Source organism: Amycolatopsis sp. NPDC088138 (assembly GCF_044741685.1).
Classification (GTDB): domain Bacteria; phylum Actinomycetota; class Actinomycetes; order Mycobacteriales; family Pseudonocardiaceae; genus Amycolatopsis.
In genome coordinates this window covers 449,142-896,641 of sequence record NZ_JBIUTB010000007.1, presented here as the reverse complement: position 1 = coordinate 896,641, position 447,500 = coordinate 449,142, and the positions used below count along the sequence as shown (strand labels likewise).

General features: G+C 70.6%; 438 protein-coding genes, 4 tRNA genes, 1 other RNA gene, 4 pseudogenes and 3 riboswitches (2 of these 450 cut by a window edge). Of the genes and pseudogenes, 189 read left to right on the top strand and 258 right to left on the bottom strand.

Annotation, left to right across the window (positions count from 1 at the left end):
* Positions 1 to 1,782: the 3' portion of a helicase-associated domain-containing protein gene (locus ACIOD2_RS40965; RefSeq protein WP_400550584.1), read on the top strand. It extends 456 nt beyond the left edge of the window; 1,782 of the gene's 2,238 nt are visible here — the last part of the coding sequence; its start codon lies off the left edge, out of view; the stop codon is at positions 1,780 to 1,782.
* Positions 1,783 to 2,071: 289 nt separating this feature from the next.
* Here the strand turns inward: ACIOD2_RS40965 and ACIOD2_RS40960 are convergent, their stop codons facing one another.
* From ACIOD2_RS40960 to ACIOD2_RS40935, 6 genes are all read right to left on the bottom strand, one after another.
* Entirely contained in the window at positions 2,072 to 3,010 is a 939-nt protein-coding gene (locus tag ACIOD2_RS40960) for a DUF742 domain-containing protein (RefSeq protein ID WP_400550582.1), read from the bottom strand.
* A 6-nt stretch (positions 3,011 to 3,016) separates the two neighbouring features.
* The gene (locus tag ACIOD2_RS40955; protein ID WP_323324241.1) at positions 3,017 to 3,433 is read right to left on the bottom strand and encodes a roadblock/LC7 domain-containing protein; all 417 of its coding nucleotides are present in this window, start codon (positions 3,431 to 3,433) and stop codon (positions 3,017 to 3,019) included.
* Positions 3,434 to 3,836: 403 nt separating this feature from the next.
* Positions 3,837 to 4,445, bottom strand: coding sequence for an ATP/GTP-binding protein (locus ACIOD2_RS40950; RefSeq protein WP_247017872.1), 609 nt, complete (start codon positions 4,443 to 4,445; stop codon positions 3,837 to 3,839).
* A complete protein-coding gene (locus tag ACIOD2_RS40945; protein ID WP_400550579.1) occupies positions 4,426 to 5,220 on the bottom strand; it encodes a DUF742 domain-containing protein in 795 nt (264 codons plus the stop codon). Before ACIOD2_RS40945 ends, ACIOD2_RS40950 begins: the two co-directional genes overlap by 20 nt.
* Positions 5,221 to 5,245: 25 nt before the next feature.
* Positions 5,246 to 5,707, bottom strand: a complete 462-nt coding sequence (locus tag ACIOD2_RS40940; protein ID WP_323325667.1) for a roadblock/LC7 domain-containing protein — start codon at positions 5,705 to 5,707, stop codon at positions 5,246 to 5,248.
* 20 nt (positions 5,708 to 5,727) lie between these two features.
* Positions 5,728 to 8,949, bottom strand: coding sequence for a nitrate- and nitrite sensing domain-containing protein (locus ACIOD2_RS40935; RefSeq protein ID WP_400550688.1), 3,222 nt, complete (start codon positions 8,947 to 8,949; stop codon positions 5,728 to 5,730).
* Positions 8,950 to 9,665: 716 nt separating this feature from the next.
* Here ACIOD2_RS40935 and ACIOD2_RS40930 point away from each other — a divergent pair.
* The 5 genes from ACIOD2_RS40930 to ACIOD2_RS40910 all read left to right on the top strand — a co-directional run bounded on the left by ACIOD2_RS40930 (position 9,666) and on the right by ACIOD2_RS40910 (position 13,725).
* Positions 9,666 to 10,679 (top strand): ABC transporter substrate-binding protein, encoded by a 1,014-nt coding sequence (locus ACIOD2_RS40930; RefSeq protein ID WP_400550686.1) that lies wholly within the window; start codon positions 9,666 to 9,668, stop codon positions 10,677 to 10,679.
* A 7-nt stretch (positions 10,680 to 10,686) separates the two neighbouring features.
* Complete coding sequence (locus ACIOD2_RS40925; RefSeq protein WP_400550577.1) at positions 10,687 to 11,457, top strand: ABC transporter permease; 771 nt, start codon at positions 10,687 to 10,689, stop codon at positions 11,455 to 11,457.
* Positions 11,454 to 12,287 (top strand): ABC transporter permease, encoded by an 834-nt coding sequence (locus ACIOD2_RS40920; RefSeq protein ID WP_400550575.1) that lies wholly within the window; start codon positions 11,454 to 11,456, stop codon positions 12,285 to 12,287. The genes ACIOD2_RS40925 and ACIOD2_RS40920 overlap by 4 nt, the downstream gene beginning before the upstream one ends.
* A 17-nt stretch (positions 12,288 to 12,304) precedes the next feature.
* Positions 12,305 to 13,168: an ABC transporter ATP-binding protein gene (locus tag ACIOD2_RS40915; RefSeq protein WP_400550573.1), complete on the top strand. Its 864-nt coding sequence runs from the start codon at positions 12,305 to 12,307 to the stop codon at positions 13,166 to 13,168.
* Positions 13,169 to 13,557: 389 nt separating this feature from the next.
* The gene (locus ACIOD2_RS40910) at positions 13,558 to 13,725 is read left to right on the top strand and encodes a hypothetical protein (RefSeq protein ID WP_400550571.1); all 168 of its coding nucleotides are present in this window, start codon (positions 13,558 to 13,560) and stop codon (positions 13,723 to 13,725) included.
* Here the strand turns inward: ACIOD2_RS40910 and mdlC are convergent.
* The 6 genes from mdlC to ACIOD2_RS40880 form a co-directional block, all read right to left on the bottom strand.
* Positions 13,719 to 15,305, bottom strand: a complete 1,587-nt coding sequence (gene mdlC / locus ACIOD2_RS40905; RefSeq protein ID WP_400550569.1) for a benzoylformate decarboxylase — start codon at positions 15,303 to 15,305, stop codon at positions 13,719 to 13,721. The two genes, ACIOD2_RS40910 and mdlC, sit on opposite strands and share 7 nt — an antisense overlap.
* 108 nt (positions 15,306 to 15,413) lie before the next feature.
* Entirely contained in the window at positions 15,414 to 17,060 is a 1,647-nt protein-coding gene (locus tag ACIOD2_RS40900; RefSeq protein WP_400550567.1) for a protease pro-enzyme activation domain-containing protein, read from the bottom strand.
* Between the two features lie 1,008 nt (positions 17,061 to 18,068).
* Positions 18,069 to 19,019 carry a hypothetical protein gene (locus ACIOD2_RS40895; protein WP_400550565.1) on the bottom strand — a complete coding sequence of 317 codons (951 nt, stop codon included), beginning with the start codon at positions 19,017 to 19,019 and terminating at the stop codon, positions 18,069 to 18,071.
* A 47-nt stretch (positions 19,020 to 19,066) separates the two neighbouring features.
* A complete protein-coding gene (locus tag ACIOD2_RS40890; RefSeq protein ID WP_400550563.1) occupies positions 19,067 to 19,279 on the bottom strand; it encodes a hypothetical protein in 213 nt (70 codons plus the stop codon).
* A gap of 421 nt (positions 19,280 to 19,700) precedes the next feature.
* Positions 19,701 to 20,378, bottom strand: a complete 678-nt coding sequence (locus ACIOD2_RS40885; protein WP_400550561.1) for a copper homeostasis protein CutC — start codon at positions 20,376 to 20,378, stop codon at positions 19,701 to 19,703.
* 12 nt (positions 20,379 to 20,390) lie between these two features.
* On the bottom strand, positions 20,391 to 23,144 hold the full coding sequence (locus ACIOD2_RS40880) for a nitrate- and nitrite sensing domain-containing protein (protein WP_400550559.1): 2,754 nt from the start codon (positions 23,142 to 23,144) through the stop codon (positions 20,391 to 20,393).
* Positions 23,145 to 23,330: 186 nt separating this feature from the next.
* Between ACIOD2_RS40880 and ACIOD2_RS40875 the strand changes: the two genes are divergently transcribed.
* Complete coding sequence (locus tag ACIOD2_RS40875; protein ID WP_400550557.1) at positions 23,331 to 24,296, top strand: ABC transporter substrate-binding protein; 966 nt, start codon at positions 23,331 to 23,333, stop codon at positions 24,294 to 24,296.
* A gap of 51 nt (positions 24,297 to 24,347) precedes the next feature.
* Positions 24,348 to 25,730 (top strand): FAD-dependent oxidoreductase, encoded by a 1,383-nt coding sequence (locus ACIOD2_RS40870; RefSeq protein ID WP_400550555.1) that lies wholly within the window; start codon positions 24,348 to 24,350, stop codon positions 25,728 to 25,730.
* On the opposite strand, the gene ACIOD2_RS40865 is transcribed toward ACIOD2_RS40870, so the two are convergent.
* The gene (locus tag ACIOD2_RS40865; protein WP_400550553.1) at positions 25,727 to 26,365 is read right to left on the bottom strand and encodes a hypothetical protein; all 639 of its coding nucleotides are present in this window, start codon (positions 26,363 to 26,365) and stop codon (positions 25,727 to 25,729) included. The genes ACIOD2_RS40870 and ACIOD2_RS40865 overlap by 4 nt on opposite strands.
* An 89-nt stretch (positions 26,366 to 26,454) precedes the next feature.
* Here ACIOD2_RS40865 and ACIOD2_RS40860 point away from each other — a divergent pair, with 89 nt between their 5' ends.
* On the top strand, positions 26,455 to 28,101 hold the full coding sequence (locus ACIOD2_RS40860; protein WP_400550551.1) for a DNA repair helicase XPB: 1,647 nt from the start codon (positions 26,455 to 26,457) through the stop codon (positions 28,099 to 28,101).
* A 3-nt stretch (positions 28,102 to 28,104) separates the two neighbouring features.
* Here the strand turns inward: ACIOD2_RS40860 and ACIOD2_RS40855 are convergent, their stop codons facing one another.
* On the bottom strand, positions 28,105 to 28,677 hold the full coding sequence (locus ACIOD2_RS40855; RefSeq protein ID WP_400550549.1) for a DinB family protein: 573 nt from the start codon (positions 28,675 to 28,677) through the stop codon (positions 28,105 to 28,107).
* A 234-nt stretch (positions 28,678 to 28,911) separates the two neighbouring features.
* On the opposite strand from ACIOD2_RS40855, the gene ACIOD2_RS40850 reads away from it, so the two are divergent.
* A complete protein-coding gene (locus tag ACIOD2_RS40850) occupies positions 28,912 to 29,673 on the top strand; it encodes a DUF4253 domain-containing protein (RefSeq protein WP_400550547.1) in 762 nt (253 codons plus the stop codon).
* A gap of 1,083 nt (positions 29,674 to 30,756) precedes the next feature.
* Positions 30,757 to 31,602, top strand: coding sequence for a DUF72 domain-containing protein (locus ACIOD2_RS40845; protein ID WP_400550545.1), 846 nt, complete (start codon positions 30,757 to 30,759; stop codon positions 31,600 to 31,602).
* A 251-nt stretch (positions 31,603 to 31,853) separates the two neighbouring features.
* Here ACIOD2_RS40845 and ACIOD2_RS40840 read toward each other — a convergent pair whose 3' ends face one another.
* A complete protein-coding gene (locus tag ACIOD2_RS40840) occupies positions 31,854 to 34,643 on the bottom strand; it encodes a BTAD domain-containing putative transcriptional regulator (protein ID WP_400550543.1) in 2,790 nt (929 codons plus the stop codon).
* Positions 34,644 to 34,717: 74 nt separating this feature from the next.
* On the opposite strand from ACIOD2_RS40840, the gene ACIOD2_RS40835 reads away from it, so the two are divergent.
* Positions 34,718 to 35,647: an o-succinylbenzoate synthase gene (locus tag ACIOD2_RS40835; RefSeq protein ID WP_400550541.1), complete on the top strand. Its 930-nt coding sequence runs from the start codon at positions 34,718 to 34,720 to the stop codon at positions 35,645 to 35,647.
* A gap of 40 nt (positions 35,648 to 35,687) precedes the next feature.
* Here the strand turns inward: ACIOD2_RS40835 and ACIOD2_RS40830 are convergent, their stop codons facing one another.
* Positions 35,688 to 36,464, bottom strand: a complete 777-nt coding sequence (locus ACIOD2_RS40830; protein ID WP_400550539.1) for a DNA polymerase beta superfamily protein — start codon at positions 36,462 to 36,464, stop codon at positions 35,688 to 35,690.
* A 123-nt stretch (positions 36,465 to 36,587) separates the two neighbouring features.
* Here ACIOD2_RS40830 and ACIOD2_RS40825 point away from each other — a divergent pair, with 123 nt between their 5' ends.
* A complete protein-coding gene (locus tag ACIOD2_RS40825) occupies positions 36,588 to 36,803 on the top strand; it encodes a PspC domain-containing protein (protein ID WP_247058574.1) in 216 nt (71 codons plus the stop codon).
* A 172-nt stretch (positions 36,804 to 36,975) separates the two neighbouring features.
* Positions 36,976 to 37,308: a hypothetical protein gene (locus tag ACIOD2_RS40820; RefSeq protein ID WP_400550536.1), complete on the top strand. Its 333-nt coding sequence runs from the start codon at positions 36,976 to 36,978 to the stop codon at positions 37,306 to 37,308.
* A gap of 62 nt (positions 37,309 to 37,370) precedes the next feature.
* Here the strand turns inward: ACIOD2_RS40820 and groL are convergent, their stop codons facing one another.
* The 5 genes from groL to ACIOD2_RS40795 form a co-directional block, all read right to left on the bottom strand.
* Positions 37,371 to 38,999 (bottom strand): chaperonin GroEL, encoded by a 1,629-nt coding sequence (gene groL / locus ACIOD2_RS40815; protein ID WP_247058577.1) that lies wholly within the window; start codon positions 38,997 to 38,999, stop codon positions 37,371 to 37,373.
* Positions 39,000 to 39,258: 259 nt separating this feature from the next.
* Entirely contained in the window at positions 39,259 to 40,743 is a 1,485-nt protein-coding gene (locus ACIOD2_RS40810; protein ID WP_400550534.1) for a serine/threonine-protein kinase, read from the bottom strand.
* 67 nt (positions 40,744 to 40,810) lie between these two features.
* Positions 40,811 to 41,017 (bottom strand): cold-shock protein, encoded by a 207-nt coding sequence (locus tag ACIOD2_RS40805; RefSeq protein ID WP_005164266.1) that lies wholly within the window; start codon positions 41,015 to 41,017, stop codon positions 40,811 to 40,813.
* A gap of 112 nt (positions 41,018 to 41,129) precedes the next feature.
* Positions 41,130 to 41,753 carry an AIM24 family protein gene (locus ACIOD2_RS40800; protein ID WP_400550531.1) on the bottom strand — a complete coding sequence of 208 codons (624 nt, stop codon included), beginning with the start codon at positions 41,751 to 41,753 and terminating at the stop codon, positions 41,130 to 41,132.
* Complete coding sequence (locus ACIOD2_RS40795) at positions 41,753 to 42,430, bottom strand: TIGR00266 family protein (RefSeq protein WP_392756945.1); 678 nt, start codon at positions 42,428 to 42,430, stop codon at positions 41,753 to 41,755. The genes ACIOD2_RS40800 and ACIOD2_RS40795 overlap by 1 nt, the downstream gene beginning before the upstream one ends.
* A 73-nt stretch (positions 42,431 to 42,503) precedes the next feature.
* Between ACIOD2_RS40795 and glp the strand changes: the two genes are divergently transcribed.
* Positions 42,504 to 43,697: a gephyrin-like molybdotransferase Glp gene (gene glp, locus ACIOD2_RS40790; protein WP_400550528.1), complete on the top strand. Its 1,194-nt coding sequence runs from the start codon at positions 42,504 to 42,506 to the stop codon at positions 43,695 to 43,697.
* Here glp and ACIOD2_RS40785 read toward each other — a convergent pair.
* Complete coding sequence (locus ACIOD2_RS40785) at positions 43,651 to 44,904, bottom strand: MFS transporter (protein ID WP_400550526.1); 1,254 nt, start codon at positions 44,902 to 44,904, stop codon at positions 43,651 to 43,653. The two genes, glp and ACIOD2_RS40785, sit on opposite strands and share 47 nt — an antisense overlap.
* Positions 44,901 to 45,461: an ArsR/SmtB family transcription factor gene (locus tag ACIOD2_RS40780; protein WP_400550524.1), complete on the bottom strand. Its 561-nt coding sequence runs from the start codon at positions 45,459 to 45,461 to the stop codon at positions 44,901 to 44,903. The genes ACIOD2_RS40785 and ACIOD2_RS40780 overlap by 4 nt, the downstream gene beginning before the upstream one ends.
* An 82-nt stretch (positions 45,462 to 45,543) precedes the next feature.
* Between ACIOD2_RS40780 and ACIOD2_RS40775 the strand changes: the two genes are divergently transcribed.
* Positions 45,544 to 45,828 (top strand): GlsB/YeaQ/YmgE family stress response membrane protein, encoded by a 285-nt coding sequence (locus ACIOD2_RS40775; protein ID WP_326944740.1) that lies wholly within the window; start codon positions 45,544 to 45,546, stop codon positions 45,826 to 45,828.
* 39 nt (positions 45,829 to 45,867) lie between these two features.
* Here the strand turns inward: ACIOD2_RS40775 and ACIOD2_RS40770 are convergent, their stop codons facing one another.
* The gene (locus tag ACIOD2_RS40770) at positions 45,868 to 46,104 is read right to left on the bottom strand and encodes a hypothetical protein (protein WP_400550522.1); all 237 of its coding nucleotides are present in this window, start codon (positions 46,102 to 46,104) and stop codon (positions 45,868 to 45,870) included.
* A 229-nt stretch (positions 46,105 to 46,333) separates the two neighbouring features.
* Between ACIOD2_RS40770 and ACIOD2_RS40765 the strand changes: the two genes are divergently transcribed.
* Both ACIOD2_RS40765 and pssA read left to right on the top strand, forming a co-directional pair.
* Positions 46,334 to 47,059 (top strand): phosphatidylserine decarboxylase, encoded by a 726-nt coding sequence (locus ACIOD2_RS40765; protein ID WP_400550520.1) that lies wholly within the window; start codon positions 46,334 to 46,336, stop codon positions 47,057 to 47,059.
* A 4-nt stretch (positions 47,060 to 47,063) separates the two neighbouring features.
* Positions 47,064 to 48,035, top strand: a complete 972-nt coding sequence (pssA, locus tag ACIOD2_RS40760) for a CDP-diacylglycerol--serine O-phosphatidyltransferase (protein WP_400550518.1) — start codon at positions 47,064 to 47,066, stop codon at positions 48,033 to 48,035.
* A gap of 183 nt (positions 48,036 to 48,218) precedes the next feature.
* Here pssA and ACIOD2_RS40755 read toward each other — a convergent pair whose 3' ends face one another.
* Positions 48,219 to 48,851, bottom strand: coding sequence for a TetR/AcrR family transcriptional regulator C-terminal domain-containing protein (locus ACIOD2_RS40755; protein ID WP_400550516.1), 633 nt, complete (start codon positions 48,849 to 48,851; stop codon positions 48,219 to 48,221).
* A 15-nt stretch (positions 48,852 to 48,866) separates the two neighbouring features.
* Between ACIOD2_RS40755 and ACIOD2_RS40750 the strand changes: the two genes are divergently transcribed.
* Positions 48,867 to 49,490 carry a nitroreductase family protein gene (locus ACIOD2_RS40750; RefSeq protein WP_400550514.1) on the top strand — a complete coding sequence of 208 codons (624 nt, stop codon included), beginning with the start codon at positions 48,867 to 48,869 and terminating at the stop codon, positions 49,488 to 49,490.
* Between the two features lie 5 nt (positions 49,491 to 49,495).
* Complete coding sequence (locus ACIOD2_RS40745; protein ID WP_400550512.1) at positions 49,496 to 51,763, top strand: AAA family ATPase; 2,268 nt, start codon at positions 49,496 to 49,498, stop codon at positions 51,761 to 51,763.
* Between the two features lie 51 nt (positions 51,764 to 51,814).
* On the opposite strand, the gene ACIOD2_RS40740 is transcribed toward ACIOD2_RS40745, so the two are convergent.
* Entirely contained in the window at positions 51,815 to 52,441 is a 627-nt protein-coding gene (locus ACIOD2_RS40740; RefSeq protein WP_400550510.1) for a LytR C-terminal domain-containing protein, read from the bottom strand.
* On the bottom strand, positions 52,438 to 52,746 hold the full coding sequence (locus tag ACIOD2_RS40735; RefSeq protein ID WP_323324274.1) for a DUF3263 domain-containing protein: 309 nt from the start codon (positions 52,744 to 52,746) through the stop codon (positions 52,438 to 52,440). The genes ACIOD2_RS40740 and ACIOD2_RS40735 overlap by 4 nt, the downstream gene beginning before the upstream one ends.
* Before the next feature lie 155 nt (positions 52,747 to 52,901).
* Between ACIOD2_RS40735 and ACIOD2_RS40730 the strand changes: the two genes are divergently transcribed.
* Entirely contained in the window at positions 52,902 to 53,480 is a 579-nt protein-coding gene (locus tag ACIOD2_RS40730) for a peptide deformylase (RefSeq protein ID WP_328448169.1), read from the top strand.
* Positions 53,481 to 53,545: 65 nt separating this feature from the next.
* On the opposite strand, the gene ACIOD2_RS40725 is transcribed toward ACIOD2_RS40730, so the two are convergent.
* Positions 53,546 to 55,711 carry a glycoside hydrolase family 15 protein gene (locus tag ACIOD2_RS40725; protein WP_400550507.1) on the bottom strand — a complete coding sequence of 722 codons (2,166 nt, stop codon included), beginning with the start codon at positions 55,709 to 55,711 and terminating at the stop codon, positions 53,546 to 53,548.
* A 206-nt stretch (positions 55,712 to 55,917) separates the two neighbouring features.
* Between ACIOD2_RS40725 and ACIOD2_RS40720 the strand changes: the two genes are divergently transcribed.
* The 4 genes from ACIOD2_RS40720 to ACIOD2_RS40705 all read left to right on the top strand — a co-directional run bounded on the left by ACIOD2_RS40720 (position 55,918) and on the right by ACIOD2_RS40705 (position 59,852).
* Positions 55,918 to 56,829: a S1C family serine protease gene (locus ACIOD2_RS40720; protein WP_400550505.1), complete on the top strand. Its 912-nt coding sequence runs from the start codon at positions 55,918 to 55,920 to the stop codon at positions 56,827 to 56,829.
* 50 nt (positions 56,830 to 56,879) lie between these two features.
* Positions 56,880 to 57,004, top strand: a riboswitch (TPP riboswitch).
* Positions 56,998 to 58,632 (top strand): phosphomethylpyrimidine synthase ThiC, encoded by a 1,635-nt coding sequence (gene thiC, locus ACIOD2_RS40715; protein ID WP_400550503.1) that lies wholly within the window; start codon positions 56,998 to 57,000, stop codon positions 58,630 to 58,632. Its footprint overlaps the riboswitch before it by 7 nt.
* Entirely contained in the window at positions 58,632 to 59,438 is an 807-nt protein-coding gene (thiD, locus tag ACIOD2_RS40710) for a bifunctional hydroxymethylpyrimidine kinase/phosphomethylpyrimidine kinase (RefSeq protein WP_400550684.1), read from the top strand. The genes thiC and thiD (ACIOD2_RS40710) overlap by 1 nt, the downstream gene beginning before the upstream one ends.
* Before the next feature lie 18 nt (positions 59,439 to 59,456).
* Positions 59,457 to 59,852, top strand: coding sequence for a hypothetical protein (locus tag ACIOD2_RS40705; RefSeq protein ID WP_400550501.1), 396 nt, complete (start codon positions 59,457 to 59,459; stop codon positions 59,850 to 59,852).
* A gap of 19 nt (positions 59,853 to 59,871) precedes the next feature.
* On the opposite strand, the gene ACIOD2_RS40700 is transcribed toward ACIOD2_RS40705, so the two are convergent.
* Positions 59,872 to 61,383 (bottom strand): alkaline phosphatase family protein, encoded by a 1,512-nt coding sequence (locus tag ACIOD2_RS40700; RefSeq protein ID WP_400550499.1) that lies wholly within the window; start codon positions 61,381 to 61,383, stop codon positions 59,872 to 59,874.
* Positions 61,384 to 61,543: 160 nt separating this feature from the next.
* Complete coding sequence (locus ACIOD2_RS40695) at positions 61,544 to 62,554, bottom strand: phosphatidylinositol-specific phospholipase C domain-containing protein (RefSeq protein WP_400550497.1); 1,011 nt, start codon at positions 62,552 to 62,554, stop codon at positions 61,544 to 61,546.
* A 110-nt stretch (positions 62,555 to 62,664) separates the two neighbouring features.
* Here ACIOD2_RS40695 and thiD (ACIOD2_RS40690) point away from each other — a divergent pair, with 110 nt between their 5' ends.
* Both thiD (ACIOD2_RS40690) and ACIOD2_RS40685 read left to right on the top strand, forming a co-directional pair.
* Positions 62,665 to 63,492, top strand: coding sequence for a bifunctional hydroxymethylpyrimidine kinase/phosphomethylpyrimidine kinase (gene thiD / locus ACIOD2_RS40690; protein ID WP_400550495.1), 828 nt, complete (start codon positions 62,665 to 62,667; stop codon positions 63,490 to 63,492).
* Between the two features lie 59 nt (positions 63,493 to 63,551).
* Positions 63,552 to 64,358, top strand: coding sequence for an ion transporter (locus ACIOD2_RS40685; RefSeq protein WP_400550493.1), 807 nt, complete (start codon positions 63,552 to 63,554; stop codon positions 64,356 to 64,358).
* On the opposite strand, the gene ACIOD2_RS40680 is transcribed toward ACIOD2_RS40685, so the two are convergent.
* Complete coding sequence (locus ACIOD2_RS40680) at positions 64,355 to 65,194, bottom strand: SDR family oxidoreductase (RefSeq protein ID WP_400550491.1); 840 nt, start codon at positions 65,192 to 65,194, stop codon at positions 64,355 to 64,357. The genes ACIOD2_RS40685 and ACIOD2_RS40680 overlap by 4 nt on opposite strands.
* Positions 65,195 to 65,286: 92 nt before the next feature.
* On the opposite strand from ACIOD2_RS40680, the gene ACIOD2_RS40675 reads away from it, so the two are divergent.
* Complete coding sequence (locus ACIOD2_RS40675; protein ID WP_400550489.1) at positions 65,287 to 65,652, top strand: winged helix-turn-helix transcriptional regulator; 366 nt, start codon at positions 65,287 to 65,289, stop codon at positions 65,650 to 65,652.
* Here the strand turns inward: ACIOD2_RS40675 and ACIOD2_RS40670 are convergent.
* From ACIOD2_RS40670 to thiO, 4 genes are all read right to left on the bottom strand, one after another.
* Entirely contained in the window at positions 65,649 to 66,080 is a 432-nt protein-coding gene (locus ACIOD2_RS40670; protein WP_400550487.1) for a MarR family winged helix-turn-helix transcriptional regulator, read from the bottom strand. The genes ACIOD2_RS40675 and ACIOD2_RS40670 overlap by 4 nt on opposite strands.
* 97 nt (positions 66,081 to 66,177) lie before the next feature.
* A complete protein-coding gene (locus ACIOD2_RS40665; protein ID WP_400550485.1) occupies positions 66,178 to 66,936 on the bottom strand; it encodes a thiazole synthase in 759 nt (252 codons plus the stop codon).
* A 1-nt stretch (position 66,937) separates the two neighbouring features.
* Positions 66,938 to 67,138, bottom strand: a complete 201-nt coding sequence (thiS, locus tag ACIOD2_RS40660) for a sulfur carrier protein ThiS (protein WP_400550483.1) — start codon at positions 67,136 to 67,138, stop codon at positions 66,938 to 66,940.
* Positions 67,138 to 68,214, bottom strand: coding sequence for a glycine oxidase ThiO (gene thiO, locus ACIOD2_RS40655; protein WP_400550481.1), 1,077 nt, complete (start codon positions 68,212 to 68,214; stop codon positions 67,138 to 67,140). Before thiO ends, thiS begins: the two co-directional genes overlap by 1 nt.
* A riboswitch (TPP riboswitch) is annotated at positions 68,208 to 68,314 on the bottom strand. Its footprint overlaps the gene before it by 7 nt.
* Before the next feature lie 133 nt (positions 68,315 to 68,447).
* Here thiO and thiE point away from each other — a divergent pair.
* The 3 genes from thiE to ACIOD2_RS40640 all read left to right on the top strand — a co-directional run bounded on the left by thiE (position 68,448) and on the right by ACIOD2_RS40640 (position 72,136).
* Positions 68,448 to 69,107 (top strand): thiamine phosphate synthase, encoded by a 660-nt coding sequence (gene thiE / locus ACIOD2_RS40650; RefSeq protein WP_400550479.1) that lies wholly within the window; start codon positions 68,448 to 68,450, stop codon positions 69,105 to 69,107.
* A 180-nt stretch (positions 69,108 to 69,287) separates the two neighbouring features.
* Entirely contained in the window at positions 69,288 to 70,484 is a 1,197-nt protein-coding gene (locus ACIOD2_RS40645; RefSeq protein WP_400550477.1) for an OmpA family protein, read from the top strand.
* Positions 70,485 to 70,498: 14 nt separating this feature from the next.
* Positions 70,499 to 72,136, top strand: coding sequence for a hypothetical protein (locus ACIOD2_RS40640; protein ID WP_400550475.1), 1,638 nt, complete (start codon positions 70,499 to 70,501; stop codon positions 72,134 to 72,136).
* Between the two features lie 63 nt (positions 72,137 to 72,199).
* Here the strand turns inward: ACIOD2_RS40640 and ACIOD2_RS40635 are convergent, their stop codons facing one another.
* Positions 72,200 to 72,931: a hypothetical protein gene (locus ACIOD2_RS40635; protein WP_400550473.1), complete on the bottom strand. Its 732-nt coding sequence runs from the start codon at positions 72,929 to 72,931 to the stop codon at positions 72,200 to 72,202.
* Positions 72,932 to 73,077: 146 nt separating this feature from the next.
* Between ACIOD2_RS40635 and ACIOD2_RS40630 the strand changes: the two genes are divergently transcribed.
* Positions 73,078 to 74,025 (top strand): threonine/serine dehydratase, encoded by a 948-nt coding sequence (locus tag ACIOD2_RS40630; protein WP_400550471.1) that lies wholly within the window; start codon positions 73,078 to 73,080, stop codon positions 74,023 to 74,025.
* A 12-nt stretch (positions 74,026 to 74,037) separates the two neighbouring features.
* On the opposite strand, the gene ACIOD2_RS40625 is transcribed toward ACIOD2_RS40630, so the two are convergent.
* Complete coding sequence (locus ACIOD2_RS40625) at positions 74,038 to 75,552, bottom strand: MFS transporter (protein ID WP_400550469.1); 1,515 nt, start codon at positions 75,550 to 75,552, stop codon at positions 74,038 to 74,040.
* Between the two features lie 43 nt (positions 75,553 to 75,595).
* Entirely contained in the window at positions 75,596 to 76,351 is a 756-nt protein-coding gene (locus ACIOD2_RS40620) for a GntR family transcriptional regulator (protein WP_323324296.1), read from the bottom strand.
* Between the two features lie 148 nt (positions 76,352 to 76,499).
* Between ACIOD2_RS40620 and ACIOD2_RS40615 the strand changes: the two genes are divergently transcribed.
* Positions 76,500 to 77,546, top strand: coding sequence for an SIS domain-containing protein (locus tag ACIOD2_RS40615; protein WP_392757057.1), 1,047 nt, complete (start codon positions 76,500 to 76,502; stop codon positions 77,544 to 77,546).
* A complete protein-coding gene (locus tag ACIOD2_RS40610) occupies positions 77,543 to 78,508 on the top strand; it encodes an N-acetylglucosamine kinase (protein WP_400550466.1) in 966 nt (321 codons plus the stop codon). The genes ACIOD2_RS40615 and ACIOD2_RS40610 overlap by 4 nt, the downstream gene beginning before the upstream one ends.
* A gap of 109 nt (positions 78,509 to 78,617) precedes the next feature.
* On the opposite strand, the gene ACIOD2_RS40605 is transcribed toward ACIOD2_RS40610, so the two are convergent.
* Positions 78,618 to 79,280: a DUF3159 domain-containing protein gene (locus ACIOD2_RS40605; RefSeq protein WP_400550464.1), complete on the bottom strand. Its 663-nt coding sequence runs from the start codon at positions 79,278 to 79,280 to the stop codon at positions 78,618 to 78,620.
* 279 nt (positions 79,281 to 79,559) lie between these two features.
* On the opposite strand from ACIOD2_RS40605, the gene ACIOD2_RS40600 reads away from it, so the two are divergent.
* The 6 genes from ACIOD2_RS40600 (at position 79,560) to ACIOD2_RS40575 (ending at position 84,736) form a co-directional block, all read left to right on the top strand.
* A complete protein-coding gene (locus ACIOD2_RS40600) occupies positions 79,560 to 80,384 on the top strand; it encodes an SGNH/GDSL hydrolase family protein (RefSeq protein ID WP_400550462.1) in 825 nt (274 codons plus the stop codon).
* An 820-nt stretch (positions 80,385 to 81,204) separates the two neighbouring features.
* On the top strand, positions 81,205 to 81,942 hold the full coding sequence (locus tag ACIOD2_RS40595) for an OmpA family protein (RefSeq protein WP_400550460.1): 738 nt from the start codon (positions 81,205 to 81,207) through the stop codon (positions 81,940 to 81,942).
* A gap of 13 nt (positions 81,943 to 81,955) precedes the next feature.
* Positions 81,956 to 82,348 carry a hypothetical protein gene (locus ACIOD2_RS40590; RefSeq protein WP_400550458.1) on the top strand — a complete coding sequence of 131 codons (393 nt, stop codon included), beginning with the start codon at positions 81,956 to 81,958 and terminating at the stop codon, positions 82,346 to 82,348.
* A gap of 55 nt (positions 82,349 to 82,403) precedes the next feature.
* On the top strand, positions 82,404 to 82,880 hold the full coding sequence (locus ACIOD2_RS40585) for a DUF6932 family protein (RefSeq protein WP_400550456.1): 477 nt from the start codon (positions 82,404 to 82,406) through the stop codon (positions 82,878 to 82,880).
* Positions 82,877 to 83,761, top strand: coding sequence for a hypothetical protein (locus tag ACIOD2_RS40580; protein ID WP_247058625.1), 885 nt, complete (start codon positions 82,877 to 82,879; stop codon positions 83,759 to 83,761). Before ACIOD2_RS40585 ends, ACIOD2_RS40580 begins: the two co-directional genes overlap by 4 nt.
* A gap of 306 nt (positions 83,762 to 84,067) precedes the next feature.
* Positions 84,068 to 84,736 carry a DUF4190 domain-containing protein gene (locus ACIOD2_RS40575; protein WP_400550454.1) on the top strand — a complete coding sequence of 223 codons (669 nt, stop codon included), beginning with the start codon at positions 84,068 to 84,070 and terminating at the stop codon, positions 84,734 to 84,736.
* A 303-nt stretch (positions 84,737 to 85,039) separates the two neighbouring features.
* Here ACIOD2_RS40575 and ACIOD2_RS40570 read toward each other — a convergent pair whose 3' ends face one another.
* The 7 genes from ACIOD2_RS40570 to ACIOD2_RS40540 all read right to left on the bottom strand — a co-directional run bounded on the left by ACIOD2_RS40570 (position 85,040) and on the right by ACIOD2_RS40540 (position 95,662).
* Entirely contained in the window at positions 85,040 to 87,766 is a 2,727-nt protein-coding gene (locus ACIOD2_RS40570; protein ID WP_400550452.1) for a BTAD domain-containing putative transcriptional regulator, read from the bottom strand.
* Between the two features lie 468 nt (positions 87,767 to 88,234).
* Positions 88,235 to 89,137, bottom strand: a complete 903-nt coding sequence (thpD, locus tag ACIOD2_RS40565; protein ID WP_400550450.1) for an ectoine hydroxylase — start codon at positions 89,135 to 89,137, stop codon at positions 88,235 to 88,237.
* A 33-nt stretch (positions 89,138 to 89,170) separates the two neighbouring features.
* Positions 89,171 to 89,563, bottom strand: coding sequence for an ectoine synthase (locus ACIOD2_RS40560; protein WP_400550448.1), 393 nt, complete (start codon positions 89,561 to 89,563; stop codon positions 89,171 to 89,173).
* 11 nt (positions 89,564 to 89,574) lie between these two features.
* Entirely contained in the window at positions 89,575 to 90,828 is a 1,254-nt protein-coding gene (ectB, locus tag ACIOD2_RS40555; protein WP_400550445.1) for a diaminobutyrate--2-oxoglutarate transaminase, read from the bottom strand.
* A gap of 15 nt (positions 90,829 to 90,843) precedes the next feature.
* The gene (gene ectA / locus ACIOD2_RS40550) at positions 90,844 to 91,398 is read right to left on the bottom strand and encodes a diaminobutyrate acetyltransferase (protein WP_400550682.1); all 555 of its coding nucleotides are present in this window, start codon (positions 91,396 to 91,398) and stop codon (positions 90,844 to 90,846) included.
* A gap of 219 nt (positions 91,399 to 91,617) precedes the next feature.
* Complete coding sequence (locus ACIOD2_RS40545) at positions 91,618 to 94,572, bottom strand: patatin-like protein (RefSeq protein ID WP_400550443.1); 2,955 nt, start codon at positions 94,570 to 94,572, stop codon at positions 91,618 to 91,620.
* 103 nt (positions 94,573 to 94,675) lie between these two features.
* On the bottom strand, positions 94,676 to 95,662 hold the full coding sequence (locus tag ACIOD2_RS40540; protein WP_400550441.1) for a zinc-dependent alcohol dehydrogenase family protein: 987 nt from the start codon (positions 95,660 to 95,662) through the stop codon (positions 94,676 to 94,678).
* A 114-nt stretch (positions 95,663 to 95,776) separates the two neighbouring features.
* Between ACIOD2_RS40540 and ACIOD2_RS40535 the strand changes: the two genes are divergently transcribed.
* Together ACIOD2_RS40535 and ACIOD2_RS40530 are read left to right on the top strand one after the other, a co-directional pair.
* A complete protein-coding gene (locus ACIOD2_RS40535; protein ID WP_400550439.1) occupies positions 95,777 to 96,133 on the top strand; it encodes a winged helix-turn-helix transcriptional regulator in 357 nt (118 codons plus the stop codon).
* 54 nt (positions 96,134 to 96,187) lie between these two features.
* The gene (locus tag ACIOD2_RS40530; protein WP_400550437.1) at positions 96,188 to 97,384 is read left to right on the top strand and encodes a hypothetical protein; all 1,197 of its coding nucleotides are present in this window, start codon (positions 96,188 to 96,190) and stop codon (positions 97,382 to 97,384) included.
* A 4-nt stretch (positions 97,385 to 97,388) separates the two neighbouring features.
* Here ACIOD2_RS40530 and ACIOD2_RS40525 read toward each other — a convergent pair whose 3' ends face one another.
* Positions 97,389 to 98,624, bottom strand: coding sequence for a DUF445 domain-containing protein (locus ACIOD2_RS40525; protein WP_400550435.1), 1,236 nt, complete (start codon positions 98,622 to 98,624; stop codon positions 97,389 to 97,391).
* Positions 98,625 to 98,628: 4 nt separating this feature from the next.
* Entirely contained in the window at positions 98,629 to 99,426 is a 798-nt protein-coding gene (locus ACIOD2_RS40520; protein WP_392757103.1) for an Abi-alpha family protein, read from the bottom strand.
* An 82-nt stretch (positions 99,427 to 99,508) separates the two neighbouring features.
* Here ACIOD2_RS40520 and ACIOD2_RS40515 point away from each other — a divergent pair, with 82 nt between their 5' ends.
* A complete protein-coding gene (locus tag ACIOD2_RS40515) occupies positions 99,509 to 100,330 on the top strand; it encodes a maleylpyruvate isomerase family mycothiol-dependent enzyme (RefSeq protein WP_400550433.1) in 822 nt (273 codons plus the stop codon).
* Between the two features lie 4 nt (positions 100,331 to 100,334).
* On the opposite strand, the gene ACIOD2_RS40510 is transcribed toward ACIOD2_RS40515, so the two are convergent.
* The 4 genes from ACIOD2_RS40510 to ACIOD2_RS40495 are packed head-to-tail and all read right to left on the bottom strand — an operon-like array spanning position 100,335 to position 103,577.
* Positions 100,335 to 100,784 carry a lipopolysaccharide assembly LapA domain-containing protein gene (locus ACIOD2_RS40510; RefSeq protein ID WP_400550431.1) on the bottom strand — a complete coding sequence of 150 codons (450 nt, stop codon included), beginning with the start codon at positions 100,782 to 100,784 and terminating at the stop codon, positions 100,335 to 100,337.
* A gap of 46 nt (positions 100,785 to 100,830) precedes the next feature.
* Positions 100,831 to 101,970: a dipeptidase gene (locus tag ACIOD2_RS40505; protein WP_400550429.1), complete on the bottom strand. Its 1,140-nt coding sequence runs from the start codon at positions 101,968 to 101,970 to the stop codon at positions 100,831 to 100,833.
* 42 nt (positions 101,971 to 102,012) lie between these two features.
* Complete coding sequence (locus ACIOD2_RS40500) at positions 102,013 to 102,615, bottom strand: alpha/beta hydrolase (protein WP_400550427.1); 603 nt, start codon at positions 102,613 to 102,615, stop codon at positions 102,013 to 102,015.
* Complete coding sequence (locus ACIOD2_RS40495) at positions 102,612 to 103,577, bottom strand: ring-cleaving dioxygenase (protein ID WP_400550425.1); 966 nt, start codon at positions 103,575 to 103,577, stop codon at positions 102,612 to 102,614. The genes ACIOD2_RS40500 and ACIOD2_RS40495 overlap by 4 nt, the downstream gene beginning before the upstream one ends.
* 83 nt (positions 103,578 to 103,660) lie before the next feature.
* Between ACIOD2_RS40495 and ACIOD2_RS40490 the strand changes: the two genes are divergently transcribed.
* On the top strand, positions 103,661 to 104,116 hold the full coding sequence (locus ACIOD2_RS40490; protein ID WP_400550423.1) for a MarR family winged helix-turn-helix transcriptional regulator: 456 nt from the start codon (positions 103,661 to 103,663) through the stop codon (positions 104,114 to 104,116).
* A gap of 6 nt (positions 104,117 to 104,122) precedes the next feature.
* Here the strand turns inward: ACIOD2_RS40490 and ACIOD2_RS40485 are convergent, their stop codons facing one another.
* Positions 104,123 to 104,944, bottom strand: a complete 822-nt coding sequence (locus ACIOD2_RS40485) for a helix-turn-helix transcriptional regulator (RefSeq protein ID WP_400550421.1) — start codon at positions 104,942 to 104,944, stop codon at positions 104,123 to 104,125.
* Positions 104,945 to 105,078: 134 nt separating this feature from the next.
* Here ACIOD2_RS40485 and ACIOD2_RS40480 point away from each other — a divergent pair, with 134 nt between their 5' ends.
* Together ACIOD2_RS40480 and ACIOD2_RS40475 are read left to right on the top strand one after the other, a co-directional pair.
* The gene (locus ACIOD2_RS40480; RefSeq protein WP_400550419.1) at positions 105,079 to 105,801 is read left to right on the top strand and encodes a dienelactone hydrolase family protein; all 723 of its coding nucleotides are present in this window, start codon (positions 105,079 to 105,081) and stop codon (positions 105,799 to 105,801) included.
* A 46-nt stretch (positions 105,802 to 105,847) separates the two neighbouring features.
* A complete protein-coding gene (locus ACIOD2_RS40475) occupies positions 105,848 to 106,228 on the top strand; it encodes a VOC family protein (protein ID WP_400550417.1) in 381 nt (126 codons plus the stop codon).
* A gap of 72 nt (positions 106,229 to 106,300) precedes the next feature.
* Here ACIOD2_RS40475 and ACIOD2_RS40470 read toward each other — a convergent pair whose 3' ends face one another.
* The 7 genes from ACIOD2_RS40470 to ACIOD2_RS40440 form a co-directional block, all read right to left on the bottom strand.
* Positions 106,301 to 107,155, bottom strand: a complete 855-nt coding sequence (locus ACIOD2_RS40470) for an amidohydrolase family protein (RefSeq protein WP_400550415.1) — start codon at positions 107,153 to 107,155, stop codon at positions 106,301 to 106,303.
* Positions 107,152 to 108,696: a benzoate-CoA ligase family protein gene (locus tag ACIOD2_RS40465; RefSeq protein ID WP_400550413.1), complete on the bottom strand. Its 1,545-nt coding sequence runs from the start codon at positions 108,694 to 108,696 to the stop codon at positions 107,152 to 107,154. Before ACIOD2_RS40465 ends, ACIOD2_RS40470 begins: the two co-directional genes overlap by 4 nt.
* 9 nt (positions 108,697 to 108,705) lie before the next feature.
* Positions 108,706 to 110,127, bottom strand: coding sequence for a benzoyl-CoA 2,3-epoxidase subunit BoxB (gene boxB, locus ACIOD2_RS40460; protein ID WP_400550411.1), 1,422 nt, complete (start codon positions 110,125 to 110,127; stop codon positions 108,706 to 108,708).
* Positions 110,128 to 110,132: 5 nt separating this feature from the next.
* Entirely contained in the window at positions 110,133 to 111,752 is a 1,620-nt protein-coding gene (gene boxC / locus ACIOD2_RS40455) for a 2,3-epoxybenzoyl-CoA dihydrolase (RefSeq protein WP_400550409.1), read from the bottom strand.
* 31 nt (positions 111,753 to 111,783) lie between these two features.
* Entirely contained in the window at positions 111,784 to 112,218 is a 435-nt protein-coding gene (locus tag ACIOD2_RS40450) for a hypothetical protein (protein WP_400550407.1), read from the bottom strand.
* 87 nt (positions 112,219 to 112,305) lie between these two features.
* Positions 112,306 to 113,196: a GNAT family N-acetyltransferase gene (locus ACIOD2_RS40445; protein ID WP_400550405.1), complete on the bottom strand. Its 891-nt coding sequence runs from the start codon at positions 113,194 to 113,196 to the stop codon at positions 112,306 to 112,308.
* 154 nt (positions 113,197 to 113,350) lie between these two features.
* Positions 113,351 to 115,777: a beta-glucosidase H gene (locus ACIOD2_RS40440; RefSeq protein ID WP_400550403.1), complete on the bottom strand. Its 2,427-nt coding sequence runs from the start codon at positions 115,775 to 115,777 to the stop codon at positions 113,351 to 113,353.
* Between the two features lie 93 nt (positions 115,778 to 115,870).
* Here ACIOD2_RS40440 and ACIOD2_RS40435 point away from each other — a divergent pair, with 93 nt between their 5' ends.
* Positions 115,871 to 116,440, top strand: coding sequence for a TetR/AcrR family transcriptional regulator (locus tag ACIOD2_RS40435; protein WP_400550401.1), 570 nt, complete (start codon positions 115,871 to 115,873; stop codon positions 116,438 to 116,440).
* A 396-nt stretch (positions 116,441 to 116,836) separates the two neighbouring features.
* Here the strand turns inward: ACIOD2_RS40435 and ACIOD2_RS40430 are convergent, their stop codons facing one another.
* Complete coding sequence (locus ACIOD2_RS40430; RefSeq protein WP_400550399.1) at positions 116,837 to 117,277, bottom strand: MarR family winged helix-turn-helix transcriptional regulator; 441 nt, start codon at positions 117,275 to 117,277, stop codon at positions 116,837 to 116,839.
* 49 nt (positions 117,278 to 117,326) lie between these two features.
* Between ACIOD2_RS40430 and ACIOD2_RS40425 the strand changes: the two genes are divergently transcribed.
* The 4 genes from ACIOD2_RS40425 (at position 117,327) to ACIOD2_RS40410 (ending at position 122,430) form a co-directional block, all read left to right on the top strand.
* Entirely contained in the window at positions 117,327 to 117,794 is a 468-nt protein-coding gene (locus tag ACIOD2_RS40425) for a DUF1579 family protein (protein ID WP_400550397.1), read from the top strand.
* Positions 117,795 to 118,123: 329 nt separating this feature from the next.
* The gene (locus ACIOD2_RS40420) at positions 118,124 to 120,019 is read left to right on the top strand and encodes an ABC transporter ATP-binding protein (RefSeq protein WP_400550680.1); all 1,896 of its coding nucleotides are present in this window, start codon (positions 118,124 to 118,126) and stop codon (positions 120,017 to 120,019) included.
* 60 nt (positions 120,020 to 120,079) lie between these two features.
* Entirely contained in the window at positions 120,080 to 121,555 is a 1,476-nt protein-coding gene (locus ACIOD2_RS40415; protein WP_400550395.1) for a wax ester/triacylglycerol synthase family O-acyltransferase, read from the top strand.
* On the top strand, positions 121,555 to 122,430 hold the full coding sequence (locus ACIOD2_RS40410; protein ID WP_400550393.1) for an alpha/beta fold hydrolase: 876 nt from the start codon (positions 121,555 to 121,557) through the stop codon (positions 122,428 to 122,430). Before ACIOD2_RS40415 ends, ACIOD2_RS40410 begins: the two co-directional genes overlap by 1 nt.
* A 140-nt stretch (positions 122,431 to 122,570) precedes the next feature.
* On the opposite strand, the gene ACIOD2_RS40405 is transcribed toward ACIOD2_RS40410, so the two are convergent.
* Entirely contained in the window at positions 122,571 to 123,326 is a 756-nt protein-coding gene (locus ACIOD2_RS40405) for a 2-keto-4-pentenoate hydratase (protein ID WP_400550391.1), read from the bottom strand.
* On the bottom strand, positions 123,323 to 124,120 hold the full coding sequence (locus tag ACIOD2_RS40400) for a 2-keto-4-pentenoate hydratase (RefSeq protein ID WP_400550389.1): 798 nt from the start codon (positions 124,118 to 124,120) through the stop codon (positions 123,323 to 123,325). Before ACIOD2_RS40400 ends, ACIOD2_RS40405 begins: the two co-directional genes overlap by 4 nt.
* A 139-nt stretch (positions 124,121 to 124,259) precedes the next feature.
* Here ACIOD2_RS40400 and ACIOD2_RS40395 point away from each other — a divergent pair, with 139 nt between their 5' ends.
* The 3 genes from ACIOD2_RS40395 to ACIOD2_RS40385 are packed head-to-tail and all read left to right on the top strand — an operon-like array spanning position 124,260 to position 125,814.
* A complete protein-coding gene (locus ACIOD2_RS40395) occupies positions 124,260 to 124,763 on the top strand; it encodes a VOC family protein (protein WP_400550387.1) in 504 nt (167 codons plus the stop codon).
* A gap of 56 nt (positions 124,764 to 124,819) precedes the next feature.
* Complete coding sequence (locus tag ACIOD2_RS40390; RefSeq protein ID WP_400550385.1) at positions 124,820 to 125,389, top strand: hypothetical protein; 570 nt, start codon at positions 124,820 to 124,822, stop codon at positions 125,387 to 125,389.
* 23 nt (positions 125,390 to 125,412) lie between these two features.
* Entirely contained in the window at positions 125,413 to 125,814 is a 402-nt protein-coding gene (locus ACIOD2_RS40385) for a CoA-binding protein (RefSeq protein ID WP_400550383.1), read from the top strand.
* On the opposite strand, the gene ACIOD2_RS40380 is transcribed toward ACIOD2_RS40385, so the two are convergent.
* The 12 genes from ACIOD2_RS40380 to ACIOD2_RS40325 all read right to left on the bottom strand — a co-directional run bounded on the left by ACIOD2_RS40380 (position 125,811) and on the right by ACIOD2_RS40325 (position 133,835).
* Positions 125,811 to 126,881, bottom strand: a complete 1,071-nt coding sequence (locus tag ACIOD2_RS40380; RefSeq protein ID WP_400550381.1) for an NHL repeat-containing protein — start codon at positions 126,879 to 126,881, stop codon at positions 125,811 to 125,813. The two genes, ACIOD2_RS40385 and ACIOD2_RS40380, sit on opposite strands and share 4 nt — an antisense overlap.
* 80 nt (positions 126,882 to 126,961) lie before the next feature.
* Positions 126,962 to 127,525, bottom strand: coding sequence for a GvpL/GvpF family gas vesicle protein (locus ACIOD2_RS40375; RefSeq protein WP_400550379.1), 564 nt, complete (start codon positions 127,523 to 127,525; stop codon positions 126,962 to 126,964).
* Positions 127,522 to 127,824: a gas vesicle protein GvpJ gene (gvpJ, locus tag ACIOD2_RS40370; RefSeq protein WP_400550377.1), complete on the bottom strand. Its 303-nt coding sequence runs from the start codon at positions 127,822 to 127,824 to the stop codon at positions 127,522 to 127,524. Before gvpJ (ACIOD2_RS40370) ends, ACIOD2_RS40375 begins: the two co-directional genes overlap by 4 nt.
* Entirely contained in the window at positions 127,821 to 128,063 is a 243-nt protein-coding gene (locus tag ACIOD2_RS40365) for a gas vesicle protein K (protein ID WP_400550375.1), read from the bottom strand. The genes gvpJ (ACIOD2_RS40370) and ACIOD2_RS40365 overlap by 4 nt, the downstream gene beginning before the upstream one ends.
* Positions 128,060 to 128,242 (bottom strand): gas vesicle protein GvpJ, encoded by a 183-nt coding sequence (gvpJ, locus tag ACIOD2_RS40360; RefSeq protein ID WP_400550373.1) that lies wholly within the window; start codon positions 128,240 to 128,242, stop codon positions 128,060 to 128,062. The genes ACIOD2_RS40365 and gvpJ (ACIOD2_RS40360) overlap by 4 nt, the downstream gene beginning before the upstream one ends.
* A complete protein-coding gene (locus ACIOD2_RS40355) occupies positions 128,235 to 128,966 on the bottom strand; it encodes a GvpL/GvpF family gas vesicle protein (protein ID WP_400550371.1) in 732 nt (243 codons plus the stop codon). Before ACIOD2_RS40355 ends, gvpJ (ACIOD2_RS40360) begins: the two co-directional genes overlap by 8 nt.
* Positions 128,963 to 129,256, bottom strand: coding sequence for a gas vesicle protein (locus ACIOD2_RS40350; RefSeq protein ID WP_400550369.1), 294 nt, complete (start codon positions 129,254 to 129,256; stop codon positions 128,963 to 128,965). The genes ACIOD2_RS40355 and ACIOD2_RS40350 overlap by 4 nt, the downstream gene beginning before the upstream one ends.
* A gap of 15 nt (positions 129,257 to 129,271) precedes the next feature.
* Positions 129,272 to 129,601, bottom strand: coding sequence for a gas vesicle protein GvpO (gene gvpO, locus ACIOD2_RS40345; RefSeq protein WP_400550367.1), 330 nt, complete (start codon positions 129,599 to 129,601; stop codon positions 129,272 to 129,274).
* A 183-nt stretch (positions 129,602 to 129,784) separates the two neighbouring features.
* The gene (locus ACIOD2_RS40340) at positions 129,785 to 130,465 is read right to left on the bottom strand and encodes a response regulator transcription factor (protein ID WP_400550365.1); all 681 of its coding nucleotides are present in this window, start codon (positions 130,463 to 130,465) and stop codon (positions 129,785 to 129,787) included.
* Position 130,466: 1 nt separating this feature from the next.
* Positions 130,467 to 131,861, bottom strand: a complete 1,395-nt coding sequence (locus ACIOD2_RS40335) for a sensor histidine kinase (protein WP_400550363.1) — start codon at positions 131,859 to 131,861, stop codon at positions 130,467 to 130,469.
* A gap of 29 nt (positions 131,862 to 131,890) precedes the next feature.
* Positions 131,891 to 132,613 carry a type 1 glutamine amidotransferase gene (locus tag ACIOD2_RS40330; RefSeq protein ID WP_400550361.1) on the bottom strand — a complete coding sequence of 241 codons (723 nt, stop codon included), beginning with the start codon at positions 132,611 to 132,613 and terminating at the stop codon, positions 131,891 to 131,893.
* Positions 132,606 to 133,835 (bottom strand): MurT ligase domain-containing protein, encoded by a 1,230-nt coding sequence (locus ACIOD2_RS40325; protein ID WP_400550359.1) that lies wholly within the window; start codon positions 133,833 to 133,835, stop codon positions 132,606 to 132,608. Before ACIOD2_RS40325 ends, ACIOD2_RS40330 begins: the two co-directional genes overlap by 8 nt.
* Positions 133,836 to 134,153: 318 nt before the next feature.
* Between ACIOD2_RS40325 and ACIOD2_RS40320 the strand changes: the two genes are divergently transcribed.
* Genes ACIOD2_RS40320 through ACIOD2_RS40310 form a run of 3 tightly spaced genes read left to right on the top strand, consistent with a single transcriptional unit; the run spans position 134,154 to position 137,193 of the window.
* Positions 134,154 to 134,936 (top strand): IclR family transcriptional regulator, encoded by a 783-nt coding sequence (locus tag ACIOD2_RS40320; RefSeq protein WP_400550357.1) that lies wholly within the window; start codon positions 134,154 to 134,156, stop codon positions 134,934 to 134,936.
* Between the two features lies 1 nt (position 134,937).
* Positions 134,938 to 136,629: an L-lactate permease gene (locus ACIOD2_RS40315; protein WP_400550355.1), complete on the top strand. Its 1,692-nt coding sequence runs from the start codon at positions 134,938 to 134,940 to the stop codon at positions 136,627 to 136,629.
* Between the two features lie 9 nt (positions 136,630 to 136,638).
* Positions 136,639 to 137,193 (top strand): HD family hydrolase, encoded by a 555-nt coding sequence (locus ACIOD2_RS40310; RefSeq protein WP_400550353.1) that lies wholly within the window; start codon positions 136,639 to 136,641, stop codon positions 137,191 to 137,193.
* 24 nt (positions 137,194 to 137,217) lie between these two features.
* On the opposite strand, the gene ACIOD2_RS40305 is transcribed toward ACIOD2_RS40310, so the two are convergent.
* Complete coding sequence (locus ACIOD2_RS40305; RefSeq protein WP_400550351.1) at positions 137,218 to 137,559, bottom strand: hypothetical protein; 342 nt, start codon at positions 137,557 to 137,559, stop codon at positions 137,218 to 137,220.
* Positions 137,560 to 137,634: 75 nt separating this feature from the next.
* On the opposite strand from ACIOD2_RS40305, the gene ACIOD2_RS40300 reads away from it, so the two are divergent.
* Positions 137,635 to 138,795: a Shedu immune nuclease family protein gene (locus ACIOD2_RS40300; RefSeq protein WP_400550349.1), complete on the top strand. Its 1,161-nt coding sequence runs from the start codon at positions 137,635 to 137,637 to the stop codon at positions 138,793 to 138,795.
* 17 nt (positions 138,796 to 138,812) lie between these two features.
* Here ACIOD2_RS40300 and ACIOD2_RS40295 read toward each other — a convergent pair whose 3' ends face one another.
* The 3 genes from ACIOD2_RS40295 to ACIOD2_RS40285 are packed head-to-tail and all read right to left on the bottom strand — an operon-like array spanning position 138,813 to position 140,888.
* Positions 138,813 to 140,078, bottom strand: a complete 1,266-nt coding sequence (locus ACIOD2_RS40295; protein ID WP_400550347.1) for an RNA polymerase sigma factor — start codon at positions 140,076 to 140,078, stop codon at positions 138,813 to 138,815.
* Between the two features lie 39 nt (positions 140,079 to 140,117).
* Positions 140,118 to 140,462 (bottom strand): YciI family protein, encoded by a 345-nt coding sequence (locus ACIOD2_RS40290; protein ID WP_400550345.1) that lies wholly within the window; start codon positions 140,460 to 140,462, stop codon positions 140,118 to 140,120.
* Between the two features lie 3 nt (positions 140,463 to 140,465).
* Positions 140,466 to 140,888, bottom strand: coding sequence for a YciI family protein (locus ACIOD2_RS40285; protein WP_400550343.1), 423 nt, complete (start codon positions 140,886 to 140,888; stop codon positions 140,466 to 140,468).
* Positions 140,889 to 141,034: 146 nt separating this feature from the next.
* On the opposite strand from ACIOD2_RS40285, the gene ACIOD2_RS40280 reads away from it, so the two are divergent.
* The 3 genes from ACIOD2_RS40280 (at position 141,035) to ACIOD2_RS40270 (ending at position 142,888) form a co-directional block, all read left to right on the top strand.
* Positions 141,035 to 142,018 carry a small ribosomal subunit Rsm22 family protein gene (locus tag ACIOD2_RS40280; RefSeq protein ID WP_400550341.1) on the top strand — a complete coding sequence of 328 codons (984 nt, stop codon included), beginning with the start codon at positions 141,035 to 141,037 and terminating at the stop codon, positions 142,016 to 142,018.
* Positions 141,991 to 142,224, top strand: a complete 234-nt coding sequence (locus ACIOD2_RS40275) for a hypothetical protein (RefSeq protein ID WP_400550339.1) — start codon at positions 141,991 to 141,993, stop codon at positions 142,222 to 142,224. The genes ACIOD2_RS40280 and ACIOD2_RS40275 overlap by 28 nt, the downstream gene beginning before the upstream one ends.
* A gap of 82 nt (positions 142,225 to 142,306) precedes the next feature.
* Entirely contained in the window at positions 142,307 to 142,888 is a 582-nt protein-coding gene (locus ACIOD2_RS40270; protein WP_400550337.1) for a dihydrofolate reductase family protein, read from the top strand.
* A 282-nt stretch (positions 142,889 to 143,170) separates the two neighbouring features.
* Here ACIOD2_RS40270 and ACIOD2_RS40265 read toward each other — a convergent pair whose 3' ends face one another.
* The 7 genes from ACIOD2_RS40265 to ACIOD2_RS40235 all read right to left on the bottom strand — a co-directional run bounded on the left by ACIOD2_RS40265 (position 143,171) and on the right by ACIOD2_RS40235 (position 150,448).
* Complete coding sequence (locus ACIOD2_RS40265; RefSeq protein ID WP_400550335.1) at positions 143,171 to 143,764, bottom strand: DUF4232 domain-containing protein; 594 nt, start codon at positions 143,762 to 143,764, stop codon at positions 143,171 to 143,173.
* A 29-nt stretch (positions 143,765 to 143,793) separates the two neighbouring features.
* Positions 143,794 to 144,288, bottom strand: a complete 495-nt coding sequence (locus ACIOD2_RS40260) for a DUF4232 domain-containing protein (RefSeq protein ID WP_400550333.1) — start codon at positions 144,286 to 144,288, stop codon at positions 143,794 to 143,796.
* Between the two features lie 137 nt (positions 144,289 to 144,425).
* Complete coding sequence (locus tag ACIOD2_RS40255) at positions 144,426 to 145,025, bottom strand: DUF4232 domain-containing protein (protein WP_400550331.1); 600 nt, start codon at positions 145,023 to 145,025, stop codon at positions 144,426 to 144,428.
* A gap of 129 nt (positions 145,026 to 145,154) precedes the next feature.
* Entirely contained in the window at positions 145,155 to 147,710 is a 2,556-nt protein-coding gene (locus ACIOD2_RS40250) for a CHAT domain-containing protein (RefSeq protein ID WP_400550329.1), read from the bottom strand.
* Between the two features lie 49 nt (positions 147,711 to 147,759).
* Positions 147,760 to 148,245 (bottom strand): hypothetical protein, encoded by a 486-nt coding sequence (locus ACIOD2_RS40245; RefSeq protein WP_400550327.1) that lies wholly within the window; start codon positions 148,243 to 148,245, stop codon positions 147,760 to 147,762.
* Positions 148,242 to 148,817 carry an RNA polymerase sigma factor gene (locus ACIOD2_RS40240; RefSeq protein ID WP_400550325.1) on the bottom strand — a complete coding sequence of 192 codons (576 nt, stop codon included), beginning with the start codon at positions 148,815 to 148,817 and terminating at the stop codon, positions 148,242 to 148,244. The genes ACIOD2_RS40245 and ACIOD2_RS40240 overlap by 4 nt, the downstream gene beginning before the upstream one ends.
* Positions 148,814 to 150,448 carry a S8 family peptidase gene (locus ACIOD2_RS40235; RefSeq protein WP_400550323.1) on the bottom strand — a complete coding sequence of 545 codons (1,635 nt, stop codon included), beginning with the start codon at positions 150,446 to 150,448 and terminating at the stop codon, positions 148,814 to 148,816. Before ACIOD2_RS40235 ends, ACIOD2_RS40240 begins: the two co-directional genes overlap by 4 nt.
* Positions 150,449 to 150,662: 214 nt before the next feature.
* Between ACIOD2_RS40235 and ACIOD2_RS40230 the strand changes: the two genes are divergently transcribed.
* Positions 150,663 to 153,845, top strand: a complete 3,183-nt coding sequence (locus tag ACIOD2_RS40230; protein WP_400550321.1) for a SpvB/TcaC N-terminal domain-containing protein — start codon at positions 150,663 to 150,665, stop codon at positions 153,843 to 153,845.
* A 168-nt stretch (positions 153,846 to 154,013) separates the two neighbouring features.
* Here ACIOD2_RS40230 and ACIOD2_RS40225 read toward each other — a convergent pair whose 3' ends face one another.
* From ACIOD2_RS40225 to ACIOD2_RS40215, 3 genes are all read right to left on the bottom strand, one after another.
* Entirely contained in the window at positions 154,014 to 154,886 is an 873-nt protein-coding gene (locus ACIOD2_RS40225; protein ID WP_400550319.1) for a sigma-70 family RNA polymerase sigma factor, read from the bottom strand.
* A gap of 64 nt (positions 154,887 to 154,950) precedes the next feature.
* The gene (locus ACIOD2_RS40220) at positions 154,951 to 155,589 is read right to left on the bottom strand and encodes a hypothetical protein (protein WP_400550317.1); all 639 of its coding nucleotides are present in this window, start codon (positions 155,587 to 155,589) and stop codon (positions 154,951 to 154,953) included.
* Positions 155,590 to 155,697: 108 nt separating this feature from the next.
* Positions 155,698 to 156,942 (bottom strand): peptidase S8, encoded by a 1,245-nt coding sequence (locus ACIOD2_RS40215; protein WP_400550315.1) that lies wholly within the window; start codon positions 156,940 to 156,942, stop codon positions 155,698 to 155,700.
* A gap of 268 nt (positions 156,943 to 157,210) precedes the next feature.
* On the opposite strand from ACIOD2_RS40215, the gene ACIOD2_RS40210 reads away from it, so the two are divergent.
* On the top strand, positions 157,211 to 159,541 hold the full coding sequence (locus tag ACIOD2_RS40210; RefSeq protein ID WP_400550313.1) for a chitobiase/beta-hexosaminidase C-terminal domain-containing protein: 2,331 nt from the start codon (positions 157,211 to 157,213) through the stop codon (positions 159,539 to 159,541).
* A 63-nt stretch (positions 159,542 to 159,604) separates the two neighbouring features.
* On the opposite strand, the gene ACIOD2_RS40205 is transcribed toward ACIOD2_RS40210, so the two are convergent.
* From ACIOD2_RS40205 to ACIOD2_RS40195, 3 genes are all read right to left on the bottom strand, one after another.
* Positions 159,605 to 160,453, bottom strand: coding sequence for an ion transporter (locus ACIOD2_RS40205; protein WP_400550311.1), 849 nt, complete (start codon positions 160,451 to 160,453; stop codon positions 159,605 to 159,607).
* Between the two features lie 36 nt (positions 160,454 to 160,489).
* Entirely contained in the window at positions 160,490 to 160,981 is a 492-nt protein-coding gene (locus ACIOD2_RS40200; protein ID WP_400550309.1) for a hypothetical protein, read from the bottom strand.
* A 74-nt stretch (positions 160,982 to 161,055) separates the two neighbouring features.
* Entirely contained in the window at positions 161,056 to 161,919 is an 864-nt protein-coding gene (locus tag ACIOD2_RS40195; protein WP_400550307.1) for an alpha/beta fold hydrolase, read from the bottom strand.
* Positions 161,920 to 161,996: 77 nt separating this feature from the next.
* Between ACIOD2_RS40195 and ACIOD2_RS40190 the strand changes: the two genes are divergently transcribed.
* Positions 161,997 to 162,479 (top strand): hypothetical protein, encoded by a 483-nt coding sequence (locus ACIOD2_RS40190; protein WP_400550305.1) that lies wholly within the window; start codon positions 161,997 to 161,999, stop codon positions 162,477 to 162,479.
* 42 nt (positions 162,480 to 162,521) lie between these two features.
* On the opposite strand, the gene ACIOD2_RS40185 is transcribed toward ACIOD2_RS40190, so the two are convergent.
* The 4 genes from ACIOD2_RS40185 to ACIOD2_RS40170 all read right to left on the bottom strand — a co-directional run bounded on the left by ACIOD2_RS40185 (position 162,522) and on the right by ACIOD2_RS40170 (position 165,056).
* Positions 162,522 to 163,916: a hypothetical protein gene (locus ACIOD2_RS40185; protein ID WP_400550303.1), complete on the bottom strand. Its 1,395-nt coding sequence runs from the start codon at positions 163,914 to 163,916 to the stop codon at positions 162,522 to 162,524.
* Positions 163,913 to 164,248, bottom strand: coding sequence for a hypothetical protein (locus tag ACIOD2_RS40180; RefSeq protein WP_400550301.1), 336 nt, complete (start codon positions 164,246 to 164,248; stop codon positions 163,913 to 163,915). The genes ACIOD2_RS40185 and ACIOD2_RS40180 overlap by 4 nt, the downstream gene beginning before the upstream one ends.
* Positions 164,249 to 164,263: 15 nt before the next feature.
* Complete coding sequence (locus ACIOD2_RS40175; RefSeq protein ID WP_400550299.1) at positions 164,264 to 164,818, bottom strand: YbaB/EbfC family nucleoid-associated protein; 555 nt, start codon at positions 164,816 to 164,818, stop codon at positions 164,264 to 164,266.
* A gap of 165 nt (positions 164,819 to 164,983) precedes the next feature.
* Positions 164,984 to 165,056, bottom strand: a tRNA-Thr gene (locus ACIOD2_RS40170).
* Positions 165,057 to 165,268: 212 nt separating this feature from the next.
* Here ACIOD2_RS40170 and ACIOD2_RS40165 point away from each other — a divergent pair.
* The 4 genes from ACIOD2_RS40165 to ACIOD2_RS40150 all read left to right on the top strand — a co-directional run bounded on the left by ACIOD2_RS40165 (position 165,269) and on the right by ACIOD2_RS40150 (position 171,480).
* The gene (locus ACIOD2_RS40165; RefSeq protein ID WP_400550297.1) at positions 165,269 to 166,768 is read left to right on the top strand and encodes a threonine/serine exporter ThrE family protein; all 1,500 of its coding nucleotides are present in this window, start codon (positions 165,269 to 165,271) and stop codon (positions 166,766 to 166,768) included.
* An 82-nt stretch (positions 166,769 to 166,850) separates the two neighbouring features.
* A complete protein-coding gene (locus ACIOD2_RS40160) occupies positions 166,851 to 168,299 on the top strand; it encodes a trehalose-6-phosphate synthase (protein WP_400550295.1) in 1,449 nt (482 codons plus the stop codon).
* A 32-nt stretch (positions 168,300 to 168,331) separates the two neighbouring features.
* Positions 168,332 to 170,866 carry a trehalose-phosphatase gene (gene otsB, locus ACIOD2_RS40155; protein ID WP_400550293.1) on the top strand — a complete coding sequence of 845 codons (2,535 nt, stop codon included), beginning with the start codon at positions 168,332 to 168,334 and terminating at the stop codon, positions 170,864 to 170,866.
* Between the two features lie 86 nt (positions 170,867 to 170,952).
* Positions 170,953 to 171,480: a hypothetical protein gene (locus ACIOD2_RS40150; protein ID WP_400550291.1), complete on the top strand. Its 528-nt coding sequence runs from the start codon at positions 170,953 to 170,955 to the stop codon at positions 171,478 to 171,480.
* A gap of 51 nt (positions 171,481 to 171,531) precedes the next feature.
* Here ACIOD2_RS40150 and ACIOD2_RS40145 read toward each other — a convergent pair whose 3' ends face one another.
* Positions 171,532 to 172,125, bottom strand: coding sequence for a C39 family peptidase (locus ACIOD2_RS40145; RefSeq protein ID WP_400550289.1), 594 nt, complete (start codon positions 172,123 to 172,125; stop codon positions 171,532 to 171,534).
* Between the two features lie 156 nt (positions 172,126 to 172,281).
* On the opposite strand from ACIOD2_RS40145, the gene ACIOD2_RS40140 reads away from it, so the two are divergent.
* Positions 172,282 to 172,875 carry an RNA polymerase sigma factor gene (locus ACIOD2_RS40140; protein WP_400550287.1) on the top strand — a complete coding sequence of 198 codons (594 nt, stop codon included), beginning with the start codon at positions 172,282 to 172,284 and terminating at the stop codon, positions 172,873 to 172,875.
* The gene (locus ACIOD2_RS40135; protein ID WP_400550285.1) at positions 172,868 to 173,980 is read left to right on the top strand and encodes a hypothetical protein; all 1,113 of its coding nucleotides are present in this window, start codon (positions 172,868 to 172,870) and stop codon (positions 173,978 to 173,980) included. Before ACIOD2_RS40140 ends, ACIOD2_RS40135 begins: the two co-directional genes overlap by 8 nt.
* 26 nt (positions 173,981 to 174,006) lie before the next feature.
* On the opposite strand, the gene radA is transcribed toward ACIOD2_RS40135, so the two are convergent.
* Both radA and ACIOD2_RS40125 read right to left on the bottom strand, forming a co-directional pair.
* Positions 174,007 to 175,362: a DNA repair protein RadA gene (radA, locus tag ACIOD2_RS40130; protein ID WP_392757327.1), complete on the bottom strand. Its 1,356-nt coding sequence runs from the start codon at positions 175,360 to 175,362 to the stop codon at positions 174,007 to 174,009.
* Between the two features lie 39 nt (positions 175,363 to 175,401).
* Positions 175,402 to 176,082, bottom strand: coding sequence for a hypothetical protein (locus ACIOD2_RS40125; RefSeq protein ID WP_400550283.1), 681 nt, complete (start codon positions 176,080 to 176,082; stop codon positions 175,402 to 175,404).
* A gap of 275 nt (positions 176,083 to 176,357) precedes the next feature.
* Here ACIOD2_RS40125 and ACIOD2_RS40120 point away from each other — a divergent pair, with 275 nt between their 5' ends.
* From ACIOD2_RS40120 to ACIOD2_RS40045, 16 genes are all read left to right on the top strand, one after another.
* The gene (locus ACIOD2_RS40120) at positions 176,358 to 176,849 is read left to right on the top strand and encodes a CarD family transcriptional regulator (RefSeq protein WP_004559016.1); all 492 of its coding nucleotides are present in this window, start codon (positions 176,358 to 176,360) and stop codon (positions 176,847 to 176,849) included.
* 53 nt (positions 176,850 to 176,902) lie between these two features.
* Positions 176,903 to 177,529, top strand: a complete 627-nt coding sequence (locus ACIOD2_RS40115) for a 2-C-methyl-D-erythritol 4-phosphate cytidylyltransferase (protein WP_400550280.1) — start codon at positions 176,903 to 176,905, stop codon at positions 177,527 to 177,529.
* The gene (ispF, locus tag ACIOD2_RS40110; protein WP_400550278.1) at positions 177,526 to 177,993 is read left to right on the top strand and encodes a 2-C-methyl-D-erythritol 2,4-cyclodiphosphate synthase; all 468 of its coding nucleotides are present in this window, start codon (positions 177,526 to 177,528) and stop codon (positions 177,991 to 177,993) included. Before ACIOD2_RS40115 ends, ispF begins: the two co-directional genes overlap by 4 nt.
* Before the next feature lie 29 nt (positions 177,994 to 178,022).
* Positions 178,023 to 178,418 carry a PPOX class F420-dependent oxidoreductase gene (locus ACIOD2_RS40105; RefSeq protein WP_400550276.1) on the top strand — a complete coding sequence of 132 codons (396 nt, stop codon included), beginning with the start codon at positions 178,023 to 178,025 and terminating at the stop codon, positions 178,416 to 178,418.
* Between the two features lie 11 nt (positions 178,419 to 178,429).
* On the top strand, positions 178,430 to 178,825 hold the full coding sequence (locus ACIOD2_RS40100) for a PPOX class F420-dependent oxidoreductase (RefSeq protein ID WP_400550274.1): 396 nt from the start codon (positions 178,430 to 178,432) through the stop codon (positions 178,823 to 178,825).
* A gap of 22 nt (positions 178,826 to 178,847) precedes the next feature.
* On the top strand, positions 178,848 to 179,534 hold the full coding sequence (locus ACIOD2_RS40095) for an HAD family hydrolase (RefSeq protein ID WP_400550272.1): 687 nt from the start codon (positions 178,848 to 178,850) through the stop codon (positions 179,532 to 179,534).
* 54 nt (positions 179,535 to 179,588) lie between these two features.
* Entirely contained in the window at positions 179,589 to 180,977 is a 1,389-nt protein-coding gene (gene cysS, locus ACIOD2_RS40090; protein WP_400550270.1) for a cysteine--tRNA ligase, read from the top strand.
* Positions 180,978 to 181,009: 32 nt separating this feature from the next.
* Entirely contained in the window at positions 181,010 to 181,966 is a 957-nt protein-coding gene (gene rlmB / locus ACIOD2_RS40085; protein ID WP_400550268.1) for a 23S rRNA (guanosine(2251)-2'-O)-methyltransferase RlmB, read from the top strand.
* Positions 181,967 to 182,042: 76 nt separating this feature from the next.
* On the top strand, positions 182,043 to 183,476 hold the full coding sequence (locus tag ACIOD2_RS40080) for an MBOAT family O-acyltransferase (protein ID WP_400550266.1): 1,434 nt from the start codon (positions 182,043 to 182,045) through the stop codon (positions 183,474 to 183,476).
* A gap of 206 nt (positions 183,477 to 183,682) precedes the next feature.
* The gene (locus ACIOD2_RS40075; protein WP_400550264.1) at positions 183,683 to 184,036 is read left to right on the top strand and encodes a hypothetical protein; all 354 of its coding nucleotides are present in this window, start codon (positions 183,683 to 183,685) and stop codon (positions 184,034 to 184,036) included.
* 3 nt (positions 184,037 to 184,039) lie between these two features.
* Positions 184,040 to 184,645 carry a histidine phosphatase family protein gene (locus ACIOD2_RS40070; protein ID WP_392760143.1) on the top strand — a complete coding sequence of 202 codons (606 nt, stop codon included), beginning with the start codon at positions 184,040 to 184,042 and terminating at the stop codon, positions 184,643 to 184,645.
* 73 nt (positions 184,646 to 184,718) lie between these two features.
* The gene (locus tag ACIOD2_RS40065) at positions 184,719 to 185,360 is read left to right on the top strand and encodes a transglutaminase domain-containing protein (protein WP_400550262.1); all 642 of its coding nucleotides are present in this window, start codon (positions 184,719 to 184,721) and stop codon (positions 185,358 to 185,360) included.
* Positions 185,361 to 185,483: 123 nt separating this feature from the next.
* The gene (locus ACIOD2_RS40060; RefSeq protein ID WP_400550260.1) at positions 185,484 to 186,497 is read left to right on the top strand and encodes a hypothetical protein; all 1,014 of its coding nucleotides are present in this window, start codon (positions 185,484 to 185,486) and stop codon (positions 186,495 to 186,497) included.
* A 2-nt stretch (positions 186,498 to 186,499) separates the two neighbouring features.
* Positions 186,500 to 187,138, top strand: a complete 639-nt coding sequence (locus ACIOD2_RS40055; RefSeq protein ID WP_400550258.1) for a hypothetical protein — start codon at positions 186,500 to 186,502, stop codon at positions 187,136 to 187,138.
* A 73-nt stretch (positions 187,139 to 187,211) separates the two neighbouring features.
* Complete coding sequence (locus tag ACIOD2_RS40050) at positions 187,212 to 187,874, top strand: HD family phosphohydrolase (RefSeq protein ID WP_323324409.1); 663 nt, start codon at positions 187,212 to 187,214, stop codon at positions 187,872 to 187,874.
* A gap of 34 nt (positions 187,875 to 187,908) precedes the next feature.
* Positions 187,909 to 188,058, top strand: a complete 150-nt coding sequence (locus tag ACIOD2_RS40045) for a hypothetical protein (protein WP_400550256.1) — start codon at positions 187,909 to 187,911, stop codon at positions 188,056 to 188,058.
* Positions 188,059 to 188,092: 34 nt separating this feature from the next.
* On the opposite strand, the gene ACIOD2_RS40040 is transcribed toward ACIOD2_RS40045, so the two are convergent.
* Positions 188,093 to 188,743: a class II aldolase/adducin family protein gene (locus ACIOD2_RS40040; protein WP_400550254.1), complete on the bottom strand. Its 651-nt coding sequence runs from the start codon at positions 188,741 to 188,743 to the stop codon at positions 188,093 to 188,095.
* Positions 188,744 to 189,021: 278 nt separating this feature from the next.
* Positions 189,022 to 189,975: a hypothetical protein gene (locus ACIOD2_RS40035; protein WP_400550252.1), complete on the bottom strand. Its 954-nt coding sequence runs from the start codon at positions 189,973 to 189,975 to the stop codon at positions 189,022 to 189,024.
* A 129-nt stretch (positions 189,976 to 190,104) separates the two neighbouring features.
* Between ACIOD2_RS40035 and ACIOD2_RS40030 the strand changes: the two genes are divergently transcribed.
* The 3 genes from ACIOD2_RS40030 to ACIOD2_RS40020 are packed head-to-tail and all read left to right on the top strand — an operon-like array spanning position 190,105 to position 193,827.
* Positions 190,105 to 191,334, top strand: coding sequence for a DUF445 family protein (locus ACIOD2_RS40030; protein ID WP_400550250.1), 1,230 nt, complete (start codon positions 190,105 to 190,107; stop codon positions 191,332 to 191,334).
* Positions 191,335 to 191,393: 59 nt separating this feature from the next.
* Positions 191,394 to 192,569, top strand: coding sequence for a DUF445 family protein (locus ACIOD2_RS40025; RefSeq protein ID WP_400550678.1), 1,176 nt, complete (start codon positions 191,394 to 191,396; stop codon positions 192,567 to 192,569).
* A 40-nt stretch (positions 192,570 to 192,609) separates the two neighbouring features.
* Positions 192,610 to 193,827, top strand: coding sequence for a DUF445 domain-containing protein (locus tag ACIOD2_RS40020; RefSeq protein WP_400550248.1), 1,218 nt, complete (start codon positions 192,610 to 192,612; stop codon positions 193,825 to 193,827).
* Positions 193,828 to 194,343: 516 nt separating this feature from the next.
* On the opposite strand, the gene ACIOD2_RS40015 is transcribed toward ACIOD2_RS40020, so the two are convergent.
* Genes ACIOD2_RS40015 through ACIOD2_RS40005 form a run of 3 tightly spaced genes read right to left on the bottom strand, consistent with a single transcriptional unit; the run spans position 194,344 to position 196,982 of the window.
* On the bottom strand, positions 194,344 to 195,225 hold the full coding sequence (locus ACIOD2_RS40015) for a metal ABC transporter permease (RefSeq protein WP_400550246.1): 882 nt from the start codon (positions 195,223 to 195,225) through the stop codon (positions 194,344 to 194,346).
* Between the two features lie 3 nt (positions 195,226 to 195,228).
* Positions 195,229 to 196,074 (bottom strand): metal ABC transporter ATP-binding protein, encoded by an 846-nt coding sequence (locus ACIOD2_RS40010; RefSeq protein WP_400550244.1) that lies wholly within the window; start codon positions 196,072 to 196,074, stop codon positions 195,229 to 195,231.
* 2 nt (positions 196,075 to 196,076) lie between these two features.
* Positions 196,077 to 196,982, bottom strand: a complete 906-nt coding sequence (locus tag ACIOD2_RS40005) for a metal ABC transporter solute-binding protein, Zn/Mn family (RefSeq protein WP_400550242.1) — start codon at positions 196,980 to 196,982, stop codon at positions 196,077 to 196,079.
* Between the two features lie 187 nt (positions 196,983 to 197,169).
* Between ACIOD2_RS40005 and ACIOD2_RS40000 the strand changes: the two genes are divergently transcribed.
* From ACIOD2_RS40000 to ACIOD2_RS39980, 5 genes are all read left to right on the top strand, one after another.
* Positions 197,170 to 198,270, top strand: a complete 1,101-nt coding sequence (locus ACIOD2_RS40000; protein ID WP_400550240.1) for a LacI family DNA-binding transcriptional regulator — start codon at positions 197,170 to 197,172, stop codon at positions 198,268 to 198,270.
* 169 nt (positions 198,271 to 198,439) lie between these two features.
* A complete protein-coding gene (locus tag ACIOD2_RS39995; protein WP_392760164.1) occupies positions 198,440 to 198,931 on the top strand; it encodes a beta-class carbonic anhydrase in 492 nt (163 codons plus the stop codon).
* Between the two features lie 42 nt (positions 198,932 to 198,973).
* On the top strand, positions 198,974 to 199,933 hold the full coding sequence (locus tag ACIOD2_RS39990; protein WP_400550238.1) for a glycosyltransferase: 960 nt from the start codon (positions 198,974 to 198,976) through the stop codon (positions 199,931 to 199,933).
* Positions 199,934 to 199,942: 9 nt separating this feature from the next.
* On the top strand, positions 199,943 to 200,818 hold the full coding sequence (locus ACIOD2_RS39985) for an A/G-specific adenine glycosylase (RefSeq protein WP_400550236.1): 876 nt from the start codon (positions 199,943 to 199,945) through the stop codon (positions 200,816 to 200,818).
* Positions 200,819 to 200,908: 90 nt separating this feature from the next.
* Complete coding sequence (locus ACIOD2_RS39980; protein WP_400550234.1) at positions 200,909 to 201,868, top strand: N-acetylmuramoyl-L-alanine amidase; 960 nt, start codon at positions 200,909 to 200,911, stop codon at positions 201,866 to 201,868.
* Here the strand turns inward: ACIOD2_RS39980 and ACIOD2_RS39975 are convergent.
* A complete protein-coding gene (locus tag ACIOD2_RS39975; RefSeq protein ID WP_400550232.1) occupies positions 201,865 to 202,611 on the bottom strand; it encodes an alpha/beta fold hydrolase in 747 nt (248 codons plus the stop codon). The two genes, ACIOD2_RS39980 and ACIOD2_RS39975, sit on opposite strands and share 4 nt — an antisense overlap.
* A gap of 75 nt (positions 202,612 to 202,686) precedes the next feature.
* On the opposite strand from ACIOD2_RS39975, the gene ACIOD2_RS39970 reads away from it, so the two are divergent.
* The 3 genes from ACIOD2_RS39970 (at position 202,687) to ACIOD2_RS39960 (ending at position 205,430) form a co-directional block, all read left to right on the top strand.
* Positions 202,687 to 204,117: a M1 family metallopeptidase gene (locus tag ACIOD2_RS39970; protein ID WP_400550231.1), complete on the top strand. Its 1,431-nt coding sequence runs from the start codon at positions 202,687 to 202,689 to the stop codon at positions 204,115 to 204,117.
* Between the two features lie 214 nt (positions 204,118 to 204,331).
* Positions 204,332 to 204,643: an antibiotic biosynthesis monooxygenase family protein gene (locus ACIOD2_RS39965; RefSeq protein WP_400550229.1), complete on the top strand. Its 312-nt coding sequence runs from the start codon at positions 204,332 to 204,334 to the stop codon at positions 204,641 to 204,643.
* Positions 204,636 to 205,430 (top strand): SIR2 family NAD-dependent protein deacylase, encoded by a 795-nt coding sequence (locus ACIOD2_RS39960; protein WP_400550227.1) that lies wholly within the window; start codon positions 204,636 to 204,638, stop codon positions 205,428 to 205,430. Before ACIOD2_RS39965 ends, ACIOD2_RS39960 begins: the two co-directional genes overlap by 8 nt.
* On the opposite strand, the gene ACIOD2_RS39955 is transcribed toward ACIOD2_RS39960, so the two are convergent.
* The gene (locus ACIOD2_RS39955) at positions 205,419 to 206,522 is read right to left on the bottom strand and encodes a hypothetical protein (protein WP_400550225.1); all 1,104 of its coding nucleotides are present in this window, start codon (positions 206,520 to 206,522) and stop codon (positions 205,419 to 205,421) included. The genes ACIOD2_RS39960 and ACIOD2_RS39955 overlap by 12 nt on opposite strands.
* A gap of 25 nt (positions 206,523 to 206,547) precedes the next feature.
* Positions 206,548 to 207,564, bottom strand: coding sequence for an endonuclease/exonuclease/phosphatase family protein (locus ACIOD2_RS39950; RefSeq protein ID WP_400550223.1), 1,017 nt, complete (start codon positions 207,562 to 207,564; stop codon positions 206,548 to 206,550).
* A 115-nt stretch (positions 207,565 to 207,679) separates the two neighbouring features.
* Between ACIOD2_RS39950 and ACIOD2_RS39945 the strand changes: the two genes are divergently transcribed.
* Positions 207,680 to 208,660 carry an ATP-binding cassette domain-containing protein gene (locus tag ACIOD2_RS39945; protein ID WP_400550221.1) on the top strand — a complete coding sequence of 327 codons (981 nt, stop codon included), beginning with the start codon at positions 207,680 to 207,682 and terminating at the stop codon, positions 208,658 to 208,660.
* On the top strand, positions 208,657 to 209,463 hold the full coding sequence (locus ACIOD2_RS39940; protein WP_400550219.1) for an ABC transporter permease: 807 nt from the start codon (positions 208,657 to 208,659) through the stop codon (positions 209,461 to 209,463). The genes ACIOD2_RS39945 and ACIOD2_RS39940 overlap by 4 nt, the downstream gene beginning before the upstream one ends.
* 71 nt (positions 209,464 to 209,534) lie before the next feature.
* On the opposite strand, the gene ACIOD2_RS39935 is transcribed toward ACIOD2_RS39940, so the two are convergent.
* Positions 209,535 to 212,711, bottom strand: coding sequence for a BTAD domain-containing putative transcriptional regulator (locus tag ACIOD2_RS39935; protein ID WP_400550217.1), 3,177 nt, complete (start codon positions 212,709 to 212,711; stop codon positions 209,535 to 209,537).
* A gap of 163 nt (positions 212,712 to 212,874) precedes the next feature.
* On the opposite strand from ACIOD2_RS39935, the gene ACIOD2_RS39930 reads away from it, so the two are divergent.
* The 3 genes from ACIOD2_RS39930 (at position 212,875) to ACIOD2_RS39920 (ending at position 215,450) form a co-directional block, all read left to right on the top strand.
* Positions 212,875 to 214,308 carry a M1 family metallopeptidase gene (locus tag ACIOD2_RS39930; protein WP_400550215.1) on the top strand — a complete coding sequence of 478 codons (1,434 nt, stop codon included), beginning with the start codon at positions 212,875 to 212,877 and terminating at the stop codon, positions 214,306 to 214,308.
* 78 nt (positions 214,309 to 214,386) lie between these two features.
* Positions 214,387 to 215,028, top strand: a complete 642-nt coding sequence (gene pcp, locus ACIOD2_RS39925; RefSeq protein WP_400550213.1) for a pyroglutamyl-peptidase I — start codon at positions 214,387 to 214,389, stop codon at positions 215,026 to 215,028.
* 32 nt (positions 215,029 to 215,060) lie between these two features.
* Positions 215,061 to 215,450 carry a hypothetical protein gene (locus ACIOD2_RS39920; RefSeq protein WP_400550211.1) on the top strand — a complete coding sequence of 130 codons (390 nt, stop codon included), beginning with the start codon at positions 215,061 to 215,063 and terminating at the stop codon, positions 215,448 to 215,450.
* Here ACIOD2_RS39920 and ACIOD2_RS39915 read toward each other — a convergent pair.
* Positions 215,431 to 216,087 (bottom strand): hypothetical protein, encoded by a 657-nt coding sequence (locus ACIOD2_RS39915; protein WP_400550209.1) that lies wholly within the window; start codon positions 216,085 to 216,087, stop codon positions 215,431 to 215,433. The genes ACIOD2_RS39920 and ACIOD2_RS39915 overlap by 20 nt on opposite strands.
* Positions 216,088 to 216,261: 174 nt before the next feature.
* Here ACIOD2_RS39915 and ACIOD2_RS39910 point away from each other — a divergent pair, with 174 nt between their 5' ends.
* Genes ACIOD2_RS39910 through ACIOD2_RS39900 form a run of 3 tightly spaced genes read left to right on the top strand, consistent with a single transcriptional unit; the run spans position 216,262 to position 218,162 of the window.
* Entirely contained in the window at positions 216,262 to 216,639 is a 378-nt protein-coding gene (locus ACIOD2_RS39910) for a hypothetical protein (RefSeq protein WP_400550207.1), read from the top strand.
* Positions 216,640 to 216,646: 7 nt separating this feature from the next.
* Positions 216,647 to 217,711 (top strand): hypothetical protein, encoded by a 1,065-nt coding sequence (locus tag ACIOD2_RS39905; protein ID WP_400550205.1) that lies wholly within the window; start codon positions 216,647 to 216,649, stop codon positions 217,709 to 217,711.
* Positions 217,704 to 218,162: a YbaB/EbfC family nucleoid-associated protein gene (locus ACIOD2_RS39900; RefSeq protein ID WP_400550203.1), complete on the top strand. Its 459-nt coding sequence runs from the start codon at positions 217,704 to 217,706 to the stop codon at positions 218,160 to 218,162. The genes ACIOD2_RS39905 and ACIOD2_RS39900 overlap by 8 nt, the downstream gene beginning before the upstream one ends.
* A 37-nt stretch (positions 218,163 to 218,199) precedes the next feature.
* Here ACIOD2_RS39900 and ACIOD2_RS39895 read toward each other — a convergent pair.
* From ACIOD2_RS39895 to ACIOD2_RS39885, 3 genes and pseudogenes are all read right to left on the bottom strand, one after another.
* A pseudogene (locus ACIOD2_RS39895) lies at positions 218,200 to 219,456 on the bottom strand (Hsp70 family protein); the annotation flags it as partial.
* 58 nt (positions 219,457 to 219,514) lie between these two features.
* A complete protein-coding gene (locus ACIOD2_RS39890) occupies positions 219,515 to 219,847 on the bottom strand; it encodes a helix-turn-helix domain-containing protein (RefSeq protein ID WP_400550676.1) in 333 nt (110 codons plus the stop codon).
* A 180-nt stretch (positions 219,848 to 220,027) separates the two neighbouring features.
* Positions 220,028 to 222,586, bottom strand: coding sequence for an ATP-dependent Clp protease ATP-binding subunit (locus tag ACIOD2_RS39885; RefSeq protein ID WP_400550201.1), 2,559 nt, complete (start codon positions 222,584 to 222,586; stop codon positions 220,028 to 220,030).
* A gap of 345 nt (positions 222,587 to 222,931) precedes the next feature.
* Between ACIOD2_RS39885 and ACIOD2_RS39880 the strand changes: the two genes are divergently transcribed.
* On the top strand, positions 222,932 to 223,735 hold the full coding sequence (locus tag ACIOD2_RS39880) for a (2Fe-2S)-binding protein (RefSeq protein ID WP_400550199.1): 804 nt from the start codon (positions 222,932 to 222,934) through the stop codon (positions 223,733 to 223,735).
* Positions 223,736 to 224,113: 378 nt separating this feature from the next.
* Here the strand turns inward: ACIOD2_RS39880 and ACIOD2_RS39875 are convergent, their stop codons facing one another.
* Positions 224,114 to 224,683, bottom strand: coding sequence for a TIGR03086 family metal-binding protein (locus ACIOD2_RS39875; protein ID WP_400550197.1), 570 nt, complete (start codon positions 224,681 to 224,683; stop codon positions 224,114 to 224,116).
* A 64-nt stretch (positions 224,684 to 224,747) separates the two neighbouring features.
* Between ACIOD2_RS39875 and ACIOD2_RS39870 the strand changes: the two genes are divergently transcribed.
* Positions 224,748 to 225,581, top strand: coding sequence for a DUF6597 domain-containing transcriptional factor (locus ACIOD2_RS39870; protein ID WP_400550195.1), 834 nt, complete (start codon positions 224,748 to 224,750; stop codon positions 225,579 to 225,581).
* Between the two features lie 51 nt (positions 225,582 to 225,632).
* On the opposite strand, the gene ACIOD2_RS39865 is transcribed toward ACIOD2_RS39870, so the two are convergent.
* Together ACIOD2_RS39865 and lysS are read right to left on the bottom strand one after the other, a co-directional pair.
* Positions 225,633 to 225,986, bottom strand: coding sequence for an Lsr2 family protein (locus ACIOD2_RS39865; protein ID WP_400550193.1), 354 nt, complete (start codon positions 225,984 to 225,986; stop codon positions 225,633 to 225,635).
* Positions 225,987 to 226,130: 144 nt separating this feature from the next.
* A complete protein-coding gene (gene lysS, locus ACIOD2_RS39860) occupies positions 226,131 to 227,642 on the bottom strand; it encodes a lysine--tRNA ligase (RefSeq protein WP_400550191.1) in 1,512 nt (503 codons plus the stop codon).
* A gap of 76 nt (positions 227,643 to 227,718) precedes the next feature.
* Here lysS and ACIOD2_RS39855 point away from each other — a divergent pair, with 76 nt between their 5' ends.
* The 3 genes from ACIOD2_RS39855 (at position 227,719) to ACIOD2_RS39845 (ending at position 229,363) form a co-directional block, all read left to right on the top strand.
* Positions 227,719 to 228,480: a class I SAM-dependent methyltransferase gene (locus tag ACIOD2_RS39855; protein ID WP_400550189.1), complete on the top strand. Its 762-nt coding sequence runs from the start codon at positions 227,719 to 227,721 to the stop codon at positions 228,478 to 228,480.
* Positions 228,481 to 228,517: 37 nt separating this feature from the next.
* Positions 228,518 to 228,577: riboswitch (guanidine-III (ykkC-III) riboswitch) on the top strand.
* A gap of 33 nt (positions 228,578 to 228,610) precedes the next feature.
* Positions 228,611 to 228,925, top strand: a complete 315-nt coding sequence (locus tag ACIOD2_RS39850; RefSeq protein WP_400550187.1) for a DMT family transporter — start codon at positions 228,611 to 228,613, stop codon at positions 228,923 to 228,925.
* 33 nt (positions 228,926 to 228,958) lie between these two features.
* Positions 228,959 to 229,363 carry a DUF6640 family protein gene (locus ACIOD2_RS39845; RefSeq protein WP_400550185.1) on the top strand — a complete coding sequence of 135 codons (405 nt, stop codon included), beginning with the start codon at positions 228,959 to 228,961 and terminating at the stop codon, positions 229,361 to 229,363.
* Here ACIOD2_RS39845 and ACIOD2_RS39840 read toward each other — a convergent pair.
* From ACIOD2_RS39840 to ACIOD2_RS39810, 7 genes are all read right to left on the bottom strand, one after another.
* Positions 229,360 to 230,139 carry a type III pantothenate kinase gene (locus ACIOD2_RS39840; protein WP_400550183.1) on the bottom strand — a complete coding sequence of 260 codons (780 nt, stop codon included), beginning with the start codon at positions 230,137 to 230,139 and terminating at the stop codon, positions 229,360 to 229,362. The genes ACIOD2_RS39845 and ACIOD2_RS39840 overlap by 4 nt on opposite strands.
* Positions 230,140 to 230,144: 5 nt before the next feature.
* Positions 230,145 to 230,639: an aspartate 1-decarboxylase gene (panD, locus tag ACIOD2_RS39835; protein WP_400550181.1), complete on the bottom strand. Its 495-nt coding sequence runs from the start codon at positions 230,637 to 230,639 to the stop codon at positions 230,145 to 230,147.
* A 9-nt stretch (positions 230,640 to 230,648) separates the two neighbouring features.
* Positions 230,649 to 231,560 carry a pantoate--beta-alanine ligase gene (gene panC, locus ACIOD2_RS39830; protein WP_400550179.1) on the bottom strand — a complete coding sequence of 304 codons (912 nt, stop codon included), beginning with the start codon at positions 231,558 to 231,560 and terminating at the stop codon, positions 230,649 to 230,651.
* The gene (locus ACIOD2_RS39825; protein ID WP_400550675.1) at positions 231,557 to 232,516 is read right to left on the bottom strand and encodes a Rossmann-like and DUF2520 domain-containing protein; all 960 of its coding nucleotides are present in this window, start codon (positions 232,514 to 232,516) and stop codon (positions 231,557 to 231,559) included. The genes panC and ACIOD2_RS39825 overlap by 4 nt, the downstream gene beginning before the upstream one ends.
* A gap of 88 nt (positions 232,517 to 232,604) precedes the next feature.
* On the bottom strand, positions 232,605 to 233,708 hold the full coding sequence (locus tag ACIOD2_RS39820; protein WP_400550673.1) for a PrsW family intramembrane metalloprotease: 1,104 nt from the start codon (positions 233,706 to 233,708) through the stop codon (positions 232,605 to 232,607).
* A 132-nt stretch (positions 233,709 to 233,840) separates the two neighbouring features.
* Positions 233,841 to 236,153: a DUF6779 domain-containing protein gene (locus ACIOD2_RS39815; RefSeq protein ID WP_400550177.1), complete on the bottom strand. Its 2,313-nt coding sequence runs from the start codon at positions 236,151 to 236,153 to the stop codon at positions 233,841 to 233,843.
* A 165-nt stretch (positions 236,154 to 236,318) separates the two neighbouring features.
* Entirely contained in the window at positions 236,319 to 236,780 is a 462-nt protein-coding gene (locus tag ACIOD2_RS39810) for a DUF3180 domain-containing protein (protein WP_400550175.1), read from the bottom strand.
* A 61-nt stretch (positions 236,781 to 236,841) separates the two neighbouring features.
* Between ACIOD2_RS39810 and ACIOD2_RS39805 the strand changes: the two genes are divergently transcribed.
* A complete protein-coding gene (locus ACIOD2_RS39805; protein WP_400550173.1) occupies positions 236,842 to 237,777 on the top strand; it encodes a MerR family transcriptional regulator in 936 nt (311 codons plus the stop codon).
* Positions 237,778 to 237,829: 52 nt separating this feature from the next.
* On the opposite strand, the gene folK is transcribed toward ACIOD2_RS39805, so the two are convergent.
* The 14 genes and pseudogenes from folK to dacB form a co-directional block, all read right to left on the bottom strand.
* Positions 237,830 to 238,321 carry a 2-amino-4-hydroxy-6-hydroxymethyldihydropteridine diphosphokinase gene (gene folK, locus ACIOD2_RS39800; RefSeq protein ID WP_400550171.1) on the bottom strand — a complete coding sequence of 164 codons (492 nt, stop codon included), beginning with the start codon at positions 238,319 to 238,321 and terminating at the stop codon, positions 237,830 to 237,832.
* Positions 238,318 to 238,677 carry a dihydroneopterin aldolase gene (folB, locus tag ACIOD2_RS39795; protein ID WP_400550169.1) on the bottom strand — a complete coding sequence of 120 codons (360 nt, stop codon included), beginning with the start codon at positions 238,675 to 238,677 and terminating at the stop codon, positions 238,318 to 238,320. Before folB ends, folK begins: the two co-directional genes overlap by 4 nt.
* On the bottom strand, positions 238,670 to 239,476 hold the full coding sequence (gene folP, locus ACIOD2_RS39790) for a dihydropteroate synthase (RefSeq protein WP_400550671.1): 807 nt from the start codon (positions 239,474 to 239,476) through the stop codon (positions 238,670 to 238,672). The genes folB and folP overlap by 8 nt, the downstream gene beginning before the upstream one ends.
* A gap of 35 nt (positions 239,477 to 239,511) precedes the next feature.
* Positions 239,512 to 239,856, bottom strand: a pseudogene (gene folE, locus ACIOD2_RS39785) (GTP cyclohydrolase I); the annotation flags it as partial.
* Positions 239,857 to 240,828: 972 nt separating this feature from the next.
* Positions 240,829 to 241,092, bottom strand: a pseudogene (locus ACIOD2_RS39780) (GTP cyclohydrolase I); the annotation flags it as partial.
* Entirely contained in the window at positions 241,070 to 243,484 is a 2,415-nt protein-coding gene (gene ftsH / locus ACIOD2_RS39775; protein ID WP_400550167.1) for an ATP-dependent zinc metalloprotease FtsH, read from the bottom strand. The gene ftsH and the pseudogene ACIOD2_RS39780, both read right to left, overlap by 23 nt.
* 202 nt (positions 243,485 to 243,686) lie before the next feature.
* Positions 243,687 to 244,505 (bottom strand): ESX secretion-associated protein EspG, encoded by an 819-nt coding sequence (locus ACIOD2_RS39770; protein WP_400550165.1) that lies wholly within the window; start codon positions 244,503 to 244,505, stop codon positions 243,687 to 243,689.
* A gap of 389 nt (positions 244,506 to 244,894) precedes the next feature.
* Positions 244,895 to 245,680 (bottom strand): ESX secretion-associated protein EspG, encoded by a 786-nt coding sequence (locus tag ACIOD2_RS39765; protein WP_400550163.1) that lies wholly within the window; start codon positions 245,678 to 245,680, stop codon positions 244,895 to 244,897.
* A 75-nt stretch (positions 245,681 to 245,755) separates the two neighbouring features.
* On the bottom strand, positions 245,756 to 247,186 hold the full coding sequence (locus ACIOD2_RS39760) for a hypothetical protein (RefSeq protein WP_400550161.1): 1,431 nt from the start codon (positions 247,184 to 247,186) through the stop codon (positions 245,756 to 245,758).
* A 22-nt stretch (positions 247,187 to 247,208) separates the two neighbouring features.
* Positions 247,209 to 247,574, bottom strand: a complete 366-nt coding sequence (locus ACIOD2_RS39755; RefSeq protein WP_392760229.1) for a hypothetical protein — start codon at positions 247,572 to 247,574, stop codon at positions 247,209 to 247,211.
* A gap of 146 nt (positions 247,575 to 247,720) precedes the next feature.
* Positions 247,721 to 248,272: a hypoxanthine phosphoribosyltransferase gene (gene hpt, locus ACIOD2_RS39750; RefSeq protein ID WP_323324456.1), complete on the bottom strand. Its 552-nt coding sequence runs from the start codon at positions 248,270 to 248,272 to the stop codon at positions 247,721 to 247,723.
* 3 nt (positions 248,273 to 248,275) lie between these two features.
* Positions 248,276 to 249,235 carry a tRNA lysidine(34) synthetase TilS gene (tilS, locus tag ACIOD2_RS39745; RefSeq protein ID WP_400550158.1) on the bottom strand — a complete coding sequence of 320 codons (960 nt, stop codon included), beginning with the start codon at positions 249,233 to 249,235 and terminating at the stop codon, positions 248,276 to 248,278.
* A complete protein-coding gene (locus ACIOD2_RS39740) occupies positions 249,232 to 250,242 on the bottom strand; it encodes a zinc-dependent metalloprotease (RefSeq protein ID WP_400550668.1) in 1,011 nt (336 codons plus the stop codon). Before ACIOD2_RS39740 ends, tilS begins: the two co-directional genes overlap by 4 nt.
* A gap of 199 nt (positions 250,243 to 250,441) precedes the next feature.
* A complete protein-coding gene (gene dacB / locus ACIOD2_RS39735; RefSeq protein WP_400550156.1) occupies positions 250,442 to 252,868 on the bottom strand; it encodes a D-alanyl-D-alanine carboxypeptidase/D-alanyl-D-alanine-endopeptidase in 2,427 nt (808 codons plus the stop codon).
* A 176-nt stretch (positions 252,869 to 253,044) separates the two neighbouring features.
* Here dacB and ACIOD2_RS39730 point away from each other — a divergent pair, with 176 nt between their 5' ends.
* On the top strand, positions 253,045 to 253,563 hold the full coding sequence (locus ACIOD2_RS39730) for an inorganic diphosphatase (protein ID WP_360666903.1): 519 nt from the start codon (positions 253,045 to 253,047) through the stop codon (positions 253,561 to 253,563).
* 69 nt (positions 253,564 to 253,632) lie between these two features.
* Here the strand turns inward: ACIOD2_RS39730 and ACIOD2_RS39725 are convergent, their stop codons facing one another.
* Both ACIOD2_RS39725 and ACIOD2_RS39720 read right to left on the bottom strand, forming a co-directional pair.
* A complete protein-coding gene (locus ACIOD2_RS39725) occupies positions 253,633 to 255,282 on the bottom strand; it encodes an MDR family MFS transporter (protein ID WP_400550154.1) in 1,650 nt (549 codons plus the stop codon).
* Positions 255,283 to 255,349: 67 nt separating this feature from the next.
* Positions 255,350 to 256,303: an Lrp/AsnC family transcriptional regulator gene (locus tag ACIOD2_RS39720; RefSeq protein ID WP_400550152.1), complete on the bottom strand. Its 954-nt coding sequence runs from the start codon at positions 256,301 to 256,303 to the stop codon at positions 255,350 to 255,352.
* 73 nt (positions 256,304 to 256,376) lie between these two features.
* Here ACIOD2_RS39720 and ACIOD2_RS39715 point away from each other — a divergent pair, with 73 nt between their 5' ends.
* Positions 256,377 to 257,138: an inositol monophosphatase family protein gene (locus ACIOD2_RS39715; protein ID WP_400550150.1), complete on the top strand. Its 762-nt coding sequence runs from the start codon at positions 256,377 to 256,379 to the stop codon at positions 257,136 to 257,138.
* Between the two features lie 54 nt (positions 257,139 to 257,192).
* Here the strand turns inward: ACIOD2_RS39715 and glyA are convergent, their stop codons facing one another.
* The 5 genes from glyA to ACIOD2_RS39690 form a co-directional block, all read right to left on the bottom strand.
* Positions 257,193 to 258,461, bottom strand: a complete 1,269-nt coding sequence (gene glyA / locus ACIOD2_RS39710) for a serine hydroxymethyltransferase (protein ID WP_400550148.1) — start codon at positions 258,459 to 258,461, stop codon at positions 257,193 to 257,195.
* A 113-nt stretch (positions 258,462 to 258,574) separates the two neighbouring features.
* Positions 258,575 to 258,979 (bottom strand): ABATE domain-containing protein, encoded by a 405-nt coding sequence (locus ACIOD2_RS39705; protein WP_400550146.1) that lies wholly within the window; start codon positions 258,977 to 258,979, stop codon positions 258,575 to 258,577.
* 1 nt (position 258,980) lies between these two features.
* Positions 258,981 to 259,403 (bottom strand): 50S ribosomal protein L11, encoded by a 423-nt coding sequence (rplK, locus tag ACIOD2_RS39700; RefSeq protein ID WP_400550144.1) that lies wholly within the window; start codon positions 259,401 to 259,403, stop codon positions 258,981 to 258,983.
* Between the two features lie 39 nt (positions 259,404 to 259,442).
* Positions 259,443 to 259,964: a gamma carbonic anhydrase family protein gene (locus ACIOD2_RS39695; protein ID WP_400550142.1), complete on the bottom strand. Its 522-nt coding sequence runs from the start codon at positions 259,962 to 259,964 to the stop codon at positions 259,443 to 259,445.
* Positions 259,965 to 259,988: 24 nt separating this feature from the next.
* A complete protein-coding gene (locus ACIOD2_RS39690; RefSeq protein WP_400550140.1) occupies positions 259,989 to 260,576 on the bottom strand; it encodes a TetR/AcrR family transcriptional regulator in 588 nt (195 codons plus the stop codon).
* 123 nt (positions 260,577 to 260,699) lie between these two features.
* Here ACIOD2_RS39690 and ACIOD2_RS39685 point away from each other — a divergent pair, with 123 nt between their 5' ends.
* The gene (locus ACIOD2_RS39685) at positions 260,700 to 261,155 is read left to right on the top strand and encodes a GreA/GreB family elongation factor (RefSeq protein WP_392760250.1); all 456 of its coding nucleotides are present in this window, start codon (positions 260,700 to 260,702) and stop codon (positions 261,153 to 261,155) included.
* A 110-nt stretch (positions 261,156 to 261,265) separates the two neighbouring features.
* Here ACIOD2_RS39685 and ACIOD2_RS39680 read toward each other — a convergent pair whose 3' ends face one another.
* Entirely contained in the window at positions 261,266 to 263,980 is a 2,715-nt protein-coding gene (locus tag ACIOD2_RS39680) for an NACHT domain-containing protein (RefSeq protein WP_400550137.1), read from the bottom strand.
* A gap of 610 nt (positions 263,981 to 264,590) precedes the next feature.
* On the opposite strand from ACIOD2_RS39680, the gene ACIOD2_RS39675 reads away from it, so the two are divergent.
* On the top strand, positions 264,591 to 265,424 hold the full coding sequence (locus ACIOD2_RS39675; protein ID WP_400550135.1) for a serine/threonine-protein kinase: 834 nt from the start codon (positions 264,591 to 264,593) through the stop codon (positions 265,422 to 265,424).
* A 48-nt stretch (positions 265,425 to 265,472) separates the two neighbouring features.
* Entirely contained in the window at positions 265,473 to 266,729 is a 1,257-nt protein-coding gene (locus ACIOD2_RS39670; RefSeq protein ID WP_400550133.1) for a hypothetical protein, read from the top strand.
* On the opposite strand, the gene ACIOD2_RS39665 is transcribed toward ACIOD2_RS39670, so the two are convergent.
* From ACIOD2_RS39665 to ACIOD2_RS39650, 4 genes are all read right to left on the bottom strand, one after another.
* The gene (locus ACIOD2_RS39665; RefSeq protein ID WP_400550131.1) at positions 266,703 to 267,635 is read right to left on the bottom strand and encodes a hypothetical protein; all 933 of its coding nucleotides are present in this window, start codon (positions 267,633 to 267,635) and stop codon (positions 266,703 to 266,705) included. The two genes, ACIOD2_RS39670 and ACIOD2_RS39665, sit on opposite strands and share 27 nt — an antisense overlap.
* A 77-nt stretch (positions 267,636 to 267,712) precedes the next feature.
* Positions 267,713 to 268,120 carry an NUDIX hydrolase gene (locus tag ACIOD2_RS39660; protein WP_400550129.1) on the bottom strand — a complete coding sequence of 136 codons (408 nt, stop codon included), beginning with the start codon at positions 268,118 to 268,120 and terminating at the stop codon, positions 267,713 to 267,715.
* On the bottom strand, positions 268,117 to 268,776 hold the full coding sequence (locus ACIOD2_RS39655; RefSeq protein ID WP_400550128.1) for an NUDIX hydrolase: 660 nt from the start codon (positions 268,774 to 268,776) through the stop codon (positions 268,117 to 268,119). Before ACIOD2_RS39655 ends, ACIOD2_RS39660 begins: the two co-directional genes overlap by 4 nt.
* Before the next feature lie 134 nt (positions 268,777 to 268,910).
* Entirely contained in the window at positions 268,911 to 269,339 is a 429-nt protein-coding gene (locus ACIOD2_RS39650) for a transcriptional regulator (RefSeq protein WP_400550126.1), read from the bottom strand.
* Between the two features lie 164 nt (positions 269,340 to 269,503).
* Here ACIOD2_RS39650 and ACIOD2_RS39645 point away from each other — a divergent pair, with 164 nt between their 5' ends.
* The 5 genes from ACIOD2_RS39645 to ACIOD2_RS39625 are packed head-to-tail and all read left to right on the top strand — an operon-like array spanning position 269,504 to position 273,440.
* Positions 269,504 to 269,779 (top strand): helix-turn-helix domain-containing protein, encoded by a 276-nt coding sequence (locus tag ACIOD2_RS39645; protein WP_400550124.1) that lies wholly within the window; start codon positions 269,504 to 269,506, stop codon positions 269,777 to 269,779.
* Positions 269,773 to 270,120: a WhiB family transcriptional regulator gene (locus ACIOD2_RS39640; protein ID WP_400550122.1), complete on the top strand. Its 348-nt coding sequence runs from the start codon at positions 269,773 to 269,775 to the stop codon at positions 270,118 to 270,120. The genes ACIOD2_RS39645 and ACIOD2_RS39640 overlap by 7 nt, the downstream gene beginning before the upstream one ends.
* A complete protein-coding gene (locus ACIOD2_RS39635) occupies positions 270,117 to 270,449 on the top strand; it encodes a hypothetical protein (protein ID WP_400550120.1) in 333 nt (110 codons plus the stop codon). Before ACIOD2_RS39640 ends, ACIOD2_RS39635 begins: the two co-directional genes overlap by 4 nt.
* Before the next feature lie 23 nt (positions 270,450 to 270,472).
* Complete coding sequence (locus tag ACIOD2_RS39630) at positions 270,473 to 271,258, top strand: hypothetical protein (RefSeq protein WP_400550666.1); 786 nt, start codon at positions 270,473 to 270,475, stop codon at positions 271,256 to 271,258.
* Positions 271,248 to 273,440, top strand: a complete 2,193-nt coding sequence (locus ACIOD2_RS39625; RefSeq protein WP_400550118.1) for a cell division protein FtsK — start codon at positions 271,248 to 271,250, stop codon at positions 273,438 to 273,440. Before ACIOD2_RS39630 ends, ACIOD2_RS39625 begins: the two co-directional genes overlap by 11 nt.
* Before the next feature lie 167 nt (positions 273,441 to 273,607).
* On the opposite strand, the gene ACIOD2_RS39620 is transcribed toward ACIOD2_RS39625, so the two are convergent.
* Positions 273,608 to 274,267: an ArsR/SmtB family transcription factor gene (locus ACIOD2_RS39620; protein WP_400550116.1), complete on the bottom strand. Its 660-nt coding sequence runs from the start codon at positions 274,265 to 274,267 to the stop codon at positions 273,608 to 273,610.
* A 220-nt stretch (positions 274,268 to 274,487) separates the two neighbouring features.
* Entirely contained in the window at positions 274,488 to 274,682 is a 195-nt protein-coding gene (locus ACIOD2_RS39615) for a hypothetical protein (protein ID WP_400550114.1), read from the bottom strand.
* A gap of 140 nt (positions 274,683 to 274,822) precedes the next feature.
* Between ACIOD2_RS39615 and ACIOD2_RS39610 the strand changes: the two genes are divergently transcribed.
* Positions 274,823 to 275,536 carry an NUDIX hydrolase gene (locus ACIOD2_RS39610; protein ID WP_400550112.1) on the top strand — a complete coding sequence of 238 codons (714 nt, stop codon included), beginning with the start codon at positions 274,823 to 274,825 and terminating at the stop codon, positions 275,534 to 275,536.
* A 472-nt stretch (positions 275,537 to 276,008) separates the two neighbouring features.
* Here ACIOD2_RS39610 and ACIOD2_RS39605 read toward each other — a convergent pair whose 3' ends face one another.
* Both ACIOD2_RS39605 and ACIOD2_RS39600 read right to left on the bottom strand, forming a co-directional pair.
* Entirely contained in the window at positions 276,009 to 277,580 is a 1,572-nt protein-coding gene (locus ACIOD2_RS39605; protein ID WP_400550110.1) for a tyrosine-type recombinase/integrase, read from the bottom strand.
* A gap of 91 nt (positions 277,581 to 277,671) precedes the next feature.
* A tRNA-Thr gene (locus ACIOD2_RS39600) sits at positions 277,672 to 277,748 on the bottom strand.
* Positions 277,749 to 277,881: 133 nt separating this feature from the next.
* On the opposite strand from ACIOD2_RS39600, the gene ACIOD2_RS39595 reads away from it, so the two are divergent.
* Positions 277,882 to 279,543 (top strand): hypothetical protein, encoded by a 1,662-nt coding sequence (locus tag ACIOD2_RS39595; RefSeq protein ID WP_400550108.1) that lies wholly within the window; start codon positions 277,882 to 277,884, stop codon positions 279,541 to 279,543.
* Between the two features lie 69 nt (positions 279,544 to 279,612).
* Here ACIOD2_RS39595 and ACIOD2_RS39590 read toward each other — a convergent pair whose 3' ends face one another.
* The 9 genes from ACIOD2_RS39590 to topA form a co-directional block, all read right to left on the bottom strand.
* On the bottom strand, positions 279,613 to 279,951 hold the full coding sequence (locus ACIOD2_RS39590; RefSeq protein ID WP_400550106.1) for a hypothetical protein: 339 nt from the start codon (positions 279,949 to 279,951) through the stop codon (positions 279,613 to 279,615).
* Positions 279,952 to 279,970: 19 nt separating this feature from the next.
* Complete coding sequence (locus ACIOD2_RS39585) at positions 279,971 to 280,510, bottom strand: DUF6232 family protein (RefSeq protein WP_400550104.1); 540 nt, start codon at positions 280,508 to 280,510, stop codon at positions 279,971 to 279,973.
* Between the two features lie 83 nt (positions 280,511 to 280,593).
* Positions 280,594 to 281,799 (bottom strand): DNA polymerase III subunit delta', encoded by a 1,206-nt coding sequence (locus tag ACIOD2_RS39580; RefSeq protein ID WP_400550102.1) that lies wholly within the window; start codon positions 281,797 to 281,799, stop codon positions 280,594 to 280,596.
* On the bottom strand, positions 281,796 to 283,928 hold the full coding sequence (locus ACIOD2_RS39575) for a bifunctional MFS transporter/dTMP kinase (protein WP_400550100.1): 2,133 nt from the start codon (positions 283,926 to 283,928) through the stop codon (positions 281,796 to 281,798). Before ACIOD2_RS39575 ends, ACIOD2_RS39580 begins: the two co-directional genes overlap by 4 nt.
* Positions 283,929 to 284,076: 148 nt before the next feature.
* Positions 284,077 to 284,709: a hypothetical protein gene (locus ACIOD2_RS39570; protein WP_400550098.1), complete on the bottom strand. Its 633-nt coding sequence runs from the start codon at positions 284,707 to 284,709 to the stop codon at positions 284,077 to 284,079.
* A gap of 307 nt (positions 284,710 to 285,016) precedes the next feature.
* Positions 285,017 to 285,808, bottom strand: coding sequence for a hypothetical protein (locus ACIOD2_RS39565; protein WP_400550096.1), 792 nt, complete (start codon positions 285,806 to 285,808; stop codon positions 285,017 to 285,019).
* Positions 285,801 to 285,974, bottom strand: a complete 174-nt coding sequence (locus tag ACIOD2_RS39560) for a hypothetical protein (protein ID WP_400550094.1) — start codon at positions 285,972 to 285,974, stop codon at positions 285,801 to 285,803. Before ACIOD2_RS39560 ends, ACIOD2_RS39565 begins: the two co-directional genes overlap by 8 nt.
* Positions 285,967 to 286,758, bottom strand: a complete 792-nt coding sequence (locus ACIOD2_RS39555) for an ESX secretion-associated protein EspG (RefSeq protein ID WP_400550092.1) — start codon at positions 286,756 to 286,758, stop codon at positions 285,967 to 285,969. The genes ACIOD2_RS39560 and ACIOD2_RS39555 overlap by 8 nt, the downstream gene beginning before the upstream one ends.
* Positions 286,759 to 286,907: 149 nt before the next feature.
* Complete coding sequence (gene topA, locus ACIOD2_RS39550) at positions 286,908 to 289,796, bottom strand: type I DNA topoisomerase (RefSeq protein ID WP_400550090.1); 2,889 nt, start codon at positions 289,794 to 289,796, stop codon at positions 286,908 to 286,910.
* 310 nt (positions 289,797 to 290,106) lie between these two features.
* Between topA and ACIOD2_RS39545 the strand changes: the two genes are divergently transcribed.
* A complete protein-coding gene (locus ACIOD2_RS39545; protein ID WP_400550088.1) occupies positions 290,107 to 290,913 on the top strand; it encodes a serine protease in 807 nt (268 codons plus the stop codon).
* Positions 290,914 to 290,931: 18 nt separating this feature from the next.
* On the opposite strand, the gene ACIOD2_RS39540 is transcribed toward ACIOD2_RS39545, so the two are convergent.
* The 3 genes from ACIOD2_RS39540 to ACIOD2_RS39530 all read right to left on the bottom strand — a co-directional run bounded on the left by ACIOD2_RS39540 (position 290,932) and on the right by ACIOD2_RS39530 (position 294,675).
* Complete coding sequence (locus tag ACIOD2_RS39540; protein WP_400550086.1) at positions 290,932 to 291,582, bottom strand: hypothetical protein; 651 nt, start codon at positions 291,580 to 291,582, stop codon at positions 290,932 to 290,934.
* A 51-nt stretch (positions 291,583 to 291,633) separates the two neighbouring features.
* Positions 291,634 to 292,224 carry a hypothetical protein gene (locus ACIOD2_RS39535; protein ID WP_400550084.1) on the bottom strand — a complete coding sequence of 197 codons (591 nt, stop codon included), beginning with the start codon at positions 292,222 to 292,224 and terminating at the stop codon, positions 291,634 to 291,636.
* A 153-nt stretch (positions 292,225 to 292,377) separates the two neighbouring features.
* Complete coding sequence (locus ACIOD2_RS39530) at positions 292,378 to 294,675, bottom strand: sodium-translocating pyrophosphatase (RefSeq protein ID WP_400550082.1); 2,298 nt, start codon at positions 294,673 to 294,675, stop codon at positions 292,378 to 292,380.
* A gap of 311 nt (positions 294,676 to 294,986) precedes the next feature.
* On the opposite strand from ACIOD2_RS39530, the gene ACIOD2_RS39525 reads away from it, so the two are divergent.
* Positions 294,987 to 298,127: a DEAD/DEAH box helicase gene (locus ACIOD2_RS39525; RefSeq protein ID WP_400550080.1), complete on the top strand. Its 3,141-nt coding sequence runs from the start codon at positions 294,987 to 294,989 to the stop codon at positions 298,125 to 298,127.
* A gap of 83 nt (positions 298,128 to 298,210) precedes the next feature.
* Here ACIOD2_RS39525 and ACIOD2_RS39520 read toward each other — a convergent pair whose 3' ends face one another.
* From ACIOD2_RS39520 to ssd, 9 genes are all read right to left on the bottom strand, one after another.
* A complete protein-coding gene (locus ACIOD2_RS39520; protein WP_400550078.1) occupies positions 298,211 to 298,828 on the bottom strand; it encodes a bifunctional DNA primase/polymerase in 618 nt (205 codons plus the stop codon).
* A 538-nt stretch (positions 298,829 to 299,366) separates the two neighbouring features.
* Positions 299,367 to 299,774 carry an Rv3654c family TadE-like protein gene (locus tag ACIOD2_RS39515; protein WP_400550076.1) on the bottom strand — a complete coding sequence of 136 codons (408 nt, stop codon included), beginning with the start codon at positions 299,772 to 299,774 and terminating at the stop codon, positions 299,367 to 299,369.
* A 253-nt stretch (positions 299,775 to 300,027) separates the two neighbouring features.
* Positions 300,028 to 300,387, bottom strand: coding sequence for a TadE family type IV pilus minor pilin (locus ACIOD2_RS39510; protein WP_400550074.1), 360 nt, complete (start codon positions 300,385 to 300,387; stop codon positions 300,028 to 300,030).
* Positions 300,384 to 300,551, bottom strand: a complete 168-nt coding sequence (locus ACIOD2_RS39505) for a DUF4244 domain-containing protein (RefSeq protein WP_400550072.1) — start codon at positions 300,549 to 300,551, stop codon at positions 300,384 to 300,386. The genes ACIOD2_RS39510 and ACIOD2_RS39505 overlap by 4 nt, the downstream gene beginning before the upstream one ends.
* 24 nt (positions 300,552 to 300,575) lie before the next feature.
* Positions 300,576 to 301,301: a type II secretion system F family protein gene (locus tag ACIOD2_RS39500; RefSeq protein ID WP_400550070.1), complete on the bottom strand. Its 726-nt coding sequence runs from the start codon at positions 301,299 to 301,301 to the stop codon at positions 300,576 to 300,578.
* Positions 301,298 to 302,065 (bottom strand): type II secretion system F family protein, encoded by a 768-nt coding sequence (locus ACIOD2_RS39495; RefSeq protein ID WP_400550068.1) that lies wholly within the window; start codon positions 302,063 to 302,065, stop codon positions 301,298 to 301,300. The genes ACIOD2_RS39500 and ACIOD2_RS39495 overlap by 4 nt, the downstream gene beginning before the upstream one ends.
* A 31-nt stretch (positions 302,066 to 302,096) precedes the next feature.
* Entirely contained in the window at positions 302,097 to 303,248 is a 1,152-nt protein-coding gene (locus ACIOD2_RS39490; RefSeq protein WP_400550066.1) for a TadA family conjugal transfer-associated ATPase, read from the bottom strand.
* Positions 303,245 to 303,406, bottom strand: a complete 162-nt coding sequence (locus ACIOD2_RS39485; protein ID WP_400550063.1) for a hypothetical protein — start codon at positions 303,404 to 303,406, stop codon at positions 303,245 to 303,247. The genes ACIOD2_RS39490 and ACIOD2_RS39485 overlap by 4 nt, the downstream gene beginning before the upstream one ends.
* Positions 303,403 to 304,476 carry a septum site-determining protein Ssd gene (gene ssd, locus ACIOD2_RS39480; RefSeq protein WP_400550061.1) on the bottom strand — a complete coding sequence of 358 codons (1,074 nt, stop codon included), beginning with the start codon at positions 304,474 to 304,476 and terminating at the stop codon, positions 303,403 to 303,405. Before ssd ends, ACIOD2_RS39485 begins: the two co-directional genes overlap by 4 nt.
* Positions 304,477 to 305,035: 559 nt before the next feature.
* On the opposite strand from ssd, the gene ACIOD2_RS39475 reads away from it, so the two are divergent.
* The 7 genes from ACIOD2_RS39475 to ACIOD2_RS39445 all read left to right on the top strand — a co-directional run bounded on the left by ACIOD2_RS39475 (position 305,036) and on the right by ACIOD2_RS39445 (position 314,700).
* Positions 305,036 to 305,866, top strand: coding sequence for an HAD family hydrolase (locus tag ACIOD2_RS39475; protein ID WP_400550059.1), 831 nt, complete (start codon positions 305,036 to 305,038; stop codon positions 305,864 to 305,866).
* A gap of 711 nt (positions 305,867 to 306,577) precedes the next feature.
* The gene (locus ACIOD2_RS39470) at positions 306,578 to 308,335 is read left to right on the top strand and encodes a glycoside hydrolase family 3 protein (RefSeq protein ID WP_400550664.1); all 1,758 of its coding nucleotides are present in this window, start codon (positions 306,578 to 306,580) and stop codon (positions 308,333 to 308,335) included.
* Positions 308,332 to 309,606 carry an exo-beta-N-acetylmuramidase NamZ domain-containing protein gene (locus tag ACIOD2_RS39465; protein WP_400550056.1) on the top strand — a complete coding sequence of 425 codons (1,275 nt, stop codon included), beginning with the start codon at positions 308,332 to 308,334 and terminating at the stop codon, positions 309,604 to 309,606. Before ACIOD2_RS39470 ends, ACIOD2_RS39465 begins: the two co-directional genes overlap by 4 nt.
* A 47-nt stretch (positions 309,607 to 309,653) precedes the next feature.
* Complete coding sequence (locus ACIOD2_RS39460) at positions 309,654 to 311,384, top strand: serine hydrolase (protein ID WP_400550662.1); 1,731 nt, start codon at positions 309,654 to 309,656, stop codon at positions 311,382 to 311,384.
* Positions 311,385 to 311,595: 211 nt separating this feature from the next.
* On the top strand, positions 311,596 to 312,597 hold the full coding sequence (locus tag ACIOD2_RS39455; RefSeq protein WP_392760294.1) for a MurR/RpiR family transcriptional regulator: 1,002 nt from the start codon (positions 311,596 to 311,598) through the stop codon (positions 312,595 to 312,597).
* Between the two features lie 23 nt (positions 312,598 to 312,620).
* The gene (locus ACIOD2_RS39450; protein WP_400550054.1) at positions 312,621 to 313,550 is read left to right on the top strand and encodes an N-acetylmuramic acid 6-phosphate etherase; all 930 of its coding nucleotides are present in this window, start codon (positions 312,621 to 312,623) and stop codon (positions 313,548 to 313,550) included.
* A gap of 61 nt (positions 313,551 to 313,611) precedes the next feature.
* A complete protein-coding gene (locus ACIOD2_RS39445) occupies positions 313,612 to 314,700 on the top strand; it encodes a HoxN/HupN/NixA family nickel/cobalt transporter (RefSeq protein ID WP_400550051.1) in 1,089 nt (362 codons plus the stop codon).
* Here ACIOD2_RS39445 and ACIOD2_RS39440 read toward each other — a convergent pair.
* Positions 314,627 to 315,829 (bottom strand): MFS transporter, encoded by a 1,203-nt coding sequence (locus tag ACIOD2_RS39440; RefSeq protein ID WP_400550049.1) that lies wholly within the window; start codon positions 315,827 to 315,829, stop codon positions 314,627 to 314,629. The genes ACIOD2_RS39445 and ACIOD2_RS39440 overlap by 74 nt on opposite strands.
* A gap of 61 nt (positions 315,830 to 315,890) precedes the next feature.
* Between ACIOD2_RS39440 and ACIOD2_RS39435 the strand changes: the two genes are divergently transcribed.
* Complete coding sequence (locus ACIOD2_RS39435; RefSeq protein WP_400550047.1) at positions 315,891 to 316,196, top strand: ArsR/SmtB family transcription factor; 306 nt, start codon at positions 315,891 to 315,893, stop codon at positions 316,194 to 316,196.
* Here the strand turns inward: ACIOD2_RS39435 and ACIOD2_RS39430 are convergent.
* Positions 316,193 to 316,915 carry an oxidoreductase gene (locus ACIOD2_RS39430; protein WP_400550045.1) on the bottom strand — a complete coding sequence of 241 codons (723 nt, stop codon included), beginning with the start codon at positions 316,913 to 316,915 and terminating at the stop codon, positions 316,193 to 316,195. The two genes, ACIOD2_RS39435 and ACIOD2_RS39430, sit on opposite strands and share 4 nt — an antisense overlap.
* A complete protein-coding gene (locus tag ACIOD2_RS39425) occupies positions 316,912 to 317,409 on the bottom strand; it encodes a phosphoribosyltransferase (RefSeq protein WP_400550043.1) in 498 nt (165 codons plus the stop codon). The genes ACIOD2_RS39430 and ACIOD2_RS39425 overlap by 4 nt, the downstream gene beginning before the upstream one ends.
* Before the next feature lie 113 nt (positions 317,410 to 317,522).
* Here ACIOD2_RS39425 and ACIOD2_RS39420 point away from each other — a divergent pair, with 113 nt between their 5' ends.
* The 3 genes from ACIOD2_RS39420 to ACIOD2_RS39410 all read left to right on the top strand — a co-directional run bounded on the left by ACIOD2_RS39420 (position 317,523) and on the right by ACIOD2_RS39410 (position 320,844).
* Positions 317,523 to 318,125 carry a GNAT family N-acetyltransferase gene (locus ACIOD2_RS39420; protein ID WP_400550041.1) on the top strand — a complete coding sequence of 201 codons (603 nt, stop codon included), beginning with the start codon at positions 317,523 to 317,525 and terminating at the stop codon, positions 318,123 to 318,125.
* A 99-nt stretch (positions 318,126 to 318,224) separates the two neighbouring features.
* Complete coding sequence (gene acs, locus ACIOD2_RS39415) at positions 318,225 to 320,207, top strand: acetate--CoA ligase (RefSeq protein WP_400550039.1); 1,983 nt, start codon at positions 318,225 to 318,227, stop codon at positions 320,205 to 320,207.
* Positions 320,208 to 320,349: 142 nt separating this feature from the next.
* A complete protein-coding gene (locus ACIOD2_RS39410; protein WP_400550037.1) occupies positions 320,350 to 320,844 on the top strand; it encodes a DUF6319 family protein in 495 nt (164 codons plus the stop codon).
* 485 nt (positions 320,845 to 321,329) lie between these two features.
* Here the strand turns inward: ACIOD2_RS39410 and ACIOD2_RS39405 are convergent, their stop codons facing one another.
* Both ACIOD2_RS39405 and ACIOD2_RS39400 read right to left on the bottom strand, forming a co-directional pair.
* Complete coding sequence (locus tag ACIOD2_RS39405) at positions 321,330 to 321,551, bottom strand: hypothetical protein (RefSeq protein WP_400550035.1); 222 nt, start codon at positions 321,549 to 321,551, stop codon at positions 321,330 to 321,332.
* A gap of 42 nt (positions 321,552 to 321,593) precedes the next feature.
* The gene (locus tag ACIOD2_RS39400) at positions 321,594 to 321,947 is read right to left on the bottom strand and encodes a cupin domain-containing protein (RefSeq protein ID WP_400550033.1); all 354 of its coding nucleotides are present in this window, start codon (positions 321,945 to 321,947) and stop codon (positions 321,594 to 321,596) included.
* 72 nt (positions 321,948 to 322,019) lie between these two features.
* On the opposite strand from ACIOD2_RS39400, the gene ACIOD2_RS39395 reads away from it, so the two are divergent.
* Positions 322,020 to 322,727 (top strand): VIT family protein, encoded by a 708-nt coding sequence (locus ACIOD2_RS39395; RefSeq protein ID WP_400550032.1) that lies wholly within the window; start codon positions 322,020 to 322,022, stop codon positions 322,725 to 322,727.
* On the opposite strand, the gene ACIOD2_RS39390 is transcribed toward ACIOD2_RS39395, so the two are convergent.
* Positions 322,724 to 324,190 (bottom strand): peptide MFS transporter, encoded by a 1,467-nt coding sequence (locus ACIOD2_RS39390; protein WP_400550030.1) that lies wholly within the window; start codon positions 324,188 to 324,190, stop codon positions 322,724 to 322,726. The two genes, ACIOD2_RS39395 and ACIOD2_RS39390, sit on opposite strands and share 4 nt — an antisense overlap.
* Positions 324,191 to 324,374: 184 nt before the next feature.
* Between ACIOD2_RS39390 and nhaA the strand changes: the two genes are divergently transcribed.
* From nhaA to ACIOD2_RS39375, 3 genes are read left to right on the top strand one after another with little or no spacing between them, the layout of a single operon-like run.
* Positions 324,375 to 325,553 (top strand): Na+/H+ antiporter NhaA, encoded by a 1,179-nt coding sequence (nhaA, locus tag ACIOD2_RS39385; RefSeq protein ID WP_400550028.1) that lies wholly within the window; start codon positions 324,375 to 324,377, stop codon positions 325,551 to 325,553.
* A 59-nt stretch (positions 325,554 to 325,612) separates the two neighbouring features.
* Complete coding sequence (locus ACIOD2_RS39380; protein WP_326944981.1) at positions 325,613 to 326,107, top strand: phage holin family protein; 495 nt, start codon at positions 325,613 to 325,615, stop codon at positions 326,105 to 326,107.
* Between the two features lie 5 nt (positions 326,108 to 326,112).
* A complete protein-coding gene (locus tag ACIOD2_RS39375; RefSeq protein WP_400550025.1) occupies positions 326,113 to 327,042 on the top strand; it encodes an alpha/beta fold hydrolase in 930 nt (309 codons plus the stop codon).
* On the opposite strand, the gene ACIOD2_RS39370 is transcribed toward ACIOD2_RS39375, so the two are convergent.
* A complete protein-coding gene (locus ACIOD2_RS39370) occupies positions 327,029 to 328,123 on the bottom strand; it encodes an FAD-dependent monooxygenase (RefSeq protein WP_400550023.1) in 1,095 nt (364 codons plus the stop codon). The two genes, ACIOD2_RS39375 and ACIOD2_RS39370, sit on opposite strands and share 14 nt — an antisense overlap.
* Before the next feature lie 109 nt (positions 328,124 to 328,232).
* Here ACIOD2_RS39370 and ACIOD2_RS39365 point away from each other — a divergent pair, with 109 nt between their 5' ends.
* Positions 328,233 to 329,114 (top strand): GntR family transcriptional regulator, encoded by an 882-nt coding sequence (locus tag ACIOD2_RS39365; protein WP_400550021.1) that lies wholly within the window; start codon positions 328,233 to 328,235, stop codon positions 329,112 to 329,114.
* Here ACIOD2_RS39365 and ACIOD2_RS39360 read toward each other — a convergent pair.
* The 4 genes from ACIOD2_RS39360 to nth are packed head-to-tail and all read right to left on the bottom strand — an operon-like array spanning position 329,111 to position 332,286.
* A complete protein-coding gene (locus ACIOD2_RS39360) occupies positions 329,111 to 330,295 on the bottom strand; it encodes a MarP family serine protease (protein WP_400550018.1) in 1,185 nt (394 codons plus the stop codon). The two genes, ACIOD2_RS39365 and ACIOD2_RS39360, sit on opposite strands and share 4 nt — an antisense overlap.
* A gap of 4 nt (positions 330,296 to 330,299) precedes the next feature.
* The gene (locus ACIOD2_RS39355; RefSeq protein ID WP_400550016.1) at positions 330,300 to 330,998 is read right to left on the bottom strand and encodes an NUDIX hydrolase; all 699 of its coding nucleotides are present in this window, start codon (positions 330,996 to 330,998) and stop codon (positions 330,300 to 330,302) included.
* A complete protein-coding gene (locus tag ACIOD2_RS39350) occupies positions 330,995 to 331,606 on the bottom strand; it encodes a TlpA family protein disulfide reductase (RefSeq protein WP_400550013.1) in 612 nt (203 codons plus the stop codon). The genes ACIOD2_RS39355 and ACIOD2_RS39350 overlap by 4 nt, the downstream gene beginning before the upstream one ends.
* On the bottom strand, positions 331,603 to 332,286 hold the full coding sequence (nth, locus tag ACIOD2_RS39345) for an endonuclease III (RefSeq protein ID WP_400550011.1): 684 nt from the start codon (positions 332,284 to 332,286) through the stop codon (positions 331,603 to 331,605). The genes ACIOD2_RS39350 and nth overlap by 4 nt, the downstream gene beginning before the upstream one ends.
* A 238-nt stretch (positions 332,287 to 332,524) precedes the next feature.
* Between nth and ACIOD2_RS39340 the strand changes: the two genes are divergently transcribed.
* The 4 genes from ACIOD2_RS39340 (at position 332,525) to ACIOD2_RS39325 (ending at position 336,295) form a co-directional block, all read left to right on the top strand.
* Positions 332,525 to 332,776, top strand: a complete 252-nt coding sequence (locus ACIOD2_RS39340; protein WP_013230551.1) for a hypothetical protein — start codon at positions 332,525 to 332,527, stop codon at positions 332,774 to 332,776.
* 147 nt (positions 332,777 to 332,923) lie between these two features.
* Complete coding sequence (locus ACIOD2_RS39335; RefSeq protein WP_003081747.1) at positions 332,924 to 333,598, top strand: Crp/Fnr family transcriptional regulator; 675 nt, start codon at positions 332,924 to 332,926, stop codon at positions 333,596 to 333,598.
* Between the two features lie 422 nt (positions 333,599 to 334,020).
* Complete coding sequence (locus ACIOD2_RS39330; protein ID WP_400550007.1) at positions 334,021 to 335,280, top strand: MFS transporter; 1,260 nt, start codon at positions 334,021 to 334,023, stop codon at positions 335,278 to 335,280.
* Positions 335,281 to 335,293: 13 nt separating this feature from the next.
* Positions 335,294 to 336,295, top strand: coding sequence for a DNA polymerase III subunit beta (locus ACIOD2_RS39325; RefSeq protein WP_400550005.1), 1,002 nt, complete (start codon positions 335,294 to 335,296; stop codon positions 336,293 to 336,295).
* Between the two features lies 1 nt (position 336,296).
* Here ACIOD2_RS39325 and ACIOD2_RS39320 read toward each other — a convergent pair whose 3' ends face one another.
* Positions 336,297 to 337,274: a hypothetical protein gene (locus ACIOD2_RS39320; RefSeq protein WP_400550002.1), complete on the bottom strand. Its 978-nt coding sequence runs from the start codon at positions 337,272 to 337,274 to the stop codon at positions 336,297 to 336,299.
* 40 nt (positions 337,275 to 337,314) lie between these two features.
* The gene (locus ACIOD2_RS39315) at positions 337,315 to 338,277 is read right to left on the bottom strand and encodes an Lrp/AsnC family transcriptional regulator (protein WP_400550000.1); all 963 of its coding nucleotides are present in this window, start codon (positions 338,275 to 338,277) and stop codon (positions 337,315 to 337,317) included.
* Between the two features lie 83 nt (positions 338,278 to 338,360).
* Between ACIOD2_RS39315 and ACIOD2_RS39310 the strand changes: the two genes are divergently transcribed.
* Complete coding sequence (locus ACIOD2_RS39310) at positions 338,361 to 339,185, top strand: VOC family protein (RefSeq protein WP_400549998.1); 825 nt, start codon at positions 338,361 to 338,363, stop codon at positions 339,183 to 339,185.
* Positions 339,182 to 340,369 carry a carboxylesterase family protein gene (locus tag ACIOD2_RS39305; protein WP_400549996.1) on the top strand — a complete coding sequence of 396 codons (1,188 nt, stop codon included), beginning with the start codon at positions 339,182 to 339,184 and terminating at the stop codon, positions 340,367 to 340,369. The genes ACIOD2_RS39310 and ACIOD2_RS39305 overlap by 4 nt, the downstream gene beginning before the upstream one ends.
* Here the strand turns inward: ACIOD2_RS39305 and ACIOD2_RS39300 are convergent.
* The 7 genes from ACIOD2_RS39300 to ACIOD2_RS39270 all read right to left on the bottom strand — a co-directional run bounded on the left by ACIOD2_RS39300 (position 340,347) and on the right by ACIOD2_RS39270 (position 344,724).
* Positions 340,347 to 340,601 (bottom strand): glutaredoxin domain-containing protein, encoded by a 255-nt coding sequence (locus ACIOD2_RS39300; RefSeq protein ID WP_323324518.1) that lies wholly within the window; start codon positions 340,599 to 340,601, stop codon positions 340,347 to 340,349. The two genes, ACIOD2_RS39305 and ACIOD2_RS39300, sit on opposite strands and share 23 nt — an antisense overlap.
* Positions 340,598 to 341,368 (bottom strand): MBL fold metallo-hydrolase, encoded by a 771-nt coding sequence (locus ACIOD2_RS39295; protein ID WP_400549993.1) that lies wholly within the window; start codon positions 341,366 to 341,368, stop codon positions 340,598 to 340,600. The genes ACIOD2_RS39300 and ACIOD2_RS39295 overlap by 4 nt, the downstream gene beginning before the upstream one ends.
* Positions 341,365 to 342,183 carry an NUDIX hydrolase gene (locus ACIOD2_RS39290; protein WP_400549991.1) on the bottom strand — a complete coding sequence of 273 codons (819 nt, stop codon included), beginning with the start codon at positions 342,181 to 342,183 and terminating at the stop codon, positions 341,365 to 341,367. Before ACIOD2_RS39290 ends, ACIOD2_RS39295 begins: the two co-directional genes overlap by 4 nt.
* Positions 342,184 to 342,293: 110 nt before the next feature.
* Positions 342,294 to 343,439: a hypothetical protein gene (locus ACIOD2_RS39285; protein ID WP_400549989.1), complete on the bottom strand. Its 1,146-nt coding sequence runs from the start codon at positions 343,437 to 343,439 to the stop codon at positions 342,294 to 342,296.
* 37 nt (positions 343,440 to 343,476) lie between these two features.
* Complete coding sequence (locus ACIOD2_RS39280) at positions 343,477 to 344,103, bottom strand: hypothetical protein (RefSeq protein WP_247058879.1); 627 nt, start codon at positions 344,101 to 344,103, stop codon at positions 343,477 to 343,479.
* The gene (locus ACIOD2_RS39275; protein WP_400549987.1) at positions 344,103 to 344,558 is read right to left on the bottom strand and encodes a RidA family protein; all 456 of its coding nucleotides are present in this window, start codon (positions 344,556 to 344,558) and stop codon (positions 344,103 to 344,105) included. The genes ACIOD2_RS39280 and ACIOD2_RS39275 overlap by 1 nt, the downstream gene beginning before the upstream one ends.
* 4 nt (positions 344,559 to 344,562) lie before the next feature.
* Positions 344,563 to 344,724, bottom strand: a complete 162-nt coding sequence (locus ACIOD2_RS39270; RefSeq protein WP_020642049.1) for a DUF4177 domain-containing protein — start codon at positions 344,722 to 344,724, stop codon at positions 344,563 to 344,565.
* A 153-nt stretch (positions 344,725 to 344,877) separates the two neighbouring features.
* Here ACIOD2_RS39270 and ACIOD2_RS39265 point away from each other — a divergent pair, with 153 nt between their 5' ends.
* The 3 genes from ACIOD2_RS39265 to ACIOD2_RS39255 are packed head-to-tail and all read left to right on the top strand — an operon-like array spanning position 344,878 to position 347,273.
* A complete protein-coding gene (locus tag ACIOD2_RS39265; protein ID WP_400549985.1) occupies positions 344,878 to 345,126 on the top strand; it encodes a hypothetical protein in 249 nt (82 codons plus the stop codon).
* 21 nt (positions 345,127 to 345,147) lie between these two features.
* Positions 345,148 to 346,155: an ArsA-related P-loop ATPase gene (locus ACIOD2_RS39260; RefSeq protein WP_247058882.1), complete on the top strand. Its 1,008-nt coding sequence runs from the start codon at positions 345,148 to 345,150 to the stop codon at positions 346,153 to 346,155.
* On the top strand, positions 346,152 to 347,273 hold the full coding sequence (locus ACIOD2_RS39255; RefSeq protein WP_400549983.1) for an ArsA family ATPase: 1,122 nt from the start codon (positions 346,152 to 346,154) through the stop codon (positions 347,271 to 347,273). The genes ACIOD2_RS39260 and ACIOD2_RS39255 overlap by 4 nt, the downstream gene beginning before the upstream one ends.
* 32 nt (positions 347,274 to 347,305) lie before the next feature.
* On the opposite strand, the gene ACIOD2_RS39250 is transcribed toward ACIOD2_RS39255, so the two are convergent.
* Complete coding sequence (locus ACIOD2_RS39250) at positions 347,306 to 347,602, bottom strand: WhiB family transcriptional regulator (RefSeq protein ID WP_400549980.1); 297 nt, start codon at positions 347,600 to 347,602, stop codon at positions 347,306 to 347,308.
* Positions 347,603 to 347,945: 343 nt separating this feature from the next.
* Between ACIOD2_RS39250 and ACIOD2_RS39245 the strand changes: the two genes are divergently transcribed.
* Positions 347,946 to 350,123, top strand: a complete 2,178-nt coding sequence (locus ACIOD2_RS39245) for a transglycosylase domain-containing protein (protein WP_400549978.1) — start codon at positions 347,946 to 347,948, stop codon at positions 350,121 to 350,123.
* A gap of 55 nt (positions 350,124 to 350,178) precedes the next feature.
* Here ACIOD2_RS39245 and ACIOD2_RS39240 read toward each other — a convergent pair whose 3' ends face one another.
* Positions 350,179 to 351,951 (bottom strand): protein kinase, encoded by a 1,773-nt coding sequence (locus ACIOD2_RS39240; RefSeq protein WP_400549976.1) that lies wholly within the window; start codon positions 351,949 to 351,951, stop codon positions 350,179 to 350,181.
* 118 nt (positions 351,952 to 352,069) lie between these two features.
* On the opposite strand from ACIOD2_RS39240, the gene ACIOD2_RS39235 reads away from it, so the two are divergent.
* Entirely contained in the window at positions 352,070 to 353,050 is a 981-nt protein-coding gene (locus tag ACIOD2_RS39235; RefSeq protein ID WP_400549974.1) for a metallophosphoesterase, read from the top strand.
* 29 nt (positions 353,051 to 353,079) lie between these two features.
* Positions 353,080 to 353,153 (top strand) — tRNA-Pro (locus ACIOD2_RS39230).
* 48 nt (positions 353,154 to 353,201) lie between these two features.
* Here ACIOD2_RS39230 and ACIOD2_RS39225 read toward each other — a convergent pair.
* Positions 353,202 to 353,972, bottom strand: coding sequence for a methyltransferase domain-containing protein (locus ACIOD2_RS39225; protein ID WP_323324529.1), 771 nt, complete (start codon positions 353,970 to 353,972; stop codon positions 353,202 to 353,204).
* Positions 353,973 to 354,011: 39 nt separating this feature from the next.
* Here ACIOD2_RS39225 and ACIOD2_RS39220 point away from each other — a divergent pair, with 39 nt between their 5' ends.
* Entirely contained in the window at positions 354,012 to 355,862 is a 1,851-nt protein-coding gene (locus ACIOD2_RS39220) for a prolyl oligopeptidase family serine peptidase (RefSeq protein WP_400549972.1), read from the top strand.
* Positions 355,863 to 355,922: 60 nt separating this feature from the next.
* On the opposite strand, the pseudogene ACIOD2_RS39215 reads toward ACIOD2_RS39220, so the two are convergent.
* The 5 genes and pseudogenes from ACIOD2_RS39215 to ACIOD2_RS39195 all read right to left on the bottom strand — a co-directional run.
* A pseudogene (locus tag ACIOD2_RS39215) lies at positions 355,923 to 356,114 on the bottom strand (4-oxalocrotonate tautomerase family protein); the annotation flags it as partial.
* Between the two features lie 34 nt (positions 356,115 to 356,148).
* Complete coding sequence (locus ACIOD2_RS39210) at positions 356,149 to 357,171, bottom strand: GNAT family N-acetyltransferase (protein ID WP_400550660.1); 1,023 nt, start codon at positions 357,169 to 357,171, stop codon at positions 356,149 to 356,151.
* A gap of 7 nt (positions 357,172 to 357,178) precedes the next feature.
* On the bottom strand, positions 357,179 to 358,246 hold the full coding sequence (locus ACIOD2_RS39205; RefSeq protein WP_400549970.1) for a hypothetical protein: 1,068 nt from the start codon (positions 358,244 to 358,246) through the stop codon (positions 357,179 to 357,181).
* On the bottom strand, positions 358,243 to 359,283 hold the full coding sequence (locus tag ACIOD2_RS39200; protein WP_400549968.1) for a GNAT family N-acetyltransferase: 1,041 nt from the start codon (positions 359,281 to 359,283) through the stop codon (positions 358,243 to 358,245). Before ACIOD2_RS39200 ends, ACIOD2_RS39205 begins: the two co-directional genes overlap by 4 nt.
* Entirely contained in the window at positions 359,280 to 360,005 is a 726-nt protein-coding gene (locus tag ACIOD2_RS39195; protein ID WP_400550658.1) for a hypothetical protein, read from the bottom strand. Before ACIOD2_RS39195 ends, ACIOD2_RS39200 begins: the two co-directional genes overlap by 4 nt.
* Before the next feature lie 323 nt (positions 360,006 to 360,328).
* On the opposite strand from ACIOD2_RS39195, the gene ACIOD2_RS39190 reads away from it, so the two are divergent.
* From ACIOD2_RS39190 to ACIOD2_RS39170, 5 genes are read left to right on the top strand one after another with little or no spacing between them, the layout of a single operon-like run.
* On the top strand, positions 360,329 to 361,339 hold the full coding sequence (locus tag ACIOD2_RS39190) for a glycosyltransferase family 2 protein (RefSeq protein ID WP_400549966.1): 1,011 nt from the start codon (positions 360,329 to 360,331) through the stop codon (positions 361,337 to 361,339).
* Positions 361,336 to 362,577 (top strand): ATP-grasp domain-containing protein, encoded by a 1,242-nt coding sequence (locus ACIOD2_RS39185; RefSeq protein ID WP_400549964.1) that lies wholly within the window; start codon positions 361,336 to 361,338, stop codon positions 362,575 to 362,577. The genes ACIOD2_RS39190 and ACIOD2_RS39185 overlap by 4 nt, the downstream gene beginning before the upstream one ends.
* On the top strand, positions 362,574 to 363,833 hold the full coding sequence (locus ACIOD2_RS39180; protein ID WP_400549962.1) for a hypothetical protein: 1,260 nt from the start codon (positions 362,574 to 362,576) through the stop codon (positions 363,831 to 363,833). Before ACIOD2_RS39185 ends, ACIOD2_RS39180 begins: the two co-directional genes overlap by 4 nt.
* Before the next feature lie 12 nt (positions 363,834 to 363,845).
* On the top strand, positions 363,846 to 365,645 hold the full coding sequence (locus ACIOD2_RS39175) for a carbamoyltransferase (protein WP_400549960.1): 1,800 nt from the start codon (positions 363,846 to 363,848) through the stop codon (positions 365,643 to 365,645).
* Complete coding sequence (locus tag ACIOD2_RS39170; protein WP_400549958.1) at positions 365,642 to 366,349, top strand: hypothetical protein; 708 nt, start codon at positions 365,642 to 365,644, stop codon at positions 366,347 to 366,349. The genes ACIOD2_RS39175 and ACIOD2_RS39170 overlap by 4 nt, the downstream gene beginning before the upstream one ends.
* On the opposite strand, the gene ACIOD2_RS39165 is transcribed toward ACIOD2_RS39170, so the two are convergent.
* Complete coding sequence (locus ACIOD2_RS39165; RefSeq protein WP_400549956.1) at positions 366,315 to 366,941, bottom strand: TIGR03085 family metal-binding protein; 627 nt, start codon at positions 366,939 to 366,941, stop codon at positions 366,315 to 366,317. The two genes, ACIOD2_RS39170 and ACIOD2_RS39165, sit on opposite strands and share 35 nt — an antisense overlap.
* A 73-nt stretch (positions 366,942 to 367,014) precedes the next feature.
* On the opposite strand from ACIOD2_RS39165, the gene ACIOD2_RS39160 reads away from it, so the two are divergent.
* Entirely contained in the window at positions 367,015 to 368,082 is a 1,068-nt protein-coding gene (locus ACIOD2_RS39160; RefSeq protein ID WP_400549954.1) for an NADH:flavin oxidoreductase/NADH oxidase, read from the top strand.
* A gap of 93 nt (positions 368,083 to 368,175) precedes the next feature.
* On the top strand, positions 368,176 to 369,564 hold the full coding sequence (locus ACIOD2_RS39155) for a glutamate decarboxylase (protein WP_400549952.1): 1,389 nt from the start codon (positions 368,176 to 368,178) through the stop codon (positions 369,562 to 369,564).
* A 48-nt stretch (positions 369,565 to 369,612) separates the two neighbouring features.
* On the opposite strand, the gene ACIOD2_RS39150 is transcribed toward ACIOD2_RS39155, so the two are convergent.
* From ACIOD2_RS39150 to ACIOD2_RS39140, 3 genes are all read right to left on the bottom strand, one after another.
* A complete protein-coding gene (locus tag ACIOD2_RS39150; protein ID WP_400549950.1) occupies positions 369,613 to 370,089 on the bottom strand; it encodes a Dps family protein in 477 nt (158 codons plus the stop codon).
* A 34-nt stretch (positions 370,090 to 370,123) separates the two neighbouring features.
* A complete protein-coding gene (locus ACIOD2_RS39145) occupies positions 370,124 to 370,546 on the bottom strand; it encodes an organic hydroperoxide resistance protein (RefSeq protein ID WP_326945018.1) in 423 nt (140 codons plus the stop codon).
* 135 nt (positions 370,547 to 370,681) lie between these two features.
* Positions 370,682 to 371,254: an NADPH-dependent FMN reductase gene (locus tag ACIOD2_RS39140; RefSeq protein ID WP_400549948.1), complete on the bottom strand. Its 573-nt coding sequence runs from the start codon at positions 371,252 to 371,254 to the stop codon at positions 370,682 to 370,684.
* Positions 371,255 to 371,391: 137 nt separating this feature from the next.
* Here ACIOD2_RS39140 and ACIOD2_RS39135 point away from each other — a divergent pair, with 137 nt between their 5' ends.
* Positions 371,392 to 372,444 carry an alpha/beta hydrolase gene (locus ACIOD2_RS39135; protein ID WP_400549946.1) on the top strand — a complete coding sequence of 351 codons (1,053 nt, stop codon included), beginning with the start codon at positions 371,392 to 371,394 and terminating at the stop codon, positions 372,442 to 372,444.
* Between the two features lie 584 nt (positions 372,445 to 373,028).
* Here the strand turns inward: ACIOD2_RS39135 and ACIOD2_RS39130 are convergent.
* The 3 genes from ACIOD2_RS39130 to ACIOD2_RS39120 form a co-directional block, all read right to left on the bottom strand.
* Complete coding sequence (locus ACIOD2_RS39130) at positions 373,029 to 373,559, bottom strand: hypothetical protein (protein WP_392760373.1); 531 nt, start codon at positions 373,557 to 373,559, stop codon at positions 373,029 to 373,031.
* Between the two features lie 410 nt (positions 373,560 to 373,969).
* Positions 373,970 to 374,566 carry a TetR family transcriptional regulator gene (locus ACIOD2_RS39125; protein ID WP_400549943.1) on the bottom strand — a complete coding sequence of 199 codons (597 nt, stop codon included), beginning with the start codon at positions 374,564 to 374,566 and terminating at the stop codon, positions 373,970 to 373,972.
* Positions 374,547 to 376,073 carry a DHA2 family efflux MFS transporter permease subunit gene (locus ACIOD2_RS39120; RefSeq protein ID WP_400549941.1) on the bottom strand — a complete coding sequence of 509 codons (1,527 nt, stop codon included), beginning with the start codon at positions 376,071 to 376,073 and terminating at the stop codon, positions 374,547 to 374,549. Before ACIOD2_RS39120 ends, ACIOD2_RS39125 begins: the two co-directional genes overlap by 20 nt.
* 184 nt (positions 376,074 to 376,257) lie before the next feature.
* Between ACIOD2_RS39120 and ACIOD2_RS39115 the strand changes: the two genes are divergently transcribed.
* On the top strand, positions 376,258 to 377,409 hold the full coding sequence (locus ACIOD2_RS39115) for an MFS transporter (RefSeq protein ID WP_400550656.1): 1,152 nt from the start codon (positions 376,258 to 376,260) through the stop codon (positions 377,407 to 377,409).
* Here ACIOD2_RS39115 and ACIOD2_RS39110 read toward each other — a convergent pair.
* Together ACIOD2_RS39110 and ACIOD2_RS39105 are read right to left on the bottom strand one after the other, a co-directional pair.
* Positions 377,406 to 377,786: a hypothetical protein gene (locus ACIOD2_RS39110; RefSeq protein ID WP_400549939.1), complete on the bottom strand. Its 381-nt coding sequence runs from the start codon at positions 377,784 to 377,786 to the stop codon at positions 377,406 to 377,408. The genes ACIOD2_RS39115 and ACIOD2_RS39110 overlap by 4 nt on opposite strands.
* Before the next feature lie 18 nt (positions 377,787 to 377,804).
* Positions 377,805 to 378,986, bottom strand: a complete 1,182-nt coding sequence (locus ACIOD2_RS39105) for an RtcB family protein (protein ID WP_400549937.1) — start codon at positions 378,984 to 378,986, stop codon at positions 377,805 to 377,807.
* Positions 378,987 to 379,931: 945 nt separating this feature from the next.
* Here ACIOD2_RS39105 and ACIOD2_RS39100 point away from each other — a divergent pair.
* Complete coding sequence (locus ACIOD2_RS39100) at positions 379,932 to 380,417, top strand: hypothetical protein (protein WP_400549935.1); 486 nt, start codon at positions 379,932 to 379,934, stop codon at positions 380,415 to 380,417.
* A 39-nt stretch (positions 380,418 to 380,456) separates the two neighbouring features.
* On the opposite strand, the gene ACIOD2_RS39095 is transcribed toward ACIOD2_RS39100, so the two are convergent.
* Positions 380,457 to 381,494 carry an aspartate-semialdehyde dehydrogenase gene (locus ACIOD2_RS39095; protein WP_400549933.1) on the bottom strand — a complete coding sequence of 346 codons (1,038 nt, stop codon included), beginning with the start codon at positions 381,492 to 381,494 and terminating at the stop codon, positions 380,457 to 380,459.
* Positions 381,494 to 382,759, bottom strand: a complete 1,266-nt coding sequence (locus ACIOD2_RS39090; RefSeq protein ID WP_392760384.1) for an aspartate kinase — start codon at positions 382,757 to 382,759, stop codon at positions 381,494 to 381,496. Before ACIOD2_RS39090 ends, ACIOD2_RS39095 begins: the two co-directional genes overlap by 1 nt.
* Positions 382,760 to 382,988: 229 nt before the next feature.
* On the opposite strand from ACIOD2_RS39090, the gene ACIOD2_RS39085 reads away from it, so the two are divergent.
* Complete coding sequence (locus tag ACIOD2_RS39085) at positions 382,989 to 383,579, top strand: nitroreductase family protein (protein WP_400549931.1); 591 nt, start codon at positions 382,989 to 382,991, stop codon at positions 383,577 to 383,579.
* Here ACIOD2_RS39085 and ACIOD2_RS39080 read toward each other — a convergent pair.
* Positions 383,576 to 384,280 carry a ComEA family DNA-binding protein gene (locus ACIOD2_RS39080; protein WP_400549929.1) on the bottom strand — a complete coding sequence of 235 codons (705 nt, stop codon included), beginning with the start codon at positions 384,278 to 384,280 and terminating at the stop codon, positions 383,576 to 383,578. The genes ACIOD2_RS39085 and ACIOD2_RS39080 overlap by 4 nt on opposite strands.
* A gap of 94 nt (positions 384,281 to 384,374) precedes the next feature.
* Positions 384,375 to 384,746 (bottom strand): hypothetical protein, encoded by a 372-nt coding sequence (locus tag ACIOD2_RS39075; protein ID WP_400549927.1) that lies wholly within the window; start codon positions 384,744 to 384,746, stop codon positions 384,375 to 384,377.
* Between the two features lie 236 nt (positions 384,747 to 384,982).
* Here ACIOD2_RS39075 and leuA point away from each other — a divergent pair, with 236 nt between their 5' ends.
* The 3 genes from leuA (at position 384,983) to ACIOD2_RS39060 (ending at position 388,583) form a co-directional block, all read left to right on the top strand.
* On the top strand, positions 384,983 to 386,746 hold the full coding sequence (gene leuA / locus ACIOD2_RS39070) for a 2-isopropylmalate synthase (RefSeq protein ID WP_400549925.1): 1,764 nt from the start codon (positions 384,983 to 384,985) through the stop codon (positions 386,744 to 386,746).
* Between the two features lie 354 nt (positions 386,747 to 387,100).
* The gene (locus ACIOD2_RS39065) at positions 387,101 to 387,670 is read left to right on the top strand and encodes a DedA family protein (protein ID WP_400549923.1); all 570 of its coding nucleotides are present in this window, start codon (positions 387,101 to 387,103) and stop codon (positions 387,668 to 387,670) included.
* 40 nt (positions 387,671 to 387,710) lie between these two features.
* Positions 387,711 to 388,583, top strand: a complete 873-nt coding sequence (locus ACIOD2_RS39060; protein ID WP_400549921.1) for an alpha/beta hydrolase — start codon at positions 387,711 to 387,713, stop codon at positions 388,581 to 388,583.
* Here ACIOD2_RS39060 and ACIOD2_RS39055 read toward each other — a convergent pair.
* Positions 388,573 to 389,478 carry a LysR family transcriptional regulator gene (locus tag ACIOD2_RS39055; RefSeq protein ID WP_400549919.1) on the bottom strand — a complete coding sequence of 302 codons (906 nt, stop codon included), beginning with the start codon at positions 389,476 to 389,478 and terminating at the stop codon, positions 388,573 to 388,575. The genes ACIOD2_RS39060 and ACIOD2_RS39055 overlap by 11 nt on opposite strands.
* A gap of 86 nt (positions 389,479 to 389,564) precedes the next feature.
* Between ACIOD2_RS39055 and ACIOD2_RS39050 the strand changes: the two genes are divergently transcribed.
* Complete coding sequence (locus ACIOD2_RS39050) at positions 389,565 to 390,473, top strand: EamA family transporter (protein ID WP_400549917.1); 909 nt, start codon at positions 389,565 to 389,567, stop codon at positions 390,471 to 390,473.
* On the opposite strand, the gene ACIOD2_RS39045 is transcribed toward ACIOD2_RS39050, so the two are convergent.
* From ACIOD2_RS39045 to ACIOD2_RS38975, 15 genes are all read right to left on the bottom strand, one after another.
* Positions 390,470 to 391,114 carry a DedA family protein gene (locus ACIOD2_RS39045; protein ID WP_400549915.1) on the bottom strand — a complete coding sequence of 215 codons (645 nt, stop codon included), beginning with the start codon at positions 391,112 to 391,114 and terminating at the stop codon, positions 390,470 to 390,472. The genes ACIOD2_RS39050 and ACIOD2_RS39045 overlap by 4 nt on opposite strands.
* 108 nt (positions 391,115 to 391,222) lie before the next feature.
* Entirely contained in the window at positions 391,223 to 391,864 is a 642-nt protein-coding gene (locus ACIOD2_RS39040) for an SDR family oxidoreductase (protein ID WP_400549914.1), read from the bottom strand.
* A gap of 303 nt (positions 391,865 to 392,167) precedes the next feature.
* Positions 392,168 to 393,331, bottom strand: a complete 1,164-nt coding sequence (locus ACIOD2_RS39035) for an RNA polymerase sigma factor (protein WP_400549913.1) — start codon at positions 393,329 to 393,331, stop codon at positions 392,168 to 392,170.
* Positions 393,328 to 393,687 carry a YciI family protein gene (locus tag ACIOD2_RS39030; RefSeq protein ID WP_400549912.1) on the bottom strand — a complete coding sequence of 120 codons (360 nt, stop codon included), beginning with the start codon at positions 393,685 to 393,687 and terminating at the stop codon, positions 393,328 to 393,330. Before ACIOD2_RS39030 ends, ACIOD2_RS39035 begins: the two co-directional genes overlap by 4 nt.
* A gap of 64 nt (positions 393,688 to 393,751) precedes the next feature.
* Positions 393,752 to 394,864: an ABC transporter ATP-binding protein gene (locus ACIOD2_RS39025; protein WP_400549911.1), complete on the bottom strand. Its 1,113-nt coding sequence runs from the start codon at positions 394,862 to 394,864 to the stop codon at positions 393,752 to 393,754.
* Positions 394,861 to 395,856 (bottom strand): ABC transporter ATP-binding protein, encoded by a 996-nt coding sequence (locus tag ACIOD2_RS39020; protein WP_400549910.1) that lies wholly within the window; start codon positions 395,854 to 395,856, stop codon positions 394,861 to 394,863. The genes ACIOD2_RS39025 and ACIOD2_RS39020 overlap by 4 nt, the downstream gene beginning before the upstream one ends.
* Positions 395,857 to 395,862: 6 nt before the next feature.
* Positions 395,863 to 396,792 (bottom strand): ABC transporter permease, encoded by a 930-nt coding sequence (locus tag ACIOD2_RS39015; RefSeq protein WP_323324564.1) that lies wholly within the window; start codon positions 396,790 to 396,792, stop codon positions 395,863 to 395,865.
* On the bottom strand, positions 396,789 to 397,790 hold the full coding sequence (locus tag ACIOD2_RS39010) for an ABC transporter permease (RefSeq protein WP_400549909.1): 1,002 nt from the start codon (positions 397,788 to 397,790) through the stop codon (positions 396,789 to 396,791). The genes ACIOD2_RS39015 and ACIOD2_RS39010 overlap by 4 nt, the downstream gene beginning before the upstream one ends.
* 82 nt (positions 397,791 to 397,872) lie before the next feature.
* A complete protein-coding gene (locus tag ACIOD2_RS39005; RefSeq protein WP_400549908.1) occupies positions 397,873 to 399,411 on the bottom strand; it encodes an ABC transporter substrate-binding protein in 1,539 nt (512 codons plus the stop codon).
* 460 nt (positions 399,412 to 399,871) lie between these two features.
* A complete protein-coding gene (locus ACIOD2_RS39000; protein WP_400549906.1) occupies positions 399,872 to 400,408 on the bottom strand; it encodes a uridine kinase in 537 nt (178 codons plus the stop codon).
* A 4-nt stretch (positions 400,409 to 400,412) separates the two neighbouring features.
* Positions 400,413 to 400,847, bottom strand: coding sequence for a DUF2304 domain-containing protein (locus tag ACIOD2_RS38995; RefSeq protein ID WP_400549904.1), 435 nt, complete (start codon positions 400,845 to 400,847; stop codon positions 400,413 to 400,415).
* A 13-nt stretch (positions 400,848 to 400,860) separates the two neighbouring features.
* A complete protein-coding gene (locus tag ACIOD2_RS38990; protein ID WP_400550654.1) occupies positions 400,861 to 401,562 on the bottom strand; it encodes a glycosyltransferase family 2 protein in 702 nt (233 codons plus the stop codon).
* Positions 401,563 to 401,621: 59 nt separating this feature from the next.
* Positions 401,622 to 403,601 (bottom strand): DUF6541 family protein, encoded by a 1,980-nt coding sequence (locus ACIOD2_RS38985; protein ID WP_400549902.1) that lies wholly within the window; start codon positions 403,599 to 403,601, stop codon positions 401,622 to 401,624.
* 64 nt (positions 403,602 to 403,665) lie between these two features.
* On the bottom strand, positions 403,666 to 404,952 hold the full coding sequence (locus tag ACIOD2_RS38980; RefSeq protein WP_400549900.1) for a hypothetical protein: 1,287 nt from the start codon (positions 404,950 to 404,952) through the stop codon (positions 403,666 to 403,668).
* A gap of 8 nt (positions 404,953 to 404,960) precedes the next feature.
* Positions 404,961 to 405,980, bottom strand: coding sequence for a glycosyltransferase family 2 protein (locus tag ACIOD2_RS38975; RefSeq protein ID WP_400549898.1), 1,020 nt, complete (start codon positions 405,978 to 405,980; stop codon positions 404,961 to 404,963).
* 84 nt (positions 405,981 to 406,064) lie between these two features.
* On the opposite strand from ACIOD2_RS38975, the gene ACIOD2_RS38970 reads away from it, so the two are divergent.
* Positions 406,065 to 407,162 carry a UDP-N-acetyl glucosamine 2-epimerase gene (locus ACIOD2_RS38970; protein ID WP_400549896.1) on the top strand — a complete coding sequence of 366 codons (1,098 nt, stop codon included), beginning with the start codon at positions 406,065 to 406,067 and terminating at the stop codon, positions 407,160 to 407,162.
* A gap of 59 nt (positions 407,163 to 407,221) precedes the next feature.
* Positions 407,222 to 407,776: a glucosaminidase domain-containing protein gene (locus ACIOD2_RS38965; protein ID WP_400549894.1), complete on the top strand. Its 555-nt coding sequence runs from the start codon at positions 407,222 to 407,224 to the stop codon at positions 407,774 to 407,776.
* Here the strand turns inward: ACIOD2_RS38965 and ACIOD2_RS38960 are convergent.
* From ACIOD2_RS38960 to ACIOD2_RS38950, 3 genes are all read right to left on the bottom strand, one after another.
* A complete protein-coding gene (locus ACIOD2_RS38960) occupies positions 407,733 to 408,158 on the bottom strand; it encodes a hypothetical protein (RefSeq protein WP_400549892.1) in 426 nt (141 codons plus the stop codon). The genes ACIOD2_RS38965 and ACIOD2_RS38960 overlap by 44 nt on opposite strands.
* 79 nt (positions 408,159 to 408,237) lie before the next feature.
* Positions 408,238 to 408,834, bottom strand: coding sequence for a recombination mediator RecR (recR, locus tag ACIOD2_RS38955; RefSeq protein WP_323324577.1), 597 nt, complete (start codon positions 408,832 to 408,834; stop codon positions 408,238 to 408,240).
* A 5-nt stretch (positions 408,835 to 408,839) separates the two neighbouring features.
* Positions 408,840 to 409,199: a YbaB/EbfC family nucleoid-associated protein gene (locus tag ACIOD2_RS38950; protein ID WP_392760440.1), complete on the bottom strand. Its 360-nt coding sequence runs from the start codon at positions 409,197 to 409,199 to the stop codon at positions 408,840 to 408,842.
* 78 nt (positions 409,200 to 409,277) lie between these two features.
* Here ACIOD2_RS38950 and ACIOD2_RS38945 point away from each other — a divergent pair, with 78 nt between their 5' ends.
* Positions 409,278 to 410,135: an N-acetylmuramoyl-L-alanine amidase gene (locus ACIOD2_RS38945; RefSeq protein WP_400549889.1), complete on the top strand. Its 858-nt coding sequence runs from the start codon at positions 409,278 to 409,280 to the stop codon at positions 410,133 to 410,135.
* Here the strand turns inward: ACIOD2_RS38945 and ACIOD2_RS38940 are convergent.
* A complete protein-coding gene (locus tag ACIOD2_RS38940; protein WP_400549887.1) occupies positions 410,120 to 410,473 on the bottom strand; it encodes a winged helix-turn-helix transcriptional regulator in 354 nt (117 codons plus the stop codon). The genes ACIOD2_RS38945 and ACIOD2_RS38940 overlap by 16 nt on opposite strands.
* A gap of 49 nt (positions 410,474 to 410,522) precedes the next feature.
* Here ACIOD2_RS38940 and ACIOD2_RS38935 point away from each other — a divergent pair, with 49 nt between their 5' ends.
* Positions 410,523 to 410,954, top strand: a complete 432-nt coding sequence (locus tag ACIOD2_RS38935) for a TIGR03618 family F420-dependent PPOX class oxidoreductase (RefSeq protein ID WP_400549885.1) — start codon at positions 410,523 to 410,525, stop codon at positions 410,952 to 410,954.
* Positions 410,955 to 411,029: 75 nt separating this feature from the next.
* Here the strand turns inward: ACIOD2_RS38935 and ACIOD2_RS38930 are convergent, their stop codons facing one another.
* On the bottom strand, positions 411,030 to 413,165 hold the full coding sequence (locus ACIOD2_RS38930; protein ID WP_400549883.1) for a DNA polymerase III subunit gamma and tau: 2,136 nt from the start codon (positions 413,163 to 413,165) through the stop codon (positions 411,030 to 411,032).
* Between the two features lie 44 nt (positions 413,166 to 413,209).
* Entirely contained in the window at positions 413,210 to 414,763 is a 1,554-nt protein-coding gene (locus ACIOD2_RS38925) for an ALF repeat-containing protein (protein ID WP_400549881.1), read from the bottom strand.
* Positions 414,764 to 414,856: 93 nt separating this feature from the next.
* Between ACIOD2_RS38925 and ACIOD2_RS38920 the strand changes: the two genes are divergently transcribed.
* Positions 414,857 to 415,708, top strand: a complete 852-nt coding sequence (locus ACIOD2_RS38920; RefSeq protein WP_400549879.1) for a spermidine synthase — start codon at positions 414,857 to 414,859, stop codon at positions 415,706 to 415,708.
* 8 nt (positions 415,709 to 415,716) lie between these two features.
* Here the strand turns inward: ACIOD2_RS38920 and ffs are convergent.
* The 9 genes from ffs to ACIOD2_RS38875 all read right to left on the bottom strand — a co-directional run bounded on the left by ffs (position 415,717) and on the right by ACIOD2_RS38875 (position 425,233).
* Positions 415,717 to 415,811: signal recognition particle sRNA small type (ffs, locus tag ACIOD2_RS38915), an RNA gene on the bottom strand.
* A 35-nt stretch (positions 415,812 to 415,846) separates the two neighbouring features.
* On the bottom strand, positions 415,847 to 416,446 hold the full coding sequence (locus tag ACIOD2_RS38910) for an ATP/GTP-binding protein (RefSeq protein ID WP_392760449.1): 600 nt from the start codon (positions 416,444 to 416,446) through the stop codon (positions 415,847 to 415,849).
* Positions 416,424 to 416,780: a DUF742 domain-containing protein gene (locus tag ACIOD2_RS38905; RefSeq protein ID WP_400550652.1), complete on the bottom strand. Its 357-nt coding sequence runs from the start codon at positions 416,778 to 416,780 to the stop codon at positions 416,424 to 416,426. The genes ACIOD2_RS38910 and ACIOD2_RS38905 overlap by 23 nt, the downstream gene beginning before the upstream one ends.
* Positions 416,780 to 417,214 (bottom strand): roadblock/LC7 domain-containing protein, encoded by a 435-nt coding sequence (locus tag ACIOD2_RS38900; protein WP_392760451.1) that lies wholly within the window; start codon positions 417,212 to 417,214, stop codon positions 416,780 to 416,782. Before ACIOD2_RS38900 ends, ACIOD2_RS38905 begins: the two co-directional genes overlap by 1 nt.
* Positions 417,211 to 419,952 carry a nitrate- and nitrite sensing domain-containing protein gene (locus ACIOD2_RS38895; protein ID WP_400549877.1) on the bottom strand — a complete coding sequence of 914 codons (2,742 nt, stop codon included), beginning with the start codon at positions 419,950 to 419,952 and terminating at the stop codon, positions 417,211 to 417,213. Before ACIOD2_RS38895 ends, ACIOD2_RS38900 begins: the two co-directional genes overlap by 4 nt.
* 25 nt (positions 419,953 to 419,977) lie before the next feature.
* Positions 419,978 to 420,766, bottom strand: coding sequence for an ABC transporter ATP-binding protein (locus ACIOD2_RS38890; RefSeq protein ID WP_400549875.1), 789 nt, complete (start codon positions 420,764 to 420,766; stop codon positions 419,978 to 419,980).
* Complete coding sequence (locus ACIOD2_RS38885) at positions 420,763 to 421,701, bottom strand: ABC transporter permease (protein WP_400549873.1); 939 nt, start codon at positions 421,699 to 421,701, stop codon at positions 420,763 to 420,765. Before ACIOD2_RS38885 ends, ACIOD2_RS38890 begins: the two co-directional genes overlap by 4 nt.
* Positions 421,698 to 422,708 (bottom strand): ABC transporter substrate-binding protein, encoded by a 1,011-nt coding sequence (locus tag ACIOD2_RS38880; protein ID WP_400549871.1) that lies wholly within the window; start codon positions 422,706 to 422,708, stop codon positions 421,698 to 421,700. Before ACIOD2_RS38880 ends, ACIOD2_RS38885 begins: the two co-directional genes overlap by 4 nt.
* 632 nt (positions 422,709 to 423,340) lie before the next feature.
* Complete coding sequence (locus ACIOD2_RS38875; RefSeq protein WP_400549869.1) at positions 423,341 to 425,233, bottom strand: glycosyltransferase family 39 protein; 1,893 nt, start codon at positions 425,231 to 425,233, stop codon at positions 423,341 to 423,343.
* Between the two features lie 89 nt (positions 425,234 to 425,322).
* Here ACIOD2_RS38875 and ACIOD2_RS38870 point away from each other — a divergent pair, with 89 nt between their 5' ends.
* Positions 425,323 to 425,925 carry an O-methyltransferase gene (locus ACIOD2_RS38870; protein ID WP_400549867.1) on the top strand — a complete coding sequence of 201 codons (603 nt, stop codon included), beginning with the start codon at positions 425,323 to 425,325 and terminating at the stop codon, positions 425,923 to 425,925.
* A 1-nt stretch (position 425,926) separates the two neighbouring features.
* Here ACIOD2_RS38870 and ACIOD2_RS38865 read toward each other — a convergent pair whose 3' ends face one another.
* Positions 425,927 to 427,435 carry a sensor histidine kinase gene (locus tag ACIOD2_RS38865; RefSeq protein ID WP_400549865.1) on the bottom strand — a complete coding sequence of 503 codons (1,509 nt, stop codon included), beginning with the start codon at positions 427,433 to 427,435 and terminating at the stop codon, positions 425,927 to 425,929.
* Complete coding sequence (locus tag ACIOD2_RS38860; protein WP_043776006.1) at positions 427,413 to 428,162, bottom strand: response regulator transcription factor; 750 nt, start codon at positions 428,160 to 428,162, stop codon at positions 427,413 to 427,415. Before ACIOD2_RS38860 ends, ACIOD2_RS38865 begins: the two co-directional genes overlap by 23 nt.
* Positions 428,163 to 428,336: 174 nt before the next feature.
* On the opposite strand from ACIOD2_RS38860, the gene ACIOD2_RS38855 reads away from it, so the two are divergent.
* From ACIOD2_RS38855 to ACIOD2_RS38840, 4 genes are all read left to right on the top strand, one after another.
* The gene (locus ACIOD2_RS38855) at positions 428,337 to 429,002 is read left to right on the top strand and encodes a hypothetical protein (protein ID WP_400549862.1); all 666 of its coding nucleotides are present in this window, start codon (positions 428,337 to 428,339) and stop codon (positions 429,000 to 429,002) included.
* 134 nt (positions 429,003 to 429,136) lie between these two features.
* Entirely contained in the window at positions 429,137 to 430,291 is a 1,155-nt protein-coding gene (locus ACIOD2_RS38850; RefSeq protein WP_400549860.1) for a sensor histidine kinase, read from the top strand.
* Complete coding sequence (locus tag ACIOD2_RS38845; RefSeq protein ID WP_400549858.1) at positions 430,288 to 430,953, top strand: response regulator; 666 nt, start codon at positions 430,288 to 430,290, stop codon at positions 430,951 to 430,953. The genes ACIOD2_RS38850 and ACIOD2_RS38845 overlap by 4 nt, the downstream gene beginning before the upstream one ends.
* Before the next feature lie 9 nt (positions 430,954 to 430,962).
* Entirely contained in the window at positions 430,963 to 431,163 is a 201-nt protein-coding gene (locus ACIOD2_RS38840; RefSeq protein WP_400549856.1) for a hypothetical protein, read from the top strand.
* Here the strand turns inward: ACIOD2_RS38840 and ACIOD2_RS38835 are convergent.
* The gene (locus tag ACIOD2_RS38835; protein ID WP_400549854.1) at positions 431,153 to 431,599 is read right to left on the bottom strand and encodes a nitroreductase family deazaflavin-dependent oxidoreductase; all 447 of its coding nucleotides are present in this window, start codon (positions 431,597 to 431,599) and stop codon (positions 431,153 to 431,155) included. The two genes, ACIOD2_RS38840 and ACIOD2_RS38835, sit on opposite strands and share 11 nt — an antisense overlap.
* A gap of 128 nt (positions 431,600 to 431,727) precedes the next feature.
* On the opposite strand from ACIOD2_RS38835, the gene ACIOD2_RS38830 reads away from it, so the two are divergent.
* A complete protein-coding gene (locus ACIOD2_RS38830; RefSeq protein WP_400549852.1) occupies positions 431,728 to 432,399 on the top strand; it encodes a TetR/AcrR family transcriptional regulator in 672 nt (223 codons plus the stop codon).
* Here the strand turns inward: ACIOD2_RS38830 and ACIOD2_RS38825 are convergent.
* Positions 432,356 to 432,742 carry a TetR/AcrR family transcriptional regulator gene (locus ACIOD2_RS38825; protein ID WP_400549850.1) on the bottom strand — a complete coding sequence of 129 codons (387 nt, stop codon included), beginning with the start codon at positions 432,740 to 432,742 and terminating at the stop codon, positions 432,356 to 432,358. The two genes, ACIOD2_RS38830 and ACIOD2_RS38825, sit on opposite strands and share 44 nt — an antisense overlap.
* Positions 432,743 to 432,793: 51 nt before the next feature.
* Between ACIOD2_RS38825 and ACIOD2_RS38820 the strand changes: the two genes are divergently transcribed.
* Complete coding sequence (locus ACIOD2_RS38820; RefSeq protein ID WP_400549848.1) at positions 432,794 to 434,314, top strand: 3-hydroxyacyl-CoA dehydrogenase; 1,521 nt, start codon at positions 432,794 to 432,796, stop codon at positions 434,312 to 434,314.
* On the opposite strand, the gene ACIOD2_RS38815 is transcribed toward ACIOD2_RS38820, so the two are convergent.
* Complete coding sequence (locus tag ACIOD2_RS38815) at positions 434,307 to 434,834, bottom strand: L,D-transpeptidase (RefSeq protein WP_400549846.1); 528 nt, start codon at positions 434,832 to 434,834, stop codon at positions 434,307 to 434,309. The two genes, ACIOD2_RS38820 and ACIOD2_RS38815, sit on opposite strands and share 8 nt — an antisense overlap.
* A 141-nt stretch (positions 434,835 to 434,975) precedes the next feature.
* The gene (locus ACIOD2_RS38810; RefSeq protein WP_400549844.1) at positions 434,976 to 435,629 is read right to left on the bottom strand and encodes a L,D-transpeptidase family protein; all 654 of its coding nucleotides are present in this window, start codon (positions 435,627 to 435,629) and stop codon (positions 434,976 to 434,978) included.
* 109 nt (positions 435,630 to 435,738) lie between these two features.
* On the opposite strand from ACIOD2_RS38810, the gene ACIOD2_RS38805 reads away from it, so the two are divergent.
* Both ACIOD2_RS38805 and ACIOD2_RS38800 read left to right on the top strand, forming a co-directional pair.
* The gene (locus tag ACIOD2_RS38805) at positions 435,739 to 436,260 is read left to right on the top strand and encodes a GrpB family protein (protein WP_400549842.1); all 522 of its coding nucleotides are present in this window, start codon (positions 435,739 to 435,741) and stop codon (positions 436,258 to 436,260) included.
* Positions 436,261 to 436,373: 113 nt separating this feature from the next.
* Positions 436,374 to 436,883, top strand: coding sequence for a hypothetical protein (locus ACIOD2_RS38800; RefSeq protein WP_400549840.1), 510 nt, complete (start codon positions 436,374 to 436,376; stop codon positions 436,881 to 436,883).
* On the opposite strand, the gene ACIOD2_RS38795 is transcribed toward ACIOD2_RS38800, so the two are convergent.
* The gene (locus ACIOD2_RS38795) at positions 436,873 to 437,763 is read right to left on the bottom strand and encodes a serine/threonine-protein kinase (RefSeq protein WP_400549838.1); all 891 of its coding nucleotides are present in this window, start codon (positions 437,761 to 437,763) and stop codon (positions 436,873 to 436,875) included. The two genes, ACIOD2_RS38800 and ACIOD2_RS38795, sit on opposite strands and share 11 nt — an antisense overlap.
* Positions 437,764 to 437,778: 15 nt before the next feature.
* A complete protein-coding gene (locus ACIOD2_RS38790; protein WP_400549836.1) occupies positions 437,779 to 439,473 on the bottom strand; it encodes an N-6 DNA methylase in 1,695 nt (564 codons plus the stop codon).
* A 77-nt stretch (positions 439,474 to 439,550) separates the two neighbouring features.
* Between ACIOD2_RS38790 and ACIOD2_RS38785 the strand changes: the two genes are divergently transcribed.
* The 6 genes from ACIOD2_RS38785 to ACIOD2_RS38760 all read left to right on the top strand — a co-directional run bounded on the left by ACIOD2_RS38785 (position 439,551) and on the right by ACIOD2_RS38760 (position 444,698).
* Positions 439,551 to 440,303: a PP2C family protein-serine/threonine phosphatase gene (locus tag ACIOD2_RS38785; protein ID WP_400549834.1), complete on the top strand. Its 753-nt coding sequence runs from the start codon at positions 439,551 to 439,553 to the stop codon at positions 440,301 to 440,303.
* Positions 440,304 to 440,347: 44 nt separating this feature from the next.
* Positions 440,348 to 440,432 (top strand) — tRNA-Ser (locus tag ACIOD2_RS38780).
* 588 nt (positions 440,433 to 441,020) lie between these two features.
* On the top strand, positions 441,021 to 441,281 hold the full coding sequence (locus ACIOD2_RS38775) for a hypothetical protein (RefSeq protein WP_285457569.1): 261 nt from the start codon (positions 441,021 to 441,023) through the stop codon (positions 441,279 to 441,281).
* A 4-nt stretch (positions 441,282 to 441,285) separates the two neighbouring features.
* Positions 441,286 to 441,531, top strand: a complete 246-nt coding sequence (locus ACIOD2_RS38770; RefSeq protein WP_400549832.1) for a hypothetical protein — start codon at positions 441,286 to 441,288, stop codon at positions 441,529 to 441,531.
* 33 nt (positions 441,532 to 441,564) lie between these two features.
* Positions 441,565 to 444,291 (top strand): FtsK/SpoIIIE domain-containing protein, encoded by a 2,727-nt coding sequence (locus ACIOD2_RS38765; protein ID WP_400549830.1) that lies wholly within the window; start codon positions 441,565 to 441,567, stop codon positions 444,289 to 444,291.
* Positions 444,291 to 444,698, top strand: coding sequence for a hypothetical protein (locus ACIOD2_RS38760; protein ID WP_400549828.1), 408 nt, complete (start codon positions 444,291 to 444,293; stop codon positions 444,696 to 444,698). Before ACIOD2_RS38765 ends, ACIOD2_RS38760 begins: the two co-directional genes overlap by 1 nt.
* A gap of 1 nt (position 444,699) precedes the next feature.
* Here ACIOD2_RS38760 and ACIOD2_RS38755 read toward each other — a convergent pair whose 3' ends face one another.
* The 5 genes in view from ACIOD2_RS38755 to ACIOD2_RS38735 are tightly spaced (each overlapping or abutting the next) and all read right to left on the bottom strand, a layout consistent with a single transcriptional unit that may run on beyond the window.
* Positions 444,700 to 445,077: a YbaB/EbfC family DNA-binding protein gene (locus ACIOD2_RS38755; RefSeq protein ID WP_400549826.1), complete on the bottom strand. Its 378-nt coding sequence runs from the start codon at positions 445,075 to 445,077 to the stop codon at positions 444,700 to 444,702.
* Positions 445,074 to 445,583 carry a hypothetical protein gene (locus ACIOD2_RS38750; protein ID WP_400549824.1) on the bottom strand — a complete coding sequence of 170 codons (510 nt, stop codon included), beginning with the start codon at positions 445,581 to 445,583 and terminating at the stop codon, positions 445,074 to 445,076. The genes ACIOD2_RS38755 and ACIOD2_RS38750 overlap by 4 nt, the downstream gene beginning before the upstream one ends.
* The gene (locus ACIOD2_RS38745; RefSeq protein WP_400549822.1) at positions 445,571 to 445,912 is read right to left on the bottom strand and encodes a hypothetical protein; all 342 of its coding nucleotides are present in this window, start codon (positions 445,910 to 445,912) and stop codon (positions 445,571 to 445,573) included. The genes ACIOD2_RS38750 and ACIOD2_RS38745 overlap by 13 nt, the downstream gene beginning before the upstream one ends.
* Positions 445,909 to 446,484: a hypothetical protein gene (locus ACIOD2_RS38740; protein ID WP_400549820.1), complete on the bottom strand. Its 576-nt coding sequence runs from the start codon at positions 446,482 to 446,484 to the stop codon at positions 445,909 to 445,911. Before ACIOD2_RS38740 ends, ACIOD2_RS38745 begins: the two co-directional genes overlap by 4 nt.
* On the bottom strand, positions 446,484 to 447,500 hold the 3' portion of the coding sequence (locus ACIOD2_RS38735) for a putative T7SS-secreted protein (protein ID WP_400549818.1). The gene runs 183 nt beyond the window's last position; 1,017 of the gene's 1,200 nt are visible here — the last part of the coding sequence; its start codon lies off the right edge, out of view — the gene reads right to left on this strand; its stop codon occupies positions 446,484 to 446,486. Before ACIOD2_RS38735 ends, ACIOD2_RS38740 begins: the two co-directional genes overlap by 1 nt.

Below are 447,500 nucleotides of genomic sequence, written 5' to 3'. Positions count from 1 at the left end.
GTGCTGAACGCGCTGGCCGCGGGCCCGCCGATCGGCCGCACCCGCGACGCCGGGATCGATCTCGCGCTGGAGAAGGCCGCGACGCCGGTGCAGAAGCTGCTCGCCCGCGGGCTGCTGCTGCGGCGCGACGACCAGACCGTCGAGCTGCCGCGCGAGCTCGGGATCGCCGTGCGCGGCGGGGTGTTCGCCCCCGGCACGCTCACCGAGCCCGAGCTGCCGGTGCACCCGCACCGGGCGTCCACTTTGGACGAAGCCGCGGCCGGTGAGGCGATGGAGTTCCTGCGCCACACCGAATCCCTGCTGCGCGCGTGGTCGGTGTCGCCGCCGCCGGTGCTCAAGTCGGGCGGCCTCGGCGTGCGCGAGCTGAAGAAGCTGGCCAAGGACCTCGAGATCGACGAGACGCAGGCGACGCTGCTGGCCGAGCTGGCCGTCGGGGCCGGGCTCGTCGCGGACAGCGAGACGACCGTGCCCGAGTGGGTGCCGACGACGCTGACCGACTCCTGGCTCGCGTCGCCGACCGCCCAGCGGTGGATGACGCTCGCGCAGGCGTGGCTGGAGCTGCCGCGGCTGCCCGGGCTCGCCGGCGGCCGCGACGCCAAGGACAAGCCGGTCGCGCCCCTTTCGGAGGAGCTGCGGCGGCCGCTGGCGCCGGTCGCGCGCCGCCGCGTGCTGGCCGCGCTGGCCGACCTGCCCGAGGGCGCCGGGGTGAAGAGCGCCGACGAGCTGGTCGCCGTGCTGGCCTGGCGCGCCCCGCGGCGCGGCGGGCGGCTGCGGGACGACACCGTGCGCTGGACCATGGCCGAGGCGAGCGCGCTCGGCCTGGTCGGGCTCGGCGGCGTCACCACGGCGACCCGGGCGCTGCTGGCCGACGACCGCCCGGCCGCCGTCGAAGCGATCCTGGACGCGCTGCCCGCGCCGGTGGACCGCGTGCTGCTGCAGGCCGACCTGACGGTGGTCGCGCCGGGTCCGCTGGAGCCTGAGCTGGCCACCGAGATGGACGCGGTCGCCGACATCGAGTCGGCCGGCCACGCGACGGTCTACCGGATCACCGAAGGCTCGGTGCGGCGCGCGCTCGACACCGGCCGGACGGCGGACGAGCTGCACGCGCTGTTCAAGGCCAAGTCGGCGACGCCGGTGCCGCAGGGGCTGAGCTACCTGATCGACGACGTCGCCCGGCGGCACGGCCGGCTGCGCGGCGGCGTCGCGGCGTCGTTCCTCCGGTGTGACGACGAGGCGCTGCTGGCCGAGGTGCTGGCCCACCCGATCGCGGCGGAGCACGACCTGCGGCTGATCGCGCCGACCGTCGTGATCAGCCCGGACCCGCTGCACGAGGTGCTGGCCGGACTCCGCGGGGCCGGGTTCGCCCCGGCCGCGGAGGGCCCGGACGGCCGCGTCGTCGACATCCGCCCGGGCGGCCGCCGGCTGCCGGCGAAGGCCCGCGCGGCCCGCCGCAACCCGGGTGAGCAGGCAGTGCTGACCGACGACCAGGCCGAGCGGATCGTCTCCAACCTGCGCGCGGGTGACGCGGCCACGGCCCGGCGACGCGGTTCGACGGTCCAGGCCCACCGCGGCGGCGGCGCGGACACGTCGGCGACGCTCGAGCTGCTGTCCCGGGCCACGCTGGAACGCCGCGAGGTCTGGATCGGCTTCGTCGACTCGCGCGGCACCGCCAGCCAGCGCGTGGTCCGCCCGATCCGCGTCGGCGGCGGGATTCTCGAGGGTGAGAACAACGAGCGCTACTCGTTGCACCGCATCACTTCGGCGGCGTTGGTAGAGGACTAGCGCCACCAACCGGCGGCGCGGCTTGCGGGAGTGCGCCGCGGGCCGGCTTCGTCGCGATGGCGCTATCGGACAACCGCCGGCCGCACCGGTCGAAACCGGCGCTCCTCGGCGGTATCAGCGGCCTCACATGCGCCCGGTCGCGCGGCAGACCCCAGCTCGGCGCCGAAATACGCGACCAGCCGGCCGCACTGGTCGAGGGCCAGCGGCCACCGACCGGGACGCATCTTTCCTGGCGAAAGCTCCGCTTCGACCCGCCCAGAGCCGAGCTTTCGCCGTGAAAGATGCGTTCTCAGAGGGCTCGCAGGCCGGCCAGGACGCGTTCCATGAAGTCGCGGGAGGAGCGGTCGCCCAGGATCAGCTCCGTGTGGTGGACCAGTACCAGTCCGATGTCGGCCATGTCGCCGACCAGCACCTTCACCACGCCCAGCGGCAGCCGCAGGTGCGCGGCGATCTCCGCGATCGACCGTGTGTCCAGGCAAAGGTCGCAGATCCGGCGGTGCTCGACCGACCGGACGCCGCGGTAGCGACGGCCGTCGTCGGACGTCGAGACCAGCGCCTCCAGCGCGAGGTTGTGGTCGGACCGGGTGCGGCCGCCCGTGCGGGTGTACGGGCGCACCCGCGAACCCGCCGAGCCCACCCGCACCGGGCTCGCCGCGCGCACGGCCGGCTCGTTCCAGGCCGGTTCTTCGTAGCCGTACGGCTCGGCCTGCGGGATCCAGCGGGTCTCCGGGTCCGGCGGTGGTGTCCAGCCCGTCCGCGGGTCGGCCGGCGGGGCCCACGCCGGCGGGGGCGCCTGGGCGCGGGGTGGCCTGGCGACGGGTGGACGCGGGGCCGGTGGCCGGGGCGCGGGCGGGCGCGGGGCCGGGGAACGGCCGGCGCCACGCGGCGGCGTCCAGGTCTCCACCGGCGGCGGCTCCGGCTCGTACGACTCCTCGTCCTGCCATTCCGGCTGGTCGGGGTCGTAGCCGTCGTCATAACCGTCGTCTTCGGCCGACGACGCGGAGGAACCCCACTCGCGGGTGTCCTCGTCGGTGTAGCCCTGCGGGTCCGGTTTCGGCTGCGCAGGTTGCGACGGCTGCGAGGTCTGGGCCGGACGGCGTCGCGGCATGATCGTCGACAACGTCGACATGTCGAACTTGCTCGGCGAGTCGAAACCCTCACGTTCGGTGCCGCGGTGCAGTGCGTCCCAGCCGGTGGAGTCCGGATCGTCGAATCCCGAAATCCTCATCGTGTCCTACCCACGCACGCCGCCCTGCAGCTGTGCGCGCAGCTCGGGGGTGATCTGCTGGCCGACCCGCTCGACGAGCAGGGTCATCTCGTAGGCGACCGTGCCGATGTCGCACGTCGGCGCGGCCAGGATCGCCAGCGACGACCCGTCCGAAACGGACATCAGGAACAAGTACCCGCGCTCCATCTCCACCACGGTCTGGTTGACCCCGCCCGCTTCGAAACAGCGTGCGGCTCCGTGCGTCAGGCTGATCAGTCCGGAGGCCACCGCGGACAGCTGCTCGGCGCGCTCCTGGGGAAGGCCTTCGGACGGCGCCAGCAGCAGACCGTCGGCCGACACCAGGACGCCGTGGGCAGCGCCGGGTACCCGGCGCACGAAGTCCGTGATGAGCCAGCCGAATGTGCCCTGGCCGGATGCCGTCACTACTGCCCCTCCTTGTTCGTGCGGCGCCGCGCGCCGCACCCCGGAGTGGCCGGCACGGCCGGTCGACGACGCCTCCGTAAAGCGTATTCGCACCGCCGGTGGTGTCGAGCCGACCACCGGATGACCGCTGCGCACCCTACGTGTGCGCATGGCTGCGCACCGCATCGACCCGGACGGGTCCACACGTTCGCAGGACGCTCCGCGACCGCGGGCACGCCCCGAGGTGACGGGACGTTCGCGCAGGTCAGCCGGGTTTCCAGTGGCCCGGCCGGGCGGCCCTGTCCTCGACGGTACCGAACCGGCGGCGCCCGGCACTGCTCCGGACGGCCGCCGCACTCCCCGAAGTGGGTGAAGCACGCGGAGTTCACTCCAACGGCCGCATCCGGTTCGGGGCGTCATCGGGCTATCCCGCGCGCAACGCCGAATCGTGCGCGATCGCGTGCTGGACGACCGAGATGAGCACCTGCTTGGCGGAGTCGCGCTCGCGCGCGTCACACGCCATGATCGGGACCGACGGCGCGATGGTCAGCGCGTGCCGGACGTCCTCGATCTGGTGGTGCAGCAGCCGGTCGAAGCAGTTGATCGCCACGACGTAGGGCAGCTTCCGGTTCTCGAAGAAGTCGATCGAGGGGAACGCGTCGGCGAGCCGCCGCGTGTCCACCAGCACGACCGCGCCGATGGCGCCGACCGCGAGGTCGTCCCACATGAACCAGAACCGGTGCTGACCCGGTGTGCCGAACACGTACAGCACCAGGTCCGAGTCCAGCGAGATACGCCCGAAGTCCATCGCCACGGTGGTGGTGGTCTTGTTCGGCGTGGCCGAGGTGTCGTCGTGTCCGACGCTGGCCTCGGTCATCATGGCCTCGGTGGTCAGCGGGTCGATCTCCGAGATCGCCCCGACCATCGTTGTCTTCCCCGAACCGAACCCGCCGGCGACCACGATCTTGGCCGACGAGGTCGGACCCGTCACCTGCGGCGCGTTCGCGTCGGAGTCAAATTCTCCGAAGCCCACTGAGCACCCTTTCCATGAACTCGATACTCGGCCGGTCGCCCACGTTCTGGTTGCTGGAGTGCACCAGCACCAGCCCGAGCCCCGCCACGTCACCAATCAACACCCGCACCACGCCGAGCGGCAGCCGCAGCAGCGCCGCCACCTCGGCCACCGACCGGGTGTCCAGGCACAGGTCGCAGATCGACCGGTGCTCGGGCACCCGGACCCGGTCGAGCATCCGGCCCTGTTCGCTGGTCGAGATCAGCGCCTCGATCGCGAGATCGAGGGTCGCCTTCGTCCGGCCTCTGGTCCGGAAGTAGGGCCGGACCAGGCCCGAGGTCTCCATCTCGGTCGCCGGCGGCTCGTCGACGTACTCCTGGTGGGCCTGGCGCGGCAACGCCGCGGCCAGCTCCCCGGAGTCCGGTCCCGACGAGTAGTCACGGTCGCGGCCGTTGCTGTACGCGGCGAAGTCCGCCGCGTCGTACAGCGGCCCGCTCGCGCCGCCGAACAGCTCCGCACCCGGCCCGCCGAGCAACCGGTCGCGGTACTCGTTGCTGCCGGGCTGGATGGGCCGGATCGGCTCCTGCCCCGCGTTGCTGTCGGTCAGCCAGTTCGGCGGCTCCCGGACGGGGTCGCTGTCGGAGGCCTGTACCCGGCGCGTCCGCCACTCGCGGTCGACTCGTTCCCGGAAGGACTGCCAGTCCTCCCGGCCGTCGTCCGGTCCCGGCTGCTCGGACCACCCGCCGGAGAAGTCGTCACCGAGCCGGCCATCGCCCCTCAAGCGCCCGTCATCCACGGCTCTCTCCTCGGTTCCCCGGTCCTCAGCGGCGGACCGCTGCGCCCTGCAGTTGCGCCCGCATTTCCGGAGTCAGCTGTTGGCCGACCCGCTCCACCAGCAGGGTCATCTCGTAGACGACCAGGCCGATGTCGCTCTCGGGCGACCCGAGGACCGCCAGACAGGAACCGTCGGAAACCGACATGAGGAAGAGGAAGCCGTTGGCCATCTCGACCACGGTCTGCGCGACCGTGCCGCCTTCGAACACCTTGGCCGCGCCCCGCGCGAGGCTGGTGAGCCCCGACGCGACGGCCGCCAGCTGGTCCGCCCGGTCCTTCGGGAGACCCCGAGAGGCCGCCAGCAGCAGACCGTCCGCCGACACCACGACCGCGTGGGCCGCGCCGGGCACCCGGTGCACGAAATCCGTGATCAGCCAAGCGAAGCTGCCGGAATTACCCGCCTTGGCCTGCGCGGAGCCACCCGGCTGCGCGGAGCCACCCGGCTGCATTGCACCCGCCCGTGTCACTTTCACTCCTCACTGCTGTCTGTGGTGTTGCCATTCATCGGAACGCCACCGTCTTCGTCCGTGCGTTCCTTCAACGCGTGCCGCCCGGACGTGTACCCACGCTGGAAGCTTGCCATCCGGCTCCGCGCCGTGGACGCCGAGCGGGTGATCACACCCGTTCCGGGCCTCCCACCGGTGTTGTCCGCGAAGTTGTTCTGTGCCGGCGCCCCGGACGAGGGACTGTTGATCGACCCGGGCACCAGGTAGGCGTTCGGGACGCGCTTGGGCAGCCCGGCCGGGGTGATCTCCTCGTCCTTGGCCTCGAGCAGCGACTGGGCCGCGTTCCAGCCTTCGTCGGAGGCGCTGTGCCAGCCGTCGTCGGGCGGGAGCAGCGGGTGCCGCGTCGCCGCGGTCGGCAGCAGCTCGTCCACCCGTTCGGGTTCCGGAACGGGCTCGGGCTCCCGTTCGCGAACGGGCTCCCGTTCACGGAGGGGTTCCCGCTGGCGGACGGGCTCGCGTTCGCGGACGTGCTCCCGCTGGGGCTGCTCGTGCCGCGGCTCGTCGACGGGGCTGGTGAGCGGCGGCAGCATCGGGTCGTCGCCGGCGTCGCCCTGCGGCGGCACCGGATCGGCCGCACCCGCTTCGTCGCCCTCACTGAACCAGCGTGACAGCACCGACTGGTAGATCGGCAGCCGCCGGGTGGGTACATCGTCCTCGAGCGCCGACGGGCCGACGTCTGGGACCGGGGGCGGCGCCTGGGGCGGGTCCTCCGGGGGCACGTACTTCGGCTCGCGCTTGGGCAGCACCAGCGGCTGGAACTGCGTGTCCGCGCTGTGGCTCGCCCCGTCGCCGTTCGCCGACGGCGTCAGCGGGGCCAGGTCCTCGGCGGTCGGCCAGGCGGGCGTCTCCGGCTTCGGGAGCTCCGGGGACAGGAACGGTCCGGCCGCACGGCCGCCGCTGACCAGGTCGTCCAGGCTGATCGGCTGGTCCAGCGGGACCAGGCCGCCCTGGCTCGGCACCGGGGGGTGCGACGGCGGGGCCGGCGGCGGAGGCGGTGGCGGCGGGGTCTTCGCGTAGCTCTGCGTCTGGTCGAAGTCGGGCATCGACGGGACCGGGATGCTCGGCAGCGACATCGACGTCTCGGACCGGTTCATCGGCGGCGGCGTCTGGGTCTGCTGCCGCTGGCCCGGGCGGAGGTGGGTGAGCAGCTCCGCCGGGACGACGACGCGGGCGATGACGCCACCCTCGATGTCCTCGTTCTCGCGCAGCCGGACCTCGATGCCGTGGCGCTTGGCCAGCCGCGAGACCACGTACAGACCCATTCGCCGGGTCACCGACACGTCCAGGTCCGGCGGCTCGGCGAGCCGCGAGTTGACCTCGGCCAGCCGCTCGTCGCTCATGCCGACACCGTGGTCGGTGACCTGGATGGCCAGCGCCTTCCGGCGGGTGACGACCGCCCGCACGATGACCTTCGTCTCCGGCTCGGAGAAGTAGGTCGCGTTGTCGAGCAGCTCGGCGAGGACGTGCACGAGGTCGTGGATCGCGAGGCCCTGGACCGCGACGTCGGGCACGATGCCGACCTCGATCCGGGCGTACTGCTCGATCTCGGACACCGCGGCGCCGATGACGTCGGCGGCCGGCACCGGCTTGGGCACGGACTTGGCCAGGCCGGCGCCGGAAAGCACCAGCAGGGACTCACCGTTGCGCCGCAGCCGGGTGGCCAGGTGGTCGAGCTCGAACAGGCTGGCCAAGTGGTCCGGGTCCTGCTCGTCGGCCTCGAGCCGGTCGATGACGCCGAGCTGGCGTTCCACCAGCCGCTGCGACCGGCGCGAGAGGTTCACGAAGATGCCGTTGACGTTCTCGCGCAGGAGGGCCTGCTCGGCGGCCATCTTGACGGCTTGCTCGTGGACGATGTCGAACGAGCGCGCCACCTCGCCGATCTCGTCGCGGGTGTTGACGGGGACCGGCTGGACGGCTCGCTTCGAGGCGCCGACCGGGTCCGGGTCGTCGAGGATCCCCTGCACGGTTTCGGGCAGCCGGGTGTACGCGATGTCCAGCGCGCTCTTCCGCAGCACCCGCAGCGGGCGCAGCATCAGGCGGGCGACGATGAGCATCAGCGCGATCGCGGCGGCCAGCGCGGCGAGCACGATGGCACCGCCGATCCAGGCGGAGTTGACGGCCTGGGTGGCCAGGTCGTCCGCGCGGGTCTTCAGCTGGGCCAGCAGGTTCGACTCGACGGCGTGCAGCTTGTCCGCCGAGACCGTGCTGTCCTTGCTGAGCACCGACGGGTCGATGCTCGGCGCGTCACCCTGCTGGGCGAAGGCGAAGGCGTTGGTCTGGATCCGCCGCCGGTCGTCGACCTCCGGGCCGGAGTAGGTGTCGTTGTAGAGCTGCCGCTGGTCGTCGTCGGCGTTCGCCAGGAACGAGATGACCGAGGCGTCCGCACTGGAGGCCGACGCACGCGTCTGGTCCAGGAGGTCACCGGGGAAGGTCGTGCGGTACGCCGCGATCTGCAGGTCCGCGTCCGAACGGACGGTGAACTCCTTGGCCTCGCTGATCGCCTGCGTGCTCGTGCCGAGGCGGAGCACGTCCCGGTCGGTGACCGCGGTCGTCACCTCGCGGCCGAGCTCGATCAGCGCGTCGATGATGCCGGAGTAGGCCGTCATGACGGTGATGTCCGGCAGGCCGTTCTGCGCGCCGTAGGCCGCGCGCAGCGGACGCAGCGCGTCGAGGCGCTGGATACCGCGGGCGTAGCGGTCGGTCGTCGCCTGGTCGTCGTTCTTGAGACCGGACGCGGAGCTCTTCAGATCGGCGACCTCGCGGTCGACCTTGGCGATCTCGGAGTCCAGGCCCGTCTGCAGCAACGAGTTGCCCGACGAGATCCGGGCCACGGCCAGCGCGCGCTCGTTCTGCAGCTCGTGCACCACCGTGGTGACCTTGACCGCGAACGCGACCTGGTCGGCCGTGCGCTGGAACTCCGCCGCCTGCTGGGCGTCGTCGACCACGCGCAGTGCCCCCAGCACCGACGCGGTCAGGGTCGGGATGATCAGGACCGCGGCCAGCTTGGACCGCAGCCGCCAGTCACGCATGCCGGAGAAAAATCCGGACTTCTTCCCCGGATCTCCTCCGGGCGACTGCGCAGGGGTCCCTCCCACCCCCGCGGCGTCTTCGTTCGGCACCGCCGCACCACCATCATCGTTTGTGCTCGTAAAGCCCTGATCGGTCCATCGCCCGCCAGGGCGCATCACGTTCTCTTCAGCCACTCGTACGCACGCTCCTGGCATACCGGCGCAACGGCCGGTCGGTCGGAGCCCAGCGCGAGACGGTACCCGTACGGGTGAAAAGATCGTCTTCGACGGGGGTGCCCGAACGCCGTCCTCCCGGACGGAATCGGTTCAGCTGGAGCATCACGGTCGGGTCCCTGCGCTGGTCTTGCATCGGTCTGGTCGGCCTTATCCCACCGGCGCGGCGGTAGTGCCCGGCCTGGCTGTGGTCTCTGCTGCGGGGGCGAATCTCTCAGGAAAAGCACAGCGTGTCCTGGTAGACCGAAGCGGGTCGTCTTGATCGGCCATCCAGGCACTCTCTCTCACTACATCGGAGGTTGATACCTCCCCGCAGGTGCAGAGGGTAGCGAACGGCAGGGGAAGATGTAACCCTCCCGACAACACGCGCAGGATGTTGCACAGCGTTCGCTCAGTAGACGTACAGCTGGTGATCTCTTTTTCCAGTTTCTGGCCCTACGCTGGGTATTCAGCTACGGCGAGTGGAGCAGTGGGTCTAGACCAGAATCCTAAAGAGTGACACGCACCACTCTCTCGGGTATTGCTTCTACCCGTTGTGAGCGGGCTGTCACGTTCTCTACAGTGGCCCGCGTGGCTCGGACAATGAGTCACGCACTTCCGCTGGATTCGGTACACCCACCGTCACCTTCGTCAAGGAGCAGGCCTTGCTTGGAATCGCCATGAGCAGCGGCCGGGTTCGTACTCGCCGCGCCGTGCTCGGGCTCGCCCTCACCGCCGCGGCCGCCACAGCCCTCACCGGCTGCAGTGCGCTCGGCTCGGACAGCTCGAACACCTCGTCGAGCGGGGGTGGCGGCCTGGAGAAGACGAACCTCACGGTGTCGATCCTGCCCACGACCGACCTCGGCCCGTTCTGGCTCGCCCAGGACGGCGGCTACTTCAAGGCCGAGGGGCTCGAGGTCAAGTCCGTCGTGGCGGCCAGCGGCCAGGCGTCGATGACCAAGTCGATCTCCGGCGAAGCCGACATCGCGCTCTCCACCTACACGCCGTTCTTCATCGCGAAGGCCACGGGCGCGGCCGACATGCAGCTCGTCGCCGACGGCTCCTCGGTGAACGCGAAGAGCAACGCCATCGTCACCGTGCCGAACTCCCCGGTGAAGACGGTCGGCGACCTCGCCGGCAGGCGGATCGCCATCACCGCCAAGAACACGGCCTCCGACCTGCTGACGAAGTCCGTGATGAAGGACCACGGCGTGCCGTCGGACAAGGTCGTCTGGGTCCCGCTGGCGCTGCCGAACATCGCCGCCGCGCTGGGGTCGGGCCAGGTCGACGCCGCCTACCTGCCGGAGCCGTTCATCACCCAGGCCGCCAAGAACGTCGGTGCCACCCCGGTGATCGACATCAACACCGGTGCCAGCCAGGGCTTCCCCCTGACCGGCTACGGCGCCACCAAGAAGTGGGTCCAGTCGAACCCGAAGACCCTCGCCGCCTTCCAGCGCGCGATGCAGAAGGCCACCCGCGACGCGATCGGCGACCGGTCGAAGGTCGAGCCGCTGCTCGTCAAGTACGCGAAGATCGACCAGGACACCGCGAAGCTGCTGACCATCCCCGGTTACGGCTCGGTCCTGGACGCCCGGCGCATGCAGCGCGTCCCCGACCTCCTGCTCCAGCTGGGTGCCATCACGACGGCCGTCGAGGCCGCACCGATGATCGCCCCGCAGGCGAGTGCCGGCTGACGACGTCGTGACCAAGCTGCTCCGCAACCTGGCCGGTCTGGTCGGCTTCCTCCTGCTCTGGGAGGTCGTCGTCCAGATCGGCCTGGTCAGCAAGACGTTCTTCCCGCCGCCCAGCGTCGTCCTCGTGACCGTCGGGCAACTGCTCGGTGACCCCTCCTTCGTCCGCGACGTCGTCGCGACGATGCTGGCCTGGTTCATCGCCATCCTGATCGCCGTGGTCGTCGGCGTGCCGGCCGGACTGCTGCTGGGCAGCATCCCGGTGCTGCGCAACGCCACCGCCGCGATCGTCGAGTTCCTCCGGCCGATCCCGGTCGCCGCGCTCATCCCGCTGGTGCTGCTGGTGATCGGCTCCGGCCCGGAAGCGAAGATCACCCTCGCGGTGTACGCCGCCCTGTGGCCGATCATGTTCAACACGGTCTACGGGATCAGCGAGATCGACCCGGTGCTGATGGAGACCGCGCGGGCGAGCGGGACCAGCCGGTTCCGGATCCTCACGTCGGTCGCGCTGCCGTTCACCGCGCCGTTCGTCTTCACCGGTGTCCGGCTGTCGGCGACCATCGCGCTGATCGCCGTCGTCAGCACCGAGTTCCTGGCCGGCTCCGAGGTCGGCCTCGGCAACTTCATCCTGGTCGCCAGCACCGGTTCGACCCGGTTCGACCTCGTGCTGGCCGGTACCGTCGTGGCGGGCGTGCTGGGTTACCTCATCAACGAAGGACTCGAGCAGGTGGGCAAGCGGATGTTCCGCTGGAGCACGGTGGACCGGGAGGCGATCGCGTGACCGCGGCGACTCTTTCCGGACGCGTCGGCAGGCGCGCCGTCCGCGGCGCGACCGCGGTCCTGCGCAACTGGCTGCTCTTCGCGATCCTCGTGGTGATCTGGGAGTTCGCCGCCCGCGCGGCCGGCAGCAAGTTCTTCCCGCCGCCGTCGGAGATCGCGGTCCGCGCGGTGAACCTGTGGTTCACCGGTCCCGCCGACCACCTCTTCCTCACCGACGCGGTGTTCGACAACGTGTTCCCCAGCCTGGCTCACATGCTCGGCGGCTGGGCACTGGCGTCCGTGGTCGGTATCGTCCTCGGGGTGCTGGTCGGCCGGTCTGCGAAGGCGATGGACTACCTCGGGCCGCTGTTCGCCTTCTTCCGCTCGATCCCGCCGCCCACGCTCATCCCGGTGTTCGTGGTGCTGTTCGGGCTGAGCTCGGGCATGCAGACCGGGTCGATCATCTTCGGCGCGATCTGGCCGGTGCTGCTCAACTCGGTCGACGGCGTCCGCTCGGTCGACCAGGTCAAGGTGGAGACGGCCCGGTCGTTCCGCACGCCCAAGGCGTACTGGATCACCATGGTCGTGCTCCCCGCGGCGGCGCCGAAGATCTTCGCCGGGCTGCGGGTGAGCCTGTCCATCGCGCTGCTCCTGATGGTGGTCTCCGAACTGGTCGGCTCCTCCTTCGGCATCGGGCGTTCACTGCTGAACGCCCAGCAGGACTTCGACTTCCCGACCATGTGGTCCTGGCTGGTGCTGCTCGGGATCCTCGGCTACGTCTTCAACACGATCTTCCTGGCCGCGGAACGACGGGTGCTGGCCTGGCAGCCGGCCCGCCTCGGCCGCGACTGACGGTGGAAAGGCCCTCAATGTCAACCATGCTCGAAGTGTCCGGCGTCAGTCACCGGTACGGCTCCGGCGCCAAGGCGCACACCGCCGTGAACAACCTCTCGTTCACCGTCGAGGCCGGGCAGCTGGCCAGCATCGTCGGCCCGTCCGGCTGCGGCAAGTCGACGCTGCTGCGCTGCGTCGCCGGGCTGACCCCGGCGACCGAGGGCACGGTCAGCCTGCACGGCGACCGCGTCGACGGCGTGCCGGACGACCTCGCCGTCGTCTTCCAGGACTACAGCCGGTCGCTGTTCCCGTGGCTCTCGGTGCAGAAGAACGTCGAGTTCCCGCTGCGGTGGCGCTCGATCTCGCGCGGCGAGCGGCGCAAGCGGGCCGCCGAGGCGCTGGAGCACGTCGGCCTCGCGGACGTCGGCGGGAAGTACCCGTGGCAGCTGTCCGGCGGCATGCAGCAGCGGGTGTCGATCGCCCGCGCGCTGGCCAGCCGGCCGTCGCTGCTGCTGATGGACGAGCCGTTCGCGTCGGTCGACGCGCAGACGCGGTTCGAGCTCGAGGACCTCACCCGGCGGGTGCAGCGCGAGCAGGGCACGACGATCCTCGTCGTCACGCACGACATCGACGAGAGCGTGTACCTGTCCGACCGGGTGCTGGTGCTGTCGAAGTCGCCGGCCTCGATCGTCGCGGACCTGCGGGTGGACCTGCCCGCCGACCGCGACCAGATCGCGACCCGCGAGTCGCTGGAGTTCGTGACGCTGCGCGGCGAAGTCGCGCGGCTGCTGCACGGCGGCACCCCGGACGAGGCCGCCAAGGCGGCGTCCGACGCGGCGGAGTGGGCGATGGCCGAGCAGGCCAAGGGGCAGCAGGCGAGGTCCAAGACCCGGCGCTGACGCATCCGGGGTTGACGGGGTGCAGCGCGCTGGGTGGCTCTTCTTCCAGCGCGCCGTCCTCGACGTCGAGACGACCGACGCGGCGACCGGGCAGGCGTCCCTGACGAAGCTGGTCAGCGGTGAAGTCGATGTCGCCTACTTCAGCTACACGCCGTTCTTCGTGGCGAAGAGCAAGGGCGCGGCGCACATCCACTCGGCGGCCGATCTCGCGCCGGGTTCCTCACCGAGCCGTTCATCACGCAGGCGCACCGTTCGGTGGGCGCGGACCCCACCGGCGGTTACGCGGCGCTCGGCGCACTCGCCTCGTCGGCACCCCGCACCCTGGCAGCGTTCCAGCGCGCGATGGCGGCCGCGACGCTTCGGCGGACCGCGAGAAGATCGAGCCGCTGATGGTGAAGTACGCGAAGGTCGATCCGAACACGGCCGCCGCCACCGTCCTGCTGACGCTGAAGTCCACTTTGGACGCTCGGCAGCTGCAGCGGGTGCCGCACCTGCTGCTGAAGACCGGGGTCATCACGACCCCGGTCGACGCCGCGGCGATGGTGGTGCGTCAGTAGATCGTCGTGTTCTCCGCGACGACCCGGACGTGGACCAGCGTCGGGCGCTTGTCGGCCAGCGCGGCCGTCAGGGCCGGGGCCAGCGAAGCCGGCTCGGTGATCGCGATGCCCTGGCAGCCCATGCTCGCGGCCAGGGCCGAGAAGTCGATCCCGCCCAGCTGGGTGCCCGGGAGCTTGGCGCCGCCGATCGCGTCGCCCAGGATGCGGACCGCCGCGTACTCGGTGTTGTCGAGGATCACGATCGTCACCGGCAGTTCCTGGCGCGCGGCCGTCCAGAGCGCCTGGATGCCGTACATGCTCGAACCGTCCCCGACGACGCCGACGACCGTGCGGTCCGGCCGGGCGAGCGCCGCGCCGACCGCGCCCGGGACGCCGTACCCGAGCGTGCCGCTGGCCATCGTGAGGAAGCCGGTGTCGGTCGAGGTGATCGGCAGGTGGTCGTGCAGGACACCGCGGTGGCTGGGCGTCTCCTCGACGACCAAGGCGTCTTCCGGCAGCAGTTCCGCGAGGGTCGCGTAGACGTACGCCCCGGTGAGCACGCTGCCGTCCGGCTTCGCGGGCCGCTGCCGCGGCGCGGGCGCGGGACGGCTCGTCTCGCCGACGGCGTCGGTCAGCGCCCGGATGCCGAGCTTCGGCGTGGTGCGGATGGCGGTGCCTTCGTAAGCGCGCGCCAGGATCTGCTCGTCGTCGCTGACGATGAGCAGCGGCGGCAGCGGAGCCTCACCGCGGCCGCGCTCGACGTGGTAGGTGAACGCGGGCGCGCCGAGCACGACGACGAGGTCGTGCGCGGCCAGCTTGTCCGAGATCGCGCCGCGCTCGGGGTCCAGGAACCCTTGGAACAGCGGGTGGTTCTCCGGGAACGAGCACCGGAACGACATCGGCGCGACCCAGACACCGGCGTTGAGCCGTTCGGCGAGCGCGACGGCCTCCTCGACCGCGCCGTCCTGGTCGACCGCCCCGCCGACGACGATGGCCGGCCGTTCGGCGGCGGCGAGCGCGGCGGCGGCCTCGGCGATCGACTCCGGATCCGGCGCGAAGCCGCGGATGCGCGGGCGGGAGATGATCGGGCGCTCGGTCGTGACGGCCCAGTCGTCGGCCGGAACGGACACGAAAACCGGACCGGACGGCGCCTGCGTCGCGACGTGGTAGGCCCGCGCGAGCGCGGCCGGGACGTCCTCGGCGGTGGCCGGCTCGATCGACCACTTCACGTACGGCTTGGGGAACTCCGCGGCGTCCATCGCGCCGAGGAACGGATCGTGCGGGAGCAGCGACCGCACCTGCTGCCCGGCGACGATGATCAGCGGCGTCCGGTTGCGGTAGGCGGTGAAGACGCTGCCGAGCGCGTGCCCGACGCCGCCCGCCGAGTGCAGGTTGACCAGCACGGCCTGGCGCGTGGCCTGGGAAAAGGCGTCGGCCATCGCCACGACGGCGGACTCCTGCAGCCCGAGGATGTAGTAGAAGTCGTCCGGCCAGTCGGTCAGGAAGGGCACCTCGGTGGTGCCGGGGTTGCCGAACACCGTGGTGAGGCCGAGCTCCCGGAGGAGCTCGCGGGAGGCGTCCAGCACCGTGCGCTTGAGCATGCCCCCAGGCTAACCGTTAGCGCTGCGAAAGAAACCACCGAAAGCCGTGAAGGCCACCTTGAGGGACTCTGAGTCCCTCAAGGTGGCCTTCACGGACCTACTTGGAAATCAGCCGATCAGGCCGGACAGGCCCGAGCCCTTGAAGGAGCCCCAGCCGGTCACCTGGTCGTAGCCCGTGCCGGCGGTGAAGCCGGTCGTGCCGTGCAGGGTGTTGTTGCCCGTCGTCACGTCGTGGAAGCCCGTGCCGTAGGAGGAACCGTTGCCGATCGAGTAGAACTTCGGGTTCAGGTTGCCGAGCCCGCCGCCGTGGACCTGGTTCTGCAGCGTGGCGAACGCCGCCCACAGCGGGGCCGCGCCCGACGTGCCCCAGACCGTCTCCCAGGCACCCGCCGTGTAGATGTAGTAACCCGAGCCGCTGGCCGCGTCCGCCGAGACGTCCGGGACCTTGCGGTTCGTGGTGCTCTGCGAGGACTGCCACGACGGCGCCGTGAAGACCGTCGAGATGCCGCCGCCCGTGGAGCCGTTGGACGCGCCGTCGTTCCACGCCTTCTCACTGCTGTAGGCGTTCGAGGACGTCACGGTCAGCTGCGTGCCGCCGACCCCCGTCACGTTCGGGCTGGACGCCGGGAAGTCCACGGCCTTCGCCGTCGAACCGGTCTGGCGGTAGCAGTCGGTCGTGCCGTCGTCGCCCGCCGCCGCGAAGTACGAGATGCCCTCCGCGGTGCCGGTCGCGATCGCATTGCTCACGCTCTTCGCGCCGCTCGAACCCTCGGCGGATTCGCAGGCGCCCCAAGAGATCGAGACGACGTTGACCGTGTGGTCCGACGCGATCTTCTGGTACATCGCCAGCTCGCCGGCGCTCGAGTTGGGCGCCTCGTAGACGTAGTCGTTGGCCGCCGCGGCCAGCGCGTGCACGACCTCGATGTCCAGCTCGACCTCGATCTGGCCGTCACCGGGTGCGGAGTCGTAGTTCGCGCCGCTGACCGGAACCGTGGTCACCGTGCCCGCCGAGAGGCCGTACTGGCTGTCGTACTTGGTGACGTCGGCCTTCTTGTAGCCGTCGAACTCGACGAAGCCGACCTTCACGCCGCTGCCGGTCGCCGAGAGACCGCTGGTGCCGTAGGCGGTCTTGAGGATCGGCGGGGTGACGGACTTGACGACGTTGGGCTGGGCGGCCTTGGCCGAGTGCGTCCGCACGGCGTGGTTGTCCAGGCCGACGACGTTCGCCACGACACCCGAGACGTCCGCGGACACGGTCGGCGCGGCGTCGTTGGCGAAGAAGTTCCGGCCGGACGACTTGTCGTGGTAGGTCCCGATCCCGGTGTGGAACGCCGCCTCGAGCTGCGCCGCCGAACCGCTGAACGTGATCGCCTGCCGGTTGCCGGAAACCTCGATCCCGGTGGCCCCCGCCTTCCCGAGGAATGAGACGGCCTTGTCGACGTCCGCCTGCGTCGGGCCGAACTCGGCATTGAACTGCGCGGGCGTGAGGAAGTGGTGGTATTGCGGCGAAGCCGGGTTCTGCACATCGGCGAGGAACTTTTCCAGCGCCTGCTGGTTGTGCAGTTTCAGCGAGAGCGCCGCGGTGATCTGCTGCGCGCCGGCGACCTCGCCGGTGCGGTCGCTGTTGACCAGTGGCGCGGCGGAGTCGGACAGCGTGACCAGGGGTTCCGACGCCGCGGCGGCCGGGACGGCCACGGCGAGGCCGAGCAACGCAGGCAGCGGCACAGCGGCCGCGACGAGCTTGCGCAAGCGCATGGGAGAATTCCTCTCGGCGGTGGGGACCGGGCCTGCGCGGAATGCTCGCCGCAGGTTGCCGAGAAGCATAAGAAACCGATCTCGCGGCAAGGAACCTACTTTTGTCTGCCGTTTCGCGGTTCCCATTTTCGTTTTCCGGCTTGTTTACCTTTTCATGGTAAAACGATTATTGTCCGAAGTGTCGGGATACTGGTGGGGAGTTCCGGGGATGCCGGTTTCGGCGTTCGCCAGCCGCGCCGAGCCCGGCCGGAACGGTCGACACACCGCCTGGAAGGGCCGACACAGCGACGGGAGTAGCCAACACGGGGCCCAGGACTTCGGCCGTCGGCGTGTTGACCGCTTCGGGCGGTGGGTTGGCCGCTCCGCGCACCGAGTCGGCGACCCCGGGCACCGGCGTTGGCGGCCCCGAGGCACCGCATTGGCCACTCCGGCATCGTGTTGACCGTCGCACCCGCCGCGTTGGCTACTCCGGCATCGTGTTGACCGCTCCGCGCACCGCGTTGGCACTCCGGCATCGTGCTGACCGTCGCAGGCGCCGTGTTGGCTGCTCCGGGCATCGTGCTGGCCACTCCGGGCGCTGTGTTGGCCGCTCCACACACCGAATCGGCGGCCCCGGGCACCGCATTGGCGGACTCAATCGCCGCGTTGGCTACTCCGGCATCGTGCTGGCCGCTCCGCGCAGCACGTTGGACACTCCGGCATCGTGTTGACCGTCGCAGGCGCCGCGTTGGCTGCTCCAGGCATCGTGTTGGCTGCTTCGGGCGCTGCTCCGCGCACCGAGTCGGCGACCCCGGGCACCGCGTTGGCGGCCTCAGCCGCCGCGTTGGCTACTCCGGCATCGTGCTGGCCGCTCCGCGCACCACGTTGTCCACTCCGGCATCGTGCTGACCGTCGTAGGCGCCGTGTTGACCACTCCGCGCACCGCATTGGCCACTCCGGCATCGTGTCGACCGCCGCAGGCGCCGCGTTGGCTACTCCGGGCACCGCGTTGGCCGCTCGAGCGGCCGATCAGTGCGGCAGCTCCTCGATGCGCTCCACGATCTCCCGGGCGTGCGCGTCGCCGGAAAACCGGCGGGCCGCGGCCGAGAGCGTGCGCAGCCGCTGCCGCGTCCTCGGCGACCGCAGCGCGCCGGCCAGCTCGATGGCTTCCTGCCCGGTGCGGGCGGCGACGTCGAGGTCGCCGTCCAGTGCGTGCACGGTGGCCAGCCAGATCACCGTCAGGCCCCGGCTGCGCGTCATGTCGGGGCCGTAGCCGGCGATCGCGTCGGTGAGGGCGCGGATGCCGTCGCGGCCGTGCCGCACGTCGACCACCTGGGCCAGCTCCCCGTGCACCGTGCCGGCCATCGCCGCCATGTCGTTGGCCCCGAAGAACGCGGCCCACGGCGACACCTCGGTCTCGTCGGCGGCCGCGAACTCGGTGCGGGCGCGGCGCAGGTACGTCAGCGCCGCGGCGACGTCGGCCTTCTTCGCGTACGCCCACGCCTGGTTGGCCGACAGGATCGCCTGCGCGCGCGGGGAACGCGCCCGCCGCGCCGCTTCCCGCCCCTGCGCGAACTCCGCCAGCGCCGCGTCGACCGCGCCGTAGTGCAGGTGCAGCCGGCCGGTGCGGTAGCGGATGTTGGCCTGGAGGTCGTGGTTCCCGGCTTCGACGGCCAGCTCCAGCGCCCGCGCGAACGCGCTCAGCGCGGCCGCGGGCCGGTCCTCGTCGAAGCTCGTCCAGCCGGCCAGGTTGTACAGGTCGGCGACGACGGTGCACAGCCGCACCAGGACCGCGTCCCGCATCGTGCCGTTCAGCAGCTCCGCCGCGGCCGGCAGGCGTGCCTCGATCGCCTCGGCGCAGGACCCGCCGCCGTAGCGGTAGTCCCGGGCCCGGAGTTCCGCGACGGCTTCCTCGAGCCGCCGCACGTCGGTGAGGCCCACGCGCAAGTCGCGCGGGTCCCGGCCGTCACTGCCGGTCATGGCAGCCCTCCGTCTCCTAGAGAGCCACCGCTACTGGCAGCTCCCGGTCATTGCCCTCCGGGCCAGGCCTCAGGCCGCTCCCTCGCGGGGTTGGCGCCGGGCAGCACCCCGGCGGCGGTGAGCACCACACCCGTGGCGGTTTCCGCGATCTTGACCGCGGCCAGGAGGCCGGTGAGGGCGAGCGAGCCGCCGAGACCCAGCCGGGCGTACTCGTCTTCGGGGGTTCCGGTTCCGCGCTGCCGCGGTATCGCACTGGTCACGATGCGACCTTCCGGCTCGTTCCGGGCGCGGCAGCCCGGTAATCGCGGGTATTCCGCCGCCCCCACGCGGCGGAGACCCATCGGACGGTCGTGTTCTTCGGTTCTTGCCGGTCTCGCGACGAGCTCGTCTTGAACTGAATACGCGCGCACACAGCGCCGCCTCCCGCACTTGCAGAACGATTCCTGAACATGGCCAGATCGCGAAATGCGGGACAACCGTAGCCACTGGCTCGGCCCCAAATCAGCCGCCAACCAGGTCATAACCCTGGGTTGCGCGTGCACCTGCACGCGCAACCCGCGCCTGGCTCCTGCACTTTCGAAATGCAATTTCATCGAGCGGGAATCGCTTACCGGAGTGCGCACTGCCATTCGACGGATCTCGTTATCGTCCTCCGATCCGCCGCAGAATTCCGCAGTTCGATCAGGACTTGACGAGTTCCACCCAGTTGCGAACCGATTCAGCGTCGACCGGCGACTGCCAGCCGCCGGGCCGCACGGCGCTGCCGACATGGAACCCGCGCACCCCGCCCGCGCGCAAGAGGTGCACCTGCTGGGCGCGCAGGCCGCCGCCGACGAGCAGCTCCGGCCCGGTCTCGCGCTGCGCGAGCCGCTGCAGCACCGACAGGCCGCTGCCGACGCCGTTCGGGTGGCCCGCGGCGAGCACCGTGTCACAGCCCAGCGAGGTGAGCTGGTCGTACGCGCGCAGCGGGTCGCGCGTACGGTCGATGGCACGGTGGAACGTCCAGGGCAGGCCGTCGATCTCCTTGATGAGTGCTTCGCACGCGTCGAGGTCGATTTCGCTGTCGAAGTTCAGGAAGCCGAAGACGAACTCGCGCGCGCCCGCGTCGATCAGCCGGGCCGTGTCGGCGCGCAGGCCCTCGATGTCGCCGGCGGCGAAGGAACCGTTGTCCCGCAGCATGACCCGGATCGGGAGATCGGTCGCCGACCGGACGTCACGCAGCGTCTCCAGCGAGGGCGTCAGGCCGTCCTGGGCCATGTCCGCGACCAGTTCGAGGCGGTCCGCCCCGCCCGCCTGCGCGCCTTCGGCGTCCGCCGCGTCCAGCGCGATCACTTCCAGCAGGGGCGTCTTCGAGCTCATGCCTCATCCGTTTCACTGGTTCCGGGTGTCTTCTCCCCTCGCGTGCCGCCCTCGCCGGAAGCCGCCCTGCAGGCTCGTCATCCGTTCGCGCACCGCTTCCGGGGAAAGAGAGAGTATCGGCCGCTGCTCCGGCACCGCTCCCGGGCTGGCGGCCGAATCCGCCGGCTGCAGGAACGGCCAGGTGTCCTCGGCGCCGTCCTCCTGCTCGAGCTCCGCGGGCGTCGGCCACTGGTACTCCGGCTCGATCGCGGCGGACGGCTGCGCGAGCACGGCGGGCGGGGCGACCGGCGGGAACTGCGGGTCGGTGTCCTCGTCGTCGGGGTTCGGCGCGGCGGCCACCGGCAGTGGCACGGGCGGCGGCGGTGGGGGTGGCGGGGGCACGGGCGCGGGTTCGCGGGCCGGCAGCCCGGCGGACAGCGCGTGCCGCGGCTCGGGTTCGACCGGCCGCGGTTCCTCGGCGACCGGACGGGGTTCCGCCGCCCGGCGCGGCTGCTCGGGCGGCGCGGAGGCGTCGAACCAGCGGGACAGGACGTCGCGGTAGGCGGGCATCCGCTCGGTCGGGGCGTCGAAGTCCAGGTGGATGTCGTCTTCGGCGGTGGGCCACTCCGGGGCGTGGTCGCGCGCCACCACCGGCGCGCGGCGCGGCGGGCCGGCCTCGATCGACGGCGGCGTCAGCTCTTCCGGCCCTTCGGGCTCCGGTTCCGGCTGCGTGAGTGGGGCCAGCGGCGCCAGCAGCTCGGGCTCCGGGGCGACCGGCGGCTCGGCGGGCAGCGGCGGCGCGGGCAGGGGTGGCAGTTCGACGATCAGCGCGGTGGGCACCAGCACCGTCGCGACCAGGCCGGTGCGGTCGGCGGCGCTCAGCCGGACGTCGATGCGGTGCCGCTTGGCGAGCGTCGCGACCACGTACAGGCCCATCCGGCGCGACACCTCGACGTCGACGTCCGGCGGGTTCGCCAGCCGCGCGTTGGTGCGGTCGATCTCGGCCTGCGGCATGCCGGCGCCGTGGTCGGTGATCTCGATCTGCCAGTCGCCGTCGTGGGTTTCGGCGCTGCCCACGGTGACCGTGCCGTCGCCGGAGTAGCGCGTCGCGTTCTCCAGCAGCTCCGAAACGACGTGCACGAGGTCGTTCACGGCCTCACCGCGGACCGCGACCTGCGGCGCCGGGCCGAGCTCGATGCGCTGGTAGTGCTCGACCTCCGAGAGCGCGGCGCCGACGATCTCGTCGGCCGCGACCGCGCCGTCGTCCCCGCGCACCGAGTCGTGCCCCGACAGCACCAGCAGGTTCTCGCTGTTGCGCCGCATCCGCGTCGCCAGGTGGTCGAGCTCGAACAGCCCGGCGAGGGTGTCCGGGTCCTGCTCGTCGGCCTCCATCCGGTCGAGCACCGAAAGCTGCCGTTCGACGAGGTCCTGGCTCCGCTGCGAGAGGTTGACGAACATCGCGTTGACGTTCTCGCGCAGCATCGCCTGTTCGCCCGCCAGCCGGACGGCCTCGCCGTGCACCGCGTCGAACGCGCGCGCCACCTGGCCGACCTCTTCGCGGGTGAACACCGGCACCGGCGCGACGGCGAGGCGCTTGCGGAGGTTCTCCGGCGCGGGCTCGGGGTCGGTGAGCAGGCCCTGCACCGCCGCCGGCAGCCGGTGCTCGGCCACCTCCAGCGCCGTGCGGCGCAGGATCCGCAAGGGGCGCAACAGGGAACGCGCGATGACGACCGAGAGCACCCCCGCGACGAGCAGCACGGCGAGCACGGCGCCGCCGTCCCAGAGCGCCGCGGTGCGCGCCTGCGACGCGAGGGTGTCGGTGCGTTCCTGCAACTGGACCAGCAGCGCCTGCTGCACCTGGTGGGCCAGGTTCACCGTGTGCGTCGCCGAGGTGTCCCACTGGTTCGGGTCGAGGCCGGAGAGGTTCTGGCCGTTTTCGGTGCGGGTGAGCGCGGATTCGACGATGTCGTTGCCGATGTCGACGACCAGGCCGATCACCGTGTCGTCGAACATCCGTTGCTGGTCAGGGGTCGCGAAGGTGCGGTAGTCGTTGTGCGCGGCGTCGAGCTCGGCCTCGGCGCCGAGCAGCGCGCGCGTGCGGTCGCGGCTCAGCGTGCCCTCGGCGAGCGCCTCCGCCATCACCGCGCGCTTGACCGACATCTGGTCCTTGATCCGGGCCAGTGCGTTGCCCGCCAAGCGCAACCGCGCGAGCTCGGGGTCCGAGACGTCGGCGGCGGCCGAGTCGCTGATGTCGAGCAGACCCGAGATCAGCTCGCTGTAGGAGCGCAGCACGGCGTCGGCCGGGAACGCGGAGTGCTCCGCGGAGAACCGGAGGCCGCCGAGCACGCGCAGCCGGTCGTCGGTCTGCTGCAGGCTGTCCGCGGCCTTCGCGTCGAGGCGGGGCTTGCTGTCGGCCAGCGTCCGCTCGAACGTCCCGATCGCCTGGTCGACGCGTTTGCGCTGGCCGGCGAGGTCCGCGGTGTCGCCCTGGCGGCTCTGCGCGACGAAGCGCACGGTGAGGTCGCGCTCGCGCTGGAGTTCGTGGATGGCTTCGGCGACGGTGCTGTCGACGCGGCCGCGGGTGGCGAACTCCGCGAGCTGCTGCGCGTCACGCAGGTCCGAGCTGATCCGGAGGCCGACGAGCGCGATCACCGCCAGCGCGGGAATGAGCAGGACGGCGAAGAGTTTCGTGCCGAGGCGCCAGTTCCGCAGTCTCCAGCGGCCACCGGCCGGACGCGGATCCGCCGCCTCGCCACCCTTGCGGGGACGCTTGTCGCGACGGGTCACCTGGTTTCCTTTTCCACCGCGGGAGGAACCCGCGGACCTACCGACACCTCGAACCTACTGAACGGTAGCCCGCTTCATGAAGATCCGAAAGCCGCGCTGGCGCGATACGGCCCTGCCCGCGATCGTATGGGGCGCGGACCATACGATCCAGCACGAGAATCAGATTCTCGCGGTAGGTGAAGGTTCATGATCAGACGCAGACTCACGATTCCGCTGGTAGCGGCGCTGCTGGCGACTTCGGGCTGCAGCCTGTTCAATTCCGGTTCGACGGCCGCGCCACCGCCATTGGAACGGACCACTCTGCGTGTCGGTGTGGGCAACGCCATCGACACGGCCCCGCTGCGCATCGCCGTCGGGGCCGGGAAGTTCGGCCCGGCGGGGCTGAAAGTGCAGCTCGTGGAGCTCGGCGCCGGTGACGGGCTGGCCAAGCTGGCCTCCGGCGACCTCGACGTCACCTTCGCCAGCGACATCGCGATGTTCCGCGCGGCGGCCGGCGGTCAGCCGCTGCAACTGCAGGGCGAGGCGTACACGTCCGGCCCGAACACCATGGCCTTGGTCACGTTGCCGGGTTCCGACTACACCGTGCCGACGGCCAAGAAGGCACCGGAGATCGCCGTCAACATGCTCGACGACATCGGCGCGCTCGCCGCGCGCTCGGTGCTGGGCACCGCGGGCGTCGACGTCGCGAAGATCAAGTTCAAGCAGGTGCCGTTCGACCAGATGCCGCAGTCGCTGCAGGCGGGCGACGCGGACGCGGCGCTGATGGCCGAGCCGTACATCACCCGCGCCGAGAAGGACCTGGGCGCGCACATCCTCGCCGACGGCGCCCGCGGCGCGACGCTCGACTTCCCGCTGTCCGGCTACGCGGCCGCGAAGCCGTTCGCGGAGGCCAACCCGCGCACGCTCGCCGCGTTCCGCACGGCGCTCGGCGCGGCCCAGCAGAGCGCGACCGACCCGGCCATCGTCCGCGACTCGCTCCCGAAGTTCTCCGACATCGACACGACGACGGCGGCGCTGATCTCCCTCGGCTCGTACCCGGCGTCGCTCAACGGCATCCGGCTGCAGCGCGTGGCGGACCTGATGCACAACTCGGGCCAGCTGACGAACCGCCTCGACGTCCAGTCGCTCCTGCCGGATCAAAACAGTTACTAACTTCGCTTCACCTGGTCTACTTTTGCACTCAGTCTACTTGAGGAGTGCACGATGGACGTCCTTGTCGCCGGCGCCGGACCGGCCGGCCTGACCACCGCGGCCGAACTCGCCCTCGCCGGGGTTTCCGTGACCGTCCTGGACCGCCGCGACGGGCCGATCCTGCCGCGGCCGGTCGGCCTGCAGCCCCGGACCGCCGAGCTGCTGGAGCTGCGTGGCATGGATCCCGCCGACCGGTCGCTCGACGGCCCGAGCGGCCACTTCGCCGGGTTGCCGGTCCCGCTGGACCACAGCGCCTGGCGCACCCGCCACCCGCGGGTGCGCAACCGGAGCCAGGACGACGTCGAGGCGATGCTGGCCGAGCACGCCGTCAAGCACGGCGCGGTCATCCGCCGCGGCCACGAGGTCCGCGTCGTCGAGGCCGGTGACGACGGTGTCACGGTCGACGGGCTCCGGGCCGGCTGGCTGGTGGCCTGCGACGGCGCGCACAGCACCGTCCGCAAGCTGCTCGGGCTGCCGTTCCCCGGCCGCACCGAGACCTACGTCGCCACGCTCGCGCACATCCGGCTCGCGTCGGCGTCCGAGCTCGTCCCGCCGCGGATGGCGCACTTCAGCCAGGTGACGCGCCAGGCGAACGGGTACTGGGCGATGCTCACCCCGCTCGGCGACGGCACCCACCGGTTCGTCTTCGGCGCCACGGCGGAGCAGCCCGGCTGGGAAGCACCGGTGACGGACGCCGAGGTCACCAAGGCCCTGACGGCCCTGTACGGCGTCGAGACGCGCCTGGGCGAGCTGTACGGCGCTTCGCGGTTCAACGACGCCACACGGCAGCTGGAGCGCTACCGGCACGGCCGTGTGCTCTTCGCGGGCGACGCCGCGCACATCCACCCGCCGCTCGGCGGCCAGGGGCTCAACCTCGGCGTCCAGGACGCGATGAACCTCGGCTGGAAGCTGGCCGCGACCGTCCGCGGCACGGCGCCGTCCGGGTTGCTCGACAGCTACCACGACGAACGCCACCCGGCGGCCGAGCGGGTGCTGCGGCACACGGCCGCGCAGCGCGTGTTCACGGCGCCGGACCGGAGCGAGAACGTCGAGGCGCTGCGCGAGATCGTCGTCGACCTGATGCGGACGCCGGACGGGAACCGCTACTTCAGCGGGCTCATGTCCGGGCTCGCCCAGAGCTACCCCGGCGCGCGGCGCGTCCCGGACCTCGACCTGACGACGGACGGCGGCCCGACGCGGCTGTCCGCGCTCCTGCACAGCGGCCGCGGCCTGCTCCTCGACCTCGGCGACCACGCGGAACCGGCCGGCTTCACCGGCCAGGTCGGCTTCGTGCGCGCGGCCACCGACGACGCCGAGTACCGCGGCCGGCTGCTGCTGGTCCGCCCCGACGGCTACGCCGCCGAGCCCGCCGAGCTGGGGCGGTGGTTCGGCTAGATGTTCTCCCCGGTCTGGATCAGGCACACCGTGCGGGACGGCGGGCCGACGTAGGACAGCACCTTGTCGGCCCCCTCGCACTTGTCGTCGCGCTGGTAGCCGGAGAGGACCTCGACGCGTTCCTGGGCCGTCGGGTCGGTGCAGCTCACCTTGCTGACCGTGGCCTCGTCGTCGACGTCGCGCAGGCAGTCACCTGGGTCGACGTTCAAGGCCAGGCAGAGCGTCCGCTCGGTGCTCGAGCCGGTGCCGGTGATCTGGAACCGCACGTAGTCGCCGCCACCGCAGCGGAAGGAGCCGCGGTAGCTGTCTTCGACCTTGAACGTGGCGCTGTTCTCACCGCAGCCGACGCGGTGGTAGGCGAGGTTGTCGCCGCTCTCCCGCGTCAGGTACAGGCAGTCGCCGTCCGACGGCGGCCCGGCCTGGTGGATCCACACGATGCTCAGCGCCCCCAGGGAGCCGGCCGCCAGCGCGAGGACGACGCACGCGATGAGCGTGATCCGCACCTTCACGCTGAACCAGTGCGGAATCCCCGGCCGCTGCGGTCCCCCCGGCATCGGCGCCACGGGCATCGGCGCGGACGGTGTCGCGTAGTCCGGCGTCCGGAACGGGTTGTCGTCGGACGGTGGTGTGGTCAACGTGCCCTCCAGTGATCCCCTCGGCATATCGTCCCACCGGCGGACCCGCGACAGGAGCGGGCCGGAGCGAGGCACGTATAACAGTAGTTGTGACTGATGGCCCGCTGATCGTCCAGTCCGACAAGACCGTGCTCCTGGAGGTCGACAACCCCCAGGCCGACGACGCGCGCGTCGCGATCGCGCCGTTCGCCGAGCTCGAACGCGCCCCGGAGCACGTCCACACCTACCGCATCACCCCACTGGCCTTGTGGAACGCGCGCGCCGCGGGACACGACGCCGAGCAGGTCGTCGACGCGCTGACGACGTACTCGCGCTTCCCGGTGCCGCAGCCGCTGCTGATCGACGTCGTCGACGTGATGGGCCGGTTCGGGCGGCTGCAGATCGCCAACCACCCGGCCCACGGCCTGGTGATGTCGACCACCGACCGCGCGGTCCTCACCGAGGTCTCGCGGAACAAGAAGATCAGCCCGATGCTGGGCGCGAAGATCGACGACGACACCGTGCTCGTCCACCCGTCCGAGCGCGGGCGGCTCAAGCAGGCGCTGCTGAAGGTCGGCTGGCCGGCCGAGGACCTCGCCGGGTACGTCGACGGCGAGGCGCACCCGATCGCGCTCGACGAGTCGGACTGGCAGCTGCGCGACTACCAGCGGATGGCCGCCGAGGCGTTCTGGGCGGGCGGCTCCGGCGTCGTCGTGCTCCCCTGCGGCGCGGGCAAGACGCTGGTCGGCGCGGCCGCCATGGCGAAGGCGCAGGCCACGACGCTGATCCTGGTGACGAACACGGTCGCCGGCCGGCAGTGGAAGCGCGAGCTCATCGCCCGGACGTCGCTGACCGAGGAGGAGATCGGCGAGTACTCCGGCGAGAAGAAGGAGGTCCGGCCGGTCACCATCGCGACGTACCAGGTGGTCACCCGCAAGACCAAGGGCGAGTACCGGCACCTGGAGCTGTTCGACTCGCGCGACTGGGGCCTGGTCGTCTACGACGAGGTCCACCTGCTGCCCGCGCCGGTGTTCCGGATGACCGCGGACCTGCAGTCCCGGCGGCGCCTCGGCCTGACGGCGACGCTGGTGCGCGAGGACGGCCGCGAGGGCGACGTCTTCTCGCTGATCGGGCCGAAGCGCTACGACGTGCCCTGGCGCGACATCGAGGCGCAGGGCTGGATCGCGCCGGCGGAGTGCACCGAGGTCCGCGTCACGCTGACCGACGCCGAGCGCCTCGGCTACGCGACGGCCGAGGCCGACGAGCGCTACAAGCTGGCGGCGACGGCGCAGACGAAGACGCCGGTGATCAAGTCGATCGTCGAGAAGCACGCGGGCGAGCCGACGCTCGTCATCGGCGCCTACCTCGACCAGCTGGAGATGCTCGGCGACGAGCTCGACGCCCCGGTGATCCAGGGCTCCACGCGGAACAAGGAGCGCGAGGAGCTGTTCGACAAGTTCCGCCGCGGCGAGATCCGCACGCTGGTCGTGTCGAAGGTCGCGAACTTCTCGATCGACCTGCCCGAGGCGTCGGTGGCGATCCAGGTCTCCGGCACGTTCGGCTCGCGGCAGGAGGAGGCCCAGCGCCTCGGCCGCCTCCTGCGCCCCAAGGGCGACGGCCGCCAGGCCCACTTCTACTCGATCGTCTCGAGGGACACGGTCGACACGGAGTACGCGGCGCACCGCCAGCGGTTCCTCGCGGAGCAGGGCTACGCCTACCACATCGTCGACGCGGACGACCTGCTCCGGCCGCTCTGACGCTCAGGGGCCGACCGGGCCGGCGGCCCTCGCCGCCCGGTCGACCTCCGCGCGCCTGGCCGCCCAGAACGCCTGGTCGCGCTGGGTGTCGGTCGCCAGCGTGCCGTCCAGCTGCTCACGCAGGACGTCGGCGTGCCCGGCGTGCCGGTTGGTCTCGGTGAGCACGTGGACCAGGACGTTGAAGAGCATCACGTCCGGGCGCGGCCACCAGGGCACGTGGCCGGGTGCGTCGACGGCCAGCGCGGCGATCGTCGCGTCGGAGTGCGCCCAGACGCGCTGGTAGCGGCCGGTGATGTCCTCACGCGTCTCGTGCTCGGCCGCCCACATGTCGGTGCCGCGCCGCTCGAGGTCGTCCCACCGCGGGACGGCGTCGGGAGACGGCCGGCCGAAGACCTCCCCGAAGTAGCGGGCCTCGCCCACCGCGAGGTGCTTGACCAGGCCGAGCAGGTTGGTCCCGGTCGCGGTCAGCGGACGCCGGATGTCGTACTCGGACAGCCCGTCGAGCTTCTGGAGCATCGCCTCCCGGATCTCTCGCAGGTCACTGTGCAGGTAGTCCTTCGCGAAGTCGTCGATCACGGTTCCCAGCTTGCACCAACGGGCGGACCGCTCGCGTTCGGCGGCCGCGGCGTCCCCGTTCGGCCCAGCGCATCGTCACAGGAACAACTTCCGCCACACACGTCTCGTGCAGCTTCCTGACCTGCGATTTTCCGGATTCACTCGAACGGATGAGCGGGCCGGACGCTGGAAATTGTCAGACCCTCGAACTACTGTTCGACATGCACCAGCCGAACACAAGTTCGAGGGGACGTCATGACGATCGCACCGCTCCGCCCCGGTACCCCCGCGCCGCCGGTCCAGACCCTGCCACCGGGGTCGTGGCACGGCAGGCTGTGGGTGTCCGACCTGCCCTTGACCCGGCCCGAGCGCTACCTGGGCTGCGTGGCCGAGTTCGAGCGGTCCGGGCTGTGGCCGGTGCTGATCCCGCACGACCAGCGCTTCGCGGCGAACGGCGAGGACTGGATCGACGACCGCGGCCGGCTCGCCCCGGCCGGCCACCGGGTCGCGTCGGCCGACCCGGCCATGGTCCTCGACCGCTGGTGGGACGGCTCCTGCTGCGACGGCGCCTGCCTGCGCCCCTTCACCGCGCGGTTCCCCGGGTTGGCCAAGCGCAGCCCGCGCCGCTCCGACCCGCTGGCCGAGGCGGGCAACACCGGCTCGATCCTGGCCAACCGCGCCCCGCACCGGCTCGGCCTGGTCCAGACCGAGCGGCCCGCGGACATCCCGGCCCTGCTGGGCTGGACGGGCATGATCAAGTGCACCGACCAGGTCGCCGAGCTGTCGGCGGTGCTGCGCAGCTGGGAGGACCGCTTCGGGGCGACGCTGGTGGTGCTGGGGTTCGACGCCATCGAGCTGTCGGTGTCGGCCCCACCCCGCAACCAGGCGAGGGCCCTGTCGGTGGCGGCGGAGCACCGGGCGTTCAGCCTGCCGACGTTCGCGGCCCAGCCGGGCAACCTGCGCGAGTACGCGTCGGACCTGGTGCAGTCGCGGCACTGGCGGTTCTCCTGGGCATGAGCACCCGACACCGGCGGCCACCCACCACCCGGCGCGGCGTGGGCGCCGGACCCAAGACGCCCGCCCGCGGCACAGCGGCTGCCCTCCCCGGCACGACAACGTACACAAGCATCCGACATCAGCGACCACTCACGACACCACCAACCCCGCGCGGTGCGGGCACCGGACTCAAGACGCCCGCCCGCACGACACCGGCGAGTGTCCTGGGCACGACAACCCACACAACCACCCGACACCAGCGACCACCCACCACACCACCAACCCCGCGCGGCGCGGGCACCAGGCCCAAGACGCCCGCCCGCACGACACCGGCGAGTGTCCTGGGCACGACAACCCACACAACCACCCGACACCAGCAACCCCCCACCACACCACCAACCCCGCGCGGCGCGGGCACCAGGCCCAAGACGCACGCCCGCACGACACCGGCGGTCCTCCCCTTCACCACACCCCACACAAACACCCGACACCGGCAACCACCCACCACACCACCGCAACCCACACCAACCACCCCGCGCGGCGCGGGCACCAGACTCAAGGCGCCCGCCCGCACGACACCGACAGCCCGCCTGGGCACGACAACCCGCACAAGCACCCGACACCAGCGACCACCCATCACATCGCCGCAACCCACACCCGGCCCGGCAACCGCCACCCCGCGCGCCGCGGACACCGGACTCAAGATGCCGGCCCGCGGCACACCGACAGCCCTCCCCAGCACAACCACCCGACACCGGCAACCACATCACAGCAACCCACACTGACCATCCCGCGCGGCGCGGGCACCGGACTCAAGACGCCCGCCCGCGCGACACCGACAGCCCTCCTGGGCATGAGAGCGCGCAAAGGAGTCCGGGCACCGGCGAGGCAGGGCCGCCCCGCCGGATTCGCGGCGCCGCAGCGGGGCGGCGCGGGACACCGCCGGCAGGCGGGGCGATGAGCAGACACGTCAAAGGGCCGGTGAGACGGCCGTCCGCCAAGTTGGGTCAGCTGTCCCGCCCGGCGGTCCGCTGGTCCGGACGGCGGCCGCGCGGGCGCGTTTGGGGGTGCCGGCGAGCGGGCATCACCCAGCGCGGGAAGGCGGTGAGAGCGATCGCCGAAATCCGGATCGGGACGTCGGGCTGGCGCTACCCGCCCTGGCGCGGGGATTTCTACCCGCCGGGGCTGGCGCAGCGGCGCGAGCTCGAATACCTTTCGCGGCGGCTGAGCGCGGTCGAGCTCAACGGCTCGTTCTACTCGTTGCAGCGCCCGGAGCGGTACCGCGCGTGGTTCGACGAGACCCCATCCGGCTTCCTCTTCGCGGTGAAGGGCGGCCGCTTCATCACGCACATGAAGCAGCTGCGCGACGTCGAGACGTCGCTGGCCAACTTCTACGCGTCCGGAGTGCTGGCACTCGGTGCGAAGCTGGGGCCGTTCCTCTGGCAGCTGCCACCCCGGCTCACGTTCGACCCCGACCGGCTCGTGAACTTCTTCGCCCTCCTGCCGCGCACCACCACGGAAGCGGCCGAACTGGCGAAGAACCACGACGACAAGCTGAAGGCGAAGCCGTACTTGGAGGCAGGAAAGCACCGGCCGCTGCGGCACGCGCTGGAGGTCCGGCACCCGAGTTTCACCGAGCCCGCGGCGACGGAACTGCTGCGGGAGCACGGGATCGCCCTGGTGGTCGCCGACACGGCGGGAAAGTGGCCGTTCCTCGAAGACCAGACCGCCGACTTCGCGTACGTCCGCCTGCACGGCGCCGAGGAGCTGTACGTCAGCGGCTACTCGGACCGCGCGCTGCGCGAGTGGGCGGAGAAGATCCGCACCTGGCACGACGACGGAAAGCGAGACGTCCACGTCTACTTCGACAACGACGTCAAGGTGGAAGCCCCACGCAACGCGGAGGCCCTGGCCGAGCTGCTGGGAGTGAGCCCGCCGACAGGACAGTGAGTGGACAGTGAGCGCACTCGGCTTGGGTTAAAGGGCGGGCCGGACCGGCTTGCGTGCTGTCGCTGGGGGTCGGCACGCGAGCGGTCCGCCGCACACAACCACGCGGCAGCGCCGAGCGGATGACACCGATCACTCCGCGCGCAGTCGGCTCGCGCACGGACACTGACCGCGAACCTCGCGAAAGGCCGCCGCGCCGCGGAACCTTGTCGAGGCGCGACAACCGCAGCACCCGCCAACAATCCCAAAGCGCCTCAGCCCGGCGCGCCCACCAAAGCCGCCAGCTTGGCTCGCACGTCGTCGGCATCCGGGTGGCCCAGCTCCGTCAGCAACCGCACCGAGCGCACCCAGCACTCCCGGGCCGGCGCCGCGTCCCCGTGGCGGAGGTGGATCGTGCCCAGCTGGGCCAGGACGTCCGCCGCCTCGTACTGCTCGCCCATGGCGAAGAACATCTCCACCGAGTCGCGGATGCACGCGATGCCCTCGTCGAGCCGGCCCAGGCCGATCAGCGCCAGGCCCCGGGTGTGCTGCGTGAACCTCGTGTCGACGGACTCGCCGTCCGGGCCCAGGATCGCCAACGCCGCGTCGGCCAGCTCCAGCGCCTGCTCGTGGTCGCCCATCGACGTGCAGATGTCGCCCAGCGCCCGCAGCACACTCGCCTCGAACGCGCCCATCCCCAGCTCACGCACGATCGCCAGCGCCTGCGTGCCGTGCTCGTACGCCCAGGCGTAGTCGTCCAGGTTGTGCGCCGCCAAGGCCAGGTTGTACTGCGCCCGCGCCTCGCCCTCCCGCGCGCCGAGGTCGCGCTGGATCGCCAGCACCTCCTCCAGGTAGCGCCGCGACTCCGCGTACTGCCGCAGCACGCCGTGGATGACGCCGAGTCCGCTGAGGATGCCCGCTTCGCCCGGCCGGTGGCCGCTGTCCCGCGCGGCTTCGAGCGCCACGCCGAACACCGAGCGCCAGTCGTCCAGCTGCGAGCGTGGCGCGAAATAACTCTGCATCAGCCAGGCGAGCTTCCAGCAGACGTCGTCCCGCCGTCGCCGCGCCAGGTGCACCGCGGCGATCAGGTTGCCCGCCTCTTCGTCGAACCAGTCCAGCGCGTCGTGGTACTCGGCGAACGTCAGCTCGCCCTCGACGTCGGCCGGCTCCAGCAGGCGGTAGTAGCGCTCGGGCCGCATCCGCCGTGACGCGTTGAGCGCCGACGCCAGGTACCAGCCGAGCAGCCGGTCGAGCGCGGCGTCACGCTCCTCCGCGCTGTCGACCTGCTCCGCGACTTCGCCGGCGTACGCGCGGATCAGGTCGTGGAACTGGTAGCGGCCCGGCCGCGGCTGGGCCAGCAGGTGCGCGGCCTCCAGGGTCGCGAGCAGCGGCCGGGTCCGCGTCAGGTCCAGGCCGGCGACGGCGGCCGCCGCGGGCGCGGTGAAGTCGACTCCGGTGGACAGCCCGAGCAGCCTCAGCAACCGCGCCGCCGCGGGCTCCAGTGCCTGGTAGGAGTACGAAAACACCGAACGGATGTTGGTGCCCTCGCCGTCGGCGAGGTCGAACGAGCCGAGCAGGTCGTGCTCGCTTTCGAGGGTGTCGACGAACTCGTCGAGCGGCAGCTCGGGGAACTGCGCCGCCCGCACCGCGAGGATCCGGATCGCCAGCGGCAGCCCGCCGCAGTACCGCACGAACCGCTGGGTCGCCGCCGGGTCGCGGGCGACCCGCTCGACGCCGATCGTGGACGCGAGCAGTTCGACGGCGTCCTCGTCGCCGAGCTCCTCCAGCGCGACGCGGCGGGCGCCGTGGGTCGCGACCAGCCCCCGCAGCTGCCAGCGGCTGGTGATCACGACCAGGTTGCCCGGCCCGGGCAGCAGCGGCCGCACCTGCTCGGTGCGGTTGGCGTTGTCGAGCACGACCAGCAGCCGCCGCCCCGCGGTGTGCGTCCGCCAGCTCGCCGCGCGGCCGTCGAGGTCGGCCGGGAGCTGCTCGCACGGGACGCCGAGCGCGGTCAGCACCGCTTCCAGCGCGGCCGCCGGCTCCACCGGCTCGCCGGGCCCGTAACCGCGCAGGTTGAGGTGGATCTGCCCGCCCGGGAACCGGTCGGCGATCTCGTGCGCGAAGCGCACCGCGAGGGTCGTCTTGCCGATGCCGCCCATGCCTTCGACGGACGCGATCGGCGTCGAGGCGTCGGCGTCGGACGCCTCGGGCAGCAGCGCGTGCAACGCCTTGAGGTCGTTCTCGCGCCCGGAAAAGGTCCGCAGGTCGGCGGGCAGCTGGTGCGGGACCTGCGGTTCGGCGCCGAGGCGGTAGCGCGCGGGTTCGCCGTCGTCGGCGCCGGTGAGGATCGCCTGCCGGGTGCGCTGCAGCGACGGACCGGGATCCAGCCCGAGCTCCTCGGCCAGCACCCCGCTGATCCGGCGGTACACCTCGAGCGCCTCGGCCTGGCGGCCCGACCGGTACAGCGCGACCATCAGCTGCTCGCACAGCCGCTCCCGCAGCGGGTTTTCCCTGGTCAGCCGGGTCAGTTCGGGCACGACGGTGCTGTACTCGCCGACCTCGAGCAGCGCGTCCGCCCACAGTTCGCGCACGCGCAGGCGTTCCTCGGCGAGCTGCCCGGCCTCGTCGCGGTGCAGCGCGTCGGATTCGACGTTCAGCAGCGCCGGTCCGCGCCACTGCGCGAGCGCGTCGGCGAAGGACGCCGCCGCCTGCCGGCTCTCGCCGCGGTCCAGCGCCGCCTGGCCGCGGGCGGCGTGCGCGCGGAAGCGGGAGAGGTCAAGCAAGTCGTCGGCGACCTCGATCCGGTAGCCGCCGCTCTCGGTGCGGATCGCGACCTGGTCGCCGAGGGCGCGGCGCAGGCGCAGCACGTACGTCTGGAGCGCGCCCTTGGAGCGCCGGCGGTCGTCGTTCCACAGCCAGCGGCCCAGCTCGTCGACCGGCACGACGCGGTTGGCGCGCAGCAGCAGCCCGGCCAGCACGATCAGCGGCCGGCTGCCCCCGAGCGGCACCGGGCGGCCGTCGGCCGTGACCTCGGCCGGCCCCAGCAGGCGGAAATCGAGGACCACCGGCTCATTCTGTCGGGAAACGCGCTGATCGGCACCCGATAACCCGAGGTGGGACGGTGGCATGATCGGCGGTGATGAAGGTCTACGCGATTCCCCTGCGCAACCGCTTCCGCGGCATCACGGTCCGTGAGGGCGTGCTGCTGCCCGGCCCGGCGGGCTGGGGTGAGTTCTGCCCGTTCGCCGACTACTCGGACGCCGAGAGCCTGCCGTGGCTGCACGCGGCCCTCGAAGCCAGTGAGCTCGGCTGGCCGGCGCCGGTCCGCGACCGCGTCGAGGTGAACACGACGGTACCGGTGGTCGGCGCGGAGAAGGCGTACGAGCTGGTCAAGGCGTCGGGCTGTCGCACGGCGAAGGTGAAGGTGGCGGACACCCGATTGTCCCTTTCGGACGACTGCGCCCGGGTCGAGGCGGTCCGCGACGCGCTCGGCCCGGCCGGCGCGATCCGCGTCGACGCCAACACGGCGTGGGACGTCGACACGGCGATCCGCGCGATCACCGACCTCGACAAGGCGGCGGGTGGCCTGGAGTACGCGGAACAGCCGTGCCCGACGATCGACGACCTCGCCGCGGTCCGCCGCCGCGTGTCGGTCCGCATCGCCGCCGACGAGTCGATCCGCCGCGCGGAGGACCCGCTGAAGGTCGCGGTCGCCGGAGCGGCGGACATCGCGGTGCTGAAGGTCTCCCCCCTCGGCGGCGTCCGCCGGGCGCTGGAGGTCGCCGAGGCGTGCGGCCTGCCGTGCGTGGTGTCGTCGGCGGTGGAGACGAGCGTCGGCCTGGCCGCCGGCCTCGCGCTGGCGGGCGCCCTCCCGGAGCTGGAGTTCGCGTGCGGCCTGGGCACGATCTCCTTGCTGGAAGGCGACGTCTGCGCGGACCCACTGTCCCCTGTGGACGGTTACCTCCCGGTGCTGCGCAAGCCCCCGGAGCCGACAGAGGCGTACGAGGCTTCGGCCGACGTCCGAGCCGCCTGGGAAGCCAGACTGGCGAGGGTCCGCGGCCTCTTGTGAGTGGGAAACAGTGTTCCAACACTGTTTCCCACTCACGACCTCAGGCCGCCGCGGCTTGCCAGGCGTGGTCGTACGCGTGCACCAGCCACCGGTCGGCCCACCCGTGGTCCGGCTGCTCCGGCAGCGGTGACCCGCCCCGGACCAGGCGGTCGAGCCGGTCTTCCAGCTCGGCCGCGGCGTCGACGGCTTCGGCCTGCGTGTGCCGGCCCTGCCGGAGGTCGCGCAGCCACGAGCCCCACGGCTCGGCGATCGGCAGCGTCATCCGGCCCGTCTCGAGCAGCTCGACACCCTGGACGCCCAGGCGAACCATGTGCATCGCGTACTTCGTGTCGAAGCCGTACTTCTCGACCAGCTCCGGCCGGTTGACCTTCAGCTCGCCTTCCAGCAGCCGCTTCCGCTGCGTCCGCAGGTAACCCGCGAACCGCAGGCCCGCCTGCCGGGACACGATCCGGTCCGCGTTCGCGCGCAGCTCGTGGCCGAGGTCGGTGATCCGGACGATCTCCGCGGCCGGCACGAACAGCGGCAGCAGGATCGTGGGATTCCCGCTCAACGCCAGCCGGACCCACTTGCGGAGCGAGTAGACGATGAGGTCGAGGTCGCCGGGCCCGGAGCGCACGCCTTCCGGCTGGGTGCGGAAGACGTACTGCTCGAACCGCCGCAACCCGGTGACGTATTCGGCCGGTTCCACGCACAGCCCCATTTCGTCGCGGTCGTCCTGACCGTCGACGGCGGTACCGTGCAGGCCGGAACCGACCTGGCAGCGCAGGATCGTGCCCTGCTCGGCGATCGCGGCGAACTCGGGGCTGTCGTGTTCCATGGTCCGAAGTTGTACCGGCCCCGGGTCCGGGTGGGCACCTGGTTTTCCCCGAGGCCGAGTTCAGGGTCCGGATCCGGGCCCTTCCCGATGTGGGCGGTGCCCCCGGCGGGCGAACATTGGTGCATGACGAACAGCGTGTACACCCCGGAAACCAAGAAGGTCCGCCGCAGCCGTACCGACAAGATGCTCACCGGCGTCTGCGGTGGCTGGTCCCAGTACCTCGGCATCGACGCGAACGTGCTGCGCATCGGGCTCGTCGCCGCCGTTTTCCTCTCCGTCGGCATCGCCATCCCGATCTACGTCGCGGCCGCGATCCTGACCCCCGAAGAAGACTCCTGACCGGGGCGGGCGCCGGTTCGCAGGGGGAACCGGTGCCCGCCGGAGGAACCAGGGGTGTGCGCAGCAGCGGCCCGGACGCCAGGGGACGTCCGGGCCGTTCGGCGTAGCGCCCTGGGCTGACCGGCCGAAATGCCCTCCGCGAACCCCGTTCGAGGGGTTAGGGTTCGCGCTCGTGGATCAAGGGAACACCGCCAGCCGGACGGCCGCGAGGGTCGTCGTGGGGGTCCTCGGCGGGCTCTACCTGCTCGCCGGACTGGGGCTGACCGCCTTCGCCGCCTTCTTCGCGCTCGCCTTCAACGACACCGGCAGCCCGAGCGTCACCCGGACCGTGCTCTTCACCGCCGCGGCGGCCGCGATCTGGATCCTGCTCACCGGGATCGGCGCGATCGTCGTCGCGCTGGAAGCGGAAGAGGCGAGCACCGCCTGGCTCGGGGGCCTCGGCGTGCTCGCGCTCGGCGTCGTCATCGCCGGTGCCTTCGCCATCTGGTTCTTCACCAAACCGTAGCGAGCAAGGAAAAAGCCCGGCCCGCCGAAGCGGACCGGGCTTTCCCGGTGAAGCGGCCGAACTCAGAAGTCCATGCCACCCATGCCACCGGACGGGTCGGCGGGAGCGGCCGAAGCCTTCTCCGGCTTGTCCGCCACGACGGCCTCGGTGGTCAGGAACAGCGCCGCGATGGAGGCGGCGTTCTGCAGCGCGGAGCGGGTGACCTTCGTCGGGTCCGGCACGCCGGCGGCGAGCAGGTCCTCGTAGACACCCGTGGCGGCGTTCAGGCCGTGACCCTGCGGCAGACCCTTGACCTTCTCCACGACGACGCCGCCTTCGAGGCCGGCGTTGATCGCGATCTGCTTGAGCGGGGCCTCGACGGCCACCTTGACGATGTTGGCACCAGTGGCCTCGTCGCCCTCGAGCTTCAGACCGGCGAAGGCCGCCTCGGCAGCCTGGATGAGAGCGACGCCACCACCGGCGACGATGCCCTCTTCGACGGCGGCCTTGGCGTTGCGCACGGCATCCTCGATGCGGTGCTTGCGCTCCTTCAGCTCGACCTCGGTGGCGGCACCGGCCTTGATGACGGCCACGCCGCCGGCCAGCTTCGCCAGACGCTCCTGGAGCTTCTCGCGGTCGTAGTCCGAGTCCGAGTTCTCGATCTCGGCGCGGATCTGGTTGACGCGACCCTGGATCTGGTCGGCGTCGCCCGCACCCTCGACGATGGTCGTCTCGTCCTTGGTGATGACGGCCTTGCGCGCCTTGCCCAGCAGCGACAGGTCGGCGTTCTCCAGCTTGAGGCCGACGTCCTCGCTGATGACCTGGCCACCGGTCAGGATCGCGATGTCCTGCAGGATCGCCTTGCGGCGGTCACCGAAGCCCGGGGCCTTGACGGCGACGGACTTGAAGGTGCCGCGCATCTTGTTGACGATGAGGGTGGCCAGGGCCTCGCCCTCGACGTCCTCGGCGATGATCAGCAGCGGCTTGCCGGACTGGATGACCTTCTCCAGCAGCGGCAGGACGTCCTTGACGGTGGAGATCTTGGAGCCGAAGAGGAGGATGTAGGGGTCCTCCAGCTCGGCTTCCTGACGCTCCGGGTCCGTCACGAAGTAGCCCGAGATGTAGCCCTTGTCGAAGCGCATGCCCTCGGTGAGCTCGAGCTCGAGACCGAAGGTGTTGCTCTCCTCGACGGTGACGACGCCTTCCTTGCCGACCTTGTCCAGCGCCTCGGCGATCAGCTCGCCGATGGTGCGGTCAGCGGCCGAGATCGAGGCGGTAGCAGCGATCTGCTCCTTGGTCTCGATCTGGACGGCGGCCTTGTGCAGCTGCTCGATGATGGCCTCGACGGCCGCCTCGATGCCACGCTTCAGGCTGATCGGGTCGGCTCCGGCCGCGACGTTGCGCAGGCCTTCCTTGACCAGGGCCTGGGCGAGCACGGTGGCGGTGGTGGTGCCGTCACCCGCGACGTCGTCGGTCTTCTTGGCAACTTCCTTGACGAGCTCGGCCCCGATCTTCTCCCACGGGTCCTCGAGCTCGATCTCCTTGGCGATGGAGACGCCGTCGTTGGTGATGGTCGGCGCGCCCCACTTCTTCTCGAGCACGACGTTCCGGCCCCGCGGGCCGAGGGTCACCTTGACGGCTTCGGCGAGGATGTTCAAGCCGCGCTCAAGACCGCGGCGGGCGTCCTCGTCGAACGCGATCAGTTTGGCCATTGCGGTGTGGTCCTCCGGTATTGGGCGCCACCGCCGCGCTGTAGTGCTTTGCAGCGGCGGCAGCAGGACTCTTTCCTCGGCCAGGCTCGGTGCCCGCGACGGACGACTGGACCCGGGTGGGGGTACAGCCTCACCGTCCCGACCTTCAAGCACGCGATCGGTGACCGCGCGCCTGGCACTCAACGGCGTCGAGTGCCAATGCCGTGTTTAGCACTCTCAGGGGGAGAGTGCAAGAAGACCTGCTCAGCGCCGCACGGATTCAGGAGCTCGGCTTGATGGAGATCGACGTCGGGGGCGCGTTGAGCGAGGACGTCGGGCTGCCCTGGGAGTCGCCGGGGCCGACCGGGATGTTCGGGGCCGTCGTCTGGCCGCCACCGCCGCTGTCGCCGCCGCTGAAGATGATGATCGCCGCCACGATCGCGCCGATCACCACGACCGCGCCGATCACGATGAAGACCCACTTGGCGCCGCCGCCGCTCTTCGTCTGGTCGAACGCGCCCGCGCCGCCCGCCGGCATCGGCGGGCGCAGGCGCATCGGGTCACCGGGCGGGCCGTAGCCGGGCGGCGGGCCCTGCTGCATGCCCTGCTGCTGGGGGTAGCCGTACCCCTGGGGCGGCATGCCCTGCGGGGGCATGCCCTGCGGCATCCCCTGCGGCGGGCCCTGCTGGGGGTAGCCGTAGCCGGGCGGCGGGCCCTGCGGCGGCGGGCCACCAGGGCCCTGCGGCCCCGGCTGCTGCCCGTAACCGGGCTGCTGCTGTCCTCCGTACGGGTGCACGGGGGCCCCCTCTCCCTGCGGTGCCGTGGTCTGGTGCGGTCCTTGTTGTACCTGACCATGGCGCTGCGGCGCGGGAACTCCACCCGAATTCGTCCCCGGGGGCCCGGGCGGGGTGTCCGACGTCGCCTGGGCGCCGAGCGCGCGGCGGGCGGCCGCGATCAGCTCGACGCAACTGGGGTAGCGGTCCGCCGGGTTCTTGGCCATGCCCTTGCGGATGACCTCGTCGATGGCCGGCGGCAGCGCGACGGCGCGGGAGATGGCGGGCGGCTCGCCGTTGAGGTGGCCCTTGATCACCGTCGGCACGTCACCCTTGAACGGCGGGCTGCCGGTGAGGCAGGCGTAGAGGACGCACGTCAGCGCGTACTGGTCGGTGCGCCCGTCCAGCGGCTCGCCGCGCAGGTGCTCGGGCGCCGCGTAGGTGGGCGAGCCGAGGAAGTCGCCGCCGCGGGTGCGGTGGCCGGTCGCGCCGCGGCGCGTCAGGCCGAAGTCGGCGACGTACACGTGCTCGCGCGAGGTCTCCTTCTTCGTCACGAGCACGTTGGCCGGCTTGACGTCCAGGTGGACCAGACCACGGTTGTGCAGGGTGTCGAGCGCGTCCGCGACCTGGTCGAGCATGGTCAGCGTGCGCGCGGGCGCGATCGGGCCGCCCGCGATCAGGCCGGCGAGGTCACCGCCGTCGACCATCCGCATGGCGATGTAGAGCATGCCGTCGAGCTCGCCGAAGTCGTACAGCGGCACGACATTGGCGTGGTCGATCGCGGACGTGTTGCGCGCCTCGTCGACGAACCGCTCGCGGAACTCGGCGTCGGTACCGAGGTGGTCGCCGATGACCTTCAGCGCCACCTTCCGGCCCAGGCGCACGTCCGTGGCCTTGTAGGTCACGCTCATGCCGCCCTTGCCGAGCACTCCGTCGATGCGGTAGTTGCCCAGCCGGCGACCGGTGAGGTCCCCCGACACATCGCCTGTCACGCCCGGCAGCCTAACGTCCCAGGTTCGGCGGCTGCCGGGGGTTCGCCCAACAGGTCAACTCGGTCGACTAGGACACCTTCCGCACGTCGGCAGCCTGGCTCCGGCCGTCCCTCCCGGACTGGACTTCGAACTCGACGCGATCGCCTTCGTCCAAAGTGCGGAATCCGTCAGCCTGAATGGCCGAATAGTGGACGAACACGTCCGGTCCTTCGGTGGATTCGATGAACCCGTAGCCCTTTTCCGAGTTGAACCATTTGACGGTGCCGACAGCCACGGCGCCCTCCCTCAGCACACAAGGATCCGCTGGCCCAGCTAGGGCCAGCGGCGCGAGTGACAATCACGCTACCGGAATTATTCCCCTCGGCAATGGGCAATTCGTCTGAAGATCACGTGCCCGAAAGGCGCCGGTTACGCGCATGCACGAGCACCGTCCCGGGACCGGCGAAGTCGACCGCCAATCCTTCTCCCGTGCGCACCGACTGCGGCCCGCCGGGATCGAGTGCGCGCAGCCGGCACTGGATCGTGTCCGGGTAGGCCAGCAGGTAGTCCGGCCGGACCGTGACCAGTTCGCCCTGGGCGAGCTCGAACGCGTCCACCGGGCCCGGCGCGGCCAGCACGAGCGCCCCGGTTCCGCTGTAGTGGTCGAGAAAACCCGCGTCGGCGCCGAAGAGCTGCTGCAGTGGCGCCCAGCCGGTGTCGTGCCGGACGGCCGAGGGCCGCACCAGGACGGCCTCGCGGTGCACCGACCAGCCCGTGCCGCCGCGCAGCTCCAGCGGGTAGACGTCGCCGGGTCGCAGCGGCGCGAAGTCGATCCAGCCGCCGTCGGACGGTGCCGTGTAGACGACCGCCGCCGTCTTGCCCGCGCGGGCGCCGCCGCGGCCCGCCGCCGTCTCGGTGACGCCGAACCGGCTCGCGAGCAGCGTCTCGGGCGCGGCGTGCACGGCCTCGCCCGGGTCGAGCAGGACGCGGGCGACACCGAATCCGGGCGTGTGCCGGGTCTGGACGCGCATCAGCGGGACGGGACGTGCGAGATGATCCAGCTGATCAGCGCCGACGGGTTGCGCGTCTGCGTCATGATCTGGCCGGGGCCGACGAAGTCGAAGACGAGGCCTTCACCGCTCTTCATGGACTGGATGATGCCCGTCGCCACCTTCCGGATCTGGTACTGCACGGTGTCGGCGTACGCGACGACGTGCCCGGTGTCGACGGTGACCATCTCGCCCGGCTGCAGCGTCATGGTCTCGACCGCGCCGTAACAGCTGACGAGCAGCTCGCCCTGGCCGGTGGCGTGGGTGAGGAAACCGCCCTCGCCGCCCATCAGGTTCTTCATGCCGCCCCACTTGGTCTCGGTCTGCACGCCGTGCGACGACGCGAGCCAGCAGCCGCGCGTGACGGCCCAGCCGGTGCGGCCGTCGAGCGGGATCACCTGGATGTCGCCGGGCAGGTTGGCCGCGACGTCGACCCAGCCGCCGTTCTGCGGCGCGGTGAAGGTGGAGATGAAGAAGGACTCGCCGGAGAGGAAGGCGCGGCCGAGGCCCTTCATGATGCCGCCCTGCGCCTGGGACTGGACCTGCACGCCGTAGCTCGTGGCCATCATCGCGCCGGACTCCACCTGGCACGGTTCCCCGGGCGCCAGCATCAGCCGGGCGACGGCGAACGAAGGCTGGTTGCGGACTCGGACCTGCATGCGTACTCCCCGTTGGCGTGCTCCAGACGACGCAGAGTCTTGCACGCCGTTCCGGAGGGGGGAGGATGGTCCGGTGATCTCCGTCGACGACTACCGGGAGCGGATCACCGCGCTCCTCGGCACCGCACCCGCCGCCTCCCTGCCGCTCGCCGCCGCGGCCGGCCTCGTCCTGGCCGAGGACGTGCTGGCGGGCGTGTCCCTGCCACCGTTCGACAACTCCGCGATGGACGGTTACGCGGTCCGCGCCGCCGACGTGACCGGCTCGCCGGTGACGCTGCCGGTGGCCGACGACATCCCGGCGGGCCGGGTCGACGTCGGGACGCTCGAACCCGGCACCGCGCACCGGATCATGACCGGCGCGCCGGTGCCGCCGGGCGCGGACGCCGTCGTGATGGTCGAGGACACCGACGGCGGCACCGAGACCGTGACGATCACCGCCGAAGCCCGCGAAGGCGCGCACATCCGGCGCACCGGCGAGGACGTCGTCGCCGGTGCCGTCGCGCTGCCGGCCGGAACCGTGCTGGGGCATTCGCACCTGGGCCTGGCCGCCGCGGTCGGGCTCGCCGAGGTGCGGGTGCACCGGCCGCTGCGGGTGCTCGTCGCCTCCACCGGCACCGAGCTGATCGACGCGCCGGCGCCGCTGCGCCACGGCCAGATCTACGAGTCCAACAGCGTGATGCTGGCCGCCGCGCTGCGCGAGCTCGGCTGCGAGGTCGAGGTCGTCCGCAGCGTGGTCGACGACGTCGAGGAGTTCCGCAAGGTCATCGAGCCGCGGCTGGTCGGCGCCGACCTGCTGGTCACCTCCGGCGGGGTCAGCGCGGGCGCGTACGAAGTCGTGAAGGACGCGCTCACCGGGCAGGGTGTCGAGTTCGCGAAGGTCGCGATGCAGCCGGGCGGGCCGCAGGGCTGCGGACGCTGGCAGGGCGTGCCGGTCGTGACGCTGCCCGGCAACCCGGTGAGCGTGCTCGTGTCGTTCGAGGCGTTCCTGCGCCCGGCGCTGCTGGCCGCGCTCGGCCACACCGACGTCTCCCGCCGCCGGGTGCGGGCCCAGCTGAGCGAGGAGATGAGCTCGCCCGCCGGACGCCGTCAGTACCGCCGCGGGGTGTTCACGCCGTCCGGGCGGGAGGTCACCGGGGTGGTCGGCCCGCGCGGCGGGCCGGGGTCGCACCTGCTGGCCGCGTTCACCCAGGCCAACTGCCTGATCGTGCTGCCGGAGGACGTCACGTCGGCAGCGGTTGGCGACGAGGTGGACGTCCTGCTGCTGTGACCGGGAAGTCGCGCAGCTTCGCCAGCGGCGCCAGCATCACGAGGGCGGCGATCAGCACCGCGGACATCACCCAGAGCGTCTCGCGGACGCCGATCGCCTCGCCCAGGACGCCGCCGAGGACGCCGGCCAGCGGGATCGTGCCGTAGTTGACGATCGACGTCGTCGAGGTGATCCGGCCGAACAGCGCCGGCGGGCAGTAGCGCTGCCGGAACGTCGTGGTCAGCACGTTCGACGCGACGACACCCGCGCAGACGCCGAACTCGGCGATGACGAACAGCGCGAGTCCCCAGCCGGGGCCGCTCAGCGGGCCGAGCAGCAGCATCGGCGCCGCGAACACCTCGCACAGCAGGAACGCGCGGGCGGTGCCGAAGCGGGCGCCGAGCCGCCCGGCCAGCGCGGCCCCGAAGACCCCGCCGGTCGCGGCCATCGCCAGCACCAGCCCGACCAGGCCGGGTGCGGCGCCGAGCGTGCGGGACAGGAACACGATCTGGATGGCCTGGTACCCGGTGAGCGCGAGGTTCGAGACGGCGCCGAACGTCATCAGCGTCCGCAGGTAGCGGTCGCCGAGGACGAACCGCAGGCCTTCGGCGATCTGGCTGCGCAACGGCGTCCGCTTCACCGGGACGACGGTTTCGCGCACCTTGATCGCCCGCACGCACAGCACGGAGACGCCGAAGCTGACCGCGTCCGCCAGGATCCCGCTGACCGGGCCGAACGCCTGCGCCAGCAACCCGGCCAGGCCGGGTCCGGCGACCTGCGTCGCGGACTCGCTGCCCTGCAGCTTCGCGTTCCCTTCGAGCAGGTCACCAGGACCGACGAGCGCCGGCAGGTAGGCCTTGTAGGCGAGGCTGAAGAACACCTTCGCGACTCCGCCGAGCAAGGCGGCGGCCAGCAGGTACGGCATGGTCAGCATGCCGAATACCGCGGCGAGCGGGACGCTGCCGAACACCGCCATCGACACCGTGTTGCAGGCCAGCATCACCGGGCGCTTCGGCAGCCGGTCGACCCAGGCGCCGGCGGGCAGGCCGATCACCAGCCACGGCAGCCAGGCCACCGCCGTCAGCAGCGCGACCTGGAACGTGCTCGACCCCAGCGTGACCACCGCGACCAGCGGCAACGCCGTGCTCGCGACCATGCTGCCGAGCATGCTGGTGGTCTCGCCGGTCCACAGCAGCCGGAAGTCGCGGCTCCCCCAGAGCCCCTTCACGGCTGACCCAGCGACGCCCGCGCGGCGAAGAAGACCGGGCGCCGTTCGACGCCGTCGCCGGGCTCGGTGCGGTTCTCGAACTCGCTGATCAGCAGGAAGATCCGCTCGTTCAGCTCGTCCATCTCCTCGCGCGACAGCCGCACCCACGTGTCGATGCTGAACGGGCCGCCCTGCCAGTCCTCGGGGTAGGTCTCACGCTGGGCGATCCAGTCGCGGGCGATCGCCACCTGGTGGTCGAGCACGAGCACCTCGGCGGCTTCGGCGATCGGGTCTCCGGGGAAGCTCGCGGCCGCCCACCGGAGGGTCTTGGCGCTGCGCCGCCACCAGCGTTCCCGCTGGTCACGGGCCAGTTCCGGGGCCACTTCGACCAGCTTCGCGGCGGCCAGGACCTTCATGTGGTGGCTGACGTTGCCCACCGCCTGGTCCGTCTTGGCCGCGAGCATCGACGCCGTCGCGGGGCCGTCGAGGTGCAGCAGTTCCAGGAGCCGTCGGCGCAACGGGTGCGACATGGCGGCCAGCACCTTGGAGTCCCGGATCTCCCGGACGTCATCGGTCATGACGCACAAGAGTAGTTGTACAACAGCTCTTGTGCAATACCTCTTGTGCGTTGGCGTGATCAGCCCGCGTAAGCTCTCCGCCATGGGTTTCGTCGCATGGGTCATCTTCGGCGCGCTCGTCGGCTGGGCCGCCAACCTCGTGGTCGGCGGGCGGGACCGGCGTCGGCAGGGTTGCCTGGTCAGCGTGCTCGTCGGTGTGGTCGGCGCGGCACTGGGCGGCTTGATCTACCGGCTCGCGACCGGCCAGGCGAAGTCGTTCGACTTCGACTTCCCCAGCTTCGGCGTGGCCATCCTGGGCGCCGTCGTGCTGCTGGCGATCCTGCGGCTCGTGAGCGGTATCGGCCGTCGTTCGGGTGACCGTTCGTAACGTTTGCCTGATGAACAGTGGTCAACACGGTTCCGGCGGCTAAAGTACGTCGTTCGGCGCTTCTCGCACGCCCTGGTTCCGGGGCCGGGTGCATGCGCCGTCGGGGGGTGCATGCACCCGGCTTCGTCTCAGCGCCTGCCTCTTGGCCTCGAGGACGACGTCCACCGCGTGGTCCGGATCGACGAGGGACGGCAACGGCCCCTCGGCGACGTCCCGGCGCCACGCACCGAGCAGCTCGGCGAGCCGGGCATCGGCGGGATCGCGGCGGTCGGTCATCGGTCCTCACAGGTCAGACGGCGTCAACTACCCAGAGTTATCGCAGACTTCGACCATCCGTTACCGGGATGTGGTCGCTCCCACCCGTCGCGGGGACACCCTCGCGGAGGACCCGGACGGACCCGACCAGACCCCCACCTGGGGCAGCGGTAGCGTGGTGGCGCCCGTACGCGGCCGCCGGAACCCCGGCGTCACCCGCCCTCACGACACGAAACCAGGGGACCCGACCATGAGCGGCACCCGGCCGGAATCCGCCGGCAATCCCGTCGCCCACGCCCTCCAGCTCGCCCGCGAGACGCTGCCGCCGATGCACCCGGCCGGTCGCCCGTTCGTGGCGGGTGGCGCGGTCGCGACGCTGGTCGCCCGCCGGTTCTCCAAGCGCCTCGGCGTCCTCGGCGCGCTCACGACCGTGGCGATGGCCGCGTTCTTCCGCGAGCCGAAGCGGGTCCCGCCGCCGCGTGACGGCGTCGCGCTGGCCTCGGCCGACGGTCTCGTCTCGCTGATCGAGGAAGCCGTCCCGCCCGCCGAGCTCGGCCTGCCCGCCGAGCCGCGGATGCGCGTGTCGGTGTTCCTCTCGGTGTTCGACGTGCACGTCCAGCGCGTGCCGGCGAACGGCGTGATCGAGCGCGTGGCCTACCGGCCGGGCAAGTTCCTCTCCGCGGACCTGGACAAGGCGAGCGAGGACAACGAACGCAACTCCGTGCTGATGCGCACCGAGGACGGCCACGAGCTCGTCGTCGTGCAGATCGCCGGGCTCGTCGCGCGCCGCATCCTGTGCGAGATCCACGAGGGCGACAAGGTCGGCGCCGCCGCGACGTACGGCATCATCCGCTTCGGCTCGCGGGTCGACCTCTACCTCCCGCCGGGCTCCCGGGTGCTGGTCGCGAAGGGCCAGCGGACGGTCGGCGGCGAGACGGTGATCGCCGAACTCCCCGCCTCGCGCTCGGAAGGCTGACCCCATGGTCCGCGTGACCACGACCACCCCCGGCGTCCGGCTGCTGCCGAACGCCATCACCGTGCTGGCGCTGTGCGCCGGGCTGTCGGCGGTGCAGTTCGCGCTGACGAAGAACTACTCGATGGCGATCGCCTCGATCGGCATCGCCGCGGTGCTCGACAGCCTGGACGGCCGGATCGCCCGCCTGCTCGACGCGACGTCGAAGATGGGCGCGGAGCTGGATTCGCTGTCCGACGGCATCTCGTTCGGCGTCGCGCCGGCGCTGGTCGTCTACGTGTGGCAGGCGGGCGCGGACCGGATCGGCTGGGTGGCGTCGCTGATCTTCGCCGTCTGCATGATCCTGCGGCTGGCCCGGTTCAACACGCTGCTGGACGACACCGAGCAGCCGCCGTACTCCAGCGAGTTCTTCGTCGGCGTCCCGGCGCCGGCGGGCGGCCTGCTCGCGATGCTGCCGCTGGTCGCCTGGCTGCAGTGGGGCGGCGGCTGGTGGTCGTCGCAGTGGGTCGTCTGGGCGTGGACGATCGCCATCGCGGCCCTGCTGATCAGCCGGATCCCGACGCTGTCGCTGAAGACGGTCAAGGCCCCGGCAAAGGCGATCGCGCCGCTGCTGATCGGCGTCGCCCTGCTGGCGGCGGCGATCATCCAGTTCCCGCTGGTCGCGCTGATCGTCGCGATGATCCTGTACCTGGCGCACATCCCGTACTCGGTCTACCGCAGCCGCTGGCTGGCCGCGCACCCCGAGGCCTGGACGGTCCCGCCGCGCGAGCGCCGCGCGATCCGCCGGGCCCGCTCCCAGCGCCGCCTCGGCCTGCGCCCGCCGCTGCGCCGCCGCGTCGCGGGCGCCGCGATGCGCGCGGTCCGCCTCCCCCGCAACGGCGAGTACGTCCGCACCCCCCGGGGCCCCCGCGAAAACGCTCAGAACGGCGACGGCCAGCGCCGCCGCTCCTGGCGCCAGATCGGCCTCCGCCGCAAGTAACCCGTGTCGTCCTCCCCATCCACGCGTGTCGACCCTCCAATCACGCGTGTCGACCCTCCAATCACGTGAGCCGACCCTGCAGGCACGCGAGCCGACCCTCCGGGCACGTGATCACGCGTGATTGAGCAGCCGACACGTGTGATCAGAGGGTCGACACGCGTGATTGAGGGGACGACACGCCGTCTAGCTCGCTGAGCCCAGGCCGGTGATCAGCAGGTTCAGCTGGTGCTCGAAGTCCTGGACGCAGTCGCCGGACTCCAGCGCGGGCAGCACCCGGTGCAGGCTCGGCAGCTCCTCCGGCGTCACCATCCGGCGGAAGTACGCGACCACCGGCTCCACCCGGGCAGCGGCCGCGGGAGTGCCGGTGCCCGCGGTGCCGGTGAGGACCGAGCCGAACAGCATGCCCAGCAGCGAGCGGTACGACCGGGCCGCGACTTCTTCGGAAAGGCCCGCGTCGAGCAGTGCGTGCAGCAACGCGTCGATGACGCGCAAAGCCCCGGCCGAACGCGGGTTCGCGTCCTGCGCCGCCAGCGCCCGGACGACGACGGGGTGCCGCGCGAAACTCGCGTACAGGCCCTCGGCCAGCGACCGCACCCGCGACTCCCACGGCAGCGAAGGGTCCGGCACCGTGACCTCTTCGAAGACCCGCGCCGTGAGCCCGTCGAGCAGGTCTCCCTTGTTCGCGACGTGGTTGTAGAGCGACATCGCCTCGACGCCCACCGCCGCCGCGACCTTGCGCATCGACAGCGCCGCCAGCCCCTGCTCGTCGGCCAGCCGCAGGGCCGCGTCAAGGACTTTCCCACGATTCAGACTCACGCTTACAGTGTAAGTATGGACGCCGAAACCGTGCTCACCACCACCCGATCCGTACGCCGCAAGCTGGACCTCGACAGTGACGTGCCCCAGGACGTCCTCGACCACTGCCTGGAGATCGCCCAGCAGGCCCCCGCCGCGGGCAGCATGGCCGCGCGGTTCCGCTGGCTGCTCGTGCGGGACGCGGGCACCAAGGCCAAGATCGCCGCGTACACCCGCGAAACCGCCGAGACGGCGTGGGCGAAGTACGGCCACCTCGTCGAGGAACGCGCCCTCACGTCGGCGCAGCACCTCGTCCGGAACCTCGAACGGGTGCCCGTGCTGGCGATCCCGTGCCTGATCGGCCGCCCGCCGGCCGACGCGTTCACCCAGTCCGCGTACTTCGGCTCGGCCTACCCGGCGATCTGGAGCTTCCAGCTGGCGCTTCGCGCGCGCGGTCTCGGCAGCTCGATCTGCGGCTACCACCTGCAGGACCACGAAGCCGACGTCGCCGCCCTGCTCGGCATCCCCGATGACGTCACGCAGATCAGCCTGCTGGCCGTCGCCCACACCACCCAGCGTGACTTCCGCCCCGCGGCGCGGCCGGCGGTCCGGGACATCACCTACTTCGACGCGTGGGAGCGCTCCGCATCGCTAGGGTGAACGGCGTGAGCCACCCCCAGATCACGCTGACCGTCCGGCACACGCCGTCCGCGCTGGACACCCGCCGCGGCGTCGTCCGGCTGCACCCCGAGGTCCTCGACGCGCTGGGCCTGCGGGCCTGGGACGCGGTGCACCTGACCGGCGCCCGCGTCAGCGCCGCGCTCGCGGCGCCCGCCGACGAGACCGGCGTGCCCGGGGTGCTGCTCACCGACGACGTCACGATGTCGAACCTCGGCGTCACCGAGGGCGCCGAGGTCGTCGTCGCCCCGGCCGAGGTGTCCGCGGCGCGGACGGTGACCGTCGCGGGGTCGCGGCTGGCCAGCACCTCGGTGAGCCCGCACATGCTGCGGCTCGCCCTGATCGGCAAGGTCCTGACCGTCGGGGACGCCGTTTCCCTGCTGCCGCAGGACCTCGCGCCGCAGCCGGGGTCCGACGCCGCCGGGCTGCGCGGCCAGCTGTCGCGGGCCATCGGCGCGACCTGGACCAACGAGCTGCTGACCGTCACCGCGACCGAGCCGGCCGGCACTGTCGCGGTTGGACCGTCCACAGTGGTCGTCTGGCGCGACGGCGCCCGGCCCGCCGCCGAGCCCGCCGCGCCGCGGACGGCGACCGCGCTCGTCCGCACCACCGCCGTCACCGCGGCCGAGGAGTGGATCGACGCCGAGATCGTCGAGGACGAGGTGGCGGTCGCGGAGGTCACCGAGCCGGCCGTGCCGGTGGCCGACCTGATCGGCGGCGAAGCGGCCGCCCGCAAGCTTTCCGAGTGGTTCGACCTGGCCTTCCACCGGCCGGAGCTGCTCGCGAAGCTGGGCGCACCCGCCCACCTCGGCGTACTGCTGTCCGGCCCGGAGGGTGTCGGCAAGGCGACGCTGGTGCGTTCGGTCGCGCAGGCCGAGGACGTCAAGGTCGTGCCGGTGGCCGCGCCCAACCTCGCCGTGCTGGACCCGAACGTCGCGGTGGCCCGCCTGCGCGAGGCGATCCGCGCCGCCACCGGCCCGGCCGTGCTGCTGCTCACCGACGTCGACGCGCTGCTGCCCGCGACCACACCGCCGCCGGTGGCGACGGTCGTGCTGGAGGAGCTGCGCGCGGCCCTGCGCCGCGACCGCCTCGCCGTGGTCGCGACGACGGCCCGCGCCGAGTCCGCCGACCCGCGGCTGCGGGCGGCGGACCTGCTGGACCGTGAGCTGGGCCTGGCCCTTCCGGACGCGAAAATCCGCCGTGAGCTGCTGAACGTCCTGCTGCGCGACGTCCCGCTCGAGCCGGGCATCGACTGCGGCGCGCTCGCCGAGCGGACGCCGGGGTTCGTCGCGGCGGACCTGATCGCGTTGCGGCGGGACGCGGCCCTGCGGGCGGCGCTGCGCCAGCGTGAAGAGGACGAGCCGCGCGTCTCGCAGCAGGACCTCGAGGCCGCGCTGACCACCGTCCGGCCGGTGTCGCTGTCCACTTCGGACAACCTGGCCACCGGCGGGCTGACGCTGGACGACGTCGGCAACATGGTCGACGTCAAGCAGTCGCTCACCGAGACGGTGCTGTGGCCGCTGCGGTACCCGGACTCGTTCGCCCGGCTCGGCGTCGCACCGCCGCGCGGGGTGCTGCTCTACGGGCCGCCCGGCGGCGGCAAGACGTTCCTGGTGCGGGCGCTGGCCGGCACCGGCGCGCTCAACGTGTTCGCGGTCAAGGGCGCCGAGCTGATGGACAAGTGGGTCGGCGAGTCGGAGCGCGCGGTGCGGGAGCTGTTCCGCCGCGCCGCCGAGGCCGCGCCGTCGCTGATCTTCCTCGACGAGATCGACGCGCTGGCCCCGCGCCGCGGCCAGTCGTCGGACTCCGGTGTCGCCGACCGCGTGGTCGCGGCGCTGCTGACCGAATTGGACGGTGTCGAGCCGATGCGCGAGGTCGTCGTGCTCGGCGCGACGAACCGGCCCGAGCTGGTCGACCCGGCGCTGCTGCGGCCCGGACGGCTGGAGCGCCGTGTCTACGTGCCGCCGCCGGACGCCGAGGCCCGCACCGCGATCCTGCTCGCGACCTCGAAGAACACCCCGCTGGCCTCCGATGTGGACCTGGCCGCCGTGGCGTCCACTCTGGACGGTTACTCGGCGGCCGACTGCGCGGCCCTCATCCGCGAGGCGGCGTTGACGGCGATGCGCGAGTCGCTGGAAGCCCACGAAGTCACGGCGGCCCACCTCGCGACGGCCCGCACGAAGGTCCGGCCGAGCCTGGACCCGGCCCAGCTCGCGGCCCTGGAGGCCTACGCCCACGTCCAGGCCGGGGACTGAAACACGCGAAGGGGCGCCACCCGCGGGTGGCGCCCCTTCGGCAACAGCTCGTCAGCTGCCCTTGTGACCGGACTCGTAGTTGTTCGTCACGATGACGATCACACCCGGGCTCGCATCCTGTATTCCCTGGAACCGGGGCTCGGCCTTGAAGTCGAACTCCTGCGCCAGCTGCTTGGCCGCGGCCTCCTCGTCGGTGCCCGGCCGGTAGTAGGCCGTGGTCGCCGGGATGACGCCCTGCGAGTAGTTGCTGACCTCGGTGACGTTCCAGCCCGAGCCGGCGAAGTCGTCCTTCGCGCGCGCGGCGAGGCCCTTGATCGTCGAGTTGTTGAACACCCGGACGGTGACCCACTTGTTGGACGTCTGCTGGTCGCCGGGCTGGCCCGGCTGCCCCGACGTCGGCTGGCCGGGTGTCGGCTGACCGGACGACGGCGGCGTGGGCGACGTCGGGCTGGCCGTGCTCGAAGGCGGCGGTGTCGAAGAGGTGGGCGACGTGGGCGACGACGGCCCGCCCGGCGGCGTGCCGGGCTGGGTGCTGGGCGTACCGCTCGGCCCGGCTTCGTTCGATCCGTCACCACTCAACGCGGAGATCCCGCCGATGACGGCGGCGACGATCGCGACGCCGATCAGCGCGACGCCCGCGGCCTTCATCGGCCGGGACATTCCCGAAAACACGCTCATTTCAGCTCGATCCCCAGTCGCCGTGCACCACGTTTGCGCTGCCGGGCGGCGCGCGTCTTGCGCAGCCGCTTCACCAGCATCGGGTCGGCTTCGATCGCCTCCGGCTTCTCCAGCAGCTTGTTCAGCAGCTGGTAGTAGCGCGTGGTGGAGACTTCGAAGCGCTCGCGGATGGCGTTCTCCTTCGCCCCGGCGTGTCGCCACCACTGACGCTCGAAGGCGAGGATCTCGACCTCGCGTTCGGTCAGGCCGGGCACGGGCTTCGGCGGCGACGGCTGCGGCTCAGCCATCGACTCCGCGGCGTCCATCCGAGTCCCTCTCAATCGGGCGACATGGCGATCATGACCTAGCTCTTCCGCGGGCGTCATTCAACCACGAATCAGCACGCCGACGTGGGCATCAACACCGGCGCGTCACGGTCTGATGCAGGTCTACCAGAAGGGTCCGACTAAACTGCCCGCTCGTGACCGTCCACGCCATCCGGATCGCCGGCGACCCCGTGCTGCACAACCCGACTCGGGAGATCACCGAGTTCGACGAGCAGCTGCGCATCCTCACCGACGACATGTTCGAGACGATGTACGCCGCCGAGGGTGTCGGCCTCGCCGCCAACCAGATCGGCCTCGACCTGCGGGTGTTCGTCTACGACTGCCCCGACGACGAGGGCGTGCGCCACAAGGGCGTCGTCGTCAACCCGAAGCTCGAGACGTCGGAGATCCCGGAGACCATGCCGGACCCGGACGACGACTGGGAGGGCTGCCTCTCGGCGCCCGGCGAGTCGTACCCGACGGGCCGCGCGTCGTGGGCGAAGGTGACCGGTTCCGACATCGAAGGCAACCCGATCGAGGTCGAGGGCACCGGCTACTTCGCGCGCTGCCTGCAGCACGAGACCGACCACCTCGACGGCTACATCTACCTCGACCGGCTCGTCGGGCGCCACGCCCGCGCCGCGAAGAAGATGTTGAAGTCCAACAAGTGGGGCGTCCCCGGCCTCTCGTGGCTGCCGCCGCGCACCCCCGAAGACGACGGCGCCGTCATCTGACCCTCCCAAGTCCGTGAAGGCCACCTTGAGGGACTCTATGTCCCTCAAGGTGGCTTTCACGGCTTTCAGCAACCCAGGAAGTGGCAGCGGACCACTCGGGGGGTTTCGAGCACAGAGCCCGCCTTGACGTCCCAGGCCAGGCGGACGTACTGCGCGTGCGTCCAGGCCAGCGGCGTCGCCGAGGTGTTCGGCGTGCCGGCCGGGAAACCGGTCTGGCCCGACGGCGGGTTCTCGTCCCACACCTGCTCCGGCATGGTCTCCGCCGAGCTGCTCACCCGGCCGAGGTCACGCAGCCGCCGCGCGGCCGAGCCGGGCTGGCCGAGCGTCAGTTCGTACTCGCCGCGCTCGCCGGCCAGCAGCGGCCACAGCCGGCCGAACGTCGTGCGGCTCTCGGCCGGGAACGTGTAGTCCCACGGCGAACCGTCGGCCTGCTCGCCGTAGCCGTCCTTCGTGTAGCGGTGCCAGAACTGGCCGGTCGGCGTGGTGAACGAGATCTCCTTGTCCGTGACGCGAACGCTGTTCACGATCACCGGGTCGTCGGCGCGGTAGACGCCGAGGCGCACCAGGTCGAGGAACCCGGCGTCGGTGACCGCGCGCTGGTCCATCGTCACGCTGGAGTTGCCGAGGTTGTACGTCGTCGGAGCGTTCGCGTTGCCGTCCTTGGTGAGCCGGACGAAGTACGGGTCCTTCGACAGCGGCCCGTTCGTGGTGATCGTCTGCTTGGGCAGGTCGGCCTTGAACTTGTCGGCCGCCGCGAGGTAGCGGGCGGCGTCCGCCGGCGCGCCGTTGTGCGAAGCGATGTCCGCGGCGCAGACGAGCCCGGCGATCACCGACGCGATCGTCGACGGGGACCAGCCGTCCTGTTCCTCCCAGCGCTCCTGCTGGGTCCACGGCGAGGCCTGGCCGTCAGGACCCTTGTAGGACAACAGGAAGTCGGCCGCCTTGCGCACGCCGGGCCAGACGTCGTTGCGCCCGAGCTGCTGGGCCAGCACGATCGGGAAAGCGGTTTCGTCGAGCTGGACGGACGTCCAGTACGGCACGCCGTCGACCCGGCTGTTCTGCGGCATGTGCCCGTCAGCCTGCTGCTGCGTGCCGAACATGTAGGTCACCGCGCGGCTCGCGGCGGCCGTGTCGCCGCCGGCGGCCAGGCCGGTCGCGATCTGGTAGAGGTCACGCGGCCAGACCAGGTGGTAGGTGCCGGACGGCGACCACTCCGGGTCGTTGTTCCCGAACCGCCACGGCATGCTCGGCGACGCGATGAACGCGCCCGGGTGGTGCTTGTCCTCACTCGCGGCCAGCGTCAGCATCGACGCCTTGTAGAGGTCGCGCTCGCTGTCGGTCTTCAGCGACGACGGCGGTTTGCTCACCCCGCGCAGGTACTGCTCCCAGCCGCGGTCGTACGAGCGGGTGATGTCCCCGAAGCCGCGCCGCTGCGACGCCTGCGCGTTGCCGAGCGCGTCGGCCGCCTTCGCGCCCATGCCCAGCGCGAGGGTGACGTGCCGGCTGCGCACGCCGTCGGCCGCGGTCTGCCCGGTGAGCAGGACGTTGCCCTTCGCGGCGGTGTCGTAGGTCGCGAGCTTGAACGTCTTCGTGAGCTGGGTGTTGCCGTCGGACGCCCCGGCGAAGCCGACGCTGGTTTTCGTGAAGCCGGGCTTCGCGGTCAGAGCGGCGGCGTTGGTGGCGTCCGACGCGGTGAGCGCGTCTCCCTTGCGGGCGGCCGAGTCGTCGGAGCCGTCGTTGGTCAGGTCCGGGTCGGCGACGGCGTAGAGCTGGTACGGCCGCCCGGTCAGCGACTGGAAGTCGACGTCCACCAGCACGGTCGTCGCGGCCGGGTCGGTGACGTAGGTCTTGCGCAGCCGCCAGCGGTGCTGGTCGTCGGTGACGGTCTGCTCGTAGGTCAAGCTGTCGTCGTCGGTGCGCCGGACCTGCTGGGACTTGGCGGTGTAATCGGCGACGGCGAAGCTGCGCCCGTCGGTGACGACGAAGTTCATCGAGCGGACGCTCGGCGTGGACAGGTCCGGGTAGTAGACCTCGGACAGCTGCCCACCCTGGAGCGTGAACCAGACGTTGCTCGACCGGTCGTGGGCCGTGCCGAAGCCGGTCTTGTTCGCGGGCAGCCAGCTGGGATGGGCGCCGGGGGCGCCGGGAGCCGTCCCCTGTGCCGCCGCGGTCGCGGGTATCAGCCCGGTGACCAGCAGCCCGGCGAGTGCCGAGACCATGAGTTTGCGCATATCAACCCCACAGTGATGTCGCTTCTGCACCGTTACAGAAGCGACAGGCAGTGTCTCGCCGATCCTTCACCGGCGCATGGTCCGAATCGGTGAACCACTGACCGTCACTGGTCCGGTCACGCCACCGGTTCTCTGCCGGCGAACGGACTTCCCGCGGTAACCGGCGCACACTTGAAGTACCTGCAACGGTGTAATCGAGGTACTTCATGGACGAGGCGATGGACGCCTACTCGCGCTCGGTCAGCACGGTCGCCAAGACCGTCACCCCGCACGTCGCCGGGGTTCAGCTCGGGCGCGGCAGCGGGTCCGCGGTCGTCTTCGCCGACGACGGTTACCTGCTGACCAACGCCCACGTCGTCGACGGTGAACGCCAGGGCGTCGCGACCTTCGCCGACGGCAGCGAAGCACGCTTCGACGTCGTCGGTGCCGATCCGCTCTCCGACCTCGCCGTGCTGCGGGCGCGTGACGAGACGCCGTCCGCCGCCGCGCTCGGGGACGCCGACAACCTGGTCGTCGGGCAGCTCGTCGTCGCGATCGGCAGCCCGCTCGGCTTCTCCGGCTCGGTCACCGCGGGGGTCGTCAGCGCGCTCGGGCGGGCGCTCCCGGTGCGCCACGGCCGCGCCGGCCGCGTGATCGAGGACGTCATCCAGACCGACGCCGCACTCAACCCGGGCAACTCCGGCGGCGCGCTCGCCGACTCGGCGAGCCGCGTCGTCGGGATCAACACCGCCGTCGCCGGGGTCGGGCTCGGGCTCGCCGTGCCGATCAACTCGACCACGCGCCGGATCATCAACACCCTCGTCGTCGAAGGCCGGGTGCGGCGCGCGTACCTCGGCGTGGTCGGCGTGCCCGCGCCCCTGCCCGACGACGTCGCCGAGCGGACCGGGCAGGAGGCCGGGCTGCGGGTGCGCGAAGTCGTTTCCGGCGGGCCCGCCGAGCGCGCCGGCCTGCGGGCGGGCGATCTCGTGCTGACCGTCGGCCGCACCCGCGTGTCGGACGCGCAGGGCATCCAGCGGCAGCTGTTCGCCGAAGTGATCGGCACCCCACTGCCGATCACCGTGCTGCGCAACGGAGCCATGGTCGACGTCTACGCCACACCGGCCGAACTGGTCGGGTGAGGTGAGCGGACTTGAGTCTGGCGCCCCGGCGTGGCATGGTCGGTGGCACAACACCACAACGCGGGAGCTCGCGCCATGGCGGGCTGAGAGGGTGACTGGGGATTTGTCCCGGGTGTCACCGACCGCATGAACCTGACCGGGTAATGCCGGCGTAGGGAGTGAAAGTCGTTGACCACCTTGGAAAACAAGGACGTCTCCGTCACGACCGGGCCCATCACGGGCTCACGCAAGGTGTACCACCAGACCGAATCCGGGCTCCGCGTTCCGGCGCGGCGGATCGAGCTGTCCAACGGGGAGAACTTCGACGTCTACGACACTTCCGGGCCGTACACCGACCCCGAAGCGAAGATCGACGTCCACAGTGGACTCCATCGGCTGCGCGCCGGCTGGGCCGACGGCCGCGAGCACAACACCCAGCTCGGGTGGGCCAAACAAGGCGTCGTCACCAGGGAGATGGAGTACATCGCCGCCCGCGAGCGCGTCGAACCGGAGTTCGTGCGCGCCGAGGTGGCGAGCGGGCGCGCGGTGATCCCGGTCAACCGGCGGCACCCCGAGTCCGAGCCGATGATCATCGGCAAGAACTTCCTGGTGAAGATCAACGCCAACATGGGCAACTCGGCCGTCTGGTCGTCGGTCGAGGAAGAGGTCGACAAGATGGTGTGGGCCACCCGCTGGGGTGCCGACACCATCATGGACCTCTCGACCGGCAAGCGGATCCACGAGACACGCGAGTGGATCATCCGCAACTCGCCGGTGCCGGTCGGCACCGTGCCGATCTACCAGGCACTCGAAAAGGTCAACGGGGAACCGGAAAAGCTGTCGTGGGAGGTCTACCGCGACACCATCGTCGAGCAGTGCGAGCAGGGTGTCGACTACGTCACCGTGCACGCCGGCGTGCTGCTGCGCTACATCCCGCTGACCGCGCGGCGCGTCACCGGCATCGTCAGCCGCGGCGGCTCGATCATGGCCGCGTGGTGCCTCGCGCACCACCAGGAGTCGTTCCTGTACACGCACTTCGAGGAGCTCTGCGAGCTGCTGCGCCAGTACGACGTCACGTTCTCCCTCGGCGACGGCCTGCGCCCGGGGTCCATCGCGGACGCCAACGACCGCGCGCAGTTCGCCGAACTGGAGACCCTGGGCGAGCTGACGCACCTCGCGCGTTCGCACGACGTCCAGGTGATGATCGAAGGCCCCGGCCACGTGCCGATGCACAAGATCAAGGAGAACGTCGAGCTGGAGGAACGGCTCTGCGGCGAGGCGCCGTTCTACACCCTCGGTCCACTCACGACGGACATCGCGCCGGCCTACGACCACATCACCTCGGCCATCGGCGCGGCGCAGATCGGCTGGTACGGCACGGCGATGCTGTGTTACGTCACGCCGAAGGAGCACCTCGGCCTGCCGAACCGCGACGACGTCAAGACCGGCGTGATCACGTACAAGATCGCCGCGCACGCCGCCGACCTGGCCAAGGGGCACCAGTACGCGCAGGAGTGGGACGACGAGCTGTCGAAGGCCCGCTTCGAGTTCCGCTGGAACGACCAGTTCAACCTGTCGCTCGACCCGGACACCGCGCGCGCGTTCCACGACGAGACACTGCCCGCCGAACCGGCCAAGACCGCGCACTTCTGCTCGATGTGCGGGCCGAAGTTCTGCTCGATGCGGATCACGCAGGACGTCCGCAAGTACGCCGAGGAACACGGTCTGTCCACTGTGGAGGCCATCGAGGCGGGCATGGCCTCGAAGTCGGCGGAGTTCAGCGAGTCCGGCGGCAAGGTGTACCTCCCCGTGGTCGGGCAATGATTCCGAAGACCCCGCCGACCGCCCTCACCATCGCCGGATCCGACTCCGGCGGTGGTGCGGGCATCCAGGCGGACCTGCGCACGTTCTTCGCCAACGGCGTGCACGGCCTGGTCGCGCTGACCGCCGTCACCGTGCAGAACTCCTTGGGCGTGCAGGGTTTCACCGAGATCCCGGCCGACGTCGTCGCCGCGCAGATCAAGGCGGTGGCGTCCGACATGGGCGTCAACGCGGCCAAGACGGGAATGCTGGCCACGGCGGAGATCATCCGCGCGGTGGCCAAGACCCTCGACGAGGTCGGCGGGGACATCCCGCTGGTGGTCGACCCGGTGGCGGCGTCGATGACGGGCCACGCGCTGCTGCGCGAGGACGCCCTGGAGGCGATCCGCACGGAGCTGTTCCCCCGCGCGACGCTGATCACGCCGAACCTGGACGAGGTCCGCCTGCTGACGGGCATCTCCGTGACGGACGAGGCTTCCCAGCGGGACGCGGCGGAAGCGTTGCTGGCCTTCGGATCCCGGTGGGTCCTGGTCAAGGGCGGTCACATGGAGGGCACACCGGACTGTGTGGACCTGCTGACGGACGGCGGCGCGGTCATCTCGCTCAGCGGCCCCCGCTACCAGACGGAGAACACCCACGGCGGCGGCGACACGATGGCCTCGGCGATCACGGCAGGGCTGGCCAAGGGCGCTTCGGTGCCGGACGCGGTGGCGGCGGGCAAGAAGTTCATCGAGCGCTGCGTGGCGGAGTCCTACCCGCTGGGCGCGGGAGTCGGCCCGGTGTCGCCGTTCTGGGTGCTGACAGACTGAGCGGGTGCGGGAAACCCGGTGCCCGGCATCAACGAAGGCAGTTGGCTCGTCAGCGACCGTTCGGATCACCTGCGCGAACGCGGTCTGCTGAATCCGCCGCCGGAGTGCACGGTGGCCGGGATGCTCACCGCCGTCGCCGAACAGAACTTGAGCCCGCTCGCGGTCGAGATCGTCTGGGACGGCGACTCGCGGGGCTGGATCCCCACGCTGTGCGTCGTCGTGGCGCGCCCGGAGTACGAACTGGTCACCCTGGGCTGGTTCGCGGGTCACCTCGGCCGCACGCAGCCGACCGGCAAAGAGGCGTCGGAGAAGGGCCGGGCCCTGGCGGAGGCGCTCGGCGTTCACTTCTACTTCCCGCTGCGCGACCGGCCCGGCATCGACCAGCCGCACTGGTGGGACCGACCCGGCGCGTGAGCCGGCCCCACCGGCGCACTCAACGGGCCGTCAGACGCGGTGCGTCGACCGCCCAGTACCAGTTGTTGCCCGCCGCGTAGAGGCGCCACGTGAAGCGGGCCGACCGAGCGCCCGCCGGGACCGCCACCGACGTCGTCGTCGGCTGGGACAGGACGTCGCCGCCTCGGTTCGCGGACGAGGATTCCGGGCCGTAGGCCAGGATCGGCTTCTCCGCGCCGCCGTCGAAGGAGACCGTCAGGGCGCCGCGCTGGGTGCCGTCCTGGCGGTAGTGCGAGACGAACCCGATGTCCACAGTGGACTTACCCGACACCGTGAGGGTGGGCGAAACCAGGGAAGAGTCGAAGGTACCCGAAGAGGACGGCGAACCCTTGTCGTCCCACTCGTCCGGGTCCGCCACCGCGAAGACGCCCCGGGACCGCACGTTCGCCTCCCGCTCCTGCCCCGGCGCGGTGCGCGTCCAGAAGTCGTCGTTCGTGAACGCCCAGCCCTGCCATTCCGTCACACCCGCGGGCATGGCCGAAGCGTTGCGGACCGTCCAGCCCGACGGCGCGTCGTGCGTCCAGCCCGGCACCGAAGCCGGGACGCCGGTTTCGTCCACACGCGACTTCAGGACCGCCGAGTCGAACGGGTCCACCGGCACCGCACCCAAGGCATAACCATCCAGGGAAAGCGGGATTCCCAGGTGCCGCAACGCCGTCGGCGCGATGTCGACGATCTTCGGGGCCACCGCGGGTGTTCCCGGCGGCACCGCGCCGCCGGCCGCGACCACGAACGTCATGCGCTCCTCGGGGCTGTCGCCGCCGTGGCCGCCCGGGCCGGTGTGGCCGTGGTCGGTCGTCAGCATGACCAGCCAGTCTTCCGACGCATACGACGGCCGTGCGCTGATGGCCGCGAGCAGCCGGCCGAGGTACGCGTCGTCCGAGCGCAGGGTCGCCGCGTACTCCGGCGAATCCGCGCCGTGGGCGTGGCCGGCCTCGTCCGTCTCTCCGAAGTAGACGAACGACGCGTCGGCCTTGTCCTGCTTCAGGTGCTTCTCGGCGTCCGCCGCGAGCTGCGGGTCGGTGTTCTCGTAACCGGCGGAGTCGCCGTCCAGGACGAACTTGCGGTCCTGGCCGGTCCGCAGGATCTTGTCCCCGATCGGCTTCCAGTCGACGGCGGCGTAGGTGTCGAGCGCCGGGTTCGCCGTCTCGGCCCGCGCGAGCCAGCTGGGGTAGGGGGCCAGGTTGTTGCCGGTGAACGCGTTGTCCTTGACCAGGTGCTTGTCGGGCCAGACGCCGGTGAGGATCGACGACCAGCCGGGGCCGCTGAGCGTCGGTGCCATCCCGCTGCCGTACAGCGAGCTGCGCGACGAATACCCGCGCTGGACGAGCGAGTGCACGTTCGGTGTGTCGGCGGCGAGGAGCTTGTCGAACCGCGTGCCGTCGAGCCCGATCACCAGCACCTTGGGCGTTTTGGCCGCCCCTTCGGCGACACCGGTCGTCAGCCCCGCTACCGCGACCAACGCTGTGACCAGGCAGAACAGTCTCCGCATGAACCCTCCAGGAAATTGGTTCGGATGAGTTACCCGGAGGTTAGGGAGCCACGGAGACGAAGAGGTGAACGCCCGGCGAAACCCGGTGAGCCATCAGCGGGCCGCGGCGGGCCGACCGGCCTCGAGCTGATCGAGGCCGGCCGGCCACAGGTCTGCGGGTCTAGCCCCGGGTGAGCACCTGGGGAAGCACCGTCGTGAGCCCGGTCCAGTCGGACGTGATCACCGACGCGTGCTGCTTCGCCAGGTCCGCGACGCGCTGGTTGGCCTGGTCGACCGTCGGGTTGTGGGCGTCGATGGCCGGCGCGACGTTCTGGCCGTCGGTCATCACGACGTAGTAGTGGTTGGCGTCGTACCACCACGGCCCGGTCTGGGTGACCCACGCGTTCGCGTCGCCGTCGAAGACCACGAACCACGGCTTGAGGTCGGCGGTGTACTTGTCCCGCGGGTCACCGCCGGCCGCGCCGTGCACGGTCGGGAAGATGTAGGCGTCGCCGACCCGGCCGGCGTTCTTGAGCCCGACCAGGTACCGCGCGTACTCGACGTCCGTGTGCAGCGTGTCGGTCGGGTTCCCCTCCTCGACGGTGCCCGGGATGATCTCGGTGATCACCCGGCCCCGCAGCGCGTCCACGGACGGCCAGTTGTCCGCCTTGGCCGCGTCGTCCAGGGTGCCGTAGCTGCCGAGCAGCTCACCCGGGCGGAAGGCGACGCTGCCCAGGTGCGAGCGGAACGTCGCGTCCAGCTCGTCCGGGCCCATGCCGGTGTTGTCCGAGAAGCCGGTCTTCATCTCCAGCTTGAGCGTGAGCGGCGTGTGGCCCGGGTGGGCGGCGAGCCAGATCCGGATGTCGTCGAGGCAGTACTCCAGGTTCTTGTTCTTCCCGCCGGTGTACAGCTGCGACGCCGAAGTCGCCGCGACGCAGTTGTTGCTGTTCCCCAACGGGTTCGAGTGGCTGACCTTCCACTCGTGGGTGATGAAGTCCGGCCAGACGTCGAGCTCGATGAGCGACGAGCCGGCGTCGAGCGCCCGGGCCAGGTAGTCGTAGGCCGCCGGGTCGTACGTGTTGTGCACGCCGACGGTCGTGACGTGGGAGAGCTTCGGCCCGTCCGCATGGGCGGCGGTCGCCCCGGAGAGTGCGAGAGCGGCCGTGAGGAGTACCACCGAGAAGAGCTTCATCCAGGCTCCTTCGCCCGTAACTGGTGAGTAGCTCACACAATGTGCCACCGTGGTTGACTGCTCATGAAGGAAAAGCGGCCGATTGGCCTAGACCAGAAGTCGGGAAGAGAATGACCACGAGCCCGCCCACCGCGTTGACCATCGCCGGATCGGACTCCGGCGGTGCCGCCGGTCTGCAGGCGGACCTGCGCACGTTCCTCACCTGCGGCGTCCACGGCCTGGTCGCCGTCACCGCCGTCACGGTGCAGAACACCCTGGGCGTGCACGACCGCGCGGACCTGCCGCCGCACATCGTGGCCGGGCAGATCGAGGCCGTCGCGGCGGACATGGGGGTCGGCGCGGCCAAGACGGGCATGCTGGCGTCCGCGGAGATCATCAACGCCGTCGCGGCGGCGTGCGACAAGGCGGAGATCGGCCGCAACGAGAAGATCCCGTTCGTCGTCGACCCGGTGGCGGCGTCGATGCACGGCCACCCGCTGTTCGACGACGCCGGCCTGCACGCCCTGCGCGACGAGCTCCTGCCGCGCGCGACCGTGCTCACGCCGAACCTCGACGAGGTCCGCCTGCTGACCGGGATGACGGTGAAGGACCGCGAAGGCATGCACACCGCCGCGGTGGTGCTGCACCGGATGGGCCCGAAGTACGTCCTGGTCAAGAGCGGTCACCTGCAGGCCGACCCCGAGTGCGTCGACCTGCTCTTCGACGGCTCGACGTTCGTGGAGCTGCCCGGTGAGCGGTACCCGACCCAGCACACGCACGGCGCCGGCGACACGATGGCGTCGGCGCTGACGGCGGGCCTGGCGAAGGGCATGTCGGTGGTCGAGGCGGCCCGCTACGGCAAGTGGTTCGTGTCCCACGCCGTCGAGCACGCCTACCCGATGGGCGCCAAGGTCGGCCCGGTCTCGGCCTTCTGGCGGCTGGCACCCGAAGAGCGCTGAGTACCCGTCCGGTTACCCTTTCCTCGTTTACTGATCCTTGACCACAACGGGGGACGGCCTTGACCGGGCGCGAGCGCGTGGCGAAGTTCCTCGAGGACCGCCGCTTCCAGAACTTCATCATCGCCGTGATCGTGTTCAACGCGACCACGCTCGGCATGGAGACGTCGACGTCCTTGATGGACGGGTTCGGCGGGCTCCTGCACACCCTCGACCACATCGCGCTCGGCATCTTCGTCGCCGAGCTGCTGGCGAAGTTCTACGCCTACCGCGGCGCGTTCTTCCGCGACAACTGGAACGTCTTCGACCTGCTGGTCGTCGGCATCGCGGTGATCCCGGCGACCGGGCCGTTCGCCGTGCTGCGGTCGCTGCGCGTGCTCCGGGTGCTGCGGCTGATCTCCGTCGTCCCGTCCATGCGGAAGGTCGTCTCCGGCCTGCTCGCGGCGATCCCCGGGATGGCGTCGATCGCCGCGCTGCTCGGGCTGATCATCTTCGTCGCGGGTGTGATGGCGACCAAGCTGTTCGGCGTCATCTCGCCCGAGAACTTCGGCGACCTCGGGACGTCGCTGTTCACGTTGTTCCAGGTGATGACCGGCGAGGCGTGGCCGGACATCGCGAAGGAGATCATGCTGCAGGCGCCGATGGCCTGGATCTTCTTCGTCGTCTACATCCTGGTGTCCAGCTTCGCGGTGCTGAACCTCTTCATCGCCGTCGTGGTCAGCGGCATGGAGGACGAGCTGCGGCAGGACATCCGCGAGGAAGAGGCCAAGCAGGCCGCGACCCAGGCCGAGGCCAACCGCGAGATCCTCGAAGAGCTCCGCGCCGTGCGCGCGGAGCTCGCCGAGCTACGGCGCGAGCAGGCGGCTTAACGGAACGCGGTGACGTTCCGGGCGGCCCAGTCGGTGAACGAACGCGGGGCCCGGCCGAGCACCCGCTCGACGTCCGGGCTGACCCGCAGCTCGGCCGGGCTCGGCGAGCCGAGGATGTCCAGGGTGTCGTCGGCGAGCTCGCCCGGCATGGTCCGGGTCATGCCGGCCTTGGCCTCGGCGCGGGTCAGCTCGTGGAACCGCACCGGCGAGCCCAGTGCGCCGGCGATGGCCGCCGCCTGCCCGCGCGGCGTGATCACCTCCGGCCCGGTCAGCTCGTAGACCTCGCCGGTGTGCCGGTCGTCCAGCAGGCAGGCCGCGGCGACCTCGGCGATGTCCACCGGATCGATGACGGGCACCCCGGTGTCGCCGAAGGGCGCGGCGACAACCCGCTGGGTGCGGACGGATTCGGCCCACCACAGGGCGTTGGAGGCGAACCCACCCGGCCGCAGGATGCTCCAGTCCGACCCGGACTCGCGCAGCACGTCCTCCAGGGCACGCATCGCGACCCGTGTCGTGCCGAACGGCCTGGTCGCCACGCCCAGCGTGGACAGCAGGACGACCTTGCGCACCCCACTGGCGATGGCCGTGCGGACGAGGTCCGCCGGGTCGGCACCGACGGCGTGCAGGTCGCCGGAGAGCAGCAGGAACAACGCCTTCGCCCCGGCCAGCACCGGCTCCAAGCCGGCGGGTTCGGCGAGGTCGGCCACCACGTGACGCACCCCGTCCGGGACCGCCGCGGCGTGCCGCGACACCGCCGTCACCTGCTGCCCCGCCTCGGCCAGCGCCCGTGTCAACGGCCGGCCGATGTTCCCGGTGGCCCCGGTCACCACGATCATGTTCTGCTCCTTCGTCCGATGTCTTCGCTGCTCGGGACGCTAGGAGCCAAGCTAACTTTTCGTAAGGACATACCTCCGGGTAAGCTCCCTACGTGACCGGAGGCGCGCAGATCACCCAGGGCGAGGCCAAACCGCGGTATGAGGTGTTTCACACCGCCTGCGCCGCGCGCGAGGTGGTCGACCACGTGACCAGCCGGTGGGGCATCTGGGTGCTGATCTCGTTGCAGAGCAACGACCTCAGGTTCTTCGAGCTGCGCGAGAGCATCGAAGGGATCAGCGAGAAGATGCTCGCCCAGTCCCTGCGGGCGCTGGTCGACGACGGCCTGATCTGGCGGCACGTCGAGCCGACGACACCGCCGCAGGTCACCTACGGGCTGACCGAGTTCGGCCGGGACGTCGGCGAGCCGCTGGGAGAGCTCTTCGACCGGATCACCCGGCGGCTGCCGCCCGCCGCTTAGCGGTCGTCGTCGGCGATCAGCGCTTCGAGCGCCGGGAGCGCCGCGGTCAACGCCTCGCGGTGCTCCGGCGACAGCTTGTCGAGCCGCCGGTTCAGCTCCTGCACCCGCGTCGACCGGACGCCGGAGACGAGCCGCTCGCCCTCTTCGGTGGCCTTCGCCAGCCACGCCCGCCGGTCGACCGGGTCGGACTCGCGGCTGACGTACCCGGCCTCGACCAGGGACGCGATGATCCGCGACATCGTCGCGGCGGCGACGCCCTCCTTCGCGGCGAGATCCCCGAGCCGGAGCTGACCGGCGTGCACCAGGGTCGCCAGCGCGGAGATCGCGCCGTGGCCGGGGCCCGGCACACCGGCCTGGCGCAGCGATCGCGACAGCCTGCCCACCGCGAGGTACAACCTGCCCGAGGTGTCCTGGACCGATGTGGTCACGGCTGGCTCCTTCTGCCTCACCCGTGCGCGGGTGCGCCGGAAAGTTCGGTCCACTTTACGGGTTCCCGGTGCGGGTTCGGTGTTAAGGCGCCGGCGGTCAGCGCGGCGGGCTCGACGCCTGGGCCCAGAAGCGCTGCGGCACCCGGCCGGCGCCGCGGGCCAGCCGCCCGGCCACGACGGCCGAGCGCATCGCCGCGGCCATCCGCTCGGGGTCACTGGCCCGGGTGACCGCGGTGGACAGCAGGACGGCGTCGCAGCCCAGCTCCATCGCCAGCGTGGCGTCCGACGCGGTGCCGATTCCGGCGTCGAGGATCACCGGCACACCCGCTCGCGAAACGATCAGCTCGATGTTGTGCGGATTCCGGATCCCGAGGCCGGTGCCGATCGGCGCGCCCAGCGGCATCACGGCGGCGCAGCCGGCCTCCTCCAGGCGCAGCGCGAGCACCGGGTCGTCGTTCGTGTAGACGAACACGGTGAAGCCGTCCGCGGCCAGCTGCTCGGCCGCGTCGAGGGTCTCGAGGGGGTCCGGGAGCAGCGTCCGGTCGTCCGCGTGCACCTCGAGCTTGATGAGATCGGTATCAAGCGCCTCGCGCGCCAAGCGCGCGGTGAGCACCGCTTCGGCGGCCGTGCGGCAGCCCGCGGTGTTCGGCAGCAGCTGGATCCCGAGCCTTTTCAGGAGTTCGAGCACGCCGGAGCCACCCTCGGCGTCGGCGCGTCGCATCGCGACGGTGGTCAGCTCGGTGCCGGACGCGACCAGCGCGCGTTCGAGCACGGCGAGGTTCGCCGCGCCGCCGGTGCCGATGATCAGCCGTGACGACAGCTTGTGCGTACCGATGACCAGCGGTTCTTCGTCCACTTCAGCCTCCTTGGACGGCGGTGAGCACGTCGAACGCCGCGCCCTTGGGCACGGCGGCGGTGGCCCAGTCGCCCCGGCGGACGACCACACCGTCGACCGCGACGGCGATCCCGGGCCGCTGCCCGCCGGCGGCGTCGAGGACGTCGGCGACGGTCGCGTCGTCCGGGAACTCCGTCCACCGGCCGTTGAGCTTGATCTCCATCACACGTGCTCCTTCTGGGACAGGCGGGCGGGCGAAGCCGCTTCGACGCCTTCGGGCGGCTTCTCCCCCTCGAGCCAGGCGACCACGGCGTCCGCGGTCACCGGGGCCAGCAACAGGCCGTTGCGGTGGTGCCCGGTCGCGGCGTAGACGCCGTCGTCCAGGACACCGAGGTACGGCAGCGCGTCGCGGCTGCCGGCCCGCAGGCCCGCGGCCGTCTCGGCCAGCTCGTACTCGGTGATCGCCGGGAAAACGCGCTCGGCGCCCTCGATCAGCTCACGGACGCCGCGCGCGGTGACGGCCCGGTCGAAGCCCGCTTCGTACTGCGTCGCGCCGAGGACGAGCTCCTGGTCGCCGCGCGGGACGAGGTAGATCGGCCGGCCTTCGACGACGGCGCGAACGGTGCGTGACGGCGGCGGCAGGCAGCCGCGGCGGGGTTTCAGCCGGAGGATCTCGCCCTTGAGCGGGCGGACGGCGTCGGCGAGCTGCGGGTGCAGCCGTCCGGTCCAGGCGCCGGCGGCGAGCACGACGGCGTCGGCGTCCGGGATCGTTGCGACGCGTTCGCGGACGAACCGGACCTGGTGGTTGACGCAGGCCGCGTACAGCGCGTTGAGCAGTTTCCGGTTGTCCACCGCCAGGTCGCCGGGCACGTGAAGTCCACTTCGGACGGATCCGACGCCGGGCTCGAGCCGCTTGGCCTCGCGTCCGGTCAGGCGTTCGGCCGCGCGGCCGAGGGAGTGCAGGTAGCCGGCGAGGATGTCGAGGTGGCCGGCGTCGGCGCTGTCGAAGGCGACGACCAGCGTGCCGTGCCCGGCCAGGCCGGGGTCGACGCCTTCCAGGGTGAGGTCACGTGCGAAGCCGGGCCAGCGGCGCAGGGACTCTTCGCCGAGGGCGAGGACGTCCTCCTCACCCGGCCAGGCCTCGGTGACCGGGGCGAGCATGCCGCCGGCCAGCCAGGACGCGCCGCCGCGCACGGGTTCGGGGTCGTAAACGGTGACCGCGTGGCCTTGCGCGGCCGCGCGCCACGCCGCGGACAGGCCGATCACGCCGGCGCCGACCACGGCCAAGGTGTTCGTCATGGGATCACGCTCCCTGCGCCGGCATGACCCGGATCAGGTTCCACGGTCGGAGCGGCAGCTCCCTCTCAGCCCGTTGCCCCGGGCTCCCGTGCGGACTCGTTCACCCTACTGTGCCGCTGGTTACCAGTCCAACCACAGTCACGGCCGATGGCTTTCGTGGCAACGACACGTGCCGCTCGAGGGCCGGCCTGCTTTTGGCCGGACTGGTAACGCGGCCAGGTACGGTCGCCGCTATGCCCGCCCTCTCCGGTGACAAGATCCGCGCCCGCCTCGACGCCGCGCGCCTGTACCTGTGCACGGACGCCCGAACGACCCGTGGCGACCTGGCATCGTTCGCCGACGCGGCCCTGTCCGGCGGCGTCGACATCATCCAGCTGCGCGACAAAACGGGCGCCCTGGAAGCCGCGGGCGAGATCGCGGCGCTGGAGGTGCTGGCGGAGGCGTGCGCCCGCCACGGAGCACTGCTCTCGGTGAACGACCGCGCGGACGTCGCCCTGGCCGTCGGCGCGGACATGCTGCACCTGGGCCAGGACGACATCCCGGTCCCGTTGGCCCGCCAAATCCTGGGCGACGAGGTGGTGATCGGCCGTTCGACACACTCGGTTCCGCAGGCTTCGGCCGCGGCTTCCGAGCCGGGAGTGGACTACTTCTGCACGGGCCCCTGCTGGCCGACGCCCACCAAGCCGGGGCGCTCGGCACCGGGGCTGGACCTGGTCCGTTCAGTTGCCGCCGACGCTCCTTCCCGGCCTTGGTTCGCGATCGGCGGCATCGACGTCCCACGGCTGCCGGAGGTGCTGGCGGCAGGGGCGTCGCGGATCGTGGTGGTCCGGGCGATCACCGAGGCCGAGGACCCGGCTGCCGCGGCCCGCGAACTGCGGTCCCATCTGGACTGAGGGAACTGGTTCGGTCGAACTCACGCATTTGTTACGGCCGAAATCAGATCTTCATCCCACCCGCGTCGGGTTTACCTGATCGGGCCATTTGCAGAAAGCACGGAGTAACGACGTTCGGTCGAACACCGACCTCCGTGCGGAACCCCGAAGCAACGGTAATAGGGGCCGCACGGAGGATTCGTGAAAACCTACGACGCCGAGATCAGCGCCTCGCCGAAGCGCTCCCTCTCCAAAGGCGCTCGCATCATGGCGATCTTCGCCTGTGCTGTGGTGCTTTTCGTCGCGATCTTGGTCGTGTTGCACAAGTCCGATGGCACCGATAGCACAAATCTGGTGTGGCTGGCGGAAAAGACCACTCATTCCCCCGGCACCTTGCCCCGTTCGTTGCGCGATCGCCTCCGGCAGGCCGGAAAGGAGGGCGGCGCCAAGTTCACCGCCTACGCCGTCGGCGAGCAGGCGGTGAACGTCGCGAACGACCTCGAGCTGGACCTCGACCGCGGGAACGGAAAGGTCGCCGACAACCGGCTGCAGGCGTCCAATGTCGACCGGATCCTCAAGGACGTCGCCAGTCGCATCGGAAGAACCACCGTCAGCCAGACGGGCTTTTCCCTGTACGCCGCGTTGCACACCGCCGCGGACGAGGCCGCGCGCACGGGCCAGGCGGAGGTCTGGCTGACGAGCACGGTACTGACCGGCTCCCTCGATCCGTTCACGATCTCGTCGCTGAGCGCCGGCGCGGATCCCGAACAGGCCGTCAACGAGGTGCTGAAGACCCCGCTGAAAGAGCTGGATCTGCAGGGCGTCGACCTGCACGTAGTCTTTTTGACCCCGGTGGGAACAGAACAGCGGCCACTCGACCCGAGATCCGAATCCTGGCGCGAAAAGTTCACCACGACGCTCGCCGATCGCCTCGGCGCGCAAATCGCCGACCCGATCCACGACAACGGAACGACCACCGCCTGGCCGAACGCCTCGGTGGTCCCACCGATCATTCCGTTCACGTCGCCACCGCCGCCGGCCAAAACGGAAGATCCACGAATCGACGAGGCGGCGTTCGCCCCGGACAGCGCGGAGCTGATCGACCGCCCGGCCGCGGCCGCTGTGGCCGCGCAAGCCGCCGGGCTGTACCGGAGCAAGAACGGGAAGTCCCAGATCAGCGTCACCGGCTATTGCGCCCGTTACGGCGACCCCACCGGCGCGCGCGACACCTCCGCGAAGCGCGCCGACGCCGTTGCGCAGCTGCTTCGCGATCAGGGAATCCCGGCCGGCGACATCTCGGCCTCCGGCGTGGGGTTCGACGAACTCGCCACCCCCGGCCAGGACGCCAGGTCACCCGCTCAGCGAGTGGTCGTCATAAAGCTCGTCGCCCGCTCTTGAGAAACGGAGAATTCGTGACCGACACGCCCGACGTGCCCCTGGCGGCCTACCCCGGCCTGCCGAAGGGCTCATTTCGCGTAACCGACCTGCCGAGGCCAGCCGCCATGGCCCTTGGCTCCACCGACGAGGGCGTCTGGACGGCGGCCGCCGCCACCTACCTCAGCGTGATCGACCCGGCGACCGGCAAGCCCGACCACGACCGTCCGCTGGCGGACACCGCGGCCGGCGCGGTCCAGAACGCCGCCGCGACCTGCCACGCGCAGGCGCTGGAGTACTCGGCCCCGACCGACGACCGCGCGGCCGAGCAGGATCTCGAGGCCACCAAGCACCTCGCCGAAGCCGTCGACACGATCGAACACGCCAGCGGGATCCTGAACGACCCCATCACCGGCCCGGACGGCGAGAAGATCGACGGACGGCGGATCCAGGTCATCCACCACCAGGACGAGCAGCTGGCCCGTCAGCGCAGTGCCGAAGGCGACTCGCGGCACACCCAGCGCAGCTGGGAGAAAGCGTGGCGGCTCCTCGCCTCGACCCTGCTGGGCGTGATGGACGCGATCCTCCTGTGGAAGCCGTTGCTGAACCTGTCGTTCACCAGCGGCTCGGACAACGCGCTCCGCTGGGCGATCGGGCTCGGCATGGTGAGCCTGCAGGTGCTGGCCATCGAGTGGGCGGCCCGCACGTTCGTCAACGCCGAACGGCTGAGCGTCGACCGCCGCGGTGCCGCGGCCGACTACAACCGCCCGTTCCGGCACGGCCGGTCGGGACCGGAACGCCCGGCGCCGACCACCGACGAGATCGCCGAAGCCGACCAGCAGTACTCGCACGCCTACTACGGGCTGGTCGGGGTGGCCGCGGCCGTCGCGATGATCGGGGGCGTCCGGGTCGCCTGGCTCGCCCGGCAGGCGGATCTGCCGGTCTACGAAGCCGTCCTGTTCGGCATCGTGATCGGCTTGATCCTCGGCTGCGTCGTGGTTCAGATGGCCCGTCTGTACTGCCGGGGGAACCTGCTGGGTGACCGGCTGGAGATCGAGCGGACGGTGATCGACGAGATCACCGGTCGTATCAAGCGGGCCCAGGGCCAGGTGGCCGGCGAGCGGGAGGCCGCGCACAACGCCCTCGTGGCCGCAGACAAGCTGACGAACCACGCCGAGACACTCCGTCAGCGCACCTTCGCCGACTCGCTACGGGCCGTCGAACTGGCCTGGACCTGGTTCGGCCTGCCCCCGGGCGATCTCGACCGCGAGGAGTTCAGGCGCCGGGCCATTCCCGAGGTCGAAGACACCGGGGCGCGGCGGGTCGACCTCCGCTCGCGGCTCGACCTCGTCAACACCTGGCTCGCGAACCGCGAGTCGATCTTCACGGCGCCTGCTTCGCCGGGCGAAGGTGCGGCGCTAGCCGAGCTGACCGCCGGCGAGGGTGGCCGCGGCACCGCCCTGCCGGTCCGCCAGAAGAAGGACAAGCTGATCATCGTGGGTCCCACACCGGTGGAGATCCCCGACCGGCCGAAGCCGCCACACCGGCTGATGCTGGTCGGCGCGGCCCTCACGGCGGTTGTGACCCTCGCCACGGCCTGGCTGGCTCCGGTCGACAACGGCCCGGTGGAGGACGCTGCTCAAAGCGTCGTCACACCATGGTCTTACCCGGCCTGACCCCGAAAGTCGTGAGGGGCACCTTCAGGGCTTATATGTCCCTGAAGGTGCCCCTCACGGCGTTTACGGCGTCGGAGTCGAAGCCGCGCCCTGGCTGGTCGGTGGGGCCGCCGAGGTCGACGGCTTCTGCGAAGTCGTGCTCGGCGTCGTCGGGGTTGTGGTCGGCGAGTCCGAGGACGTCGTCGGCGGGGTGTTCGACTCCGTCGTGGACGGGGTCGGTGTCGGCGAGTTCTGCGTGTCGTCCGTCGAGGTCGACGGGGTGGTCACCGGGGTCTTGTCCGTCTGACCCGAGCCGCTGCCGAAGATCTTGCCGATGCCCGCGCCCGTGCCACCCGCGACCTTGCCGCCGGTGGCCGCGTCCACGCTGACCATCGCCAGGATCGCCACCGCGAACGCCACCACGCTGGTGCCGATGATCAACGGCCAGCGCAGCTTGCGCAGGCGGCCCGGTTCGTCCGCCGGCGGGCCCTCCTCGCCGGGCTTCGGCAGCTGCACCGTCGGTTGTTCGGCCAAGGCCACCTCGGCACCGCCCCGGCGGCGGATCCCCGACGTCGCCAGCTGGCGCGCCTTCAGCGCGGCCGCGCGCGTGCGCTGCAGCGAACGCAGGTACACCTCGCCGCCGACCGTGGTGATCACGCTCGCCACGCCCGCGCCGACCACGGTGCCCGCCACGCCGAGGGTCGACCCCAGCAGCGCCGCCGTCACCGCCGCCAGCGCCGCGGCCATCACCTGCGCGATGCGCAGTCCTGACTTCGCTTCCTTCGTTTCGGAAGTCGCTGCGTTCTCCTTGCTCATGATCCCGATCCGGTAGTAAGTCTTCTCCCCTGTCCAACGTGTAAGGCGCGCGGGAAACTCCCCGCGTTGCCACGGCGTGAGGAGCGCCACGTTGACTGTCTATTATGGACAGTGTAAATCGAACGGTTTCTTGACATACTCGGCACATGGAACTGGTGACGATCTCTGACATCGAGGCCGCCGCGAAGCGCGTCGAAGGTGTCGCCGTGCGCACGCCGCTGCTGCTCCAAACGTGGGATCCCCGGAAGTCCTTGTGGCTCAAACCCGAAAGCCTGCAACCGATCGGCGCGTTCAAGGTGCGCGGCGCGTTCAACGCGATCGGCACTTTGGACGACGAGGCGCGCGCCCGCGGTGTCATCGCCTACTCGAGTGGCAACCACGCACAGGCCGTCGCGTACGCGGCGCAGCGGTTCGGCGTGCCCGCGGTGATCGTCGTGCCGGACATCGCGCCGCGGATCAAGGTCGAGGCCACCCGCTCCTACGGCGCCGAGGTGATCGAGGTGCCGATCGGCGAGCACGAGGCCAAAGCGCACGAACTGGCCGCCGAACGCGGGCTGACCCTCGTCCCGCCCTTCGACGACGCGGCGATCATCGCCGGGCAGGGCACCGCGGGCCTGGAGATCGCCGAAGACCTGCCGGACGTCGAGGTCGTGCTGGTGCCGGTCAGCGGCGGCGGGCTGGCCTCCGGCGTCGGCACCGCGATCAAGGCGCGCTGCCCTCGAGCGAAGGTCATCGGTGTCGAGCCCGCGCTGGCCGGCGACACGACCGAGGGGCTGCGCCTGGGCCGTCAGGTCGACTGGCCGATGGCCGACCGCGCCCGCACCATCGCCGACGGCCTGCGTGCGCAGCCGTCCGAACTGACCTTCGCGCACCTCACGAAGGTCGTCGACGCCATGGTCACGGTCACCGAAGACGAGATCCGCGACGCGGTCCGCACGCTGGCGCAGAAGGCCCGTCTGGTGGCCGAGCCCAGCGGCGCGGTGACGACGGCGGCCTACCTGCACCACGCCGGCGAGCTGCCCGCGGGACGCACGGTCGCGATCGTCTCCGGCGGCAACATCGATCCGGCCCTGTTCGCGGAAATCCTGGCCTGACCCGAGCGCCGGTCAGGTGGAGGCGCCGCCGCGGACGTGGGTCGGCGGGCCCTCGACGCCGCAGTGGAAGCACTCGCCCAGGTGGGGCGACTCGTCCGCCGCCGGCGGCGCGGGCGTCGGCGGCTCCAGCACACCGTTGTGGATGCCCAGCGCGATCAGCCCGCCCGCGACGGCCAGGACCGCGCAGATGACCAACGCCATCCGCCAGCCCGCCGTCAGCGCCACCGGGTCGGCGTACGCCTCGCCGGTCAGCCCGGCCGCGGCGGGCAGCACCGCCACCGCCAGGAGACCGCCGGAGCGGGCGATCGCGTTGTTGACGCCGGAGGCGACACCCGCGTAGCGGTCCGGGGCCGCGGCGAGCACCGTCGCGGTCACCGGGGCCACGACCGTCGCCAGGCCCAGCCCGAACACGACCACCGCGGGCAGCACGGCCCCGAGGTAGGACGCGCCGGGTGCGATGCGCAGCATCAGCAGCATCCCGATACCGACCACGATCGGGCCGACCACCAGCTGCGTCCGCGGGCCGATGCGCTGCGCGAGCGCGCCCGACCGGCCCGACAGCAGGAGCATGATCACCGTGAGCGGCAGCCCGGCCAGGCCGGCCGCGGTCGGCGAGTAGCCGAGCGACACCTGCAGCTGCATGACCAGCAGCATCATCACGCCGCCGAGCGCCGCGTACATGGCGAAGGTCAGCGCGTTGGACAGGGTGAACGTCCGGTCGCGGAACAGCGACGGCGGCACCAGCGGTTCCCGCGAGCGGTGCTGGACGAAGACGAACGCGGCGAGCCCGGCGATCCCCAGCACGCCCGCGACCAGCACGATCGGGTCGCCGATGCCGCGCCCGGGCGCTTCCACGAGTGCGCCGGTGATCCCGGCGAGGCCGATCGCGCCGAGCGCGGCGGCCCCGAAGTCCGGGTGCCCGGTCGCCTGCTCGTCACGTGATTCCGGGACGAACTTCCGGGCCATGAGGACGACGGCGACCGCGATCGGCACGTTGATGAGGAACGCCAGCCGCCACGACCACACCTGGACCAGGACGCCGCCGAGCAGCGGCCCGGCGGCGGCCGCGATGCCGCCGAGGCCGGACCAGGCGCCGATCGCGCGGGCGCGCGCGTCGTGCGCGAAGGAGGACTGGAGGATCGCCAGCGACCCGGGAGTCAGGAGCGCGCCGCCGACACCCTGCAGGATGCGCGTCGCGACGAGCATCTCCGTCGACGTCGCGGCGGCGCACAGGCCCGACGCGACGCCGAACCAGACGACGCCGATGAGGTACATGCGGCGCCGGCCGTACCGGTCGCCGAGCGAGCCGGCGACCAGGATCAGCGCGGCGAGCGCCAGCATGTAGCCGTCGAGGATCCACTGCAGCCCGGCGACGGACGCGCCCAGCTCGGTGCCGATGCGGGGCAGGGCGACGTTGACGATCGTGCCGTCGAGCATCGCCATGCCGGAGCCGAGGATGGTCGTCGCGAGCACACCGCGCGCGGCGTGCGTCCCCCACCGGATCCCGGTGTCTTCGGTGGCTGTCACCAGCACACTCCACCGCGCCCGGAGATCTCCGTCAACCGAGGGGCTACGGCATCAGCGTCGTGACGAACTTGTAGCGGTCCCCCCGGTAGATCGCGCGGGCGAACTCCACCGGCTTGCCGTCGGTGGCGAACGAGTGCCGCGTCAGCATCAGCACCGGCATGCCGACGTCCGCCCCGAGCATCTCCGCCTCCTGCGGCCCGGCGAGCGACGTCTCGATCGTCTCCTCCGCGCGTTCCAGTTCGACGCCGTAGTGCTCGCGCAGAACGGCGTACAACGATCCGCCCGCCGAGACGTGCTTGCGCAGCCCGCGGAAACGGCCGAGCGGCAGGTGCGTCGTCTCGAGCGCCATCGGCTGGGAATCCGCCAGTCGAAGCCGTCGAAGGCGAAGAATTTTCGCGCCCGTCCGGATTCCGAGCAGTTTCGCCAGATCGCCCTCGACCGGAAGCTCTTCGACTTCCAGGAGCTTGGACGACGGCTTCAGGCCCTGCTTGCGCATGTCCTCGGTGTAGGAGGACAGCTGCAGCCGCTGCGCGAGCTTCGGCTCGGCCGCGAAGGTGCCTTTTCCCTGCACACGGTGCAGACGGCCCTCGGCGGTCAGGTCGGCCAGCGCCTGGCGCACGGTGGTGCGGGAGACCGTGAACTCCCCGGCGAGCGCGCGTTCCGTCGGGATCGGCGATCCGGGCGGAAGCACGTCGAGCAGGTCGAGGAGGTGCTGTTTCAGTGCCCAGTACTTGGGCTCGCGCTGCCCGCGCATCCCGGCGACGGCGCCCGCCTCGCCCGTGGTGGTGGTCTCCAACATGCCCGACTCCCTATGTCTTCCCTCATAACACGCCACGTCCCCGTAAGAAACGTACCCTTTTCCCCAAACCCGCCGCCCCACTAACATTGGTCTAGACCTGACCGACGCCGCCTGAGTCCGGTACATAATGCCGGAGGTGGAGAGGAAAATGATGACCGAACAACGGCCCGGCGAGCACATGGCCGCGGAGATCGCCCAGCAGCCGGACGTCCTGGCGGGACTGGTCGAGCGTCAGGCGGAAATCGCCGGGGTGGCGGAAAAGATCTCACAACGCCCCCCGCGCTTCGCTTTGCTCGCCGCGCGTGGATCGAGTGACCACGCAGCGTTGTATGCGAAGTACCTGATCGAGGTACTGCTCGGCCTTCCGGCTGGTCTTGTCTCGCCGTCCACGGCGACCCTGTACGGCGCCCGGCCCGATCTGCGGGACGTGCTGTTCGTCACGGTCAGCCAGAGCGGTGGTTCCCCTGACCTGATCGAGGTGACCGAAACGGCCCGGCGCCAGGGCGCGCTGACGGTGTCCGTCACCAACACGCCCGACTCGCCGCTGCGCGCGGCGTCGGAGCTCGGTGTCGACATCGGCGCCGGTCTCGAGAAGGCCGTCGCCGCGACCAAGACGTACTCGGCCACGCTGATGGCGCTCTACCTGCTCATCGACGCGGTGCGCGGCGGCAAGGCGGCCGACGCCGAGAAGATCGGCGAGCTGGCGCAGCAGACCCTCGACGGCGCCGCCGAAGGTGTCCAGAGCGCGGTCGACCGGTACCGCTTCGTGGACCGCGTCCTCACGACGGGCCGCGGTTACTCGTACGCGTCCGCGCTCGAAGGCTCGCTCAAGCTCGCGGAGACCAGCTACCTGGCCGCCCGCGCGTACAGCGGCGCGGACCTGCTGCACGGCCCGGTCGCGGCGGTGGACGGCGAAACCGCCGTGCTCGCGGTGACCAGCAAGGGACACGGCGGCCAGGCGATGCACGAGGTCCTCGAGGCCGTCGGCAAGCGCGGCGCGGACGTCCTGGCCGTCGGCTCGGCCGCCTCGGAGGTGCCGGCGTCGCTGCGCATCGACGTCGCGCCGACGGTCGAGGAGCTGGCGCCGATCCTGGAGATCCTGCCGATCCAGCGGATCGCGCTCGGCCTGTCGCTCGCCCGCGGCGGCGACCCGGACAGCCCGCGCGGCCTGCTGAAGGTGACCAAGACCCGGTGAGTTTCGCCATCGGCGTCGACGCCGGCGGCACGTCGACCAGGGCCGCACTGGTCGACGCCGCCGGCGTCGTGCTCGGCACCGGGCGCGGCGACGGCGCCAACCCCAACGCCCACGCACCCGAGGTCGCCGCGGGCCGGATCGCCGCCACGATCACCGCGGCCCTCGGCGCGCACGACCCCGGCGCCGTGCGCGCGTGCGTCGTCGGCATGGCCGGGGTCAGCAAGCTGAGCGACCCGGCGGTGGCCGCGGTGTTCGAAAGCACGTGGGCGCGGCTCGGGCTCACCGCGGTCCGGGTCGTGGCGGACGCCGAAGTGGCGTACGCGTCGGCGACCTCGGCGCCGGACGGGACGGTGCTCGTCGCCGGCACCGGCTCGATCGCGGGCCGGATCCGGAAGCGGCGGCTCGCCGGCACCGCGGGCGGTTACGGCTGGCTGCTCGGTGACGAAGGGTCGGCGTTCTGGCTCGGCCGTGAAGCCGTTCGTTCCACTTTGGAGGCACTCGGGCGTGGCCTGTCACTCGACGGCCTCCCGGCCGCGGTGCTCACCGCCGCGCTCGGACCGTCCGGAGTGGACGTCCGGACCGACGCGGAGCGCCTCGCCGCGTCGCGGGCGCTCATCACGAACGCCAACGCCGAAGCGCCGGTGCGGCTGGCGCGGTTCGCCCCGTTGGTGAGCGCGGCGCACGACGCCGGCGAGCCCGCGGCGGCCGGGATCGTGGCCCGCGCGGCCGAACTCCTCGTCGCGAACGCCCTCGCCGCGCGCGAACCCGGCGAGTCGACCCCCGTCGTCCTCGTGGGCTCGGTTTTGACGGGCCCCAGCCCGGTCGGCGCGCTCGTGCGGCGCGGACTGGCCGGTCTCGAGGTGCTGACCAGCTCCGATGGCGTGCTCGGGGCCGCTTGGCTGGCCGCGGTGGACGCTTTCGGCGAAGGGGTGGTTAGACCAGTATTCCCGGGCATCCCCTGAGAAATTGAGCAAAACGCCGTGTGAAACCGCCAAAACGTCGACTGAACCCGGGTAGTCCGGGTAACGTGGGCACCGGCCCCCGGACCCTCCCCCCTCGCCGGGGGCCGCCTTATGTCCCGGGTACGTCGTCCGACCGGGTTTCGGGGGCCAAGCGCAGCCCGGGATGCTCCGGCGGCAACGCGCGGTAGAGCACCCAGCCACTGACCGCCACGGTCAGCGCGACGAGCGGCCACGACAGCACCGTGCGGGCCACGCCGAGCGCGATCACCTGGCCGGACCACCACAGCAGGCCGTAGACGACCACGCGCAGGACGTACTGGCCGAACACCCACACCCAGCTGGCCCTCGAGTACGCCTTGAGCAGCACCGGGTCGCGACGCCAGCGCGTCTTCTGGCCGAGCACCAGGCCGACCACGACACCGAGCAGCGGCCAGCGGATCACGATGCTGGCCGCCCAGAGCAGCGCGCTGGCCACATTGGACATCAACTGCAGCAGGAAGAAGTCCTGGGCGCGGCCGGTGTGCAGGGCGATCAGCGCGGCCGCGACGACGGCGGCGAGGCTGACCACCACCGCGCGGACCTTCCCGCCACGGGCGAACCGGAAGATCCCGAGCGCGACGGCGACCGCGATGGCGGCGCCGGCACCCCAGGCGATGGACTGACCGGCCGCGAGCCAGCCCACGACGAAGGCGACCGGCGGGATGCTGGCGTCGAGCGCGCCCCGGCGGCCGCCGAGGATCTGCGCGAGCGACTCACGGGGTTGTTCGGACACGTGTCCAGCCTGCCGGATCACGACCGCGACGCCCCGATGGGGGAGATCTTCGCCACATCGGGTGCCGGATTTACCTCCGAGTGTGCTGTTTCACGGCATACCGAAGGTGAAGACTGCGTAATACAGAAGCGCAGGAGGCCGACAAGATAAGACACTGTTACCGCTGGCTGAACCCACGGTGGCGGTGGGCGCATCGTGGGGGTGCACGTCGATTCGTTAGTTGTGGTGTACAACTATATGTCGGGGTGTGTCGGCCGCAGGACGGGAAGGGGACCCAACGTGTACGGATTCGACAGCTATGTGGCGATCGGTGACAGCTTCACCGAGGGGCTCAACGACGCGTTGCCGGACGGCTCGTTCCGGGGCTGGGCCGATCGGCTGGCGGAGATCCTGGCGGCCGGGCGTCCCAACTTCCGGTACGCGAACCTGTCCCTGCGGGGCAAGATGCTCGACGAGATCATGGACGAGCAGCTCCCGATCGCCCTGGAACTGAAGCCCGACCTGGTCACGCTCTGCGCCGGCGGCAACGACATCATCGTCCCGGGCGCTGACGTCGAGGCTGTCGTCGAACGGTTCGAAGAGGGTGTCGCGAAGCTGCGCGAGGCCGGGATCCCGGTGCTGATCTTCAACGGCCCCGACACCAAGGTGCTGTCCGTGATGTCGGTGCTGCGCGGCAAGGTGGCGATCTACAACACGCACCTGTGGGCGATCGCGGAGCGCTACGGAGCGCGCATGGTCGACCTCTGGACGATGGGCCCGCTGCACGACCGCCGAGCCTGGAGCGACGACCGCCTCCACTTCTCCCCGGAGGCCCACCGCCGCATCGCCATGAAGTCGGCGGAGGTCCTGGGCATCCCGGTGGAGGGCGACTGGCGCGAGCCGTGGCCGTCCGAGGACACGCCGAGCCGCTGGATCGACTCCCGCCGCTCGGACCTGGCCTGGACGAAGGTGCACCTGCTGCCGTGGATCCGCCGCCAGCTGCGTGGTGAGTCGATGGGCGACGGCTTGTCGCCGAAGCGGCCGCAGCTTTCGCCGCTGGTGCCGCTTGAGGTGCTCGAGGCCGCGGAGAAGGCGGCGCAGCAGCAGCAGCAGCAGGCCAGCTGAGGTTTCGTTGTTCGGCTGCGGGCTTCTCGGCTCGCGGCTTCTCGGCTGCGGGCTTCTTGACCGGTGGCTTCTCGGCTGCCGGCTTCTTGGCTCGCGGCTTCTCGGCTCGCGGCTACCCGGCTCGCGGCTACTCGGCTCGTGGCTACTCGGCTCGCGGCTTCTTGACCGGTGGCTTCTCGACTGCGGGCTTCTTGGCCCGCGGCTCCTTGACTCGCGCTCCTTGGCCTCACGACTTCTCGGCTCGCGGGCTCCTCGGCTTCTCGACTTCCTGGCTACGGGCTTCCTGGCTACGGGCTCGGCGCGGGGCCGCACGCCGCCCCGCGCAGGTCAAGCCCACTGAGCCGAAACGTCAAAGCCGCCGAGCAGAACTTCAAGGCCGCCGAGCCACCTGACCACCGACGGACCGCCCAGGAACCCGAACAGCCCGGGGCATCCCTGCCGAACACCCGATTCCGGCCTCAAGAGCCGCGATACCCACCCGAACCGCGAACACCCACCCGAAGCGCCCACCTTCGAACACCCACCCGAGGACTCACCGCCAGCCGCGAGCACCCGGGGCTCCGAGGACTCGCCTAGCCGCGAACACCCGGCACCGAAGACCAGCAGAACTGCGAACACCGGCCCCTGGTGACCCAACAGACATACCCCGCCACTCCCAAGGGGGGCCGCCCGTCTCCAGCGTAACGGGTGGATCCGACGGAAAGTGGTCAAGTGATCACCGCACCGCCAGTTGTCCACAAGTCGACTCGGGTGGGGACAACTTGTGGATGGCAGGGTCTCCCGGGTCGCCAACCAGCGTGACCCGGCTTACAGTCGCTTCATGTCCGGTGGGCGTGGCTGGATCCGGCTGATCCCGATCGCGGTGCTGGTCACGGCACTGCTGGCGGGGGTCGTGACCTGGGCGCAGTCCGGGAACATCCAGCGTGACCTCACCGCGGACGCCCAAGCCGCGCTCGTCGCCGCGGGGCTGCCAAAGGGCCAGGTCAGCTTCGACGGCCGGGATGCCACTCTCAGCGGCTTCCCTCCCGACAAAGCACTCAAAGCCCTCGAAGTGGTCCAGAACGTCGACGGCGTGCGCGCCGCGCAGATCTCCGGGGACGTCATCCCCGTCGCCCCCAGCCCCAGCCCGACAGCAACGCCGACCCCGAAGACCACCCCGAGCCCGCCGCCGCCGACCACCACCACGACCGCGCCGCCGCCCACCGACAAGGCCGGTGTGCAGGCCGAGATCGACCGGATGCTCGCCGAGGCGCCCATCGCCTTCGTGCCGAACACCGCGCGGCTCACCCCGGAAGGCGAGCAGGCCGCGCGGGACGTCGGGATCGCGCTCGCCAAGTCGCCGTCCGCCTTCCGGTACCGCGTCACCGGGCACGTCGCGCGTGGCCCCGGCGGCGAGAGCGCCGCTCTGAAACTCTCCCGGGACCGCGCCAAGGCCGTCGCGCGGATCCTCACGTCCAACGGGCTGACGGCCGGCCGCGTGACCTCGCGCGGGCTGGGTGACACCCGTCCCGCGACCGGCGGCGAAGAGGACCGGCGCGTCGAAATCACCGTCGTCTGAAGGGTGAGTGAGCATGGTGTGGCTGTTCGGGCAGATCTGGCTGTGGCTGATCGTCGCCTTCGCCCTCGGCGCGCTCTCCTCGTGGCTCGTCCTGCGGACGACGCGGACGACGCGGCCCACCCCGCAAGAGCAAGAACCCGAATACGAATACGAGCCCGAGCCCTACTCCGCGGCCGAACAGACCCAGTTCATCCCCGCCACGACCTTCCAGCCGACGGAGGAGTCCCGCTACGACGACGACACCCCCGAACCCGCCGGCCACCGCGAAGGGCACCTCCCGCTGCCGCCGCAGCGCGGGCCGCAAACCGAGGACTGGCCCGCCGAGGAGGAACCGGCCTGGCCCGAGGCGGACGACCTGCCCGACACGTGGCCGCAGGCCCCGCACCAGCCTGGGCGCGGTGGCTGACACCCATCCTGGTAAATTCGGCTACGCACTGTGAGCGAGGCTGAGGAGGGGTGGCGTGGCGCTCCCCCATTGGACGCCCCAGCAGGTTCTGCCGCCGGGCCGCCACGCCTGCGACCTCGCCGACGTCTACGAGCGCCTGGTCTTCGACGCCCCGCACCAGAACGACCGCGAGATCCTGTTCAGCGCGCTCAACAGCTACCTCGGCGTCGCCCGCCGGATCATGCCGTCCGGCCGCGCGTGGGTCGGCGGGGAGCTCGTCACCCGCACCGCGCACCCGCCGCGCGGCCTCGACGTCGTCCTCATCCCGGACGAGTGGGGCGCGCTGAAGCGGCTCGACGACGAGGGCCGCTCGGCGCTCTACGGCCTGCTCACCCTGCGCGGCGTGATCGTCGGGCAGCCGGCGATGTACCTCGACCAGGTGCAGCCGGTCGGCGGCATGCTGGACGGCTTCCTCTGCCGCCCCGGCGACGAGGACACCTGGGCCGAGGTCTGGGCCGCGGGTGGCAAGGGCTACCCGGAGATGATCTGGTGAGGAACGAGTTCCGGCGCATCGCCGACGAGATCCCCGGTGGCACCTGGCTGGACGACCTGGCGCGCGCGTCGGCGATGGCGGCGAACGCCAAGTTCGAACGGACGTCCCGCTCGCCGCTGCTGCACGTCTCGGTGATCGGCGAGCAGCACATCGACGCCTACACCTTCTCCGACATCAGCCGGGCCCTGCAGGACGCGACGGCGAAGATCGGGCACATCATCCGGAACCCGTCGGGCGAGGTCACCATCGTCCAGCAGGCCGACCGGGACAAGGCGCCGCTGATCCAGCGCGGCCAGGCGGGCAACGCGATCTTCTTCGGCTTCCCCGAGCTCGACGTCGCCGACGACGCGCTGATCGTGGACGGCATCGAAACGCTGTCCGAGCGGGCCGTGAAGGAGCTGTGCGACTTCCTGCCGGCCAACGGCTCGGACGACGGCGCGCTCGACGCCGTGCTGCTGCAGCGCGACACCGTCCGCAACGCCGTCAGCGACATCGTCAACGCCGTCGCGAAGAACGCCGGCATCGGGATGGCCCTGACGCCGACCGCGGGCGAGCAGGTCACCCGCAGCATGACCACCGAGCAGGCGCGGATCCTCCAGGGCAGCCTCCGGGAGTCGCGCGAGGCCGTCGGCTACGAAACGGTGCGCGGGCGGCTCGACGGCGTGCGCACCCGGCGCCGGATCTTCTACCTCGACCGCGAGTCGGGCGGGACCATCCAGGGCGCGGTGGCCGAGGACCTGCTGGACGAGATCAAGGAGAACCTCGACCACCCGGTGACCGCGCGGCTGCGGGTCGTGCGGACGACCACGATCGACGGCCGGCGCGGCCGTCCGGTGTTCGAGCTCCTCGAAATCACTCCCGAAGTGAGTCTTTTCGACTGAGAAGTCTGAAATAGGGCATTCGCTTTGCGCACACGACCCGACACTCGTCGTAGGCCTCACGGCGGTGTCGGGACGTCCGTACCATATTTACGATACCGGCCGTGAGGTCGCGATAGTCCGCGTTCAACAGTGGGAACTCCGATATTCTTCCCATTGATCACCGGGCCACACCCTGCGCGCGCGGTCAGGAAATACCGATACCTGGCGCGAAATGGTGGGACAATGACTTTTTCCAGAATGTAACAATTTCGTTCTGGCGCACACTTATGGGTTAACGTCGTCGCACTCGCACCCGAAGGGGCACGCATGATGACCGACCCGCAGTACCCGCCGACCACCGCGCGCCACGGCAGCAGGCCGGCGCCGCCGGTGACGGCCACGGAGCGTCGTCAGGCGAACGCGAAACCCGCACGGAACATCCTGGCGATCGTCGGCCTGCTGCTCGGGACAGCCGCCCTGATCATCGCTTTTGTCCCGGACATCGGGTTCGTCGCGTGGCCCCTGGGCGGGATCGGGCTGGTCCTGGGCGTCATCGGACTGGTCCAGGTCAAGAAGGGCACCGTGGGCGACCGCGGGCTGGCGATCACCGCCACCGCCGTCTCGGTCGTGGCGCTGCTCGCGACCGCCGGGATGCTGCTCTACTCGACGTTCCTGGGCGGCGGCGCCTCCGGCCTGCACATGCCCGCGGCGGGCGGCGACAAGCACACCGTGGTCTTCGAGGTGACCTCCGCCGGCGGCGCGACCGTGCGCTACGGCAGCCTCAGCGACCAGCGCACGGAAAACGCGCCCGCGAGCACCGACGCCTGGCACGGCCAGGCTTCCTACAACAATGGTTCCTATTTGCTGACGCTCACCGCGGACACGCGCAATTCGCAGACCTACAACGATATCGCGTGCTCCATTTCCGTCGACGGCAAGAAGGTCGCGGAGAACAGCGGGACGACGATCGCGCTCTGCACGGCGAACGTGAGCTGAGCCTGGCGACCGGCCGGCCTACCCCCATCTCGGCCGGCCGGCCCGCCACGAGCCGCTCCTGGCGGCTCCCGCCCCGGCCGGGGTTTCCCCCGCGGGGCCTGGCGCCGGCGTCACAGCCTGCCCCCTCCCCGAGGGCTACGCCGGCACCGCCGAACCTACGCGGACGGCGGAGGCGGGCACTAAGAATCCACTAAGGATTGTCCGGCTCGGCGCGGGCCGTGACCCATTCGCAACAACCGAACTTCCCCACAAATGTGGCTCACCGCCGCTGACCTGTCGAAACGCGGCGGACGCGGCTATTCATCACTGCAGTTCGGCGAGTTCGCCGCGCACTTCCCCGACGAGCTTCGGGTGCACCCGCTCGTAAATGCGAACGGACATCGCGAGCTGTTCCCGCGCGCCGTCCACGTCGCCTTTCGCCCGCAGAACGCGCCCGAGGGTCAGCCGCAACGCGCCTTCGCGCGCGACGCACTCGTGGCCGACGGCGAGGTCGATCGCCTCCCAGGCGTAGCGCTCGGCCGCGAGCTGGTCACCGGCCAGGAGGCTCAGCTCGGCCAGGGTGCCGAGCGAGCCGGCGACCCGGTCGCCGTCGCCCAGCTCGCGGTCGATCCGCAGCGCGGCGAGCTGGTGGCCGAGCGCGTCGGAGAACCGGCCCGCCCGCTTCTCCGCCTCCGCGCAGCTGCTGAGCGCCTGCCCGAGCAGCACGGTGTCGCCAGTGCTCTCCGCGACGGCCGCGCGCAGCCGCTCGACGGCCTGCCGGTGGTCGCCGAGCCGGCTCAGCGCGCGGCCGAGCTGCAGGTCGGCCGCCGTGACGAGCCGGTTGTCGTCGAGGCCGGCGGCCAGCTCTCGCGCCCGCTCGGCGTCGGCGAGACCGGCTCCCGGCAGCTCGAAGGTCAGCGCGATCTCGGTGCGCGTGAGCCGCAGCCAGCACTGCCCGGCGACGTCGCCCGCGGCCTCCGCGGCGGCGACGCCGAGGTCGGCCATCCGCGTCCACTCGTCGAGCAGCGGGCTCGCGACGCGATAGGTGTGCCCGAGCAGGGCCAGCTGCCAGACGTCCTCGTGGCGGCCCGCGGCGTACGCGGCGTCGAGCACCGCCAGCAGGTTCGGCCACTCGGCCGCGAACCACGCCTGCGCCTCGGCGAAGCCCGGCAGCGGCGGCAGCACGTCGTCGGTGAGCACACGGGAGAAGTCGAGCCGGTCGGCGACGCGGGCGAGCCGGCGACGCGCCCGGTCGGTCACCGCCTGGTAATAGCGGATCGTCCAGCCGAGCGTCGCTTCGCGTTCCTTCTCGTCGAGCCCCTGCTCGGCCAGTTCGCGCAGGTAGAGCCAGACGAGGTCGTGCGGGACGAAGGCGTCGCGGGCGGTCTCTTCGATGAGGTTGTGCGCGGCCAGCGCGCGCAGCCGGCGGCGGGCCTCGGCCACCGGGATCTGCGCGACGGCGGCCATCAGGTGCGGCCCGACCATCACCCCGGGCACCCCGCCCAGCTGCAGGAACGTCTCGGCGATCTCGTCCGGCAGGCCGCGGAAGGAGACGTCGAACGCCGCGCGCACGCCGTCGTCGGCGCCGTCGACCTGCAGCCCGGCCAGCCGCGTGCGCTCGTTGCCCAGCTCGTCGACGAGCTCCTCCGCGGTGCGCTGCGGGCTCGCCGACAACCGGGCTCCGGCGATCCGCAGCGCGAGCGGGAGGTAGCCGCACAGCCGCGCGAGCGTGTGGTTGTGGCCCGCCGGGCCGGCCAGCTCCTCGATCAGCCGCACGGCGTCGTCGGGGGCGAGCGTGCCGAGCACCCGCTGCTTGGCCACGTTCGACACCGCGAGCCCGTCGAGGCGCGAGCGGCTGGTCACCACCGTCATCGTGCGCGCGCTCGGCGGCAGCAGCGGGCGCACCTGCTCGGCGGTGCGGGCGTCGTCGAGCAGCACGAGCATCCGGCGCCCGGCGATCAGCGACCGGTACAGCGCGACGCGCTCGTGCAGCAGCTCCGGGATCTTCGCGGTTTCGACGCCCAGGCCCAGCAGGAACTGCGTGAGCAGCTCGGCCGGCTCCAGCGGCGGGTGGTGCGGGTCGAAGCCGCGCAGCGAGGCGAACAGGACGCCGTCCGGGAACCGGGACGCCACGCGGTGGGCCCACCAGACGACCAGCGTGCTCTTGCCGACGCCGGCGGTGCCGGTGACCACGGCGATCGTGGTCTCGCCCGCCTCGGCCCGGGTGACCAGCGCGTCGAGCCAGGCCAGCTCGTCGGTGCGCCCGGCGAGGCTCGGCACCGCGGCCGGCAGCTGCGAGATCGCCTTCGCGTGCTCTTCGACCGGCGCCGCGAGGTCGTCGTGGAGGATCCGCTCGTGGAGCCAGCGCAGCTCGGCGCCGGGTTCGACACCCAAGGTGGCGACGGTGGCGCGGGAGACGGTCCGGTACAGCTCGAGCGCGTCCCCGCGGCGCCCGGCGTGGTACAGCGCCCGCATGAGCTGACCCGCGGTGCGCTCCTCCAGGGGATCGGCGATCGGGCTGAGCTCGACGATCAGCTCGGCGTGCCGGCCGAGGTTCAGGTCCGCGTCGACGCGGGCACCGTGCACGGCCCGGCGCAGCTCCGCCAGCTCGGGCGCCCGGACGGACTCGGGCACCCCGCCCAGCACCGGCCCCTGCCACAGCGCGAGCGCCTCGGCCAGCAGCGCGGCCGCGGTTTCGGGACTGGCGACGGACGCGCGCTCCAGGAGGGCCCGCGCCCGGTGGACGTCGATCCGGCCGGGCTCGACCACCAGGCGGTAACCCGGTGGCGTGGTCAGGATGTTCGCGTCACCCCGGAGTTCACGCAGCACCCGGCGCAGGTGGGACACGTTGCCGTGGACGATGGTCCGGGCGGTCGCGGGCGGGTTGTGACCCCAGAGCGCGTCGATGATGTCGTCGAGCGCGACGACCTTGCCGGGCTGCAGGGCCAGGAGCGCGACCAGGCCGCGGACCCCGGGTCCGCCGATGGGGACGGGGACGTCGTCGGCGAAGAGCTGGACGGGCCCGAGCAGCTGGAAGCGGATTTCGGCCATGCTCGCGCCCACCTCCCCGGGGTTCACGGTGAACTTACCGTGATCGCCAGCTGACGAATACCACCCGGTCGTGAACGCCGCAGGCCTTTCACCAGGAAGTTCGTGGCTCTGCGGATTCCGCAGCGGGGGCGCGACACCCGTGCGACTTCCTCCGGACATGACACGACCCCGCACCATCGGTCCCGATCCGCTGGTGCGGGGTCGTGCTGTGCTGTCCCGGGGCTTCGCCCCGAGCCGGGGGCTCCGCCACCCGGAGCCCCCGAAAGCACTTTGAACTCCGGCCGGGCCGCCAGGGGGCGCGGTCCGCCCGCCGTCGCCGTGAGCGACCGGGCGGGGTGGGCTCACCCCGAGCGAAGCACCCGCCGGTCGTCCGCGAAGACGTCTCTCGCGTGGGCCACACGCCCGCGCGGTGGCGACACGGTAACAAAGCGCACCGGATCAGTCACCGGCGGGTTGCGGCCTCGCTGATCAGCGCGAGATGGGTGTCGTGTCGCGGCCCGCAATGAAGGACGGGCGCGGCACGCTCGCGGCGTACGGCTCGTCCAGGGCGTTCTCCACGCTGTTGAACACCAGGAAGATGTTCGAGCGCGGGTACGGGGTGATGTTGTTGCCCGAGCCGTGCATGATGTTCGAGTCGAACCACAGGGCCGACCCGGCCTGCCCGGTGAACTGGTCGATGCCGTGCTCGGCCGCCATCTTCGTGATGTCGTCCTCGTTCGGCACACCCACCCGCTGGTCCTTGAGGGAGCTCTTGTAGTTGCCCTCCGGCGTCTCGCCGGCGCACTGGACGAACGTCCGGTGCGAGCCCGGCATGATCATCAGGCCGCCGTTGAACGGGTAGTTGTCCGTCAGCGCGATGGAGCAGCTGACCGCGCGCGGGGACGGCATGCCGTCCTCCGCGTGCCAGGTTTCGAAGTCCGAGTGCCAGTAGAACCCGGTGCCCTTGAACCCGGGCATGTAGTTCACCCGGCTCTGGTGGACGTAGACGTCGGAGCCGAGCAGCTGACGCGCCCGGTCCAGCACGCGGGGATCGCGCACCAGCTCCGAAATCAGGTCCGAGATCACGTGGACGTCGAAGATCGACCGGACCTCGCCGGTCCGCGCTTCGCTGATCACGCGCTCGTCCCTGGCCAGCTCGCGGTCCGAGGACAGCCGCACCAGCTCCTGCCAGTACGCCTGGACCTCCCCGACCGACAGCAGGTCGTCGACCACGGTGTACCCGCGGGCCTCGTGGTTCGCCAGCGTTGCGGCGTCGATCGGACCGTCGGCCTCCGTACCCCACACGGTGGGGTGCACGCGCGGAAGGTGTTCCGGCGTTCCGGTGATCCGGGTCGGGTAACCGTCGTCGACCCGGGTGTCCGTCAGCGTCACGGGCTTCGCCTCCTGTGTCCTCTCCGGTTCTGCTTACGATTCCTCGGTGATCAGCGGGTAGACGCCGTTCTCGTCGTGCACCTCACGGCCGGTCACCGGGGGGTTGAACACGCACACGCACTTGATCTCGGTCCGCGGCCGGACCTGGTGCTTGTCGTGGTCGTTGAGCAGGTACAGCGTGCCGGGCTTGAGCTCGTGCACCTTGCCGGTGGCGAGGTCCTCGACCTCACCCTCGCCCGAGGTGATGAACACGGCCTCGATGTGGTTCGCGTACCAGAAGTCGTTGACGGTCCCGGCGTAGAGCGTGGTCTCGTGCACCGAGAAGCCGACGCCCTCCTTCGCCAGGATGATGCGCTTGCTGCGCCAGTTCTCGGTCTTGATGTCGGCGTCGGTGTCGGTCACCTCGTCGAGCGTGCGAACGAGCACGTCGTTCTCCTCTACTTGTTCAGGACGGCCTTGACGGACTCGTCGATGATGGACAGACCCTGCGTCAGCTCGTCGTCGGTCAGGGTCAGGGGCGGCAGCAGCTTCATGACCTCGCCGTCCGGACCGGACGTCTCCATGAGCAGGCCGCGGGCGAAGGCCTCGGCGCAGACGCGCCCGGCCAGGTCGCCGTTTTCGAACCCGAGGCCGCGAGCCAGGCCACGGCCCTTCGCGACCAGGTTCGCCTCGGGGTAGGCCTCGACCAGGCCGGAGAACGCGCTGGCGATGCGCTCACCCTTGGCCTTGGTCGACTTCTCGAGCTCGTCGTCGCTCCAGTAGACGTTGATCGCCTCGGTGGCGGTGACGAACGCCGGGCTGATGCCGCGGAAGGTGCCGTTGTGCTCACCCGGCTCCCAGACGTCGAGCTCCGGCTTGATCAGCGTCAGCGCCATCGGCAGGCCGTAGCCGCCGATCGACTTCGAGAGGCAGACGATGTCCGGCGAGATCCCGGCGTCCTCGAAGCTGAAGAACGGGCCGGTGCGGCCGCAGCCCATCTGGACGTCGTCGAGGATCAGCAGGATGTTGTGGCGCTTGCAGAGGTCGTCGAGACCCTTCAGCCACTCCAGGCGCGCGGCGTTGATGCCGCCCTCGCCCTGGACGCCTTCGACGATCACCGCGGCCGGCTCGTTGAGCCCGCTGCCGGAGTCCTCGAGGAGCTTCTCGAAGTAGAGGAAGTCCGGCATGGCGCCGTCGAAGTACGCGTCGTACGGCATCGGCGTGGCGTGCACCAGCGGGATGCCCGCGGCGCCGCGCTTCATCGAGTTGCCGGTGACCGACAGCGCGCCGAGCGTCATGCCGTGGAAGGCGTTGGTGAAGTTGATGACCGACTCCTTGCCGGTCACCTTCCGCGCGAGCTTCAGCGCGGCCTCGACGGCGTTCGCGCCACCCGGGCCCGGGAACACGACCTTGTAGTTCATGTTCCGCGGGTCGAGGATCTTGTCGCGGAAGGTCTGCAGGAAGTCGCGCTTGGCCACGGTGTACATGTCCAGCGCGTGGATGACGCCGTCACGCTGGATGTAGTCCACCAGGGCCTGCTTCAGCGCCGGGTTGTTGTGCCCGTAGTTGAGCGCCCCCGCGCCGGCGAAGAAGTCGAGGTAGGCCTTGCCGCTTTCGTCGTACAGCCAGCTGCCCTGCGCGCGGTCGAACACGACCGGCCAGCCGCGGCTGTAACTGCGTACTTCCGACTCGAGCTCTTCGAAGATGCTCATGACGTTTCTTTTCTCCTACTCGCCCGGATCTTTGCGTACCGATAGCGGACCGATGCGGTAAAGCTCTTCGGCCAGGTGCCCGGCTTCGGGGAATTCGTCCCCGCCGAACAGCACGCTGGTTTCCACCGTGGCGTTCCAGCGCTTCGCGAACGACGTGAACAGCCGGATGGACGCTTCGTTGTCCGGGGTGATGGTGGTCTCGAGGTAGCGCACCCCCTGCGCCGTGAGCCGCGTGTACAGCGCGTCGAGCAGGGCCCCGGCCAGGCCCTTTCCTCGTTGCGACGCGTCGACCGCGACCTGCCAGACGAGCGCGGCCTCGGGCTCGCCGGGACGGCGGTAGGCGATGACGAATCCGACCGCCCTGCCGTCCTCGCGCGCGACCACCGATGTCTCGGCGAAATCGCGGCACCACAGCATGTATGCGTACGGCGAGTTGAGATCGAGCTTGGCGGAATCACGCGCGATTCGCCACAGCTCCGCGCCGTCCGCCTTGGTCGGCGATTCGATCAAGTGCGTTACGGACATACTCAGGAAACGTAACAGAGAATTTTCCGGCCGCCAGCGACGCAGCTCACGACCCCCGCGATGACCTGGGGCGACGTGGAGTACCCGGTGAGGAGTCCCACAAACGTGTTTGACCGGAGAAGTTCTTGGGCACACGGGCGTCCTGGTCGCGCACCCGTGGCCGGCGACCTACCCGCACCATGAACCCCCGGCGCGAAGATCGCAAGGCGCCGGGCCGAATCCGGGTGGCCGACCTCACGTCACTTTCACGTGAAAGTGCCGGCCTCAGGACTGACGGCGGTGCCGGAGCCGCCGCCAGACGGCGTTCACCGGCATGACCACCGCCGGGAGGATCAGCAGCCCGGACACGACCAGCCACCACACCGCGCCGTCGCCGCGGCGCCAGCCGGCCACGACGTTGCCGAGCCAGCCGAAGAACGGCCGCGCGATCGGGGGCAGGAACGCCGCGAGCAGGAGCGCCACCACGGCCAGCGCCCCCAGCACCGTGAACACCCGGCGCGGGGCCCGGCCCATCGTGAGGACCGCCGTCGCCAGGTAGACGACCGCGCCGGCGAGCACGGGCAGGCCGATCCACGACAGCACCACACTGCCGTTGCCGCCGATCACCACCCCGGCCAGCAGGGTGAGCGCCGCGGCCACGATCGAGCCGGCCGCCCCCGCGCGCGACGCGTGCCCCGCGATCCTCGCCGCGACGCGGCTGACGGTCCGCAGGATGCGCGCGACCGTCTGCGGCCAGCCCGCGGGCAGCCGGAACGCGACGGTGCCGGCGTTCACCGCGGCGGCACCCAGCGCGACCACCGTCCGGGTCAGGCGCGCGGTGCCCTGCTCCCCGGCGAGCCGCTCGGCCGAGACCCGGCAGGCCTGGAACTCCCGCTGCGCGCCCGCGGCATCCGCGTCGACCTGGGTTTTGAGCTGGGCGAGCGCGGCACCGATACCGGCTTCGTCCTTGCGGTCGTAATCCGCCGCGAGGGAGACGACCGGCAGCTCCTCGGCGGCGATCTGCGCCTGCCGGGTCCGCGCCAGGACCATCGCCGTCACCGGCATGCTGATCGGGCGCTCGGTCCCGAACTCGGCCGGCTTCAGCGCGGAGTCCAGCCCGAGGAACGCCAGTTCGGCGCTCAACTGCTCCGTCAGCTGCTGGATCTCGGCCGCCTCGCCGTTGTCGGCGCGCTGCGGCTCGCGCCAGAAGGGCGTCAGCGCCGCCGTCAGTTCGTCGCGGAACGCCTCGGGCCCGATCAGGTCGCGCAGGGTCTCCAGCCGCGCCGGGTCGAGCAGGCACTGCACCAGCCAGCCCGCGCCGTCGACGCGGCCCCACATCCAGTCGCTGGCCCGCCACGGCGCCTTGTAGAACGCGCCGAAGTAGTCGGCCTGCATCCCGGTCAGCTTGTCCCCCGACCGGCGCCGCTTGAGGTCCAGCAGCGTCCGTGAATCGGCGCTGACCTGCACGAGCTCGACCCGCTGGTCGACCGACGGCGCCTGCGCGAGCAGCCCGCGCGTCGCGACGTGCAGGCCGAGCAGCCGCGCCTGGACGACGTCGTCGCCCCCGGTGCCGAGGTCCAGCCAGTCCAGCAGCGTGGTGACCGTGTCGTCGTCCGCCGGCTTCGCGGTGGCCAGCGCCCGCAACGTCGGCGCCGCGGACCGCAAGGCCGTGACGACCATCGGCCACGCCTGCGCGACCGCGTCCGAGCGGCCGAGCCCGGCCCATTCCCGCGCGAGCTCGCGGATCCACACCTCGAGGGTGCTGCTCGCGCCGGGCCCGGCGTGCGCGGCGATCCACTGCGCCAGCCGCACGCCCCGCGCCGACGTCCGCCGCGCCGCGTGCAGCCCGGCCCGCGCCGCGTTGAGCTCCTTGGCCTCCGCGGGTTCCGGGCCGAGCCGGAAGCCGGCGTTGATCAGCTGCAGCCCGGTCGCCACGGCGTCGTCGACCGCGCTGGTGCGGTAGGCGACCAGGTCAGGCACGCTCACCCCGGCCGACGGTGGTCCGGGCGGGATACCGGTCTTGAGGCCCTCGACGGCGACACTGCGCAGCTGCTGCGACATCCCGGACGCCCACTCGCGGTCCTCGGTGTCCACATCGGACAGTGCGTACCGGCGTGTCGCCACCTGGACCAGCTCGGCGGCGTCTTCGGCCGTCCGCCGGTCCAGGTACGCCGTCGCCAGCCGCTCGTCGACCAGCGCCGCCGGACCACCGCGCAGGCCGAGCGCGGCCAGCGAGAGGCGGGTGTCGCGGGTGCGGACGACGGCGTCGTTGTGCCGGGTCAGCTCCTCCAGCTCGGCGCTGATCGACTGGCTCATCACCGTCGAGACGACCCTGCTCATCGCGCTCGACAACAGCGGCGGGCTCGCCGGGTCGCAGTCGATCGCGACGGTGTCCCGTTCACCGGTCGGCACCACGTAGAGCAGCAGCCGCCGGACGTCCGAATGGGACGGGCGCTCGAAGATCTCCCGCAGCGCCGGCCGCAGCGGTTTGTTGAGCAGCACCCCGCCGTCGGTCAGCCAGTGCGACCGGGTCAGGTCGGTGTAGGCGGTCATGTCGGGGTGCAGCTCGTCGGCGACCTCGGTGCCGATCGGCATCCGGGACAGCTCGAACGCGCCGGGGAACGAGGCGGTGGAGCGCGCGGCGAGCGCCAGCGGCCCCTCCACCCCGTTCGTCCACAGTGGACCGTCGAAGCGGAAGAGCATCCGGTGTTCGGTGTCGCGCACCAGGTTCCCCAGCGCGTCGTCGAACCGGGTCGTCTCGCCGTCGACCATCGTGCCGGTGAGCAGCACCGTGACGTCCGGCGGTTCGGCGGGCGGGGTGCCGCACCCGGCGATCGTCCGCAGCGCCGACCTCACGTCACCGAGCAGGACGCGGTCGCCGTCCAGGATCGACCGCGGCTCCCGCTCCAGCGGGTCGCGGATCAGGTTCTCCAGGGACCCGGTCTCGATCCAGGTGTCGCGCAGCACCTGCGGTGTCGAGCCGAACGCCTCGGCCAGCCCGAGGCAGGCCGCGTTGATCCCGCCGGCGCTGGTGCCGGTCAGGACGTCGAGCGACACCTTGGCGCGCAACAGATCCAGCAGCCCGCGGTAAAGCCCCGCCTCGGCTTCGCCCCGGGACTCCCGCAGCAGCTGGGAGGTCTCGGTGGCGACGCCGCCCATCCAGATGGCGAGGCTGGAGCCGCCGACCATGGTCATGGCCAGGCGGATCTCCTGCTGCCACGGTTCCGCTGTCTCAGCCATGGGCTCCCCTGCCCGTCGTAGTCCCGACGCACATTAGAGGCGCGAGGTGAGCGCGGGGATACGTACAGGTGTACGGCCGTTCGGGTGGACCTCGATCGGCCTGTCAGCCGCCCACCGTGACCACCACCTTGCCGAACTGGCCGTTCGCCTCGAGGTACCGGTGCGACTCGGCGACGTCGGCCAGGTCGAACGTCCGGTCCACGCGGGGCCGGAAGGTGCCCGCGCGGACGCCGGCCCGGATGAAGTGGCCCGCCCGGTCGAGGCGTTCGGAGTTCATGGTCAGCTCGAACGCGTTGAACATCCGCATGGTCGGCGGGGTCCACAGCGGGAACGGTGTCTCGGGGACGTCGAGCGCGCCGTAGACGACCAGCGTGCCGCCCGCCGCCGTCGCGTCGGACAGCGCGCGCACGCCCGGGCCGGCGACCGCGTCGAAGACGAAGTCCGCGCCGTGGCCGCCGGTGACCTCGCGGGTGCGGGCCACGACGTCCTCGTCGTCGGTGACGATCACGTGCGCCGCGCCCGCGTCCAGCAGCCGCTGCTTCTTCGCCGCGGTGCGCGTCGCGGCGAGCGGGATCGCGCCGATGTGGTTGACGACGTCGATCGTCGCGAGGCCGACGCTGCTCGACGCCGCCGTGATCAGCACGAAGTCGCCGGGACGCACGTGTCCTTCGTCGACGATCGCGCCGTACGCGGTGAGGAACGGCCCCCACAGCGCGACGGTTTCGGTGGCGTCGAGCCCTTCCGGACGCCGGAGCACCGCCGACGCGGGCACGACCGCCGCCTCGCCGTAGACGCCGTAGTTCCGCATCGAGAAGCCCGCGACCGTGCTGACCGCGTCGCCGACGGCGAACTCCGTGACGCCCTCGCCGAGGGCCTCGACGATCCCAGACGCCGAGTAACCGAGCTTGGCCGGGAACTCGTCCGGGCGCTCGAAGTAGGTGCCGGAGCGGAACATCGCCTCGGCCCGGTTGAGCCCGATCGCCTCGACCCGCAGCCGCAGTTCGCCGGGACCCGGCGCGCCGAGGTCGACGTCCACGAGCTCCAGCACTTCCGGTCCGCCCTCGGCGGCGAACCGCACTGTCTTCGTCATTCTCCGATTCCTTTCGGTTGGCTCGGAATCGATCGTGGACCGGCGGCGTTTCCGCTGGAAGACGGCACTTTTCTGGTACGACGGCACACGACTGTTACGAACGAGGTCAGGGCGATGGACAACACCGAAACTCTTCCGGCCGACATGTGCTCCCTGCGCGAGGTGCTGGACCTGGTGGGCGACAAGTGGGCGATCCGGGTGCTCGTCCGGCTCGGCGACGGCCCCCGCCGGTTCAGCGAACTGGAGCGCGCCCTCGACGGCGTCTCCCGGCGAATGCTGTCCCTGACACTGCGCGGCTTGGAGCGCAACGGCTTGGTGACACGCAAGGTCTACCCGGAGGTCCCACCGCGGGTGGAGTACACGATGACGGCGCACGCGGCGGAACTGGACGAGCCGCTGCACGCTCTTTCGGCGTGGGCGGCGAAGCACCGGGAGAAGGTGGGCGCGGCGAGGCGCGCGTACGACGCCTGACAGGAGGAATCCGACCTCCCACGCCTGAGACCTCGGCTCGATTAGCATCCGGGAATGCCGACGGCAGATCTACGAGTTTTCAGCTGCACCAGTGGCTACAACGCGGCTGGCGAACACGTACTCGACAAAGCTGAAATCGTCGAGCGACGAGATATGCCGATCGAGGTTCCCCAGCTCCTGCAAGTCAATGCTTTGGCTGCACCACTTCGCCGTCGGCTGGCATACCGGGTCAAGCAGTACGAGCTGAACCTCGTGCTCAGCTTCCTGACCATTCCGCGGGCCGGCAGGGTCGCCGCTCGGACAACGGACCTGAGGGCGACTGCCCGACACATCAGCGCGTTTGTCACCGAGTCCGTCGGAATGGGCATGCTCACCGCGACCATGCGCGACTTCCACCATTGGAAGGGCGATCACGACCACCTCGAGCACTTCGACGCGTTACCCAGCGACATCGCCGGCGCCTACCGGCAGCAGCGTGGCGTTCGCCCGGACCTGCTCTTCCGGGACCCAGCGGCGCTGGACAGCGGAATGGCAGGCGAGGCACGCGGACGAACGACAAGGCCGCCGAAGTCCCCGCAACCACTGGTGGCGCAGCGGCGCCGGCTCGATGAGATCCTCGGCTGGTCCGCGCGCCAGGCCTACCACCCTGTGACGATGGCGTGGACCTGTCTCGGAGGGCCTGGTGTCGGCGTTGACCTGTTCGACATCACGTTCCCACCCCCATCACATCGACGACCCGCGCCACCGGACCCCAGCCCGCCCAAACGGCCGGTTCCAGAAGAGCAACCCGCTCGACCTGCACACCCGACCGACCGATCAGATACCACCGAGGCCGTCGAACGCGAACGACGTGAGTACCAAAGTCTGCCCCGAGACAGCGACTCCGATGGTCCGTACGTTTTCGAGGCTGAGCGGGCGTTGTCGGTGAACGCCTTCACCGCTATCGAGCACCTCTATCAAACCGCGCCACGAGGGGACGAGACGCAGATCTTCAACGACGAACCAGTGCGGGGTGACTGGGTTTCCGCGGATCTCATCGGACAGTCGAACATTCAACTCTTCCTCGGTGTCCTCGCCGACGAGCCGCCTCCGACACTTCAAAGCGCTCTTCGCGCGCGTCGCAGGAGGTTCGAGGCGGCCTACGACGAGATCCAGGTCGATGTGTTCGGACGCCTGATCGTCGCGGTGTCCTTGGACAGCCGGTTCGCACCGCCGTGGCGGGAAATCGCTACTCGTCTCGGCCAAGGATAAGCGCCTAAGCCGCCAGGTGCTCCAGCAGCAGGACCTGTGCCTCACCGACCGCGAAGCCCAGCACCGCGCCCGTCGCGATGAGGATCCATTCGTCCTGCTCGAAGGCCGGGCGTAGGAGGCGCTCGAACTCGTGCGGGGACAGCTCCTTCATCTTCGACACCAGGACGTTGCGGATGTCCATCGCGTCCGTCGCGTAGTCCTCGATGTAGCGCATGGTCTCCGGCAGGCGGTTCATGATCTGGGACGCGATCGAGAGCTTCATGTCCTGGTACCTGCGGCTGCCCACGGCGAACACCACCAGCGGCCGCGCGACGCTGCCGAGTTCCTCATCGAGCTGGCGCTGGATCAGCGCGAGGACGCGGTCGGACAGCGGGCCGTGCAGGATCGCCTCGATGACGTTGTGCGGCGTGATGATCTCCTTCGCGATCAGCTCGCCGTACGCCTCCGCGACCTCCTTGCGCCGCTTGAGGAACAGGCCCTGCCACTCGACGCCGAAGTACTTGCGCGGCTCGATCGGGTAGAAGATCATCCGCAGCGCGAGCCAGTCGGTGAACCAGCCCGTGAACAGGCCGAACACCGGCATGATCAGCGGGAACTTGAACAGGATCCAGGCGATCATCTGGATGACGCCGATCGCGCCGCCGAAGACCAGGCCCGACCGGGCGATGAACTTGAACTCCTGCGCGCCGGCCTCCTGGAAGATCCGGTTCAGCAGCCGCTTGTCCTTGACCAGGCTGGTGACCACCATGCCCTTGAGGTCGAACACACTGTCCACATCGGACTTGATCAGGTCGAGCACGGCGGCGACCATCCGCGGCGACTCGTGCTGGACGCGCTCGATCACCAGTCGCTGCACCCGCACCGGGAGCGACTCCCAGAGCCCCGGCTGGTAGTGCCCGGCGACCTCGCGCACGATGTCCTCGACGCCCGCCAGCAGCGGTTTCTCGATCTCCTTGGCGATACGGGAAGCGTCCAGCCGCGCGACGACCTCGGCCGGCTTGATCAGCTGCTCGGTCATCGTGTCGCAGGCGATGCTCGCCATCCGCGCGGCGCGCTTCGGCACGATGCCCTGCCACCCGAAGAACGGCTTGACGCCGATGAACTCCACCGGCTGGAACATCATCCGGATGGCGACGAGCTTGGTGCCGTAGCCGATCAGGGCCGCGACGATCGGGATCGAGACGTAGAGGGGCCAGTGCTGGGCGAAGTCGGCGACGATGCCGGCGAGGAACGACCCCATCCGCTCAACCCAAGCTCGGGTCGCAGGCCTGCCAGAACTCCGCGCCGAGGCGCGAGACGTGGATCGTGCGTTTGACGAACTTCGCCCGCTTGACGTGCTTCTCCGCGTCGCGCACGGTCTCGTCCGTCATCAGGATCTCGTACTGCGTCTCCAGCGCCGGGACCTCTTCGTCGAGGTCGACCAGGCCGAGCCCGATCAGCCGGGTGACGTAGCCGGGCACCTGGTCGGGCAGCGACACCCCGGCCGCCTTGCCGACGGTCGAGGCGTTGCGCAGCACGAGCCGTCCCGCGCCGCCGAGGCCGGTGCGCTCGGCGACGTCGATCGCCGGGAACGGCGAGCCGTCGGACAGCGCCGACAGGATGCGGGCCTCGTCCGGCGTCAGCTGGCGCAGGATGATCGCGTAGAAGTACTCGCGGGCGCGGTCGCGGCCGAAGCCGATGGAGTGGTTGAGCAGCTCGGCCATCGCGGCGCGCAGCGGCTCGACGTGGTTGTCGCGCGCGGGCACCAGGGTGACGGTGGCCTCGATCGGCCTGCTTCCCGTGACCTGCGGGCGGTTCATCGCGGACGCCGCGGTCAGCGCCGCGTGGTACGGGTCGTCCACCTCGTCGAGGCGCCGGCGCAGCTCGGACAGCAGCTGCCGCTCCACCTGCCGTACCCCGCGTTCGGCGGTCTCGACGCCGGGCAGCCGGCGCGTGAACGCGAACCCGGTGCGTGCGGCCCAGCCGGCCAGCTGGCCGGCGCGGCGGGCCAGGTCGGCCACCTCGTCGCCGGTGCCCCGGCCGTTCGGTCGCTCTGCGTTCACGGGCGGACTCCCCTCTGCTTACGCGGTGATGCTACCTGCGGGTAGGCCGAATGGTCGTGTGACGACCGGCATGATGTGCGACATGAATCCTTGGGGCCCGCCGATCGACGTCCTCCCGTATTTCTCGAAGGAGGAGCAGTCGCTGATGACGCTGCTCGGCGCACTGACCGAGGAGGACTGGACGCGGCCGACGATGTGCACCGGCTGGTCGGTCAAGGACATCGCGGCCCACCTGCTGGGAGACAAGGTCGGCCGGCTGTCCCGCGGCCGCGACGACCACGAGTCCGACGGCCCGCGCTCCGGCGAGGCGTTCCCGCGGTTCATCGACCGGATCAACGAGGAGTGGGTCGTCGCGTGCCGCCGCCTCTCGACGGACGTCCTGCTCACGATGATGTACGAGTTCATGGGCCAGACCACCGAGTACTGGGCGAAGCTCGACCTCGACGTCCTGGGCGAGCCGGTCAGCTGGGCGGGCGACGAGCCGGCGCCGCGCTGGCTGGACGCGGCCCGCGACTATTCGGAGTTCTGGGTCCACCACGTCCAGCTCCGCGAGGCCCTCGAGCACACGCCGCTGGAGGCCGAGTACGCCGAGCCGATCGCCGACACGTTCGTCCGCGCGCTGCCGCACACCCTGCGCGACGTCGACGCCCGCGTCGGCAAGCAGGTCGGCTACACGGTCACCGGCAAGGGCGGCGGCAAGTGGCACGCCCGCCGCGAGCGCGACGGCTGGGTCCTGGACAGCGGCGCACCGCCGTCCCGCACCCCGCTGGCCGCCGTGACGACGGACCTGGACACGTTCTGGCGGCTCTGCACCCGCAACAAAGCGGACCTCGGCCGCGTCAAGACTTCGGGGGACGAAAACGTTTGCGCGGTCGTCCTCGGCATGACGTCGATCATCGTCTGAGCCGTCAGCGGCGCGGGCGGCGAGCCTGCTTCCGCAGCTGCAGGATCCGGGCGCCGCCGATCAGCGCGACCAGTGCCGCGCCGCCCAACGCCGAGAACAGCATCGCGATGGCCAGCGGCAGGCTGCCTTCGGCGCCGAAGAAGTGGACCGTCGCCGGGTCGAGGTTCTGCAGGATGAAGACCAGCAGCACGGTCAGCACGAGCAGGCCGGCGATCACCGCGACCCAGGTGCCGCTGATCCGCGTCGGGCGGGCCTTGCCGCGGCCCGCAGAAGACCCTGCGGACGACCCCGTGCCGACGCGCGTGGGCGCCGGGCGCACCGGCGTCACCTCTTCCGGGCCTGGACGCACATCGCCCGCGCGCTGTTCGGCGGGCTCCAGCGCACCCTCCGGAACCTCGGTTCCGGGCAGATCCTGGCTGGTGGGGCCGGTGGCGTCCCCGCGCGCGTGCGTCATGTCCTCAGTGTCCGCCCAGCACGCGGGGAGCGCCGCGTCAAACCCCCTAACGGGCGAACGCGTCGACGTCCCGGAGCACGCGGAGCGTGTTCTTCCCGGCCAGTTTGGCGCAGTCCTCGTCACTCCACCCACGGTCGAGCAGCGCGGCGAACAACACCGGGTACTTGGACGTGTCCTCGAGCCCCTCCGGCAGCGTGCCGACGCCGTCGTAGTCGCCACCGAGGCCGATGTGGTCGATCCCGGCGACCTCGCGCGCGTGCTCGACGTGCGCGACGACGTCCTCGACCGTCGCCTTCGGCTTGACCGGTCCGTCCCAGCCCTCGGCGAACTTCCCGCGCTGACCGAGGTTCCGGAAGTCCTGGCCCGCCTCCGCCATGGCGGCCTTGAGCTGCTGGTCCCAGGCGGAGACCTTCGGCGAGATGAACGCAGGCACGAAGGTGATCATCGCGACGCCGCCGTTGCCGGGCAGCTGCGCGAGGACGTCGTCGGGGATGTTGCGGGGGTGGTCGTTGACCGCGATGCACGAGGAGTGGCTGAAGATCACCGGCGCCGAGCTGACCTCGAGCGCCGCGCGCATGGTCGACGGCGCGACGTGCGAGAGGTCGACCATCATGCCGATCTTGTTCATCTCGCGCACGACGTCGCGGCCGAACTCGGTGAGCCCGCCGTGGACCGGCTCGTCGGTGCCCGAGTCGGCCCAGGTGGTGTTGAAGTTGTGCGTCAGCGTCATGTACCGGACGCCGAGGCGGCGCAGGGCCCGCAGCACGCCGAGCGACCCGGCGATGCTGTGCCCGCCCTCGGCGCCGAGCAGCGACGCGATCCGGCCGTCGGCGAACGCGGCCTCGGCCTCGTCCGCCGTGTCCACCAGCCGGAGCCGGTCCGGGTAGCGCTCGGCCAGCTGGTGGACGATCTCGATCTGCTCCAGCACGGCGGTGACCGCGCTGTCGCCCTCGAACTGACACGGCACGTACACCGACCAGAACTGCATGCCGAGCTTGCCCTCGGCGAGCTTCGGGAAGTCGGTGTGCAGTTCGGGCTGCCGGACGGTCAGGTCGAGCGAGCCGACCGCGTCGACCGGGTTGGCGCCACCGTGCTGCCGCAGCTCCCACGGCAGGTCGTTGTGCCCGTCGGCGAGGATGACCCCGTCCAGCAGTGTGGTAGCACGCTGTAGTGCCTCGTTAGTCATCATTCGATCTTAGGGTGACGCCGTATACGCTCCGTACAATCGCTACACCGCAAGCCACTTCGCCGCCGCGTGGACACCGTCCACAGTGACCTGATGGCCGCCGGGGTGACGATCCGTGACGACGTCGGCACCCCGCTCGCGCAGCAGCCGGATCAGCTCCTCGGTGGACGCCAGCGGCGCCATCGGGTCGTGTTCGCCGTTGGCCAGGAAGATCCGCGACGCGCTCAGGTCGTGTGACGGCGGGTCCGGCACCGGCGACATCGCCGCGAACAGCGCGGCTTCGCGCACGACCTCGGGCCGCAGCAGCGCGACGGCGGCCGCGATGTTGGCGCCGTTCGAGAAGCCGACGGCGACCAGCCGGCGGTCGCCGAAGCCGTACTTCTCCCGCGCCTCGACGACGAAGTCCGCCAGCTCGTGCGCCCGCTCGACGACGTCCTCGTGGTCGAAGACGCCTTCCTCGAGCCGCCGGAACCAGCGTGCGGCGCCGTGCTCCGACACCGGCCCGGCCGGGGCCAGGGTCGCGGCGCCCGGGGCCAGCTCGCGCGCCAGGCCGAGCAGGTCGTCCGGGCCGCCGCCGGTGCCGTGCAGCAGGAGCAGCACCGGCGCGTCCGGCGCGCCTTCGACGTACTTGTGGACCAGTGTCATGACAGCTCCGGGTTGTTCTCGGTGGGGAGGTTCAGCTTCGGGAGCATGTGCTGGATCTCTTCGCGGCGCGGCTCCAGCCACGGCGGCAGCTTGAGCGCGCGGCCCAGCTCCAGCAGCGGCTCGTCGATGGCGAACCCCGGCTCGTCGGTCGCGACCTCCAGGAGCGTGCCGCCCGGCTCGCGGAAGTAGATCGAGCGGAAGTACTGACGGTCCAAAATGGACGTCACGTTGACGCCCTTGTCGACGAGCTCCGCGCGCCAGGTCTTCTGCGTCTGTTCGTCCGGCGCGCGCCAGGCCACGTGGTGCACGGTGCCGGCGGCGACCAGCCCGCGCGGCGCGTCCGGCGTCACGAGGACGTCGACCAGCGCGCCCGGCCCGCCGTCACCGGCGGCGAAACGCAGGCGGTTGCTCTCCTGGGTGGCGAAGCTGAGGCCGAGGCCGTCGGTCAGCATGCCCGCGGTGGCGTCCTCCTGGTTCACCGACAGCGTCACCGAGTGCAGGCCGCGGATCGCGTGCTCGGCGGGCACCAGCTCGGTGTCCCACGGGTCACGCGGATCGCCCTGCGGGTGCGCGACGAGCGCGAGCTGCAGGCCGTCCGGGTCGCGGAAGGTCAGCGTGTCCTCGTTGTCGGCGTTGCGGACCTGGCCGGTCTCGATCTTCTGAGCGTCCAGGTGCTGCTTCCACCAGCCGATGGACGACTCCGGCACGGAGAACGACGTGGTCGTCGCCTGGCCGGTGCCGTGCCGGCCGCTCGGCGCGTCGGGCCACGGGAAGAACGTCATCAGCGAGCCCGGCTTCCCGGAGCCGTCGCCGTAGTAGAGGTGGTAGGTGCCCGGATCGTCGAAGTTCACGGTGGTCTTCACCAGCCGCAGACCGAGGGTCCGGAGGTAGAAGTCGGCGTTGCGCTGCGGGTCGCCGCCGATGGCGGTGACGTGGTGCAGGCCGGACGTCTTGATCGACATGGGTGCCTCCTCAGGACAAGGTAACCCTAGAACCTCTCGCGCGCAAGATATATTCCGGGCAGACTCTCCGGTAGGCTGTGACCGTGACACCCGATCCGAACACGGACGACGACGAGATCGTCACCTGGTGGGGCCTGGTCATCGAGGGGTACCTGGCCACCCAGGACAAGCTGATGGGCGAGATCGCCGAGCGCTTCGGCCTCGCGCCCGCGTCGTTCGACATCCTGGTGCGGCTGGTCCGCTCGCCCGAGCACCGGATGCCGATGACCCGGCTGGCGACCGAGGCCGCGCTGTCCAGCGGCGGCTTCACGAAGGTCGCGGACCGGCTGGTGGCGGCCGACCTGATCTGCCGCGTCCCGAGCCCGGACGACCGCCGCGTGACCTTCGCGTCGCTGACCGACCACGGCCTGGAGGTGGCGAACAAGGCCCGCGCGGCCGCGGCGGACATCCTGCGCCGGATCGTCCTGTCCCCCCTCGGCGACGACGCGGCCGGGCTCGCCGAGGCGATGCGCACCCTGCGGGCGTTCAACGGCGAGTGAGCCGGTTCAGGAAGTGGCCGGTGCCGTCCACATCGCCAGCAGCTCCAGCGCCGACGCCGCCGGGCTCGCCGGCTCGGGACTGAACGCCACCAGCCGCTGCCCGGTCTCCCCGGGCAGGTCGAAGTGCTCGAACCGCAGGGTCAGCTCGCCGACGACGGGGTGCCGGAAGCGCTTGCTCCCGTGCGTGCGCTGCCGAACGTCCCGCCCGGCCCACCACGTCCGGAACGGCTCGCTCTTCATCATCAGCTCGCCGAGCAACGTCGCGAGCGCTTCGTCGTCGTAGTGCCGACTGGTCGCCAGGCGCAGCGCGCCGACGGTCGCCCGCGCGACCTCGGGCCAGTCAGCGAACCGCTCTTCGCTGGCCGCGTCGAGGAAAGCGAAGCGGGCGAGGTTGCGCTCGCGCGGCGTCACCGCGGCGAAGTCGAAGAACAGCTGGGCGGCCAGCGAGTTCCAGGCCAGGACGTCCATCCGGTGGTTGATGACCAGCGCCGGGATCCGGTCCATCATGGCGAGCAGCTGCGTCAGCTCGGGGCGGACGCGCTCGGGCCGCGGCCGCCCCGAAGGCCGCGGGCGGGCCAGGCCGTCGAGGTAACGGCGCTCGTCGACGTCGAGGCGCAGCGCGCGGCCGATCGCGCCGAGCACGGCTTCCGACGGCCGGGAAGCGCGCCCCTGCTCGAGCCGGACGTAGTACTCGACGCTGATCCCGGCGAGCGCGGCGACCTCCTCCCGCCGCAACCCGGCGACGCGACGGCGGGTGTCGGCCCGGCCGGGAGCGATCCGGGCCCGGCGCGACTTGAGGAACCGGCCCAGCTCGTTGTGCTCGCTCATCAGGCCAGTGTGCGACACCCGTGCGGTTCGAGCGTGGTCCTGCCAGTACCAGTAACGGCCGTCCGGGGGTCACGCCGGGAGCTGGCTGCCCGGGTGGCGCGCGCGGAAACTGGTGCTCGGCGAAAGGACGAAACATGTGTCACAGCAGGGAAAGCCGCCCGCCCGCGTTGGCGAACCCCGGCGAAGTCGCCCGGAGCGGCGCGCTCGAACTCACCTCCGCGGACGGCACGGTGTTCTCGGCACTGGAGGCGATCCCGGCCGCACCCAACGGCGTCCGGATCGTGCTCCTGCCGGACATCCGCGGCACGCACCCCTTCTACCAGGCGCTGGCGAACCGCTTCGCCCAGGCGGGTTTCCCGACGGCGGCTATCGACTACTACGGCCGCACCGCGGGTGCCGGAGTGCGCGACGACCACTTCGAGTGGAAGCAGTACCTGCCGTCGGTCCGGCCGGACGAGGTGGCGGCCGACGTCCGGGCGGCCGCGGCGCACCTGGGCTCGGGCCCGCTGTTCACGATCGGCTTCTGCTTCGGCGGCGGCCAGTCCTGGTGCCTGGCCGCGAGCGACCTCGGCGTCAACGGCGTGATCGGCTTCTACGGCCTGCCGCAACCGGCCACCGAAGTCGTCGAGGACATCGCGGCTCCGCTCCTGCTGCTGCTCGCGGGTGCCGACGTCGCGACGTCACCGGAGGAGTTCGACACGTTCACGGCCCGTCTCGACGAGGCGGGCAAGCCGTACGAGAAGCAGGTGTACGAGGGCGCCCCGCACTCGTTCTTCGACGCGGCGTACGCCGAGTGGCAGGACGCCTGCGACGACGCGTGGGAGCGGGTGCTCGCGTTTATCGCGAAGCACCGTTGAAAAAGACGTGCTGGTCAGCGCCCTCCGGCGGGCGCACGATGAGTCGATGCTGACCGATTCGACCATCACGACGATGCTCCCGGTGACCGACAGCGACCGCGCCGGCCACTTCTACGCCGACGCCCTCGGCCTGAAACCGACGGGCGCGAGCGAGGACGGCACCCGCTACTTCGCGGCGGGCGCGGGCGTGATCGGACTGCGGCCGGCACCGGACGGCGCGCGGAGCGAGAGCACGGCGCTGAGCTTCGAGGTCACCGACCTGCCCGCCGAGATCGCGGCCCTGGAGAGCCGCGGCGTCCGCTTCCAGGACTTCGACGTCGAAGGCCTGAAGACGGTCGATCACATCGCCGACCTGGGCGCCGAGCGGGCGGCGTGGTTCACCGACTCCGAAGGCAACGTGCTCTGCATGCACCAGGTACTGGGCTGACCTCTGGGGGCCACGGGGACGCCGGTGCGGCCCACGTCGGGGCCGACGTGGCCGCACCGGCACTCCCCGTGGTCAAGCGAGTGAGGGCATCAGCTTGATCGCGTTGCCCGACAGGACTCCCGTCAGCACCTCTTCCGGCCACCCCAGCCCGGCCAGCGACCGGACGTTCTTCGCCACCGACGGCACCCCCGGCCAGTCGGTGCCGAACACGAACTTCCCGGCCAGCCGGGCCAGGTCGAACCGCTGGTAGTACTCCGGCAGCTTCTTCGGCGGCAGGCCCGCCAGGTCGAGCCAGACGTTGTCGCGGGCCAGCGCGAGGAACGCGGCCACGTCGTACCACCAGCCGCGGCCGCCGTGGGCGAACACGAACTGCAGCGCCGGGAAGTCCTCGACGACGTCGGACAGCAGCTCGGGATTCCCGAAACTGGTGCGGGAACCGGGAAAGCTCGACGTTCCCGAGTGGAGGATCACCGGCACCCCGCGCTCGAGGCACAGCTGGTAGACCGGGTACAGCTCCTTGTCCGCCGGCGAGAACGCGCCGTGCACCGGGTGGATCTTCAACGCCACCGCGCCCAGATCCAACTGGCGTTCGACCTCGGCCGCGGCCGGGTGGTGCAGGTACGGGTTGACGTTGGCCACCAGCCGGAACCGCTCCGGGTTGTACTCGACGAGCGGCAGGTTGTCCTCGATGGACTGGATCCCGGTGGCCCGCGGGCTGTACTCGCAGAACAGCAGCACCCGGTCGACACCCTCTTGCGCCATCAGGTCGTCCATCGCCGACGGGATCACCGCCCCGTCGTCGGAGTACACCGAACGCCACGGGTACGTCCCGGCGAAGTCGTGCGCCCACTGCAGCCACGCGGGCTTGAGCGTCGGCAGGCGCGGGGTGTGCACGTGCGCGTCGACCACGAAGTGCCCGTCGATCACGGGCTCGGCACCACCCGGAGCACGTCGCGGACCTGCTCGCGGATCACGTTGCGGCGGATCTTCCCGGTCGCCGTCTTCGGCAGCTCGGCCAGCTCGACCACCCCTCGGGGACGCTTGAACGCCGCGAGCCCTTCGCGGCAGAACTCGATCAGCTCTTCCGCGTCCACCGTAACGCCGGGAGCGGCCACCACGCACGCCACGGGCTTGTCGAGGCCGTCGGCGTCCGGCGCGGCGACCACCGCGACCTCGGCCACCGCCGGGTGCATCCGCAGCCGTTCCTCCACTTCGGACGGTGACACCCAGATCCCGCCCGCCTTCAGCATGTCCCCGAAGCGGCCGAGGCAGCTGTAGGTGCCGTCCTCGTTGAGCACGTAACTGTCGCCGGTGCGCAGCCACTCACCCTGGAACACGAGCTTCGTCGCGTCGTAGCGGGCCCAGTAGCCGGTCGCCGTCGACGGCCCGGAAACGAACAGCTCACCGGGTTTGCCGACGGCGTCGATCACCGCGCCGGCCTCGTCGCGGATCTGCACGGCGTACCCCGGCACGGGGACGCCGGTGCTGCCGGGCCGCACCGCGCCGGGTTTGTTCGACAGGAAGATGTGCAACGCCTCGGTCGAGCCGATGCCGTCGAGGATCTCCAGGCCGAAGCGGGTGCGGAACCGCTCGAACAGGGACGCGGGCAGCGGCTCGCCCGCCGAAACGGCGTACCGGACCGAGGCGAACGAGTCGTCCGGGACGTCGCTGGCGAGCAGCGCCGCGTAGAACGTCGGCACGGCGAAGAACAACGTCGGTGCTTCTTCACGGGCCCGTCGGGCGAACAACGCCGGCGTCGGCCGGGACGGCTCCAGCAGCGTCGTCCCGCCCGCGGCGAGCGGGAAGAAGGCCGAGTTTCCCAGTCCGTAGGCGAAGAAGAGCTTCGGCACCGACAGGAACCGGTCGGTCGCGACGGTGCCCAGCACGTCGCGGCCGTAGGTCTCGCAGACCGCGCGGATGCTCGCGTGCCGGTGCATCGCGCCCTTCGGCTGGCCGGTCGTGCCCGAGGTGTACAGCCACAGCGCGGGCGAGTCCTCCCACGTCTGTCCACTTCGGAACGTCCCGCCCAGCTCGGACCACTTGTGCGTCCGGACGCCGAACCCGCTCGCCTCGGCGCGGTCGAGCAGGACGTCGGTGACCTCGGGAGCGAGGCTGACCGCGGTCACGGCCTGCTCGGCGAACTCACCCGAGACGCACAGCAGCCGCGCCCGCGAGTCGGCGAGCATCTTGCCCAGCTCCAAGCCGGTGACCATGGTCGAGACCGGCACCGCCACCGCGCCCGCGAGCATCGCGCCGAGGATGCCGGTGAGCAGCTCGACGTCGTCGACCATGCAGAACATGACCCGCTCTTCGGGACGCACCCCGAGCTCGGTGAGCCCGGCGGCGACCCGGCGGGACTCCGCCGCCAGCTCGGCGTAGGTGAGCGAACGCCGGGGCGACACGACCGCCGTCGTGTCCGGCTGCCCGGCCGAAAGCAGGTACTCGGCCGCGTTGAACCCTGTCGCCACCCAGGCCTCCTACGTGAGGTACACGTACTCGTAGTCGAAGGGCTTCCCGTTGATGCCCTGCCGCGGCGGCGCCACCCAGCTCGCGATCTTCCCCCGCTCGTACACCGGGTGCATGAGCGAGCGGACGAACGCGAGGTCCTCGGTCGTGGGCAGCCACTTGTTCTTGCCGGCCAGCCACGTCGCCTCGTCGACGATCGTCCCGTCGGGAGTGACGTGGTGGCCGGAGTTTATGCCCACTTCCCGGTTGAAACCAGGGTGCGGCAACCGGAACGTGAAGTCGATCCCGGCCTCGGTGAGGATCTTGTTCCAGCGCTTGACGCCGGTCTCGCAGTCGGCCGTGTACTCGCTGCGCAGGTCGAGGTTCAGCAGCAGGATCGCCTGCAGCTCCTCGGACGTCCAGGTGCCGTCGCCGGCCGGTTTGTCCAGCGTGCGGGCGTCCTCGGTGAGCTTGTGGTCGTCCTTGCGGCGGGTCTCCTGCCAGCGGCCCTTGAGCCCGGCGGTGTAGTAGTTCGCCGCGTTGGTCGACGTCTCGCTGCCGAACAGGTCGAGCGAAACGGTGTAGTGGAAGTTGATGTAGCGCTGGATCAGCTCCAGCGGGATGCCGCCGTGCGGCCCGATGTCACGCGTGTCGTGCTCGCGGATCAGCTCGGCGCTGCGCATGACCACGCGGTCGACCCCGGTGGTGCCGACGAACATGTGGTGCGCTTCCTCCTTCAGCATGAACTCGCAGGTGCGCGAGAGCGGGTCGAAGGAGCTCTCCTTGAGCGTGCCGAGCTGGTACTTCCCGTCGCGGTCGGTGAAGTAGGTGAACATGTAGAAGGCCAGCCAGTCGGCGGTTTCCTCGTTGAACGCGCCGAGGATGCGCGGCGCGTCCGGGCTGCCGGAGTTGCGCAGCAGCAGCCCTTCGGCCTCGTCCCGGCCTTCGCGGCCGAAGTAGGCGTGCAGCAGGTAAACCATCGCCCACAGGTGACGGCCCTCTTCGACGTTGACCTGGAACAGGTTCCGCAGGTCGTAGAGGCTCGGCGCGGTGAGCCCGAGGAGCTTCTGCTGCTCGACGGACGCCGGTTCGGTGTCCCCCTGGATGACGATCAGCCGCTGCAGGTCGGCGCGGTACTCGCCGGGCACCTGCTGCCACACGGGCTCGCCCTTGTGCTCGCCGAAGGAGATCCGCCGGTCGGGGTCGCGCTCGGCGAGGAAGATGCCCCAGCGGTAGTCCGGCACGTTCACGTGGTCGAAGTGCGCCCAGCCCTCGCGGCCCACGCTGATCGCGGTCCGCAGGTAGACGCCCTGGGTTTCGAGCGTCGGGCCCATCTCGCCCCACCAGTGCATGAACTTCGGCTGCCAGCCCTCCAGCGCGCGCTGCAGCCGGCGGTCGTCGGCGAGGCTGACGTTGTTGGGGATCTTGGCGTCGTAGTCGATTTTCTCGGGCATGAGCGCTAGACCCGCTTCCTGTCGAAGACGGCCTTCTGACCAGTACCGTATCGGCGCAGCGCGCCTTCCGGACCGGATGCGTTCGGCCGGGTGAAAATCCAGTTCTGCCAAGCCGCCAAGCGGCCGAAGATCTTGGTCTCGATGGTCTCCGGGCCGACGAACCGGTGGTTGGCCTCCATGCCGGTGAGCGCGTCCGGGCTGAGCGACGCGCGGCCTTCGAGCGCGATCCGGATCTCGTCCTCCCAGTCGAGGTCGTCCGGCGCGTCGGTGACCAGGCCGAGCTCGACGGCTTCCGCGGCGCTGAGCTCGTGGTTCTTTTCGCGCGCGAGCCAGGCGAGGTGGTCGTCGTCGCCGTAGAAGCGGGTCTGCAGGCGGGTCAGGCCGTTGCCCATCGGGAACGCGCCGAAGTTGGCTTCGGACAGCCGGATCGTCGCACGCTCGGCGGAGTCCTCGTCGTCGATCGGCGGCCCGTCGAGCAGGTACTGCCGGTCCGCGGCCAGCGCGATCTCCAGCAGCGCGCCGGCGAAGCAGCTGCCGGGCTCGATGAGCGCGATCAGGCTGCGGCTGGTGACGTCGAGGCGTTTGAGCGTGCGCTTGAAGTAGTGCGTGATCTCGTTGGCCAGCCAGTCCTTCCCGCCGAGGACGGCCTGCTCGTGCGCGAGCACCTTCTCCGGGTCACCCTGGGTCCGCAGGATCCAGGTGCCGGCTTCGACCTCGTTGGTGCGCAGCCGCAGGATGGCGTCGTCCAGCTCGCGGGTCATCGCGAGGAACCAGCCGCCCGCGCCCTCTTCGTGCAGGTCACCGGGGTCGTTCTCGGGCCCCTTGATGGTGATGGTGGCCTGGTCTTTTTCGACTGCGACGTCGACGTACCGGTGTTCGAGCGGGGTCAGCTCGATGCCGCCCTCGCCGGTCCGGCCGGATTCCTGCGCGATCTCCCGCGCCCGCTGCGCCACGGTCTCGCGGAACCCCTGGCGCGGCACCAGCTCGTCGACCAAGCGCCAGTCGACGGCCGTCTTGCCCTTCACGCCGTCCGAGCGCGTCGCGAAGACGTCCGCGAGGTCGCGCCGGACGCGGCGCTTGTCCACCACCCGGGTCAGGCCACCGGTGCCGGGCAGCACCCCCAGCAGCGGCACCTCCGGCAGCGCGACGGTCGACGAGTTGTCGTCGATCAGCAGGATCTTTTCGCAGGCCAGGGCGATCTCGTAACCACCTCCGGCGCAGGTGCCGTTGACCGCGGCGACGTAGGTCTGACCGGAGTGCTCGGTCGCGTCCTCCATGCCGTTGCGGGTCTCGTTGGTGAACTTGCAGAAGTTCACTTTCCAGTGGTGCTCGGACGCGGCCAGCATCCGGATGTTCGCGCCGGCGCAGAAAACCTTGTCCTTCGCGCTGGTCACGACGACCACGCGGACCTCGGGGTGTTCGAACCGCAGCCGCTGGGTGGCGTCGTACAGCTCGATGTCGACACCCAGGTCGTAGGAGTTGAGCTTGAGCTCGTAGCCCGGGACCAGCCCGCCCTGCTCGTCGACGTCCAGCTCGAGCCAGGCCACCTCCCCGTCGAAGCTGAGCCGCCAGTGGCGGTACTCGTCCGGACGGCGGTCGAAGGTCACCGGTGTGGTGGTGGTCACCGACCGATTGTCTACACGAAATCTGCGAACGTCAACGTTGTGTAGAAACTTGATCTCGCACAATCACCCGGTTGAGCGTGGCCCAGGCCCAGATGACGAACACCCACAGCGCGATCCCGGCCGCGGAGTCGGTGAAGATCGTCGTGAACCAGAACGCCGGGATCTGCGGCACGCCCGTCAGGAAGTGACCCAGAGTGACCATTCCGGCCAGCGAGTAGACCAACAGGAACGCCAGCGCCCGCGGATAGCGGCCCTGGGTGTACGCGCGGTAGCCGAAGAAGCCGAACGTCGTGAGGAGCACCCAGGCGAACGCGACGACCACCCCCGCCACCACCGCGGGGATACCGGGTAGTTGCGGGTAGTCCGCGACCCGGATCGTGTTGTGCGCGTAGTGCAGCGTCGTGCTGAGCAGCGAAAAGCCGAGGATCACGCGGAGCGGAGTCAGCCCCTTCTTCAGAACGTCCATCACAGGCCCCCAAGTCGACTAGATAGATCGCTCTAGCGACGGTACCGCGCGGCGGCCGTGCCGGGCAAGACACGGCCGCCGCGCCGCTCAGACCAGGTCGATCCGGTGCTGCGTCACCGGGTAACCCGCCTTCGCGAAGGCCTTCGCCATCGGCACGTTCGGGACGTCGGTGGCCGCGACGATCCGGTCGGCGCCGTACGCGACGAGGTCGTGCGTGGCCTCGACCAGCAGGTCGTACGCGTAACCGTGCCCCCGCTGCTCCGGCACCACGGCGATGTAGCCGACCACCGGGTCGTAGTAGTTGCGGCTCGGCAACGCGAAGCCGACCAAGTCGCCTTCGCGCGTGTACGCGAGCCGCCACCACTCACGCGGCGCGGGCATCCACCGCATGATGTCGAGGTCCTCCTGCGCGGCCGCCTCGACACCGTGCTCGGCCACCGTCCGGCGGACGTGCGCGTCGAGGCTGTCGGCGTTGACCTTGCGGAAGACGTCCAGGATGACGTCGTCGTCCGGCTCCGGCCGGAACTCGAGCCGTCCCGGCCGCTCCGGCAGGCCGTTCTCCGGCGTCCAGCTGTACCGGTAGCGCTCGACGAGCTTGCGGTAGCCCGCCTTTTCGGCCGCTTCGACGCGGACGTTCACCTCGTGCGCGACGTCCGGGTCGTCCTGCCACGCGGGTGGCGTGGTCAGGGAGTACTCCACCCGGAACGGCGCCGTCGTCAGCACCTGCACGGCGGCGTCGAAGTCGGTGAAGTCGAACCAGTCGAGCGCGATCGGCTCTTCGTCGTCCGGCCCCGACCACCAGGCGGCCCGCGCCACGACGACGTCGTCGCGCAGCGCGACCCACGTCCGGCCGGGCCGGTAGTCGGCTTCGCGGTAGCCCTTGCCGAGCAGCCCGCGGCCCACGAGACCGGGGTCTGACAGGGAGGTGAACAGTGATTCTTCGCCCGCTTCGAGCGGGCGCACGACCAGATCGGTCATGGAAGTCCTTCCGGGAATGCACACGCTCCCGGCTACGAAATGGGCACCCTCGAGGCGAGGTGGGAGCGCGTGATCGGTTGCGTGATCATCGGACCCACCTCCTTTCGCCGGTCAAGGGTGCGCGAGTGAAGCTACGGGCCGCCGGCTCGGGGCGTCAACGGATTTTCTGGAGCACGGTTCGCGTGCTCAGCCGCGGCTCGGCGTAGGAGTGCGAAGCCTCGAGGACGTACTCGCCGGCGATGTGCCGCCAGCCGTCGCGCCAGACCGAAACCGACCGCGGCGCGATGGTGATCTCGGCGTCCACGACCTCGCCCGGGCCGGCTTCGACGCTCGCGAACCCGGCCAGCCAGCGGTGCGGGCGATCGCCGCGTTCGGTCGGGACCAAGTAGAGCTGAACCACTTCGCGGCCCCTGCGCTTGCCGGTGTTGCGGACGCGGACTCGCACCTTCGCACCGCCTTCGTCGTCGGGGAAGACGTCGAGCTCGTCGTACACCCAGGTCGTGTAGCCGTGACCGTGGCCGAACCAGTAGGCGGGCTTCCGGTCGGTTCGGGCCCAGGCGCTGTATCCGATGTAGACGCCTTCGTCGTACGGCAGCACGCCTTCTTCGGGGGCCACGCGGGTGACGGGCGCGTCTTCGAGCTTCGCCGGCCAGGTCGTCGGGAGGCGGCCGCCCGGCTCCTCGTGTCCGAAGAGGACGTCCGCGAGCGCGTCGCCACCGGCCTGGCCGGGGAACCAGGTGAGCAGCACCGCGGCGACGTCGGCACGCCACGGCATCTCGACCGGCGAGCCGGCGTTGACCACGACCACGGTGTTCGGGTTGGCCTCCGCGACGCGCGCGACGAGTTCGTCCTGACGTCCGGGCAGCGCCAGGGAAGTCCGGTCGAAGCCCTCGCTCTCGACCTCGGCGGTGGTGCCGACCACGACAACGGCGACCTCGGATTTCCCGGCCAGCGCAACGGCTTCGTCGAGCGCGGCGTCCGGGTCGAGCACCGGGCCGCGGTGCCCGAGCGCGAAGATCACCCAGGCGAAGGTGCCGCGCGCGAACTCCGCCATCTCCGACGGGACCCAGTAGGTCAGGCTGACGTCGACCGGCTCGCCCGCGGTGAGCTCGACGTCCCGCCGCTGCTCGATGACCTGCATGATCGAGGTGAAGACGTCACCGCCTTCGGGCAGGTTGACGCCGTCGAAGAGGGTTTGCCCGCCGACGACGAGGCGGAGGTCGCCGGGGCCGGTGAGGCCGAAGGTGTGCGTGCCGGTGGTCTCCGGGAGGAAGGTGCCTTCGATCTCGACGCTCGCGAGCGTGGCCAGGTCGAGGCCGGCCGGGAGCTCGCCGATCCAGTCGATTCTCGCCTCTCGCAACGGAAATTCAGCCAATCGGGTGCCATCCGCGGCTTTCGCGAGGGCTCGGAGCCGGAAATTGTCGGTGGCCGGCGGTAGCGTCGTTCGCGGATCGGCACCGATGGCGTAAGTGAGTTCGGTGCCCGCGGGAAGGGCCTTGCGGAGGCCGTCGAGAGGGGAGACGACGTGGTCGGGAAACACGGTGGCGCTGCCGCCGCCGAGGATCTTGGGGTCGGCGGCGAGCGCGCCGATCAGGGCGATGCTGGGCGGCTGCTTGAGCGGGAGCAAGCCGATCTGGTTGCTGAGCAACACGAAAGACCGGTGCGCGACCTCGCGCGCGACCGCGTCACCGTCCACAGTGGATTGCCCGGGGAGTGTTCCGCCCTCGAGCGCGCCGGTCCGGTGGGCCAGGAGGAGCACCCGGCGGACCATGTCGTCGACGACGTCCGGGTCGACTTCGCCGCCGCGTACGGCTTCCGCGAGCTGGTCGCCGAACACCGTGCGCGGGCCGGGCATCGCGACGTCGAGCCCGCCGTTCGCCGAGGCGACGGTGTCGCGCGCGGCCAGCCAGTCGGAGACGACGAAGCCGTCGAAGCCCCATTCGTCGCGCAACACGCCGTTGAGGAGTTCCGCGTGCTGGGTCATCGTGGTGCCGTTGACGCTGTTGTAGGCGGCCATGATCCCCCACGGCTTCGCCCGCAGGACGATGAGTTCGAAGGGCGCGAGGTAGAGCTCGCGCAGCGCGCGTTCGCCGAGGTGGACGTCGGCGGTGAAGCGTTCGGTCTCGGAGTCGTTGGCGACGAAGTGCTTGACCGTCACACCGACTCCGCCGTCCTGCACGCCGGTGACGTAACCGGCGCCGACCATCCCGGTGAGGAGGGGATCTTCGGAGTAGCACTCGAAGTGCCGGCCACCCAGCGGTGAGCGCTGCAGGTTGACCGTGGGTGCAAGGAGCACGTGCACGCCCTTGCGGCGGGCTTCCTGCGCGAGCAGCCGCCCGGCCCGCACGGCCAGTCGCGGATCCCAGGCGGCGGCCAGCGCCGTCGGGCTGGGCAGCGTGACGGACGGGTCGTCCGGGCTCCACCGCACCCCGCGGACGCCGACCGGGCCGTCGGAGAGCACGAGGGAGGAGAGCCCGATCTCCGGCCGGGCGGGCAAGGTCCAGACGTCCTGGCCGGCGAGCAGGCGCACCTTGGCGTCCAGGTCGAGCTTGTCCAGCAGCGCGTCGACGTCGAAGCTCATGCTGCCCCTTCCGGAGGTCCTGTCGTCACCCTACCTGGCGCTAAGTAGTGAACGTTACGCTTCCGTGACGGGTTGTCCCGTAGGCTCGGGATCATGACCCGGGCCAGGGGCACCGACCGCCGCACGAGCATCGTCCGTGCCGCCTTCGACGTGATAGCCGAGCGCGGTTACCGGGGCACGTCCCTGGCCGCGGTGGCCGACCGGGTGGGCCTGACCCAGCAGGGCTTAATGCACTACTTCCCGACCAAGGAAGACCTGCTGACGGCAGTCCTGGAAACCCGCGACGAGTGGGACCTGCTGCACTTCGGCCGCGACTCCTCGGCGATGACGGTCAACCAGCTGGCCGACTTGGTCGACTACAACGCGACCCGCAAGGGCATAGTCCAGACGTACACGGTCCTGGCGGCCGACAGCGTCACGGACGACCACCCGGCAAGGTCCTACTTCCACGACCGCTACGCCCGAGTACGCGCGGGAATGACGGAGATGCTCGAGCGCCACCGCGACGAGCTACCGCCGGGCTCCACACCGGAACAACTGGCCCCCTTGGCCATCGCCGTCCTGGACGGTCTGCAACTGCAGTGGCTACTGGACCCGGAGCAAGTCGACATGTCAGCAGGCTTCCGCACGTTCCTGACCCTGCTGGGCATCAAACCGGACTGACCAGCACCGCCGGCCAACAGGGCCGGACCAAGACAGCGATAGCACAGCCTGCCTAGCCAGCGGACCGAGCCACATCGCCCAGCTCAGCCCACCTGACCCGAACTTTCACAACACCGCGGCTGCACCACCAACCGCCACCACACCTCAGTCGCAACTCGACCATCGCGCCGCAGCCCTGTTCCTGCCCGGCGAGCCACATCCCCGGCGCAGCCCGCTCAGCGCGAACAACCCGGCCGCACCACCGCTACCGCGGCAGCCAGCCCCGCACAACCGCAGCCGCGCACCACCAACCCGCGCCACCCCACCCCTACCGCAGCAGCCTCCCGCAATCACCGCGCCGAAGCCCTCCCACGCAACCCGACCGAGCCACACCCCCAGCGCGGCCCAACCAACCCCTCACAACCGCCGCACCGCCAACCCCCGCAGCCGCTGCAACGTCCGCAGCGTCACCTCCAACTCCCCCTCCGGCACCTCCGCAGCCAACTCCTCGGCCCACGCCACCTGCGCCGCCCCCAGCGCATCCATCGCCGACTCAGCCTTCGAGGTCAGAGACAACAACGGCGCCCGGGCGTCGGCCGGGTTCGGCAGCCGGTCCAGCATTCCGTTGCGCAGCAGGCGGTTCACCGTCTCCTGCACGCTCTGCCGGCGCAGCCCGCGGCGCCGCGCGACCTCCGCGGCCGTTGCGGCGCCGTCCTCCAAGAAGCCCAGCACCTGCCACTGCGCCGCCGTCAGGCCGACCGGTGCCGTCAGCGCGTCGCCCGCGGCGAGGAAGCCGCCGTTGCACGCGAAGACCGCGTCGATCACCCGGGTGAACGTCTCAGCTCTGGCGGACCGCATGCGTGCTAGCCTCGCATATCGACAGGCACCTGTCGAATTGGAGACGACCATGGACATGCCCACCCTCGGCCCCGCGCACGACGCCCTGAAGGCCTTCGTCGGCGACTGGGCCGGCACCGAAGAACTCGCCGCGTCCCCGTGGGCGCCGGCCTCGACCGCGCACGCCGACTGCGAATACCGCCTGGCGCTCAACGGTTTCGCGCTGATCCAGCACTACCGCCAGCGCCGCGAAGACGGCACGGAGTTCCTGGGGCACAACATCTTCACCGTCGACCCACAGACCGGCGAAACGCTCTGGTACGGCTTCGACAGCTACGGCTTCCCGCCCGAATCCCCCGCCCGCGGCGACTGGGACGGCGCGACGCTCGTCCTGGCCAAGAAGACCACCCGCGGGGTGGCCCGGCACCGGCTCACGCCGGACGGCGACACCCTGACTCACGAAATCGACGTGAAGATGGGCGATGACGACGAATTCAGCCCATTCCTGCGCGCCCGGTACCACCGAAAGAACGGGTAGTGGAAACAGGCGACGTCCCTCCCCCCTTGCACGAGGACGTCACCTGTTTCCGGTCTCTGCCACCACATCCGCAAGACCGCGGCTCAATTAAACAACAATTATTACTTATCCAGCCTTGCGCTTTCAGGTTATGCAGCGAGTGTGTCCGCGGAGCCGCCAGAGGCCCAGAGAAAACGATTACTTTCACCCGAACGGCCTAACGTCGACACCGTCTCGTGCCCCACCGGGCCACGAAAATTGTCGTACCCCCGGAGTACACCTGAACCGTGCGCAGATCCGCCGGAACCACCCAGGACACGGACTCGCCCCCGCTGATCGGGGTCGAGAACATGAAGATGCCCGAATGGGCGCGGGTCGACGAACGCGTGGTCGACGCCGGGTTCGGGCGGGCCGTGCGCGCGCTGCCCGCCGCGATCGCCGTCGTGCTGCGGCTGGCGTGGCGGACCTCGCCGCGGCTGACCCTGCTGGCCGGGCTGGTGCACGTCGTTTCCGGCTGTGTCACCGCGTTCGGGCTGCTCGCCACCGCGAACGTCTTCACCGCGCTGCTCGAACAGGGCCCGACCCCGGAGCGGGTCCTGCAGTCACTGCCCGCCATCGCCGTCGTCACCGGTTCGTACGCGGCGCGCGCGTTGCTCGACGCCGCCGTCGCGGCCGTCGAAGGCGCGCTGCGGCCCCGGGTCACCGCGGCGGCGGACGACGCGGTGACGGCGGCGGTCGTGCGCGTCGGGCTGATCGCGTTCGAGGACGCGGACTTCCGGGAGCTGGCCCGCCAGGGCGCGCGGTTCGGCGTCCGGGCCATCGAGACCAGCCTGCGCCGGGTGGCGGACCTGACGTCGTCGGCGATCTCGCTCGCGGCGGCGATGCTCACGGCCGGGCTGCTGAATCCGTGGCTGGCGCCGGTCCTGCTGCTCGCGGCGGCGGCCGACGGCTGGTCGGCGGCGCGCGTCGCCAAGCTGAACTACCGGCACTTCCTCGACACGGTCGGGCGCAACATCCGCAAGTCGATCGTGGAGGAGGTCGCCACCTGGCGGTCGATGGCCCTCGAACGCCACGCGCTCACGCTCCAGGAGCCGCTGCTCGGCGAGTACCGGCGCATCTCCCGCAGCCTGACGCGCGAGGAGGTCCGGCTCGCCCACCGCAGCAACCTGGTGCGGACCACCGGGCGCGCCGCGGCCGGTTTCGGCACCGCCGTCGCCTACCTGGTGCTCGGCTGGCTGCTCTACACCGGCGGGATGGAGCTGGCGCTGGCCGGCACCGCGGTGCTGGCGATGCGCACGGCGTCGGCGTCGCTGTCCAACACCATGCGCGCGGTCAACTCCCTGTACGAGGACTCGTTCTACATCGGGTTCTACAACCAGCTGCTGGTGGAGTCGGCGAGGCTCCGGCCGCCACCCACGGCGGTGACGGCCCCCGCCGACCCCGCCGAGATCCGGCTCGAGGGCGTCACGTTCACCTACCCGGGCCAGAAGAACCCGGCGCTGCGGGACATTTCCCTGACGATCCGGCGCGGCGAGGTGATCGCGCTCGTCGGCGAGAACGGCTCGGGCAAGACCACCCTCGGCAAGCTGCTGACCGGCCTCTACCCGCCGGACGAAGGCACGGTGCACTGGGACGACGTCGACCTCGCGCGGGCCGACCCGGAGTCGGTGCACACGAACATCGCGGTGATCGCGCAGGAACCGGCGGAGTGGCCGATGACGGCGGCGAACAACATCACCGTCGGCCGCCTCGGCCGGCCCGACCCGGAACGCCTGGCGTGGCGGGAAGCGGTGGGCTACTCGGGCGCCGACGAGGTGATCGAGTCGCTGCCCCGGCAGGAGAACACCGTGCTGTCGAAGAAGTTCGACGAGGGCCACGACCTGTCCGGCGGCCAGTGGCAGCGCATGGGCATCGCCCGCGGCATCTACCGCGACGCGTCGGTCCTGGTGGCCGACGAACCGACGGCGGCCCTCGACGCCCGGGCGGAGGCCAGGGTGTTCGCGGGCCTCCAGCACGCGAGCACGTCGAACCGCGGCCGGCGCACGACGATCCTGGTCACCCACCGGCTGGCCAACATCAAGTCCGCGGACCGCATCCTGGTCCTGGAGAAGGGCAGGCTCATCGAGGAGGGCACCCACGACCAGCTGATCCGCGCGGGCGGGGTCTACCACGAGCTGTACGAGATCCAGGCCCGCGCGTACCGCAACGGCTCAGGCGAGGAGCAGCGACAGCGCGCACCCTCCTAGCGGATTTACGCCCGCCACCCCGCCCGGCAGACTGGCCTGCCGAGTCCCCGAGGAGGCCCGATGCGCCAGCTCACCGCACTGGACGTGCAGTTCCTCAACGCCGAGTCGACCACGACCACCGGGCACGTCGGTGGCCTGTCGATCCTCGATCCGGCCACCGCGCCGAACGGGACCGTCACCGTCGACGACCTGCGGGAGCTCATCGGCTCGCGGCTGCACCTGGCCAAGCCGCTGCGGTGGCGGCTGCTGCAGGTACCGCTCGGGCTGGACCACCCGTACTGGATCGACGATCCCGAGTTCGACCTCGAGTACCACGTCCGCGAGATCGCGCTGCCCGCTCCGGGCGACGAGCGGCAGCTCGCCGAGCAGATCTCGCGGCTGACCGCGCGGCCGCTCGACCGGCGGCGGCCGCTGTGGGAGGCCTACCTGGTGCAGGGCCTGCGTGACGGCAACGTCGCGGTCTACACGAAGGTCCACCACAGCGCCATCGACGGCGTCTCCGGGGCGGAGCTGATCGGCGTGCTCATGGACGTCACCGCCGAGCCGCGCCCGGTGAAGCCGCCCGAGGAGCCGCAAAAAGACGAGATCCCGACGCCCGTCGAACTCGCGCTCAACGGCGTGAAACGGCTCGCGCTGCACCCGGTCAAGGCCGCGCTGCAGGTGCCGAAGCTGCTCCAGCACATCGACGAGGTGCCAGGGCTCGCCCGCTACCCCGGCGTCGGGCTGCTCGCGAAGGCCGGCAGCGTGCTCAACCGCGTCACCCGGCAGGGTTCCGGGCGCCACGAAGCCGACCGGCCGCGGCTGGTCGCGCCGGACACCCCGTTCAACGGGCCGATCAGCGCACACCGCCGGTTCGCCTACGGTTCGCTGCCGCTCGACGAGGTCAAGCGGGTCAAGAACACCTTCGGCGTCACGGTGAACGACGTCGTCATGGCGCTGTGCGCGACCGTCATGCGCCGGTGGCTGCTCGACCACGACGCGCTGCCCGACCAGCCGCTCGTGACGCTGGTCCCGCTGTCGGTGCGGACGCCCGAGCAGGCGAAGGACGCCGGGAACCAGGTGTCGGTCATGCTGGCGCCGCTGCCGACGCACCTCGCCGACCCCGGCGCGCGGCTGGCCGAGGTCACCAGCGCGATGGTCGCCGCGAAACAGCGTTACCAGCCGCTGCCGGCGTCGTGGCTCGTCGACTTCAGCGGCATGCTCCCGGCCGCGCTCGGCGGGCTCGCCGCCCGCGCCACCATGAAGTACCTCGGCGCCACCACGCCGGTCGTCAACCTCGTCGTGTCGAACGTCCCGGGCGCGCAGGTGCCGCTCTACCTGGCCGGCGCGCGGCTGCTCGCGAACTACCCGGTGTCCGCGATCACCGACGCGAGTGGCGGGCTGAACATCACCGTGATGTCCTACGACGGCAAGCTCGACTTCGGGCTCGTCGCCTGCCGCGAGCTGATCCCGGACGTCTGGGACCTGATCGACCACCTGCACGACGCGCTGGCCGAGCTCACCAAGCTCGCCGCCGAGCACACCCGGGAGGCCTGATGGCGGAGCACCTCACGGAGGTCAACGGCATCACGCTGTGCCACGAGACGTTCGGTGACGCCGGCGGGCGGCCGCTGCTGCTCGTGATGGGCCTGGGCGCGCCGATGATCTGGTGGGACGAGGAGTTCTGCGAATCCCTTGCCGCACAAGGGTTCCACGTGATCCGGTTCGACAACCGGGACGCCGGGCGGTCGAGCCGGATGCACGGCCAGGCCAACCTCGCGCAGGCGTACCTGCTGCGCAGCGCGCCGTACTCGCTGGCCGACATGGCCGCCGACGCCGCCGGGCTGCTGGACGCGCTGGGCATCCCAGCCGCGCACGTCGCCGGCGCGTCGATGGGCGGGATGATCGCGCAGACGCTGGCGATCCGGTACCCGTCGCGGGTGCTTTCGCTGACGTCGATCATGTCGACCACCGGCAGCAGGCTGGTCGGCCGCCCGAGCCCGAAGGCGATGTCGATGCTGCTCGCGGCCCGGCCGCGCGACCGCGCCGAGTACGTCGAGCTGGCGGTCCGGACGTTCCGGGTGATCGGGTCGCCGGGTTACCCGTTCGACGAGCCCCGGATGCGTGAGCGGGCCGAGCGGACGTTCGACCGCGGCGTCCACCCGGGCGGCACGGTCCGCCAGCTCGCGGCGATCATGGCCGACCGCGACCGCTCGCCGAGGCTGCGCAGGCTGCGGGTGCCGGCTCTGGTGGTGCACGGCGCGCAGGACCCGCTGGTCCACGTCTCCGGCGGCCGCGCGACGGCCCGCGCGATCCCGGGCGCGGACCTCGACGTCGTCCCCGGCATGGGCCACGACCTGCCCCGCGCGGTCTGGCCCCGGGTGGTCGCGGGCATCACCCGGGTCGCGGACCGAGCCAAAGTCACCACCTGACCCGTACCCCGAGGGTCGCCTCGCGTACCCAGGCAGTCGGATCACGTAAGTCGCGTGATTGGGTGCGTGTTTCGTGTGATTGGGGAGGCATCACGCGTGATTGGCGGGGCATCACGTGTGATTGGGGGGTCGACACGGCGTCAAGCGGAGAGGGTTACCGAGCCCAGGTGGGAGAAGTGGGCTGCTACTCGGGAGCCGGGGCGGAGCGGGACCGCGTCGGTCATGCCGCCCGTCAGGACCAGCCAGCCTGGCTCCAGGGCCAGGCCGCGGGTGGCCAGGGTGTTCGCCGCCAGGGCCAGGGCCTCTGCCGGGTGGCCTTGGACCGCGGCGCCCGTGGCTGTGTCGACGATCTGGCCGTCGACCTCCAGGAGGGCCGCTTCCAGGGAAAGATCCAGGGCAGCAGGTGAGAGGCCGACCGGGCCCAGGGTGAAGAGGGACGACGAGCCGTTGTCCGCCACCGCGTCCGGGAGGGTGAAGCGGTAGTCCGTGAAGCGGCTGTCGATGATCTCCATCCCGCCGTACACGCGGTCGACGGCGGCCAGGGCCGTGGCGGCGGTGACGCCGGGGCCGGAAAGGCGACGGCCCAGCACGAAGACCAGCTCCGGTTCCGCGCGCGGGTGGATCAAAGACGGGACTGGGACCCCGGCGGGCAGCACCATCGCGTCGGTCAGCCAGGCCAGCAGGGGCGAGTCGATGCCCATCCGCTGCTGCTTCGCGCGGGACGTCAGGCCCAGCTTCACGCCGATCAGCGTCTCGCCGCGGGCCCGGCGCTGGCGCAGGGCCTCGTCCTGGATCGCGTACGCCGTGTCGACGTCGAGGTCCGGCCAGTCCTCCGAGAGCGGCGCGCGCTCGGATTCCGTGGCCAGCAGGGATGCCGCCGCCTCGCGCACGTTCATGACCCCTCCGAAGGGGCGAACACCGCGGTGACGCTGCCGATGCCGGCGATGGTGGCGACGACCGTGTCCCCCGGCGACACCGGGATCGCGCGGGTCATCGAGCCCGGCAGCACGACGTGCCCGGGTTCCAGCGTGACCCCCAGCGGCCCCACCGTGTTCGCCAGCCACACCAGCGAGTTCAACGGCGACCCGAGCACCGCACCGCCCGCGCCGGTCGCCGCGACCGACCCGTTTTGGTACAGCACACAGCCGGCCAGCCGCAGGTCCACCGAACCCAGCGCCGTCGGGCTGCTGCCCAGCACCACCCCGCCCGACGACGCGTTGTCCGCGATCGTGTCGAACAGCGTGATCTTCCAGTCCTGGATCCGCGAATCGACGATTTCCAGCGACGGCAGCACGAAGTCCACCGCCCGCACCGCGTCCGCGACCGTGACGCCGGGGCCACGCAACGCCGACCCGAGCACGAACGCGATCTCCGGCTCGATCCGCGGCTGCAGGAACGCCGACGTCGGGATCGGCTGGTGCTCGAGGTGGAACATGCTGCCGGTCAGGTGGCCGTAGTCGGGCTGGTCGACGCCCATCTGCCGCTGCATCGCCGCCGACGCCAGGCCGACCTTGTGCCCGCGGACGGCGTCACCGGCGGCGGTCCAGTGCCGCACCTGCTCCTGCTGGATCCGGTAGGCGTCCTCGACGGTCGCCTCCGGGAAGGTCTTGATCAGCGGCTCGATCGGCTCGCGCGTCGAGTAGGCCCCGGCCAGAACGGCGGCGGCCTCCTGCACTCTGCTGGCGTCCACACCGGGGACTCTGCCCGCGCACCCCGGCGGGCACAAGCCCGTCTGTTCCACCCAGCGGAACTCTCGCCAGACAACCTCTTGCGCGCGAGATAAATCGAGCGTAGCGTCGCAGGCACCACCAGGAAGGGACGTGAGGGACATGGCACCGACCCAGGCCGAGGTCACCAAGCTCGCCGAGATCCGTGACGAGCTGCGCGAGCGCCACCTGCACCCGGCCTCCGAACGGCCCGAAACGAACGGCCGCGGCATCCACCACACCGCGCTGATCTCCAGCGACGTCGAGCGGACGATCGGCTTCTACCAGGACATCCTCGGCTTCCCGCTCACCGAGCTGATCGAGAACCGCGACTACCCCGGCTCCAGCCACTTCTTCTTCGACGTCGGCAACGGCAACGCCGTCGCGTTCTTCGACCTGCCCGGCCTGGACCTCGGCCCGTACGCGGAAGTCCTCGGTGGACTGCACCACCTGGCGCTGTCCGTGACGCCCGAACGGTGGAGCGTCATCAAGGACAAGCTCGACGAGGCCGGCGTGCAGTACCTGCTCGAGAGCAAGACGTCCATCTACCTGTCCGACCCGGACGGTGCCCGCGTCGAGCTGATCTCCGACCCGCTGGGCGAGATGTACGGCGAGAAGATCGGCTGAAAGCGTGGTCCGGACGTCGCGGGCGATCTAACCTGACCGCGACGTCTGGAGGTCCGATGGCCGATTGGTCGCTTTCCCGCGCGAAGGCCCGGCTCGATCGCCGTGAGCACCTCGACGAGCTCACCGCGCGCACCCGGTTCGAGGTGCGGCTGCACCTGAACGAGCCCGAGCCGAACGGCAGCTACGACGACCTCGCGAGCATCTTCACCATCGGGCACGAGGAGTGCGCCGCGCTGCTGGCGCACCGCCGGGTCCTGCCGCTGTGGGAACGGCTGCTGCTCGCCCGGTACGCACGGCGCCTGCACGGCAACGCGATCACGCGCAGTGTCGGCGCGGTGCCCGTCGAAGCGTCCGGGATCGCGCGCGCCTTCGGTGCCGAGATCCTCGAGCTGGCCCCGGACTCCGGTGACACCGGCGCCAAGTACGACCTCCAGGGCCGTGGCCTGCTCACGGTGTTCCGCATCGCCGTCGGCGCCAAGGGTGAGACCTGGCCGGACCGGCACGAGGTGTCGACGACGTCCGCCCGCAACATCCTGACCTGCGCCACGACGTTCGCCCACCGGAAGCCGTGGCACGTGCTCTGGCCCGTCTACCGCGTCCGCGGCCTGCGGCTTTGGAAGCTTTGACGCTGGTAGCGCGTTCAACCGGTATGAACGCTGAAGAGATCCTGGCGAACGCGAAGACGATCGCGGTCGTGGGCCTGAGCCGTGACCCGGCCAAGGCCGCGCACGGCGTCCCGGCGGTGCTGCAGGCGCACGGCTTCCGGATCATCCCGGTCCACCCGAGCGCCACCGAGCTGCTCGGCGAGAAGGTCTACCGGTCGCTCAAGGACATCCCGGAGCCGGTCGACGTGGTCGACGTCTTCCGCCCGTCGCCCGAGGCACCGGGCATCGCCCGCGAAGCCGTCGAGATCGGCGCCAAGGCGCTGTGGCTGCAGCAGGGCATCACGTCCGCCGAAGCACGCCGCATCGCCGAGGAAGGCGGGCTGGAGTTCGTCCAGAACCGCTGCACCGCGGTGGTCCGCGCGACGGCCGCGATCTCGAAGAACTAGGCAGCGGCGCCGAAACCGACCACCCGGTGGTGGCCGGCGTCCGCGATCCAGATCCCGCCGGCCGCGTCGACGGCCACCCCGAGCGGGGCGCCGAGCGCGTCCGAGCCGAACTCCACGCGGCACGAGCCGGTGGCGCCGAACCGCGTGACCCGGCCGTGGTCCGGCACGGTCACGTAGGCGTCGCCGGACGCGGTCACGGCGACGTCCGCCGGGCTGCTCGGCCCGAACCCGAGGGACCCGATGGCCTTGCCGTCGGCGTTGTACCGCACGACGGCGACATCGTGTCCGTTGTGGACGATCCACGCGCCGCCCGCGCCGTCACCGGTGATGCCCTGCGGCGAGCTGACCTTCTCGGTGATGTCGGTCAGCGCCGCGCCGGTGCGGGTGTCGAACCGGGCGACGCGCTGGTGCCCGGTGTCGGCGACGAGCAGGCGGCCGGCCGAGTCGAGGGCGATGCCGCGCGGGTTGTCGAGCTCGCCGGTACCGAACTCCCGGACGAACCCGCCCCACCACGAGTACTGCGCGACGCGGTGGTTGCCGGTGTCGGCGACGTAGACGTTGCCCGCCGCGTCGACCGCGACGGCCTCCGGGGCCTTCAGCCGCCCGGCCAGCACACGCACGAGCTTGCCGTCCCGGGTGAACGCCTGGACGCGGTCGTTGCCGGTGTCGGCCACCCACAGCTGCCCGCGCTGGTCGACGGTGATCCCGGCCGGGCCGGCGAACTGCCCCGGTCCGGAGCCTCCGCGCCCGAACGCGCTGCGGTACTCGGGCGGCGCGGTCCGCCGGACCGTGAACCGCACCGGCTCGGCGAGCCACGCGTGACCGTCGTCCGAGAGGAAGAACGCGACGAAGTTCCCGGCGCCGAGGCCACCGGTGTCGAAGACGGCCGTGCCGCTCGCCTCCGGCGTGTACGCCCAGAGCGCCGCCGGGCCGAGGTCGTTCCGGTCCACCGGATCCGGATAGAGACCGACCCGGTTCTTCGGGTTCGCCGAAGACGTCGAGTAGGTCAAGGTGATCTGCTCACCGGCCTCCACCGAGGAGGCGCTCGCGGTGAGGGTCCCGCTCATGGCCACCGCGTCAGGATCACCGACGAAGGGCCTTGGTGACCAGCGGCGAAAGGAGTGTTCAGCAGCTGTTCCGCCGTCGCTCACCAGCCCCATCGCGAACAGCGCCGATCCAGGAAGCTGTACGCGGGCAACGGTCCCACGCAGTCCGCTTGGACGCCCCCGCCGGGCCCGAGCCCGGCGACGGCGTCCCGGACGATCAGTAGGTCGCCCATCCCGACCAGGAACGCCCACCGCTCGTCGGCCCGCTCCCCGGCCGGTAGCCACACCGAGTCGCGGGCCCGCGCGGCGACCTCGGCCAGCAGGACGTCCGAGCGTGCCGCCCGCCAGGGTGAGCCGGGCTCGTCGAACCGCAGGCAGACGTGCACCTCGGCCAGTCCGTCGAGCCGCGTGAGGTCGGCGCGGAACTCGTCGGCGGACGGCGCGAGCACCTCCGCGCGGACGGCCTCCTCGTCGTCGGCCACCGTGCCGAACCGCACCGGCAGCACCGGCCCGCCCTCGACCAGCGAGGACACCACGGCCAGGTGCGCGGCCGGGTCCGGTTCGGCCGGCGCCTCGCCGACGACCATGGCCAGGTCCTCCCAGCACACCAGCCGCGGCGCCCTCGGGTGCCCGGCCCGCACGACGCCGTAGAGCTGCAGCGTCACGGCTGCTCGACCGGGACGACCTGCTCGACCGGCATCGCCACCGGCTGCGGTGGCGGGATCAGGCCCGTGGTGTGCGCCAGCCCCTGCGAGATGTGGCCGCCCGTCCCGTTCAGTCGTTGCATCGCCTCCAGGTAACGGATGTAGGTGTCGACGCTGGCGATCACGATCCGGGCCTCGATGGCGAGCAGCTCGATGCCGATCACCGACACCCGCACCGAGGCGTCGATGACGAGTCCCTTGTCCAGCAGGATGTTCAGCGTGTCGGCGAGGCCGCCGGTGGCGTGTCCCGGTGCGGTCACGTGGGTCCTTCCTTGGTCGGGGAGGGTTCGTCCAAAGCCGCGCGGATCTCGGCGAACCGCAGCTCCAGCGCGATCAGCGCCTGGCCGAGGTCCTCGACCTGAGCCGGGGTGAGGGTCCCGGCGTCGAGACGGCGCAACGCCTGGCGTTCCAGGACTTCCTTGAGGATGTCGAGCACGGTGATCACCAGGTGGCCGAGCCCGCGGCCCGCGTCGGCAGCGAACCGGACCGGCTCGGTCATCCGGGCGCCTCCCCGAACCCGACATCGAACCCGGATTCGAGCCCGAGCAGCAGCAACCGCAGGTCGAGCCGGACGAGGTCGATGCCGGCGAGCGAGATGACAACGTTGCCGTGCACCACGGCGCCGCGGTGCACCACCCGGTCGAGCAGGTCGACGACGGCTTCGGCGGCGTCAGCCATCGGCGCGCACCCCGAGTTCGACGTCGGTGAAGGAGTACGGCGGCCACGGCCCGGTCGTCTCGACCGCCGCCCCGGCCTCCCGCAGCTCGCGGGCGAACCACTCGAGCTCGGCGTGGAACGCCGCTTCCCGGCCCTTCGCGACGAGGTAGGCGGTGTTGACCAGCACGCCGTGCGCCCGCCCCCGCCCGAGGTGGTCGGCGGCGTGCCGGCGCAGTGCGTCTTCGAGCCGTGCGGCGACTTTGACGACGTCTTCGCGGGTCCGCTGGATCGCCTTCAGCCGTTCCCGGCGGCGGACGAGGTACTGCGTGCCGGACAGGCCGGCGGCGTCCGGGCGGGTGGACGCGGCGGGCTCGACGTGCCGCACGCGCACGCCCCACTCCCGGTGGCCCTCGACCTCGTCGAGGCAGTCGCGAGCCTGGTCGTAGCCGATTTCCAGCAGCCGCCGCGCGGCCGCCTCACCGTCGAGGACCGTGCCGAACCGCAGCGGCAGCACGGGTTCGTGGCGGAACACCGCGCGCACGACGGCGTCGTGTTCGCGGGCGAGGTCGGCGAGCGCGCCGTCCACCGGGTCGAGGGTGTCCAGCCGGTCGAAACGGGCCGGGGCCACGTCGGCGACGACCACGCCGAGGTCCCGGTAACCGACGAGCCGGGGTGCCTCGCCGAGGTCCAGGCCGTCGCGGTTCCGGGTGATCGCGTACGCGCAGAGCCAGGTGCGGGTGCTCACCGCAGGGCGTCCCTTCCGCCCGGCAGCCGGGCCTCCAATTCGGCGACGCGGGCCGCCAAGCCGGTTTCTTCCAGTTCGTTGCGCGCGGCTTTCGGCGCGAAGAACGGATCGTTCGTCCACCAGTCCATCCCCATTTCCCGTGCGGTCTGCGCGGAGGCGATGAACAGGCGGATCCGCAGGGTCAGCAATTCGACGTCGACGACGCTGACGCCGATGTCACCCGCGATCACCACACCCTTGTCGAGTACGCGTTCCAGGATGTCGGCCAGCGAATCGGTCGAAGCGGCCACTCTGTCACCTGTCCTTCAGGAATCGGTGGCGCCCCGGGTGAACCGTCGCAGCCGCTCGCACGCGCAGAGCTCGCCCGCCGCGTCGACGTCCACCCGGTAGGTGGCCATCACGCTGGTGGAGTCGGGGATCCGGGCGAGCTCGACGACGTCGACGAGCACGGACCAGCCGCCGTCGGGGCGGGGACGGACCCCGGTGACGGCGTACGGGACCAGCCCGGTCACCACCTCGAACAACGCCTTCGCTTCGCGAATGGCGTCGGCCGGGCGGAGCCGGGAAACGGATTTCTCGGGGCGTTCGGAGGAATTCTCGGGCGGAGCGTGAATCGGTTGTGGCGATTCGGTCATCGCTTTCCTCGTCGCGGGTGGATCATCACCGTAGCAACGGGCGCAACACCCGTTCGACCCGTTCGACGACCGTATTTTTCACCGGTTCGCCGGAACGGCTGGGCGATCTGCGTCGTTCCGCGACGTCGAATGGCGCAGCGGCGGACGACCAGCGGCACCAACGCGCCGAAATCCCCGTTCCGGTTACGATCGGGTAACGTCCACCAGCCGGTAGCCGACCCCACGGACCGTCTCGATGGTGTGGGTGCCGAACGGGACGTCGATCTTGCGGCGGAGGTAGCCGACGTAGACCTCCACGACGTTCTCGTCGCCGTCGTAGTGCGCGTCCCAGACGTGGCCGAGGATCTCGTTCTTCGTCAGCGCCGTGCCCACCCGGCGCAGCAGGAACTCCAGGAGCCCGAACTCGCGCGCGGTCAGCTCGATCCGCTGCTGTCCCCTGTGGACGGTCCGGGCCGACGGGTCCAGCCGCAGGTCGCCCGCCTCCAGCACGGCCGGGCGGGCCGGGGCGCCTCGCCGGAGCAGGGCACGCAGCCGGGCGATGAGCACGACGAACGAGAACGGCTTCGACAGGTAGTCGTCGGCGCCGAGGTCGAACGCGTCGGCCTCGTCGTACTCGCCGTCCTTCGCCGTCAGCATCAGCACCGGCGTCCAGTTCTCCGCCGCCCGCAGGCGTTTGAGGACCTCGTACCCGGACAGCTCGGGCAGCATGATGTCGAGCACGACGACGTCGTACTCGTGCTCGGTCGCCGACCACAGGCCGTCCCGGCCGGTGTGCGCGACGTCGACGGTGAAGCCCTCGGCCACCAGCCCGCGCCGGAGCGTCTCCGCGAACTCGCGCTCGTCCTCGACGATCAGCAGGCGCACGTCAGTCCTCCTCTTCCGCCGGGACGGCGATGACGGGCAGCTCGATGACGAACCGCGCACCCGGTTCCTCGGACGCGGCGTAGTGCGCCCGGCCGCCGTGGCGGGCCGCGATGCCCGCCACGATCGGCAGGCCCAGGCCGGTGCCGCCGTGCCCACGCTGACGGGACGCGTCCAGCCGGACGAACCGTTCGAAGATCCGGTCCCGGTCGGCCTCCTCGACCCCGGGCCCGTCGTCACTCACCTCGACGACCGCGAGGTCACCGTGCACCGAGCTGGCGACGCGGATCCGGTCCCGCGCGTGGCCGCGCGCGTTGTCGACGAGGTTGCGCACGGCGCGGCGCAGCTGGGCCTCGCTGCCGTAGACCTTCGCCGGCCCCGCCCGGACCTCGACCTCCAGCGCGCACTCGCCGCGCACGCGTTCGGCTTCCGCGCGGACGATGTCGTCCAGGTCGACCTCGGTGCGCGACGGCCGGTCGGTGGCGTCGTCGGTGCGGGCCAGCATGAGCAGGTCGTCGACCAGCTCCCGCAGCCGCGCGGTCTCGCGGGCGATCACCGGCACCAGCTCCTCGGTGCTCTCCGGGTGCCGCCCGGAGACGTCGAGCGCGGTGCTGATCGTCGAGAGCGGCGACCGCAGCTCGTGGCTGGCGTCCGCGACGAACCGGCGTTGCGCCGCCTGCGCGGACGCGAGCCTGCCGAGCATTTCGTTGAGCGTCACGGCCAGGCGGTGCACCTCGTCCCCGCCCGGCGGCAGCGGGACGCGGGCGGCGAGGTCGCGCGTCGAGATCTCGGCGACGGTCCGGCGCATCCGCTCGACCGGCCGCAGCGCGGAGCCGACCGCGCGGTAGACGGCGAGACCGGAGATGGCCAGCAGCGGCACGGCGATCAGCCCGAGCAGCAGCGTCAGCCGCGTCGACGCCTCGGTCACCGGCTCCAGCGAGCGCGCGGAGATCACCGTGTACGGCCCGCCCGGCCCGTTCACCTGCTGGGAGACGACGCGGTAGTCGTCACCGTCGCCGTTGAGGCCGAGCGGGAGGGTCTCGATGCTCTCGTGCCCGACGGACGGCCGCGCGGACGTCAGCGGCGGGTGCCCGACGATCGCCGGGTCGCTCGCGATCGGCCGGCCCTGGGCGTTGAGCACCTGCGTCACGGCTTCGGTGTCACCCGTGCTCGCGACGTCGCTCGCGCTCAGGTCCCGCGCGCCTTCGCGGACGAGCTGGATCGCGACCTGACGCCCGGTGCTGCGGGCACTCTCGGTGACGCTGCGGTCGAGCGACTCTTCGAGCAGCACGACGACGATGGCGAGCGCGGCCGCGATGGCCAGCGCGAGCGCGAACACCGCCACCGCGGTGGTGCGCATCCGGACCCCGGTCGCGGCGATCACCCTGCCCACTTTCACCAACGCAGCGTAACCACGACGCGACGCCGTCACGACGACCGGCGGCGGCGCGTGGCGGTGAGCCGCTCCACGCGCAGGCGGTCGACCTCGGGCACCGGCAACGCCGGTAGCGGGTGCCCGGCCGTCCAGGCCAGCAGCAGGTCCGCCAGCGCCGGGTTGCGGGCGAGCGCCGGGCCGTGCAGGTACGTGCCGATCACCCGGTCGGTCACCGCGCCCTCGGTGCCGTCGCCGTTGCCGGTGCCGCGCACGACCTGGCCGAGCGGCACGCTGTCGGCACCCAGCTTGCTGATGCCGAGGTGGTTCTCGAAGCCGGTCAGCGGGGTGTTCTCCAGCAGCGGTGACGACGTCGCGACCAGCTCGGCGACCGACCGCCGCTCGCCGGGTTCGGTGGTGATGTCGAGCAGGCCGAGGCCGTCGTGGTCGACGCCGTCGAGCCCGCGGAAGCGGGTACCGAGCACCTGCAGGCCGGCGCAGACGCCGAACACCACGGCGCCGCGCGCGACCGCGCCGCGCAGGCCGGGGTACTTCCGCAGGTGGGCGGCGGCCAGCACCTGCGCGCCGTCCTCACCGCCGCCCAGCAGGTACAGGTCCAAAGTGGACGGCACCGGCTCGCCGAGCCCGACCGGCACGACCTCGGCGTCGAACCCGCGCCACTGCAGCCGTTTGCACAGCACCTGCGCGTTGCCGGAATCGCCGTAGGTGCCTAGGACCTCGGGCAACAGAAGTCCGATGTGGACCGTCGAGTCAGCCACCGGGCAGCCTGCCGACCAGGTCGCGGAACGCGGTGTAGTTGGCGACCAGCTCGACGGCGCCGGGCGGCAGCGTGTCGATCGCGGCGACCGGGTCCGGCTCGGCCCAGTGCGCGACCTCGGCGTAACACAGCCGGACGGCGAGATCGGCACAGCGCTCGCCGGTGACGACGACCTGGCGGCCGCGCAGCCGTTCGAAGTGGACGTCCCAGAGCCAGGACAGGTCGCGGCCGTCGGCCTCCTGGGCGTTCACCGCGACGACCACCGGGGTGTCCTCGTCCAGCACCCGCAGCGTTTCCACCCAGCCGGCGGGGTTCTTCGCCAGCATCAGCCGCACGGAATGGCGCGACCGGCGGACGGTGCGGTAGCGGCCGCCGATGTCGGCGATCGTCCGCAGCCGGGCCGCGGCGGCGTGCGGCGGCACGCCGAGCCGGTGCGCCGCGGCCAGCGCGAGGGCGGCGTTCCCGCGGTTCGCGTCCCCGGGCAGCCGCAGGTCGAGATCGATCTGACGGCCACCGGGCGTGCGGACGAGGTCACCTTCGAGGATCCAGCTGGGCTCCGGCCGGGCCAGGCCGCAGGCGCAGCTCCAGTGCCGGTCCCGCTCGGTGATCAGGCCTTCGCAGCGCGGGCACGCCGTCGCGTCGCCGGTCCAGCGGCGGCCGGTGCTCACCCAGACCGGCTTCGCGGCGGCGCTCGCGGCCGACGTCACGAGGACGTCGTCGCAGTTGGCGACGACAAGCGTGCCCGGCAGCCCGGCGATCGCGGCGCGCAGGTCGCGCTCCATCGCGCGGACCTCGCCGACCCGGTCGAGCTGGTCGCGGCTGAGGTTGAGCAGCACCAGCACCGCGGGCCGGACCTGGTCCGCGACCTGGGGAACGTAGGTCTCGTCGACCTCGAGTACGGCGTACGGCGCGTCCGGGCGGGCGGTGAGCGCGGCGAGGACGCCGTCGGGCATGTTCGCGCCGTCGCTGTTGGAGGCGACTTCGGCCAGCGCTTCGAGCGCGCGGGTGAGCATGAGCGACGTCGTCGTCTTGCCGTTGGTGCCGGTGACGAGCACGACGGTGCGTTCGCGGCCGAGCTGCCGCAGGGCCCGCGGGTCGAGCGCCAGGGTGACGCGGCCGCCGATCATGCCGCCGCGGCCGAGCCCCGAGCTGCGGGACAGCCACGCGGTCAGCCGCCCGGCGGCCACGGACGCGCGGGTGCGCAACGGGCTTCGGACGCTCATGGGCCAGACGGTGCCCGGAAGGCGCTGTGAGTTTCCTGAGTGCGTGACCAATGGTCACTTCGAATTGTCCACTCGTTCGGCCGAATGTTCACGGATATGAATGCGAACCACTGCCTAGCGTGACGTGACCCCGACCACAACCGCCTGAGGTAGGAAACCTAACCATCGGAGGTTGTACCAATTAGCCGACCTAACAATCCGCTGTATTGCGAGTTATTCCAAGATCTTCCGTGCATACATCGGAGGTGTTACCGTCCAAACCCGCCCAGCGGAAATACGTGCCGCTGAGCGGGAACGGAACGTCCAACGGAGGACAACGTGGGACCGGAGCGCGGGCTGGAACAGAGCGGAACTCTCGAGCGCGGGCTCGCGGTGCTGGAGCACGTCGGGCGGCACCAGGAGATTTCCACCAACGCGATCGCACGGCAACTGGGGCTTTCCCGCAGTGCCGCCTACCGCATCGTCGGGACCCTGAAGAACCTCGAATACCTCGAAGCCGACCAGGTCACCGGCCGGGTCCGGCTCGGGACGCGGCTGGTCGAGCTCGGCGCCCGCGCGATGGCCGCCACCGACCTGCACCGGTGCGCGCCGCGGTACCTCGCGTCGCTCGCGGAACGCTCCGGCGAGACGACCTACCTCGCCGTGCCCGACAACGACACCATGGTCTACGTCGCCACCGAACGCAGCGCCAGCGCCGTCACCCTCGCCTGCCGCCTCGGCACGCGGCGCCCGCAGCACGCGACGTCGCTGGGCAAGGCCTGGCTCGCCGCGCTGCCGGAACCCGACCGCGCCGAGCGCGTCCGCCGGATGAAACTGGACTCCCTGACGCTCAAGACGATCATCGACCCGTACCGGCTGCTCGACGAGCTCGCGAAGACCAGCCGTCGCGGCTGGGCCGTCGACGAGGTCGAGAACGAGCCGGACGTCGGCTGTGTCGCCGCCGCCGTCCGCGACCACTCGGGACGGCCGATCGCCGCCATCAGCATCGCCGGGCCGGCACCGCGGGTGCTGCGCCGGCTCGACGAGCTGGGCGCCACCGTGGCCGGGACCGCCGCCGCCCTGTCACTGAGGCTCGGTTACGTGCGAGGGCAAAGGAGCTGACGTGACCTGGATCCAGGACTACCAGCCGGCGGGCGGGCTGTGGGTGTCCGCGCTGCTCGCGGCGCTCCCGATCATCGTGCTGCTGGTGGCGCTCGGGGTGATCCGCCTGTCGGCGCACCTCTCGGCGGCGCTCGCGCTGATCACCGCGCTGGGCGTCGCCCTGCTGCTGTACGGGATGCCGGCCGGGCTGGCGTTCGACTCGGCGGCGATGGGTGTGGTGTTCGGCGTCTGGTCGGTGGCCTGGATCGCGTTCCACGCGGTGTACTTCCACAACGTCACGGTCGCGACCGGCCGGTTCGACGCGATCAAGCGGGTGCTCGCCGGGTTCAGCGAGGACCGGCGGCTGCAGGCGCTGCTGATCGCGTTCGGCTTCGGCGCACTCCTGGAAGGCGTCGCGGGCGGCGGCTCGCCGATCGCGATCACCGCGGCGATGATGGCCGCACTCGGCTTCCCGCCGGTGAAGGCCGTCGTGCTGGCCCTGCTGGCGAACACCGCGCCGGTGGCGTTCGGCGGCCTCGGCAACCCGCTGATCGTGCTGGGCCGGCTGACCGCGCCGATCATGAATCTCAAGCCGGACCAGGCGACCGACCTGTTCTCGGCGATGGTCGGGCGCCAGGTTCCGGTGCTGGCGCTGATCATCCCGGCGTTCCTGGTCGTCGTGCTGGCCGGCTTCAGGCGCATGGTCGAGGTGTGGCCGGCGGTGCTGACCGCGGGGCTCGCGTTCGCGGCCATGCAGTTCGTGGCGTCGAACTACATCAGCGCCAGCCTGGTCGACGTCCTCGCCGCGCTGACCGCGATGGCCGCGCTGTGGATCCTGACCCGCTTCTGGCAGCCCGCTTCGGTGTGGCGCTTCGACGGCGAAGAGGCCGTGCGCGAGGGTGCGAACCTCGGCGCGGCCAAGGCTTCGCGGGGTGCGCTACACGCGTGGATGCCGTACATCATCCTGATCGCGGCGATCTTCCTGTCCCGGATCGGCACGATCTTCAAGAACCTGCCGGTGTGGCTGGACCTGACGAAGCTGCTGCACAAGGCCGACTGGATCTTCGCCTGGCCGGGGCTGCACAACCACGTGATCCAGCACCCGCCGATCACCGCGAAGAACGCGCCCTACGCGGCGACGTTCACCGTGGACTTCCTGTTCTCACCCGGCACGGTCGCGCTGGTCGCGGCGGTGATCGCCGGGTTCGCGATGGGCGGGCGGCCCGGACTGCTGCTGTCGACGTACCGGAAGACGCTGCACCAGATGCGCTGGGCGCTCGCGACGATCTTCATGATCCTGGCGATCGCGTTCGTCATGAACTACTCGGGCGCGACGCAGACCCTCGGCCTCGCCCTGGCCACGACCGGCGCGGTGTTCCCGCTGTTCTCGGCGTACATCGGCTGGCTGGGGGTGTTCCTGACCGGCTCGGACGCGTCGACGAACAGCCTGTTCGGCCCGATGCAGGTGATTTCGGCCCAGCAGCTGCACATCGACCCGATCCTGGCCGGCGCGACGAACACCTCCGGCGGCGTGATGGGCAAGATGATCTCCCCGCAGAACCTCTCGATCGGCGCGACGGCGATCGGGCAGACGGGCAAGGAAGGCTCCCTGCTGCGGCAGACGTTCCTGTGGTCGTTCGCGCTGACCGCGGTGGTGGGCGTGATATCCCTCTTGCAGGCGACGATCCTGACGGCGATGATCCCGTCGCCCTAGGCTGGGCGGATGAGTGCTGACGCCTTGGCCGCCTTCGGTTACGAACTCGGGGTGCTGAAACGCATCCGGCGGTCGGGGTGGTGGCAGGCGGGCGTCCGCGACCCGGAGTCGGTCGGCGAGCACAGCCTGCGGACGGCCCAGCTGGCCGCGTTGCTGGCGGCGGAGGAAGGAGCGTCCCCGGAGCGGGCGGCGTTCCTGGCGCTGTGGCACGACACGCAGGAGACCCGGACGGGCGACCTGCCGCACTCGGCTGCGCCGTACCTGCGGAAACCGGCACCGCGGGAGATCACCGCGGACCAGACGGCGGGGTTGCCGCCCGCGTCCCGCTCGCTGGTCCGCTCGGCGGTGGACGAGTACGAGACCCGTTCGTCGGCGGAAGCGTTGTGCGCCAAGGATGCGGACAAGCTGGAGATGCTGCTGCAGGCGCTGGAGTACCGGGATGTGGGGGTGCAGCGGGTCGACGAGTGGATCGAGTCGGCGCGGAAGGGGCTCACGACGGAGACGGCGCGGAAGGTCGCTGAGGCGGCTTTGACGTTGTCGCCGCTTTCGTGGCGGGGCCGCTAGGCCGGGGCGTTGTCGGATCTGAGATCACCATTGTTCACTCGCCATCAGGCACGCCTTGAGCCACAGCGCTTCAGCCGGCTCGAGGATGACGTCACCAACGGCCGGCACATCACCCAGGAACTGTCGCGCCCCGGGTGTGAGTTCCCGCCCGGCCGCCGCGCTGGTCGGTGGGCCATCCACTGGCTTCGGTTCCCAATCCAGATCAGCGTGCAAGAGAACCGCAGAGCCCTTTCCTCGCTCTCGCACGAAGATCATACGTTCCCCGTACAGGTTCACGAAGTACGCGGCGTAGTCGGAATCACCGATGTGATAGCCGCTTATCTCGGAAAGAAGGCCGCGAATATCGCTCCGTTCTGCTGCGCTCATGCCGGCCACGCTAGCGCACGGCGCGCGTGGCACACTTCCTTGGTGGGATATCGGTCAGGCTTCACCCTCGTTCGGTTGCTCGAAGAGACTCGCCAACTGACGACCTCGGCAGAGGTGCAACGGCACATCGATGCGGCCCTCGAGTTCACCAATTCCGGGCCGGACACCGGCGGCCATCGTTATCCGCGCGGAAAGCCGCTGGTCACTTACCTGCGAGACGCGGCCGAAGCTGCGGCGCACCTCGGCCAAACGACGCTCAATGAGCGACTCACCGACTTCGCCGAGTACGCCTCGGGCCATACCCCCTTGACGCTCCTGGAATCCAGGTACACCCCAGGGGCCAAGGCGGTCGACGACAGGTTCCTTCAGGCGATCTTGGGAGTCGGGTTTCGGCGCTGTGTGGAAGTGCTCGAAGAATTCGGCAAAGACCGTCCGACAGCAAGCGCTCGAGAAGTTACCGACTGGCTCCGGACGTTGGCCGAGACCATGGAGCGCTGGGAGGCCGGGGAAGAGCGGCTTGGCGGCGTCAAGCTGTCCTGGCAGAGGCTCGACCACCTCCGGGTTCTGGAGCGCGTCCAACTGGTCCTCAAAGATCCATCTTCGGGAACACTTCCGGTGCCTCCGGACATCGCACAGGATATCGCCGAAATGCCAGGCGTCGAACTGATCGCACAGGCCGTCCAATGGCAACGCAGGAAGCTCGGTCTGAAGCGCCTTCGCGAAGTGGTCGAAGATCCGCTCAGCACCGAACGGGATATCCACCAGGAGCTAAAGCGGCAGACTTGGATCTTCGGCGGGCGCTACGCGCAGGAGATCGCACGACGGCGTCTCACAACGGTCGATGAGCTCGACATACCCCTCCTCCGGGGCGACGGGGCATTGCACGTCGTGGAGCTCAAAAAGGCAGTCGTTCCCCATCTCGTCGAGTTGCCTCGTTCACACTGGACTGTGGGACCGGATGTCCACCGAGCGGTGACCCAGGCGGCCAACTATCTGCGGACGCTCGACGAGAACCGCGCGGGGATCCTCGCGGATCACGGAATCGAATGCCGCCGGGCTTCTGCGACCGTTCTCATCGGCCACCCGAAGTTCCTCGATCGGCCCTGCGCTCCGACCGACCTTTCGGCGGCACTCCGAACGTACAACGCCGCTCTTAGTCGTATCGAAGTGATTACCTATGAGGAGCTGATCGACTCCGCCGAACGCATGCTCAGCTGGGAAGACGACGAGCAGTAGCCCGCGACCAGGGCGGGCTAGCGGCCCACCGCCGTCGCGCGGTCCAACAGCAATGCGCGTTCCCGGGCGTTCTCCGTCATCTCCGCCGCCCGGCGGAACTCCTGCTCCGCCTCCTCCAGCCGGCCCAGCTTCTGCAGCAGGTCGCCTCGGACGCTCGGCAGCAGGTGGTAGTCCTTCAGCGCCGCCTCGTCGGCGACCGCGTCGACGATCGCCAAACCCGCCTCCGGGCCGTACGCCATGGCCACCGCGACCCCGCGGTTCAGCTCGATCACCGGGGACGGCTGCAGCTTGCCCAGTCCTTCGTAGAGCGCCGCGATCCTCGTCCAGTCCGTCTCGTCAGCCGTGCGGGCCCGGGCGTGGCAGGCCGCGATCGCCGCTTGGGCCGAGTACGGGCCGTACGCGCCCTCCGCGATCTGCTCGGACAGCGTCAGCGCCGCGAGACCGTGCTGGATCAGCAGCCGGTCCCAGCGGGCGCGGTCCTGGTCCAGCAGCAGCACCGGTTCGCCGTTCGGGCCGATGCGGGCCTTCGAGCGGGACGCCTGCAGCTCCATCAGCGCGACCAGGCCGTGGATCTCGGACTCGCCCGGCATCAGGCCGGCCAGCACGCGGCCGAGCCGCATCGCCTCTTCGCACAGGGCCGGGCGCATCCAGTCGTCGCCGCGGGTGGCCGAGTAGCCCTCGTTGAACGCGAGGTAGATGACCTCGAGCACGGACGACAGCCGGGCGATCCGCTCGTCGCCTTCCGGCACCTCGAACGGGACCTTCGCCGCCGCCAAGGCCTTCTTCGCCCGGACGATCCGCTGCGCGATCGTCGATTCGCGGACGAGGAAGGCGCGCGCGATCTCGTCGGTCGTCAGGCCGCCGAGCATCCGCAGCGTCAGCGCCACGCGCGCCTGGGTGTTCAGCACCGGGTGGCACGCGACGAACAGCAGCCGCAGCAGGTCGTCTTCGATGTGGTCGTCGAGGGCCGCGTCGAAGTCCGGCAGCACGCCCTCGCCGAGCTGCTGGTCGCGGCCGACCTCTTCGAGCTTCTCCGCGTACCGCTCGTTGCGGCGGAACTGGTCGACGGCCCGGCGCTTCGCGATGGTCATCAGCCACGCGCCGGGGTTGCGCGGCACCCCGGACTCCGGCCACTGCTCCAGAGCCGCGACGAGCGCGTCCTGCGCCAGCTCCTCCGCGAGCCCCACGTCGCCGCGGGCCATCCGGGCCAGGCCCGCGATGAGCCGCGGCGACTCGATCCGCCAAACCGCTTCTACCGTGCTCCGGGTGTCCGCTACCGTCACCCGGCCATCAGACAGGGTGTTCAGGCGCGGTGCAACCCACTACTCGGCGATCCGGCGGATCTCGAGCACGCCGCCCTGTTCCTCCGGGTTCGGTGCCTGCTTCATCAGCTCGACGACGTCCTCGAGCGATTCGCCGTTGAGCACCCAGAACCCGGCGACCAGCTCCTTCGACTCCGCGAAGGGCCCGTCGATGAGCTTCGGTTCCGCGTCACCGTCGAACACGACCCGCACGCCGTCGGCGCTGCTGGTGAGTCCCTCGACCAGCACGATCCGGTCCTCGGCCAGGAGCCGCTCGTTGAACTTCGCCATCTCCTCGAGGAGGACGGCGCTCGGCCCGGCGGCCGCCCCCGGGTCGTCACCCTTGACCATCACCAGGAACCGCACGGCTCACGCCTCCCCGCCGGTCTTCGCCCGCAGCTGCGCCTCGATCTCGGCGACCTCGGGGGTCATGTTCTCGAAGTCGGACGCCTCCGAGACGCGCCGGATCTCGACCTCGCCCTGCTCGCCGTGGGGGTTCGGCATCCGCTTGATCCACTCGATGACCTCGTCGCGGTCGCGGCACTGGAGGATCCAGAACCCGCCGACGAGCTCCTTCGACTCGGTGAACGGGCCGTCGACGACCTGCGGGGCCTCCTTGCCGTCGAAGACGACCCGGGCGCCCTGCGAGCTCGGTGTGAGGCCCTCGCCGGCCAGCAGGATGCCCGCCTTGACCATCTCCTCGTTGAACTGGGCCATCTCGGCCAGCAGCTCGGCGCTGGGCGCCTTGCCCTCGGTAGCGCCGGTCGTCTTGACGATCACCATGAACCGCATCGCGTACTCCCTCTGTTCGCTGTTGCCTGCGCGTCGAACGGCCCCGCCCCGGATCGACAGCATCCGCCAAAATACTTTCGCGCCGGAAAACTAGCAGCTCAGGGCGGCTCCGGGTCGGCAAACCGGACAGGGGAGAATCACCGGTCGTGGCGGTACTCCCCGACGACCTCTCCTCCGCGCTCGACGACGAGCTGGCCAGGCACCCCCTGCACCGGCTCACGCAGTCCGTCGACCGGCTCAGCACGCGTTACCGCCAGGGTGACTCGGCCGATTCGCCGATCCTCACCTCCGACGTCGACGTCGCGGCGTACGCGGGCTACCGCATGCCCGCGACCTACGCCGCCGTACACGCTGTGCTCGCCGAAGCCGCTTCGCGCGCTCCGGGCTTCGAGCCGCGTACGCAGGTCGACGTCGGCGGGGGCACCGGCGCCGCGGTCTGGGCCGCCGCCGACGTCTGGCCGTCGCTCACCCGGTGCACCGTCGTCGAGCAGGTCGCCGGGGCGATCGGGCTCGGGAAGCGGCTCGCGGCCGGTGCCCGGCGGCCCGTCGTCCGGGACGCCGAGTGGCGCCGCGGGCTCGTCGACCCGGCGGCTCCTGCGCCCGAAGCCGACCTGGTGACGCTGTCGTACGTGCTCGGTGAACTGCCCGTCGCGAGCCGCGAGGACGTCGTGCGGTGGCTCGCCGCGAAGGCCGGGGCCGTCGCGCTGATCGAGCCGGGCACCCCCGCCGGCTTCGAGCGGATCCGGGCCGCGCGCGCCCAGCTGGTCAACCTCGGCCTGCACGTCGTCGCACCCTGCCCGCACGACGGCGAGTGCCCGATCGTGGCCAGCGCGGACTGGTGCCACTTCGCCGCGCGGCTCCCGCGCTCGCCCCTGCACCGCCGGATGAAGGCGGCCACGCTCGGGTTCGAGGACGAGAAGTTCGCCTACGTCGTCGCCGGGCGGTTCCCGCCGCAGCGGCCGGACGCGCGGATCGTCCGGCACCCGAAGAAGCACAAGGGCTGGGTCGCGCTCGACCTCTGCACGGCCACCGACGGCCTGAAGGGCGGCGTCGCCGTCTCGAAGAAGCAGGGCCCGCGCTACCGCGCCGCCCGCGACGCCGAGTGGGGCGACGGCTGGTCGACGAACTGATCCCGCCGTGGCTGGTGCTCGCTGGCCTTGATCAGGAGCAACAGGCCCGCGACTCTCTCGCTGACATAGTCGACATGGCGCGCTGGCAGCACCAAGTGATTGAGGTGCACCGGTACAGCAAACCTGTCGCCTACCTGGTCGGCGCCGATTGGTTCAAGCGCGCCGAAGCCGCACTCGCAGCCCAGGCGGCCGATGAGCTGGCCTGACAGCGGAACGCATTCCCTTCCGCTGCCCGCGACGCCGAGTGGGGCGACGGCTGGTGATCCCGCCGTGGCATCGTGTCCGGCCATGGGACGGGTCATCGCGGAGATCAGCATGTCGGCGGACGGCGTCGTGGCCGGTCCGGACACCAGCACCGAGCACCGGCTCGGCAAGGACGGCGACCTGCTGCACGAGTGGCTGTTCGGCGGCACCGACCAAGACAGTGCCATCGGTGCGAAGCTGTTCGACGGCACCGGCGCGTTCGTGCTGGGCCGGTCGATGTTCGACGTCGGCGTCGACCCCTGGGGCGATGACGGCACCTTCAAGAAGCCGTGTTTCGTCGTCACGCACCGGCCGTCGGAACCGGTCGTGAAGGGCCCGACGACGTTCACGTTCGTCACCGACGGCCCGGAATCCGCCCTGCGGCAGGCGAAAGCCGCGGCGGGCGAGGAGAACGTGCTGGTCATGGGCGGCGGCACGACCATGCGGCAGTTCCTGGCGGCCGGGCTCGTCGACGAGCTGCGCCTGCACGTGGTCCCGCTGCTCTTCGGCGCCGGCGTGCGGCTGTTCGACGGCCCGGTCGGCGAGCACGTCCGGCTGGAGCGCACCGCGGTGACGCAGACGCCGAACGCGACCCACCTGACGTTCCGGGTGCTGAACCAGGGCTAGGGCATCCGGACGGTCCGCCGGAACGCCGGCAACAGCCGCGGCCGCGGTCACGCTCGGGGTGGAGCCCCAGCGCGACTGCGTTCATGCCCGGAATCGAGCCGCCGCGGGCCTGGCGAAGGTGCGGTCCACCGTGAGTAGGAAACACCGCAGCGGTAACCGGCCAGTCGGGGGGCGTGCCGGCCGGTTACCGCCGCGATCTAAGAGAGGGCACCTCGCGTCAGGAATGACGCGCGCTCCCGTGCATCACCCTATCGAGTGACGGATGGGCCGTACGGCCCAGCGTCAGGCCGGGTCGGCGAGGATGCCGTTCACGTAGGTGCCGGGGTGGGTCGCCGCGTCCTGGCGCAGGACCGGGAGGTCGGCCGGCCAGTCCGCCGTCAGCGCCTGGGTCTGGCCCGGCGGGATCGTCTTGAGCGACGTCGGCGTCCAGGACGCACCGCCTTCGGACGGCGTCAGGACCGTGATCGTCGCCGACGCCGTGGTGCCCGCCGGGACCTCGTTGTACTTCACGCCGTTGTTCTCGCGCGGCAGGTGGTACACCGGGCCGAACGTCGCGTCGTCCGGGCCGACCAGGTCGACGCCCGGGACGCCGTACAGGCCGCACGTGTGGTCCGAGGTGTTGCGGTAGGTCAGCGGCACGTCGAACTGGCCCGGCGCGCCGGTCTTCCCGGCGGGCTTGCCCAGCGAGACGGCCAGGTCCGCGGTGGTGCAGCGCGGCGTCGCGGTGGACGCGGCCGCCGCCGGTGCCGCGGCCCCGGCTCCCCCGGCCGTGCCCGCCGCCCCGGACGACGTCTGCGTCGCGGCCCCCGCCGCGCCACAAGCCGTCAACGCGGCCATCCCCGCCGCGGCCCCGATCCCCGTCAAGATGCGCTTCATGACATTCCTCCCTGTGCCGAAAGTCGGATTCAGCTGCTGACCGGCGTGACCTGCACGGAGGCACCCTTGACCGGCGCGCCGGCGGGCCAGTCGACGCTCACCGGCTGGCCGTACGGGCCGGTCGGCAGGTCGAACGTGACGGTCGTCGGCGTGACCGGCGACGGCGCCTCGGCCGAGCGCTGGACGATCCGGGACACGGCCGGGTGGCCGTCACGCAGGTTCACCGGAAGGGCCTCGGCCGCGTCGACGGTGGTGGCGATCGGCAGCCGCTGCCCGTCGGCGATGAAGGTCAGCGCCGTCGGCGCGCCCTGGAGCTTGCAGTTCGTGGTCGGCGAGGCCGCGGTGTAGGTGAGGACGTAGGCCTCGTGCCCGGCGGCGTTCGACGGGTCCGGCGCGACGGTCACGTGCACGTCGGACGCCCCGCACGGGGTGTCGCTGGGCATCGCGTTCGCGGCGCCGGCCGCCAGGAACAGGCCCCCGGCCACCAGGCCACCGACGGCGATCGCGGTAACAGTGCGCTTCATGGTGCTCTCCCTCGTTCCGTCAACAACTTTCGGACTCATGAGGAAGATGCCCAAGTGATCACCGAGGATGCGCCGCGATGGGGTCGATCACCCGAAAGCAACCCCGGACCGGGTGAGACGTCGAAAGAACAGAAGCGTCAACCGGCGAGGATTCCGTTGACGTAGCTGCCCGGGTGCGTCGCGGAGTCCTGGCGCAGCACCGGCAGGTCCGCCGGCCACCCGGCGGTCAGCGGCTGGGTCTGGCCCGGCGGGATGGTCACGAGCTTCCGCGGCGTCCAGGACGCCGACCCCTCCGACGGCGTCAGCACGGTGATCGTCGCGGTCGCCGCGGTGCCCGCGGGGACCTCGTTGTACTTGACGCCGTTGTCCTCACGCGGCAGGTGGTAGGCGGTGCCGTTCGGGTCGTCCGGGCCGATCAGGTCGACCCCGGGGACGCCGTAGAGGCCGCAGGTGCGGGCCGAAGTGTTCTTGAACGTCAGCGGCACGTCGAACTGGCCCTTCGCGTCTTGGCTCTCCTTCGGTGTGCCGAGCGAGAGCGACAGGTCGGCCGTGGTGCAGCGCGGTGTCGCGCCCGTGTCGGCCGCCTTCGCGGTGGTGGCCGAGCTCGGAACCGCGGGCGCCGGCGAAGACGAAGGCACCTGCGGTGCGACCGGCGCGGGCGCGGAACCGGCCGAACCGCACGCCGTCAGTGCGAGCATCCCCGCCGCGGCCCCGATTCCCAGCAAAACGCGCTTCATGACGGTTCCTCCTGTGTCGAAAGTGGACTCAGGCGGGAAAGATGCGCCCGTGATCTTCGGAGATACGTTCCGTGGGTTCGATCACCGGAAAGCAACCTCGACCAGGGTGAAACGTCTTCACAGCAAGCGTCAGCTGCGGCCGAAGCACACGAACGGCATCAGCGGTTCGGCCTGAGCAGCGTCCGCCAGCGCCCGGGCCGGAGGCGTCCCCGACGACAGGGCCCGGTGGTAGGCCAGCATCACGCCACCTGCCGTCCGGTCGTCGACGCGGGCCACGCTCGAGACCACCGTGCGGCTGCCGCCGTAGAGCAGCGCCGCGGTGAAGCCGAGGACCTCGTCGCCCGCGCGGACCACCGTCTGGCCGACGTCGCACGACGACAGCACCACCTGCTCCGGGGCCGTCGCCAGCTGCTGGACGTCGTAGGCCATCAGCGGCCCGTCGGCCAGGTTGAGCCGGGAGAACAGCACGTTCTCCTGCTCGTGGTGCCCGTGCGCGGCGAAGTGCGCCAGGCGGCAGCCGTCGAACGCCTTGAGGGTCGCCGCGACCGTCGCGTCCGGGCCGGTCAGCACCTCGGCCTCCGGGTAGAGCGACGCCAGCCGCGACACCTCGGCGTCGGCGTGGGTCAGGTCCGAGCCCGCGACCAGCAGCGGCGCCCCGCACGCGCGGCGCGGACGGCGTCCCGCGTCGAGCCAGGCCGAGGACGACGGCGTCACCGTCACCGGGCGGCCGCGCAACGTCGGCAGCAGGCCCCACGGGATCGCGGACAGCGCGCCGGTCGGCACCACGACGACGTCGAGGTCGCCCAGCCGCGCGGCCAGCGGCTTCAGGAGGATCGCGTCGAGCGCGGTGACCTGGGTGCGCACCGAGCGGCGGATGACCTGGTCCAGCTGCGGCGGCAACTGCCTGCCGCACAACGCGTCGAGGTCGCTGTGCAGCCGTGCGACCGGCTCCGCGACCGCCGACGCCGGGCCCAGCTCGATCAGCGCGACCCGGTGGTCCGCGATCACCTGCGCGCACAGGGAACCGTGGTCGGCGAGGAAGCACACCATCGCGCTGCCGGTCGCCGCGAGCTCGTCCCCGACTTCGCCGAGCTTCGCCTCCGGGTGGTCCTCGTCGGTGCCCTCGGCCTGCCAGCCCCGCGCGCGGATCTCGCGTTCCAGTGCGGCGCAGCGCTTCGCGGCCTGCGCGTCCGGCTTCCCGGACAGCTCGCCCGCGCGGATCTGCATCGAGAGGTACCGCAGCTCGGCGACGGCGTCGACGGTCTCCGGGTGCGCGGGCGGGCGCACCGGCCGGAACCGGAACGCCTGCGCTCGCGAGCGGTCGAGCCACCGGAACACCACCCCCGGCGAGCGCTGGGCGAGCGCGGCGGCGAGGCCCGCGTCCGCGAGTTCCTTGCCCAGCGACGTCGTCCCGGTCTTCAGGTCGACGCTGCCGAACCGGCTGCGGTGGCGCTGCAGCTGGGTCAGCCCGGCCCGCGCGTTCGCGAACGTCACGCGCCGGTGGCCGCTCGCGGCGCCCAGCTCGGCCAGCGCCAGCCGCCGGAAGAGGCGGTTCTCCAGCGGCGCGGTGCGCCGGTCGCGCGAGGCGATGCCGGCCCGGGCGCCGTCGAGATCGCCCAGCGCGATCCGGGCCCGGGCGCCCAGCAGCGCGGCGATCTCGGCGTCGTTGCGCAGTCCCAGCGCGGTCAGCCTGTCGGCCAATGACGTCGCGTCGGCGGCGACGCGGGCGATCCGACGGCCGGCCGCGAAATCCGCGCGCAGCACCGTCAGCTGCGCCACCGCGGCCCAGGTTTCGTTGCCCCTTCGACGAAATCGACGCTCCGCGCGCACCGCCCAGCCGCGCGCGGCCGCCGTCTCACCGCTCGCCAGCGCGGCCAGCGCACGGGTCAACTCGGCCTCGGCGTGCTCCTGGTTCATCCGCAGCCGCGGGAACAGCTCCAGCGCGGCGTCGAGCTCGGCCGCGGCTTCGTTGGGCAGCCCGGCGGCGAGCAGCGCCCGCGCCTTGTCGACGGCCAGCACCGGCAGCATCCCGACGCTCTGCTCGGCGTAGAACCCGCTCGCCGCGTCGAAGTCGCGCAGCGCGCCGGGGATGTCGCCGGTCAGCACGCGCGCCTGGCCGCGGCCGTGCGCCGCCTTCGCGAAGATCCGGGCCAGTCCCTCTTCCGACGCCTGCCCGGCGCCGATCTGCTCGCACTGGTCGAGGTCGGCGAGCGCGAGCCGGACGCGCCCCGCGTACTGGTGCAGCATCGCGCGGTTGAGCAGCGTCCGGGCGAGCACGACGAACTCGCCCGCCTGCCGCAGCTGCGGGATCGCCTCGTCGAAACAGTCGAGGGCCTCGTCCATCCGGCCGATCAGGATGAACACCAGACCCCGTTGCTGGCGCAGGATCCCGCGCCCGGCGTCCGAGACGAGGACGTCGGCTTCGTCGAGCAGGGCGAGCCCGCGCGTGCTGTTGCCCAGCGCGGTTTCCACGGCCGCGTACGTGCCGAGGACGCGCGTCGCGAGGTCCGTCCATCCTGGCCAGTGCGGCGGCGCCGCCTTCGCGGGCAGCCCGAGCAGCCGCGCGGCGGCGCGGATCAGGCGCCCGCCCACCACCGGCTGGCCGTCGTTGGTCGCCGCGACCGCACGCTTGTGCAGGTCGCGCACCCGGTCCTCGACCCTCGGCGAGGCGACCTCGGCGCGCACAGGCAGCCCTTTCGGCCGGGAACCGTTCCCCTCGGCCGAGAAGAGCGGGTCACAACTCGATGGCCGGCGTGCTCACCGTCCTCGAACGGCCGAGCGTGCGGACGAGGACCTGCACCATGCCGTGCGGCACGCCGCTGACCGCGAACCGGCCTTCGGCGTCGGAGGTCGTCGTCAGCGGTCCGTCGCAGGTGCGGACCTCGATCGGGTGCTCGGCCGGTGGGGTGAGCCAGCCGTCCAAGCGGATCGTACCCGCCCGTTCCGGACTCACATTCACCATGATGGTCAGGCTTTCGCTGTCGAAGGTGATGAGCCTTCCCTGCTCGGCCGCGCTGCGAGCGACGACGAGCCCCTCCTGTTCACGAATCCGCATCACTTCCAGGTCGACGTCCTCCAGCTGGATCGCGAACCGGATCTGGTCCACCAGCGTGGCGGGCATCGGGTCGGCGTCTTCCCACAGTTCGCGCACCCCGGCCAGCAGCCGGAGATCGAGCTCGTCCAAGGGCTCGTTGGCGCCTGCTGGTTCGACGGTGGTCACAGCCAATCTCCTTCGCCGTTGGCGAGTAATTGCTCGCGCAGGCGCGCGAGGCAACGTCCCCTGGTCGGGCCGATACTCCCCCTCGGCATTCCCAGCCGGGCGCCCACTTCGGCGTAGTCCGGCCGGTGCACGAACGCGACGATCCGCAGCAGGCTGCGGCAGCGTTCGGGCAGTTTGTCGACCGCGCGCCACAACCGCGCGCGCTGGTCGTCGCGCAGCACCCCCTCCTCGGGTGCCGGTGACGCTTCGGCGAGCCGCTCCGGAAGCTCCGCGAGCGGCCGTTCGATCTGGCGTTTTTCCCCAGTGCGCCAGGCTTCCCTCTTGGTGACGGTGATCAGCCAGCCGGTGAGCGCCACCGGCGAGCGGATCTCCGCGAACGAGCCGAGCAGCCGCAGCCACGCCGTCTGCACGACGTCCGACGCCTGGTCGACGTCCAGCCCCTGGTCCCGCGCCACCTGCCAGAGCAGCGGCGTGAGCAGGGCGACGAGTTCGTCCAGCGCCGCGCGGTCCCCGTCCCGCGCGGCGCCGAACAGGACGGCTACCCGTCCGTGGTCCGTCTTGGCCACGTTCACAGTGCGCCCAGCGCGGTCCAAGCCCGCTTGACGACGGTGTCGCGCTCGACGGTCGCCAGGTCGTCGGCGGCCGTCTTGAGCAGTGCGTTCCCGATCTCCGCGGCGGCGAGCGGCGCGGCGAACGACGTGCCGTCCCACACCGCGAAGCCGGCGCTGTAGTCGTCCGGGTCGAAGGAGTTCCGGCCCTGGTCGGGCACTTCGTGGTCGGCGGACGCGGTGCCCCGGACGTCGTCCGGGTAGGTGCTGACGACCCCCGCGCCGGTCGCCCAGCACCGGACCCACGGGCCCTCGTTGGAGAACAGCGCCTTGCTGGCGGTGCGGTCGGGGTTGAGCGCGCCCACGCTGATCACCTGCGGGCCGCACTGCGGGCCGAGCGGCTGGTCGGCGAAGGCCGCCGGGTAGAAGCGGCGGGTGGTGGCGTCGTTGCCCGCGGCCGCCACGACGAGCACGCCGAGGCCGATCAGGTCGGCGATGGCCGCGGCGAACTGGCCGGTGAAGGCGACGTCGACCGGGTTTTCCTCGTAGTAGCCCAGTGACAGCGAGACGATGTCGACCATGTCCTCGGGCCGGTTGTTCGCCTGCGCGTTGCGCACGCGGTCGGCCAGCAGGTGCAGCGCGAGCAGCACGTCACCTTCGTAGGCGACGCCGTCGCTGTGGACCACGCGGATCGCGAGCGTGTCGGCTTCGGGGCAGGCCTGCCGGATGATGCCGGCGATGAACAGGCCGTGCCCGGTGTCAGTGTCGACGTCCCCGATCAGCGGCTGGCCGGTGGTCGGCGCGTCCCAGTAGTCGGCGAGCAGCTGCGTCGGCACGGTCGTGCCCGAGTCGATCTCCGCCTGCAGGATCGCCGCCTGGATGTCCGGCGCGACGCGGAGCCCGGCGTCGGCGGGCGGCGGGCCGCTGCGGTCGGCCAGCCCGAACCACGGGTGCGGGCCGATGCCGGTGTCGAGCACCGCGATGACCGGACGCCGGTGCGCGGGCTTGGCGCTGCGGTACGGCGGGGCCGCCGAGAGCGTGACCGGGATCCGGTTGGCGCCGCGGGTGCGCCCGTACGAGCTGCCGGCGCCGAAACCGCTGGTCTCCCATGGCGTGCCGCCGATGCCGCTGGTCTCCCACGGCACCCCGCCGAACACCGGCGTGGTGAGCAGCAGGTGTTCCACGGAGATCTTGGCGACGACCTCGGGATCGATCTCCGGCTTCTCGCCTGACGACGCGCCACGCAGCAGCTGGACGGCCTTCCAGCAGTCGACGACCACCGGGTCGGAGTCCTCACGCACCTTCAGCAGCGCCCGCACGGGCAGGTCTTCGAGCTGCCGGGCGCGCGCCGTCTCCTTGGAGTCGCCGCGGTCGGCCGGCTCGGCGTAGATGCCGATGCGGCCGAGCACGCGGTTGATCGAGGCCAGCGTCTCCTGGTCGCGCAGGTACCGGTTCGGGAGGAGGAACACCCCGGGCCGGTACACGGTCGTGCGCGGGGCCGGCCGGCCCGGCACCGCGGTCGACGTCGCCGGGTCGAGCACCCGCGCGCCGTGCCGGTCGAGCAGCTGCCTCGGCGGGGCCGGGAGCTCGTTGAGCGTGCCGATGTCCTCCTTCGCCGCGCCGGAGCCCTCGTCCCTCACGAACCTGACCACCATCGGGTCCACCCTCTCGCTTGCCCCCGCCATTGATCACAACGTGGTTACTCGGGAAAGACCGGGCAGCCGCACCCGGGATACGGCACGGACATCACGAATGCATAACTCCGGCGGCAAACGGGTGAGGACGTATCTGGCGTCCGTCACTCACCCACTTGGACCCCAGAAGTAACCGGTGGCGCACCTGCGCCGCCAGGCATTCGGGGAGAACGCCATGACTCTGCTCCGGCCGAGCGTCCAGGAGGCGGCCCGGCCCGCGCGGATCCGCGGGCTGGGCGGGTCCTTCACGCCGGAACCCGCCACCGGCGGCGGGAGCTTCGCGGTTCCGCTCGACCTGCCGCCCGGTCCGGGCGGGATCGCGCCGTCGCTGGCCCTGCGCTACGTCACCGGCGCGCCGAACGGGCCGTTCGGCGCGGGGTTCGCGGTGCCACTGCCGAACGTCCGGCTGGACGACAGCGGGGCGCGAAGCCGGACCAGCGGCCGGCTGGCCCGCCGGGGCGAGGGTTTCGTGCTCACCGCGCGCTCGGGCACCCGGCACTTCCTCGGCACGTCCGACGGCGGCCGGTCCGGCAGCCACGCCTGGCACCTCGAACGGACCGAGGACGCCCTCGGCAACACCGCGGCGTTCGGCTGGGCGCACCACAGCGGGCAGGCCTACCTCGCGCGGATCTCCTACGGGCCCTACGAAGTGGACTTCGCCTACGAGCCGCGGCCCGACGTCCTGCACCTGGGGCGCGTGACGACGGCGCTGCGCTGCTCCCGGATCGAGCTGCGGGTGCCCTCCGCCGCGCGCCCGCTCGTCCGCCGCTGGACCCTCGGTTACGACGTCGACGACGGCGCGTCCGTGCTGACGTCGGTCGCGCTGACCGGGTACGACGCGCGCGGTGCCGAAGCGGCCGCGCCGGTGCTGCGTCTCGCCTACGCCCGTTCGGAAACGCCGGCCACGCCACGGGTCCAGCTCCCGGCGCGGGCCCGCACGAGCATCAACTCCGGCGTGCTGCTGCTCGACGCCGAGGACGAACCGGTGCCTTACTACTCCCTCGCGCCGGGCGCCGGGCGGCTGAGCGAGATCGACAACGGCATCGGCCTGCGCACCGCGATCGAATACACGACCGCCGACACGGTCCCGGTGGTCCGCCGGGTCATGCTCCGGGAATCGGCGACCGGGCACGCCGGCACGACCGAGTTCGAGTACCACGAGCGGCACGTCGGCGACGCCTTCACGGGGTTCGGCCGGGTCGTGCAGGACGAGCTCGGCGACGAGCACGCGCCCACCCTGCGGACCGTGCGCTGGTTCGGCGACGACGGCTTCCTGCGGCAGGAGGAGACCTTCGGCCTCGACGACTCGCCGGACGCCGTCCGCCCGTACCGCCGGGTCGAGCACGAGAAGCGTCCACAGTGGACCCGATCGGTGACGACGGTGTTCGAGCGGCAGGAGAAACCGGTCTCGGTCACCAGGACGGAGTCGGACCTGGACGCCGCCGGGAACCCGGTCCGGGTGGTGGAGACGACCGAACGGCCCGGCCACGAGACCTCGGTGCGCGAGACGCGCACGACGTACACGACCGATCCCGACCACCGGTTCGCCGCGCTGCCCGCACGGGTCCGCCAGCTGGACGGTGCCGGGAAGGTGTTGTCGGACAAGCTGTTCCGCTACGACGAGTGCCCGGACGGGAGCGCGGGCTCGCAGGGGCTGCTGACCGCGCGGGAGGAGCTGGTGCTCACCGACGCGCTCGTCGCCGACGTCTACGGCCCGGTCCCGCCGGACCTGGTCCGCCACGGCTACCACCGCCGCGACGGCGAGGCGGGCTGGTGGGTCACGACGTTCCACCGGCGGGCCGACAACGTCACCGGGCTGCGCACCACGACCACCGGCTCGCGCGGCGACACCCACGAGGTGCGCTACTCCGACGACCGCTGTTTCCCCGAGGTGGCCACCGATCCGGTCGGGAACGTCACCGCGACGCGGTACGACGTCCGGACGGCGCGGGTCTGCGAGGTGACCGACCCGGCGGGCGCGGTGACCACCGTGACCCACGATCCGCTGGGCCGCCCGGAAACCGTCGTGCGGCCGGGTGACACGGCGGACCTGCCGACGCTGCGCCACCGCTACGACCACCACGGGCCGGTGCGCGTCACCACCGAGCAGCGCGCGGTGTCCGGTGAGGCGGAGGTGCTCACGACGGTGGAGGTGCGCGACGGCGCCGGCCGGCTGCTGCAGCGGCGGCACACCGAGCTGCTCGGCGACGTCGTCGACGAGCACCACGAGTACTGCGCGCGGGGCCTGGTCTGCCGGACGTCGCGGGCGTTCCGGATCGGCGGCCGGCGCGCCCCGGCGGCCGAGTACCGGTACGACGCGCTGGGCCGCCCGCTGCGGGTGACCGCGCCGGACGGCTCGGTCCGGACGTTCGACGCCGGCGCCGCGGACACCGAAACCGGCGAGGTGACGTGCGACCTGCTCGGGCGCGTGCTGCGTGGCGCGGACGGCGTGGCGCACGTCCGGGACGCGGCCGGGAACGCGGTGGAGTCGCGCAGCGAGGGCGGCCGCGCCGTGTACCGCATCCACGACGTGGCCGGCCGGGTGGCCGCCGTGCTGGTGGACGACCCGGCGAGCGCGCCGGTCACCACGTTCACCTACCACGACGGCGGGCTCCCGGTGCCGCTCGAAGCGGGCCCGCACAGCTGCGGGCGGCTGGTGCGCGTCACCGACGAATCGGGCGTCACGCTGCTCGGGTACGACGCGCTGGGCCACCCGATCTCGAAGCGCTGGCGCCCCGCGCACGTGGCCGTCGAGTACCGGCTCGACATCGTCCGCCGCGCCGACGGGCGGCTCTCGGAGGTGACCTACCCCGACGCCGGGGACGGCCGGCTGACCGTGCGGTACCAGTACGACGAGGTGAGCCGGCTGGTGAGCGTGCCGGGCTTCGTCGACTCCGTGCAGTACGACGTGCGCGGCCGCCGCACCGCGGTGCACTACGCGAACGGCGTCACCGAGGCCTTCGCGCCGGGACGCCGGCACGTGGTCACCGGCCCCGGCGGCTGGCTGCGCGAGATCGAGCCGCCGCCGGTCGCCCAGCTCCCGAAACCGCTGCCGGGCATCGAGATCCGGGACGTGTTCGGCCGGCTGCGCGGCATCCACGGCGACGACGGCGTCAACGAGCTGTACGGCTACGACCACTCGGGACGCCGGGTCCGCACCCTGGTGAGCAGCGGCACCGGCGTCCACGAAGTGCTGTCACCGGACGACCTGTACTCGCTCGAGGACGGCGAGCGCGTGATCGTGGTTGCGGACGCGGTCCGGCAGTACGCGGACGGAACGCGGCGCTACCTGCACATCGACGCCCTCGACCGGATCGCCCTCGTCACCGACGAGCACGGCTCGATCGTCGAGCCGTGAGCCCTACTTCCGGTGCCGGCCGCCGTCGGAGCTCTCGGTGCCGCTCTGGACGTCCGAGTCCCCGCTGTCCTTCTTCTCGTGCTTCCCCATGTCGACTCCTCCCCTTGCGCCGATTCTAGCAACGGTGGCACTGAGTAGTAGTAAGTCAACTCCATGTGGTCGCGGACATCAATCCAGCACGGCCAGATCCAGCCGGTCGAGGCGGGCCGGGTCGGCCAGGATGTCGATCTCCACGATCCGGCCTCCCGACACCGTGAAGCCGAGCACCGAGAACGGGCGCCCGTCCCGGGTGGCGACCACGCCGGCCGCGCCGTTGACCAGGGCGCGCCGGACCGTGCCGCCGCCCGCACCGAGGCGGGAGAACGTCAGGGCCTGGTTGGCCACCGCCGCCGCGCCGGTGACCTCGATCGAGCCGCCCTGGGCCGCGCCGCGGTCCGCGCGCAGCACGACGTCCGGGTCGAGGACCGTGACCAGCGCCTCGAAGTCGCCGCCGCGCGCGGCGGCCAGGAACGCGTCGACGACTTCACGCTGCCGGGCGACGTCCGGATCGGGGGCGACCGGCGCGCCCTGCACCCGCCGTCGCGCCCGGCTCGCGAGCTGGCGGGTCGCGGCCTCGGACCGGCCGACGATCGGCGCGATCTCGTCGAACGGCATCGCGAACATGTCCCGCAGCACGAACGCCAGCCGCTCGCCCGGGGTGAGCGTGTCGAGCACGACCAGCAGCGCGAGGCCGACGGAATCGGCCAGCAACGCCGACTCCTCGGGGCTGTCGTCCTCCCGGCTGATGATCGGGTCCGGCACGAACTCCTCCCGCCGGGCCTTGCGCGAGCGCAGCATGTCGAGGCAGACGCGCCCGACGACCGTGGTGAGCCAGCCGGCCAGGTTCTCGACGTCGGAGGTGTCGCTCCGGCTGAGCCGCAGCCACGACTCCTGCACGGCGTCGTCGGCTTCGCTCAGCGAACCGAGCATCCGGTAGGCGACGGCCCGCAGGTGGTCGCGGTGCGTCTCGAAGCGGTGCGCCAGCCAGTCGGCGTCGGTCACGGTCTCATCCTTCGTCCAGGTGCTGTCCCCACCTTGACGGATCCCGCGAGCGAGATGTGACAGCTCAGTGCGTGAGCTCCCGCAGCACCCGCGCCGGGTCGACGTCGACGGCGCGCAGCGTGCCCGGGTGCTCGCTCGGCTCGCTCCACGCGGCCGAGATCCACAGGTCCGCGTAGTCACCCCGCTCGATCGCGGGCAGCTGCCAGGTGAGCCGCCCTTCGTCCAGGCCGACGGCGTCGTCCGCGATGGCGCCGGACCAGTACGGCGGCACGTGCTGCCCGGCCCGCGCGCACGCGCGCAGCGCCTCGGCGTCCGGGCCGCCGACGGTCACCACGGCGTCGGCGGTCTCGGCCGTGACGGTGGCACCGCTCGCGGTCACCTCGTCCGGCCCGCTCAGCTCGACCTGCACGACGAACTCGCTCAGCGGTTCCCGCGCCAGCACCCGGAAGACGGTGGCCTGCCGGGTGACCGCCGGATAGCCGTCGGGCAGCTGCGGCGCGCTCGGCCCGGACAGCACGTCGAGCCGCACGGACCGGTGCCGCCACCGGCACAGCCACGCCCCGGAGTCCAGGCCCCAGGTCAGCTCCGGCCGCGCCGGCACGTCCCACCCGCCGACGCGCACGGCGAACCGCACGGCGCCCAGCGGTGTGGTGATGCCGAGCGCCCGCGGCCGGGTCGTCGACAGCACGTCGGTGTCCAGCATGCAGTCATCCTTACCCCGGCCGGGGTAACGCGAAAATGCGCTGCGCGAACGTCACCCGTCCGTGGAGGTTTCGGGCTCGCCCGAGCTGGCGGCGTGGCGGAAGGTGAGTCAGAACCCGCCGGTGCCGTTCGGCGTGCCCAGCCCGGTCGGGCCGTCGTAGCCGGCGCCCGCCGTGCAGAGGTAGGTTCCGCCGCAGCTGCCGTTCGAACCGGACGTCACGTCGTTCAGGCTGCCGGTGTGGGCGTACGGGTACGACCCGGACGTCACCGAGTTGCCGGCCAGCGCGTACACGCTCGCGATCACCGGCGAAGACAGGCTCGTGCCGCCGACCTGGACCCAGCCGTCCGCGCCCTGAGCCAGGCCCAGCGACAGCAGCAGGTCGCAGAAAGCCGAGCTGCCGCAGCTGTTGTACGTGTCGTAGACGCCCAGCCCGGTGGCCGGGTCGGCGACCGCGGAGACGTCGGCGACGGTCCGCTTGGCACATCCCGTGTCGTGCTGCCACGACGGCTTGGCCTCCAGCGCCGAACACCCGCTGCCGCTGCCGTTCCACGTCGTTTCCGTCCAGCCGCGCGGGGTGCTGGTGGACTTCTTCAGCGTCGTGCCGCCGACCGCCGTGACGTACGGCGAGGACGCCGGCCAGCTCACGCCGTAGCCGGAGTCGCCCGACGACGCCGTCACCGCGATGCCCGGGTGGTTCAGGTGCGCGTCCGCGGCGAGGATCGTCGAGTCCTCGGTGCCGCCGTAGCTGTTGGAGATGGCCACCACGCCCGGTGTCGCCGCGGCCGTGTCGACCGCCGTCATCAGCGGGTCCGTGTCCGGGGAATTGGCTTCCACCAACAGGATGTGACAGTCGGGGCAGGTCGCGGACACCGCGTCGAGGTCGAGGCTGATCTCCTCGGCCCAGCCGTAGTCGCCCGCCGGCAACGGGCTCGCGGCGCCGTTCTGGTTCACCTTCTTGAAGCAGCCACTGGCCGTCGTGCACGGCGAAAGTCCGCGCGCGGCACGGAACTTCGCGAGATCGGCCTCCGCGGTCGGCGCGTCCATGGCGTCCACGATGGCGACGGTGCGGCCGCCGGAGTGCAGGCCGCCGAGGTTGTACGCGGCCTGGATCTCGGCCGGGCCGTAACCGACCGGAGTCGACGTCACCAGTGGGCCGGCGCCCTTCGGTGAGCGGATGGCCTTGCCGAGGCAGTGCATCTTCCCGGACGTGGCGCAGCCGAAGTTGATCACGCCGCCGCTCTGCAGCGGCGCGGCCTCCGCGGCGACCGCGGGGACGGCGGCGGCCACCGGAGCCGCGACGAGGGCGAAGGCCACAAGGGCCCGGACGAGGGTTCTGCCACGCGAAACAGTCATTCCTACTCCTCGGTAGGGGACCACGGTGTGGCACGAGATAGTCGCATGTCACACCGTCGGGGTCACCCGACCGAAGTGGGTTTCTCGGTTCAGTCATTCGCCCACCGCCGGGCAAATCGGGTCATCGATCACAGAACGCCTCACCCTCGCGGATGATTGGTCCAGACAACTGTTACCGATTCGTGACCATAGCCCCGCTGAGCGGGAGCTACTTTGTTGTGACTCGCAACAAATGCTCGTGGATCCCCAACGGCGGAGGTGTCACGGCGTGAACCGGACCTTTGAAAAGCTTCGACGACGCCGGCGCGGCGCCGTCGCCCTCACCGCGGCAGCCCTCTTGCTGGGCGCCGGACTCAACGCCCCGGCCGCGCTGGCCGCGGACGACTACACACAGAGCGTCACGCAGCTGAGCTCGACCCAGCTGCAGCTCAACTTCACCCCGGCCACCCCGGCCGTGTACGTGGACGTCCACTACACCGGCGTGCCGGGCGTCGGGCAGCAGAACGTCCGGATGACCAACGCCTCCGGCACGTGGCACTCCACCGTCAACGGCCTGAGCACCGGGAACACACTCGACTACTGGTTCACCTACGAGAAGAGCGGGCCGCAGTACGACACCCCGCACTTCACCTTCACCGTGGGTGGCGGCGGCACGACGACCGTCGCGGCACCGACGTTCAGCCCGCCCGGCGGGACGTACTCCAGCACGCAGACGGTGACGATCAGCAGCGCCACCTCGGGCGCGACCATCCGGTACACAGTGGACGGTTCGACGCCGACCGCGTCGTCGCCCCAGTACACCGCGCCGATCAGCGTCCCGGGCTCGCGGACGGTCAACGCGATCGCGCTGAAGTCCGGTTCGACGACGTCCGCGGTGTCGAGCGCGACCTACACGATCGGCACCCAGGCCGGCTGCCCGACGCAGTCCGACACCCCGAACTTCGGTTCCAACGTGCGGATCTTCGACCCGAGCATGTCCGCGGCGACGATCCAGGCGCAGCTGGACACGGACTTCAACAACCAGAAGGACACGCTCACCGCGCAGTTCGCGGACCGGCGCGTCGCCCACCTGTTCAAGCCGGGCACGTACAACAACGTGCACGACAACGTCGGCTTCTACACCTCGGTGGCCGGCCTCGGGCAGAACCCGGGCGACGTCCTGATCAACGGTGACGTCACCGTGGACGCGTTCAACGCCTCCGACAACGGCGTCGCGCTGCAGAACTTCTGGCGCTCGGCCGAGAACATGGCGGTCAACCCCTCCGGTGGCCAGGAGCGCTGGGCCGTCGCGCAGGCCGCGCCGTTCCGCCGGATGGACGTCCGCGGCGGACTGCAGCTGTACCCGGCGAGCTACGGCTACGCGAGCGGCGGCTACATCGCCGACACGAAGGTGGCCGGCCAGGCCGCGTCGATCTCGCAGCAGCAGTGGTACACCCGCGACTCGCAGCTCGGCAGCTGGAACGGCGGCGTCTGGAACATGGTCTTCTCCGGCACCAGCGGCGCGCCGGCGACCACGTTCCCGAACCCGCCGGAGACGACGCTGGCGACCACCCCGGTCTCCCGCGACGTGCCGTACCTGTACGTCGACGGCACCGGCAAGTACCGCGTGTTCCTGCCTTCGCTGCGCACCAACGCGTCCGGCCCGAGCTGGGCGAACGGCAGCACCCCGGGCACGTCGGCGCCGATGAGCCAGTTCTACGTCGTCAAGGCCGGTGACACGGCCTCGTCGATCAACAACGCGCTCGCCGCGGGCTGCAACCTGTTCTTCACCCCGGGCGTCTACCACCTCAACCAGACGCTCAACGTGACGAAGGCCGGCACGACGATCCTCGGCATCGGCTACCCGACGCTGGTGCCGGACAACGGCGTCAACGCGATGCAGGTGTCCGATGTGGACGGCGTGCGGCTCAAGGGCCTGCTGTTCGACGCCGGCACGACGAACTCGCAGGCACTGCTGACGGTCGGCCAGTCCGGCTCGACGGCGTCCCACGCGGCGAACCCGACAACGGTCCAGGACGTGTTCTTCCGGATCGGCGGCGCGATCGCCGGCAAGGCGACCAACAGCCTGATCGTCAACAGCGCCAACACGATCATCGACCACATCTGGGCGTGGCGCGCCGACCACGGCAACGCGAACACGGTCGGCTGGAACACGAACACGGCCGAGACGGGGTTGGTGGTGAACGGCGCGAACGTGCTGGCGACCGGCCTGTTCGTCGAGCACTACCAGAAGTACCAGGTGATCTGGAACGGCCAGGGCGGGAAGACGATCTTCTTCCAGAACGAGATGCCCTACGACGTGCCGAACCAGGCGTCGTGGAACGCGCCATCGGGGGTCGCGGGGTACGCGGCCTACAAGGTCGGGGCGAACGTGACGTCCCATGAGGCCTGGGGTCTCGGGAGCTACTGCTTCTTCGACACGAACCCGGCGGTGTCCAGTTACCACGCGTTCGAAGTGCCGAACAACAGCGGCGTGAAGTTCCACAGCCTGCTGACGGTGTCGCTCAACTACCGCGGCACGATCACCCACGTCATCAACGACACGGGCGGTGTCACGCCCACGGGCACCGTGCCGGTCAACGTGGTGAGCTACCCGTAAGCGGGTAACACAATGAAGGCCGCCTCCCCGGACCCGACCCCGGTGAGGCGGCCTTCGTCGTGTTCAGGACCTGCGGTGCAGCGTGTCGTATTCGTGGGCCGCTTCGCGCTGGGTCCGCGTGGGCAGCTCGTGCTGCTCGTCTTCGGCGTCGAGGTCGTTGAGTCCCAGTTGGACGGCTTGGCGGATCTGCTCGCGGTTGTCGCGCACGACGGTGGAGAAGAAGTCGTCGATCCGCGGGTCCAGCAGGACTTCGAGCAGGACGCGGAAGGACGTGTCGACGACCGTCCGCACGATCTCGTCGTGGAACGGCAGCCGCTTGAGCTTGCCGAGCTGCGGGTCGGCGGCGATCTTCTCGGCGATGATCGTGCGCAGCTCGTCCTTGTTGGCACCGAGCGACTTGGCGAGGTTCTCGGGGTAGTTGCCGGTCTCGAGCACCTTGACGACCTCGTCGAGCACGGCGATGGTCACCGGCTTCTTGATGGCCTTCACGATCGGCTCCGACAATTTGTCGACAAGCCGATAAGTGAACTGCTCCCCGACGGCCCGGTCCGCGGCCCGCCCGACCCGGATCAGCAGCAGCACCACGGCGACGAACTTGTGCCCGGCCGCGACCGGGTGCGCGAACGGGACCATGGCGAACAGCTCGTACCAGTTGCGCACGAGGAACTTCTTGGCCCACTTGCGTTTCCGCCACCGCCACAGGAACTCGCCGAGGAAGACCGCGCAGATCCCGCAGTCGACGTAGAAGATCACCAGCCCGGCGTCCCGCGCGGGCGGGCTCAGGATCATGAACCCCAGCAACCCGACCGAACCGGCGGCCAGCACGAGCATGACCCAGTCGTCGGTACGCACGTTCCCGGGCAGAATCCCGCTGTTGAGCTCCGGCTCGCGGGCTTCGCGAAGGGTGGCCATGCCCGAATGATGGCACGGCCGGCGCCCCGCAGCCGGTCAGCGGCACCGCCGTCGCCAATAGCTCCACGTGACCGCACCCAGCAGGGGCGCCCACAACAGGGCCGGCAGATAACAACCGACGAGCAGGACGTGCCCCGCCGGGTGCGAGAACGCCACCAGCCCGAAGTCCGGGAAGTCGCGGAACGCGTAACCCCAGATCACCGCCAGCGCGACAGCACCGAGCGACGCCGGCCCGATCGCCGCCCACGGTGGCACCCGGCGGCCGCCCAGCAGCGGAACCCACGACGGCACCCGCTCACCCCACGGCCGCACGAGCCCGAGCGTGAGCAGGGCCAGCGCCTCCGAAACCACGCTCAGCCCGACGATGTACCAGGCCTCACCGCCGACGTCGGCGTCCGCGACCCGCAGGCCGAGCGGGACCCCGGCGACCAGCGCGATCCGCCAGAGCCCGGACGGCAGCATCACGAGCGGCACCAGGTGCGCGGCGACCACGGCCCAGCGGGGCTGCGTCCGCATGGTGGTTGTCATGCGCCCGATCTTCGGCGCGCGCCCCGCGCCAGGCCTCCCTCTCGAGGCTGAGCGGGCCCCGCCACGCGAGGGAACTAGCCGAGCACCTCGTGCAGCCGCGCGGCGAAGGCTTCGGGCTTGCCCGCGTAGCCGAACTCGCCGCTCAGGAAGCCGCCGTGGTGGCTCGGGAACACGACGGCCTCCTGGCCGAGTACCTCGGCCGCCGCCAGTGTCGTGCGGCCCGTGAAGGTCTGGCCCGACTCCTCGGCGACCGCGATCACGACCCGCGTCGACGCCTTCTTCAGGGCTTCGACGTCGAGTTCGTAGCTGGAAACCGCCCACGAGCGGTCGGACAGCAGCGCGTCGTCGCGCTTGCCGTCGTCCTCGGCCGGCATGCCGAACCGGGCGGGGTCGGGCGCGGGCTGCGCGAAGTAGTCGTCGGTGTACTCGCCCGGCCACGACGACAGCAGCATGAACGCCGCCATCCCGGCACCGAAACCCTTGGCCTGGTAGGCCTCGGTCACGGCGTTGCGGGCCCGTTCGGCCGCCGCGGCGTCGGGCAGCACCGGGATCAGCGGCGGCTCGTGCGCGACGAGCGTGGTCACGTCCTCCGGGTACGCGGTGACGAACGCCAGCCCGGCGACGGCACCCCCGCTGCTCCCGAAGACGTCGACCGGCCCGGCGCCGAGTGCCTGGACGAGCGCGTGCAGATCCCGGGCCTGGACGGCGGGCACGTTGGTGACGCCGCCGTCCTTCCGGACGCTGCGCCCGAGCCCGCGCGGGTCGTAGGTGACGACGGTCCGCTCGGGGAAGTACGAGGCAAGGGTGGTGAAACCGACGGCTTCCATGGGCTGCCCGATCATGAACAGCGGCGCGCGGTCGCTGTCCGCGGGAGCGGGCCCGTGCACGTCGTAGGCGATGTCCGCCTCGGGCGTCTCGAGGATGTGTGTCGTGGCCATACGGAACCCTAAGCCACTAAACCGCTCACCGGAGGCAGGCGTTCTGACGACGACCGATCCGACGAGGGGAATCCGTGATGCTCAAGAAGGTCCTGGTCGCACTGGGTGGCGTGGTCATGGCGGCAGTGGGCTTGGCCCCGGCCGCGTCGGCCGAGGTCGAGGCGGCACCGAACTGCCAGTACGGCACCAGCTCGTACGGCACGTGGGTGACGTCCAAGGCGCTGACCGTGATCGGTGGGGGCTCCGCCTCCGTCGGCACGATCCAGCTCTGCCGTGACAGCAGCTACAACTACTTCGGATTCGTGATCTTCCCGGCCAAGCTGCCGGTCAACGAGTGGGGGCAGGCCTACGTCTACCGCTTCCGCGACGGCGTGCTGGACGCGACGCTCAGCTGCGACAGCTCGGGCGGCAACGGCAACGTCCGCCCGGCTCAGACCCGTTGCTGGACGGCGAGGTCCGCCGGCCTGAGCGGGCACTACACGTTCCAGGCCGAGGGCCAGCTGTGGAACAGCCACAGCGGCCAGATCGTCGCTTCGGGCACCACGGGCCGGACCCGCTGACCGGAAAGGCCGGGGTGCCGAACACCCCGGCCTTTCGCGGTTCTAGTGCTGTTGCTGCTCTTTCTTGTCTTCCTCGGCCCAGGCGGCCTCCGCCTGCATCTGGATGTCGGTGAGGCCGCGGTCGACCTGGACGATGTCCTTGCCCGCCCAGCCCACGAAGTTCTTCGAGCTCTTGGCGTCCGAGAGGGCCTTCATCATCGGGTAGTAGTCCGGTGCCTTGGCCTTCAGCCAGTCGTCGACGAACTTCATCTTCTTGTAGCTGTCGCCGAACTTGGTCTTCAGCCAGTCCTCGTGCTTCTTGATCGTCGAGACGTCCTGGTCGCTCAGCTTCGACTTCGGCGACGGCGGCTTGGGCGCGGGCGGCGGGTCCGCGGGCTTCGGCAGCGGGCGCGAGAAGTTCGGCGTGGTGCCGTCACCCGGGGGCCGGGTGGTGGGCGCGGCGCCGCCTCCGGGCGGGCCGTCGTGGCTGACGGCGGTGCCCGGCGGGGGCAGCGGCCGCGAGAAGTTGGGGGTCGTGCCGTCACCCGGGGGCCGGGTGCTGGGCGTCGCGCCGCCGGTGGTCGGCGGGCCGTCGTGGGTGACGGCCGAGCCCGGCGGCTTCGGCAGCGGCCGCGAGAAGTTCGGCACCCCGCCGCCGTTGGGCGGCAGGTTGCTCAGCTCGTGGCCCGCGTTCGAGGCGCCCGGCTTCCCCTTGACCAGCTTCGACAGCCCGGTGAGCCGGGCCAGCGTGCGCCCGGCGTACGCGACGACCTTGGCGAGCTTCGCCATCATCGCCGCGACCTGCACCGAGACGGTCGCGACGCACTTGGTCACCCCGACGGCGATCGACGCGCCGAAGGTGGGGATGGCGAGCGCCAGCGCGATCAGCATCGTGGAGATGATGTCGCCGAGGATCGTCGTGATGATGTCGCGCAGCAGCGAGCGGACCGCGCCGATCAGCGCTCCGGTGGTCTCGACCATGTAGCCCGCGACGTCGGACGCCTTGGCGTTGGCGTCGATCCAGCCCTTCCGGTCGTTGATCGACTTCAGGAAGCTGTCGTACCCCTTGCCCTCCCACTTCGTGATGGTGGCCTTGAGGGTGTCGTCCAGCTCGGTGCCGGTGTGGCGCAGCGACTCGCCGATCTTGTGCAGCTCGTTGGCGATCTTCGTGACCTCCGCGGGGTTGCCCGCGACCTGGTCCAGCGGCCACTTCAGGAACGAGACGTGCTCGATCAGCCAGCCCAGGCCCGCCGCGATCAGCTTCGCGAGCGGGTCCATGACGAACGCGACCGTGTCGAGCGCGGCGCTGATGACGTTGATGCCCAGCTCGACGCTGACGGCCGCGAGGTCGCCGCCGTGCTCGGTCTGGACCTTGCCGATCGAGTCGCCGACCTGCTTCCAGCTGTCGAAGACGCCGGCCCCGGTCGTGGAGTTCGACGCCGTGATGGGAACGGTCACTTGCCCAGCTCCGTTTCGAAGGTGCTCAGGCCCTGCGCCGTGTTCGCGTCGTGGGTCGAGTACACGTCGGCGGCCTTCTTCACGTCGTCGGCGGACTTGCCGATGTCACCGACGAGCTTGTTGATCTCCCCGGTGATCACGCCCATCGTGATCCGCGAGGGCACCGCGAGCACCTGCGCGAGCAGGATGCCGAACGCGGCGTTGTCGAACCCGTTGGCGGCCTGCATCCGGTTCGCGGCGTCCTGCACCGCGGGCTGCGTGGTGCCCGACAGGAACTGGCTGAACTTCTGCAGCTCGGCCGGGTCGACCGAGAAACCTGCTCCGGAAACCACTGGATCTCCTCCGTACTACCAGGGGTTGCTTTCGCCGTCGTCCTCTTCCGGCGCGGGCCGGGGACGTCGACGCGGCGGCGGACCTTGCTGCGGTGGCGGTAGCTGGTTCGGCGGCGGCGGCCGGTGCGGGGGCGGCGGCGGGAGGGGCGGCCGGTCGTCCGCCTCCGGCGCGAACTTGCCGCCGTTGCCCGGGGGCGTTCCCTCGTCCGGTTCGGGCGGCGCGGGCAGGAACTCGTCCAGCAGCTCGCGGGCGGCCGAGCTCTCGCCGACCATGCCGCTGAACGCGTCGGCGACCTCGGCCGAGACCTTCTGCTGCGCGCGGCCGATCAGCTGCATCACCGTGCCGGAAAGCGCTTGCGGGGGACGGTCGTACGCGCGGGGGCCGAACCGCAGTTCCTGCAGCACCCCGCTCGGGCCGACGGTCACCGAGACCGCCCCGTCCGGCGACTGCACGGTGGCGGTGGCGGCCCGGAGCCGTTCCTGGGCGGCCGCCGCCTGGGCCTGGATTCCTTCGAGCTCGGCGCTGAACGCGGCCAACGGATCGCCGTCGGGAGGCACTGACTGTGTCAATTTGTCCTCGTCGGGAGAAAGGTGGGGAGCCGTTGAAGTCAATCAGCGGTCTTCAAACGTCAGATGACGCGAACAGAGCCGACAGCTGAACGTGAGGCGGCGCACCCACACAACGAGACGCCCGGCGACCGGCGGCCGAACCGCAGGTCGAAGCAAACTTCGAGGAGCCGCCAAGGGGGCTCGAACCCCTGACCTTCTGTTTACAAGACAGATGCTCTACCAGCTGAGCTATAGCGGCCTGGCGCGCGAGCGCCGCTCACAGTGTATCGGCCCGCTCGACGGGCCACGGGCCCCTGGTGAAGGCACCCGTCCGAACACGCCGTATCCGGCGGAAACCCCCAGCTCAGGCCAAGATGATCGGAACGTGGTGGACGCCACTCCATGATCCGTGCAACGGTCGGGGCACGGGCGTCGATGGTCCTCGGGAACGAGCGAGGAGGTGGATGGATCATGAAGATCAACGAGCGCACCAACGGGGGCATGGCGACCAGATGGCCCCTGCTCGAACCTCCCGCGCAGCGGCCGCGCACGCACCGCCCGAACGTGCTGCGCCGCCGTCCGTGGCACGTGCTCGAGGCGCCCACCGGTGAGTTCCCGGCGGTCGACGCCGAGGAGGCGATGGGGCCGCAGCTGCCCGACGACGCCACCGTCAACTTCGTCCTCGACCTGAGCCTGCGCATCGGCGAGGTCCAGATGGCCAGCGGCGCCGGCGCCTCGGACGTCAGCGCGACGATCATCGCCATCACCGCCGCGCTCGGGCTGCCGCACTGCGAGGTCGACGTCATCTTCACGTCGATCACCGTGACCTGCCACCGCGGCACGGACCTCGCGCCAGTGACCGCACTGCGCGTCGTGCGCAGCCGCAGCCTCGACTACACCCGGCTGACCGAGACCGAAAAGCTGATCCGCCGGATCGTCCGCGGGCACCTCGGCGCCGAGCAGGCGCAGACGGAGCTGGAGCGGATCACGTCGGCGCCGCACCCGTACCCGCGCTGGGTCGCGACGCTCGCCTGGGGCGGGGTCGCCGCGTTCATCACCATCCTGCTCGGCGGCGGTCCCGACATCGCGGTCGTCGCGTTCGTCATCAGCGGCGTGATCGACCGGATCGGCCGGTTCGTCAACCGGTACTCCCTGCCGTTCTTCTTCCAGCAGGTGATCGGTGGCCTGGTCGCGACGCTCTCGGCGATGGCCATCGTGAGCAGCGGCCTGCTCACCACCGACCGGCCGACGCTCGTCGTCGCGGCCGCCGTCACGGTGCTGCTGTCCGGGCTGTCCACCGTCTCGGCGGTGCAGGACGCCATCACCGGCTACAACGTCACCGCGGCCGGCCGCACCATGGAGACGGTGCTGATGTCGGCCGGCCTGATCTCCGGGGTCGTGCTCGCCCTGCGGATCGCCGTGCTCATGAAACTGCCGCTCACCCCGCTGCCGGAGGTCAGCGGCTCGACGCCGCAGGACCTGCCCCTGGTCGTCATCGGCGGCGCGGGCGCCTCGGCCTGCTTCGCGCTCGCGTCCTACTCGAAGATGCGCGCCATGCTGGTCGCGATGGCCGCCGGCGCGATCGGCGCCCTCGTCTACGGCGGCCTGACGGTGGCCGAGCTCGACGGCGTCAGCTCGTCCGCGATCGCCGCGACGCTGGTCGGTTTCTGCGGCGGCGTGCTCGCGCGGCGACTGGGCGTTACTCCACTCGTCGTCGCAGTGTCCGGGATCACTCCCCTGCTCCCGGGCCTGTCCACCTATCGTGGTCTATACCAAATTGGGGTCGAGCCGAGCGGCAACATCTCGACGCTGATGACGGCCGTCGCGATCGGGCTTGCGCTGGCAGCGGGCGTGGTACTCGGTGAATGGCTCGCCCAGCCGGTCCGCACCGGCCTGGGCAGGCTCGAACGCCGGTTCGCCGGACCACGCATGGCCGGTCCGCTCGAACCGGCCGATCGGCGCTTGGAGTAACCCGACGGTCACCGGCTGTTCATCGCTCACGCGATAGGGTTTCACTCTGGGGCCGCGACCCGGGATTACGAGGAGCGAGCACGTGACTGAGACGCCGACGAAGGAGAACTCGAACCAGGCCGATTTCGTCGTGGTGGCGAACCGGCTACCGGTCGACCTCGAGCGCACGACCGACGGCCAGCGCCGCTGGACGGCCAGCCCGGGCGGGCTGGTGTCGGCGCTCGAGCCGTTCCTCCGGTCCCGGAAGGGCGCCTGGGTCGGCTGGCCGGGTGTGCCGGACGTCGACGTCGAGGAGTTCGACGACGACGGCCTCGTGCTGCACCCCGTCTCGCTCAGCGCCGACGAGGTCCGCGACTACTACGAGGGCTTCTCCAACGCGACGCTCTGGCCGCTCTACCACGACGTCGTCGAGCGCCCGGTGTTCGACCGGGCGTGGTGGAACAGCTACGTGAAGGTCAACCAGCGGTTCGCGCAGGCCAGCGCCGAGGTCGCCGCCCCAGGCGCGACCGTGTGGATCCAGGACTACCAGCTGCAGCTGGTGCCGGCGATGCTGCGCGAACTGAGACCGGACCTGCGCATCGGCTTCTTCCTCCACATCCCGTTCCCGCCGGTCGAGCTGTTCATGCAGATGCCGTGGCGCGCCGCGATCATCCGCGGCCTCACCGGCGCGGACCTCGTCGGCTTCCACCGCCCCGGCGGGGCGCAGAACTTCCTCTGGCTGTGCCGCCAGCTGATCGGCCTCGAGTCGACGCGCGGCGCGGTCGGCGTCCGGTCGCGGCCGGGCACCATGCAGGTCGGCGACCGGACCGTCCGGGTCGGCGCGTTCCCGATCTCCATCGACGCCGCCGGGCTCGACCAGCTGTCCCGAACGAAGGGCGTCCAGGAGCGGGCCGCGCAGCTGCGGCGCGACCTCGGCAATCCGAAGACCGTGCTGCTCGGCGTCGACCGGCTCGACTACACCAAGGGCATCGACCTGCGGCTGCAGGCGCTGCACGAGCTGCTGCACGAGGGACGGCTCCAGCCGGACGACGTCACGTTCGTGCAGCTGGCCACCCCGAGCCGCGAGCGCGTCGAGCACTACCAGCGGATGCGCGGCGAGATCGAGCAGATGGTCGGGCGGATCAACGGCGAGTTCTCCCGCGTCGGTCACCCGGTCGTGCACTACCTGCACCAATCGGTCGATCGCACCGAGCTGGCCGCCTTCTTCTCCGCCGCGGACGTCATGGTCGTGACGCCGCTGCGTGACGGGATGAACCTCGTCTGCAAGGAGTACGTCGCCACGAGGCACGACCTGGGCGGCGCGCTGGTGCTCAGCGAGTTCGCCGGCGCGGCTTCCGAACTCTCTAGCGCATTCCTCGTGAACCCCCACGACTTGGACGGGGTGAAGGACGCTCTGGTGGCTGCCATTACGCTCGACCCGGCTGAGGGCCGTCGCCGGATGCGCGCCATGCGTCGCCAGGTTCTCACTCACGATGTCGACCGTTGGGCGCGCTCGTTTCTCCAGGCGTTGGGTGCCGAAGCGGTCGAGTGACCACACGACCACGCACGAGCTCCTGAGGAGGAGTGTTGACTGCCGAGGCCCTGCCCGCCGAGCTACGGCGCGCGATCGTGCAGATCGCCCGTACTCCGCGACTGCTGGTCGCCTGCGACTACGACGGCACGCTGGCTCCCATCACCCTCAACCCCGACGAGGCCCGGCCGCTGCCGGAGTCCGTGGGCGCCCTCAGATCGCTCGCCGGTCTGCACGAGACGACCACCGCGGTCATCTCGGGCCGGGCCCTGCGCGACCTGGCCACGCTGTCGCGGCTGCCGTCCGAGGTGAACCTCGTCGGCAGCCACGGGTCGGAGTTCGACATCGGCTTCATCCACGCGCTGGACGAGAAGGCCCGTGAGCTGCACCGGCGGCTCGAGGCCGAGCTCGAACAGCTCGTGCTGGACGTCCCGGGTGTGTCGCTCGAGGTCAAGCCGGCCAGCATCGCGGTGCACGTGCGCCGCGCCGAGCACGAGGCCGGCCGCCGCGTGCTCTCGGCCGTCCACAACGGACCGTCTCATTGGGAGGGTGTGTCGACCACCGACGGCAAGGAGGTGGTGGAGCTCGCGGTCGTCCAGACGGACAAGGGCCGGGCGCTCGACATCCTCCGCCACCAGGTGGGCGCCACCGCGGCGATCTTCCTCGGCGACGACGTCACCGACGAGAAGGCCTTCGCCCGGCTCTCCGGTCCCGATCTGGGCATCAAGGTCGGCGACGGCGAAACCCTCGCCGGGTTCCGCGTGCCGGACACCGTGGACGTCGCGCTGGTGCTCGGCTTCCTGCTGGAAGAGCGGCGCAACTGGCTCTACGGCGAGTCCGCGCCCCCGATCGAGCGGCTGTCGATGCTGGCCAACGAGCGCTCGGTCGCGCTCCTCACGCCGGACGCGAAGCTGACCTGGCTGTGCCACCCGGGCCCGGACGCGCCCGCGGTGTTCGCCGACCTGCTCGGCGGCGAGGGTGCCGGTCACTTCTCCATCAAGCCGTACCGCAACGGCCTCCCGCTGGGCCAGCGCTACCTGCCGAACACGATGACGGTCGAGACGCGCTGGTCGCGCCTGCTCGTCACCGACTACCTCGAGCCGGAAAGCGCACCGCACCGGACGGACCTGGTCCGCGTCATCTCGGGCGAGGCGGCCGCGGCCGTCAAGTTCGCGCCGCGCCCCGAGTTCGGTGGTGTGCCGGTGAAGCTGGAGATCACCGAGGGCGGCCTGAAGGTGCTCGGCACGTCGGAGCCGTTCGTGCTCTACTCGCCGGGCGTCGAGTGGGACGTCACCTCGGACGGCCTGAACGACACGGCCACCGCGCTGGTGCAGCCGAAGCCCGACCAGCCGGTGGTGCTGGAGCTGCGCTGCGGCACCACGGACCTCGGCGCGCACGAACTGTCCGAAGTGGAACGACGCGACCGCGCGGGCCGCTACTGGAGCGAGTGGACGTCGAAGCTGCAGCTCCCGAAGGTGCAGACCGACCTGGTCCTGCGCTCGGCGCTGACGCTGCGCGGGCTGGTCAACACCGACACCGGCGGCGTCCTGGCCGCGGCGACGTCGTCGCTGCCGGAGGAGATCGGCGGCGTCCGCAACTGGGACTACCGCTACTGCTGGATCCGCGACGCCGCGATGACCGTGCGGGAGCTCGTGCACCTGGGCTCGATCGAGGAGGCCGAGGGCTACCTCAAGTGGCTCCACGGTGTGCTCGCGACGCTGGCCGGCCCGGAGCGGCTCCACCCGCTGTACACGCTTTCCGGCAGCGTCATCGGCGCCGAAGCCGTCATCGAGTCGCTGCCCGGGTACGCCGGTTCGCGGCCGGTGCGCGTCGGCAACCTGGCGAACCACCAGGTGCAGCTGGACGTCTTCGGCCCGGTCGTCGAGCTGGTCGGCACGCTCGCCGCGGCGCGCGGTGACTTGCGCGACGAGGACTGGCAGATGGTGCGCGCGATGGCGGAAGCCGTCACGCGGCGCTGGAACGAGCCGGACCACGGGATCTGGGAGGAGCGGCACGTGCCGCGCCACCGGGTCTACTCGCGGGTCATGTGCTGGGTGACGATCGACCGCGCGGTCAAGCTCGGCGCCCAGTACGGCCGTGACGTGCCGAGCCAGTGGCCGTCCCTGCGCGACGCGATCGCCGCGGACGTCCTGGAGCACGGCTGGAACGACGAGGTCCAGGCGTTCACCACGGCTTACGACGGTACGGACCTGGACGCGGCGTCACTCTTCGTCGGGCTCACCGGCCTGATCGACCCGGCCGACGAGCGCTTCCAGCAGACGGTGACCGCGATCGAGGCGGAGCTGCGCAGTGGGTCCACTGTGTACCGTTACCGCCGCGACGACGGGCTCCCCGGCGGCGAGGGCGGTTTCCACATCTGCGCGGCGTGGCTGATCGAGGCGTACCTGCTCACCGGGCGGCGTACCGAGGCGCAGGAGCTGTTCGACCAGATCGTCGCGGCGGCCGGCCCGACGGGCCTGCTGCCGGAGCAGTACGACCCGATCGCCGAGCGGTCCCTCGGTAATCATCCGCAGGCGTATTCGCACATCGGGCTCATCCGGTGCGCCAACTTGCTGGCGGCCAGTTAGCCCTTTCGGTCCGAACTGCCGTCGAGGCCACCTTACCGGCGCTTCACGCCCGTAAGGTGGCCTTGACGGCGTTCGGAGGTGAAGCGGTGCAGGGGACGTTCGGACAGGTCGAGTTCGTGCCGCTGCCACCCCGCTTCGCCGAGCGGGTGCGCTGGGGTTCGGTGGTCGTCGGCTGCTCGATGATCGCCGGCGTGGTCCTGCTGTTTGGGCTGACGACCTTCCTGCAGGGCATCGTCCACGGCCATGCCTTCCCGGACGCGCTGCTGGGCAAGGCCGCGACGGTGCTGCCCCCGCTGGCCGTGCTGGCGATGGCCGTCCTCGTGCTGACGTGCCGGCGGTGCCTGCGCGGCGACTACCTCGTGATCGCGAGTGCCCAGTCGGCGCGCAACGCGTTCGTCTTCACGTACGTGCTGACCCTGATCCTGATCGTCGGCGCGTGCGCGGTGCCGATCGTGTTCCGCGTGTGGCACGACGCCCCCGAGTCACGGGCCCCCGACCTGCTCACGACGATCGTGACACTCGCCTTCGCCACCACGGGTTTCCTGGCCGGGATGTTCTACGTGCGGCCGTCGATGCAGACGCTGCGGAGGTTCAGCGATCACCCGATCTGGTGAGCGACCGCTGTTCCGAAGCGGAAACCCTTGCGCGACAACGTATCCGCCCACCTAGGCGGAGTAACCCTTCGGCGGGATCAGGGTGGCGAGCTGGTCGAAGGTCAGCCAGTAGATCTGGTTCCCGCCGAAGCTCGCCGGGTCGGCGATCTTGACCGTCCGGTCCGAGCTGTCGTACCCGATCACGGTGAAGTAGTGGTAGATCGTGTAGTTCGGGTAGCCCGGCGGGTGGTTGTTCGCGGGGGCCACGATGTTCGCGACGATCGGGTAGCCGTTGTCGATGTCCAGCACGATGTCGCGCCACAGCAGGTCGCGCTGGGCCTGCGTCGGCGGGTCGTTCGGCATCTCCTTGGTCTCGTACCAGGAGGTGCCGAGGTCCTGGTTGAGGACGCCGGTGACCTGGCCGACCCAGTCGGTGCCGTTGGTGGTCGTGCCGAGCTGGGCCGCGAGCGTGCCCTGGCTCGGCACGTTCCCGGTGCGCGCGGAGAGGGCGATCCGGGTGGCCGCCGGGCCGCACCAGTACCCCGTCTCCTGCACCTGGTACTGGACGTTGAGTACGGTTTCGGCGGTGGCCGAAGCCACCGCCGGCAGCGTGACCAGGCCCATCGTGGCCGCGAGCGTGACAAATCCCAGGCGGAATCCGCGCATGACGATCCTTCCCCAGTTGTGACGCCGGTTGGCCAGCGCCGAACAAAAGGATGATCGCGACAGATGCCGCCGTTTGTCGCACGTGTCCCCGGACCGGATCACGACGAAGGTAGGTTCGCCCGTGAACGCCGGGCCCCGCTGCGGGCAACAGGGGGCATGCAGGTGATCCAAGAGGGGCCGGAGATCTGGGGGCACGACCGCCCCGACCTGGGCGGGCCCGAGCCCGGGCCGGCGTTCGGGCGGCTCTTCGACACCCACGCCGGGCAGCTGAGGCGCTACGTCGCCCGCCGCGTCGGCGCCGAAGCGGCCAACGACCTCGTCGCGGAGACGTTCCTGGTGGCGTTGCGCCGCCGCGAAAGCTACCGGCGGGAGCTGGGCACCGCCCGGTCCTGGCTCTACGGCATCGCGACGAACCTCCTGCGCCACCACGTGCGCTCCGAGCTGCGCGGGCTGCAGGCCACGGCGCGGCTCGCGCACACCGGCGAGCTCAGCTACGCGGGCCACGACGGCCGCGTCGCCGAGCAGGTCGACGCGCAGGTCCGCGCGGCGCAGCTGGCGGGGGCGCTGGCCCGGCTCAGCCCGGCCGACCGCGACACGTTGCTGCTGGTGTCGTGGGCCGGGCTCGAACCGGCCGAGGTCGCCGAGGCCCTCGGCATCCCACCGGGCACCGTCCGCTCACGGTTGCACCGGATCCGGCGTTCGCTGCGGACGAACGCACCAGCCCAAGAGGAGGCGAACGGCCTTGACTGAAGACAACGTCCGGAAGATCTGGTCCGACGCCGAGCTGGACGCCGCACTCACCGACCTGCACAGCGACGTCGGCGACGACGACGGCCTGGCGTTCGCCCGCGCCTCGCTGCTGGCGGCGGCCGGCGCCGAGCCCGAGGAAGCGCCGAAACCCCGGCGCTCCGGCTCGTGGCGGTGGATCGCCGTGGCCGCCGCGGTCGTCATCCTGGCCGGCGGGCTCGCGGTCACCGCGGAGCTGCTGAGCCCGGGCACCCCGGAACCCGTCCACCCCGCCGCGACACCCCCCGACCTCGACCGCCCGCTCGCGCCCGGCGAGTACCACTACTCGCGGCAGGAGTACTGGTACCCGGTCGGCAACTCGTCGCACGTCGCGTTCGTCCAGCAGAAGGTCGAGCTCTGGGTCCCGGCCGATCCCGCCGGGATGTGGCACCGGCGGAGGGGCTTGACGGGCCGGGTCGTCGGGCACCTCTCCGACGACGACCGCGCGAAGATCGTGCCGACGAGCGGGGCGGACATCGATGAGTACGGCCCCGGCGGGGTGTTCCCCAGCCCCGGCGGGGGCCCCTTCCTCTGGCAGACCCCGGATGCGCGGTTCCTGGAGTCGCTGACACCCGACGAAACCGCCCTGAGCGGCCACCTCGTCGGCACCTCGCCCTATCCCGGCGAGCAACTCCGGCAGGCGGCGAGCGCGCTGACCCCCGGCTTCCCCGCGAAGGACGTCCGGGCCGCTCTGTGCAAGGCGCTGGCGAGCCTCGGCGGCATCCAGGCGTATCCGGACCCGGTCCGGGCCCCGGACGGCCGGCAGTCGCTCGCGTTCCTGGCGCCCTCGACGCAGGACACGCTGTACGTCGACCCGACGACGTTCGTGGCCATCGCGATCACGCCGTACCCGCCGCCGATGCACCAGGTCCCGGTGGGTGGTCCCACGTCCACGATGGCCGGCGATCCGACCGAAACGATGAAGCCGCCCGCGCCCCTCTCGACGCCGGTCTCGATGACGACCCCGCAGTCGTTGCCGGTAACCACGACGCCGCAGAGCCCGCCGTCTTCGCCGGGTCAGCAGCCGCCGACGATGTTCTACTTCTCGATCACGCGCGGCTCGTCGTAGCCGAGGGGGCGGTCCCGGCCGTCCCCTCAGCGGGCGTGGCTGGCCGCGTTCAACGCGTCCGCGACGTTCGCCACCTCCAGCACCCGGATCCCCGCCGGCGGTTTGCCCGAGTCCGGCGGCACGAGCGCGTGCGTGAACCCCAGCCGGGCCGCCTCCGCGAGCCGGCGGCCGACACTCGGCACCCGGCGGATCTCGCCCGCCAGCCCGACCTCGCCCACCGACACCAGCCGGGGTGACAGCGCGACGTCACCGAACGACGACGTCAGCGCCAGCACCAGGGCCAGGTCGATGCCCGGTTCGGTGATCTTCATGCCGCCGACCGTGGCGACGTAGACGTCCTTGTCGCCGAGCTTCAGGCCGCCGCGCTTCTCCAGCACCGCCAGCACCATCGCCACCCGGGCCGAGTCGAGGCCGCTGACCGCGCGCCGCGGCTGGGGGGCCGACGTCGCCGACACCAGGGCCTGCACCTCGCCCAGCAGCGGCCTCTTGCCCTCCATCGCGACCGTGATCGCCGTGCCGGGGACCGGCTCCGCCGTCTGGCTGATGAACAGCCCCGACGGGTCGGGCACCCCGACGATGCCTTCTTCCACGAGCTCGAAGCAGCCGATCTCGTCGGCCGCGCCGAACCGGTTCTTGATGCCGCGGACCATGCGCAGCGTCGAGTGCTTGTCGCCCTCGAACTGCAGCACGACGTCCACCAGGTGCTCCAGCACACGCGGGCCGGCCACCGAGCCGTCCTTCGTCACGTGCCCCACGAGCACCACCGGCAGCCCGCGTTCCTTGGCCAGCGCGACGAGCCCGGACGTCACCGCGCGGACCTGCGTCACGCCGCCGGGTGAGCCCTCGACGTTCGGGGACGCCATGGTCTGGACCGAGTCGACGATCAGCACACCCGGCTTCACGTCGTCGACGTGCCCGAGGATGGCCGCGAGATCGCTTTCGGCGGCGAGGTACATCCGGTCGTGGATGTTCCCCGTTCGCTCCGCGCGCAACCGGACCTGGCCCGCGGACTCCTCGCCCGTGACGTACAGGGACCGGTCGACGGTCTTCGCCCACTGGTAGGCGACCTCGAGCAGCAGGGTCGACTTGCCGACGCCGGGCTCACCCGCGAGCAGGACCACCGCGCCCGGCACCAGGCCGCCGCCCAGCACGCGGTCCAGCTCCGAGACGCCGGTCTGGCGCGCGCGAGCCGCCTCGACGTCGACTTCGCCGATCGGACGGGCCGGCGCGCTCGGCGCGCCGGCCGCGACGCGCTGGATCGCCGGTTTGAGGGCTCCGCGCTCGGCGAAGGAGCCCCATTCCTGGCACTCCGGACACCGGCCGAGCCACTTGGCCGCTTCGTACCCGCAGCTCGCGCAGCGGTAGGTGACGCCTTTCTTCACCCCGCGAGGCTATCGGCGCCCACCGACAAAATCGGGGACCTACTCCTTGACGTGCGCCGGCGCCGCCACCGGCAGCTCGACGACGACCGGTCCGGCGTTCTTGAAGACGAACGTGACCTTCACGACCTGACCGGGCCAGAGGGGCTGCTTGAGCGCGGGGAGCGTCACCGTGCCCTTGCCGACGGTCGCGGGGGCCGCGGTCGGCGTCACGCTGGCCGACGGCGCCTCCGAAGAAGAGGAGGTCTCCGAGCTGGTCCCGGTGGCCGTGGTGCCCGTCGAGCTGGTGCCGGTCGCCGGTGCTTCCGAGGAGGAGGTCGGCGCGCCCGAAGACGTGGGCTGCGCCTCGTTGGTGGACTCGACCGCGTCGTCCGGGCCGATCACCAGGGAGTGCCCGGCGACGATGTCCTTGGAGCCGCCGACGGTCGCCGCGGTGCCGTCCTCGGTCGTCACGGAGACGAGCGTGTCGTCCTGCTGGCCCTGGTTGACGATCGTCAGGGTCAGCGCCGGGGTGGCACCGGACGCGTAGCCCGCGCCGGACGTCGGGTACTGCACCGCGACGTCGCGCAGGGCGATGGTCTTGACCTGGGCGTGCGTGCCGTTGACGGCGGGCTGCTGCGTGTCGGTCTGGGTGATCTGGCCTGCCCCGCACCCGGCGAGCGCGAGCGCGGCACCGAGCACCAGCACGCCCGCGCCGAGCACGCGACGATTCTGCAGCCTCACGTCGCAGTCCTTCCCTTTTCACGGCCTCGTCCCCGCGAAGACTAGCCGGGAGCGATCTCCCGCGCGGAACCGGTCCGCGTTGCGCTCAAGATCAACCGTCCACAAAGGAATTCGTTGTGCCCGTTGACACCCGTCCCGGCCACCTGCGTGAGCACGGGGGTCCGACGTTTGTCAACCCCCGCTCAGGCCGCTGACCTGCGAGGACGAGTCCGGCCCGCTAGGTGGGCAGTGGCGGCACGTGATAGGATGGGGTCAGCGAAAGGGGCAGAGGACACATGGTTTTCAAGGTCGGAGAGACCGTCGTCTACCCGCACCACGGTGCCGCACTCATCGAAGCCATCGAGACCCGCGTGATCAAGGGCGAGGAAAAGAAGTACCTCGTCCTCAAAGTCGCGCAAGGGGATCTCACGGTTCGCGTGCCCGCTGACAACGCCGAGATCGTAGGCGTGCGAGACGTCGTCGGGCAAGAAGGACTGGACAAGGTTTTCGACGTACTGCGTGCTCCGCACACCGAAGAGCCCACGAACTGGTCTCGTCGGTACAAGGCCAACCTCGAGAAGCTCGCCTCCGGCGATGTGAACAAGGTGGCCGAAGTGGTGCGCGACCTCTGGCGACGAGAGAAGGACCGAGGACTTTCAGCCGGCGAAAAGCGCATGCTGGCGAAGGCTCGGCAAATTCTGGTCAGCGAGCTCGCGCTCGCGGAGGGCACCGACGAGGACAAGGCTGAAGTCCTCCTCGACGAAGTTCTGGAAACCGCGACGGTCTGACCCCAGGCCTTCCTGCTCGACGGGCGAGCAGGTGCCTCTACGATCGCGAACCGATGAACGTCGTCGTGATCGTGACCGTCGCACACCATGCCTCCGACGGAGAGCTCGCTCTCACGCCGGTCCGTGGTGAACCGCTACTCACGCACACCGTGCGGGGGCTGCTCGCAGTACCGGAGATCGATCTGGTTCTCGTGGCGGCCCCCCAGCGGTGTGCGCAAGCGTATTCGCAAGTCCTCGAGGATCTCTCGTGCCGGGTCGTGCCCGGCTCGCTCCGGCAGGCCTTCGCCGCCGTCGAGCCCGAACTTCCCCGTGGTTCCGTTCTACTCCTCCACGACGCGTTGCGTGCCTTCATTCCTGCGCAAACGGTGCGTGACGTGATCAACGCGGTCGGTGACACTAACCCGATCGTCGTCCCGGTGCTCCCGATGGCCGACACGGTGAAGGTGACCGATGCGGCCGAGCTGATCGTCGGCACGGAGGACCGCACCCGGCTGCGCACCGCCCAGACCCCGATCGGTTTCACGCTCGAGGCGTTCCGCGCGGCGGACCTCTCGGCGCCGGTCCACGCGGGCGCGGCGACCGTGCCGGGGCACCCGGACGCGATGCGCGTCACGACCGGCTTCGAACTTTCCCTCGCCGAGGCGATCGCGGCGGCACCAAGCACGGAGGAGACGCTGTGAGGATCGGCAACGGGGTGGACGTCCACCCGATCGAGGCGGGCCGCGAGTGCTGGATCGCCGGGCTGAGCTGGCCGGGCGTCGACGGCTGCGCCGGCCACTCGGACGGTGACGTCGCCGCGCACGCCCTCTGCGACGCGCTGCTGTCCGCGGCCGGCCTGGGTGACCTCGGCGCGGTGTTCGGCACCGGCGACCCCCGGATGGACGGCGCGCACGGCGCCGACATGCTCGCGGAGGTCCGCGGCCTGGTCGAAGCCGAGGGCTGGCGGGTCGCGAACGCGACGGTCCAGATCGTCGGCAACGCGCCCCGCGTGGGGAAGCGGCGCGAGGAGGCGCAGAAGGTGCTGTCGGAGGCCGTCGGCGGCCCGGTGAGCGTCTCGGGCACGACGTCCGACGGCTTGGGCCTCACCGGCCGCGGCGAGGGCATCGCGGCTTTCGCCACCGCCCTGCTGCTGGCGGCGGAATAGCTGCGACGCCGGCCCGCGTTCGGCGTGACATGGCCCTCACTCTCCCGGACGCGGTCCGCGCTCTCGTCGAAGGCAAGAACTTCGCCACCGTCGCCACGCTCGAGCCCGACGGCAGCCCGCAGACGTCCGTCATCTGGATCGGCCTCGACGACGGTGACCTCGTGTTCAGCGCGACCGAAGACCGCCGGAAGGTCCGCAACCTGCGGCGCGACCCCCGGATCAGCGTGTCGATCACCGACGCGGAGAACCCGTACCGGCACACGCAGCTGCGCGGCACGGTGACGCTCACCCCCGACCCCGGCAAAACCCTCCCGAAGACGCTGAGCCACAAGTACCTCGGCGAGGACCCGCCCGCGGAGGGCGGCGACGTCGAACGGGTGATCGTCCGGCTGCACGTCGCGAAGATCGCGGGCAACGTCAAATAGGGTCACCGACCATGGGTGTGACATTCAACGACGCGACCAAGGCGCTCCTCGACGGGAAGAACTACCCCGTCGTCGCCACCACCAACGCCGACGGCTCGCCGCAGAGCTCGGTCGTCTGGGCGCGCCGCGACGGCGACACCGTGGTCTTCGTGACCGTCCAGGGCCGTCGCAAGGAGCGCAACATCCGCCGCGACCCCCGGGTCTCGCTCTCCGTCTTCGACCTGGCCGATCCGGAGAACTACGTCGAAATCCGCGGGCGGGCCGAAGTCACCGTCGAGGGCGGTCCCGAGCTGAACGACGAGCTGGCCCGCAAGTACACAGGCGGGGACTTCCCGGCCGAGCCGCCGGAGGTCGTGCGCGTGCTCGTGCGCGTTGTTCCCGAACACATCACAGGGCATTCGGCCTGAAGCTCCCGTTAGGCTGAACGACATGACGATCAGGGCGGTGTTGTTCGACTACTCCGGCACGCTCTTCCGGCTCGAGCAGGACGAGTCCTGGCTCACCGAACTGACCGACCACGACGGCACGCCGCTCGACATCGAGGCGCAGGCCGAGCTGATGCGCCGGATGACGGCGCCGGTCGGCCAGGTCGTCGAGCTGGACGACGAGCACGTGCACGCCTGGAACCACCGGGACCGCGACCCGCAGCTGCACCGGAAGGTGTACCTGGAGGTCCTCAAGAAGTCCGGCGTCCCGCTGCCCGAGCAGGCCGTCGCGCTCTACGACCGGCTCATCGATCCCAGCCAGTGGACGCCCTACCCCGACACCGAGGCCGCCCTGAAGGCCGCCTCCGAGCGGGGGCTCAAGGTCGGCGTCCTCAGCAACATCGCCTTCGACATCCGGCCCGCCTTCACCGCGCGCGGCTGGGACGCCTACGTCGACGAGTTCGTCCTGTCCTTCGAGGTCGGGGCGATCAAACCGGAGCTGGAGATCTTCCGCCGGGCCGTGCAGGCCCTCGGCGTCCCGGCCACCGAGACGCTGATGGTCGGCGACAGCGAAGAGGCCGACGGCGGGGCCCGCGCGCTCGGCTGCGAGTTCGCGCTGGTCGACCCGCTGCCCACGGCGGAGCGGCCGGACGCCCTGCTCACGGCGTTGCGCTCGTTCGGCGTCGGCTGAGACGGCAGCCAGGCGCCTGCGACCTCGCTCACGCCCACCCCGTACCCTTTCAGGGTGGCCCTACACCTTTTCGACACAGCGACCCGGAGCGTGCGGGAGTTCCACCCCGTCCGTAGCGGAACGGCGTCGATCTACGTGTGTGGTGCCACCGTGCAGGGCGTGCCGCACATCGGGCACGTCCGCGGCGTCCTGAACTACGACGTCCTGCGCCGCTGGCTCGTCCACAGTGGACTGGACGTGCTGCTGGTCCGCAACGTCACCGACATCGACGACAAGATCCTCACCAAGGCCGCCGAAGCCGGCCGGCCCTGGTGGGAGTGGGGCGCGACGCACGAGCGCGCCTTCGAGACCGCGTACGAGCAGCTGGGCTGCCTCGCGCCGTCGGTCAACCCGCGCGCGACCGGGCACGTCACCCAGATGGTCGAGCTGATGGAGCGCCTCATCGAGAGCGGCCACGGCTACGTCGCGGACGGCGACGTCTACTTCTCGGTCAAGTCGTTCGACGACTACGGCAAGCTGTCGGGCCAGGTCCTCGACGACGTCCAGCAGGGCGAGACGCCGACCCGCGGCAAGCGCGACCCGCGCGACTTCACGATGTGGAAGAGCGCGAAGCCGGGTGAGCCGTCGTGGCCGACACCGTGGGGCGACGGCCGGCCGGGCTGGCACCTGGAGTGCTCGGCGATGGCCACGGCCTACCTCGGCGCGGAGTTCGACATCCACGGCGGCGGCATCGACCTGGTCTTCCCGCACCACGAGAACGAGCGCGCCCAGTCGAACGCGGCCGGTGACGCCTTCGCGCGGTTCTGGCTGCACAACGCCTGGGTGACCATGTCCGGCGAGAAGATGTCGAAGTCGCTGGGCAACACCGTGTCGATCCCGTCGATGCTGGAGCGCTACCGGGCCCCCGAGCTGCGGTACTACCTGGTCCAGCCGCACTACCGCTCGACCATCGAGTACTCCGACGGCGCGCTTTCGGAAGCCGCCCAGGGCTACCGGCGGATCGAGACGTTCCTGCGCCGCGCCGCGCAGTCGGGCGAGGTGGCGCTGGGCACGGTCCCGGCGGAGTTCGCCGCCGCGCTCGACGACGACCTGGCCACCCCGCAGGCGTTCGCCGTGGTCCACACCACGGTGCGGGACGGTAACGCCGCCCTCGACGCGGGCGACACCTCCAAGGCACTCGAATTCGCCGCGGCCGTCCGCGCGATGACCGACGTGCTCGGCCTCGACCCGCTGTCCGCGCGCTGGTCCGAGGCGGGCGGTTCCGAAACGCCCACCAAACAGGCGCTGGCCGAGCTCGTCGAAGGGCTGCTGGCCGAGCGCCAGCAGGCCCGGGCCGAGAAGGACTTCGCCCGCGCGGACGCCGCCCGTGACCGCCTCCAGCAGGCCGGGATCGTGGTGGAGGACACCCCTAACGGTCCACAGTGGACAGTCAAGTCCGACTGAGCCGTTCTCCATAACCGCAAGGACTTTTCAGCATGGCAGGCAACTCCCGGCGTCAAGGCGCCATCCGCAAGACGGGCACCAAGAAGGGTGCCGTCGTCGGCTCGGGCGGTCAGCGCCGCAAGGCCCTCGAAGGCAAGGGCCCGACCCCGAAGGCGGAGGACCGTCCCGGGCACAAGGCGTACCGGCAGAACAACGCCCAGACCAAGCGCGACCAGGCGCGGCAGAAGAAGGCCGACAAGCCGGAGCTGATCGCCGGGCGCAACCCGGTGGTCGAGGCGCTGCGCGCCGGCGTCCCGGCGACCGCGCTGTACGTCGCGCTGAACATCGAGATCGACGACCGCGTGAACGACGCCGTCCGGCTGGCCGGCGACAAGGGCATCTCGATCCTGGAGATCCCGCGCGAGGAGCTGGACCGCAAGACGAACCGGGCCGTGCACCAGGGCATCGGCCTGCAGGTCCCGCCGTTCGAGTACGCCCACCCGGACGACCTGATGGCGGCGGCGCGCAACTCGGGCGAGGTGCCGCTGTTCGTCGCGCTCGACGGCGTCACCGACCCGCGCAACCTCGGCGCGGTGATCCGCTCGGCGGCCGCGTTCGGCGCGCACGGCGTGCTGCTGCCGGAGCGGCGCAGCGCGGGCATGACGGCGGTGGCGTGGCGCACGAGCGCGGGCACGGCGGCGAAGCTGCCGATCGCGGTCGCGACCAACCTGACCCGCCAGCTGAAGTCGTGGGCCAACGACGGTTTGATGCTGGTCGGCCTGGACGCGGACGGCTCCGTGGACATCGACGAGCTGGCACTGGCGGCCGACCCGCTGGTCATCGTCCTGGGCTCGGAGGGCCGCGGCCTGTCCCGTCTCGTCCGCGAGACGTGCGACGCGACGGTGTCGATCCCGATGGCGGCGGGTGTGGAGTCGTTGAACGCTTCGGTGGCGGCCGGTGTGCTGCTGGCCGAGGTGGCGCGGCGCCGTCGTCTCGCCGGGCGGGTCTGAGCCCCACCTTCACGACAACGAACCACCCACTCGGGTTAAGGTCACCATCGGATAAACCGAGGGGACCTGACCACCGATGTCATTCGTTTCGCCACTGTTCCTGTGGTATTTCATGCCGGCGGTGCTCATCGCCGTGCTGGTGTGCCCGCGGACCTGGCGAAACGGCATCATCGCCGTCGGCAGCCTGCTGTTCTACACGATCGGCGCCGGTCCGTTCGTGTTCCTGCTGCTCGGCTGCATGGTGGTCAACTTCTTCGCGGGCCCGCTGCTGGAGCCGAGCCCGTGGGACGTCCAGGGCGTCCGGCGGCGCCGGATCCTCATCGGCGTCGTCGCGCTGGACGTCACCGTCCTGGTGATCTGGAAGTACGCCGGGTTCGCGACGCAGCAGATCGCCGCCGTCGCGCACTGGTTCGGCGGGAGCGTGCCCGTCGCGAGCCTGGTCGTGCCGATCGGCATCTCGTTCTACACGTTCCACCACATTTCGTACGTGGTCGACATCTACCGCGGCGAACGGAAAGCGCTGCGGAACCCGGTGTCGTTCGCCGCGTACATCGCGATGTTCCCGCAGCTGGTGGCCGGCCCGATCGTGCGCTACCGCGAGATCGCCGACCAGCTGCCGCAGCTGCGTTCGCACCGGCTCGACGACCTCGCGGCCGGCTTCCCGCGGTTCGCGCTCGGGCTGTGCAAGAAGACGATCATCGCGGACTCGCTGAGCCCCCTCGTCGACGCCTGTTTCAAGGTGCCGCCGGACCAGATGACGTTCTCGACGGCGTGGCTCGGCGCGGTCGGCTACACACTCCAGCTGTTCTTCGACTTCTCGGGTTATTCGGACATGGCGATCGGCCTGGGCCGCATGCTGGGCTTCCGGCTGCCGGAGAACTTCGCCCGGCCGTACTCGTCGGTGACGATCACGGAGTTCTGGCGCCGCTGGCACATGAGCCTGTCCCGCTGGTTCCGCGACTACGTCTACATCCCCATGGGCGGCAACCGCAGCGGCGCGGGCAAGACGTACCGCAACCTGTGCATCGTGTTCGTCCTGACGGGCTTCTGGCACGGCGCGCAGTGGACGTTCCTGGTGTGGGGCTGCTACCACGGAGCCCTCCTGGTGATCGAACGCCGCTTCGCCTTGGACCTGGACCCCGCCGACCCCCGCCGCCGGCTCGCGAGGCGCGCCCTGACGATGCTGCTGGTGGTGTTCGGCTGGGTGTTCTTCCGCTCGGCGGACATCCCCCACGCGCTCTCGATGATCGGCCACATGCTCATCCCGGACTTCGACGGCCTGGGCGCCGGCGTCAAGGAGGCGTTCACCAACCAGCGCCTGGTCATCCTGCTGGCCGGACTGGCGGTGTTCCTCCTGCCGGCCCACCCGGTGACGGGCCCCCTGCTGGAGTCCTCCCGAAGCCGCCCGGCAACGGCCCTGCGCATCGGAGTGATGACGGTAGGCCTGATCTACGCGGCGATCCTGATCGCAACAGGAACATTCAGCCCGTTCTTGTATTACCAGTTCTGACCGCACAAAAGCCCCACCAACCAGACCTCCCCCACCGAACCGATACGCAGCCTCAACAGCGGCCGCCACGCCGGGTCAAGGCACGCTTTCCCGCCTTGACGCGGTGTGGCGGCCGCTGCACGATCCGGCGTTCGGGTCGGTGGGGCAGCGGTAGACCACTCAACTGTCATGGCAGCATGATCGGAGGAACAGCAGGAGAGGAAGCGATGACCGAGCTGGCCAAGGTGCCCAACGTGATCCCCTACGTGGACCACCACACCGGCCCGCGCCGCCTGCTCACCCTCGAAATCCCCCACCTCGGCCACACCGTCCGCGACTACGCCCCGATAGCGAGCATCGACGGCCGCCAGTACGTCGTCTCCTGGGGCTCGATGAGCTTCGAGATCCCCGCGGACCGGAACGTGCACGTCAGCGTGCACCTGCACACCAACAGCGGGCGCGACTACACGATCACGCCGTTCGCCTCGACCGTCCTGTCCCCCCACCCCGCGCCGCTGCGGCTGCTCGCCCAGTTCGTGCCGAGCCAGGGCCCGCAGGGCGCGCTCGTACCCGTCGGCTGACCCGTGCTCGCGGCGCGCTACCTCCTCCTCACCCGCCACGGCGAGGCGGCCGCCAACGGCGCTCTCACCGAAGCCGGGGAGCGCCAAGCCGTTCTGCTCGGGCGGCGGATCCGCGAGCTCCCCATCGCCGTGGTGCACCACGGGCCGCTCCCGCGGGCCGCGCGGACCGCCGCGCTCATCGGGGAGCAGCTGCCCGGGGTTCCGCTCCACGTCGACGAGGCCGCCGGGGACTTCGTGCCCTACCTCCCGCAGCGCGAGGAGCTTCCCGAGACGTCCGGCGATCTGCTGCTCGCCTTCGCGCGGCAGTTGCCTCCCGCCGACGAGGAGCTCGCCGCCGACGCCGAACGGCGGTTCACCGGGCCGGTTCCGGGCACCGAGGCGCGGTTCGAGGTCGTCGTCACGCACAACTTCCTCGCCGGCTGGCTCGTCCGCGCCTCGCAGGACGCGCCGCCCTGGCGGTGGCTCGTGCTCAACCACGCCAACGCCGCCCTCACCGTCATCTACTACGCACCCGGGCGGCCCGCGGCGCTCCTGACCTACAACGACCAAGGTCATCTACCGGCCGAGCTGCGTTCGACGGGCTTCCCGGCCGAGTTTTACCTTCCGTGACCGGGGAACGCGGAGCGTGTCCGCCACCGAAAACGGGTCTCGCCCGAATGGCCGTACCTGCCAGGATGGCCGGATGAGCCCCGTGCTGTCGCCCACGTCCGTTCGGTGGAGCGACTACCTCGCCGCCGACGCCGTTGTCGATCACGAACACCCGTCGATCCGCGAACGAGCCGAAGCCCTCGGAACCCTGACGGACGAACCCGCCGAGTACGCCGAAGCCGCGTTCCTGTTCGTCCGGGACGAAGTCGAACACGTCATCGACGCCGCCGATCCGCGAGTCACCTGGCGGGCGTCGGACGTGCTGCGCGAGCGGGTCGGCATCTGCCACGCCAAGGCGCACCTGCTGGCCGCTTTGCTTCGGGCGCAAGGGATCCCGGCCGGGTTCTGCTACCAGGAGCTCTCCGCGCTGCACGGCCTGAATGCCGTGTACCTGCACGGCAGGTGGTCGCGCCTCGACGCCCGCGGGAACCGCACGGGTGCGCACGGGGAGTTTTCGCTCGACGAAGAAAAACTCGCCTGGCCGGTGGACCATGCGAGTGGTGAACGCGATCTTCCGGAGATCCACCCGGCGCCCGCGCCGGTGGTCCTGGATTTCCTGATGACCGCCGAACCGGGCCCGGGCTGGTACGAAAACGGGCTCCCGGCGACGATTCGACCCGGGTTTTCCCCTATTTTCGTAAAACCTGGCAATCCGGTGAATTATTGCCGAGAGTGACGTCCGAGCCCCCTGCTTGTCCCCCGAACTTCTTATTTCGCGGTCCCCGCGAGGCGCGTAAAGTGACTCCCCGCACTCGAACCGACACTTTACGCATTCGTCTGTTCGGGTGATTCGAGGGAGGTGAAGCACGTGGCCGCGGATGGCGGACACCTCCGCCGTACCCCACTGCAGGAGATCTTCTGGACCAGGACGAGCCTGCTGCTCACGGTACTCGTCGTGGTCGCCGGCCTCAGCCTGTGGCTGGCCGGCTTGATGGAACCCGGCACCGGGAAGAACCTGGTGACGTCGCTGGGCACCGGCACCCTGATCTCCGCGATCGTCGGGTTCGGCACCAGCCTGATCACCGCCAGCGCCTCGCAGCGGGCGCTGGTGACCCCCGTGATCGAAGAAAGCAGGCGCGCGCTGGAGGACCTCAGCGCCGAATACCGCGCGCTGAACAAGGAGTTCTTCCCCACCGACGTGTTCGAGGCGACGACCGATCCCGACCCAGCGTTCAACCGCGCGCTGATGGCCGACCTCGACGCGACCCGGCAGTACTTCTTCCGCGGCTTCTCCGGGCGGCACGCCGCCGCCCGCCTGTTGCTTTCCCGCACGGAACGCGAACTGCGTGCCGTGATCGCCGATCCGCGTGACGCGAGCTCGATCAGCGGGCGGGCCCGCTACCTGCTCCGCCGCGAGGCGGGCGACGTCGACTACGAACAGATCCAGACCCGGCTCGACGAAGAGATCCGGATCGGGCTGGTCGGCCTCTTCCTGGCGCGCAGTCGCTGCGCGCAGGTCGACATCACCGTGGTCGCCGACCCGCCGCTGGACCGGCTCGAAATGTTCGACGACAGCGTGTGGATGTCGCTCTACAGCGACGTTCGCGGCGCCACGAAGCTGTACCCGCGGTCCCTGCGGTTCACCGAGGGTTCCTTCCTCTACAACATGGAGCGCGCCGAATTCGTGCGCGTCTCGCAGTCCCGGACCGGCCGCCACTTCCGCATCACGTCCGCGACGACGCGGACGGATTTCCTGGCGCTGTTCGAAAAGATCACCGGATCCCCGCTGTCCGAGGAGCAGTTCCGTGAGCTGGAAGGCAAGTTCCACGCCTTCCGCACGGAGTTCTCCGAAGTCGCCGAGCTAGGGAGCTGACCTTGCTCACCCGCCTGTCCCCGCTCACCGAACTGGCCACGCGCCTGCGCACGGCCGGATTCCCGCTCGCCGCCGACTGGCGAGTGGTCGACACCTGGTTCCGGTCGTGGGCCGACCACCCGGACCTGCGCGAGGAGCTGCGCACGCAGCTGCGCTCGCTGTCCGCCGCGCAGGCCGCGAAACTGCTGCGCTCGTCCCGGGAAACCACGACCCATTTCGCCTGGTGCCTGCTCGATTCGCCGACCGACCCGTTTTCCTTCTGGCTGCACGAATACAAGGCGCAGCGAGACTGGCGGGAGGGGTACGCGGATTCCGTGCACAACCACAGGTATCACTTCTGCACCACCATTCTCCGTGGCAACTACCTCCACGAAAGGTACGAGACGACCCACGATCCCCGTACCGGCCTGATTTCTTCCGCACAACTGCGCCGCCGGACGTTGTGCCAGGCCGGGGCGTGCGCCGCCATGCTGGCCGACGAATACCACCGGATCCCCGAAGCGGCCTCCGGCACGATGACGTTCCTGGTGAAATCACGGCCGGTGAGCACGTTCAGCCTTTCCTACGATCCGACCAGTGGAATCGGCCATCGTCACGTTCCGGTCGAGGTCCGATTGGGGGAATTGGCCGACCGAATCTAGCTACACACCGGCGTCAACGGCGCTTACCATTACTCCACCCGTCTGAATACCACGGCCGGGATCGGAGAGGTGTATGCGCACGCAGGAAAGCACGATCGACCACGTGACCCTCGACGCCGTCGAAAACCGGGTGCACCGGCTTTGCCGGGAGTACGCCGAGCGGCTGCAGTTCCACGGCTGGCACCACGTCAGCTTCGTCCGCGCGAAGGCGGCCGGCTTCGCCCAGCACAACGGAGCCGACCGCGGCGTGGTCGAAGTGGCCGCGCTGGTGCACGACGTCAACTACCTGGTGCTCCGCAATTCGCCGGCCGCGGCCGGCAGCGGCCTCCGCGGGGAGATCCTCGCGGAGTGCGGCGTCGCCGACGGTGTGGCGCGCTGGATCGACGAGATCGTCGACGAAGCCGAGATGGCCACCCGCGGCCGCGACATTTCGCTGGAGGCGCAGGCCTTGAGCGACGCGGACACGCTGTTCAAGGCGCTGCCGGTGACGCCGGTGGTGCTCGCGCACCGCTACCTGCGCGAGAACGGCCTGAGCCTGCGGGAGCTGGCGGACAAGATCGTCGGCGAGCAGTGCGACGTCCACGACGAGGGGTACTACTTCTACAACCCCGAGGCCGCGGCGACGTACTCGCGCTGGGCGATGGCGAACCTGCAGCTGTGGCAGTGCATCCAGGAGGCGGTCGACGACCCGACGGTGGTGGAGCTGCTGGACGCGGTCGACGCGGTGGCGTCCTGACGCGGCGAACCGGTCTCATCGCCGAGGAGTTCGCATGACCTGCAGCCCGCCGCCGTCGTCCGGTCACCCGCAGCCCTGGGTCGAGGGGATCGCGGTGGCCGCACTGGCCCTCGGGGTGTTCGGCTGCGTCGCCGCGGCAAGCCGGTGGCGGCGATCGGCGTGGCGTTCTCCGTGCTCGGGATGATCATGGTCGCCGTCCCGCACTGAGCGCCCGCCGGTCAGCCCTGTCCGTAGCCCCGCAGGCGGTCGACGACGTTGGCGACCTCGGCCGGCGGCAGCAGGCTCGGCCGGCCGGCGCCCTGCGCGAGCAGCCACACCCGGCAGGCCCACTCGAGCTGCTGGGCGCGGTGGTAGGCGGCTTCGAGGCCGTCGCCGTAGGTGAGGGTGCCGTGGTTGGCCATCAGGCAGCCACGGCGCCCGTCGAGTGCTTCCAGAACGGCGGATGCGAGCTCGGGCGTGCCGTAGGTGGCGTAGCGCGCAACACGCACGGAGGGTCCGATGGTGGCGATGATGTAGTGGATCGGCGGCAGCTCGCGCACGAGCGTCGACACGGCGGTGGCGTGCGGCGCGTGCGTGTGCACGACGGCGGTGACAGGCTCCTGGTCCGGGTCGCGGACGTCCCAGTAGACCGACAGGTGCATCGGCAGCTCGCTGGTCGGCCGGAGCTCGCCGTCGATGACCTCCCCGCCCAGGTCGACGACGGGGATGTCGGCCGGGGTCATCGCGGAGTAGGCCACCCCGGTGGGCGTGACGGCCACGAGGTTCCCGGCGCGCACGGAGACGTTCCCGGAGGTCCCGACGACCAGGCCGTCACCGACCATCCGCCGCGCGTAGGCGCAGACGGCGGCCCGCTCGGTCTCGAGGATCATGCGCAGGTCCCGTCTCGTGAGTGATCAGCAGCCGTTGTGCACACTGCCAGCCACCCACGAGGATCGGCCACCTACCCGTCCGGGGGATATCCGGCCTGGTCACGTCCGGATTCGAGCACCCGAGGGCGCGCCTGTGCCCGATGGCGCCTTCCGGGCCATCCGGCCCACGCGCAGCCCCCGCCACTCCCTGGGGGGCGTCCCCTGTCCAGTCTATCGGTCCTGACCTGCAAAAACGGGCACTCCGGAAATCTGTGGACAACCGGAGCCGTTGTGGATAACTACGCCTTGGCGGGCTGCGCGGGAGCCGGAGCCTTGGCCGCGGGTGCCGGAGCCGGCTTGCGGTCCCCGTTCGCCGGAGCCTGACCCGAAGCCGAAGCCTGACCCGGAGAAGCGGGAGCCGCAGCTTTCGCCGGAGCCGGAGTCTCCTCCGCGGGAGCCAGCAGCTTCATCGCTTCCTTGACCGCCACATCCGTCGCCGCAATGCGCTCGGCGACCTTCGTCCGCAGGTCCAGCGCCAGCTTGCGGTTCTGGTCCGCCTCCGCCTGGCGGGCGCGCGCCTCGGCCAGTGCCGCTTCCGTCTCCTGCTTCTTGCGCGCGACCTCCTGCTCGAAGGTCTGCTTCTTCTTCGCCAGCTCCTCCGACGCCACCCGGTCCGCGTCGGCGCGCTTCTCGGCCGCCGCGGCCTCCGCCTTCGCGTCCGCCTCCTTGCGGGTCCGCTCGGCCGCCGCCGCCAGCTCGACCCGCTTGGCGCCCGCCGCGGCCGTCAGCTTCTCGATCTCGCCCTTCGCGTCCTTCAGCAGGCGCGCGCGCTCCTCTTCCGCGTCCTTCGCCAGCTTGTCGGCCGTGCGGCGGGACTCGTGCGCGTACTTGTCCGCCTGGTCGCGCGTCGAAGCCGCGTCGGCTTCCGCGGCGGCGCGCAGGTCGGCGATCTCTTCTTCGGCGAGCTGCATCATCGTGCGGACGCGCTCGGCCATCGCACCGGCGCCGGACGGGCTCGAGCTCATCCGCGCGAGGGCGGCCTTCGTTTCGGCCAGCTCCTTCTGCGCGTATGCGAGGGCCTTCGTCAGATCCGACGACGTCGCGACGGCGTCGTCGCGGTTGCGGGCGGTCTCGCGGAACTCCTTGGTCAGCTCGGCGATGCGTTCGTCGACCTGACGCTGGTTGTAGCCGCGGAGACCCACGGCGAACTGGGCGGTCTTCGGGGAGGGTTGGGGCTTATCGGGCGCGACCATCGGGCCACCTTAATGATCCGGGGACCGTTCGTCTGTACCGCCAAACGGATGCATCACGAATTTGGGAACCCCCGGTCACCCATGGCATTCTGAGCTTGTTGACCAGCCGTTAACGGCGAGGAGGCCACTGTGGACATTCCGGCCGTCCTCGCCGACATCGGTGCGCATTGGCACGTGTACCTGACCATGCCGTTCATCGCCGCGTTGATCGGGTACGTCACCAAGCGCGTGGCCATCGAAATGATGTTCCGGCCCCTGGAGTTCACCGGGATCAGGCCGTTCCTCGGCTGGCAGGGTGTCATCCCGGCGAACTCGCGGCGGATGGCCACCACCGCCGTCGACCTGCTGACCCGCAACCTCGTCGACCCGCAGGAGATCTTCGCCCGGCTCGATCCGGAGGAAATGGTCAAAGAGCTCGAAACCCCGCTGCTCAAGGCCGTCGAAGACGTCACACGTGAAGTCATGGAGACCTACCAGCCGCGGCTGTGGGAGATGCTGCCGTCGCGGGCACAGCGGCTGCTCCTCGACCAGGTCCGCGCGCAGGCGCCCGACGTCGTCAAGCGGCTGCTGCGCGAGGTCTCGACCAACATCGACGACGTCCTCGACGTCAACGACATGCTGATCAACGCCATGGTCCGCGACAAGTCGCTGACCTGCCGGCTGATCCGCGAGGTCGCCACGCCCGAGTTCAAGTTCATCGCGCGGTCGGGGATCTACTTCGGGTTCGTGATCGGACTCGTCCAGTTCGTCGCCTGGGCGCTGACGAAGGAACCGCTGATCATGCCGATCTTCGGTTTCGTCACGGGCTTCGTCACGGACTGGCTGGCCCTCAAGATGATCTTCTACCCGCGCGAGCCGCGCGGCTTCGGTTTCTTCCGCTGGCAGGGCATGTTCCAGAAACGACGTCAGGAGGTCGCCGCCGACTACGGCGCGCTGATCGCCGACGAGGTCCTGACCGTGCGGAACGTGATGGAGGCCGTGCTCACCGGCCCGCGCGCCGACCGGCTGTTCGCGCTGATCACCCGCGAGGTGCAGCGCACGATCGACGCGCAGACCAGCATCGCCAAGCCGCTGGTGGCGCTGACCATGGGCGGCCGGCAGTACCAGGAGATGAAGCGCGCGGCCGCCGAGAAGGCCATCGCCTACCTCCCCGAAACGGTGAAACACGTCGAGAGCTACGCCACCGGCGCCCTCGACGTCCGCAACACGATCGTCGAGAAGATGCAGCAGCTGACGCCGATCGAGTTCGAAGGCATCCTGCGGCCGGCCTTCAAGCAGGACGAATGGAAGCTCATCGCGGTCGGCGCGGTGATCGGTGGCCTGGTGGGTGAACTCCAGGTGCTGCTCCTGCTGCACTGATCAAGGGCCGATAGCGTGCGGTCGTGGATTTCAGCACGCACTGGCAGGTGTACGTCACCATGCCGTTCATCGCGGCGCTGATCGGGTACGTCACCAAGCGCGTGGCCATCGAAATGATGTTCCGGCCCGTGGAGTTCGTCGGCGTCAAGCCGTTCCTCGGCTGGCAGGGCGTGCTGCCGGCGAACGCCGAGCGCATGGCGGCGACGGCCACCGAGATGCTGACGACGAACCTCGTCGACCCGAAGGAGATCTTCGCCCGGCTCGACCCGGCGCAGGTGGCGAAGGAGATCGAGCAGCCGCTGCTGCGGGTCGTCGAGGACGTCACCCGCGAGGTGATGGAGACCTACCAGCCGCGGCTGTGGGAGGTGCTGCCGAACGGCGCGCAGCAGCTGCTGCTCAAGCGCGTGCAGGCCGAAGCGCCGAGGGCGATCACCAAGATCATGCGGGAGATCGCCGACAACATCGAGGACGTCCTCGACCTCAAGCACATGGTCGTGACGAACCTGGTGCGCGACAAGGCGTTGCTGAACCGGCTGATCCGCGACATCTCCCGGCCCGAGATGCGGTTCATCGCGCGCTCCGGCATCTGGTTCGGGTTCACCCTCGGCTGCGTGCAGCTCGTCGTCTGGGCGCTGACGAGGTCGCCGATCGTGCTGCCGCTGTTCGGCCTCGGCATCGGCTGGCTCACCGACTGGCTGGCCCTCAAGATGATCTTCCTGCCGCGCGAGCCGCGCCGGTTCTTCGGCTTCTACACCTGGCAGGGCGTGTTCCAGAAGCGCCGCGACGTCGTCGCCGCCGACTACGGCGACATGATCGCGCGCGAGATCATCACCATCCCGAACCTGCTCGAAGCGGTGCTGAGCGGGCCGAAGTCCGACCGGCTGTTCACGATGATCACGCGTGAGGTGCAGAAGACGATCGACGCGCAGGCGAGCGTCGTCAAGCCGTTCGTGGCCATCGCCGTCGGCACCCGGCGGTTCCAGGAGCTGAAGCAGACGGCGGCGGCGAAGGCCGCGGAGCGCGTCCCGGAGACGATCCGGTACGCCGAGAACTACGCGGTCAACGCGCTCGACGTGCGCAACACGATCGTCGACCGGATGCGGAAGCTGAGCGCACTCGAGTTCGAGCAGCTGCTGCGGCCGGCCTTCCGGCAGGACGAGTGGAAGCTGATCGCGGTGGGCGCGGTGATCGGCGGGCTCGTCGGCGAGTTGCAGGTGCTCGCGCTGCTCGGTTAGCCGGTACGGTTTCGCTTTCGGGTGTGCGAGGGAGGTCGGGATGGACGCTGTCCTGAACGACCTCGCGCTGCACTGGCCGCTGTACGCGGCGATGCCGTTCATCGCGGCGCTGATCGGGTACGTCACCAAGCGCGTCGCGATCGAGATGATGTTCCGGCCGCTCGACTTCGTCGGGATCAAGCCGGTCTTCGGCTGGCAGGGTGTCGTCCCGAAGCACGGCGGCCGGATGGCGGCGGTCGCCACCGAGCTGCTGACGGCCAACCTGCTCGACCTGAAAGAGGTCTTCGGCCGGATCGACCCGGTGATCATCACGAGCGAGCTGGAGCAGCCGCTGCTGCGCGCGGTCGACCACATCGCGCGCGAGGTGCTGGCCGAGCACCACCCGCGGCTGTGGGAGGTCATGCCGACGCTGGCGCAGGAGATGCTGATCAAGCAGGTCCAGGCCTCGGCGCCGCGGCTGGTGCGGGAGTTCCTCGACGACGTCCGCGAGAACCTCGACGAGGTGCTCGACGTCCAGCACATGACGGTCCAGCGGCTGACCCGCGACCGCGCGCTGCTGGTGCGGCTGATCCGCGAGACGTCCCGGCCGGAGATGGCGTTCATCGCCCGGATGGGCATCTACTTCGGCTTCGGGCTGGGTCTGGTGCAGACGATCGTCTGGGCATTCACGCGCGAGCCGTGGGTGCTGCCGGTCTTCGGCGGCGTGATCGGGCTGTGCACGGACTGGCTGGCGATCAAGCTGATCTTCGTCCCCCGCGAGCCGGTCCGCGTCGGCCGCGTGATCTTCCAGGGCAAGTTCCAACGGCGGCGCGCGGAGGTCGCGAGGCAGTACGGCGAGCTGATCGCGACCGAGGTCCTGACGGTCCAGAACCTGCTGGACGCGGTGCTCCGCGGCCCGCGAGCCGATCGCTTGGCGGCGCTGGTCGAGCAGATGGTGTCTTCCGCGGTCGACACACAGATGTCGGCCTCGGTGCTGACGCTGACGGTGGGTGGCCCCCGGCTGCGCGAGATGAAGCACGCGGCCGCGACGAAGGCGTTGGAGCAGCTGCCGGACACCGCGCGCTACGCCGAGGGCTACCTGACCGAGGCGATGGACGTCGCGAAGATGATCGAGCAGCGGATGCTCGCGCTGACGCCGCTGGAATTCGAGGGGCTGCTGCGACCGGCGTTCCGCCAGGACGAGTGGAAGCTCATCGCGGTGGGCGGGGTGATCGGCTTCCTGGTCGGGGAGCTGCAGGTCCTGCTGATGCTGGGTTAGGCCACGGCGGGCGGGTGAGCGACGGGTTCCGAACCCGCCACCTCGCCGAGCGCCCAAGCCCGCTGCGCCCGTCGCCCTCACGGCCGCGAAGCTCCCCCCGCCCTTCCCTTGGGGGGCGTCCCCTTGTCCAGTCTATCGGCGGGGTGCGACAAAGCCCCCGAATCGGCGCGGGAAGGGCCGAGTTGTCCACAACCACGCGACCCTGTGGACAGCCCAGGTCAGGTCGTTGCGCGCGGCCAGGTCGGCGGGCGCGGCCAGGTCGGCGGGCGCGGCCAAGTCAGCAGCAGCGGCCAGGCGGGTGGGCGGGCGCGGCCAAGTCGGCAGCAGCGGCCAGGTCGGTGCACGCGGCCAAGCCGGCGGGCGCGGCCAAGTCGACAGGCGCGGCCAGGCCAGTGAACGCGATCAGCTCAGCGGGCGCGGCTCCTCGGCCGAGCCCCCACCTCGGGTCGATGGAGGATTTGGGACGTTGAACGTCCAGAAAACGCCATCGTCAGCGACGGCAGCCAAGCCAGCTGATCAAGCCACCGAGGCCAGCTCAGCCGCCGAGGCCACCGCACGCACCCGCGTCCGCCGGTCCCGCTGCCAGGCGATCACCCGGCACACCACGTAGATCAAGAACGAAATCGCCGTGACGAACGCGCTCACCGGCAGTCCCGGCGCCAGTGACAGCACGATCCCGCCGATCGCCGACACCTCCGCGAAGACGATCGACAGCACCGTCGCCTTCCAGGGGGACGCCGTCACGCGGGCCGCCGCCGCGGCCGGGGTCACCATCAGGGCCACCACCAGCAGCGAGCCGACCACCTTGACGCTCAGCGCCGTCGAAATGCCCACCAGCAGCGCGAACACCACCGTCAGGGTCTTGACCGGGACGCCGCGGGCCACCGCCACATTGCGGTCGACCGAAGCGAACAGCAGCGGCCGGTAGACCAGCGCCAGCACCGCCAGCACCACCACCGACGACACCACGAACAACGTCAGGTTCGTCGAATCGATGGTGATGATCTGGCCCGTGAGAATGCCGAACTTGTTGCCGGACCGTCCTTTGTAGAAGGACAGGAACAGCACGCCCATGCCGAGGCCGAACGACAGGATCACGCCGATCACGGAGTCGCGGTCGGCGTCGCGGGCGCCGAGGATGCCCAGCAGCAGCGCCGCCACCACCGCGCCGATCAGCGCGCCGTACTCGACGCCGATCCCGAGCAACAACGCCGCCGCGCCGCCGGTGAAGGCCAGCTCCGATGTGCCGTGCACGGCGAACGACATGCGGCGCATCACGATCAGCGGGCCCAGCACGCCGGCCACCAGGCCGAGGATCGCAGCCGCCAGCAACGCCGTCTGGACGCCGTCGAGCTCGGTGATCAGCTCCCAGGTCTTGCCGAAGTCGAACAGATCCAAGACTCAGCCCACTTGTTCTTCGACGTCGTGTTCGTGGTGGTGCGGCTCCTCCTCGCACAGCGAGCTCTGCGCGCCCGCGATGTGGATCTGCCCGCCGACCTTGAGCACCTCGACCCGCGTGCCGTACAGCTGCGACAGCGTCTCGGTGTTCATCACCTCGTCCGGCTTGCCGATCCGGAAGGAGCCGTTGACCAGGTACAACACCCGGTCGACGAACGGCAGCACCGGGTTGATCTCGTGCGTCACGAACAGCACCGCGGTACCCGCCGTGCTCCGCCGCTCGTCGATCAGCTCGCTGATCGCGCGCTGGTGCGCCAGGTCCAGGGACAGCAGCGGCTCGTCACACAGCAGCACTTCGGGGTCGCCGACGAGGGCCTGCGCCACCCGCAGCCGCTGCTGCTCGCCGCCGGACAGCCGGCCGACGGGCTGCTTCGCGTACCGCGTCGCGCCCACCTCGGAAATGGCCGAAGCGACTCGGCGACGGCGCGCGGCCATGCCGAACAGGCCCGTGCCCCAGCGGTGGCCGTCGAGCCCCAGCCCGACCAGGTCGACACCGCGCAGCGTCAGCGACTCGTCGATCGCGCGCTGCTGCGGGATGTACCCGACCTTGCGGTTCGCGCCGCCCGGACGTCCGCCGGCGATCTCGACCGTGCCCGTGGACAGGCCCTGCATGCCGAGCATCGCCTTGAGCAGGCTGCTCTTGCCGGAGCCGTTCGGACCGAGCACGGCGAGGAACTCAGCCGGCTCGACGACGAGGTCGAGGCCCGACCAGAGGGTCCGGGGACCGAACGCGAGACCCGCACCGCGGACCCGGACCGCGGGACGTACGTCGTCAGAAACGGGAGCCATGCTCAGCTCAACGCTTTCGCCAGCGCATCGACTTCCCCGGTCATCCAGCCAATGTAGTCCGTCACGCCCTGGGGCAGCGTTTCGGTCACGTCCACGACACCGATTCCGGCGGCCTTCGCCTGGCCGACGACGTCCTGGGTCAGGGGGGTCACCGTCTGCGCGTTGTTGATCAGCGCCTTGACCTGCTCGGTGGCGATGAGCTGCTTGTACTCGTTCACCGCGCCCGCCGGGACGTCGGTGTCGTTCTCCACCGCGTCCGAGAACGCCTTGGGGGTCGCGTCCGTCAGCTTCGCGCTCTGGAGCAGGTAGTGCGCGACCGGCTCGGTGACGACGACCTTCGCGCCCGGGTGCGACGCGCCCAGCTCGCCGAGGCGCTTCTCCAGCGCGCCGACCTTCGCCTTGAACGCGGTCGCGTTGTCGGTGAAGGCCTGCTTCGACGCCGGCTGCAGCTCGCCGAGCTGCGCGGCGACCTGGTCGGCCACCTTGTCGACACCCGGCAGGTCGTACCAGACGTGCTCGTTCTCGTCGCCGGTCGCGGCGACGTCGTAGGCGACGATCTTCTTCGCGTCGCCCGCCTGGTCGGTGAGCTTGCCGAAGAACTCGTCGTAACCGCCGCCGTTGGACAGCAGGAGCTGCGCGTCCTTCGCCGCGAGGGCGTCGTCGGCCGTCGTCTCGTAGGAGTGCGGGTCGGCCGACGGGTCGTGGATGACCGACTTGACCTGCACCTTGTCCCCGCCGACAGCACTGGCCACGCTGCCCCAGACGTCCGTCGAGGCGACGACCTTGATCTTGCCGTCGCCGCCGGACTGCCCACCGCCGTCGGCGCCGGACGACCCGCCACCGGAGCACGCGGCCAGCGTGAGGAGGGACAGGGCCGAAGCGGCGGCGAGCACGCGGCGGGAACTCATCGGTGGACTCTCCTGAAGACACTCAGACGCTAATGGAAACCGTTGTCAGATTCACCTTACCCCATCCGGATGACTTCCTGGCCATCCGATCCAGGTTTGGTGTATGCGAGTTCACGCATGCGGATCGAGACATCGACCACGCGGGGTGTCTCTTCAGGAAAACGATCTGAACCGTTACGGTTTGCTGATGGGACGTCCTATTCGCACCCGGAGGCAGGCGACACTGGCGTCGCTCGCGGCGGAGCTCGGTGTGTCCAGGACCACGGTGTCCAACGCCTACAACCGGCCGGACCAGCTGTCCCCGGAACTGCGCCGCCGGGTCCTCGAGACCGCGCGGCGCCTCGGCTACCCCGGACCCGACCCCGTCGCCCGCTCGCTGCGCACCCGCAAGGCCGGCGCCGTCGGGCTCCTGCTCACCGAGAACCTCTCCTACGCCTTCCGCGACCCCGCGGCCGTCGGTGTCCTCGAAGGACTGGCCCTGGCCTGCGAAGACGCCAGTGTCGGCCTCCACCTGGTGCCGGCCAGCCCGGGCCGGGAGGACGTCGCCGCGGTGCACCGCGCGGGCGTCGACGGCTTCGTCGTCTACTCCGTGCCGGACGACGACCCGCACCTGGCCGCCGTGCTGGAGCGGCCGGTGCCGACGGTGATCATCGACCAGCCGAGCATCGAGGGCATCGACCGGGTCGGCCCGGACGACGCGGCCGCCGTCGGCAAGATCGCCGAGCACCTGGTCGGCCTCGGCCACCGGCAGGTCGGCGTCATCTGCATGCGGCTGGCCCGCGAGCGCAACGACGACTTCGTCTCCCCGGTGCGCCAGAGCGGCGCGCACTTCCACGTCCAGCGCACCCGGCTCGAAGCGCTCGCCGTGGCGTTCTCCGCGGCCGGCGTCGACTGGGCCGGCGTCCCGGTGATCGAGCGCTTCGACCACACGGTGGACGACGGCGCGTCCGCCGCCCGGCAGCTGCTCGACGCGTATCCGCAGATCACGGCCGTGATCTGCACCTCGGACATCCTCGCCCTCGGCGCCATGGCGGAGGCCGAACGGCGCGGGCTGCGCGTGCCGCAGGACCTCACCGTCACCGGCTTCGACGGCATCGCCGAAGCCGAGCGGATCGGCCTCACGACCGTCCACCAGCCGGTGCTCGAGAAGGGCAAGATGGCCGGGCGGCTGCTGCTCAGCTCGGGCGAGCGAAGCGCGCCGAAGGTGATCACGCTGCCGACCGAGCTGCGCATCGGCCGGACGTCGGCACCCCCGCGCACGGTCGAGGAACCCTGGTTCGGCGGCTGACACTGTGCCATCCGGGGCTTCGCCCCGGCCGGGGGCTCCGCCACCCGGACCCCCTAAAACTGGGTTACCTGCGGTGATCTAGCTCTTTTTGCATTGCCTGATCGCATCCGGCCCAGGTCCAATGGACGAGTATGCCCGCGCCGCGGGGCCACTGGCCGGAAGGTGACCGATGACCTCGATCGACGTTCTGCTCAAGCGCAACCAGGAACTCGGCGAAATCACGCCCGGCGACCGGTCGACCCCGAAGCCGTCACTCCAGGTGGCCATCCTGACCTGCATGGACGCCCGCATCCGGGTGTTCGAGCTGTTCGGCCTGCTCCAGGGCGAGTCGCACGTGCTGCGCAACGCCGGCGGCGTGGTCACCGACGACATGATCCGCTCGCTGGCCCTGTCGCAGCGCAAGCTCGGCACCCGCGAGGTCCTGATCGTCCAGCACACCGAGTGCGGCCTCTCGATGGTCACCGAGGACGACTTCAAGGACGAGCTCGAGAGCGACACCGGACTGCGCCCGACCTGGGCGGTCGAGGCGTTCCGCAACGTCGAGAACAGCGTCCGGACGTCGGTGGAGCGCGTGCGCCGGAGCGACTTCCTGCCGCACACCGACAACGTGCGTGGCTTCGTCTACGACGTCAAGACCGGGAAGCTCACCGAGGTCGAGTAGCCTTCGCGTTCAGATGCCGTCACCATCTGAACGGGGTACAGCGTGCGCGTCCTCTTCACCGGCCTCGCGTCACCCGGTCACACCTACCCGCTGATCCCGCTCGCGATCGCGGCGCGGGAGGCCGGGCACGAGGTGCACTTCGCGGCCGGTGAGCACGTCCACGCGGCCCTGCTCCGGAACGGGCTCCGGCCGTTCCGGCCCGCCGACTCGTTCTACGAGATCTACGCCGAAGACCTGGAACCGGAGCTGGCGCGGTTGCGGCCGGACCTGGTCGTGCACGGCTGGGGTGTGCCGGAGGCGGCCGTCGCTGCGCGGCGGGCCGGGATCCCCGCGCTCTGGCACGGGTTCGGCCGGCTGCTCCCCGACGGGATCGGGTTCGACCGGCCCAGCGGCGGGACGCACCTGGACATCTGCCCGGCATCGTTGCAGGACAAGGACTTCCTTGCGACGGCCGAGCGGATCGCCCTGCGTCCGGTGCCGTACGCCGAACCCGGCCCCTTCGAGCGGCCGTCGCGACCGCTGGTCTACCTGACGCTCGGCACCGCGTTCGGCACCGCCGAGGTGCTCACGACGACGATCCGCGGCTTGGCGGCCCTCGACGCGCACGTGGTCGTCGCCTCCGGCCGGGTGCGCCCGGAGGAACTCGGCGCGGTGCCGCGCAACGTCACCGTCCAGTCCTGGGTGCCACAGGCCACCGTGGTGGCGCACGCCGACGCGGTCGTCCACCACGGCGGCAGCGGCACCACGCTCGGCGCGCTCGCCGAGGGCGTCCCGCAGCTGGTCCTGCCCCAGGGTGCCGACCAGTTCGCGAACGCCGACGCGCTGGTCGCCGCCGGTGCCGCGTTGCAGCTCCGGCCCGGTGAGCTGAGCGCGGACGCCGTCACCGAACAGGCGCGGAAGCTGCCGTCCTGCCGTGACGCGGCCCGCGCGCTCGCCGCGGAGATCGCCGCGATGCCGTCGCCGGGCGAGGTCGCTCGCGAGCTGCCGAAGTACGCGAAGTAGCCTCCCGGCGTGGCTGTGGACGCTGACGTACTGCTCGACTGGTTCTCCGCGCACGGCCGGGACCTGCCCTGGCGCGAGCCCGGGTGCTCGGCCTGGGGTGTGCTGGTCAGCGAAATCATGCTGCAGCAGACGCCGGTCGCCCGCGTCGAGCCGATCTGGCACGAGTGGATGGCGCGCTGGCCGGTGCCCTCGGCGCTGGCCGCGTCGTCGCAGGGCGAGGTCGTGCGGGCCTGGGGCAAGCTCGGCTACCCGCGCCGCGCGCTGCGGCTGCACCAGGCGGCGGGCGTGATCGCGGCCGAGCACGGTGACGTCGTCCCGTCCGATGTGGACACCCTGCTCGCGCTGCCGGGGATCGGCGCCTACACCGCGCGGGCCGTCGCCGCGTTCGCCTACGGGCAGCGCGCGCCGGTCGTCGACACGAACGTGCGGCGCGTCGTCGCGCGGGCGGTGCACGGCGCGGGCGACGCCGGGCCCGCGTCGAACACCCGCGACATGGCCGACGTCGAGGCGCTGCTGCCGGCCGACGAGGCGCCGGCCGCGCGCTTTTCCGCCGCGATCATGGAGCTCGGCGCGCTGATCTGCACCGCGCGCGCCCCGCGCTGCGCGGACTGCCCGGTGTACGACGAGTGCGCGTGGCAGCACGCCGGACGTCCGGAGTACGCCGGCCCGGCCAAGCCGGTGCAGAAGTTCGCGGGCACCGACCGGCAGGTGCGCGGGCTGCTGCTCGACGTCCTGCGCGGCACCGAGGGGCCGGTCGAAAAGGCGAAACTGGACCTCGTCTGGCACGACGGCGGCCAGCGTGATCGGTGCCTGGACTCGCTGCTCGTCGACGGCCTGCTGGAGCAGACCCGCGACGGCCTCTTCGCACTTCCGGGCGAACACTAACGCGCTACTGCAAAAGTTGGTCAATAGTTGTCTTAGGCGCGATGCGGGGTTACCTTCGCCTGGTTGCATTCCGGCGGAAGGTGTCACGCAATGGCGGACTTTGACCGCCGTGCCCTGCTCAAGGCGGGATTCACGGCGACCGCGGTCGGAACACTGGGGCTGACGGGGATCAGAACGGCGGCAGCGGCGGCCGTACCCACGCCGACCATCCACGGCACGGCCGAGTGGGGTGCCCGGGCCGCCACCGGCCCGATCGTGGTGGAGAACCACAAACCGACCTACATCGTCGTGCACCACGCGGTCGACCCGCCGATGAACAACGACTTCTCCCTGGCTCGCGCGTTCTACGTCGCGAAGTTCATCCAGGACCTGCACATGGACAAGAACGGCTGGATCGACAGCGGCCAGCAGTTCACGAACAGCCGCGGCGGGTTCGTCACCGAAGGCCGGCACCGCAGCCTGGAGATCCTGCGCGGCGGCACCCAGCACGTGCAGGGCGCCAACGTCGGCAACCACAACAGCGAGGTCATCGGCATCGAGAACGAGGGCCTGTACAGCACGGTCGACGTGCCTCAGGCCCTGTGGGACTCGCTGGTGAACCTGGTCGCCTACATCGCGCACCAGTACGGCATCGCGCCGGAGTTCATCAAGGGCCACCGCGACTTCAACACGACCGAATGCCCCGGCCAGGTGCTCTACAACCGGCTGCCGGAGCTGCGCACCGCCGTCGGGCGGGTCCTCGGCGTACCGGTGGCACGGGCCGAGGCCGGGTGGCCGCTGCTCAAGCCGGGTGACACGGGCAAGCAGGTGCGGCTGGCGCAGCAGTTCCTGCGCTCGGCCGGGTTCGGCGTGCCCGCCGACGGTGTCTTCGGGAAGTCCACAAAGGACGCCGTGACCGCTTTGACGGCGCAGGCCGGCCTGCCGCGCGACACGTGCACCGCGTCGAAGGCGGCCGACGAGACGGGCTTCCTCGGCTCGGACGTCTGGCCCCTGATCGTCCCGGCCGACCGCTCGACGGCGGCCTGGCGAGCGGACCTCTCCCGGGCCTAGCGGTTCAGGACCTGGGACAGGAAGGCCTCGACGGCGCCCCGGTAGGTCTCCGGGGCCTCGTCGTGGGGCAGGTGGGCCGAACCGGGGACGACCAGGTGCTTCGCGCCCGGCACCCTGGCCGCGACCGCCGCCTGCTGGCCGGGCGGCATGGCCGTGTGCTCACCCTCGACCAGCAGCAGCGGGCAGCGGATCGCGTCCACAGTGGACCAGTAGTCCCGGCGGCCCCACTCGGCGGCGATGACGTACAGGTCCTCCAGGTCGGCGACCAGGTGGAACCCGTCGGAACGCTCCTCGACGCAGTCGGTGAAGTACTCGCCCGCGTCGCCGAAGAACTCGCGGACGTGGTCGAGGGACTTGAACGGCACCGGCCAGCTCTCGAAGTACCCGCGCCACGTCTCCACGGTCCGGCCGCGCTGGTCCGGCGCGAAGTCCTCGGACACCACCGCGCGCACCAGCTCCGGGTACCGCGCGGCCGTCGCCCACGCGTGCAGGCCGCCCATCGAATGGCCGATGAGCACCGCCGGGCCGGCGTCGAGGGTGCGCAGCGTGTCGGCGACGTCTTCGGCGAACCGCTCGGTCGTCCAGGGGCCGACGCGTGGCGCGCTGCCGTGGCCGCGCGCGTCGAGGCCGTACACCGCGCCGTAGGGCCGGAGCCACTCCGCGACGCGCCGCCACGTCCGCGCGCGGCCCATCAGGCCGTGGAGCAGGACGATCGGCACGCCGCTGCCGCCGAAACAGAGCACGCGGTCACCTAACCACAGATCCGCAGGTACGGAACGTGACCGAGCGGTCGCGCACGATGACCTAGGCTGGGCTGCATGCGCCGCCGACTCACCGCCCTCGCCCTCTGCAGTGTGGTGATCTCCGCCGCGGCCTGCAGCGGTGACGCCGTCCCGGCGCCGCCCCCACCACCCCCGATGCACCCGGTCCCCGGGGCGCCGGGCGCCGGTGATCCGTATTACCCGGAGGACGGCAACGGCGGTTACGACGCCCTCGACTACCACGTCGACGCGAGCTACGACCCGGCGAGCGGCCACCTCGACGGCGACACGACGGTCACCGCGAAGGCCACCCAGGACCTCAGCCGGTTCGACCTCGACCTGCGCGGACTCGACGTCAGCAGTGTCGAAATCGACGGCCGGCCGGTGAGGTTCAGCCGGGAGAAGGCGTTCGAACTGGTCGTGACGCCGTCGGCGCCGATCCGCGGCGGGACGACGTTCCACACGCGCGTCCGCTACGGCGGCGACCCCGCGAAGACCCCGCACAACGGCGGCAGCGAGAACGGCTGGCAGCACTCCGCCGACGGCGGCGCCTACATGGTCGGCGAGCCGCACTCGGCCGCGTACTGGTACCCGGTGAACGAGACCCCGCGCGACAAGGCCACGTTCACGCTCACCACGCACGTCCCGGACGGCTGGACGGTGATCTCGAACGGCCGTGAGCTGCCGCCGGTGCACGCCGGCGGCAAGACCACGACGACGTGGACCGAGACGAACCCGGTGGCGAGCTACCTGACGACCGTCGCGATCGACAAGTTCAGCGTCGACCGCTCGACCCTGCCGGACGGCACCCCGGTCGTCTCCGCGTACGCCCCCGGCGCCGAGGACCACCGCGCGACCGGCGACCGGCTGCCCGAGGTCCTCACCTTCCTGAGCAGCAAGTTCGGGCCGTACCCGCAGTCGGCGGCCGGCGGGATCTACCTGAACGAGGACATCCACTTCTCACTGGAGACGCAGACCCGGCCGACGTACGCGAAGTGGGCCGAGCTGCTGACCTTGGTGCACGAGAACGCCCACCAGTGGTTCGGCGACTCGGTCTCGGTCGCCGACTGGTCGGACACCTGCCTGAACGAGTGCTTCGCGTCGTACGCGCAGTGGCTGTGGGGCGAGCGCGAGGGGCAGAACCTCGACGACCGCTACCGCGCGGCGATCGAGCTGACCCGCGGCAGCACCGACTTCTGGAGCCGCAAGCTGGTCGGCATGGGCGCCGGGCACGAGTTCGAAGGCGTCTACGACAAGGGCATCCTCGCGCTGCACGCCCTGCGCCGGAAGATCGGCGACCCGGCGTTCGACCGCCTCCTGCACGAGTGGCCGGCGAAGTACCGGCACGCGAACGCGACGTGGACGTCCTTCGAGAACCTGGCCCGCAGCATCTCCGGCCAGGACCTGAAGCCCTTCTTCACCGACTGGTTCCACGGCACAGCGTTACCGGCGGACGCCGACCTCTACCCCGGCACCCTGCGCAGCTGACCACGGCCCGCGTGTCGACCCCCCAATCACGTGTGATGCCCCTCCAATCACGTGCGATGCCTCTCTGATCACGCGAGATGCCCGCCGGGTCACGCAAGGTGCCCCGGAGCCCGTGCTCGGACGGGTCACACCCGTGATCGGAGAGGCATCACGTGTGATTGAAGGGGCATCACACGTGATTGGAGGGTCGACACGGCGTCAGTAGGGTGGAGCCATGAGTGTTGTGAAGATCAACGCGATCGAGGTTCCCGAAGGTGCCGGCCCCGAGCTGGAGAAGCGGTTCGGCGCGCGGCTGCACGCCGTCGACCAGCAGCCCGGCTTCCTCGGCTTCGAGCTGCTGCGGCCGGTTTCCGGCGAGACCCGCTACTTCGTCTACACGAAGTGGGAGACCGAGGAGGCCTACCAGGCCTGGGCGACCGGTGGCGCCGCCGCGGCCGCGCACTCCGGCGAGCGCGCCAAGCCGGTGTCGAGCGGGGCCAGCCTGCTGGAGTTCGAGGTCGTCCTCGGCTCGCAGCCGGGTGAGTGACCTCGCCCGCGCCGCGGAACTGCTGGACGGCGCCGGTGCGCTGCTGATCTGCGCCGGCGCCGGGATGGGCGTCGACTCCGGCCTGCCGGACTTCCGGGGCGGCGAGGGGTTCTGGCGCGCGTACCCGCCGTACGCCCGGCTCGGCCTGCGGTTCGAGGAGATCGCCGACCCGCGTCACTTCGCCGAAGATCCCGAGCTGGCCTGGGGTTTCTACGGCCACCGCCTGGACCTGTACCGGAAGACGGTGCCCCACCGCGGGTTCGCCCTGCTGCGCGAGATCCGGCCGCCCGGCGGCGTGCGCGTCTTCACGTCCAATGTGGACGGACAGTTCCAGAAGGCGGGCTTCGAGCACGTCGCCGAAGCACACGGGTCGATCCACCACCTGCAGTGCCTGTCCGGCTGCACCACCGAGATCTGGCCCGCCGACGTTTCCGTGGCCGTCGACACCGAGACGATGCGCGCGGTGCCGCCGCTGCCGTCGTGCCCGCGCTGCGGCGGCCTGGCGCGCCCCAACATCCTGATGTTCGGCGACTACGAGTGGGTCCCGGACCGCAGCCAGGAGCAGCTGGACGAGCTGACCGCCTGGCGCCGCACGGTGCGCGACCTCGTGGTGGTGGAACTGGGCGCGGGCCAGGCGGTCCCGACGGTCCGCCGCTACAGCGAACTCGCCAGCGCCGCGACCGGCGCGTTGATCCGCATCAACCCGCGAGAGCCCCGGATCCGCCACGGCCGCGGGGTGTCGATCGCGGCCGGCGCGCTGGAGACGCTCGAACAGCTACGGGCGTAACCAGAGGTCGCGGTTGCCGGCGAGCAGCACGCGGCCGTCGGCCAGTGTCGCCGCCGCCGTCACCGGTGAGCCGGAACAGCCCAGGTCACCGCGCTGCCAGGCCGAACCCTCGGGGACCAGGACCGACGAGCAGAACCGGTCGTGCGGCTCCATGGTCCGCGCGGCCAGCACCGGCACCCCGTGCGCGTCCAGCGTTCCCGCCACGACCCCGCCGGGTCCCGGTACGTCCACTGTGGACCACGCGCCGGGCTTTCCGATGACCACGAACGGCGTCTGCAGGGAACCGTCGTTCGTTTCGCCGTAGAGCAGCCACTGGCCCGACACCGGCAGGATCCCGTACACGAGCTTCTTGTCCGACGAGGTCGGCAGCTCGGACACCGTCCAGCTGCCGCCACCGTCGTGCGACGCCCAGATCTGCAGGTGCGGGTTCGAATAGCCGACCGCGAGCAGCTCCGGACCGGCGGCCGCCACCGACCACGGGCCGCTCGCGACGTTCGCACCCCCGGCGACCGGCATGACGACCGTGCGCTGGGACTTGCCTTCGTCGGCCGACACCCAGGCCACCGGACTGGTCGAACTCCCGAGGGACGCCGTGCCGACGGCCACGAGGTTCGTCCCGGAGCGGGCGAGCGCGGTCGGCCTCAGCTGCCCGTCCAGGCCGGCCAGCCGGACGAGCGTGCCGTCGGCCTCGCGGCGGCCGAACTCCGTGCCGACGCCGACCACCGAGCCGTTCGGGCCGGGCACCGCGGCCACGGCGTCCAGCCCGCCGCCGCGCCAGCCGTTGCCCCCGGTGTTCCGCCCGAACGAGTCACTGCCCGGCGCCGGATCGATCTTCAGCGACGTGCACCCCGCGTCACCGGTCCAGTTGGCCGTGACCTCGCGGTAGCCGTTGGCGTAGTTGCCGATCCCGAGCACGCAGCCACCCACCGGGACCAGCGCCTTCAGGCCGACGTTGGACGCCACCCAGTCACCGTCGGCGGGAAACTGCACCGCCCCGGCGTGCATGGTGAAGCCCAGCGCTGACGACGCGCCGCCCGCCTGTCCGCAACCGGCGACCAGTGCGATCAGGAGCAACGGCAGGAGTCTTCGCATACCGGTCAGCCTGCCAGCGGCCCGCTCACGGCAGTTGCACTTCGGCGAAAACCGCGTGGTGGTCGCTGCCCTGGACGTCGAACACCCGGTAGTCCCGCACCGCGGCGCGGTTGTCGACGACGACGTGGTCGATCGTCACCAGCGGCATCGACGACGGCCACGTCGGGGACAGTCCCGAGCCGTGCTGCTCAGCCGCGTCGTTGTAACCGCGGGACAGCACCGTGCGGAAGGCCGCGTGGTCCAGGGTCGCGTTGAAGTCGCCCGCGAGGATCCGCAGGCCGTGCTCGCCCGCCGCGCGCGACAGGTCCTTGATCTCGCGCTCCCACTGCGGGGTGTCGACGTCCGGGGAGATCGGGTGGACGGCGACGACCTCCGCCACCACGCCGTCGCCGAGGTCGACCTGGGCGCCCGGCTGCTTGGCCGCGGAATCACCCGTCAGGTTGACCTCCGTCAGGGGGAAGCGCGACACGATCCCCGAGCCGAACGCGCCGGGCGCCGCGTGCAGCACGCGGTAGGGAAGCGTCTGGAACAGCCCGGCCGCCGTCAGGCCGTCGACCGCGCGCGGGGTCAGCTCGACCAGGTTCAGGACGTCGATCCGCTGCGTGCGCACCAGGTCGACGACGGCTTTCGGGTCGGCTTGGCCGTAGAGCAGGTTCGACGCGAGCACCCGCAGCGTCTTGCCGTGCACGTCGCGTTGCTCGCTCGCCGAAACCCGCGGCACGACCAGCACGGCCAGCGCGACCGCCAGCACCAGCGCGACCCCGCCGGCCCACCAGCGCCGGAACGCCAGCGCGAGCCCGCCGAACACGGCGCCGTACCCGACCGCGTACGGCGTCAGTGACAGCACGACGAGGGTGTACCAGTCCCCGTCGAAACCGATCAGGCGCAGCGCGGCCAGGACCGCCAACGGCACCACTGGCACCACCAGCAGGGCCGTGACCAGCGGGTTCTTCCGCCGCACCCGCGTCTCTTCCGTTGTCACCATGGTGCCGAGTATGCCGAGGCGGCGGCCGGACGGCCCGGGCGGCGACAACTCCTCCACAAGATCTCCACCAGCGCCTGCCAGTGCCGGACAGCCGCTGCCAGCGCGCTGTGCGCGGCCTGCCAGCCCGCGGGTCCACTGTGGCTCCCGTAAGCGACTGCGAAGGAGGAACGCCATGTCGCACGCGATCCAGGCTGAAGGCCTGGTCAAGCACTTCGGGGAGACCAAGGCGCTGGACGGGGTGGACCTCGAGGTCCCTTACGGCCAGGTGGTGGGGGTGCTCGGGCCGAACGGCGCGGGCAAGACGACCGCGATCCGCATTCTGGCGACGTTGATGAAACCGGATTCCGGCAGAGCCACGGTCGGGGGGTACGACGTGGTCGCCGACCCGGTCCGGGTCCGCAGCCTGATCGGGCTGACCGGGCAGTACGCGTCGGTCGACGAGGACCTCAACGGCATCGAGAACCTGATGCTCATCGGCCGGCTCTACGGCCTGTCCCGGTCCCAGGCCAGGGCACGGGCCACCGAGCTGATCGAGCGGTTCGAGCTGACCGGCGCGGCCAAGCGCGCGATCCGGACGTTCTCGGGCGGTATGCGGCGGCGGATCGACCTGGCCGCCAGCCTCGTCGGCCGGCCCGAGGTGCTCTACCTCGACGAACCGACCACCGGGCTCGACCCGCACGCCCGCAACGAGGTCTGGGACGTCGTCCGCAACCTCGTCGCCGACGGCGCGACGGTGCTGCTGACCACGCAGTACCTCGAAGAGGCCGACCAGCTGGCCGACAAGATCACCGTGTTCGACCACGGCCGTGTCGTCGCCGACGGCCGGGCCGACGAGCTCAAGCGCCGGGTCGGCGGCCAGACGCTGCAGGTGCGCCCGACCCAGCTGTCCGACATGGACGCCGTCAACCGGATCCTCGGCGACCTCTCCGGCGTCCGGCCGACCCGTGACGACGCCTCCGGGCTGCTCACCGCGCCGGTCAGCGACCCGGTGCTGCTGTCCACATTGGTCCGCAAGCTCGACGAAGCCGGGATCACCGCGGACGAGCTGGCGCTGCGGCTGCCCAGCCTCGACGAGGTGTTCCTCGCGCTGACCGGGCACGCCGCCGAAGAGTCCACTGACGACACCCGCGATCTCGAAGGGAGCCTGGCATGACGACCCTGGCACTCGACCGCCCGGCCCCGCCGCGGCACATCAGCCCCGCCAAGGGCTTCCAGCACGCGCTTTCGCTGGCCTGGCGCGGCGTCCTGAAGATCCGCAAGAACCCGGAGCAGCTGGCCGACGTCACGCTGATGCCGATCATCTTCCTGGTCATGTTCGTCTACCTGTTCGGTGGCGCGCTGTCCGGCTCGACCGACGCGTACCTGCAGATGGTCGTCCCGGGGATCATGGTGATGAACATCCTGCAGGCGTGCCTCACGGTCGGCACGAACCTCAACACCGACATCACCAAGGGTGTCTTCGACCGGTTCCGCAGCATGCCGATCGCCCGGTCGGCACCGCTGATCGGCGCGGTGCTGGCCGACATCGTGCGGTACGTGGTCTGCCTGACCGTGCTGATGGTCGTCGCGACGATCATGGGCTACCGGATCGCGACCAGCCCCGGCGAGTTCGTCGTGGCCATCCTGCTGGCGCTGGCGTTCGGGCTCTGCTTCTGCTGGGGCTCGGTGTTCGTCGGCATGATCATGAAGTCGCCGGGCGCGGCGACGGCCCTGATGTTCGTCTTCATCATGCCGCTGACGTTCGGCAGCAACGTGTTCGTCAGCACGAGCACCATGCCGGGCTGGCTGAAGGCGTGGGCCGACATCAGCCCGGTGAGCCTGATGGCCAACGCGCTGCGCGGCCTGATGAACGGCGGCGCCGTCGCCGGCCCGCTGGCCGGCGCCCTGGCCTGGATGGCAGGCGCGGTCATCGTGTTCTTCCCGCTGGCCACCTGGGCCTACCGCCGGCGGGTCTGAGGGCGCGGGTGCACGGGGGTGACCCACGCCAGTAGCTGAAGGGGACGTTCGCCGGGGGGCGGGCGTCCCCTTCAGCTTTTGACCGCGTCCAGCTCCGCCAGGAGCCAGGTGATCGTGTCCTCTTTGGACACCTTCCTGGCCTGCTCGTACCGCTCTTCGTATTCCGGCAACGCTGCATTCAGCGAAGCGCGCAGCTCCCGCAGCTCGGGGCTGCCGAGGTCGAGCCGGCCGCGGATGACCGCGGACGCGGCGAGGGCCCGGACCGCCACCTCGAACCGCCCCTGCCCCGCCCGGATCAGGGCCAGCAGCTCCACGGCGCCGGCCAGGTCCGGCATGTCGCCCCGCAGGTACGTGGACCGGATCGTCGCGACGGCGAAGGGTTCCGCTTCGCCGGGACGGCCGGTGGCCAGGCTCAGGCGTGCCTCGGCCGCGTTGACCCACTCCTCACCCATCCCACCGGGGAACTCCGCGTCCCGCGCCAGCTCCCCGACCCGATCGAGCTGCACCCGGGCCTCGGCCAGCCGTCCCGTGCGCACCAGCAGCTCCAGCCGGCCGAACAGCAGGACGATCTTCTGCTGCGGGTTCGTGATGGCCGCGCCGTACCGCTCGGCGGCCTCCTGGTCGCGCCAGGCCCCTTCGAAGTCGCCGGCGCGGGCCCGTTCCACGGCCAGCCGCCACCAGTGCTGGACGGCGTCCTCGTGCGAACGCAGCTCCATCGACATCGCCAGACCCTGCTGGTAAGTCTCGATGGCCTTCGCGCTCTCACCCGCCTGGGAAAGCGCGTACGCCTTGAAGCTCAGCGTCATCGCGATGCCCCAGCGGTCACCGACCTCGACGAAGCCGGCGTAGGCCAGGTCGCGCGCCCGGTCCGCGCCCTCGACGTCCCCCTCGTCGTCGAGCACGAAGCTCTCCACCCAGTGCCCGCCGGCGCGGGTCCACGCGTCCGCGCTCCCGGCCGACCGGCGCACCTCGCGGAGCGCGACATCGCGGTCGCCGCCCAGGAAGGCCAGCATCGGCAGCGCCACCGAGAGCCCGGCGTAACGGTCCATCGCGCCGGTGCGGACGCATTCGTCGACCACCGGCAGGGTGTCCGAGTCGTCGGTGCGCATCGGAACCATGTCCATCAGGTACAGGATCGCCTTGTAGGCCGCGGCGACGACAGGGGGCAGCCGGTCGCCGAAGGCGAGCGTCTCGCGGACCAGCCCGCCGAACCGGCCGCTCTGGCCGAGAATGGTGAGGTACCAGAACATCCCGTCCAGCAGCCCGATCGCGTTGTCCACATCGGACATTTCGATCGCGCCGCGCAGCGCCGTGATCATGTTGGCGCTCTCGGCCTCGTACCGGTCGATCGCCGGCAGCTGCTCACGGGTGCGCAGCACCGGCTCCAGCCGGGCCGCCAGTTCGGTGTAGTACGTCGCCATCGCGCGCCGGGTCGCGTCCAGCTCGCCCGACTCCACCAGTCGCTCGGTCGCGTAGGCCCGCAGCGTCTCCAGCATCCGGTACCGCGGCTCGCCGGGACCTCCGTCCACCGTGTCCACAATGGACTTCTCGACCAGGCTGCCGAGCACGTACGGGACGTCGGCCGCGGGCAGCGACCCGTCCGCGCAGACGGCCTCGACCGTCTCCAGCTCGGCGCCGCCGGTGAACACCGAGAGCCGCCGGGCCAGCACCCGCTCGGCGTCGGTCAGCAGGTCCCAGCTCCACTCGACGACCGCGCGCAGCGTCCGCTGCCGCGGCAACGCCGTGCGGCTGCCCGAGGTGAGCAGCCGGAACCGGTCGCCGAGCCGGCCGGCGATCTGGGCCACGGTCATCGACCGCAGCCGCGCCGCGGCCAGCTCCAGGGCCAGCGGCATGCCGTCGAGCCGTCGGCAGATCTCGCCGACGTGGTCCACGGTGGACCGGTCGAGGACGAAGTCGGGGCGGACCGCGGCCGCCCGGTCGAGGAACAGCCGGGTCGAGTCCAGCTCGGCGGCTTCGGCGGGCGCGGCGGACTCCGCGGGCACCGGCAGCGGCCCCAGCGGGCAGAGCGCCTCGCCGGTGATCGCCAGCGGCTCCCGGCTGGTGGCCAGGATCCGCAGCCGCGGCACCCGGTGCAGCAGCTCGTCCGCCAGCCGCGCGGCGGCGTCGACGACGTGCTCGCAGTTGTCCAGCACCAGCAGCGCGTCCGCACCCCCGAGCACCTCGACGGCCTGCTCGAGCGGGTCCGCCGGGCGACGGCGGACCTCGGTCTCGGTGCTGCGGATGTCGCGGACCTCCAGCGCGCTCAGCAGCGCGCCCTCGACGTCGTCGGGGCTGCGGACACCGGCCAGCGCGGCGAACCAGACGCGGCCCTGGTGGTGCACCGGGTGCCGGGACGCCGCCTCGGTGGCCAGCCGGGTCTTGCCCGCGCCGCCCGGTCCGGTCAGGGTGACCAGCCGGGCCCCGCCGAGCAGCTCGGCCAGCAGCTTGAGCTCGTCGCCCCGGCCGACGAACGTCGTCAGCCGCGTCGGCAGCCGGTCGGCCACCGGGGACGGCGGCGCGAACTCGCCCCGCAACGCGGCCAGCTGGATCTCCTGCAGCTCGGCCGACGGGTCGACGCCGAGCTGGTCGGCCAGCGTCCGGCGCAGGCCGGAGTAGACGGTGAGCGCCTCGGACTGGCGCCCGGCGGCGCAGAGCGCGCGGATCCGCAGCCCGGCCAGCCGCTCCCGCAGCGGGTCGGCGTCGGCCGCGGCGGCCAGGTCGGGCAGGACGGCGGCGTGCTCGCCCAGCCGGATCAGCGCTTCGAACCGGTCCTCGGCCGCCTCCGCGCGCAGGTCGGTGAGTCGCCGGGCGGGTGCCTGCGCGAACGGCGCGTCGAGGACGTCGGCGAGCGCGGCGCCCTGCCACAGCGCGAGGGCCTCGGCGAGCAGTTCGGCGGCGAAGGCGTCACGGCCGGCGGCGAGCTCGCGGCGGCCTTCGGCGGCGAGCCGTTCGAACCGCTCGGCGTCGACGTCCTCCCGGGCCACCGCGAGGCGGTAGCCGCCGGGGCCGGACTCGATCGTCACGGGCAGGGCCTTCCGCAGCCGCGAGACCAGCGACTGGAGGGCGTTCGGCGCGTCGGCGGGCGGCACAGCGCCCCAGAGCCCGTCGATCAGCGCGTCGGCCGGAACGGCACGGCCGGCGTCCAGCGCCAGCCTGGCCAAGAGCATGCGGAGGCGGGCTCCGCCGATGTCGATCGGCGTGCCGTCGTCTTCCGCCGCGCGCAGCGGGCCGAGCAGCGCAACGCGCATGTACCCAGCTTTCCAGACCTTCGCTGAGGGCCGGGGCGGACGTCCGGAGCGACACCGACGGAAGTGCTGATTTTCCGGACAAATACGACTTCGGCCCCGCCTGGTACGTAGCCGGGGCGCTACGTTGCGGGTTCAGGTCCACCCCAGACGGACAGGAGCGTTCATGAGGGGCAAGAAACCGGTCGTGCTCGCGGCCGCTCTGCTCACCGGCATCTGCCTGAGCTCGGGAGTCGCCGCCGCCGGGAACGACTGGGGCGGCGCGAAGCCGGGCAGCGACGGCGCCGGTGACAGCTACTACCCCCAGGACGGCAACGGCGGCTACGACGTCGCCGACTACAACCTCAAGGTCACCTACGACACGACGTCCCACCAGCTCATCGGGCTGCAGGACATCACCGCGCGGGCGACGCAGGCGCTCAGCTCGTTCAACCTCGACCTGCGCGGCCTGACCGTCGACAACGTCCGGATCGACGGGCGGGACGCGAAGTTCGGCCGCAGTGGCGACCACGAGCTGACGATCACGCCGGCCCGGCCCCTGCGGCGCGGCCAGAACTTCGAGGTCAAGATCGGCTACCACGGCGTGCCCGCGCCGATCAGCGACCCGTCGCTGGGCAACAACGGCTGGCAGTACGCCCAGGCGGGCGGCGCGTTCGTCGCCGGCGAGCCGAAGTCGGCGACCACCTGGTACCCGGTCAACGACACCCCGCTCGACAAGGCCACGTTCCACCTCGCGATCACCGTGCCCGACGAGTGGGGCGTGATCGCCAACGGCCGCGAGCGCGGCACCTTCCCGGCCCCCGGCGGCACCACGCACGTCTGGGCCGAAGAGACGCCGATCGTGCCGTACATGACGACGGTCGCGATCGACAAGTGGACCTTCGACAAGCAGAAGCGCAAGGACGGGACGCCGATCGTCAGCGCGTTCGCCCCCGGCGTGCCCGACTCGACGAAGCAGGCCGAGGCGAAGCTGCCGGAGATCCTCGACTTCCTCGAGTCGAAGTTCGGCAAGTACCCGATCGACGCCGCGGGCGGCATCTTCCTCAACGAGCAGATCGGCTTCTCGCTCGAGACGATGAGCCGGCCGATCTACTCCGCGGGCTGGGCCGGCACGGTCCCGACGATCGTCCACGAGAACGCCCACCAGTGGTACGGCGACTCGGTGGCCGTCGACCACTGGCGCGACGTCTGCATGAACGAGTGCTTCGCCTCCTACGCCACGTGGCTCTGGGACGAGGCCAAGGAAGGCGTCGACCTGAACAAGCAGTACGCGGACGACGTCAAGACGGCGTCGGCCGGGTTCTGGAACGGCAAGCTGTACGACATGGGGCCCGGCAACGAGTTCACGTACGTGTACTCGAAGGGCCCGGTCATGCTGCACGCGCTGCGCAACTACATCGGGCAGAGCGCGTTCGACCGGGTGCTGAAGACCTGGCCGTCGCTGCACCGGGGCGGCAACGCGAGCATGCAGGACTTCCAGCGGTACACCGAAAGCGTCGCGCACAAGAACCTCAAGGGCTTCTTCGACGCGTGGGTGTACGGCTCCGGCAAGCCCGCCGACCAGTACCTCTACCCGGGCGACCTCAAGCCCGCCGCCTGAGCCAAAGGTCCGTGAAGGCCACCTTGAGGGAACTAGAGTCCCTCAAGGTGGCCTTCACGGCGTTGGGGAGGGGTTGGCATGGCCAGGGTGCTGATGACGGGGTTCGCGCCGTTCGGGGGCGAGACGGTCAATCCGTCGTGGCAGGCGGTGCAGGTGCTGAGGGGACGCAGGGACGACGTCGCCGCGGTCGAGCTGCCGTGCGAGTTCGCGGCGTCGCTGCCCGCGCTGCGCCGGGCGATCGCCGAGCATCGGCCATCGCTGGTGGTGTGCGTCGGCCAGGCGGGCGGGCGCGCCGAGGTGACGCCGGAGCGCGTCGCGATCAACCTGGTCGACGCCCGCATCCCGGACAACGCCGGCGCCCGTCCGGTCGACGTCCCGGTCGTCGAAGACGGCCCGGCGGCGTACTTCACCACGCTCCCGGTGAAGGCGTGCGTCGAGGCGATCCGCGCGGCGGGCGTCCCGGCGTCGGTGTCCCACACGGCCGGGACGTACGTGTGCAACCAGGTCTTCTACGGCTTGATGCACCTGCTGGCCACGGATTTCCCCGAGGTGCGCGGCGGTTTCGTGCACGTGCCGTTCAGCCCCGAGCAGGTCGCGGCGTCGGGCAAGGCCGCACCCTCGCTGGGTGTCGACCGCATCGCCGACGCGCTGGAAGCGTTGGCGGACACGGCGTCGAAGGTCACCGAGGACATCGTCGTCAGTGCGGGCGTGGAGCACTGAGACCCCGGGCGGACCCGCGGGCGCTGCTCGCGGTGGTCCTCGCGGCGCTGGCCGGTGGCGCGGGCACGGGCGCGCTCTGGGTGTGGGCCGGCCACCGTTACGACACCATGTGCGCCGACGCCGTCGAAGGCATGTGCGGCACGTTCAACGACGCCGGGCTCGGCCTGCTCGTCGGCTGGGCGGCCCTCGGCGGCTCGGCGCTGCTCACCCTGTTCACGCTGATGGCGGCGCGGATCTGGCCGCAACGGCAGGCCGTCCTGTCCGCGTTCATCGCCCTGGTGCCGCTGCTGGTCGTCTACAACGTGACCGATGTGCTCGGCGACCACCGGATCCTGTTGCTGGCGGTGGTTTCCGCGCTGGTGCAGACGCCGTGGCCGTGGCTGGCCGGGATCGGGTTCCTCCCTAGTCGCCGCGTCCGGTGAGCTCCACGAACGCCGACGGGCCCGGGACGTTGTGGCGGACCGTCAGATCCGCCACCCGGTCGCCGCTCCAGGACGGCGTGAAGCTCACGACCAGCGTGCACCGCTTGCCCGGCACCACTTCCTGACCCACACAGCCGCTCGCGTCGACCACGAAGTCCGCGCCGTCGACCTCGACACCGGTGACCCGCACCGGGCTCGCGCCGACGCTGCGGACCGCCACCGCGCAGCTCGCCGTCGTGTGCACGGGTGCCGTGCCGCACGCGACCGACTCCGGGACGAGCACCCGCGGCTGCGCTTCCGGCACCACGGGGAACGTCGCGGGCTTGCCGCGGGCGAGGTCGAACACCGTCACCCCGGTCACCGTCAGGACGAGCGCGCCCGCCGCCAGCAGCACGATCGCGATCGCCTTGATGCCGCGGGCCGCGCCGTCCCTGGCGGTGAACCCGCCCGCGGCCAGGACCGTCACGACCAGCGTCGAAACCAGCGTCGCTCCCGGACCCGCGCCGATGGCGGCCGGGACGAGCGTGCCGAGCAGGGACGCGGCGACCGTGACGCCGAATCCGGTCCAGGAAAAGCGTTTCGCCTCGCGCAACTGCCTGCGCACACTCGGCGCCCGGGGCTTTGTCGTCGTACTCATGCAGGTAGGAGCGCCGGACCACGAGCGCACGTACGACATTCCCCCGTTCGGCGGCGCGGCAGGCGTCCCGTGACGTGGGGCACACCCGGGCGGGGGATGTGAAGAAATCTCACTATCGGTCGGCCGAACGGTGCTTTCATGGCCGGAACGCCCAGCCCGACGAAGAGGTGAGTGATGATCGGATTCGAGACCGACCTGCAGGACCTGCGGGACTCGGCCGGTGCCCTGCAGCAGGCCGCCGACGCCGCGGAAACCGCGTCCTCCGGCCTGCGCGGCACCGACGTCCCGGTCTCGTCCGGCGGTGGCGGCCTCCTCGACATCGCCGGGATGTTCCCCACGCAGAACGCTTTCGGCCGCACGCTGGGCATGCCGGCCGTCGCGAAGGCCTACAACGACCACCTGGCGAAGATCCAGGACCTGGTCGCGCGGCTCCACGAGACGACGTCGGACACCAGCCACGCGCTGATGCGCGTCGCGGAGCTGTACGAGAAGGCCGACGAGGACTCGAAGCAGCACGTCAACCGCGCGGCCGCGGGACTGGAAGCGAACTGAGGCAACCGTGGACGGCTACTTCGACACCGGCCTCGACGCCGAGCCCAAGTCCAGCGGCGACGACCGCCGCGCGGAGCTCATGGAGGGCATCTCCGCGGACCTGACCGACGGTGCCACCGACGCGCTGGACGCCCTCGACGTCCTGCGCACGACCGCACTCTGGATGTTCGGCTTCGACGACTCCAGCGAGCAGTTCCGGAAGATGCAGGACGAGACGGCCGGCATCTACCGCGAGTTCTCCGACGCCGACATCGACCACGAGTCACCCGACGGCCTGCAGAGCCTGATCATGAAGCACGACGCCGTCTGGAAGCAGCTGCAGCGCGACTCGGGACCGAAGCTGGACGACACCCGGCAGTTCCTCGGCGAGTGGCGCGGCTCCGCGGCGAACGCCGTCAAGGCGTACCTGAACGAGCTGGCCGACGCCTTCACCGAGGTGGCGACCAAGATCACCGTGCTGGAGAGCGACGTCGTCGCCGCGCGGGAGGCGATCGCGTCGGCCCGCCAGGACCTGGACAACCTCGGCAGCACGTTCCTGGAGACAGCGAAGAAGTACCAGGACGACCAGTCCCGCAAGCACGAAGCCGCCCTGTCGAAGGTGCTGGCCGCGACGTTCGCCGGTGCGGTGGCCGGGATGCTGACCGTCGCCAGCGCCGGGGTGGCCGCCCCGGCCGGCGCCGCGATCTTCACCGCGGCCAACGGCGCCCTCGTCGCCGGGAACGCCGCGGGCGGCGCGATCAGCGCGGTGGTGGCGAACCAGGCGGAGATCACCGGCGACAACGTGTTCGACCTGTACCAGAGCTTCCTCGACAGCGCGGGCAAGATCCGCGACGGCATGGGCGACACGGCGACCACGCTCGCCGGCCGCATCCACGACGAGGCCGTCGACCTGCCGACGATCCCGGACTCGCCCGACGTCAGCCCGGGATCCAGCTTCGACCCGGGCAACTTCGAGACCGCCCACACCTCACGTCAGACGGAGAAGAACGTCCGCGACGCGAACGTCGACATCCGCCCCGACGGCGAGGTGGCCGGCGACGGTGGCGGCAGCGTGGGGTCGCTGAATGGCTGACCAGGCCCCGAAACCCGACCGCGACACCCTGCTGAGCGAGTTGTCCGCACTGACGGCGACGGCGACGTCCGCCGACGGCGCGGTCTCGCTGTCGGTCAACACCGACGGTGTCATGACCGGGCTGCGGCTCACCGACGCCGTCTCGCGGATGTCGCCGGCCGAGATCGCGGACGCCGTGCTGCGAACCTACGTCGAAGCCCAGCGCGACTCGGCGAAGCGGACCGGGCAGCTGCTGGCGCCGCTGGGCAGCGGCGGTTACCTGATGGACCGGCTGCGCTGGCGGGTGCAGTACGAACCGGCGCCGCCCGTGGTGGCTCCGGCTCGGGTCGAACCGGACGGCGCCGTGCTCAAGGACCGCTCCGAGGAGACGCCCGCCGACGCACCACCGTCCGGCCCCTCGACGGACGACGACTGGTACGGCAAGGGCATGCGGTTCGAGCCGACCTGGTGAAGTCCACTGTGGACTCGGCGGCGCCGGTTCAGGTCGCCAGCAGGACGACGAGCACCACGATCGCGATGACGACGAGCACCGCGGCCGCGATGAGCAGCGGATTCTTCTTGGTCGGCGGGGGTTCCGGGGGCCGGTTCTGCGGCGGGCGGAAGGCCTGCTGCTGCCAGGGTTGCGGCCGCGGCGGTGTCGCGGGTGGACGGACCGGCGCGAACGCGGGCACGGTCAGGTTCGGGTCGGTGGTACCGAGCGGAACGTGGTGCAGCCCGAACGCGACGGCCGTCTCGGGCTGGTCCTGCGTGGTCGGGACGATGCCGAGCTGGCGGGCGAGGAGCGCGGCCAGCAACGGCATCCGGCTGGGCCCGCCGACGAGGTAGACGCCGGCGAGCTGCGCGGGGTTCAGCCCGGCGCGGTGGATGGTCGCGGCGAGGAGTTCGGCGCTGCGCAGCAGGCTCGGCCGCACGAGCGCCTCGAGCTCGTCGCGGCTGACGAGGACGTCCCCGAACGGCTCGGGCATCGGCACGTCGGTCTGCGGGTGCCGGGAGAGGCTTTCCTTGGCGTCACGGACGTCCTGGAGCAGCGCCCGGCGCAGGCGGCGGTCGGCGGTCGTCTGCGGGCGCAGGAGGCGTTGCCACTGCGCGGGATCGGCGTGCGAGACCGAACGGCCGATGTGCACGAGCAGCGCCTGGTCGATGTCGAGGCTGCCGAGGTCGGGCAGGCCGTCCTCGGCGAGCACCGCGAAGCCCTGCGCGTTCATGCCGACGACGGCGCAGTCGAAGGTGCCGGCCCCGAGGTCGTAGACCCCGATCGGCCCGGAGTTGCGGTTGCCGAGGCTCCCGTAGTGCGCGGCGGCGGCCACCGGTTCGGGGATCAGCCGGACGTCGGCGAGCCGGGCGGCCGCGGCGGCGGCCCGCAGGGTTTCCTGCCGCGCGGCGCCCCAGCCGGCGGGGTGCGCGATCCGCGTCTGCCCGGGCGGCCGTCCCAGCTGACGCTCGGCTTCCTCACCCATCCGCCGCAGGACGGCGGCGAAGGCATCGGTGATCGGCACAGTGGTGGTGCCGAGCTGCAGGGTGCCCTCGTCGATCCGCCGCTTGGGACTCGCCTCGAACCGGCCGGGATCGAGCCGCGCTCCACGTTCGGCGTCCCGCCCGACGATGAGCAGGCCGTCATCGTTGAGGTAGACGGCGGAGGACATGGTCACGGACCCGTCGACCTCGATGGCCCGCGGCCCCCGCCCGGACGCCGAGAGCACCCCGACCGTGCTGGAAGTCCCGAAGTCGATCGACAGCACGTCCACGCGGATTCCCCTCCCAAGGCCCCCGGGCATCGTCTCATGCGCCCGGAGGGTGCCTTGATCAGGCGCAGGCGTCGGTGTGGTCCCGCCGGCTCGCGGAAACGGTGACGTCGTGATCGTCGAAGTCGGCAACCACCCGCATCCGGCCCCCCAGAGCGGCGATGTACCGCCGAAGCGTGTCGAGCGCCATCTGGCCGGGATCACCCTGCTCCAGCTGGCTGATCCGCGGCTGACTCACGCCCATCCGCCGAGCGAGCTCGGTCTGGCTGACTCCGGCGTCTTCGCGAAGCTGCACCAGCCGAAACCCGAGCACGTACGCTTGCGTGGCTTCACGCGCCGCGGTGCGGGCGGCATCGACCGCGCTCCTGCCGATGCCCAGTCGCAGCTCTTTCAAGTGGTGCAGATCCGAGCCCTTGATCCGGTCGACCAACGGCCGCCCCAGGCGGGCCCTCACGAGCGAGAACACAGCGCCGCCAGCGATCAACCTCGTCGTGGGGCACCGCACATGCGAGAAGGGCGGCTCCCCTCTCGGGAAACCGCCCTTCCGACGTACTACCGGACCATCAGATCCAGGTCACTCGCCTTCGGCTTCGCCGCCGTTTTCCTCGTGACCGGCGCCGATGCTGACCGGCGGGGCGTCCGGGATCGAGGACGGCCGGCGCTCACCGCGGAAGGTGAAGCGCGCCTGGTCGTCCTTGTCCTCCGGGTTGCCGCTCCAGCCTTCGACGTCGACCAGGATGATCTGGCCGGCCTCGACCTCGCCGAAGAGGATCTTCTCCGACAGCTGGTCCTCGATCTCGCGCTGGATGGTGCGGCGCAGCGGCCGGGCACCGAGCACGGGGTCGAAGCCACGCTTCGCGAGGAGGGCCTTGGCCTTCTCGGTCAGCTCCAGCTCCATGTCCTTGGCCTTGAGCTGCTTCTCCACGCGGCCGATCATCAGATCGACCATCATGATGATCTGTTCCTTGGTCAGCTGGTGGAACACGATGATGTCATCGATCCGGTTCAGGAACTCCGGGCGGAAATGCTTCTTCATTTCCTCGTTGACCTTCTGCTTCATCTTCTCGTACTTCGTGCCGGAGTCGTTGCCACCGGAGAAGCCGAGCGAGACGGACTTCGAGATGTCCGACGTGCCCAGGTTGGACGTGAAGATGAGCACCGTGTTCTTGAAGTCGACCGTGCGGCCCTGACCGTCGGTCAGGCGGCCGTCTTCCAGCACCTGCAGGAGCGTGTTGTAGATCTCCTGGTGCGCCTTCTCGATCTCGTCGAAGAGGACCACCGAGAACGGCTTGCGCCGCACCTTCTCGGTCAGCTGGCCACCCTCTTCGTAGCCGACGTAGCCCGGAGGGGCACCGAAGAGCCGCGAAGCGGTGTAGCGGTCGTGGAACTCACCCATGTCGATCTGGATGAGCGCGTCGTCCTCGCCGAACAGGAAGGACGCCAGCGCCTTGGACAGCTCGGTCTTACCGACACCGGACGGGCCGGCGAAGATGAACGAGCCCGACGGGCGCTTCGGGTCCTTCAGACCCGCACGCGTACGGCGGATCGCCTGGGAGACGGCCTTGACCGCGTCCTCCTGGCCGATGATGCGCTTGTGGAGTTCCTCCTCCATGCGCAGCAGCCGGGTGGTCTCCTCCTCGGTCAGCTTGAACACCGGGATGCCGGTCCAGTTGGCCAGCACCTCCGCGATCTGCTCGTCGTCGACCTCGGCGACGACGTCGAGGTCGCCGTCCTTCCACTGCTTCTCCCGCTCACCCTTCTGGCCGAGGAGGGTCTTCTCCTCGTCACGCAGGCGGGCGGCCCGCTCGAAGTCCTGCGCGTCGATCGCGGACTCCTTGTCGCGACGGACGTTCGCGATCTTCTCGTCGAACTCGCGCAGGTCCGGCGGCGCGGTCATCCGGCGGATGCGCATCCGGGCGCCGGCCTCGTCGATCAGGTCGATCGCCTTGTCCGGGAGGAACCGGTCGTTGATGTACCGGTCCGCCAGGGTCGCGGCGGCGACCAGCGCCGAGTCGGTGATCGAGACGCGGTGGTGCGCCTCGTACCGGTCACGCAGGCCCTTGAGGATCTCGATGGTGTGCTCCAGCGACGGCTCGCCGACCTGGATCGGCTGGAACCGGCGCTCGAGGGCGGCGTCCTTCTCGATGTACTTGCGGTACTCCTCGAGGGTGGTCGCGCCGATCGTCTGCAGCTCACCACGGGCGAGCATCGGCTTCAGGATCGAAGCCGCGTCGATCGCGCCCTCGGCGGCACCCGCCCCGACCAGCGTGTGCAGCTCGTCGATGAACAGGATGATGTCGCCGCGGGTCTTGATCTCCTTGAGCACCTTCTTCAGGCGCTCTTCGAAGTCACCGCGGTAGCGGGAGCCGGCGACCAGGGAGCCCAGGTCCAGCGTGTAGAGCTGCTTGTCCTTGAGCGTCTCGGGCACCTCGCCCTTGACGATGCTCTGGGCCAGGCCCTCGACGACGGCGGTCTTGCCGACGCCGGGCTCGCCGATGAGCACCGGGTTGTTCTTGGTCCGGCGGGACAGGACCTGCATGACCCGCTCGATCTCCTTGCCGCGCCCGATGACCGGGTCGAGCTTGCCCTCGCGGGCGAGCACGGTCATGTTGCGGCCGAACTGGTCCAGCACCAGCGACGACGACGGGGTGCCTTCACCACGGCCGCCGGAACCGGTTTCGGTGGACTCCTTGCCCTGGTAGCCCGAGAGCAGCTGCAGCACCTGCTGGCGGACCCGGTTGAGGTCCGCTCCCAGCTTGACCAGGACCTGCGCGGCGACGCCTTCGCCCTCGCGGATCAGGCCGAGCAGGATGTGCTCGGTGCCGATGTAGTTGTGGCCGAGCTGCAGCGCTTCGCGCAGCGACAGCTCCAGCACCTTCTTCGCCCGCGGCGTGAACGGGATGTGCCCGCTCGGCGCCTGCTGGCCCTGGCCGATGATCTCTTCGACCTGCTGGCGCACGCCCTCCAGGGCGATGCCCAGCGACTCCAGCGCCTTGGCGGCGACACCCTCACCCTCGTGGATCAGACCCAGGAGGATGTGCTCGGTGCCGATGTAGTTGTGGTTGAGCATCCTGGCTTCTTCTTGAGCCAGAACGACCACCCGCCTCGCGCGGTCGGTGAACCTCTCAAACATGTGCACTCCCTCGACTGCTGCGCCGGCGGCCCGTTATCCATCGTGCTTTCACCCCGATGGATTCAGCACCGTGAGACCACTCTAGTAGCCAACTGGTCGCGCTGGCGTACCACTACGGCTGTTCGCGGTCTTTTTCGCACCCGGACGTGGCTCGCTCCGGATGCTTCCCATCATCGGGTTGCCCTGCACCTTTACGTCAACCCCAACGTGCGAGCGACCGCGCGGATTCCGCACACCGCGCGGTGTCCGCTCACCGCGAACAGGTCCGCAACCTGGGAGTGACCGGGGCGACAGCCACCCGATCGGCGGATCCCTGTTAGGTTAGGCAGACCTAAGGGAGGGCCGTTGACGCACCCCAGCACCCGCGAGACAGCGGACGGTCTCGCGCCGTCGTTGCGGCGGCTCGACCTGCGGCGGGACGTCCCGGCGGACTGGATCCGCTGTTCGACGGCGCTGGCCGGCCCGGCCTTCTTCGACGACTGGCGCACACGCCTGACCGGGTGGTTGCGGCGCGAGTACGGCGAGGCGCCGCCCCGGACCGCCGACGCGTACCTGACCGCGTGGTACCTGCACGTCCCGGCCCAGGTCGGCGCGCTGCTGCTGCACCACGAACGGCGGGTGCCGACGCTCCGGCCCGCGGACCTGGCGTTCCGCATCGGCGCCGGCCAGCCGTACCCGGACGCGCTGGCCGTGCTCGGCGACGACTTCCACTGCCTCCCGACCGACCCCGGCTCGGCCCGCCCGGAGGCGACGGTCGTGCGTGACGAGCGCGCCCTCGCCGCGGTGCTGCGGGCCCGCTACCTGGCCCACGCCGCCCGGTTCGTCCAGGCGTACGCGCCGGCCACCAGGCTCGGCCGCCGCACGCTCTGGGCCGCGGCGACCGACGCGCTGGAGAACTCGCTCTGGTGGGCGGGCCGCCAGGGCGGCACCCCGGAGGCCGAAGGCGCGGGCGTCGCCGACGCGGCCCTGGTCCTCGACGCCGTCTACCCGCCGTTGACGTCGGCGTCGACGCTGCGCCTGGCGGAGGCGGCCGACGGAACCCGCGAGTGGACCCGCCGCCGCGAGAGCTGCTGCTTCTCGTACCTGCTGCCGGCCGAGCCCGAGTGCGACGGCTGCCCGCGCACCTGCGCCCGGCGGCCCAGCTCCTGACAGCGGCCCTCAAGGCTTCCGGCCGGCAGGGTCCGGTTCACGCGTTCGCGATCGGCGGTCGTGCAACACCCGAGTGATCAGAAATTGCCCATGCCCAGACGAAACCGGCACCGTCTGTCGATTCACACCGCCGAGCAGCTGAACGCGGTCGAGCTCAACAGCCAGCTCGTCACATGAGCTGCCACCAAGGCACGCGGTATCAACTGCCGCCCTCGACGTGACGCCGCTTTCACCAGTCCGCCCAGGACCCCGGCGGCGGCCCCCACCCGTCCCCGGGGGCGTCCCCGAAGCCAGTCTATCGGCGAGGTGGGACAAAAACCCCGAATCGCCGCCCGGGCGCCGGACCTGTCCACATCCGGGCCGGGCTGTGGACAACCCTCAGCGCCGCCAGGACGGGTCGCGACCCGTCGCCCCCAGCGCGCGGTCCAGCGGTGCCGCGTCGGCCGGAACCGGTACCTCGGGGCCGTAGACGCCCATCGCGCGCGCCTGCTCGCCCATCGCCACCGCCGAGTCCAGGACCGCCGTGGCCGCGGCAGGTGCGCAGCGAAGCGACTGGCCGCTTGCCCGGGCCAGGTCCCAGCCGTGCAGGACGAACTCGCCCAGGACCATTCCGCCCACCACGGCGGACGGCAGCTCGGCCGTGCCCAGCTTCGTCAGGCCCGTCCACGCCGACGGCGTCGCGAACACCTCCACCAGCGTCTCCGCCTGCTTCTCCAGCGCCGCCGTCCAGTCGGCCGTCACCAGCGTCGCGTCGGTCTCGGCGACGCCCGGTGCCGGCGCCTCCTCGCGCCGTCCCGCGGCGATCAGCCACGGGCCCCAGTACAGAAGGTGGTTCAGCAACCCGCGGACGTCGTAGCCGTCACACGGCGTGGGAGCGCTCAGGTCGCCCACGGCGTGCGCGACGCGCAGGAACTCGGCCGCGGCGGGGCGCATCAACTCGGCAGTCATGTCCGAGATCAAAACGACCGGCCACGTCGCCGTCTTGAAAGAACGCGACAGTTACCGTTGAGCCGTGGCTGAACACCGGATCCCGCAGGGCATCGTGGCCGAGGCGGCCGCCCGCGCGATGTTCACCCTCACCCGGCACCCGCCGGCGCCCGAACTCGCCGCATTCGTCGACTACCACTGGGTGCTGCACTGGGACCGGCGCGGCAAACCGCCCTACGAGCAGCGTGTACTGCCGAACCTCGCGGTGCACGCGACGTTCTTCCCGACGGCTTCCGGCGTCTACGGACCGGCACGTGAAGTGTTTTCCCACGTCTTGGAGGGGCGGGTGCAGGGCCTCGGCGTGCGATTCCGGCCCGGGTCCTTCCGCGCGTTCCTCGACGGCCCGGTGAGTGACATCGCCGACCGCGCTGTCCCGCTCGCCGATGTTTTCGGCGCAAAGGCCCGCGAAGCTGCGGAATCGGTGCGGACCGCGGCCGGCGACGCGCAAATGGTCGGTGCGATCGACAACTTGCTGATGGCAAATGCGGTGGTACTCCGACCGGCCGCACGAGAGGCCGTCGCGGCGGTCGAATCAATCGCGCGTGATCCCGGAATTACCCGGGTGGCGCAGCTGTGCGCGGATACTGGACTAACCGCGCGCTCGGTGCAGCGGCTGTTCGCCGAACACGTCGGCTGCCCGCCCAAGTGGGCGATCCGGATATACCGCCTCAACGACGCGGCGTACCGGATCGCCACCGAAGGACCGGTGGATTACGCCGGACTGGCGGTTCGGCTGGGCTATAGCGACCAGTCGCACTTCATCCGCGATTTCCGGATCGTGACCGGCCAGTCGCCCGGCGAGTACGCCCGAACGGCCCGCACCGACCCCGGTCCGGTACCCGACAGCCACCGGACATGAAGAAAGCCGCCGGGCGAATTCGCCCGGCGGCCTCAGTCCGCAAACCCCGCGTCAGTTCTTCTTGTGGTAGGCCTCGACGACCTCGGACGGGATCCGGCCCCGGTCCGAAACGGCGTACCCGTTCTTGCGCGCCCAGGCGCGAATGGCCTGGTTCTGCTCACGGTCGACGGCGGCCGGGCGAGCGGAGCCCTTGCCGCCCGCGACCGGACGCACGGAAGCGCGCTTGCGACCACCGGCACGACGGGCGTGCTCGACATACTGGGCGAGCGCGTCCCGAAGCTCTTCGGCGTTATCCGAGGAGAGGTCGATCTGGTAGCTGATGCCGTCCAAACCGAACTCGACGGTCTCTTCCGCCTCACTGCCGTCGAGGTCGTCGACCAGCGAGACGAGCACCTTCTGTGCCATCTGTTTCCTCCTGCGGGGGCTTACTCAATGATCTGGTTACGGGGCGGGCCCCGCACAGAAGACTTTGTCTGTACATTAGTACCCGCTTCCGGGTGACAGCGCAAATCTCATTGAGATAACCAGTAGACAACTCACACGGCCGGGTTATTCGGGTCGCGTGAGCGGGAAGAGGATCGTCTCCCGGATACCGAGACCGGTCAAGGCCATCAGCAGCCGGTCGATCCCCATTCCGACCCCGCCGCTCGGCGGCATTCCGTACTCAAGTGCCCGGAGGAAATCCTCATCCAGCCGCATGGCTTCGCTATCGCCCTGCGCGGCCAGCAAGGACTGTTCGGTGAGCCGTTCCCGTTCGACGACGGGATCGACCAGCTCGGAGTATCCGGTGGCGAGTTCGAAACCGCGCACGTAGAGGTCCCACTTCTCGGCCACGCCGGGCCGCGAGCGGTGCTGCCTCGTCAATGGCGAGGTCTCCAGCGGAAAATCACGCACAAACGTCGGGGCGTGCAGCTGATCTCCGACGAGATGCTCCCACAGTTCCTCGACGAGCTTGCCGTGCCCGAGCTTCGGATCCACTTCCAGGCCCCTGGCCTGCGCAAATCCGTGCAGTTTGGCGGCCGGTGTCTCCGGCGTCACCTCTTCGCCGAGGGAATCGGACAACGACTCGTACATTCCGAGTGTGGTCCATTCGCCGGAGAGGTCGTACTCCGAACCGTCGGGCAGCGTGACGACTTCGGTGTCCAGGACGTCGCGCGCGGCCGACTGGATCAGCTCCCGGGTCATCACCGCATTGGTGTCGTACGTGGCGTACGCCTCGTAGTACTCGAGCATCGCGAACTCCGGCGAGTGCGACGAGTCGCTGCCCTCGTTCCGGAAGTTGCGGTTGATCTCGAAAACCTTCTCGATCCCGCCGACGACGCAGCGCTTGAGGTAGAGCTCCGGCGCGATCCGCAGGAAGAGCTCCAGGTCGAACGCATTCGAATGCGTCACGAACGGGCGCGCCGCGGCGCCGCCGTGCAGCGTCTGCAGCATCGGCGTCTCGACCTCGGTGAACCCGCGCTGGTGGAACGACTCCCGCAGCGACCGGACGACGCCGGCGCGCGTGCGCACGACGTCCCGCGCGCGCGGGCGCAGGATGAGGTCGACGTAACGCTGCCGGATCCGCGTCTCCTCGGCGAGCTCCTTGTGCGCCACCGGGAGCGGGCGCAGCGACTTCGACGTGATGCGCCAGCTGTCGGCCATCACGGACAGCTCGCCGCGCTTGGAGGTGATGACCTCACCGTGCACGAAGACGTGGTCACCCAGGTCGACGTCGGACTTCCACGCCGCCAGCGCGTCTTCGCCGACCTTCGCCAGGCTGATCATCGCCTGCAGTTCCGTGCCGTCACCCTCGCGCAGGCTGGCAAAGCACAGTTTGCCCGTATTGCGCAGGAACATCACCCGGCCGGTGACGCCGACCAGATCGCCGGTCGCGGTGTCGGCGGGCAAGCCGGAATGCGACGCGCGGACCTCGGCGAGTGAGTGCGTCCGAGGGACCTCGACCGGATAGGGATCGATGCCTTCGGCGATGATCCGGTCGCGCTTCTCCCGGCGCACCCGCATCTGCTCGGGCAGTTCGTCTTCGGCGGGGTCGCTGGTGGAAGCGGGGTTTTCGGTCATGGCCCATAGGGTACGAACCTCGCGCGACGCTACGCCAACCGGATTACCTTTCTTTTCCGTCCATTAGCCTGGGCCGGTGAGTGATCCCACACCCGGCATCCGCGCCCGCCAAGCCGCCTCCTTCGGCTCGCGTGCCGGCGCGTACGCCGAGCACCGGCCCGACTACGCGCGGGAGGCGATCGAGTGGGGGCTCGCCGGCGCGGACGGCACGCCCCGTCGCGTGCTCGATCTCGCCGCGGGAACCGGCAAGGTCACCGTGACCCTGGCCGAACTCGGCCTCGACGTCACCGCGGTCGAACCCGACCCGGAAATGCTGGCGGAACTGTCCCGGCTGCTGCCGTCCGTGACCGCGCTGGCGGGCCGCGCGGAACAGATCCCGCTGCCCGACGCGAGCGTCGACGCGGTTTTCGCCGGCCAGGCGTTCCACTGGTTCGACGCCGACCTCGCGATGACCGAAATGGCCCGGGTGCTGCGCCCGGGAGGCGTGTTCGTGCCGATGTGGAACTACGAGGACGAATCGGTGCCGTGGGTGGCGGAGTTCACCGAAATCGCCCGCATGGGCGGGCGCCGCCCGGACACCGACGGCGACCGGCAGCCGGCCACCCACCCGGCGTTCACGCCGTTCGAAAGCGGCCGCTTCCGCCACGCACACCGGCGGACCGCGGACAGCCTGGCCGAAACGCTGCAGACCTATTCACGCGTGATCGTGTCGGATCCGGCGGAGACCGCACCACTGGTCGCGCAGGTCCGCCACTTCCTGGAGACGAACCCGGCGACGGCGTCCGGCGAGTTCGACCTGCCGCTGATCACCTGGACGTTCCGCAGCCGCCGGCGCTGAAGCGGACATTTCCTGTCATGGCCGCGTGCTAACGTCGGAATCGGCGAGCACGCCCCGGACGAACGCGTCGTACCCGGTCAGGACAAGACGGCGCAGTGATGAGCACCTCAACACTGCGAAAGGCCCGACCATGTCCTGGCTCGTCCTGATCCTGTCCGGAGTCCTCGAAACCGTCTGGGCCGCCGCGCTCGGCGCGTCCAAGGGATTCTCCCGCGTCATTCCCGCGGTGGTGTTCCTGATCGCCCTCCTGCTGAGCATGAGCGGGCTGGCCTACGCCCTGCGGGAGATCCCGCTCGGCACCGGTTACGCGATCTGGGTCGCCATCGGCACCATCGGCACCGCGGTCTACGGCGTCGTCGTGCTCGGCGATCCGGCGTCGGCCACCCGGATCGCCTGCCTGGGGCTGATCGTCGCGGGGGTCGTCGGGCTGAAACTGCTTGCTTGACCTCCAGCAAAGTGGAGGTTCAAGACTGTAACCATGGCTACCAAATCCTGGGGACGCGCACTCATCTCACTGACGTCCCTGCTGACCGCGGCCGGCCCCTACAAGGCCGACTGGAACGAGACCCACGTCAAGAACCCCGCCTGGCCTCCGCACGCGAAGTTCCACAACGGCCAGACGATGAGCCTGGGGCTCGCGCTCGGCGTCACGAGCCTGTGGCAGCTCTGGCGGGCCCCCTCGTCCCGGGAGGGGCTCGACGCGGGCGCGACGCTGGCCTCGCTCTACTGGCTGACGCAGATCTCGGCGCTGGCCTACCCCGGCTCGAAGGCCGTCGACCCGCCGGGGACGGCGAAGTTCCCGCAGGCGGTGGTGGCGTTCCCGGCGCTGGCCGTGACGGCGCTCGGGTACGTCCTGGAACGACGGCGGCTGGCGCGCGGCTAAGGCCGGATGTTGCGCTCGTAGACCAAGCGCAGGCCGAGCAGGGTCAGGTCCGGGACGTGCTCGGTGATCGTCTCCGACTCCCTGATCACCAGGGGCGCGAGGCCACCGGTGGCGAGCACCGCCACCGGTTCCCGGCCGCCCGGGGACAGCTCGCGGGCGATGCGGCGGACGAGCCCGTCGACCTGGCCCGCGAAGCCGTAGAGAATGCCCGACTGCAGGCACTCCACCGTGTTCTTGCCGATCACCGAGCGCGGCGGCACCAGCTCGACCTTGCGCAACGCCGCCGCGCGCGCGGCCAGCGCGTCCACCGAGATCTCGATGCCCGGGGCGAAGGCTCCGCCCAGGAACTCGCCCCGGGCCGAGATCGCGTCGACGTTCGTGGACGTGCCGAAGTCGACCACGACGCACGCCGTGCCGCTGTGCAGGTGGTGCGCGGCCAGCGTGTTCGCCAGCCGGTCCGCGCCCACCTCCTTCGGGTTGTCCACGAGCAGGGGCACGCCCGTGCGCACCCCCGGCTCGACGACGATCTTCGGCACCTTCGCGTAGTAGCGCGAAAGCATCACCCGCAGCTCGCGCAGCACCGCCGGCACCGTCGACAGCGCGCTGATCCCCGTGACGTCGTCCGCGTGCGGGCCGAGGAGCCCGCGGACGGTCAGCGCGAGCTCGTCGGCGGTGATCCGCGCGTCCGTGCGCATGCGCCAGTCGCCCGCGAGCTCGGTGCCGGAATACAGGCCCAGCACGATGTTCGTGTTGCCGACGTCGACGGTGAGCAGCAAGCGGGTCAGCTTTCCGCGTGCAGCAGCGCGTCGAGCCGGCGCGCGTCCGCCGTCTCGGCCACCGGGAAGATCGCCGTCTCCTCCTCCGGCAGGGTCACCGTGCCGCTGAGCAGCCCGGAGCCCTCCGGCGCCTGGCCGGGATCGGTGTGCCGGTGGACGATCCGGTTGTCCGCGTCGACGAACACCACGCGTGGTTCGTACGTCGCGGCTTCGGCGGTTTCCATCTGACCGTAGGAGATCAGGATGACCAGGTCACCCGGGTGCACCAGGTGCGCCGCGGCGCCGTTGATGCCGAGCACGCCGCTGCCGCGTTCCCCCTTGATGACGTAGGTCTCCAGCCGCGACCCGTTGGTGACGTCCACAATGGACACCTGCTCCCCCGGCAGCAGGTCCGCGGCTTCCATCAGGTCCTCGTCGACGGTTACCGAGCCGACGTAGTGCAGGTCGGCCTGGGTGACGGTGACCCGGTGGATCTTCGACTTGAGCATGGTGCGGTACATAGTGGACTCCTATTCCCCTGCGTCCCGCTCCGGATGCGCCGGGTGATCTACCGAAGCACCGAGCAACACCGGAACGTTGTCGATCAGCCGGGTACTCCCCACCCGGGCCGCGATCAACAGTCGTGCCTCACCATCGACGGGCGCGGGCCCGAGGTCGGTTCCCCTCAACTCCAGGTAATCCACCTCGACCGCGGGCCGCGCGGCGAGGGTCTTCCACGCGGTCTCGAGGACCGCGTCCGCCCCGTCCCGGCCGACGAACGCCCCCGCGGTGAGGGCGGCCGACAGGACGATGGCGTCTTCACGCTGCTCAGGCGTGAGGTAGACGTTGCGCGACGACAGGGCCAGCCCGTCACGCTCGCGCACGGTCGGCACGCCGATCACGTGCGTGTCGATGTTCAGGTCGCGCACCATCCGCTTGATCAGGACCAGTTGCTGGTAGTCCTTTTCGCCGAAGAGCGCGTAGTCCGGACGGAGCAGGTTGAACAGCTTCGCCACGACGGTCAGCACCCCGGCGAAGTGCCCGGGGCGGACGGCGCCCTCGAGCTCGTCGCCGAGCGGGCCGGGGTGCACGGTGACGACGGCGCCCTCGGCGTAGAGGGCGTCGGCGGCCGGGGTGAAGGCGATTTCGACGCCGTCCTCACCCAGCACGGCGAGGTCGGCCTCCAGCGGACGCGGGTAGGCCTCGAAGTCCTCGCCTTCGCCGAACTGCAGCGGGTTGACGAAGATCGAGGTGGCCACGACGTTGTTCGGCAGCCGCTTCGCGCGGCGGATCAGCTCGCGGTGCCCGGCGTGCAGCGCGCCCATGGTCGGCACGAGCGCCAGCTTGCGGCCGACGCCGTGCAGGGCCCGGCTGACCTGGCTCATCTGCTCGGGCGAGGCGAACTGGTTCAGGGTGCCGCGACTGAATTTCGGTGTGGTCACTGGTCTGGGTGCCCTTCGGCGGGATCGTCGAGGAGGTCGGTGAGTTCTTTGGCGCCCGCGGTGTCCAGCAGCCCGGCGGCCCTGGAACGCTCCGCCGTGCGCTTGGCCAGCGCCCGGTAGGCCGGCGCGACGTCCGGCGCGCGGTCCGCCAGCACCTCGAGGTGCTTGCGGACGGTGCCGACGTCGCCACGCGCGACCGGGCCCGTGAGCGCGCGGTCGCCGTGTCGGAGCACATTATCCAACGCGGCCGAAAGCAGTGGCGCGACCAGCCGTTCGGGTTGCCCGATTCCGGCTTCACGCAAGACTTCCGCGCAGTCGGCGACCAGCGTCATCAGGTGGTTCGCGCCGTGGGTCAACGCAGCGTGGTAGAGCGCTCGCGCGGAGTCGGGGATGCGCACCGGCTCGGCGCCCATCTCGACGGCCAGCGCTTCGCCGACGTTCCAGGCCGCCTCGTCGTCCTCCATCGCCGTGACGCCGATGCTGCACGTCGCCAGCCGTTCGAGGTCCTCCTCGCGGCCGGTGAACGTCATCACCGGGTGCAGCGCCAGCGGGAGCGCCCCGGCCTCGGCCGCGGGCGCCAGGACGTCGATGCCCTGCGCGCCGGAGGTGTGCACGACGATCTGGCCCGGCCGCAGCGACTCCGTGGCGACGAGCCCGCGGACCATGCCGGCCAGCGCGTCGTCGGGGATGGCGAGCAGCACCAGGTCCGCCCGGCGCACGGTTTCGTCGGGCGGCAGGAGGGGCACGTCGGGGAGGAGGCGTTCGGCACGGGACAGCGACGCGGCGGACAGCCCGGACGCGGCGACCACGGTGTGTCCCGCCCGGGCCAGTGCGGCCCCGAGCACGCTGCCCACCCGGCCGGCGGAAACGACACCGACCGCGAGGCGGGCGGGCCTCATCATGGCGTGCGCCTGTGGACGCTCATGGTTCGCAGACTCCCTCTGCTCTCGTTCCAGTCCCGCTCCGGGTACCGGACGACGGCGCGAGACTAACTCGGCTGAGCGCGCGCCGTTGAACCCGGGTGACCAGCTTCACCCGGACCGGTCACGCGCGAGTGGCCTCGTCGGCCAGGCGCGTGGCTTCCGCCCTGGCGGCCTTCAGCGTGCGCAGCAACTCCTGCTGGCGCCGCTCGTCGGCGTCGGTGCGGATCTCCTGCCGGTCCAGGAACGCCAGCTCCGTGACGCTCGCCTGGTACACGGCCACGGCCTTCGCGGCCTGCTTGCCGGACTGCCGTTTCGCCTGGCGACGCCACGCGCGACGGCCGGGCAGGCTCGCCAGCAGCTCGACCTCCGACGGCGCGATCCAGCGCGCCGAGGCCATGTGCGGCAGGGCGGCTTCGATGATCCGCTGCTCCCGGCGTCGCTGCAGGACCACCAGGTAGACCACGCCGAGGAACAGCGGCAGCATGATCAGGAAGTACACGGTCAGGAACTTCGACCCGCCGAGCAGCGCGGCGCTGTTCCACAGCGCGTGCAGGCAGACCGCGGCCAGGTAGCCGGCGATCGGCGCGATGATCTTCAACGCCTTGGTCGTCGTCCGGGCGGCGATGCCGATCCCGATGCCGGTGAGCACCGCGAACAGCGGGTGCGTGAACGGCGCGAGCACACCCCGCAGGAAGAACGCCGTGATGACACCCTGGCTGTGGCCGTCACCGAAGCCGTAGTCGTTGAAAGCACGACCGAAGTAGTAGATGTTCTCGGTGAACGCGAACCCGGCCGCGCTGAACCCGGCGTAGACGACGCCGTCCACGACGCCGTCGAACTCGCTGCGGCGGCGCCACAGGATGAGGACGACGAAGAGCGCCTTCGCGGCCTCCTCGACGACCGGCGCGGAAATCAGCGCCGCGACGGTGTTGCCGCTGCCCTTGCCGAGCAGCTCGTCACCGACCGCCTCGGCTGTGGTGTTGATGAGCAGCGCGGTGATCGTCGCGATGCAGGCACCCCAGGCGAACGCCAGCAGCAGGAACTTCGCCGGCTCGGGCTCCCAGCGATCGACCCACAGGAAGCCGGCCACCACCCCGGCGACCGGCACCAGGGCCGCCAGCACGCCGATGGTGACGGCGAGCGGGCCGACCCGCGCCGTCGCCAAGCCGAACAGGAACAGGCCGCACAGGGCGACCACGATCAGCCCGAGCACCGGCAGCAGCACGGTGATCCGGCGAGGCCGCCGTCCGCGATCGAGTCCCGTCGCGGGCGAGAGGGTTCCGCTCACAGCGGGTCACCCTACGCAGACCGGACACGGACCGGAATGCGAACCCCGGGTGAGAGTCGCGGCCAAGCCTCAGTCCTCGGCGCGCCGCCTGCGGCGCGGGGTCGAACCGGTTCCGCCGTTCGCCGCCAGCAGCTCGCTGACCGAGCGGCCGGTGTTGTGCGACCCGCTGCCCGGCGTCTCGCCGCGGCGGCCGTTGCGCGGGGCCGGGCCGTTCCCGTTGCCGTTCTGCCCGTTCGCGCCGTGACCGTTCTGCCCGTTCGCACTGTGCCCGTTGTGGCCGTTGCCGTTGTGCTCGACGTCGGCCGGGTCGACCGGCGTCATGTTGCGCCGCGACATGGACGCCCGCTCGGCGACCATGCCTTCCCAGGCCGGCGGCTCGCCGTCCGGACGGCGACGGCGGCCACCCGAAGGCTCGGGCGGCGGCGGGGGCACGGCGGGCATCACCTGCGAGTCGTCCGGCTTCCGGCGACGACCGCCGGCCGGGCGGCCCTGGAAGTTGCGCACCGACTCCGGCAGCGTCGGGTTGACCGGCTGCGCCTCGGCCTGGGCCGCCTCCGCGGGAGCGCGGTGCGAACCGTGCCGGGACGCCGGCTCGTCGAGGATCGGCGACATGTCGGCCCGCGAGAACTGCTCCAGCCGCGACGGACGACGGCCGTCGGCGGCCGGGACCGGTGTGGTCGGCGGGACGACGGGCGGCAGGTTCGTCCGCGAGGGCGGGCCGGCGTTCGGCACCGGCGCCGTCGCCGGGACGACCGGGAGGTTGGTGCGCGACCCCGTGACGTCTCGCGGCATCGGCGGCTTCCGGTCGGCGGGCTTCGGCTCCGGCGGCTTCGGCCGGTTGGGGCGCTGCCGCTCGGCGAAGTCGTCACGGTTCTGGAACGCCGCACTCAGGTCGGCCACCGGACGCTCGACCGGCCGGATGTCCGAACGCGACATCTCGGACGGCTTCGGCGGCGGCACGCTGGCCGCCGGACGGCCCTGGGGCGGACGTGCGGGCGGCTCGGGAGCCTTCCGCTGGGCGTTCGGGTTGGGCACGCGCGGCAGGTCCGAACGGGACATCTCGACCCGCGGGATGTCGGGGCGCGACATCTCGACGCGGGGAATGTCCGGACGCGACATCTCGACGCGCGGGATGTCCGAACGGGACATCTCCCCGGGCCTCGGCCGCTCGACGCGGGGCAAGTCGGAGCGCGACATCTCGGCGGGACGCTGCCGTTCGACACGCGGCAGGTCCGAACGCGACATCTCGGCCGGGCGCTGACGCTCCACACGCGGCAAGTCGGAACGCGACATCTCGGCCGGGCGCTGACGCTCCACACGCGGCAAGTCCGGACGGGACATCTCGACGCGGGGAATGTCCGGGCGCGACATCTCCACCCGCGGGATGTCGGGGCGCGACATCTCGGCGGGGCGCATCTCCCCGCGCGACATCTCCGCGCGGCGCGCGGGCGGCGGCTCGGGACGGCGGATCTCCGTCTTCGGCTCCGGACGGCGGATCTCGGTCTTGGGGTCGGCGGCCCGCGGCACGTCACGGCGTGTGGGCTCGGCGGGGACTTCGGGACGGCGCTCGGGCTGCTTCGCGACCTCGGCCGGGTTGGGCAGCCGCATCGGCTGCGACTCGGCCTGGCGGCGGGCCGCCTCGGCACGCAGCTCGGCGGCCTTCAGCTCACGCTGCGCGGCGTTCAGCGCCGGGTCGACCTCGGGCACGGGCGGACGGCGGTCGCTCAGCGGCTTCGGCCGGGCGATCTGCTGGGTGCTCTGCACGTTGACGTTGGCGGGCGCCTTGGGTCCGTTGGCGCCGTTGGCCGGCTTGCCGCCGAACCCCTTGCCCTTGCCACCACCGAAGCCCTTGCCGTTCGCGGGCTTGCCGTTGGACGCCTTGCGGCGGCGCTCGTCGAGCACCCGGTCGATCAGCTCGGTCGGCCGTTCGCCGCCCTCGCTCACCGGCTGCTTCGCGGCCATCAGCTGAGCCGGCTTCTTCTTCGGCGCGCCGTCGGGGATCATCCGGTTGTCGTCGGAGAGCTTGCGCATGCGGGTCGCCTGCGCGGTCAGCGCGACGCGTTCGAGCAGCACCTCACCGCCGAACAGCGACTGGAGGCTGTCGCGCAGCGCGGAGACTTCGGCGCGCAGCGCCTCCAGCTCCTCGCGGCCACGGGAGTCGGCCGCCGTGCGGTTTTCCGCCTCCACCTCCAGTTCGTACTCGCGCCGGGCCGCGATCTCGCGCTCCAGCTCCAACTCGTACACAGCCTGCGCCTCGGAGACCGCATCCTCGCTCTGTGCCGCGTGCTTGCGGTACTTCACGGCGAGGAACGCGCCGATCAGGGCAGCCCAGAGGGCCGCAACGATCCCGAGTCTGAGGTACTTGAGATCGTTGCTGAGCACCAGTGCGAGGGTGGCTCCGATGGCGAGGACGAATCCGACAACAAGCCACGGCCTACCCAGAAGGCGGCCGCGCGAGTCGTCACCCACGCCGGTCATGACTGACACCGTACCTGCTCGTAATCCGAACGAGACCTACTCGGTCCAGCGAGCGGTGGGATTCCAGCGCTAACCGGTCGCCCCGCGAGTCCGTTCCCGCTCTTGGTCGCGCGGGGTCCGGCAGCAGTGTTCGAGCCACAAACCCCCTGCTACCAGCAGCGCAGCGGAAACCACGCCGACCACCGCGGACCGGGTGTCGAGCACCGCGGCGACGAGTTCGTCACGTCGGGGAAAAAGATAGACGAGCGCCGCCAGCCAAGCACCGGTCATGAATGCGCCAGCGAGTGACGAAGCCTTCGCCAAGGCCACCGATCGGGCGATCCCGATAGCGGCAACGACCCGGCCGCCCTTGATCCGAGAGCGAATGACGAACGCGAGCACGACCTCGATCACGGCCAGCACCGCGAACGTGACGCCGGCGAGCAGCGGCAGCTGGGGCAGCGAGCCGTAGGCCACCTGGAAGAGGAGGTAGCCGAGGACCAGGCCGAGTACCCCGGCCACCACCAGGTCGCGAGGCCGGGTGAAGTGCATGTCTCAACCGTACCGTGCGACGCTTGACTCTCCAGCGACTGGAGACTTCATCATGCGTCTTGTGGGTACCACCGCGATCTTCACCATCGGCGAGCTGGCCAGGCGCACGGGCCTGCCGGTCAAGACCATCCGGTTCTACTCGGACGAGGGCCTGCTGCCCCCGACCGACCGGACGGACGCCGGCTACCGGCTCTACGACGCCACGGCCATGGCCCGGCTCGAGCTGGTCCGCACCCTGCGCGAGCTCGGCCTCGGCCTCGCCGACGTCTCCGCCGCCCTGACCCGGTCCTCGACCGTGGGCGAGCTGGCGACCCGGCACGTCGAGGCGCTCGACGAGCAGATCCGGCGGCTCCGGCTGCGCCGGGCGGTGCTGCGCGCGGTGGCCAAACGTGATTCCGAGCTGGAGGAAGTGAAACTGATGAACCGTCTCGCGTCGATGTCCGACGAGGAGCGCAAGCGGCTGGTCGACGAGTTCTGGGACGAGATGGTCGCCGGCCTCGAGATCGATCCGCAGTTCTACGAGCGGATGCGCGCCGGGAAGCCCGAGCTGCCGGACGACCCGTCGCCGGAGCAGCTGGAAGCCTGGATCGAGTTCGCCGAGCTCGTGCAGGACCCGTCGTTCCGGACCCTGATCCGCACGATGAGCGAAACCCAGGCCCAGCAGATCGCCGACGGCGAGTTCCACCCGCCCGCCGACGCCTGGCAGCAGAACTGGCCGGGCTGGGTCTCCCGCGCCGAAGCGGCGCTGGCGGCGGGCGATTCGCCCACGTCGGAGGTGGGGCAAACGCTTGCGGCGGAGATCGCGGCGGCCACCGCCCGCCCCGACCAGGACCCGGCCTCGGCCGGGTTCCGCACCGAGATGGCCGACCGCTTCGCCACGAGCGGCGACCCGCGGGCCGAGCGCTACTGGCAGTTGCTCGCGACCATCAACGGCTGGCCGCCGGTCCCGACGGCCCAGCCCGCGGTGCAGTTCATGATCGCGGCCCTGCGCGGCTGACCGACCCTGGGCGGCAACTCGGCGACGAGCTGCCGCCCGGGGCTTGACTTGCTCAGCTCAGCGTGAGGTCGGTACGCCGGACCGTGTCGACGTCGGACGCCGGGCGCGCGGCCAGCAGCGCGGCGACCGGGCCGTGACCGGGCAGGACCGCGCCGGGCTCGATCTCCAGCCACGGGACCAGCACGCTCGCGCGGTCCGGCGTGCCCGGGTGCGGCAGCAGCAGCTCCGGGTCGGCGGAGGTGACGCCCTCGACCGTGACGACGTCGACGTCCAGCGTCCGCGGCCCCCAGCGCAGCTCCCGCACCCGCCCGGCCGCCTGCTCGGCGGCCTGGCCGGTGCGCAGCCACGCCCAGTGGTCGCGGTCCGGGTCGTCGACGACGCAGACGGCGTTGAGGAAGTCCGGCTGGTCCTCGACGCCCCACGCCTGGGTTTCGTACACGCTCGACACCGCGACCAGCGCGGGCCGGACGGCGTCCAGCGCGAGCTTCAGGAAGCCGAGCCGGTCGCCGAGGTTGGACCCGAGGGAAAGGACGGCGCGGCTCATCGCTCGCGCCGGACCGTGACGGCCACGTCGTCGAAGGTCAGCGGGATCGGCGCCGACGGCTTGTGCACGGTCACCTCGACCGCGGCCAGGCGTTCGTCCCGGATGACGGCGTCGGCGATCGTGCCGGCGACCTTCTCGATCAGGTCGTACGGCTCGCCCGCGACGATCCCGGCGGCCAGCTCGGCCAGCTCGCCGTAGTGCAGCGTTTTGGTCAGGTCGTCCGACGCGGCAGCGGGCCCGAGGTCGAGCCACACCGTGATGTCGACGACGAACTCCTGGCCGTCCCGCTTCTCGTGCTCGAACACCCCGTGGTGCCCGAACACCCGCAGGCCGGTCAACGTGATCCGGTCAGGCATCCGGCGAACCCTTCCACCACGCCGCGGCCACGGTGACCGCGTCCAGCGACGCCCCGACCTCGTGCACCCGCACGCCCCACGCCCCGGCGGCCGCGGCGAGCGCCGAGATGGCCGCGGTCGCGTCCTCCCGGCCGTCCGGCGGCCGCGGCGTACCGTCCTTTTCGGACAGCAGCCGGCCGAGGAACCGCTTGCGGGAAGCGCCGACGAGCACCGGGAAACCCAGGGAGAGCAACGAGTCCAGCCCGCGCAGCAACGCCCAGTCGTGCTCGGCGTTCTTCGCGAACCCGAGCCCGGGATCCAGCACGATCGCGCTCTCGGCCACCCCCGCCGCGAGGGCGTCGTCCACCCGCGCCAGCAGCTCGGACCGGACGTCGGCCACGACGTCGTCATATTTCGCGAGGGCCTGCATGTCCTCGCTGTGCCCACGCCAGTGCATCAGCACCCACGGCGCGCCGGACTCGGCCACGACCCGCGCCATGTCCGGATCGGCCAGCCCACCCGAGACGTCGTTGACCACGTGCGCCCCGGCCTCGAGCGCCGCGGCGGCCACCGCCGCGCGCGTGGTGTCGACGGACAAGGCCACACCCTCACCGGCGAGCGTCCGGATCACGGGGAGAACCCGAGCCAGCTCGGTCTCGGCGTCCACCCGCAGCGCCCCGGGCCGCGTCGACTCCCCGCCGACGTCGATCAGGTCCGCGCCCCGCGCCCACATCGCCCGCGCGTGCTCCAGCGCCTGGTCGACGTCGAGGTAGCGGCCACCGTCCGAAAAGGAATCCGGCGTCACGTTCAGCACGCCCATCACGACGCACCGCCCGGGCGCGGGCAGGATCGTGCTCACCGACGCGCCTTGATGAGGTCGAGCGCCTCCGCCCGTGACGAGGCCGAGGTCTTGAGCAACCCCCGCACGGCCGAGGTGGTCGTGCGGGCGCCAGGCTTCCGAATGCCCCGCATGGCCATGCAGAGGTGCTCGGCCTCGATGACGACGATGACACCGCGCGGCTCGAGCTTGCGAACGAGCGCATCGGCGACCTGCGAGGTCAGCCGTTCCTGAACCTGGGGGCGCTTGGCGTAGAGGTCGACCAGGCGGGCGAGTTTCGAGAGGCCGGTGACCTTGCCGCCCGCGTTCGGGATGTAGCCGACGTGCGCGACCCCGTGGAATGGCACGAGGTGGTGTTCACAGTTATGAGTTAAATGTCCCGCGATCAAAAACGTCGGATGCGGATCGCATTTGAAACTGTAAACAGTGTAAGGCTTGGCGCCGTTCGCGGTCACGGGGGTGACCGACTCGACCTGCACGTACTCCGACTCGATCAGGTCGGTCGCGTAGTCGTCCTGCGGGAAACCGTGCTTCCGGAACCAGCTGTCGGCGACGTACAACCGCGACGCGGTTCCGCCGGTGTTCGCGGTGAACCGGGCACCGATCACGGTGGCCAAGTCCTCCAGGAACGGCGTGTTCGCGCTCGCGATGATCCGCCCCGCCGAATGCTTGCTCCGGTGCCCGTCTCCGTCGACGTAACCGTCGAGGAAGCCGTTGAAGGTCGACAAGTCGTTGAGCACCACCATCGGGAACCGCTGCCGCTGGTGGTGGGCGTCGCCACCCACGTACTGCCGCATCAGGTCCGCGAGGAACGAGGACACGACTCGCACCCGGAAGCCGGGGAGATCTCGCCCCAGGTAGCCCGAAGGCCGGGAGGTCGGTTCGACCTTGGCGTCGATCCCGAAGGCGCGGTGCAGGGACTCGGCGAACTTCTTCGCGTAGTCCCGGTCGTTCACCACGAGCGAGACGTACCGGTCGGCGACCGTCCCGTCGGCGCAGACGGTCCCGACGACGTAGCCGAAGTCGTACCCGAGGCTTGGGCGCCACCGGTCCCGGCAGAGCTTCTTCGCGTGGGTCCACTCGATGAAAGAGCCCTCGACGTCCTTCGCTTCCTTCCAGCCCTCGGGCGTCGCCAGAGGGTGGTCGGGCGTGACGAGGAACTTGCCGGCCGACGTCTTCACCTCGACCAGCTCACGCGTCTGGTGCGAGCTGATCTCGGTGACCTCGGTCTCCTCGACGTTGCCGCCGACGAGCGTCCACAGTTTGTCGCCCACCCGCACGTCGGCGGCCTGCTTGCGGCCGCCGACGGCGTTCACGGTCTGCTTGCTGGGCACACATTGGCTGTACATCGGGATGTCCGTGACCAGGACCAGCTCTTCGTGCGACTCGTCGAAGGTCTTGTCCAGTACCGAATCCGGCTCGATGTAGAGGCCGGCGAACATCTCCTTGTACGCGCGGGCGACCCGGGCCGGGGTGTCCTTCAGGCCGTCCCGGTCCGGGTTTTCGCCGCAGGCCAGCAAAAGCTCGTGGATCGCCTTCTCCGCCCGGTCTTGGTCGAAGACCGGGCGGCCGGCGTCACTGGGGCTTTTCTGGTCCATCCACGTCACGACGCTCTCCCTCGCTCTGCTGGTTGCCCGCTTGATCGGCGAACCAGCCGTGCTCGCGAGTGCGTTCTTCGCCACCGGGGCGCCACGACTGACCCGGCTGGCCGCCGGGAGAGGTCGCGGGGGTCCAGCCCGGAGGGGCCCCGTAGTTCGGCGGGCCGCTCTGGCCTGCCGGGCCACCCTGGTAACCGCCGCCGGGCTGGGCGCCGTAGCTCTGCGGCCAGTGCGACGTGCCGTTCGGGCCACCGTTCGACCCGCCGTAGGGGCGGCCGCCGTTCGGGTAGGCGCCCGGAGGCGGCGGAGCGTACGGGTTGGCGTTGGGATCCGGCGCCGAGCTCGGGTACGGCGGGCCGCCGGGCAGGTCGCCGCCGCCTTGCGCGGTGCCGACCGGGGTCGGCTCCGGCTTGAGGACCGGCTTCTCCTTCTCCGGCGGGGGCCACGGCTCGCCGCGCTCGATCGCCAGCTCGCCCGGGGTCTTGATGGGCGGCTTGTCGGACGGCGTCCGCTCACCGAACTCGTTGAACACGGTGATGTGCGGGCGCTTCTCGACCGTCGCGAAGATCCGCTCGAGGTCCTTGCGGGTCAGCGTCTCCTTCTCGAGGAGTTCGATGACCAGCTCGTCGAGCACGTCGCGGTAGGTGTTGAGCACGTGCCACGCCTCGGTGTGCGCGGTCTCGATGAGCTTGCGCACCTCCTCGTCGATCTCGTGCGCCACCTCGAGCGAGTAGTCCGCCTGACGGCCGGCCGAGCGCCCCAGGAACGGGTCGCCCTGCTCCTGGCCGTACTTGACCGCGCCCAGGCGGGCGCTCATGCCGTACTCGGTGACCATCGCGCGGGCGATCTTCGTCGCCTGCTCGATGTCCGAGGACGCGCCGGTGGTGGGCTCGTGGAAGACGAGCTCCTCCGCCGTGCGGCCACCCATCGCGAAGACCAGCCGCCCGATCATCTCGGAGCGGGTCATCAGGTCCTTGTCGTCCTCCGGGACGAGCAGCGCGTGCCCGCCCGTGCGGCCGCGAGGCAGGATGGTCAGCTTGTAGACCGGTTCGATGTCCGGCATCGCCCACGCGGCGAGCGCGTGCCCGCCCTCGTGGTAGGCCGTGATCTTCTTCTCCTTCTCGGAGATGATCCGGCTCTTGCGGGCGGGGCCGCCGACGACGCGGTCGACGGACTCCTCCAGCTCGACCTCGCTGATCACGTGCCCGTTCTTGCGGGCGGTGAGCAGCGCTGCCTCGTTCAGCACGTTCGCCAGGTCGGCGCCGGACATGCCGACGGTCCGCTTGGCCAGGCTGGTGAGGTCGGTGCCCTGGGCGATCGGCTTGCCCTTGGAGTGCACCTCGAGGATCGCCTTGCGGCCGCGCAGGTCGGGCGCCGAGACCGGGATCTGCCGGTCGAAGCGGCCCGGGCGCAGCAGCGCGGGGTCGAGGATGTCGGGCCGGTTGGTGGCCGCGATCAGGATGATGCCGCCGCGGGCGTCGAAGCCGTCCATCTCGACGAGCAGCTGGTTCAGCGTCTGCTCGCGCTCGTCGTGGCCGCCGCCGAGGCCGGCGCCGCGCTGGCGGCCGACCGCGTCGATCTCGTCCACGAAGATGATGCACGGCGCGTTCTGCTTGGCCTGTTCGAACAGGTCACGGACACGCGAGGCACCGACACCGACGAACATCTCGACGAAGTCCGAGCCGGAGATCGTGTAGAACGGCACACCCGCTTCACCCGCGACAGCTCGCGCGAGCAGCGTCTTGCCGGTACCGGGCGGCCCGTAGAGCAGGACGCCCTTCGGGATCTTCGCGCCGAGCGCTTGATATCGCGCTGGGTTCTGCAGGAAGTCCTTGATCTCGTAGAGCTCTTCGACGGCCTCGTCGGCACCCGCGACGTCCCCGAAGGTCGTCTTGGGCATGTCCTTGTTCAGCTGCTTGGCCTTGGACTTGCCGAAGTTGAGGACGCGGTTGCCGCCGCCCTGCGCGTTGTTCATCATCCACATCAGCAGGCCCAGCACGAGGGCCAGCGGGATGGCGAAGATGAGGATCTGGGTCAGCACGCCCTGCTGCGTGACCTTGGTGGTGAACTTGACCCCGCCATCGCCGTTCTTCGCGGCCAGCAGCTTGTCGTAGATCTCAAGCGACGCGTTGGCCGGGTACTGGGCGATGATCTGGGTGGTTTGCTGCCCGTCGACGTCGATGGACTTGTTGAGCAGCAGTTTGACCTGCTGCTCCTTGTCCTCGAGGCTGGCTTCCTTGACGTTGTTCGTGGTGATCTGGGAGTTCGCCACCGAGATGGGTGCCTGGGTGTACCCACGATCACTGTCGAAGATCGTGTTGTACGCGAACAACGCCAGCAACCCCGCGACGATCCACAGCAGTGGGTTCCTGAGCACGCTCTTCCGGTTCATACGACTCGGCCCTGGTGGCCTCGACCCTCCCTGGTTGGGCGGCTCCTGTGATACCCGCCATCACGATCTTGACAACCCGTGGTGCCTGGACACCCGTCCCAACAGGGTACCGTCCGCTGCCGCGTTCATCCCCTGTGAGCCTCTCGCAGGTCAACGGGCGATACCGCGTCCTGGTTCCCGTTCGGCCTACACCCTTGTCACGCTATCGCGTGCCGTCCGACACACTGCTCACCATCTCGCCCAGCCGGGTCCGCAAAGTCGCCGGGTCCGCGGGGGCCACGGTGACCCACTCCCGACCGTCCGTACCTGCGCGGGAGAGGCTCAGGTACCGCCCGGTGGCGGTGTCGAACCAGGCCAGCACGCGGGACCGTTGCTTGGCCCCGACGTGGGACCGGCTGTTCGCTGCCAGCTGACCGCCGCGCATCCGGGGCTGCCCCGAGAGCCGGGCGTAACCCTCGCGCGGGTCGGCCGTGGTGCGCTCGCTGAGCGGCGTCCGGCGTTTGCCCTTGGTCTCCTGCACGCTGGGCGCCGACGGCAGCGACACCGGCACCCGGATCGGGGCGGTGTGCAGGGCTTCGTCCAGCGGCAGCGTGACCGAGGCCTCGGTGCCGCGGGGCCCGCCGGGCAGCACGCCGACGACGGCCGAGACCAGCCCGTCCTTCGGGATGTCCCGCAGCCAGATGCCGTCGGCGTCCTGGACCGCGAGCACGCCCTTGGTGTCGTCGGCCGCGGCCAGCACGCCGACGGTCGGCGCCTCGAACTGCGGGATGTGCAGCGCGTCGATGGTCAGGGGCGCGAAGGCCAGCAGCTCCAGCGCATCCTCGATCGGCGGCGCCGGCCTGCCCTGCGGCTCGCGGATGCCGCGCGCCTTCAGCTCGACGTCGGTGCGGTGGCGCAGCGAGACCCGCTCGTCTTCGGTCGCGCCGTGCGACCGGATCCGCAGCGGGTACGGCAGCTCGCCGAGCCGCGCCGACTCCCACAGGAAGTCGAACGCCAGCGGCGAGAAGAACTCTTGCATCACTACTCTCCCGGATCGGACTCTTGCTCAGCGTAGCCCGCACCACCGACAAAACGGGATCGTCCCGTCCGCCGGCTGGGCACGCTCGGAGAACCCGGGGCCGATCTTGGCAGAGGAGGTGTGGGGCCGGTGTTCGCGGTGTCCGAAGCAGCCACTCGCGGGGCGGGTGCGGGGGCCTTGGAGCGGAGCCGGTGAAGGCATCGCGGTGCGGCCGGGGCCGCGCGTGGTCGCGATCCGCGCGAGGCGGGCCCACGAAAGCGTCGCGTGGCGAATCAAGCCACTGAGGTCGGCCGGGTGTCAGACCGTGCTGGTCGCCGGCACGAGCGTGATCCAGTCACGGCCGGACGTCACCTGGGTCTGCCGGTGGTGGCGGCCGAGTGGCCGCCGCAGCCTCAAACCGTGCTGGTCGCCGACGCTCCCGCGAGCATCTCGCCGAGACGGTGGCGCAACGTCGCCGCGTCCGCGGGCGCGATCGTGATCCAGTCACGGCCGTCGCGGCCCTGGCTCGCCTGGGTGAAGTAGCGGCCCGATTCCGTGTCGAACCAGCTCAGCACCGGCGTGCGGGTGCGGGCGCCCATGCGGGTGCGGGCGTTCGCGGCGATCTGGCCGCCGCGCAGGCGCGGCTGGGCGTGCAGCCGGGCGAGGGCCTTGCGGTCGTCGTCGGCGCTGGTGCGGTCGTCGCCGGGGCCGCGGCGCTGCAGGAAGTCGACGCCGTGGGCGCCGACCAGCTGGTCCAGCGGCACCGTGATCGACTTCTCGCTGCCACGCGGGGCGCCGGGCAGCAGCGAGACGATCGCGCTGGCCAGGCCGTCCACCGGGCACGGCTGCAGGTGCAGGCCGCGGGTGTCCTGGACGGCCAGCAGGCCCTGGCCGCCCAGCACGCCGGCGATCGCGAGCAGCGGCTCGGCGTCCGGGGCGATCAACTGGACGGCGTCCAGGCTCAGTTCCGGCGTCGCCAGCAGCCCGAAGTAATCCTCGACGTGCGGTTCGGGACGGCCACGGCCGTCCGCGAGCCCCCGCGCCGCCAGGCCCTCCAGCGTCCGCCGGCGCAGCAGGGACCGCTCGTCTTCGGTTTCGCCGTGCGACCGGGCGCGCAGCGGGTACGGCAGCTCACCCAGCCCGGCGGACTCCCACAGGAAGTCCACCTCGACCGGGGTCAGCAGCTCAGCGTTCGGCATCGAGCCACCCCCCAGAAAACAGACTCAAGACAAGAAAGCGGGCCGGGCGCGCTGGGCGCGCCCGGCCCGTGACGATCAGCGGTTTTCGTCGTCCTCGGACCACGCGCCGATGACCGGCGGCGGGGTCGCCTCGTTGGCACCGAAGGCGGCGTCCGGGTCGGCTTCGATGAGGAACGACGCGTGCGTGTGCTCCTCGTCCTGCTCGCCCTGGGCACCGTGCGGAGCCATCCCGCCGCCCATGCCACCCATGCCGGGCGGCGGCGGGGTCTGGCCGCCGATGGTGCCCGCGGACGACACGAGACCCTGCTGCGGGGCCTGGGCCGAAGCGGCGCTCTGCGCCTGGCCGTCCGCCGACGCGAGGCTGGTCTCGTTCTGCGACTTGGCGCCGGACCGGTTGCCCTTGCCCAGCGCGCGGGACGCCAGGGCGCCGAGACCGCCGGCGGCGCCGCCGATGCCGAGGCCCATGCCGATCTTGCTGAGCGGGTTGCTGCTGCCGCCGCCGGTCTGGCCGCCGCCGGGCACGTTGCCCGCACCCGTCGCGGTGCCGCCCGGGGTGGTGCCCGCCGCGCCGCCGGGGCCGCCCGGGCCGTCGGCGCCGAGCGCGGCCGCCGCTTCGTGACCGCCGAAGCCCGCCGCGGCGCCGTGGCCCGAGTTCGGGCCGAACGCCGCGTGCTGCGCGTCGAACGCGCCGCCGTTGCCGCCGAAGCCCGCGCCGCTCGAGGCGAAGACCGCGTTGCCCGCGCCGCTCAGGCCCTGGACCGGGCCGGTGTTGCCGACGCTGCTGATGCCGTTGAACGAGATCGAGTTGTGCGACCCCGTCGGCTTCATGCCGAGCGATTCCGGGCCGAAGCTCGGGGTCGAGCTGTCGACCTCGCTCATCGACTTGGTGTAGGCGTTGAAGAACGCGACCTGCTGCGTCTTGACGTCGTTGGCCGCGTCGGACTGCGCCTTCTGGTCGGCGATCAGGGCCGCCGGGCCGCCGGCCAGCGCCGCCGCCATGGCCTGCTTCGGGTCGAAGTCCTTCGGGGCCGGCATCTTCTTGACCTCGGCGGCCGCGGCGGCCTGCCGGGCGAGCCGGTCCGACATCGTGTTCGCGGCCTCGGAGGCCTGCGAACCGGAGTTGGCGATGGCCACCAGCGCGCCCTGGGCACCCGCGGCACCCCGGCCGACCCAGGCGTTGCCCAGCTCGGAGATCGCGTTGTACAGGTGGTCGGAGGCCGCCTTCAGCTCGCTGCCGTGGTGCGACCAGGCGTGCCCGGTCGCCTCGGCGGTGCCGGGGTCGTTGTTGTTGGTCGCGCCGTTGTAGAGCTCCTGGCTGGCCTGGGCGTTCCAGTTCGGCGGGTTCGCGATCGCGCGGTCGCTGCCCATGTCGAAGCCGCCGGCGCTGCCGCGGGCGTTGTCGACGATGTTCTGCGACGACGAGTTGTCGCCGAGCGGGACGAGCGAGCCCGGGTCAGCGGAGCCCGGAGTGGTGGTCGACGGCTGGTCGCTGTGGTTCGGAGCCATGATTTCGAGTCCCCCTCTGGGCTCAGGCGTTGCGGAACGGGTCGGCCGCGGCCTGGTCGATCTCGTGGTACCGGGACATCGCCGTGACGATGCCCTCCTCGGCGGCGGAGTACTGGTCGAGCAGGTTCTGCAGGGCCGCGGAGTACGAGTCGCCGCCGCCGTCCGCGCGCTGGACGAACTTCGCCGCCATCGCGTTGCCGACCGGGTTGTCCCCGAGCTTCGGCGGCTGGGCGAGTGTCCCCGCGCCGCTGAGCAGGGCCTCGACGGCGTCCTTGCCGGTGCGGATCTTGTTCAGCACGGTCTGGGCGGCGTCGGGGTCGATGCCGACCTGACCCGCCGCGGCCGCGGCCTTGAAGGCGTTCGCGTCGGCAGTGCTGCTGTTGCCCATCTGCACTCTCTCCCGTTCCCCCGACCCGGATCACCGCGGGCACGAATAGGTCTTCGCATAGGTTAACGCACGTGATCAGAGCCTATGACGCAATCCACGAAGCCGGGGTTCCGCAAAACCGGTCCTTGCGGTGAACGGTCGGTGAACTAGGACGTGTAGACCTTCGGGTCCAGCGTCCCGATGTAGGGCAGGTCCCGGTAGCGCTCGGCGTAGTCCAGGCCGTAGCCGACGACGAACTCGTTCGGGATGTCGAAGCCGATGTACTTCACCGGGACGTCGACCTTGACCGCGTCGGGCTTGCGCAGCAGCGAAACCACTTCGAGCGACGCGGGATTGCGGCTGGCCAGGTTCTTCAGCAGCCACGACAGGGTCAGGCCGGAGTCGACGATGTCCTCGACGATCAGCACGTCCCGGCCCGCGATGTCGCGGTCGAGGTCCTTGAGGATCCGCACGACGCCGGACGACGACGTCGACGAGCCGTAGGAGGAGACGGCCATGAATTCCAGCTGCGTCGGCAGCGGCAGCGCGCGGGCGAAGTCGGTCATGAACATGACCGCGCCCTTCAGGACACCCACCAGCAGGAGTTCACCCTGCCCGTTGGCCGGATAGTCGGCGGCGATCTGCGCCGACAGCTCCGTGATCTTGTCCTGGATCTGCTGCTCGGTGACGAGCACGGAGGCGATTTCGCCCTCGTACACGGGTCAGTCCCCTCGGGTGGTGGGTTGGGAGATGACGCAGAGCCTGCCACGGCGCCGCCGGGCTTCCAAGTTGCCCGGCAACCAGACACCGCCCTGACCACGCCACCGGGCGACGAGCGCGTCGACCGCCCGGAGGTGCGCGTCGGTGAGCTCGCGCACCCCCGACTCCAGCAGCCACCTGCGGAGAACCCGCCGCCGCAGTGCCGCGGGCTCGCTCTCGAGGACTGCGACATCCAGACCTTCGACGCCGCCCGCACGGGTGAAGATCCTGTCCACCGATGTGTCCAACGCCTCGCTGTCCTCACGCAGCTGCGCGGCCGTGCGGGCGAGTGCGGCCGCGACCCCGCCGTTGAGAACGTCCTCCAGCAGCGGCAGGACCTCGGTGCGCAGCCGGACCCTGGTGAAGCGGGCTTCGGCGTTGTGCGGGTCCTCCCAGGGCTCGACGCCGAGCTCCGCGCAGGCCGCCCGGGTCGTCGCGCGGGGCACCGCCAGCAGCGGACGGCCCCACGGCGGGTCGTGCGGGCGCATCCCGGCGAGGCTGCGCGGGCCGGACCCGCGGCCCAGCCCGAGCAGGACGGTCTCGGCCTGGTCGTCGAGGGTGTGGCCGAGCAGCACGAGCTCGTGCCCGGCGAGGGCGCCGTAGCGGGCCTTGCGCGCGGCCGCTTCCGGGCCGCCGGGACCGGTGACGTCGACCCGGCGCACCTCGGCTTCGTCGGCGCCCAGTGCCTTCGCCGCGGCCGCCGCGTCGGCGGCGATCTTCGCCGAGCCGTCCTGCAGCCCGTGGTCGACGACCAGGGCGCGGACGCGGTGGCCGCGATGGTGCCCGACGTGCGCCGTGGCCTCGGCCAGCGCGAGGGAGTCGGCGCCGCCGGAGACGGCGACGCACAGTTCGGCGGGCGCCTCGATCGTCGCCAGGAACTCGCGGACGGCGCGCCGGACGGCCGCGACCGCCGGCCCGCTCACCCGTGCAGGCGCCGGACCCACGCGGCCGGATCGGCGATCTCGGCGCGCGACGGCAGGGTGTTCGGCGAGCGCCAGACGGCGTTGAAACCCTCCATGCCGACGGCGTCCACGACGTGCTTCGTGAACTTCGCGCCTTCTTCGTACTGACGGATCTTCGCGTCGACGCCGAGCAGCGCCCGCAGCACGCGGTCGAAGACACCGCCGCCCTTGCGCCGGGCGGTGAACCGCGCGCGGATGGTGTCGACACTCGGCACGACCCGCGGGCCGACGGCGTCCATCACGTAGTCGGCGTGGCCCTCCAGCAGCGTCGAGAGGGCGAGCAGCCGGTCGAAGACCGCGCGTTCCTTCGGCGACTGCAGCAGCTCGGCGAGGTTCAGCTTCGGGCCCTGCTTGATCGCCTCGGGCAGCCGTCCGACGAGGTCCGCGAGGCTGTCGGAGCTGCCGCCGGCCAGGCCGGAGACGAGCCGCTCGACCTCGTCGGCGAAGTAGTCGCGCAGCCAGGTGACCGCGGTGAACTGGAGCCGGTGGGTGCACTCGTGCAGGCAGACCCAGAGCCGGAAGTCGTGCCCGGGCACCTTCATCGCGCGTTCCGCGGCGACGACGTTCGGCGCGACCAGCAGCAGCTGGCCGGCTCGCTCCGGACCGCCGAACGGGTCGTACTGGCCCAGCACGCGGCTGGCGAGGAACGCGAGCACCAGGCCCGTCTGGACGCCGGCGCCGCCGGCCAGTATCGGCCCGAACGGGCCGCCCTGCTGCGGCAGCGCGCGCCCGGTGAGCGCGTCCAGGCCGGCGGCGGCGGACCGCACCCAGCCCGGCCGGTCGACGACCTCGCCGGGCAGCAGCGGCAGGTCGAGCCCGAGGCCCGTCAGCTCCCGGACGTGCCCCTCGGCTTCCATGGTCAGCTCGCGCAGGTCGGTGACGGCCGCCTCGGCCTCGTCGCGCGGCACCTGCGGGCCGCCGCGCACGAGCAGCGCCCCGGTCTGCGCGGCGAGCGACCAGTCGACCATGGGCCGGGTCTCGGTTTCCTGACTCACCCTTTCGACGCTACCTGCCCCGAGCGGGTTTCCGGCCACGACTTCCGCACGCTTCGCACACGGAGAGGTACTGATCCGGCCCAAAGTAGGCCGACCCCGCGCAAGTAACCGTTGATACCAAGCCATTCGGCCGTGACTGTGGTCGGATCGGTACCCATCGGCGCAGTACTGATCAGCCGCAGCCGCACTTGCGCAGGCCCGTCGCGAGGACGTCGAGGGCGTCCCGGCCGGCGTCGGTGTCCGAGCCGTTGGACATGAACGCGAACACCAGCACCCGGCCGTCCTGGTCGAGGACCACGCCGGCGAGGGTGTTGACGCCGGTGAGCGTGCCGGTCTTGGCCCGCACCCAGCCGCGGCCGGCCTGCGAGCCGGGGGTGTCGAACCGCTTGTCGGCGAGCGTGCCGGAGCCACCGGCCACCGGCAGCCCGGCCAGCATCGCGCGCAGCTTGGCGGTGTTCGGGTTCTTGCCCTCGGGCGCCGCCGCGGCCGCCATCAGCTGGGTCAGCAGCTTCGCCGGGATCCGGTTCAGCGTGGTGATGCCGCTGCCGTCGGTCAGCTCGACGCCCGAGACGTCGAAGCCGTGGTCCTTCAGCACCTTGATGGTCGCGGCCGCGCCGCCGGCGAAGCTCGCTTCCTGCCCGTTGGCCAGGGCCACCTGCCGGGCGAGGGCCTCGGCGAGGACGTCGTCCGACAGCTCCATGGTGTCGGAGACCAGCTCGGTCAGCGGCGCGGACTTGACCTCGGCGAGCACCTTCGCGCCCTTGGGCGCGGTCGCCTGGCCGCCGGCCGAGGCGCTGAGCTTCGAGGCGATCGTCCCGGCGAGCGCGCTGCCCGCGTTGGCGATGCGCTGGGAGTTGTTGTTCTTGGGGTCCATCCGGCCGGAGTCCGCCATCACCGACGAGATCTGGGTGGCGAACGTCGACGGCGCGTCGCCCGCGGCCCAGCCCGGCGCGGTCGTCGCGCCCTTGAACAGGCTCAGGTCGACCTGCACCTTCTTGACGCCCGGGTGGGCCTTCTTCACCTGCGCGACGAGGTCGTCGACGTGCGCGGCGCCCGGGTACAGCGGCGACTCGGTGCCCAGCGGCAGCGCGGTGAGGGTGGGGTCACCGCCGCCGACCAGGATCACGGTGCTCGGATCGGCACCCTGGACGATCTTCGTCGACAGCCGGGTGTTCGGGTCCAGCGACAGCAGCGCGGCGGCGGAGGTGAGCACCTTCGTCGTCGACGCCGGTGTCACCGGCGACGTCGCGTTGTGGTTCCACAGCTCGGTGCCGCTGACCGGGTCGACGACGCTGCCGGTGAGCTGGCCGAGCGCGCTGTTGCCGGCCGCACTGGCCAGCGCGGACTTGACGCCGTTCGCGGTCGGCACCGTCCCGGACGTGTTCGGCCCCTGCAGCGCGCGGGTGGCCGCCGCAGGGTCGGGGCTGTCGCCCTTCGGGGCGTTCGGCGCCCAGGGCAGGGCCAGCCGGTTGGACACCTTCGGCAGCGACGCGGCGACGCCGAGCCCGGCGAGCACCACCAGCACGAGCGCGCCGATCAGGATCAGCTTGCGCTTGCTCTTCTTCTTCGGCGGCTCCGCGGCGGTGGCCGGTTCGGCCGCGGGCGGCTCGGGAACCGGGGGCTCGGCCTGCGGTTCGTTCCGGGGCTGCGGCTGCTGTTGGAAGGCGGCGGGGAACTGGGTGGGCCGTTCGATCCCGACGGTCGCCTCGGCGTCGAACTGCCGCCCGTCCGGCTCGATCCGCATCGGCCGCGCGAGCGACCCCGCGGACGCCGATGGGACGATGCCGCGCGGCGGCTCCGGCGGCAGGCCGGGGCGGCGCTCACCGGGCTCGGCGGGCCGGTCGCCGCGGTGTTCCCGCAGGTCGATGCGCTGCGCCCAGGGCGCGTCCGGCTGGGGGCGTTGCTGCTGCTGCGCGTCGGCGCGCTGCTGGTCCTCGCGGCGCTGCTGCTCGTCGCGCCAGTGCTGCAGCTCCTCGCGCCACGGCTGCTGCGACTCCTCCGGCCCCTTCGCCTCACCCGGCTCCGCCTCCGGCGACCCGCCGGGCCAGACGTTGCGCTCGACCGGCACCACCGGCGTCGGCTCCGGCTTCTTGAGGTCGAGCTGCTTGACGTCGATCTGCCGGGTGCTCTCGGGGTCCCACTTCGGCTCGGCGGGTTCGGCCGGCTTCGCCTGCTCCTGCTTCTCGAGCTGCTTGACGTCGATCTGGCGGGTGCTCTCCGGGTCCGCCTTCAGGTCGTCAGCCGCGGGCTCGGCGGCCTTCGGCTCAGCAGGCTCAGCGGGCTTCGGCGCCTGCTTCGGCAGCTTCGGCTTCGGCGTCCCGCCGAGGCGGTCGGCGAGGTCCTGCTTGACCGCGGGCGGCGACGGCGGCTCGACAGGCTCGGCGGCGGGCGCGTTCAACCCGGGCACCGGCTCGGGCGCCACGTTCGGCGCGAACCACGAGCCCTTCGGCGCCTCACTGCCTGTGACCTTCGGCACGCTCACCCGTTCGGCGGACTCCGGCGGGCTGTCGGGCAGCGACATCGGAGTGGTCTTGCCCGCGCCCGACGACGAGCGGTCTTCGTCCGACGAAGGCCACATCGGCTGGTCGTTTTCCGGCACCCACCACTCCTTCTCACCTGCCCCGGAAGGGGCCAAGCTCACATGCCGAGCAGCCGACATCGATGCGACCGCGAGGCAGGGCGTAGTCCACACTAGGAGACGTCAAGACAGCCCTTGAGGTTGCCGCCTGCGTCGCGCGGGCATGCCGTATCTACAAAGAAGCAGTGAGGGACGCCGTGGAGTTCGACGTCACGATCGAAATCCCCAAAGGGGAGCGCAACAAGTACGAGGTCGACCACAAGACCGGCCGCATCAAGCTGGACCGGACCCTGTTCACGGCCACGCAGTACCCGGCCGACTACGGCTTCATCGACGACACCCTCGGCCAGGACGGCGACCCCCTGGACGTGATGGTGCTCGTGCAGGAGCCCACGTTCCCGGGTTGCCTGATCCGCTGCCGCGCGATCGGCATGTTCCGGATGACCGACGAGAAGGGCCCGGACGACAAGGTCATCGCCGTTCCGTCGAACGACCCGCGCCTGGAGCACCTGCGCGACATCCACCACATGAACGAGTTCCACCGCCTCGAGATCCAGCACTTCTTCGAGGTGTACAAGGACCTCGAGCCCGGCAAGAGCGTCGAAGGCTCGTCCTGGGTCGGCCGCACCGAGGCCGAGGCCGAGATCGGCCGCTCGTACGAGCGGGAGACCGACCGCCTGGCCAAGGAGAAGGCCGACGGCGGCGCCGCCCACTGACGGCACGCACGGAAGAGGCCCCTCGGATCCCGAGGGGCCTCTTCGCATTTCAGCAGTCGTTTCAGCTGGTCAGTGCGCCAGGGCGAGGGCGGGAGCGTCCTCGGCCTCCGCGCGCTGCTCCATCGCGGACTTGTCCGACAGCGGCTTCTCCTTGAGGAACCACACCAGGGCGAACCCGACGGTCAGCACGATCCCGCCGACCAGGAACACCGTGCTCATCGACTCGGCGAAGCCCTGCAGGATCGGGCGGGCCAGCACCGGGTCGAGCGAGGACAGGAACGACGTGTCGTTGACGTCCAGGCCGCTCTTCAGCTGCTGCGCGAACTCCGGGTGCTGGGCCAGCGCCGCCGTGTAGGCCGGGGTGGCGATCGCCGAGCGGACGGCGTTCGCGATCTTGTCGCCGACCGTGCCGAACAGGATCGACAGGAACACCGCGGTGCCCGCCGTGCCACCGATCTGCCGGAAGAACGTCGCCGCCGAGGTGGCGACGCCGATGTCCTGCGGGCGGACGTCGTTGGTCGCGGCCAGCACCAGCGTCTGCATCGAGGCGCCGAGGCCGAGGCCGATCACGAAGGCGATCACCATGACGAAGGACAGCGAGGTGTCGGCGGAGATCGTCGACAGCGCGAACAGCGCCGCCGCCATCAGGCCGATGCCGGCCACCGCGAACATCTTGTAGCGCCCGGTCTTGGAGATCAGGCGGCCGCTGGTCAGGCTGGCGATCATGATGCCGAGCGTCAGCGGGAGCATCTGCAGGCCGGCCTGGGTCGGCGTCGCGCCCTTGACGATCTGCAGGTACAGCGGCAGCGACATCATCGCGCCGAACATCCCGGCGCCCTGCACGACGGTGACCAGCGTGGCCATCCGGAACACCGGGCGCTTGAACAGCCGCAGCGGCAGCAGCGCGGCGTCACCCATGCGGCGTTCCTGCCAGACGAAGGCGGCGACACCCAGCGCGCCGACCGCGTACATCGCGATCGAAGCGGCCGAACCCCAGCCCCACTCGCGGCCCTGCTCGGCGACGATCAGCAGCGGCACCAGCCCGACGGCCAGCGTCACGGCGCCCCAGTAGTCGACCTTCTGCTCGACGCGGGTGTGCGGGAGGTTGAGGACCTTGCTGACGACGACCAGCGCGGCGAGCGCGATCGGGACGTTGACCAGGAACACCCAGCGCCAGCCGGTGATGCCGGCGAAGGAGTCGATACCGGCGAAGAAACCGCCGACGACCGGGCCCGCGACGCTCGAGATGCCGAACACCGCCATGAAGTAGCCCTGGTACTTGCTGCGCTCACGCGGCGCGGTGATGTCGGTGATGATCGCCAGCGCCAGCGACATCAGGCCACCGGCACCGAGACCCTGGAACGCGCGGAACGCGGCCAGCTCGTACATCGACGTCGCCATGCCACTGGCCAGCGAGCCGATCAGGAACAGCGAGATCGCCGTCAGGTACATGGGCTTGCGGCCGTAGAGGTCGGACAGCTTGCCGTAGAGCGGCGTCGAAAGCGTCGCGGTGATGAGGTACGCCGTGGTGGCCCAGGCCTGCAGCGACAGGCCGTGGAGCTCGTCGGCGATGGTGCGCATCGACGACGAAACGATCGTCTGGTCGAGTGCGGCGAGGAACATCCCGAGCATCAGCCCGGACAGGATGGTCAGGATCTGACGGTGCGATAGCCGGCCTTTCGTAGCGGCTGCTCCTTCCGCCGTGGTGGTGTCGCTCATGGTGGTCTCCCTCGGACTGAGCCTTCGTCGTAGTTGCTTGTAGCTGTCAACTACTTGCCTTGGCCAACTATTCCGCGGAAGCTTGTATCGTGCAATCAAATATCCTGTGACCCTGGTCTCCCACCCGCTTGACGGCCCTCGCGACCACCGTGACCTCGGCGGACGGCACGTCGAGGCCGGTGACGAACGTGTAGAGGTCAGCCAGATCACGGCACCAGACGGCGGCCATCAGGTTGGTCACGCCGGTCGTGGCGAGGGTGCCGTGGACCATCGGGTGCCGCGCCAGCACGCGCCCGACGTCGTCGAGCCGCCCGGGCGGGACGGTCATCCAGACGTTGGCGTCGACCGTCAGGCCGAGGGCTGTGACGTCGATGTTCGCGTAGGTGCGGATGCGTCCGGACGCGGTCAGCCGGTCGAGCCTCCTTCGCACGGTGGATTCCGGCGCTTCGGCGGCCAGCTCGCCGGGGCCGAGGCGGGCGTCGATCGCGAGCCGTTCGAGAAGCCGCCGGTCGAGTTCGTCGAGGGTGACGTCGTCACCGGGCGGCGGCGGGGTCAGGGCGGCGACCTCGACGCCGGTGAGCAGGCCGGTACGCCACCAGGTCGCGTCGGAGAAGACGTGGAGGATCGAGTGCGCGCGCAGCTCGGTGACCGCGGAGGTGGACGGCAGCGCGTCGTGCACCAGCCGGCCGTCGAGCCCGCCGAACGCGACGGCGCTGATCTCCTCGCCGCCGGCCAGGATGTCGACGAACAGGACGTCGTCGCGCTTGGCGAGGGCGTCGGCGATCACCGGCGTCCGGCCGCGGAGGACCTTGACCCGCAGAAGCAGCGCGCCGCGCAGTCCGTGCGCGGGGTTCGGCACGCAGACGACCTTGAGCCGGCCGTCGGCGGCGAGCCGGGCGATGACGCGGGTGACGGTGCGCGGCGAGAGGTCGAGGACCTCGGCGATCCGGCCGGGTCCGGCCCGGCCGTCGACCTGCAGAGCGGAGACGACACGCTGTTCGATTTCGGTCAGCAGCTGCATCAGCGAGTCCGTTTCCGCTCGATTCCTGGCGTTGGAGTACCTACTAGCGCCGACCGAGCGTAACCCTGAGCGCATGCTGAAATCAGTGATCGACATCGTGGAAACCCTGGCCACCGGCATCCGTGCCCCGGAACAGCCGCCCACTTCGCTCGGCGACCTCGCCACGACGTTCTCGGCGATCGACGACCCGCTGGCCGCGAGCCTGCGCGCGGCGCTCGCCGAAATCCGGCCGGACGCGGGCTGGGTGGACGAGTTCGAAGACGTCCCCGGCGGCGAGGTCTGGGTGGTCGACGCGCTCGACGGCGCCGTCCAGCTGGTCCAGGGCCTGCCGCAGTACTGCGTCACCGTGACGCTGCTGCGCGACGGCGAAGCGGAGCTGGCGGTGCTGCACTCGCCGTGGCTCGGCGAGACCTACTCGGCTTCGCGCGGCGCGGGCGCGTGGCGGAACGGGACGCCGATTTCGCCGTCCCGCAAGACTTCCCTGGACGCGGCGGTCGCGGCGACCAGCCAGCCGCCGTTCGTCACCAAGCAGCCCGGCGTCTCGGCGGCCGCGGGCCGGTCGCTCACCGACGTCCTCGACGAAGTCGCCGCGGTCCGGAACCTCGGCCCGACGTCGTGGCAGGTCGCCGACGTCGCGGCCGGCCGGCTCGACTTCTTCTGGCAGTACGGCCGCGACGCGACGAACCTCGTCGGCGCGGCCCTGATCGCCCGCGAGGCCGGTGCGGTGGTCACCACCGCCGACGGCACCCCCTGGACCCCCACCGCCCCCAGCTTCCTCGCCGCCGCCCCGGCCCTGCACCCCCAGGCGCTCGCCGCCCTCGCCGGAAAGCCGTGAATGGCCCATTGAGGGACTTGGAGTCCCTCAATGGGCCATTCACGGACTTGAGCGTCAGGCGGAGTAACCCGGGATCGGGAACGGCGCCAGGAACTCGCGGATCTCCGCGGCGATCGTGTCCAGGGAGGACTCGTTCTCCGCGGCGGCCGCGGTCACCGTGCGGTCGATCCAGTCCGCCACCTGCACCTGGTGCTCCGGCAGGAGCCCGCGGGTGGTGATCGCGGACGTGCCGAGCCGGATGCCCGACGGGTCGAACGGCTTGCGCGGGTCGAACGGCACCGTGTTGTAGTTCAGCTCGATGCCCGCGCGGTCCAGCGCCTGCGCGGCCGGCTTGCCCGCGACGGCCTTGTTCGTCAGGTCGATCAGCAGCAGGTGGTTGTCCGTGCCGCCGGACACGAGGTCGTACCCCTTGGCCAGCAACGCATCCGCCAAAGCTCGAGCGTTGGCGACGATGGTGTGCGCGTAGTCGCTGAACGACGGCTGCTGCGCCTCGCCGAGGGCGACCGCGATGGCCGCCGTCGTGTGGTTGTGCGGACCGCCCTGCAGGCCGGGGAACACGGCCTTGTCGACGGCCTTCGCGTGTTCGGCGTCGGAAAGGATCATCGCGCCGCGCGGGCCGCGCAGCGTCTTGTGCGTGGTCGTGGTGATGACCTGCGCGTGCCCGACCGGCGACGGGTGCGCACCACCGGCGATGAGCCCGGCGATGTGCGCGATGTCGGCGACGAGCACCGCGTCCACCTCGGCGGCGATCTCGGCGAACGCCGGGAAGTCGATGGTGCGCGGGATCGCCGTGCCCCCGGCGAAGATCAGCTTCGGCCGGTGCTCGCGGGCCAGGTCACGGACCTGGTCGAGGTCGACGCGGCCGGTCTCCTTGCGCACGCCGTAGCGCACCGGCGTGAACCACTTGCCCGTCGCGGAGACGCTCCAGCCGTGCGTCAGGTGGCCGCCGTCCGGCAGCGCCATGCCGAGCACGGTGTCGCCGGGCTTCGCGAAAGCGAGGTACACGGCCAGGTTCGCCGGGGACCCGGAGTACGGCTGGACGTTCGCGTGGTCCGCGCCGAAGACGGCCTTCGCGCGCTCGATGGCGAGCTGCTCGACCTGGTCGATGAACTGCTGGCCCTCGTAGTACCGCTTGCCCGCGTACCCCTCGGAGTACTTGTTGGTGAGCACGGTCCCGGTGGCTTCGAGCACGGCCTGCGAGACGTAGTTCTCCGACGCGATCAAGCGGATCTTGTCGTGCTGGCGCTTCGCTTCGTCCTCGATGAGCCCGGCGATCGCGGGATCGGCGGTGGCGAGCGCGTTCAGTTCCGGCTGGTGGGTCATGGGCGTACTCCGGCTCTGGAGTGGCCTTCACCCAGGCGCGCGGTGCCGGCCTCGTCGTCGCTTCCCGGTGGTGCTCCACCTCGATGGCGCCAGTCGCTGCTGCGCGGACCAGACTAGTGCACCCCGCTCGAGGCCCGGCGGTGTTCGGCGCACCACCTGCGGGTGCAGCCGGAGGTGCGGTCGCAGAACGGCCGGGCGCAGGTCGCGCACCGCTTGACCCGGCGCCAGCCGCCGACGGTGACCAGCTCGGCCAGGCCCGCCGCGGCCGTCGCCAGCTCGCCCGTTTCCGCACTGGACGTCACGTACACGATGCGCCACGCCGAGCCGGCGCCGACGAGCCGCGGCCGCGCACCCGCCCCGGCCAGCACGGCGTTGAGGCGGCACGCGGCCGCAGGCTCGTCCGGGAGCTGCGCGACGATGCCGCCCAGCTCGGGATTTCCCTGGCGCAGCAACCGTTCCGCCACCCCGAGCTCGGGGTCCAGCGCCCGGAACGGCGGCACGATCGTGTGCTTGCGCATGTCAGTCGACGACCACGACACCCATCGACCGGGCGGTACCCGCGATCGTGCGCATCGCCATCTCGACGTCGGAGGTGTTCAGGTCCGGCAGCTTGCGCTCGGCGATCTCCCGCAGCTGCTGCGTCGTGATCTTGCCGGCGACCTCGTGCCCCGGCCGCGAAGATCCCTTGTCCCCCAGTGCCTTCTTGATCAGGAAGGCCGTCGGCGGGGTCTTGAGCCGGAGCGCGAAGGAGCGGTCCTCGAACACCGAGACCACGACCGGCACGATGTCGCCGCGCTGGTTCGCGGTCGCCGCGTCGTAGGCCTTCTTGATCTCGACGAGGTTGACCCCGGTCTGCCCCAGCATCTTGCCGAGGTCGACGACCGGGGCGTTGCCCGCGGCGAGTTCGAGGGTGGCCTGGTGAGTGAGTTTCTTCGGAGCCATGGCCCGAAGCTAGAGTCTCCAGTTACTGGAGAGTCAACCTCAATCGACCGGCTTGGTCCCGGCGCGGTGCCGACGGGCGAGCTCCTGGTAGATCGCGGCGTTGTGCTCGACCCACATCCGCGCCGAGTCGGTCAGCGGCACGAACTTCTTCGCCGGACTGCCCATCGCGATGACCTCCTCGGGTACCTCGGTGGCGGGCGTGACCGTCGCGCCGGCCGCGACCAGCGCCCGCGCGCCGATCTTCGCCTTGTCGAGCACGGTCGAGCCGTTGCCGATCAGCGCCTGCTCCCCGATGGTGCAGTCGTGCACCAGGCACTGGTGGCCCACGGTGACGTTCTTGCCGACTTCGCAGACGCCGTCGTTGACGTGGATCACCGAGTTGTCCTGGATGTTGGCGCCCTCCCGGATGATGATCCGGCCGAAGTCGGCCCGGATCACCGCGCCGAACCAGACCGAGGCGTCCTTCTCGACGACGACGTCGCCGATGAGCGTGGCGGTGGGCGCGATCCAGGCGTCCGGGTGGACCTGCGGGCTGAGCCCTTCGAACGAGAACAGAGGCATGTCCGCACCCTAGACGAGCAGTTGCTAGCCGTAGTTGGCGAAGCAGAGCGCCTCGATGTCGCCGCGCAGGGTGGCGAACGGGCGCGGCCGCACCCGCTGCTGGACGACCGTGCCGAGCAGGTACGACAGCAGCGCCCGGGCGCGCGCCCGCGGGTCGTCGACGTCGAGCGGCACCAGCAGTTCGGCCAGCAGCTCGGTGAGCGACGTGAGCATCACGTCGATGGCCTGCGGGTGCTGCGCCCGGCCGGCGGCGATCCAGTACTCGAACCACAGGAACGCGGCGTTCGGGTTCGCGGCGAACACGCTCAGGTACTCCTCGACGACGGCGAACAGCCGCACGCGGGGGTCGTCGCAGGCCGCGGCGACGTCGCGCAGGCCGGAGGCGAACGCGGTGATGTGCGCGGCCATCGCGCGGTCGATGAGGACGTCGATGTCGGCGAAGTAGTAGTGGATCGCGCTCTTGGTGAGCGGCCCGGCGTCGGCGATGGCCCGGACGGTGCACCCCGCGAGCCCGTCGCGCGCCAGTACGACGCGGGCGGCCTCGACGATCTGCTCCTGCTTGGCCAGCTGGTTGGGAGAGAGCCGGTCACTGCGACCGGGGACTGCGCTCACGGTGATTCTCGTTACCTTCTTTCCGGACGTCAGCCCCGAATCCTAGGGCAGACGTCCTGTGAGGGGCCTTCGGGTGAAAAACCGGATTGGCCACCCCGGTCCGCGCAGCGGACAATGCGCGGCATGGTGATCTCAGGGGACAAGGGGCTCAGCCCGGCTGCGCGCAGCCAGCTGGAGAAGGAAATCGCGAACTTGCGCGCTCAACGGGAAGCTCTCGCGCCGCAACCCGGCGAGCAGGAGCGCACGGGCGACGCGGCGGACCAGGCGGACGTGATCGACCGTGCGGAGGCTGCGGCGCGGCTCGACCGCCAGATCGCCGACCTGGCCGCGAAGATGGAACACGGCGGCTACGGCAACGCCCAGCTCCCGGACGGCACAACGGTCACCCTCCGCTTCTCGGACGGCGACGAAGAGACGTTCCAGGTGGTGACGGTCCCGGGCGAAGACTCGGACGCAATCACGTCGGACAGCCCCCTGGGCCTGGCGCTAGTAGGCGCCAAAGCGGGCGACGCGATCACCTACCGCACCCCCCGAGGCGAAGCCAAGGCCACCGTCGTCAAGGTCTCCCCGCCGAAGTAACCCCCCTGCTCACCCGAAGGCCCCCGCCCACAAAGCGGGGGCCTTCGCTCGTCTTCAGAGTGACCCGCGCGGGTGATTCTATGGCAACTGCGACGGTCAGCGATCGCCGCTCACACGCTGTCATCCGCAACCAGAGCGCGCAACGCGTTGCGCCGCTCGTCTTCAGCGACCATCCAGACCTCTGTGGGCACGAAGGTAACGCGCCGCAATTCGACTCCCACCGCCTTCACCTTCCGCAGCAGCAACCGAGGCAGACTTACCAGGGGTAATCGGCGATAAACTCGACCGTAGCGCCCGCCCCACGGCGGATTCACATTTGCAAGGGTTGCATAGGCGACCCTTCGCTCATTCGGGTATACGGCAGCCGTGAACGCGGTACCGAAAAATATGAACGTATATCCAATGACACTCAAAAGCGAAATCGAAAATGAGATCAAGCTACCCTTGGAATCATTGAAGATCGGCGCAAACATAAACCCAACAAACAGGACAACTATGAACGCGAACGACGTGATTGCCAGCCATTTTGACCACAACCGACCAGGCGGAGTCACCGTTCCCAATAGGCTTATTCCATTAACATCGAAGATCGAAGATCTCGACAGTTCCAGCTGCCGAACAATGACCAGTGTCAACGCATAGCTATACATCGACGGCCCCAGAACTCTTTTCGAGTGCCACAAAGAACGACTTTCAGTCGACGGCAGTCGACCCGTGAAGTACCACCGACTCGCCGGATCCAATGAGTCGTTGACCCTTGACTGGAGTGATGTGGGGTCCCGATCGGCGAGTTCACAAGCAACCAGCGCACTGTTCATACCCGCATGGGCGAGTACAACGCTCCACTGCTCCAGCTTTTCTTCACTTCCCGGTACCAACCGGAGCTCTTCGAACTTTTGCAACGCCAATGACCGGAACGCCGGATCGTCGAAGCTCGAAATCACCAGTCCCGGCCGTTCTGCCACCAAATCCATGCCGACCGCTTCAGCGAGCCGGAACGCGACCGGGGCGTCCGTCCTGGCGAAGGTCACGAAGACCCGGTTCAACCTGTTCTTGTCGGACTGGATGAGCGTCGCGAAGAACTCTTCCTTGTGACCGTCGTCCGGGCGTCCGAACAACGAGCGCCACTCCGCTTCGTCCGACAGGACGACGCTGAACAGGTGCAGGCGCCGGAGCCAGTCCGCGTCCCACTGGTCCGACGGGGTCGAAGCCAGCGCCATTTCCTCGTTCCTGCGGTAGTCCAGCCAGAGATCGAGGTCGTACGACTGCGTTTCCAGAAAACAGCGTCCCAGCGTCTCGCTGTCCACGAAGGGAGCCAACCCGACGAGGGCTTCAGTCCTTTCGGACCGGTGAGTGGAAGCCACACAAAACGGAATGACCTCCACCAGGCGGCTCCGCAGCTGCACCTGGGCCGATTTGGCGAAGGTGCTCTGCAGGTCCCTCAGCGCCTTCCACCCGCCGGCGATCCCCTGCGCGAACTCTCGCGCGGCAAGGAACTCGCAAAACGTCAGGTGGATAAACCTGAACGACTCTCTCGAGCGCTCCTCCGAGATGATCCCGGTCTCGTTCAGAATCCTCAGAAACTCGACCTCGGCGACCTCCGCAGACGACTGGAGGACGTCCTGCATCACCTCGATTGCCTTCGACCACCGCAGCGAATTGGTCGGCTGCGCCGGATCGGCGATGTTGTCGCGCGCCAGTCGCCCGAGGATCGTCTCGCGTTGCTCTCGCAGCATCGACCGCGCCTGGAGGCCGAGTTGCCGGCTGCGCCGCCGGACCAGCAACTCCTCCACAACATTCGAATAGAACGCCGTGCGCGTGTCCGGAGCGCCGCCGTCGTGCCGCCCCTCGACGTCACTCGCGACATACATGGCGAGCACGAGCGGGTTCGAGCACATCTCCCGGAGCGTCGGCCGATCGGCCAGTTCACTGTAGATCCGAGTCACGTTGGCTTCGTGACGATCATCGAACGGCCAGCGACTGAGAACCCGGTAGATGCCACTCGGCGTGAACGGTTGGATGGCGGCCACCATGGGGAAGCTGTCGTCGAAGTCCTCGCCGATTTGCTGGTGGAATTGGCTGCGCATGGTCAGGACGATCGAGTTGCCGTCGCTCTTGTTCTCGAGCAGTTTGCTCAGCTCTAGGATCGCCGTGGCGACTTGGGGGTAGGAGTCGCCTGCCACCTCGTCGAGACCGTCTAGGAGGACAACGAGGCCGCGGCCGAGCGCGTAGACGTCGAAGAGCTTCTCCATTTCGAAGCCCTCGACGGTGGCGACAGCACGGCGCAACTCCCCGTAAGCCCACTCGCCGAGGGCCTGTTCATCGTCGGCCGTGACCGGCGGCGAGAAGTTCTTCAACTCGATCATGATCGGCAGCTTGTGCCGGTGGACGCCGTGCAGCCCCTGGTTCAGCATCTGTCGGAACATCTTCTTGATCAACGAGCTTTTCCCGGAGCCAGGGTCGCCGATGATCCGCACTCGCAGCCCGTTGTCAAGCACCTCTTCCAGGAGGTCCTGCGATCCCATCTTCTTGCTGAACCTGAGCGGGACGAAGACCGAATCCGTCTCCAGGAAGATGGAGGTGCGGCCTGGAACCGTGAGGTACCTGTTGCCGGACTTACCCAGCAGGGTGCGGCAGTACCGCCGAAGACTGACGCGGCGCATCAACGCAGTATGGAAAACCCGGCTGAGCGCGAAGAAGACCGCGTCGAGGACCGCGGACGCGTGCTCCTTGAGGAACTTGACCAGCCGACGAGCGAGAAAGAGGGCGATCGGCGTCGCGATGACGGAGATGATCGCCGTCACGGGATCGAACCAGTTGAGCACGCCAACCACTCCTCGCAATCTTACCTGCCGACCCACGCGCACCTTGGTCGCTGCCGGCTGCTCGCTTGTTACCGAAAACGGGACAAACCACCGCGGGTGCGGCGCAGTCCACGCGGCACTCTGCCCTCATCGGGTGATCTTCAGGAACTTTCTGCGTCCGAGACCAGGCGTCTTAGTCACCCACTTAGTCACCCACCAGACGAGTCAGGCCCCATCCGAAGTGCTTCGGATGGGGCCTGACCTGCGGAGCCGCCTAGGGGAATCGAACCCCTGACCTATTCATTACGAGTGTCTGTGATGTTGGTCACTACGCTCGCTACCAGGAACTCTGCCGTCAGCTGTCCAGCTTGGTCGGCCTCCATCGACCCTGATCAGCTGCAGTTCGCAACACGCGTAGCTACACGTGATCTACGAGCACCCAGGCCTTCCCCGTGCGCCTTCCTGCATGCGGACAACTACCTAGAGTAGTCAACTCGACCCCGCTGCGAGCCCCTCGACCATGAATTACAGTTCTCTACGCTTCTACAGCTACGCGCACGATGTCGACAGGTAGCAACACGTTTCGATCACCTTGCGTAACAGGGGTCCGAACGCGAGCGACCCTTCGGACATGTCTGAGGCGCCGCAGTACACACCGAGCCAGGTAGCGTCTGCCCTCAAGGTTGAGGTAGATCAGGTCTTCTGGCTTGGCACAGGATCGTTTGGGGAGACCTGGCGCGTCTCTGACGCTGGGCAAGACACTGCTTACAAGATCTTCTACCGTGACGGCTATCAGCCAGAGCGCCTCGAACGTGAGATCAGCGGCCTCCAGCGAGTAGACCACCGAGGCGTCGTCCGGATCATCAGCCATGGCGATCTGGTCATTAAAGATCGCTCTCGGCCATACATCGAATTCGAGTACATCCCAGGCGGGGATATTGAACACTGGCTCAACAAGCAGTCGCCAGCGAGCAATGAGAACTTGCACCTACTGCTATGGAATCTGCTTGAAGCTGTCGAATCTATGCACGAGGCACAGGTGGTCCATCGAGACATAAAACCGGCGAACATAGCACTACGCGATGGGAATATCGAAAATCCGGTCATTCTGGATCTCGGCTTAGCAAAACCGCTCGACGCTGGATCAATTACTATTTATCCTGGCCACATTGGCACACCGAAGTACATGGCACCGGAACAAATTCGAGCCGAACGTGCACAAATGTTTGCAGATTTATGGGCAGTCGGAGTGGTTGTCGCCGAAGTTGCAATGAGTCGACATCCGTTCTTTGACTTCCAAAACGCAACTATAACTATCGACCAAGCCCTGGCATTGCAAAAATCCACAATTCAACTGCCCGGCGAACTACCCGAAACCCTCGTCAAAACAATTCTTAAGCTGCTGTCATACAAGCCTTACAAGCGCGGTACGGCAACGTCAGCCCTGCGGCTACTAAACGGCTAACCTCACGCCCGACTGCCAGGAATCAATCGGAAATCAAGGGAGCGTGCTATGACATCCAGTGAAGATGACGAGACGTACTGGAGCACTACCGCAGACGAAGAAACTACAGGTATCGCCAAGAGCGGATCACGCCCCGAAGTCGACGGCGCGACAATGCTGGCCACGCTGCACTCGGGAATCCCCGTAATTTTAGCCATGCGTCCCTACCAGAACGCAGCTGCCATACCTGCCTTGATACGTCAGCTTGCTGCTCACAACAAAGGAAAAGTTACACTAGGGGCAATCGCCCCCCTTAACCACATAAAGCCAGACGACCCAACCGAATTTCTGCCAGGTTGCACAGGCGCGACTCTCAAAATCGCAGATCCGGTGACATATCTTTTCCATGGCGACAACTCTACCAAGAAGAAGCCGACCAAGGTTCGCTGGCCATATCAAACGTCTTCGACCGACGAGATTAAAACGGATTCTTGGGCAGAATCCGTGGGGCAGGCCCAACGAGACGTTGGCGCGAACCTGATCCTATCTCCCGGAAACTGGAAACCCGCCGAGGAAGCCGAAGTTGAGATCAACCTTGAAGTGGAGCAATTCGAAGCAATCTCGAAGCAATCAAACGATAAAGAGACATGTGCGCTAAACCTGACACTTGGCTCTACGTGGCTGACTCAAGAACGCACCAGAGATACTTTGCTTGAGTCAATCGTCGCCACCCAGCCGGCGGCCGTCTACATGCGCGTTCTGTGGCCGAAGCTGGCCCATAACTATGCATCGTTGTCAGATGTCAGTATTCTCAAAGGGTATAAGGAGATCTGCGAAACGCTGTCCCAGGAAGACATTCCGCTACTGCTGCCCGACACTGACCTCACAGGTTGGTATCTGCTCGCATTCGGCGCCACGGGTTTCGGAACCGGAGTAACCTCTGGCGCCAGAGCGTTCAAACCTGACCAGGCTGGCGGTGCCGGCGCACCCCGGAAGCCCCGCTATTTTCAACCAGGGATGTTGCACACAGTTCTCAAAACAGAGCAGACGCTGATCGAATCGACCATATCTGGGACCGTATGCAGTTGCCCCTACTGCGCCTTTTCTCGAAGCACAAACATATGGACTCCGGCAGCCGAAGGCGGCCATCATCTCAACAGGATTTCAGACCTGACCTCTGATATCAGTAACCGAAAAACAAGGCGAGCATCCGCCAAGTCGACGATCATAAAAGCGGCGGAGTTTACAGCTAACGTGATGAGACAAATTCCACTAGAGTCGAATTCTCAGCCTAGCCACTTATCCCAATGGGAGCAACTCTTCTAGAAGAAGATTGGCTCCATTCTGCCGCCTTGGGTCGACGCCAGCACTAACGCTCAAATTGCTGCCAAATACATGTGAAATAGGCCCTGATGTAGCATCACTTGAAATTAGATTCAAGATGTACTCGGCAGCAAGATACCTATGCACACGGCTGGCGCCAACCGAAGGGCGATCCCCTCGCCTTAATACACTGACTTGACGAGTAGTAGCATCAACCGAGGCTACTCCGATGCCTAGATTGTCGACCCAAGTCGACTGATTGACCGCATGCATCGCGGCAGATGGCTCCATTGCAATATAGGATCTATCCGCAAACGAGAGGTAGTTCTTTGCTTGCGCCATAGCGCCGCGCCAATCAGTCCGCTTGACTTCCACGGCGATAATCTTGCGAACCGGGTTGACATATCGCCAAGCCGGCGTAAATCTCCCGACCTTGTCCGTCGCAACATGGCCCCGGGAAAGTAATCGCTTCAATGGTCCTCGTCGCAGACCGACAGCCGACAATCCAACCCGTTGCGCAATCTCTTCTGCGGTAAATCCAATCCTTACTCTTTGCAAAATAATAAAGCATCGTAGCTCATTGAGATCCAGGATTGGAGAACGGCCTCCTGCTAACCGCTTCTCGGCAACCCCAGGAGATACTTCGACGAAAAGAATATCGGCAATTCCACATGTTGATACGGGCACTTCAAAATAAGTGCTCCACTGCGCCACTCGTGACAACGTTGATGTCAACTTATTCGAATGCTTGGCCAGAGGCTGCAACATGTCAGCCTCGTAGCGAAACTTCGAAGCAGTTGCCACCTCAGGCGACACGCCATCTATTCTGGTAAAAGTTTTTGCCGAGCCGGCGAGACGCATCGTCAACTCCCGATTTCGATCAATACCTTCACTGGAGGGCGCGGTCATCAGGTTAGTACATGGTTGCCACGCTTGCTTCCACAAGAGATGACAACCACATCACGCTACCTAGCGTGTTACCCACCTTAGAAAGCCAGAGATGCGTCAAGGTGCTCTTGGACAGGACCGTAAAATGGATACGGCACGTACTCGATTAGTTCCTTGCTGTTCGACCAGGCGACCTCGACTAGTTCCTCATCATCGACCACGCTCGCCGTGCCTTCAACGACGTCGCACGCGATGTAGATCATCGTCCGCCCTGTGTTCGGGTGCACGCGCTCGCCGAGCACCTTGACATCGGTCACCGTCAGCCCGGTCTCTTCCTGCGTCTCGCGGACCGCCGCCTGGCTACCTGTCTCGCCAGGCTCTACCTCGCCAGCCGGGAACTGCCATGACAAGCTGCCTTCCTTGACGCGGCGCTTGACCAGCAGAACCTTGCCGTCCTGCACGATGACGGCGGCCGCGATCGGGGGCCGCACCTCGTCCGAACTCACTCCGGGACCTCCAAGGCTTCCAGTATCGGCGGAAAAATCTGCTGGGCCGGGATGAATCGCGTCAATTTCGACTTGTCGATCCAGACGACGCTGACATTCTCGACCACATCCATGTTCTGCGCATCCCCTGTCAGGTACTCACAAAGAACGTACTCGCAGAAAACGTGAGTGACCGGATGCAGGCGGCTGCCGAGCTTGCGCAGGACAGCACAGTGGACGCCCGTCTCACCGAGCGTCTCCCGCACGGCAACCGTCTCGGGTGATGCCCCGGGCTTGACCATGCCGGCCGGGAACTGCCACGAGATCCCTGCCCCGTCTTCTCCGCGTCGGCAGACGACCAGGACGTCGGCGTCATTCACGACCACAGCCACCGCGACGCGGAGAGCCTGCGCGCTCTCCGCGTCCGCGTCGGTCGGGCTGTTCGCCGCCTCGAAGTACTGCGCGAAGCGCGCCTTGACCAGGCCAGGTGCCCGGCTCAACGCCGTGTCGAGTGCATCCTGTATCTCCGCGCGGGGCGTGACGCCAGGCTTCGCATGCCAAGACGCGACCGTGCGGACGGCTACGCCGAGGTGTTCGGCGAACGCCTCATTGCTCATGCGGAATGCGGCTTGGAGCGCGCACGCGGTTTGACCGGCCCACGTGTTCACGAACTCCATGGGCAGCACCTCCGGAACTCGCAAAGTGCACCGTTGATGCACTGCTTGTGCAGTGGACCTGCAGTGATTGTGCATCGTTTGAGACGAGTGTTCGGCGTTGACTGAGAGGCATGGAAACCAGTCATCCGAACTCCTCAGCGGCGGCGCATTTCACGGTCGTTGGAAACGTGCTTGAGCATCGTTTCGACGTTAGCGTTTATCTCGTCGAGCCGCTCGTTCATGTCGCTCATTTGGTTGAGCCGGTCGGTGATCTCGCGCAGCTGGTGTTCGATCACGGCCAGACGGCCCGGGATGTCATCGTCACCTCTGAGCACCGGCTCGCCCAGCTCAGGCGGCCGCCGGCCGGCCAAGACCGCGGCCAGGTGCCCGGCGTGCAGGTCAAGCGCGAGGGACAGCGCTTCAAGCGTGCGATCGCTCCGGCGTCGCTGAGCCGTGTTGTGCTGGATTTCGCGAACTGTCGCCTTGGAGACCTGCGAGCGCGCAATGAGTTCGCGCTGGCTGAGATCAAGCTCGGCCAAGCGCTGATTGATTGCTCTTGCGACTGCCGCCCAGTCTTCCGACACGTATCCCTCCGCGCTCCGCCTCGAAGGCGAGACTAGCGCGACGCGCGATTCCGCAGCCCACTCTCCGCTCTCATGCGGACGCATTCGGGCCCCTCTATGTCCTCGCGGGATTAAATCATCCCCAATTCGAGCACTAAATAGCACTTCGATCAAAGGGTTCTCTCATGGATACCAATCCGAACGTCGGACCGACGTTCTACACAGTCGGGGAAGTTGCGCGCATCCTGCGCGTCAACCCGGTGACGCTGTACCGCGCCATCCGGGACGACGCCTTCCCCGCAGTCCGCATCCGCACTCGCTACGTCGTGCCCGCTGCCGCCCTCAACGAACTGATTGCCGAGGTCACGGCGTCGGGCGGCTGCGTCGACCTTGCCGACCTGATCACCAAACGCCGGATGGAGCGCGAAGCCCATCAGGCGACGGGAGGTGCGTCGTGGTGAGCCGAGACAACTTCAAGGAGATCGCTGCCCACCTCGATCGGTACGCCGTCGTGCCGGAAGGCGTGCTCGCCGAGGTGGTGACCCGGGACGGCCTGTGCTTCTGGGCGTTCGACCGCTCGGAGATGCCCGAGCTGACGGGCGAAGACAACCCCGACCGCGAGCTGGCTGCTCGGTTGTGTGCCGGGTGCCCGGTCATGAGCGAGTGCCTCGAACTCGAACTGCGATCCGCCGGCGCCGGCACCGTCGGAGTCTGGGGCGCGCTGCCCGAGTCCGACCGGCGAGCCGTCTACCAGGCCTGGCGCGAACGCCGGGCCGGTCGTGGGCGGGGTGAGCAGCGATGACGATCAACCTGACTCCGGCTCAGATCCTCGCCGGGATCGGTGTCCTGCTCGTCTTGTTCGCGGTCTCGCGATTCGGTGCACGCAAGGCGCGCCGTGCCGCCGACGCGGCCCGCGCGTCCGCACGGGTCGTCTCGCTGGCCGGACGTGTCCTGTTCACGGGTGCCGCGTTCACGGGGATTCAGTGGCTGGTGATCACGCATCCTGGCAATCCGACGCTGCTGCTTGTGGTGCTCGGCGTGCCGGACCTGATCGCCGCTCACGTACTCACCCGGGCTCTGACAGTCACGTCGATGGACACCACCAGGCGTCACGGCGGTGGTCGGCGATGACGAAACTCCGAGGGTTGGAAGGGATGGCCGCCGCTGGGCGGCCACCCGCCCCGACCAGGGCGCAGCGGCTAGCTAATGACGCAGCCGACGCGGCGGCCGTGCGTCGCTGGAAGGACCATCCCGACGTGATCGCCCTGCGGGTCGAGCACGTCAGGTCTCAGGTGGACAGGCTCTGCTGGTCCGGGATCGTGCTCGGCCTGGCGTTCACCATGGCCAACGTGCAGTGGTTCGCCGCTGCCGGCTCGGACCCGTGGTCGCTGCCGTGGCTGGCTGCTTGGCTGCTCGATCCCACGGTGTCGCTGGTTCTGCTGGCGATCCTGCGGGCGGAGCAGGTGACCGCGCGGTACCAGGTCCACACAGGCCGGTGGGTTCGCGTGGCGAAGTGGCTGGCGCTGGGCGCCACATACGTCATGAACACCTGGGCGTCGTTCGCGGCCGGTTCGCTAGCCGGGGTCGTGCTGCACTCGGTGCCGCCCCTGATCGTGTTCGCCGCAGCGGAGGCGATCACGGATCTGCGCGACAAGCTCACCGAAGCCGTGAACGTGGCGTTCACGGTGGCCGTCGACCACGCCGAACCGGAGGTTCATCAGTCGACGCCCGTCAGCCGGCAGAGGACTCGCCAGATGACAGGTCGGCGCAAGTTGTTCGCTGACTATCTCGCCGACGCCCGGGCTGCCTGGTCGGCTGGAACGGCCGTCACTCCGGCGTGGGTTCGCCAGGTGACGGGCTGCTCGCGTGGGCTGTCACCTCGGCTCGCCGCCGCCCTTGCGGCGGAACTCGACACCGGGGAAGCCAGTCATGAACGCTGACAACGGCGTCTCCGTGAACGGTGCAACGGTCTCCTCTCGGAGCGGGCCCCGCGAGGTCGAGCACGTGGGACCGGTGCTGGACGGCGAACTGATCGATGACACGTTGCCGCAGCCGCGTCGCCGGACAGCGCGCCACCGGTTCCGGCGATGGTGGCTGCACTCGCCAAGGGTGCCGCTATGGCTCAAGAACAGGCCGCAGGCAGCGCAGGCAGCCAAGGACGCGGCCGTGGCGGTGCTGCGGTCGCCGTGGCGCTACCTCGGTGCGGTAGTGCGCGGTGCAGTAGTCGGCGTGCGGTGGTGGCGACGTTGGGTTCGCGTGGCTGACTACCGGACGGCGGCGGAGGAGTCCGAGAAGCTGGCCGACAAGTTCACGGAGATCCGGGAACTGACGCTGTTCCGCTGGAAGGTCACCGGCGCTGTGCTCGCCGCTGCAGCGCTGGTAGTCGCGGTGGTCGATCTCGTTTACGGGGCCGATCCTCTGTGGATCGCCGGGGCCGCCGTGTCGGTGGCGCTGGCGGTTCTCGGGCGGCGGAAAGATGGCAGTCCGGGCCGCAAGCCCGCGTTGGCGGGCCCGCGGACGCTGACGTGGACGATGGACCCGCAGGTCTTGGTGGACGCCTTCCGGGACGCGAAGCTGATCGGCAAGGACGAGTCATTGCGGCTGGTCGAGCGGGCCACGCGGATCGGCGACGGTTGGGCGATCACGGTCGACTTGCCCGCGACCCGTAAGGCTGCCGACGTCGTCAAGAACCGGGACGCGTTGGCGTCAGCTCTCGCGGTCGATGAAGTGCAACTCATCGTCGAGCGGGTTCGGGGCAACGGCGGGCATGCAGGACGAGTGGCGATGTGGGTCGCGGACGAGGACCCCTACTCGTCACCGCCCCTGCGGACGCCGCTGCTCGGGGTCTCTCGGTGGGATGCGTGGCGGCCAGTGCCGTTCGGTCGCGACGCACGGGACCGGCGGATCGACCTGCCGTTGGTGTGGACCTCGCTGCTGGTCGGGGCTATCCCCCGCCAGGGGAAGACCTTCGCCGCGAGGCTCGCGGCGGCCGGCCTGATCCTGGACGCCTGGGTCCGGCTGTACGTGGCGGACTTCAAGGCTGGGAAGGACTGGGACGCCGCAGGCCAGGTCGCGCACCGGTTCATGTCCGGCGACGAAACCGAACACGTCCTGGCCCTGGTCGATTGGCTCGTGGAGTTGGTCGGCGAGGTCCAGGGCCGGTTCCGCCGCATGCGAGATCTGGACGACCTGACGTGTCCCGAATCCAAGGTGACCCCGGACATGTCCCGGGACGGAACCCTGAACATGCCGATCACGGCCGTGTTCATCGACGAAGTACAGGTGCCGCTGGAAGACCGAACACCAGTGACGGTGCAGGGGAAGAAGCTCACGGCGGGCGAGTACGTCGGCGAGTTGCTGACGTGGCTGGCCAAGAAAGGACCGGCGGCCGGCATCGTGCTCGTCGTCGCGACGCAGCGGCCAGACTCGAAGACCATCCCGTCCGGACTGCGGGCTGTGCTCGGCTCCCGGTTCGCGCTGCGGGTGATGGACTGGCGCGACTCCAACATCGTGCTCGGCGAGCAGATGAACACTCGCGGCTTCGACTCGTCCCGACTGCTGCCGTCCCACAAGGGTGTCGGCATCCTCCGCCCGGACGGCGACACCGCCGCCGGGGCTGACGTCCTCGCGATGACCGTCCGGACCTACTACATGCCGAACGAAGATTGGCAGACCATCTGCCAGCAGGGCCGAGCGCTACGGGAGGCGGCGGGGACGCTGTCCGGACACGCCGCCGGGAAGGACACCCGTCCCACGCTCGACCACGCGGCCGTGGCACGCGCCATCGGGTCGAGCCACAGGGAAGCGGCGACGGTGGCGGCTGAACGAGTCGAGCTGCCCGAACCGCTCGCGGCAGTCGTCGAGTATCTCGGCGACGACCTCCAAGAGGGCGGCCGCGACTTCGTGCCGACCGCCGAACTGGTCGAGTCGCTCGACGTCGAGCCGACGGCGTTCGGGAGGCAGATGGGCGACTACGGATGCCGTCCTGAGCGGTTCCGGGTGCCTGGTGAGGACGGCCGGACGAAGCAAGTACGCGGCTACGCGACGGCCGACATTCGGGCTGCTGTCGACGCCGTGGCTGCGGGCAAGCTAGATCCCGGGAGTGGGAAGGACGACCCGTAACCCGTCTCGGTACCCGTCACGCCGTCTTAAGCGGCGTGACGGGTACTAGTCGTTGTTGACCTGCGGAAACCCGGCTGGTGACGGGTGAGACGGGCGCGGCCAGACCCGTCTCGTTTCGTCCTGCCAGGGTGGTGGTGGGCCGTTTCCGAGACGTCTCCGGCCCGGCGTCACACATCGTCGCGCTGGGCAGCTCCCATCACGGCCAGCCTGCCCGCGCGGGACACCACGGCTTGCAACGCCTCCAGATGGTTGACGAGCCGCCTGCTGCCTTCGCGCGTCAGGCACGCCTGAAGTTCTCGTCCGCGCGTCCGTGTCTGCACGATCCCTGCTTTGCGCAGCTTGGCCAGCTGCCTTGAAAGATTCGGCGAAGCGATGTCCAGGGCGGTGATGATGAAGCCGCATGTGCACCACTGCCGCTCGGACAGCAACGTCACGATGTACAGACGAGTCGGTGCGAGCAACAGCGGGTCAAGATTCATGCTGAAGTTGGCGATCGGTATCGGCCGGCCCCGCTCCATCACCACGGAGGTCGGTTCCTGACCGGGCGCGCGACGTAGGCATGGCTCACAGGGCATCCCCTGTGGACGGTCGAGCCGCTCAAGCTCTCCACGACCGAAAGAAGAGCCGCAGAGCGCGGTCAACTGCTCCGGTACGACGCCATCGGGCGGCACCTCGAACAGGTGCACCACCCGGCGGGATTCGCCGACTGTGCCCGGCAAAGGACGACCAAGGAACAGACGCGAGTTCATCGGCCATCCGCCGCTCGCCGAGCCTCCATGTTGGCCGATCGCTGCCGATGACCGCACTTTCGGCACGCGGCTGCCCATGCCGGTGACGGGACCCGTCCGCGACCAACGCTGTCCCTGTCATGCCGCAGCGGGAACCGCTGCCCTTCCTCACACCACGGCGTGAGCAGGTAGACGTCATAGTCGGCGAGCTGGTCCAGCCGGTAGCAGTGGAGCCCATCGACGAACCAGCGCCATTCGTACGCCTCGGCCCGCGAGACGACGCGCCCGAGCCGCCGGACCGGACGGTCGGCGACCACGGTCACCGGCTGGGCCTGTGCTCAGCGTCGAAGGCACTCAAGGCTGCTTCGGCTTCGGTCCAGTCCTGCTCGGTCATGTCCGCCATCGACCTCGGCGACGGCGCGTCCAGATCTATCTCGTTCAGCCGGTTCCCACTCGTGTCGAACTGCGATCCGCCGCACCAGTACGTCAGGCGTTTCTCGTCGTCGTGCCCCATCGCTCCCCGAGCCCTTCACCTTCACGTAGGGTCAATATTGACCTTCATGTAAGAATGAAATGAGTCTCTGTTTGGGCTGGTCAGCAGGCCAGGACAGGGACACGACTTGCGGAAGCCACGAGGACGACCCGGGAGCGAAGATGCGGGACTTGGACGGGGAACAGCCGGCATCCCGGACGCTGCTCGAACAGCTGATCCGGGAACGGCGCCAGACCTTCGAGGAGTTCGCCGAGTTCGCGGAGAAGTTCGCGCGCGAGCACGACGAGCCAGGCACGCTCAGCGTTCGACACCTCAGCCGTCTCGTCGCCGGCGCTCACCCGGACGGTCGGCCGCTGGGCGCCGTCCGCCCCGCCACGGCTCGCCTCTTGGAACACATCTTCGAGCTGAGCATCGATGAACTGCTCGCACAACAGGATCAGCCGGCTGTGACCGCGTTTCAGCCGCTACGCGTCGCAGTCGCCATAGTTGTCCGAGGCTCCGAGGTGCTCATCGTCTGCCGACGGATCGACGATGCGAACGACATCTCCTGGCAGTTTCCCGCCGGAGTTGTTAAGCCGGGAGGAAGTCCCACAGTTGTCGCAGTCCGCGAGACCTTCACCGAAACAGATGTCCACTGCGTTGTGCGACATAAACTCGGCACGCGCCTGCACCCGACTACCGGCGTGATCTGCGAATACTTTATATGCGACCACGTGGCGGGTGAGGCGCGAAATGCCGATGTCGTAGAGAACGTAGCTGCAATCTGGGTTGACCGTGCCGACCTCACCCGATTCATGCCTGCGGCACAGATCTACGGGCCCATAGTGAGGGCCTTGCGGACAGAGCCTGAAGGGCTGGCCGGTGGTGAGCAATGACGACTCTGGGACCACAGGCCAGCCCACTCGCGCTACCGCAATGCCGTACGCGAACCCACGTCAGAAGTTACGCGCCGAACTGCAACTGACGCCGTTCCAATGATGGTCGCTACGCCAGCAACGGGCATACCCAGCAACGCCAGTAAGCCTGCCAGGACGATGACGACCATAAAGATCACTGGTCGCTGCCAAGCATTCGGGCGCGCAAGGACGCCGCAACACGTGGTCAATCTGATCTCCTCAGTTTGCTTACGACGGATATTTGAGCCGGGATGCAGCCCAGCAAGAAGCAATGATGCCCCATGACGAGATCCGACTGCGGGAACGACACGCCGCAGAATTCGAAATACTAAGTTGGCAACTCAGTTGCCACTAAACTTGTCACGTCCCCGAGCTGAGCTGCGGTTTTGCTTACGACGGATGTCGCCAGTGGGGTCTACAGCCCCTCTCGCATGCAGGCGAGGGGGGCGCCTTACTTCCTTCGAGTTGCGTGGAGACCCACGACCTTCGCCGGTCCCGCATCGGTAGCGGCGGCCGGGTCGACGACCACGGCGCGCTTGCCCCGGCTCACGCTCACCAGCCCGGCGGCCCTGAGTTGCGCTATGGCGCGCTGAGCCGTCCCGAACGACACCTCGTACCGCTTCGCCAGGTCGACGACCGTAGGGAGCTGGTGGCCGGGCGCGAGCACACCAGCCACAATCGCTCCCTGGAGATCCTGCGCGATGCGCTTGTACGGACTCTCGTCCTCGGGCGTGACAACCGGCGTCACCGGCGAAAACTTGCCTTTCGCGCTGAGCGCAGCAGGCAGATCAGGCAGTCGCGTTGCGAGGGTGCCGGATGCGCGATCGTCGGCCTCTGCGACCCACGCGCTGTAGACCTTCAACGTCGTCGAGCCGCCGCCACCATGGCCGAGCCGTCCGGCGACCGTTCGGATGTCCGTGCCGGCCGCGATCAGCTCGGTTGCCGAGTAGTGCCTGAGCTGGTGGATGTTCATGTCCCAGCCGAGGCGGGCGCACATCCGGGCGTAGCGCTGGCTCACCGAGTCGGGCTTGAGCCACGTACTGCCGTCCGGTGCGAGCGAGAAGATCCGGGCCTCGGGCTTCAGCGTCTTCAGGCCGGCGCGCTCCGCGCAGTGTTCGCGGTACGAGCGCAGCAGGGCCACGGTGCGCTCGTCGAGCGAGATGCGGCGTTGCTGGTGCGTCTTCGTAGCCTTCTCCCACGTCTTGCCGCCTGACTGGGCGATGCTGCTCCGGATCGTCAGGACGCGGGTCGAGAAGTCGAGCCGATCCCACGCGAGCGCGCACAGCTCGCCCCGCCGCGCGCCCGTGATGAAAGCGAGCCAGACGAGCATTCCCCAGTCGAGTTCTCGCCATGCCTCCGTCGCAATCCGGGCAGCCTGCTCCACGGTGGGCGGCTTCGGTTCCGGACGGGGCACCGGAAGCGGCTCGGCGAGGTCGAACGGGTTGACGCCGATCCAGCCCCAGCGGACCGCGCGCTTACCAGCACCGGTCAGGATCGCCTGGATCTTGCGGATCGAGCTGTCTGCCAGCGGCTTGCACTTGTGCGGCCCGCACCGGTTGTCGCACTCGTGCGGGTGGTCCGTACGGTGCTCGACGAAGCTGCGGCCTCGGCAATGAGCACGGCACGTCCCGAGCTGCTTGTAGAACGAATCCAGGATCTCGCCGTCCAGCTTGCCGAGTGCAGAGTCCCCGAGCAGGGGCTGGATGTGGTTCCGGACCAGAGATTCGTAACCCGTGCGGGTGGTTTCTTCGATCTTCACCAGCTCGAAGTACCGGTCAAGCAACTGGGTGACGGTCGCGCGGGTCCGTGAGCTGCGCTTTTCGTCTACCTGGTTGAGGAACTTCGTACGAAGCTTCTCCGCCTCAGCTGCGGCTTTGGGACCAGCGGGCACCACCTCGTCCAGGTAGTACCGCTTCTTGGTCACGGGGTCGATGCCCGCGTAGACCTTCACTCTAAGTGACCCGCTGGGGAGCTTCACGATCTCGCCGCGAGCGCGCTTCCGAGAGCTGTTTGCGCTGGTCATAGAGCCAGCTTACGACCGACCGGCTACACGGATGGCTACACAGAAAGCAACCAGGGACCCTCCGGAGTCCGGAAAGTCCCTGGTCAAGCAGTGGAGCCGCCTAGGGGAATCGAACCCCTGACCTATTCATTACGAGTGAATCGCTCTGGCCGACTGAGCTAAGGCGGCATGTCTCCGGCTCGCGCTGGCGACGGGGACCAGTGTAGCGGAGGCTGTGGGCGTTACTTTCCCGGGGCACCGTCGTTAGGGCCCTATGACGTCGATCTCACACCACGGTCGACCTACCTGGAGGCACTGGCACATGCGGCGAAGACTGCCCCGTTCGGCGGCCCTGCCGGCGGCCGCGGCGTTGCTCCTGCTCAGCGCGGCGCCGGCGATGGCCGACCCGACCTATCCGACGACGCCGATTCCGCAGCCGGCCAGTTCCGGGCAGGCGCCGATCTCGGCGCCGATCGGGCCGCAGCCGCTGGGGCAGGCCGTCGGCGATGCGGGGACCGCGCTCGGGATCGTGCGCCTGCTGCCCAACTCCGTGCCGACGAGCACGATTCTGCCCGGCTTCGGGGACACCCTGCCGAAGCAGTCGGCGCTCGAGGCCGGGATGGGCCTGTCCAGCGCGTCCGCGAACTCCGACGCCTACCTCAGCTACGAGAAGGCGGTCGCGCAGGCGTCGCCGCTCGGGTTGTCGGTCGGCGGGAACGCGCCGCAGACGCCCGGCAGCGTCGTGCAGACCGCGCTGCCGGACAACCCGCAGCCGATCAGCGGTGGCCTGAACGCGCCGTCCAACCCGCTGCTGAACGTCGGGCTGCTGAACGGGACCGCGCACGCGCGCTGGAGCCCGACGCTCGGCCCGTGTGTCGACACCATCGCCGACGCCAGCACGTCGGTCGCGAGCCTGTCGCTGCTGAACGTCGTGCCGTCGCTGCCGAACCTCGGCCTCGACAAGCTGGCGCTCGATCCGTCGACGCTGGCGAAGGGCTTCGACCTGACCAAGGGCCTGCAGAGCCTCGGCGGCCTGCTGCAGGGCGGTGGCCAGACCGCGGCCAACGGCACCGGTTCGCTGCTGAGCCTGCCGAACACGCTGTCGTCGCGGTCGCAGGTGAAGCTCGTCGACATCCCCGGCTCGAAGAACAAGGCCGTGCAGTCGACGTCGACGGTGCAGGGCGCGGACATCGAGATCCTCAAGGGCACCCCGCTGGCGCTGAGCATCAAGGTGGCCAGCCAGCCGACGCTGAAGGTGACCTCCACCGGCGACGCGAAGACGTCCAAAGTGGAGTACACCGCGCCGGTGCTGACCATCGAGGCCGGCGGCAAGGTGCTGTACACGCTCGACGCCGCGCACCCGACCAAGGACATCCCGATCGGGCTGCCGCTGGCCGGGCTGAGCGACCAGTTCGGGCAGCTCAACGACATCCCGGTGGTCGGCGGCCTGGTTTCGACGCTCACCAAGGGGGTCCAGCAGGTCGGCAACACCGCGGGCACCGTGCTCGACCTGGGCGTGCTGCGGCTGAGCATCGCCGGGCTCGACCAGAAGAGCGCCGCGATGACCACGCCGTTCAAGGGCTTCCAGCTCGGCGCGTCGGCGCGGATGTTCGACCTGCAGCTGCTGCCGACGACGAAGCTGAAGAGCCTGCTTCCGGCCGACCAGCAGAAGAACCTGCCGTCCTCGCTGGCCCAGCTTTCGCTCGGCGAGCAGATCGCGCGGGCCTACGCGCCGACCGACGGCGTCGTGTGCGGAACGACGACGCCGCCGCCTCCCGCGGGTGGCGAAGCGCCCAAGGGTCCGGTGAAGAACCTGGCCTACACCGGCGGCGCGTACGACACGGTGCCGCTGTTCTGGTCGGGCACCGCGATGTTGCTGCTGGGCGTGGTCATGGTGGCCGCGATGCCGGGCACCCGCCGTCGCCCGCTGGCCGTGGCGGTCGAGCAGAAGCCGTTCAAGCCGTCACCTCGCCCGCGCGAGTGACCTGAAGCCAGCCCCGGGGACAGTGGAGAAGCCCGTCAGGAGTCCGCTCCTGACGGGCTTCTTCGTGCGTCAGCTGCCGAGAGCGGCCATGACCTTGCGAACCGCTTCGACGACCGGCGCCCCGACCTGGCCGACCATCATGGCGACACCCGAGACGGCGCCGAGCGCGCGACGCAGCCTGGCCGGCTCCGGCGGCTGGGGCGCCTGCAGCGTGGCCAGCGACTCGTCGACGACCTGGCGGTCGGTGCCCGACACCCGGGGGCGCAGCGCCTGGACGGCGTCGAGCAGCTCCCGGAACGCGGCCTGCTGATCCGGCGGCCCCTGGTGGACGATCTTGCCGATGCCGTGGTCGTGCACCTCGAACTTGTCGCCCACGAACTGGTCGCCGTAGTGGTGGTTGTCGCTCATCGGTCGCTCCTCTCCCCCTTCAGTGCACGATCTTGCCGGTGCCGGACCCGCTGACCGAGAACTTGTCGCCCACGAACTTGTCGCCGTTGTGGACGTTGTTGACGGTGTACTTGAAACGCGCGGCCGGATTGTTGATCGCCGCCATGATTTCCCGGACGATCCGGTCGACGATGGCTTCGTCGGTGGTCGTCAACGCGGTGTGCGGACTACCCGCCGTTTCGATCACCAACGCGAAGAGCGCCGGGCGCAGCAGGAGGTAAAGCAGCCGAAGAGCGCTGATCGCGATCAGCACCGCCATCACGACAAGCACGACGTCGCCCAGGCTCTTGTCCAGGTGCACTCCCTGGCTCCGCGCGGCACGCAATGCGACGGTGGCACCCAACCCGAGGACCAGCCACAGCAGTGCGAAGCCCACGAACCGGCCGGCCGCGGCCGCACGCCGGACCGTCAGCCGCACCACCCGCGCTCGCGCGATGTTGCGCAGCGGGTACGCCTCGCTGCCCACCCAGAGGATCTGCTGGCTGACTCCGACCTCGATATCACCATTCCGGTGAGGCATTTTCCGGTCCTTCCGCGCGGAAACCGCAACGGATCCAGAGTCACCGGATCGTCTGCCCGGAACAATGTCCTTTCGGGCGGACCTCAGCCCTGGCGCAGGGTCGTGACCATCGCTTCGACGGCGATGCGCGGCTTCACGTTCAGGTCGATCGCCTCGCGGCATTCGAGCACCGCTTCGAGGCGGCGCAACGTCGACTCCGGCGTCCACGACGAGGCCGCCTCGGCGATCTGGTCGGCCTGGTCGGGGTGGTTGAGCGTCGCGCCGGAGCGGGTGGTCGTCACCAGGACGTCGCGGTAGAAGCCCAGGAGGTCGATCAGCGCGAGGTCGAGCGTGTCGCGCTGGGTGCGGGTGGCGCGGGACTTCTGCTTCTTCTCCAGCTGCTTCACGGCGGCTTCGGCGGCACGCTTGGCGCCGGCGACACCCTTGCCGATGCCGTCGCCGCCCATCGCGGTGCGCAGCTCGTTGCGCTCGTCCTCGTCGCGCCCCTTGCTCGCCTCACCCGCGTCGGCCTCGGCCGCGCTGATCAGCTGGTCGGCGCACGTGAAGACGTCGCTGGGACGGCGCAGGCCGAGGGGGATCCGCAAGACGGTGGCCCGCCGCTGGCGCGCAGCCTCGTCGGTGGCGAGCCGGCGCGCGCGGCCGACGTGACCGCCGCACACCGACGCGGCCCACAGCGCCCGCTCCGGGTCGACGTGGTCACGGCGCACGAGCACGTCGGCGATCGCCGACGCCGGCGGCGTCCGCAGCGTCACCAGGCGGCAGCGCGAGCGGATCGTCACGGAGACGTCGTCGGGGTGGTCCGAAGGCGCGCACAGCAGGAACACCGTGCGGTCCGGCGGTTCCTCGACGGCCTTCAGCAGGGCGTTCGACGCGCCCTCGGTGAGCCTGTCCGCGTCCTCGATGATCACGACCTGCCAGCTGCCGGTGGTCGGGCGGCGCGCCGCGGCCTGGACCAGCGCGCGCATCTCGGCGACCGAGATCGACAGGCCTTCCGGCACCACGAGCCGGACGTCGGCGTGGGTGCCCGCCATCGTCGTGTGGCAGCCGGCGCAGGCGTCACAACCGGTGCCGGTGCTGCACTGCAGGCCCGCGGCGAACGTCCGCGCGGCCACCGAGCGGCCGGACCCGGCCGGGCCGGTGATCAGCCAGGCGTGGGTCATCGCGCCGGGCGGCGCCGGTTCCCCGGCGACGATCTTCGCCGCGGCGGACGCGGCCGCCGTCAGGGTTTCGACCGCGGCCTCCTGGCCGACCACGTGGTTCCAGACGCCGATGCGTTCGGTCGTCGTCACTTCGCCTCCACGCGAGACTCTTCCGACGTCTCGATGGTTTCGACGGTCAGGGGGTCGTCGACGTCGAGCGGCAGCGTCACCGGCTTCTCGGTCGTCGGGGCCAGCGCGGACAGGCGGCCGACGAACACGGCGCGCAGCGCGGTGCGGATCCGCTCGGCGACCTCGGTGTCGGTGCCGTCGGCGTCGATCACGACGTACCGCTCGGGATCCGCCGCGGCCATTTCGATGAGCAGGTGCTGCACCCGCCACTGGTCGTTCATCGTGGCGGCCTTGTCGCGCGGCGCCCCGGGCGGAGCGGCGTCGAGCAGGACGGTCAGGTCCGGGCGCAGCCGCCCGGTCGCCCAGTCGGCAAGACCTTCGAGCTCGTCGCTGTCGAGGCCCGCGACGGCGGACAGGTGCGCCAGCGGCGAGTCGACAAAACGCTCCATCACGACGACCGAACCGGCGTCGAGCGCCGGCTGGACGTGCCGCTCGACGATGTCGGCCCGCACCGCGGCGGCGGCCAGCGCCTGGGCACGCGCGCCGGTCAGCGACGCGCCGGAAACCAGGGCCGTCAGCCGTTTGTCGTCGAGCGCCGGGTCGGCCGCGACGACGACCGGCCGGGTCCCGCCGCGCATCCAGTCGGCCAGGTTGACGGCCTGGATCGCGGTGTTGATCGCGGTGGTGCCCTCGACGGCGATGAGGAAACCGTTGACCCGCCGCGGCGTGAGGCGCAGCGCGTTGCGCAGGTCGGAGAGGATCGGCTCGGTGCGCTTGTCGTCCATCTGCCGGTAGGCGAAGAGCCCGGCGACCAGCGCGATCACGGCGCCGGCGAACATGATCGGCCGCGTGCCGTCGACCGAGACCCGGCCACCCCAGACGTCGAAGGTGCGCGTCCCCACGACACCGACCAGCAACGGGACGGTGACCGTGGTGCCGAACAGCACCAGCTTCATCATCAGCTGGTAGATCGCGTTGATCCGGCCGCGGATGGCGTCCTCGACGCGGGAGCCGATGATCGTGACACCGGTGAGGAACGCCGTCCCGGCCCAGAACCCGACCAGCACCACGGTGATCAGCGAGACCGACAGGTGTGGCGACAACGCGACCAGCGCGAGCGAGAGCCCGGCCGCGATGATGGAGACGCCGAACAGCCGGTCGTGCGGGAGCCGCCGGGACAGCTTCGGCGCGAAGGCCATGCCGGAGGCGAGGCCGACGAACACCGCCAGGACGAGCAGGCTGAACGCCGAGTCACCGGCCAGCAGGCTCGAGGAGTACGGCTTGGCCGAGCCGATCACGGCGCCACCGGCGGCGAACGCGCCGAACGCGCCGACCAGCAGCCCGCGCACGAGCGGCGTGCTGCGGATGAAGCGGAAGCCGTCGGCGATCATCGCGCCGATGCCGAGCTTCTCCTCGTCGGCCGCCTTGACCTTCTGCTCCGGCAGCGCGTGGACGTTGCGCAGCGACAGTTCGGGGATGCGGGTGGCGATGAGGATCGCGCTGGCCAGGTAGAGCAGGCCGGTGATGACGACGACGAGCTTCGCGATGCTGAGGCTGGTGTCTTCGCCGGGAACGTGGAGGAAGTTCGTGTTGATGCCGGTGAGGATCGCGTTCGCACCGGCCGCGGTGACGACGGCCAGGCCGTAGGTCATCACCATGCCGAGCTGGTTGGCCGTCTCGACCTGGTCCGGCCGGCGGAGCAGGTTCGGGACCGCGGCCTCTTTCGAGGGGATCCACATGCTCGCCGCGCTGCCGACCAGGAAGTTGCCGGCCAGCAGCCACCACGGCGCGCTGACGAAGGCGATGGACAGCAGGAAGCCGCACCGGAGCAGGTCCGCCACGATCATGACCTTGCGGCGGTCGAACCGGTCCGCGAGCAGGCCGCCGACCGGGGCGAACAACAGCCCCGGTGCCAGTCCGGTCAGCACGACGCCGACGAAGGCGAAGTTCTGCGCGAAGTAGTTGTTCGTCAGCTTCGTGGCCAGGCCGGTGAGGGCCAGGATGTTCAGCCAGTCGGCCACGCTGCACAGGTACGTGACGCCCCAGAGGCGCCGGAACGGTTTGATCGCCAGTACCCGCCGGACCCGGCTGATCGTGGACGCCTCGGCGCCCGACGATCCGCCCGGGCCGGACCCGGGTACCGATCGCACGCCCTCGCTGATACGCCCACCCCACTAGTCACCGCGGTGCCGGGCACCCTCGTGAGTTAGCCCGACCGTGTAGCCAGGGTAGCCCGATCGGCCTCTGGCACGCGGACGACCCCGAGGTCCCAGTGGGGTGGGGAACAGCAGGGGAACGTCAGTCGAACAACCCCGTCACGCTGCTGACCAGGCTCGACACCATCTCGATGGCGACGAACCCGAACACGATCAGCAGCACCACCGCGAGTATCACGCCCGACGCGCTCGACGACGGCCGGCCGATCGCCGGCATCGACATCGCCGGCATCTTCGGCAGCTTTCGCCGCTTGACGGGCACGACCTCGAGGTCTTCGTCGAAGTCGTCCTCCGCCGGCGGCGCCTGCTGCTGCCGGACGGGCCGGAGCATCTGCGGTGCCCGCTTCGGCCAGGTCCGTTGCCGGTTGCGTTGCCGTGGCAGCACCCCGAGCGGCGGAGCCACGTTCTCGCCGAGCGTGCCCGTGGTGCCGGCGGGTGGGATCGCACCCGGAGCATGAGCCCCGGTCACGCCGTCTTCGCGGAGGGTTTCCTCCACCATCCGGCGTACGACCTCCTCGTCGTGCTGCACGGGCCCGGCGACCGAGATGGCGTCGGGCTCGTGGCCGTCCGGCATCGCGGTGCGGGGCTCGGGGTCCGTGGTGACCAGTCCGGAGACCGGGTCCGCGAACATCTCGCCTGGTGCTTCGGACAGTGTGCCGTCGCGCTGAGTGAGCTCGGGGGCACTGAAGAAGGGAGCCTCACCGTTCGCGCTCATGGTGACCACCTCACTACTGAATGTCCTCGCCTTTCCAGGGTAGCGACCAAGGCGGATAACGCATCCGCCCAATGGCTCTGTCTCCAAAGGAGGGTTCGTCACGCAGCGCAAGCCCACGCCCGAACCCCCAGCAGTGTCCAGTCCGCCGAGGCTTCGGTCGACCGCCAATGGTGACAGATCGTAGTGAAGCCCATCACAGTCACGGTCGGCGACCAGCGCGGGAGCGGTCACACCCAGGGTGTCAAGATGGCCAGTTTCGCGCGTGGCGATCGAGCCCGGATGGAGCAATCGCCCCTCGGTCATCGGGTCAGGAAATCTCCTCCTGCCCCAGATCGATCATCTTCCGGCACCAGTCGCGGAGCATCTCGCGGCTGAACGGGCTCAGCACCAGCTGGCGCCGGCCGTCACCACGGTCCAGCGCCGCCAGCGCGAAGCGCCCCAGGTCGGTGTCGACCAGGACGAACCCGTGGTCGGGGAACTCGGCGCACAGCCCGCCGAACGCGAGCATGTCCAGGACCGCCGTGCCCGAGCGCGGGCGGGCCAGCACCTCGCGCATCGCGCCGACGTCGTCGTCCTGGCCGTCGTGGACCAGGCCGTCGGCGTCCACCGTGACCCAGATCGCGCGGCGCGGGCTGCCGAACGGCACGTCCGGCAGCTCCGCCACCAGCATCTCCGGCAGCTCGTCGAAGTCGGCGAGGTGGATCGCGGTGCGGCCGGGCAGCGAGCCCATCATGAACGCGCGCTCGCCGTCGGCGTAGCACCGGATGTCCGCGGTCTCCGGCCCTTCGTCGAACACGCCGCACAGCGCCGCGCGCACCGAGCCGCGCAGCATCAGCGACACCACCTCGAAGCCGAGCTCGTTGAGCTCGCCGTCTTCGCCGAACGGCGTGCCGTCGATCCAGGCGGCCCACGCGACGTGCCGCTCGACCTCCTCGGCCAGGTCCGCCGGGTCGTCGGAGACCGGGCCGTGCACGAGGATGTCGTGGTCGCTGACGTCCGGGTTGTACAGCCGGTCGACCGGTTCGCGATCCGGCATCGCCGCCAGCACCGGCCAGGCCGCCAGCTCCAGCAGCTCACGCGCCGCGGTGCGCTCAGCCATGGCGCCGCACCTCGCTCCGCCCGCGCCGGTCCGCCGCTCCCGCGTCGCGCGGCTCGACCGGCGCCGCGGCCGCGCCCCGCCACACCGGCACGCCGCTGTTCTCCTCGACCGCGGCGAGGATCGCGTCGCGCACCGTCAGATCTCTCCGCGCCACAGGCTCAGGCATGGCTCTGCACCGCCTCGACGATCCACTGCTCGGCGGTGCTCCGCGACGCCGGTCCCCACGTGACGGTCCAGCGCCCGCTCCGCCCCACGGCCGCGCTGAACTGGTAACGCCCGAGGTCGTTGTCCACCAGGCCGAACGCGCCGTGCGGGTACTCGGCCAGTATCGAGTTCCGCACCGCGAGGTCGACCAGCACGGTGCCCAGCCGCGGCCGCGCCGCGCACTCGCGGATCAGCTCGACGGCTTCTTCGCACCGGCGCGGGATCAGGCCGCCCTCGTCGGTCTCGATGCGCACCTGCCGGCCCGGACCGGGTGGCCGGTCGGGCAGCCCGTCGAACACCCAGCCGGGCAGCTCGCTGAGGAACCCCGACCGCAGCCGCGCGCGGTTGCCCAGCTTCTGCAGCACCGTGGTGTAGTCCTCGTCGCCGAAGAACCGGACCTCCCACGGCTCGCGCCGGGCCGGGAAGACGCCGGTGACGACACCGCGGATGAAGCCGCCCCGCAGCGCCCGGTACAGCCCGACGGCCTCCGCCGTGACTTCGCCGCCCGGCGCCAGGCCGATCGCGGCCATCCCGGCGACGAACCGGGTGTACTGCTCGACCTCGTCGGCCAGGCTCCGCGGCCGCTCGTCCGGACGCGAGAAGCGGGGTTCGGTGTCCGCCAGCACCGGCGGGATCTCGAACTCGGGGTCGTAGAACTCCATCACGGAGGGCCGCTCCGGGACCTCGGCCGAGAGCGGGGCGATGACCTCGTCGATGACGTCGAAGACGGCGACTGAGTTGTTCACCCCTCGATTGAACACCCTGGCACCGACAATTTCTCGCACATATGTTCGACTCCACGAGACGAGTCGCCGAACGGTCGGCAGGCGGCCCGAAACGCCGTGAAGGCCCCCTACCGGACATAAGCGCCGGTGAGGGGGCCTTCAGGAGAGCGCTACTTGGCCTTCGTGGCCGTGGTGCGCTTGGGAGCCGTCTTCGTGGCCGTCTTCGTGGCCGCGGCCTTGGCGGTCTTGCTCGTCCCCGCCTTGACCGTCTTCGCCGTCGTCGACGCCGGCTTGCGCGCCGGCGCCTTCCGCTTCGGCGCCGGACCCTTCGCCCGCTTCTCCGCCAGCAGCTCGGACGCCCGTTCGGCGGTGAGCTCGTCGATGTCGTCACCCTTGCGCAGCGTCGCGTTGTACTCGCCGTCGGTGACGTACGGGCCGAACCGGCCGTCCTTGACGACCATCGGCTTCTTCGACACCGGGTCCTCGCCGAGCTCCTTGAGCGGCGGCTTCGCGGTGGCGGAGCGGCCGCGCTGCTTCGGCTCGGCGTAGATCTTCAGCGCCTCTTCGACGGTGATCGAGAACAGCTGGTCCTCGGTCGTGAGCGACCGCGAGTCCGTGCCCTTCTTCAGGTACGGCCCGTAGCGCCCGTTCTGCGCCGTGATCTCGTCGCCGGACTCCGGGTCCTTGCCGACCACGCGCGGCAGCGAAAGCAGCTTCAGCGCGTCTTCGAGGTTCACCGTCTCGATGTCCATCGACTTGAACAGCGAGCCCGTGCGCGGCTTCGGCTGCTTCGCCTTCGCGGCCTTCTTCTGCGCGGCCGTCGCGGTCTCGGGCAGCGGCTCGGGCTCCGGCAGGACCTCGGTGACGTACGGCCCGAAGCGGCCTTCCTTCGCGACGATCTCGTGCCCGCTCACCGGGTCGGTGCCCAGCGTGCGGCCCTCCTGCGGGGTCGCGAACAGCTTCTCCGCGATCTCCAGCGAGAGCTCGTCCGGCGGCAGGTCCTCGGGCAGGTTCGCGCGCTGCGAGTTCCCGTCGACCTCACGCTCGAGGTACGGCCCGTAGCGGCCGACCCGGACGACGACCTTGTGCCCTTCGGAATCGCTGAACAGCGGGATCGAGTTGATCTCACGCGCGTCGATGTCCTCGACACTGCCCTCGACCAGCTTCTTCAGCCCGCCCAGGCGGCCGATCGAGCCGTCGACGCCCATGTCGCCGCCGAAGTAGAACTTCGACAGCCACGAGCCGCGCTGCTCGTCGCCGTTGGCGATGCGGTCGAGCTCGTCCTCCATGCCGGCGGTGAAGTCGTAGTCGACCAGCCGCTCGAAGTGCCGTTCCATCAGGCCGATCACGGCGAACGCGACCCACGACGGAACGAGCGCGGAGCCCTTCTTCCAGACGTAGCCGCGGTCCTGGATGGTCTTGATGATCGACGCGTACGTCGACGGGCGGCCGATGCCCAGCTCTTCCAGCTTGCTGACCAGGCTCGGCTCCGAGTAGCGCGCCGGCGGCGACGTCGTGTGCCCGTCCGGGGACAGCTCGGTCGCGGTGAGGTCCTGGTCCTTCTCGAGCACCGGCAGGCGGCTCTGCTTGTCGTCGGCTTCGCCACCGGTCTCGGTGTCGACCGCCTCGACGTACGCCTTCAGGAAGCCCGCGAAGGTGATCGTGCGGCCCGAAGCGGCGAAGGTGCACTCCTCGCCCGAAGTCGCGTTGCCGACGATGCGCACCGACATCGTGGTGCCCTTGGCGTCCGCCATCTGCGAAGCGATCGTGCGCTGCCAGATCATCTCGTAGAGGCGGTACTCGTCGGTGTCCAGCTCGCTCGCGACCTGGCCCGGCGTGCGGAAGACCTCGCCCGATGGACGGATCGCCTCGTGCGCCTCCTGCGCGTTCTTGACCTTGCGGGTGTACTGGCGCGGCGACGGCGAGACGTACTCCTTGCCGTACAGCTGCGTGGCCTGGCTGCGCGCCGCCGAGATCGCCGACTCCGAGAGGGTCGTCGAGTCGGTACGCATATAAGTGATGTAACCGTTCTCGTACAGCTTCTGCGCGATCCGCATGGTGCGCTCCGAGGTGAACCGCATCTTGCGGCCCGCCTCCTGCTGCAGCGTCGAGGTCATGAACGGCGCGTACGGCTTCCGCGTGTACGGCTTCTCCTCGACGCTCGAGACCTTGAAGTCACGCTGCTTCAGCGCGTCGGCCAGGCGTCGCGCGTCGGCCTCGGCCAGCACGCGGATCTCGTTGTTCGACGCCTTGAGCTGCCCGTCCGAGCCGAAGTCGCGGCCGGTGGCCAGGCGGGCGCCGTCCACGGCGACCAGGCGAGCCGGGAAGTTCCGCGGCGAGGCCTCTTCGCCGGCGTCCATCGTCGCCGAGATGTCCCAGTACGACGCCGAGGTGAAGCGCATCCGCTCGCGCTCCCGCTCGACCACGATCCGGGTCGCCACCGACTGCACACGGCCCGCCGAAAGCTTCGGCATGACCTTCTTCCACAGCACCGGCGAGACCTCGTAGCCGTAGAGACGGTCGAGGATGCGGCGGGTCTCCTGGGCGTCGACGAGGTCGGCGTCCAGCTCACGGGTCGAGTCGGCGGCCGCGAGGATCGCCTGCTCGGTGACCTCGTGGAAGACCATCCGGCGGACCGGGACCTTCGGCTTCAGCGTCTCGAGCAGGTGCCACGCGATGGCTTCGCCCTCGCGGTCGGGGTCCGTCGCGAGGTAGAGCTCGTCGACGTCCTTCAGCAGCCCCTTGAGCTCGGTGACCTTGGACTTCTTGTCCGGGGTGACCACGTAGAGCGCCTTGAAGTCGTTGTCGACGTCGACACCGAGCCGGGCCCACGACTCGCCCTTGTACTGGGCGGGGACGTCAGCGGCTCCACGCGGCAGGTCGCGGATGTGCCCGACGGAGGACTCGACGACGTAACCGCCGCCGAGGTAGGGGGCGATCTTGCGGGCCTTGGTCGGCGACTCGACGATAACGAGCCGCCGGTGCCCGGCGCCGTTGTCCGCCCCGGCTCCGTTCTTCTTGGTCCGTGCTCCTGCCACGCTGTCCTGCTCTCCGCTCATCTCGTCCCGCCGCCGCGGGACTGCACCACGTCCGAACCCCTGACGGGGGGTCCAAGCCCGCGTCTCGACCTGTCAGTGTGCACGCTCTCCCAGCCCGGACGGCGTGGAGGTGGCCCAACACGCCGCTGAGCCTGTGTCCACCGCATCGCCGCTGACCTCGGCGATGTTTCCTCTCTACACCGGGCACGTGATTTCGGCCACGTGCCGCGCAGCCTAGCGCGTGACCGGCTGGATACCCTCCGTTCGACGGTGGTGGGCGCGGGGACGTGACCGCTTCACTGGATTCCCCGTCCAGCCGAAAGGATCCGCCATGACCCGACGCCTGCTCGGCGCCCTGTTCACCGCCGTGACCGCCACCGTATTACTGGGAGTCACTCCGGCGAACGCCGCCGCGGCGAACTTCGCCGGCACCGTGGCGCTGTCCAACTGCTCGGGCTCGGTGGTCAAGCCGGCCGCGACGCCCGACACCGCGCCCGCGCTCGTCATGTCCAACGGCCACTGCCTCGAAAGCGGCTTCCCCGGCCCCGGCCAGGTGATCACCAACCAGGCGTCGAGCCGGACGTTCACGCTGCTCACCGCCAGCGGGAGCAACAAGGCCACCCTGCGGGCGAAGAAGATCATCTACGGCACGATGACCGACACCGACGTGTCGCTCTACCAGCTCACCACCACCTACGCGCAGATCAAGTCGAGCTACGGGATCTCGCCGCTGGAGCTGTCGAACGCGCACCCGGTCGCGGGCTCCGCGATCGACGTCGTCTCCGGCTACTGGAAGCGCGTCTACTCCTGCAACGTCGACGGGTTCGTCTACCGGCTGAAGGAGGGCAGCTGGACCTGGAAGGACTCGATCCGCTACACCTCCGCCTGCCAGACCATCGGCGGCACCTCGGGCTCGCCGATCATCTCCGGCGGCAAGGTCGTCGGCGTCAACAACACCGGCAACGAGGACGGCCAGCGCTGCACGGAGAACAACCCGTGCGAGGTCGACCAGGCCGGCAACGTGACGGTGCACCACCTGACCAACTACGGCCAGGAGACCTACGGCATCCCGGCCTGCCTCACCGCGGCCAGCGAAATCGCGCTCACCCAGGCCGGCTGCACCCTGCCCCGGCCCTGACGCGGCAGCCGCACCCGGTCAGGCCGTGCTCGTCACGGCCTCCGGGTGCGGAGCCGCCTCCGGCGCCGCACCGGGCCACGCCGCTTCGGCACCTCGCGGCGGCTCCCCGATCAGTTCCAGCAACGCCTCCAACCTGCGTTTCCCGGTGACCTTCACCGCCGGGACCTCGGCCTTCGGGCCGGTCAGCTTCGCCATGACGCCCAGCGGCGTCAGCGCCTCGACCAGCCGTTCGTGCATGCCGGGCGCCAGCGGGTCGACGCCGAGGAGGTACCCCTGCGTCCCGGGCCGGCCGCCGGCCAGCGCCCACATCCGCAGCACGGCGCCGCTGAGCCGAAAACCGTCCGGCACCGCCTTGCCCGAGTCGTCCTCCACCGGGCCGGCGCAGCCCTCACGCAGCCATCTCAGCGCCAGCGGCAGCAGGTCCACCCGGAACGACGTCCGCACCTGCGGGTTGCCGCAGTCGGCCCTGGAGACCTGGGCGTCCGCGCCGCGATGACGCAGCTCACGCGCCAGGACGTGGGCCCGCCACGGCTCCTCGACGACCACCGAAAGCCGCGCGGCGGTGCGCCCGAAACCGGTGATCTGGCCGTGGCAGCACAACAACCCGGCCAGGTCACCCAGGCCGGGCCCGCTGGCCTCCGCGGAGAAGAGCGAGATCGTCCGATCCACCGCGCCATACTAGAACACAAGTTCGATTCGTGGCGAGTGTCACCGGATCTTTCAGCGTGGCGGCTCGTCGAGCTGGCCGCAGCTGGGCGCCCGCTGCTGGGCCGCCTCCAGCGCGGGCACGTTCTTGAGGCCCCTGAGGTAGTCCAGGGCGTCGAGGCGGTCCAGTGTGGCCCCGGCCTCGCCGAGGGCCGCCTTGATCGCCTCCGCGTCACCCTGGACGGCAGCGATGCGCTGACGTGCGTTCTCGGCCTGCGTGCGGATCTCGGTGAACTGCCCGATGACGTCCTCACGGCCGGCGTCCGCGGCGGGCACCGGCGGCGCGCCGAGCGCGTTCAGGCCGGCGAGGCTCCGGTCGAGCCCGCCCACCACCGAAGAAAGGAGATCGCCTGCGGTCCGGGACGCCTGCTGCGGCGTGCTCGGATCGACGGTCGGGAGCGAGGCCAGCGCGCGGACCAGGTCACCCACCGCGCCGCAGTAGCCGTCCGCCCATCTCGCCACCGGATCGGCCTGCGGCACCACGGTCGTCACCGACAGACCCTGGTCCCGCGCCGGCGACTGCGTGGCGGCTTGCTGCCCGCAGCCGGCGAGGCCGATGGTGATCGTCGTGGTCAGAGCGGCTAAGACGGTTGACCGCGGCCGCACCTGCACACCTCCTGCTCGACGACGTCCCCCGAGAGCCCGACGGTACCGACTCGGTGCCGCTTCGCAAGTCGCCAGGCCTGTGTGGGAAGTGCCGACACGCCCCGGGCCCGGCACGCGACGCTGCGTGCCGGGCCCGGGAACGGGTACTGCGAGTCAGGCCTTGATCTCCGTCGGGGTGTCCGTGAGGACCGTCCCACGACGCTTCGAGACCACGATCGCCGCGACGATCACGGCGACCGCCACCAGCGAGATGATGATGCGCACGGCGGTGTTCTGGTCCGGGCCGATCGAGAACTGCACGATGGCGGGCGCGATCAGCACGGAGACCAGGTTCATCACCTTGATCAGCGGGTTGATCGCCGGGCCGGCGGTGTCCTTGAACGGGTCACCCACGGTGTCACCGATGATGGTGGCCTCGTGCGCGGACGAACCCTTGCCGCCGTGGTTGCCGTCTTCGACCAGCTTCTTCGCGTTGTCCCACGCGCCACCGGAGTTGGCGAGGAAGATCGCCATCAGGGTGCCGCAGGCGATCGCGCCGGCCAGGTAGCCGGCGAGCGCGCCGGTGCCCAGGCCGAAACCGACCGCGATCGGGGCGAAGACCGCCAGCAGACCCGGCGTCGTCAGCTCACGCAGCGAGTCGCGCGTGACGATGTCGACGACCTTGCCGTACTCGGGACGGGTGGTGCCCTCCATGATCCCGGGGATGTCGCGGAACTGGCGACGGACCTCGTAGACCACCGCGCCGGCGGCGCGGGAGACCGCGTTGACGGCGAGACCGGAGAACATGAACACCACGGCCGCGCCGACGATGACGCCGACGAGGGTGTTCGGGCTGACGATCGTGTTGACGAACGCGTTCGCACCCGAGATACCGTCGGCGATCCCGGATCCCATGCCCGTCAGCGTCTTCTCGATCGCGTCGGAGTAGGAGCCGAACAGCGCCGTCGCCGCGAGCACCGCCGTGGCGATCGCGATGCCCTTGGTGATGGCCTTGGTGGTGTTGCCGACCGCGTCCAGCTCGGTGAGGATCTGCGCGGCCTTCTCGTCGACGTCGCCCGACATCTCGGCGATGCCCTGCGCGTTGTCCGAAACCGGGCCGAAGGTGTCCATCGCGACGATGACGCCGACGGTGGTCAGCAGGCCGGTACCGGCGAGCGCCACGGCGAACAGCGCGACGCCGCCGCCCAGCAGGTACGCGCCGAACACGGCCGCGCCGATCACCAGCGCGGTGTACACAGCGGACTCGAAGCCGACCGAGATACCGGAGAGGATGACGGTCGCGCCGCCGGTCTCCGACGTCTGCGCGACGTCCTTGACCGGCTTGTACTCGGTGCCGGTGTAGTAACCGGTCAACTTCAGGATGATCGCGGCCAGCACGATGCCGATGATCACCGCGACGGTCGCGATGACCGCCGGGTTGCCCGAGGTGGCACCGAATTCCGCACCGAAGTCGGAGAAGCTGCTCGGCAGGTACACGAACGCCGCGATCGCCGACAGCACCGCGGAAATGACCGCGGAGATGTAGAAGGAGCGGTTGATCGTGACGAGGCCGGGCTCGCCGACGCGCGCCTTCGTGATGTAGACACCGATCACCGCGGTGATCACGCCGATGGCCGGCACGATCAGCGGGAAGATCAGGCCGTGCACGCCGAAGGCGGTGCTGCCCAGGATCAGGGCGGCGACGAGCATGACGGCGTAGGACTCGAAGAGGTCCGCGGCCATGCCGGCGCAGTCACCCACGTTGTCACCGACGTTGTCCGCGATGGTCGCGGCGTTGCGCGGGTCGTCCTCCGGGATGCCCTGCTCGACCTTGCCGACGAGGTCGGCGCCGACGTCGGCGGCCTTGGTGAAGATACCGCCGCCGACACGCATGAACATGGCGATCAGCGCGGCGCCGAAACCGAAGCCTTCGAGCACCTTCGGGGCCTGGCCGGTGTACACCAGCACGACGACCGCGGCACCGAAGAGGCCGAGGCCGACGGTGATCATGCCGACCACACCACCGGTGCGGAAGGCCACGCGCATGGCGGTCTCGCGACCGCCTTCCTCACGCGACGCGGCGGCCACGCGCAGGTTCGCCTGCGTCGCCAGCCACATGCCGAGGTAACCGATCGCGAACGAGAAAGCCGCGCCGACCAGGAAGAAGATCGAGCGGCCGATCTTCTCGTTCCAGTCGTCGGCGGGAAGTGCGAAAAGCAGGAGGAACACGATCGCGCCGAAAATGGCGAGAGTGTTCCGCTGCCGCTTGAGGTAAGCGGCCGCGCCTTCCTGCACCGCCTTGGCGATGTCCTGCATCTTGGCGGTGCCCTGGCCCGCGGCCAGCACCTCCTTGAGCAAGACGTAGCCGATGACGAGTGCGGCAAGCGCGACCACGGCGACTACACCGACAATCGTGTAGCCACCTCCGGAGAGCGTGATGTTGCCGCCCTCCGCGAGGAACTGCCGTGCCATTCGTCCTCCAGGAGACGTCGACATGCGCCAGCGTCGACGAGCCGAGGGTTCGACACGGCCGACGCTGGCATGGACCCTGTACCGAGCGACACGCTAGCCGGGCAGCAACGCACGTCTCACATGACGCTCACCACAGAGGGTGTGGATTGCGGGAGTGTATTGGTACTGCAACCAGGCCCGACAAGCCGTCCCGGGGACGGTACAATCCGTTACCTTGTGAGCCTCCTCACTTGATCGATCACTCTGCTGCCGATCCGTTGGCCCCCTTGGGATGCGCCGGAACTGTCGGACCCCTGTGCCAAGCTCGGCGGGTGGACGAATCACGTGGGCGGCGGCTGCTGGGGCGGGTGACCGCGGGCATCCCGGCGCGCGAAGACCCGATCACGCACGTCGCGGACCTGCCGGGCCGGGCGGCGCGGTGCGTGCCGTGGCCGTCGTGGGCCGATCCGGCGGTCGTGAGTGCGCTGAGTGACTGCGGCGTGGCGGCGCCGTGGGCGCACCAGGCGGAGGCGGCCGCGCACGCGTACGAGGGCCGGCACGTCGTGGTTTCGACCGGCACGGCCTCCGGTAAGTCGCTGGCTTACCAGCTGCCGGTGCTGTCGCGGCTCGCCGCGGGCGAGAAGACGACGGCGCTGTACCTCTCGCCGACCAAGGCACTGGGCGCGGACCAGCTGCGGTCGGTGTCCTCTTTGGACGTGCCGGGCGTCCGGGCGGCGTCGTTCGACGGGGACACCCCGATGGTCGAGCGCGACTGGGTGCGCGCGCACGCGAACTGGGTCTTCACCAACCCGGACATGCTGCACCGCGGGATCCTCTCGGCGCACGGTCGGTGGGCGCCGTTCTTCCGGCGGCTCGGCTGCGTGGTCGTCGACGAGTGCCACAGCTATCGCGGGGTCTTCGGGTCGCACGTGGCCCTGCTGCTGCGCCGGCTCCGGCGGGTGGCCGAGCACTACGGCGCTTCGCCGGTGTTCGTGCTCGCGTCGGCGACCACGGCTTCGCCGGCTTCGTTCGCTTCGCGACTCACTGGAGTTCCGTGTGTCGCCGTCACGGATGACGCGTCACCGCGCGGCGCCCGCACGGTCGCGTTGTGGGAGCCGCCGCTGCTCGAAGAGCTGACCGGCGAAAACGGCGCGCCGGTCCGGCGGTCGGCCGGCGCGGAGGCGTCGCGGATCCTCGCCGACCTGGTCGTCGAGGGCGCGCGATCGCTGGCCTTCATCCGCTCGCGCCGGGGCGCGGAGCTGGCCGCGCTGGGTGCGCGTCGCATACTGTCCGAAGTGGACCCCAGGTTGTCGGTAGCCGTTGCGGCGTATAGGTCTGGTTATCTTCCGGAGGAGCGTCGAGCGCTCGAGGCGGCGCTGCTGTCGGGGCGGCTGCTGGGCGTCGCGACGACCAACGCGCTCGAGCTGGGCGTCGACATCGCGGGCCTGGACGCGGTGGTGCTGGCCGGCTACCCGGGCACCCTCGCGTCGTTCTGGCAGCAGGCCGGGCGCGCGGGCCGTTCGGGCGACTCGGCGCTGGTGGTTTTCGTGGCGCGGGACGACCCGCTGGACACGTACCTGGTGCACCACCCGGCGGCGCTGCTCGACCGGCCGGTGGAGACGGCGGTCCTCGACCCGGCGAACCCGTACGTGCTGGCGCCGCAGCTCGCGTGCGCCGTCGCCGAGCTTCCGCTGACGGTCCCCGAGCTGGAGATGTTCGGCGGCGATGCGGCGCTGGGCGTGCTCGCCGAACTGGCGGACCAGAAGCTGCTGCGGCGCCGCTCGAGCGGCTGGTACTGGACGTCCCGCGACCGCCCGCACGCCGACGTCGGCATCCGCGGCACCGGCGGCGACCAGATCGCGGTGGTGGAGTCGGACTCCGGCCGGATGCTGGGAACGGTCGACCCGGGCTCGGCGTGCTTCGCCGTGCACCCGGGCGCGGTGTACCTGCACCAGGGGTCGTCGTACGTCGTCGACGAGCTGGACCTGGAGACCGGGCTGGCGATGGTCCACGCGGAGAACCCGGACTGGACGACAACACCGCGCGAGATCGTCGACATCTCGGTGCTGAGCACGTTGGAGAAGCAGGACTTCGGCGGAGTGACCGTCTGCCTCGGCGAGGTGGCGGTGACCTCCCAGGTAGTCGGCTACCTGCGACGACGCCCGTCGGGCGAGGTGCTGGACTCCACGCCGCTCGACCTGCCGGAGCAGAGCCTGCACACGAGGGCGGTCTGGTACACGATCTCGTCAGAGCTGCTGGGAACCGACGCGGTGCGCACGGGCTCGAGCGCTCTTGCGCGCTCGGCTGGGGTGAGGGTTTTGTCGAGTTCCGCGGTCTCGGGGCCGGCTGGGCCGAGCGGCTCCGCCGGGCCGGCTGGTTCGAGCCGTTCTGCAAGTGCCGCAGATCCGGCTGGGCCGAGCGGTTCCACGAGTGCCGCGGATCCGCAAGATTCGAGCCGCTCAGCGAGTGCCGCGGGCCTGACTGGGCCAAGCGGCTCCGCGGATCCGGCTGGTTCGAGCCCCTCCGCAGGTGCTGCAGATTTGGCTGGGCCGAGCGATTCCACGAATTCCACTGACCCGGAGGCGACTGGTCTTGCGGCTCCGGATCCGTCTGCTCCGAGGGGTGCCGCTTCGGCTGGGCCGACCGATTCCACGGATTCGGGGCCGGCAGGTTTGGACCGTTCCGAGAGTCTCGCGGACTCGGCTGTTCCGAGCGGTTCTGCAGAACCGGCTGGTTCAAGCGGTTCCGCGGTTCCGGCAAGTTCGAGCCGTTCCGCGGGTGCCGCGGACCAGACTCGGCCGAGCGGTTCCGCGGGTCCGGCTGACTCGAGCCGTTCCGTGGGTACCGCGGAGCTGACTGGGCCGAGCGGTTCCGCCGGGCCGGCGGGTTCGAGCCGTTCCGCGAGTGCTGCGGATCCGGCTGGGCCGGGCGATTCCGCGAGTTCCGTGGATTCGGGTTCGGCCGATGGCGAGGCGGGGACCGGGGGCCATCGGGTGGGGACCGAATCTGCGGGGCCGGTGGGGACCGGGGAGGAAACCCTGGCGAACGGTCGGGGGCCCGTTCACGAGGGTGGCAGGACACCGGGGGGTGCCGGACTGATTCCGGCACGGGTCCCCGGTGCCCTGCATGCCGCCGAGCACGCGGCGATCGGCCTGCTACCGCTGTTTGCTACGTGCGACCGATGGGACATCGGCGGGGTGAGTACCGCGTGGCACGAAGACACCGGGGAGGCAACGGTGTTCGTGCACGACGGCCATCCCGGGGGTGCGGGATTTGCCGAGCGCGGTTATGCCGCGATTGTCCCGTGGCTGGTCGCAACGCGGGAGGCGATCGTCTCCTGCGAGTGCCCGACGGGATGCCCGTCCTGCGTTCAGTCGCCGAAGTGCGGGAACGGCAACGAACCGCTGGACAAGGCGGGGGCGGTGGCAGTTCTGGGAACCGTGCTCGGGGCGTTGCGTCAACACGGCAACTAGAACGGCCACACAATGGTCCATGGAGTTGTGTCCTGCTCCACCTCGGCCGGGCTGGGACCGGCCGGGGGCGGTGGTTCTGTGGGTCAGGCCGCGGTGGTCTGAACCAGCTGCGCCGCGTCGGCGCCGGCCAGGGCACGGACCAGCACGTCCTGCACCTCGGCGGCGTCCGGCAGGTGCCAGCCGCAGACCTCGGGCTTGACGCGCCAGTGCACAACACCGTGCTGGAACGGCGAAGGCGGCAGCGGGATCCAGCTGTCCTTGCCGTGCCACTGGATCGTGGCGCGGGAGGCGAGCTCGGCCGGCACGTGGTCGGCGACGGTGGTGAGGAAGAGCCAGCGGCCGTTCGGCAGCGCGATGATGGGGGCGGGGTGGCCCAGGGCGCGGAGCAGACGGCAGGCGCGCTTGCCGAGTTCGTCGTCGACCTCGATGGCGTCGAGCACGGTGCCGGTGGCGACGAGCAGGCTGTGCGTGCGGTCGGAGAACCAGGTGGCGACCTCGTGGGCGTGGGTGCCGATCTGCTCGCGCCAGTTGTCACTGGCCGGGACGGGACGGCGCCAGGTGAGGTCGTCGCCGTCCGTGAGCGGCGCGGGGTTGACGCCCGGCAGCACCGGCCAGCCACGCCAGGCGAGACCGATCGCCTCCGCCCGCAGTTCGATGCGGAAGGCGCCGCGCCAGCTGTCCGGCCAATTCGCGTCCAACATGTCTTTCCTGCCTGTGAGGTCTGGTTCGTCGCGACCCCCCGAGACCCTGCCGTGGTGTCGCACGTCTCACTTAACGGCAAGTTGCACATTGCCCGGAACCCCCACGCGACAACCGGTGGTTACTGGGCGATGAACGCCTCGTAGTCCCTACCGCCGGACCGAACCCAGCGGTACGCCAGGGACGGTGAACGGCAGGCGAACAAGGACCGTTCGTCGTGCGAAACCCGGTCTCACCAGCCCGCCGACGGCCCGCGAGGCCGCCCGGACGGCGTTCATCAGCCCAGGTGGGACGCGGTTTTGACCGCTCACCGTGCACTGGTGACCGCTGCGCGTGACCAACAGCCGCTCATCGCGCAGCCGCCGGGAGCAGCCGGTCACCCCCGCATACCGACCGGTCGGCGTCCGCCGGTCGACCGCACCGGCAGATCAGCCCGTCCGGCGGCGAGCGGCAGTTCAGGGTGGCGAGTTGTTGATGTACCCCGCGGCCGAGTTGGTGAACCGTCGTTCGCTGAGAACGGGTCGCCTGGCTTCGCTGGTGTCACGGTTGACCGGCCGGACCAGCCCGGGCGTGGGCGGACGGACCGGGCAGCCCGGCGAACCCCGGACTCGGCGCCTCCACCTCGACCAGGGCATCCAGCCGCTGCCATCGGCAGGTCAGGAGCGTGACGCCCATCCGCTCGGCCACCCACCGAGCGCGGTCACAGGCCCGGTCCGGCCCGTCAGAGGCGTGCGACGCCGCGGCGAGCGCGCCCAGATCGGCAGCCGATTCGACGTGATGCCGGGCGACGACCAGCGCCCCGAGCCAGAACCCGAGCACAGCGACGCCGGTCACCGCCGCGACAGCCATGGCGGTCCAGATGGTCGCCGCACCGCTGTCCGCCGGCCGCTCTCCGCCTTGTATCCGGGCGGTCGCGCCTGCGCAGATAGTCGCCGCTCTGCTGCTCATCCCGAGCCGATGCCCGCCTCGTGCCCAGGCGGTCGACGTTGTCCACGTGGTCGCCGCACCGCTGTCCGCCGCCAGCCGCGCACCCCCTTGTGGCTGGGCGGTCGGCGCTGTCCTGGCGGTCGCGTACCTGCCTGCCGCCGGCTGCTGCTCGCCTTGTGCCGCGGCAGTCGCCGCTTTGGTGTTCGCCGTCGGCTGCCCTATGTCTTGTGGCTGGGTGGTTGGTGCACCTGCTCGGCGTCGGGACTCTTGCGTGTCAACCTGGGGCATCTGCTGCCTCGGTGCCTGGCTCTGCCATTGCGTAGGCCGTCGCCCTTAAGTTGATTGCCGGGAGGAGGCCGCCTGCTGGGGTGGCTGCCACGCTTGCCGTGATTTGGTCGCCCGCGTGCTGGACCTCCAGCGTTGCGCCCCTTGGGGCGATCTGGTGGACCGCCGCCTCGGCCTCCTGTGGCTGGCCCCTGGCCACCAGGCGCGCCGCCTCGTGGGCTGCGTCTGTGCAGCTCAGCTGGGCCATCAAGACCGTCAGGGCGGCCACCAGCAACACCGTCACCACCGTGAGCCCGGCCAGGCCCAGTGCCGCCTCGACCGTGACCGAGCCGTTGTCGCGGCTTCTCATGAGGGGACCGACAGGGCTTTCATGACCAGGCTCGTCAGCCATGAGACGACCGAGTCGCCGGTGAGCAGCGTGTAGAGGACGGCCGCGAAGGCCGCTACCGCGACCGTGACGATGGCGTATTCGACCGTCGTGGAGCCGTCGTCGCCGGTGGTGGGCGTGCGCATGGGAAGTCCTTTCGGTGGGTGTGGTCAGAAGAGCGGGCCGAGGCGCCCGGCCAGGCCGAGGACGACCGGCAGTACGCCGAGGCAGAAGAAGGCGGGCAGGAAACACAGGCCGACCGGCAGGGCGAGCGCCACCCCGGCCCGTTCGGCGCGTTCCTCGGCCTCGGTGGACAGTTCCTCCCGGAGCCGTTCGGCGAGGTCGCCGGCGGCCATGGCGAACGCGGCGCCCGAACGGGACGTCCGGATCGCGGCGATCGCCAGTTCGCCGAGGCCGGGAAGCTCCTGCACCGGTGCCCAGGCTTCGCCGGGTTCCGAACCGAGGGCCAGCAGCGCCGCGGCCGAGCGCAACGCCGTTGCCACCTCGGCGGGCGCGGCGCCGGACACGGCGTCGAGCGCTGTCGGTACCGGGAGCCCCGCTCGCAGGCAGGCGGCCAAGAGGTCGAGCGTCCCCGCCAGCCGGAGCCTGCTGGTGATGTCGGACGCGGGTGCTCGTGGCCGACGGGAACGGCGGATCACCCACCACCCGGCAGCTGTCACGATCGCGCCCACGACGATCCCGGCCAGGCCGCCGACCAGCACGGCCAGGGAGACGCCGCCCAGTGTCGCCGCGAGGTGCGGCACCGCGCTCGGCCAGGTGCGCGCCGGCGGAGGTGGCCGGCTCGCCGTCAGCCAGGCGAACCGCCGTGCCACGGTGGCGTCGCCCGGCCAGACGAGTACTGCGCCGGCGAACAGCAGCAGCGCGGCCGCGGTCATCGGAGCCGCACCCGGCCGGTCAGGGCGCGGCACCAGGCCGTTCCCGCCCAGAGCAGGACGCTGCCGAAGACCAGCAGGAGCTGCCCTGGCGTGCTTTCGATCAGCACGGACAGCGGCGCCGCGCCCATCGCCTGCCCGAGGAGCACGCACAGCACCGGAAGCCCGGTGAGCACCGCGGCGCTCGATCGCGGGCCGGCCAGTTTGGCGCGCATCCGGCGGGCGTACGCCAGGGCGGCTTCGGCGTCACGGCGGGCGGCGTCCAGGACGTCGGCCATCGGCAGGCCGTATCGCCGGCCCAACGTCCACGCGGCGGCCAGTTCCGGGATGGCCGGTGCGCGCAGCTCCCCGTCGAGCCGGGCCGCTGCCGCCAGAGCTCGCAGATCCGCCGAGACGGCGGGGACGACCTCGGCGGCGGCCTCCGCCGCCGTCACCGGGTGGGCTCCGGCGCGCAGCTCGGCGACCATCGTCCGCAACGCGATCGCTGTTTGCGAGGCCATCGCCAGGTCCCGGTTCGCGCGGCGGTGGGCTTGCCATTCCTGGCGCCACGCCAGCGTCAGCACGCCGACGGCGACGGCGCCGCCGACTCCGGCGAACACGCCCGCCAGCGCACCAGGGAGCAGCCAGCGGACGACCGGCCACAGCTCCGGCAGCCGGACGCGGGATTTCGCAGCCGGGTGTTCGACCGCGGACTGCAGCCGATCAGGCGGCGCAGGCCAGCACGCCAAGGCCGCGCCGAGGCACAGCGGGAGCCAAGCGGTGATCATCGTGATCTCCCTCGGCGGAACGGGAAGGAGGTCAGCACGCGAGCGCTCCTGTCGTCACGAAGAGGTGGCGGTCGACCGTCCAGCGACCCGCGCGCCACACCGGCACCACGCGGGCCCGGCCGCGTTCGCTGCGGAGCACGCCGACCTCGGCGAGACGTCGTCGGCCGCCCGGTTCGCGTCGCATGTGGAGCACGACGCGGATCGCCGCGACCAGCTGGCTGTGGACGGCGTCGCGGCCCAAGCCGCCGAGTGCGGCCAGTGCCTCGATACGCGCGGGCACTTCGGCCGGGGAGTTGGCGTGGAGCGTGCAGGCGCCGCCGTCGTGACCGGTGTTCAGGGCGGTGAGCAGCGCGCCGACCTCGGCGCCGCGGACCTCGCCGACCACCAGCCGGTCGGGACGCATCCGCAGCGCCTGGCGCACCAGCTCGGGCAGGCCGACCGCGCCCGCACCCTCCACATTGGCCGGTCGGGAGACCAGGCCGACGAACTGCGGGTGCGACGGTTGCAGCTCGCCCGCGTCCTCGACGCAGACGATCCGCTCGCCCGGATCGACCGCGCCGAGCAACGCCGCCAGCAGTGTGGTCTTGCCCGCGCCCGTGCCGCCGGTGACGAGGAATGCCATGCGCCGCGACACGACGTTCTCCAGCAGCTTCGCACCGCTCGCATCGAAGGCACCCAGCTCGCGCAACGCCGCGAGGTCGTGTGTCGCCGGGCGGAGGACCCGCAGCGACAGGCAGGTGCCGTTGGCCGCGACCGGCGGGAGGACGGCGTGCACGCGGATACGTCCGTGTGGGCCGGATCCAGGCAGCCAGCCGTCCACAAAGGGCTGTGCGTCGTCGAGACGACGTCCCGCCGCCAGCGCGAGGCGCTGGGCCAGGCGGCGGACGGATTCCTCGTCGTTGAAGCGGATTTCGGTGCGGGTGAGGCCGTGCGGACCGTCCGTCCAGACCTCGCCGGGGCCGGTGACGAGGACGTCGGTGGTGGCCGGGTCGTCGAGGAGCGGGGCCAGCGGGCCGGCGCCGACGAACTCGTCGCGGGCCTGGCGGGCGGCGTCCAGCACCGCGTCGTGGCCGAGAGCGCCGCCCGCCTCGGCCCGCACGGCGGTCGCGACGGCGACCGGGTCGGCCTGGCGGCGGTCGCCGGCCAGGCGGTTGCGGACGCGGTCCACGAAGTCGGTCGTCACGGGTTCACCACCGGGGTCGGGGACGGGGTGCGGAGCCGGGTCAGGAACCGCTGGGCGCCGGCCCGGTCCCGGCCCGCCAGGGTGAGGAGCGTGGGGAGCAGGAGGTCGCCCACCCGGGTCGGGGTGACCGCTCGGCGGAGGACGTCGGGGCGCGTCATCGGCTTGCCGCCCGGGCTTCGCGGCGGGCCACCGCCAGGACGTTCGCCGCTGCCGCGGACAGAGGACCTGCCGGTTTGGCCGGGAATTCGCCGCGTTCCACCGCGCCCGGCAGACCTCGCTCCGGCGGCATCGCCGCCAGCAGCGGCGGGCCGAGAAGACCCGCTGTCCGGGCCGCCGAGACACCGGACCTGGACCGTCCACACGCGACCACACCCAGCCGGGCGGTCAGCGCCGACAGACTCCGCAGCACCTGCTTCGCCGCCATGCACGCACGGAACTCCACCGGCACCACGAGCACCACCAGGTCGGCCACCGTGACCGCTTCCGCCGCCGCGTCGCCGAGGGTGCGTGGCAGGTCGCAGACCACCGTGCGCCCCGCTCGGCGGCCGGCGGAGAGGACCGCCGACAGCGATTCCGCCGACGGACCCTCCCCTTCGCGGCCGCACGCCAGCACCGGCAAGCTGCCACCCCGGTGCCGGCGCTGGGGCAACGCCGCGGCCAGCGCCGGTACCGACACCCGGCCGCTCAGCCGGACTTCGGACCAGCGTGGTCCGGGTGTCTTTTCCAAGCCGAGCAACAGGTCCAGGCCACCGCCGAGCGGATCGCAGTCGACGAGCAGGGCACCGCCGGGATCGCGGTCGGCGGCCAGGGCGAGGGTCGCGGCGAAGACCGACGCACCCGCGCCGCCGCGGCCGCCGACCACCCCGAGCACCAGGCCGGCCTCTTCGGCCGGCGTCTCGACGACGTCCGCGAACGCCCCCGCGAGCTCGGTCTCCTCCTCCGGCAACGAGATCACGCGCTCGACGCCGACGCGGAACGCGTGCTCCCACGTCCTCGGCGCCGGAGCGCCCTTGCAGACCAGGAGGATCCCGCCACGCCGGGGCAACCGGGGTGGCCGCAGCGCGGTTTCCTCGTCGAGGACCACCAGCGGCGCACGGGCCCATTGCCCGCCCGCCGCGGTCAGGTCCGGGGCGCGGTCGAGCTCGCAGCCCGCGACCGCGGCCACACGCAGTATCTCGTCGAGCACGGTTTCGTCCGTGGCGACCACGAGCGGTCGTTCCCCCGCCATGTGTTCCTCCCCCGTCGTCGGTGCGGGCCTCGGATGGCCCTGGTTCCACCGTCGCGCCGGGTGGCACGGGGGCACAACGGGCCGGGGGCCGGGCTGTGGACAACCGGGGTGTTGTGGACAACTGCCACCACGGAACGGCTCGTGCGCCGGTTCTGTCGGTGGGGTGTGGCAAAATCGCGCGGCACCCGCGGCGGCAATGGGCACGCCGAACCGCGTTCAAGAATTCGGCAAGGGCGAAGAGCGCGACAGAACTGTCCGGCGATTCGGAACCCGGCTCGCGAAAGGCAAGCGGAAGGTTAAGAGGCGGCCCCCGCCAGGGGGGAGGGACGGGGGCCGCCAAGGGTTCAGCCCCGGGGGGTCGGACTGAACCGGCCCGGTTGGACACCGGACTCCCTCACTGTAACTCCGCCGGACGCCGGTTTGCGCAACGGGCGAGGCACACAGTTCGGTAACGGCATCGCGCGCCGGAAGTCCCTTCCTGTCATGGATTTTCCGGCGACACGACGCGCTCGTGGTGGATCAACGGGACGCGTCGCGATCAAGCTCTTATCCTGGAGCCGTGGCCGAACCGATCAGCGCGCCGTCGCGCATCCGGAACCCGGGCCCGGAGCACGCGGTGGCCGCGTTCTTCGACCTGGACAAGACGATCATCGCTTCGTCGAGCGCACTGGCGTTCAGCAAACCATTGCTGAAGGAGGGATTGATCAACCGTCGCGCCGCGTTGCGCAGCGCCTACGCGCAGCTGGTGTTCTCCCTCGCCGGCGCCGACGAGAACAAGACCGAGCGGATGCGCGCCGAGGTTTCCGCGTTGTGCACCGGCTGGGACGTCGCCCAGGTTTCGGCGATCGTGCGCGAAACCCTGCACGACGTCGTCGATCCGCTCGTGTACGCGGAGGCGACCGAGCTGATCGCGCAGCACCGTGAAGACGGCCACGACGTCATCGTGCTCTCGGCGACCGGCGAAGAGGTCGTCGCGCCGGTCGCGGAAATGCTCGGCGCGACCCGGAGCGTGGCGACCCGGATGCAGATCGTCGACGGCCGCTATTCCGGCGAAGTCGATTTCTATTGCTACGGCGCCAACAAAGCCGTCGCGGCCAAGCAGCTCGCCGCGACCCACGGTTACGACCTCGCCGAGTGTTTCGCCTACACCGACTCGAGCACCGACATCCCGCTGCTCGAGGTCGTCGGGCACCCGCACGCGGTCAACCCGGACAAGCTGCTGCGGAAGGAAGCGCTCGAACGCGGCTGGCCGATCCTCGCGTTCGACCGGCCCATGTCACTGCGCAGCCGGATCCCGACCCGGTCCGCCGGGATGGTGGCCCTCGGTGTCGGCGCGGTGGCGGCCGGGGCGACCTGGTACGGCCTCAACCGTCGCCGTCGGTCCCGCTAGCGGCAACCGGACCACCCAGACGGCCGAACGGCCTCCACTTTGCTTGGCCCAGCCTCGAATTGTCCGTCGCGCAGGGTGCCCGTGTCACCCGATCCAGCCTCTGTACCGGTGCACCCATCCGCGCACTTGAAGTGACCGGGCTCACGGCGTAGAAAGAAGGTGCGGACGTTCGGTCGGCCAGGGAACAGGTAGAAGAGAAGCCTGTTCCACCCCGGCAAACCTCCGTGCGCGGACTCCGGGTACCCACGCGCAGCGCGCCGCGGGAGGCTCGTCGTCTAGGGACTGCGTAGTGGGACGCCACACGCCGAGTCCATGTAGGTACGACCAGAGTTGCACGCTTGGTCGCCCGAGATGTTCGCGCTTTGCAGGCGGCGCCCGTTGGCCTTTGGCCACGGGCGCCGCCTCGTCATGTGGGTAGGGCGGTCACCGCCCAGAGCCTCCAGCGCACGCTGCGCCGTTCGAGTTGCCTCCCCACCAGTCCGTTCGGGTGAGCCGCATCTTGCGAACGGCGAATTTCCTACCGATCCGGGTACTAACCCGACCGTTGCTGCGGTCGGTCGATGGACATCGATGTATTCGGTGAGTAGCTTCCCGATATTGGCGCCTCCGAGTGGACTTCTCACGTCCACCGGGCGCCCGCAACTTTCTGGGAGGCTGGTCGTGACGACCCGAAATCGGAGGTTCCATGCGCTCGCGCTGCCCGTCGCGGGGCTGCTCGCCCTCACCGGTGTGGGTGTCGCGACCGCGGCGAGCGCACCGGCGGTGAGCGCGGACGCGCAGGCGGACGCCGCGGCGACGCAGGCGCTGCGCGGCCTGTCGCTCGAGCAGAAGGTCGGGCAGCTGTTCGTCACCTGGGTGAACGGCAAGTCCGCGGACGAGGTCAACCCGAAGAACCAGACCGACTTCGGCGTCGACACCCCGGCGCAGGTGATCCAGAAGTACCACCTGGGCGGCGTCATCTACTTCAACAACGATTCTCGCGACAACTTCGACGACCCGGTCCAGGTCGCGAAGCTGTCCAACGGCCTCCAGAAGGCCGCCGTCGCGAGTGGGGCGCACATCCCGCTGCAGATCGGCGCCGACCAGGAGGGTGGCACGGTCACCCGGATGGGCGCACCCGCCACGGAGTTCCCGAACTCGATGGCCGTCTCGGCCGGTCATGACACGAGCCGGGCGACGAAGGCCGCGACCATCCTCGGGCACGAGCTGCGCGCGGTCGGCATCAACCAGGACTTCGCGCCCGATTCGGACGTCAACTCGAACCCGGCGAACCCGGTCATCGGCGTCCGCTCCTTCGCCGGACAGCCGGGGCTGGCCAGCCAGTTCGTCACGGCCGAGGTGAAGGGTTACCAGAACTCGGACTTCCCGACGAAGACCGTCGCGGCGACCGCCAAGCACTTCCCCGGTCACGGTGACGCGGCCACCGACAGCCACACCGGCCTGCCCCGGATCGACCGGACCGAGCAGCAGTGGCGCGACATCGACGTGCCGCCGTTCAAGGCCGCGATCGCCGCGGGCATCGACTCGATCATGAGCGCGCACATCCAGTTCCCGAGCCTCGACCCGTCGCTCGAGCCGGCGACGCTGTCGCAGCCGATCATCACCGGCAAGCTGCGCAACGAACTCGGTTACAACGGCGTGGTCATCACCGACTCACTGGAAATGCAGGGTGTGCGGGAAATGCACAGCGACGCCGAGATCCCGGTGCTCGCGCTCAAGGCGGGCATCGACCAGCTGCTCATGCCCGTGCACCTGGACGTCGCGATCAACGCGGTGATCAACGCCGTGAAGACGGGCGAGCTGTCGATGCAGCGGATCGACCAGAGCGTGCTGCGCGTGCTGAAGCTGAAGTTCAAGCGCGGCATCCTGTTCTCGCCGTTCGTCGACGCGAACCGGGTGATGAAGACCGTCGGCACGCCGGCCAACCTCAAGACCGCGCAGGACATCGCCGACCGCGGCATCACGGCCATCGCGAACGACGCCGGTGTGCTGCCGCTCAAGCAGAAGCCGGCGACGGCGCTCGTGACCGGCTGGGGCGTCTCGACCACGACGACGCTCGCGCAGAAACTCACCGCGCACGGCACGACGGCGACCGCCTACCAGACCGGGCAGGCTCCGACGGATGCCCAGATCGCGCAGGCCGCCGCGAGCGCCAAGAACGTCGACCTCGTGGTCGTGCTGACCAACAACATCGGCGGTTTCCCCCTGCAGACCAAGCTCCTCCAGGCGCTGCAGGACACGGGCAAACCGGTCGTCGCGGTCGCCGCGCAGATCCCGTACGACGCGGGTTACGCGAACGCCGTGCCGACCTGGCTGGCGACCTACGGCTACATCAACCCGACGCTGGAGGCGCTGACCAAGGTCATCCTCGGTGAGACGAAGCCGGTCGGGAAGCTGCCGGTCGACATCCCGGCGGGCGCCGACCTGCAGACCGTGAAGTACCCGTTCGGCCACGGGCTCACCTGGTGAACCTGAACCGGCGCCGCTTCCTCGGCGCGAGCGCGGGCGCCCTCGCGGTCCCGGTCCTGGCCGGCGGTTCGGCCAGGGCACAGACGGAACAACCCGAGCAGGCGCAGGCCCACGGAAGGGTGCTGACCGGCGCGGAGCAACTGGCCGCCCAGGGCTGGCAGGCCTTCAAGGGCCGCAAGCTCGGCGTGCTGTCGAACCCGACCGGCGTGCTGCTGAACGGGGACCACATCGTCGACTCGATGGTCGCGGCCGGCGTCAAGCCGGCCGCGGCCTTCGGGCCCGAACACGGCTTCCGCGGCAGCGCGCAGGCCGGCGGCTCGGAAGGCGACTACACGGACCCGCGCACCGGCGTGCCGGTTTATGACGCGTACGGCGCCGACGCGACGAAGCTCGCTTCGCTGTTCACCAAGGCGGGCATCGACACCCTCGTGTTCGACATCGCGGACGTCGGCGCGCGTTTCTACACCTACATCTGGTCGCTCTACACGGCGATGGTGGCCGCGGCCAAGACCGGCGTCGCCGTCGTCGTCCTGGACCGCCCGAACCCGGTCGGCGGCCGCCTGGCCGGGCCGGTGCTCGACCCGAAGTTCGCCTCCGGGATCGGGAAGAAGCCGATCGCCCAGCAGCACGGCATGACCGTCGGCGAGCTCGCGCACTACTTCGCCGAGGAGTTCCTGCCGGGCGAAGGCGTGAAGCTCGCCAAGCTCGAGGTCGTCCAGGTCCGCGGCTGGCAGCGTGACGTCCAGTTCGCGCAGACCGGGCTGAACTGGGTGCTGCCGAGCCCGAACATGCCGACGCCGGACACCGCGCTGGTCTACCCCGGCACCGGCATGTTCGAAGGCACCGTGTTCTCCGAGGGCCGCGGGACGACGCGGCCGTTCGAGATCATCGGCGCGCCGGGGCTCGACTGGCGCTGGCGCGAGAAGCTCGAGGAACTCCGCCTGCCCGGCGCGAAGTTCCGGGAGATCTACTTCGTGCCGACGTTCAGCAAGTTCGTCAACGAGACCTGCGGCGGCGTCCAGGTGAGCGTCGCCGACCCGCGGGCCTTCGACGCGATCCGGACGGCGGTCGCCATGCTCGTCACGGCCAAGGCGCTGCACCCGGACAAGTTCGCCTGGCGTCCCGACAACTACATCGACAAGCTCTCCGGGTCCGACCGGCTCCGGACCATGGTCGACGCCGGTGCCAGCGTCGACGAGGTCACCGGCGCCTGGCGGGCCGAGCTGGCCGAGTTCGACCGCAGACGTCGCCGTCACCTGCTCTACCGCTGAGAGGAAGAGTCGTGCGTGCTAGGAAGGTCATCGCCGCGGCCACCGGAGTGCTGGTCGCGCTGACCACGTTGACCTCGGGAGCCAGTGCCATCACCACCCCCGCCGGACGCCACGATGACGCCGGCCGGTTCGACCGGCCGCAGCAGGGGTTCGCCCCGTCGTGGACGACCCTGCGCGACGGGCCGCCGAAGGACGTCGACCTCGACCCGGCGCCGATCAAGTCGGCCGAGGACTTCCTGGCGAGCTGGACGAAACCGGACGCCACCGGGCACCCGCACTTCTCCGGCGCGGTCGGGCTGCTCGCGCACGACGGCGTGGTCGTCGACCGGTACGCGGTCGGCGGCGCCGTGCGGTACGCCGACGCCGCGGGCACCGAACTGCCCGCCGACCAGCAGGTCCCGATGCGCAACGACACCATCTTCGACATGGCGTCGATCTCGAAGCTGTTCACGTCGATCGCCGTGCTACAGCTCATCGAGCGCGGGCAGCTGACCGTCGACACCCCGGTGAGCCGCTTCTTCCCGGAGTTCGCGACCGGCGACAAGGCCGCCATCACGATCAAGATGCTGCTCACGCACGTCTCCGGCTTCGACGCCGACCCGATCCCCTCGCTGTGGGCCGGCTACCCGGACATCCCGTCGCGGCGGCAGGCCGTGCTCGACAGCCCGCTGAAGAACAAGCCGGGCACCACGTACCTCTACTCCGACATCAACCTGCTCACCCTCGGCTTCATCGTCGAGAAGCTGACCGGGACGACGCTGGACAAGGTGGTGCACGACCGGATCACCGCGCCGCTGGGCATGACCGACACCGGCTACAACCCGCCCGCGTCGAAGCTGAACCGGATCGCCGCGACGGAGTTCGAGGCGAACCCGCCCCGCGGGATGGTGCGCGGCAGCGTGCACGACGAGAACGCGTGGTCACTCGGCGGCGTCGCCGGGCACGCCGGGGTGTTCAGCACCGCGAGCGACATGGCCACGCTGGCCCAGACGATCCTCAACGGCGGCACCTACCGCGGTCACCGGATCCTGAGTGCGGACACCGTGCGTCTGATGCTCACGAACTACAACCAGCAGTTCCCGGACGACTCGCACGGCCTCGGCTTCGAGCTCGACCAGCCCTGGTACATGGGCGCGCTGGCCTCGCCGGTCACCGCCGGGCACACCGGTTTCACCGGAACGACGCTGGTCATCGACCCGGAGTCGCGCTCGGTCGCGATCCTGCTGACGAACCGGGTGCACCCGAGCCGCAACTGGGGCTCGATCAACACCGCCCGCCAGGTGTGGGCGACGTCGCTGGCGCGGGCGATGGCCGTGAAGCCGGCAGCCGGGAAGGACGCCTGGACGAGCACGCTGGGTAACGCCAGCGTCGCCACGCTGAGTACTCGCCCCATTACCACGCAAAGTGATCAAGCGCGCGTGTCCTTCTACGCCTTCGTGGACACCGAGGGAAGCACCGATCCACTACAGCTGCAGACCAGCACCGACGGGGTGAACTGGCAACCGATCGCGCTATCGGTATCCGGGCCGGGAGCACCGTCCGGAGATGTGACGTCGCTCTCCGGACACGGGCACCGTGCCTGGTGGAAGGTGACGGCCGCCCTGCCCCAGGGGGCCGCGGTCAGCCTCAGGTGGCGTTACAGCACCGATCCGAACTACACGGGCCGCGGAGTTTCGGTCGACGGTGTGAAAGTCACCGAACGCGGCCGACCACTACTCGACGGTGAGCGAGAACCGTCTGCTTTCACCGCTGAAGGTTTCCAGTTGAGCGCACGGTGACCAATCGGTCGCCGAACGCCGACAACCGTGTACCGCTGAGCGGTACCAAGCCGTTTGCGTCGCGACACTAAGTTGCCAAGTCGTTAGCTTGACCTCGTTAACAAGGTCGACCCTGTTGGCGACTTTCTGGTCAACGATTAATCGCAAATCGAGATCCGCAGACACGGACGGGTTGCGATCGTACCGAAGGGTGTGGGTAGCCTTGTCGCAAATGCCAACGGTTAGTAACTTTCCGACGGTGACTGATACCGAATCCGTAGTCGGAGCGGCACCGTCCGAACCTGTACCGGTCCAGGCGGCCGTGCGGGAAGCCGACGCCAGTCCGCTCGTCCGGATCCGGTCTCTGCTCCCCGGACTGGCCCGCGCCGAGCAGCGCGTGGCCAAGGTGGTGCTGGAGGATCCCGCGCAGGTCGCGAGACGCAGCATCACCGAGGTGGCCCTGGCCGCCAACACGAGCGAGACGACGGTGACGCGGTTCTGCAAGGCCGTCGGCGTCGGGGGGTACCCGCAGCTGCGCATCGCGCTGGCCGCGGACACCGCCCGCACCGAGGCGCGCAGCTCGCGCAACCTCGGCGGCGAGATCGGCCCGGAGGACGACCTGGCCGCGGTGATCAGCAAGGTCAGCTTCGCCGACGCGCGCGCCGTGGAAGAGACGGCCGAACAGCTCGACGTCGCGACGCTGCAGCGCGTCATCGAGGTCCTCGCCGGCGCCGGCCGCGCGGACGTCTACGGCGTGGGCGCCAGCGCGTTCGTCGCCGCGGACCTGCAGCAGAAGCTGCACCGCATCGGCCGCGTGTGCTTCTCGTGGTCGGACACGCACATCATGCTCACCTCGGCCGCGGTGCTGAGCCCCGGTGACGTCGCGATCGGCGTCTCGCACACCGGCGCGACCACCGACACCGTCGAGGCGCTGCGGGTGGCCCGGGAGCACGGCGCGATCACCGTCGCCGTGACGAACTTCCCGCGCTCCCCGATCACCGAGGTCGCCGACTACGTTTTGACCACGGCCGCCCGGGAAACCACCTTCCGTTCGGGGGCCACGGCGAGCCGCATCGCCCAGCTCACCGTCATCGACTGCCTGTTCATCGGCGTCGCGCAGCGGCACATGGACGCGTCGGTCAACGCCCTGGACGCCACCAGGGACGCGGTCGGCTCGCACCGCCTGGGAGTGAGGCCGGACGGTCGTCGCCGTCCGCGGGAAACCGGCAAGTAATGACCGGAGAAAATGTGAGGCGCATGATGACCGTCCCCATGCAGGCGGTGCACGTCGATTCGCCGACCGAGACCCGCAATCCCCGCACCACGGACATCGACCTGATGTCCACCGCGGGGATCCTGGGCGCGATCAACGCCGAGGACCGCACGGTCGCCGGCGCGGTCGCCGCCGTGCTGCCGGAGGTGGCACAGGCGGTGGACTACGCGGTGGACGCTCTCCGGGCCGGTGGCCGGGTGCACTACGTCGGTGCGGGGACGTCGGGCCGTCTCGCCACGCTGGACGCGGCCGAGCTGGTGCCGACGTTCAACGTGCCGGGTGACTGGTTCATCGCGCACCACGCCGGCGGCGAGCGCGCCCTGCGCCAGGCCGTCGAAAACGCGGAGGACGACGACGGGGCCGGCGCGGCCGAGATGGCCGCCATGGTTCAGCCGGGTGACTTCGTACTGGGGCTGACGGCGTCGGGCAGGACGCCGTACGTCTTGGGCGCGCTGCTCGCCGCACAGCGCCAGGGCGCCCACACCGGCCTCGTGTCGGGTAACGCGAAGGCGGCCAAGCCCGCCGGGGTCGACGTGCTCATCGCCGTCGACACCGGGCCGGAGGCGATCGCCGGCTCGACCCGGATGAAGGCGGGCACGGCGCAGAAGATGATCCTCACGTCGTTCTCGACGGCGACGATGATCAAGCTCGGCCGGACCTACTCCAACCTGATGGTCAGCATGCGGGCCACCAACGCGAAGCTGCGCGGCCGGACCATCCGCATCCTGCAGGAAGCCACCGGCATGACGATGGCGGACTGCTCCGACGCGCTCACCGAGGCCGGGGGCGACCTCAAGGTGGCGCTGGTGCACCTGCTGTCCGGCGCGGACGTCACGAGCGCGGCGAAGGCGCTCCACACGTCCGGCGGGCACGTTCGCAAGGCGCTCGACTTGGTGCGTGCGCGCGCGAGCTGAGATTCATTGCCGTTCATCTGTTCACCTGTCTAACCTCTCAGATGAGGGGAGGCGGGTGACGATGACGAGCACGATCGAAACGACCGGTTCACGGCTTTCACGCCGTGAATGGGTGTCCGTGGGCGGGATGGCCGGTTTCATCCTGCTGCTGAACGTCGTGGGCTGGGTGGTGCTGGCGGCTTTCGTCGCACCCCAGCACTACGCGTTGGGGACGTCCGGTGTGTTCGGCATCGGGCTGGGCGTCACCGCGTTCACGCTCGGCATGCGGCACGCCTTCGATGCCGACCACATCGCCGCGATCGACAACACGACCCGCAAGCTGATGGCCGAGGGCCAGCGGCCGCTGTCGGTCGGCTTCTGGTTCTCCCTCGGGCACTCGACGATCGTCTTCGTGCTGTGCCTGCTGCTCTCCCTCGGCGTCCGGGCGCTGGCCGGGCAGGTCGAGGACGACGGCTCGGCGCTGCACAAGACCACCGGCCTGATCGGGACGTCGGTGTCCGGGGTGTTCCTGTACGTGATCGCGATCCTGAACCTCGTGGTGCTCGTCGGCATCCTGCGGGTCTTCAAGAGGATGCGCCGCGGCGAGTTCGACGAGGCCGCGCTGGAGCACCAGCTGGACAACCGGGGCGTGATGAACCGGCTGCTGCGCGGCGCGACCAAGGCCGTGCGCAAGCCGTGGCACATCTACCCGGTCGGCCTGCTGTTCGGCCTGGGCTTCGACACCGCGACGGAGATCGGGCTACTGGTGCTGGCCGCGGGCGCCGCGACGTTCGCCCTGCCCTGGTACGCGATCCTCGTGCTGCCGATCCTGTTCGCCGCCGGGATGAGCCTGTTCGACACCGTGGACGGCTGTTTCATGAACTTCGCCTACGGCTGGGCGTTCGCGAAGCCGGTCCGCAAGATCTTCTACAACCTCACGGTGACGGCGCTGTCGGTCGCCGTCGCGCTGCTGATCGGCACGATCGAGCTGGTGTCGATCCTCGCCGAGAAGCTGGACATCACGTCCGGGCCGCTGGCCGCGATCGCGTCGGTCGACCTGGACTACGTCGGGTTCGGGATCGTCGGGTTGTTCGTGCTCACCTGGGTGATCGCACTGGCGGTGTGGCGGTTCGGGCGGATCGAGGAGAAGTGGTCCGCGAAGCTGGGTTGACGCACAGCGCGAGCGCGGCCAGTGCGGCGAGCGCGCCGGCCGGGCCGACCCACGGCGGGCCCGCTTCGGCGAGGACGACGCCGCCGAGCACCGAGCCGAGCGCGCCGCCGACGTAGATCGCCGAGCCGTTCACGCCCAGCGCGACGGTCGGGACGTCCGGCGCGATCGTGAACAGCCGGTGCTGCTGCGGCACCATCAGCAGCCCGCCGAACGCCCCGGCGAGCACCGCGAACAGCAGCGCCCCCGGCAGGGACAGCACGGCGACGTCGACGACCGCGAGCACGACCGCGGTGCCCGTCAGCGAGAACGCGAGGACCCGCGCCGGGCCGAGACGGTCGGTGGCGCGGCCGGTGAGCGTCGTCCCGGCGAGCTGGCCGAGGCCGAACCCGACGAGCACCCACGACAGCACGGCGCCGCTCGCGACCGGCGCGACCAGCACCGGCAGGTAGACGAACACGGTGAACGCGGCGAGCGTGCCGAAGACCGTCACCACCAGGACGCGGGCGACCGTCGGCCGCACGATGACGGCCAGGCGTTCGCGCAGCCCGGCCGCGGGCACGCGGACCTCGGGGATGAGCGGTATCAGCGCCGCGACGACCACCGCGACCACGCCGATCCCCCACATCACCGCGCGCCAGCCGAACCAGTTCCCGGCGAGCACGCCGATCGGGACGCCGAGCACCATCGACACGCTCATCCCGGCGGCGACCGTGGACAGCGCCCGCCCTCGCCGTTCTTCGGACGAGAGCGCGCCGGCGAGGACGTAGGCGTTGGACTGGAACGCGGCCGCGCCGACGGCGGCGAGCAGCCGGGCCGCGGCGACCACCGCGAACGACGTCCCGAGCGCCTGCCCGGCCATGCCCACGGTGAACAGGGCCATGCCGCCGGCCAGCACCCACCGGCGGTCCCAGGTGCCGGTGAACGCGGCGATGAGCGGCGACGCGACCGCGTACGTCAGCGCGAAGACGGTGGTGAGCTGACCTGCGACGGACTCGGTCACGTGCAGGTCGGTGGCGATGATGGGCAGCAGGCCGTTGAGCACGAACCCGTCGGTGCCGACGGTGAACGTGCCCACCGCGAGGACGAGCAGGATCCCCAGCCGATCATTAGATGATCGTCGAATCGTCATACGGTCATGATGGAGCTATACTTTGATCGTTGTCAAACGATCCAACTGTTGGGAGGCCACGGTGGCCCGGACGCTGCCTCAGCCGGCGCGCGAAGCGATCGAGATCGTGACGGTGCTGCAGGCGCTCGCCGATCCCGTGCGCCTGGAGGTCATCCGTGAACTGTCGACGGTGACAGAGCCGCGAAGCTGCTCGCTCGAGGCGTACGACGTCGACATCACGGCGGCGACGCTGTCGCACCACTGGCGCGTGCTGCGCGAAGCCGGGTTGACGACGACGTTCGTCGACGGACGCCGGCGCTGGGTCGAACTACGGCGTGACGATCTGCAGGCGCGGTTCCCCGGCCTGCTGGACGCCGTACTCGTCTAGGAGGCCGCGTCCGAGATGCTCTTCGCTTCGCGCGCACCGGCTTCGAACGCTTCGCAGTTGAAGAGCAGCCACTCGCGTACGCCCTCCGGCGTCCCGCTCGCGAATCCTTGTGCCGCTTCGAGATAACGCGGCACACGGCGGAAGAACGCGACCTCGGGAATGCTCAACGCCTTCGGGTCGAGGCCCGTCGCGACCATCGTCAGCCGGGCCGCGGCCCGCGCGACGACGCCGTCCGCGCTGCCGAAAGGCTTGAGCGCCAGCAGTTCCCCGTGCACGACGGCCGTCAGGACCGGGCCCGGCACCGACGTCGCGCCGGTCACCAGCTGCGCCAGCATCTCCAGCCGGCCACCGCCGGAATGCGGGCGTCCCAACGCATCCGGGTCGGTGACGAGGTCCGCCGCGGCCAGAACGTGCATGCGTGCCAAGGCTTGCATGGGCGCGCGGCGCCATGTCGGCAGCAGCGTCTCCAACGTCTCCGCGACGCGCAACGCCCCCGCCAGCACCGGGTCCGTGACCCCGCCGTCGGCCGGCAGTTCCGGATTCGCGCCTTCGATTCCCGCCGACGCGCGCGCCGCCCGGACCGACGCTTCGGCCGCGGTCGCCGCGCCCCCGCGCAGGTTCGCCGGGAGGCGGTGCACCGCGAACACGGCGTCCTGCGCGGACTTCGCCGCCGCCGCCACGCCTTCGAGGTCGAGCAGGGGCTTCAGGGGATCGCTCATGCGTCCAGAACCTGTCCTTCGTGCTTGACCACGGGCGGCAGCACCGACCACGGGAAGTTGATCCACTTGTCGGTGCGGCGCCAGGCGTACTCGCACTTGACCGTCGAATGCGGCTTCTCGTAGACGACGGCCGAGCGCACCTCGGCGACGTGGTCGAGGCAGTAGTCGCGGACGAGCTTGAGGGTGGCGCCGGTGTCGGCGACGTCGTCGGCGATCAGCACCTTCTTGCTGGTGAGGTCGACGGCGTTCGGCACCGGCGGCAGCATCACCGGCAGGTCGAGGCGCTGGTCGACGCCGGTGTAGAACTCGACGTTCATCACGTGCAGGTTCTTCACGTCGAGCGCGTACCCGAGCGCGCCGGCGACGAACAGGCCGCCGCGGGCGATGGAGAGGATGAGGTCGGGCGCGAAGCCGTCATCGGCGATGGTGTGAGCCAGTTCACGGCTCGCCGTGCCGAACAGCTCCCAGCTCAGCTCTTCCCGCTCTTCGGCCATCGATCTCGCCCTTCCGTCGTGGTCGGTCGAGCATAGGCAACGCCGAAGTGGCCTGCGGAAATGCTCGAATATTGGCTATCTGGAACGGCCAATGCCGAGCTTAAGGTGATCACGTGAGCGACTGGAGCACGCGTCCGACCCTGTCCGGCGAGCACGTCCGCCTGGAGCCGTTGACGCTCGACCACGCCAAGGGCCTGTTCGAGGCCGGCGCCGACCCGGGCATCTGGGCGTGGCTCAGCGTCCGGCAGCCCGCGGACGTCCCGGCCGCCGAACGGATGATCTCGGACGCGCTGGCCGACCCCGCCCGGCGGGCCTTCGCGCAGATCGACGTCACCTCCGGCCGGGTCGCCGGGACGACGTCCTACTACCAGGTCGTCGAGCCGCACCGGATCCTCTCGATCGGGCACACCTGGATCGGCGCGGACTGGCAGCGCACCGGGCTGAACACGGAGTCGAAACTGCTGCTGCTCACGCACGCGTTCGAAACCCTTGGCGCACAACGGGTCGCGTGGGAGACCGACATCCGCAACCTGCGGTCACAACGCGCCATCGAACGACTTGGCGCGCTTCGCGAAGGTGTGCTGCGCGCGCACCGGATCCGGCCGGACGGGTCCTCGCGCGACACCGTCACCTACTCGATGCTCGCGCCGGAGTGGCCGGCCGCGAAGGCCCGGCTGAACGAACGCTTAGTCACCGCGGCTCGCCTGCCTCGGTGAAACCCCGGGGCAACGTGGGTGCAACCTTTTACAAGGCGGACTAACGTCGCTAGCGTGCCGCTAGCCGGTGATCGGCGCACTACAGGAGGCCTTGCAACCATGACCGAGCAGTCCCCAGCCCTGGACAACCTGCTCACCGAGAGCCGTACTTTCCCGCCCACTGACGATTTCGCTGCTCAGGCCAACGCGCAGGCCGATCTCTACAGCGAGGCGGACGCCGATCGCGAGGCCTTCTGGGCGAAGCAGGCGGAGCGGCTGACGTGGGACACGAAGTGGACCACGGTACTGGACTGGACCAATGCGCCGTTCGCGAAGTGGTTCGTCGGCGGCAAGCTGAACGTCGCGTACAACTGCGTCGACCGGCACGTCGAGTCCGGCCACGGCGAGCAGGTCGCGATCCACTGGGTCGGCGAGCCGGGTGACACCCGGGACATCACCTACGCCGAGCTGAAGACCGAGGTCTCCCGGGCCGCCAACGCCCTCCTGTCCCTCGGCGTCACCGCCGGCGACGTCGTGGCGATCCAGCTGCAGATGGTCCCCGAGGCCATCTTCGCGATGCTCGCGTGCGCCCGGATCGGCGCGCTGCACAGTGTCGTCTTCGGCGGCTTCTCCCCGACCGCGCTGCGCGCCCGCGTCGACGACGCCGCCGCGAAGATCGTGATCACCTCCGACGGCCAGTTCCGCCGCGGCAAGGCCGCGCCGATGAAGGCCAACGTCGACGAAGCGCTCGAAGGCGCCGAAACCGTCGAGAAGGTCATCGTCGTGCAGCGCACCGGCGACCAGCTCGAGGGCGACGTCCCGTGGACCGACGGCCGCGACCTCTGGTGGCACGAGCTCGTCGGCGATCAGTCCGAAGAGCACACTCCCGAGGCGTTCGACAGCGAGCACCCGCTGTTCATCCTCTACACCTCCGGCACCACCGGGAAGCCGAAGGGCATCCTGCACACCTCCGGCGGCTACCTGACGCAGACGGCGTACACGCACCACAACGTCTTCGACCACAAGGCCGGCGAGGACGTCTACTGGTGCACCGCGGACATCGGCTGGATCACCGGCCACAGCTACATCGTCTACGGCCCGCTCGCGAACCGCGTCACGCAGGTCGTCTACGAAGGCACGCCGAACACCCCGCACGAGGGCCGGCACTGGGAGATCATCCAGAAGTACAAGGTCTCCATCTACTACACGGCGCCGACGCTGATCCGCACGTTCATGAAGTGGGGCGCGGAAATCCCGGAGAAGTACGACCTTTCGTCGCTGCGGGTGCTGGGCTCGGTCGGCGAGCCGATCAACCCCGAGGCGTGGATCTGGTACCGCGAGAACATCGGCGCGGGCAAGGCGCCGATCGTCGACACGTGGTGGCAGACCGAAACCGGCGCGATCATGATTTCGCCGCTGCCGGGCGTCACGTCCACCAAGCCGGGTTCGGCACAGAAGGCGCTGCCGGGCATCTCGGCGAAGGTCGTCGACGACCAGGCGTCCGAGGTTCCCCACGGCGGCGGTGGCTACCTGGTGCTGGACGAGCCGTGGCCGTCGATGCTGCGCGGCATCTGGGGCGACGAAGAGCGCTACAAGGAGACGTACTGGTCGCGCTTCAAGGACCAGGGCTTCTACTTCGCCGGCGACGGCGCGAAGTACGACAACGACGGCGACATCTGGCTGCTGGGCCGTGTCGACGACGTGATGAACGTGTCCGGCCACCGCATCTCGACGACCGAGGTCGAGTCGGCGCTCGTCTCGCACCCGACGGTCGCCGAGGCGGCGGTCGTCGGCGCGTCCGACCCGACGACCGGGCAGGGCATCGTCGCGTTCGTCATCCTGCGCGGCAACGCCGTCGACGGTGGTGAAGAGGCCATCCAGGCGCTGCGCAACCACGTCGCGAAAGAGATCGGCCCGATCGCGAAGCCGCGGCAGATCATGGTCGTGCCGGAGCTGCCGAAGACGCGCTCGGGCAAGATCATGCGCCGGCTGCTGCGTGACGTCGCGGAGAACCGGCAGGTCGGCGACGTCACCACGCTGGCCGACTCGACGGTGATGGACCTGATCTCGTCGGGCCTGAAGACGGGCAAGTCCGAGGAGTGAGCTAGCGTTCTCGTCGTCAGAGCCCTTCCGGCTTCGCGCCGGGAGGGCTCTGTCATGACACCCCGCGCGGCGCGCGTCGAACGCATGTTCTACACTGTGCCGCGAACCACACCCCCTTCCCGGGCAAGGAGACGACACGACGATGACCGTGGATGTCCTGACGCACGACGAGGAAACGGCTTCGGCGACCCCTGAGGCGCCCGCCGTTGCCACTGACGAGGCGACGACCGTCACCGAGTCCGCGTCCACCTCTTCGGAGGACGCTTCTTCGGACGACTCGGCTTCCGCCGAGCCCGCCGCCGAAGAGGCACCCAAGCCCAAGCGCGGCCGCCCGAAGGGTGCGGCGACCGCGTCGACGGCGAAGAAGACCCGCACGGTCGAGCTGATCCTGACCGTCACCGGCACCGCCGATGGCGAATGGCAGGCCGAGCTGAAGAACGGCTCCAAGTGGGTCGCGAAGGGCCTGGAGATCCCCGCCGCCGCGGTGTCGCGCGCGGCGAAGGAGCTGCACTCCGACCTGTCCGGCCCGATCGACGAGGTGATCAACCAGGCCCGCGAGGCGCAGGCCGCGAAGGTCGCCGCGCTGGAAGCCGAGCTCGAGAAGGCCAAGCAGGCCCTCGCCGAGCTGGACGCCTGAGTCTCAGCTTTCTCTCCAGGAAGCGCCCGGTTCCGCATTGGCGGGGCCGGGCGTTTCCGCTTTGTGCACCCCGCGGCCTCGGCCCCCGAAAAGCAGCCCCCACCCTTCCCGGGGGGCGTCCCCTGTCCAGTCTACTGGCCCCCACCTGCGGAAACGGGCCGCTCGGCGATCTGTGGACAACTCGCGTGACTGTGGATGGACGTTTGCGCGGCGACCCGGATTCCGCTAGCGGCCGGCGTTCGGCACAGCTGGATATCCAGGCGTGTACCTGGACGATCGGAAGACGCCCCCAGCGGGTCGGCCTCGCGTATCCGAAGGGTCGGCTCACGTGATCGAACGGTTAGCTCACGTGATTGAACGGCCGACACGCGTGATTAAGGAGTCGACACGCGTGTCTAGAGAGTCGACACGCGTGTCTAGAGAGTCGACACGCGGTATGCAGAGCGGCGTGGTTCCTGTGCCGCGTTCGGGTTGGCGACCGTTAATCAGGCCCGGCCTGCGTCGAAGTCGTCCAGCCAGGCTTGGAAATCCAGTGGGCCGTAGAGGAACGTGCTCGGAGCGACCAGCATGTCGGCTCCGGCCAGTGCCCCGATCGCGTCCCATACCAGGTCGTCGTGGACCTCTCCGGCCTCCTCGGTGAGCCATGGGGTCGCCCAGTCGGACGCCTGCTCCGGCGTGAGCCTTCCCTCGGTGAGATCGAGGAGCACTCGGCGCGTCTGATCGCGGGTGGGTTCCGGCTGCGACACGTGTCAGGCGATCGGGGGCTGAGCGGGCAGTGGTGACTTGAACTCGACCCACATCGAGTCCATCAGGGCCTCCACGTGGTGGGGCACCCCGCGCGGGTGCACCGCCGAGTCGCCTGGTTCCAGCGCTGACTCAACCCCGTCGACAGAGCCGCGCAGGCGACCGGACAGGACGTACACGATCGAGTCGTGGTCGTGCGTGTGGAGGGGCGAGGAAACCCCGGCCGGGTAGTGGATCAGGTAGGCCAGGCCCGAGTCCGCGGTCTCCAGCAGCCGGAACCGGCCCTCGCCGCCCTGGAGCGGGAGGCCCTCCACCGTGACCAGCGGCTGCCACACTTGCTCGTCCATGCCGCCCATCATGACCGAATGTCCCGCTGAGCGAGAAGTCCACTGAGGACTCTCTCAGGAACCCGGTTGTGTTTCACTTGGCGGGTGATCGGAACGCACCCCCATGAGCCGCACGAAGGTGTGGGCGGGAAGCTCAACTGGCTGCGCGCCGGGGTTCTCGGGGCGAACGACGGGATCGTGTCGGTCGCGGGCATCGTCGTCGGGGTCGCCGGGGCGACCACCGAACGCACCACGATCCTCACCGCCGGCATCGCCGGGCTCGTCGCCGGGGCCTTTTCCATGGCCGGCGGGGAGTACGTCTCGGTCAGCACCCAGCGCGACACCGAGCAGGCGCTGATCCGGCTGGAGAAGCAGGAACTGAAGACCATGCCGGAGGCCGAGGAGCACGAGCTCGCCGACATCTACCGGCAGAAGGGCCTCTCACCCGAGCTGGCCCGGCAGGTCGCCCGCGAACTGACCGAAAAGGACGCGCTGCAGGCGCACGCCGAGGCCGAGCTCGGCATCGATCCGGGCAACCTGACCAGCCCGTGGCAGGCGGCGTGGGCGTCGCTGGCCGCGTTCTCCGTCGGCGCGCTGCTGCCGCTCCTGGCCATCGCCTGGACCGGCGTCTCACTGCGGGTCTGGGCGTGCGCGGCCGCGGTCGTCGTCGGCCTCACGCTGACCGGGCTGGTCAGCGCGAGGCTCGGCGACGCGAACGTGGGACGCGCGATCCTGCGGAACGTCGGCGTCGGTGCCCTCACGATGGTGGTGACGTACTTCGTCGGTGTGCTCTTCGGCGTCACCGTCGGTTAGTGCACGCCCTTCATCATCCGGCGGATGAACGGCGACGCGACGAACAGCAGGATGCCGATGACGATGGCGACACCGCCGACGATGCCGAAGTACGCGCCCTCGTGGTCGGGCGAGTAGTACTGGGCGAGCTTGCCGGACATGGCCGTGCCGAACGAGATCGACAGGAAGTTCAGCGCGACCATCTGGGTGCGGAACGCCTCCGGCGCCAGCTTCGTGGCCAGCGACAGCCCGACCGGCGACAGCCCCAGCTCGCCCAGGGTGAACACGGCCAGGATGAGCACCATCGCGATCAGCGGCGTGCCGTTCGTGCCCGTGCCGGTGAACGGCAGGAACAGCAGGAACGCGACGCCCATGACGATCGTGCTGCCCACGAACTTCAGCGGTGACGACGGCTGCCGCGAACCCAGCTTCGTCCACAGCAGCGCGAACAGCGGGGAGAACAGGATGACCCAGACCGGGCCGACCGAGCCGACCCACGGGATCGGCATCTCCCAGCCGAAGATCCGGCGGTTCAGCCGGGTGTCGGCGTAGGTCGCGAGCACCGTGAAGATCTGCTGGTAGAGCGAGAAGAACGCGGCGCTGGCGATGAACATCGGGATGAACGAGTAGACCCGGCTGCGCTCGTCGCCGCTGAGCTTGCGGCTCGACAGGATCACCGCGAAGTAGATGACCGAGATGATCCCGACCGTCCAGATCACGACGTCGGCCAGGTTCTCGGCCGTGACGACCCCGCTGAGCAGCAGCACGACGATCAGGGCGAGGACGACGACCACGCCGCCGACGACCAGCCGCCGGTTCGACGCCGGCAGCGGGTTCGGCACCTCGCCGGCCTTGTCCGGCAGGTTCTTCCGGCCCAGCGAGTACTGGACCAGGCCGAACGCCATGCCCACCGCGGCGAGGCCGAAGGCGAGGTGGAACCGGTGGTCGTTCTCGTTGCCCCAGACGAGGCCGGTGAGGATCTGGCCGACGAACGCGCCGACGTTGATGCCCATGTAGAAGATCGTGAAGCCGCCGTCGCGGCGTTCGTCGTCGGGCGCGTAGAGCGTGCCGACGATGCCGGTGGCGTTCGCCTTCAGCCCGCCGCTGCCGATCGCGACGCAGGCGAGACCGACGCCGAGGCCGGCGAGGCCTGGGAGCAGGGCCAGGCTGATGTGCCCGAGCATGATGAGCGCGGCGCTGTAGAACAGCGTCCGTTCGGAGCCGAGGAGCCGGTCCGCGACCCACGACCCGACCACGGTCGCGAGGTAGACCAGGCCGCCGTACGCGCCGACGATGCCGAGCGCCGGAGCCTTCGGCAGGGCGAGCCCGCCGCGGTCGATCTCGTAGTACAGGTAGAACGGCAGGATGCTGAGCATCCCGTAGTAGGAGAACCGCTCCCACATCTCGACGCCGAAGAGGTTCGCCAGCCCTCGTGGGTGCCCGAAGAACCTCGTGTCCCGCTGGACCTCGGTGGAGGTGCTCACAACTGAGTCTTCCTTTGCCTGGACTTCGTTGTCGGTTCGCATGTTATGAGCACAACGTGTGACCCACCACCGGCACCAGGTGTGGTCCCCGCCATAACGGTCGGTGACGAAAGGTATTAAAATACCGTCAAGGTGCGCCGGGAAGTCTGGTCGGCAACAGTGATCAGCGACCCCAGGAGCCGCCGTGTCCCGTCCTTTGAGCGAGTTCGCTCGCTACCTGCGCACCGAGACCACCGGCGGGCTGATCCTGCTGGGTGCGACCGCGGTCGCACTGCTCTGGGCCAACTCCCCGCTGCGCGAGAGCTACGACGCGCTGCGCGACTTCCGGCTCGGCCCGGAGCTCCTCCACCTGAACCTCAGCATCGGCGACTGGGCCAAGGACGGCCTGCTCGCGCTGTTCTTCTTCGTCGCCGGGCTGGAGCTCAAGCGCGAGCTCGTCATCGGCGAGCTGTCGCGGTTCCGGCAGGCCGTGCTGCCGGTCGTCGCCGCGGTCGGCGGCATGATCGTGCCCGCGCTGGTCGCGCTGGGCGTCGGCTGGGGGACGCCGGGGATCGACCGGGCCTGGGCCATCCCGGTCGCGACGGACATCGCGTTCGCGCTGGGCGTGCTCGCATTGACGGCGTCCAACCTGCCTTCGAGCGCGCGGGTGTTCCTGCTGTCACTGGCCGTCGTCGACGACCTCGGCGCGATCGTCGTCATCGCCGTCGTCTTCACGACCGGCTTCGACCTCGTGGCGGTGGCCGTCGCCGTCGTGGCGCTCGCGCTGTACGCCTACCTGCAGCACCGGCGGGTCCGGACGCCGTGGATCTACGTGCCGCTCGCGCTGGTCACCTGGGTGGCGGTGCACTCGGCGGGCATCCACGCGACGATCGCCGGCGTCGCGCTGGGCCTGCTCACCCGCGTCCGGGCCGACGAAGGTGAGGCCGAGGCGCCGGCGCTGCGGCTCGAGCACCGGCTGCAGCCGTGGTCGGCGGCCGTGGCCGTGCCGGTCTTCGCGCTGTTCGCGGCCGGGATCTCGGTCGGCGGCGACTCGCTCGGCAAGGTGTTCACGACGGCGTTGCCGCTCGCTGTGCTCGCCGGGCTGCTCGTCGGCAAGGTCGTCGGGATCTTCGGCGCGAGCTGGCTGGCCGTGAAGCTCAAGGTCGCCGAGAAGCCCCGGGACGTGGGCTGGCGTGACATCGGCGCGTTGTCGGTGCTCGGCGGGGTCGGGTTCACGGTCAGCCTGCTGATCGCGGAGCTGGCGCTGCCCGGCGAGGCGAGCGAACTGGCCAAGGCGGCCGTGCTGATCGCGTCCGGAATCGCGTCCCTGCTGGCCGCGGTGATGCTTCTCCGGCGAAGCAAGGTTCACGCCGAAGCGGATTGATCGCCGACACTCGGACACGCCGCCGCGCCCGCTCCAGGCCGTCATGGCACGATGACCCGGTGAGCAGCCCCAAACACGAACGCACCGGCCCCGACGGCGTGGGGGCCGTGCCTTACCTCCCGCTGTCTTCCGACACAGACGTCCCCGGCGACCAGTCCCTCGGCCGCCTGGTCGGCGACGCGACCCAGCACATCTCCACCCTGGTCAGGGCCGAGATGGAGCTGGCGAAGTCCGAGCTGGTCGGCGAGGTGAAGAAGGGCCTCAAGGGCGCCGTCTACTTCCTGATCGCGCTGACGGTCTTCCTGTACAGCACGTTCTTCCTGTTCTTCTTCGCGGCCGAAGGCCTGGCGGAGTGGGTGCGCTACCGCTGGATCGCGTTCGGCATCGTGTTCTTCCTGATGCTGCTGGTCGCGGGCGTGGCCGGGTTCCTCGGCTACCGCAAGGTGAAGAAGTTCAAGGCACCCGAGCGGACGATCGCCAGCGTCAAGGAGACCGCCGCCGCGCTGAAGCCGCAGAAGGCGCCCGAAGCCGACTTGACCACCACGCGCGACTGAATTCGTTGCACGCGTCCCCCGACCCGTCGATCGTCCGGATCGACGGACCGTGGGCGCACCGCGACGTCTCCGCGAACGGCATCCGGCTGCACGTCGCCGAGCTCGGCGAGGGACCCGTCGTGGTGCTGCTGCACGGGTTCGCCGAGTTCTGGTGGACCTGGCACCACCAGCTGAAGGCGCTGGCCGACGCCGGGTTCCGCGCGGTCGCCGTCGACCTGCGCGGTTACGGCGACTCCGACAAACCACCGCGGGGCTACGACGCCTGGACGCTCGCCGGGGACATCGGCGGGCTCGTGAAGTCCCTCGGCGCGCGGCGCGCGCACCTGGTCGGGCACGCGTGGGGCGGCATGCTCGCCTGGACGGTCGCCGCGCTGCACCCCCGGCTCGTGTCGTCGGTGACGGCGATCGGCGGCGCCCACCCGCTCGCGCTGCGGTCGTCGATCGCCCGCACGCTCTGGCGTGGGCAGGGCCGCGCGGCCGGGCACCTCTTCCGCTTCCAGATGCCGGTGGCGCCGGAGAAGTGGCTGGTCCGTGAAGACGCCCAGGCCGTCGAGGACCTGTTCACCGCGTGGGCCGGCGAGACCTGGCGGTCCACTTCGGACTTCTCCGAAAGCACGGCGTCGTTCCGGCAGGCGATGCTCGTGCCGGGGGTCGCGCACAGCGCGCTGGAGTACTACCGCTGGGCGTTCCGCGCCCAGTTCCGCGGCGAGGGCCGCCGGTTCACCGAGGCCGTCGGCCGCCGGATCGCGGCGCCGACGCTGCAGCTGCACGGCGCCGACGACACCTGCATCCTCCCCGAGACGGCGACGTCGTCCGTGCGCTGGGCGGGCCCGCACGCCGAGCCGGAGTTCTGGCCGGGCGTCGGGCACTTCCCCCACCTCGAGGTGCCGGACCGCACGTCGGCGGCCCTCGCGGACTTCCTCAGCCGAGCGTGATGGCGTCCTTCGCCCGCGCCAGCGACTCCTCCGAAGGTCCGCCGGTCGGGTTCTCCGTGGCCAGCGCCTGGTTGAGCGCGACGAACGGCCGCATCCGGCGTTCGTAGGCCGCGAACGCCTCCTCGTGCCCGCCGCGGCCGAGCTCCTGCGCCAGGACGTACGCGCCGACGAGCGCCACGCTGGTGCCCTGGCCGGACAGCGCCGACGCGCAGTACCCGGCGTCCCCCAGCAGCCCGATCCGGCCCGCCGACCAGCGGTCCAGGTGGATCTGCGCCATCGCGTCGAAGTAGAACACCTCGGCTTCGTCCATCGCGGCCAGCAGCTTCGGGACCTCCCAGCCGAGGCCGGCCAGCTGCTCGGCGATCAGCTGCTTCTGCTCCGGGACGGTCAGCGGAGGCAGCGGCTCCGAGCCGAAGCCGAGCGTCACGCGCAGCTCGGTGTTGTCCCGCACCGGGTAGATCGCGCCGCCGGTCTCCTCGTGCCGGAACCACATCTGCCAGTCCTCGAGGCCGAGGAAGTTCGCCGTCGGGAAGATGGCCAGGTACTGGCCGAGGTGCGTGCTGAACCGCTCCTCCGGGCCGAAGGCCAGCCGCCGCACCGCCGAGTGCAGGCCGTCCGCGCCGACGACGAGGTCGAACGTCCGGAAGCCGCCGTGCTCGAACTCGACGCGCACGCCGTGCACCTGTTCGGTCAACGCCGTGATCGAGTCGCCGAAGACGTACTCGACGCGGTCCGCGGTCGCCTCGTGCAGGATCGCGACGGCGTCGTCACGCAGCAGCTCGTAGTCGTCGCTGTCGAGCCGTCCGCTGCTGTAGGTGAACTCCTCCGACCGGAACAGCTCCTGCCCGGCCCCGTCCACCACGGACATCCCGCGCATCCGCGTCCGCTTCGCCCGCATCCGCTCGCCCAGGCCCATCCGGTCGACGACGTCGAGGGCGACCCCGCGCACGTCGATCGCCTGGCCGCCGGTGCGCGGGCCGGGCGCGCGCTCCACCACGGTCACCGTCCAGCCGTCGCGCGCCAGGAACCAGGCCAGGGCGCCGCCGGCGACGCCCGCGCCGGAGATCAGTACGTTCCGCATGCTTCCTCCAGAGTTGTACGCTTGCCCGAACCACACTGGAGTTCTCCCAGTTCGAAGACCAATTCTGTACTAGTACAGATGGCCATCTGTGCTAGGTCAGGAGGCAGCCGTGAAGTACGTCGTCATCGCCGAGGAGCTGCGCGGCCGGATCGCGCGCGGTGAGCTCCCGCCGGGCGCGCGGGTGCCCTCGACCCGGCGGCTCGCGGCCGACCACGGCGTCGCGATGGCGACCGCGGCGAAGGCGCTCGCCCTGCTCAACCAGGAAGGGCTGGTGCGCGCGGAGCCGCGGTCCGGCACGGTCGTCGCCGGCCGGGACCACCGCGGCGGGCACCGGGGGCTGACGCGGGACCGGATCGTGCGCACGGCGATCGACATCGCCGACGTCGAAGGGCTCGCCGCGCTGTCCATGCGCGGGGTGGCGGCCCGGCTCGGCGTCGCGGCCATGGCGCCCTACCGGTACGTGCGCGGCAAGGACGAGCTCGTCCTGCTCATGGCCGACACCGCGTACGGCGAGCGCGGTTATCCGGAAACCACCCAGGACGGCTGGCGTGAGCGGCTGACCCTGGCCGGCCGGACGCTCTGGTCGCTGCACCGGCGGCACCCGTGGCTGGCCCAGCTCACGCCGATCACCCGCCCGCTGCCGTTGCGCAACCTCGCGACGCACGCGGAGTGGGCGTTATCGGCGCTTGCCGAGCTGGACGACGACGCGGCCACCCTGTGCGACCTGCACGTGCTGTTCTTCAGCTACGTCCAAGGCGTCGCGATCCACCTCGAACGCGAGCAGCACGCGCTCGCCGCGTCCGGGCTGTCCGAAGAACAGTGGATCGACCGCCAGGCGCCCGCGATGGCGGCGATGGTCAGCGGCCACCCGACCTTCGCCCGGATGATGACCGAGCTGAGCACGAACGGCTACGACCTCGTCCTGGACGACCTCTTCGAGTCGGGCCTGCGCGCCCTGCTGGACGGCCTCGCGCTGCGGTACGGGCGTTAGGCGGCGCAGGAGCCGGTCGACACGTTCGTCGCCTGCGACGGCGCCGCGTCCACCTCCGAGCGGACCTGCTCGGCCGTCAGCGTGAAGCCGGTCTCCGGGTCCTCCACCGCCGCGCCGAACACGACGCCGATGACCCGGCCGTCCGGGGTCACCATCGGGCCGCCGGAGTTGCCGCTGCGGATCTCCGCGCGGACGGTGAAGACGTCCCGCTGCACGGTGTTGGCCTCGTAGATGTCCGGCCCGCGCAGGTTGATCCGGCCGCGCACGCGGGCCGGGGTCGCGCGGTACGGGCCGTCGAGCGGGTAGCCGAGCACGATCGCGCTGTCACCCGCGCGGGCGGTTTCCGGCGCGAACTGCAGCGCCGGGGCCTGCAGCCGCGGCACGGCCAGCACGGCGATGTCGACCTCGGGGTCGAAGTAGACGACCCGGGCCGGGTAGTCGCCCTGCGTGGTCTCGATGCCGACGGTGTCGGTGCCGGCCACGACGTGCGCGTTCGTCATCACCCGCTGCGGCGAGATCACGAACCCACTGCCCTCCAGCGACCGCGAGCAGGAGCTGGCGGTGCCGCGGATCTTGACGACGCTGCCGTGCAGCTGCTGGACGGTCGCGCTGCCCTGCAGCGCCGGGTCCGGCGGCGAGGTGTCCGCCGTCGGGGCCTTCTCGAACGGGTCGGTGATCGACGGGAAGCCGGACGCGTCGAGCAGCTTGCGCAGCTGGCTCGGGAGGTCCTGCGCGGCCGCCGGCATGGCGTCGTTGACCTTGCCGAGCACCACCGAGTTGTTGATCGCCCTGGGCAGCCACGGGATGGCCGACACGGTGGTCAGCGAGGTCGCGAGCAGCCACGCGACCACGAACACGACCGCGGCCTGCACGATCGCGCCGAGCGTCTTGTCGATGCCGGAGAGCTTGTCCGGGTTGATCTTCTGCCGCAGCCGCCGGCCGACGTAGACGCCGATCGCCTCGCCGAAGGCGACCAGGAACACCACGGTCGCGACGGCGAAGGCGACCTTCCACACCGGGTCGTCGAAGAACGAGACCACCACCGGCGCGAGCTTGATGCCCGCGATCGCGCCGAGCACCACGCCGACCAGCGACGGCAGCGCGATGATCACGCCCTGGTATGCGCCGGACACCGCCGCCAGCACGGCGAGCAGCAACACCAGCACATCGACCCAGTTCACGGTTTCACTCCTCGCCCGCTACTCGCGCCTGGTACGCGGCCAGCGCCTCGTCGAGGTCCCGGACGTCGTCCGAGTCCCATGCGCGCTCCCAGCCTCCCAGGCCGAGCAGCACGGACAGCAACCCGGCGGTGAAGCCCCACACGAACAGGCCCGAGACCTCGAAGGCCGGGCCCTTCCAGGGCGCGCCGGCCTTCTTGACCGTGAAGCGGTTGGCCGGGTCGACGAGGTCGGCCACCGGGACGCGGGCCACGGACGCCGTCTCCCCGGGATCGACCGCGTGCACCGGCGACGGCTCGGCCCAGTACGCCAGCACTGGCGTCACGGCGAACGCGGACACCGGGACGAACAGCTCCGGCAGCACCGCGACCGGCTGGATACCGGACGGGACGACGCCGGTCTCCTCCTCGGCCTCACGCAGCGCCGTGCCGACCGGGCCGCCGTCGCCGTCCTCGGCGCCGCCGCCCGGGAAGGCGACCTGGCCGGCGTGCGAACCCAGCGTGTCGGCGCGCCGTTGCAGGAGGACGTCCGGTTCGCCGGTGGCGTCGTTCTCGCCGAAGAGGATGAGCACCGCGGCCGAGCGGGTGTAGGCGCCGTCGGGCGGGCTGAACCGGGTGAACGTCTTCGAGTCGACCTCGCCGCTGACCTTGACCAGCGGCCGGAGCCATTCCGGGACCGACTCCGGCTCGACCAGTGGTCCGATCACGGTGTTCCCTCCCCTGTCCCCGCCACTGCCGCGCGCACCTGGTCAGTGTTCCCGAAGACGCGCGGGTTCGCGATGAACCGCACCTCGCCCGCGGCGGTGACCAGGTAGGACGCCGGCAGCGACGAGGGCACCTTCAAGGCCGTCCGGACCGGGCCGGCCTGGCCGCCACCGTCGAACACCGACGGTAGGTGCACGCCCAGCTTCGCCAGCAGGTTCAAGCCGTCCTCCGCCGGGCTCTGCACCTGGACGCCGAGGACCCGCACGGCGCCCGGCTGCTTCGTGTACTCCTGCAGCACGGGCAGCTCGGTCTTGCACGGCTCGCACCACGACGCCCAGACGTTGACCAGCACCGGAGCACCGGCCAGGGCCTTGCCGACGTCGACGCTCCCGCCGTCACCGAGGCAGTCCGCGCGGACGCCGTCGAGCTGCTTCACGGGCGCCGCCGGGCTCGACGGCGGACACGGCTGCAGCGCCGCCGCGGACCGCGCGGGCGCGAGGTCCTCCGGCGGCGTCGCCGCGGAGTCCGAGCCCCCGCGCGGCAGCAGCGCGACGATCAGCGCCACCACCAGCACCGCGGCGGCCAGCGCCCACTTGGTGACGGTTGTCACCGGGGCGCCGCCAGCGCCAGGATGTGGTCCTTTTCGACGCCTTTGACCAGCTTCGCGGCTTCCTCGAACCCGGTCGGGCCGGTGCCGTAGGACGGGCAGTCCTTGGCCAGCGGGCAGGCACCGCAGGCGGGCTTCTTGGCGTGGCAGACACGACGGCCGTGGAAGATCACCCGGTGCGAGAGCATCGTCCACTCCTTGCGGGGGATCAGCTCGCCGACCGCGTGCTCGACCTTGACCGGGTCCTCCTCCGCCGTCCAGCCCCAGCGCCGGACCAGCCGTCCGAAGTGGGTGTCGACGGTGATCCCCGGCACGTCGAAGGCGTTCCCGAGCACGACGTTGGCCGTCTTGCGGCCCACTCCGGGCAGCGTGACGAGGTCGTCGAGCTTGCCGGGCACCTCGCCGTCGAAGCGCTCGACCAAGGCCGCGCCGAGCCCCATGACGGAGTTCGCCTTGGCCCGGTAGAAGCCCGTCGAACGGAGGTATTCCTCCAGCTCAGGGCGGTCGGCACCGGCGTAGTCGGCGGCGGTCCGGTAGCGCTTGAACAGCGCGGGCGTGACGAGGTTCACCCGGACGTCGGTGGTCTGCGCGGACAGGACGACCGCGACGAGCAGTTCCAGTGGTGTGGTGAAGTCGAGCTCGCAGTGGGCGTCCGGATACACGTCGTCGAGGCAACGCTTCATCCGCCTGGCGCGTCTCACCAGAGCTAACCGGCTTTCACCAGCGCCCTCACGGGGGGCGTTCGTGGTGGCAGGTGGCACCCCGATAGCCTACGGGCGCCGTCGGACGAGCCGGGCACAGCACCGGTGGACGACCGACACGCCAGAGCACCACCTCGGCGCAGTTTCCGGCCGCCATGAGCGAGGATCTGGAGTAGATGCTTTTCACTGAGTGTTTCGGGCTGCGTATGGGGGGCCGATCATGACCGTCTGGTTCGTCATCCTGGTCCCCCTGGTGATCATGTTCTTCGCCCTGTTCATGGAGCGGGTGGAGAGCCGGTTGAAGCACGTCGCGGTGCAGGAGAACGAGGTCGAGGAGTTCCTCGAGCAGGCGCAGCCCAACGAGGTGCGGGCGCTCTACGGGCACGGCATCGGCCGTGCGCTGGAGCTGTTCCGGCTGCGTAGGCTGGGCGGACGGGCAGCCAGGCTACGCGCGCGTCGCGTGCGGAGTTAGGCTCCACGTTCGGACGAGATCGTTTGGCGGGCCGCGCGCCCGGCGAGCGATCTCGGCTGTACGCCCTAGACTGACGCGCAAGTGACTGGCGTCACGCTCTGCGACCGACGCCGAGCGTGATCGTTTCTCGACGAGGAGGCACCCGAGGTGGACGAAACCCTGGCCCGTGCGGGCATTTTCCAGGGTGTGGAGCCGGCAGCGGCGGAGGCGCTGGCCCAGACCTTGGAATCCGTGGAGTTCCCCCGCGGCCATGTCATCTTCAACGAGGGTGAACCCGGCGACAAGCTCTACATCATCCAGTCCGGCAAGGTGAAGATCGGCCGCAAGTCCCCGGACGGCCGCGAGAACCTCCTGGGCATCTTCGGCCCGTCCGACATGTTCGGCGAGCTGTCGATCTTCGACCCCGGCCCCCGGACGTCGAGCGCGACCACGGTCACCGAGGTCCGCGCCGTCACCATGGACCGCCCGGCCCTGCGGCAGTGGATCTCGACCCGGCCGGAGATCGCCGAGCAGCTGCTGCGCGTGGTCGCGCGCCGCCTGCGCCGGACGAACAACATGGTCGCCGAGCTGATCTTCACCGACGTCCCGGGCCGCGTGGCGCGGGCGCTGCTGCAGCTCGCGCAGCGGTTCGGCAGCCAGGAGGCGGGCCTGCTGCGGGTCACGCACGACCTGACGCAGGAAGAGATCGCCCAGTACGTCGGCGCCTCCCGCGAGACCGTGAACAAGGCGCTGGCCGACTTCGCGCACCGCGGCTGGCTGCGGCTGGAAGGCAAGAGCGTCCTGATCCTGGACCCGGAGCGCCTGGCGCGCCGCGCCCGCTGATCTCCCCTTTTCTACGAGAAAGGCCTCCTGACCTGCGGGTCAGGAGGCCTTTCTCGTAGAAAAACAAAGAGCCGGGCGCCACCCCCGACGTGGCGCACCGGCTCTTCGTTCGTCGCGCGGACCATCCCCCGACGATCCGCGCTCCCCACCCTCCGAACCAGGCCCCGACCCGTATGCCGGAGGGAGTTGGGTTTCTGTGCTGTTGTTCAACCATCACGGCCCATACCCACGAATTCAAGGCCATTCACTCTCAAGGACGCCGCCTGCGCCGTTTCGTTGCAGGAGTCCACGGAGAATGTCGTGAGTGTTACCTGATCGAGACCGTCCCGCTTCAGCGGCAAGATCCATTCCAGTTTGCCGGTGATGCACCTGACCGTCAAATAACTGGTACTGACGTACCACTCTGCGGCATACTGGCACGCGTGTCCCAGTCTGCCTCGAACCACGAAAGCCGCACGTCCCTCGCCGACTACCGCACCGCGCTGACGACCCGCGCGGCCCGGCGGCCCGCCGTCGCGTCCGTGCTCGCCCGCCTGCCGATCGCCATGATCGGCATCTCGGCCCTGCTCTTCGTCCAGCGTGAGACCGGTTCCTTCGCCGCCGCCGGGCTCGTCTCGGCCGGTTCACTCGCCGGTGTCTCGGTGGGCGCGGTGATCCAGGGCAGGCTGATCGACCGGTTCGGGCCGACGCGACCGCTGCTCGTCGTCGCCGTCCTGCTGGCGCTGCTGATGACCGCGCTCGTCACCGCGATCGAGTCGCACGCGCCGACCGCCGTACTGGTCATGCTGGGTGCGGCCACCGGGCTCTCGGAGCCGATGGTCGGGTCGGCGTCGCGGGCGCTGTGGACCCGCCTGCTGCCGCCGGGCGGCGCGCGCAACGCGGCGCTCTCGTACGAGGCGATCAGCATGGAGGTCTTCTTCATCCTCGGCCCCGGTGTGGCCGGGATCCTGGTCCTGGCTCCGTGGGCGGGAACCGGCCTGGTGCTGGGGGTGGCCCTGCAGTTCACCGGCGCGGTGCTGTTCGCGCTCAGCCCGGCCGTGCGGGCCTGGGGCCCGGCCGTCAGCTCGCGTGGTTCGCTGCTGGGCGCGCTGTCGAGCCCCGGCATGCGGACGCTCGCCGTGGCCGCGCTCGGCTTCGGCATCGTGATCGGGTTCGTCGAGGTCGCCGTGCCGGCGTCGGCCACCGAAGCCGGGCACGCCTCGGTGGGTGGCCTGCTGCTGTCGGCGTGGTCGCTGAGCTCGGTCGCGTTCGGCGTCCTGTACAGCCTGTCACCGTGGCCGCGCCGGCTCGGCCTGCGGCTGCCGGTGCTGCTGGGCGGGTTCGGCGCGCTGGTGGCGCTGCTCGCGTGGCCGTCCTCGTTGTGGGGCCTGGGGCTGGCGATGCTGGTCGCGGGCGCGCTGATCACCCCGCAGTCCACGGCCCACTCGGCGGCGATCGAGGTGGTCGCGCCCGAGGGCACGGCCGCGGAGGCGTTCGGCTGGGTACTGACGGCCGTGACGCTGGGACTGGCGATGGGCCAGTCGGTCAGCGGGTACGTCGTCGAGCACGCGGGCCCGAGCACGGCGTTCCTGGTGGCGAGTGTCGCCGGGGTGGTGGTCGCCGGCGTCGTCTGGCTGCTGCGCGGCACGATGCGGCCGGTCACCAGGCCCGCTGCCACCAAAGTGGCGCTGACCAGCGCCTGAGCCGTTTTTGTCGGTGGTCGGCGCTAGCTTTCCGGCATGGACGTCACCGCGCCTGCCCACCGCCGGCAGCGACCCGGATCTCACGGTCCGGTTCGACTGCCCGGCGACCACCCACACCGACGGCGAGGTGGCCGTGCCGGCGGCCCCGCTCGCCGAGACGCTGAAGATGCTGGGCGCGGAGTCGGTGCGCGTGGTCGTCGAGGGCAGCAGGCTGGCGTTGCGCCTCGACCAGGCCAGGTTCGCGCTGCCGCTGCTCTCTGTTGTTGAATCGCCCGCTTCGGAGCCACCCCGGGTGTCCGAAGTGGACGGTCCAGCGTTCGCCTCGGCGTTGCGGATCGTCGCCGGAACGGCGGCGAAGGACGACCCGCTGCCACTGTTCACCGGCGTCCGCGTCCAGGCGGTTGAAGGTGAGCTGACCCTGACGGCGTCGGACCGCTACCGAATGGCGGTCGCCCGGTTGCCCCTGCGGTCACCGGGTGCGCTGGACGTCCTGGTGCCCGCGGCCCTGCTGACCGAGGCGGCGCGGCAGGCTCGCGGCGTCGTCGGGCTCCACTCCGGTCCGGGCCGGTTCGGCCTGAGCTGGGCGGGCGGCCTGGTCGGCACCGCCGTCCTGGACGCAGGCTTCCTGTCGGAGGAAGCGATCCCGTCGGGAGCGGTCGACACCACCGTCACGCTGGACGCGGACGCCCTCGCGGCCGCGGTCCGCCGCGTCGGCGTGTACGCGGAGGACCGCCGGGTACTGACCCTGGAGGTCGGCGACACCCAGGTCCGCCTGGCAAGCGCCCGCCAGGACACGGGCGAAGCCGAGGAAACCCTGAAGGCGAACGTCAGCGGCGGCCGGACGTCCCCGTCCTTCCAGGCGAGGTACCTGCTGGACGCATTGGGCGCGTTCGCCGGGGAGCGAGTGGTGCTGTCCATCCAGCCGGGGATGCGCGCATGCGTCCTGCGGGCGGCCGATCTCTCGGTCGGGGAGGTGGCGCTGACGTACTACCTGATGCCGATGCTGACCCGCTGAGTCACGGGATCCGGAGCACCTCGGCCAAGTCCTTCAAGGCCACGTCGGCGGCCGGCCCCTCGGTGAACTGGCGCACGGTGTACGACGCGCTCTCGAACCGGTCGTCGTAGGCCCGCCGAAGGTGGGGCGAGGAGCGGCCGAGTGCCCACTCCATGGTCGAGTTGCTGTTGCGCAGGAACTCGATGGGCAGGTGGCCGAGCACGTAAAGCTCCGCGCGACGATCACCACGGCCGAGGACCAGTCCGACCAGGTCGGCCACGAGCCCGCGTTTGCGCATCGCGTCGCGGCCCTTCCACTGGCCCGCCTTGAACTCCGCCACCCGAAGGTTCGTCTCGAGGTCGAACTTCCGGCTCGGATCGTTCCCGGCGGCCAGCGACGGCCGCACGGCGATGCGCTCGCCCGGCTCGAGGACCTTCGGCAGGGCCCGGACGATCATCGCCGCGTGGATGAGGTCGTTGATCCGGCCTGCGTGCTGTCGCACCAGCAGCGCGGCCTTCAGCAGGCCGTCGGTCAGCCCCTCGTCCGCCAGCCGGTCGTCGACGGTCTCGCGGTCGGCACCCTCCAGCCGGTCCTCCAACCGCAGCACCCGGCTGGACAGGTCTTCGTCGCCGAAGAACCGGAGCAGTTCGATGAAGGACGTGACCGCCGACCCGACATCGATCGCCGGTGGCGTCAGGGCGGGCTCCGGCTCGGGCGGTCCGGGTTTTGGTGGTGCCTCGGACTCCTGCGGCAGCGGGCTGGTCGAGAAGCCGAGCCGGCGGAGGTACCGGATCGCGGCGTGCGAGATGAACTCGGACCGGGCCACCCCGGCCGCGCGCTCGAACAGCTGCCGCGGCGGCCACAGCTGGTCGTCGACGGAGACCCAGTGCTTGTAGATCGGCTCCGGGCCGCCGCGCGCCGCCGCGGCCAGCACCTGCGTGCGGCTGAGGTGGTGCTGCTGCCCGTTCAGGACAAAGTCGATCGCGCGCTCGTCGTCCATGGCCACTGAGTCGCCGACCAGGCGGCCGCTGCTACACGGATCACGGATCCACGGTGCCGAAGCGCTTCAACGTCCGGATCATCGGCGCCGTCTCCACCTGACGGACACCCTTCAGCCCGCCCAGGTCATCAGCCAGGTACGCGTACAGGGCCGCGTCGTCGCGGCAGCCGACGTTGGCCACCAGGTTCGCCGGGCCCGTGGTCGCCGCCGCGAAGGCTACCTGGGGGTGTGTTGCCAACGCCCGGCCTGCCGACGACAGGGCAGAGGGGGCGACCGTCAGCCAGAGTGTTGCCGTCAGGGGGTAGCCCAGCAGGGCCGCGTCTATCTCGACGTCGAAGTACAGGGCTCCCGAGTCGCGCAGGTGCTCCAGGCGCCGTCGGGTCGTCGACTCCGAGCGGCCTGCGGCCGCCGCCAGTGTCGACATGTCGGTACGGCCGTCGTGGGCCAACGCCGTCAGCAAGGCCGGGTCCTCCGGTTCCGGCCGGTAGACGGACTCAGCGGGGACACGGCGAAGGACCGCGGCCTGTGGTTCCGGTAGTGCGCTCGAGCGGCCTGGCCAGCCCGCCGGGCCGCCCGCGAAGCGGTGCAGGATCCGGTACGCCGTCATCGACACCACCCGCGGCGTCCGCGGCAGCTGGCCCAGGAGCAGGCCGCCCGCGTCCTCGCGCTGGGGTGCGCGGACGAAGCACGCGATCTCCGTGCCGCCGGACATCAGGCTCACCCACTGGGTGTCGGCCCGCCAGGCCAGCGCCGTCGCGATCGTGGCCGCCGCGTCCGGGACGCACCGCAGCCGCACCAGCCAGTGGACCTGGCCCAGCGGCGCCGCCTCCGGGACGCCGACCACGCGCAGCATCCCGGACGAGCGCAGCTTGCGGTAGCGGCGCGCGATCGTCTGGTCCGAGACGCCGAGGACCCCGGCGATCGTGCTGAACGAGGCCCGGCCGTCGAGCTGGAGGGCGTGCGCGAGCCGGCGATCGAGGTCGTCGAGCAGGCCGGAATCCATCAAATAAGCCTAGAGAACGTCGGATTTCGCGCACAATCCCGCCATGGATGGAAGAGCCACCCACGAGAACCCACGCTGGGACCATGAACATCGACCACACGGTCTTCGTGACCCGGAACCACGAAAAGACCTGGCAGCGCTACGAAGAACTCGGCTTCACGCTCAGCCCGCCGTCGCGGCACTTCGCGTCGCGCAGCGAAGGGGGTGAGCTGCTGCCGAGCTGCACGGCGAACCGCTGCGCCTACTTCGGCGAGTCGTTCCTCGAACTGATCGGCATCGTCGACGAGGCCGCCGACGACCCGTGGCGGGTGCTGCCCATCCTGGACGCCCGCGGCGACGGCCTCCACGGTGTCTCCTTCGGGTGTGACGACTCCGAAGCAGCCGAACGCCGGCTGCGCGAAGCCGGGCTCTCGACGTCCGGGGTGCTCTCGCTGCAGCGTGACGTCGACCTGCCGGAAGGCACCCGCACCGCGCGGTTCCGCAGCGTCCACATCAGCCGCGACAAGACGCCCGAAGGCATCCTGCACACCGCCGAGCACCTCACCCCGGAGTACGTCCACCAGCCGCGCTACCTCGGCCACCCGAACGGCGCCCGCCGCGTCGCCGGGATCCTGCTGGTCGTGGCCGACGACGACGTCGAGCGCTACCGCCGCCGCTACGACGTGATCACCGGCGGCGAGCAGCTGGTCGACGTCGTCGGCGCGAGCGACCTCGACACCGTGCTGCCCGGCGAGACCGCGCCTCGGCTGCCTTACTTTGCGGCGCACGGCGTCGCGGTGGACGATCTGAAAAGGGCACGGAACCTGGTCGAGCAGCACGTCCCGACCACCACCGGGGACCGCGGGTTCTTCGTCCGCGCCGAGGACGCGTACGGGGCCGCCGTTTTCTTCGAAGAGGAGGCACGATGATCGTCGAAACGACCAGTGGTCAGGTCCGCGGGACGGATGGCGCGTTCCGGGGAATCCCTTACGCGGAAGCAAAACGCTTCGAGCGGCCGGCCCCGCCGACGCCGTGGACCGGCGTCCGCGACGCCCTCGAACCCGGGCCCGCGGCGCCGCAACCGCCGTCCCGGCTCGAACACGCCCTCGGGCCGATGCCGCTGCCGCAGAGCGAGGACTGCCTGTCGCTCAACGTCTTCACGCCGTCGGCCACCGGCCGCCGCCCGGTGCTCGTGTGGATCCACGGCGGCGGGTTCTCCAGCGGCTCGGGCGGCCAGGTCTGGTACACCGGCACGCGCCTGGCCCGCGAGGCGGACGCCGTCGTCGTGACGCTCAACTACCGGCTCGGCGCCCTCGGTTTCCTGGCTACCGAAGGAGTTCCGCCCAACCTCGGCCTCGCCGACCAGCTCGCGGCCCTCGAATGGGTCCGCGACAACATCGCCGCGTTCGGCGGGGATCCCGCCGAGGTCACCCTGGGCGGGCAGTCGGCGGGCGCCCAGTCGACGCTCGCGCTGTGGTCGTCACCGCGGACGGAAAACCTGATCAAGCGGATCGCCCTGCAAAGCGCGCCCCTCGGGATGCGACCGTCCACTTGGGACGACGCGAACCAGAACGCCTTGCTGCTGCAACAAGAAGTGGACATCCACACGGCCTCGCTGGAAAGCCTGCTCGAAGCTCAGCTCAAGGTCGCCGCGCAGACCACGAAGCCCGGCTCGCTCGAACCGCCGTTCCAGCTCGTCGCCGACGGCGATCTTGTCGCGGACGACCTCATCGAAGTGGCACCGCGCGGCGAAGCGCTCATCAGCTGGACGCGGGACGAGCTGCGCGCGTTCGTCCCCGATGCACCTCAGGACGTCGTCGACAAAGCGACCAGCTCGTTCTTCGCCGCCGACATCCCGCGGCTGGCCGGGAAGCTCGACGCGGTCACCTTCCGCTTCGACTGGCAGGCACCCGGCAACCGGTTCGGCGCGTGCCACTGCGCCGACATCCCGTTCCTGTTCGGCACCCACGACGTCTGGGACGCGCCGATGCTCGAAGGCGCCCCGAAGGGCCTCGAAGAGGAAGCGGGGCTGCGCAAGGTCTGGGCCGCCTTCCTGCACGGAAAGCGGCCCAGCCTGGAGTGGGACGTGCTCAGGCCGCCTGAGCGGCCTTGACCGCGGCCTCGACCTCGGCGAACGACGGGTTGACCATCGCCACCGAGCCGACGATCACCGTCGGGACGGTCTCGTTCCCGTTCGCGACCTCGCGCACGCGCGCGGCCGCGGACGGGTCCTCCCAGATGTTGATCTTCCGGACGTTGAAGCCGCTCTTCGACATCGGCCGGTCGAGTGCCGCGCAGAACCCGCACCCGGGCCGCCAGTAGAACTCCACCTCGACGTTGCTCATCCCTGTCCTTCCGACCGCAAGTAGTCCAGCTGCGCCTGCACGCTCCATTCGGCGGGCGCCCACAGCGCCTGGTCGACGTCGGCGTAGACGACCTCGACCACCTGGCGCGGTGTGGCGTCCGCCCCGAGCACCTTCAAGGCCGAACGCACCTGGTCGAGCCGCTGTTCCCGATGAGCAAGGTACTCGCGCGCGGTCGCGGGCAGATCGGGCAGCTCCGGACCGTGGCCCGGCAGCCCGAGCGTGCCCGCCGGCAGCTCGATCAGCTTGCGCAGGGACCGCAGGTAGTCACCGAGGTCGTGCAGCACGGTGGTGCCGCGGCCGAGCACGGTGTCACCGGTCAGCACCTGGCCGTCGAGCACCAGCGACACCGAGTCGCCGGTGTGCCCCGGCGTGTGCAGCACCCGGATCTCCAAGCCAGCGGCGGAAATCAGCTCACCGTCCTCAATGGACGTCGCGTTGAGACAGAGCGAAGGGTCGAACGCGCGCACCGGCGCACCGGTGCGTTCGGCGAACCACGGCGCGCCCTCGGCGTGGTCGGGGTGGAAGTGCGTCAGCAGGATCAGCTCGACCTCGCCGACGCCGGCCAGCAGCTCGAGGTGCTCCAGATCGCGGTAGCCGGGGTCGACGACGACCGCCGACCGCTCCGGCGCCGCCCGCAGCACCCAGCTGTTCGTGCCCTCGAGCGTCATCGACGACGGGTTGTTCTCCAGCAGCACCGACGCCGTCTCCGACACCGGCCGCAGGACGCCGTAGGCCGGGGCGCTCATCGGCGCTCCAGCACGACGCGGACCTGGTCGTTCTCGCGGATCAGCGTCGGCGCGATGCGGACGATCTCGCGCTGCGCGTTCAGCACGTCGTCGGCCGTCGCGAACTCGGCCAGCTCGCTGAGCGTCAGCCAGGTCGGCGGCATCAGCATCCGGCGGCCTTCACGGGCGTCGGCGATCGCGTCCTCCGGGCGCTGCCAGCCGGAGCTCGACGCCTCCGACGTCGCACCGTCGGCCTGCTGGCCGTCCGGCAGCTTCGCGACGTAGAACCGGGTGTCGTACCGGCGCGGCTCCTGCTCGGGCGTGATCCAGTGCGCCCACGGGCGCAGCAGGTCCGCGCGCAGCGTGAGCCCGGCGTCGGCGAGGAACCCGGCCAGCGACACCTCGCGGGTCTCCAGCGCCTGCCTCGCCGTCGCGTACGGCGTGACGTCGGTGAGCACCGCCTCGGCGCTGCCCGCGAGCAGCACGCCGGACTCCTCGAAGGTCTCGCGCACCGCCGCGCAGGTCAGCGCCCGCGCGAGCGCGTCGTCGCAGCCGAAGCGGGAGGCCCACCACGACGGCCCCGGGCCGGCCCACGCCACGGACGCGTCGGCGTCGCGCTTGTCGACCCCGCCGCCGGGGAAGACCGTCATGCCACCGGCGAAGGGCATGCCCTTGACCCGGTGCTGCAGGAAGATCTCGACGCCCTCGGCACCGTCACGGACGAGGATCACCGTGGCCGCGTCCTTGGGGACGGCGGGCGGCCCGTCGGTGTTGGCGCGGGTGGCTACCCCGGCGCCGACGGGGATGTCGAAGACAAACTCCTTTGGCTGCTCCACCCGGGAAACATACCTCCGCCATCCGACGTCCCGTCGCGCAGTTGTGGCATCCCAGACAGTGAAAAGGCGGCACTTTCACGTGAAAGTGCCGCCTCTTCGCGATGGAGAACTTAAGGGGCGGTCCAGCCGCGCTGGTCACCGCCGGAACGGGACGCGCCGTTGAGCCGCATCTTCGCCGCTTCGGCCCGCTCGCGCTCGGCCAGCTCGGCGTGCAGCTCACGCAGCAGCGCCCGATCGCGCTCGCTCAGGCTCGGGTCGTCCAGGTCCAAAGCCGGCAGTTCGACGACCTCGTGCATGGACGGCTTGCCCGCGGCGATCTCGCGGCCCTTCTCCGGGTCCTCGGCCAGCGCCTGCCGCAGCTGCGCGACCTCGGCCGGGGTCAGGTCGGCCGTGCGCTCCGCGCGCGTCTCGGCCCGTTCCGTCGACCGCGCCTTGCGGGGCGGCTCGGGAGCCGGTGGCGGCGGCGAAACGATCGGCACCACCGGGGCGACCGGCTCCGGTGCCGTGGTCGTCGTCGCGCTCGAGCGCATGCTGTGCCTGCTGCCCGACTCCGCGACCGGTTCCGGCGACGCGGCGGCCGCCGGCTTCGCGGCCGGCTCGGACCGGTAGGACGATGTGCTCGACGTCGCACTCCCGGTCACCCAGGCCGGCGACGCGGCCGCCGAAGCCGCCTGGTGGTACTCGGAGTGCGCGACGCCCGGACCGCTGACCTCGACGACCGAGTGGATGCCGGCCCGGCGCAGCGCCGTGTCGACGCGGAAGGCGACGGCGGGCGGGTTGCCCTCCGGGCCCAGCTCGACGAGCACCACGCGCTGCGGCAGCGCGCCCGGCACGCTCCCGGCCGGGGTGTTGCGCCACACCGCGTGCACCGACCGGACGTCCGGCAGGACCTGCAGCGTCCGGTCGAGGGCCTCGGCGATGCCGAACTCCGGGGAGTTCTCGCCGCTGAACCGGTGCGTGCTGACCGGGTCGGCCTCGTCGACCAGCAGGTCGTTCGCCAGCGTCGCGTCCGACCGGCTCATCTCCAGCACCAGCGCGAGCTCGCGCTGCTCGATGGAGCTGACCGGGATCCGGCCCGCGATGAGCGTGCCGGTCGTCAGCTCGACCGCCTCGTCGATGTGCGCGCGAGCGATCAGCTCGCGTGCTTCGGTGAGCGCGCTGTCGTCGATCCGGCCCGCCAAGGCCAGCAACAGGTTGTGCAGGCGCAGGGGCACCGAGAACCCGTCCATGGGCGGGCCGTCGTGGACCTCCACCATTGCCTTGCTCCCTCCCGGCTCGCTGGCGGAGCGAGCGTTAAGCGGCTACGAGCCGGTTGCCCGCCACCGCGCCCACGCAGACCAGCTCTGAATCGGCCAGCGCGGCCCGGTGGTAGCCCGGCAGGTCGAATCGCGGCGGGATGACCTCGACGCTGGGCTCTTCGTCGCCCAGTACCCGCAGCACCCGCTGCAGTTCGCCGGTCAACCTCGGCAGCCCCGACAGCGCGGTGATCAGCAGGACACGCTTGGCCGTCCCTTGACCGACGACACCGACGTGTCGCCAGCTCTGCCGCACTTCCCCCACGTCCGGGCGTCCCCGCAACGTTGCGTGGATCAGAACGGACACGGAGTCGACCGAGTTAACCCATTCGGGCGCACTCGACGTGAATGTGTACCTGTTCTCGGTGACGTCGTCTACCCCCAGGGTCGAACTCACCTGGTGCCAGTCGGCGCCGTGCGGGATCAGCCCGGCCACGAGCAGCCGGTACTCGGTCTGGTCGAGGTCAATCCTGTGCTTAAGCAAAGACCTCGGCAGCGTCCGGGCGAGGGTGCCCATCGCGCCCTCGCCGAGCCAGTCCCGGAAGCGCCACAGCAGCTGGTCGGGCAGCCGCCCGGCCAGCCGGAGCAGCAGCTCGTGGGTGGACTGCTCGATGTCCGGATCCATCACTGCACCTCCACGATCAGTTCGACCTCCACCGGCGACCCGATCGGCAGCTCCGCGACGCCGACGGCCGAGCGGGCGTGGACACCCGCGTCGCCGAAGACCTCCCCGAGCAGTTCGGACGCGCCGTTGACGACCGCGGGCTGGCCGGTGAAGCCCTCCGCGGAAGCCACGAAGCCGACAACCTTGACGATCCGAGCGACGTTGTCAATGCCGACCAGTGCGTGCACGGCCGCGAGCGCGTTGAGCGCCGAGGTGCGCGCGTGCCCCTTCGCTTCCTCGGGGCTGATCTCCGCGCCGACTTTGCCGGTCGCGGCGAGCACACCGTCGACGAAGGGCAGCTGACCCGAGGTGTAGACGTGCCGGCCGCTCTGCACGGCGGGCACGTAGGCGGCCAGCGGAGCGGCCACGCCGGGCAGCTCGATGCCGAGTTCCTTCAGCCGTTCGCTCCAGCTCACGCGATCAGCCCTTCGGACGCTTGAGGTACGCGACGTGCTGCTCGCCCGTCGGGTTCGGCAGGACGGTGACCAGCTCCCAGCCGTCCTCGCCCCACTGGTCGAGGATCTGCTTCGTGGCGTGGATCAGCAGAGGGACCGTCGAGTACTCCCACTTGGTGGCGCTCATAGCCCGGGAGCGTAGCCAAGCGGGCAAGGGCGCCGGGGGCCGCCGCCGGAAAAGTGCCCCGGAAAGGGCCGACGTCCGGGTGACCCCGGCAGAGTGAACGATCCCTCGTTGTGGGCCACCTCACATCGGGCTGCGGACCGCTAGCGTGGGCACGTGGAAACGTGGCGGGTGATCGCGACGGCCCTGCTGGCCGCGGCCGGACTGCCGCTGGTGCTGGTCGTGATGGCGAAGGTGCGTGATCGGACGCAGAGTTCGGGGCAGGTCGCGCTCGGCGGCGTGATCACGTTCACCCTTCTGGTCGTCGTCGGTGTGCTGATGCTCACGGTGCTGCCGGGCCTGGCCACCTGGCTGCTGGTGGCCGCCGTCGCGGCTGCGGTCAGCGTCATGCTGCTGGCCAGCTGAGCACTGATTTAGGGTGAAGAAGTGACCACTTCCCATGCCGGCTGGACCGACGAGCTTGCCCGCGCCCGGCTGCACTTCGTCACCGGCAAGGGCGGGACCGGCAAGACGACACTGGCGGCCGCGCTCGGCCTCGCGCTCGCCCGCGAGGGGCGCCGGGTGCTGCTGATCGAGGTCGAGGGCCGTCAGGGCATCGCCCAGCTCTTCGACACCGAGCCACTGCCCTACGCCGAGCAGCGGATCGCGTCCGTTCCCGGTGGTGGTGAGCTGCGCGCGCTGCACATCGACGTCGAGGCCGCGCTGCTCGAGTACTTCGAGATGTTCTACAACCTGGGCTTCGCCGGCCGGACGCTGCGGCGGATGGGCGCGATCGAGTTCGCGACCACCCTCGCGCCGGGCCTGCGGGACGTCCTGCTCACCGGGAAGGTCAAGGAGTGCGTCGGGCGCACCGAATCCGACGGGCGGCACACCTACGACGCCGTGGTCGTCGACTCGCCGCCGACCGGCCGGGTCGTCAAGTTCCTCGACGTCACCAAGGCACTGACCGACCTCGCGAAGACCGGCCCGATCCGCGGCCAGGCCGACGGCGTCGTCCGGCTGCTGCACTCCGGCGAGACCGTGATCCACATCGCCACGCTGCTGGAGGAGATGCCGGTCCGCGAGACGGTGGAGGCCGTCGCCGAGCTGGACGGCGCCGACCTGCGCCCCGGCGCGGTGCTGGTCAACCGGGTCCGCCCGCCGCGGCTGCCGGCCCGGTCGGTGCTGGCCGCGGCCGACGGGCGCGTCGACGCCTCCCGCGTCCGCACCGGGCTCGCGTCGGCCGGGCTGAAGCTGCCCGACACGACGCTGGACGCGCTGGTCGAGGAGACCGTCGAGCACGCCGTGCGGGTCGCCGCCGAACAGCGGGCGCGCGAGCAGCTCGCCGAAGCCGACCTGCCGACGCTCGAGCTGCCGGACCTCACCGGCGGCGTCGACGTCGGGGCGCTCTACGAGCTGGCCGAGGCACTGACCGACCAGGGGGTGCGGCTGTGACCGACATCGACATCGACGCACTGATCGACGCGCCGGAGAGCCGCGTGATCGTCTGCTGCGGTTCCGGCGGCGTCGGCAAGACCACCACCGCCGCGGCCTTGGCGCTGCGCGCGGCCGAGCGCGGCCGTCAGACCGTCGTGCTCACCATCGACCCCGCGCGGCGCCTGGCGCAGGCGCTCGGCCTGCGCGAGCTGGGCAACCACCCCCGGCAGGTGCAGGTCGACGGGTTCGAGCCCAAGGGCGAGCTGTGGGCGATGATGCTCGACATGCGCCGCACGTTCGACGACATGGTGCGCGTGCACGCCGGCCCGGAACGCGCCGAGCAGCTGCTGCAGAACCCCTTCTACCAGACCATTTCCACGTCGTTCTCCGGCACGCAGGAGTACATGGCGATGGAGAAGCTGGGGCAGCTCGCGGCCACCGGCGAGTGGGACCTGATCATCGTCGACACCCCGCCGAGCCGCTCCGCGCTGGACTTCCTCGACGCGCCGACGCGGCTGTCGTCCGCGCTGGACGGCCGGATGATCCGGCTGCTCACCGGCCCGGCGAAGGCCGGCGGCTGGGGCCTGCGCAAGGTCGTCAACGCCGGGTTCTCGATGTTCGCCAAGGCCGTGTCGACGATCATCGGCGGCCAGCTGCTGACCGACGCGTCGGCGTTCATGCAGGCCTTCGACAGCATGTTCGGCGGCTTCCGCGAGCGCGCCCGCAAGACCGCCGAGCTGCTGCGCTCGTCGGGGACGTCGTTCCTGGTCGTGGCCGCGCCGGAGCCGGACGCGCTGCGTGAGGCGTCCTACTTCGTCGAACGGCTCTCGGCCGAGTCGATGCCGCTGGCCGGGCTGATCGCGAACCGGACACACCCGGTGCTCGCGAAGCTGTCCGGCAGCGAGGCGCTCGCCGCGGCCGAGTCCCTGCAGGAGGGCGACGTGAACGCGCCGCTGGCCGAAGCCGTGCTGCGGCTGCACGCAGACCGCGTCGAGCTCGCCGGCCGTGAGGAACGGCTGCTCGCGCGGTTCACCCGGGCCCACCCCGAGGTGGCGCTGGCCCGGGTGCCCGCGCTGGCCGGTGACGTGCACGACCTCGAAGGCCTGCGCGACATCGGCACCAAGCTCGCGTCGTGAGTGGTCAGCCGGGTCGGAGCCCGGCTGACCACTCAGCCGACTTCGACCCGTTCCAGGGCGTCCCTCTTGGCCGCCTCGAGCAGGTCTGCCCAGCTCACCACGTCGGGACGGCGGCGTAGCAGAGCCCGCCGTTCCCGTTCGGTCATACCGCCCCAGACACCGAAGTTGATCCGGCCGTCGAGTGCTTCGGCGAGGCATTCCGTGCGGACCGGGCAGCCCATGCAAACGGCTTTCGCCCGGTTCTGCTCCGCACCCCGGACGAACAGGCCGTCCGGATCGGCGTCCCGGCAGGACGCGTTGATTCGCCAGCTCGACTGGTTGGTTTCCATACCCCCAGCTCCCTACCTGGTGTTCGACGCACCAGCGGGGAAAGGCACTGCGCTCCTTGCCCCCGCGAGCGTGTCTCCCTCTGCTCACGTCGGTTGACCGGGCACCTCCCCGGTGCCGGTGCCGCCGTTCGGACCAAGCGAGCTCCCACTCGCGTTGATCCGTCTGACGGCTTTTCTTCGTGAGACGTTGACGGACTGTAGGGGCCCTCGGTTCCCCCCGCCAAGACCTAGAATGCCTTCTGTTACCAGATGTCACCGAAGGGGGTCGCTTTTGTCACTGAATTCACACCTGTGGGGACACGGCGTCACCGGCGCCTGACTCACTCCGGGTAGCCTGGCCCTCGTGCGAAAAGCGGATGGTTTGTTCAAGCTCATCGGCCTCTGCCTGCTCGCGGGGGTGCTCGTCGCCGGCATGCTCTTCCCGGTCGTGGGGGCGGCCGGTGTGATGTCGAACCAGGCCAGTGAGACCGTCGAGAAGACGTCGTCCGACCTCGCGGACATCCCGCCGCCACTGGTCACGACCGTCACCGACAGCGCCGGCACCCCGATCGCGACGTTGTACGACCAGTACCGGCTGCCGATCAACGAGAACCAGATCAACGAGGCCATGAAGTGGGCCCTGGTCTCGGTCGAGGACAAGCGGTTCTACGACCACCACGGCGTCGACTGGCAGGGCACGCTGCGCGCGGCCGTCAGCAACAGCACCGGCGCGGACACGCAGGGTGCGTCGACGATCACGCAGCAGTACATCAAGAACTACCTGATCAACGTCGTCTACCGCGGTGACACGGTCGGGCAGAAGAAGGCCCAGGAGCAGTCGGTCGCCCGCAAGCTGAAGGAAGCGCGGATCGCGATCCAGCTCGAGACGAAGCTGACCAAGCAGCAGATCCTGGCCGGCTACCTGAACATCGTCGAGTTCTCCCGGCAGATCTACGGGATCGGCGCCGCCGCGCACGCGTACTTCAACACCACGCCGGAGAAGCTGACCGTGCCGCAGGCCGCGCTGCTGGCCGGCCTGGTGAACAACCCGATCAACAACGACCCGTGGAAGCACGCGGACAAGGCGACCGCGCGCCGCAACCTGGTCCTGGACCGGATGGTCGAGAACAAGAAGCTGGCCAAGGCCGACGCCGACCGCTTCAAGGGCGAGCCGCTGGGTGTCGTGCCGGACTTCCCGGCGAAGCCGCCGGCCAACTGCATCGGCGCGGGCGCGGAGGCCGGGTTCTTCTGCCAGTACGTCGAGGACTACCTGATCAAGTCGGGGATGAGCAAGGACCAGCTCTACACCGGCGGCTACACGATCAAGACGACGCTGGACCAGCGCGCCAACCACGAGGCGAAGGTCTCGGCGGAGGCGCAGGTCAAGAAGACCCAGCCGTACGTCGCGAACACGTTGTCGCTGATCAAGCCGGGCAAGAACCGGCACGAGGTGGTCGCGCTGGCGGCCAACCGCGACTACGGCCAGGACCAGGACCAGGGCCAGACGACGTACGCGCTGCCCACCGGCGTCTACAACACCGGCGGCGCCGGGTCGACGTACAAGATCTTCACCACGGCCGCGGCGATGGAGAAGGGGGTCGCGGGGATCTTCTCCCCGATCGAGATCCCGGACTCCTACACCTCGCGCGTGTTCACCGGTGGCGCGAAGACCTGCCCGCCGACCGGGCCGCCGCTGCGCTCGAACTGGTACTGCGTGGGCAACGCCGGTGACTACAGCCGGCTCGCCCAGGGCGCGACCGTCCAAACGGCACTCGCGACGTCACCGAACACCGCGTTCGTGGAGCTGGAAGATCGGCTCGGCAGCACCGCTCCGGGCATCGACATGGCCAAGCGGCTCGGCATGCGCGACACCATGGCGAGCAACATCGGGGGCGGCACGGTCGACCCGAAGTCCGATGACCACAACAAGAACGAAAGCCAGGCTTCCGCCTACGGCCCCAAGGACGGCCGTCCGGGCCTCGGCGCGTTCACCCTGGGCTTCAGTCCGATGAGCGGCCTGGAGCTGGGCAACGTCGCGGCGACGATCCTCTCCGGCGGCGTCTGGTGCCCGCCGACGCCGATCGCCGGCGTGACCGACCGCAACGGCCAGCCGGTACCGGTGAAGGAAGCCGGCTGCGAGCAGGCGGTGCCCGAAGCCCTGGCGAACACCCTCGCCGTCGGCATGAGCAAGGACGACCAGCCCGGTGGCGGCACCTCGTTCCAGGCGGCGAGCGGCGTCGGCTGGAACCGGCCGATCATCGGCAAGACGGGCACCACGCAGGGCAACGTCTCGGCGACCTTCGTCGGCGGCACACCCCAGCTGGCGGGCGCGGCGATGACGTTCAAGTTCGGCGGCGGCCAGGGCGGCATCTGCGACGCGGGCCCGGGCAACGTCCGGGTGTGCGGCAGCGGAAACATCTTCGGCGGCAAGGCCCCGGCGCGGACGTGGTTCGGCGCGATGAAGAACATCATGGACGCCAGCCAGCCGATCGTCGACCTGCCTCAGCCCGACCCGCAGTACATGGGCGGCCCGGGCCGCTAGCCCTTAGTCCACGAAGGCCCCTTCACCGCTCCGGCGCTGAAGGGGCCTTCGTCGTTCAGTTGCCGCCGGGCATGTCCACCAGGATCTCTTCGTTCCACCAGTAGTAGAGCTGGTCCAGCTGGTCGGTGTTCGTGACCTTCGTGGACAGCAGGATGCCTGCGGTGAGGGTCTTCGCGTCCGTCCACACCAGCTGGGCCGGCTCACCGAGGAAGCACGTCAGGTAGTCGCCGGGGACCGGGCTGCGGGTCTCGGCGCGGTAGTACGTGCCCCAGATCTTCGGGTACTTCAGCGGGCGGCACGCACCCTGCGCGTCGTTGCGGGTGAGGCCCTGGGTCTTGACGATGTTCTGGAAGTACGCGTCCATCGCGGCCGCGTCGGCGAAACGCAGGAACTTCGCGCCCGTCGGCTGGGGGAACACCACGTTGCCCGACTTGACGTCACCGATGTTCGAATCACCGCACTCGACCGCGGCGGCCGCACCGGCCGGGGTCGCCGCGTCCTCGCACGTGTCCTGTTTGTAGACCGCTGGAAGCGCCGCATACAGCTTCTCGTCGTGTTGTGGCGCGGGTTTCGATTCCGAAGTGGACGGTGGTGGCGTCGAGGACGACGACGTGGCGGGTGGCGCCGACGTGTCGTCCGGGGTGACGGTCACCGGCGGGGTCGGCGACGGGCTGCCCGTCTGCGTCGTCTTGTCCTTGCTCACGAAGTACGTGACCAGCAACGCCACCACGACGATCCCGGCGAGTGCGCTGCACAACGCGATCCACCGGCCCCGCTGGGACTTCGGCGGCGGCGAAGGCACGGCGAGCGGCGCCGGCCCGGTCATCGGCCGCGGGCCGGTCGACGGCGCCGTCGGCGGCCCCGGGTACGGGCCGGTCGGCGGGCCGGCGTACGTCGGGCGCGGCGGGGTCATCGGCGCGGACACGGCGTGCTGCGCCGCCGGCGTCGGCATCGGACGCGGTGGGGTCACCGGTCCGGGCAGGGTTTTCTGCCAGGTCGGGATCGGCGCGGACGACGGCGTCGCCAGCGCGTTCCGGACGGCTTCGGCGAACGCGGCCGCCGTCGGGTAGCGGTCGGCCGGGTTCTTCGCCATCCCGCGCGCCACCACGGCGTCCAGCGCGGCCGGCACACCCGGCCGCGCCTGCGAAAGCACGGGCGGCGGCGCGGTCAGGTGCGCGCCCATCTGCGCGGCCGCGCCTTCCGCCTGGAACGGACGGTGCCCGGTGAGGCATTCGAAGAACACGCACGCGAGCGCGTAGACGTCGACGAGCCCGGTGATCGGGGCGTCGCCGAAGCGTTCCGGCGCCATGTAGTCGAGCGTGCCGATCACGTTGCCGGTGCCGGTGAGCGACGTCGCCTCGCCGCTCATCGAGCGCGCGATGCCGAAGTCCACGAGGTACACGAAGTCGCCGGTCGTGACGAGCACGTTCGACGGCTTGACGTCGCGGTGCACCAGGCCGTCCTCGTGCGCGGCGTCCAGGGCGCCCGCCACCTGCTCGACGATCCCCGCCGCGCGCTCGGGCGTCAGCGGCCCGTCTTCGAGCAGCTCCTTCAGGTCCTTGCCCTCGACCAGCCGCATGTCGAGGTACAGCTGCCCGTCGATCTCCCCGTACGCGTGGATCGGGATCACGTGCGGCTCCCGCAGCCGCGCCACGATCTGCGACTCCCGGCGGAACCGCGCGCGGAACGCCTCGTCCGCCGCGTTCGGCCCGGACAGCAGCTTCAGCGCGACGACGCGGTCGTGCGCCGTGTCGTAGGCGCGGTGGACCTCGCCCATGCCACCGCGGCCGAGCAGGCCCTCGATCCGGTACGGCCCGAACAGCTCCATCGCTCTCCCCAACCCCCCGGCTGGAAACCCGTCTATCGGGCCGACGCAAATGCTAAGCGCGAGGTTCCCCGTAACGGCGGCGAAGTCATCCAACTGTTGAGCACGTATCCTGGACCCCGTGAGCACGCTCAGTAACAAAACCACGTCGGGGGCGAAGGCGGCCCGCCTCGCCGCGGGGACGCTGGCGCTCGGCGCCGCAACCCTCGGTTACGCCGTCGGCATCGAACGGCGCCACTGGACCCTGCGCACCGCCGAGCTCCCGGTGCTGGCGCCCGGGTCGCGGCCGTTCACCATCCTGCACGTTTCGGACCTGCACATGCTGCCGAGCCACGTCAGCAAGCAGCGCTGGGTCGCCGCCCTGAACGAGCTCGAGCCGGACCTCGTCGTCAACACCGGGGACAACCTGTCGCACCACCAGGCCGTCCCGTCGGTGCTGCGCGCGCTCGGCCCGCTGCTCGACCGGCCCGGTGTGTTCGTCTTCGGCAGCAACGACTACTACGCGCCGAAACCCAAGAACCCGGCCCGCTACCTGATGCCGAAGGGCAAGAAGAAGCGCATCCACGGCGTCCAGCTGCCGTGGCGCGACCTGCGCGCGGCGTTCGTCGAGCACGGCTGGACCGACCTGACGCACGTGCGCCGCACGATCGACGTCGGCGGGCAGCGGGTGTTCGCCGCCGGCGTCGACGACCCGCACCTGCGCCGCGACCGCTACGCCGACATCTCCGGCCCGGCCGACAGCGGCGCGGCCGTCCGCCTCGGTGTCACGCACTCGCCGGAGCCGCGAGTCCTCGACACGTTCGCCACGGACGGTTACGACCTCGTGCTCGCCGGCCACACCCACGGCGGCCAGCTGCGTCTCCCGGGTTACGGCGCACTCGTCACCAACTGTGACCTGGATCGCAGTCGTGCTCGCGGCGCCTCCCGCTGGGGCGCGCACATGTGGCTGCACGTTTCGGCCGGCCTCGGCACGTCGCCGTGGGCCCCGGCCCGGTTCGCGTGCCCGCCGGAGGCGAGCCTGTTGACGCTGGTCCCGCGCGGATCGGGCGCCGACGAACCCCGTAAGACGGCCCGCCGTAAAGCCCGCGACAACGTCCGCTAGACTTCTCCACGACCCGTTAAGCAGTACCTCGGGGTGTGGCGCAGCTTGGTAGCGTGCCTCGTTCGGGTCGAGGAGGTCGTGGGTTCGAATCCCGCCACCCCGACGAGTAAGAGCCGGTGTCTTCGGACACCGGCTCTTCTGGTTTCCGGGGTCAGCGCGTCGCGGTCAGTTCCACCCAGCACTGGCTGAAATCGCCGTCACCACTTCTGACCCACGTCCAAGCAGACCTGGCCGCGCTCGCCAGCTGGTCCCGGTCGCGGCCGTAGTCCGGGTCCGCGATCGCGGCGTCCAACCGGGACTCGACGTACTTCGCCAGGTCCCGGTACGTCATGTCCTCGCGGTAGCGAGCGCGCGAGACGATCTCCGTGAACCCCGCCGCCGCGCAGTGGTCGGCGATCCGGCGGCCCGCGAACGGGTCACCACCCGCGCGGCGGCGCAGCAGGTAGTGCCCACGCAGGGCCGCGTCGACGTTCGCCGTCTTCGGGCGCAGCCGCGCCTTGCTCCAGTCCGAAGTGGACAACGCGAGCCTGCCGCCCGGCTTCAGGACGCGGCGCAGCTCCGCCAGCGCGTCCAGTGGTGCGGCGAGGTGCTCGAACAGCGCGTGCGAGAACGCGACGTCGAAACTGCCGTCGGCGAACGGCAGCCGGTAGGCCGACGCCGCCAGGAAGTCCACTGTGGACCGACCGGCGCGGCGCGCGACGTCGCGGGCCATCGCGATCTGGCCGGCGTCGACGTCGACCCCGGTGACGCGCGACTCGGCGCCCAGCCCCAACGTGATCGAACCCGGGCCGCAGCCGAGGTCGACCACCCACATCCCCGGCCCGAACAGCGGCTGGGCGAACGTCGCGCGCTCGGCAGCCGTGCGCGCGGACATCATCGAAACCGCGTCTCGCCCGTAGCCCGGCGCGTAACCCTCCAGCACCCCGCACACAGTACGGCCAGAAGGTGGCAGGATCGAGGGGTGAGCACGCAGTCAGCCAACCAATATCCGCCCGCGGTGGTCCCGGACCGGCTGTTCGACGAGGCCGAGACCGAAGCCCGCTGGCGCGCCCGCTTCCACGCGCCGCGCATTTCCGTGCCCGACTGGGCCCGCGACGCCCCCGATTCGAACCTCTACGTCTCCAACTCCAGCGGTGTCTGGGAGGTCTACGCCTGGAACCGGGCGACCGGCGAGCACCGCCGCGTCACCGACCGGCCCAACGGCACCATGCACGCCACACCGTCCCCGGACGGCGCGTGGATCTGGTGGTTCGACGACACCGACGGCGACGAGTTCGGCTCGTGGGTGCGCGAGCCGTTCGCCGCGACCGAGGGCAGCAAGCCCGAGAAGGCGGTGCCGGACGTCCACGACGGCTACCCGGCCGGCCTCGAGATCGGCACGAAGCTCGTCGCGGTCGGCGTCTCGACCGACGACGGCAGCGAGCTGTTCGCCCGGATCGACGGCGAGACCCACCGCTTCTACAGCCACGCGGACGACGCCGGCATCACGTCGCTCTCCCGCGACGAGAGCCTGATCGCCATCTCCCACTCCGAGCACGGCGACTCGCGCCACCCGGCGCTGCGGGTGCTCGCGACCGACGGTTTCGCCGCGGTCGCCGAGAAGTGGGACGGCGAGGGCAAGGGCCTGTCCGCCCTGGAGTTCTCGCCGCTGCCCGGCGACCAGCGGCTGCTGGTCCTGCACGAACGGCGGGGCCGCGAGGAGCTGCTGGTCTGGGACGTCCGGGAGGACACCGAGACGGAGATCGAGCTGGACCTGCCCGGCGAGGTCGTCGCCGGCTGGTACCCGGACGCGCGCGCCCTGCTCGTCGTCCACTTCCACGAGGGCCGCAGCTCGTTGTACCGCTACGACCTCGACTCGGCCGAGCTGTCCTCAGTGGACACTCCGGCGGGCCGGATCGGCGGCGCCGGCGTGCGTCCCGACGGGACCGTCGAGTACTCCTGGTCGAGCGCGGCCGAGCCGGCCGCCGTCCGGGCGCGCACGGCCGACGGCGCCGACGCGGTGCTGCTCGAGCCGCCGGGTGACCGGGCGCCGGGGTCCGAGCCGGTGACCGACGCGTTCGTCGAAGGGGTCGGCGGGCGGATCCACGCGCTGGTCTCGCGGCCGTCCGGGGCGCCCGACGGTCCACTGCCGACGGTGTTCTCCCTGCACGGCGGCCCGCACGCGGCCGACGAGGACCGCTTCTCGGCGTACCGCGCGACCTGGCTCGACGCCGGGTTCGCCGTGGTCGAGGTCAACTACCGCGGCTCGACCGGCTACGGCTCGGCCTGGCGCGACGCCATCGAAGGCCGGCCGGGGCTCACCGAGCTGGAGGACGTCGCCTCGGTGCACGACTGGGCCGTCCAAAGTGGACTCAGCGACCCGAAGAAGTGCGTCGTCAACGGTGCTTCGTGGGGTGGTTACCTGTCCCTGCTGGCGATCGGCACCCAGCCGACCCGGTGGGCGGCGGCCGTCGCCGGGGTGCCGGTGGCCGACTACGTCGCCGCGTACGAGGACGAGATGGAGCAGCTGCGCTCGTTCGACCGCGCGCTCTTCGGCGGTTCGCCCGACGACGTGCCCGCGGTGTACCGGGAGTGCTCACCGATCACGTACGTCGACGCCGTCACGGCGCCGGTGCTCGTGCTCGCCGGTGACAACGACCCGCGCTGCCCGATCCGGCAGATCGAGAACTACCTCGACCGGCTGGGCGGGCGCGAGCTGCACCACGAGTTCTACCGCTACGACGCCGGCCACGGCTCGCTGGTGATCGCCGAGACGATCAAGCAGACCTCCATCGAGGTCAACTTCGCGCAGCGGGCCCTCGGCCTGCGCTGACCCAGTGCCGTGAGGGGCACCTTCAGGGACATATAAGCCCTGAAGGTGCCCCTCACGGCTTCAGCGCTCGGAGTGCAGGACCCCGCCGGTGGCCCAGTGGTCCGCGCCCACCTCGATCAGCGTCACCTGGACGCCCTCCGGCTTGCCGCCGCAGGTGCGGATGAAGGCGTCGGTCAGCTCGCGCACCAGGGCGCTCTTCTGCGCGGGCGTGCGGCCGGGGAACATCGAAACACTGATCATCGGCATGGCGGCTCTCCTGGACGCGGCGGGGTGAGACGCGGCGAAGCTAGCAAATCGGGACGGCCGCCGCGTACTGCGGGACGAGCCGCGCCCCGAGCGACACCTTCATCGCGGGCATCTTCTTGCCGAACAGCACCGACGGCCGCCCGTTCGCGATCGCCCAGCGCACCGCCTCGCCGTAGAAGTGGAAGTAGAGGTCGGGCCGCCCGCCGTGCTCCGGCGCGAGCGCGCCCCAGTGCCGGGCGACCGGGAGCTCCGGGTGGTCGAGCACGGAGGCGACGGCGAGCAGCCGGCCGGTGCCGGGGTCGCGGTACTCGGCCACCGCGACGTCCGGTTGACGCAGCAGCGCGGTCAGGTAGCCGGTGAAGAGCGGCAGCGGCACGATCGGCACGTCGCGGTGCTTGTGTTCGTTGAGCCGCAGCATGTCCGCGATGGCGACCGGGTCCGCCTCCTTGCCGGGCAGCCACCGCACCTCGACCGCCGGGTCGGCGTCGAAGACCCGGAAGATCTTGCGCAGGTTCTGCTTGCGCTTGCGGGCCAGCGAATGCATCCAGTCGTCGCGGGAGCCGAAGGCGGTGACGTCGAGCACGGCGACGTCCTCGGTCCGCCGCACCAGCCGGAACCGGCCGCCGACCGCGTCCAGCCCGGCCTCGCCGACCTGCCGGACCAGCATCCCGCGGCACCCGGGACCGAGCTCGGCGCGGATCGCCGGGACGTACGACTCGAGCAGCCGCGTGACACCGCCGTCGCCGCCGGAGTCCGCGAACCACCAGCCGGGCTGCGAGCTCACGCCGGGCGAGCGGACGTCGAGACCACCGAGACCACCGGCCAGGCCGCTCGCGCGGGCGAACCGGTGACGGCGGGTCCGCCCGGTGACCCACGCGGCGGAGACGACGCCGCGGGGGTCGCCACCCTCGCGGAGCACGGTGACCGGCTGCGGGGTCCGCGCGGCCCACGCCTGGGTCCGGAGCACCTCCCAGCTCCAGTCGGCCCGGAGCCCGGCGCGCTCGCGCAGGACCGTCCAGTACCCGGGTTCCGCGTCGTGACGGGGGTCGAGCACGTCGATCACCACCGCGTCACCGGCCCAGCACCGGCCGGGGTACGGCCACGGAGAACAGCGAGCGCGTGCCGAACCCGAGCGCGGCCTTTTCGGCGAGCATCGCCCGGCCCGCGGTCAGTTCCGGTCGCCGCTGCGTAATCATGTGGGCCACGCAGCGGGCGTAGCAGTCGACGTAGAGACCTTCACGGCCGCCGGCCGCGCTCGGCAGCGCGGCCCAGTGGTGCACCGCGCAGCCCGCCGGGTGGTCGATCATCGTGTTGAAGCCGAGCAAGCGGCCGGCGTCGTCGCGGTAAGTCCGGGTGCGGACGTCCGGCCGCCGGACCAGCGCGTCCAGGTAGCTCGGCGCGATCGGACTGCGGGTGTCCATGTGCAACCCGCCGATCCGGGACCGCTGGCCGCCCGTCCACGCACGCTCGTCCTGCCGGGCGCGGTGGGCGTTGAGCAGCGCGGCGAGCGCACCGGCGTCCAGGTCGGTGCGCCCGGACGCCACCTCGGTGACGACGTCCTGGCGGAGGAACCGCCGCAGCCCCGGCTCCAGGCCGGCCTCCCATTCGTCCACCGTGGAATAGGCGTTGCGCAGCACGGCCGCCGGGTCGATCTCGCGACTGATCCGGCCGCGGCCGTCCAGCGCGGGCACCAGCTCGGGGTTCATCGCCCGGTAGACCACCCCGAGCAGCCCGGGACCGAGGTGCTCCCGCAGCGCGCGTTCGAACCGCCGGATCGCCCTCCGCCGCTCAGGCTCGCCGACGTCGTCGTCGAACACGCACGCCGGGTAGCCGCTCAGCAGCGGGAGGTAGACCTCGGCCCAGCGCGGCCGGAAGCGCCCGCCGGAAAGCGGCCCGAAATCGGTGGCCCGCCAGCTCCGGCACACCATCACCGACAGCGCGCCGACGACCCGGTCACCCTCGCGGACGACGGCGAGCACCGGCGGGTTCTTCGCCAGCCACGCCTCGCGGCGCAGCAGCTCGTAGTCCCACACCGGTGGCAGGCACTTGACGCGGAACGCCGTCCAGCCCGCGGGTGGCGCGTCGACCCGCGGGTCGACGATGTCCACTTGCGACACCGCGGCCAGTGCCGCGGTCATCGGCCCAGCACCGGTCTCGGCGCCGCGGCCGCGAACAGCGCGCGCGGCTGGAACCCCAGCTCCTGCTTCAGTTCGCTCATGCCCCGGCCCGCCGACAGCTCCTTCGCCCCGCGCTGCGCCATGAACCGCACCGCGCGGACGTAGGAGTCGAAGTACAGGCCCGCACCCCGGCCGCGCTCGTCGAGCGGCAACGCCGCCCAGTGCTGCAGGCTGGGGCTGTCCGGGTGATCGAGCATGGTGTTCACCGCGAGCAGCCGGCCGTTGTCGTCGCGGTAGGTGAGCGTGTGGATGTCCGGCCGCCGGACGTAGGTGTGCAGGAAGCCGGCGGAGGGGAACGTGCGGGTGTCCAGCACGAGCTTCCCGTACCGCTCGCGGTGCGCCTTGATCAGCCCGGCGACCTCGGCGCCGCCGACGTCGTCGCGGCCGGGACCGCCGCGCACCACCAGAGTCGGGTCTTCGGCGATCCGGCGACGCCGGCGTCGCAGGCCGGACCGTCGCCGGCCGGGCAGCGTGGCGATCCAGTCTTCTTCGGTCGTGAAGCGGTTTTCCAGCACGGCCGTCGGTTCCGCCCGCCGGACCAGCCGGCCGAGACCGTCGACGACGGTGGCGAGCTCCTCGTCGATCGCCCGGTAGAGCACCCCCATCAGGCCGGGACCGAGGTGCCGCCGCAGGGCCCGCTCGAAGTCCCGCACCAGCGCCCGCCGGTCGGCGGCCGGGAAGCCCGGCGTGAACTCGATCCCGGGGTAACCGCTCAGCCACGGCTGGTAGACCTCGGCCCAGAACGGCCGGAGCAGCCACCGGCCGGGGGCGGGCGCGAACCGCGGGGACAGCCGCGGCCGGCAGACCAGAACCGACATCCCGGCGACGATTTCGTCCCCTTCGACGGCGACGACCACCAGCTGCGGGTTGCGCGCGCCCCAGGCTTCGAGGCCCATCAGCTGGTAGTCCCACACCGGGTGCAGCCGCGCGGTCCGGGTGAACTCCGCCCAGCCCGCGGGCGCCGGATCGGCCCGGGGGTCGTGGAAGGCGAACCTCATGCGACGACGACCGGCGTGCCGTGGCGCGGGCAGCGCTCGATCGCGCCGGGCACCCCGCCGGCCGGGACGACGTCCACGAACCGCGGGGAATCCTGGCGCAGCAAGGTGAAGGCGAGCCCGGCGGCGGTGGGCCGCGCGTAGACGTGCGGCCAGTCGAGGTGCCACCGCCCGCACCCGCCCAGCGCGCCGAGGTAGCCGAGCACCGGGTCGTGCAGCACGCCGTACGGGCCGGCGTCGAGCGAGTCGAGCTCGCGCTGCGGTACGGCTTCGACGCGGCTCGCGCCGGTGCCGGGCAGCCCGGCCGTGAACGTGCTGACCGCCTTGTCGTCGCCGACCACCAGGACCCGGTGACCGCGGTGCAGGACCGCCGTCAGCTCGCGAAGCACGGACTCGCTCGGCGCGTCGGGATCGGCGACGCATCCACGGACGTCCTTCGGCAGGTCGGACGGCGGGCGGAGATCGTCCGGTCCCAACAGGACGATCATGCTGCCGCGCCCGGGCGGGCGAGCCGTCCGCAGCACCCGGCCGAGACCGCGGGCCGGGTCGGGCCGCTGCGCGCCCCCGGCCAGCGGGACCAGGTCGACGAGCTTGTGCAGGGCCTCGGCGAGCGGCGCCGCACCGCCGTTCGTCCCGGTGCGGCCGGGCACCAGCACCGGATCTTCCCGGCCGTCGAGCGCCCAGCGCTCGCGGTAGAACGGCACCGTGGCGAACGCCGAGCGCACCGCACGCACGTAGGCGGCACGCCACGCGACACCTACCCCCAGATTCCACATGGCCGGGGAGTCTGCGCCATCAACGCCCGTAGCGGAAGGACTTCGTCCGCAGGACACCCCGAATGACGGATGGGTTAATACTTTGGTCTGGGTCTGAACGGAGGAATTCGTAGTGAAGGCATCCCGGAACAACGATGCTTCTGCTTATAACTCCGCAACACCGCGCATCGGCTTGCGGCCTTACCGGATCCAACTGGGGTATTCATGAACACCATTCGCACTGTCGGTGACCGTACGGACACGAATCCGGTACGGCACCCCGAGCGCCGCAGATGACCAGCACTTTCCCCGGCCCGGCCGAAAGTGGACTCACGGTAGTCATTCCGTGCTTCAACGAAGTCGACAACGTCGAACCGTCTTATCGGGAAATAACCAACGAACTGGGCCACCATTCACTGGAACTGTTGTACGTCGATGACGGCAGCAGTGACGGGACGCTTGACGTAATTCATACCCTCGCGGCCGCGGACCCCCGTGTGCGGTACCTGTCGTTCAGTCGCAATTTCGGCTTCGAGGCCGCCTTCTCGGCCGGCTACCGGTACGCGTCACAGCCGTGGGTCCTGCACATCGACGCCGACCAGCAGTTCCCCGCCGCCGAGTCGCGCAAGCTCGTCGCGGCGGCCGAACAGGGCTACGACGCGGTGTTCGGCGTCCGCACGAACCGCCAGGACCCGCTGCTGCGGCGCTGGGGCACCGCCGCGTTCCACTTCATCGGCCGCCGCCTGCTGCGCATCGAGATCCCGCCGGGCGCCACGGCGTTCCGCCTGGTCCGGGCCGAGCTGGCCCGGAAGATCGTGGACCTGCGGCTCGGCACGCCGTACTTCCTCGCCACGGTGCCGCGGCTGACCAGCCGGTACACGACCGTCCCGGTGGCACACCGGGCCCGTGAGCGCGGCGAGTCCAAAGTGGGCATGGGCTTCCTGTCGTCGCACGCCATCGAACTGTTCGTCGGGTTCACCCGCAGGCTGACCACCGCGGCTTCCGCGACGGCGCTGCTCGCCGCCGGGATCGGGGTACTGGCCGCCGGTGCCGCGGCGTTCGGCCTGCTCGGCGCGAACGCCACCGCCGTGACGCTGTTCGCGCTGCTCACCGTGCTGCTGCTGGTGTCGTCGCTGACCGTGCGCTACCTCGTCGTGGTCGGCGCGGGCCAGCCGCGGCCGCGGCAGTACTACGTCCGGGAGTCGAACGTCGCGATCGACGTCGAGGACCGGCTCTTCACGTCCGAGGACCCCGGGGGGCCTCGGCGGATCGATGTGCAACTGGGGAAAGGCATTTCAGCGTGACTGGTTACGAGAGAGACTCCGCGAGAACCCTGGTGGTACTGGGTGGCGCGGACGGTTCGGTCAGCACCTACGAGCGGGCCCACGAGCTGGGCTTCCGCACGATCTGCGTCGACGTCCGCCCCGGCGCACCGGCGGTGGTGTACGCGGACGAGTTCCTGCAGGTCAGCGTGCGGGCGCCGGAGCAGATCGCGGCGGCGCTCGACGGCCGCCGGGACATCGCCGGGGTGCTCTGCCCGGCGAGCGACGTCGGCCTGCCGACGCTGGCGTGGCTCACCCGGCACTGGGACCTGCCGGCTCCCCTGCCGGAGTACGCGGTCAGGGCGTCAACGGACAAGTCCGTCTTCCGCGCCCTGTGCGACCGGCTGGGACTGCCGGGCTACCGCAGTGTCGCCGGCCGCCCGGGCCCCGAGCTGGTCAGCGACGCCCAGCAGCTGCGGTTCCCCACGCTGGTCAAGCCGGTCGACTCGTCGGGCAGCCGCGGGGTCGTCTCCTGCTCCGGCCCCGGCCGGCTGACCAAGGCGTTCAGCGAGTCGCTCGCCTTCTCGCCCTCGGGCCGGCTGGTCGTGGAGGAGCACCTCGACGGGACGCACTTCACGATCGAGGCGCTGGTCGTCGACGGCCGGACCGTCTTCCACGCCGTCACCGAGCGCACCCTCACCCCGCCGCCGTTCTTCGTGACGTCGTCGCACCTGCTGCCCGGCGAGCTGTCGGCGGACGTCGAACTGCGGCTGATCGAGGCGCTCGACCTGATCTGCACCGAGCTCGGCTACCGCACCGGACCGCTCACGCTGGACGCGGTCCTGGGCCGGGACGGGCAGCTCTACCTCATCGAGATGGGCGCGCGGATGGGCGGCAACGGCCTCGCCGAGGCGATCCAGCACTGTTACGGCGCCGACCTGATCGCCGCCGGGATCGCGGCCGCCACCGGCGGTGAAGTACACCTCGACCTCCACCAGTCGAAGCCGACGCTGGTGCACATCCTCGCGTCCGACCGCGGTGGTCACCTGTCCCGGGTGGACGGTGTGGAGGAGGTGCGCACCATGCCCGGTGTCGTCGGGCTGCACCTGTTCGCCGAGGAGGGGTCCTACGTCAAGCCGTACGAGCAGGCGGGGTACAAGCTGGGTTACGTCGTGCTCACCGCCGCGACCGTGCCCGAGCTGCTCGCCGCGGAGAACGACGTGCGCGGCACGCTGAAGTTCCTGCTCCGTGAGCAGGACATGGCGGTACCGCTGCCGTGACCGGCTTGTCCCCCGCCGCCCCGCCGGTCGTGGCCCCGCCGCGGCCGGCGGCGGTACTGCGGCTGCTCGCCGGCCGCGGGGTGTTCCGGGTGTCGGTCCAGCTGATGGGGCTGGTCCTGATCACGGCGTGGGGCGCGCACGACTACGGCCGGTTCGCCACGGCGCTCGGCCTGATGACCTGGTTGAACTTCGTGCCGGGCGCGGCGGAGAAGTCCGCGCTCAAGGCGGTGCCGCGGCTGCGGCTGACCCGGGACGCGGTCGCCGCGCTCACGGTCCGGCTGGCCGCGGCGCCGGTACTGGTGGTGCTGGCCGCCATGGTCGTGGCGCTTGCCGTCGCCCCCGAGTCGGACGCCGCGCTGTACCTGACGGCGGCGGCCTGGTCGATCTCCGGCGGGTTGCTGATGACCGTGTCCGGGCTGCACCGGCTGCGGGGAAAGTCCATTTTGGACGCCTTGGCGTTCACCGCCGGTTCGGTCGTCGTCGGGCTCGTGACGTGCCTGACCTGGCTGGTGCGCTGGCCCCCGGAAACGCACCTGGTGCTGCTGCTCGCCGGGCTCGTCGTGATCCTCGGCGCTTCGGCGGCCCTGCTGCCGGGGCCGTGGCTGCGCGGCGCCGGTGTCCCCGGGCACCGGCTCCTGCCGGCGTACGGGCGCAGCACGGTGCTGCTCGGCCTCACCGAGGTGCTCGACGTGCTCTCGACGTCGGCGGTGTTCGCCGTGCTGGCGCTGTCCGGCCGGACGACCGACAGCGGCCCGTTCTACCTGGCGGCACTGGTGTCGAGCGCGTTCTGCTCGCTGCTGTTCTACCAGCTGAAGCTGCACCAGCCGGCGGTGTCGCGGCGCATGCGCGGCACCGGCGCGGCGGGCGGCCGGGCCCGCGCGGCCGAGCTGTTGAAGCTGGTCGAACGGGCCGGGATCGGGTTCGCCGTCGTGCTGGGCGCCGGCCTTGCGGTGCCGTCGACGCGCGCGCTGCTCGCGGCCGAAGACGGCTACGTCGTCCTCGGTGTGTTCGTGCTCTTCGAGACGGTGCTGTACGCGACCGGGCTCTACGCGAGCTTCCTCGTCGAAAACACCAACAGCAAGGTGCTGACGCTGACGTCCGGCACCGCCGTCGTGGCCCTCGTCGCCACGGGTTTGAGTGCGGCCCTGCTCGTTCCTCCGCTCGGGCCGGTCGGCGGGTTCGCCGCGCTCGTGCTCGGGCTCGCCGTCAAGGCGGTCGTCCTGCGGCGCCTGCTCCGCCGCCGTCATTCGTTCTGAACCGGGAGAATCATGTACGTACTGGGCATCAGCAGGGTCCACGACTCGGCGGCGGCACTCGTGCGCGACGGCGAGATCGTCGCCTTCGCCGAGGAGGAACGCTTCACGCGCGTGAAGCACGACGGCGGCTTCCCCGCCGAGGCGATCAAGTTCTGCCTCGAGCGCGGCGGGATCACGCTGGCCGACGTCGACCACGTCGCCTACTACTGGCAGCGCTGGAAGGAAGGGATCCACGCGGCCAAGGTGTTCGCGCGGTACTTCCCGGGCACGCTGGACGTCTTCCGCAACGCCAACGGCGACGAAGGCGGCCGCTCGTCGGGCATGGTCGACACCTTCAAGACCGGCGGCGGCTCGGGCCACGACGACTACCACGTCGGCGGCGCGGTCCTGGCCCACGTCAAGCGGTCCTACACGCTGGCGCAGGACGTCAAGGACGCCGTCGCGTGGACCGGCCCGACGAAGTTCAAGACCCACCTCGTCGACCACCACCGCGCGCACGCGGCCAGCGGCTACTTCATCTCACCGTGGGACGAGTCGGCCGTGCTCACCTTCGACGGCATCGGCAGCGACGGCACGGCCACCTACCTCGCGCACGGCCGCGGCAACAGGATCGTCGACCTGCGGCGCATCAAGTTCCCGCACTCGCTCGGCGCGATGTACGCGGGCGTCACCGGTTACCTCGGCTTCTACCCGACCCGCGACGAGGGCAAGATCATGGGCCTCGCGCCGCTGGGCGAGGACACCTACGTCGACGCGTTCAAGCAGCTCGTCCACCTCGACGACGACGGCGGCTTCGAGCTCGACCTGAGCTGGTTCGCCCACCACCGCACCGGCAAGCACGTGATGGCGAAGAAGTTCAGCGACACCTTCGGCCCGGCGCGGCCGAAAACCCGGGTCACGGCGGCGAATCCCGTTCCCCAGCACTACTGCGACATCGCGTACGCGCTGCAGGTGACGCTCGAAGAAGCGGGCCTGCACCTGGCGCGGTGGCTCCAGCGCGAGACCGGTTCGAAGCGGCTGTGCGTCGCCGGCGGCGTCGCGCTCAACAGCGTGATGAACGGCCGGATCCTGCTGGAGACGCCGTTCGAAGACTTCTTCGCCCAGCCCGCGGCCGCCGACGACGGCTGCGCGCTCGGCGCGGCGCTGGAGGTGTCGGTCGGCCGGTACGGCAAGCCGCGCCCGCGTGACGGTTACACCTACACCGGCCCCGACTACACCGAGGCCGAGATGGAGGTGGCACTGCAGGACGCCGGCGTCGAGTACACCCGCGTCGGCGACATCGCCGCGCACACCGCCGCCAAGATCGCCGACGGCAAGATCGTCGGCTGGGTGCAGGGCCGGATGGAGTGCGGGCCACGGGCGCTCGGCAACCGCTCGCTCGTCGCCGACCCGCGCGACCCGGAGTCGAAGACCCGGATGAACGAGAAGGTCAAGCACCGCGAGGCGTTCCGGCCGTTCGCGCCGTCGTGCCTGGCCGAGCGCGCGGGCGAGTACTTCGTCAGCGACTACCCGTCACCGGTGATGCTGCTGGTGTTCGACGTCCTGCCGGACAAGCGGGACGAAGTGCCCGCCATCACGCACGTGGACGGGACCGCGCGCGTGCAGACGGTGAGCGTGACGGACAATCCGCTGTACTACCGGATGATCAGCGAGTTCGAGAAGCTGACCGGGGTGCCGATGGTCGTCAACACCTCGTTTAACGACAACAACGAGCCGATCGTGGCGAGCCCGGCCGACGCCATCGCCTGCTACCTGAAGACCGACGTCGACGCGCTGGCCCTCGGGCCGTTCTGGGTGGAGAAGGAACTATGACCGCAACGGTGACGGAGTCGCCGAGCTGGATCGGCGCGCTCTACCGGCGGCGCCGGTGGCTGTGGCTGGTGGCCGCCGTCCCGGCCGTGGTGACCACGCTGCTGATCATGGTGGTGCTGCCGCCGGACCAGACGCTGGACAACATCGGCGACTGGGCGTTCAAGCTGTGCCCGTTCCTGTTCGCGGTGCTGACGGTTTCGCTGTTCCCGCGGGTGAAGTACGGGCCGGCGCTGATCGTGTTCGCCGTTTTCGTCTACATGTCCTATTTGGACACCGAGCTGGTGATGCGGGTCCAGGCGTTCGCGCGTTCCACCGCTGATGACGCCTTTCAGCCGGTGTACCAGTTCGAGCTGTTCGTGACGACGTTCATCGTGCTGTTCGCGCTGCTGGCCTACCGCCTCGGCGGCGGCCGGACGGTGAACGTGCTCAAGGCCGGCGTCGCGTCGATCCTGGTGGTCGTCTCGGGTGTCAACGACCTGACGTTCTGGGCGCTCAACGACGTCTGGGCCGCGGGGACGAAGCCGGTCGAGCTGAAGTGGGCGTCCCACATGATCGTGTTCCTCGGCGGCCCGCCGAGCGTGCCCGCCGCGGTGGCGTTCATGGTGGTCCACCTGGTGCTGGCCGCGATCGTCGTCGCGCTGCCGGTGGGACGGTGGGTGAACCGGGCGCTCAGAGTCCCCGCTTCGTCGCCTGAAGCTTCGTGACGGCGGCCGGGTCACCCTGGAAGTCCAGGTTCACGGCGTCGCGGCCGAACACGAACAGCAGCAGGTCGACCGGGTCCCCGACGACCGTCACCGGGTCGGGCCCGGTCTTGACCGTGGCCTCGCGGCCGTCGGTGGTCCGGAGGGTGACGCCGACCGGCGACTTGCGGAGGTTGAGCTTCGCGGCGCCCTTCGCCGAGCGCCACGCGGTGGCGTCCCGGGTCGGGTCGGCCGGGCGCGGCTTCCAGTCCGGCTGCGCGCGGCGGACGTCCTCGTGGTGGACGAGGAACTCCGCGCCGTTCGTCAGCTCGTCGAGCGGGCCGATCGAGGTGGGCCAGAACTTCGACGGCCCCTGGCGCACCTGGTCGACCAGGTTCGGCCACGGCTTCGCGGCGTAGCGGTCCTGGACCTTCTTCGTGTACCCCGCGAGCGCGGGCACCGCGATGCCCGGCGCGGCGTCGATCCGGTGCTCACGCACGACGAGGTGCGCGGCGAGATCCCGCGTCGTCCAGCCTTCGCACAACGTCGGCGCGTCGGGCCCGAGGTCTTCGAAGAGCGAGCTCAACGCCTGACGTTCGTCTGCAGCGACACCCATGGGTGTGACGCTACTCGCCGGTACCCGCGCTGGCGACGGGAAGAGACCGCGGGCACGTGTCGTTGACCGGGTTGTGAGCCGACTCTTCAGCCCGATCACCGTCCGCGGCCTGACGCTGCCGAACCGCGCGTGGGTGTCCCCGATGTGCCAGTACTCCGCGACCGACGGCCTGCCAGGCGACTGGCACCTCGTCCACCTGGGCCAGTTCGCCACCGGCGGCGCCGGCCTGGTCCTGACCGAGGCGACCGCCGTCACACCGGAAGGCCGGATCAGCCCGCAGGACACCGGCATCTGGAGCGAGGAGCACGCTGACGCGTGGCGCCGGATCGTGGACTTCGTGCACGCCCAGGGCACGTCGATCGGCATGCAGCTGGCCCACGCGGGCCGCAAGGGTTCGACGAAGCGCCCGTGGGAGGGCTCGGGCAGCGTCCCGGTCGACGAGGGCGGCTGGCAGAGCGTCGGCGCGGACCGGCAGGCGTTCGGCCCGTACGCCCCGGCGCGTCCGCTTTCGACGGACGAGGTGAGCGCGCTCCCGGCGGCGTTCGCGGCTGGCGCGCGCCGAGCCCTGGACGCGGGGTTCGACCTGGTCGAGCTGCACTTCGCGCACGGGTACCTGGTGCACCAGTTCCTGTCGCCGCTGTCGAACTCCCGCACGGACCACTACGGCGGCGACTTCGAGGGCCGCACCCGGCTGGCGCTGGAGATCACCGACGCGGTGCGCACCGAGGTGGGGCCGTCGGTGCCGTTGTTCGCCCGGCTGTCGTCGTCCGACTGGACGGAAGGCGGCTGGACGATCGAGGACTCGGTGCGTCTCACGAAGCTGCTGGCGGAGCGGGGCGTCGACCTGATCGACGCGTCCTCGGGCGGAAACACCCCGAACCCGGACATCCCGGTCGGGCCGGGCTACCAGGTCCCGTTCGCCGCCCGGATCCGCTCCGAGACGGGCGTGCCGACCGGCTCGGTGGGCATGATCACGGACCCGGAGCAGGCGGAGGAGATCGTGGCCTCGGGTTCGGCGGACGCGGTCTTCCTGGCCAGGGCCCTCCTGCGCGACCCGCACTGGCCCCTGCGCGCGGCGAACGTCCTCGACGGTGAGGTCCGCTGGCCGGACCAGTACGCCCGCGCCAAGTCCTGGCACTGATCTTCGCCGCGAAAGGTCGGTTCCGGTCCGATTCGGACCGGGACCGACCTTTCGCGCGCGCCGCTGTCGGCGGATGGCGCTACCGTCGCTTTCATGGTGTTGCATCAGGGGAAAACCGACAGCCCGAGCCGCGTCGGCGGCACGAATCCGATGTACGCCGGGGCGAACCCGGCGCTCGCGTCGGGCTTCGTCATGCCGCACGACAAGCTGCTCGACACACCACTGCCACCGGACACGGCGCTGCAGCTGGTGCGTGACGAGCTGATGCTCGACGGCAACGCGCGGCTGAACCTCGCCACGTTCGTCACGACGTGGATGGAGCCGCAGGCGCGTGAGCTGATGGCCGAGTGCGTCGACAAGAACATGATCGACAAGGACGAGTACCCGCAGACCGCCGAGCTGGAGCGGCGCTGCGTGAACATCCTCGCCGACCTGTGGCACGCGCCCGACCCGGCCGGCGTCATGGGCTGCTCGACCACCGGGTCGTCCGAGGCCTGCATGCTCGCCGGGATGGCGCTGAAGCGGCGCTGGTCGAAGCTGGGCCGCACCGGGAAGCCGAACCTGGTGATGGGCGTGAACGTCCAGGTGTGCTGGGAAAAGTTCTGCGAGTACTGGGAGGTCGAGCCGCGGCTGGTGCCGATGGAGGGCGACCGGTACCACCTCTCCGCCGAGGAGGCGGTCGCGCGCTGCGACGAGAACACGATCGGCGTGGTGGCGATCCTCGGGTCGACGTTCGACGGCAGCTACGAGCCGGTCGCGGAGATCGCGGCGGCGCTCGACGCACTGCAGGAGCGCACCGGCTGGGACATCCCGGTGCACGTCGACGGCGCGTCCGGCGCGATGATCGCGCCGTTCCTCGACCCGGACCTGGAGTGGGACTTCCGGCTGCCGCGGGTCGCGTCGATCAACACCTCCGGGCACAAGTACGGGCTGGTGTACCCGGGTGTCGGCTGGGTGATCTGGCGGAACAAGGAGGCACTGCCGTCGGAGCTGGTGTTCAACGTCAACTACCTGGGCGGCGACATGCCGACGTTCGCGCTCAACTTCTCCCGCCCGGGCGCCGAAGTGGCGGCGCAGTACTACACGTTCGTGCGGCTCGGGCGCGAAGGATTCCGCGCGGTGCAACAGGCGTCGCGTGACGTGGCGATGCACCTGTCGGCCGGGATCGCCGGCCTGGGCCCGTTCGAGCTGCTGACCCACGGCGACCAGCTGCCGGTGTTCGCCGTGACCACCCGCGCGGACGCGGGCTTCGACGTGTTCGACGTCTCCCGCAGGCTGCGCGAGCGCGGCTGGCTGGTGCCGGCGTACACGTTCCCGGACAACCGCACGGACCTGGCGGTGCTGCGGATCGTGGTCCGCAACGGCTTCACGCACGACCTGGCGGACCTGCTCCTGGCCGACCTGGCGCGGATCCTCCCGGAGCTGCAGGAGGAAGGAGGCCGCCCGAAGGACCCAGCCAAGGCGACGGCGTTCCACCACTGAACGCGCGAAAGGCCGGCTCCGTGCGGAACCGGCCCTTCGCGGACGGGGTCAGGCCTGCTGGGCCTGCCACATCCAGTGCGCCTCTTCGAGGGCACGGGTGATCTCGATCAGCAGGTCCTGCGTCACGAGGTCGCTCTTGTCGGTCTCGTCGATGCGCTTGCGCAGCCGCCCGATGAGAGCCGAGAGGATGTCGACGATCGCGGCGACCGTCGACTCGACCGACTGCCAGTTGTCCGGGTAGTCGGGCAGCCCGGAGCTCTCGACGACGGTCTTCGCCTTGCCGTTCGGCGAGACGCCGATGGCGTTCGCCCGCTCGGCGACCTGGTCGACGTACTCGCGCGCGGTGGTCACGAGCTCGTCGAGCTGGAGGTGCGCGCTGCGGAAGTTCGCGCCGACGACGTTCCAGTGCGCCTGCTTGGCGATCAGGGAGAGATCAACGAGGTCGACCAGCGTCGCCTGGAGGGCGTTGCCGGTGATCTCCTTGTCGGCCTCGGCCAGCGGGCTCTTGATCGGAGACTTGGACATGTGCGGTGATCCTTTCCTCGAACTGAGGCGGGGATCAGACGGTCGCGGAGAGCGCGACCTCGATGTTCCCGCGAGTGGCGTTGGAGTAGGGGCAGACCTGGTGGGCCTGCTCGACCAGCTGGTCGGCCTGGGCCTGCTCGACACCCGGCAGCGAGACCTTCAGCGCGACGCCGAGCCCGAACCCGGCGTCCTGCTTGAGGACGCTGACCTCGGCCGTGACGGTCGTGTCGTGCAGCGGCACCTTGGCCTGACGCGCGACCAGCTGCAGCGCGCTGTGGAAGCACGCCGAGTAGCCGGCGGCGAAGAGCTGTTCGGGGTTCGTCTTGTCCCCGCCGGGGCCACCCATCTCCTTCGGGATGGCCAACGACTCGTCGATGACACCGTCGGACGAGGTGACCTCGCCGTTGCGGCCGTCTCCGCGTGCCGTCGCCACCGCGGTGTAGATCGCCTGACCCATTCTTCGCCTGCCTTCTGTCCGGGAACGCTCAGCGTCGAGCGTCTCATCGGGTACAACATCCCGCACCCGCGGAACAGTGCCCCTACATGGCAGGCATCACGTGCTTCGGTTACCCGGCAACGGCCGGGCGAAACGCTAGGAGTGGCGCGACACCGCGAACTCGGCGACCTGGCGGCCGATCAGGCGAAGCGTGCGGATGCTCTTCTCGTCGGACGCGCCGCCGCCGTCGTCGAACTTGGTCTCGGCGGAGTTGATCGAACCACCCAGCGGGGTGGCCCAGCCGCGCAGTGCGTGCGTGATCGTGCGCAGCTGCTCGAGCGTCGTCACCGCGGCTTGCCAGCCGTAGGCGACGGCGGCCAGGCCGACAGCGCGGCCGTCGAGGTAGGGGCGGGCGTCGTCGCGGAGGTCCTCGACGTAGTCCAGGGCGTTCTTGACCAGCCCGGACAGCGCACCGTGGTAGCCGGGCGAGACTACGATGAGGCCGTCGGCGTGGCGGACGGCGTCGACGAGTTGCCTCGCGCGTTCGTCACGCTCCAGCTCACCCGCGTCGTAGAAGGGCAGCACCAGGTCCGGCCCCGACAGCAGCCGGGTCCGGACGCCGGTCTCCGCCGCCGCGGCGAGCGCGATCTGCAACGCGCGTTCGGACTGCGAGCCCTCCCGCAGAGAGCCGCCGATCCCGAGCACATTGACCGTCCTGGCTGAAGTCACGCTTTCCAGGCTAACCCCTCCACTTAACTGGAGGACCAGACTTTGGGACGGAGGCCCCGGTCACACCCGGCGCCGCACTGGACCTGCTACCTACTGACAAGTAACATCTGCGCCGCACCGATGCACAGGAGGCAACGATGGCGATCCCGCTCCCGGTCCGCGTCCAGGCCGCCGCGTCCCAGCTCGCGTTCTGGCTGCCCGGGCCGGTGCGGCGAGCCGTGGCGGGCCGACCGGTGCACCTCGACGGGCAGGACCTGGCGCTCGACGCCCAGCTGCTGCTGCGGCTGCAGAAGGTCGCCCGCGCAGAGCTGGTCCGCGGCTCGGTCGAGAGCTCCCGCGCGCTGCTCGACGTCGGGCGGCACCTGGTGAGCGGCAAGCCGATCGAGCCGGTCTCGGTGCGCGAGATCGCCGTGCCGACGCCGGACGGCGACTTGCCGGCGACGCTCTACACGCCGGTCGGGCTGCCGGAGAAGTCGCCGCTGCTGGTGTTCTTCCACGGCGGCGGCTGGGTGATCGGCACCCGCGCGAGCCACGACAACGCCGTCCGCTTCCTGGCCAAGCACGCCGGGGTCCGGGTGCTGTCGATCGAGTACCGGCTGGCCCCGGAGTTCCCGTTCCCGGCGGCCGCGGACGATGCCCTGGCGGCGTTCGACTTCGCGTACGCCAAGGCGAGCGACCTCGGCGCCGACCCGTCCCGCATCGCGGTCGGCGGCGACAGCGCGGGCGGCAACCTCGCCGCGGTGACGGCCCAGCAGGCGGTGCGCCGCGGCGGCCCGGCACCGGCGTTCCAGCTGCTGATCTACCCGGCGACGGACTTCGCGCAGCGCTACCGCTCGCAGGACCTGTTCGCCGAAAACCTGTTCCTCACGGACGTGCACATGAAGTGGTTCGAGGGCCACTACGTGCCGAAGGGCAGCGACCTGACCGACCCGCGCCTGTCCCCACTGCGCGCGGAAGACCTGAGCGGCCTCCCCCCGGCCCTGGTCGTGACGGCGGGCTTCGACCCACTGCGCGACGAAGGAGAGGCGTACGCGAAGAAGCTCGCCGACGCCGGAGTCGAGGTGGCGCTGCGCCGCCACGAGGACCTGATCCACGGTTTCATCAACTTCACGGGCGTCGGAACCCGCTTCCGCGAAGCCCTCGCCGAGACGGCAGGCGCCCTGAGGCAGGGTCTGTCCATTCGCGACTGACGCAGGAGACGCCAGGCTCGAACCGCGGGAATGGGGTCGCACTGATAAGTCTTGTTGCGGCCATGTCTGTCCACATGGGACCGGCCACACCTGAGCGACCGGCACGAGCCACGCGGCCGAGCCAGCCGCGGGCGACCGAACGCACCCCAAGCGCGGACACCTGCCCAGCCGACCTCCACGACCAGGCTCACCACGAACACGAGCCGCCACCCGCGACCAAGCCCGCCACCCGCGACCGAACGCACCCCAAGCGCGGACACCTGCCCAACCGGCCTCCACGACCAGACTCACCACGAACACAAGCCGCCACCGCGACTAAGCGCCACCCGCGACCGAACGCACCCCAAGCGCGGACACCTGCCCAGCCAACCTCCACGACCAGACTCACCACGAACGCAAGCTGCCGCCCGCGAGCACGCCCGAAGGCCCCGATGCCCGGCAGATCGGCCTCGACGAGCGAGCGGGCGGGTCGGCAAAAATGCGAGCCACCGCCGGTCACACCGCCCCGGGAAACGACCCGGAGCCCGGCGCGGAGGAATGTCCGCGGCCGGGCTCCGGGCCCCCCTGTTTCTCCGATAGCCGTACTAGCCCGCCGGTGCGGGCAAAGGCGGGACCGGCAGCGGCGGCACTGGGAGGCCGCCGAGCAGGCCACCCAAGATGCCCGTTACCGCGCCCAGCAGGGCCTTCACCAGGTCGCTGACGATCTTCAGCGGGCCCGGCAGGTCCGGCAGCGAAGGGATCGGCAGCGGCAACGGCGGCAGCTGGCGCGCCTTGGCCGTCGGGTCGGTCAGCAGCCGGGCGGATTCGTCCGCGCGACCCTTGGCCAGCCCGGCGAGCTGCTGGGTGTCGGTCTGGATCGTGTAGCGCTTTCCGGCGGCGATGTCCGACAGCACCGGGCTCATCTGGCCCAGGTCGGACCGCGTGGCGCCGACGTTGCCCGCGTAGGCCACCTTGGTCAGGTCGTCACGCATTTGCAGAACCTGCGCGGCGAGGGCCTGGGTGCTGGAGGAACCCTTGCCCCCGTCCGGGCTCGCCGAAGCGATCCCCGCCGTCGCGACTGCCAGCAGACTGCCGGCGGCTACCAGGGCGATGGACCGCCCGAACTTGCCTTTCATACCCTTTACCTCCTGGCCTCGGGAGACCTGACGGGTTAAAGCGATACTCGCCGTATCGGAGATAAGCCACCCGATCACCGGATAGGGAAGTTTTCTAACCCTTACGTGCCGGATGCAGAAGAGGCGAACTAGACCGCAATTGATTAACGGCGAAACCTTGCGTCTCCCCCTGAAGATCATCCTGACCAACCCGAGGCGTCACTGCTGGTCACCGCCGTCCACTATGGAACAGTTCGGTCACCCACACAGGCGTAAACGGTGATCTTTTCGCTTCATCACTCCGCTGGACCGCGTGTCGCAACTGCTCCAGAAGGGCGTCCCCCACGCTCGCACCGCCACCCACACGGTTCCCCGGAAACCGTTTCCCCGAGGTGGGAGCACGAACCGGAAAATGGTTCGGGAAAACGCCCTCAAAGTGGAAGGCCCGCCTCCAAATGGGCGAAGGCGTCGTCGAGGGAGTGCAGGAGACGGTCCGGGTCGCCGCCCGCGGTGTAGAACGCCGCGAGCACGACGCCGACGACCGCGCCCGCCCAGTTGCGGACCTCGAAGTCCGTCGCGGAACGGCCGACGCGCCGGGCGGCGAGGTCGGCGAGCAGGTCGATGCCGTCGCCGTACTGCTCCAGCATCGGGGCGCGCAGCTCGGGCTCGTTGAACACCAGCAGCTGCCGGTCGCGCTCGTCCTGCCAGTCCTCCTCCGGCATCCGCTCGTAGACCTCGCGCAGCGTCGCCCGGAGCGCGCCCATCAGGCTCAGCTCGGGCGGCTGGGCCAGCGCGGCCTCGACCATCAGCGGGTCGAGGGCGTCGTAGAGAACCGTCGCCTCCTTCGTCGGGAAGTACCGGAAGAAGGTGCTCGGCGAGATCTCCGCGGCGGCCGCGATCTGGTCCACCGTCGTGGCCGCGTAACCCCGCTCGCGGAACAGCCGCAACGCGTGCCGCTGGATCGCGGCCCGCGTCCTGGCCTTCTTCCGTTCCCGCAACCCCTGGGGCTCAGCCGGCGACGACGTCATGCTCCGATTCTCGCGGCTCGGTCCCCGCGACCGCGCGCCCGGGCAGGAACAGCACCGCCAGGACGGCGCCGGCGACGCCGAGCCCGGCGCAGACCCACAGCGTCGCCGCCATGCCGTCGGCGAACGCGGCCCGCGCGGAGTCGGCGAGTGCGGGCAGGTGGAGCTTCCCGGCGACGGCGACCGCGCCGGACGCGCTGCCCCGCGCCGCGTCGGCCACCGGCCCCGGCAGGCCCTCGACGGCGACACCGGCGCGGTAGACGCCGTTGAGGACCGTGCCCAGCACCGCGACGCCGATGGTGCCGCCGACCTGGCGCAGCACCTGGATGAGCGCCGAGCCGGCACCCGATCGGCCTTCGGTGAGCGCGCCCATCGCCATCGACATCAGCGGCGGCAACGTGCACCCGGTGCCGAGGCCGATGACGATCTCCCAGCCGAGGGTCAGGCCGTACCCGGACGCGGCCGGCGTCGTCGAACCCCAGCCCAGACCGGCCGCGAGCAGCAGGAACCCGGCCGTGACGACGACGCGGACGCTGAACACGGCGACCAGCCGTTCGGCGATCTTCGCCGAGACCAGCATCCCGCCGATCAGCGGCAGCAGCCGCACCCCGGTCTGCAGCGCGTCGGCGCCCTGCACCGCCTGGAACAGCTGCGGCAGCACGAACAGCAGGCCCATCAGCGCGAACGACGCGACGGTCGCGAGCACCGCACCCCAGACGAACCGCGGCTCCCGGAACAGCGCGAGGTCGGCGAGCGGCGCCGCCACCCGGGTCTGCTCCCACCAGAACACCGCGAGCAGCGCGGCGCCGAGCGCGACCAGCCCGTACGTCATCGGGTCGGCCCAGCCGTGCTCACCCGCGTAGACGAAACCGTAGGTGAGCGCGACGAGCCCGGCCGCCGACAGCGCGATGCCGGCGTAGTCGATCGCGCCCGCGCCGGAGCCGCGGGTCAGCGGCACCAGGAACAGCACCGCGACCAGGCCGACGGCGGTCAGCGGGACGTTGATCAGGAACACCGAACCCCAGGCGAAGTGGTCGAGCAGCCAGCCGCCGAGCAGCGGGCCGAGCGGGATGCCGACGAACGTCGCCAGCACCCAGGTCGTCAGCGCCTTCGCCCGCTCCTCAGGCGGGAACAGGACGTTCAGCAGCGAGAGCGACAGCGGGATCAGGAACGCGGCGCCGACACCGAGCACGACCCGGGCGGCGATCAGTTCGCCGGGCGAGGTCGCGTAGGCGCACCACAGCGACGCCAGCCCGAACAGCGCGAGCGCGCCGAGCAGCAGCTTCTTCGGGCCGAACCGGTCGCCGAGCAGGCCGGCGGGCAGCAGCAGCGCGGCCAGCGCCAGCGTGTAGGCGTTGCCGAACCACTGCAGCTGCGTGGTCGTGGCGCCGAGGTCGACGGCGAGTGTCGGCACGGCCACGTTCAGCACGGTCAGGTCCAGGCCGACGGTCAGCAGGCTCACCGCGAGCGCTCCGAGCGCCCACCACCTGCGCGGATACAGCTGATTCATAGTGACCCCCACTTGATAGTGACTACCAAATGAAAGTAGCTCTCAAAATATTCGACCGCCAGGGCTACCCGCCGCGAGAAACAAGTTGCACGCGCGTACCACCTTGGGTTCTCATCGGGGTGTGCCTCTGCAGCCCTACCGCCGGGTGCTCTCCGTCCCCCGCGTCCCCTCGACGATGGCCCTGATGCTCCTGGCCCGGCTGCCGATGACCATGAACGGCGTCCTGATGACGCTGTACGTCGTCACCGGGCTCGGCCGCGGTTACGGCGCCGCCGGGCTGGTCGGCGCCGGCGTCACCCTCGGGATGGCCATCGGCGCGCCCACGGTGGGCCGCGCCTTCGACAAGTACGGGCTGCGCCCGGTCGTCGCCGTCTGCGGCATCGGCACCACGGCGTTCTGGATCGCCGCGCCGCACCTGCCGTTCGAAGCGCTCGCCGCGGTCGCCGTCCCGGCCGGGATGCTCTCGGTGCCCGCGGGCTCGCTGGCCCGGCAGGTCCTGGCCACGCTCGTGCCGGACGAGGAGCGCCGCGCGGCGTACTCACTCGACTCCATCTCCATCGAAGTGACGTTCATGGTCGGCCCCGCGGCCGGGATCGCGGCGATCACCACGTTCTCGCCGACGTGGACGCTCAGCGCGCTGGGCGTGCTGTTCGGCGGCACGGCGTTCCTGATCTGGCTGGTGAACCCGCCGATCCGCGACGCCGTCGAGCCGGGGGTGCCGGCCGAGGCCCGGCCGCCGCTGCGCAGCTGGCTGACCGGGCGGCTGCTGGGCACGCTGCTGGTCGGCTCGGGCACGTTGTTCGTGCTCGTCGGCACCGAACTGTCGACGCTGGCGACCCTGCGCGAGCACGGCGACATCGGCGTGACCGGGCTGGTCATCGCGGTGATGTGCGCCGCGTCGATCCTCGGCGGCATCGTGCACGGCACGGTGAAGCGCTCGCTGCCGCAGGGGGTGCTGATGCTGCTGCTCGCGCTGCTGGTGGTGCCGGTCGGGCTGGCCCCGCAGCCGTGGTGGCTGCTGATGCTCGTGCTGATCCCGACGAACCTGCTCTGCGCGCCGACCCTGGCCGCGACGACCGAGACGGTCAGCCGGCTCGCGCCGGCGCGGGTGCGCGGCGAGGTGATGGGGCTGATGGACTCGTTCACCCGCATGGGCCTCGCGGTGGGCAGCCCGGTGGTCGGTTTCGCGATCGACCACTCGAGCCCGGCCTGGGGGTTCGCGGCGTCGGGCCTCGGCGGCCTGGTGATCGCGTCGGCCGGCCTGATCCGGTGGCGACGTCGGCGGACGCCCGAACCGGCACCGGTGCCGGCGCTGGCCGAAGCCCCGGCCAGCTAGCCGCAGGCGGTGCGCAGCGCGTCGAGCTTGGCGACGTTGCGCTTCGCCCACCTGGCCACGACACCGGCGTCCTCGATGCGTTCCTTCTGCACCTCGACGTAGGAGTCGGCCATGCCGAGGAGCGCGTTCTTGACGTCCTGGTCGGAGACGTTCCCGGCCAGCTCGCGCAGCCGCCGCTCCTTGTCCTCGGCCCGCTCCTTGAGCTTCTGCGGGTCGACGAGCGGGTTCAGGTCCGCGAGCCCGAGCGCCTCGGCGCACGCGCCGACCTTGTCCGCGGTCTTGCTCCCCTGGTCGACCGCGCTGCTCACCTGGTCGCACCCGCTCAGCAGCAGTGCGATCCCGGCCAGCAGCGCGGCCGTCGTCCCCCGACTCGTCATGTCACCCAAGGTACCGCGTCAGCCCTTGACGCAGACCACCTGCTTGAGGTGGGCGACGACCTCGACCAGGTCCGTCTGGGCCTTGATGACCGCGTCGATGTCCTTGTACGCCGCCGGGATCTCGTCGACGACGCCGGTGTCCTTGCGGCATTCGACGCCCGCCGTCTGCGCCGCGAGGTCGTCCGCGGTGTACAGCTTCTTCGCCTTGGTCCGCGACATCCGGCGGCCGGCGCCGTGCGACGCCGACCGGAACGACGACTCGTTGCCGAGCCCCCGCACGATGTACGAACCGGTCCCCATGCTGCCCGGGATGATCCCCAGGTCACCCGAGCCGGCGCGGATCGCGCCCTTGCGGGTGACGAGCAGCTCGACGCCGTCGTAGGTCTCTTCGGCGACGTAGTTGTGGTGGCACGAGATCGCGTCGTCGAAGGTCGTGCCCGGCACGACGTCCGCCAGCGCCAGCTTCACGAGCGCGACCATCGTGGCGCGGTTGCGCGCCGCGTAGTCCTGCGCCCAGAACAGGTCGCGCCGGTAGGCCTGCATCTCCGGCGTCCCCGCGACGAACACCGCGAGGTCCCGGTCGGGCAGGTCGGCGTTGTGCGGCAGCTTGCGCGCCACGGCCATGTGCCGCTCCGCGAGCTCCTTGCCGATGTTGCGCGAACCCGAGTGCAGCATCAGCCACACGCGGCCTGCGCCTTCTTCGATGCAGACCTCGATGAAGTGGTTGCCGCCGCCGAGGCTCCCGATCTGCCGCGCGGCCCGGTCGTGCAGCTCCTGGACGCCGGTGTGCAGCTCGCCGAAGCCCTTCCAGAACTCGTCCCAGCCGCCGACACCGTGCACCTTCGCCGGGTTCACGGGCGTCTTGTGCAGCCCGAACCCGACCGGCACGGCGTTTTCGATGCGCCGGCGCAGCTTGCCCAGGTCGTCGGGCAGGTCGGCCGCGGTCAGCGACGTCCGGACGGCGCTCATCCCGCAGCCGATGTCGACGCCGACCGCGGCGGGCGAAACGGCGTCGCGCATCGCGATGACGCTGCCGACGGTCGCACCTTTGCCGTAGTGCACGTCGGGCATCACGGCGACCCCGTGGACCCACGGCAGGTTGGCGACGTTGTGCAGCTGCCGCATCGCCTGGTCTTCGACGGACGCGGGGTCCGCCCACATCCGGATCGGGACGCGCGCGCCGTCGACAGCGGTGTACATGATTTCCTCCCCTGGAACTGATTGCGAGGCTCAGGATCCCTCTTGGCCGGGAATCGGACAAGGCGATTTCCGGCAGTCCACTGTGGAGGAACGGGCGAGGGCGGCCCCCCACCCTCCCTGGGGGGCGTGCCCTTGTCCAGTCTATCGGGGGCCGCCGACGAAAACCGCCGTTCGGGCGTCTGGCGCTGGGTTGTCCACAGCGGCCTCCGATTGTGGACAACCTGGCGGTGCGCTGGTCGCGCTCGGGAACCACCGCAGGTCTCGTCGCCCGCACGGCTCGGGACCCTGCCGGAATCCACCGCTCGCGGCCTCGCCGAACGCCAGTGGTTGCGCGACTGGCTTGCCGAGCGGGAAGACGATCCCGACGCCGCCGTCGTGCAGGTGGAGACCTTTCGTCGCCCTGGCTTGGCAGCGCCGGGGCGACGCGCGCAGCCGGCAGCAGTTCGGGCCCTTCCACCAGCTGCTGGAATACGCCCGCGACACCGCCTGGAAGGCGGCCGAACTCGCCGGCGCGGATCCGACACCCTGGGCGACCCTCGTCACCGTCTGCAAGGGGCTCGAAGTCCGCTACCAGCCTTCGACGGCATCTGGTCCGGCCTCCTCGTCCGCGCGCCTGCTCGACTTCGCCGCCGGAGTCGCGGCTATCGCCGTCGCTGACGCCACTACCGCTGTACGCGGCCTTCGAGATGGCCATGGAGGGCAACCCGATCTGGCGCAGCCGGTACGTCCGGGAGGCCCTCGAAACGGCCCTGCCCTGGTTGGACAGCGCCGAGCTACCCGGGAAGACCGCGGCTACGCGATCTACGCGCTGCACACAACGGCCGTCACGACGAGGCCCAGTTGTGCCGGAAAGCCGCCCGGGACGCCTGAGGGGGACCGGTCCCGCGGCACCCGTGGTCTCCTCGACCGGTCGTTGCCGTGGTTCCCGAGAGAGGCGTGCCCGCCATGACCGAGCCGGCCCCTTATCAGCCGCTACCCACTTCCGGTGCGAACGCGGAACAGGAGGTGCGCCGCGGGATCAGGACGATGCGCGTGGCGATCGCCGCCCAGGCCGTGCTCTACCTGGCGCTCGCCGGCTTCCTCTGGTTCCTCGCCTCAGGTGTGGACGATGCCCGCGACGTCGTCCTGCCGCTGCTGCTCGTGACGGTGAACGTGCTTCTGCTGATCGCGTTGGTGGTGTGCAGCGTGCTGCTGAGCACGCGCGAGCGCAAGATCGCCTTCGCGATCATGCTGCTGGAAAGCGCGTTCATGGTGGTGCTGCTCATCGGGTTGGTCGTGAGCCTCGCCACGAGCTCGGGATCCACCGGCAGCCCGGTCGGGCTGATCCTGTGGGGCGCGCTGATGATGGCAGTCCTGAAGCCCATGCAGAAGCCGGAGCTGCGGGTGGCGTTCGGCCTGCCGCCGATGCAGCCCCGGCAGAAGAAGAAGTGAGCCTGCCCGGCCCCGCACCGCGGGGCCGGGCCGGCTCGGTCACTGCTGCGCGATCAGCTCCGCGATCTGCACGGCGTTGAGCGCGGCGCCCTTGCGCAGGTTGTCGTTCGCGATGAACAGCGCGAGGCCGCGGCCACCATCGACACCCTGGTCGACGCGGATGCGGCCGACGTAGCTCGGGTCGTTGCCCGCCGCCTGCAGCGGCGTCGGGACGTCGGACAGCTCGACGCCGGGGGCGTGCGACAGCAGCTGCGTCGCCCGCTCGACGGTGAGCGGCTGTGCGAACTCCGCGTTGACCGAGATCGAGTGCCCCGAGAACACCGGGACCCGCACGCAGGTGCAGGACACGCCCAGCCCCGGGATGCTCAGGATCTTGCGGCTCTCGTTGCGGAACTTCTTCTCTTCGTCCGTTTCGAACTCACCATCATCCACAATGGACCCGGCCATCGGAAGGACGTTGAACGCGATCGGGCGGACGTACTTGTTCGGCGCGGGGAACTCGATCGCCGCACCGTCGTGGGTGAGCAGCGACGCGTGCTCGACGCCGGCCTTCACCTGGCCGGCCAGCTCGTCCACGCCGGCCAGCCCGCTGCCGGACACCGCCTGGTAGGTCGACGCGACCAGCCGGACCAGCCCGGCCTCGTCGTGCAGCGGCTTGAGCACCGGCATCGCGGCCATGGTGGTGCAGTTGGGGTTCGCGATGATCCCCTTGCGCGCCTCCTTGATGGCTTCCGGGTTGACCTCGCTGACGACCAGCGGCACGTCCGGGTCCATCCGGAACGCCGAGGAGTTGTCGATCACCGTGACCCCGGCGTCGGCGAACCGCGGCGCCTGTGCCTTGGACGTCGACCCGCCCGCGGAGAACAGCGCGATGTCCAAACCGGACGGATCCGCCGTGGACGCGTCTTCGATCGTGATTTCGCTGTCACGCCAAGGAAGTTTCGACCCCGCCGAGCGCGCCGAGGCGAAGTACCGGAGCTCGGCGATCGGGAACTCCCGCTCCGCCAGCAGCTTGCGCATCACCGCGCCGACCTGGCCGGTCGCGCCGACCACCCCGACCCGCAGTCCCTCCGCCATCAGCGACCACTCCCCGCGTAGACCACAGCTTCCTCGTCGCCGCCGAGCTCGAACGCGGCGTGGATGGCACGCACGGCTTCGTCGAGCTGCGCGTCCCGGATGAGCACCGAGATGCGGATCTCCGAGGTGTTGATGATTTCGATGTTGACGCCCGCCTGGGCCAGCGCCTCGCAGAAGGTGGCCGTGACACCCGGGTGCGACCGCATCCCGGCGCCGACCAGCGAGACCTTGCCGACGTGGTCGTCGTAGAGGACCGACTCGAAGCCGATCTCGGCCTTGACCTTCTCCAGCTCCTTGACGGCCTTGGCGCCGTTGGCCTTCGACAGCGTGAACGTGATGTCCGTGCGACCGGAGACGGTGCTGGACACGTTCTGCAGCACCATGTCGATGTCGATCTCGGCGTCGGCGATCACGCGGAAGATCCGGGCCGCCGCACCGGCGGTGTCCGGCACCCCGGTGACCGTGATCTTGGCCTCGGAACGGTCGTGTGCCACACCGGTGATCAGCGCTTGTTCCACGGGGATCTCCTCGATTGAACCGGCCACGGTGGTGCCCGGCTTGTCACTGTAGGAAGAACGGACACGGATCGGGACGCCGTAGCGGCGCGCGTACTCGACCGACCGCAGGTGCAGGATCTTCGACCCGCTGGCGGCCAGCTCCAGCATCTCCTCGTAGGGGATGGTGTCGAGCTTGCGCGCGTCCGGCACGATCCGCGGGTCGGCGGAGTACACACCGTCCACATCGGAGTAGATCTCGCAGACGTCGGCGTTCAGCGCGGCGGCCAGCGCGACGGCGGTGGTGTCCGACCCGCCGCGGCCCAGCGTGGTGATGTCCTTGGTGTCCTGCGCGACGCCCTGGAAGCCCGCCACCAGCGCGACGTAACCCTGCTCGAGGGCCTCCGTGACACGGCTCGGCGTGACGTCGATGATGCGCGCGTTCCCGTGCACGGACGTCGTGACGACGCCGGCCTGCGAACCGGTGAACGACCACGCCTCGGCACCCTGGGCCGCGATGGCCATGGCGACCAGCGAGTTCGAGATGCGCTCACCCGCGGTGAGCAGCATGTCCATCTCCCGCTCCGGCGGCGCCGGGTTGACCTGCTGCGCCAGGTCGAGCAGCTCGTCGGTGGTGTCACCCATCGCCGAGCAGACCACGACGACGTCGTTGCCCGCCTTCTTCGTGGCGACGATCCGTTCCGCGACGCGCTTGATCCGGTCGGCACTTTCCAGCGACGATCCGCCGTACTTCTGGACCACGAGGGCCACGCCCGAACCTCCTCGACGGGCCGGGTCTGCTCCCTGGTGGGCACCGAGGAGCCCCCGCGTCCCATGTTTGACCAGGAGCCTACCGGGGGTTCAGCGCCCCGCCACCCTCTCGACGTGGGGCAGGGCGCGAATACGGGCGGCACGGAAGTAAATCTTCCGTAACACCAACGAAATGCGCGGAGCCCTTCCTTTCGAGTGATGCAGCGCACGCTTGATTAAGGTGTTGATCGTGCGCAAACCAGCTGTGACGAGCATCCCGATCGCAACCCTGATGGCGGAGCGCTGGAGTCCCCGCGCTTACGACGAGTCGGCGACGGTGTCCCCCGACCAGGTCCGATCCCTGCTGGAGGCGGCCCGCTGGGCGCCGTCGTTCGGCAACACCCAGCCCGCCCGCTACCTGGTGGGCGTCCGCGGCACGCCGGCGTTCGACGCGATCCTGGCGACGCTCAACTCGGGCAACCAGGCGTGGGCCGGGCGGGCGAGCCTCCTGCTGATCGGCGTGATGGTGACGACGAACGAGAAGGGCTCGGTGCCCTACGCCGAGTACGGCCTGGGGCTGGCTTCGGAGAACCTGGTGCTGCAGGCGGTGGAGCTGGGGCTGATCGCCCACCAGATGGCGGGCTTCTCGGCTCCCGACGTCAGCGCGTCGTTCTCACTGCCCGCGGACGCGGTCCCGAAGGTGGCGATCGCGGTCGGGTCGCCGGCCCACCCGGACGTGCTGGAGGAGGACTGGCGGATCGAGCGCGAGAAGGCGGACCGGGTCCGGATCCCGCTGGAGGAGTTCGCGTTCACCGGAAAGTGGGGCTCCCCGGCGCTTTAGGCGGGCAGGACCACGGCCCGGTCGCGGATGCGGTCCAGCGCCCCGAAGGGCACCACGGCGCCGACGTCGTCGACCGCGGCGAACCCGCCGACGGTCGTCCTGATGTCGACGATGGCCGCGGCGGTGTCGGCGTCCAGCCCGCAAACCGACGCAATCACGTTCGCTGGCGCGTTGTTGAGGTCGACAAGTCCACCGTCGTCGTAGTTCCGCGGGAGATCGGGACGGCCGATCCGGAGGTCGCGCGCGATGAGCGGGTCCTCGGTGGCGAGCTTCCGCGCTTCGGCGCGGCGATCCCGCGCGGCGAGCGCGGCGGCGAGGGCCGGGTCGGGGCCGTCGAGACGCTCACCGGGGACGTGGCGCAGGATTTCGCGGCGCAGCTTGGCCTGCTGCACGCAGCCGACGGCGACCAGGACGAGTCCGAGAACCACGGCGATCGAGGTGAGCAGGTTCCCGGTCGTCCCGACGACCTTGCCCGCGGCGTCCTTCGGGGAAAGGGACATCAGCACGCCCATGAGCGCGGCGGCCGCCCCGAAAACCGCGGCTCGGACGTAGAGGGACTTCCGGCCCAGCCGCACGGCGGCGTGCACGAACGGAACCCACGCGAAGAACCCGATCGTGGCGATCGTGACGACGAAGTACCAACGACTCACGAGGCGGGCGACCGCACTCGGCGAAATCGCGACAGGCTGTGAAACGGACATGATCAGCACCCCTTCCGGCGTGCTGATGTCGCCCGGCGGCGACACTGCGTTACGGGTCCGAGCCTGGGGTCAACCGATCGTGATCACCACGAAATCAGGAACCGCCGCCGACGCGGCGGATCACCTTGGCCAGGATTCCCGAGACCACGAGCCAGAAGATGGCCGCGATGCCGTAGTTCACCAGCACCCGCAGCTTGGCGTCGCTCGGGGTGAACAGGTCGCTGAAGCCCAACGCGAGGCCGTCCGCCCAGGAGTGGACGAACGAGACGATGCCGTTGTCCGGGTTGGCCGAGCCGACCGTGAAGATCACGTGGATCACCAGGATCGCGGCGAAGATCAAGCCCACCCAGCGGACGATCGACGCCACCGCGCCGGCCACCTTGCCCCCGGCGCGGCGCCAGTCGACGGGAGCCCGGCTGGAGACCTTCGTCTCCGTCTCCTCCGACGACTCTGCGTGTTCAGCCATGCCCGCAGTTTCGCACGGGGCTGGGCCGATTGCTACCCGCTGGTAACTCAGATGGTCGAACGGACGTAACAGTTGGATCGCGACCTCACTTCCCTCCGGCCGCGCTCGATGGTTATGGTGTGGTCGTGGCGCGTGCTCTCCTGCTTCGCTGCCGCGACGGGGCCTGACCGGACCGGCTCCCCGTCGCGGGGCTTCGTGGTGCCGGTCGCACCCGTCGAGCTGGAGACACCCCTTTCATGAGTTCGCGCATTCGCAAACCCTCTCGTCCCGCGCCCGCTGACCAGCCCGTTTGGAACACCCAGCGCGGCACGTCCATGCCGGTGCACCGCTACCGCCCCTGGTACGACGTCGTCGAGAACATCGACCTGCCCGACCGCACCTGGCCCACCAAGCGGATCGACCGCGCGCCGCTGTGGTGCGCCGTCGACCTGCGGGACGGCAACCAGGCCCTGATCGACCCGATGTCGCCCGCGCGCAAGCGCAAGTTCTTCGACCTGCTGGTACGCATGGGTTACAAGGAGATCGAGGTCGGTTTCCCGGCGGCCTCGCAGACCGACTTCGACTTCGTCCGCGAGATCATCGAAGAGGGCGCCATCCCGGACGACGTCAGCATCCAGGTGCTGACCCAGTGCCGCCACGAGCTGATCGAGCGGACCTTCAAGTCCCTCGAAGGCGCGCCGCGCGCGATCGTCCACATCTACAACTCGACGTCGATCCTGCAGCGCCGCGTGGTCTTCCGCGAGGAGCGCGAGGGCATCAAGAAGATCGCGACGCAGGCCGCGGAACTGGTCGTCGAGCTGGCCGCGAAGCAGCCCGACACCGACTTCCGGTTCCAGTACTCGCCGGAGTCCTACACCGGCACCGAGCTGTCGTACGCGCTTGAGGTCTGCAACGCCGTCACCGAGATCTGGCAGCCGACGCCCGAGAAGCCGGTGATCCTGAACCTGCCGGCGACCGTCGAGATGGCCACGCCGAACGTCTACGCCGACTCGATCGAGTGGATGAGCCGCAACCTGGCCCGTCGTGACTCGGTGATCCTGTCGCTGCACCCGCACAACGACCGCGGCACCGGCATCGCCGCCGCCGAGCTGGGTTACCAGGCCGGCGCGGACCGGATCGAGGGCTGCCTGTTCGGCAACGGCGAGCGCACCGGCAACGTCGACCTGGTCGCGCTGGGCATGAACCTCTACAGCCAGGGCATCGACCCGCAGATCGACTTCTCGGACATGGACGAGATCAAGCGGACGGTCGAGTACTGCAACCAACTGCCGGTGCCCGAGCGCTCGCCGTGGGGTGGCGACCTGGTGTTCACGGCGTTCTCGGGCTCGCACCAGGACGCGATCAACAAGGGCCTGGACGCGCTGAAGGACGCCGCCGACAAGCAGGGCGTGCCGCTCGACGAGTACCCGTGGGAGGTCCCGTACCTGCCGATCGACCCGAAGGACGTCGGCCGCACGTACGAGGCCGTGATCCGGGTGAACTCGCAGTCCGGCAAGGGCGGCGTCGCCTACATCATGAAGGCCGAGCACCAGCTCGACCTGCCGCGGCGCCTGCAGATCGAGTTCTCGAAGGTCATCCAGCGCTACACCGACACCGAGGGCGGCGAGGTCGACCCGACAACGATGTGGAACGCCTTCGCGGCCGAGTACCTGGAGCTGAAGACGCCGCTGGAGCTGGTCCGCCAGCACGTCCGCGACAACGGCGACGGTGAGTACGACATCACCGCGACCGTCCGCGTCGAAGGTGACGAGCACGAGGTGACCGGCCGCGGCAACGGCCCGATCGCGGCGTTCTTCGACGCGCTGTCGACGGTGGGCTTCGACCTGCGCCTGCTGGACTACTCCGAGCACACCCTCTCGCCAGGTGACGACGCGCGCGCCGCGTCGTACATCGAGTGCGCGATCTCGGACCGCGTGTTCTGGGGCATCGGCATGGACCCGTCGATCGTCACGGCGTCGCTGCGCGCCGTCGTCTCGGCGGTCAACCGCGCCAACCGGTAGCTGAAAGCCGTGAAGGCCACCTTGAGGGACTCTATGTCCCTCAAGGTGGCCTTCACGGCTTTTCGGGGTCAGCGGTAGCCGGTGGTATCCGCCGGTTTGCCGGCGTCGAGGTCGTGCTCCCAGACCGGCTTGCCCCAGCTCAGGTGCTGGTCGCCGCTCGACCGCGATCGCCCGGCTCGCCCCGCGGGTCCCGCCCGCGACCAGGGCGACCTTTTCCCGGCAAAGGGTCCATGCCCGCACGGTTACCCCGTATCCCGGCCGCGGCCGTCACCCAATCTGTGGAAGAGCTGTCGGCTTCCTGTGAGTCCCCCTTGATCGGGATTCATCCGGGGTGGGCGGGCGGTTAATGGAGGTGTGGACGCGACTACGGCCGGACTGCTGGTGCTGTTCGTCGTCTCGCTGGTGCCCCTGCTGCCCACCGAGGTGACGCTCCTCGCGATGGGCGTCGCGGCGGCGCAGGGCGGGACGTCGCTGGCGCTGGTGATCGCCGTGGCCACGGCCGGGTGCCTCGTCTCCGACCAGGCGCTCTACGCCCTCGGCCGGTTCGGCGGCCGGGCGGTGCTGGACCGGCTGAGCCGGCGCAAGAAGATCGCCGCCGGCATCGGCTGGCTGGACGGGCGGCTGCAGCGCCACCCGCGCCCGGTGCTGGTGGTCGCACGCTGGCTGCCCTCGGGCGGCACGGTCGGCGCCCTGCTCGCCGGCTCTCTCCGGTGGCCGATGGCGGAGTTCTTCACCGCGTCGGCCGTCGGCGTCACGCTCTGGACGTCCTACGTGGCCTTCCTCGGCTACGCGGGCGGCCAGATCATCACCGAACCCGGGATCAGCATGCTGCTCTCCCTCGGCGTCGCCCTGGTCCTGGGCTCGGTGATCACCTACAGCGTCAAACGCGGCGCGCGGGACGCCTATCACCAGCCGATGACCTGATCCTCACGGCTTCCTCACAGTGGTCCGACACTGTCGGCCCGTGCACCGACTTCTGCTCGCCCTCCTGTGCGCGCTCGTCGTGAGCGGCTGCTCGGCGGCGACACCTCCTCCTGCGCCTTCGAGCACGCCACCGGCGCCGACGACGCTCACCAGCACCACGGCGTCGCCGCCGCCCGCCACCCCGCCCCCGGACTACGACCACGCCGTGCCGGAGCGCACGCGCAAGACCGCGCAGGGCTTCCCGGTCAACACGTGTGTCCCCGAGAAGTACGACTCCCGGGTGCTCAGCCTCACCACGTCGGACGGCCTCCACCTGCCGGCGATCGACCTGGGTTCCGGCGACCGCGGCATCCTGCTCGACCACGAGTCCGGCTACTACATCTGCTCCTGGCTCGACACGGCCGAGAAGCTCGCAGCCAAGGGCTACCACGTCCTGGTCTTCGAATACCGCGGGCACGGCGCCGCGCCGAAGACGGCGTCCCCGGACCTGGACGACTTCGACAAGGACACCGGTGCCGCCCTCACCGAGCTGCACCGGCGGGGCGCGAAGTCCGTGCTGCTCGGCGGCGCCTCCTGCGGCGGCAGCTCGGCGGCCCGGCTCGCGGCCCAGGAGCCGCACCTGGTGGGCCTGCTGATCCTGTCTTCCCCCAGCACCTGCGGGGGTGACTCGGTCGCGGCCATCCGCACCGTCACGAAGCCCGCGTTCTTCGCCGTCGAGCCGGACGACTACAGCGGCAACATGATCGGCGAGGTGCGCAAGCTCTACGAGGCGTCCGGGGCGCCGGCGGACCGCAAGCACCTGGAAATCCTGCCCGGCGGCACCCACGGCACGGACATGCTGCGCGACCCGGCGACGAAGGACCGTCTCGAAAAGCTGATCTTCGACTTCGTCGACGCGTGCTTCACGCCGTGAGCTGAGCGACCTCCGCGCGCAGCTCCTCGATCACCTGGGCCACGGCCGGGCGCTGCAGCGCGCCCGTGCGGCAGACCGCCTCCACCAGCCGGGCCGCGCGGATCCCGGCCAGCGGCCGGCCGACCAGGCCGCTGCCGTGGCGGGTGTCCATCGTGTACCGCGGCAGCAGCGCGATGCCGTGCCCGGCCGCGACCAGCCGTTCGGTGATCCGGAAGTCGTTGATCCGCTGCACCACCACCGGCCGGACGCCGGTGCGAACGGTCAGCGAGCGCAGCACGTCGTCCACCGGGAAGCCGAAGTCGACGCTGATCCAGCGTTCGTCCGCCAGTTCCGGCAGCTCGACGCGGCGCCGGTTCGCCAGGCGGTGTCCGGCGGGGAGCGCGACGTCGAGGGGTTCGCGCAGCAGCGGGACGACGTCCAGGCGGTCCTGGTCGAACTCCGGCGCGTGCTCGTCGCGGTGGGCCACGACGACGTCGTAGTCCGCGACCAGGCCCGGCACCTCGGGTGGGGTCATGTCGACGTCCCGGACGTCGATCTCCAGGCCGTCGTGACCTGAGACGCGGGTCAGCAGCCCCGGCAGCAGCATCAGCCCGGCCGACTGGAAGATCGCGATCCGCACGCGCCCGCGCGGCGCGCTGCGGTAGGTGTCCAGTTCGGACTCGGCGCGTTCCAGCGCGGCCAGCACCTCGTCGGCCCGGGCGACCAGCGCGCGGCCCGCGTCGGTCAGCCGCAGGCCGCGGCCCGCCGGTTCGGTGAGCGGCAGGCCGACCTCACCCTGCAGGGCGCGCAACTGCTGCGACACCGCCGACGGCGTGCAGTGCAGCGCCCGCGCGGCGGCCGTCACGCTCCCGCGGTCGGCGAACTCCCGCAGCGTGCGCAGGCGACCCAGATCCACGACGTGAGAGTACTTGAAGCGCGGCTACAAGATTCCTGCAGATATTCTCGCTGGTCCTTCACGGTTGCACTTGTCAGAGTGGAGGCATGTCCTCCCGCGATCGCCTGCTGGCCGTGTTCGTCGCCGTCCTGTGGGGGCTCAACTTCCTGGCCATCCACGCGACGCTCGGGCAGTTCCCGCCGGTGTTCGCGGGGGCGCTGCGGTTCGCCGTGATCGCCGTCCCGACGATCCTGTTCGTGCCGTGGCCGAAGGTGAAGGTGCGGTACCTGCTCGGCTACGGGCTCGGGTTCGGCACCGGGCAGTTCGCATTCCTGTTCATCGCGATGAACACCGGGATGCCGACCGGGCTCGCCTCACTGGTGCTGCAGGCATCGGCGCCGTTCACGGTGCTGCTCGGCGCCGTCTTCCTGCGGGAGCGCGTCACACCGCGGCAGCTGGCCGGGATCCTGCTGGCCGTCGCCGGGATGACGGCGATCGCGTGGCAGCAGGCCGGCAACGCCGCGCTGCTGCCGATGGTGCTCACCGTGCTGGCCGCGCTGAGCTGGGCGTTCGGCAACCTGAGCACCCGCCGGGCGGAGCCGGACAACCCGCTGCACTTCACGCTGTGGATGTCGGTGGTGCCGCCGCTGCCGATGTTCGCGCTGTCGCTGGTCATGGAGGGCCCGGCCGCGCAGTGGCACTCGCTGACGACGCTGGGCACGCCGACCGGCCTGACCGCGCTCGGCGGGCTGGCCTACGTCGTGCTGTTCGGCACGATCGTCGGGTCCGGCATCTGGACGACCCTGATGCGCCGCAACCCGGCGGGTGTCGTCTCGCCGTTCTCCCTGCTGGTGCCGGTGGTCGGGCTGACGGCGTCGTTCCTGATCCTGGGCGAGCGGCCGACCGGCCTGGAGGTCGCCGCCGCGGTGGTCGTGATCGGCGGCGTTCTCCTCGGCTCGCTCCGGTCGGCGCGCAGGCCCGACCCGGAGCTGCTGCCGGAGGAAGTGCCGGCCTAAGCGGCCGGTTCTTCCTGCTTGGGCGTCTCTTCGTCTTCGTGGTTCTTGCCGAGGCGCTTCTTCATGACGAAGAAGACGACGACGCCGATGACGATCGCGGCGATCAGGCCGTACTTGGAGAAGTTGCCGAGCCACTTTTCCGCGACGACGCCGAGGTAGTAGACGAGCGCGGTGGTGCCGCCGGCCCAGACGATGCCGCCGAGCGCGTTGGCGATCAGGAACTTCGGGTAGTGCATCCTCAGCGACCCGGCGAGCGGGCCGGCGAGGATCCGCAGGAACGCGATGAAGCGGCCGAGGAACACGGCCCACATCCCGCGTTTGTTGAAGATGCGTTCCGCGTTGGCGATGTGCGTCGGGCCGAAATGCTTCGGGAATTTCCGGCCCGCCCAGGCAAACAGCCGTTGACCGCCGGTTTTCCCGATCAGATAACCGATGCTGTCGCCGACGATCGCGCCGGCGCTGGCCAGGACGCCGATCCACAGCGGGTTGAGGTTGCTGTGCTGCGACGCCAGCAACGCGGCGCTGACCAGCACGATTTCACCCGGCAGTGGGATTCCGAGGCTCTCGATCATGATCACCGCGCCGACGATCAGGTACACCGAGAGCGGCGGGATCGCCTCCAGCCATTGGTCGACGTGCACTGCTCGTACCCCCTGGTACTCGGTCGTCTGTCACCGAAGAGTACCGGTGGCGGTCCGCACGGCGAGCCCAACTCAGGTATCCCCCCGGGTACGACTTAAGTAGCGTTTTCAGCCGAGGGCGGCGAGTGCCGACGCCACCGGGAATTCCCCGGAAACGACGTCGAACCCCTGGTTTTCGGTGTGCGGCTCCTGAAGCACCGCGACCAGCACGGCGGCGACGTCCTGCCGGGTGATCCGCCCGGGCTCGAGGTGCCCGGCGACCTTGACCCGCCCGGTGGCGGGCCCGTCGGTGAGCGTGCCGGGCCGGACGATGGTCCAGGTCAGCGCGGATTTCTGCAGCGTGATGTCGGAGATCTGCTTGGCGAGCAGGATCGAGCGCACGAGCCGATCGCCCTGGTCGGGGCTGTCGGCGAACTGCGCGGAGAGCTGGACGTACCGGGCGACCCCGGCCTTCTCGGCGGCCCGGATGGCGGTGGCGGACCCGTCCCGGTCCACGAGGTTCACCGACGCGGGCTCCGGATCCGGCGCCCCGATGGCGCTGATGACGACCTGGGAGCCGCGGAAGGCCTCGACGAGATCCTCCGGATCGGCGGTCACGTCGGCCACCACCGGCTGAACGTCGAGGTCCTGCAGGACTTCGGCCCGACGGCGGCTGCGGAGCCCGCCCCGGACCGTGTGGCCTTTGGCGGCCAGCAGCCGCGCAACGTGAAACCCGGTCCGCCCCGACGCGCCCAGCACGGTGACCTGCATGGCTTCGATCCTCCCGCAGGCCGGACGGATCCGCTGCTTCGTTGCCGGTTTCGGCTGCCTTTGGCCGCCTTTGGCTCGTAAGCCGTGAATGGCCCATTGAGGGACTCTGAGTCCCTCAATGGGCCATTCACGGCTTCCCCAGGGTTGTCCACAGGAGTGGTCCCCATGTGGACAACCTGGGGACAACGGCGCTGATCAGGCAATTCTGTCGGGGGTAGCCGATAGACTGGACGTGGGACGCCCCCCAGGGAGGGCGGGGGCTGGTCTGCGCCGGGTGTGCACGGTCCGGGGAGGGGACAGCGGTCAGGGGAGGCTCAGCCTGGCTGCCCGGGACCGCAGGTAGGCCTGCTCCGGCAGGCTCAACGTCCCCAGAGCCGCCGCCAGGTACGCCTCTCGCGCCCCGGAGAGATCCCCTGCGAGCTCCAGCAAGTGAGCCCGCACTGCCTCCACCCGGTGGTGGGGCTCCAACCCAGCCTCAGCCAGCTCCGCCAGGCCCGGCTGAGGGCCGTGGACCTGCGCAAACGCCACCACCCGGTTCAGCGTCACCATCGGGCCCGGCGCCACCACCCTCAGCAGGTCGTACAGCGTAAGAATCTCCGACCAGTCCGTCTCCTCCGCGGAAACGGCCTCGTCGTGGACCGCCGCGATCGCCGCCTGCAGCTGGTACGGGCCGATCGGGGACGTCGACAGCGCGGTCGTGATCAGGGAGACGCCCTCCTCGATCAACCCGGCGTTCCAGCGGGAACGGTCCTGCGCGGCCAGCGGGACCAGCGCCCCGGAGTCGTCGACGCGGGCCGGGCGGCGGGCCTCCGTCAGGAGCATCAGCGCCAGCAGGCCCGTCACCTCACCTCCCGGTGGCAGCTGGCGGACCAGGCGGATCGCTTCCGTCGTCAGCTCGACGCGGTTCAGCTCGTCGCCCGAACTCGCCGTGTGGCCTTCGGTGAAGATCAGGTACAGCACCTGCAGCACCGCGGCCAGGCGGTCGGGATCCTCGGACGGCGTGAACCGCTCGCCGCGCAATTTCATCTTCGCGCGGCTGATGCGCTGGCCGATCGTCGCTTCCGGGACCAGGAACGCGCGGGCGATCTCCGCCGTCGTCAGGCCGCCGACCGCGCGCAGCGTCAGCGCCACCTGGGACGGCCTGGTCAGCGACGGGTGGCAGCAGAGCAGCAGCAACGTCAGCGTGTCGTCGACGCCCGAGGCCGGCTCCGGTGGCGGGGCCGACGCCACCGCCTCTTCACGTCGTTGGCGGGCCGTCTCGCTGCGCCACTGCTCGATCCGGCGCCGGGACGCCGTCGTGATCAGCCAGCCCTTCGGGTGCTCGGGCACGCCTTCGACGGGCCACTGCTGCGAAGCCGCCAGCAGCGCCTCCTGGACGGCGTCCTCGCAGGCGTCGAAGTCGCCGTAGCGCCGGAACAGTGCGGTGAGGACCTGCGGTGCCAGCTCGCGGAGGAGGTCGCCGGTCACGACAGGCCCATCACCGGCCGCACCTCCACCACCCCGAACGACGCCTCCGGGATCCGCCCGGCGATCTCGACCGCGCGCTCGAAGCTCGCGCAGTCGAGCAGGTAGAAGCCGGCGAGGAACTCCTTCGCCTCGGCGAAGGGCCCGTCGGTCGTCATCGGGCCGGTGTCGCCGACGCTGACCTGCTTCGTGGACTCCGGGAAGGCGAGGCGCTCGGACACGATCCGCTCGCCGGACGCGTCGAGGTCGTCGTTCAGCTGCCGGTAGTAGGCGAGCCCGGCGGCCCGCTGCTCGTCGCTCATCCCCTCCCACGCCGCGCGCGACGAGGGGTTGCCGTAGATCAGGACCACGTATTTCACCAGCGAAGGATGACACGCGAAAGGCCCCTCCGGGACGAACCCGAAGGGGCCTTTCAACCGAGCCTCAGAGGATCTCGGCGGAGGTGCCGACGTCCGGCGGGCCCAGGTCGGGGTTGAGCGCCCCGCTCAGTTCCACCAGTTCCGCCTTCACCTCGTGCGGCTGGATGCGCCCGTCGCGGATGTCCTCCGCGTAGTGGCACGCCACCCGGTGACCGGCGCCGATTTCGCGCAGCTGCGGGCGGTCCGTGTCGCACAGGCTCGCCTGCTTCCACGGGCAGCGCGTGTGGAAGCGGCAGCCCGACGGCGGGTTCGCCGGTGACGGGAGGTCGCCCGCGAGCAGGATCTGCTCACGCGTGTCCTCCACCTGCGGGTCCGGGACCGGGATCGCCGAGAGCAGCGCCCGCGTGTACGGGTGCAGCGGGTCGCGGTAGAGCGAGTCCGCGTCCGTCTCTTCGACCAGCGCGCCGAGGTACATCACGCCGATGCGGTCGGAGATGTGGCGCACCACCGCGAGGTCGTGCGCGATCACCACGTACGTCAGGCCGAGCTGGTCCTGCAGGTCCTCCAGCAGGTTGACCACCTGGGCCTGCACCGACACGTCGAGCGCCGACACCGGCTCGTCCGCGACGATCAGGTCCGGCTCCACCGCCAGCGCCCGCGCGATCCCGATGCGCTGGCGCTGCCCGCCCGAGAACTCGTGCGGGTACTTCCGCAGCGACGTCTCCGGCAGGCCGACGGCGGACAGCAGCTGACGCAGCCGCCGTTGAGTGGCTTCCTTGTCCTTGTCGAGGCCGTGCGCGTGCATCCCCTCGACGAGGATCGACTCGACCGACTGCCGCGGGTCCAAACTGGACATCGGGTCCTGGAAGATCATCTGCATCCGGCGCCGGGCCGTCCGCAGTTCCTCTCCCTTGAGGCGGGCGACGTCGGTGCCGTCGAACTTCACCGAACCCGACGTCGGCTCGTTGAGCCGCAGGATCGCCCGGCCGAGCGTGGACTTGCCGCAGCCGGACTCGCCCACCAGGCCGTAGGTCTCCCCGCGGCGGATGGCCAGGTCGACGCCGTCGACCGCGAACACGTGCCCGACCGTCCGGTCGAACACGACGCCGCTCTTGATCGGGAAGTGCACCTTGAGGTCGGTGACCTCGAGCAGCACGTCACCAGCAGGCTGGTTCATCGGGCCCCTCCTCCCGCCGCGACCGCCGGCCGCACGGGGTTGTGACAGCGCAGCAGCCCGCCGTGGTCGGGCACCAGCTGCGGCGAGACCTCGCGGCAGACCGGCAGCGCGTTGGGGCAGCGGGGCGCGAACGCGCAGCCGCCGTCCCACGGGATGTTGTCGGCCACCGAGCCCCGGATGGGGATCAGCTTCTCGCCACGGCCCGCGTCGAGGCGCGGGATCGAGGCCAGCAGGCCGTGCGTGTACGGGTGCCTCGGCTCGCCGAAGAGCTGGTGCCGCTCCGCCCGCTCGACGATCTTGCCGCCGTAGAGCACGTTGACCTCGTCGCAGAGGCCGGCGACGACGCCGAGGTCGTGCGTGATCATGATCAGCGCGGTTCCGGTGTCCTGCACCAGTTCCCGCAGCAGCGCCAGGATCTGCGCCTGGATGGTGACGTCCAGCGCGGTGGTCGGCTCGTCGGCGATGAGCAGCCGCGGCCGGCACGCCAGCGCGATCGCGATCAGCGCGCGCTGCCGCATCCCGCCGGAAAGCTGGTGCGGGTACTCGGAAAGCCGCCGGGACGGGTCCGGGATGCCGACCTTGTCCAGCAGGTCCGTCGCTTCGACGGTCGCCGCCTTGCGGGACATCCCGCGGTGGCGCTCCAGCACCTCGGTGATCTGCAGCCCGATCGGGATGACCGGGTTCAGCGAGGACAGCGGGTCCTGGAACACCATGCCGAGGTCGCGGCCACGACGGTCGCGCATCTCGCGGTCCGACAGCTTCAGCAGGTCGGTGCCTTCGAAGCGCACCGAACCGCTGACCTTGTTGCCGCGCCGGGCCAGCAGCCGCATGATCGCCAGCGACGTCACGGACTTGCCGCAGCCGGACTCGCCGACCAGGCCGACGGTCTGGCCGGGTTCGACGTCGAAACTGACCCCGTCCACCGCGGTGAACGAGCGCTCGCCACGGCGGACGAAGTCGACCGTCAGGTCACGGACTTCAAGGAGTGCCATGGGTTCTCACCGCCTGTTCTTCGGGTCGAGGGCTTCACGGAGGGACTCGCCGAGCAGCGTGAACCCGAGCGCCACGATGATGATCGCGATCGCCGGGTAGTACGCGAGCTCTGGGCGGATGTCGAGGAACTGGCGCGAGGCCTTGCCCAGCATCAGCCCCCACTCCGCGCGAGACGGGTCCGGGTCGCCCAGACCGAGGAACGACAGCGCCGCGGCCTCCAGGATGGACGTCGCCAGGGTCAGCGTCGCCTGCACGATGACCGGGCCGAGCGAGTTCGGCAGCATGTGCCGGAACACGATCGCCCCGCGTTTCACGCCCAGCGACGTCGCCGCCAGCACGTGGTCGGCGTCGCGCTGCACCAGCATCGAGCCGCGCAGGAGCCGGGCGAAGATCGGCACGCCGACCATCGACACGGCCAGGATGACCGTCCACTGGCTCGGCTTCGCGAACAGCGCCGCGATCGAGATGGCCAGCAGCAGCGAGGGGAACGACAGCATGACGTCGACGAGTCGCATGAGGACGGTGTCGACCCAGCCGCCGAACGCGCCCGCGATCCCGCCGATGATCACGCCGATGAGGACACCGATCACCGTGGCCAGCACGCCGACGAGCAGCGTCTGCTGCGCGCCGACGATGAGCCGGGACAGGAAGTCGCGGCCGAAGTCGTCCACGCCGAGCGGGTACCCCGGCATCGAACCGGGGATGATGCCCCGGCCCAGCTCGACCTTGTCCTGCAACGCGCGGTCGAGCGGGTCCTTGGGGGCCAGCAGCGGCGCGAAAATCGCCAAGAGCAGGAACAGGCCGGTGATGGCGCCGCCGGTGATCGCGACCGGGCTGCGCAGCATCCGGCGGAGGGCTTCCCCGCCGAGGCTGCGCCCGCTCGCCGCGGCGAGCTTGTCGATCGGTTCCTTCTTCTTGTTCAGCAAAGTGTTCATCGCACACGCACCCTCGGGTCGATGATCCCGTACGAGACGTCGACCAGCATGTTCACCAGCACGTACACCACCGCGCCGAACAGCAGGAGTGCCTGCAGCCGGGGGTAGTCACGCCGTTCGATCCCCTCGGCCAGCAGGAAACCCAGGCCGCGGAAGTTGAACACCCGCTCGGTCAGCACCGCGCCGCCGAGCAGGGCACCGGTCTGCAGGCCGATGGTGGTGACCACCGGCAGCAGGCCGTTGCGCAGGACGTGCCGGCGGCGCACCACCGACTGGGTCAGGCCCTTGGAGTTGGCCGTGCGGATGAAGTCCTCGTTCAGGACGTCCAGCACCGAGGCGCGGGTGATCCGGGTGATCACCGCGAGCGGGATGGTGGCGAGCGCGAACGCGGGCAGGATCAGGTGCTTGATCGCGTCCCAGACGGCGTCCCACTCGCCCGTCATGATGCCGTCGAGGATGGCGAAGTTCGTGATCGCGGTGGCGTCGAGACCCGCGGCCTGGCGGCCCTGGGACGGCAGGCCCAGCGGCGAGGCGAGCAGGTCCTGCATCATGTAGCCGAGGAAGAAGACCGGCACCGCGACGCCGATCAGGCTGAGCACGATGATCAGGTTGTCGACCGGCCCGCCGCGGAACCGCGCGGACAGGTAACCGGCCGGGATGCCGACGACGATCGCGATGATCATCGCGGAGAGACCGAGCTCGATGGTCGCCGGCAGGAAGGTGATGATCTCGCCCATGACGGGCTGGGTCGACACCAGGGAGTTGCCGAAGTCGCCGGTGAACGCCCGGCCGAGGAACCCGAAGTACTGCACGATGATCGGCTGGTCGAGCCCGAGCACGTGGTTGAGGTTGGCGATCTTCTCCGGCGTCGCCTTGTCACCCAGCAGCGCTGCGGCGGGACCGCCGGGCAGGGACCGGAGCCAGGCGAAGATCAGGATGGACAGGATGAAGAGCGTCGGTATCGCTTGTAGCAACCGACGCACGAGGAAACGGAACACTTGCAGTCCTTCGTAGCCAGCCCGGGATTAGGCGCAAGGGGTGGGCGCGGTAGCGCCCACCCCTTGCCTGGCCGAAATCAGATCAGCTGACGGTGACGGTGTTGAAACGCTCGTCGGTGAGCGGGCTCGCCACCAGACCCTTGACCTTCGGGCCGACCACGATGGCCGGGGTCGGGTACGCGATCGGGATCGCGGGCAGGAAGTCCATGATCTGCTTGTTGACTTCCTGGTACGCCTTGGCGTGGGCGTCACCGGCGGGCGAAGCGTCCGCCGCGCTCAGGGCCGAGAACAGCTGCGCGTTGTCGAAGCCGAACTCCTTCTTCGCGCGGCCGAAGAACGTGCCCACGAAGTTGCCGGCGTCGTTGTAGTCACCGGTCCAGCCGAGCAGGTGGAGGTCCTGCTTGCCGGCCTTCTGGACGTCGTCCTTGTAACCACCGTTCCACGGCTCGGCGTGGGTCTCGATCTTGATGCCGATGTTCTTCAGGTCCTCGGAGATCGCCGTGAACGTGTCCGCCGGGTTCGGCATGTACGGCCGGGTGACCTCGGTCGGGTAGTAGAACTTCAGCGTCAGGTCCGTCGCCCCGGCCGCCTGCAGCAGCTGCTTGGCCTTCTCCGGGTCGTACGGGTACTTGGTGACGTCGTCGGTGTAACCCGAGATGACCTTCGGGACGAACTCGGTCGCGACCTCGGAACCCTCGGCCAGCTTCGACTTCACGAACTGCTCGCGGTTGACGCCGTAGGCCAGCGCCTGCCGGACGCGCACGTCCTTGAGCTTCGGGTTGTTGGCCTGGTTGATGCCCAGGTACAGCACGTTGAACGACGGGCGGATGAGGACCTGCTCACCGTCGTTGCGCAGCAGGCCGTAGTCGGCCGGGTTCGGGTAGTCGTAGCCGTTGATGTCGCCGGCCTTGAGCGCCTGCTTGCGGGCGTTCTCGTCCGGGATCACCTTGAAGATCAGCTTGTCGAGCTTCGGCGGCGTGGGGCTGCTGTCGTTCTTGACCAGCGTGATCTCACCCTTGGCCTGGTCCCAGCTCTCGAACTTGAACGGGCCGGTGCCGACCGGGAACTTGTTCGCGTATTCGCTGTAGGTGAACGAGTCGCCGCTCTGGGTGACCGTGTCGGCGTTGTGCGCCTTGAGCGCGGTCGGGCTCTGGATGGCGAACGACGGCAGCGTGAACGCCGACGGGAACGCGCCCTTGGCCTTGTTCAGGTTCAGGACCGCGGTCGCCGGGTCCTTGGCCTCGCAGCTCTTGTAGACCGGCTCGCCGGTCGCGTCGCCCTCGTTCTTGGCGAAGCCCTCGAAGACGTCGCCGTAGTAGATCATCTGGCTCTGGGCGGCGGCGCCCTTCATGTTGTACCAGCGGTCGAAGTTCGCGCAGACCGCCGTGGCGTCCATCGGGGTGCCGTCGGAGAACTTGACGCCCGACTTCAGGCTGAACGTCCAGGTCTTGCCCTCGTTGCTCGACTCCCACTTCTCGGCGAGAGACGGTTCGAGGTCGGCCGTGCCCGGCTTGTTCTGGATCAGCGTGTCGTAGATCTGACGCGTGATCCGGAAGGTCTCGCCTTCGTCGTTGAACGCCGGGTCGAACATCTTCGGGTTTCCGGCGGCACCGAAGATCATGGTGCCTCCGGTCCCACCTCCAGCGCCCTCGTCACGCTTCGAATCCGCACAAGCGGACAGCGAAACCGCGAGCGCGCCGGCGAGCCCGATCAGGGCCACGCGGCGTGTTCGGGTCAGCCGCAATTGCTGCATCTGGCACCCCTTGGGAGATGTTCGGGTTTTAAGTCACCGTCCGGTCGGTCAGGAACACGCCGGACGATCGGTGTGCTCGCCGACACTAGCGGGAACTCGGCTCGCACTTAAGCACGTGAGGTTACGATCGCGCTACGTGGGCGACGATTTGACCGCAATGTGTCCGTAAATCACGACAGAATGTGACCATTTGTGGCCTCTGGATGCGCCGGGTGCCGGATCCATGACTCAGATGGCGGTACCGCCGTTAGACCACCCGTGGTGACTGGTTCGGGCTCACTAGATCGATCCGGACCCCCTCGGCCACGCTGAGTGACCGATCCGTTCCCTACGAAAGTCGGGTCCCGGCGGCCTCGGGGGTGCCGTCGACGGCGAACCAGCCGCGCTCGAACCGTTGCCAGCGGCCCAGTTCCGCCCTCGAGGCCTCACCGTCACGGGACACGGACCGGGCCAGCCGCTCGGCCTCCGTACCGCCGGAGATCCAGCACAGGCGGGAAAGCAGGGGCCGGACCGAAGCCCGGCCGCTCGAAACACCCTCCAACACCAGGACGTCCGGCTTTGTCACTCGGACGAGTTCCCCCGGCTGCGGGACCCCGGTGGACCAGTCCATCCGCCGGTACGCGCCGTCGACGCCGTCCGCGAGGGGCTTCAGGACGCCTTCGACGAGCCGCGGCCACCACCCGACGGGGTCGTCCCACGTCGCGAAGGCGTCGGTGCTCACGAGGGCCGTGCGACAGCCGCGGGACCGCAGTCCGGCGACCACTTCCGAGGCCAGGGTGGACTTCCCGGCCCCCGACGGGCCGTCGACGGCCAAGAGCCGGACCCCGCCGAGCCGCGCGGGCGCGGCGAGCAGCGCTTCGATCAAGCCGTCACTTGCTGACGCGCTCGACCTCGGGCAGTCCTTTGACGTCGTCCGGGGCCGCCGTCTTCGCTTCCAGGTCGGCGATGCGGCGCGCCAGCTCGCGCTTGGCGTCTTCCAGTTCGCAGCGCAGCAACGCGGTCTCCTCGACCGAGGTGCGCACTTCTTCCTCGAGGTGACCGACCTCGGTGGACAGGTGCAGCGACACCAGTGCCAGCACGACGCCGGCGAGGAGGAAGACGAAGTTCGACGGCGTCTGGACGCCGGTGTGCTTGGCGAGGAACTCGGCCGCCTGCGGCAGCACCGCGAGGACGACGACGCCGACGGCGACGACCAGCCACACGCCCGCGTACTTCTCCCGCAGCTTGCGCCGCCGCATCATCTCGATGACCACGAACAGCACGACGCAGGCGACGACGATGCTGAGGATGCGCCAACCGGCCATTTCCAGTTCCCCTTTACGCCGAATCCGAGGAGTCCACCGCGGGACGGCGGCGTACCAGGGCCAGCAGCAGCGCGAGACCGGCCCGGCCCAGGTAGATGGCCGACTTGACGGGCGAGTGGCTGGGCGTGCCACCCGCGCGCTCGCGCATGACGACCGGGATCTCCTTGATCGTCATCTTGGCCCGGATGGCCATGACCAGGGACTCCACCGTGTCGCCGAGGTACTCGGCCGGGTAGTAGCCGGCGAACAGCCGGATCGCGCGCGGCCCCATCGCCTTGAACCCCGACGTGACGTCGGTGAGCTTGGTCTTCGCGAGCCGCGAGAACACGAGCGAAAGGGCGACCATCGCGTACTTGCGCGGCCCGCTGGCCTTGTAGGCGCCCTTGCCGGCGAACCGGGAGCCGATCACGATGTCGGCGTCGTCCAGGCCGCGCAGCAGCGCGTCGAGCTCGTCCGGGTCGTGCTGACCGTCCGCGTCCACCTGCACGACGACGTCGTACCCGCGGGCGGCGGCGTAGCGGAAGCCGGTGCGCATGGCGCCGCCGACCCCCAGGTTCACCGCGAGGCGGGCGACCTCGGCCCCGGCCGCACGGGCCAGGCGGGCGGTGTCGTCGACCGAGCCGTCGTCGACGACCAGCAGGTCACCGTCCGGCAGAGCGCGTTTCACCTGCTCGATGACGGACGCGACACTCGCCTGCTCGTTCAGCGCGGGCATCACGATCAGCACCCGGCGGCTGGTCACGGAGGTCACAGACACGCGATCACTTTAGCCTTTCACCCACCGTTGACGGCCGTGGACCCGGTCGAGGCACCGGCGGAGAGGACACCCTGCTGTCCCTCGATCTCGTACACCTGGGCTCCCGGATTGTTGAAGACCAGCTTGAAACCGGTACCGGCGTCCAGGTGGTCGAGGCCGACGCCGCGGTCCGTCGTCGTGGTGACCTTGCCCTTGCCGAGGAAGACGTACCGGACCTTGAGGTCGGTGAGCATCTTGCGCACGGCCGGGTACTTGTCGATGTCGTTGAGGTACACGCTGAGGTACCCGGCCGGGGTGTCGTAGTCGGCGCCGTAGAAGGTCCACTCGACCGGCTGGATGCCGTTGAGCGCGTACATCCACACCGAGCCGTCGGACTTGTCGTTCATCACGTGCTCGCCCGGTGCCACGCGCGCCGCGAGCCACGTGAAGGCCTCGCGCTCGTCGTTGCTCACGGTCGGGCCGCCGCTGTAGTTGAGCTGGAGCCGGGCGGCGTTGCGGCCGATGTACCCGCCGCGGCTGAGGCCGCCGACCACCAGGGCCAGCAGCACCACGCCCACGGTGGTGAGCGCGACCGGGCTGAGCTTCGGCGCCCGGCCCGCGAACTTGCGCGCGAACCAGCGGGCCGCGGTGTCGGCGAACTCGCCGAAGGCGACCGCGCCGGCCAGCGGGACCAGCGCGCCGATCCGCCAGTGGTCGTTGTAGAAGATGCCGGTGAGGGTGTGGATGAGCGGCGACTCCATCGACACCGTGGCCGCGAAGAGCCCGCCGAGCACGACGTAGGCCGCGACCATCCACAGCATCCGGCGGTGCTTGACCAGCAGGCAGATCCCGACGAACGCGGGCACGCCGATCCACCACTGCGGGAACGGGGCCATCGGCGAGAACGTGATGGTCTCGCCCAGCCCGCCGCTGACGGTCGCGTCCGAGGCCCAGAACGCGCTCGTCACACCACCCGCGTTGTACAGCGAAGGCAGCGCCAGCGGCAGGCCGCAGACGACGGCCAGCCCGATCGAGGCCACCAGCGAGGGCGCCGACCGGCGCCAGTCGATCCGCTCGAACCGGAACAGCACGGCGAGCAGGATCAGCAGGAAGTAGACGACGACCACGAACGCGACGCTGGTGTGCAGCCCGATCAGCCCGGCGACGCCGATGCCGATCGCGACGGGCCCGGCGATCCCCCGCGGCTCCAGCAGCAGGCGGGCCAGCGCGAGCGCGGCCGGGATCATGGCCACGCCGGCCACGTAGGGCCAGAGCGGGCCGCGCCACAGCGAGTCGTACGGGAAGTTCGTGAACGACACCGAGACGGCGGCGGCCGCGGCCACGGCCAGCGGCGGCATCCGCCACACGTGGCACATCGCCGCGACGCCGATCGGGACGCACAGGATCACCGTGAGCGCCGCCATGTTGAGCGTCGGCATCATCGCCAGCCCGGCCTTGTCGAAGACCAGCGCGAGCAGGGCGTGGTAGGTGTCCGGGTAGAAGTAGTCGGTCTGGTTCGGCAGGTTCGCGATGGTGCCGACGGTCGAGGGCCGGGCGTCGCCGTGCTCGGCGATCCAGCGCACCAGGTTGGCGTGGAACGGCGCGTCCCAGCCCTGCTGGACCTGGTTGAGGCCGCGGGCGCCGCGCAGGAACGTCACGATGCCGATCACGGAGCCGACGAAGACGCCGGCGCCCATCAGCAGGTGTTCCCGGGTCGTCCGGCGGGGGCGCGCGACGTCGGCGTCCCGCTCGGCCCAGTCCGGGTGCCGGCGCGCGGTGAAGCGCCGCACGGCGAAGGCCAGGCCGAAGCCGGCCGCGGACAGCACCAGCGTCCACAGCGCGACGTCGAGGATGTTCCAGCGAATCCCCAGGCCACCGAGAACCGGTACGCCCAGGCTGACGACGCCGAAGGTCAGCAGCGGCGCGGCGGCGGCCAGCAGCCACCCGCGCAGCCGGATCGCCGTACCCAGGACAAGACCCGGTAGCCAGAAGGCGAGCACGACCAGTAATACGTTCATGGTTTTACGCTGTCCAACCTCACCGGCGCTTCACGCCGATCCGTCCCGGTGGTCCGACCCCGGGTCACCCTACTGGGACGTCCGAAGCGGCTTGCAAGTTGCCCGGGCGCCGCAACACGAACACCAATACGACGGCCAGCCCCAGCGTGGGACCGGCGGCCAGGCCGGAGACGGCCCGGAGGATCGGGTCACCCGGCACCACCAGCAGCGTCACCGCCGTCGCGACCGCGACCACGGCCCAGGTGACCAGCACCTTGTTCGCCTGCTTGCGGGCCACGAGCACCGCCGTCATCAGCTGCAGCGCCGTGAGCACCACCGCGCCCCAGACCATCCAGGCGACCCACCAGCCCTGTGCGACGAACTTGGCGCCGTAGAGCAGCTGGACCAGCCACGGCCCGATGAGCAGGCCCACCACGGCGCCGACGACGCCGAGAACGACAGTGCCGACCGCGCCCAGCGCCAGCAGGCGGCGGAGGCGGTGCATGCCCTCGGCCGTGCCGGACAGCCGGACGACCGTCGGGACGGCGAGCGCCTGCAGCGGCGAAAGCAGCAGCAGCGGCACCCGGGACACCGTGAGCGTCGCGAAGAGCACGCCGACGTCGGCGTCGGACCCGCCCGGCGCGAGCAGGCTCACCATCGCCGGGTAGCCGGTGATGACGCTGGCGGTCAGGCCCGCGCCGGCCATCAGGACCAGGATCCGGGCGGTGACCGGCCGCCAGCCCTCGCCCTCCTGGCCCGGGTCGACGAGCCCGGAGACCGGCCGGACGAACAGCAGCCAGGCGAACGAGCCGGCCGCCGCCGCGATCGCGAACGACGTCAGGCCGGTGAGCCCGGCGGCGACGATCCCGAACAGCACCAGCACGCGCACGGCCGCCTCGGCGACGACCAGCCAGGAGTACGGGCGGATCCGCTGCTGCCCGACGAGCAGGCCGCGGGCGGCGAACTGGCAGGCGAACGAGACCGCGCCGCACAGCACGATCACGCCGAGCGCGGTGTTGCCGGCGTAAAGGCGGTCCGAAAGCACGGGCACGGTGAGCGTGACGACGGCGACGACGGCCACCGTCACCGCGCCGACGGTCAGCGCCCGCAGCGCCGGACGGCCGGCGCGCTCACCCTCGAGCGCGGCCACGGCGGACTGGCGGGACAGCTCCTGCTCCAGCGGCGAAAGCGCGCTGCCGAGGCCCATCAGGATGCCCCAGAACGAGAGGAAGACCTTGCTGTTCTCCGGCCCGAGCCAGCGGGTCGCGAGCAGCGTCAGTACGTACCCGAGCCCGATCGCGACGAGCAGCGAGATGCCGATCTTCCCGGCCGAGCGGCCGGTCTCCTTGGCGAGCTCGCGATCGCCGGTCACCGGGCTGCTCATCGCCGGTTGCGGCGGGCGCGCAGGGCCATCACGAGACCGCGGACGGCGCCCGCGCCGAACCCGGCGCCGAACACCGGCGCGAGCTTGGCCACGGCCTTGGCTTCGGCGTTCGTGGCCCCGAACCGGGTCACGGCGACCCCGGCCGCGGCCGACCCGGCGGCGGCGAGCGCCACCGCCGTCTTCGGGCGCCGCAGCGCCACGCCGAGGCCGAGCAGGCCGACGCCGAACGCGGCGAACAGGCCGTTGCGCGCGGGGCCGGGTGAGCCGAGGTAGGAGTCCACGAAGGTCGTCCCGCGGAAGTACGACTGGGCGAAGAACTTCTTGAAGCTGTCGCGCCCGTGGTAGGTCGCGGAGAACTCCGGGGCGAGGAAGATGCGGTGGCGCTCGGCGATCCAGCGCAGCACGCCGGTGTCGTCACTGGCGAAGCGGACGTCGTCGAAGAGCGAGACGAACGCGTCCGAGGCCGCTTCGAGAACCCCGCGCGGTGCGGAAAAGAAGCCGGTGCCCTTCGGGAACAGGTCGAACTGGTCGATGCCGAAGGACATCAGGCGCGGATCCGCGCAGTAGCGGCGCCAGGGGATCTTGACCAGCCCGGCCATGAACCCGGCGTACGGGTTGTTTTCCGAGGCGACGTTGACGTGGCCGTTCCAGACCGTGCGCTCCGGGTGGTCGACCAGCTGGTCGCGCAGGAACGTCAGGGAACCGGTGTCGACGACCACGCGGCTGTCGAGGAGCAGGATCTGCTCTCCCGAAGCCTTGGCGATGCCCGCCCGCCGGGCCTCGAACCGGCCGCTGTTGGCCTGGCTGAGCACGGTGACGCCCCGGCGTTCGCGCAGCTCGTCGAGCCGCGACGGCGTGGCGTCCGTGCTGCCGTCGTCGACGACGACGACCTCGATCGGCCAGTTCGCCTCTTCGGCCGAGGCGAGCAGCGCGCCGACACTGCGTTCGATCCAGTCCTGCTCGTTGTAGACCGGGATCACGACGCTGAGCGAGGGGAGGAGCGGGTTCGCACTCACCGGGCCGAGGCTACCCGGCGGTCCCGGCGGCGGGTCGGCCAGTATCCTTGCGCAACCGCACCCGACCAGAAATGGGCCTTCACGGTGATTTCCTTCATTCTCGGCACCACCGCGGAACTGATCAAGATCGCGCCCGTCTACCACGGGATCCGCGAGCGCGGGATGCGGCCGAAGATCTGGTTCACCGCGCAGCACGTCGACGAGGTGGCCGACGTACTGGCCGACCTGGACATGCCGGCGCCCGACGTCTGGCTGGTGCCGGAGGAGAAGGCGCACAACCTCGAGTCGCCGTCGCAGGTGCCGGGCTGGGCCGCGCAGGTCATGCGCACCGCCTGGAGCCGCCGTCACGAGCTGCGCGCCGCCCTCACCGAGGACGGCCGGCCGCCGCTGGTGCTGGTGCACGGCGACACGTTCACCACGCCGTACGGCGCGCTGATCGGGAAGCGGATCCTGAAGTCGCGGGTGGGCCACGTCGAGGCGGGCGCGCGGTCGGGCAGCATCCTGTCGCCGCTGCCCGAGGAGCTGAACCGCAAGATCGCGGCGAAGATCGTCGACATGCACTTCGCGCCGAGCATCCGCGAGGTGAACAACCTGCGCAACGCCCGCGGCGTCGTCGTCGACACCGAGGCGAACACCGCGATCGACGCGATGCGCCTGGCCATCAACCAGCCGCTGGACGTGCCGAACCTGCCGGAGAAGTTCGGCCTGGCCACGCTGCACCGCTTCGAGCTGGTCTCGCGCGCGGACAAGTACCGCGAGGTGCTGGAGATCCTGCGCGAGCAGAGCCGCAAGATGCCGATCCTCTACATGGCCGGCGCGCCCGAGCGCGAGAAGATCCGCTCGCTGGGCCTGGACAACCTGTTCGACGACAAGTTCATCGCGCAGCCGAAGATGCGGTACCTGAAGTTCCTGCCGCTGGTCGCGCGCGCCGAGTACGTCGTCACCGACTCGGGTGGTCTCTCGGCGGAGTGCTACTACCTCGGCCTGCCGTGCGCGGTGCACCGCGAGCGCACCGAGACGCCGCAGCACCTCGGCGAGACCGTCGTGCTCACCGAAATGCGCGGCGACAAGCTGCAGAACTTCCTCGACACGTACCAGAACCGCCGCGGTGAGTCCTGGATGGACAAGTACCACCCGTCCGAGATCATCGTGGACTCCCTGGCGCAGCTCGGCTACTGCTGACACGCTCGATGGAGTGACGCGGGTCGCCGCGGCCGCGGGGATCGGGCAGCTTTGCCGCCATGATCCACTTCGGACTCGCGGCGGCCCTGCTGCTCGTCCCGCCGATCGACCAGCCCTCGGTCCGCGCGGACGCGCTCAGCGCGGGCTACCAGCAGGCGTACGTCGACGCGGCGGGCCCGATCGCCCTGCGGATCCGCGCCGCGTACGAAATCCCGGCGTCGGTCACGGTGGCGCAGTCGATCCTGGAGTCGAACTGGGGCCGCAGCAGGCTGTCGACGGCCGAGCTGAACTACTTCGGCTTCAAGTGCGTCCGGCCGACGAGCCCGGGCCCCATCGCTCTGCGGTGCGCGCGCTACCAGACCTCGGAATGCGTTCCGTCGCCGTGCCACCCGGTGGATGCGTTTTTCCGCTCGTACGCCTCGGTTGACGACTCGTTCCGTGATTACGGCCGCCTGCTGACGACGTCGCCGAACTACGCGGCGGCGCTGCCGGTGCGCACCGACCCCGACGCGTTCATCCGGGCGGTGGCGCGGAAGTACGCCACCGACCCGGAGTACGCGAACAAGGTGATCAGGCTGATGGACCTGTACGACCTGCGCCGCTTCGACCGGTGAGCTTCCCGATGGCCGGGTCGAAGTTCCGGCCGGTCAGGTCGGCGAACTTCTCGAAGAATCCGAGTCCGCCGGCCGCGAGCGCGGAAAGCAGTCTTTCCTCACCGGTGACGGCGGTCTCGCGGTACGCCCCGCCGGCCACGGTGACCCGGATGAGCCCCGGCGGCACCGGCTCGAGCGTGATGGTCGCCGGCTGATCGGGGAACCTCACCTCGGCGCGCCCTTCGCCGCGGTACCCGGCCACGAGATCGGCCACGGAGAGCCACAGCAGCTCGATGTCCGACTCCCAGTTCCGGCCCAGGAGGGCGACCTGGCCGACGGTCAGCTCGATCGCGCCGGTCAGGTCGTCGGCGTAGCGCACCTTGGGCAGCTCGGTGCAATCCACGACATCGACGAACTCCTGCCCTTTCCGCCGATCGAAATCGACGGAAAGGAGCGTCCGGACCGGTTCGACCGGCAGGCCGTCAAAGGACACGGCGGCCCGAGAGCGCGCGGCCCAGGGTCAGCTCGTCCGCGAACTCCAGGTCACCGCCCATCGGGAGACCCGACGCCAGCCTCGTCACGCTCAAGCCCGGGAAGTCGCGCAGCATCCGCACGAGGTACGTCGCCGTCGCTTCGCCCTCGGTGTTGGGGTCCGTCGCGATGATGATCTCGCTGATGTCCGCCTCGCCGATGCGCTTGAGCAGCTCGCGCATCCGCAGCTGCTCCGGCCCGATCCCGGACAACGGGTCGAGCGCGCCGCCCAGCACGTGGTAGCGGCCCTTGAACTCACGCGTGCGCTCGACCGCCAGGACGTCCTTCGGCTCCTCGACGACGCAGATGACCGTGAGGTCGCGGCGCTCGTCGCGGCAGATGCGGCACTTCTGCTGCTCGGAGACGTTGCCGCAGACCTCGCAGAACTGCACGCCCTCCTTGACCTTGCCGAGCACGTCCTGCAGCCGCCCGATGTCGGCCGGGTCGGTGGCCAGCAGGTGGAACGCGATCCGCTGGGCGCTCTTCGGCCCGACCCCGGGCAGCCGCCCGAGCTCGTCGATCAGGTCCTGGACGACACCTTCGTACAAGTTCGTCAGCCGCCGAAGCCGAGGGCGCCGAGGTCCGGCATGCCGCCACCGCCGCCGAGGCCGCTGGCCAGCGGGCCGAGCTTCTGCTCGGTGAGCTTCTGGGCGTTCGCCGACGCGTCGCGCACCGCGGCGACGACCAGGTCGGACAGCGTCTCGACGTCGTCCGGGTCGACGACCTTCGGGTCGATCTGGAGGCTCTTCAGCTGGCTGTCGCCGGACACGGTCGCGGTGACCAGCCCGCCGCCGGCACTGCCGCTGACCTCGGTGTTGGCGAGCTCCTCCTGGGCCTCGACGAGCTTCTGCTGCATCTGCTGGGCCTGCTGCATCAGCTGGGAGATGTCGAAACCGCCGCCGGGTTGCACCATGATCGCACTCGGTCCTCTCTGCACGCCTGTGTCACCACCAGGGTAGTCGCGCCACGGGCGGGCCCGGGGTGTGGCACCGTGGTCGCCGTGCGACGCGCGACTGCTCCCCTCCTGCTGGCCGGTGCCCTGCTGCTCACCGGCTGCGAAGAAGACGCCCCGGCAGCTCCCGCGCCCGCACCCGTCGTGACCCGGACGGTCACGCCGACCCCGGCGACCGTCACGCCTCCGGCGTCGTCGATCGCGCCTCCCGCACCGCCGTCTACGGCAGCCGCTCCGCCGGTCGCGGCCGGGAAGGTCGTCGTGCTGGACCCGGGGCACAACGGCGGCAACGGCTCGCACGCCGCGGAGATCAACCGGCTCGTGCCCGCGGGGCGCGGGCAGACCAAGCCGTGCAACACCACCGGGACGTCGACGAACGCCGGTTACCCCGAGCACGCGTTCACCTGGGACGTCGCCCAGCGGGTCGGGAACGCGCTGGCGGCCAAGGGGATCCGCGTCGTCTACACGCGACAGAACGACACCGGCGTCGGCCCGTGCGTCGACAAGCGGGCCTCGATCGGCAACGACGCGAACGCCGACGCCGTCGTCTCGATCCACGCCGACGGCTCGAACTCGCCCGGTGCGACCGGCTTCCACGTCGCCTACTCGGCCCCGCCGCTGAACGCGGCGCAGGGCGCGCCGTCGACGCGGCTGGCGCAAACGCTGCGCGACACCCTGCGCACGAGCGGCTTCAGCACGTCGAACTACATCGGCGGCAACGGCCTTTCGGCGCGCGCGGACCTCGGCGGCCTGAACCTCTCGACGCGGCCGATCGCGTTGGTCGAGTGCGGGAACATGCGCGACGCGGCCGAAGCGGCCCGGATGAGCAGCGCGGAAGGGCGCCTGCAGTTCGCGTCGTCGATCGCCGCGGCGATCGAGGCCTACCTGGCTTCCTGAGCCTCCACGACGGCTTCGCCGTGCAGCGTCGCCCATTTGGTGAGGACGCTGATCGGCTCGACGAGCGTCTGCCCGAGGTCCGTCAGCCGGTATTCGACGCGTGGTGGCGCTTCGGCGTAAACGCGGCGGTCGACCAGGCCGAAACCCTGGAGCTTCCGCAGCGTCTGGGTCAGCATCTTGCGGGAGATGCCACCGATGAGGTCGACGAGCTCACCGTGCCGCCGCGGGCCGCGGCTGAGCGCGAACACCACCACGACGGCCCACTTGTCGGCGATGATCTCGATCGCCAGCCGGGCCGGGCAGTCGGCCAGGAAGACGTCGCCGGAGAAGTCACCCATGGGAACCAAGGTACCCAGCGGTACCCGTCGGATTCCTAACCTCGAGGTCATGGAACTTCCCGAAAGCGCGCACCGGCTCTTCGAGCGGCCCTTCAACGCCGTGCTGACCACGATCAACCCGGACGGCTCGCCCCAGACGTCGATGGTCTGGGCCAGCCGCGAGGGCGACGAGATCGTGATGGGCATGGAAGGCCGCCGTCCCAAGGTGCGCAACATCCGCAACGACCCGCGCGTGACGGTCCTGATCGAGGACCACGACGGCCACGATGCTCGCGGGCTGCCGCAGTACCTGCTGGTCCGCGGCACGGCGTCGATCGTCGGCCCGGACATCGCCGACGAGTTCACGGCCCTGATGGACCGCCAGGCCCAGCGCTACCTGGGCGTGCCGAAGTACCTGCTGGGCAACCAGAACTCGCCGACCGCGGTGATCGTCCGCGTCAAGGCGGACCGCGTCACCGGCATCGGCCCCTGGGCCTCCTGACCGCCGCCGTCCGAAAGCCGTGAATGGCCCATTGAGGGACTTGAAGTCCCTCAATGGGCCATTCACGGACTTGGGTCAGTCCAGGGGGCGGGCGCCGAGGTGGTCCGAGATCAGCCTGCGGGCCAGCTCGTCCGGGTCCTGGTCCGGCGGCGGCGGGGGTGGTGGCGGGGCCGGGCTGGCGTCCTCGTTGTAGAGGTCCTCGTCGTCCTCGCCGGAGGGTTCCGGGGGCAGCGGGATGTCCGGCTCGGTCGTCGTGACCTTCGGGCGCGCCGGCTGGGCCAGTGCCGCGGGGGCGGGCCGGGTGGGAGCTGCCGGCGCCGCGGGCGCCGCGGGGGTGGCCGCCGACTGGCGGGTGAACGACTGCTTCGGCGCGGGTGCCGCCTGCTGCGCGCGGGCCGCGGGGGCCGACGCCGGGGCGTTGCCGTGGACGCAGCGGACCTGCCACTCACCACCGAGGACGTCGGTCAGGGCGCCGGCGATCTTGCGGGCGTTGTCCTGGTCGGACAGCCGGCGGGCCAGCGGCTCGGACTTGTGGGTCAGCGTCAGCGAGTTGCCCTCGACGGTCGCCACCGTCGCCTGCGTGAGCATCGCCTCGAGGCTGCGGCCGCCGGTGAACTTGCGCAACGACGTCATCAGCTGCGGCCAGATGTTCCGGATCCCGGCGGCGTCCAGCGCACCGGACGGCTCGGGCGCGGCCGCGGCGGCCGCCGGCTCGGGCTCGGCGACCGGGGCGGGTGGGTTCCCGCCCGGGGCCCGCGTGGCACCCCAGCCGCTGTTGTCGGTCGCGGCGGCGGGCGCCTGTGCGGGTGGCTCACCGCCCGGCGTGCGAGGGGTGCTCCAGCCGCCGTCCGCGGGCGCGGGCGCCGGTTCGGCGGCCGGCGCGGGAGCGGGACGAGCCGGCGGGGCCGGTTCGGCCGCGGGCGGCTCCGGCACCGCCACGGGCGCCGGTCCCGCCGACGCCGGACGCTGCGAAGGCCGCGAGAACTCCTTCTCCGGCGCCGCGCGCACCGGCGGCTCGACGCCGCCTTCGGCGGGCGCGCCGCCGCCACCGGCGACCGTCGCGCGGCGTTCCAGCCGCTCGATCCGGGCCAGCAGCGCCTTTTCCGCCTCGGTGACCGACGGCAGCAGCATCCGCGCGCACAGCAGCTCGAGCACGAGCCGGGGCGACGTCGCGCCGCGCATCTCCAGAAGTCCATTGTGGACGATGTCGGCGTAGCGCGAGAGCGTGCCGAGGCCGAGGCGTTCGGCCTGGCCGACCATCCGCGACAGTTCCTCTTCGGGCGCGGAAACGAGCCCGCCGGCGGACTCCGGCACCGCACGCAGCAGCACCAGGTCGCGCAGCCGGTCGAGCAGGTCGGTCGCGAACCGGCGCGGGTCGTGCCCGGCCTCCGTGACCTTCTCGACCGTGCCGAACACCGTGCCGGCGTCGTCGGTCGAGAGCGCGTCGACCATGTCGTCGATCAGCGCGACGTCGGTGACGCCCAGCAGCGCCACCGCGCGGCTGTAGCTGACGCCGTCGGGCCCGGCGCCGGCGAGCAGCTGGTCGAGCACGGACTGCGTGTCACGTGCCGAACCGCCGCCGGCCCGGATGACCAGCGGGTACACCGCCGGCTCGACCTCGACGCCCTCGGAGGCGACGTTGCTTTCCAGCAGCGTGCGCATCGCGCCCGGCGGGATCAGCCGGAAGGGGTAGTGGTGCGTCCGCGAGCGGATGGTGGTGAGCACCTTGTCCGGCTCGGTGGTCGCGAAGATGAAGATGACGTGCTCGGGCGGCTCTTCAACGATCTTCAGCAGGGCGTTGAAGCCCTGCGTGGTGACCATGTGCGCCTCGTCGATGATGAACACGCGGTAGCGCGACTCCGCGGGCGCGTAGAACGCCTTGTCACGCAGCTCACGGGCGTCGTCGACACCACCGTGGCTGGCCGCGTCGAGCTCCGTGACGTCGACGCTGCCCGAGCCCTCCGGCGCGAGCGCCTTGCACGAGTTGCATTCGCCGCACGGGTCCGGTGTCGGCCCCTTCACGCAGTTCAGCGAGCGCGCCATGATGCGGGCGCTCGACGTCTTCCCGCAGCCGCGCGGGCCGGAGAAGAGGTAGGCGTGGTTGATCCGCCCGGCGGCCAACGCCGTGCGGAGGGGTTCGGTCACATGCTCCTGCCCGACGACCTCGGCGAAGGTTGCCGGACGGTACTTGCGGTACAGCGCGAGAGCCACCTCGCGAGGGTACCGGGCACGTCCGACAACCTTCGCCGTGCGGGTCAGCGCAGGGCGTCCGCCTCGGCGACCAGGGCGTTCACCTTGGCGACGTGCTGGGCGGTGAAGGCGTCACGCGCCCGCGCCTTGCCCAGCTCGCCGTCGAGGTAGGCCTGCAGGCCCGAGTCCGGGCCGTCGAGCACACCCTGCGCGACGGCGTTGACCTCGGGACCGTTCGACAGCGTCTGGGCCACCTTCACCCGCACGTCGATCAGGCGCGCGGAGTACTGACCGTGCGCCAGGAACTCGCGGACGCCGGCGACGCCGCCGTCGAGCGCCCGCTGGGCCGCCGCCTGCACCGACGGGCCGCCTGCCGCCAGGATCTGGTTGACCTCGACGCGGTCGTCGGTGTCGCGGCCCGGGTAGTCCCCGGTGCGCAGCAGCGCGGCGACCCCGGCGTACGGGCCCGCGAGCGCGTCGCGGGCGGCCTGCCGCAGGCCCGGGCGGGCCTTCGGGTCGGCGGCGATCGCCGCGACGGCGGCGCGGTCGTCGGTCTCCTGCGCGGCGGCGAGCCCGCTGTGCACGAAGGTGACGACGTCGTCGTCCGAACCGCCGAGCGCGGCGCGAGCGGCGGCCTTGACCGCGGCACCTCCGTTGCGCAGCAGGTAGACCGACGCGCGACGGCCGTTGGGCACCGTCAGCGCCGGGTCGGCCGCGTCGGCCAGCAGCTTGTCGTTGCCGGTCTTGGCCTGCGCGGCCCGGGCCGCGGCTTCCTCGGCCTGCCGCCGCGCGGTCGCGTCGGCGTCGGCCGCGGCCTGCCCGTCCTGCTGGTTCTTGACCTGCTGGGCGGCGAGCCGGTCGGTGTTCGCTTTCCTAGCGTCCGACGCGAGCTTCGCGGCCTGGTCCGCCGCGACTCCGACGCCGGTGGCGTCGTGCCGGGCCGCGGCCGCCTTCGCGGCGTCGACCTGGGCCTGGATCGCGGTGACCTCGGTGTCGCCGGCCGCGGCGACCTGCTTCCAGACGGCCAGGAAGTACCGGACGTCGGCCGGGTCGCCGTCGAGGGCCGTCTGCGCGGCGGCCTGCACCCCCGGGCCGCCGGCCGCCATGGCCTGGTTGACCGCGATCCGGTCGTCGATGTCCTTCGCCTGCTGCAGGCCGTGGTCCAGGAAGGCGCGGACGTCGGCGGGCGTGCCGTCGAGCGCCCGCTGGGCGCGGGCGTTCACGGTCGGGCCGCCGGTGGTCATGGCCTGGCCGACGGCGATCCGGTCGTCGGCTTCCCGGGCCCGGGGCAGGCCGGTGGCGAGGAACTCGCGGACGTCGGCGATGGTGCCGTTGAGCGCCTGCTGGGCGGCGCGCTTGGTGGCGGGGCCGCCGGTCGACAGGGCCTGGGCGACCAGGACCCGGTCGTCGTCGTCCTTGGCCCGGTACTGGCCGGTGGTCAGGAAGGCGGTCAGGTCGGCGGGTGAGCCGAGCAACGCCGTTTCGGCGGCCTCCGCGACGCCGGGGCCGCCGGTCTCCAGCAGCGAGACGGCCTGGGCCCGGTCGGGCAGGACGTCCGCCGAAGCAGGCGTCGCGAGTACGCCGACGGCCAAGGCCGCGGCAACGAGAACTGCGTTCACACGCAAGGTGATCCCCCTCGGATCGGTGTTCGTTCCGCTCCCTTATCGCCGCCCCGGCAAGAATGTTTCCGACCGCCGCTAAGGTCGGGTTCCGTGAGCCGAACGCGCAAGCCCGCCCCGGTCCCGGGCCGTTACCCGGTGCGTTTCGGGACGGCGGAGCTGCACCGCGACCCCGACCGCGCCGACGCGTGGCTGGTGTCGGTTGGCGGGGTCGCGCAGTCGTACGTCGACCTCGACGACCCGGCCCACCTGGAGTTCGACTACGTCCGCCGCTTCGGCGACGTGGTGGACCTGCTGTACCCGGGCCCGCTGGACGCCCTCCACATCGGCGGCGCGGCGTGCACCCTGCCGCGCTACGTCGCGGCCAGGCGGCCGGGGTCCCGCCAACTGGTGTTCGACGCGGACGGTGAGCTGGTCGAGCTGGTCCGCACCCAGCTGGGCCTGCGCGTCCCGGGTTTGCGGGTGCGCGTGACGGACGGCCGCGAGGGCCTGGCGACCCGCCACGAGGACTCGGCGGACCTGGTGGTGGTGGACGCGTTCGAGCAGGCGGCGCTGGCGGGCGGCCTGGCCACGCTGGAGAGCCTGCGCACGATCGCGGCCGTCCTCCGCCCGAGTGGCACGTACCTGGCCAACATCACGGACGGCGCCGGACTCCCCTTCGCCCGCCGCTTCCTCGCCACCCTGCGCGAGGTGTTCCCGCAGGTGGTGCTGCTGGCCGACCCCGGCGTACTGCGCGGCAGGCGCTTCGGAAACCTGGTGTTCGCAGCCTCGGCAACGGCCCTGCCAACGGCGGACCTGGCGTCCCGAACGGCGTCGGCGGCCTTCCCGGCAAGGTGCGTGGCGGGCGCGGAGCTGGCGAAGCTGGCGGGAAAGGCCAAGCCGATCACGGACGAGGACGCACCCCCGGCCCCGAAACCCCCGGAAGACATCCTGGGCGTGTTCTAGGGGCCAAAAAAAGGGGACCCCGCGCACCCGTCAGAGCCTGCTTATCCTTGCTGCCTTCCGGCCCTGGGGAGGTTCACAGGGTGGACGCCGCGCGGGGTCCGTGGATCAGTGTAGCGGGAACCTTCGAAAGGGCCGTCGTCAGGCCCCGGCACCTGCCTGGGCCCGTGCCCGCTTGAACGTGTTGTGCAGGACCGCCAGCAGCGCGTCCCGCACCGAGAGCTTCTGCCGGGCGTCGAACGTGATCAGCGGGACGTCCTCGCTCACCGCCAGAGCCCAGCGGATGTCGTCCAGGTTGTGGCCGAGCGCGCCGTCGAACATGTTGACCGCGACCACGAACGGGAGTCCCGCGTTCTCGAAGTAGTCGACCGCCGGGTAGCAGTCGTCCATGCGGCGGGTGTCCACGATGACCAGTGCCCCCAGGGCGCCCTGGACCAGGTCCTGCCACATGAAGCCGAAGCGGTCCTGGCCGGGCGTACCGAACAGGTACAGCTTCACCTCGTCGTCGATCGTGATGCAGCCGAAGTCCAGGGCCACCGTCGTCGTGGTCTTCGACGGGACGTGGCCCGTGCGGTCGACGTTCGCGGCGACCGACGTGATCGCGGCCTCCGTCGTCAGCGGCTTGATCTCGGAGATCGACGACACCGCCGTGGTCTTGCCGACGCCGAAACCGCCCGCGATGACGATCTTGACCGGGGCCGGCGGGCGGGCCGCCGGTTCAGTGAATGGCTTCGAGTCCACGAATGACCCTTTCGATCATGCCGAGGTCGTGCGAGTTGTGGCTCCCCGGCCGGCGGACGACGACGTAGCCCAGCTCGGCGAGGTCGGCCACGAGCACGCGCGCGACACCGATGTGCAGGCCGAGCATGGCGGCCACTTCGGCGACCGACATCGTGCTGCGGCAGAGGGAAACGATTTCCTGGCGTTCGAAGGTCAGCTTCGGGTGCGACGCCGCGCCGAGGCGTGACGTCATCACCTGCGCCTCGATCTCGAGGCTCTGGTCCACCGGCTGCGCCCGCCCCGAGGTCATCAGGTACGGCCGCAGCAGCGAGATGTCCGGGTCGTCCTCGGCCATCACGAACCCACGGTGTTCTTGAGCTCCTCGATCAGGCCGGGCGTGAGGACCTCGGTGGCGCGGTTGGCGAACATCGCCATCTCGTAGGCGATCGTGCCGAGGCTGGCCTGCTTGTTGGCGAGGACGCCGAGCGAGCAGCCGATGCTGATGGTGCAGACCAGCAGGTAACCGTGCTCCAGCTCGATGATCACCTTGTCGGGCGCGCCGAGCGGGTGGCTGTCGGAGACGCCGTGGGCGAGGCCGAGCATGGCGGACGAGATCGCGGCGAGGCGGTCGGCGTTGGAGCGCTCGAGCTCCGAGGACACCGCGATCAGCAAGCCGTCGGCCGAGACCGCGATGGCCGCGATCGCGCCCGCGGTGTGCTGCGCGAAGCGGCTCACCAGCCAGTTGAAGTTCTGGGCTTCGACGCTGACACCAGGTGCGGGGATGCTCATTTCCTGCTCTCTTCTTCTCGTTCCATCACACGACCGGCGACCACACCTGGCGGTGGGGTGTCTGCCGTAAGCACGTCCGCCTTGGCCAGGCCGGCGGCGAACGAGTCGAACGCCGCGCGCTCGGCCGCCGGGTCCCGCTTGGCGCGGGTCACGGCGGCTCGGGCGATCGGCCTGGCCACGGCCTCCTGCTTGCGGAGGCCCGGGGCGAGCTGGGCGCCGGGCACACGCCGGGTCAGGCCGTCCCGCGAGATCGGGGCGGTCACCGGGGCGACGGCGGCGGAGGCGGCGATCCGGTCGTTCCCGGGGACGCGCACCGGAAGCGGCGCGGGTTCGGTGACGACGGCTGGTGGCGGGTCGGTCGCCGTGGCACCGACCTCGGCGGCCCTGGCGAACGCCTCCTGGAAGCCGTCCATCGCGATCCTGGTCGCCTCGGGGTCGTGCCGCGGCTTGTCCTCGACGGCGACGGCGGCGGTCGTGCCCGGGCTGGGCAGCTGCGCGCCGCGGACACGACGGCGCAGGCCGCCACGCGACTCCGACTCGGGTTCCTCGGCGACCTCGACGGCGGCGGGTTCGGCGTCCGGCCACACCGGCTCCAGCTGGTTGAACCAGCGGAACCCGTTGAGGTGGCCGGTGCCGAGCAGCGCCGGGATCGCCGGCGACGGCAGTTCCGTCTGTCGCTCCGGCTCGGCAGGCCGGAACATGTCCGAAGTGGACACCGAACGCGGCGACGGCGCCGGGGCGGCGTGCCGCGGTTTCCGCGTCGCGATCGGGGGCGCTGCCTGCGCCGGGATCGCCGGCGCGGGTTCGGCCTTCGGGAGCAGTCCGGTGCGGTGGCCGAACAGCGACGGCGGGATCGTCAGCCGCGCGGTGACCCCGCCGGTCGTCGGCGTCGCGAGCAGTTCGACGCCGAGTTCGTGACGCCGCGCCAGGCGGCCGACGACGAACAGGCCGAGCACACTGGTCGGCGCCAGCTCGAGGCGCTCCCGCTCGACGAGCCGCTTGTTCTCCTCGCCCATCTTCTCGGCGGTCATGCCGATGCCGTGGTCGACGATGCTGACCAGGCACGAGCCGTCGGTGAGGAACATCGTGTCCACCTCGACCGTCGAGCCCGGCGGCGAGAACGACGTCGCGTTCTCCAGCAGCTCGGCGAACACCAGCACCAGGTCGGCGCCGAGGGCCGAGGACAGCAGGATCTCCGCGACGACACCGAGCTTGACGCGCTGGTAGTCCTCGATCTCGGCGAGCGCCGAGCGCAGGGCCGTCGACAGCTCGATCGGGCCGGCGATGCGGGTCTCGTCGCGGGTGCCGGACACCACGAGCAGGTTGTCGGCGTTGCGGCGCAGGCGGGTGGAGAGGTGGTCGAGGCGGTAGAGGCTGGCCAGCAGCCGGGTGTCCTGCTCGTTGCGCTCGACGTCGTCGATCAGCGCGAGCTGGCGGCCGACGAGGTTCTGCGTGCGCTTCGCGACGTTCGCGAACATCAGGCTGGTGTTGCGCCGGGTGAGCGCCTGCCGTTCGACCAGCTCGGCGGCGGTCGTCTGGACCCGGTTGAACGCCGCGGCGAGCTTGCCGAGCTCGTCGTCCGAGGAGACGTCGATCGTGGCCAGCCGCGGCACCTGCTCCTCGGCCTCCTCGGTGTCGGTCACGCGGACGAGCTCGGTGCCGGCGAGGTCGGCGACCGACGTCGCCGCCGTGGTCAGCCGCCGCAGCGGCTGGGCGATCGAGCGGGAGACCGCGACGGCGAGGAAGGCGACCAGCAGGAACAGCGCGGCGGCGCCGGCACCGACGACCCAGGCCAGCTGCGTCGCCGAGTCGGCGCGGCCGGTCGCCGAGTCGGCGATCTCGCCGGTGACCCGCTCCTGGACGAGTTTCCGCTGGCCCGCCTGGGTTTCCGCCGCGCTGAGGACGTCGGTGACGTACCGGCCGGTGGCCGCGGCGTCCCGCGGGTTGTCGATCTGCGCGGCGAGGTCCTCGATCTTGCGGCCCGCGTCGCTCTGCTCGACGTTGACCACCAGCTCGGCCTGCTGGTTGTCGGAGGCGTTGTCGGCCTGCTGGACGAACCGGTCGGTGAAGATCGGCGCCTGCTGGGTCGCGTCGTCCAGGATGGACTTGCCGGCGTCGGGCGCCACCGCCGTCACGATCAACGCCATGCCGCGCAACGAGTTCTCCTCGTTCGCGCGCAGCAGCGCTTCGAGGGCGGTCAGCTCCCTGGTGCCTTCGGCGTCACTGGTGAGCTGCGGGACGAGCCGCAGCGAGTCGATGACCGCGCCGATCACGGCGTGGTAGGTGCGGGCCACGCTGTCGAGCGCGACCCCGCGGCGCTCGGCGTTCTGCCGCAGCTCGTTCAGCGAGCCGATCCGGGTCAGGGCCGCGGACAGCTCGTCCGGCGCGTCCGCGCCGAGCTGCGACCGGACGTTCTCGACCGCGGTGTCGACCGCCCGGCGCTGCTTGACCAGCTCGTCCGGCGACATCGACGGCGTCGCGAGGAAGGCGCCGGTCAGCAGCCGTTCCCGCTGCAGCTGCCAGACCAGCCCGCCGAGCTGCTGGGCGTGGCGCGCCACGGTCGCCGACTGCGCGGCCGCCGTGGCGCTGCTCGCCTGCGTCAGCACGAACGGCACCGAGACCAGCAGCACCGCGACCAAGGGTGGCAGGAGCAGCAGGTTCAGCTTTCCGCGAATGCCGAGCCGCGTGAGGAAACCCCCGCCGCTCGCCTGTTCCGCGGTCGACCTGCCGTGCCTCATTCCGCCACCTTCCCGTCCAACGTTCTCACTCGACCGCGGCCACCCGGCTGACGTGGCCGCGGTGCTGCTCCCGGACCAGGTCCTCGATCCGGGCCCGCAGCGCGAGGAACTCCGGCTCGCGCTTGACCCCCAGGTCCCGCTCGGCCGGCAGCGCCACCTCGACGTCGGCGGCGATCCGGCCCGGGTCGGACGCGAGCACCACGACCCGGCCGCCCAGGAACACCGCTTCCTCGACGTCGTGGGTCACCATCAGCACCGTAGTGCCGGTGTCGGCCCAGATCCGGCGGATCAGCACCTGCATGTCCTCTTTGGTCTGGACGTCCAGGGCGCCGAAGGGTTCGTCCAGCAGCAGGACTTCCGGTTCGCACGCCAGCGCCCGCGCGATCGCGACGCGCTGCTTCTGGCCGCCCGAAAGCTGTTTCGGCAACGAGCGGCGCACCGCGTCGAGCCCGGTTTCGGCGAGGTACCAGTCGACCCGCTCGGCGCGCTCGGCCGGGTCGAGCGAAAGCAGCTCGAGTCCGAACGCGACGTTCTTCTCGACGCTGCGCCACGGGTAGAGCGCGCCGGACTGGAACACCAGCCCGCGGTCGGGGCCGGGGCCCGTCACCGGGACACCGTCGAGCAGGATCTCGCCCTCGGTCGGCTTGCCGAGCCCGGCCACCAGCGACAACAACGTCGACTTGCCCGAGCCGCTCGCGCCGACGACGCAGACGAACTCGCCGCGCAGCACCTCGAGGTCGACGCCGTCGAGGGCGCGCGTCACCTTGCCGCGGACCGTGTAGTCCTTCGCGACGTCCCGCAGTTCCAGCGTCATGCCGTCCACTTCCCGACCCGGGTGCGCACCAGGCGCAGCACGACGTCGATGGTCAGCCCGGCGACGCCGATCACGACGAGCACCGCGAAGATCGTGTCCGTCTGCAGGAACCGTTGCGCCCGCACGATCCGGTAGCCCAGGCCGGCCTGCGAGTTGATCAGCTCGGCCACGACCACGAAGTTCCACGCCGCGGCGGCGTTGATCCGGATCGCGTCGATCATGCCCGGCAGCGAGTGCGGCACGACGACCTTGCGCAGCACCTCGCCCCGGCGCGCGCCGAGGGTGTAGGAGACGTCGAGCAGCGCGCTCGGCACCGCGCGCACGACGTCGGCGGTCATCAGCGTGTTGAAGAAGACCGTCCCGATGAAGAGCATGGCGATCTTCGACGGCTCGCCGATGCCGAGCCAGATGATCAGCAGCGGGATGAACGCGCTCGCCGGGAGGTAGCGCAGCAGCCCGATCAGCGGCTCGAAGAACGCCTGCCCCGCGGTGAAACCGCCCATGAGGATGCCGAGCGGCACCGACACGAGCACCGCGAGGCCGAAGCCTTCGAGCACCCGCTGCGTGGTCGCCCACAGGTCGTCGAACAGCTCGCCGGTGCTCACCATGTCGACCCCGGCGCGGAAGACCGCGACCGGGGACGGCAGGAACGTCGAGTCCACGATGCCGCTCACGCTGAGCACGACCCAGGCGAGCAACGGGATCGCGAACGACAGCACCGCCAGCTTCCAGCGGGCCGACGAGCCGATCGGCGCGCGGAGGGAGAACAGCGCCGACGCGGGTTTCGGCGCGGCCCGGCGCGGCAGCTGCGCCCAGCCGGGACGTCCCCGCCCGGCCTCGGCGCGTTCGGCGAGCCCCTGCTCGGCCTCCAGCTCCTCGGCCGCGCGTTCGTCGGCCGGGGAGCTGGAGGTGGTGCGCTGGGTCGGACCGGTCACTGCGGCGTTGCCTTCACGAACTGGTCGTCGAAGAGGCCGTCGAGCGACGGCCGCTGCTGGGCGAGGCCGGTGCTCGTGATGAAGTCGACGATCTTGTTCGCCGAGAAGTCGAGGTGCTGCGCGGTGACACCCGGGGTGAACGCGTCGAGGTTCTGCTGGCGCGTGAAGATCGTGGTGCCGGCGTCGTAGGTCTTGTACTCCTCGTCGGAGACACCGCCGCGCTTGGCCATGATCTTGATCGCCGCGTCCTTGTTGTTCTTGATCCAGGTCAGCGTGTCGAACCAGGTGTTGACCAGCGCCTGCACGTCCTTCGGGTGCTCCTTGACCAGCTTCTGCGACGTCACCAGGTGGTCCGGGATGGCGCCGGGGAACTCGGCCGACGAGGAGATCGCGCGGCTGCCCTGGCGCTCGAGGGCCTTGGTGGTGAAGGGCGCGAACGCGCCGACCGCGTCGACCTGGCCCGCGACGAACGCGGCCGCGGCGGCGTCGGTCGGCAGGTTGACCAGCTGGATGTCCTTTTCGGTCAGCTTCGCTTCCTGCAGCGCGAGCAGCAGGAGGTAGTGGTCGACGGTGCCCTGCTCGACGGCGACCTTCTTGCCCTTGAGGTCGGCGACGGCGGTGATCCCGTCCCGCGCGATGATCTTGTCGTTGCCGGTCGAGTTGTCGTTTACCAGCACGATGGAGAGCTTCGCGCCGCCCGACGCCGAGGAAAGCGTGTCGTTGAGCGTCTGGCTGTTGGCGTCGATCGCGCCGCTGGAAAGCGCGTTGATGCTGTCGGTGTAGTTGTCGAACCACTTGAGGTCGACGTTCACGCCGTTCTTGGCGAACAGCCCCTGCTCCTGCGCCACCTGCCAGGGGAACCAGCCCGGCCACGCGCTGAACCCGAGGGTGATCTTGCCGCCGTCGCCGGAGGCGGAACTGTCACTGCAGCCGGACAGCGCGGTGACCCCGAAAAGGGTCAGCAGCGTCAGGAGCGCCGTCAGCAGACGACGAGGGCGGGAAGTCACAGCGAAACTCCAGAAGGCGGGGGAAGTGGAGTGGAGCGACACCAAAGGGGTAGCCGGGCCTACCTGCCGTGACGACGAGGAGGTGGTTCGGGCAAGGCTGCGCCACCGCGCACGGTCATCGCTGCTCTCTTCCAGACGCACCTGATCGGGTCAAGGCGAGAGAACGCGGACACGGAGTACCTACACCCAGTGAAAACCCGGCACCGCACGCACCGGATCGGCCACCCCTTGTCCCTCTCCCGGCGGAGACTCTAGCGAGAAGGACAAGATCCCCACAACGCCCTTCAGGTGCCTCCGAAAGGGTGACGCTCAGGCAGGGTTACCAGCGCCTTCACGGGTGGTGAAGATCAAGTACGCGCGTGTTTCTGTCGGCCGCCCGGCCAAGATCACCGCACTCCGGAAGAGGTCCGCCCGTGCAGGCGCACGGGCAGCACGGCCGCGTTGTCACACGTCGGCGCGGGGTGTCGAGATCATCACCGGGGCCGCCACGAACGAGCGAACAGTCGTTCGGAACATCCCGCTGACCGAGACATCATTCGAACAGGTGTCCGCATCCTCGAATACCGCACGGACACCGGTGCCACCGAATGATTCCGCCACTGTTAACAAGCCTGAAACAATTCCCTTTTCTGTCAGCCGATCGATTTCGTCAGGTCGTAGACGGTGGTTCCCCCGACCGTCGACGGTGCGAAATTCTGTTCCACCCACGTCTGGATTTCGCCCGACGTGCCCCGTCCCCCGCCGAAACCGCCGCGTCCGCCCGCGACGTAGTAGTGGATGTCGCCCGCGGCGACGTACTGCTGGAACCGCTGCAGCGTCGGAGCCGGGTCGCTGCCGCTGAAACCGCCGATCGCGAGCACCGGCCGTCCACTCGAGAGGGCCAGGCCCGCCGACTGCATCGCGCCGCTCTGCGCCGCGGCCCACTTCGTCGTGGTGTTCCTCAGCAGGTCGATCACCGCGGTGTCGGCCTGTCCCTCGCCGAACCCGCCGCGACCTCCACCGAAGCCCCCGAACCCGCGTCCACTCGCGACGGCCGGGCCGGACGACGGCGTGCCGCCGGAGTGCGCCGTCGCCGCCGTCGCGAAGGTGAAGGACGCCGTCCCGAGCAACGCGCCGCACAGCCCCACGACGGCGACGGCCGGGCCGAGCCGCCGGAACCGGTCGGCGCCGAAGAGCAGCCCGACCACCGCGAGCGCACTCAGCACGAGCAGCGCGTACCGCAGCCACGGCTGCCACTCCGGCGTCCGGGCGAGCAGCACGAAGCCCCAGACCGCGGACACCGCGAGCATCACGGCGAGCACCGCGCGGGCCGCGAAGTTCGCCCGTCCCCGCCACAGCTCACGCGCGGAAATCCCCAGTGTGGCGGCGATCCCGGGCGCCAGCGCGACCGTGTAGTACGGGTGGATGATGCCGCTCATGTAGCTGAAGACGAGCACGGTGACGACCGTCCAGCCGCCCCAGATCAGCAGGGCCGCGCGGGTCCGGTCGGTGCGCGGCGCGCGGCGGGTGAACCACAGCCCCGCGACCAGGCCGATCAGCGCGGCGGGCAGCAGCCACGACGCTTCGGCGCCGAACTCGCCGCCGAACAGCCGCGACAGGCCGGTCTGGCCGCCGAACACACCCCCGCCGAAGCCGCCACGTGCGGCCGTGCCGGTCGGAGGCGTGAAACCGCCACCGCCGCCACCGCGTCCCTCGCCGAAGATCCGGCCGAGGCCGTTGTAGCCGAAAGCCAGTTCCAGCACGGTGTTGTCGGTCGAACCGCTGATGTACGGCCGGTCGGCGACCGGCCACAACGCGACGACCAGGACCCACCAGCCGGCGGAGACGAGCACCGCCCCGGCCGCGGCGAACAGCTGGCCGATCCGGCGCCCGAGCGACGTCGGCGCCGCGACGGCGTACGCCAGCACAAAAGCCGGCAGCACGAGGAACGCCTGGAGCATCTTGTCGAGGAACCCGAACCCGATCGCGACGCCGCCGAGCACCAGCCACCACGTGCTGGCCTTGTCCAGCGCGCGCACGACGCAGTACGCGCCGGCGACCAGCAGCAGGACGAGGAAGGCGTCCGGGTTGTCGTAGCGGAACATCAGCGCGGCGACCGGCGTCAACGCGAGCGCGGCCCCGGCCAGCAGCCCGGCACCGGGCCCGGAGAGCCGTCGCACGGCCAGGTACAGCAGCCCGACCGACGCGACGCCGGCGAGCGCGTTCGGCACCAGCAGGCTCCAGCTGGAGAACCCGAAGATCCGGCCCGACAACCCCATGGCCCACAGGGAGAAGGGCGGTTTGTCGACCGTGACGACGTTGCCCGGGTCGAGCGAGCCGAAGAACAGCGCCTTCCAGCTCCACGTCCCGGCCTGGGCGGCCATCGCGTAGAAGTCGTTGCCCCAGCCCGTTTTCGCCAGGTCCCACAGGTAGAGCAGCCCGGTCCCGAGCAGCAGCGCGGCCACGGAAGGCTTGATCCACCGTGGTTCCGGTGCGGCCGGGGGCGCGGGCTGGGCGTGTTCGGGCGCCGACAGCGTGGTCGTCATGAAACCCACCGTCTCGGCGGCACATGTGGTGAACTTGTGCCGAACCTGTGCCCCCGCTGTGCATCGACCACGATCGTGTGAGGTGAACCATGTCGGAGAACGGCACGGCGGAGTACGCGGACGAAGCCGACCTGCCCGGCTTGGTGGGTCGCGCGGTGCTCGCAGCGGCGCACGCGGGTTTCGAGTGGTCCTGCCGGCCCGCCCAAGGCCGCCTGCTGCGGTTGCTCGCGGGCGGAGTCGCGGGTGGCGCGATCGGCGAGACCGGGACCGGCTTCGGCGTCGGCCTCGCCTGGCTGGCCTGCGGAGCCGGGCCGGGCACGAAGTTGTTCGGCATCGAGCGCGATCCCGAGCGGTACGAAGCCGCGGCCGAACTGTTCGCCGACGTGCCGAACGTGACGCTGCTCCACGGCGATTGGACCGGCCTGGCCACGGCCGCGCCGTTCGACCTGCTGGTCCTGGACGGCGGCGGCCAGGGCAAAGGTGCCGAACCACCACTCGAACCGCGCCACTGGATACGGCCGCGGGGCTGCCTGGTCGTCGACGACTTCACGCCGATGTCGTCGTGGCCCCCGGCCTTCCGGGGCGAGCCCGACAAACCGCGGCTGCACTGGCTGCGGCACCCGGACCTGCTGGCCACCGAACTGCAGCTGACTCCGGACCTGGCCACGGTGGTGGCCCGCTACACCGGCTGAGCTACTCCGGCGCCGGAGCCTCCGCGAAGACGATCTCGAACTCCGTCCGCCCCGGACGGCTCTGCACCCCGACCCGCCCGCGGTGCGCGCTCACCACCGCCGCCACGATCGCCAGCCCCAGCCCGGTACTCCCCGCCGCCCGCGAACGCGAGTTGTCGCCGCGCGCGAAGCGCTCGAAGATGTCCGGGAGGATCTCCGGCGGGATGCCCGGGCCGTCGTCGGCCACGCGCAACCGCACGAAACCGTCCGAAGTGGACAGAGTGGTCGTCACCGTGGTGCCCGCCGGGGTGTGCGTGCGGGCGTTGGCCAGCACGTTGATCACGACCTGGTGCAGCTGACCCGCGTCGCCGAGTACGCCGATCGGCTCGCCGGGGACGTCCATCAGCCACTTGTGGTCCGGGCCCGCGACGTGCGCGTCCGCGACCGCGTCGGCCACCAGGCGGCACAGGTCGACCCACTCCGGCACCACCGGGCGACCCGAGTCCAGCCGGGCCAGCAGCAGCAGGTCCTCGACCAGCGTCGTCATCCGGCGCGACTCCGACTCGACGCGGCTCATCGCGAACGCGACGTCCGGCGGCACCTGCTCGCCGCTGCGCCGGGTCAGCTCCGCGTACCCGCGGATCGCGGCCAGCGGGGTCCGCAACTCGTGGCTCGCGTCCGCGACGAACTGCCGGACGCGGCTTTCGCTCGCCTGCCGCGCGGTCAGCGCGTTCGCGATGTGCTGCAGCATCCGGTTCAGCGCCGAGCCGACCTTGCCGACCTCGGTGTTCGGGTTGGTGTCGGCCTCCGGGACACGCTCGGACAGCGCGACCTCACCGCGGTCCAGCGGCAGCTCGGAGACGCGCGACGCGGTCGCGGCCAGCCTGTCCAGCGGCAGCATCGTGCGGCGGATCGTCGCCGCGCCGACCGCGCCGGCCACCAGGATCCCGGCGAGCGCGACGCCGCCGAGGATGAAGCCCAGCCGCCAGAGCGTCTCGTTGACGTCCTTGAGCGGCAGGCCGATGACCGTGTGCTGGCCGTTGGGCGTCGTGGTCGAGACGACGCGGTACTCCCCGAGGGTGCCGCCGAGGTCGATGCTCCGCGGCTTCCCGTCCGACGGCATCGCCAGCAGGGCCACGACCTGCTCCGTCGAGACCGGTTTGAGCGGCGCCTTCCGCTTGTTCGGCGACGCCACGCTCGAGTCGAGCACCCCGGCCTGCGCGACCGAGCCCTTCTGGACGACGGCGAGCGTGCCGTCACCCTGGCCGAGCGCCCGCAGCGGATCCGGCGGCGGGGTGTCGCCGTACATCCAGGGCGGCCGTTCCCCGCCGTGGCCGCGTTCGGTGGCCGCGGCGAGCCGGTTGTCCTGCTGGCCGTTGAGGAACTCGCTCAGCGCGAACTCCGTGACGACGCCGACGACGACGCACACGAGCGCGAGCAGCGCGGCGAGCTGGAAGATCAGCCGCCGCCGCAGCGACCACGGCCGCTGCGTCCGGAACCGCCGCCGCTCAGCCCGCTGGCTTGAGGACATACCCGGCGCCCCGCATGGTGTGGATCATCGGCTCGCGGTCGGCGTCGATCTTCTTCCGCAGGTAGGAGATGTAGAGCTCGACGATGTTGGCCTGGCCGCCGAAGTCGTAGCTCCACACGCGGTCCAGGATCTGCGCCTTCGACAGCACCCGCTTCGGGTTGCGCATGAGGTAGCGCAGCAGCTCGAACTCGGTCGCGGTCAGCGGCACCAGGTCGCCGCCGCGGTGCACCTCGCGGCTGTCCTCGTCCAGGGTGAGGTCGCCGACGACCAGCGTCGACCCGCTCGCGCCGGTGACGCCGCCCGCCCGGCGCAGCAGCGCGCGCAGGCGCAGCGCGACCTCTTCGAGGCTGAACGGCTTGGTGACGTAGTCGTCGCCGCCGGCGGTCAGCCCGGCGATCCGGTCCTCGACGGCGTCCTTCGCGGTGAGGAACAGCACCGGCAGGTGCGGGGCCTCGGACCGCATCCGCCGCAGCACCTCGAGGCCGCTGAAGTCGGGGAGCATGACGTCGAGGACGACCGCGTCGGGCCGGAAGTCGCGCGCGATCCGGACGGCCTCCGTGCCGTCGCCCGCGCTGCGCACCTCCCAGCCCTCCATCCGCAGGGCCATCGAGACGAGCTCGGCCAGCGTCGCCTCGTCGTCGACGACGAGGACCCGGACGGGACTCCCGTCGGCGCGGCGCAGATCGGCCTTGCCAGGGCCTGGTGACGTGGCGTTCATAGCGGTCATAGTGCCACCTTCCCGGTCCGGCCACAGGGTTCGCTGTGGGCTCGCTGTGCGTTCCCTGTGAGGTCCTTCGCCTGGGTAAAGGAGCCACAGCACCCGCTGACGCTTCGCACAGCTCAAACACAGCCACGGCGGCGAGCCTGGCCTGGACCAGTGTGGGTACGACCGGAGGACACGATGACGACCGAGCCGACGCCGAACACCCCGCCGCAGGGCGAGCCGGCACCCGCGAGCCAACCGGCCGCGGCGAACTGGGGCGACCCCGCGGCGGCCGCGCCGAAGAAGGGCTGGTCCGGCAAGAAGACGGCGATCGCGGCCGGCATCGCCGTGGTGATCGCGGCCGGCGGCGGCGCGGCGATCTGGGCGGGCACCAGCAGCGCCGACAACTCCGCGCAGCAGGGTGGCCCCGGCGGTTTCGGCGGCCCGGGCGGACCCGGTGGCGGCCAGTTCCGCGGCCAGGGTCCCGGCGGCAACTTCGGCGGCGGCCAGTTCGGCGGCATGGCCGCGCTGCGGGAGGCCCTGCACGGCGACTTCGTCGTGGCCGACCAGAACGGCGGCTACACGACCGAGCGGCTGCAGACCGGCGACGTCACCGCGCTGAGCGCCACGTCCGTGACGCTGACCAGCAAGGACGGCTACAAGCAGACGTACACGCTCGACGGCTCGACCCAGAAGACGGGCGACGTGAAACAGGGCGACACGAACGTCACGGTGGTGGCGAAGGTCAACGGCCAGACCGCGACGGCCACGTCACTCGGCCAGGCGCTGCAGCAGGGCGCCGGCGGCCAGCGCCAGCCGGGCCAGCGCCGCGGCGGCGACTACCCGGGCCGTCCCACGAACTGACGCTCCCGAACGCCCCAAGGCCACATTGGGTGCGTCAGACGCACCGAAGGCCGCCTTGGGTGCGTCTCACGCACCGAAGGCCGCATTGGGGCGTTCGGGACCTGCGGCAGCCCGGTTAGGGCAGAGTTGCGGGCGTGTACGACATCAGCGGGTCACTGCGGCGGCAGTCGCTGCTCGTCGCGGTGGTCTGCGTCGCCTGTGACGCGCTGCTGTTCAGCGTCCGCGGGACGCTCGGCAACGGCCACTGGCAGCCGTGGGCGGTGCTGTTCGCCGGCGTCGCGGTCAACGCCGCGCTTGCCGGGCCGGCCCGGTACTCGGGCTGGGTGTCGCTGGCGCACGCCGTGCTGTTCGCCGCCTCGCCGCTGCTGATCAGCGCCACCGCGGGGTACGTCGTCGGCAACAACGCCGGCATCCTGATCGCCGGGTACCGCGCGGGCGCGTGGCTGCGCCCGAAACCGGCGGTGCTCGCGCTCCTCGCGATGCTCGCCGGCGTCACCGCGGGCTGCATCGAAGGCGGCGGCCGGACCGCGAGCGATCTGCGGCTGATCGCGGTCAGCGTCAGCGTGAGCGCGCTGCTGCCGTGGCTGGTCGGCCGGTACACGACGGCCCGGCGCGCCTACATCGCCGACCTCGAGCGCGCGGCGGACGAACGCCGTCAGCACGAAGAAGAAGCTGTGCGCCGGGCGGTCACCGAGGAGCGCACGACGATCGCGCGCGACCTCCACGACGTCATCTCCCACCACGTCAGCGCCATCGGCGTGCACGCCGGCGCGGCCCGGCTCGGGTTGCCCGAAGGCGATTCGCCGGTGCGCAAGTCCCTCGGCGCGGTCGAGTCCGCGAGCCGTTCGGCGATGGCCGACCTGCGCCGGCTGCTCGACCTCCTGCACGCCGAAGACACCGCCTCCCAGCCCGGTCTGGACAACCTCGGCGAGCTGGTCGAGACGGTCCGCGCGGCCGGCCTGCCGATCCGGCTGACGCTGCTCGGCGAACCGCGCGAGCTGCCCGGTTCGCTCGACGTCGCGCTGTACCGGATCGCGCAGGAAGCGCTGACGAACGCGTTGCGCCACGGCGAGGGCCCGGTCGAAGTCGAACTAAACCACGGCCGCACCGAAATCGTGCTCACGGTGACCAACGACCTGCGACCCGGCCGCACCTCCCGGGGCGAGCACGCGCACCGCGGCCTGGCCGGGATCCGCCAGCGCGTCACGCTGTTCGGCGGCCAGGTCACCTACGGCGAAAACGGCACGCGGTGGCAGCTGCGCACGACCTTCCCGGTGGAGAGCACATGATCCGCGTCCTGCTGGCCGACGACCACGCGATGTTCCGCTCCGGGATGCGCGCGCTGCTCGACACCCAGCCCGACTTCACCTGCGTCGGCGAGGCGTCCGACGGCCGCGAGGCGGTGGCCGAGACGGCCCGGCTGCGCCCGGACGTCGCCGTCCTCGACGTCCGGATGCCCCGCCTCGACGGCCTCGCCGCGACCGAGGCGATCCTTTCCGCGCCGGGCAACGACACCCGGGTCATCGTGCTGACCACCTACGACGCCGACGAGTACGTCTACCGCGCGCTGCGGGCCGGGGCGAGCGGGTTCCTGCTGAAGAGCCTGGCGCCGGAGGAGCTGGTCGCGGCGATGCGGGTGGCGGCCCGCGGTGACGCGCTGATCGACCCGTCGGTGACCCGGCGGCTGGTCGCGAAGTTCGCTTCGGTGCTGGAGCCCACGGCCGCCGAACCGCCCGAGCTCGCGCGGCTGACGTCGCGGGAGCGGGAAGTGCTGCTCCTGCTCGCCAACGCCTGCAGCAACGCGGAGATCGCGCGGCAGCTGCACGTCGGCGAGGAGACGGTGAAGACGCACGTGTCGCGGGTGCTCTCGAAGCTCGGGCTGCCCGACCGCGTGCACGCCGTCGTCTACGCCTACCGCCACAAGCTCGTCCCCGGCGAGCGACCTGCATAGACTGGGCCGATGAAGCGCTGGATCACCTTCGCGGTCGGGGTTGTGCTCGTGCTCGTCGGCGCCGTCTGGGTGCTGCAGGGCCTCGGTGTCATCACCGGCAGCTTCATGACCGGCCAGAAGCTGTGGTTCCTCATCGGGCTCGTCGCGTTCCTGGTCGGGGTCGTCCTGGTCGCGGCGAACGTGACGCGGCGGCGCAAAACTACTTCGTGAAGATCTCGAAGACCGGGTAGCCGGGCGCGATCTCGCGCAGCTTCTCGTCCGACGCCTTGGCGTCGACACCCTCGAAGAACGCGCTGACCTCGAACTTCCAGCGCTTGAGGTAGGCGCGCAGGATGGCGGGCTTCTCGTCGTCGCCCAGCTCGCGGTAGGTGAAGGTGTCCTCGCGCCGTCCGACCCGCAGCTGGCCCTGGCCCGCGACACGCAGGTTGCGCACCCACTGCGTCTCGCCGCGCGCCGCGACGAGGTAGTCGACGCCGTCGATGGTCAGCAGGTTGACCGGGGTCGAGCGCGGCTCGCCGGACTTGCGGCCGACCACGGTCAGCACCCGGCTGCCCAGCAGGCTCACGCCCATCTTGGTCAGCTTCGCGACCAGCTCGTTGAAGACGTTGGTGGACTTGGCGGGCTTGAGGTAGCGGGTCTCGGTCACGGTGTCCTCCGAAGTTTTGGGAGAGCAGTGCTCTCGGTTAAGAGCAGTGAACACCCTTCCGCTGCGCACTGTCAAGAGCAGTGCTCTCGATTTTGTTCAGCGCTCTCGCACATGGCACACTGACGACCATGACCGCCACCCGGACCGCGCGCGAACGTGCCCGCGCCGAACTCACCCAGGAGATCAAGGACGAAGCCCGCCGCCAGCTCGCCGAGGTCGGCGCGAACGGGCTGTCCCTGCGCGCGGTCGCGCGTGAGCTGGGCATGGTCTCGTCCGCGCTGTACCGCTACTTCCCCAGCCGCGACCGGTTGCTGACCGACCTGATCGTCGACGCCTACAACGCGATCGGCGAAGCCGCGGAAACCGGGGACCCCGGCAAGGGCGAACCACGCGACCGCTGGCTCGCGATCTGGCAGGCGACGCGCGCGTGGGCGAAAGCGCACCCGCACGAGTACGCGCTGATCTACGGCTCACCGATTCCCGGGTACGAGGCCCCGCAGGACACCGTCGCGCCGGCCGCCCGCGTCGCGCTGGCCCTGGTCAAGGTGCTCACGCACACCGAGCTGCGGGCGATCGACGGCGACGTCGCGCCCGGGCTGCGCGCCCAGGCCGAGACGCTCACGAAGGCGATCGGGATCGTCGCCGGTCCCGAGACCGTGGCCCGGCTGCTCATGGCGTGGACCCAGCTGTTCGGGGCGATCAACTTCGACCTGTTCGGCCAGTACGTCGGCAGTGTCGACCCGGCCGACGAGTTCTTCACCCACTCGGCGAGGCGGATGGCGGAGTTCGTGGGTCTGTAGGCCGCTCGAGGACCTCGGTGGCGTCCCGCACCAGGCCTTCGAGCAGCTCGCGCACGGTCCGCTCGGCGCGACCGGGGTTCCGCAGCGCGTACAGCGTCAGCTCGGTCCGCAGCAGGAAGCCCTCGACGCCCTCGAGCCGCCGGCCGGACAGGGCCGCGACCAGCTCACCCTTGTCCTCGAAGTTGGCGTAGAACGCGCCGCGCGTGTACCCGGCGCGTTCGGCGATCCGCTCGACCGACGTGCCGTTGACCCCGTGCTCGGCGAACAACCCGGCCGCCGCGTCGAGCAGCCGCGCCTTGGTCACTTCGCGGCTTTCCGCCCGCGTCAGGCGCTTCCCTGCCACGGCCGAGACGGTACCGTCGCGCGGTAGGCAACTGCGGAAGGCGGGCACGACGTGACGGGGTGGGCCGGGAAGGTCGGCAGGATCCGGGTGATCGGGACCGGGGTGATGGGCCGCGGGATCGTCCAGCTCGCCGCGACCGCGGGGGTGACCGTCGAGCTGGCCGACGTGCAGCCCGACGCCGTCGCGAAGGCGATCGAATTCGTCGGCGGGATGGTCGACAAGCTGGCCGCCAAGGGCAAGCTCGAAGAGGACCCGCAGACGGTGAAGGACCGGCTCGTCCCGGTCGACGCGCCGGACGCGCCCGCCGAGGGCGTCGACCTGGTCGTCGAAGCCGTGCGCGAGGACCTCGCGACGAAGCGGGCGCTGTTCGCGGGCCTCGAGCGTGTCTGTCCACAGGAGACGGTCTTCGCGACGAACACCAGCTCGCTGTCGGTCACCGAGATCGCCGCCGAACTCGACGACCCCGGCCGGCTCGTCGGCCTGCACTTCTTCAACCCGGTGCCGCTGATGCGCCTGGTCGAGGTGGTCCCGGGCATCCGGACGTACGACTGGCTGCCCGCCGAAGCCCTCGAGCTGGTCCGCGCCTGGGGCCACGAGCCGGTGCTCGCGAAGGACGCGCCCGGGTTCCTGGTCAACCACGCCGGCCGCGGGCTCGGCACCGAGGCGCTGCAGATCCTCGACGAGGCACTGGCCGAGCCGGCCGACGTCGACCGCGTCGCCCGTGACGTGCTCGGCCTGAAGCTCGGCCCGTTCGAGCTGCTCGACCTCACCGGCCTCGACGTGTCCCACGCCGTGCTGGAGAGCATCTGGAGCGGCTTCCACGGCGACCCGCGGCTGCGGCCGTCGTGGTTGACGCGCCCGCGCGTCGCCGCCGGCCTGTTCGGCCGCAAGAACGGCGAGGGCTTCTACCGGCACGTCGAGGGCAAGCAGCAGAACCCGGACGAGCCGGGGGCGCCGCCGAAGCCGACGGGCCCGGTGTTCACCGCCGACGAGCACCTCGCCCGCGTGCTGTCGGCCGCCGGTGTGCACGTGGTGTCGGACGCCTACCCGGACGCGGTCCTGCTCGTCCCGCTCTACGGCGAGTCCACAGTGGACGCAGCTGCTCGCGGCGGCCTGCCCCTGTCGCGCGTCGCCGGCGTCGACCCGCTGGGCGGTTACGAACGACGGCTGACGCTGTCGGTGCACCCCGGCCTCGACCCGGCTGTGGGCCGCGCGGCCTGGGGTGCGCTGGCCGCCACCGGCAACCCGGTGACGGTCGTCCGCGACGGCCCGGCCCCGATCGCCCAGCGCCTGCTGGCGTCCATCGTGAACACCGCGTGCTTCATCGCTGGACGGCACCTCGCGACGCCGTCGGACATCGACACGGCGGTCCACCTCGGACTCGGCTACCCGCGCGGCCCATTGGCCTGGGGCGACCTGGTCGGCGGCGACGTGGTGCTGCGCATCCTGCGCGGCCTCGAGGCGTCCACCGGCGACCCGCGCTACCGGCCGAGCCCGTGGCTCACCGAGCGTGTCGCCCTCGGCCTGCCGCTCACCGCGGCCGGGACGACCCCCGCGGATCTGCTCACCTGACGACCTGGACCTCGTCACCCTTGTCGAGCGAGGAGAAGAACTTCAGCGACACCGCGGCCGAAAGGTGCACGCAGCCGTTCGAGTACTTGGCGAGGCTGCCCTGGTGGAACGCGACGCCGTTGTAGAAGAACACCGAGTTCGGCATCGGCGCGTTGTCGAACTCCTTGGAGAGGTGCATCTTCTCCTTGTAGAGCACGTGCCACGTCCCGACCGGCGTCGTGCTGCCCTTCTTGCCGGGCATGATCTTCACCGGGCCGTAGACGATCCTGCCCTCGTCGAGCAGCCAGGCCTGTTTGCCGGACAGGGAAACGCAGGCCTTCGCGGTGATCGTGCACGGCACGCCGGGTGCCATCACGGGCTCGGCCGGAGCGGTCGCCGTCGCCGTCGTGTCCGAAGTGGACGACGGCGGCAGCGTCCCGGCCGCCAGCCGGACGTCCGCGGTGCCCCCGGCCGAACAGGCGGTCAGCACCGCCGCTGCGACCAAAGTGGACAGAGCCGCCAGCGCACGCCGTACTCGCATGTTTCCCCCGTGTTCCGTGGTGATCCCCTATATCTGCCAAGACGTGTGGCACGGCCGGAGGTTGTGCGCACGACGAAGCGGGCCGCCCCCGGAGATCCGGAGACGGCCCGCTTCGTGGTGGTTCAGATCTTCGTCACCGGGTCACGGGACAACCTGCACGACGTCGCCGACGTGCAGCGTGTTGAAGAACTTCAGGGACGCGCTCGCCGACAGGTGGACGCAGCCGTGCGAGTACACGGACAGGCTGCCGGTGTGGAAGGCGTCACCCGGGTAGAAGAAGACCGAGTTCGGCATCTTCGCGTTGTCGAACTCCTTCGACAGGTGCATCTTCTCCTTCGACAGCACGTGGAACGTGCCGGCCGGGGTCGCGTAGCCCTTGCGGCCCGGGAGCATCGGCACCGGCCCGTAGACGACCTGGCCGCCCTGAAGGATCCACGCCTTGTGCGCGGAGAGGTCGACGCACGCGGCGGTGCCCGAGGCCGCGGCGGCGGCCGCGCACGGCACGCCGGGGTCGGCGGCGGGCTTCGGGGCCGGCTTGGGCTTGGGCTTCGGCTTGGGGGTGGTGCTGGTCGGCGCCGGCTTGGTCGTCGACGGGGTCGGCGTCGGCGTCGCGCTGGTTGACGTGGCGGGCGTCGGGGACGCGCTGGTCGACGTCGGAGTCGGCGATCCGCCGCCGGCGCCCGCCGCGACCGCCCCGCCGCCGACGTTCCCGCCGGTACCGGACGCCCCGCCGGAGCACGCGGTCAGCACGAACGCCGTGGCCAGCGCCGCCGCTCCCACCAGAAGCCTCTTCACGATCCCGTACCCCCAGAAGACTCGATCACGCTCTTGGACACCCCTAAAGACGGGGTTCACCCACCAGAGGTTCGTCCACGAAGGTCACGATTGGGTAGATGATGACCCGATGGTGATCGTTTCCCCCTACAACCCGGCCTGGCCCCAGCACTTCGCCGAGGCCCGCGCCGAGATCCTCGCCGTGGCCGGCGACCGGTTCACCGAGGTCGAGCACGTCGGCAGCACGTCGGTGCCGGGCCTCCCGGCCAAGCCGATCATCGACGTCGCCGCGCTCGCGCCCGACCTCGACGCCGTCCCGCCGGACCTGTTCGACGGCCTCGGCTACCGCGCCGAGGACTTCGGCGCCCCGGGACGGCTGCTGTTCGTCCGGCGTGACGGCGACGTCCGCACCCACCACCTGCACGTCTTCCCGCCGACGAACTGGGAGCACAACAAGGAGCGGATTCTGGCCGCCCACCTGCGGAAGTACCCGGAAGCCGCGCTCCGGTACGGCGAGCTGAAGCAGAAGCTGGCGGCGTCCGGAATGTCCGGTGACGCGTACACCCGGGCGAAGACCGACCTCATCCAGGAGCTGTCCGACGCCGCCCGCGCCGAGCGCGGCCTGCCGCCGGAGCCGGTCTGGGAGGAGTAGCGCGTCCACCCCGGGGTTGAGGCCGGGGTCCACCCGGGACCGATCCGTACGCCGACGTAATGGGACGGCCGGAGGCCGAAGCTGGAAGCACCTTCGAAACCCGGGAGCCTCCGATGTCCAGCATCGCCACCGTCCTGCTCTACGTCGCCATCGCCGGCGTCGTCCTGTACCGCGTCGTCTACAAGCAGGTCCGCGGCACCCTGCTCGATCGCAGGTCGCTGGTGACGCTGCCGCTGCTCCTCGTCGTGGTCGGCGGTTACCTGACGCTCAAGGCGCTGCCCGGTGCGTCGGCCGCCGAACTCGGCTTCCTCGGCGTCGACCTGGTCCTGCTCGCCGGGCTCGGCGTGCTCCGCAGCACCACGACGACGCTGACCGCGCGCGAGGGAACGACCTTCCAGAAGGGTTCGGCCGTCACGATCGGCCTCTGGGTGCTGACGATCGGTGTCCGGATCGGACTGGTCGCGCTGGCCACCGTGCTCGGCGTCGCCGGCCCGCTGTCGTCGGCGTCGATCGCGCTCACCGTCGGCGTCAGCATCGCGGTGCAGAACGCGACGACCTACCGCCGCATCCAGCTCGCCGGCCTGCCGCTGGCCGACCGGGGTGCGGTGCGCGTCAGCCGCTGACGCGGCCCAGCATCCGGGCGTACATCCGGCCCGGACTGGCCACCGACGGCGGAGCCAGGAACCCTGGCAGCGGCGGCAGCCCGGTGACGAACGGCCCCAGCCGGTCGTACAGCGCCGCCGCGCCGGACGGCCGGTCTTCGGGGTCCTTGGCCAGCATCTCGGCGAGCAACCCGTTGAGCTGCTTCGGAATCCCCGCCACCGGGAGCGGCAGCTCCTTGACCTGGCGCTCGAACACCGCGTACGCCGTGGGCCCGTCGAAGAGCCGTTGCCCGGTGAGCATCTCGTGCAGCACGCAGCCGAGCGCGTAGAGGTCGCTGCGCGGTTCGGCGCCACCGCGCTGGATCTGCTCGGGCGCCATGTACGACGGCGTCCCCAGCAGCTGCCCGGCCCGCGTGAACTGCGCGGCGTCGGCCTCGCGCAGCACGGCGAGCCCGAAGTCCATCACCTTCACCCCGCCGTCCGGGCCGAGCATCAGGTTCGACGGCTTGAGGTCGCGGTGGCACACCGCGAGGGCGTGGGCGGCGGTCAGCACCGCGCACGCCTGCGCCGCGATCGCCGCGGCCCACGGCACCGGCAGCGGCCCGTGTTCGGCGAGCAGGTCGGCCACCGTCACGCCCTCGACGAACTGCATGACCTGGAACAACCGGTCGTCGTGCGTGCCGTAGTCGTACAGCGCCGGTACGCCCGGATGGTCGAGCGTCGCCAGGATCCTTGCTTCGCGGGCGAAGCGGGCTTCGAGCTCTTCGTCGCGGCCGGGGAGTCTGAGCAGCTTGATCGCGACGCGACGGCCCAGCCTGCGGTCGTGCCCGCCGTGCACCGCGCCCATCCCGCCGCGGCCGAGCGGCAGTTCGTCGAGCTCGTAGCGGTCGGCGATCAGCATCCGTTCCCCTCGGGCTCAGAGCCCTCCCGGGCGCAGCCGTCCTTCGACGAGTCCGGCAAAGCCTAGCCGGACCAGCTCACGCCCGGTTTCGGCCGCCTCGCGCAGAACGTCGTCGAACTCGGCCAGCTGCTGGAAGACCAGGCCGTACCGGTACTGGACGTCGAGCGGGCAGCGCGGGACCCGTACCCGCCTGCTGTCGATCCGGGTCGACGCGGAGGTGGCCGGCAGGTCGGCCGCGCGCAGGCAGCCGGCGAGGAAGTCGGCGTCCAGCCGGTTCGGGTCGACGCGGTACACCGTCAGCCCGGCCCCCACCGGCTGCGACGGTCCACTGTGGACGTAGGCGATGCCGGTCACCGACGCCACGACGTCACCCGCCTCCGCGACCGGCGGCTCGGCGTCGGCCCGCGCGGCGTGCCGCACCTCGACGACGCCGGCCTTGACCAGCTCGCCGATGGTCGTGAACGTCTGCTCGACGTCCGCCGTCGCCAGCGGCGGCAGCTGCGGGGCCAGCTCGTCGAACCGCTCCCGCACGGCCTGGAACGCCTGCCCGGGATCCTCGTCCCTGGCCCGCCACCGGGCCGGCGAGAGGTCGACGTCGTCGTCGAGCAGGTCGATGATCCGGACGCCGGTTTCGGGCCGCGCCAGGAACTCCAGCCACTCTTCTTCCACTGTGGACAGATCATCGCCCGACTCGGCGAGCAGCACGGTGGACGGCGGGCGCTTGCCGGGCACCGGGCGTCGCAGGAGCCAGAGGTCCGGGCCCGCCGACGTCAGCGTGACCACCGCGCGGACCGCGCCCGCGCGCAGCAGGTTGCCGCGGATGCGCTTTCCGCTGCGCCGCCCGGCGGCCGCGCCCGGCATCAGGATCACCACCGTGCCACCGGGTTCGACGTGCGCCAGGCAGTGCTGCACCCAGGCGAGCTCCGGCTCGCCGCGCGGTGGCAGGCCATACTCCCAGCGCGCGTCGCCGACCAGCTCGTCGTGACCCCAGGCGCGTTCGTTGAACGGCGGGTCGCACAGCACGGCTTCGGCCGTCCGGCCCGCGAAGGCGTCTTCGCGCAGCGCGTCGACGGCGTGGACCTCGGCCTCGATGCCGCGCAACCGCAGCCGCAGCGACGCGATGGACGCCGTCATCGGGTCGCTGTCCTGGCCCAGCACGGTCTTCGCGCCGCTCGCGAGGGCGAGTGCACCGAAGCCGCACGCCGGGTCGAGGATGGCCGAGACCGGCCCGGCGAGCCGCGCCATCAGCTCGGCGACCGGCTCCGGCGTGGTCGACAGCCGTCGCGAGTGCGCCTCGAAGTACCGGCGGCACAACAACTCGAACGCTTCGACCGGGCCGGCCCGGTGCGTCATCTCGCTGAGCAGGGTGAGCAGCTCGGGGTCGGCGAGCTTGCGGTCGAAGGTGTCGGAAAGCCCGGCCTGGAAGGCGAAGAAGGCGCCCGCACGGCTCACGCGCTCGGCGAGGTCGAGGTCGTCGCCGAGGGCGCGCAGGCGCTGCCAAGCGCGTTCACCTTCGGTCAGCTCGAACTTCTTGCCACGGGCGTGGAACCAGCCGGCGACGTCGGACAGACTGAACAGCGGGCTCGACGCCGTGCCGCCGACCGGCTGCGGGAAGTCGTGGTAGCGGCGGCGCCAGTTGCTCACCGCGGCCCGGCCGACCCCGGCGAGGCGCGCGATGTCTGCCGCGCTGACCGTGGCGTCGTCGTCCATGGCGAGGACTCTATCGGAGGATGGTCCATTCAGCCGACATGCTTGTGAACTCAGTCAACCAATGCTTTCATGGGAGCATGACACACGATCGGTACGTCCTGCGGTACGCCGCGGGGTCGGACGTCGGCAGGCGGCGCCGGATCAACGAGGACTCGCTGTACGCGAGTTCCCGCCTGCTCGCCGTCGCCGACGGCATCGGCGGTCAGCCGCACGGCGAAGTGGCCAGCGCGACCGCCGTCGACGTGCTGCGTGAATTGGACGTCGACCTGCGCCGGGTCGACCTCACGACCATCGACCTGACGGCGACGCTCGCCGGTGTCGTCAAGTCGATCGCCGAGCGGCTGACCGAGGTCGCCGCGCAGGAGCCCACGACCGAAGGCATGGGCACCACCCTCACCACCCTGCTGTTCGACGGCGTCACGTTCGCCGCGGCCCACGTCGGCGACTCCCGCGGCTACCTCCTGCGCGACGGCGGCCTTCGCCGGCTGACCCGCGACCACACGCTCGTCCAGGCCCTGGTCGAGGACGGCCGCGTCGCCGCCGAAGACGCCGACTCCCACCCGCGCCGCTCCCTGCTGATGCGAGCCCTGCAGACGGCAGGCTCGAGCGACCCCGACATCTGGACGTTCAAAGCGAAGCCGGGCGACCGCTACCTGCTCTGCTCGGACGGCCTCAGCGGCCCGGTCACCGAACAGACCCTGCGCGACACCCTCGAGAGCGGCACCGACCCCGCCGAACTGGTCCCGGAGCTGATCCGCCTGGCCAACGAAGGCGGCGGCCCCGACAACATCACCTGCGTCATCGCCGACGTCGCCGATCTCGTCGCCTGACCCGCCTTCGAAGCGGCGGAAGGGCATCCGGTATCGTCTCCTGCGGAGGATTGGCCGAGCGGCCTAAGGCGCACGCTTGGAAAGCGTGTTGGGTTCACGCCCTCGCAGGTTCGAATCCTGTATCCTCCGCGCTTGATCAGGCGAAACGCCGGGAAGCCCTTACAGGCCGCCCGGCGTTTCGTCATTACCGGCCCGGGATCCGGTGTCCCGCCCCGAATCCACGCCTCGACAGCGGGCCTTCGCACTCGCGGTGGCCGCCGAGCGCCGTTCACGAGATCCGGGCAATTCCGCGACTGCGTCGCCCGGCCCTGCGCGCGCTCGTCCACCAGGCCTAACGTGAGACATCTTCAAAACTGCACTGAAGTTTCTTGTGCGGTGGCAGGGAGTTACGAACAGGGCTGAGCGCAACCCTTCGGCCAGGCCGCGATAGTCTCCCCACAACCTCGACCGCCCCCGTTCAGAGAGGCCCGAAGTGGCACGAAAAACGCTCTGACCTGGGGCAGTGCAGGCCAACGACGCCAAAATGCGGTGTTCGTGCCGGGTTGACCCCCGCACGCACCGTGATCGGCCAGGCCCCGGACGTTCCTGCGTCCGGGGCCTTGCTGATTCCGGACTCGCGGTCACTGGGCATCATCAGATGATCACGGTGAGTCGTGGATCTGTTTCAATAGATTTCCGCCCCCGCAAGAACAACCAGACTCGAGGAGTAGAGGCCCGATGGCCGGAGTCGAAGAGATCCGCGCTGGCATCGCGCTCGCCAACGAAAAGGCGTCCGCAGGCATCGCCGCCCTCCAGCAAGCAGCGCAGTCTCTCGAAGAAGCCCAGCAGTCGCTCGCACAAGCGACGCAGGGGAGCAGCCAGCACGAAGTGAGTCAGGCCCACGGCCTGCTGGCCCAGGCTTTGCACGACATCAGTGGCATGCAGAGCACCATCCAGGCCAGCATTTCGTCCGCCGACTCGTACTCGGCGCGTCTCTAGCCGGATGTCACTAGCCGAACTTCACCAGCTGCTCACCGCCGTCGTGGCCGGGCTCGCCGACGCGCGCGCCCACTCCGAGCGGGCCACAAGCCTGCTCGGGGAAGCCCGGCAGGCGCTGGTGGACGCCCAGGCCAAGGCCGATCCCTGGCTCCCCTCGCAGTACGCGCAGGCCGGCGAGGGGCTGGATCAGCTCCTCGGCCGCCTGGCCTCCGCCGAGGATCTGGTGAGCGGATACCGGTCACGCCTGTAATCCTTTCCGGGACACCTTTTCTTGGGGACGCCGATGGCCAACAAGTCAGCCGAGCAACGCAACCGCGTCGAAACCGCACTCGACCGGGTCCGCCACCAGATCGGGCTGGTGCTGGGAGCCGCGGCCGGAGCCCGTCAAGCCGCCGAAGCCGACCTGGCCAAGCTCGAGCTCGAGCGCGCCATCGTCCAGGTCGGCATGAACCACGCCAGCACCGAGCGGCAGAACGAGTGGTCCCGCCACCCCGCCGCGCACGAGGTCTTCGGCGCGCTCGGCGCGGTCCGCAGCGCCTACTACACCGACTGGAGCCAGGGCCCGGCCACGCTGCGCGAACTGGTCGCGCAGAACGCACCCGGCCCGGCCGGCGAGAAACCCGGCGAGTGGCTCGGGCAGGTAGGCCACAACGCCGGCCTCACGTCGCCCGGCCTGTGGCGCGTCGGCTCGGCGACGGCGGCCGGCGGTGACCCGACCCGCAAGTTCGACGTCGCCGTCCCGCTGCTCGACGAGTCGCACCTGGCGATCACGTCGGCGCCGAAGACCCGTCCCACGATCGACGGCATCGTGCAGAACCTGCTGATCCGCGTGCTTTCGACGTTCGAGCCCGGCGCGGTGCGCGTGCACCTGTGGGACGTCGGGCAGCTGACCGCGATCCTGCCCGACCTGTACCCACTCAACAGCACCAGCGCGCTCTCGCTGTACGACCCGGGACGGCTGGAGGACCTCCTCGACGAGCTGGCCGGGCACATCCGCCGGATCCACGCCACCGGGATGCAGGCGGGCCACACGTCGTTGCGGGAACTGCGGATCGCGCAGCAGCAGCGGATCGAGCCGTTCCGCGTGGCAGTGCTGTACGGCAACGGCGAAACCCTCGACCCGGAGCGCGCCCGCGACCTCAAGCGCGTCGCGAGCGGTGCGCTGGCCGCGGGCATCTGCCTGATCATGATCGACGTGCCGACCGCGGTCAGCGCCCCGGTCGAAACCCTGAGCCTGACCGACGACCGGCACGCGATCAGCAGCATGACCGGCACCGACCTGATCGTCGACCTCGATCCGCCGATGCCGTCCTCGCAGGTGCTCCGCGCCACCGACAAGATCGCCAAGGCGCTGATCGCCAAGCAGGGCGGGCCCCGGTCGTTCGACGACCTGCTCCCGGCCGAGCTCGGGCACCACAGCTCGGCGCGGGAACTCCGTGGCCCGGTGGGCTTCTTCGAGGGCGAGCCGGTCGAGGTCGTGATCGGGGACGCGAGCCCGCACGCGCTGATCGGCGGACCGTCCGGGTCGGGCAAGACGAACTTCCTGTACGCGCTGCTCGGCAGCCTCGCGGCGCGGTACACGCCGAACGAGCTGGCGCTGTACTTGCTGGACTTCAAGGAAGGCGTCTCGTTCGCCGGCCTGGCGCCGGGGCGCAAGGACCAGACCTGGCTGCCGCACGCGCGGCTGGTCGGCGTCAACGTCAACACCGACCGCGAGTTCGGCTTGGCGCTGCTGCGCTTCCTCGCCGACGAGCTGCGACGGCGTTCGTCGGCGGCGAAGGAGCACGAGGTCACCAACCTCGCCGATCTGCGCGAAGCCGACCCCGGCGGGCACTGGCCGCGGATCGTCGCGGTGATCGACGAGTTCCAGTACCTGTTCGCCGGGCGCGACCAGGTGACCGCGACGGCTACGCAGCTGCTCGAGGACATCGCCCGCCGCGGCCGGTCGCAGGGCATCCACATGGTGCTGGCCAGCCAGGACGTCGCCGGCATCGAAGCGTTCTGGGGCAAGCCCGCCGTGTTCGAGCAGTGCACGCTCCGGATCGCGATGCCGAAGGCGCGGCGCGTGCTGGCCGAGACGAACAACGCCGCCGTGTCCGCCCCGAAGTGGCACGCGGTGATCAACCACGACTCCGGCATCGCGCACGGCAACCAGCTGTCCCACGTGCCGGACGCGAGCAGCAAGAACGTGTTCGTCCGGCTGCAGCACCGGCTGTGGGAGGAGTACCAGGGCCGGTTCCCGCGCCCGCGCCTGTTCGACGGCGCGCATTCGCCGATCCTGGAACAGTTCCCGGCGTTCCTCGACCTCAAGCCGACGTCCAAGCCGCGGGCGCTGCTGGGCCAGTCGATCGACGTCACCGAAGCCGCGTGCGGCGTCGACCTGCCGCGGGCGCCGGGCCGCAACGTCGCGGTGCTCGGGTCCGCCACCGCCGAGGCGCTGTCCATCATGGACTCTTCCGCGCGCTCGCTGTCGCGGCAGTACGACGCCGGGGAGGTCGAGTTCCTGCTGAGCTGCCCGATCGAGGCGTGCGCGCCGGCCGCGCTGGAGCTGACCTACCGGCTGCGCGAAGACGGCCATGCGGCAACCCTCGTCGACGACCTGACCGGCGTCCTCGAGTCGATGACGGGCTCGATGACCGGCGGCGCGAAGATCCTGCTGCTCTACGGCGTCGACGCGGCCCTGCCCTACCTCGAGGCGAAGGCGGTCGGGCAGCTCAAGAGCGGGCTCGACCACCTGCGCGTGATCCTGAAGCAGGGCCCGACCCACGGCATCCACACGATCGGCTGGTGGCGCAGCATCGCCCGGCTCAAGGACACGCTGGGGTTCGCGGGCACCGACGACATCGGCGCGTGGGCGGCACTCGACGTCCAGGGCAACGAGCTCGCACCGTTCGCGGCCGGCCAGGTCGTGCACTGGTCACCGCGCCCGGGCCGCGCGTTGTTCTTCGACCGGACGACGCACGGCGCACCCGAAGTGATCATCCCGTTCCAGCGTCCGGAGAACGAGTAATGACCGACGACGGTGCCACCGCGGCCATGCGGTACAAGGAGACCATCGCCCTTTCGCGAGGCTCGGCGGAGAACCTGCGCGCCTGGGAGCTGAACCGCGCGCAGGAGCTAGAAGCGGAGATCGAAGAAGCCCAGGCCGCGATCGAGGTGGCGGCCGAACGCGAACAGCGCGCGTCCGAGCGCGCGACGCGCTGGTGGAAGATGGCCCTGCACAACATCCAGGGCCTGACTTGGCTCCCTCCGGGCGACAACCCCCGCGCGGTTTCGACGGCCCGCGCGGCCTACCTCGAGCGCTACCTCGAGGAGGTCAAGCCGAGCTACCAGGAACTGGTCCAGGCGGTCCTGGGCCTGGGCTGGCGAGCCAAGCGCGCGGCGGCGAAGCGCGGGGAGGAACCGCCACAGGCCTAGCTCAGACGTCGAAGACGGTGTCGTAGGTATCGACGTCGTCCGGAACCTGCCTGCGCGGTGGCTGCCGTTGCGGCGCTTGTGGCGCTTGCGGTTGCTGCGGACTCGCCAGCCGGCCACCGGCGGCAACGGCTTCCCGGATGGCGGCGGTGATGGTCCGGCTGAGACTGACGGCGTCGTACCGCATGGCCTCGGTCGCGAGCCGCACTTCGCTGACGACACCGCCGGGCCCGGCGAGCACGGTGACACTCCCGTCCGGCGAGACGACGGTCGTGTGCCCGCTCCCCGCGATCCCCGCGAGCAGCCGCTGGTTCTCGGCCTTGCGGTCCTCGACCTGCTTGAGCTGCCAGCGCATCTCTTCGATCAGCTGTGGATTGTTCATGTTCTCCCCGAATACCGCATGAATTCGTAGTACTTCTGGTTCCGTTGCACGGTGTACCCCCGGCTGTGGGCGAGCACCATCAGCTCGGGAAGGGTCAGCTCCTCGAAGGCGGCGATCAGCCGGTAGAGCGGCCTGCCGTCCAGCATCTGCGCGACGTACGCCGCCCGGGGGTTGCCCGTGAACGCCGTCTGGGGCGCGCCACGCGCGAACTCGTACCGCAGTGCCGCCGGATTCGGAGTCAAGGCGTAACCGTGGGCCTGCGCCGTGCTCAACACATCCGGCACAGACAGGGCACATTCGGCGTAGGGGACATAGACGAGCGGGCGCCCATCGAGCCGCTGGACGAGCAGCCGGATGCCGGCCCGCCGGCGCTTGTCGATCCGGCTCCTCACGAAGAGAGCCACCGAGATACCGACGATCACGAGCGCGACGAAGATTCCGAGCGTCTCGAAGTACTCAGTGGTACTGCCGTTGAATTTACTGCCGGCTAGGTTCACGTCGGCCACTGCCCCGGCGGCACCCGGTGCGGCGCGCGGACGAACTCGTAGTACTTGGTGACCCGGTGCTCGATCAGAGCGTAACCACGGCTGTGCGCGACTCGGAGGAGATCTTCCTGCGCCAGGCCGATCTCCATCATCCGGACGGACACCTGATCACGACCATCGAGCTGCGCGGCCAGGAGCGCCATCTGCTTGTCCCGAGGCTTCCTGGACCTCACGATGCGGATGATGGTCATCGTCAGGCCGCCGGCCACGAGGCCGCCGATCACGATGAAACCGAGCACGTACGCCACCGGAGACGCCGGGGCGTCCGCGGCCAGCGTCCACGCACTCATGCGTTCTCCTGGCCGCGCAAGCTCCAAGCCACCCGAGCTGTCGCCTCGGCCACGGCCGGCCAGGCGTCATCGGACCCCGCGGCGACCGAAAGCACCACCACGGACCGGCCGTCCGGCAACGGAATCTGGTACTCGGCCTTGATCTGCGCGCGTACGTCCCCCTCCGGCAGGTGGAACTCACCACCGCTGATCGCGACGACGGCCGGGCCGATCGGCAGCCGCACCGGCTGGACAACCGCGCGGGGATGGCTGCTCCGGTACTGCTCGGCCATGGCCGAGACAACGGCGTCCGGGTTGCCGGGCGCGGTCTCGGGCCACCGCACCACGCCCAGCGTCAGGGTCGCGACATCCGACGGCCGCGGTCCGACGGCGAACTTGCCGAACACGCGGATGCCGTTGGCCTGCATGGCCGGCACCAGCGCCATCAGGTAGCTGCCGAACTCCTCGACGCTCTTACCCGCTCCGGACGCCAGGTTCTCCGCGACGGTCCAGGCGTGCCCGCGGTTCATCTTGTCGTCACTGCCCACCGGCATCCCGGCGAAGCCGGGCGGCAGGTCGATCTGCAGCGGCATCAGTTCCACACCTCGTCTTCCGCCCGTTCACGACGACGGTCAGGCGCGTTGTCGGCTTTGGTGCCGGCGTCGACGGCGTTCCAGTAAGCGACCCCGGCCGGCGAAGCCGCGACCACGCTCCACTGGACGGCGTCCTTCGGCACCCAGTACTGCTCGAGGTCGCCGAGCGGGCCTTCGAACTTCTTGCCCATGCCATCGGCGGCCAGCTCGCCTCCCACCTGTTCCCCGAGCAGTCCCCAGCCGGTGAAGGTGACCGCTTTGGCTACGGTTTCCGAAACCCCGGGAACGGCACCCACCAGCGACGTGACCGCGCCGAGGGCATCGAACGTAAGGGTCTCGGGAGCCACATCGGCACCGGCTGCTTTCGCCACCAAGTGGCCTTCCAGGGCCCCGGCTCCCAACCCCGTGGCGATCGCGCCCACGATGATGTCGGCGGGCGGGGGCAAGCAGTCGCTGACGATGCCGAGCATGTTGCCCAGATCGCCCGTGACGTCGGAGACCTTCGAGATCACCTCGGCATGGTCCTGAACGAAGTTCCCGACCTCGTCCACCGAGTCGGCCAGGGTGTTCGACAGGTCCGTCAGCGCGCCGCCCACAGCGTCGCCCAGCTTGTCGAGCAGATCCGGCTCGTCCGGGGCCAGCTCCTTCGCCTTCCTCAGCAGCTCCGCGACCCGCCCCGCCGCCTCGGTGTGCTCGGCCAGCAGCTGCTTCGCCGCGTCTTGGACGTTCTGGCAGCCGTCGAGAGCGTTCTCGAGCTGCGAGCCCGCGTTGTCCAGCAGCCGCTGCGCGATCTGCAACGACGGCTGGTCCTGGAACGTCCGGTTCGCCAGCGCGAGGTCGGGGTTCGCCCGAGCCTCCTCCGCCGCGCGCGCCGCCGCCTCCGCGCGGGCCTCCAGGTCGGTCGCGCGTTTCTGCAGGTCACCGAGGTCGTGACACCAGGCATCCAGCGCGTCGGCGGCCTGACCCATCGACTTGGCCGCGCCGTCGAGGTACCCGGGCAGCGGTCCGACGCGCCG

What these genes read in the sequence shown, in the direction of transcription:
- ACIOD2_RS40960 (WP_400550582.1), bottom strand. Translation starts at nt 3,010, where the DNA reads ATGAGGATTTCGGGATTCGACGATCCGGACTCCACCGGCTGGGACGCA.
- ACIOD2_RS40940 (WP_323325667.1), bottom strand. Translation starts at nt 5,707, where the DNA reads ATGCAGCCGGGTGGCTCCGCGCAGCCGGGTGGCTCCGCGCAGGCCAAG.
- ACIOD2_RS40935 (WP_400550688.1), bottom strand. Translation starts at nt 8,949, where the DNA reads ATGCGCCCTGGCGGGCGATGGACCGATCAGGGCTTTACGAGCACAAAC.
- ACIOD2_RS40930 (WP_400550686.1), top strand. Translation starts at nt 9,666, where the DNA reads ATGAGCAGCGGCCGGGTTCGTACTCGCCGCGCCGTGCTCGGGCTCGCC.
- ACIOD2_RS40915 (WP_400550573.1), top strand. Translation starts at nt 12,305, where the DNA reads ATGTCAACCATGCTCGAAGTGTCCGGCGTCAGTCACCGGTACGGCTCC.
- ACIOD2_RS40910 (WP_400550571.1), top strand. Translation starts at nt 13,558, where the DNA reads ATGGTGAAGTACGCGAAGGTCGATCCGAACACGGCCGCCGCCACCGTC.
- mdlC (WP_400550569.1), bottom strand. Translation starts at nt 15,305, where the DNA reads ATGCTCAAGCGCACGGTGCTGGACGCCTCCCGCGAGCTCCTCCGGGAG.
- ACIOD2_RS40900 (WP_400550567.1), bottom strand. Translation starts at nt 17,060, where the DNA reads ATGCGCTTGCGCAAGCTCGTCGCGGCCGCTGTGCCGCTGCCTGCGTTG.
- ACIOD2_RS40895 (WP_400550565.1), bottom strand. Translation starts at nt 19,019, where the DNA reads ATGACCGGCAGTGACGGCCGGGACCCGCGCGACTTGCGCGTGGGCCTC.
- ACIOD2_RS40885 (WP_400550561.1), bottom strand. Translation starts at nt 20,378, where the DNA reads ATGAGCTCGAAGACGCCCCTGCTGGAAGTGATCGCGCTGGACGCGGCG.
- ACIOD2_RS40875 (WP_400550557.1), top strand. Translation starts at nt 23,331, where the DNA reads ATGATCAGACGCAGACTCACGATTCCGCTGGTAGCGGCGCTGCTGGCG.
- ACIOD2_RS40870 (WP_400550555.1), top strand. Translation starts at nt 24,348, where the DNA reads ATGGACGTCCTTGTCGCCGGCGCCGGACCGGCCGGCCTGACCACCGCG.
- ACIOD2_RS40850 (WP_400550547.1), top strand. Translation starts at nt 28,912, where the DNA reads ATGACGATCGCACCGCTCCGCCCCGGTACCCCCGCGCCGCCGGTCCAG.
- ACIOD2_RS40835 (WP_400550541.1), top strand. Translation starts at nt 34,718, where the DNA reads ATGAAGGTCTACGCGATTCCCCTGCGCAACCGCTTCCGCGGCATCACG.
- ACIOD2_RS40830 (WP_400550539.1), bottom strand. Translation starts at nt 36,464, where the DNA reads ATGGAACACGACAGCCCCGAGTTCGCCGCGATCGCCGAGCAGGGCACG.
- ACIOD2_RS40825 (WP_247058574.1), top strand. Translation starts at nt 36,588, where the DNA reads ATGACGAACAGCGTGTACACCCCGGAAACCAAGAAGGTCCGCCGCAGC.
- groL (WP_247058577.1), bottom strand. Translation starts at nt 38,999, where the DNA reads ATGGCCAAACTGATCGCGTTCGACGAGGACGCCCGCCGCGGTCTTGAG.
- ACIOD2_RS40800 (WP_400550531.1), bottom strand. Translation starts at nt 41,753, where the DNA reads ATGCGCGTCCAGACCCGGCACACGCCCGGATTCGGTGTCGCCCGCGTC.
- ACIOD2_RS40795 (WP_392756945.1), bottom strand. Translation starts at nt 42,430, where the DNA reads ATGCAGGTCCGAGTCCGCAACCAGCCTTCGTTCGCCGTCGCCCGGCTG.
- ACIOD2_RS40780 (WP_400550524.1), bottom strand. Translation starts at nt 45,461, where the DNA reads ATGACCGATGACGTCCGGGAGATCCGGGACTCCAAGGTGCTGGCCGCC.
- ACIOD2_RS40775 (WP_326944740.1), top strand. Translation starts at nt 45,544, where the DNA reads ATGGGTTTCGTCGCATGGGTCATCTTCGGCGCGCTCGTCGGCTGGGCC.
- ACIOD2_RS40770 (WP_400550522.1), bottom strand. Translation starts at nt 46,104, where the DNA reads ATGACCGACCGCCGCGATCCCGCCGATGCCCGGCTCGCCGAGCTGCTC.
- ACIOD2_RS40765 (WP_400550520.1), top strand. Translation starts at nt 46,334, where the DNA reads ATGAGCGGCACCCGGCCGGAATCCGCCGGCAATCCCGTCGCCCACGCC.
- pssA (WP_400550518.1), top strand. Translation starts at nt 47,064, where the DNA reads ATGGTCCGCGTGACCACGACCACCCCCGGCGTCCGGCTGCTGCCGAAC.
- ACIOD2_RS40750 (WP_400550514.1), top strand. Translation starts at nt 48,867, where the DNA reads ATGGACGCCGAAACCGTGCTCACCACCACCCGATCCGTACGCCGCAAG.
- ACIOD2_RS40740 (WP_400550510.1), bottom strand. Translation starts at nt 52,441, where the DNA reads ATGAGCGTGTTTTCGGGAATGTCCCGGCCGATGAAGGCCGCGGGCGTC.
- ACIOD2_RS40735 (WP_323324274.1), bottom strand. Translation starts at nt 52,746, where the DNA reads ATGGACGCCGCGGAGTCGATGGCTGAGCCGCAGCCGTCGCCGCCGAAG.
- ACIOD2_RS40725 (WP_400550507.1), bottom strand. Translation starts at nt 55,711, where the DNA reads ATGCGCAAACTCATGGTCTCGGCACTCGCCGGGCTGCTGGTCACCGGG.
- ACIOD2_RS40720 (WP_400550505.1), top strand. Translation starts at nt 55,918, where the DNA reads ATGGACGAGGCGATGGACGCCTACTCGCGCTCGGTCAGCACGGTCGCC.
- ACIOD2_RS40700 (WP_400550499.1), bottom strand. Translation starts at nt 61,383, where the DNA reads ATGCGGAGACTGTTCTGCCTGGTCACAGCGTTGGTCGCGGTAGCGGGG.
- ACIOD2_RS40695 (WP_400550497.1), bottom strand. Translation starts at nt 62,554, where the DNA reads ATGAAGCTCTTCTCGGTGGTACTCCTCACGGCCGCTCTCGCACTCTCC.
- thiD (WP_400550495.1), top strand. Translation starts at nt 62,665, where the DNA reads ATGACCACGAGCCCGCCCACCGCGTTGACCATCGCCGGATCGGACTCC.
- ACIOD2_RS40680 (WP_400550491.1), bottom strand. Translation starts at nt 65,194, where the DNA reads ATGATCGTGGTGACCGGGGCCACCGGGAACATCGGCCGGCCGTTGACA.
- thiS (WP_400550483.1), bottom strand. Translation starts at nt 67,138, where the DNA reads ATGGAGATCAAGCTCAACGGCCGGTGGACGGAGTTCCCGGACGACGCG.
- thiO (WP_400550481.1), bottom strand. Translation starts at nt 68,214, where the DNA reads ATGACGAACACCTTGGCCGTGGTCGGCGCCGGCGTGATCGGCCTGTCC.
- thiE (WP_400550479.1), top strand. Translation starts at nt 68,448, where the DNA reads ATGCCCGCCCTCTCCGGTGACAAGATCCGCGCCCGCCTCGACGCCGCG.
- ACIOD2_RS40635 (WP_400550473.1), bottom strand. Translation starts at nt 72,931, where the DNA reads ATGAGCAAGGAGAACGCAGCGACTTCCGAAACGAAGGAAGCGAAGTCA.
- ACIOD2_RS40630 (WP_400550471.1), top strand. Translation starts at nt 73,078, where the DNA reads ATGGAACTGGTGACGATCTCTGACATCGAGGCCGCCGCGAAGCGCGTC.
- ACIOD2_RS40620 (WP_323324296.1), bottom strand. Translation starts at nt 76,351, where the DNA reads ATGTTGGAGACCACCACCACGGGCGAGGCGGGCGCCGTCGCCGGGATG.
- ACIOD2_RS40615 (WP_392757057.1), top strand. Translation starts at nt 76,500, where the DNA reads ATGATGACCGAACAACGGCCCGGCGAGCACATGGCCGCGGAGATCGCC.
- ACIOD2_RS40595 (WP_400550460.1), top strand. Translation starts at nt 81,205, where the DNA reads ATGTCCGGTGGGCGTGGCTGGATCCGGCTGATCCCGATCGCGGTGCTG.
- ACIOD2_RS40590 (WP_400550458.1), top strand. Translation starts at nt 81,956, where the DNA reads ATGGTGTGGCTGTTCGGGCAGATCTGGCTGTGGCTGATCGTCGCCTTC.
- ACIOD2_RS40575 (WP_400550454.1), top strand. Translation starts at nt 84,068, where the DNA reads ATGATGACCGACCCGCAGTACCCGCCGACCACCGCGCGCCACGGCAGC.
- ACIOD2_RS40570 (WP_400550452.1), bottom strand. Translation starts at nt 87,766, where the DNA reads ATGGCCGAAATCCGCTTCCAGCTGCTCGGGCCCGTCCAGCTCTTCGCC.
- ectB (WP_400550445.1), bottom strand. Translation starts at nt 90,828, where the DNA reads ATGAGCATCTTCGAAGAGCTCGAGTCGGAAGTACGCAGTTACAGCCGC.
- ACIOD2_RS40545 (WP_400550443.1), bottom strand. Translation starts at nt 94,572, where the DNA reads ATGGCTGAGACAGCGGAACCGTGGCAGCAGGAGATCCGCCTGGCCATG.
- ACIOD2_RS40540 (WP_400550441.1), bottom strand. Translation starts at nt 95,662, where the DNA reads ATGACGAAGACAGTGCGGTTCGCCGCCGAGGGCGGACCGGAAGTGCTG.
- ACIOD2_RS40535 (WP_400550439.1), top strand. Translation starts at nt 95,777, where the DNA reads ATGGACAACACCGAAACTCTTCCGGCCGACATGTGCTCCCTGCGCGAG.
- ACIOD2_RS40530 (WP_400550437.1), top strand. Translation starts at nt 96,188, where the DNA reads ATGCCGACGGCAGATCTACGAGTTTTCAGCTGCACCAGTGGCTACAAC.
- ACIOD2_RS40525 (WP_400550435.1), bottom strand. Translation starts at nt 98,624, where the DNA reads ATGGGGTCGTTCCTCGCCGGCATCGTCGCCGACTTCGCCCAGCACTGG.
- ACIOD2_RS40515 (WP_400550433.1), top strand. Translation starts at nt 99,509, where the DNA reads ATGAATCCTTGGGGCCCGCCGATCGACGTCCTCCCGTATTTCTCGAAG.
- ACIOD2_RS40510 (WP_400550431.1), bottom strand. Translation starts at nt 100,784, where the DNA reads ATGACGCACGCGCGCGGGGACGCCACCGGCCCCACCAGCCAGGATCTG.
- ACIOD2_RS40505 (WP_400550429.1), bottom strand. Translation starts at nt 101,970, where the DNA reads ATGACTAACGAGGCACTACAGCGTGCTACCACACTGCTGGACGGGGTC.
- ACIOD2_RS40500 (WP_400550427.1), bottom strand. Translation starts at nt 102,615, where the DNA reads ATGACACTGGTCCACAAGTACGTCGAAGGCGCGCCGGACGCGCCGGTG.
- ACIOD2_RS40495 (WP_400550425.1), bottom strand. Translation starts at nt 103,577, where the DNA reads ATGTCGATCAAGACGTCCGGCCTGCACCACGTCACCGCCATCGGCGGC.
- ACIOD2_RS40485 (WP_400550421.1), bottom strand. Translation starts at nt 104,944, where the DNA reads ATGAGCGAGCACAACGAGCTGGGCCGGTTCCTCAAGTCGCGCCGGGCC.
- ACIOD2_RS40480 (WP_400550419.1), top strand. Translation starts at nt 105,079, where the DNA reads ATGTGTCACAGCAGGGAAAGCCGCCCGCCCGCGTTGGCGAACCCCGGC.
- ACIOD2_RS40475 (WP_400550417.1), top strand. Translation starts at nt 105,848, where the DNA reads ATGCTGACCGATTCGACCATCACGACGATGCTCCCGGTGACCGACAGC.
- boxB (WP_400550411.1), bottom strand. Translation starts at nt 110,127, where the DNA reads ATGCCCGAGAAAATCGACTACGACGCCAAGATCCCCAACAACGTCAGC.
- ACIOD2_RS40450 (WP_400550407.1), bottom strand. Translation starts at nt 112,218, where the DNA reads ATGGACGTTCTGAAGAAGGGGCTGACTCCGCTCCGCGTGATCCTCGGC.
- ACIOD2_RS40445 (WP_400550405.1), bottom strand. Translation starts at nt 113,196, where the DNA reads ATGACCGATCTGGTCGTGCGCCCGCTCGAAGCGGGCGAAGAATCACTG.
- ACIOD2_RS40440 (WP_400550403.1), bottom strand. Translation starts at nt 115,777, where the DNA reads ATGAGCTTCGACGTCGACGCGCTGCTGGACAAGCTCGACCTGGACGCC.
- ACIOD2_RS40435 (WP_400550401.1), top strand. Translation starts at nt 115,871, where the DNA reads ATGACCCGGGCCAGGGGCACCGACCGCCGCACGAGCATCGTCCGTGCC.
- ACIOD2_RS40430 (WP_400550399.1), bottom strand. Translation starts at nt 117,277, where the DNA reads ATGCGGTCCGCCAGAGCTGAGACGTTCACCCGGGTGATCGACGCGGTC.
- ACIOD2_RS40425 (WP_400550397.1), top strand. Translation starts at nt 117,327, where the DNA reads ATGGACATGCCCACCCTCGGCCCCGCGCACGACGCCCTGAAGGCCTTC.
- ACIOD2_RS40420 (WP_400550680.1), top strand. Translation starts at nt 118,124, where the DNA reads ATGAAGATGCCCGAATGGGCGCGGGTCGACGAACGCGTGGTCGACGCC.
- ACIOD2_RS40415 (WP_400550395.1), top strand. Translation starts at nt 120,080, where the DNA reads ATGCGCCAGCTCACCGCACTGGACGTGCAGTTCCTCAACGCCGAGTCG.
- ACIOD2_RS40410 (WP_400550393.1), top strand. Translation starts at nt 121,555, where the DNA reads ATGGCGGAGCACCTCACGGAGGTCAACGGCATCACGCTGTGCCACGAG.
- ACIOD2_RS40405 (WP_400550391.1), bottom strand. Translation starts at nt 123,326, where the DNA reads ATGAACGTGCGCGAGGCGGCGGCATCCCTGCTGGCCACGGAATCCGAG.
- ACIOD2_RS40395 (WP_400550387.1), top strand. Translation starts at nt 124,260, where the DNA reads ATGGCACCGACCCAGGCCGAGGTCACCAAGCTCGCCGAGATCCGTGAC.
- ACIOD2_RS40390 (WP_400550385.1), top strand. Translation starts at nt 124,820, where the DNA reads ATGGCCGATTGGTCGCTTTCCCGCGCGAAGGCCCGGCTCGATCGCCGT.
- ACIOD2_RS40385 (WP_400550383.1), top strand. Translation starts at nt 125,413, where the DNA reads ATGAACGCTGAAGAGATCCTGGCGAACGCGAAGACGATCGCGGTCGTG.
- ACIOD2_RS40380 (WP_400550381.1), bottom strand. Translation starts at nt 126,881, where the DNA reads ATGAGCGGGACCCTCACCGCGAGCGCCTCCTCGGTGGAGGCCGGTGAG.
- ACIOD2_RS40365 (WP_400550375.1), bottom strand. Translation starts at nt 128,063, where the DNA reads ATGACCGAGCCGGTCCGGTTCGCTGCCGACGCGGGCCGCGGGCTCGGC.
- gvpJ (WP_400550373.1), bottom strand. Translation starts at nt 128,242, where the DNA reads ATGGCTGACGCCGCCGAAGCCGTCGTCGACCTGCTCGACCGGGTGGTG.
- gvpO (WP_400550367.1), bottom strand. Translation starts at nt 129,601, where the DNA reads ATGACCGAATCGCCACAACCGATTCACGCTCCGCCCGAGAATTCCTCC.
- ACIOD2_RS40325 (WP_400550359.1), bottom strand. Translation starts at nt 133,835, where the DNA reads ATGAGCGTCCGAAGCCCGTTGCGCACCCGCGCGTCCGTGGCCGCCGGG.
- ACIOD2_RS40310 (WP_400550353.1), top strand. Translation starts at nt 136,639, where the DNA reads ATGAGTGCTGACGCCTTGGCCGCCTTCGGTTACGAACTCGGGGTGCTG.
- ACIOD2_RS40305 (WP_400550351.1), bottom strand. Translation starts at nt 137,559, where the DNA reads ATGAGCGCAGCAGAACGGAGCGATATTCGCGGCCTTCTTTCCGAGATA.
- ACIOD2_RS40285 (WP_400550343.1), bottom strand. Translation starts at nt 140,888, where the DNA reads ATGCGGTTCATGGTGATCGTCAAGACGACCGGCGCTACCGAGGGCAAG.
- ACIOD2_RS40270 (WP_400550337.1), top strand. Translation starts at nt 142,307, where the DNA reads ATGGGACGGGTCATCGCGGAGATCAGCATGTCGGCGGACGGCGTCGTG.
- ACIOD2_RS40265 (WP_400550335.1), bottom strand. Translation starts at nt 143,764, where the DNA reads ATGAAGCGCATCTTGACGGGGATCGGGGCCGCGGCGGGGATGGCCGCG.
- ACIOD2_RS40260 (WP_400550333.1), bottom strand. Translation starts at nt 144,288, where the DNA reads ATGAAGCGCACTGTTACCGCGATCGCCGTCGGTGGCCTGGTGGCCGGG.
- ACIOD2_RS40255 (WP_400550331.1), bottom strand. Translation starts at nt 145,025, where the DNA reads ATGAAGCGCGTTTTGCTGGGAATCGGGGCCGCGGCGGGGATGCTCGCA.
- ACIOD2_RS40235 (WP_400550323.1), bottom strand. Translation starts at nt 150,448, where the DNA reads ATGGTGGTCAGGTTCGTGAGGGACGAGGGCTCCGGCGCGGCGAAGGAG.
- ACIOD2_RS40230 (WP_400550321.1), top strand. Translation starts at nt 150,663, where the DNA reads ATGACTCTGCTCCGGCCGAGCGTCCAGGAGGCGGCCCGGCCCGCGCGG.
- ACIOD2_RS40220 (WP_400550317.1), bottom strand. Translation starts at nt 155,589, where the DNA reads ATGCTGGACACCGACGTGCTGTCGACGACCCGGCCGCGGGCGCTCGGC.
- ACIOD2_RS40215 (WP_400550315.1), bottom strand. Translation starts at nt 156,942, where the DNA reads ATGACTGTTTCGCGTGGCAGAACCCTCGTCCGGGCCCTTGTGGCCTTC.
- ACIOD2_RS40205 (WP_400550311.1), bottom strand. Translation starts at nt 160,453, where the DNA reads ATGGCCACCCTTCGCGAAGCCCGCGAGCCGGAGCTCAACAGCGGGATT.
- ACIOD2_RS40200 (WP_400550309.1), bottom strand. Translation starts at nt 160,981, where the DNA reads ATGACAACCACCATGCGGACGCAGCCCCGCTGGGCCGTGGTCGCCGCG.
- ACIOD2_RS40195 (WP_400550307.1), bottom strand. Translation starts at nt 161,919, where the DNA reads ATGGCCACGACACACATCCTCGAGACGCCCGAGGCGGACATCGCCTAC.
- ACIOD2_RS40190 (WP_400550305.1), top strand. Translation starts at nt 161,997, where the DNA reads ATGCTCAAGAAGGTCCTGGTCGCACTGGGTGGCGTGGTCATGGCGGCA.
- ACIOD2_RS40165 (WP_400550297.1), top strand. Translation starts at nt 165,269, where the DNA reads ATGAAGATCAACGAGCGCACCAACGGGGGCATGGCGACCAGATGGCCC.
- ACIOD2_RS40145 (WP_400550289.1), bottom strand. Translation starts at nt 172,125, where the DNA reads ATGCGCGGATTCCGCCTGGGATTTGTCACGCTCGCGGCCACGATGGGC.
- ACIOD2_RS40140 (WP_400550287.1), top strand. Translation starts at nt 172,282, where the DNA reads ATGCAGGTGATCCAAGAGGGGCCGGAGATCTGGGGGCACGACCGCCCC.
- ACIOD2_RS40120 (WP_004559016.1), top strand. Translation starts at nt 176,358, where the DNA reads ATGGTTTTCAAGGTCGGAGAGACCGTCGTCTACCCGCACCACGGTGCC.
- ACIOD2_RS40115 (WP_400550280.1), top strand. Translation starts at nt 176,903, where the DNA reads ATGAACGTCGTCGTGATCGTGACCGTCGCACACCATGCCTCCGACGGA.
- ACIOD2_RS40105 (WP_400550276.1), top strand. Translation starts at nt 178,023, where the DNA reads ATGGCCCTCACTCTCCCGGACGCGGTCCGCGCTCTCGTCGAAGGCAAG.
- ACIOD2_RS40100 (WP_400550274.1), top strand. Translation starts at nt 178,430, where the DNA reads ATGGGTGTGACATTCAACGACGCGACCAAGGCGCTCCTCGACGGGAAG.
- ACIOD2_RS40095 (WP_400550272.1), top strand. Translation starts at nt 178,848, where the DNA reads ATGACGATCAGGGCGGTGTTGTTCGACTACTCCGGCACGCTCTTCCGG.
- rlmB (WP_400550268.1), top strand. Translation starts at nt 181,010, where the DNA reads ATGGCAGGCAACTCCCGGCGTCAAGGCGCCATCCGCAAGACGGGCACC.
- ACIOD2_RS40080 (WP_400550266.1), top strand. Translation starts at nt 182,043, where the DNA reads ATGTCATTCGTTTCGCCACTGTTCCTGTGGTATTTCATGCCGGCGGTG.
- ACIOD2_RS40075 (WP_400550264.1), top strand. Translation starts at nt 183,683, where the DNA reads ATGACCGAGCTGGCCAAGGTGCCCAACGTGATCCCCTACGTGGACCAC.
- ACIOD2_RS40065 (WP_400550262.1), top strand. Translation starts at nt 184,719, where the DNA reads ATGAGCCCCGTGCTGTCGCCCACGTCCGTTCGGTGGAGCGACTACCTC.
- ACIOD2_RS40050 (WP_323324409.1), top strand. Translation starts at nt 187,212, where the DNA reads ATGCGCACGCAGGAAAGCACGATCGACCACGTGACCCTCGACGCCGTC.
- ACIOD2_RS40045 (WP_400550256.1), top strand. Translation starts at nt 187,909, where the DNA reads ATGACCTGCAGCCCGCCGCCGTCGTCCGGTCACCCGCAGCCCTGGGTC.
- ACIOD2_RS40040 (WP_400550254.1), bottom strand. Translation starts at nt 188,743, where the DNA reads ATGATCCTCGAGACCGAGCGGGCCGCCGTCTGCGCCTACGCGCGGCGG.
- ACIOD2_RS40035 (WP_400550252.1), bottom strand. Translation starts at nt 189,975, where the DNA reads ATGGTCGCGCCCGATAAGCCCCAACCCTCCCCGAAGACCGCCCAGTTC.
- ACIOD2_RS40025 (WP_400550678.1), top strand. Translation starts at nt 191,394, where the DNA reads ATGCCGTTCATCGCGGCGCTGATCGGGTACGTCACCAAGCGCGTGGCC.
- ACIOD2_RS40020 (WP_400550248.1), top strand. Translation starts at nt 192,610, where the DNA reads ATGGACGCTGTCCTGAACGACCTCGCGCTGCACTGGCCGCTGTACGCG.
- ACIOD2_RS40010 (WP_400550244.1), bottom strand. Translation starts at nt 196,074, where the DNA reads ATGGCTCCCGTTTCTGACGACGTACGTCCCGCGGTCCGGGTCCGCGGT.
- ACIOD2_RS40005 (WP_400550242.1), bottom strand. Translation starts at nt 196,982, where the DNA reads ATGAGTTCCCGCCGCGTGCTCGCCGCCGCTTCGGCCCTGTCCCTCCTC.
- ACIOD2_RS40000 (WP_400550240.1), top strand. Translation starts at nt 197,170, where the DNA reads ATGGGACGTCCTATTCGCACCCGGAGGCAGGCGACACTGGCGTCGCTC.
- ACIOD2_RS39995 (WP_392760164.1), top strand. Translation starts at nt 198,440, where the DNA reads ATGACCTCGATCGACGTTCTGCTCAAGCGCAACCAGGAACTCGGCGAA.
- ACIOD2_RS39980 (WP_400550234.1), top strand. Translation starts at nt 200,909, where the DNA reads ATGGCGGACTTTGACCGCCGTGCCCTGCTCAAGGCGGGATTCACGGCG.
- ACIOD2_RS39970 (WP_400550231.1), top strand. Translation starts at nt 202,687, where the DNA reads ATGCGCCGCCGACTCACCGCCCTCGCCCTCTGCAGTGTGGTGATCTCC.
- ACIOD2_RS39965 (WP_400550229.1), top strand. Translation starts at nt 204,332, where the DNA reads ATGAGTGTTGTGAAGATCAACGCGATCGAGGTTCCCGAAGGTGCCGGC.
- ACIOD2_RS39955 (WP_400550225.1), bottom strand. Translation starts at nt 206,522, where the DNA reads ATGCGAAGACTCCTGCCGTTGCTCCTGATCGCACTGGTCGCCGGTTGC.
- ACIOD2_RS39945 (WP_400550221.1), top strand. Translation starts at nt 207,680, where the DNA reads ATGTCGCACGCGATCCAGGCTGAAGGCCTGGTCAAGCACTTCGGGGAG.
- ACIOD2_RS39940 (WP_400550219.1), top strand. Translation starts at nt 208,657, where the DNA reads ATGACGACCCTGGCACTCGACCGCCCGGCCCCGCCGCGGCACATCAGC.
- ACIOD2_RS39935 (WP_400550217.1), bottom strand. Translation starts at nt 212,711, where the DNA reads ATGCGCGTTGCGCTGCTCGGCCCGCTGCGCGCGGCGGAAGACGACGGC.
- ACIOD2_RS39930 (WP_400550215.1), top strand. Translation starts at nt 212,875, where the DNA reads ATGAGGGGCAAGAAACCGGTCGTGCTCGCGGCCGCTCTGCTCACCGGC.
- pcp (WP_400550213.1), top strand. Translation starts at nt 214,387, where the DNA reads ATGGCCAGGGTGCTGATGACGGGGTTCGCGCCGTTCGGGGGCGAGACG.
- ACIOD2_RS39915 (WP_400550209.1), bottom strand. Translation starts at nt 216,087, where the DNA reads ATGAGTACGACGACAAAGCCCCGGGCGCCGAGTGTGCGCAGGCAGTTG.
- ACIOD2_RS39910 (WP_400550207.1), top strand. Translation starts at nt 216,262, where the DNA reads ATGATCGGATTCGAGACCGACCTGCAGGACCTGCGGGACTCGGCCGGT.
- ACIOD2_RS39900 (WP_400550203.1), top strand. Translation starts at nt 217,704, where the DNA reads ATGGCTGACCAGGCCCCGAAACCCGACCGCGACACCCTGCTGAGCGAG.
- ACIOD2_RS39885 (WP_400550201.1), bottom strand. Translation starts at nt 222,586, where the DNA reads ATGTTTGAGAGGTTCACCGACCGCGCGAGGCGGGTGGTCGTTCTGGCT.
- ACIOD2_RS39875 (WP_400550197.1), bottom strand. Translation starts at nt 224,683, where the DNA reads ATGACTGCCGAGTTGATGCGCCCCGCCGCGGCCGAGTTCCTGCGCGTC.
- ACIOD2_RS39865 (WP_400550193.1), bottom strand. Translation starts at nt 225,986, where the DNA reads ATGGCACAGAAGGTGCTCGTCTCGCTGGTCGACGACCTCGACGGCAGT.
- lysS (WP_400550191.1), bottom strand. Translation starts at nt 227,642, where the DNA reads ATGACCGAAAACCCCGCTTCCACCAGCGACCCCGCCGAAGACGAACTG.
- ACIOD2_RS39850 (WP_400550187.1), top strand. Translation starts at nt 228,611, where the DNA reads ATGTCCTGGCTCGTCCTGATCCTGTCCGGAGTCCTCGAAACCGTCTGG.
- ACIOD2_RS39845 (WP_400550185.1), top strand. Translation starts at nt 228,959, where the DNA reads ATGGCTACCAAATCCTGGGGACGCGCACTCATCTCACTGACGTCCCTG.
- panD (WP_400550181.1), bottom strand. Translation starts at nt 230,639, where the DNA reads ATGTACCGCACCATGCTCAAGTCGAAGATCCACCGGGTCACCGTCACC.
- ACIOD2_RS39810 (WP_400550175.1), bottom strand. Translation starts at nt 236,780, where the DNA reads ATGCACTTCACCCGGCCTCGCGACCTGGTGGTGGCCGGGGTACTCGGC.
- folK (WP_400550171.1), bottom strand. Translation starts at nt 238,321, where the DNA reads ATGAGCCGCGCCGTCCTTTCCCTCGGGTCCAACCTCGGCGACCGGCTC.
- folB (WP_400550169.1), bottom strand. Translation starts at nt 238,677, where the DNA reads ATGCCTGACCGGATCACGTTGACCGGCCTGCGGGTGTTCGGGCACCAC.
- folP (WP_400550671.1), bottom strand. Translation starts at nt 239,476, where the DNA reads ATGGGCGTGCTGAACGTGACGCCGGATTCCTTTTCGGACGGTGGCCGC.
- ftsH (WP_400550167.1), bottom strand. Translation starts at nt 243,484, where the DNA reads ATGAACCGGAAGAGCGTGCTCAGGAACCCACTGCTGTGGATCGTCGCG.
- ACIOD2_RS39765 (WP_400550163.1), bottom strand. Translation starts at nt 245,680, where the DNA reads ATGCCGAACGCTGAGCTGCTGACCCCGGTCGAGGTGGACTTCCTGTGG.
- ACIOD2_RS39760 (WP_400550161.1), bottom strand. Translation starts at nt 247,186, where the DNA reads ATGGCTCCGAACCACAGCGACCAGCCGTCGACCACCACTCCGGGCTCC.
- ACIOD2_RS39755 (WP_392760229.1), bottom strand. Translation starts at nt 247,574, where the DNA reads ATGGGCAACAGCAGCACTGCCGACGCGAACGCCTTCAAGGCCGCGGCC.
- ACIOD2_RS39740 (WP_400550668.1), bottom strand. Translation starts at nt 250,242, where the DNA reads ATGGTCGACTGGTCGCTCGCCGCGCAGACCGGGGCGCTGCTCGTGCGC.
- ACIOD2_RS39725 (WP_400550154.1), bottom strand. Translation starts at nt 255,282, where the DNA reads ATGAGCGACACCACCACGGCGGAAGGAGCAGCCGCTACGAAAGGCCGG.
- ACIOD2_RS39720 (WP_400550152.1), bottom strand. Translation starts at nt 256,303, where the DNA reads ATGCAGCTGCTGACCGAAATCGAACAGCGTGTCGTCTCCGCTCTGCAG.
- ACIOD2_RS39715 (WP_400550150.1), top strand. Translation starts at nt 256,377, where the DNA reads ATGCTGAAATCAGTGATCGACATCGTGGAAACCCTGGCCACCGGCATC.
- glyA (WP_400550148.1), bottom strand. Translation starts at nt 258,461, where the DNA reads ATGACCCACCAGCCGGAACTGAACGCGCTCGCCACCGCCGATCCCGCG.
- ACIOD2_RS39705 (WP_400550146.1), bottom strand. Translation starts at nt 258,979, where the DNA reads ATGCGCAAGCACACGATCGTGCCGCCGTTCCGGGCGCTGGACCCCGAG.
- rplK (WP_400550144.1), bottom strand. Translation starts at nt 259,403, where the DNA reads ATGGCTCCGAAGAAACTCACTCACCAGGCCACCCTCGAACTCGCCGCG.
- ACIOD2_RS39695 (WP_400550142.1), bottom strand. Translation starts at nt 259,964, where the DNA reads ATGCCTCTGTTCTCGTTCGAAGGGCTCAGCCCGCAGGTCCACCCGGAC.
- ACIOD2_RS39685 (WP_392760250.1), top strand. Translation starts at nt 260,700, where the DNA reads ATGGTGATCTCAGGGGACAAGGGGCTCAGCCCGGCTGCGCGCAGCCAG.
- ACIOD2_RS39675 (WP_400550135.1), top strand. Translation starts at nt 264,591, where the DNA reads ATGTCTGAGGCGCCGCAGTACACACCGAGCCAGGTAGCGTCTGCCCTC.
- ACIOD2_RS39670 (WP_400550133.1), top strand. Translation starts at nt 265,473, where the DNA reads ATGACATCCAGTGAAGATGACGAGACGTACTGGAGCACTACCGCAGAC.
- ACIOD2_RS39665 (WP_400550131.1), bottom strand. Translation starts at nt 267,635, where the DNA reads ATGACCGCGCCCTCCAGTGAAGGTATTGATCGAAATCGGGAGTTGACG.
- ACIOD2_RS39655 (WP_400550128.1), bottom strand. Translation starts at nt 268,776, where the DNA reads ATGGAGTTCGTGAACACGTGGGCCGGTCAAACCGCGTGCGCGCTCCAA.
- ACIOD2_RS39645 (WP_400550124.1), top strand. Translation starts at nt 269,504, where the DNA reads ATGGATACCAATCCGAACGTCGGACCGACGTTCTACACAGTCGGGGAA.
- ACIOD2_RS39635 (WP_400550120.1), top strand. Translation starts at nt 270,117, where the DNA reads ATGACGATCAACCTGACTCCGGCTCAGATCCTCGCCGGGATCGGTGTC.
- ACIOD2_RS39630 (WP_400550666.1), top strand. Translation starts at nt 270,473, where the DNA reads ATGGCCGCCGCTGGGCGGCCACCCGCCCCGACCAGGGCGCAGCGGCTA.
- ACIOD2_RS39625 (WP_400550118.1), top strand. Translation starts at nt 271,248, where the DNA reads ATGAACGCTGACAACGGCGTCTCCGTGAACGGTGCAACGGTCTCCTCT.
- ACIOD2_RS39620 (WP_400550116.1), bottom strand. Translation starts at nt 274,267, where the DNA reads ATGGGCAGCCGCGTGCCGAAAGTGCGGTCATCGGCAGCGATCGGCCAA.
- ACIOD2_RS39615 (WP_400550114.1), bottom strand. Translation starts at nt 274,682, where the DNA reads ATGGGGCACGACGACGAGAAACGCCTGACGTACTGGTGCGGCGGATCG.
- ACIOD2_RS39610 (WP_400550112.1), top strand. Translation starts at nt 274,823, where the DNA reads ATGCGGGACTTGGACGGGGAACAGCCGGCATCCCGGACGCTGCTCGAA.
- ACIOD2_RS39605 (WP_400550110.1), bottom strand. Translation starts at nt 277,580, where the DNA reads ATGACCAGCGCAAACAGCTCTCGGAAGCGCGCTCGCGGCGAGATCGTG.
- ACIOD2_RS39595 (WP_400550108.1), top strand. Translation starts at nt 277,882, where the DNA reads ATGCGGCGAAGACTGCCCCGTTCGGCGGCCCTGCCGGCGGCCGCGGCG.
- ACIOD2_RS39590 (WP_400550106.1), bottom strand. Translation starts at nt 279,951, where the DNA reads ATGAGCGACAACCACCACTACGGCGACCAGTTCGTGGGCGACAAGTTC.
- ACIOD2_RS39585 (WP_400550104.1), bottom strand. Translation starts at nt 280,510, where the DNA reads ATGCCTCACCGGAATGGTGATATCGAGGTCGGAGTCAGCCAGCAGATC.
- ACIOD2_RS39570 (WP_400550098.1), bottom strand. Translation starts at nt 284,709, where the DNA reads ATGAGCGCGAACGGTGAGGCTCCCTTCTTCAGTGCCCCCGAGCTCACT.
- ACIOD2_RS39565 (WP_400550096.1), bottom strand. Translation starts at nt 285,808, where the DNA reads ATGGCTGAGCGCACCGCGGCGCGTGAGCTGCTGGAGCTGGCGGCCTGG.
- ACIOD2_RS39560 (WP_400550094.1), bottom strand. Translation starts at nt 285,974, where the DNA reads ATGCCTGAGCCTGTGGCGCGGAGAGATCTGACGGTGCGCGACGCGATC.
- topA (WP_400550090.1), bottom strand. Translation starts at nt 289,796, where the DNA reads ATGAGCGGAGAGCAGGACAGCGTGGCAGGAGCACGGACCAAGAAGAAC.
- ACIOD2_RS39545 (WP_400550088.1), top strand. Translation starts at nt 290,107, where the DNA reads ATGACCCGACGCCTGCTCGGCGCCCTGTTCACCGCCGTGACCGCCACC.
- ACIOD2_RS39530 (WP_400550082.1), bottom strand. Translation starts at nt 294,675, where the DNA reads ATGGCACGGCAGTTCCTCGCGGAGGGCGGCAACATCACGCTCTCCGGA.
- ACIOD2_RS39520 (WP_400550078.1), bottom strand. Translation starts at nt 298,828, where the DNA reads ATGTTGGACGCGAATTGGCCGGACAGCTGGCGCGGCGCCTTCCGCATC.
- ACIOD2_RS39515 (WP_400550076.1), bottom strand. Translation starts at nt 299,774, where the DNA reads ATGAGCAGCAGAGCGGCGACTATCTGCGCAGGCGCGACCGCCCGGATA.
- ACIOD2_RS39510 (WP_400550074.1), bottom strand. Translation starts at nt 300,387, where the DNA reads ATGAGAAGCCGCGACAACGGCTCGGTCACGGTCGAGGCGGCACTGGGC.
- ACIOD2_RS39505 (WP_400550072.1), bottom strand. Translation starts at nt 300,551, where the DNA reads ATGCGCACGCCCACCACCGGCGACGACGGCTCCACGACGGTCGAATAC.
- ACIOD2_RS39500 (WP_400550070.1), bottom strand. Translation starts at nt 301,301, where the DNA reads ATGACCGCGGCCGCGCTGCTGCTGTTCGCCGGCGCAGTACTCGTCTGG.
- ACIOD2_RS39495 (WP_400550068.1), bottom strand. Translation starts at nt 302,065, where the DNA reads ATGATCACCGCTTGGCTCCCGCTGTGCCTCGGCGCGGCCTTGGCGTGC.
- ACIOD2_RS39485 (WP_400550063.1), bottom strand. Translation starts at nt 303,406, where the DNA reads ATGACGCGCCCCGACGTCCTCCGCCGAGCGGTCACCCCGACCCGGGTG.
- ssd (WP_400550061.1), bottom strand. Translation starts at nt 304,476, where the DNA reads ATGGCGGGGGAACGACCGCTCGTGGTCGCCACGGACGAAACCGTGCTC.
- ACIOD2_RS39455 (WP_392760294.1), top strand. Translation starts at nt 311,596, where the DNA reads ATGCCAACGGTTAGTAACTTTCCGACGGTGACTGATACCGAATCCGTA.
- ACIOD2_RS39450 (WP_400550054.1), top strand. Translation starts at nt 312,621, where the DNA reads ATGATGACCGTCCCCATGCAGGCGGTGCACGTCGATTCGCCGACCGAG.
- ACIOD2_RS39445 (WP_400550051.1), top strand. Translation starts at nt 313,612, where the DNA reads ATGACGAGCACGATCGAAACGACCGGTTCACGGCTTTCACGCCGTGAA.
- ACIOD2_RS39440 (WP_400550049.1), bottom strand. Translation starts at nt 315,829, where the DNA reads ATGACGATTCGACGATCATCTAATGATCGGCTGGGGATCCTGCTCGTC.
- ACIOD2_RS39430 (WP_400550045.1), bottom strand. Translation starts at nt 316,915, where the DNA reads ATGAGCGATCCCCTGAAGCCCCTGCTCGACCTCGAAGGCGTGGCGGCG.
- ACIOD2_RS39425 (WP_400550043.1), bottom strand. Translation starts at nt 317,409, where the DNA reads ATGGCCGAAGAGCGGGAAGAGCTGAGCTGGGAGCTGTTCGGCACGGCG.
- acs (WP_400550039.1), top strand. Translation starts at nt 318,225, where the DNA reads ATGACCGAGCAGTCCCCAGCCCTGGACAACCTGCTCACCGAGAGCCGT.
- ACIOD2_RS39410 (WP_400550037.1), top strand. Translation starts at nt 320,350, where the DNA reads ATGACCGTGGATGTCCTGACGCACGACGAGGAAACGGCTTCGGCGACC.
- ACIOD2_RS39400 (WP_400550033.1), bottom strand. Translation starts at nt 321,947, where the DNA reads ATGATGGGCGGCATGGACGAGCAAGTGTGGCAGCCGCTGGTCACGGTG.
- ACIOD2_RS39370 (WP_400550023.1), bottom strand. Translation starts at nt 328,123, where the DNA reads ATGCGGAACGTACTGATCTCCGGCGCGGGCGTCGCCGGCGGCGCCCTG.
- nth (WP_400550011.1), bottom strand. Translation starts at nt 332,286, where the DNA reads ATGAAGCGTTGCCTCGACGACGTGTATCCGGACGCCCACTGCGAGCTC.
- ACIOD2_RS39340 (WP_013230551.1), top strand. Translation starts at nt 332,525, where the DNA reads ATGACCGTCTGGTTCGTCATCCTGGTCCCCCTGGTGATCATGTTCTTC.
- ACIOD2_RS39320 (WP_400550002.1), bottom strand. Translation starts at nt 337,274, where the DNA reads ATGGACGACGAGCGCGCGATCGACTTTGTCCTGAACGGGCAGCAGCAC.
- ACIOD2_RS39315 (WP_400550000.1), bottom strand. Translation starts at nt 338,277, where the DNA reads ATGGATTCCGGCCTGCTCGACGACCTCGATCGCCGGCTCGCGCACGCC.
- ACIOD2_RS39310 (WP_400549998.1), top strand. Translation starts at nt 338,361, where the DNA reads ATGAACATCGACCACACGGTCTTCGTGACCCGGAACCACGAAAAGACC.
- ACIOD2_RS39305 (WP_400549996.1), top strand. Translation starts at nt 339,182, where the DNA reads ATGATCGTCGAAACGACCAGTGGTCAGGTCCGCGGGACGGATGGCGCG.
- ACIOD2_RS39300 (WP_323324518.1), bottom strand. Translation starts at nt 340,601, where the DNA reads ATGAGCAACGTCGAGGTGGAGTTCTACTGGCGGCCCGGGTGCGGGTTC.
- ACIOD2_RS39295 (WP_400549993.1), bottom strand. Translation starts at nt 341,368, where the DNA reads ATGAGCGCCCCGGCCTACGGCGTCCTGCGGCCGGTGTCGGAGACGGCG.
- ACIOD2_RS39285 (WP_400549989.1), bottom strand. Translation starts at nt 343,439, where the DNA reads ATGGTGGAGGTCCACGACGGCCCGCCCATGGACGGGTTCTCGGTGCCC.
- ACIOD2_RS39280 (WP_247058879.1), bottom strand. Translation starts at nt 344,103, where the DNA reads ATGGATCCGGACATCGAGCAGTCCACCCACGAGCTGCTGCTCCGGCTG.
- ACIOD2_RS39270 (WP_020642049.1), bottom strand. Translation starts at nt 344,724, where the DNA reads ATGAGCGCCACCAAGTGGGAGTACTCGACGGTCCCTCTGCTGATCCAC.
- ACIOD2_RS39250 (WP_400549980.1), bottom strand. Translation starts at nt 347,602, where the DNA reads ATGGAAACCAACCAGTCGAGCTGGCGAATCAACGCGTCCTGCCGGGAC.
- ACIOD2_RS39240 (WP_400549976.1), bottom strand. Translation starts at nt 351,951, where the DNA reads ATGGAGCTGTTCGGGCCGTACCGGATCGAGGGCCTGCTCGGCCGCGGT.
- ACIOD2_RS39205 (WP_400549970.1), bottom strand. Translation starts at nt 358,246, where the DNA reads ATGACCGCGGCACTGGCCGCGGTGTCGCAAGTGGACATCGTCGACCCG.
- ACIOD2_RS39200 (WP_400549968.1), bottom strand. Translation starts at nt 359,283, where the DNA reads ATGAGGTTCGCCTTCCACGACCCCCGGGCCGATCCGGCGCCCGCGGGC.
- ACIOD2_RS39190 (WP_400549966.1), top strand. Translation starts at nt 360,329, where the DNA reads ATGACCAGCACTTTCCCCGGCCCGGCCGAAAGTGGACTCACGGTAGTC.
- ACIOD2_RS39175 (WP_400549960.1), top strand. Translation starts at nt 363,846, where the DNA reads ATGTACGTACTGGGCATCAGCAGGGTCCACGACTCGGCGGCGGCACTC.
- ACIOD2_RS39170 (WP_400549958.1), top strand. Translation starts at nt 365,642, where the DNA reads ATGACCGCAACGGTGACGGAGTCGCCGAGCTGGATCGGCGCGCTCTAC.
- ACIOD2_RS39165 (WP_400549956.1), bottom strand. Translation starts at nt 366,941, where the DNA reads ATGGGTGTCGCTGCAGACGAACGTCAGGCGTTGAGCTCGCTCTTCGAA.
- ACIOD2_RS39155 (WP_400549952.1), top strand. Translation starts at nt 368,176, where the DNA reads ATGGTGTTGCATCAGGGGAAAACCGACAGCCCGAGCCGCGTCGGCGGC.
- ACIOD2_RS39150 (WP_400549950.1), bottom strand. Translation starts at nt 370,089, where the DNA reads ATGTCCAAGTCTCCGATCAAGAGCCCGCTGGCCGAGGCCGACAAGGAG.
- ACIOD2_RS39145 (WP_326945018.1), bottom strand. Translation starts at nt 370,546, where the DNA reads ATGGGTCAGGCGATCTACACCGCGGTGGCGACGGCACGCGGAGACGGC.
- ACIOD2_RS39135 (WP_400549946.1), top strand. Translation starts at nt 371,392, where the DNA reads ATGGCGATCCCGCTCCCGGTCCGCGTCCAGGCCGCCGCGTCCCAGCTC.
- ACIOD2_RS39130 (WP_392760373.1), bottom strand. Translation starts at nt 373,559, where the DNA reads ATGAAAGGCAAGTTCGGGCGGTCCATCGCCCTGGTAGCCGCCGGCAGT.
- ACIOD2_RS39125 (WP_400549943.1), bottom strand. Translation starts at nt 374,566, where the DNA reads ATGACGTCGTCGCCGGCTGAGCCCCAGGGGTTGCGGGAACGGAAGAAG.
- ACIOD2_RS39120 (WP_400549941.1), bottom strand. Translation starts at nt 376,073, where the DNA reads ATGAATCAGCTGTATCCGCGCAGGTGGTGGGCGCTCGGAGCGCTCGCG.
- ACIOD2_RS39115 (WP_400550656.1), top strand. Translation starts at nt 376,258, where the DNA reads ATGCTCCTGGCCCGGCTGCCGATGACCATGAACGGCGTCCTGATGACG.
- ACIOD2_RS39110 (WP_400549939.1), bottom strand. Translation starts at nt 377,786, where the DNA reads ATGACGAGTCGGGGGACGACGGCCGCGCTGCTGGCCGGGATCGCACTG.
- ACIOD2_RS39105 (WP_400549937.1), bottom strand. Translation starts at nt 378,986, where the DNA reads ATGTACACCGCTGTCGACGGCGCGCGCGTCCCGATCCGGATGTGGGCG.
- ACIOD2_RS39100 (WP_400549935.1), top strand. Translation starts at nt 379,932, where the DNA reads ATGACCGAGCCGGCCCCTTATCAGCCGCTACCCACTTCCGGTGCGAAC.
- ACIOD2_RS39095 (WP_400549933.1), bottom strand. Translation starts at nt 381,494, where the DNA reads ATGGCGGAGGGACTGCGGGTCGGGGTGGTCGGCGCGACCGGCCAGGTC.
- ACIOD2_RS39080 (WP_400549929.1), bottom strand. Translation starts at nt 384,280, where the DNA reads ATGTCCGTTTCACAGCCTGTCGCGATTTCGCCGAGTGCGGTCGCCCGC.
- ACIOD2_RS39075 (WP_400549927.1), bottom strand. Translation starts at nt 384,746, where the DNA reads ATGGCTGAACACGCAGAGTCGTCGGAGGAGACGGAGACGAAGGTCTCC.
- leuA (WP_400549925.1), top strand. Translation starts at nt 384,983, where the DNA reads ATGAGTTCGCGCATTCGCAAACCCTCTCGTCCCGCGCCCGCTGACCAG.
- ACIOD2_RS39050 (WP_400549917.1), top strand. Translation starts at nt 389,565, where the DNA reads ATGTCCTCCCGCGATCGCCTGCTGGCCGTGTTCGTCGCCGTCCTGTGG.
- ACIOD2_RS39040 (WP_400549914.1), bottom strand. Translation starts at nt 391,864, where the DNA reads ATGCAGGTCACCGTGCTGGGCGCGTCGGGGCGGACCGGGTTTCACGTT.
- ACIOD2_RS39025 (WP_400549911.1), bottom strand. Translation starts at nt 394,864, where the DNA reads ATGAACCAGCCTGCTGGTGACGTGCTGCTCGAGGTCACCGACCTCAAG.
- ACIOD2_RS39020 (WP_400549910.1), bottom strand. Translation starts at nt 395,856, where the DNA reads ATGGCACTCCTTGAAGTCCGTGACCTGACGGTCGACTTCGTCCGCCGT.
- ACIOD2_RS39015 (WP_323324564.1), bottom strand. Translation starts at nt 396,792, where the DNA reads ATGAACACTTTGCTGAACAAGAAGAAGGAACCGATCGACAAGCTCGCC.
- ACIOD2_RS39005 (WP_400549908.1), bottom strand. Translation starts at nt 399,411, where the DNA reads ATGATCTTCGGTGCCGCCGGAAACCCGAAGATGTTCGACCCGGCGTTC.
- ACIOD2_RS38995 (WP_400549904.1), bottom strand. Translation starts at nt 400,847, where the DNA reads ATGGCCGGTTGGCGCATCCTCAGCATCGTCGTCGCCTGCGTCGTGCTG.
- ACIOD2_RS38990 (WP_400550654.1), bottom strand. Translation starts at nt 401,562, where the DNA reads ATGCCCGCGCTGAACGAGCAGGCGAGTGTCGCGTCCGTCATCGAGCAG.
- ACIOD2_RS38985 (WP_400549902.1), bottom strand. Translation starts at nt 403,601, where the DNA reads ATGAACGTATTACTGGTCGTGCTCGCCTTCTGGCTACCGGGTCTTGTC.
- ACIOD2_RS38965 (WP_400549894.1), top strand. Translation starts at nt 407,222, where the DNA reads ATGATCCACTTCGGACTCGCGGCGGCCCTGCTGCTCGTCCCGCCGATC.
- ACIOD2_RS38950 (WP_392760440.1), bottom strand. Translation starts at nt 409,199, where the DNA reads ATGGTGCAACCCGGCGGCGGTTTCGACATCTCCCAGCTGATGCAGCAG.
- ACIOD2_RS38940 (WP_400549887.1), bottom strand. Translation starts at nt 410,473, where the DNA reads ATGGGTGACTTCTCCGGCGACGTCTTCCTGGCCGACTGCCCGGCCCGG.
- ACIOD2_RS38935 (WP_400549885.1), top strand. Translation starts at nt 410,523, where the DNA reads ATGGAACTTCCCGAAAGCGCGCACCGGCTCTTCGAGCGGCCCTTCAAC.
- ACIOD2_RS38905 (WP_400550652.1), bottom strand. Translation starts at nt 416,780, where the DNA reads ATGGCCGAGGACGACCCGGACATCTCGCTGCTGCGGCCGTACCTGATG.
- ACIOD2_RS38900 (WP_392760451.1), bottom strand. Translation starts at nt 417,214, where the DNA reads ATGAGCATCCCCGCACCTGGTGTCAGCGTCGAAGCCCAGAACTTCAAC.
- ACIOD2_RS38895 (WP_400549877.1), bottom strand. Translation starts at nt 419,952, where the DNA reads ATGAGGCACGGCAGGTCGACCGCGGAACAGGCGAGCGGCGGGGGTTTC.
- ACIOD2_RS38890 (WP_400549875.1), bottom strand. Translation starts at nt 420,766, where the DNA reads ATGACGCTGGAACTGCGGGACGTCGCGAAGGACTACACGGTCCGCGGC.
- ACIOD2_RS38875 (WP_400549869.1), bottom strand. Translation starts at nt 425,233, where the DNA reads ATGACGACCACGCTGTCGGCGCCCGAACACGCCCAGCCCGCGCCCCCG.
- ACIOD2_RS38870 (WP_400549867.1), top strand. Translation starts at nt 425,323, where the DNA reads ATGTCGGAGAACGGCACGGCGGAGTACGCGGACGAAGCCGACCTGCCC.
- ACIOD2_RS38865 (WP_400549865.1), bottom strand. Translation starts at nt 427,435, where the DNA reads ATGTCCTCAAGCCAGCGGGCTGAGCGGCGGCGGTTCCGGACGCAGCGG.
- ACIOD2_RS38860 (WP_043776006.1), bottom strand. Translation starts at nt 428,162, where the DNA reads ATGACCGCTATGAACGCCACGTCACCAGGCCCTGGCAAGGCCGATCTG.
- ACIOD2_RS38855 (WP_400549862.1), top strand. Translation starts at nt 428,337, where the DNA reads ATGACGACCGAGCCGACGCCGAACACCCCGCCGCAGGGCGAGCCGGCA.
- ACIOD2_RS38845 (WP_400549858.1), top strand. Translation starts at nt 430,288, where the DNA reads ATGATCCGCGTCCTGCTGGCCGACGACCACGCGATGTTCCGCTCCGGG.
- ACIOD2_RS38840 (WP_400549856.1), top strand. Translation starts at nt 430,963, where the DNA reads ATGAAGCGCTGGATCACCTTCGCGGTCGGGGTTGTGCTCGTGCTCGTC.
- ACIOD2_RS38830 (WP_400549852.1), top strand. Translation starts at nt 431,728, where the DNA reads ATGACCGCCACCCGGACCGCGCGCGAACGTGCCCGCGCCGAACTCACC.
- ACIOD2_RS38815 (WP_400549846.1), bottom strand. Translation starts at nt 434,834, where the DNA reads ATGCGAGTACGGCGTGCGCTGGCGGCTCTGTCCACTTTGGTCGCAGCG.
- ACIOD2_RS38805 (WP_400549842.1), top strand. Translation starts at nt 435,739, where the DNA reads ATGGTGATCGTTTCCCCCTACAACCCGGCCTGGCCCCAGCACTTCGCC.
- ACIOD2_RS38800 (WP_400549840.1), top strand. Translation starts at nt 436,374, where the DNA reads ATGTCCAGCATCGCCACCGTCCTGCTCTACGTCGCCATCGCCGGCGTC.
- ACIOD2_RS38795 (WP_400549838.1), bottom strand. Translation starts at nt 437,763, where the DNA reads ATGCTGATCGCCGACCGCTACGAGCTCGACGAACTGCCGCTCGGCCGC.
- ACIOD2_RS38790 (WP_400549836.1), bottom strand. Translation starts at nt 439,473, where the DNA reads ATGGACGACGACGCCACGGTCAGCGCGGCAGACATCGCGCGCCTCGCC.
- ACIOD2_RS38785 (WP_400549834.1), top strand. Translation starts at nt 439,551, where the DNA reads ATGACACACGATCGGTACGTCCTGCGGTACGCCGCGGGGTCGGACGTC.
- ACIOD2_RS38775 (WP_285457569.1), top strand. Translation starts at nt 441,021, where the DNA reads ATGGCCGGAGTCGAAGAGATCCGCGCTGGCATCGCGCTCGCCAACGAA.
- ACIOD2_RS38770 (WP_400549832.1), top strand. Translation starts at nt 441,286, where the DNA reads ATGTCACTAGCCGAACTTCACCAGCTGCTCACCGCCGTCGTGGCCGGG.
- ACIOD2_RS38765 (WP_400549830.1), top strand. Translation starts at nt 441,565, where the DNA reads ATGGCCAACAAGTCAGCCGAGCAACGCAACCGCGTCGAAACCGCACTC.
- ACIOD2_RS38760 (WP_400549828.1), top strand. Translation starts at nt 444,291, where the DNA reads ATGACCGACGACGGTGCCACCGCGGCCATGCGGTACAAGGAGACCATC.
- ACIOD2_RS38755 (WP_400549826.1), bottom strand. Translation starts at nt 445,077, where the DNA reads ATGAACAATCCACAGCTGATCGAAGAGATGCGCTGGCAGCTCAAGCAG.
- ACIOD2_RS38745 (WP_400549822.1), bottom strand. Translation starts at nt 445,912, where the DNA reads ATGAGTGCGTGGACGCTGGCCGCGGACGCCCCGGCGTCTCCGGTGGCG.
- ACIOD2_RS38740 (WP_400549820.1), bottom strand. Translation starts at nt 446,484, where the DNA reads ATGCCGCTGCAGATCGACCTGCCGCCCGGCTTCGCCGGGATGCCGGTG.